This is a genomic window from Sulfurospirillum diekertiae (genome assembly GCF_002162315.1).
Lineage (GTDB): Bacteria > Campylobacterota > Campylobacteria > Campylobacterales > Sulfurospirillaceae > Sulfurospirillum.
Window position 1 is genome coordinate 1728089 of the sequence record NZ_CP021416.1, and the last position, 461373, is coordinate 2189461.

Sequence of the window (461373 nt, forward strand, 5' to 3'; positions counted from 1 at the left end):
AATGGACGGTTCGAGTAAGTTTGTTAAAGGTGACGCTGTTGCGGGTATCATCATCACTATTATTAACATTATTGGTGGTTTTTTAATTGGTTCATTCCAACATGGACTTGATCTTGGAACCAGTGCGCAAACCTATACCATTCTTACGATTGGTGACGGTTTGGTTTCACAGCTTCCAGCCCTTATTACTTCAACCGCTACGGGTATTTTGATTACGCGTGCCAATAAAGCAGATGATGTAAGCTTTTCTGATGGTGCTGTTCAACAACTTTTTGGAGAGCATAAAACACTGCTTATTGTAGGTTTTATTTTAGTCTTATTTTCTCTTGTACCAGGACTTCCAACGCTTTCGCTTATGTTTGTTGGAGCAATCTTTTTGGGACTGGGTTATCTTGTAAAACAAACCAATGATGGAAGCTTTTCATTTCAAAAATTCTTTGCTTCTACTCCTGTTGCTATGCAAAAAGCTAAACAAGAAGCAGACAGTAAAGCACAAGCCAGTGCAGCACCCAAGAAAAGCCCAGAAGAACTACGAAAAGAAGAAGAAACAACGCTTAATGATATTCTTAAATTGGAAATCTTGGAGCTTGATTTAGGCTATCAACTCATCAAATTGGCTGATCCTGCACAAGGGGGTGACCTACTTGAGAGAGTTAAAAGTATGCGTCGTAAAATTGCCTCTGATTTTGGCTATCTCATTCCACAAGTCAGAATTCGTGATAACTTACATCTAAGCCCAAATCATTACCAACTCTTATTAAAAGGTATTGAAATTGGTAATGGTGAGATTTATCCTGATAAATTCATGGCAATGGATAGTGGATTAACCATTGACAAAGTTCAAGGTATCCCAACCAAAGAGCCTGCGTTTGGACTGGATGCCATCTGGATTGAAGCAGCATTAAAAGAAGATGCCATTATTAAAGGCTATACAACGGTAGATCCAGCAACGGTTATTTCAACACACTTAAGCGAATTAATCAAAAAATATGCCGAAGAGCTTCTTACCCGTCAAGAAGTTCAAAGCCTTATTGATAAATTGCAAAAAGACTACCCAGTGGTTGTTAATGACTGTCTCAAAGTGGCCAATGTTGGGCTTATTCAAAAAGTACTTAAAGCGCTTCTTCATGAGAAGATACCTATTAAAGACCTTCTCACGATTGTTGAGACGATCAGTGATGTCGCTGAAGTCACTAAAAATGTCTCAATCATTGTTGAGCAAGTACGTGCTAAGCTTTCTCGTGTTATCACGAAGCAATATAAAGATGACAATGGTGTTTTAAAGCTTCTCACGTTTAATGCTGGAACAGAACAAAAACTTTTGGATGCTCTTAGAGAACGTGATGGTGTACGCGATCTTGTCCTTAACATTGGTCAAATCAATACACTTGTTAAAGAATGTAGCGATGAAGCAAGCAAGCTACTCCATAAAGGCGTTGCACCTGTTGTCATCATCGTTGATCCTCTTCTTCGAAAGTCACTTTCTGATATTTTCGAAAAATTTGGGCTTGATATCGTCGTTCTCTCTCATGCTGAGATTGATTCAAGTTCTAAATTTGAAGTTATGGGTTCTATCGAAATAGAAAAGCTCTAAAATAACCAATACATATATCATTAAGGATTTTTATGAACCACAAAATACACCACCTCTCACACACGGATTTAGATGGCTATGGCTGTCAAATGGTGAGTGCCCATTATTTTAATTCGATCGCTTTTTATAACTCAAACTATGGTAAAGAGATCAATGAATGTTTTAATCAAATCTTAAATAACATTCAAACGTCTTCGCTACAAAAACATGTCATTCTTATCACCGATCTTAACCTTACCATGGATCAGGCAAAAGAGTTTGAATCCAAAGTCAGTATCTGTGATAAAGAGATTATGCTCTTTGTACTGGATCATCACAAAACAGGCCAAGAATGCGCGGATGCTTTTGAGTGGTACTTTTTAGATTCTAGCCGTTGCGCTACCAAAATCACTTATGACTTTTTCAGCGCCCTTTACGGTAAAAATGCGAAACTAAGCAAATTTGTTGATGTTGTTAATGCTGTGGATATTTGGCTGGAAAATGAACCAGAATTTGAGCTAGGAAAAGTATGTATGGGACTCGTTAGTGGCGCTAAAGAGGTGAACAAAGTGATGTTCCCTGAAGAGAATAGCCACTATATCTTTTCACTCCTTACAAAAGCACAAGAATACTTTACATGTAAAGATGCGCATATCGCTTTAGATGATGCTATTCATAACATTAAAAAGCAGTTTTTTGTAACATCAACCAATAATACACTCAGCAACTTAGTCTCTGCATATAATGTCATTTTACTCACCAAGAACAGAGAGAGAATGCAAATTATGTATAAAGAATACAAGGGGATTTTAACATACAATATTGGCAATGTTTCCGTCATTGGCAATGACTTTTTAACTGCCAATCCTGATCTTGATTTTTTTATGGATATTACCTCAAAAAAAACTATTAGCCTACGCTCAAACGGTAAAGTAGATGTCAGCAAAATTGCTGCGCAAATCGCTAATGGTGGTGGTCACCACAATGCCAGTGGCGGACTTCTCAGCAATTTCAAAGATGCTTTTATCTATGATACTATCAAATCACAAGTGATGAGTATCATCGCAAATAAAGGATAATCATGGAAGCCAACAAACTCAAACAAGAGCTCGAGCGTGCGGAAATTGAGATCGAGGAGATGTCAATGCAACTGGCTGATATGCTTGGGGCTGCACTCTACTTTGCCGGTGCTAAAAAAGAAGATTTACCAAAAGCTATTGATCTTTACCTAAAAGGGCTTGATGAAGTATTTGAAGATGAAGATGAAGATAGTGAAATGGGCTTTGAAGAAGTTGTTGAAGTTATTGAATATATCAAAGCTAAAAACCCTAAACTTTTTCAACACTAAGCTGTGTAGAGAACTTCTCTCTACACCTTTTTTTTCGCGATAAATGTCGCGAAATTTCCCCATTTAAAAATTGTTTCTATCGTTGAAAATCCTGCATTTTTGAGCATTGCTTTGTTTTCTTCTTCCGTATAAGGGATCAGGACATTTTCTAATGCTTCACGTTTTTGAGCAATTTCAAATTCACTGTAACCTTGCTGGCGTTTAAAATCGTAGTAAAGATCTATCATCTGCTTATTGAGTTCTTTATCCTCAAATACAATTTTTTCACTAAAAACAAACAATCCGTTCGGATTAAGCGCTTGATAAATTTTAGCCACAAAATCAGCACGTTGGAGTGGACGAATAAACTGAAGCATGTAATTAGCAATAATGGCATCCTTAGAACCTAGATCAACGTGTGTCATATCTGCTTGTACAAACTCCACTGATGCTCCATATGCATGCACCTTTTGACGCGCTAAATTGAGCATTGCTTCGGCATTATCAATGCCTAAAAGATGATAGCTTTTATCGCTTTGTTTATGCAAAGCCAAGAGCGTATTGGCCGTTGAACAACCAAGATCAACAATCTGCGCTCCCTCTTTTACATGGTGGCAAATCGTTTTACATGTAAGATCAACGACCTCTTTATAAAAAGGAATTGAGCGCTCAAGCATATCGTCAAAAACGACTGCAACATCTTCATCAAACTCAAATTGTTTGGTTATTGGTTTGGTAAATACTTTATCCATTACAATCCATATCCATAGCATTAAATTCTTTTAAATTATAACAAAATATTAGTTAGTATTAAGCATTCACTTCTTATACTGTCACTACTTTCGCACAGGTACACCAATGAACAAACAACTGCAAGAATTGACCGATCTAACGATTAAAGAGATACTTAACCTTGAAATTGTTTTGCCTGAAATTTACCGTGACATCTTTTATACCAAAGCCAAAGAACTTGGCATCAAAGTGAGTGATATTGATAAAGAAGTCGCTTTGATCTACGCTTTGCAAAAAATTCAATATATTCAAAATGAGACTGAACGTTCAACATCGGCACTCAAAGAAAATGTTGTCAATGCACGTATTGCCATTGAAAATAAAGATAATATGGCATTGCAATATATTGAAAACAATATGGTTGAGTTAGAATTCAAAATTGCTTCCTTGCAAGAAGAGCTTTACGTGGACGAGCTCACACGACTTTACAATCGAAGATGGCTTTTTGAAAAATTCCTCAAAGATGATCACTTTATCAGTAATGGTCTTTTAGCATTCATTGACATCAACGCCTTTAAAGCCGTCAATGACAAATTTGGACATCTTGTGGGTGATAAAGTGTTACATGTTATGGGTAAAGTGCTTAAAAAAGTACAAAATACAACAGCTATTCGTTTTGCTGGAGATGAATTTTTGATACTTCACAATAGCGAAAATGAAGAAGAAATACATAAAATTTTACATACTGTCAATCTTAACCTCAAAAAAACACCTTTTAAACACAATCAAGAAATCTTTTATATTGATTTTTCATTTGGTGTTGCACCTTTTAAAGCCAAAGACTCTTTTAAAAGTGTACTTGAAACGGCTGATCTTAAAATGTACGATTATAAAAAATCATTCAAGTAAACTCTGCACGTTCCTAGCTGTTTTCTAGCATCTTTGATATCTTTTTCGATCTGGAGTTTGAGATCAGTAAGCGTATTGAATTTTTGATTATCGCGCAAGAACTCTACAAAAAAGAGTTCAATTGTTCCATGAATTTCCGCAAGATTCTGATCTAAGATATGGGTCTCAACAGAAAACTGACTGTCCGTACTGGTTCTCACACCAATAAACGAAACGGAATCATAAATTGTTTGCGCAATACGTGTGCGTGTTGCATAAACGCCTTCATGAGGAATAAGATACTCTAAGACTTTCATATTCAGTGTCGGAACCAGCTCTTTTTTCCCAATGCCCTGCCCTGTAATGACATCGCCAGAAATGGCATATTCGCGTCCTAAAAAACGGTTTGCCTCTTCCAGCTTCCCTTCTTGTAAATAGGTACGGATCAAGCTTGAATGAACCGAAATACCATGATAACAAAACTCATCCACAATCACCACTTCGCCATCAAAAAATGTTTTGAGATCTTTGGCGGTGCATGAACGGTGTTGTCCAAAGCAAAAATCATAACCGACCACAATCTTTTTAAGATTTTTAAATTCGTGCTTTAAGAGCGCTACAAATTCAGCGCCACTGAGATGTTTTACTTTGAGAAAATGAAAAAACATGCACGGATAGCCCGCATATTCGCTACGCTTAATCCCTGGTGTTAAATTGGCTTGGTCTTTGTCTATCACAAACAGTGCGCCATTTTCACCCAGCTGATTAAGAAGCTGTCTGTGCCCTACATGAATGCCATCAAAACTACCGATGGCTAAGGTATCAACACTCTCTTTTTTTAAAATAGTAGAACGTCTCAACATTCCCCTCTTTCCCTTTTACAAGTGATTCTCTTTTTTCGATCAACGTCCAACCAAGACTCACGGCTTGTGACTCAAATAGATAATGTGCGCGCATAATAGCCGAGCCATCTTTAACGACACCTTTTGTGCTGCGTTTGACATCTTTTCCCACTTCAAATTGGGGCTTAAACAGAATAATAATAGCAGAATTTGCTAACGTATCGATTACATCCAAAAGAGCACCAATCCCAATAAAGGAGACGTCACAACTGACCATATCATAGGCTCTTCCAGGCTTAAAAAGTCGAATATCACTATTTTCATGTAAAATAATTCGAGAATCGACTTTTAGCTTCGGGTGTAACTGCTCACTTCCCACATCCACAGCGGTCACACTCTTGACCTCTTCTTCAAGCCAAACCTGCACAAATCCCCCTGTGCTACTGCCAATGTCAAGAACATCAACTCCTTTTACATGTAAACCTAATTCATTAATAAATCCGCGAAGTTTAAGTCCCGCTCGACTGACATATTGCGTCATTTTTGAAACGTCTACACTATCATGCTCTCCAACCTCTACAGAGCTCTTACGCTCTACTTTGCCATTGAGCCATACACTGCCCTCTTTAATGAGTTCTGCCGCTTTATTACGGCTTTGCGCGAACCCTTTTTCAAACACATAACTATCGAGTCTCATTCAACCATCCCATTGAGTTCACTCTCTGAGAGTGTTTTGACACCAAGTTCTTCTGCTTTAGAGAGCTTGCTGCCTGCATCTTCGCCATAAATGACAAAATCAGTCTTTTTAGAGACACTTCCACTTACTTTTGCGCCCAATTTTTCGAGCATCACTTTAATCTCATCGCGCGGCTGGCTCATAGAACCCGTTAAAACGACTGTTTTACCCGTAAATACCGACTCTGTGATCTCAAGCTTAGAAGCAATGGGCTGAATAACGTCCATCAATTCATACGTTTCGGCTTTGTTGACGTGAATAAACTCCACCAAACTCTTCGCCATCTCTTCGCCAAAGCCTTCAAGGGCGATGATCTGCTCGTGTGTTGCTTCCAACCACTCCAACCCAAACGCACGCGCGATCTTTTTAGCCGCCACTTCACCGATATGTTCAATCCCCAGAGCATTAATGAACTTCTCTAAACTCACCCCTTTGCTCTGCTCAATCGCTGCTAAAAGATTGTCTGCTTTTTTCGCTTTAAAGCCCTCTAATGCAAGCAGTTGATCTAAATTTAACGTGTAAAGGTCTTTTACATGTAAAACGAGTTTTTGCGCATAGAGTTGTTCAACGATCTTATCGCCAAGCCCATCAATATTGAGCGCTTTTTTAGACGCAAAGTGAATAATCGCCCCCACAACCCTCGCATCGCACGAGAGATTTTGGCATTTAATGAGTGCTCCATCATCCAAAAGCTCACTGCCACACACCGGACAATTAAGCGGTCGATCAACCACTTTTTCACTTCCATTACGCCTTTCTACCAACACTTTAATAATCTTAGGAATGACATCGCCACTGCGAATGATAATGACACTATCCCCAATACGCACATCTTTTCGCTCGATCTCATCAAAATTGTGCAGTGTGGCTCGCTCGACGATGACGCCTTCGATATTCACCGCTTCCACTTCTGCCACAGGCGTTACCACACCCGTACGACCTACTTGAAGTGTGATGTCTTTGAGTCGTGTCACTTTTTCAATGGCTGGAAATTTAAACGCCACCATCCATTTGGGGTATTTCACCGTGTAGCCTAGCTCTTCTTGCAAGCTCACATCGTCTATCTTAACGACCATGCCATCCATCATCATTTCGATCTCATCGCGCTTTGCAATCAGTTCGGCATAAAGCGTATGGACATCTTCCACACGTTGCGTCACAACAATGCGAGGGGGTTTTAAAAAACCAAGGTTATAGACAAAATTCATTTTTTGACTTAAAAAGCTCTGTGTTAAGCTGTTCATACCAATACCCCAAGGGTAAAACATCAGTTTTCGCTTGGCTGTAATGGCGGTATCAAGCTGTCTAAGACTGCCTGCTGCTGCATTGCGAGGATTAGCAAATAAAGCCTCGCCAAGGCTTAAACGCTCGTTATTCAATCTCTCAAAGTCCGCTTTTTTGATGACCACTTCGCCACGAATTTCGATGCTTTCTTGATAGTCAATGCGTAAAGGAATAGAACCAATCGTTTTCACATTTTCCGTGACATCTTCACCAATGCTTCCATCACCTCTGGTAATCGCTTGTTTTAAGCTGCCGTTTTCGTAAATGAGATTCAGACTTGCCCCATCAAATTTTGGTTCACAGTAAAAGGTAAAGCTCTCTTTGACTTTTTTAACACGTTCTATCCACGCATCCAAATCACGCTCGTCAAAGACATCTTCCATGCTCCACATGCGCGCTTTATGTTCTGCTTTGTTAAAGCCCTCTAACACCATGCCACCAACGCGCTTGGTTGGGCTATTGGCATCTGTAAAGAGAGGATTTTTTTGCTCATAGTCTAAAATTTCATGATAGAGTTTATCGTACTCTTCATCACTCGCAAGCGGTGCATCATCAACGTAATACGCCTTTGCCCACGCATTCGCAAGTTCGATTTTGGCTAAATACTCTTCGTGGCTCATGCGATGTAACTACTGTAAATAAGTTTTAAAAGAGTCACGCCAACCATAATTAAGAAAAAAGTACGGATAAACTTCACCTCTTTTTTAATGACCATATTAGAGCCAATATACGCTCCAATAATCTGTCCTAAACCCATCATTAAACCGACCAAAATAAGCACATTACCACTCCAAAGAAAGACACCTAAGGAGACAATGTTGCTCGTAAAGTTCATCACCTTCGTTTGAGCCGTTGCTTTTTTAAGATTAAATCCAAGCAGTGTCACTAAGGCTATCGTCCAAAACGTTCCTGTTCCTGGACCAAAAAAACCATCGTAAAAGCCAAGTCCAATACCAAATATAAGAAAAAAGAGATGAGAGCCTAAGTAAGCATGACGGTCATTTTCACCCATTTTAGGCGATAAAAGCGTATAGATAAAAATACCTACCAACATTGCAGGAATAATCTTTGCCAAAATGCTCGCATCCATCAATAAAATAGCATACGTTCCAATTGCTGCACCCATAAAAGTATAAATGACTCCGATAAAGACTTCAGACCATGTAATAAACCCTTTACGGATAAAATTGATCGAAGCCATACCGCTACCAAAGGTTCCTTGAAGTTTATTGGTAGCAAGAGCAATGTGAGGAGGCAGACCCGAAGCCAAAAGTACTGGAATCGTAATAATACCGCCTCCTCCGGCAATGGCGTCAATAAAACCTGCAATAACACCCGTTGCGAGGAAAATAGCATAATAATAAAATTCAAATTCCATCTTTTTTAATCTCCTCAGTCTGAATGCTTGCTTGTGCTCTATCAGGCTCTTCTATCTGCTCGGATGTTGTTTCCATCACTTCAGGGGCATTTACATGTAAAGATGTTTCTTTTTGCTCTTCAGCTTTATGTGAACTCGCTTGCGTACTCTCATTGGCATCACTGATTTCACTGCTTGGGGTCTCCTCTGAGATAACTGGTGCTTCAGCACTTTGAATGTTGGTTTCCTCAAATTGCGCATAAAGCTCAAGTGCCCCTTTAGTTGCAGATGAAACTTCGTTGTAACTTCCATCACGGATATGTCGCCAAATATCACGTTTTACCAGACTTAAGATATAACGTCTATCGCCACCAATAACGCGCCCTAATTCATTACCACCACATTCTTGGCATACAAAATAGGTAATCTTATGTTGTAACGTCTCTTCGGAGCGACAGTTTTCATCATCGACCATCAGCATGCTCTGACATTTAGGGCAATAGCACCAAAGTCCAACAACATCGCCTTTTTTATACTTCCAACGCCAAAGCACTTTAAATAAAATGAGTTCACGAAATTTAAAGTATTTTGGGCGCATTAAATAACGAGCAACAAAAGGAAAAGCAACTAAAATGATACAAATGGTAATGGCACCGCTATTGACAATCCACTGCGGTATGGTATAAAGTTCACTAATACGTGTTAAAAGGCTCAGTATTTTTTCCAAAAAAGATTCCTAAATAGTTGTTTGATTCAGTGCTTGAAGCACGCTTAATGCTTGTACATGTGCTTTAACGTCATGAGCACGTATAATGCTCGCACCATGTTCATATGCTTTAAGATGAAGGGCAAGAGTTCCAGGTAAACGCTCATCAATCGGTGTGGAGATGATCTTATCGATCATCGATTTGCGACTGGCTCCTATAAGAAGCGGATAGCCAAAATGTAAAAAGTGTTCATGGTGTTTGAGAAGTTGTAAGTTATGCTCTAAATTTTTTCCAAATCCAATCCCTACATCCAAAACAATTTTCTTAATGCCAAAGTGGAGTGCTTTTGCGATACGTTCTTCGAAAAAGGCGTCGACTTCTAGCATAACATTATCATAGACAGGCTCATGTTGCATGCTTTTTGGATCACCTTGCATATGCATCAAAATGACTGTTGCATCATATTTTGCTGTCACACGAGCAACATCATCATTCGCAAGCGCTGTAATGTCGTTGACAATACTAAAGCCATGTGTCAAAGCATACTCCAAACACAATGGCGAATAGCTATCAAGTGAAAATTGTGCCTTTTCAAACAGCTTATGCTTGAAAATCAGATCGATAATCGGCTTCACTCGCGAAAGCTCTTCTTGCTCACTGACACCGATGCTTCCAGGACGGCTTGAAACACCGCCTAAATCAATCATAGTAGCACCCTCTTCTATCATGTGTTCAACGTGTTTGAGTGCGGCTTCATCTTTAAAACGACTGCCTTGAAAAAAACTGTCTTCATTGGTGTTGATGATACCCATCACACTAAAATCATCTTTACATGTAAAGGTAAACTCACTCAATTTTTGAGCAACCTCTTTTAACCCAAAAGGTTGAATTTTCTCTTTGTGTGCCAACTCTTTAAGTTGCTTATCATTGGCAATTAAAACGGCATCCACCAAAGGGACTTTACATGTAATGGTGTCTTTAGGGACTGCAAGATCAGCCCCAATGGAAAGAGCATCTTGTTTGAGAATATTGGCAGCAGGTGTTTTTAAATCTTTGATGTAAATAAGATTTAGATGTGTTTTAGGGATTAAAAGTGCACTTCCTTCGTGCGTAACACCAACCGTTTGTAACAATGCTTTGGCATCCATCTGAGATGAAAGTTTATACAGTTTCATCGATATTTCCTAAGCATAATTGAAAGTAAAAGTGAAGTTAAAATTGTTTGTCCACGTGTATTGAGCTCAACAAGATGCAAAAGCTTTTGAAAATGTTCCAATTCCTTTTCGCTAAATCGCAAATGGTGCTCATTGATCGCCTCGAACACAATCGCTTGTACCAAATCTTTTAAAAAGTTTTTCTCTGCATTTTGATGTTTCTGAATAAAAGGATAGATATCCCCAAGATCAAGTTGTTTGAGGTTTAATCCACTCTGAATAATTTCATGCTCAACAATCAACTCTTTTTGAAGTAAACGTGAACGAATTGTTGGTAGAAACGCTGTTTTAGAAGGGGCTACTACAATAAAAACAATGTGACGAGGTGGCTCTTCTAAAATTTTCAGTAGTGCATTTTGCGCTTCAACACGGTACCCTTTTGCTACTAAAATAAGATATTTATTAGCAGATTCTGCGATATAAGCTTCTTTAATAACCTCTTTGGCATCATCAATCAAAAACTCATCTTTGCAAAAGAAGAGATGGCGCTCTTTAGCGTATTCTTCTTGCAAGCTCTCTTTTGCTTTTTCCACATTTTTACAAATTAAAATATGGCTTAAAACACCTTCGTCACTCATTTTCAAAGGTAACCTCGGCAAAAAGCACGGCATCGATACTTTTATCGAGAAGTCTAAAAAGCTGAATTAATTTAATATCTAAACTATCATCATCACTTAAAAGATAAAAGCTATTTTGGACATGTTCATCCATGATCCAAAGGAAGCTATCGTCTTTTCGTTTGGCAATTTGCATCTTGATATCGCTGTTTTTACCCACATAAAAGAAAGTGTATCCACTCGGAAAGGCTTGTGAGAGCATATTTTCTAAAAGTTCAATATCTTCTTTGGTCTTGACTTGATATAAATTGGGATAGAGCGTCTGCAAGGATAAAAATGGTAGCAGCGGTCTATTTTTACGATGATTGTTGATGGCGCGCAACATATAATGGCAAAACCACGCCCGATCATCATCGGTAATCACAATAAAAGTGTGGCCATCCAGAAGATTTTTAAGCATGGAAGCCGCAAGAGGAACCCATTCGAACCTCTTTTCTTCCATCCAACTCATTGAAGAGCCATCTTTGCGTATCTCTTCAAGTGTCCATTTTAAGAATTGTTGCATAAATTATTTATCCAATTGATATGCGCTGTGCAATGCACGAACAGCGAGTTCGCCGTATTTTGCCTGAATAACCATGGAAATTTTAATTTCACTGGTACTGATCATCTCAATATTGATGCCCTCTTTTGCCATAACATCGAACGCTTTACATGCAACACCACTGTGTGATTTCATACCAACACCGACAATCGAAACTTTCACAATCTCACTATCGTATTCCATGACATCGCTCGCTCTAAGCTCGCTCATGGCAGCTTTCGTTATATCAAGCTCATTTTGAGGTACCGTAAAACCAAGATTGGTAGTACCATCGTGTCCTACATTTTGGATAATCATATCAACGTTAACGTTACAACTTGCTAGTTTTTTGAAAATTTCAGCTGCAATACCAGGTTTGTCCGTAACACCACGAAGAGTAACTCTAGCTTGATTTTTATCGAGTGCAATACCGCTTACTAATGGTTGTTCCATACTATTATCTTCCTTTGTAATAAGTGTTCCTTCATGGTCATTAAAACTACTGCGTGTCACAAGATTGACGTTGAGTTTTTTCGCCATCTCAACCGAGCGGCTTTGAAGCACTTTTGCTCCTAAACTTGCAAGTTCCAACATCTCGTCGTAACTAATTTTATCCAGTTTTTTTGCTTTTGGCTCAATACGAGGATCGGTGGTATAGACACCATCAACATCCGTATAAATTTCGCAAAGATCTGCCTCAAGAGCACCCGCAATAGCGACAGCAGAGAGGTCACTGCCCCCTCGGCCTAAGGTTGAAACTTCACCCGCTTCTGTTACGCCTTGAAAACCAGCCACTACGACAATTTTACCTGCTTTGAGTTCTTCTTGCATTTTACTTGTATCAATATATTCAATGTGTGCTTTGGTATGTATTTCATCGGTCACAATGCCCGCACGTCGACCACTCATCGACACAGCAGCATACCCTTGTGCTTCAAGAGCAATAGCAAGTAGTGCACTCGTTACACGCTCTCCAGAGCTAAGTAACATATCGACTTCACGATGGTTAGGCGTTTTACTAAAAAAACCTGCATAGTCTAAAAGCTTATTTGTCTCACCACTCATCGCCGAAACAACGACTACGAGATCATGCCCTGCTTGTTTGCTTTCTATCACTCTTTTGGCAACGGCTTCTATGCGCTCAACACTGCCAACACTTGTGCCACCATACTTTTGAACGATCAACATTTTAAAGATACCCTTCTTTTTTGAAATATTCTAACACCTGTTTATAGACGGGACGCTTGAAATAGGTAATGAAATCAAAAACCTCTTCCAAACTGACAAATCGGTAATCACAAAACTCTGGTTCTTTGGTGGCTATATTAATCTTCGCATCTTTTTTGAGTCTCACTAAAAAATACTTTTGGCTTTGTCCATCAAAAGGATACATTTTCTGAGCAATTTTTTGAGGGAAGTCGTATTGTAACCAGTGCGGATACTCTGCTATAATTTCGACGTCACCTGTACCAATTTCTTCTTCAAGCTCTCGATAAAGAGCCTCTTGTGGTGTTTCTCCCTCATCAATTCCTCCTTGAGGAAATTGCCAAGCACCCTCTATATCGCTACGACTGGCAATAAAAAGTTGGCATTGAAAAGGATATTTTGCAGAGACAATCACAGCAGCAACATTAGGTCTGTATCGTTTTGGTGATTCCATAATTGCGCATTACCTCTATATTTTTGTTAAAATAGTATCTAAAAAGTCATTAAACTTGCTTGATATAAGGAATTTCGTGTTAGCTTATCTGCATATCCCTTTTTGCGATAGTAAATGCCACTACTGCGCCTTTAACTCCTATGAGAACAAGGGTACACTGAAGCAAAACTATATGCACCATATCACCACTCAACTTCGTTTTGAACTTGAAAAATTTAATGCCGAAAAAGAGAGTATCACCTCACTTTTTATTGGAGGAGGGACTCCTTCAACCATTCCTGCTTCGTGGTATGAGCCATTTTTTAAGATGATAACGCCCTATTTAAGCCAAGATGCCGAAGTCACTTCAGAAGCTAACCCTCACTCGGCGACCCAAGAGTGGATACAAACGATGAAGGCTCTAGGCGTCAATCGTCTGAGTTTTGGCGTACAAAGTTTCAATGCAGAAAAGCTCATCTTTTTGGGGCGCAATCATACACCCAAAATTGCACTTCAAGCCATTCATAACGCTTCCGAAGCTGGCATTCAAAATATCTCCCTTGACCTTATTTATGGCACAGCGCTTGACACACCTTCCTTACTTGAAGAAGACCTTCATATAGCATCATCTTTACCAATAAACCATTTAAGTGCTTATGCCCTCACACTAGAAGAAGCAACGCCTTTTTACAAAAGAAAGGATGTAACAAATGACTCTGAAGAGCTGGCTAAAACGTTTGTGCAAGCGATTATTCAAGCAGGATTTCCACAATATGAAATCTCTAATTTTGGAAGATACCAAAGCATTCATAACAAAGGGTATTGGGAGCATCAAGACTATCTAGGCATTGGGGCAGGAGCTGTAGGATTTTTGAATAATAAGCGTTTTTACCCTAGTAAAGAGATTGAAACCTATATACAAAATCCTCTTTTCCAAGAAATCGAAACATTAAGCAGAGAAGATTTACACATTGAAACACTTTTTCTCGGCCTTCGAAGCAATATTGGTATTGTTTTAGATGAATTTAGCCCAAAAGAGCGAGAAAGAGTAAATCTTTTGATAAGAGAAAAAAAGCTTACATGTAAAGATAATCGCGTCTTTAATAACGATTATTTTTTAAGTGATGAGATAGCCCTTTTTATCACTCAGTAGGGTTTTCTTCGAGTGCGACATGGAGAAGTGCTTTGGCTGCTTCTCTTCCTTCATTTACGATATGTTTTACGTCTAAAGCTTTCAATAGTTTTTTCTCATCATAGTCACTTGCTTTTGCAACAATCTTAATCGGTGCATCAAATGACTTTAAAACCTCACACAGCAAGATCAATTTCTTTTCATTATTAATTGCAATAATCACCGATTTTGCATTTTCTACAAAGGCATTTTGAAGAATACTTTTTTCGGCAGCATTACCAAAATAAACAGGTTCACCTCTATTTTGCCCTAGTTTAACCAGATTAATATCATGTTCTAAAACAAGGTAATTCACATTCATCTTCTTCAGACGATAGACAATTTCTTGTCCAAGTTTTCCATAACCACAAACAATAATATGATCTTTAATACCAGAAGAATGAATTTTAAAATCGCCATTGTCAGGCTCTTTGGTAATAGAATTTACAATTTTTTTCATATTTTTAAGAATAAAAGGTGTCATAACCATAGAGAGTACAACTGTCACAATGAGAACTTGAGAGGTATTGGTGCTTATTAAATACGATGAACTGGCTAGGGCTAAAATTGCTAACGAGAACTCGCCCCCTTGGCAGAGTGCCAATCCTGTTTTAAGTGCAACTCTCCCACCTACTGAATAAAATAAAATAGTAAAAACCACCAATGTTTTAAAGGCCATCATGACCCCTAAAAACAGTAAAATTGTGGCGTAATTTTGTGCAATTAAGCTAAGATCAATCTGCATTCCAACGGTGATAAAAAAAAGACCCAGAAGGATATCTCGAAAGGGGACAAGATCGGCTTCGATTTGATGCTTATACTGTGTTTCAGACATCATCATACCTGCCAAAAAAGCGCCTAAAGAGTATGAAAATCCTAAAGAGTGCGATAAAAAAGAAGCACCCACAACTAGTAATAACACTGATGCAATAAAAATTTCTTGAGTATCCGCCCAAACAACAAGCGATAAAAAGCGATTGAGCAGATATTTTCCAATGATAAACATCAAGCCTAAAATAATCACTGCACTGTAAAACGTTTGCAAGAGCAGAGACGAAATAGAACTATTTTGATTTGAAAAAATATTAATCATCAATAAAATAGGAATGACTGCAATATCTTGAAACAAAAGAATTCCAAGTGCTTTACGTCCATAAATTGTGTGTATTGTTCCACTATCATTCAAAATTTTCAGAACAATGGCTGTTGATGAAAGTGCTAGAGCATAACCAATGATAATGGCACTTTTTTTCTCAATTCCAAAAAAGTATTCTGCGCCTAAAGCAATGGCACCTCCTACAAGTAAAACCTGTAAAAAACCATAAAAGAAAACATCCTTTTTCATACTCAAAAGATGTTTGATCGAAAATTCCAAGCCAATCGTAAACATTAAAAAAACGATTCCAAACTCAGCAATTTGTGTCAAAGAATCATTATTGCGACCTAATTTGTACATGTAGGCAATGGCAAATCCCGTAATGATATACCCAATAATCGTTGGAATATTAAAAACGTTTTAACAAAATGTTAAAAATCGTTGCTATGGCCGTTGCACTTAAAATAATCGCTAATATATTATCCACACCTATTCCCCAAATAAAATGATCTCATAACTATTTTTATGTTTAACCAACGGATTTTTAGTTTGCGTACTTTTTTTAGTCAGCCCACTTAGCTCCAAGCGCAAATTCTCAACCAATAACTCATAGTCATCAATTTTGTCTTTAAGTTGCATGATAATATCAACACCCGCTAAATTAACGCCAAGATCACGTGTGAGACGTTGAATCATCTTGATCTTATCAATATCACGTTGTGAATAAAGACGCATTTTTCCATCGGTTCTCGAAGGTCTAACCAATCCTTCCCTTTCATACTGACGAAGTGTTTGAGGATGAATCGTTAAAACTTTTGCAACTACACTAATCAAATAAACAGGTTCTTCATAATCATGGTGCATAAGAGGCTCCTCTTTTTTTATTCCAAAATCCTTAATACGCCTTTAAAGCAAAGCTCTAAAGACTACGCTAACGCTAAGTTTGCCTCAGTGGCAATCTCACGCACCTTTGGTACTTTTTATTCAAGCACTAAAACCATTGATCACACATAGAATTTAGTGTGGTAACTTTGCTTCCATCATTGTTTTAAGATCACTATCCAATGAAGATACTGGAGGCAAAACAATATTGGCAACAAGGTATAAATCGCCTTTCGATTGATTTTTGCGATTGAGTGCGCCATACTCTTTAACTCTAAATTTTTGTCCGTTTTTCGTATCTTCTTTGACTTTTAATGTAATCTCTTTATAGAGCGTATCAACAGCTATTTTACCGCCAAAAAGTGCTGTTTTAAGAGGAATATCAATACTCTTTACCAAATCATCTCCATCGCGCGTGTACTCAGGACTATCAGCAACTTCCACACTTAAGATCAAATCACCTTTTTGACCTTGATACGATTTTCCTTTGTCTTTAACACGCATTTTCTCACCATTTTTAATGCCTGCAGGAATCTTCACATCAAAGCTGTCATTGTTATAGGAAAGGGAGTGTTTTCCACCCAAAATAGCAACATTGAAAGGAATAATAATTTTGGCGCTTACATCCAAATCAGGCTCACTATAACCACCAAATCCACCGCCAAAGCCTGCATTTCCAAAACCACCAAATCCACCGTGACCCGCACGACCACCAGTGCTAAAGCCGCCAAACCCTCCGCTACCGCCGAAGATGCTGCGCAAGATGTCATCTAAATTAGCCCCGCCACCTTGTGAATTTGCAAAATCATGGAAATTTTGGCCACCAAACATGTTATCACCGTATTGGTCATATTGCTGGCGTTTTTGGGCATCACTCAAAATTTCATAGGCAGCATTGATCTCTTTAAATTTTTCTTCTGCACCTGCATCTTTATTAATGTCAGGGTGATATTTGCGAGCTAAACGTCGATAGGCTTTTTTTGATCTCTTCCGCACTTGCGTCTTGAGAGACGTCTAAGGTCTCATATAAACTCTTACTCATGACTTTAACCTTGTATAAATATTTATAGTGATTATAACACAAAACTTTAGTCTAGGTCAATCAACTTACTCGCTGTTTTCTTAATATTTACTTTATATTTACCTCTCTCCCTTATAATGCTTACTAAGAAACTATTAAGGAGTTTATCCATGAAAAAGATTGTTTTTTTATCCATGATCGCATCTCTTTCTCTTTTTGGAGCAACCATAGAAATTGCTCAAATGCCTAAAGATTCTCAGCATGTTGATGCCACATCTCCTAATGTTATACTCTCATACAATAACGCTATAAAAGAGATCAAGAAGAGTGTTGTTAACATTGCGACAACGAAAAAAAGTAAACAAAATGACCAACTTAATGAACTTATGCAAAATCCATTCTTTAAAGACTTTTTTGGTAACCGTATTCCTGAACTAAAACAACAAGAACGTAAATCACATTCACTGGGCTCTGGTGTTGTGATCTCTTCTAATGGTTATATCGTTACCAATTATCATGTTGTTGAAGGGGCAGAAGAGATTCTTATCACGCTACCTGATGATGAGAAAGAGTATAAAGCAAAAGTGATTGGTGAAGATTCAAAAACCGATCTTGCTGTTGTAAAAATTGAGGCAAAAGATTTACATGTTGCTCAATTTGGGAACTCATCAAATCTACTTGAAGGCGATGTGGTCTTTGCCATTGGAAATCCCTTTGGCGTAGGTGAGACCATAACGCACGGTATTATTTCAGCGCTCAATAAAAACAACGTTGGACTGAATCAATACGAAAATTTCATCCAAACAGATGCATCCATTAACCCCGGTAATTCTGGTGGAGCATTAGTCGATAGTAGAGGCGCTCTTATTGGTATTAACAGTGCCATTCTTTCTAAAAGTGGAGGCAATAATGGTATCGGTTTTGCCATTCCTTCCAACATGGTGCAAAAAATTGCAACAACACTGATCGAAACGGGGAAAATCGAGCGAGGGTTCATGGGTATATCAATCGCTGATCTCACCAATGATCTTAAAGAATTGTATGACAATAAACAAGGTGCACTGATCTTAATGATCGAGAAAAACTCACCTGCTGAAAAAGGTGGACTTCAAGTCTCTGACCTTATTATTGAAGTTGATGGAGTGAAAATCAAAAACTCTAATGAACTCAAAAATACAGTAGCCGCCATCGCTCCTGATAAAACCATTACAATTACCTATGAGCGTGATAAAAAAGAGAAATCAACTAAAATCAAGCTAGCAAAAATGGAAGCAGACCAAACGACCAATAGTAATGGCGAAGCTAAATCGACCACATCTAGCCCCGTTGAGGGACTAAGCCTTTTAGAAATTAACGATAAAACGAGAGCACAATATCAAATACCCAAAGAGATAGAAGGTGTACTTATCTTGGATGTCAAAGAAGATTCCAAAGCAGAAAAAATAGGCTTTAGAGAGGGTGATATCATCATTCAAGTAGAACAAATGCACATCACATCTCTTAAAGATTTCAATAACGCCCTTAAAGAGTATAAAAACAGTAAAAAAACGTGTTGTCATTAACCGTCAAAACTACCGTGCTATCCTCGTTATGCCCTAATATTTAGGAGGCAAATGCCTCCTAAATCAGCTATAATATCCTTTACATGTAAGGAGTGGGTGTATGACACATATTTTGATGATTGAAGATGATTTGGAGCTTGCTGAAATTTTAATGGAGTATTTAGAACAATTTGATATCGCTATTACGATTGCAGATGATCCCTATTTAGGTCTTTCAACACTTGACACCAAAAAATTTGATCTTATTATCTTAGACCTTACCCTTCCAGGAATTGATGGACTTGAAGTATGCAAAGAGATTCGCAAACATCACACCATTCCTATTATTATTTCATCAGCACGGACAGATATTACAGATAAAGTCACGGCTCTTGAAAACGGGGCAGATGACTACTTACCAAAACCGTATAATCCAAGAGAGCTACAAGCACGTATTATGAGCTTATTACGTAGGCAAAAGGGAGTTGTTGCTACCGAACAAAGCATTCAAAAAATAAAAGATTTGATTTTAAATGAAGAACAAATGATTATCATCTTACAAGGGAAAACACTCCATTTGACAGCTGCAGAGTACGGTATACTTGGTTATTTGATGAAAAAAGAAGGCGGTGTTGTCTCACGTGAAGAACTTATCTACAATATTGAGGCTATTAGCGAAGAGACAACGAATAAAAGTATTGATGTGATTATTGGACGTATTCGTCAAAAACTTGGTGAAAACCCCAAAGAGCCCAAATACATTCATGCCGTCCGTGGCGTAGGATATAAGTTTTTACAATGACCAAATCTTCTATTTTTTACAGTATTACCTTTATTTTTGCTATCAGTATTGTGAGTATTTTCTTAGCGTTACTTTTTTTATTGGAATATGACAAACAAAGCTATACCGATAAGCTCAATGCAAAATATTCGATTATAGCGCGTGCAACACTCTTTCATCTCAATAACTTTATTACCAACGATGAACTGAAAAGACAGGTACAAGGGTACCAAATGCGTGAAATTACGGATAAAGAGACACAGACTCTCATCATTCAAAATGCACAAGTGATTCAAAAAATTTCTGATCGTATTGGTACCAGTGCTATTTTACGTTATGACAACAACCACTATCTACACATTGAAACAAAATACTCTTCACTCCTTCTCAAAGATGAAGATTTTCAGCCTTATCGTTATGATCTTATTAAAACAATTTTTGGCGTTGTTTTTGCCATTATTATTGTTGCTTATATTTTAACGATTCGTAAACTAAAACCTCTGCGTAAGCTTAAGCGCCAGATGGACCGTTTTGCAAAAGGAGATCTTGATATTAATTGTAAAACAGATGGCGAAGATGAAATTTCTCAGGTAGCAAATTCATTTCATAATGCGGTTGAACAAATCAATAAACTTAATCACTCAAGGCAGCTTTTTTTGCGTAACATTATGCATGAGCTCAAAACCCCTATTACTAAAGGTCGTATTAGTGCTGAAATGCTTGAGAATGGGAAGCAACGTGATCGTTTAATCGGTACATTTGAAAAGCTTGAACTGCTTATCAATGAGTTTGCATCGATTGAGCAGATTACTTCAGGTGAAGGTCTCAAAAACATCAAACCTTATCGCTTAGTTGATATGCTTGATGAAGCCATTGATCTTGCAATGATTAATCCAAAACAGATCGAAATTGATATGATTGATGATGAAATTATTTTACATGTAGACTTTAGACTTTTCACCACCGCTATGAAAAATGTGATTGACAATGGTATAAAATACTCCATCGATCAAAAAATAAGAATTATAGCAACTAAAGAAAAAATATCTTTCATCAGCCAAGGCAAACCTCTTACCTACGACCTGGAGCATTATCTTGAACCTTTTGTACAAGAAAAAAATTCACATCAAAGTTTTGGCTTAGGACTTTACATTGTACATCATATTGTCAAGGCACACCACATTAACTTTACCTATGAACACAAAGAAGGCTATAATTATTTTAATTTTGAACAAATCGAAACGCTTGCATAAATTTTAGAGTACAATTAAAATAAATTAGAATAATCAAAGGAGTTATCATGTCTGGAATTGCTTTTTCTAAAATCAATTTAACAAATCTTATTGACCATCATATAGCACTATTAGAACGCTTTGGTATTAAAGATGAAGTCCCTTTCTCCTTGATTTTCTTTTCACTTGAGGACCGTAAAGAGATTGATAGCTTAGAGATGTTCCAAAGAATTTTAAGAAGAACAGATGCTATCTTTAATCATAGCAATCATTATGTAGTTATGCTTACAGGAACCGACTGGAATGGTGCTACAGAGGTGCTTTCTGGTATTCAAAGCTTTTTAGATCAAAAACCGTATGATAATGTGGTTACCTACCCAGATGATGGAGTAGATGCTAAAACGCTTTTACATAAACTCAATAATATCGTTGAAGAGAATTGCAATATTACAACAGATTTATTTCAGTAGGCTTGAAAAGCCTACTGAACATCTAATTTTACTCGTTTCTTAACGTATCAAGCACATTAATTTGTGTTGCTTTATGCGCTGGATAATAGGAAGAAAGCGTTACGATAAAACTAGTTCCAATGACGATAAGTACAAAATCAAGCATCGAGAGATCTAATGGTAATTTCGCTGTTCCATAAACATCTGCTGGTAAAGAGATAATATCAAATGAACCTAATACGAAAAGTGCCACCCCCCCAAGTAAAATACCAAAAAGCATTCCTCCACCGCCAATCACAAGTCCTAGATAGAAAAAAGTATTTTTGATCTCTTTTTTATACGCACCCAAAGAGAGTAATAAAGCAATCTCTTTGCGCCTATTCATGACTGTCATTAAAAGCGAGCTAATAATATTTAAAGAAGCAATTAAAATAATAAGCATCAAAACAATAAATAAAGCCCTTTTTTCAAGCGCTAAAGCTGCAAAAAAGTTACCATTCATCTGCCACCAACCCACAATGCCTAAGTCATCAGGGAGAACTTTACGAATTTTTTCAATATCCACAAATGGTTCGCCCGAATAAATATGAATCCCATCAAACTGACCAACTTCATATTGCATAACTTGCGCTAATGAATCAAGGGTTGTGTACATATAAGCTTTATCGTACGCCATCAAGCCAGAACGAAAGGAACCTTGAAAATTGAAGCGTTTCATTTTAGGAATGAGGCTCATGCCACCAGGATCATTTTTGGTAAAGATGAGTGTCGCTTTTTCATCTTGTGCAAAAAGATGTGTTTTAGCAATTTCACTACCTGTAATCAAATCATATTTATCAAGCGTCTTCCCTTTAATAGCTTCAGCTACAATAGCATTAATTTTTGCTTCTTGATCGAAATTCACACCAAAGAGCATGCCACCTTCCAAACGATTACCTTTTTTGATAATCACTTGTGTCGAAATATAGGGGCTAAACTTGAGTTTTGGAAACTGTTCTTCCAGTGCATTGAGTTGAGTCTGATTGACAGGAGAAAAACTACGTGAATAGATAGAGAGAGGATAATTCATGGTAAAGAGTTTTTTTTCAAACTCTTTATCAAATCCATTCATAATCGCCATAGCAACCATAAGGACGGTCAATCCAATAGCTACCCCAAAAAAAGCCAAAAGCGAAATAACTGTAATAAAAGGTTGAGACTTGTCAAAACGTAAATACTTTTTGACAAGGTAAAAACTAAGATTTTTTTGCACGCTAGGCCCTTATGCTAAAAGCCCTTTTTTAGGACCACTCTTACCACAACATTGTTTATATTTTTTACCACTTCCACATGGGCATGGCTCATTGCGTGCTGCTTTTTTATCTTTTTCATCATCTTCTTCTGCATAAGGGCTTTGATGTTGAAGTGTAGCATTGGCATTTGCCTCTTCCATCCTTCGAATCATCTCATCCATAGCACGCTTTTCTTCTTCTTCTTTGTTATCACGAAGTTGAACAATATGCAATGTTCGAAAACATTCATATTTGATTTGTTCTACGAGCTCCATGAAAAGGTTATAACTCTCTTTTTTATACTCGGTCAAAGGATCTTTTTGGTTATACCCACGAAGACCAATACCTGTTTTTAAAATATCCATTTGGTATAAATGTGCTCGCCATGTATTATCAAGAACCTGAAGGTATAAAATACGTTCAATTTCTTTACGTTGAGTCTCATCAACGACAGACATTTTGGCATCAAAACTCTCTTGAAGTTCTTCAATAATCACATCTTTAAGTTTTGTAAACTCTAAATTTTGTAATTGTTGTACATCAAATGAAGCATTTAATTCATCTTGAAGAATAGATATAAGATGTTCAATGTTATACTCTGTCTCTGCAATACCTTCGTAAATCTCAGCTTTATAAAGTAAATTCGTCACAAAATCCACACGAATCTCTTTAATTCTTGTTTCAATATCGAAGTTAGGATTCAAAAGATCATTTCTAAAGTTATAAATTGCTTTACGTTGTTTATTAGCGACATCATCGTATTCCAAGAGGTGCTTACGAGATTCAAAGTGAAGTGCTTCTACTTTTTTCTGTGCATTTTCAACTGCACGAGTCACCATTTTTGATTCAATATGTTCACCCTCTTCAATTCCTAAACGCTCCATAATGGCTTTAATACGATCACTTCCAAAAATTCGCAAAAGGTTGTCTTCCAAACTTAAGTAAAAGCGGCTTTTTCCATTATCGCCTTGACGACCTGAACGTCCACGAAGCTGGTTATCGATACGTCTACTTTCATGGCGTTCTGTTCCAATGATATAAAGACCTCCAAGGGCTTTAATTTCATCTTCAAGCTTGATGTCAACACCACGACCTGCCATATTAGTTGCAATCGTTACAGCGCCTTTAACGCCTGCATCTTTGATAATTTGCGCCTCTTTTTCATGATTCTTCGCATTTAAAACAGAATGAGGAACTTTCTCTTTTTTAAGCAGCGAATGGAGTAACTCACTTTTTTCAATAGAAGCCGTACCCACAAGAACGGGTTGACCTTTTTCATGACACAGTTTGATATCTTTAATAACTGCTTCAAATTTCTCACGTTCCGTTTTATAGATAAGATCATTCATATCTTCTCTGCGCATTGGAACATTTGTAGGAATTGAGATTACATCAAGATTATAAATCTGTGCAAACTCCGTTGCCTCTGTTTGTGCAGTTCCCGTCATACCTGCGAGTTTATTGTAAAGTCTAAAATAATTTTGGAAAGTGATGTCTGCAAGTGTTTGAGACTCTTCTTTGATCATCACGCCTTCTTTAGCCTCTAAGGCTTGGTGCAACCCTTCGCTAAAACGTCTTCCTTCGCTTAAACGTCCCGTGAACTCATCAACAATAATAATTTCACCCTCACGCACAACATAGTCTACATCAGCAACAAATAGATAGCGTGCTTTAAGTGCTTGATCAAGATGATGAGATAGAACAGCATTATCAAGGCTATAAAGGTTATCGACACCAAAAAGTTTTTCAGCATTACTTATGCCATCTTCGGTCATTAAAACAGTTCTATTTTTTTCATCAACCGTAAAATCTGCTTCTTTAGTCAACTTTTGAGCAACACCATCTGCAATTTTATAGCCATCTAATGTCCGATTTGCAGGACCAGAAATAATTAAAGGCGTTCTTGCTTCATCAATAAGAATTGAGTCCACTTCATCAACAATAACAAAATTATGGGCACGTTGAACTTTTTCATCAACGGCATAACGCATATTGTCACGTAAATAATCAAATCCAAACTCATTGTTCGTTCCATACGTAATATCTGCATCGTATTGTGCTTTACGTTTAGCGTCATTGTCCAAATCATTGGTCACAATACCAACACTTAAACCCAAGAAGTTATAGATACGTGACATATCAGCGGCATCTCTTTTTGCAAGGTAATCATTGACCGTTACAACATGAACACCTTCGCCAGACATTGCATTTAAAACAACAGGAAGTGTTGCCACAAGCGTTTTACCTTCACCTGTTTTCATCTCTGCAATATTTCCACCATGAAGCACTAATCCACCTACCATTTGTACATCAAAATGACGCATACCCGTCGTTCGTTTACTTGCTTCTCTTGTAATAGCAAAGACATCATTTAAAATAGTCTCAAGTGTTTTTGTTCCTGATCGAACGTCTGCTTTAAAAGCATTAAAGGCATCTTTTAGGGCTTCATCGCTTAATTTTTCATACACTGGCTCTAAGGCATTGATATTTTTAACGCGTGCTTGAAGCTCTTTAACAACACGATCGTTTTTAGTGCCAAAAATTTTACGAACAATATTACTCAATAGCATCTGATTCCACCTCTATTTTCATTACTTTTTTACTATTAACTTTTCTTAAAACTTGGGATTTTATCATACTTTTACTATCTATTTGATAAAACTCCATATCTTATTATCTTTACGAGGAGTAATTTATGCGATTTTTTTGGATGTTTCTCTGTTTGACAACACTCCTTTTTGCCAAGATTGACCACTTTAAAACCATTCAAAGTGATTTCACTCAAAAAAGTGACCAACGATCAAAATAAAACAATTGTCTATGAGGGGATGTTTTACGCTACAAACGATAAAAAGGCACTTTGGATTTACGAAAAACCTGTGGCTAAAAAAATTTACTTTAACAATACACATGTTTTGATTATTGAACCTGAATTAGAACAAGCGATTATTACAACACTGGACAATACTCCCAATATTGCACAATTACTGCAAGATGCTAAAGAGATTGCTCCGAATAAATATGTAACAAAATTTATGGACACAACGTATACAATCTTTGCACATAAAGATAGTATTGACAAGGTTGTTTATCGTGACAAATTGGATAATGCTGTTGAAATTAGTTTTTCAAACCAGACAACAAACCTTTTTTTAGATGAAGAACTGTTCCGTGCTGAAATCCCTAGAGGATATGATGTCGTACGCGAATAATTTTTTTAAAGATAAGCGATTTAAATCTTTACATGTAAAGATTTAAATCGCATCAAAAGCTGCTGGTTTTCCAAAGAAATAACCTTGAAAATAGTGACATTCCATCTCTTTGAGCAATTCAAATTGTTCTTTTGTTTCCACGCCCTCCGCAATCACTTCCATATTGAAACTTTTACCAATAGAGATAATGGTCTCAACAATCAAAGCATCACTTCTATTGAGGATAAAATCTCGTACAAAAGATTGATCAATTTTTAATTCGTCAACATTCAAATGCTTCAAATACTGCAAACTAGAATATCCTGTTCCAAAATCGTCAACGGACAAAGAGACACCTAACATTTTTAACTCACGAATCTTCGCCAATGCTTTAGCACTATCTCGAATCAAAAGACTTTCTGTTAGTTCTAAACAGATTAACGATGGATTGATCTGAGTTGAGGCTAATGTCTTTTGAACAGTTTCTACAAAATCTTCACGCTCAAACTGTTTTGTACTCACATTAATCGAAACACGCCATGTAGATTTTTCAACATCGTTTTGCCAATATTTCACTTGCGCCATAGCCTCTTTTAAAACCCAATCGCCTAAAGGAATAATCAAACCAGATTCTTCACATAAAGGAATAAACTGCATAGGCGAAATCAACTCACCATTGGTTGCCTTCAGACGTATCAGAGCTTCAACTCCTGTTACATTAGCATTAGCATCAACTTGCGGTTGGTAAAATAAAACAAACTGTTCAGAATCAATTGCATCTCTAAGCTGCTGTAGCATAGAAGATTTTTCTTCCATTATTTTTTGGATATGCGGATCAAAAAAACGAATGGTATTACGGCCATCCGACTTTGCCGTATACATTGCACTATCAGCATGGCTTAATAATGTCGCGGCATCCTCATCTCCATCAAAAAGACTAATACCAATGCTCACAGTAATATAACAAAGATAGGCATCAATCAAAAAAGGTTCTTTCGTTGCAAGTAGAATTTGCATTGCAGAATGTTCTGCTATTTTGGCAGCTTCTTCGATACTATTTGTAAGATTTGGCAATAAAAGGGCAAATTCATCACCCCCAAATCTAGCAACAATATCGTGCTCTTTTGTAAAGTTTTCAAGGCGGCGTGCCATCATTATCAACAATTTATCGCCAGCCGTATGCCCTTTGAGATCGTTAATGGATTTAAAATTATCTAGATCCATAAAGAGTAATGCTCCATAAGTATTTTTATGTTTATTGGCATTAATACAAAGTTTAATTTGTTCTGTTAGTAAGATTTTATTGGCAAGATTCGTTAAAGAATCATAATATGAAAGTTTTAAGATATTCTCTTTTTGCAAAAATGAATTAATAGCAAAACCGATATCTCCCGCCAACTCTTCGATCATCGCGCGTTCTTCAATACTAAAACCCTCTGGCATAGTTGTACAAATACTCATAACACCTAATGATTTTGGTGCAAACTTGTCACTTTGCAGTACCGTAATATAGGCTTCACTTACATTGTAGCGCAATATTGTTAGTTGGCAATTGTGAGGTAAATTTTCACTTGTAGGAGTAAGAATACGAAATCCTCCCTGTGTAAAAACCTCTTTTTCTATCGGATTGATATCGTGTTCTTCATCAAAACCAAAAGATTCTTTTACATGTAAAGCTCCATTTTCATAGAGTGAAATCTTTACATGGGCAAAAGATGTATTTGCAAAAAGACATTTCGCTGTTTCAGATAATAACGCTTCTAATGTTTGAGTCGTAATTAAAATTTGATTACTATCAGCAACCGTACGAAGAACTGCGTAAAGGTGCTTTTGTTGCGCATATGATTTCTCTAGCTCTATGCTCTTTTGAGTAAGCATTTTAGTCCGCTGTAACACTAATGTTTCAAGTTCTTTTTTCTGTTCAACATCGCGCTTGGTCAACTCTCGAATTGCCATATACATCAAAACCAATAAACCAATCACTACCATTGAGCTAAATATAGTTTCTTTCCAAAAAAGTCCTACGACATCATCAAATAAAGTCTTTTTAGGAATTTTAATGCTGGTTAAACCTCGTACTTCACCTAATTTATAGCCATATGCATTATTGTAACGTTTTGCAATATAAGGTAAAACTTCATTTTTTTCTCCGTGGCAAGCTAAACAATATGCCTGTATACGCAAAGGAGAAGCAAAAAAGAAAAACTCTTTTCCCCCCTCATTCACCAGTTTAATTGTCTCATTTTTATCAGGGTTTTGGTTGAAATATGTAATTGCCTTCATCTCAAGATCATCGGCTTTATTTACAGGATTACGTGGACGATCAGAAACATTGTGAATCGTAATGCCTTGTGTAGAACGCTTCAAAAACTCATCACTAATATGGGTTGAAGCATGCGCGGGAAGGAAACCTATCGTGGAGTCATTAAGATCAATACCGCTCTCTAAAAATTGCTGATGATAGACTAAACGCATTGCCATAAAATAGTCATGAAGTGTTTTGGCTTTAGAATAGGCGCGAATTTTTGCTAAATCTTCGGCTTGCTGATATAAATAAGTGATAACAAAAGCATTGGCACATAAAACCAAAAGAGCCACAATCCAAAAAAGACGTTTAGTTAGGTTAAGTTGTCTCACTTTGCGGCTCCTTTTTTAATATTCAGAGTCAGTAAAAGATTGTAATCAATTATAACTTAGATTGGTGTTATAAAGATTTGGGAATACTTTTTAAAAATAAATATCCAACAAGTCCAGAGAGAAAAGAGCCCAATAAAATCGCTAATTTATCAGCATAATGAAACAAATCAGTATCATTATAGGCTAACGTATTGACAAAAAGACTCATGGTAAAACCAATACCTGTAAGAATTGCAATACCATAAAGCTGTTTAAAACTGCTGCCACTTGGCAAAGAAGCTAATCCACATTTAATTGCCAATACACTTAAACCAAAAACACCTAACTGCTTACCTAAAAAAAGACCGAGCATAATACCTAAGGAAACATCTGAAAAAAGTGCACCTAGTGACACATCTTTAAGATCAACACCTGCGTTTACAAAAGCAAACAGTGGAAGAATAATAAAGGCAACCCAAGAGTGAAGACCATGTTCCATCTCCTTGAGCATTGAAAAACGTTTACCCTCTTTAGTGTGAGAATAAAGAGGAATACAAAAGGCGAGTAAAACACCTGCAATGGTCGCATGAACACCAGATTTTAATACACTCACCCACAGAATAATCCCAATTAAGATATAAGCAGCTTTTTTGACAACGCGTAGATAATTCATCGTTGTTAATATAATAATAGCACATAAAGCTACAATAATGGATACTAATGATAAATCACTGGTATAAAATAACGCAATGATAACAATAGCCCCAAGATCATCAATAATAGCCAGAGCCATTAAAAAGATCTTTAAAGAAGTAGGAATACGAGAGCCTAAAAGTGAAAGAATCCCTAATGCAAAAGCAATATCCGTAGCGGTAGGAATAGCCCAACCTTTCATAGAAAAAGAATCTGCATGATTAAAAAAAGTAAAAAGAAGAGCAGGCATGATCATACCGCCAAGAGCTGCAATAGCTGGTAATGCTATTTGACGCCTAGAAGAGAGCTCGCCTTCAAGAACTTCTCGTTTAATTTCAAGCCCAACAAGAAAAAAGAAAATAGCCATCAATCCATCATTGACCCATAGTAATAATGGTTTAACAATACCAAAAGAACCTATACTTATTTGAACAGGTGTATGAAGAAAATGAGTGTAAAAATCTGTTAAAAAGCTATTTTGACACAAAAGAGCGAGGAGTGTTACGATGATTAAGATAACTCCAGAAGAAGACTCTTTTTTAATGAACTCTTCTATCGTTGTAAACATAAAATCCCCTTTCTGATAGTATTTTTATACTAACATATTGAGGTAAATAGTTTATAAATAATGTTTACTTGCCAAGGCAAAAACTGCTAAACATCTTTTCCAAAATCTCATCACGTTCAAAGGCAGTTGTGATCGATGATATACTATGAATGGCTTCATTGATATGAAAAGCAAAGAGCTCAAGCTCCCCTTCTCCCAGTAGTTTATAAGAGTTTAGAACATTTTCATAGGCTTTTTTAACAGCTTCAATTTGGCGTGCAGACGTAAGCATTATGCTGTCATCGGTTGTTGTTTGATCTAAAAGTATTTCGAGTTTTTGAGTAAGCTTATAGCTGTCACTTTGACATGAAAGCGCTATGAAATCTGGTCCTAAATGTTGAGTCTCAAAGTGATTTGGCAAATCAATTTTATTGAGAACCATTAAAATTTGTTTTGACTCTGCATAATTTTGAAGTAATGCTAGTATCTCTTTATCTTCGTTATCACATGGCATACTGTTATCAAATAGAGCAATGACAATCTCAGATTCTTCAATAGCCGCGATAGAACGCTCAATTCCTATTTTTTCAATCACATCATGCGCTTGTCTGATGCCTGCAGTATCTACAATACGCACTAAATGTGTGCCAATGCGCAGTTCTTCTTCAATCGTATCACGTGTTGTCCCAGCGATGTCGCTAATGATGGCACGATCATAACTAAGAAGAGTATTTAGCAGTGAACTTTTGCCGACATTGGGTTTACCTACGATAGCGATCTTAAAGCCTTGCATCAGTCCTTGCCGGCGTTTACTACTCTCATAGGTTTTTAAAAGCTCTTTAGCAAGTATATCTAACTTCACTCTGATATTTTCGATCATATTCAGAGGCAAATCTTCTTCGGCATAGTCAATATTCACTTCAACAAAAGCAAGAATTTCAATCAATAATTCTCTGACATGTAAAACAAAATCTCGAAGTTCACCTTTGAGTTGGCGAGTAAGCATTTTAGCAGCATCCACACTTTTTGTCTCAATAAGCGCAGCAATAGCTTCTGCTTCAGAGAGGTCAATTCTGCCATTTAAAAAAGCGCGTTTGGAGAATTCACCCGGATTGGCAAGTCGTGCACCATGATGGATAAGCGCTTCTAAAACAATCCCTGCAACAACACTACCACCATGGCATTGAAATTCAACCACATCTTCAGCAGTAAAGCTGTGAGGTGCTTTAAAATAAATCACAATGGCTTGGTCAATAGCATCACCCAAATAATCGTGCAAAAATGTTAGTGTGGCAAGGCGTGGATCAAAGGTTTTTTTGTGAGAAAGTTTTTGAGCCAACGCAAGGGCATTGGGACCACTGACACGAACAATCGCGATGGAACCAATCCCTGCACTTGTGGCAATAGCAGCAATAGTATCTATGCGGTTTTCCTATTGAAATCATTGACAACAATAAATTTTCCGCCATCTTTTCCTGATTTAATACCGACATATTTTTCAGGGAACTGAGCACGAAGTGCTTCAAGGGCAATTTTGATAAGAACACCATCTAAAATTTTTGTTTGTCCTTTACCACTGTTTCGAATACGCTCAATAACTGGGGCAAGGTATTTATCAATCATCTCTTCTTGGTTCTTCAAAAATTCTGCAATTTCAAGACGAATATTCAGTCCATATTTAAGATTGATCCAGTTATAGAGCAAATATGAAAGTGCTTTATAACGATACCCTTCTTTACCGATGAGCAACGCTGCATCTTCACCACTAAATTCAATCAAAATTGTATCATCACTGTATTTTGAAATAATAGGACTTTCAAGTGTAAAACAACTGTACTTGAAGAGATTTTTAATCTGCATACGAACTTCATCAATTACATCATTAATTTCTCGTTTTTCATGATGAAAGTTTTGGTCAATTGCAGTAGAAACGATAGTATGTCTTGGCTCTTTAACAGACGTTTTGACAACTTCGACTTTAGGCTCAAGAGTAGGAGCTGTTGTCTCTTTTGATGGAACAACAATAGCAGTTTCTGATTCAATTTTTTTCTCACCAGCCTCACTTCGTGGAAACTCTTTTTTGCCTTTATTGCGTCTATTTTTGTTACGCCTATTACGGTCTCTTCTCTCATCATTAAAAGATGAATCAGCTTCGTTATTGCTACTACTCTCTTCATTACGGTGAGGAACAAATTCTTTGCGATCGCGTTCTTCTCTCACAGGTTTAGTGCCTTTACGTTGCACTTCAATAATGGCACTTTTTTTAAAAAGCCCAAGAAATCCACTTGAACCATTTTGAACAATATTAATATCTAAATCTACGACCGAACAAGACAACTCACTCGCGGCTTTGGAGTAAGCTTCTTGGAGTGTTGCTGCTTCTACTTTGATCATTTCTCGACCTTTTGCTCTTCATGTTTTTTTGCGAAAAGTTTATTGACATAAAACTGTTGTACGATAGATGCTACGTTGTTGGTAAACCAGTAAAGTGTTAAACCTGCAGGGAAAGTTACAAAGAAAAAAGTAAAGATAAGTGGTAAAAACTTCATAATTTTCTCTTGCATTGGATCGGTAAAGGTTGTTGGCGTAATACGTTGATGTAAGAACATCGTGATACCCATTGCCACCGGCAAAATAAAATAAGGATCTTTAATCGCTAGATCTTGCACCCAAAAAATCCATGGTGCACCTTTAAGCTCAATTGCATTTTGAAGAACACGATATACGGCGAAGAAAACAGGAATTTGCAAGACAATTGGCAAACATCCACCCATTGGATTCGCACCGTTTTTCTTGTAAAGTTCCATCATATGCGTATTAAGCTTCTGCTTATCATCCGCGTATTTTTTCTGCAACTCTTTTACTTTTGGTGCAAGCTCTTTAAGCTTGTTCATCGAAACCATACCTTTGTATGTCAAAGGATAAAGCACTAAACGAACGGTGATGGTCATAGCAACAATCGCCCAACCCCAGTTACCAAAAATACCATGCAAGAAAGCAAGAAGTGCAAACAGTGGTTTAGAAATAAACGTAAAGAAACCATATTCAATCACATCTGTAAGCTCAGGACTAATCGCTTTGAGTTTTACATGCTCTTTAGGTCCAATGTAACCACTCAGTTTAAAATCTTCTTCACCTTTAACGAATAAAAGTGGATTTTTATTTTGACCAACAGAAACAACGCTCTCTAAACCTTTACCCAGCTCATAAAAAAATGTGGTGTAGTATTTATCCGCCCCAGCTACAATTTTTGCATTTGCGAAGTGATCATCATTTTTAGCATCGCCATCTGCGATCGTTTTAATACTACCATCAGATTTTTTAATTAACGCACCATGAAAGGTGTAACTATCAACCGCTATACTAGGTCTAACACCGGGAGAAAGAAAATATTCTTTAGGCGTTGAAAGCTTTACATGTAAATCATATTTACCTGAAGGAAAGAAGGTAATGGTTTTGGTGACAACAACATTGCTGAGAGTCTGCGTTAAAACAACGCTACTACCATTTTCACTGACATCAATTTTATCTTTGTCAGCGCTGTAAGACATAACAAAAGCATCTTCATTGATGGCTTTATCACTAAATCGAATTTCAAGGGGTAAAAGAGATTGAGAAGCATCGATAAGCTGAAAACGCTCACCCTTGTCATCTTTATATTTGGCCTCTTCAAGATAAAACTTTGCAATTCTGCCAAGTCTGTCGATCTGAACTTCGTAGCCAGCCGCTTTAATTGTTGTAATAATTTCACCTACATTGGATGAACTCTTAGGAGTTCCAGCAACATCTACACTACTCACAGACTTTACGTCAGCAGGTGCACTAGTGGTTGATGATGGCGTTGCATTTTGTTCAAGTGTTGTGGTTTCAGTAAGCGGAGGATTTTTGGGGATAAAAAAAATGATCATACAGAGCAAAAAATAAAAATGATAATACAGTGGCAATAATAATGCGCATCTGCGGAGTGAGTTTATCTGTCACGAGATTCCCTTTATTTCGTTGTTTTAAAAGATTTTACCACGTAAAAACTTTGCATATCTTTTGGTACAAACCAAAAAGTGATACGATGAGTGCATGGTTGTTTGAGAGAAAGAGGAAGAGGAGATACAAATTTTTTAGTCACGACTGGATAGTCGATTCCTCCAGCAAAAAGCTGATTGCATCTCAAAATGCGTATAAAACTGTAAAAGATAGCTTTTAAAAAACTATTGTGTAGAAGCTGCTCTTTGGCATATTGCGAACATGTCGGATAATACCTACAACTTCCATAGCCAATCAGTGTAAAAAACTTCTGATAAAGCTTTATCAACAACAATGCTAAAGACTTCATTCTTTAACACAGTTTAATTTTTTCAAAGACCATATAATCCCTTTTTTCAAAGCATCATACGATATGTGATTAATCTTCTCTTTTGCTACAAAAACATACACGCCATCATGTAAAGTGTGTTGAATTTCTAAAAATATAGCCCTAAATCGTCTTTTGGCTAAATTTCGCTTGATAGCATTACCGACTTTTTTACTTGCCGTAAAGCCAACTCTTTTTGTTGTATCGTTATTGTAAAAGACTAAGGCACCTTCATAATGCCATTTTTTTGCATGGTTATAAACGTATGAATACTCTCTCGTCGCCTTGAGAGTTTCATAATCTTTTAAGCGGCCAATCTGCTTCTACCTTTAGCACGACGTGCTGCAATAACTTTACGTCCACCCTTAGTTTTCATTCTAAGTCTGAAACCATGTGTACGCTTTTTAGGGGTACTATGTGGCTGATACGTTCTTTTCATCAAAATTTCCTTTAATAAAAAATAATTTAAGGTACGGATTTTACCTTAGCTTTACTTAAAATTGCATGAGCTTCGATTAAGCATCGCTTTACATGTAAGCCTTTAGTGCAACTCCATAACCATTTTTTTCAAAGATTCCTTGTCAATTTTAGCTTCACTTAGACTGGTTTGTGGAAGCTTTTCTTTATAGACAACAATGGAAGGAATCATGTGATTTGGGAGATGTTTTTTAAGCTCAAATAAAATCTCATTTTTAGACATTTCACGTGATGCACTGTAGACCATCACAATCTCTTCTTCTGTTTTTTCATTTTCGATGGAAAAAACAGCACATTGGCTGATTTGAGGCAATTTATCGTGAACAACGCTCTCAATTTCATACGGACTGATTCTAAAACCACTGACTTTAATCATATCATCCTTGCGTGAAACAAAGTAGAGATAGCCCTCTTCATCTCTATACACAAAATCGCCACTTGCGACGACAATTTCATCGGTCAGATCACCTTCTAAATTGACCACCTTGTCTAAGATTGCAATGCTTTTATACCGTTTTTGCGTATCTTCTTTTGATTTCCAATAGCCTTTGTAAATGTAGCCACCACGATGGATCAATTCACCAATTTCACGTGGTTGACACTCAAAACCTTGCTCATTGATAACATGAATCTCCACACCAGGAATTGGCTTTCCAATGGAATTAGGACGGATTTTAAGTTGTGCTGGGTCAAGGTACGTTGAGCGAAAGGCTTCGGTAAGACCATGCATCGAATAAAACTTAGCATTAGGGTAACGCTCTTCAATATCCGCAATCATTTTAGGGGTAATTTTTCCACCTGAAGAGGTCACAATACGCACATTACCCAAAAGCTTTGCATTGGGAATTCGCTTAGGATCACTTTCAAACATCTGCGTAATATGCGGAGGCATGATTGGTAAAACCGTTACATGATCATTGATAAGGTGATTAAAAAAATCTGCTGGAAGCGCTAAGGAGTGTAGCGCCAACGTTGCATGGTTGTAAATGGAGCAAAAAAGCTGATTAAGGCCGTAATCCAAAATAAAAGGCAATGTTCCAGAAAGGACATCACTCTCTTTAAGTTCAAGATAATTTGAAGCAACTCTGGCACTATCGATGAGATTGCGGTGCGTGATAACAATACCACGAGGGAAACCCGTCAGTCCAAAGCTATAGGTGATCGCCGCATTTTTATAGTCGCCAATATTACATGTAAAAATATCACTGCAGCATTTATAGATCTCTTCAAAGGAGACAATATTACGCTCACTCGCTTCATAAGTGATAATTTTACCTTGAAAATTAATCTCATCAATGCTTTTAATCTTTGATTTATCGGTAATAATACAAGTAATACTGCAATCATTGATAATATGTTCTACTTGCTCAGGTTTCAATAGACGTGAAATAGGAACAAAAATATGCTCTGTTGAGAGAAGTGCTAAAATCGCAATAATTTGCTCGCTACTTTTGTGTGAATAAATACCGATACGTGAACCACTTGGAAGTGCAAGCTCACTCAAGTAACGTGCTATTTGATTGACCTTACGAAACAGATCAGCATAGGTTAATTTTTTAGCACCATCAATGATAGCCACTTTATCAGGGCATGTTACAGCAGCTTTTTCAATGAGTGCACGAATACAATTAATAGACATATTAACTCCTTATATCAGTATTGTTTTCCATTCCTAACGTCCAGATTGCATAATTATAATCCATGACGATATTGGGAATAGCATGTAAATTCATTACTTTTTTATAGAAAAACTGCATAATAGTCTCGACCTCTTCATAGGAGAGCACTTTGGTGATACCTCCCGTTAAAACAATCGTTTTTAGAAGTTCTAACTGCAGTGTTATATACAAAGGATGCAGTCTTGAAACTTTGTAAAGTACCAAAAAAATGGAGAGTTGCATCAAAATACGTAAAGCCTTCTCACTCTCCTCTTCCAAGATATTCTCTGTCACATTCAGATACGCTAACAACTCATACACAAATTCATTGTTTTTCGCTGCAAAAATAAGCGTTTCGCGTGACTTAAAGACACCCAATTTTTTAAAAACCAAACGATCATAACCACTTTCACTCACAATGTTATCGCGCACTAAATCGCGACTGTAATGGATATCTGTCGTAGCACCTCCAATATCCACCACAATGAAGGGATTGACCACTTCAAAATTTGCATCAATGAATGGTAAAGAGCGATTGACAATGTACGGCGTTGAATAGATTTGATTCGCCGTAATTTCATAGAGATGTTTGATATCTTCTTTACCCACAATGTCCGCTTGATAAAGGTTTGTCAAGTACTCTTTCAGCTCACCACCGTTTACATGTAATTTATCAGTGATGATATTTCCAAGCACTTTAAGCTCGGGAATTTGTTCGCTTAGCAATGACGCATCTTGTTTAGTGCCCACATAGACAATATTGCTATACTGCACGTTTTGGAGGTAATCAAATAGTTTTTTATCAAACACGTTGCCAATACCATCAATTCCACCGACAATAATAACCACATCAATGAGTTCACTAGGTGACTTACTCTCTTCAATTTTACTGTACAAAATCGTATCGATGATGTTAATGCCTGAATTAAACGCTATATTTTTGGCAAACTTCAAACTAAAAGAATTAGTCAACCCAATAATCAGCGTACTTAACCCACCATTCGCCGAAGAACAGATAAAAATATCCTCTTTTTGATAGTTTGCAAAGATATTGCCGCACTTGGTGATCAAATCATCATAAATATCTTTCTTAAAATCCCTAAAATATTGGCTGATACCACTTTCTTGGCAGACTTTAAAGTAGGTACTTCCTACATCAATGAGAAGTTTACTCATAGCATTGCCCCTATATCATGGATAATTTTATTGATGACTTCGGTTTTGCTCTCAGGCAGATTGACCTTTGATTTTTCATACGCAAAACAGCGATCAGGTAGTGGAAGTTTGCCTTTTTCAATAATGCGAATATTGCCAGACTCATCACGAATCGTTATGACTTCATTGTGATTGATAATGTGCGGTGAAAAAGGGACATCAATCAAACCATTTTTAATCGTATTGAACACTTTGCGCCACAACGTATCGGCAGGGTCGTTAAAAACCGCGTCCATGATAGCTCGCACTTCCAGTTCCAAATTCTCTTCTTCTTCTGCGTCATGTACGACGGGCAGTCCTTTAAGCGTGCGAAGCGTGTATTTGGTATTGGCAACCGATTGGGCGTTGCACTGCATAGTGGGAATGCCAAAAGCTTCATCACGGGTTTTGATGATGATTTTATCGGCTCGTACCATCGCTGCGATGACCGTATTGGTGTTGATGAGTGAGTCAGAGAGGTTTTTATCACGTGGAAATGCACCCATCCATTGATGATAGACAAGGTTGATGATAGCATCACTTCCACCAAACATATCGGCATATTCACGTGCCAGTTTTTTCAAAACATGCGACGTAACAATATCTTGCATCATTGAGCCATTTTGGGAAAAACTGACTGAAAAAGATTTCACACCTTCTTCGATGGAGAGAAGCATCTCAATAAGCTGAATGACGATGACGATACACGGCGGAACGAGTGTTGCGGTCAACGGTCCAAAGGATTCGCGGTTGATGGGCTCATTGAGCGTTGAGTACAATGCGCATACTTTATCAACGTATTTCCAGTATAAAAAGGCTTTATCAAGAGGGAAATTTTTGGAATACGGGAGCATATAGGTAATCGGACCACCTTCGATTTCAAAAATGCCTGAAGCGAGTGCCGTTTCCACCAAAAGCCTCGCATCGGGTGTCCCGTGGCGAAGGCTGACAGGTTTATTAAAATGTGTCATCATTTTACGTGTAGTACGATAGCCGTGATTGACTAGCGGATAACCGTTGAGCATATCCATCTCGTTTTCTTCCGAAAGAGTGAGCATCTTTTGTGCCATCGCGTAGTCATTAAGACGTGTGTTACTATCGATGGTAAGAGGCAAAACATCGATGTCTGCTTTCATAAACTCTTCATAGAGTTCAAACATCTTTTTATAGGTCGGGAAACCGCCACGAGGTTGAACTAAAAGACGATCGCGCTTTTTAAAATGATGCGAGATAAACATCTCTTTATTGGCATTGCGAATAAAATCTTCAATCTCATCAAAATCAAAACTATCAGCATACTCGTTGCGGGTGATGACATCACGCTCTTTTTGGAGTAAACTCATGCTCGCTCCTTTACAAAACGCTCAATTTCATCAAGTCCCGTATTGAGATCAATTTGATGAAAGACAAGGTCAAACCCATACGATTTATATTTGGGAATAATGTCGCTTTGCGCCGCTTCACCCACCGCTAAATTGCCACCGATCACAAAAATAACTTCTTTGAGATCATACTCAGAGCGCAAAAATTGCAAGTCACGACACCACCCCTCCGCTTCGCCATTAAGGGAAGAGATCAGTAGAATATCTGCATCTGTTTCAACAACAGCGTCAATAAACTCTTCCAAAGAGGTATTGACCCCTAGGTTAAACACCTCAAAACCTCTCGCTTGCAATGATATATCGATGAGTCTGTTTGCGACCACATGGATGTCATTACCCACTACACCTGTAACTACTTTCATGGACTGACCTAAAAATTTAATAATGTTGCATTCTATCTTAACCTTTGTAAAGGTATAATTAACACAAATTTTCTAAAGTGAGTCCATGTCAAAAAAAGCCTTTTTGTTTCTTATTCTTCTCGTTATGAGCTTACAGAGCTTGTTAGTTGCCTGTGGTGGAAGTTGTTTGGAGTGTCATTCTAAGCTTAGACCTTACATCAATGACCAAAATCATGCCATTTTAAATGAATGCATCACCTGTCACAATCAGCCATCAAAAAATGGTCAATGCGGCAGAGATTGTTTTGATTGCCATTCACAAGAGAAAGTCTATGCTCAAAAAGATGTGAATGCCCATCAAGAGCTCAAAACCTGTGGAACATGTCATAAGGGAAAGGTGGATTTTACCACGCCTAAACAATCGATTATTTCCAATCAACAAAATTTAATACACCTATTTAAATAAAGAAGGAGTCACTATGAAATTTTACACGGCAGATCTTTGCGATAAATTTCCAGAATACACCCAAGTGCTTGAACCTATTATGAAATCGTACGGTGGTGCTAAGCGTATGATGGGGCAAATTGTTACGGTCAAACTTTCAGGCAGTAACAAAACACTCATTGAGCTACTTAAAAGCGAAGGTTATGGCCAAATTGCTGTGGTAGATGTTGATGCAAACTATACCGCCGTTGTTGGGGACAACCTCATGAAATTTGCTTATGAAAATAATTGGGCTGGAATTGTGATCAACGGTTATGTACGTGATACTAAAAATACCAAAGAGATTGACGTAGGACTTTTTGCCCTCGGAACCTGTCCCAAAAAGACGATGGAAGTATGTGAGGGATTTTTACATGTAACGGTAAATTTTGGAGGAATTAGCTTTAACGAAGGCGATTATCTTTATGCAGATCGTGATGGTATTATTGTGAGTTCTCTGCCTTTGGAGATGTAACCAAACATTTTTGCATTATCTTTTTCCACTCCACATCAAAGTGTTTGTTTATGTAAGCTTTGGTGTGAGGGACACTGCATGCTGAACAATCTAAATGGCTCACATTTTCATATACAAACACCCCACTTTTTTTGGAATGAATTGAACATTGACTTTTACATGTAATGTTTTTTTCGACACTCAATCCTTCATCATTAAAGCGAAAATTCGGACAAGCACATAAATAACAATTGAGTTCTTTAAGAGGATGACATTTTTGTTTGGTAGCATACAAAAGGCAAAAATCAGGTTCTTTTTCAACCATATTATCGAAAAGAAAATAATCAATCATCATCTCTTTTGTATACTTTTGTGCACCCAATTTTTGAACAATGCGATGATGTTTGTTAGCATGTGTTTCAAACCACTCTAAATAACTCATAAAATTTGCATTTCCTTTCAAAAAGTGGCATCTAACTTAATGATTTTATTGTAAAATTCCGACAAAGGAATGATATGAAAAGATTATTGATTATTTTAGCACTTATTTCGAGACTCATTGCCGAAGATTCAAGCGACTTAGATGAAATAAAAGAAGAAGATATCCCAAAAATTCTTTCCATTATCAAAGATGGCACGAAAGAACATCTGCCTATGATGTTAGATGATTACACAACCCTCGTAGACATTGTCAGTGTCAACAATGCCATTGAATACCGAAACCGCATCAATTCCGCTAATGAACACGTCAAAACAATTCTGAAAGCCGATAAAGGCACACTCATTAAAACAACCTTTGACAACAATAAAAGTTATTTATGTAGCGATTATGAAACACGCTCATTGCTCAAAAAAGGGGCTGTTTTTATCTATGTTTTTTACGATATGAATAACGCAGAACTGTTTAAATTTTCGATTCAAGAAAAAGATTGTCAATAACTTCTTACATGTAAAAAGATTTACATGTAAGAAGTGTTGAATTTTAGTGTTGTTTGATAACGATTTCACCATTTTTTGCATCAATGACGATGCTTTCGCCCTCGTGCAACTTCTCTTCCAAAATCAGTTCCGCCAGTTTATCTTCCACAAGTTCATACAGAGCACGTTTAAGTGGACGTGCACCATACACAGGATCAAACCCTGCTTCTGCTATCAAAGCTTTTGCCGCAACGGTAAGTTCTGCTTTAATCTCTTTGGCAGCCAGTTTGGTTTCAATGTCTTTGAACATAATAGTTACGATCTCACGTAATCCATCTTCGGTTAAAGGATTGAAGATAATAATGTCATCCAAACGGTTCAAAAATTCAGGTTTGAAATGTGCACGTAACTCTTTCATGACCTCTTCGGTACGTTTTTCACCCTCATACGCCATAATTTTATCGCTAGCGATGTTCGACGTTAGTATGATAATCGTGTTTTTAAAATCAACCGTAATACCTTTGTTGTCCGTCAAACGCCCTTCATCCAATACTTGAAGTAAGATATTAAAGACATCAGGATGCGCTTTTTCGATCTCATCAAACAGTACAACACTGTACGGTTTTCTACGTACCGCTTCGGTAAGTTGTCCGCCTTCATCATACCCAACATAGCCTGGAGGTGCACCGACCAAACGACTGACCGAGTGTTTTTCCATGTATTCGCTCATATCAAAACGAATGAGCGCTTTGGTGGTATCAAACAAGAAGTTTGCCAGCGCCTTAGCACTTTGCGTTTTACCCACACCCGTTGGTCCTAAAAAGAGGAAGCTACCGATGGGTTTATTTTGCTCACTAAGCCCTGCTTTATTGCGCTTAATAGCGCGCCCAATCGCATGAATGGCTGCATCTTGCCCTACAACCTCTTTTTTAAGATGCTCTTCAACCGCTAAAACCTTAGCTTTTTCGCCTTGAAGCATTTTGTTCACCGGAATACCCGTCCATTTGCTCACAATGGTTGCGATCATCTCTTCATCCACACTGTTTTTCAACAATGTCCCGTTCTCTACCATCTTTTCCCATCTGGCTTTAAGCTCCTCTTCTTGTTTGAGAAGCTCCGGCAATTTACCATACTCAATTTCAGCAGCTTTGTTAAAATCACTGTTCTTTTTAGCATTTTCTGCCTCACGACGCAATGCTTCGGATTTTGTTTTAATGGAAGCAATGTCATTAAAGACACTTTTTTCCGTTTCAAATTGAATTTCAAGCGAACTACGTTTCTCTTTGGCATCACCTAGCTCTTTTTCGATCATACCGATGCGCTCTTCATTTTTCTTGTTTTTTTCCATTAAAAGCGCTTCTTTTTCAACCATCAACGTACTCATCAGACGTTTAATACGACTGAGCTCCGTTGGCTCACTCTCAATTTGCATTTTAAGTTCGGCCGCTGCTTCATCGATAAGGTCAATCGCTTTATCAGGTAAATAACGATCACTAATGTAACGAGAACTAAGCTTTGCAGCTGCCACTAACGCAGAATCCATAATCGTGACATGATGGTGCGCTTCCAAGCTCTCTTTGATGCCTCTTAAAATTTGCAATGCCTCATTGATACTAGGTTCATTGACCGTAACAGGTTGAAAACGACGTTGTAAAGCCACATCTTTTTCAAAATATTTGCGGTACTCTTTCAGCGTTGTTGCCCCAATCGTATGAAGTTCTCCACGTGCTAGAGCTGGCTTTAAAATGTTTGCCGCATCCATACTGCCTTCACTCGCACCCGCACCTACAATGGTATGAATTTCATCAATAAAGAGAATGATATTGCCACTTTTCTTCACTTCATCAATAACAGCTTTGAGCCTGTCTTCAAACTCACCACGGTATTTTGCACCTGCGATCAGTGCACTCATATCTAAAGCAATCACGCTTTTATTTTGAAGGCTTAAAGGCACATCATTGTGAGAAATTTTAAGCGCCAAACCTTCAGCGATCGCTGTTTTACCTGTTCCTGGTTCCCCAATTAAAATCGGGTTGTTTTTAGTTTTACGAATTAAAATCTGCATCATACGATGGATCTCTTCATCCCGTCCGATGACAGGATTGAGTTTCCCCTCAGCAGCAAGTTTCGTTAAATTAATACCATATTTATCAAGCGATTCAAGATTTTCATCACTACTTTGCTTATCAATTTTCTTGCCACCACGCAGCGCTTCAAGGTTTTTCTTAAACTGTAAAAGATCAAGGTATTTACCTAAAATCTTTTTGAGGGGATCACTGTCGATATTCACAAGTAACCATGTATCCACGGAAAGATAGCTGTCGCCTTTTTGTTTCATTAAACCTTCGGCTTTTTGTAATGTTTCAACAAGACTACGAGAAACTGAGATACTTTCTTTTGTTACATGGGATGCTGTGGGAAGTTTTTGAACTTCGCTCTTTACTTCAAGCTCTATAGCACTCTTATCAATATTCATTTTATTGAAAACCTGATTGAGAATAGAAGCTGAATTCGTAATGAGCCCCCATGTTACATGTAAAGGGGTTGCTTCAGAATTTTTTGAATGCAGTGCAAGGCTAATAGCGCTCTCAATTGCTTCTCGCATTTGATTGGTTAATTGATCAAAAAGTGAGTCCATTAAGTGCCTCCTAAGGTGTTATAGTATTTTTATAATTTTACAACTTTAGTCTATTGATGTCAAGTTTATTTAGTAGCATGGTATTACTTTTATTCAACGAATACTATATTTCAAAGCCTAAAACTACTTAAAATATTTACAATTGCATCCGTGCATTCATACAAAATTTAGGGAAACTCCACTATAATCTTCATCACAAATAATATGCATATCATGCTAGGAGCATACACACGCTATGAAACACTTACCATTTGCTACCGTTGGCTTTTTTGCCACGTTTTTTGGGTATTGCCACCCTGTTTTCTTCAACTCTCTTTGCGGCTGACAATGCTGAAGGCGAAAAAAAGTCGTCTTGCCTCTTTAGCAAAGTTTACACGCGTTGTAGCGACAATTGAAAAATATTATGTTGATGACATCAAAATTGATGACATCATTAAAAAGTCTATTGAAGGACTTTTAACAAACCTCGATGCTCACTCTTCTTACCTCGATGAAAAACATTTTAAAGACCTTAAAATCCAAACCGATGGTGAATTTGGTGGACTTGGAATTACCGTTGGTCAAAAAGATGGTGCACTAACCGTTATTGCACCAATGGAAGGCACACCAGCTGATAAAGCGGGCGTTAAAGCAGGCGACATCATCCTTAAAATCAATAAACAAGCAACTCTAAATATGACGATTGATGAGGCCGTCAATATTATGCGCGGTAAACCTGGTACGGGTATTGAGCTTACATTAGTGCGAGAAGGTGAGAGCAAACCTCTTACTATCGCTATTGTGCGTGATATTATCAAAATCGAATCAGTCTATTCTAAAACAATTGAAAATGAAAATATTCTCTATGTACGTGTTGTAAACTTTGACAAAAACATTGTAGGTGACGTACAAGAAGCCTTGAATAAAAACAAAAACACTAAAGGTATTATTCTTGATCTTAGAAACAATCCTGGTGGACTTTTAAATCAAGCAGTCGGTCTTGTGGATCTTTTTGTTGATGAAGGGATTATTGTTTCTCAAAAAGGTCGTGTTGAATCAGAAAATGCAGAGTATCGCGCTACTAAAGCGGGTAGCAATACAAAAACTCCTCTTGTCGTTCTCGTCAACGGCGGTAGTGCCAGTGCGAGTGAAATTGTAAGTGGATCCCTTCAAGATCATAAACGTGCCATCATCATTGGTGAAAAAACTTTTGGTAAAGGAAGTGTTCAAGCGGTTCTTCCTGTCGTTGATAATGAAGCAATTCGTTTAACCATTGCCCGTTACTACCTTCCAAGTGGTCGCACAATCCAAGCAGAAGGTGTTATTCCTGATATTACTGTTTATCCTGGTGATGTGCCGCATAAAAGTAATGAACAATCCCTTAAAGAGAAAGATCTTAAAAAACATTTAGAGAGTGAACTTAAAAAAGTAGATGATAATAAAACGGCAGAGACAAAAGAGAAACCAAAAACCAAAACAAAAGATCAAACGAAAGCAGATAAAGAGATCGTAAGTCAAGAAAATCTTTTCAAAGACCTACAACTAAAAAAGTGCTGTTGATACGATCAAAGTACTTTCTATTAAAAAATAATTGAGGAGCAACCCGTGAACAAAGGTGAAATGTTATACGAAGGTAAAGGTAAAAAACTTTTTTTAACAGATGATGAGAATCTTTTAATTTCAGAGTTTAAAGATGATTTGACAGCATTTAATGCAGAAAAAAGAGGCAATGAAGCAGGAAAAGGCGCACTAAATTGTAAAATTAGTACACAACTATTTCACCTTCTTGAAAAACACAGTATTAAAACACATTTGGTCAAAACACTTAATGATACAGAGCAACTGATTAAAAGAGTTAAAATTATTCCTATTGAAGTCGTTGTTAGAAATATAGCAACAGGCTCTTTGGCAAAACGTCTTGCGATTAAAGATGGTACGGTTCTTCCTTTTACACTCGTAGAATTTTATTATAAAGATGATGCTCTTGGTGACCCTATCATCAATGATGAGCACTGCTTACTTCTTAATTTGGTTAAAAGTGAATCAGACCTTGAAGAACTTAAACGTCTTGGTCGCGAAATCAACTCTATTATGAAAAGCTTTTTTGCTGAGCGTAAACTCAAACTCGTTGACTTTAAAGTTGAATTTGGTGTTGATAAAGACGGTAATATCCTTCTTTCTGATGAAATTAGCCCTGATAGCTGCCGTTTTTGGGATATGGATACTAATGAAAAACTTGATAAAGACAGATTTAGACAAGGGATAGGTGATGTAAAAGTTGCTTACGAAGAGGTCTTAAAACGTATCTTGTCGCACTAAAATCAAAGGAAAAAGTATACTATGAAAGTTATTGTCAATATTCAACTCAAGAATGGCGTTTTAGATCCACAAGGTAAAGCAGTTCATCATGCACTCTCTTCTTTAAAATTTGATGAAGTAAATGATGTACGTATAGGAAAACAAATTATTCTTGATATTGAACAAAGTGATAAAGCAAGTGCTGAAAAGAGAGTCAAAATTATGTGTGAAGAGCTTTTAGCCAATACCGTTATTGATGACTATACGATTGAGTTTCCAACATGCTAGTTGCTGTCGCCGTATTTCCAGGAACAAACTGTGAAATCGATACTAAATATGCTTTTGAAAAACTGGGACAAAAGGTTGTCCTTGTTTTTCATAAAGAAGAGAAGCTACCAGAGGGAACCGATTTAGTCGTTCTTCCTGGTGGTTTTAGTTATGGAGATTACTTAAGAAGTGCTGCCATTGCTAAATTTTCTCCTATTATGAAAGCTGTTATTGAGTTTGCAAATCACGGCGGCAAAGTTCTTGGCATTTGCAATGGTTTTCAAATGCTTGTAGAAGCACGCTTGCTTCCAGGTGCTATGAAGCGTAATGAAAATGTTCATTTTATCTCACAGTTTCATCATCTCAAAGTGGTAAACAACGATAATACTTTTCTACGTCAATGCAAAATAGGTGAACTTTTAAATATTCCCATTGCTCATGGTGAAGGTAGCTTCTATATTGATGAAGCTGGACTCAAAGAACTTTATGATAACCACCAAGTTCTTCTTACCTATTGTGATGAAAAAGGAAATGTACAAAATCCAAATGGCTCTGTGGATTCCATTGCTGGTATTTGTAATAAAGCTAAAAATGTTTTTGGACTTATGCCTCATCCAGAGCGTGCGATTGAGCAGATACTTGGTTCTGACGATGGCGTCAAAATGCTTAATGGTTTTATAAATTAAATTAATGAAAAAAATCTTAACACTCTTTGTACTCTCTTTTGCATTACTTTACTCTTCATTATTAGCAGAAGAGAGTACATTTTCCGGACAAGCTAAATCCCTTTTTCTCACAATTGAAGAGATCCCTCAAAAAGTTTATGTAGGACAAGTTTTTCCTATTAAAATTAAAGCTATTGTCGCAAATAATAAAATTGATGCGATGAACACAACATTTATAGGTGCATCTGGTGTTGATGTTATCAACCCACAAAATCCTTGGGAACGCTCTCTTGATAACACTTATTATAATACCTTTTATTTCAAAATAAACTCTAAAACGGCTGTTATGCCACGCCTCAATGTTGCTTTGATCCAACAGCAAGAACCCGTTGAAAGTGAAGCGCTAGCATTAACACTGCCTTCTCAGCTCATTCAACTCAAAACGGATCCTTTTTTCAGCAATGTCATTGCACAAAGCTTAACCATCAACAAATATAAAACAACAACTTTTGATGGTAAAAATGTCATCGTTGTTCTCGAAATCGAGACAACTGGGGCTAACCTAAAAGATTTTAAACTCAGCGGTATTGCAAAAAGTGGTATTGATTCTTTTTCGGAGACAGGAACCAGCCAAAAAATCTACTACTATGCTATCGTTCCAAATTATCAAAAAAGTTTTGATTTTACCTACTTTGATTTACCAACAAATAAATTTAATAAAATCACTCTTCCTATGGTGATAGAAAGTGATGAAGTCAGTACCCAACTTGGACTTAACCCCAAAGAGAGCATTTTTGAGTTTTATAAAAGTGTTGCGTATGGTGCGCTCTCCTTTATTTTCTTTATTGTTTTAATCAAGCGCCGAAAATGGTACTATTTGGTTATTTCCCTAATATTTTTGGGACTCTATTTCTTTGACCAAAACCCTCTCAATAACGTTAAGCTTAAAAATAATAGTAGCGTTATGATTCTTCCAACAGAAAGATCAACGGTCTTTTTTACAAGTAACAAAATCTTAGATGTTGAAAAATTAGGAGAGCGAGAGAATTACATTAAAATCTTACTTCCTGATGGAAAAATTGGATGGACAACGCGTGAAAATATTAGCAAAAATTAGAGGTTTTTATGTGATGATAGAATTTGTCATCACCGTTCTTATGACCATTGTTTTAATGTATGCTTTCCGTAACCATACACATCCTATAAGACGTACATGGGGACGATTACAAACCTTTTTAATGGGCTTTAGTATCAAACAAATAGGTGAAGCATCGCCTTTGACCACACTTTTAGTCATGAACCATCAAAGTCTTGTAGATATTGTCGCTCTTGAAACTATTTATCCTAAAAATCTTTGTTGGATTGCTAAAAAAGAGATTGAAGATATTCCACTTTTTGGTCATATTATCCCTGCGCCTCGTATGATTTCCATTGATCGTAGCGATAAGCGCTCTATCATCAAAATGATTAAAGAGGGAAAAGAGCGTATCAGTGAAGGGCGTGTCCTTGCCATGTTTCCAGAAGGTACACGTGGGTATGGCGATAAACTTCTAAAGTTTCAAAGTGGCGCAAAAGTTTTGGCTGAAAAGTTAGACCTAATTGTGCAACCTACCATTATTGTGGGAACTCGACATATTCTTGATTCAAAAAATCTTGACGCACATGGTGGAGAAGTTAGAGTCATCTATCTTGACCCTATCAATCCTAAAGAGGATGAAGCATGGTTTGAGAAAATGTACCATGCTATGGAAGAGAGATTGGCTCTCGAATTAGCTTCTTAATATTAATGTTTTAAAGCCACTTTTGTGGCTTTAAAACTCTTACATTTTTGATAAAATTACGCAATTTTTTTTGGATTTATCAAAAAATTTTTTTACATGTAAAGCTCTTTGATAAATCCAAATTACACATATCACAAAGGATAAATTATGTCAAAACATCAATTTCAAACCGAAGTCACTCAGCTTTTAGACCTGATGATTCACTCACTCTACTCCAACAAAGAGATTTTTTTACGTGAGCTTGTTTCCAACGCTTCTGATGCTCTTGATAAGCTTAATTACCTCGCGCTAACCGATGAAAAATACAAAGCGCTCTCTTATACTCCACGTGTTGATATTGCCATCAATAAAGAAGCTAAAACCTTAACCATCAGCGATAGCGGTATTGGTATGAACAAAGAAGAGTTGGTGGAAAATCTTGGAACAATTGCAAAAAGTGGCACCAAATCATTCTTGGCAAACCTCAGTGGTGACAAGAAAAAAGATTCGAGTCTGATTGGTCAATTTGGTGTTGGCTTTTACTCAGCGTTTATGGTTGCCAATAAAATCGATGTTATCAGTCGCAAAGCAGGTGAAGAAACCGCTTATATGTGGAGCTCAACCGCAGGAGCGGAGTATGACATTACCGAAGTTACCAAAGAGAGTCACGGAACATCCATTACCCTTTACCTCAAAGACGATGAAGATGAATTTTTAGAGTTTTACCGCATTCAAGAGGTCATTAAAAAATACTCAAACCACATTCAATTCCCTATTTTCATGGACAAAGAAGTCAAAGAGTACGACGATGAAGGCAAAGAAAAAAGCAGTGAGATCAAAAACGAGCAAATCAACAAAGCCAGCGCGCTTTGGACAGTAGCCAAAAGTCAAATTAAACCCGAAGAGTACAAAGATTTTTACAAACAAATCTCACACGATAGCACCGATCCACTTTTGTGGAGTCATACCAAAGCGGAAGGAACCTTTGAGTACACGACCCTCTTCTACATTCCTTCAACACCTCCTATGGACTTGTTTAGAATGGACTATAAACCAGGTGTCAAGCTTTACGTTAAACGTGTGTTTATCACCGATGATGAGAAAGAGTTGCTTCCAACTTACCTTCGTTTTGTCAAGGGTATCATCGATGCGGAAGACTTACCGCTGAACGTTAGCCGTGAGATTTTACAACAAAATCGAATTTTAGAGACGATCAAAAAAGCTTCCGTGAAAAAAATCTTGAGTGAACTTAAATCACTCAAAGAAAAAGATGCAGAAAAATACCTTGAATTTTACAAAAACTTCGGGCGTGTCATCAAAGAAGGCTTGTACAACGACTGGGACAATAAAGAAGCGCTTTTAGAGCTCGTACTGTTCAAATCGTCTAAACGCGATGGACTTGTCAGCCTCAAAGAGTATAAAGAGAGCATGAAAGAGGATCAAAAAAGCATCTACTACATCACGGGCGAAAATGAGCGCATCCTTCGTAACTCTCCACTGATTGAGCAGTTTAAAGCCAAAGATATTGAAGTGTTACTCCTCGATGAAGAAGTCGATGCCATCGTCTTCCCAATGGTCGGAGAGTACGATAAAACACCAATCAAACCGGTCAATAACTCAGACATTGACGAAGAGATCAAAGAAGACAAAGAAAAAGTCGAAGAAGACGAGAAAACCTACAAAGAGATTTTGGTGAAAATGAAAGAGATTTTAAAAGACGATGCCAAAGATGTCAAAATCTCTAGCCGTTTAAGCGACTCTCCATCATGCCTCGTGTACGATAAAAACGACCCAGATTTCCAAATGCAACAGATGCTCAAACAGATGGGACAAGACAATCTCCCTACCGTTAAACCTATCTTAGAGATCAACCCTGAGCATGAGATTTTCAAAAAATTAAGTGCAAAATCTGATCTTTTAGAGCTCAATGACGTTGCTTTCTTACTTCTCGATCAAGCCAAACTGCAAGAAGGTATGAAGATCGAAGATACCGCCGCCTTTGCCAAACGTTTGAATAAATTTATCGCTAAAGCCCTTTAAAACATACTTTACATGTAAGGATTTTTCCTTACATGTAAAAGAGAACTGCACTTACCTCTCAAAGCTACATTAAATTTCCATTTTCATAGAATATCACTCACGACTTCCAAAGTTTGTAACATGTAGCAGAAACTATAGAAAGTTAAAAAGTTTAGCTCTGCCCCTATATCCTTTATTGATGTTATTGTAAGACATAATGTCATATTATATATGTGTTTAAAATATAGAGGATGGGTACAATATGAGTGAACTATATACTAAATTAGGCTTTGAAAGCAATCCTTTTGAAACTTTTTCAGCTGAAAATGAAACACAAGTTTTAAATCAGTTTTATATTCCACCTAGACGGTATAATACGATAACAAGGGCTATGCATAATAATGTATCAAACTATATATTTGCTAAAAGAGGTAACGGTAAGACGGCATTACTTTATAGTTTAATAAATGATTTGGATGTTAAAAACTCGTTGCATATAGTTATTGATGATTTTAGTAAAATTAATATTTCAAAAGATAAAGTTGAATTAAGTTTTTTAAAACTTACTATAAAAAAATTTGTTGAAACATTGATTTTTCGATTAATAAATAATAAAAATATACTAGATAAGTGTAATAATGTAGTAAAGAGAAATGAAATTGCAACAATAATTTTTTCTTATTTAGACACTATTTCTAAAGAATCTTACATCAATGAAGTAGAAAGAATAAAAGGTACATATACAAAAAATAACTTTAAAAAGTTTTTCAATAATTATCTTATAAATGTAGCTAATTCATTAGCAAGTGCAACATTAGATATGCTATCAACAACTATTTCTAATGCTTTAGGAATGCAATCTTTTTTATCTGATAAGGAACATAAGTATATTAAAAGTTTAAAAATAGATAATCTTGAAGATATTTCATCTTACTCTGACATAAAACTTATTTTTGATAAATTAATATCTTTAATAAGAGAACTTGGATTTACAACAATTACAATATTTGTTGATAGGGTAGATGAATATTCAGAATTAGAAAATTTTCCAATAAAAATTAGTGAGTTTATCCATCCTATATCTGGGAATACAGTATTAACTAATGATACACGTTTTTCTTTTCAATTTTTATTATGGGATAAATTAAAAGAACCAATGGCGAAACTTGGTGTTCGTTTTGATAAAGTAACACAAATAAGTATTGATTTAAAAGTAGAAGAGTTAGAAAATATTATGAAAGAAAGGTTAAAATATTATTCTTCAGGAAAAATAACTAATTTAGAATCAATTATTGATATAAAACCTAGTTTAATTTTTGAATTAGCAGACAGCTCCCCAAGAAATATGTTTAGACTGCTATTCACAGTTTATAATTTACAAGAAGATTCAGCTATTGAGAATATAAACAGAATTACAGAAAATGCATTTGAAGATGGTTTTAATGACTATATTTATGAGTATAATTTTTATTATGACTACCCTATGAATAGTAATCAAGAAAAATTTACTGTTTATGAATTTATAGGCAACTTGTATGCTTTAAAAAAAACATATTTTACAATAAAAGAATATACAGAAGCTTGTCATTTAACACCAGCACAAACCAAAAAACAAATTGAGAAAATGTTAGAAATGAATGTTATATCAAGATTGATGAGTGAAGGAGAATATAAATATCAAGTGGTTAGTAAATTATTAACATATGCAATTAATAGAAATAAAAATATCAAAGGTATAAATTCAATATAAGCTCATGTATTGATTTACATGTAAAGGGGACAGGCTACTTTAAAATATAGTTTTACATATAAAGGTACATCCCTTACATGTAAAGCGTAACTGCCCTTACCGCTTCGGGGTATGCATGAGCATATTTTTGAACCCCAACTCCAAAACTCTCCAACATATCTTTGGCTCTTATAAACAACGCTGTATCATCTTCAATTTTTGCGAGTTCAAACAGATTTTTGATCATCGTTGAAAGCGGGCTTTTGTAGCTGTTATCTTCCAAAACGGCTTTGGCACGAAAGGCTTTATCGGAGAGATACCACGTCTCTTCTTTGTAAAATTTCTGCTCTGCTTCATGGCTGAGTTTCTTTGCCAATTCCAAATAATGAATCTCTTTGGTATGTGCATAACCACGCAATAAAGCTTCAATGACAAAAGCATAATCTTCCAGTAATGCTTCCACTTTTAAACTGCCACCGAAGATCATTTGATGGTACAAAATGCCGTTTACATGTAAAGATTTTAAAAGTGTATCAAGCACATTTTTTGCTTTCTCAATCTTGCCTGCTTCAAAAAGTGCAGTCACCATCAAAGCGTTCCAAGCGGTCAAAATTTTGGTGTCGATAAACGGATACGCTACCTTTTGACGCTCTTCTTTTAAAATCGCAATCGCTTCATTCAGACGTGCAGGTTTTTCGTTACATGTAAGAACAGGATTGGTAGTTTGGTGTTCAAAATTGCCAAATTTTGTGATACCAAAATAGTCCATCACTGCCTTGGTTTCCTCTGCACTCAGACTCAGTCCACCGTTTAAAAGTGCTTCTTTGGCCTCTTTAAAACCAAAAACAAAGTATTTGCCCTCTTCTCCTTCTGAGTCCGCATCGCTAGCGCTCAGATACAATCCCTCTTTTAAAAACCGCTCATCCATTGCTTCGATGGTTGTGTCAACGACCTCTTGAAAGTACGGTTTTTGTGTGATTTTAAATACTTTGGCATAGACTTCAATCAACTCAGCATTCGTATAAAGCATCTTTTCAAAATGGGGAATCACCCAAGCCTCATCAACGCTATAACGGTAAAAGCCACCCTCGATTTGATCGTTGATGCCGCCTCGTGCCATAGCCATAAGCGCATCTTCACTCATATAGAGTGCTTCAAGGTTTTTCGTTCGGGCGTAAATATCCAAAAGGGCATTCCACGTCGAAGCATGGGGAAACTTAGGAGCACTTCCCACACCTTTGGAGACATCATCATAACTCGCCTTCACTTTGCTCACAAACGTTTCAATGACCGTGTCAGTATAGATACTCTCTTTTTGCTCAAAACTACGCTCATAGTGCTTAATAGCAGCTTCTATGCTTTGTGCACTCTTTTGAACTTCTGCTAAATCGTCGTCAAACTTCCCTTTGATAAAACTCGTAAGCTCACGAAAACCCATACGCCCTTGCCCACTTTGCGGCGGCAGATAGGTTCCTGCAAAAATGACTTGCTGTGTCGGCGTCATAATAATACTCAGCGGCCAACCACCCGCGCGCTGGGTAAGTAGATAATGCACATCTTGGTAGTATTTATCAAGATCTGGCATCTCTTCACGATCGACCTTGATGCTCACATACGCATCATTGAGCACTTTGGCACTCATCTCGTCTTCAAACGTTTCTCGCTCCATCACATGACACCAATGACAGGTGCTGTACCCAATGGAAAGAAAAATCAGTTTATTTTCGGCTTTGGCTTTGGCAAGCGCTTGATCGCTCCATGGCATCCAGTTAACAGGATTGTGCGCATGTTGCAACAGATAGGGAGAATCTTCATGGATGAGTTCATTTGTATGCGTCATAACAGCCTCCTAAGGGTTATAAGGCGTAGGAGTATAGCCTTTTTGAATCAATGATTTCATACCACCTTTAAGATTAACCACTTTGTAACCCTGCTTTGAAAGAAGCTCAGAAACAGCCGCACTTCGACTACCCGTTCGGCAAATCAGAGCAAACTCTTTATCTTTACTCACATATTGATTAAGCTCTTTCATGAAATTATCTGTGTCATAACGTCCTTGCTCATCAAAAAAAGTGAGCGGGATGGCATCTTTAACCATTCCAGTCTCTTTCCATTCGGGCATGGTTCGAATATCAATAATTTTAATGCCACTTGTAACAACCTCTTCGCTGACATCGACATGGCGTAATTCAGCAAATAAAAACGTGGTAAAAATGGCGATAAGTAGTAGAATTTTAGGCATAAAAAACTCCTCCCTTTTTAGGAGTTATTTTATCTCTTTTAATTGAGGAAAGACTTTAAAACTTAATGTACCATTCCCGCTTCAACTAAAAAGGGTGAATGCGTGTAGCTGATCTTTTTGATCTTGTCATATTTGGCATACGAGAGAATGAGCATATCTTTCGCGCGTGTGGTTGCTACGTAAAAGAGACGACGTTCCTCTTCCAAGCTTCCACCTTTTTGCATCAATTTACGGTTGGGGAAACGTCCATCCATGAGATCAATGACATAGACTTCTTTAAACTCCAACCCTTTGCTAGCATGAATACTGAGTAAATTGACACCCTCACCTTCACTCATCTCGTTACTTCCAAGCGTCAGCGCATTTAAAAAACGCTCACTCGAAGCATAACCACTCGCCAAATCTTTGAGTAGATGTCCTTTACGAAAGATACGTGCACGTGCTTCTGCTTTGAGTTTTTCATCAATAGTGCCATCTTTTTTAATCGTGCGCTTGATAGCTAAAACTTCAGCAATGGCACTAAACACTTCCGAGCTTAAGACGTGGTTGATAAGGCTTTGCGGTGTTTTAATACGTGTTGCATGTTTCATAAACTTGTAAAACTGATGTAAAAACTTCGCACCATCGGTGGTCAACTTTGGGTGTTTTAAAATAGGATTGGAGAGAAAAAGCTCTTCAAAGCCAAAATTGTAAAAACGACTGACACTGCCTAGATCAATGATGTCATCAAAAAGCCCTAATTGATGGTTTTTAGCTCTTTTTTTAAAAATGTCTTCCACATCGTCTCTTGGGTTGAAAAACCCTTGATAGATATTGCCATTGCCCAGTTTAAAAAGTCCATCAAAAAGCTCTTTTGAAAGCGAACTTCCTACCCCTCTAGCATATTCAAAACTATGTATAAACGCCATCATATCTTTAGGATTAACTACCACGCCAACAAGATCGAGCATCGCTTTGACTTCGGCTGAATCAAAAAAGCTGATGCCTCCTTTTCGCTTACAGGCGATGCCTTGCTCACGTAGAGTGGCTTCAATACCATCGGCTGTCGAGTTATTGCGAAAGATAACGGCAATGTCAGCAGGCGCATGCATAGAATGCTTAATGAGCGTTGAGATTGCCTGATACTGTGAAAAGAGTTCATCATAAATTAAAAGTTTTGGTGCTTCAAATGTACCATCACGCGTTACTTCAAGCCTTTTTTCATACAACCTTGGATTTTTTTCAATGACACGATTCGCTAATGAGAGAATTTTATGGGATGATCGGTAATTTTTATTGAGCGTAAACACATTGGCATTGGGATAGCGCGTGGCAAAAGAGCCGATGATGTCAATATTCGCGCCATTAAACGCGTAAATGCTCTGGTCATAATCTCCCACACAAAAAAGAGATTTTGAGTGAAAAGCATCAATCAAAGAACCCTGCAACGTATTGGTGTCTTGGTACTCATCAATGAGCACTTCATCAAAACTAAGCGTATCGGTCGTTTTGAGCGTATCTCGCATCAAAATCAAAAGATCGTTAAAATCAACGTACCCAAATTCACGCTTGAGCGCTTGAAACTCTTCAAATATATCTTCATAAATATCGAAAAAAAGACCATGCTCGCTATCATTTGACTCAAGCCACTCCGTAAAACTTTGTGTTACCGTACTGTTTTGATAAAGTGAAAAAAGATCATACAAATACGCTGCACTGTACGCCTTTACACTTGAGTCAATATGGTCAAAGCGGCGTCTATCATGAATACTTTTGAGTAAAATTTTGAGATCTTTGGGCTGTTTTAAAACGATATTACGTCCCAATTTTTTTAAAAGACGGTAACTCACCGCATGAAACGTGCCTGATTCAATTTGAGAGGTAATCGATTTATCAAAGAAAACGCCCACACGCTCAAGCATTTCAGCAGCAGCTTTATTCGTAAAAGTTAGCAGTAAAATTTTTGAGGGCTGCGTTCCATGATTGAGAAGATGAGCAATTCTTGCGACAATGGTCGAAGTTTTACCTGTTCCTGCACTGGCAATAATAAGATTATATCCTGAGGGTGCTGTTGCAGCACTTCTTTGTTCAGCATTAAGTCGACTAAGAGGCATTGAGTTCCTAGAGTAAAAAAATTAGAGGAGGGATTTTAGTCCAAAACACCCTAAAACAAAGTAAAGCCTTATAGGTACCAATGACGCTTAACCAACTTACCATCTTTATTTTCGTCGATATAAACCTTTTTTGGATCATCATCTGAGAGCCATAATAAGTAGTTCATCTCAGGTGTTGTGATCTCAACACGTTTATCAACAATTTCATAATTACCTTTTGAGAGCTGTTCAAAGACTATTGAGAGGACATGATTGGTTCGTGGAAGTTTGAGTTCTTTGAGATTAATATTGTCATGCATAAATTGATAAATAAGTTTTTTTTGAAGCACCAATGTTGCAAAGTAAGAACCACTTTCGCGGTATTCCTTAGTGCTAATAAGGTTTTTGCTGATGTTTCCAAGAGGATTGATTGAATCGATTCTCGAACAGGCATCACCAATGGCAACAAGGATTTGCTCATTTTTATCATTTTTCAGAATAAAAGCATTGCCTTCATTGCATACTTTATCAAAATTTTTAGCCTCATAATCTCTTAAAAGATCGTTGTAAGAGTATGCGTAAATGTAACTCCAAAAGACACCCAATAATGCAAAAACGACTCTCATTCTTGTCCTTTGTAAAAATTTAAAAGTGCTTGTGCTTCTTTAGAATTAATATAGCCTAAAAAAAGTTCCAAAGACCTTATGGCTTCTGCTCGATCGCCCAGATAAAATTTTGACTTTGCATACAAAATCCAAGGTAAATCAGAGCGTGAATCACATTTGCTTGCCTCTTTGGCCCAAAGAATAACTTCACTATACGATTTGCGTTCAAAATAAAAATGTGCCAAAGCATACGCATTAGAAAAATTTTGCTCTGCTTGAAATACTTTTAGCAAATGCTGTTCTTCATTTAAAGATCGCTTGGCCTCTTCTAGCTCAGCAGAAGGTAATTTAGTCTTGTCTTTGTACACATGTGGCGCTAAGAAAAGTATCTCTGCCGAAGCCTCCATTTGTGATATCGGTATAACTTCTACATTTTGTGTTGTCGTCTCATTTATATCAGAAAGAAGAGGGATAGAAGCATTGGCATCATGAACCGATACATGAGTGTTTTCATTTACCCCTTGGCGCGCATGATTCAACCAATAATAAATACCAAATGAACCTAAAAACAAACATGCAAGGAGAGAAACTAAGCGAAGAATACGTGCTTTTTTAAGCCTTGCACAGCGTTTTTCTAGCTCTTCGAAGCGACTACTTGTCATCAATGAGTCCTATATCTAGCGCTGCCATTGTTAAAAGACAACTGCCCAGTTTTCGGTATTTTGATAAATTTTTTTGCTGTGCGTAATCAAGAAGTTTCATAAGCGTATAGAGAAATTTTTTAATCGTACGAAAGTTTCCTTTGGCATAGCGCGCAATGACTTTCGCCTCATGTGTAGAAAACATGAGGGCAATATCACCATGCATATGGCCCATGAGCAATGTTTGAATATAACGCAGTATCTCATTTTCCTCAAGATTACCATATTCAATGACAAGCTTCGTACGTGTTTTAAATTGCTTTTTATTCAGTAAAATGATACCCTCATCTTTGTGCATTGCCAATACAAATTGGAACAGTTTCGTGTCACTTAAAACAACGAATAAACTCAAATTGGTCATTATTTAACAGTTGTGCTTCATCAATAAAAATCGTGCACAACGTCCCTACGTAAGCTTCAAACAGATCATCTAAAAATTCGCCTTGGCTTTTATTTTTATCAAAGTTCATACCTCGCGCTTCATAAAGCTCTTTATAGAGATCGCGTGGATCAAAAAAAGGATGTTCAATCAAAACAGTAGTCGTTTTAAGGGCTGTTGCATGGTGCATGACTCGCATAATATGACTTTTCCCTACACCAGGATCACCAATAATAAACATAAGGGGAATAGCAGGATTGCCAATGGCTTCTTGGAGTTTATTTCGGGCAATTTCAGCACTTATGCTATCAAAATACAACGAAGGATCAACAGTATCTTTAAAAAACTCTTTTGCAGCTTCAAAATCTTTCATCTAGAAATTAACTGCTTTTTCTTCAGGAATGAGGGATCGTTTAGGAAGAGGAGGTGCTAGATTGAGTTGTGGTTGGGATTGATATTGCTGTTTGGGCGCACTATTTTGTTGCTGTTGTTGTTGGAAAACGCCCTCTTTTTTGATAGCATCAACAATTTCTTGGGTGGTTGGATTGCTCTTGACGGTTAGCTCTTGAATATACACCGAATCAATCACTAAATTATGTGTTTTTTTGGCATAAGCAATCAGTGTAGATTTCAAAAGCTCTTTTCCACGAGAGGTCACAAGGTCTTCTGCAAAATAACTGCCTATGACAATATTGAGGGTATCAACAACTTTATGTTCATTTTTTTTGACATCATTGCCTTCAAAAACCAAACCAATGGTTACTTCAACAGGCTTTTTATCGACCTTTGCAAAAACATTGGTTTTAAAATGCTCTAAAACCAATGTCTCTGCGAAAAGGCTTACATGTAAAAGTAAAATTGCTGTTAAAAGACGTTTCATACGACCCTTTTTTAGACTGATGTATCGAGCACACTTCCACCAAGTTCTTTGATTCTGGCATCAACTTTTTCGAGTGCTTTTTGCATTGTAGTATAACTAATTTCAGGTAATTTTCCACCCCAAAGTTTCTCAGCCTCTCCAAAACCTTGGAGCATTCCCGATCGTCCTGCTTGAAGTTTGGAAAGATCATCGCCTGCTCCATTAATGACAAAATCAGCAATACGTGCACTCGTTTGGGGAATACCAAAAAAACCATCATCTGCGACTAAGGACTTAGCCTCATCTTGACTCAACTGACCAATAGGTTTGCCTTTATAACCAATATCAGCAAGAGTAAACGTATCGGCTTGAGTGCCAAAAGTCGTTTTAGACTCAGAGGCAACTTTTGCCATGTAGTCTGCTAAATAACTGTTGGTAATCTGCTTACCCGTTGTCAGTTTTTTATCTTTAGCGTTGACGTCTTGATTGCTTTGTGAGTAGGTTATCAAGCCTTTTGATTCATACGAAATTTCTAGATTCATAATTGCCCCCTTAAACCTGTTTCTTTTACATGTAAATCGTCAAAATTCATCAAAAAGTGAATCGCTCTTAATTTCTTCTATTTTCAAAATATCTGATTTTTGGTAAAACTCCCCTACTTTGGGTGAGACTTGCACACACCGCGTCAAATGCTCATAAAATCGTTGATAATGGTAGTCGAGCAGAAGCTGTTTTGGGTAACGTGCTCTTGAAATTGCGACGTAAAATTGGCTTTTTTCAAAGATGTTGTTGATGTTACAGACCAAAGAGTCAATGCTCATGCCTTGAGACTTATGAATCGTGATAGCATAGGCGAGCTTTAAAGGAAACTGCTCAATGGAAACGAGCGGTTTTTCTTTGACTTCACCCTCCATCACCACATTTTCATGCAAGGTGTACTCTTGGCGCTCCACTTTGACAAATTCGCCCGCTTTTTCCACGATGACCTCATTTTCATCAATCGCTTTAATAATGCCTCGCTCGCCATTGTAGTATTTGCCCCACTTATTGGTACAAAAAAGCACCTTTGCACCCACTTTTAAGGTCAAGTCCACAGGAATCGGAAGTGCGTTTTTCCAGCCTTCTATTTTGTTTACATGTAAAGACTGTTCATGCACTTTTTCTTTGGCTTTCAGCACGATGGGCTCGCTCTCAATCTGTGCCAATTTCTGGATGTTGAGCATCTCCGCTTCTTTGTTTCTGCCAAACAAAACCGTTGGGTCATCATCCCAAACACCGACATTGGTGCGCAAAGCTTCTAAGTATTCGAGTGTGTCGCTATCCAGTATGCCTCGTCGTATCTTTCCAAGGTGAGAAAAGAAAAGCACATCGTGTGTTCGTTTCGTGATGGTCAGCTCCACCACCACAGGCTCAAACGCATTCCATGAACTGCTCTCAAACGCATATTCAAAACCGCCCCATAAGCTATTTTCTTTGCCTTTGGAAACAGGCGGCAGTTGAAAAAAGTCGCCCACAAAAAGCACACTTCCCTCAAAATTGGCATTACGAAGACGATAATAGATCATATCAAGCAAATCAGCCGAAACCATGCTAATCTCATCAATGACTAAAAGATCGCATCTCGTGAGCACTTTTTTAATTTCAGTAAGTCTTGCCTTGGCGTAACGGTCATGGCGAGTGAGCTCATCAAGATGGTTGCAGATGCCAAAGGCAAAAAAGCTGTGCAAAGTTTGACCACCCACATTAACCGCACTCACCCCTGTACTTCCAAGAACGACGACCTGTTTGCCTACTTTTCTTAGCTCCGTAACAATTTCACCCACCAGATAGCTTTTGCCCACACCCGCACCACCCGTAAGCAGTACATTGTCCTTTTTTAAAATATCGATGAGTTTTTGTGCTAAGTTCAAAGAGGCTTCCTAAGTTGTTTTTGGTATTATAGCACTTACAAAAGGAAGGACTTAAAACGATGTCAATACGAAATATGTTTCTTTTTATATGTACACTTTTTCTCTTAAGCGGTTGTGCCACAAAAGAACCCTCAGCGCAGACGTTTGTCGCAGAGAAAAGCACTTCAAAAGCAATGCTCCTTTACCCTCAAAATGTAGACTTTTTAGCACAAAACATTACACCTCAGAGCGTTGCACAAGACGATTTTACCTACCGCTACTATTCACCATGGTTTAAAACCCATGTCAGCCATGATAAAGAAGATGCACTCTGGGCAAATCGCTCGTATGGACTGAAAAATCGCTATTATGGTGAAAACTTACAACTCATTGATGGCGCTGAGATTGATGCTATCATCAATGCGACGAACGTAGAAGCCTATGGAAGTATCAACGCCCATGCGATTATGATCCAAAATGCGCAAATGCGTAACCTCCCAACAGAAAAACCTTTTTTCAAAAAAACAACCTTACCGGGTGAAGGGTACCCGTTTGATTACTTGCAAACGTCACGCATTCATGTCGCTGAGCCTATTATCATCTCGCACTACAGTAAAGACGGTGCTTGGGCGTTTGTGGAGAGCTCTTTTGCTTCGGGTTGGCTTCCTGTAGAGAGTTTCGTGCTTGTGAATGCGAGAGAGCGTACCGAATTTTTAAGCGCCAAAAAAATCGCTATTGTAAAAGACAATGTACCTCTTTATAATGCACAACAACGTTTCATCACTTACGCCAAAGTGGGTGCTATTTTACCTATCAGCAGCGAAGATGACAACTTTTTTCATGCCTACATATACACTCACGATGCCGCATTTAATGCCCAAAAATTGGAGCTCCATGTTCCCAAAAGTTTTGCACAAATCGTACCTATCGACTTTAGCAAAGAGAGCATCAGCAAAATTGGAGATCAACTCTTAGGCGAAAAATACGGATGGGGTGGATACCTTGCCAATCGTGACTGTTCTGCTATGACGCGTGACTTTCTCTCCCCTTTTGGCATTTGGATTCCTAGGAATTCCGCTGCACAAAAAAGTTTTGGAGAGTATGTTTCACTGAAAGATTTAACACCCAAGGAGAAAGAAGCGATGATACTCAAAAATGGCATAGCCTTTTTAAGCCTCATTTACCTCAAAGGTCATATCATGCTTTATGCCGGAGAATTTGAAGGAAAAGCCCTTGTCATGCAAAATATCTGGGGTGTAAGAACGATGGAAGATGGGAAAGAGGGTCGCAATGTCATCGGTAAAGCGATCATCTCAGACCTCTATGTGGGAGCCAATCAAGAAAATGTGCCAGAAAAAGGACTGCTCATTAACCGCGTTGAGGGCATCATGATCAAGCCTGCCAATCCAAAAAGCAATAATCTCGTTTCCAAATACCCCAGCGTGAAAACCATCAAAGACAACACCGTTTTTTTTATGGATGGAAGCTCACTGCCATATGATGATAAAAAAGTGAAGACATTTGATGAAAGACTTGAAAATGCGGACATCGAAGATATGTTTAACCAAAAATACCCTGCCTTTGCACCCATCACAGACCCTGCGCTCAATGATGATCCCGGTCGTTTTCGCAATGATACCTTTTTGAAAAAACTCTACGGTTCCAGTAAAAGTGAGATCGAGAAAAATCTTACCACCGTAAACTGGCTTCCCAACCACGGAGGCACAAAACTCAAGTTTAACAAAAATGAAAATGCAAGCGCACAACTTCAAAAAGTCTCTGATGAGCTTGATCGTTTGCCCGAAGAGTACATGAAATATCTCAAAAAAGTCGATGGCACCTACTTCTTTCGCAAAATCGCCAAAACAGAGCGCCTCAGTGCCCACAGTTACGGAATTGCCATAGACCTCGACACTCACTACTCACGCTACTGGCAATGGGACAAAACCCATAATTTTCACAATGAATTCCCCAAAGAAATCGTCGATATTTTTGAAAAACACGGCTTTGTCTGGGGCGGAAGATGGTACCACTACGACACCATGCACTTTGAGTATCGTCCTGAGTTATTTGAGAGTATAGATTAAATATAAGAGCTTTACATGTAAAGCTCTTATTTCGTAAATCCGCACGCCTTTATATCTTTGTCATCTTCTTTCACAATCGCTTGCGCGGCAATCACTGTTTGACCATTAAACGTTACAGCTGGGTTTCCATGTAACTTCCAACCGTTATTTAAAAACTCCGTAATCCTCGCACAGAAGGTTGAATCATCCGGTCCTGTAACTAATTTATACTGCATTTTTACTCCTTGAAGTGAACTATTGAACTATTGAACTATTTTACATTAAATTTTTGTTTAATTCTGCTTAATTCTAACAAAACCTAGATGTAGATCAAGGTTTTTTTGTTTTAAATGAGATAAAATGACTCCCATATAAAACAATTGAAAGGATAACCATGACATTTACCGCAAAAATAGACAAAACAGCCCTCAAAGGCACACCCGTGAAACTGGAAGGAACCTTCCAAGAAGTAGGAAACTATGCGCCACTTGTTAAAATACTTACACCCGACTTACAAGAAAAAACCATCGGTGGAGAGAGTAACAAAGCACAACTCATCATCGCGGTACCGTCCTTAGACACACCTGTGTGTGACGCAGAAGCAAGGCGTTTTAACCAAGAAGTGGCAAAGCATGAAAACATTGATACGACCATTATCTCAATGGACTTACCTTTCGCGGCAGCAAAATTTTGCAATGTAGCTAGCATCGCAAATCTAAGTGTAGGAAGTGACTTTAGAGACCATGCGTTTGCTAAAGCTTACGGTGTTTTAATCAAAGACGGTGCTTTACAAGGTTTATGTGCGAGAGCGATTTTTGTGATCAGCAAAGATGGCAAGATTGTGTACAAACAGGTGGTTCCTGAGATTACGGAAGAACCTAATTATGACGAAGCGCTAAATGCCGCTATCGATGCAGCCAACAGAGGGGCTAGTTGTTGTGGTTTTTGTCAGTAGTTTAACCCCACCAGAGCCGCCTAAGACGACGGCTCTTCAAAACCTTGCCGCTCAGCCACACCGCATTTTTTTCTTTGCGGGCGTGGTACAAAGCGTACTCTTTGTTGCGCTTATTGGTCTGCAATACGCAGGTCTTTTAAGTTTACATGTAAGCGTTGGACTCTACCATGCTTACGCCATGACGTTCATCGTCTTTACGCAGTTTTTTGCAGGTTTTTTGCTCACAACGTTTCCACGCTACCTTTCGCGTCCAGCAGCATCGCCTAAAGCGTATCTGCCCATTGCATGGATGATCAATGGTGGCGGACTTTTATTTATAGCCCTCTCATTTGTCTCAGAGATCGCACTCGTTGCTTCGATGCTGGTTATCTTGGCAGGTTATGTGAAACTCTGTTTGCTATTACTCGAGTTTCAAACCAAAAGTACGGTTACCAATAAAACCGATACCACATGGATGCTTAGAGCCTTTGCACTGGGACTTGTGGGGCAAATACTCTTCATCGCTGATCCCTTTCTTCCGACCTATGCTCTAGCACTGGGCGTTAGTTTTTATCTCTACCTCTTTTTTATCGTGCTCATCGTTTCTCAAAAGATGATGCCCTTTTTCGCTGCCAATACCATCATCGGCTACACGATGAACAAAAGCAAACACTTTTTACTCTTCGTTTGTGTGGCACTCATGCTCAAAGTGATTTTAGAAGCCTTAAGCATCAACGCTTTTGTGGCGGACAGTGCGCTCTTTGGCATCATGACCTATGAACTTTTAAAATGGCGTCTACCCTTTCAAAAATCCCCCGCTATTTTATGGGTGCTTTTTCTCTCCATTTGGTGGGTCCCTGTGGGATTTGGACTTTTTGTGGTGCAAGACTTTAGCGCACTGGTTGGACATGCTATTTACTTGGAAAAATCTCCTCTGCATGCCTTAGCACTTGGTTATTTTACAACCGTTCTTGTGGGTTTTGGTACCAGAGTCATTTTGGGGCATTCTGGGCGCACACCAAAAGCCGATGCGTATGCAGTGACACTTTTTGGACTCATTCAAGCAATGGCACTCATACGCATTCTTGCAGGTATTTTTCCTCAATTTGGATATTTGCATGCCGTCTTGACAGTGGCAGTTCTGTGGATTGTGATCTTTGGGTTATGGTCGAAGCGGTATATTCATATTTTATTTGAGAAGTAACGCATTGTGTGAGCCCAAATATAGGGCTCACCTCTTTACATGTAAACGATAATTAACGAGCCAAAGGCGCGTGGGCACTCTGCCGAAGAGAACCCAGTGTTAACGTAGTTTTTAAAGCTTCGCTTTAAAAGCGTGTCAGAATTTAAAATTATGAAACGACTTCAAATCCTGCTTCATCGATTGCTTTTTCAAACACACTGATGTCAATCGGCGCATCGTACTCGATGATGGTTTTACCGCTTGCGAGATCAACATTGACGCTTTTAACCCCTCTGATTCCTTCTAAAACACCTTTGACGCTTTTAACGCATCCTCCACAACTCATTCCTTTAACCACTAACGTGATGGTTGCCATTGTTTATCCTTTATTTATTTTTATAACGCTTCTTAGGCAAAGCCCAAGAAGCTACGTTAGCCACTAGGGCACTAAAGCTTGCCTCTTTCGAGGCAGAAAAATGTGTTTATTTCATTTTCCAACGTCGTAAAAGCAGTGAATTGCTCACGACTGAGACCGAACTCATCGCCATTGCTCCCCCTGCGACAATCGGGTTTAACATGCCCAAAAATGCCAGTGGAATCGCTAGGGTATTATACACAAAAGCTAAAAAGAGGTTCTGCTTAATTTTTGACATCGTGGCACGCGAAAGCGCAATGGCATTGACCACCATAAGTGGATCGTTGGCAATTAAGATCAAATCGGCACTCTCTACGGCAATATCGGAGCCATTGGACATCGCAATCGCAACATCCGCCACTGCAAGAGCAGGAGCATCGTTGATGCCATCACCCACCATACAGACAAATTTTCCTTCGCTTTTTAACTTTGAAATTGCCTCCGCTTTGCCGTTTGGCAAAACTTCCGCAAAAAAGTGCTTGATGCCTAGCTCATGAGCCACTTTTTGAGCGCAACGCTCATTGTCACCTGTGAGCATATAGACCTCTATACCATCGTTTTGAAGCTTTTCAACCGCCACTTTGGCACTTTCACGAATCGTATCTGCTAGTGCGATATAACCGATGATCTGCTCTTTTGTAGAGAGCGCTACAATGCTATTGCCCTCTTCCAAAAACGTTTGCGCGACCGTTGAAGGTTGCAATGATGCAAACTGAGCGATAAAAGCAGGTGAGCCTGCAAAGTAAACCACACCATCAATCTCCCCAGAAACGCCCAATCCTGAATAGTTCTGAAATGCTTGAACACTTTTTGATGGACTTTGTGGAGCTGAAGCGATGATCGCTTTGGCTAAGGGGTGTTTTGAGCCCTCTTCCAAGCTTGCAGCAAGCGCTAAAAATTGCTCTTTTGAAAGTGAATTCTCAATTAAAACATCAACGACTTGAGGATTGGCATACGTCAATGTTCCCGTTTTATCAAACACAACGGCGTTAATCTTGCCCACATTTTCAAGCACTTCGGCATTTTTGATGAGAATTCCTTCACTCGCCCCTCGCCCAACGCCCACCATAATCGCTGTGGGTGTCGCAAGTCCAAGTGCGCACGGACATGCGATCACAAGCACGGAGACAGCATTGATAATCGCCTCTTCAAAATTCCCTCCGATAAACCACCATGCACCAAAGGTTATCACTGCAATGCTCACCACAACGGGCACAAAAATACCCGCAATCGTATCGGCAAGGCGTTGAATCGGTGCTTTGGAGCCTTGCGCTTCTTCGATGAGGCGCACGATGGAGGCTAAAAAAGTGTCGGAACCGACTTTGGTCGCTTGGCATTTAAGCATGCCATCGCCATTTTTAGTCGCGCCCACGATAACATCACCCGCGGATTTAAGCACAGGAAGGCTCTCGCCCGTCATCATCGACTCATCAACCATGCTATTGCCTTCAACGACAATACCATCGGTGGGGATGCTCTCACCTGCTTTAACCACAAAAATATCGTTTACATGTAACGCTTCAATGCTGATCTCTTCGATCTTTCCATCACGTTCCACAAATGCTTTTTTAGGCTGTAAATGAAGCAGTTTTGAGATAGCAAAACCTGTTTTGGCTTTCGCTCTCACTTCCAAAAGTTTGCCTAAGAGTACCAGTGTTATGACCGAAACAGACGCTTCAAAGTAAAGATGCAACGGTAAATTCAAAAGCAGAACACAAAGGCTTAAAAAGTACGCGGCACTCGTACCCAAAACAACAAGCACGTCCATATTGGCACTGCCACTTTTGAGGCTTTTGTATGCACCTATGTAAAACTTTCGCCCACAGTAAAACTGTACGATCGTCGCAAGCCCTAATTGAAGCATCACAGGAAGATGCCAATGGATGTTAAACAGCATTCCAATCATTTCGACTAAAAATGGTAAGGTAAGCAGTGCGGAGAGGCTAAATTCACGTAAAAGCTTTTGGTAATCGTGCTCTTTGTCTAAACTTTTTTGCTCTTGATCGACCTTGGAAGATTCGGTAGCACCAAAACCTGTTTTTTCAATGCTTTGAATGATCTCTGGAAGATTAATTTCGGGATTAGAAGAGCTAATAAACGCTTTTTCTGTAGCTAAGTTTACATTGGCACTCACACCTTCAAGCTTGCCGAGCACACGCTCAATACGTGCCGAACATGCCGCACATGTCATGCCCTTGATGTCAAGCTCAAAATGTTTTTCAGACATTTTTTGTCTCCTATCTTTTTGTGACATTCTAACGCTTCGTTACTTGCGGTAAGATGAAACAAAAAATGTAGGAATATCTTTACATGTAAAGGCTTACGATGAAAGATATTGTGTTATATCGACTTCATCAATCTGTTCAGGCTTAAGATACTTTTTCGCATACTGCAAGTAAACGCCACTGCGTAAAAAGAGCTCAAACAGATCCCCATCAATGTGCTCATCCATTTTAAGTATACTGAGAATTTTAATCGCTTCTGAGATCGTTTTGGCTTTTTTATACGGTCGATCACTGGCCGTTAATGCTTCAAAAATATCGGCAATTGCAATGATGCGCGCTGGTAAAGAGATTTGCTCTTTGCTAAGCCCTCTAGGATAGCCCGTTCCTTTCATCGTCTCATGATGTGCACAAGCGTATTCAGGAACATGTTTGAGATTGTCCATAAACGGAAGTTCTGAGAGCATGCGAATACTCATAATGATGTGCTCATTGATCTTATAACGTTCTTCATCATTGAGCGTTCCTCGTGCGATACTCAAATTGTAAAGCTCTCCTAAATTATTGTAATATTGTGGTATTTTCATCGTAATGCCAAGACGTGCATATGTTTTTGTATCAATCTCTTGAGCTCTTGTAATATAATGCTCTGGTTTATCTTGTAAGAGCGTTTCCACACATGGAAGCGGTTTGAGCGGAATATCAGCCAAGCGTTTCTTTTCAGCTTCACTCATCCCCAATCGATCGTCAAAATGGCGCATCCACGTCACCGAAGCAATTTGTTTGAGTCGCTCAATCTTTTGCGCATCCATAAACTCGCCACCAATATTGCACTCCGCCAAAAAAGAAAAATCATCAAAAAGTTTTGCTTCTGCTTCTTTTCGCCTTTGCAGTAACAATGCTTGATTTTCTTTACCTTCCAAAAGCCCTTCTAAGTAAGCGATATGCGCATCCCTAAGCAACACTTCAAAACGGGTACGAATCTCATGAATACGGTTGTGAATACTCTCAAGTTTCGTTGCTTTATCGACCACATATTCAGGTGTTGTCACTTTGCCACAGTCGTGCAAAAGAGCCGCTATGCGAAACTCTCGCCATGCATTTTCATCTTTGAAATTAAACTTTTTAAAAATACCTTGATGATTTTTATTGGCCTCTTCCGCCAACATAGAAGCAAGTTCGGGTACACGCTCACAATGCCCACCCGTATAAGGCGATTTATCATCGATCGCACTGGCAATCAGTTTGATAAACGACTCCATCAGGTTTTCTTGCGCTTTTTCATGTGTTTTAATAGAGCGTGCCATTAAAACCATCGAATGGCTGAGTGCATAAAACTCTTTGATGCGCGTACTAATGTGATGCACGGCGTCATACTGCTTTGTAGCCACATTATCACTCATCGTTTTAAGCAGATCAACAGGTGCTATAATAATGTGTCTGAGGAAAAACCATGTCACCACAATGATGATAACCATCATTAGAAGGGAGATCACAATATTTTGAATCATAATTGCATCAATTTCTTGAGTCACCTTTTTCTCTTCTAAAAATGTTCCAATATACCACTGTTTTCCAAAGTCTGCTGGAAATTCTGAAAAAGCAAATAAGTAGCGTTCATCGGCGGCACTCTGGACCCTACCACGCTTCGATCCATTTAAAAATTGTTCATATGATTTTCTGATCTCTTGAGGGAGTTGTTCTACTCTAAGGTTGGCTTCTGCCGTTGGTAATGAACTTGCAATCACATCTCCATAAGGATTGACAATGACAATAGGACCATCGATGACAACACTCTGTTCTTGAAGCAATTTTGTAATCGAAGCGATGGTAAAGTCGATGCCAGCGACTTTCACCTTTTCACCTGCTGGATTCATATAGGGGTACGAAACCGTAATGCCTATTTCATTGGTTGAAGCAAACGCATAAGGCTCTGACCAGTAAAATTTTTCATGCGACACTGCTTGCTTAAACCACGTACGTTCCCTAGGGTCGAACGATAATGGAGTGTATTCAACACGTGTTGTTTCAAACTGGGTGTTTTTATACGCCCACTCATCAACGCCTACATTCCCACGTACATCAATTGTACGCATTGCAAATTCGGGTGTGCGTCTGGCTTGAAAAAAATTGCCTAGCTGATCGGCAATATAGATGCTCGCAATCTTTTCATCAGAAAGCAACATTTCCCACATCATGCGTGTAAAAATTTCGCGTGAAGCAAAAAGATCATCACTTTGTTGACTATTAACAAGCACCTTAAGATGCGCAGAGGTCTTTTGCAAAGAGACTTTGATGGCTTCAATAATATTTTTACGCACTTCAACATTGCGCTTTTGAATCATGCTGTAGGAATTTTTGGAACTTTGTACATAGTTGTGACCAATCAAGGAGATAGAAAGGAAGCTTGCAAGCCCTAAGATAAGGGTAATAATGCTAAAAGTGAAGGTATACCGTTTTGTTTTTTTCATAGTGATGCTCCTTACAATGAGGAAGGCAGAGAATAAATACTATGGAATTAAGAAATTGTAACACGATTTGAGGCAATCAACAATGCTATATCAAAAATTACTCTTCTGTGTTCTCCTCTAAAAGCTCGATCGGTTCAATGTCAGTACTAAAATCTTGGTATTCGAGTTTGGCATCTTTAAGATTTTTGGTTGCTTTTGCCCCTAAACGCTTCAAATTCTCTACACGACCTAAGATATTACCTGAGCCTTCTGTGAGCTGTTTTTGAGCGTTTTCGTAGCTGTTATTGAGTGTTTGAAGCTGTGAGCCTACACGTTTAAAACTCTCCGAAAAACCAACCATCTTGTCATACATTTTACCGGCTTCATCAAACAGTTTCGTAGCAAGCGTACTGGATTGTTCACTTTGCCAATAGAGATAAATCGTACGCAATGAAACCGTCAGTGTTGAAGGATTGACAATGGCGATATGCTTGCGAAGTGCGTATTCATAGAGCTTTGGATCTTCGTTGATGGCAACCGAAAAGGCTCCTTCAATCGGTACAAACATAAAGACATATTGAAGTGTGCCTTGTTTGTAGTGTGCGTAATCTTTAGAGTCAAGCGTGTCAATATGGTCACGAAAAGCTTGCAATAAAGCCTTTGAAGCGACGTGTTTTGCTTCATCACTTTCAGCTCTCACAAATTCATCGTAACTGTTGAGTGAGACTTTAGAGTCAATGATGATCGTGCGCTCTTGCGGGAGTTTAATGACAACATCAGGGCGTTTGGTGCGACCTTCTTCATCTTTGTAACTCTCTTGGGTTTCGTAATGAACACCTTTGACAAGACCCGAATATTCCAAAACACTCTCTAAGATCATCTCACCCCAACTGCCTTGGCTCTGTTTTTTCCCTTTAAGTGCCTTAGTCAGATTTTCAGCCTCTTTAGAGATATTCATGCCTGCACGTGCCACCAACTCAATCTCTTTGGAAAGTTCTGCAAATTTTTTCGTACTGTTTTCTTGTGAATTTTCAACGCTTTTTTTGAAATGCTCTAAATTTTCTTTGAAAGGTTTGAGAAGTGTTTCAAGTGATTTGATCGAGGTATCGTCCAATTTTTGAAGCTTTTTTTCTAAGTGTTGTTCCATAATAGCGTTAAGTTTAAGCTCAAGCTTTTTACCCTGCTCTTCAAAATCAAGTTTGAGCCTTTGATGACTCTCTTTTTGTGCTTGCAGTTCAGCTTGAAGTGTTGCACTTTTCATGTTGATGGCTAGGTTTTCTGCACTTAACTGTTCATTTTTAGCTTTAGCGTAAGAAAGTTCAGCATCTTTATTATTTAACACAGACCTAATCCAAAATCCTAAAACGATCATAGCCATAACAAAAGTGATAAAAATAGCTAACAACAGCATATCTTGGGGCATAACAACTCCTAATGTGTGTTTACATGTAAAAAGATTAATCGATATAAATCGTGTCTAATATTTTGATTTTTGAAGCGAATATTTTCCAAATTTTGCTTTAAAACGCGGTTCTCTTCTTTAAGAATTGAGTATTCACCATAGAGTTTATTGATGTCACGACTCATATAATAGATCTGATTTTTGATGTAAATTTTAGGAAGGATGATCAAAAAAGCAACAAACATCACCATATAAACGAGCAATAAAAAACGAAAATCGAGATTTTTCTCAACTTTCTGTTCCGCATCATACTGCTCTAATAGTTCACTTTTATCGTTCATTACGCCTTCTTTATCTCAAATACTCTCAATTTTGCACTTCTACTGCGTGGGTTCTTTTTTAATTTCCGATGCTGTGGCTTCAATCGGCTTTTTACTGATGAGTTTTCCCATGCTATGATTATTGCCACATGTACAGCGCATCACGGAAGGCAAACAGATACAGTTTTGACTCCACAGTTTAAATGTCTGTTTCACAATACGGTCTTCAAGGGAATGAAACGAAATAATCCCCACGATACACTGCTTAAAATCGGCATTTTTAATACTCTCTAAAAGCTCTGTGAGAACTCCCAACTCATTGTTAACCTCAATACGAATGGCTTGAAAAAGAAGTGTTGAAGGATGAATACTCTTTTTCCCACCCACCTTTTCAGCCAATTTTGAAAGTTCTTTGGCACTTACAATAGGCGCTTTGGAACGTGCTTCACAGATCAGATGAGCCATTTTCTTATATTCATGAATCTCACCATATTCACGTAAAATAAATTCCAACTCTTCTTGTGAATAGTGGTTAACCACTTCGTACGCACTAAGCTCTTGTTTTGGATTCATACGCATATCCAAAACATTGGAGTCAAAAGCAAAACCACGCTCTTTTTTATCCAGTTGTAAAGAGGAAACACCAATATCAGCCAAAATCCCTCGAATGGGAAGATGTGCATACTGAGCGATGACAGAGGCAAAATTACCATGATGAAGGGTTACACGATCCCCAAAGCGCTCAAGCCTCTTTTGACTAAATGCCAACGCCTCTTCATCTTGATCACAGCCTATCAATTTGATATTAGGATTTTGTTCTAACAATGCTTCGCTATGCCCACCATACCCTAATGTACAATCAATAACAACCCCATCATCAATGCTACGAAACGCCTCTTTGACCTCTTCTAACAGTACGGGGATATGGGGTATATTCACTAGGATTCCTTGGTTAAAGTGGTTCTATTATAATCTATTGAGACTTACAATCGCCTCATACGCTACATCCATCATCGTTTCAATCTCTTTACATGTAATCACATAAGGAGGCATAAAATAGACAACATTGCCGAGTGGACGAAGAATCACACCTTTTTGAAACGCATACTTGAATATCTTTAAATTCACCCGAAAATCAATCGGATAAACATCAAGTTCTACCGCTGCAATCATGCCTGTCTGACGGACTTTTTGCACATTTGGAAGAGTCTTAAATTGTTCTAATTTAGAACCAATTAACGCAATTTTTTCTTTATTTTTTTCCAAAATAGATTCATTTTCAAAGATGTCTAATGTCGCATTAGCGGCACTGCACGCCAAAGGATTCCCGGTATAACTGTGAGAATGCAAAAATGCTTTAAATTCAGAATAATCACAATAAAAGGCATCATAGATTTTTTGCGTCGTTAGTACGACCGAGAGAGGGAGATAACCTCCTGTTAGTCCCTTAGAAAGTGTCATGAAATCAGGGCTAACATCCGCATATTCACAGGCAAACATTTTACCAGTTCGTCCAAAGCCAACAGCGATTTCATCGGCAATTAAATGAACATCATAGTGATCACACAGTTTGCGTGCAAGTGTAATATAAAGAGGATGATACATGTTCATTCCACCTGAACATTGAATCAATGGTTCGATAATAAAAGCGGAAATTTGATCTGCTTTTTCTTTAAAAATTTGTTCTAATCCATCGGCAGCTTTAATGGCACTCTCTTCACTTTGATCTTTAGGTACAGGTGCTTGAATGGTTTGAAGGAGTATATCATCAAACACTTCTTTATAAAGCTTCACATCACCAACGGCTAAAGCACCGATTGTTTCGCCATGATAACTGTTTTCTAAGGAGACAAAAAGCGGTCGTTTTTGCCCTCTGTTTTTATGATATTGAAAGCTCATTTTAAGCGCTACTTCAATCGCACTAGAGCCATTATCGGCGTAAAAACACTTCTCCAGACCTTTGGGTGCTAATGCACAAAGTCTTTTGGAAAGTTTTATAATCGGTTCGTGGGTAAATCCCGCAAAAATCACATGTTCCAAAGTATCTAATTGCTCTTTAATTTTTTGATTGATGTAAGGATTACAATGTCCAAAAAGATTGACCCACCAGGAACTAACACCATCAATATAACGGTTATCATCAAAATCATATAAATAAGCCCCTTGACCTCTTTTAATAGGAATTATAGGAAGTATCTCATGGTCTTTCATCTGCGTGCAAGGATGCCATATATGCTTTAAATCATCTTCAATTAATTTTTTCGTGTTCATTGTTACATTTTGCCTTTTTTTGTTAGGAGTTTCACGCAATTTATGGTTATTTAATAACTATACAGATAGAATTATAGCAAAATACAAAGTTCTTAAAGGGCAAGAATGATTACGTGGATGCAACGTCATAAAAAATATTTGGTCATCACTATCTGGATTAGCACAATAGCATTCGTTGGTGCTGGTTTTGTAGGATGGGGTGCTTATGATATGAACAAAGATCGTGCAGCCTCTGTCGCAAAAGTTGGACATCGAATCATCTCGGTCCAAGAGTTTCAAACAGCGTATGCCAACCATTTCAATTACTACAACAATCTCTTAGGTGGCAAGCTCACTCAAGAACAAGCCGAGCAAATGGGACTTAACAAAATTGTTATGAACACCCTTATAAATCAGAACCTTCTACTAAACTATGCAGATGAAATAGGTCTTTTGGCAACAAAAGAAGACATTAAAGATCGAATTAAAAATACTCCAAGTTTTCAAACAGATGGCGTTTTTAATAAAGAGCTCTACTATTCTATTTTAAAAGCAAACCGTATTAACCCAAATGATTATGAAAATGGCCTTGAAAAAGAGATTTTAAATGCAAAACTAGAAAACTTTTTCAAACTGACACCTTCACAAAAAGAGATCGATCTCTTTGCTTCCGCTTTTTTCATGGAAGATCATCTTGCAATTAGCGCTGTGACACTGGATACCAATGAAGTGACTGCTAGTGAAGAAGCTATCAAAACATATTGGGACAAAAATAAATCTAAATACCTTACAAAAAAAAGTTATACACTTGAATTACTCAATATCCCTGCCTCTCAAACAAAATTTGATGATAAAACATTAGAAGAGTTTTACGCACAAGAGAAACATAACTACACGCAACCTGATGGAAAGCTGATGAGTTTTGAAGAAGCAAAACCAAAAGTCATTATTGATTTACGACTCAAAAATGACAAAAAAATTGCTTTAGAATCCTTCCTTGCTTTTAAAAAGGGCGAAGTGAATGCAAGTGAAACCAAAGTTATTTTTGATGATGACACAACATTCCCTCTTGAAAAAATCCAAGTGGCTGCAAAAGACGAAGTGCTCAAACCACTTATTGTCAAAGACAACTACGTTATAATAAAAATGAAAGAGATTAAGTTCCCAGAACCAATGTCCTACGAGTTAGCCAAGAAAGATGCAAGTCGTGATCTTTTAGAAGAACTCAAAAATACGACCTTAGAGAAAAAAGCTCAAGCTAAACTTGAAAATTTCACAGCAAGTAGTGATCTTGGTTTTGTAAGCAGAGATTCTGTTAAGTCAATTGCAGGTCTGAGTGAAGCAAAAAGTGCTGAGTTTTTAAGTCACGTTTTTGATAACATGAACAAAAAAGGTTATAAGGTTATTGATGGTAAAGCCATAGTCTACGAGGTTTTGGAACAAAAGTTGCTTAATAAAGACAAAGCTAAGCAGTATGTTAGTTTGATTAGCGAAAATATTTTACAAGTTAAACAAGCTGAATTAAACCAAAATCTTATTAAAAAGCTCGCTGCTGCATACAAAGTCGAGCAATACTACAAAGGAAAATAGTTGAGCACTACGATTTTAGGTATCGACATTGGTTCAACCAAGATTTGCGCTATTATCGCTCAAAAAAAACGATGATGGTGACATCAAAATCTTAGGCGCAGGTATTGCAAAGTCTCAAGGCCTTAAAAAAGGTATTATTACCAATATTGACCTTGCTTCAAAATCAATTCGCAATGCGCTTAATGATGCGAAAAGAGTCGCAGGAACACAGTACGAGAGAGTCATCGTTTCAATCTCTGGTGCTTACACCAAAAGTGTTGATAGCAGCGGTATTGTTAATATTCCAAATCGTGACATCGGCATTAAAGAGATTAATCGTGCAATGCAAATGGCAGATCATAATGCCAATATTCCTAATGAATATGAAAAGCTTCACGTGCTTCCTTATAACTTCAAAGTAGATGATCAAGAGTTTATTGAAGATCCACTTGGTATGAATGGTGCTCGTTTAGAAGTCCAAGTACACATTATTACAGCACAAAAATCATCCCTTAGCAACCTTAGAAAAGCTGTTAAATCAGCCGGTGTCGAAATTGACAACATTGTTCTCAATTGTTATGCTTCAGCGATTGCTGTTTTGAATCATGATGAGCGAGAATTGGGTGTTGCTGTTATTGATATGGGTGGTGCTACATGTAATGTGATGATTCATGCAGGCAATTCGATGCGTTTCAATGATTATTTAGGCGTTGGATCTTTAAATATCACTAACGATCTATCAACAGCACTGCATACTCCATTAGGTGCAGCTGAAGAAATTAAAATCAATTATGGTTCACTCAAAAGTAATTCTAGTGAGCTTATAGAGCTCCCTGTCATTGGCGATGATGGCTCAACCCATGAAGTATCACTCAATATTGTTTCGAACGTTATCTATGTTAGGGTTGAAGAGACGCTGATGATTTTAGCAAAAACCCTGGAAGATAGTAGCTTTAAAGAGCAAATCGGCGCAGGTGTCGTTTTAACAGGTGGAATGACAAAACTTGATGGCATTAGAGAATTAGCATCAGCAATTTTTGACAATGTGCCAATAAGAATTGCCAAACCAAGAGAAATGGATGGACTTTTTGAGACACTCAGAGATCCAAGCTATTCAACAGCAATTGGTCTTGTATTATACGGTGGTGGTCATTTCACACCCTACGAGATTGATTCGAATAAAAAATTACGTTACAAAGATGAGACCATTGAACCAACTCGCCATCATCAAGAGACTTTTGATGATGGTGATGAAACAGAAGAAGGCGATATTGGAACAGCTCCTCAAGCAGATAATGCAAAAGAGAAGCTCAAAGATCTTGCAAATATTCAAGAAGAAGAAAGCGAAGGGTTTGGCTCTAAGCTATGGAATAGATTAACACAATTATTTTAAAGAGGGGTATGAGGTATGAACGGATTTAGCATAGAAGAATCAAAATGTGTTTACGGCGCTAAAATCAAAGTTATTGGTGTTGGTGGCGGTGGTGGTAACATGATCAACCACATGGTAAGAGAAGGTATTAGTGGTATTGATCTTATTGCTGCAAACACTGACGCTCAAGCCCTTGAAAACTGTTTAGCAAAAACAAAAATTCAATTGGGTAAAAAAGGACTGGGAGCTGGTATGCGCCCAGAAATTGGTAAAGAATCAGCATTAGAAAGTTACGAAGAAATCAAAAGTTCTTTAGAAAAAGCAGATATCGTTTTTATCGCGTCTGGTTTTGGTGGAGGAACGGGAACAGGTGCTGCTCCTATTGTTGCACAAGCAGCTAAAGAAGTCGGTGCACTGACTGTTGCTGTTGTCACGCGCCCTTTTATGTTTGAAGGTAAGAAAAGAGCTAAACTTGCGGAGATGGGTATCAATGAACTGCGCAAAGAGAGTGATTCTATTGTTATTATCCCTAATGATAAACTACTTTCTATTGTTGATGCAAAATTTGGAATCAAAGATAGCTTTAGAATCGTTGATGACGTTTTAAGTCGTGCTGTTAGCGGTATGAGTTTAGTTGTTCTTTCTTCTGGTCAAAGTGATATTAACGTTGACTTTGCAGACGTCCAAACCGTTATGAGTCATCGTGGTATGGCACTCATGGGTATTGGTGAGAGCACAGGCGATGATGCAGCTATTGAAGCAATTAAAAGTGCTATTGAATCACCTCTGCTTGATAACATGTCAATCAATGGGGCACTTGGTGTTTTGGTTCATTTCCAAATTCCAGCAAGTTATCCTATTACAGAGATTAGCAATGCAATGAGTCTTATCTTGGATTGTGCAGATGAAGATGCTGATGTTATCTTTGGTACAACAACCAGTGAAGATATGCCAGACAACTCTGTTCGAGTCACTATTGTTGCAACAGGTTTTGAAAATAAAGTTGAAGCTTCAAAAGAGCTCAAGATGCTTAATAACAATCAAGAATCAATCAAAAAAGAACGTATTTTACGTATGAAAAAAGTAAGTGGTGGCTATGAGGGACAAGATGATTATCTTGATATCCCAACTTATATTAGACACCAAATGGATTAATTAACCCTCAACCCTCTTCTATGCAAAAAGGAGGAAGCCAAAAAGCTTCTTCCTTTTATCGTTGACTTAAAATACCTCGTCTGATAAATAAACCAAATTGGGCAACCATCAATAATTTCATAACCCATTCACTCTGCTTATGCATCGTTGCAAAGGCTTCGGTTACTGTCTCAGCAGAGCCCAATTGCTGTGCATGAATAATAAATGGCGTATAGTAAAAGAGAAAGAGTCCTGTAGTTATCACACAAATAAAAGACAAAAGAAATGAGAGAAAATCATAGTTTTTACCCATCATCCAAACTTGTACTTCATAGATAATACTGTAAAGCGCTACAAAACCTATTAAAATATTCATCTTCAAGAAAAATTGTGTCATTAAAACACCACTTTGAAAATGAGTGAGAACTCCATCTCCTAGATATTTTTGTGGAAAAAAGATCACTGGGGCTATAAATGCACCCGCTGCGATTTCAACACCAATGGCAATACCTAACATTGCCAAATAAACGACCATTAAACTTTTCATTTCTACTCCTTAATCCAAAATCCACGGTCTAATCCCGCTAAATCTTTATAAAAGTCCACTGCTAAACCTTTCTTTTCGACATACTGGCAAATAGCATTTCGTTGATCATACCCCATTTCACATACGAGCACTTTAGCCTTTCGTTCCTGAAAAAGATCAATAATATGACATAACATTTCATCACCTTTTATTCCACCATAAAGTGCTAAAGATGGCTCAAAAGAGAGCCCTATGCCTAAGGGCTCTTCATTAGCAATATAAGGAGGATTAGAAACAATCATATCAATTTCTCCACTCACACTATCTAAATAACTTCCCTCAAGAAACGCTATTTTGTCACTAACACCATGTTTTTGTGCATTGTGTTTGCTTACATGTAAAGCCTCACTTGAAATATCTACCGCCGTCAATCTTGCATGAGGAAGTAAAAGTGAAAGCATAATTGAGATGATTCCGCTACCACATCCAATTTCGACGATATGGGCATTAGGAGAAAGTTCTTTAGCTAATGACATAGCTTTATCGACCAATATCTCAGTTTCAGGTCTTGGAATGAGAACGCGTGTATCAACATCAAAAACTCTACCATAAAAACTGGCTCGCCCCAAAATATACTCTAGAGGTTCATGATTTTTACGACGTTGTAACAGTTCTTTCAAACGCTTATTCTCACCTATCTCATCCTCACTGTGACTTATAAGCCAACTTATCTCAGCGCCTAACACTTCACTTAAAAGGATCATCGCTTCTTTTTGAGGAATATCGGTTACCTCTCGCAATTGCTCTGCACTTTGTGCTAAGAGTTCTTTAATGCGCAAGTGCTTCACCTTCATCAAAATGCATACCTAATTTTTTCAGTCTTTCTGTTAATGGAGGATGGGTGAAATAAAGTGCAATCGTTAAAGGATGTGAAAAAGGAAAGCTTTTATTTTCATCAGCGAGTTTAACCAAGGCAGAAGCAAGCGCTTCTTTACTTTCACAAACACTGCCATATTCATCGGCTCTGTACTCATTGTAACGACTCAAAAGTCCAAAAAGAGGCATTAAGATAAATGAGACAACGGGAGAAAGTAGTAAAAAAAGTACCATAACACTAGCAGCAGATTTATTTACATGTAAGGAGTCAAAAAGCTCCACGGGAAGATTTCCAAAGAGAGCAAACATCAGAAAAAGCATTAAAGCACTTGATGCAATATTTTTAAGAATATCTTTGTGTGTAAAATGCCCCAGTTCATGTCCAAGTACAGCTAACAACTCATGCTTTTCCAATTTGGCAATTAAGGTATCAAAAAGGACAACGCGCTTTGAACTACCCAACCCACCAAAATAAGCATTGAGTCTATTGTCACGTTTACTCGCATCTAAACTAAAAACACCGCTACTTTTAAGTCCAGCTTTTTTTAAAAAGTGCTTCAATAGAACTTTTAAGGCTTTCATCTTCAAGGGGAGTCAGTTTATTGAACAGTGGAACGATCACAATCGGGTAAATCATATTGATACATAAAATAACCACAAAAGAAAATAAAAATCCATAAAACCACCAATAATCATATGCCATAATAATGGCACTCATAGCCCAAAAAAACGCTCCACCCAAAAAGCCGAACATAAAGATTGATTTGACCTGATCTACAATAAACGTTTTAGTATCAATCGTAGAAAAGCCGAATTTTTTATCAAGTCCAAATGTTTGATAAAGATCAAAAGGGAGGAGTAAAACATAGTTGATAGCAATAAAACTCATCACAAAGAGAACAGATCGCAATGCTTCATTTTCAACATATATGATAGAATCAAGCGTGCTAAGACCAAAAGTGATCCAACCAAAAAAGAGAATAAAATCAAAGAAAGAGGAGACTAAAGAGAGCTTTTGTGAAGCTATCTTATACGCAGCTGCTTTGGCATAATTCGATGGAGAGAGGATAATCGCTTTTAAAGTGCGCGCTTGAATAACAAAACCTATTTCCATAAATGCAGCATACATTTTAATTAAAAGGTAAAGTATGTAAATGAGTATAATAAATTCTAACATAAAGCCTTGTTCCTTTGCTAATTGAAAAACGTTATCATACCAGTTTTTCATCAATATTGTCTAAACCAATACAACACATTTGCAACACACGAGTGCTATTATTTTCACAGAAACCAGCTTTTCTTCTCATTTTAATATCCACAAAATCGACTTAAATATTTTATTAGGAAAGTGAGTTTAGAATAAAAAAAAAGAATAAAAAGGAGTCAAAATGACAATTTCTAAGCAACTGATTGTTATGCTTTCCATCGCAATTATCGGAACTTGTACCATTTTCGGGATCAGTATGAAAAAGATGGATCAAATCTATGAAGAGACCAATTATGTAACTGTCAATTCTTTGCCAAGCGTTCTCTCCTTAAACCATTCTATGCTTTATGCATTAAGACTTCGACTTGTTTTATGGGAACATATTACACAAGAAGATAAAGGGGCTAATGCAAAATCAAAAGAGGGTATTTTAGGTGCACTCAATGATCTTACTAAAGAGCTCAAAAACTATGAAACAATGGTCAGTGATGATCAAGATAGAGCATTATTGACGCAAGATCAAGAGGCGTTACAAAAATTCAGTATTCTTGTGCAAGATATTCTGAAACTTTCTGAAACAGGAAAAAAAGCAGAAGCAACAATTGCATTTAATAAAGCTAGACCTATCTTAAAAGCTTTGACAACTGCATTTGATACTCACATGCAATACAACCTTGACTTAGCCAATAAAATGGCGAAGGATGCTGCGGATGCTAAAAAGAATGCCAACATGGTTATGATTATTCTCTCTCTTGCCATTATTGGCTCTACAATTTTTATCAGTATTCTTATCCGAAACAACATCATGCAAGGTGTTCATCTTGTACGTGATAGTATTGGCAATTTTGTTCGTACAAAAGAGCTTAATTTCCGCATTAAATACGAAAAATCAAATGAGATTAAAGAGATGGTTGATAGCTTTAATTCATTGGTTGAAACTCTTGAAAGCACTATTGTTGATGCCAAAGCATCCTCCAGCGAAAATGCTTCGGTTTCCCATGAACTGAGTACCACCAGTATGCAAATTGGACGAAATGCTGAACAAAGTTCTACGATTGTTGAGAGTACAATCCAAGAAATCCAAACCATTAAAACCTTCGTTCAAGAAACTGCTGCACTTTCTGAGACAATGAAACAAAATATTGCGACTGCAGGACATAGATTGGACAATGCTAAAAATGAAGTTATTACGCTTCGCAATGAAGTCGAATCTGCAAGTGATGCTGAAACTGCCCTCGCTCAAAAATTAGAGCAAATGAGCCATGATGCGGAACAAGTGAAACAAATCTTAACGGTCATTTCTGATATTGCCGATCAAACCAATCTTCTAGCCCTTAATGCTGCCATTGAAGCTGCCAGGGCGGGAGAACATGGTCGTGGATTTGCAGTTGTTGCCGATGAAGTACGAAAACTCGCTGAACGCACCCAAAGTTCACTCACGGAGATTAACGCAACTATTAATGTGATTGTGCAATCTATCATAGACTCTTCTGAACAGATGGGAAGGAATGCTAAAAACATTCAAAGACTATCGACGGTTTCCAGTGGTGTTGAAACGACAATTTTGGGAACAACACAAGTGATGAAAGAGAGCGTTGATTCCGTAACAACCAGTGCCCAAAACTCACAAAAGATTTCACAGGACACCGATAAAATCGTCAGTATGGTGAGCAACATCAATACGTTGACAAGTCAAAATGCAAGAAGCGTAGAAGAAATCGCTGCAGCAGCGGACCATCTCTCACGTTTAGCTGAAAATCTCAACAACAAACTCAATCAGTTCAGATCATAACCAACTTTTAGGGTAAAGTCCAAAGCTTTATCCTCTTCTTCCTTCTCATGTTAATGGTATAATACGCGCAAAAACAACGGAGTACATTTGGCACTTTTAGATTTAATCGGCATTAGCAAAGCATATGAAACTCAGAAAATTTTAATAGACGTTGACTTTTCCTTGCATGAAGGTGAGCGTGTTGCAATCATTGGCAAAAATGGCGGTGGAAAATCTACACTGATGAAAATCGTTTTTGGCACATTGGAAACCGATGATGGAAGACGTATTCTTCAAAAAAATATTAAAGTTGGTATGTTAGATCAAACCCCTCGCTTTAAAGAAGGGATGAATGTTAAAGAAGCGATTGAAGAAGAACTCAAAGAGCTCAAAATGGCAAGGGTTCGTTATGAAGAGGTCATTAAGATACTTGAATCTGACTACCATAATGAAGCGCTACTTGCAGAGCAGAGCCAACTCGTCACTTTTTTGGATTTGCATGATGCGTGGAGTTTAGATGAAAAGATTGAGCAAGTTTTACAAGAATTTGATCTCAAACAGTTTGAACAAAGTGATGTCAATCTCTTAAGTGGCGGCGAGCAACGACGTGTGACACTCGCTGGTCTCATCCTTCAAAAACCTGACATTTTACTACTGGATGAGCCAACGAACCATTTAGATGTTTATATGGTCGAGTTTTTAGAGCAGATGCTTTTAAAATCAAAATTTACCCTTCTCTTTATCTCCCATGATCGTTATTTTATCGACCATTTAGCAACACGAACGATTGAAATTGATGATGGAAAAATGAGGAGTTTTGAAGGTGGTTATGAAAACTATCTTACATGTAAAGAGTTATTGATCTTATCTTTACAAAAACAGCATGAAAATCTCCTCAAATACCTCAAAGGGGAAGAAGAGTGGTTAAAACGTGGTGTCAAAGCGAGGCTCAAACGTAATGAAGGGCGAAAACAGAGAGTTTTTGAACTACGTGAGTCTGCCAAAAAAAATCCTTCTTTGGTCCGAAAACTTAAACTGGAATTAGAGAGAGAAAAGCACAATTTCAATGGTGAGAAGATTATCAATAAGCAAAAAATGCTTTTTGAGATATATAACATCCATAAAAAATTGGGCGATAAACTTCTCATTAAAGATTTTAGTACCCGTATTTTACAAAAAGATCGTATTGCCATTGTTGGAAAAAATGGAGCAGGAAAATCAACACTTTTAAAAATTTTACTCGGTGATCTCAACGTTGATAGTGGAAATTTTGATAAAGGCGAATTTAAAATAGGCTATTTTGATCAACAACGAGCTATGCTCGATGATACGAAAAACCTTATAGAAACTTTTTGTCCTAATGGAGGCGATAGGGTTGATGTTAAAGGGAAAAATCTTCATGTCTATGGCTATCTTAAAGACTTTCTCTTTCCAAAAGAAGATCTAAACAAAAAGATCGGCATCCTCAGTGGCGGTGAAAAAAATCGTGTTGCACTTGCCCTACTCTTTTCTCAAGAAGTAGATTGCCTTATTCTCGATGAACCAACCAATGATCTGGATATTCCAACCATCAATATTTTAGAAGAGTACATCCAAAGTTTTGCTGGCGCAGTCATTTTTGTCAGCCATGATCGTTACTTTGTGGATAAAATTGCAGCTAAGCTCTATGTCTTTAAGGGCGAAGGCATCATTGAGGAGAGTTATCAAAGCTACAGTGAATATTTAGAGATTGAAAAAGAGATTAAAGAGCTTGACGCAATGGAATCAGCTCAAGAAGCACCCTGGATTGAAAAAGAAGAACCAAAAGTGCAAAAAGCAAAAGAGAGTGTGCCTACAAAACTGAGCTACAAAGAGCAGCGTGCACTTGAAACACTACCGTTACAAATTCAAGCACTTGAAGACGAAATTGCCGCCACAAAAAAATGTCTTGAAAATCCTGAATGCTATCAGCAAATAGGACTAAGTACACTGAGTCAAAGATTAGAAGAGAAAGAGGCACTCTTAGAGCCGATGATTGAAGAGCTATTGGAGATAGAAGAAAAAGCAGAGATGTTGCAAAGAGATTAAACCTCTTTGCCTTTAAGCTTTAAACGTTGAAAGTGTAGAATCTAGATTTTGAGAAGAGTCAAGCATTCGCTGAGAAATATGTGAAAGTTCTTCTGCAATTTTTTCATTGTTGTTGGATAAACTTAGCGTGCGCTTCATCTGCTCCATCATTTGATTTGTTAAGTGTGAAATCTCAACAACTTTTTTAGAAGCTTTTTTGGAAACTTCGATAGATTCTAATGTACGATTTTTTGTCTCTTCAGTTGCATTTTGAACATCAAATGCACTTTGTGAAATGAGATTAATATTTTCAGCATTCACTTCCATATTACTGCTAAGTTGTGTGACCCCTTGAACAATGACACTAATTGTAGCATCAATCTCTGCGAGCGATTTTTGTGTACGTTCTGCAAGCTTTCGTACTTCATCAGCAACAACCGCAAATCCACGACCATGTTCTCCTGCACGAGCCGCTTCAATGGCAGCATTGAGCGCAAGTAAATTGGTCTGATCCGCAATATCTTTGATCATCGCCAAAACACCTTTAATTTGATCGGTTTGCGAAACTACATTTTGAATTTGGTGTGCCATCTCTTGCTCGGAATCACTTGCTCCGTTGATATTTTGAACAACATCATTCAAAGCAATGCTCATCTTTTCAAGGACATTAAAGGACGAAGTGTTATCTTCCACGGTATGAATTGCAAGCTCTTCTGAGAGATCAAGATCTGTTTCAATATCTTTCATGAGATCAAACGACATCTTAATTTGATGCGCTTGGTCTACGACACCTTTGGAAAATTCAACGGCATTGGTATTGAGTGTTTCTCCTGTATGTTCAACATTTTGAGAAATTTTTTGAGATGAAAGAATAATAGATTGAATTTTTTCGATGAAAATATTAATATATTGAGCAATATCACCCATCTCATCTTGACTATTAATCTGTACCCGAGCTGTTAAATCACCGTTTCCGCTTGATAAATCTTTAATTCTTTCCAATAAAATTCCCAATGGATTTCCCACAACACGTTTTAACACCAACATAATGAGCACGGAAGTAATGAGCAATGAAAGTATAAAGATACTAATAAGTTTCCAACTGATCGCACCAATATATTCATCAATTTCTGCAAATGAAAACGTCATATCCATCACACCAAGCACATCGCCTTTTTGAGAGGTAGCATGACACGCTAAACAATCTTGTTCAGCAATTAGAGGTTTTAAAAGTCTTAAACGATGCCCTTTTGCATCATCAAGAGTCACGCTATGCTGTACAGGATTTTTAAAGATACCAATGACAGCTTCATCCGTAGAAGGTTTTGCATTAATACCAAAAGTATCGATCACCACTTGTGATTGGTGGATTTTAAGCTCTTGTATCCCTTTCATTTCCCCAGCATCTTTCAATGACTTTTCAATCAAAGCACGATCCCCTAAATTCATTGCCGCACGTACGGTTTGGAAAACAGACTGACTAAACAAATTAAGATTATTTTCACTTTGGATCTGAGATGATTTTTTAAACTCATTGACAATAAAAAATTGCAAAATAATAAAACTTGTCAAAAGCAAAGGAATGAGAGTTAACCCTATTTTTAAACCTATACCTTTTTTCATCCTTGCACCCTTCCAACATTCATGATTTCAATCAAATTCATATCATCTAACATCTCATACAGCTCTTCACTACCTACTTTTACATGTAAATTCATTTTGTCCATTTTAATGGACTTGATTAAAAAACCTATTACCGATGACGTAATGATAAAAGAGTCTTGAATCATGAGGTTAATGCTAATATGGGGATGCTGCTCATGCGCTTGGCGAATTGCATCTTTGATCGCTTGTGCATTTCCAATTGTCTTAATCGTGCCTGTGATAAGAATATTCACATGCTCACTGTGCACTTTGGTCACTAAATCCATTGCGTCTCCAAATACAAAAAATTAACTTTTATTATAGTATATATTTGTCTATTTGAGGAATTAATGTATTATTAAAATGACACAATTTAGCCACACAGTTCCTTTTTGACACGTTCACTCGCCATTGTAATATTCCAAGCAGGTTCCCATACGATTTCAATCATACAATCTTGTACCCCATCGACTTTTAAGACCGCATCTTTTGTCCATTGTTGAATCAGTTCATGCAAAGGGCATCCTTTCGTAGAGAGCGTCATGGTAATGTTCACTTTAGCATCTTTAATTTTGACACCATAAATAAGTCCTAACGAAACGATATCAAAGCCAACTTCTGGGTCAATTACGGTTGAAATAGCATTGTAAATATCTTCTTCTGTAATAATCAATCATTCTCCTTAATTTTATAATTAAACACATACACTGTATTAAAAGCTACCAATATCAAAGATATAAGGAGCAACACACTCCCTATGAAAAAAAGTTTTTCAAACTGCATTAAAACACCACTACTAAGAACAACAACGGAAACAAACAGTATCCATGTTTGTGTATCGGCTACTTTCGTGTGAATCATCTGGTGTAAAAGTGGTACTTTTTGTTTGCCCACCAATGGTGCAAATCTCTCATACCAGACCAAAAAAGGCAAAATTTTATAGATATGCCCAACAATAAATGAGAGCAAAAAACCAAAAAAGAAAAGTACCCCAGCTAATATACCTATTGTACTATTCGCTAAAATCATATAGAACATAGAACTTATCACTGCTGCAAATAAACAGACCAGTCCAAAAACAACATTTTTAACCCAATAATCATTTTGCTTGCGTGCTCTTTGATGAAAAATAATTCCTATTTGCACCATGAAACACAAAATTCCCAATACTATCAACACCATAGCAATCGCTTGAATAAAAAAAGGAAGTTTAACAATCAAGGCAATCATACATAGCGCTATTCCAAAACTGTGTAAATACAATGTTGCATTGATCCACTTCTCTTCATAATCATGAGAAAGGGAAAACATCGGTATCAATACCATTGAAACACCCATAACAATCATCATCACAAAGCCGCCAAGAGTACCCAACATATGTGCTTTTACCCATGCGTCAATATCAATTGCTAAAAGACCATGTCCTAAGCTAAGGCCTATCAATAAACCTAAGGTTATGGAAATAAACAAAAATATCGTACCTATAAGCAAAAACTTACTTACGAGTGTGATCTTTTTTAAACGATTAAATGTTAAAAAAACATTGAAGCAGAAAATGAGCATCGAAAGATAAGTGATAACTGCACCATAGGGAATCAGCAAATGAAGTTCCCCAAAAGTAAACCCACTCACCATCAGTAAGAATCCAACAACGTACATATAAAATTGCACATAAGCAAAATCTTTAGAAAAGATAGGTACTTCAAGCACAACAGGGAGAAGCTGATACATGGCCCCAAAAATAACCATCATCACAAAACCCAATAAGTATAAGTGAGAAAAAGCGGCTAAGGAGGAAGAGATAATGTAGCCTGAGATGTCAACACTCATAAACAGTAGTGCAATACTACTTAAAAACAAAAAAATAATTCCTGCAATAAAGAAATGCGCAACCAATACAAAAGGTGGTGCCATCTCTGTGGCTAAAGAGACTTTCATATTAACCGTTGCACTGTTTTTGACTTAAATCAACTTTATCACTCATTCCCTCTTTATAGGAAAAAACAAGTTGAAGTTTTCCACCCTCAATTTCAGTGACATCAATGTCATAAAAAGGTTGTACTTTAGCAAGTAAACCAATAGGGGAACGATGGTTAATCATCACTATTTTTTTATATGCGTTATCTAAAAGTTCAAGCGCAATCATCGCATTGATCATTGGCTCTGGTGGCGTGCATAAAGAGGTATCAAAGCTAATGTATTCTATGCCTTCTCGTACATACGTGAAAAACGGAACCGTTGCATTGTCTACATGTAAAAGTTTTGCTTCATGGGGATAATTGTCTGGAGTCATCATCATTTCATCCTTGTTTTTGATGAAACTATAATGCAAAGTAAAGTTAATTTCCTTAATCTACATCAAGAAAAAGAGAGTTATTGTCTTAATTAGCAAGATTGATAATAAGAGAGCCCTAAAAAAGGCTCTCATTGTATATTTTAGTGTAAGAAGTGTCTAACGCCTGTGAAGTAAAGTGCCATACCATGCTCATTGGCAGCTGCGATAACATCGTCATCACGAATACTGCCACCTGGTTCAATGATCGCTTTAACACCCGCTGCAGCGGCTGCATCAATGCTATCACGGAAGGGGAAAAATGCTTCACTTGCAAGTGCTGCACCACTCACATCAATACCCATATCTTCCGCTTTGCGAAGTGCTGCTTTGGCAGCATCCACACGACTGGTCATACCCATACCAATCGCTACCATGGCGCTCTCTTTGACATACACCACACAGTTTGATTTGGTCAAACTTGCGACTTTATAGGCAATTTCAAGATCGCTCAGCTCTTGTTTAGAAGCGGTTCTGCTTGTCAAACATTTGGCATTTTTGATCTCATCATCGTTGACCATGTCGCTCTCTTGGAAGACAAAACCGCCATCAACGTGTTTAAAGTCGTACGCATCTTCACTGAGCACTAAATATTTACTCTCTTGGGTAAAGATTTTGATGCGTTTTTTCGCATCAAACACATGCAACGCATCTTCATCGACATTCGCCGCAATGATGACTTCCACAAAAATTTCATTGATTTTCTCAGCCAAGGCTTTATTCAAGGTTCCATTAATCGCCACAACACCACCGTACGCAGAGACAGGATCACATTTCAGCGCTTTAACGTAACTGTCTAGCAAATCGCCACCGATGGCAAAACCACAGGGATTGGCATGTTTGATGATACATACCGCTGGAGCGTCACCAAAGGATGCAGCAATTTTAACCGCACCGTTAATGTCCGTCATATTGTTAAAGCTAGCTTCGCCTTTGAGCGTTTTAAAATTGTTCGTAAAGAAGTAGTCAAACTCGTACAAAGAGCCTTTTTGATGTGGATTCTCGCCATAACGAGTATCAAATGCTTTGGTGCCTACGATAAACTGTTTCTCACCAAAACCGTTGTTAAAGCGTTTGTTCATGTAATTGGCAATCATGCTATCATAAGCACCCGTGTGCTCGAACGCCTTAATCATTAAATCTCTTCTAAATTCTAAAGTATTTTTACCAGACTTAAGCGCTTCAATCACGTTATCATAATCTAGAACATCGGTAACAATCAGAACATCATTAAAGTTTTTGGCGGCACTTCTTACCATCGCAGGGCCACCGATGTCGATATTTTCGATAATTTCATCAAAATCATCGGTCTTAGCAATCGTCTCTTTAAACGGATAGAGATTGACACACACAAGATCAATTCCTTCGATGCCATGCTCTTTCGCAACTTTTACATGTAAAGGTAAATCCCTTCGGTGAAGGATGCCTCCATGAATCATTGGATTGAGTGTTTTCACACGTCCATCAAACATCTCAGGGAACTTGGTGACTTCGCTGATTTCCAGAGCTTTAATACCCTCTTCTTTTAAAAGTTTATAGGTGCCACCCGTTGAAATGATCTCAAATCCCAACGCCACCAAATCCTTAGCAAACTCCGCAATCCCCGTTTTATCGCTGACACTAATTAACGCTCTCACACTCGTCCTTTTTATCGTATTAATAATTTATTGATGATTTTATTTTACAATACGTTCCTTTTAGGACGTATTAAATACAATTGGCAAAATATTGGGAGTTTTAATGAATCAAACACAAAAGTCGTCAAACACACTTTTTACACTGCTGTTTTTTGCATGGATCGTTTCGATGGTCTCAATGCTAGGAAGTCTCTTTTTCAGTGAGATTATGATGTTTCCTCCCTGCGTCATGTGTTGGTATCAACGCATTTGCATGTATCCATTAACCGTTATTTTCCTCGTCGCACTTTTTAGCAACGATCAAAATGTTTTCAAATATGCCATGCCGCTTGTGATTCTAGGGCTTTTTTTTGCGATTTATCACAATTTGCTCTACTATGGCATCGTACCCGAAACTCTAGCTCCGTGTTCCCAAGGGGTTTCATGCACGAGTGACTACATCAACTGGTTTGGATTTATCACGATTCAACTCCTCTCATTGGTAGGATTTGCGCTTATTTTTATTACTTTAATTTTCATTAGACGTCTTGCAAAATTGTAAGACGTCTTCTGCCTCAGTAGAGGCAAGCTTTAGTGCCACAGCGGCGTAGCGTAGATTTTTGGGCTTTGCCTAAAAACCGTCATAAAAAGAGTTCTGTAAGAACTCTATCAAATAAAAAGGCTTCATAACCATGAAAAAACAGACTCTTATTATCGCTTCTCTCTTTGTGCTTGTACTTCTTTTTGTGGGAGGAAGTTATCTGTATAAAAACGCTAACCACAGTGTCTCCGCAGAAAAGAGTGCTGCGCTTGTGCGTCCATACGCTTATGTTCTTGGTAATCCCAATGCCAAAACAACCATTGTTGAATTTTTTGACCCTGCGTGCGGCACATGTAAAAGCTTTTATCCGTTTGTCAAAAACATTCTCAAACAAAACCCTGACACACTCAAACTGGTATTGCGCTATGCTCCGTTTCATACCGATTCTTATTATATAGTTGCGATGATTGAAGCGGCACGCTTGCAAGGTAAGTACATCGAAGCACTCGAAGTCATTTATAAATACCAAGATAAATGGGCAAGCCATGGTACACCAAACATTGGTCTTATTTGGGGATTTTTACCTGAAGCTGGGATTGATATTGATCAGTTAAAAGAGGATTTGAAAAAACCTGAGATCGATGCACTGATTAAACAAGATATTTCCGACACTAAAACCCTTGGCGTCAATGCGACCCCAGAGTTTTTTGTCAATGGCAAACCACTCATTAAATTTGGGAAACAAGAGTTAGAAGATCTTATAAAATCAGAACTCTAAAACACACACCCCTAATTTTGGGGTGAAATCTCATTGTAACCGTGAAGTCTGATGTCACGGCGACGCTTTCCATCGTGAAAACGTCTCTTTTCAACATCTGTTTCTGGGACTAAGGGAGGCACAGGCGTAGGTCTCCCCTTTTCATCGACAGCTACCATCGTGAAAAAACAGCTATTCGTATGGGTTGCGATCCCTTTTTGAATATTCTCCGCAATCACTTTAATGCCGACTTCCATTGATGTTTTACCCGTAAAATTGACACTGGCTAAAAAGGTTACCAACGTTCCAACAGGAATGGCTTGTTTAAAAATAACTTGATCAACCGACATCGTTACAACGTAGCCACCACAATAGCGTGATGCACACGCATAAGCGACTTGATCTAGCAGTTTTAAGAGATCACCTCCATGTACATTACCAGAGAAATTGGCTTTATCGGGTGTCATTAAAACGGACATACTGAGGGTGTGTTTTTCAAATGGGGTCGATAGCATCTAACTTTTTTCCTTTTTAATCATCTCATACGCTTCATTAATTTCTTGTAGTTTTGTCGTTGCAGCATCGATAATGCTTTGATCTTTTCCTTGCCCCATTAATATATCGGGGTGATGTTCTTTGACTAAAGCGCGATATTTTTTCTTGATACTCTCCATATCTTCGCTCTCATCTGCACCTAAAATAGTATATGCTTTTTTTATTCCAAACTGTGTTTGTGCTGTTTTATTTGCATAAAATTGTTCAAAAGAGGCAATCAGTTTTTCAAAATCAGCATGCCTAATTTCTAACGCATTGGCAATATCTTCGGTGATCATAAATTCCGCTTGAGAAAACTCATTGTCAATAAAGGCGAGATTGAGCAGATATTCCATGACTTTGAGACGTTTTACGTAGTTATTTTGAGTCAGTTTAAGGTATTTTTGTGAGACAATCAGGGTATTATCAAAACTTTGCATCTCTTTTTGATAAATCACTTTTAGCGCTTCACGGACATTTTCACTGTTTTCAAACACACGAGCAATATCATTAAATGTCAAACTCAAAAGTTCTGCTTCAAGCTCGTTGACTCTGCCATCTGCTTTGGCTACTTTTGCCATCAATGCGACTAAAAGTCCCGCTTCATGCTCCGCCAAATCTCCTTTAAGCGTCTGCTTCACATCGACATTAATATGCTGGTATGCCTCTGTTTGATAATTCTTTGTCAAGAGATAAAAGACAACAATTACAATTACAATAATGACATAGGTCATTTTTTTCACCTTTACATGTAAAACTTGGTTTATAAAAATATGTTACAATCATTACACTAAAAAAAAGGACAATTTTGATGGGTAGTTTTGATGAGATTGTAGATAGAACAAAGACACCTAGCGAAAAATGGGACAAGTACAAAGGGACTGATGTCATCCCCGCATGGGTTGCCGATATGGATTTCAAATCACCTCCATGTGTGATAGATGCCCTTCAAAAAAGAGTGCATGAGGGTGTTTTTGGTTATACCGCCATCGATGATGAAACCTATGATGCGATTATTGCATTTCTCAAACGTCACTATAACTGGGAAATTAAAAAAGAGTGGTTGCTCTTTACTCATGGTGTTGTGAGTAGTATGAATATTACGTGTCTGAGCGTGGATGGCAAAAGTGTGATGACAACTACTCCGATTTATCCGCATTTTATTAAAGCACCCAAATACGCGAATAAAGAAGTTTTAGCCATTGCGATGAAAGAGGAAAACAACCGTTGGGTTCTGGATTATGAGGCGATGGAGAGAGCGATTACGCCTACATGTAAACTCTTTATGCTGTGCAATCCCTACAATCCAGCAGGAACAGTGTTTACATGTAAAGAACTTGAAAGGCTAGGAGAATTTTGTTTAAAACATGATCTTACCATCTGCTCCGATGAAATTCATGCGGATCTTTTATTAAATCCCATGGCAAAACATATTCCTATCGCTTCACTGAACGACACATTGGCGCAAAGAAGCATTACCCTCATGGCGCCAAGTAAAACTTTTAACATTGCAGGGCTTCAAGCCTCTTTTGCCATTATCCCCAATGCTGAGCTTCGCAAAAACTTTAAAAAGACAATGGGCAGTATGGTCGGAGGTATCAACCTTTTGGGCATTACCGCACTTAAAGCGGCTTACCTTGAAGGTGATGCGTGGCTTAGTGAACTTCGTGTCTATTTGGCAGAAAATCTTAAAATGGTACAAGACTTTGTCAGCAAAAATCCAAAACTCAAACTTTTAGATCAAGAAGCGACATTTCTTGCGTGGATCGATGCATCTGCTTTACATGTAAAGAGTCCTTACGCGTTTTTCTTAGACCATGGTGTTGGGCTGAGCGATGGGGAACCCTTTGGTGATAAAAATTGTGTACGACTCAATTTTGGAACCCAAAAAAGTGTTTTAAAAGAGATATTAAACCGTATGCAAAAGGCAATGGATAGCCTATGATAAAACTCTTTCTTTCGCTGGCTTTTGCGCTTTGTCTTTATGCGGCACCGCTCAGTCATATTGTGGTCTTAGGTGATCCACATCTGCCTGGTAAAAATGTACCCATGAAAGAGCATGTCATAGAGCAGATTAACCAGTGGAATGATGTCGATATGGTCGTGGCAGTGGGAGACATCTGCTCCAAAACCGGAACACAAGAGGAATATGACTTTGCTAAAAAGTACTTTTCAAACCTAACGAAACCTCTGCATGTTATTACAGGCAATCACGATTTTGTTTATGCAGATGCGCTCGATAGCAATGGAAAATTCCAACATGCGACTCGTGAAATTCAAGACGAAAAACTGAAGCGTTTTCAGAGCACTTTTGGGCTTTCAAAGCTCTACTATAGCATTGAAAAACCACCGTATTTACTCATTTTCCTTTCTGCCGATGATCCAAAATATTTAACAAAACTCTCAGACGAACAGCTCAGTTGGTTTGAAAATGAGCTCAAAAACCATCCTAAAACACCCACTATCGTCTTTTTTCATGCACCATTGGATCATACATTGGAAAATTATAACCATTGGGCGAATACTCCCAATTTTATCGCTCAGCCTAAGGATAAAATTCAAACTTTGCTTCATGATAATCCACAACTTTTCTTATGGGTTAGTGGACATACGCACACATCAGCAAAAGAGCCTAGTTTTGCTTCGACAATCAACCAAGTCGAACATGTCACGAACATCCACAATGCAGATATGAATAAAGAGGTTATCTGGACAAACTCTTTGTTTTTATATGACAATCATGTTACCATTAAGACGTACGACCATATGGAAGAAAAATGGTTAGATACCTTAGAACGTACAGTTTTTGTACCAAAAATTTAGGTAAAAATAGCTAATATGCCTGCCGCACTTTTTATGAGGATTTGAATGAAACAGTACCTATTTGCACTTTGTTCCTGCTTGTTTTTACTAAGTGGTTGTGCCCAAAAAGAGTTTACACAGAATGCTCCTGAACTTCCACAAGCTAAAGATGATGCACCCAAACGTCAAGAGATCGTTACAAATGCTCTTAAACATCAAGGGAAAAAAGATGGCTTAGATTGTTCTGGGTTTGTAAGCTTGGTCAACAAAGAGAGTACCGAGCCTTTTTTCACACCAGCAGAGCTCAATGGCTATTTTGAAGACACAAGACGCTCATTAGCTATTTACAATCTTCTTGAAACTCAAAAACGTACTTACCAAGACAAACCTAGGGTTGGTGATCTTATCTTCTTTGCCAACACTGTTAAAAAATATTCTAAATCCAAAAGTGATGATAACATCACACACATTGGGATTGTCACACAAATTGATCCCGATGAAACTGTCTATTTTATACACCACACCAAAGGAAAAAATTTGATTAGCCAAATGAATCTTAACTATCCAACCGTTGCGATGTACAACAATAAAGTTGTCAACTCTTATATGGAAAAATGCTCTAAAGATGAAAACCATAAAATGCTTAGCACCTGCATATTTTAGCGCGTATGGGAGAATCAAATGAAAAAATGGCTTACATTGAGCATGGCTGCTCTTTTTGTCATAGGCTGCGCACCAAAAGCAACTGTGGAAACACCTACAGTACCAATAGCAGAGAACACTCAACCTGAGAAGAAAATGTATCTTGGGGAACAACCATCTAACGAGTTTTATCTACAACAAGAACATGAGAGTTACGACTTACGTCCTGTTCAAGAGCTCTCTTTACGTGAATCTATCGTTCAAAATGCATTGATGTATTTAGGGAAACGCGATGGTGGCGACTGTTCAGGCTTTGTGAGTCTCATTAACTATAAAACTGGAGCTCCTTTTTATAAGGAAAAAGAGTTAAGCCAGAGTTTTGATAATGCTCGAAAATCGCGTGCCATGTTCAATCTTATGTCGCAAAAAGGGAATGCATATGAAACAAGACTTCCCCATCTTGGCGACCTTGTCTTTTTTGAAAATACTGAGCACAAAGCAGCTGTAAAAACCAAAGGTAAAGGTAAAAATAAAGTTGCTGTCAAAAAACCTTCTGTTCAAGTGGCTGAAAATATCACGCATGTGGGAATTGTCACAAAAGTTGAATCTGATGGTACGGTTGAGTTTATTCACCATTCAAATGGCAAAAATATCTTGGATTATATGAATTTTAATTATCCGATGCTCACCAACAAAGATGGCAAAGTCATTAACACCTACATGAAACGCTGCCCATCCAAAGGTGGTGCCGCACAACCTCAATGTATGAATATTGCCTTTTTTGTGGCATACGGAACGTTTTAACTTTTACATGTAACACAAGCCAAGCTTGTGTTACTCAAACATAAATTTTCTATTTTTTAATGCCCATTAATGATATGTTTTAATAGCAGGTGGTGTATACGCATTCATTTGATTCAATAAGCTCTCATAGTTGTCATCAACATAAAATACATTGCGTGCGCGTTCTTGTAAAAATTTTTCTTCAACCATATGATCAAAGAGTTCAATGAGGCTGTTGTAATAACCATTGATATTGAGGATCCCACAAGGCTTTTGCAACAAACCTATTTGATTCCATGTAAAAACTTCAAAAAATTCTTCAAGCGTTCCAGGACCTCCTGGCAGAGCAATAAAACCATCCGCCAATGCCATCATTTTAGCTTTACGTTCATGCATCGTATCCACACAAATCAGTTCTGTCAAATCTTTATGTGCAATTTCTTTTTGTTCAAGAAATGATGGAATAACGCCAATAACAGAACCACCCTCAGCAAGAACTGCATCTGCTATAGTTCCCATAATACCAACACTCGCTCCGCCATAAATTAACGCAATATTATTTTTTGCTAAAAATTTGCCTAGTAAAATCGCTTGCTCTTTATAGATTTCACGTGCACCAAGACTTGAACCACAATAAACTGCAATGCTTTTCATTCATGCCCTTTTCATTATCAAATTTGAGCTAGAATAATATTCTTTTTCCAATTAAAAGAATTTATGATCATGGATGTAGCAATGGATTTAAATCAATTTCAAAAATTTGTGGAAGCTTATTATGCGAAAAAAGGGTGGTTGGATTTAAATATCTTTATTCGTATTGGTTTTTTATCGGAAGAAACAGGAGAAGTTGCTCGTGCTATTCGAGCCCTAGAGATTGGACGTGATAGAGCAGATGAAACTGTCAAAAGTTACGATGAAAATATACAAAACCTTACCGAAGAGTTAGGAGATGTGCTTGGAAATATTGTAGTCATTGCTAATAAATACAATATTGCACTTGAAGATATTTTTACGGCACATCAACAAAAGCTAGAAAATCGCATGTAAAAATTTAAGATGAAGAAAGAGGTGCTTTCACACCTCTTGGAGTTTTTAGATATCTTGCTCAATCACTTCAGCAAAACGGTTAAAGTAACGCTCACAAATCGCTTCGACCGATTTTGAAACATCGTTACATGTAAAGGTATTTCCACCCACGGTTCCAATTTTAACAGCGCTTAAACCAATCGTTTTCGCCATCGCTACAAAGCCAGCGTCATCGTTCACTTCAACAAGTGCGCGAGAAAAACTCTCTGCAAAAATGTCTCGTGCATCATTACATGTAAATTTACATATAACGCCTTTTTTACTCTTCGCAACCATCTTCGCCAACGCGATAGCGATACCGCCCACATTGACATCTTTTGCCGCGTTCAAATAACCTTTTTTGTTCGCTTCAATGACCAGTTCCCATAGTTTTAGCTCTTTGTCGTAATCAAGCTCAGCCAATGTTCCTTCAACTTTGCCATACAACTCTTTCATATACAAGCTAGCGCCAAAGTCACTTTTGGTATCGCCAAGAAGATAAATGGAAGCGCCCTCTTTTTGGAAGCTAGACGGAAGCGTTTTGTTCGCATTATCATTCAAACCTACCATCACAATCGCTGGCGTTGGGAAAACACCCACACCATTGGTTTCGTTGTACAAAGAGACGTTACCGCTGACAACGGGTGTGTTTAGCTTTGCACACGCCTCTTTAATGCCGTAACAGCCTTGTGCAAACTGCCACATGACTTCAGGGTTTTCTGGGTTTCCGTAGTTCAAACAATCGGTAATCGCTAAAGGACGTGCGCCACTCATCGCAACGTTTCTTCCACTCTCAGCCACTGCCGCAGCAGCGCCCATTTTTGGGTCGATGTAGTTATAACGTGGATTACAGTCGCTGCTCATGGAGAGGGCTTTGCCGTTTTCTTTGATGCGAATAACACTCGCATCAAGGCTTCCGGGAGCTTTAATCGTATTGGTTTGAACGGTTGAGTCGTATTGGTTGAAAATCCATGTTTTATCAGAAACTTCAACGGAGTTCAAAAGCGCATCGAACGCTTTTTGGTTCTCAACGTTTGCAAAGTCATGGATCGTTGTGTTTTTAATAGAAGCTAAATACGCTGGCTCTTTGGTTGGTCGATCGTAAATCGGCGCTTGCTCGCTCACCGGTTGGACTGGCATATTCGCCACTCTCTCGCCATGCCAGAAGAGCTCCATATTGCCCGTAGCGGTGACTTCACCGATGATTTCAGCGTTGAGATCCCATTTTCTAAAGATGTCAACGACTTTATCTTCATACCCTTTTTTCGCACAGATAAGCATACGCTCTTGCGATTCAGAGAGCATAAATTCAAACGGCTGCATCCCCTCTTCGCGCGCTGGAACTTTATCAAGGTGCATGATCATACCGCTACCGCTTCGCCCTGCCATCTCGAATGAGCTAGAAGTCAAGCCCGCCGCGCCCATATCTTGGATACCCACGATGTAGTCGGTTTTAAAGAGTTCTAAACATGCTTCCAAAAGAAGTTTCTCGGCAAACGGATCACCGACTTGTACGGTTGGACGTAGGCTTTTGTTCGCTTCGGTAAAGCTATCGCTCGCCATAACAGCCACCACCCAGACCATCACGCCCTGTTTTAGAGCCAACATACACAACAGGATTGCCAATGCCTTCAGCTCTGCCGTAGAAAATTTCATCACTTTTTGCAAGTCCAAGGGTAAACGCGTTCACCAAGATATTACCGTTGTAACTCTCATCAAAAAAGGTCTCACCACCAATGGTTGGAACACCCATGCAGTTACCGTATCCGCCGATGCCCGCAACGACACCACGGACAAGAAAACGTTGGTGACGTGAGATATCATCGTTGTTCGTTACATTACCAAAACGAAGCGAGTTCATGTTCGCCACTGGACGAGCACCCATCGTGAAAACGTCTCTTAAAATGCCGCCAACACCCGTTGCTGCACCTTGGTACGGTTCAATAAAACTTGGGTGATTGTGAGATTCCATTTTAAAGACGGCTGCCATGCCATCGCCGACGTCGATAACACCCGCATTTTCACCCGGACCTTGAATGACCCAAGGTGCTTTGGTAGGAAAGCCGTTAAGGTATTTTTTACTGGATTTGTAAGAGCAGTGTTCGCTCCACATGGATGAGAAGATGCCAATCTCCAAAAGATTTGGCTCACGTCCTAAAATGTTCAAAATATTTTCATATTCGTCTTTGGTTAACTTATGTTTTTTTAATACTGCGTCTAAATTTTCCATGGATTGTTGCCCTATGTGATGTAATTAAAATAGGCTTATTGTACAAAAAAGGAGCTAAAAGTTAGTTTTGATCTAAAAAGGCCACCAGCGCTTCAGCAGTCATAGGTTTTGCAAAAAGATAGCCTTGCATACTATCACACCCATTTTCAATAAGAAAGGCTTTTTGCGCTTCCGTTTCAACTCCTTCTGCCAATACTTCAAGTTCAAGTGTTTTACCCAAAGCAATAATCGCTTTAGCAATAGCTTGATCATCCGTGTCCTCTGGCAAATCTTTGATAAAGGAACGATCAATTTTAAGTTTGTGCAACGGTAATTGTTTAAGATAACTCAGAGACGAATACCCTGTACCAAAATCATCAATTGAAATTTTGTAGCCCAAATTTTCAAGTTTTTGTAACGTTGTAGCAAATTGTTTTGGATTACTCATAAAACAACTCTCTGTCACTTCCAACTCTATACATAGAGCACTGATATCAACATTTTCACGTATGGCTTCAATTTTCTCAACAAAATCGTCCTCTTCAATTTGTACACTGGAAATATTGATGGCAACAATGACACCATCAAACAGATTTTGTTGATACCATCTGTTCATCTGCTCTAACACTTTTTTAAAAATCAATAATCCAAGGGGAATGATCAGCCTTGTCTCTTCTGCCCTTGAAATAAAACTATCTGGCATCATCAAGCCATTAATAGGATGTTGCCATCTGACAAGTGCTTCGAGACCTGTAATGTGATTGGTATAAAGATTGACTTCAGGTTGAAAACAAATGATTAATTCGTCATTATCAATCGCAACTTTAAGGTCATTATCTAACTTAGAAACATTTAAAAGATGTTCTGTCATGGAAGCCGTATAAAAAGCATAACACTTTTTACTACTAATTTTTTTAGCTTCGTACATCGCTGTATCTGCATTTTTCAAGAGGGACTCAAAACTCTTACCATCTTGTGGACAACACGCTACTCCCATGCTTGTAGTCACTTTGAAATGTTCTATAGCAACATCAAGGGGAACAGCTAAACTACTTGCTAATTTTTCACACAATGCTTCTACATGAAAATGGCCATTCGTCAAAATAACAAATTCATCGCCACCTACACGAGAAATAAAATCAGTTTCAGATAAACACGACAAAAAGCGTTCAGCAACTAATTGAATAACTTTATCACCTAACGTGTGACCATACATATCATTAATCGTTTTAAAACGAATCCAAATCTAGAAATATAAAAGATAATGCAGGCTCATTCACTAAACGTTTTTCAAGTTCTTGTTTCAGATAAACACGATTTGGCAGTTTTGTCAAAGGATCATTTAGCGCTAAAAAAAGTACCTCTTGTTGTGCATTTTTACGATCACTAATGTCTCTATGCGTTCCAGCAAGTCTTAATGCAGCACCCATTTTATCGCGTTCTACGACAGCGCCTGAGCCTTCTATCCAAACCCAATGACCATTTTGATGACGCATACGGAACTCTATAACATAAGGCTTATTATTTCGAATTGTATTTTCAATAGCGTTGTGCGCAATCATTTGGTCATCAGGATGAATTCTCTTCGACCAATCCGTATCCATATCATCAATATCTTCTCGTTTTAAGCCTAAAAAAGAGAGCCATATATCATTGACAACATGGGTATGATGGACATAATCCCAATCCCAATACCCCAAATTGGCACCTTGAATAACATGCTCTAAACGTTGTTCATTTTCTTTAAGTTTTTTTTGCATGGATTCAATTTGAAGAATTTTTGTTTTAATCAAACTATAAAGCAACACTGATGTGATGAAAACAAAAAAGAAACCTTTATAAGTTGAGAGTGTTGCGAAGAGAGTGGTATTAGTGACAAAATACTCCACGGCATGATCTGAAAAATAGATCCACAGCACAGAAAAAAGAGCATAAATAATCACAATACGTAAAGGGTTCATGTTAAACAACATAGGTTCGCTCGCTCTTTCTGAAATTTCTCTTGATCTATTATACAATAGGATAATAGATATTTATGGTATTTTGATATAAATTCAGATAAAATCCAAGCTTCAAATTAACTGTGAGGCGGTACCTTTCATGTTCGGTATGGGTATAGGAGAAATCCTTGTTATTGTAATTATTGCGATTATATTTTTAGGTCCAGAAAAACTTCCAGAAGCAATGGTCAAAGGTGCAAAAATGTTTAAAACACTTAAAACCAGCATCAATGACGTCAAAAGCACCTTTGAACAAGAGATGAAAATTCAAGAGCTTAAAGATGAAGCAATCACCTACAAGAAAAAACTAGATGAAGCGACAGCAAGTGCACGCAAAGTCATCACATTTGATGAACTTGAAGAAATTAAAAAAACGACACAAGGTGTCAATGACTCTTTAAAAGAGCTTGAAAACAGTGTTAAAGAGAGTGCTTCACTTGACTCTCCTACCACGCCTATTGTCATACCACAACAACCTACGATCGTTGAAGAGATTCCTAAAGAGATGAAAAAAGAGGTAAATGCATAATGTTTGATGAGTTAAAACCCCATTTAGCTGAACTTCGTAAAAGACTTACTATCTCCTTACTTGTTATTTTCGTGATGTTTATTGTCTGTTTTGCCTTTTGGCAACCGATTCTCGCATGGATGATTGCTCCCCTGAAAGCCGTTTTACCAGAAGGAAGCAATGTGATCTTCACAGGTGTACAAGAGCCTTTCTTCACTGCAATGAAAGTTGCTTTTTTTGCAGGGTTTATTCTCTCATTGCCTGTCATTTTTTGGCAGTTTTGGCTTTTTGTCGCTCCTGGGCTTTATGATAATGAAAAAAAATTGGTGATTCCTTTTGTGCTTGCGGCAACGTTGATGTTTGCACTAGGCGCCTCTTTTTGTTACTACGTCGTAGTTCCTATAGCCTTTGGCTTTTTAATCGCTTTTGGTAGTGCCTTGTTTACAGCACTTCCTAGCATTGGCGAATATGTTGGTTTTTTTACAAAATTTCTAGTTGGATTTGGGCTCTCTTTTGAGATGCCTGTTGTCATTTTTTTCTTTGCTAAATTGGGGCTTGTCGATGATAAAGGACTCAAAGAGTTCTTCCGCTATGCCATTGTCATTATCTTTGTCGTTGCAGGTATTTTAACCCCTCCCGATATTCTGTCACAATTTTTAATGGCAGGACCTCTACTTATGCTTTATGGCATTTCTATTTTGGTTGCAAAAGCGGTGAATCCGTACATCCCACCAGAAGTTGATGAAACTGAAGATACTGAAGAAACAAAAAGCAAGGAATAGACCATAGACCCGCTTTTAAAATCGACCTACGACTACACGCTTCCACCAGAGCTTATCGCCACACATCCGGTTGAACCCAGAGATGAGGCGAGGCTTTTGGTGTTTGATCGCAAAAGTGGTCATATCACTCACACGCTTTTCAAACATCTTTTTGACTTTTTACCCGCAGATATTGCTGTCCTACTCAATGACACAAAGGTCATTAAAGCACGTATTTTTGGTAAAAAAGAGAGTGGTGGCGAAGTCGAAGTGCTTCTCAATGCCCCACTGCAAGAAAATTGCTACTCTGTTTACATCAGAGGTCGTGTTAAAGCGGGAACTGAACTCTTTTTTGATGAAAAGATGCATGCAAAAATCATCGAACTCAAAGAGGATGGTACGCGTGTTGTTGCTTTCTTCCAAGAAGGCAAAGCTCTACATACCAAAGCGCTCTTTGACGTGCTAGAAAAAATTGGGCATATTCCACTGCCTCCGTACATCAAACGTGAAGACACCAATGAAGACAGTGTGGATTATCAAACCGTTTTTGCCAAAGAGCAAGGTGCAGTTGCTGCACCCACAGCATCATTGCACTTTACTGATGCAATGTTTGAAGCACTCAAAAAACGTTATGAAACTCACTTTTTAACCTTACATGTAGGAGCAGGAACATTTAAACCCGTTGAAGCGGAACACATCAAAGATCATGTCATGCATTCCGAAATTTACGCCATTCCTTCTCTTACATGTAAACTCATTGAAAGCCCAAAAAACATCTTAGCTGTTGGGACAACCGTCACACGAACGGTAGAGTATTTTGCCAGAATTAAAGTGCCTGTGGGAAAATGCGACCTCTTTTTACATCCGCAAAATCCCCCTATTCGCGTCAATCACCTTCTAACCAATTTTCATCTTCCCAAATCAACATTGATTATGCTCGTAGCGTCCTTTGTGGGGATTGAAAAAACACTGGAACTCTATAAAGAAGCTGTCGGGGAGAAGTATCGCTTTTTCTCTTACGGCGATGCTATGTTGATTTTATAATACCAATCTTTCTTAATATAAATAGTCTTTCTCGTTATAACCTTTAAGGGTACAATGACTAAAATATGACTTCCCTAGACAATCTTATCTGTTCATATAACTCAAAAGTTGTACTAAAAGAGGTCATAGTGTTCACTCAAATAGAAATAACAACGGCATGTAATGCCCACTGTTTTTACTGCCCTCAAGATACACTACCTCATAGTCATATGTCAGAGGAGTGTTTTAAGAAGATTGTCCAATCCGAGAAAACACCTACCTTACTCTTACTTCAAGGCACTGGTGAACCACTGATGCACCCTTCTTTTTGGAAAATGGTTGTCTTTGCTAAAGAGATGGGTCACCATATCGGTATTATCACCAATGGTAGCATAGACATAGACCCTAAGCATCTCTTTTTATTAGATACTATTGGTTTTTCTATGGATACCCTAGATGAAGAGATCGCCAAACGAAGTGGTAGGACTTCTCCTTCTAAAACGCTCAAACATCTTTTAGCGTGCCATAGCTTAACCCCTAAAAAGATCAAACTTTATGCCGTAAATTATGGGCAAAACCTAGAACCTCTTAAAGCCTTTGCCAAAGAGCAGAACATTCCTCTTTTGATACAAAGAATACAACCAAAAAAGAGTTACCAAGCGCATTACACCACAGAACCTTTACCTTATACAACCTACCAATGTACCTACTTAGAAAATAAAAAGATGCATTACTATTTTGTAGATGGAACCAAAGCTCCTTGTTGCTTTATGATTGATGCTACAAAAGTTTTACCAATTAAACAGATATGGCAACACCTAGAACAAAAGAATGTTCCCCCATGTTGCACACAATGTGGTGAACTGACTGGTGTTAAACGGCTTTACATGTAAAGATATAAATTCAACACAAAGGGGCACAAAGTGGTGAAGAAAACAAGGTCGCGTGAGCTAGAAGATGGTATGTTGAAACGGTGGAGAAAAGAGCAAGAAATATCTTTACATGTAAAGATTAAAAATGGAGGAAAAATCCAATGCCAATGATTTTAGGCGCAGCCTTGCTTATTTATGTTTTTGTGGCGATAGGTATCTATAAATTTGTTAAACAAAAAACAGATAACAAGTGGATAAAAAGAGGTGCATTGGCTTTTTTTATACTATTGCCAACCTATGACATCATCATCACCAATACATTGGGAGCTTATTATTGTCTTACGACACCATCGACTTATGTCAATAAAAAAGTGGAATATCCAATAAGCATCTACTGGGAAGACAATGTTTATCCAGAATTTGACAAGAAAGATAGAGAGTTGATGGTTAAAAACTATCTTAATGATATTCGTCTAAAGGTTATGGCACTGGGTGCACCTGATGGTAAGGTTTATGTGTACCAATACAAAGATGTATCGCAAGAGTATTATCAATTAGCAGAAGAGTACGCCACCTTTTCCAAAGAACTTCAGAAACTACGCCAAGAGTTCAAAAAAGCTACCGACTCATACCCTCCAAACTGGAAAGAGACGAGAGACAAATATCTTAGCATGGACAAAGAAAATGATGTTTTGAGAAATAAATTAAGTGCTCTTTTAAATAGCTTTGAACTCCAAGAAACCATCTATGATGACAAAAACGCTATGCCTCAGATGAACTACACGGTCACTTTCAATGAAGTTAGGCTGAACCCTTTTTCAAGGAAGTTCCTCTACTCAGATGAGACAAAAATCATAGAGAATCAAACGGGTAATACTATTGCTTATAATAGATCAGATTCCCCATTTTTTTACAATATCGCACCTGATTTTGCATTGGGGAATAGATATTATAGTTCATGGGGCTGGGAAATATGTGAAAGTCAGAGTTATCTCTATTACAATGGAGATGGCTTTAAATATATTGCATCCTACGGTTCAGCAAAACACGCAGTTAATTTAAACATAAAACTTTACAACAAATATATAAAAGGAGAAAAATAAGATGGATACAAGTGCAAATATAATCACAATAATGGGGATTATATCATCAGAGGTTTATAATGATAATAAAACAATAATTGATTATTTTACTGATGAGCTTAATGATGATGGAAGCAAAAAAGAAAAAGTAATTGAAGGCACTACCTACAAAGTCATCAACCACACACCCAACTCAGCCCTAAGCGGTTTTAACGCTCTTTTGCTTCAAGACACCACCACAGGCAACTACACCATCGCATTTCGTGGCACTGAACCATTAAGCCCAATGGATTGGATTACAGACATACTAGCAGGAGCCAGCAATGTCAATCTTCAATACAATGCCGCCGTTTCTTTTGTAAACAAAATGATGAGTGAGTATGGTATTTCAGCTTCACAATTAACGCTTACAGGACATAGTTTAGGCGGTATCTTGACCCAACAAGTCGGGGCGACACTAGGCATAAAAGGCTATGCTTACAATCCATGGGGAGCAGATGCCTTAGAAGATTTAAGGGGTCAGGGCTAAACTTTAAACTTTTGAGCCATTGAAGCAAAAGACTCTCTCATTGTGAGAGGAAATTTTTACATGTAAAAAATGCAAGAGTATTTTTGAAGATTATGCTTTCATATCGAGAAGGCTTCCTAACATCTCATTTTGAGTTTTAATCGTTTCGACATTCGCTTTAAAACTTTTATCAATAGCGATTTGATCGGTAAATTCTGTTGTTAAATCAGTGCCATTAGTTGATTTACTGCTTTGTGCGACAATGGCATCATTTTGATTGGTAATCGTTGTTTGTGTTGCATTATAATTGTCGGTGTTCACATTAGCAACATTTTGTGCACTGTTGTTCATCCAGTTTGACATCGCTGTCATGGCGGTAGCATTAATTTGCATGATGTCTCCTTTGTTCTTTTTAAAACTATACTCTACTTCGCTTGAAGGGAAAATAAAGAAAATAATTGATCTATTTTAGCTGGGTTTTGAGTGTCTCATTCAGCTCTGCGATCAATTTTGCATTGGTTTCTTTTGAAAACGCAAAATATAAATCTCTCTCTTTGAGCACATAAATAACTTCATATTCGGAAAGATCACTTTCCATTTCTTGAAGAAGTTGCCACACTGCCTCAACACTGAAAGCAATGGCATCAACACGGTTTTCCTTAAGCTTTTTTAGTTGAGAAGAGAGATTAGCAAAACGATCCAATTCTTCAGCACGAAAACCAATATCAAACAAAGCTTTTTCAGTTGAAGTACCTGGAATGGTAGCAATTTTATAATTATGTAATGCATCAGGTGTTGAGATGATCATATGTCTGCTTTTTTTGGCTATAACTCCCAATGTCATTTTTCCTATAGGTCCAACCCATCGAAACAAAGCTTCACGCTCAGGGAGACGAGCCATACTGTAGATGATCGTATTTTTTTTTATTTAATACTTCATGATAACCAATCGTCCAAGGTAATAGATAAATGTTATTTTCAAAAATTGTATGACCACTCTTTTGAAACAACTGTTCTAACAAAAGAGTTGCTTTACCCTTAACCTTTCCATTTTCCAAAAAATTATAAGGGGGATTTTGTTCTGTATAGACTTTAAAAACCTCGCCAGATAGGGAAAAACATAAAAAGAGTAAGAGGAAAAAAGATTTCATTACTTAATCTTTGGGTCGGTTAAGTGATTTCCACGTATAAATAAACATATCAAAATTTTCAAGCAAAAGGTTGGCAATAGTAGGGTCAAACTGAGAACCTGACATCGTCATAAAATAGTCTTTAACCACCTTCTCTTCCCAAGGCTCTTTATAGACACGTCTATCCAAAAGGGAATCAAAGACATCCGCCACCGCACAAATACGCCCTACTAAAGAGATTTCTTCACCTTTTTTACCATAAGGATAACCCTTCCCATCCCAACGCTCATGGTGTTCAAGCGCAATGGTTGCCGCCAATTGCATCAGTGCAAATTCAGAGTCAACTAACATCGTATAACCCAATAAAGAGTGGCTTTGCATCATTTTCCATTCTGTAGCATCAAGTTTTGAAGGCTTATTAAGAATTTCATCACTGATGCCAACTTTACCAATATCATGCAGTACGGATGCCATTTTAATCTTTTCACACTCGGCTTCATCGTGACCTAAGAATTTGCATAAAAGATAACAAAACTCTGCTACACGCCTCAAATGTTGACCTGTCTCTTTCGATTTTAGCTCTGCGATAGAAGCCGCAAGATATGTCATTTCATGGTTGAGTTTACGTACTTCTTCCGTTTTATCATTGACTTCTTCCTGCAAATGAGATTGGAGCTGATACAATGCTATATGCGTCTTAACTCTTGCTTTTAAGACCTTTGCATGAAAAGGCTTTGAAATAAAATCAACAGCACCTAAATTAAACCCAATCTCTTCAAAATCACTCCCATCATTGGCAGTAAGAAAAATGACAGGAATGGCATGTGCTTTTTCATTGAGCTTCAATCTGCGACACACTTCATACCCTGTCATCAAAGGCATATTAATATCCAATAAAATCAAATCAGGCAGGACAGTTTCTGCTAGTAAAATCCCTTTTTTCCCCTCTTTTGCTGCATAGACTTCATATTCATTTAGTAAAGAACTCAGCATTTCAATATATTCAGGAGTATCTTCAATCACCAAAATTTTAGCCATACGCTATCTCCTCGCTCAAACGTGCTAAATGCTCCAAAGCTGCTTCAAAATCAAAAGATTTACACGCCAGAAGTAACGTCTTAAAGACTTCATGTTCGCGCAGTATCTCGACTGAAGACAATTGCTCTACTAGAAGATTTATTTTTGAGACATTGGATATTTCAAGGGCGTCTTTAAGCTCCTTGAGTGATCCTTCTAAAGAATATTCAGAAGATTGTGCATGTAACGTTTGATACATTGCAGGATCGATCCTATTATACGCATCACGCAGTGTCGTTAACAACGAGTGATGCTCGTTTAAAACCGCTTCAAGTAGACTATCTTGAATACTTTTGTCCTCTTTTAAAGATTTTTCAAAGAGACACAATGTCTCTTCAAGAAGAGACACACCTATCGTACCACTAAGTCCTTTGACCGTGTGTACATAATCAAGAAGTGTTGCTAATTCTTCTTTTTTGATGAATTCATGAAGCTTCGCAGGAAGAAGAAGATAGGTCTCATAAAAACTGCAAAAAAGCTTTTGCCATAGTGCTTCATTACCACCTAATTTTTTGATGGCTTCTTTTTTATTAAAATGTAATTTAACATGTTTTTGAGTATTGACTTGCTGTTTAGGAGCTATGGAAAGGCTTACATGTAAAACCTCTAGCAGCGTGCCATAAAAGTCTTCAATATCAAAAGGTTTACCAATGTGTGCATCCATACCAGATTGAATGCATTTTTCAATATCTTGTACCATTACATTAGCCGTCATTGCCACAATAGGCGTTAAAATATTAAGTTCTTTTCGAATAATGCGTGTAGCTTCATACCCATCCATCAAAGGCATCTGAACATCCATCAAGATAAGATCAAATGGATGCGCCTGTTCTTGAATGATTTCAACAGCTTCTAACCCATTGCGTGCAATTTCAACTTTAGCATGGGTTTCTTTGAGCAGATAGGTTGCAACTTCAAGGTTAATATCATTATCTTCTACAACCAAAATACGCTTTTGAGAAAGATCAATCTTTGAAGGATCGAACAGTGATGTTTGAGAACTTCCTGCCGATAATGCAACAAGTTCATCATAAAGCATTGAAGGGTTGATCGGTTTTTTCAAACAAGATTTGATTCCAGCACCGTAAATACGGTTTTTAATCTCAGCATCATCATTGGTTGCAAGCATCAAAACAGGAGGCATATCAACTAAAGCGACCTGTTGGAGCAACTGTTCATAAAAAGAGACCCCATTCATACCTTTTGATAGTTCATAATCAAGGATGATGAGCTGATGCGGTTTATCGATGGTTTTAATCTGCGAAGCAACATCATCACTACTTTTTTGAACAGTGACAAAAAAACCAAATGAACGAATAAAATCACACAGCATATCACTCTCTTTTTTCTGATCAATGATCAGTAAAATGCGCAGTGGATCATAGGCATTGGCTGCATTATTTTCATGCTGTAAATCAAGCCCTTTTGCAAGAGGCAGGCTAATAATAAAACTAAAAAGGCTTCCTCTTCCTTCTTCACTTTCCAGTGTGATATGTCCATGCATCATTGAAGCAAGCTGAGTGCAGATGTAAAGCCCTAGTCCTGTCCCTCCATGTTTGCGTGTGACTGAAGCATCCAGTTGCCCGAAGGCTTTAAAAAGGAGTGACTGTTTCTCTTTTGGAATGCCAAGGCCACTATCTTTGACATGAAAAGTCAAGGTTGAAGTAGTATCGTCATTGACCTTTTCATCTACGCTTAAAATAACAGCGCCCTCTTTCGTAAACTTGATGGCATTGCTTAAAAAATTATTGACAATTTGCATGATTTTGCATGGATCACCTTTAAAAAAGCGATTGCTCTCCACAAAATCACATTGAAAACCAATTCCCTTTTCTTTAGCAAGAACGGAGAAAATTGAGCAGCTTTTTTTAAGTTCTTTATGCAAATCAAATGCAACTGATTCAACTTCCATCTTGCCTGCTTCGATTTTCGAAAAATCCAAAACATCATTGATGATGCGAAGCAACACAGAAGAGGCTTCTTTGATCTTATTGACATAGCTTAATTGCGTGCTATTCATGGCTGTTTTACGCATAAGATGTGACATACCCATAATGGCATTCATAGGTGTTCGAATCTCATGACTCATATTGGCTAAGAATTCAGATTTGTACCGACTGGCATCTTCAAGTTCTTTCGTTCGTTGTTTGACCTTCTCATCGAGTATTTCATTCTCATGTTTTAAAGAGTCAAACAAGCTTTTAAGCTGAATTCTTGTCTTGTCGAGCGCAAAACCAAGCGTTCCTATTTCGTCATTTTCATCCCAACGAAAAGGCTCATCAAGTTTTTGATGGGCTAAAAGAGTGGAGTGCTCGACTAAGCGCCTAATCGGTTTAATAATTTTATAGTAGTAAATCCAAGAGATCAGCACGACTAAAAAGAAGATTTGTAAAAAAAGGATGTAGCCAAAGAGTGACATATCCGCCATAATAGAAGCAATGAGATCTTCACGAATAAAGCCCATTTCTAAACTTCCTACGACAATATTATCTTTTTCCAGTTTTTTTCGTAAAAGAAGAATGTTGTCGTCATTTCCACTCTTATTCTTATTTTCCCAACCTAAAAAAAGTTTGCCATCGCTATCATCAACATGAACAAATTGTAACTTTGGATCAAGAAGGAGTTGATCAAGCATTTTTTGCCCAAGTTCGGGATAAAAATTCCATAAAGACTCAACAAAAATAGCAGAAGAAAGATTAAATTTTTTGGTATTGAGTGTTGTAAACTCTTCTTGTTTATGTTTGTAAGTGCTGTTGGCATATGTTAGCATCAAAAGCGGTAGAGGCAATAGCAGCGAGATAACAATCATCACCGCTAATGCCTGCAATAAGGAGACACGATACAACATTGCTCTAATCATACGTCAAGACTCTTTTCATAAGACTTTTATAACAAGCCAAAATAGCACTAAAGAACAGAAGAAGGCTCTGAGCAATAAACTATATTGGGCAAACTATAGCATTTTAAAAGCTATAGTGTCAATTCTCAAAGATGAATACGCTCTTCTTTTTTAACAATATGTACTTTAGTGTCAATATTTTCGTGCAAATAGGCTTTAAAAAGCTCTTGTTTATCGGTTTCACCATGGATTAAATAGATCAGATTGAGACCTGAAATTTGTTTGATCCAGGCCAATATATCCACACGGTCTGCGTGCGCAGAAAATCCATTAATCGTGTAAACTTTTGCACGCACTTTGATATCTTCACCATAAATGCGAACAAACTCCTCCCCATCAACAATATTACGTCCCAATGTCCCATGAACTTGAAATCCTACAAAAATAATGGCATTTTTTGGATTCCAGATGCGTTGTTTAAGATGGTGTACAACCCTTCCACCATTGCACATACCGCTTCCTGCAATAATAATAGCGCGTTTTTCAACATCATTAATTTCCATCGAATCTTTTTTACGTAACGTATATTGAAGCTCTGGAAAATCAAAAGGGTCATCCCCCAAACTGACGCGTAAGCCTAATGTTTTATTCAGTTCTGCAGGATATTTTTTATATATTTTTGTTGCTTCAATGGCAAGAGGACTGTCTAAAAAAACGTGGCAGTTATGCAATGATCCCTCTTGGTGCATCTGATGCAATAACCATAAAATCTCTTGTGTTCGCTCCAACGCAAAAGAAGGGATGACGACATTTCCACCTGCATCAATCGTCTGAATGATCGCTTCTTTAAACTCTTTGATACTCTCTTCTAACATTTTATGCTCTCTATCACCATACGTTGATTCAACAAAAAGTGCATCTGCATGTTTAATAGGGCTGAGATTATTGAGAAGTAGGCGGTTTTTGCTTCCCAAATCGCCTGAGAAAACAACACTTTTATGTAAAGTGTCTTCTTCATAATTGACCTCAACAAAGGCACTTCCCATAATATGACCTGCATTATGAAGGCAAAGCTTTACCGAAGGGGTGAGTTTAATGGTTTCATCGTATAAAACCCGACGAAGTTTTTTTGTAAAGACTTGCTCCACATGTTCTTTCGTATAAAGCGGCTCTTGCACACTGTTTTCATCGCCTCGTCGAAGTGCCTTTCTCAGTAATGTTTGATACTCTTCTTCAAGTAAACCTGCACTATCTAAAAGCATAATATAGGCAATATCGAGCGTTGCATCGGTTGCGATAATCTCGCCATGGAACCCTTCCTTAACCAGTTTTGGTACACGTCCAATATGATCAATATGCGCATGCGTTAAAACCAAATAATCAATCAACGTAGGATCAAACGGAAAAAGCTCATAATTGTCATGCCAATTTTCGCCCTGAATCATTCCACAATCTATCAAAATCTTTAGTGAATCAACTTCCAATAAGTGACATGAACCTGTAACCATTGCTGCTGCACCATACGATGTGACATTTGCCATAATAATTCCTTTAATGTATAAATTTGTCGATAATCTCTTTGTATTTTTTTTTCTATAACGTGACGTTTCTTTTTGAAAGTATTCGTCAACTCTTCACCTACTTTGAACTCTTGGTCTAAGAAATGAATATTTTGGAGCTTTTCGAAAGGTTTAAATCCTTGTCCTTGATGCAAGAGATCGTTCATCTCACTTTTGATTTTAGCCACAATCTGTTTATCTTCCATGACCTGTTCAATATTATAGACCACTTTATCAAAATGAGATGCAATATACTCTTTTAATTTTTCAAAATCAGGCACAATAAGCGCACCTAACCCTTTTTTTGTATGACCTACTAAAATAGCATCCGTAATAAAAGGCAGCATGGCTATCGTTGATTCAATTCGGCTAGGATCGACATTTTCACCACTTGCAAGCACGATCATCTCTTTAGATCGACCAGTGATGACCAGCTCACCTTTGATGGTCAATTTTCCAAGATCACCTGTTTTAAAAAAGCCATCTTCACTAAAACTTTTAGCATTCTCTTCAGGGTTATGGTAATAGCCTTGCATGACTTGCGCACCTTTGACCCAAATTTCCCCGATTTCACCAGAACCTAATTGATCACCTTCTTTGTCAACAACCACAAGCGTTGTACCGCGAACAGGTAAGCCCAATGTTGAAAAAGTATTGCACTGCAACGCACGTCCTGCAATGGTTGGCGCACACTCTGTCATACCATAGGCATTGACAATACGAATACCAATTGCATCAATCCATGTATCTAAAAAATCGGGAAGCGCACCGCCACCACTCACGGCCAAACGAAGTCTTCCACCAAATTTTTCCTGCACGAGCGCTAATTTTTTCTGAGCAATTGCATTGAATGGGCTTAGGAATAAACGTTTAAAAAAAGCAATGGTTTTATCTTTACATGTAAAGAGTATAGACCGCTTGTTAAAACAGGGTAATTCATCTTTTAAAACACGATCTGCACGCTTATAAGCAGCCGAAATAGCAACCAGTTTGTTAAAAAGTTTTGCTTTCTTAGGATCTTTTTTTTCCAAGGCTGTATTAATCTTTGTGTACATAGATTCCCATAGCCTTGGCACGGTAGCCACAATCGTTGGTTTATACTGTTCTAAATCAGCCGCAAATGTTTTAATGGTCGAATAGACCGTGCAACTGCCTTTTGCGATCGAAAGATATTCAGCGGCTCGTTCAAAAATATGCCACGATGGAAGAATAGAAACCCAAACATCATCACACTCAAGAGCAATAAGTGGGGGCAATTCTTCTACATTATACATAATGTTTTTATGGGTTAAAATAACCCCTTTGGGAATACCTGTTGTTCCAGATGTATAGATCAACGTCACAACATCTTCTTCATCCAAAAGTGCTTTTCTCGCACAGAAAGCTTCAATTTCATCCGCATGAATTGTTCGATCTTTTAATAGATCGTGGTAAGAATAAAGATTGGTTAATAAAGAGTGAACTTTAGGTGCTTCAAGAATAAAAATCGCTTTTAGCTTTAAAGTATTGAGCATCGTTTCATGTCTCGTGTAGACCTGCTCATTTTCAATAATCAAAAACTCGGCACCCGAATGCGTAAGAATAAACTCTAACTCTTGTGTTGGAGTATCGCATCCTCTTGGAATACTAATCGCACCCAAAGAGATGAGCGCAAAGTCAGTGACCATCCACTCATAGCGATTATCACAGACAAACATGACTTTAGAGCCCTTCTCAATCTTTTTGCTTTTAAAAGCACGAGAAAGGACTAAAACATCCTCAAATAATTTTTCATAGGTGACTTCAAACTCTTTATCTACAACCTTGTAAATAAAGGCTTTTCTCTTTTTATACTGTTCATAGGTCTTAACAAACATATGAAACAACGTGTTCTCTTCACGATGCAAGCACGATCCTTAACAATTCAAATTAACTTTTATTGTAATCATTATTCCTGAAAGAGAAGCTTATCTGGTGCGAAAAGATCTGAAAACATACCAAAGAATTACAATTTGAACAACCAAAAGCAACGCATGCAAATAATAGACTTGAGTTTCCTTGTTCACAATGCCAAAAAATTCAACCACCTTATAAAAAAGGTAAGAGATGACCATTCCAGCAAGATAGCCTTTTTGCTTAATGACATCGGCAAAGGAGAGTAAGAGTGTACGCTTAAGGGCAAGGGTTTCCATACGCATGAGATAATTACCAAAAACAAAGGTTACTTGGTATGCAATATAGATCAACAGCACATCACTATAGTTGTATTGAAAAACAAGGAAACTGACAATCATAAGGAATGTCAACACTTCCACGAAAAGGGTAATGCGGTAAAAGACGAGAAGATTCATCATCTTCTCGTACCCTTTCGCCACTATGAGCAAACCAATGGCAAGCCCAATGCCCCCTAGTGAAAACACAGAAGGCTCAAGCGGTGTGTAAAGCACAAAAACACTTCCTACCGCAAGCCCAAAAAAAAGAGAATTGAGCAGTTTATACCATAGGTAAGGACGTAGGGCTAGTTTCATTAAAATCTCGCTTCCGCACCGGCATAAACACTACGCCCTGCTGAGGCATACCCATAAACCGTTTGATAGTAACGATCAAAGAGATTATTGGCTTTTAGATAAACATTCCATGTTTTATCAATCTGATAGCTCGCTTTGGCACTCGCTACAAAATAATTACCAGTCTCTTCATCTTTTTGAGCGTATGTTATTGGGTCAAAAGAGACATCAGCTCGTGAGCCAATATACGTACCGTTAACATTAAAGGTCAATTTGTTTGTCGGCATATAGGTTGCATACAAACTACTTTGATAACGAGGACGTTTTTTAAGTCTCTCACCATCTTCCCCTTTGGCATCGACATAGGTGTAGTTTGCGCCTATCAATAACGATTGCAGGAGTTGTTGTTCATACGATAACTCGATTCCTTTCATAACCGATGTTCCATTGAGATTCACATATTGGTATTTATACGTTGATGCATCATACTGTGCATCAATCATATCTTCAATTTCGTTTCTAAAAATATTCATATTGAATCCTGCATATTGCAGACCGATGTTAAAGCTTTTAATGTTTTCTGGTTTGAGATCAAAATTACTCATACCATAACTTGCCCAAGGATAAATCATTTCAAACATCGAAGGGGATTTATAGGCGGTACCATAATTTGTATAGATATTGAATTGATCGCTAAAGAGGTATTTTGCACCGATTTTACCCGTAACTTTATCATCAAACGCACTAAAACTATCGTAACGTAAGGCTTCTGTGAGGATGACGTTACCAACTTTGTTGGTGTTGTTCATATACAGTGCTTTGGAGTGTTCATTATGCTCTTTTTCACTATCGCCAATAGCTGTATATGTCAACTCCCGTTTTTCATAGGAAGTTCCAAACACTAAAGCGCTATTGTCATAGTATTTCCATGTATCTTTAAGCTCAAGAGAAGGTACTTTCCCTTGATAATCATTTAAATCGCCTGTATAGGAAGCATTGAGCTCTTTTCTATGAAAGGAGCTTTGTGAAAGAGTGGTTTCTATGGCATGATTGGATGTAAAATATTTATAGGTTAAATAGCCAGATTGGATATGAGCATCACTGTGTTGAGAACTATTGGGAAAACCAAAATCATCGTAACTACTGAGTGAATTAATATCGTGGTATCCAGCCTCAATGCGATTATACGCATCGATCCAATACCCCGCTTTAAGGTTCACCGTGGTATTGCGATAACCATCATCTTCGTATTGGTCTATATTCTCGCCTCTAGGGGCATAAGCCGTAAAGCCATCTTCTGTGACACGTTGCACAGAGAGCATGACATCAAATTTATCCGTTTTATGAGAAATCGACGTGTTGGCACTTCTACGACCGTAACTTCCAAATTCCACACCTGCGGTACCATGAATTCCAACTTGTGGATTTTTAGTAATAATATTAATGACACCTGCCGCTGCATCAGCTCCCCAAACGCCACTTTGCGCGCCTTTAATCACTTCGATACGCTCAATATCGCCTACCAATAAATGACTCAAATCGGCATCGCCTAAAAGTGCACTAGGATCATTGTAGCGTACACCATCAACCATTACGAGCGTATATTGGTTAGACATCCCTTGCATCATAACAGCCGTTGATTTCCCAAGTCCACCATTGGAGGCAAAGCTGACACCAGGAATAGTATTTAACGCGTCAATAACAGAAGTAATGCCTTTGAGAGAGAGTTCTTCGGAGGTGATAATGCTGACATTATCGGTAACATTGGTCGCACTGACCAAGGATTTGGAAGCAGTATAAACTTCAGACTTTTTTTCTTTGATCTTCTTTGAGATCACCACAACAGGCGCGCTACTTTCTTCAAGCACTTCTGTTGTTTCAGAGGAGGCTTCCGCTTTTGGCGTATACAGTTGCTTTTCAGTATCTACAACACTTTGAACATCACTTGCCAAAGAGAGTGTAGCATTTAAAGCAAGTATTGCCGCAAGGCTAAAATACTTTCCTCTAAATCCTTTGGGATTTTTCATTCATTCTCCTTAAAATTTGGAAAAACAATTTTATCTAAAAAGTCTCTCTTTTGGTAATTTTCACCTTTTGTCTTGCACACTTTTTTACATGTAAACCATGAAATTTTATCAACTTGTGCATAAATTTGATACAATAGTTTGTTGTAAATGCTTGTAAAGTTTCTCACTTTAGAAGCATCGTCTCAAAGGAAATGAATGAATCAAAAGACCTTACGGATTATCTTTTTTAGTTATCTTACGGTTATTTTTATCGGTGCTATTTTATTAATGTTGCCTTTTGCCCATGTAGGAAAATTACAGTTTATTGATGCATTATTTACCTCAACATCGGCAACGTGTGTGACAGGTCTTATCGTCAAAAGCACCCCCGAAGCATTTACTTTTTTTGGACAATTTGTCATTTTAATCCTGATGCAAGTTGGCGGCGTTGGGTACATGAGTATTGTTACCCTCTTCTTCTTATTTATGAAGCGAAATCTTACCATCCATGAAAAAAATATGGCGAAAGATTCCCTAAACTACTCAACAAATCTCGACATTCAAAATTTTCTTCAAAAAGTCTTTCTCTTTACACTGATTATTGAATCCATTGGTGCTTTTATCTTAACCCTTCGTTTTGCAACACATATGCCCATGCATAGAGCAGTTTGGCAAGGGGTCTTTCATGCTGTTGCAGCCTTTAATAATGCTGGTTTTTCAATGTTTAGAGACAATCTTATGGGGTACAAAACAGACTTAACTGTTCTTATGACCATAGGACTTTTAGTCATTTTTGGCGGTATTGGATACTTAGTGTTGGTTGAACTCCATGCCAAAGCAACCCATAAGCGCTTCATGCTCTCAGCTCATACAAAAATAACCCTTGTAGGTACACTCATTCTCATCGTTTCAGGTACACTGCTCTTTTTAGCGATTGAATGGGACAATAAAGGTATTTTTGGACATATGTCGCTCTATCATAGCATTCTTAACAGCTTTTTTCTCTCTGTCAACTTTAGAACGTCTGGCTTTAATAGCCTAGACCTTTCTCAACTGAGTGACGCCTCACTCTTTTGTTCCACCATCTATATGATGATCGGTGGCGGGGCAGGCAGTACGGCGGGTGGTATCAAAATCACCACAGTTGCAGTCTTGATCATCGCAACACTGCACACGATTAAGATCAGTAACCAACAACCCAATGCCTTTAAACGTACCATTCCTCAAGAAGTTATTAACCGCTCTTCCGCCATCATTTTAGTCGCCTCCTTTATCACCATTACCGCCACCGTCATCTTAACAGAAACACAGCATTCAAACTTTATGGCAACCCTTTTTGAAGTGGTTTCGGCCTTTTGTACGGTAGGTGTTTCCGTTGGAAATGGTGATGTACTGAGCCTTTCAGACAAATTTAGTACATTTGGTAAGTCGATGATTATAGCGCTAATGCTCATAGGACGAATGGGTATTTTTGCCTTTGGATTTCTCATCATAGGAAAAGAAAAAATTAAACACATACAGTACCCAGAAGGAAGGATTTTATTATGAAAACTTACGCCGTTATAGGTCTTGGCAAATTTGGCTTTCACATCGCTAAAGGACTGGCTGAGCAAGGCATGGACATCATTGCTATCGACAACGATCCCCATAAAATTCAAGTGATTAGTGACTACATTCAAGATGCACTTATTTTAGACAGTACCGATACCAAAGCCCTTCAAGAAGCGGGTGTTGTGGGACTTGATACAGTTATTATCAGTATTGGTGAAAATATTGAAGCGAGCATTTTAACGCTCATGGCACTGAAAGAGTTGGACAATAAAAATATTATTGCCAAAGCCATCACACTGACGCATGGTGAAATTTTAGCGCGACTTGGGGCTTTTAAAGTTATTTATCCTGAGAGAGAATCCGCTAAAAAACTCGTTGAAAACCTTGTAGGTAACGTTGTTATCGACCAAGTTGATTTTAGTAGCACCATCAAAATTGCAAAGTTTCTCGTCACAAAATCACTGATTGGTAAACAAGTGAGTGACGTTGAAGCCATGTTTGAAAATGAGATCCATCTCATTGCCTGCAAAACCAGAGACAACTGGACATTTGATGTTGAGAAATCTTATAAAATTCGCGAAAACGATATGCTCTCTTTTATCGGTAAAAAATCTTTTATTGAAAAACTAAGACATTTGACCAAATCCGAAAGTGAATAGACTTTTAAATAACCTATAACCAACCGTCTAATCTTTACATGTAAAGACATTCTTACACAAATATAGTTATAACTTTTACATGTAAAGAGGTTTTTTGCTCTTTTAAAAACCCTTGTGCATAATTTTTCATCATTTGATAAAGGATTTTTTATGACACACCATTCTCTGACGCCCGAAGAAGAACGCGTCATCCTTCACAAAGGTACAGAAATGCCATTTTCTGGGCAATACAACGACTTTTATGCCCAAGGAATCTACCACTGCAAACAGTGCAATGCCCCGCTTTATAGCTCATCTGACAAGTTTCATTCAGGATGCGGTTGGCCAAGCTTTGATGATGAACTACCAGGTGCGATAAGGCGCGAAACGGACCGTGATGGCAGACGCACTGAAATCCTCTGTAATGCCTGTGGTGCGCACTTGGGGCATGTTTTTGAAGGCGAAAAAATTACACAAAAAAATACCCGCCATTGTGTCAATTCTATCTCGCTTACATTTGAGCCTGTAATAAAGTAGTATTTTGTTTATGCTATAATAACGCACAAAATATTTTAAAGGAATTCTGTATGACCCAAAGCGAACCGGACTCGGTTAGTTTTCATTTCGTTAATCTCAGGGGAGTTATTCTATGACACTTCTGATCGTCTATCTTTCTCTTGCTATCTGTGTATCTTTTCTCTGCTCCATGATGGAAGCCATCTTACTCTCAAGCACAAACTCTTATATCGAATCACTTCCAAAAGAGGTGAATGAAGACAATGTAGCTATGCTCAAAGGGTTAAAGTCCAACATTGACAAACCTATCTCCTCTATCTTGACAATCAACACGTTTGCCAATACAATGGGAGCCGCAGGTGTCGGTGCTCAGGCACAAATCTTATTTGGACAAGAGTGGCAAACAGCTGTGGCTTTTGGTATTACCCTCCTAATCTTGTATTTCTCTGAGATTATCCCTAAAACCATTGGTGCGATTTATTGGAAAAAACTTTTAATCCCAGCAGGGCATATTATTACGTTTTTTGTTACAATCACAATTCCCTTTACATGGCTATCATCGCATTTAACCAATTACATCTCAAAAAACAAAAAACACCATTCTAATTTTTCACGTGATGAAATTATGGCAGTCGTTGCAATGGGAGAAAAAGAGGGATCAATCCTTAGCAAAGAAAGTGACCTGATTGAAAATCTTTTAAAACTTAAAAATATCAAAGCCAAAGATATTATGACGCCTCGAAGCGTTGTGTTTGCCTTGCCAGCGACTACCACCATCGAAGATGCCATTGAAGATGATCGTATGTATATTCACTCACGTATTCCTGTCTTTGGTGAGACCTTAGATGATGTTGTGGGCATTGCTTTTAATCAACGCATCTTAGAAGAGAGTGTGGAAGATCACGATAAAACAACACTCGCAGATATTGCACATGAAGTCCATATGGTTTCTGAGTATTTGCCTGTTCCAAACTTGATTGACCAATTTATTAAACGTAAAACTCATCTTTTTGTGGTATTTGATAGCTACGGTCAAACCGCAGGTGTTGTGACACTTGAAGATGCTATTGAGACGCTTTTAGGTGTTGAGATTGTGGATGAAATGGACGAAGTAGAAGACATGCAACTCTTTGCGAAAGACCGCAGTAAAAAAATTTCAAGATCGTATGAAAGTCGAACGTAAAAAGCTCGAAAAAGCAAAAGTTAATTAAGCGAATTCAATCATAAAGAGGCTTTACATGTAAAGCCTCTTTATAAAACTCTTTGATAATTCCACTGCATACATTGTTGATTCCACGTTAATTCATTCACACATGCGTAAGGTTGTTCTATTGTAAACATATCCCTAATTTCTATACCTAGAATATAGGAGAGTATCATGCGATTAACACCTGCATGAGCGACGATGAGAAGAGTACCCGTTGCGTGGTGAGTAATGGCATCAAAGGCATCTCTGACACGTTTTGCCATGTCATGAAAGCTCTCGCCATTGGGTGGGGTAAAGTATTCTAAATCTCCACCTCTTTGAGCATATAGTTCTGGATTGTGTGACGCGATATATGACATTTCCACATTTTCCCAATCGCCCATATCAATCTCTGCAAATGCTTCTACAATATGATAAGTAATAGGTTTATCAACACAAAGAATACGTGCAGTTTGTAAACAGCGTTTGAGTGGACTCGTAAAAATCATATCAATAGGAATTGCTTTAAAATAGTCATGTAAGATGTGAGCTTGCTCTTTTCCTTGTCTATTAAGGGGAATATTCGTCCGACCAAGATACCTTTTTTCACTCCCATTATCAATGTGCCCATGTCGAAGCAAATAGACTTTGTCAACCATCGTTGAAAACTTTACCCGTTAGATTTTCTATTTTTGAAATAATCGCTTTTGTAGCATTTAAGCGTCTTGTGATGTTTCGCTGTGCTTCATCATTGCCTTCACATTTTTTAAGCGCCTTTTCAAAGCGTTTTTCAAAACCACACACCTCATCTTCACACACTAATTTATCGGCTAAAAAGAGTAGCTCATTGGCATTTAAAGGAGTATGGTCTTTGACATCAATGTCCATGTGCGTTTCAATGATATTACCGATGGCTTCATAACCCATCGCGCGTAGTCTTTGGGCACCAATAAAGGCATGATTTTTCTCTTGACGAGCAATATCATGTAACAATGCCGCAGCACTTAAAGTTTGTTTATTTATATTGAGCCCAAAAGAAGTAATGCCCTCATACACTTTACTGACCATGCCCTCCACTGCTTCACAATGTCTAATGATAGGTTCAGGTACCTCATTTTCTAACATGATCGCCAAACACTCCTCTTTAGTGGGAGTATTCATCACTTCATAGACGACAAGGTTAATGTAATCATCCAGTATATCCATATCCATTAAAACCGATTGATCAGACACGTTTACATGTAAAGCATCTTCCTTAAACGCTTCCAATACTTTTTTAAGTCCACCTTTTCCATCACTAGCTAAAATCTTCTCTTTATACTTCATATCAATAAGCGGAGGATGACCTTTTTTCCCAAGAAAGGTAGGATAAAGAACGCCCTTATGCTCATGGATATACGCTTCGTATAAGCTTTCAAGGGTTTTCACTTTAATGAGTGGAATGTCCACTGGCTGCATATAAAACGCCACCACTGTTTCATCTATGGCACTCAGCCCTTTTTGAATAGAGCTAAACATACCTTTTGCATAATCCTCATTATAAACGATATGAACCTTATACCCTTGAAGTGCCTCAATAATATCATCCTGCCTATGCCCCGTGACAACATATATATGTTCTATCCCATAAGTTTGGTAGGTCTGAATCAATCTCTCCACAGCAGTTATTTGCCCAAAGGGCAAAAGGGGTTTAAAATCGTGCATTCGAGAAGAATACCCAGCGGCAATAATAAGAACAGCGATGTTGCTCTTTTCCATAAGTTAGCTTCTTCTAACTTTTATAAGTTCTGCAACGATACTAATAGCGATCTCCTCAGGCGTTTGAGCATTGATAGAAACACCAACAGGACAACAGACATCATCCAAATCTTTTGCGCAAAACCCTCTTGTAGAAGTTGAGAATAAACGTAATTTTTTTTTCGTTTTACTTCCGATCATACCGATATATTTTGCCTTTGCCTGAAGCGCTTGCTCTAGGACCACTTTATCAACACCTCTGGTAACAATAACAATATAACTGTTTTTAGCAATATGCACATCTTGAAGTAACCCCTCATAGGTTGAAGGAACAACATGCACTTCATCTGCCGTAGGAAAACGCTCTTTGTTGGCAAATGCTTCCCTATCATCCAAAATAGCTGTGTAAAAACCAAGTGTTTTAGTAAGGGCTGCAATTTGTTGAGAAATATGTCCTGCTCCAACGATATAAAGCTTATCTGTCGTATAAAAAGGCTCAATCATATACCTATTGTTTCCAACATAAAGATGAAATTTGATATGGTTAAAATTTTCTCGAAGCTCTTTTACAATGTTCTGAACCTCTTTATCTTCTTCACCAAAGAGATCCGTTTCAGTACATATCCATTTATTTTTACCGGAAAGGTGTCTTTTTGACTGTGAAATCTTTGTAATCATCACAAAATCTGTGTCTGAAACTTTGAGCTCTTTTGCTTTATGATAGATATTGAGTTGTGAAATATCAAGTGCGTCTATGTACTCCAAAAGAACACTGACTTCACCACCACATACCATACCAGCAGCTCTTGCGTCATCATCGGTTAATTCAATGTCTTCAACAGAACACTGTTTCGTCTTAAATACTTCAGGCGCTAATTGTATTGCCATAGCTTCTAGTGTGCCTCCACCAATCGTTCCTTCAATAGAGGCATCTTTACGAATCAGCATTTTAGCTCCAGCTTCTCTAGGTGCTGAACCACTTTTTTTGCAATATCGTTGCGGTAACAACTTCGTGTTCTTCATTTAAACTATCCACAATATGTTCAATTATGGTTTTCATCCGTCATCCTTTGTTTCTTATGTTGTTGTCTATCTTTCTTTTGATCATGCTGTTGGTCATTTTGGGTGAGTGATCGTCTTCTTCTACATGAAGTCTAAAATTAAATTCAAACGGAAAACAGTCTCGAATACGACGGATTACCTCTTCTTTTAACGCTACACAACGCTCTTTGTTGGCAAGGATAAGCTTTACATGTAAACTGTTTTTCTCACATACCGTAAGCTTATAATCCAAAATACGAGGAAAGCGTAAAAGAATTTCATCGAACTCTCTTAAATGAATTGCATGCCCATTAATGTCTATTTTATTTTCCATGCGACCCAACACTTTTTCCATAGTTCGCAAAAAAGTGCCACACGCACACGGTTTGGTAGAAAAGCGTGCCATATCGCCTGTTCTATAACGAATAAGTGGCATTGCTTGACGATGGAGCGTTGTAAAAACAACTTCGCCATACACGCCATCTTCCACAGGCTGACCCGTAATGGGGTCTATGATTTCAAAATAGAGATCATTTTCCCGTAAATGATAGCCATTGAGGCATTCACACTCAACACCTCCACCGTATCCCATCTCTGTCATGCCGTAATGGTTAAAAACGTGACACTCTCCATTATCGTTAAGCGCCTCGACGAGTACATCAGGGACATAATCTGTACTTAAAAGAACTTTTTTAATATGCTTTGCAAACACCTCAGATTTGGCTTTACTCAAATACAACACTTGCATCGGTATACCCACAATACATGTAATGTTGTTTTCTTCAATACACAAAGCCGTTTTTTCAACATCATTCAGTATCCCATGAACGATACACTCAATTTTCGAAAGCGCTAATGCTTTTTTCAGTAAATCCCCAATGCTTCCATAAGCAGAACCGGGAAGTAAAACCAATACTTTGTCGCTTTCATCAACCAAACAGCGCATCCCGTGACTAAAAAAGTCAATGGTCAACTCCAAATCTTGCTGCGTGAACAAGATGCGCTTCTCATCTCCTGTCGTACCCGAAGTATTTAAGGTCACAATGCGTTCAATTTCATTACTCGGGACACAGGCAAAATTATACGCATTGCGTTTAATGTCATCAGAGGTTGTAAACGCAATTTGTTCGAAATCTTCAAAAGATACGATAGAGTTTAGGTCAATATCTTTCAACATTGTTTGATAAAATCGGCTCTTCTCTTTTGCATAAGCTAATGTTTTAATCAGTTCGTCAAGCTGGTATGCACGCATGGCTTCTTGGCTTTTGTGTGCAATGTGAGTACGCTCTATGATCCAATGCTCTAAGGGTGTTACGTTCATCGTATCCTCTTTGCGCCTCGATAAAGGGACTCTCCATCCCTGTTGGTAATGTTATACATACAAAAAGGGATGAGCCTACCATCCACAGTCGATACATGAATACAACAATCTCTAATACGTTCTAAATTCACATTCCACGCATCTTGAAACGCCATTCCTGAAATGCTAAAAGCGTTGTTTGCAATTGCACTGAGAATTTTGTCCCAATCAGAGAGTTTTTCTTCTTGAACGTGTTGTTTTTGATACGACCAATTACGTGCCACAAAAGCTTTGGCTTTAGTCGCACCCACTTCTGCTTTTTCGCTTTCCCCTGAACAACATGACCTCTTCGTCACAGGCTTTAAAACACCCTCTTCTATCAGATAATTGCTATTAAAAGAACAGAGCGCATTTTCACATCCAGGAGGTTGCATACTTTGCAGTGAAATCATCTGATTGGTTTGTTCGCAAATATGTTCCATCACTTCGGGTAAAGTGATTCTATCTGCATCTTTTGGCGTTTCAGGAATGCGCCCAAAATAGCTTACGGGCTGAAAATGTACGCCTCTAACCGCAGGAGATCGACTTACACCAAAACGTATGATTTCACCAATGCTATCCACATTAATGTTAGGTACGATGGTAGGAACCAGCACAACACCAATGCCGAATTTTCGGCAATTCTCAATCGCTTGGCATTTAACATCAAACAGAGCCTTTCCGCGCAGTTTTTCATAAATTGCATCATCAAGTCCATCAAATTGCAAGAAGATAGAATTAAGTCCTGCTTCTTTTAAAGCTTTCACATAGGCTTCATCATTCGCCATACGAATACCATTGGTATTGACTTGAATGAAAGGAAAACCCAGTTCAACGCCTAGACGAACAATATCTGCTAAATCATCTCTTACCGTTGGTTCACCACCAGAGAGTTGAATATTGCATTTACCAGAAGCTTTTAAAATACTCTCAAACTGAAAACGTAACTGTTTTAACGATGGATCTTTACTTATGGAATCAAGAGCATCCGCAAAACAAAAACGGCAACTAAGATTACAACGCGTGGTTACTTCAATGAGCGCCGTGCACGTGTGTTGTCTGTGTGAACTACACAATCCACAGTCATAGGGACACCCTTGATCTACCTGTGTGATAGGGCTTTTGATGTAAGCCTTCTCTTTAGTGCGAGACCACTCGCGCATGGGCATATTACCTCGCCATACAACGGTTTTAAACGCTCCATGTTCTGAGCATACTTTGTGTATGTAGGTGGTAGTACCCTCATCGTACATGTAAGCATCCAGCTTACGCAAACAAATCGGGCACAAACTTTCAATGTGCGTTGAAGAGGTCATTGTCATCTTATCTACCTTCTATTCCCGTATTCATAGCCGTGTTCCAACAAAATTTCATAGACTTTGACATATGCCTTTTTGATCATCTCCGCACAGGTCAGCTTATAACTCTGGTCTGCACCATGAAAATCAGTAACGCCTATCAGATTAACACATTTAGTAGCGCCAAATTCCACATTGAACCACTCATGAAATTCAGTAACCATCTGTGTAAAATCTTCTTTGGCACTCTCTTCTTCTTTTGCTTTAGCAGCATAAAGACCTAAAACACCAATGCCACCACTCAAAACGCCACACGTTTGTTGTGTATCGGCGATACCTCGGCATAGACCTTGAGCAGCTCGGATTAGATCATCGTTCTGTATCCCTTCATCTTCAAGAGCAAGTTTATACATAATCTGAGCACAGCAAAATCCAGCTGATGAGAGTTTAAATAAACGTAGTGATAATTCATCCATTGTTTTTTCCTTTTTTTGCGATTAAGATAAAATAACCTGGCTTGCATTGTTTAATATTCTGTTCAAAATGACAACATGTTTGAGTTTCTTCTCCTTCAATGGTTTTACTCCAAAAAGAGCCCATAGATCCGTGAGAGAAGATAATTTTGACCATAAGCTCTTTTAAGAGTTGAGAACAATCTTCCAAAAGCATGATCTCAAATCCTATTGTTTCCAATGCCTCTTTTAATGAAGGCAGATCATGCATGCCCCGCATGCACGAAGTGATAGAAAAATTGTCCATTTCTCTTAGTGTTTCAGAATTTTTGGCATAGACATCGTTGATGACAAACCAACCCTCATTGCTCAAAACTCTATACACCTCGTGCAAGGTTACATGTAAATCATGCATCAGTGACAAGGTGCACTCTGCCAAAACACACTCAAAACTCTCCTGCTCAAAAGGGAGAGCATCACCCGACCCTAAGACAAAGGTTGCAAAAGGATTTTTTGCTTTTGCGATAGTCAATAACTTTTCAGAAGGGTCAATGCCAACCAATTTCATTCCATGATTTTGATAAAGGTACGAAGCCGTTGCTCCCATACCACAGCCTAAATCAAGCACTCTCATCTGCTTATTCAAAGCACAAAAGCTAACAGCTTTATCGGTCAGTATAAACCCTCCAGGACGTAAGGTTTCTCCTGTAGCTTCTTGCATAGAGCTGCTTTCATAGACATTCATCACGTTACTTGTCCTCTAAGCTTTTTTCAACTTCAAGTATCTTGCCTAATGCCAAATCTTCGCTAATAAACACCATATTGCAAGTAGGACACTTTAAAAGTTCTACTTCAAAATTTCCATCAAGATAGCGCACTTTGACCTTTTGTGATACCAATGCTTTCTGGCATTTATCGCACATCCATGGTATTTGTGTATCGATTTTATTTTCCATCTTAGGACTCCACCACTTCCATTCTATGGCTGTAAACATCTTTAATCGTGATGTCACTGCCATTTTCTTCATACTTCACCCAATACGTCACATTTTGAACCCTCAATCGTGCGAGAAAATCTGATGTTTCAGGGTTAAAAAACCGCTCTTTATGTATAAGAGAATTATCGATCACCTTTTCAACATCACTCAACAAAATAAATCGCTTTTCCATCATTGCGGTGATTTCATCTGAAATATGCAGTGTAAAATCATACGTTGTGTCCATGGCACTCTCCTCTTCGTTCCATATCTCTTTAAGAAGTTGATGTTTGAGTCGTTTTCGATTGTTTTGTCGCTCAGAAAGTGTTGGCATTTTTTGAGGAGCATCTTCATCTTTCTCAATGCCATAAATAAGGTCTAAAATATGATATGCTCTTTTATTGCCTTTGACAATGGCATCTTTACACATCGCACAATACACCAAAATATCTTGTTTGCTCTCGTTAATACGGTCCTTCACAAAATCATCGGCTTGTTCAGGATTCGCATTTGAAACCAAACCACCATAGCCACAACATTTTGCTTTCTCTTTGGAATATTCAAGCTCTTCGATGGTATAGCCTAAGGTCTTAACGATGCTTCTGATACTATCATGTACTGCTGTATTATGTCTGCTCGCACACGCATCATGAATGCTCAAAACTCGCTTACCTTTTTTAATATCTGTCGTAGGCAAACCATATTTATCTAAAACTTCCCATAAAGAGATCGTCTTGATCATCGGTAGATATTTTTCAAAGGTAGAAGCGCAACTGGAACAGGCTAAGATAAACGTAGGCTCACCCATTTCTGTCCACACCTTGTGGATTTTTTCCACACTTTCTGGCATGAGATCAAGCCTTCCTGCCCAATCCGCAGGGGCACCACAACACCCTAAATAAAGACCAACATCGTTATCCGCATCTTTTGCTTTGATAATACCCACCACATGTTTATAAATCTCGCCAATCGTGTCTGTATGGGTTGCGCTTAGTTGACATCCTGGATAAAAGAGATAGCCCGTTTTTCCTGATCCCTTATACAAGCCTCTCGCATAGCCAGAAAAGGCAATTACAGGATAGTAAAAGAGATCTTTGGATTGTTCTTTACTGGGCTGTTTTCGAACCATTGAGAAGGAATCACTTTGGCTAAATTGCATATCTTTCAGTGCAAAATCATGCGCTGAAAGTGGCATTTTCCCACGTTCTACCATGCTCAGTCTTGTGGCATGAATAATATCAGCCATCCCAATTCCGATGGGGCAGACTTCTTTACACAAACCACACTCCGTACAAGAATTAATCATCGCATTGGCACTTCTGTTTCCTAGAACAATCCGTTCATTATGATTGATGCTTCTAATATATCTATCCGGTGTGATATTAAATCGTTGCATATGCGCACATGCCTTGATACACTCATCGCATTGGCATTTAAGGCATCTCTTGGCCTCTTCTATCGCTTCATGATCGGAGTAAATAAGCGATGTTTTCACTACTGTTTCAGCGGGTTTTACGGTATCGATTTTATATTTTAATTTCGTTTCAAAAACTCCTTCACGCTCACGAGAAGCGGTCATAGAGGTTTTTGAAATATAACGATCTATTGAGATAGCGGCACGTTTACCAGAACTTACAGAGCCGATAACCGAACGGGTATGAGCTTGAATTTTCCCGCCTATAAACAAGGGAAGCTCACCTACTTGAAGTGTATCAGGATGGATCGCGTATGCTTTATTCCAACACCCTGTTCCCAAATAAACAGCATCATATTTTTCAATATAATTTTGGAGATTTTCTTCTAATACTTCAGTATCATAGTAAACAGTAATACCTTTTTGTTGCATCACCAAAAGTTCTTCTTCTATGATGGCGGTTTCTAAACCTTTACCTTCATAATCCCAAAGGCATCCGCCTAAGCAGTTTGATTTTTCATAAATGCTGACTTTGTACCCTTTTTTATCCAGCTCAACCGCTGCAACACACCCACTTAACCCTCCACCAATGATGGCAACAGTACCTTTTGTCTTGGGTAAGATGAAAGTTTTTTTGGGTTTGATATACCCTAACTCAATGACAGTTTTTTCAAGTTCGCTGATGCGTATGCTTCCTCCAACGTCTTTTCTGACACACGTTGCTTCACAAGGATGGTCACATATTTTTCCAATCAAACGGCTAAAAGGGATTTTAGCTTCCATGATTGTGTAAGCCCCAGCAAAATTACCTTTTTCAATTTCAGACACAAATGCAATCACATCCATATGAACCGGACACGATGCAACGCATACGGGGGGTTCTGAATGAATACATTGATTGCTAATTTCCAATAATTTATCTAAATCCATTCTTATATCCTCATAGTATCGCGTTAAAGGCAAATGAATGTGTGAGATACAAAGAGTATCTCACACATCTTCTAATAAGCTTTTTCTAAAAAGACTAATTAGCTAAAGCTTCCAACACTTTTTCTGGACGAGCTGGTAAGTGCGTAATTCTTGCACCACACGCATTGTAAATAGCATTAATAATGGCCGCATGTGGAGCTGCAAGAGGCATTTCACCTGCACCTGCAGAACCTAGTAAGCCGTTTGGTCTTTGGTATTCAGTATAGATAAGATCAAGATTATCGGGAACATCTTTGATTTTTGGAATACCACAGCCTGTTAGAGTTGTATGTTTTTTAAGATCATCAAAATCTTCGCTCAATGCAAGACCGATACCTTGAACGAGACCACCGTACATCTGTCCATCAACAACAAGTTTATTAATGATGGTTCCAACATCTGACGCTAACGTCATTTTCTCAACATTCGTTTTACCAGTTTTTGTATCGACCTCAACTTCAGCGATACAAACACCATACATATACGCTGCGAATGGATTTCCTTGACCATCTGTTGGAGGTGTATCGGTACATGGTGCTGTCCATTTACCCATGTATTTAACCTCGCGACCCTCAGCGATCATCTCAGCATAAGTGCGATACGTTCCATCTGCTTTTTTCAATGCTTCAAGTAAATTTCTACATGCAACAACTGTAGCATTACCCGTTAAAACATTCGAACGACTTCCGCCAGCTGGTCCACTGTTTGGTGTTTTAGTCATATCGTTCAAAACCAAATCAATTTGGCTTGGTTTAAGATTCAAAGGTTTTAATGTTTCATGCGCAAAGGTTAAAGTCGCAACATCGGCACCTTGACCATGATCTTCCCATGAATTTCCTACTGTAACACCTTTTGCAGTAATCTCTGCCCATGCTTCAGAAGAGTCTGGGCCATCTAAGCCACAACCATAAATGTTAGTAGAAACACCCACTCCGTATTTTTTACCAGCAACTGCGTTTGCATTCTTAGCAGCCGCTGTCTTTTTCGCTAATTCGTAAACAGGACGACTTTTATCAAAGAGTTCTTCTAAACAATAGACATCTGGCTGACAACTGGTTGGCGTTGTATCACCTGGTCTGTAAATATTTTTATAGCGGAATTCAAACGGATCCATACCAATTTTTTCAGCCAATTCGTCAATGAGCACCTCAGATGGGAACATAATCTCAGGAGAGCCATACCCACGGAATGCTGAACCCCAACCATGGTTGGTACAAACAGTGCGTCCATTACCACGAATGTTAGGAATCATATAACCCGCACAACCAAATTGGAAACCACGTTGTGTTAACAAGTCACCAAATTCTGAGTAAGGACCATGATCAACACTCCAATCAGATTCCAATGCTAAGAGTTTGCCTTCTTTGTTAGCAGCCAATTTCATTGTTGTCCAGAATGGAGAACGTTTACCTGTGTAGGTAATTTGTTGTTTCATATTGAACTCAAGGTAAACTGGTCTACCTGTAGCCATCGTTGCAACGCCCAATAATCCTTCCATTGTTGGACTAAATTTATAACCAAAAGTAGCCCCTGTATTGTTTTGGACGATATAAACATCTTCTGCTTTCATACCGACACCCTCAGCAATCATAAGTGCATGGAAGTGAAGTGCGATACTTTTTGAGTGAATAATGAGTTTTCCATCATCATCCACATAGGCAAAACCAACATCTGGCTCAAGAGGTAAGTGAGGTTGGCGTTGTGTATAGAAACTGTCTTCTACAACATAAGCAGCCTCTTTCATAATAGGCGCAGTTTCTGCCCCTTTACTAATGTGATTCGTAAAGTAAACATTTGGAGTGCCTGGGTGAATCTCGATAGCATCACTTGCCATGGCATCAGGTGCATTCATGTAAGCAGGCAACACTTCGAGTTCTACTTTAACTTTATCAACACCTTCGTGAGCCGCTTTTTCATTTTCAGCGAGAACAATAGCGATTGCGTCACCGTATTGGAAGATTTTGGTATCGTTTAAGATAGGACGATCTAGACCATCACCTTTATTTGTAGGGAAAGCCAAACCGTTAATTCTGTTCGTTCCTTTAACATCTTTATAGGTTAAAACAGCAACAACACCAGGGACTTTTTTAGCTTCTTCAGTATCAATTGAGATAATATTTGCATGAGAAACTTCGGCTTGCACAATTTTTGCATGAAGGGTATTAACGGGAAGTTTTAAGCCTAAATCTGCTCCAAAGTCCCATGTTCCCGTAACTTTTGCCATAGCAGAAGGACGAATATAAGATGAGCCAACCAATGACGCACCTTCTGGTATTTTTTTCCAGAAATCTTTAATATCCAATTCGCCTCTCATGATTTTTGCTGCATCCATAACCGCATCAACAAGAGGTTTGTATCCTGTACAACGGCAGAGGTTTTTATTTTTTTGGAACCAATCTCTGACTTCTTCACGTGTTGGGTTGTTGTTTTGCTCTAGAAGAACTTTAGCGGAGACGATGAAACCTGGTGTACAATAACCACATTGTGCTGCACCATAGACCATCCAAGCAATTTGAAGTGGGTGAAGCTTGTCTTTAGTACCGACACCTTCAATGGTAATAATTTCATCATTGTCTTCAATCTTTTTCATCTTCGTAATACATGATCTAACAAGTTTACCATTAAGAATAACAGTACATGTACCACATTCACCACTGTTACAGCCTACTTTTGTACCTGTGAGCCCTAGTTGTTTTCGAAGCACATCAGATAATTTATCTTCTACGTCCGCAACCAAAGTCGTTTTCACGCCATTGATGATTAACATTTTCTTTAACATCTTTTTACCCCTTAAAATTAGTGTTACTCTATTACTAAATGCAACAATATGCGAAAAAAGCATATTGATATCTATAAGCTTTTTGAAAATCTCATTTAAATACCTATAATATGTATTTTTTGCATATTACTAGATATGAACCGTCAAAAAACTCACCAATTTAAATTCACTATGAAGCACGTACATACACTGTATTACTCATGTTTTATAGAATATTTTTTTGGCCTCCCATAACCTACGTATTTTTTGTTGTCTTAACTATCACTGAAGATTATATACTAGTAATCTAGCATGAATATAGCAACAGTATCGATTGCAAATATGCCTTATTGCAAACAGAAATTTGTGAGTAAATACGTAATCTCTTTACATGTAAAGCTTTTTTTTTGCAACTTCATCGCTTAAAGCAACTTTTTGAAAGCTACTATTGGGTATCTTTATTTTAAGGTCAAAACGGTGAAAGGAGACATTTTATGAAAACCTATAATTTTTGTTATGAAACAGGTTCTCTGCCAAGTATTATAGATTTTTCATTATTTGTCAATGAAAAAAATGTTTTAGTACAAATATTTTGTGGCCACGGTAAAGAAGTGTTAAAGTATACCAGTGACGTTATCCTAAGTCATCTTCCAAACGCTATTTGTATAGGAACGACCACGGATGGAGAGATATACGGCGAGTCCATCACAACATTCAGAACCATTATCTCTATTAGTATTTTTGAGCATACCTTTATCAAGACAGCCTATGCACAAAATGATGATTCGTTTCAATGCGGTATGAAATTAGCATCGGATTTGATAACACCCAATACAAAATTACTGATTCTTTTTTCTGACGGTACTCATATGAATGCCGAAGAGTTTTTGCAAGGTGTTGAAACCTTCGATTCAACCGTTCCTGTTTGTGGTGGTATGGCAGGAGACAATGGAAAATTTGAACAAACCTATATTTCATCTCAACATACGCTCATAGGGGAAGGTGTGGTGGGAGTCTCTTTAAATTCTGATATTCTTCAAGTCGCAACGAATTATAAATTTGATTGGAAACCCATCGGACTAACACATATACTTACCAAGGTTCAAAATAATAGAGTTTACATGATCGATGATATGAGAGCGACTGATTTTTATGATAAATACCTCGGCGGTAATTTTTCACAAACAGAATTTCCCCTTATCCTTGAAAAAAATAGCGTTACGATGGTAAGAGCTGTCATTGCAAAACATGAAGATGGAAGCCTTAGTTACAGTGGAAATCTCAATGAAGGAGATCAAGTCAGAATTGGTTTTGGCGATGCTGAATCTTTGATGCAAGACCCTATAGAATCCTTAGAAAATTTACAATCGATCAACACAGAAACATTTTTTATTTTCTCCTGTATGGCACGACGAAGATTTATGCCATTTCTTATCAAACTGGGGATTGGATCTTTTGCACGAACGGCCACCACTTCAGGATTTTACACCTACTCTGAATTTTATCATCATGATGGTCACAATAAACTCCTGAATCAAACACTGACCGTTGTTGCTTTAAGCGAATCAGAAGAAAGTCCTCTTCCTGCTAAACATACAAATACGGATATGAATAAAAAAGATACTTCTTATTTTAGAACTTTTAAAACGATTGAATCATTGACCCACTTAATTGAACAAAGTGCTCGTGATTATGAAGAGCAGTCCAAACGTTTAGAAAAGCAGATGAATTATTCTGAAAATCTTTTGGCATCCCATAGGCAATTTTTGCGTTATACCGTCCACGAAATGAATTCACCACTCAGTGTTATTATGGGCAATATCGAACTGCACGAGATGGAATTTGGGAAAAGTGTTTACTTGGAAAATATCGAAGTTGCCGCTAAAAGTATTTTTTCAATGTATGATGATTTGAGTTATTTGGTTAAAAAAGACCATATTCACTATATGAAGCAAAGGATTGATTTAGTTGACTATGTCCGCAGTCGCATTGATTTTTTTGCTCAAGTTGCAGACAAAGCAAAATCAATGTTTCTCTTTGAATCCAATTTGAGTCAGATATATATCTTTTTAAATGAGACAAAATTACAACGTATCATCGATAACAACCTCACCAATGCTATTAAATATACCTTTGAAAATGAACAGATTATTGTTTCATTGCATCAAGAGCATGATAATTGTCATTTTTTCATTGCATCACACTCACGAAAAATCCAAGAACCTGAAAAAATTTTTGAAGAATACTACAGGGAAGAACAATCACAAGAAGGCTTTGGATTGGGGCTCAATCTCGTCAGAAGAATTTGTAAGGAAGAAAATGTAAAAATAACACTGCATTCAAGTGAAAATATAACATCCTTTTCATATCAATTTAAAGTGCTAAACACATGAAAATTTTACTCTTAGAAGATGATATTCTCTTAAATGAATCTATCACAAAGTACCTTACAACCATTGGTCATGTCATCACTTCCGTAAGAGATGGCAATATCTGTCTTCAAATTTTAGAAAATGAAAAATTTGACTTGCTTGTTTTTGATATCAACGTACCCAATGTTGATGGATTAACAATCTTAGAAACACTGCATGCACACAAAAAAATAATGCCTGTTATTTTTATCTCAACGCTCATTGACATCGAAGATATATCACGAGCATTTGAACTTGGGTGTTACGATTATTTGAAAAAACCCTTTCATTTAAAAGAACTCAATCTAAGAATTGATAGAATTTCCAAAACCGCTAAAAAAGATATGCATCACAAAAGACTTTCCGCTTCTTACAGTTTTAATTGTGACACGATGACACTTTATTTTCACGAAGAACCACAAGTTCTATCCAAACGACAACTTCAAATTATCGAATTTTTAACTCGGAACCGTGGATTTGTTTGTGGCTTTGATATGTTTCGAGAAAATGTGTGGAATGATTTTGATATGGATGTCGATGATGCCACCATACGAACAGAAATCAACCGCCTAAAAAATAATTTGAAAGAAGATTTTATCATCAATATTAGAGGTATTGGTTACATGATCAAAGTTCCTCCAGCGTAAAACATTCACCAAAGGGATTTACATGTAAAGCCTTTGTCTCATAAAAAATCCAAAATTACTCTGTGTTTTTATGAATAAAAAGTGTTTGAGTCGGGTAAGCAAATTCGATCCCTTCTTTGTCAAAGGCTTCAAATATCGCAAGATTGATTGACTGTTGAATATCCATATAAGTATTATAATCCCCACCATTAACGAAGTAAACAAATTCAAACTTCAAACTTGAATCTCCATACGTTGAAAAATGTCCCCGATCATACGTTGTATTATCGATCATTGTAATGATCTCTTTGACGATGGTCGTTATTTTTTGAGCAACTCTGGCGCAATCTGATACGTCACACTCAATGCAAAAAACGACCCTTCGACTTTCCATTCTTTTATAATTATGCACACGTGAATTGGTCAAATCGGTATTAGAAAAAACCAGTTGTTCGCCACTGAGTGCGCGCATGCGTGTTGTTTTGATGCCGATGTGTTCGACAATACCTGACTTATCACCCACCATAATAAAATCACCCGTTTCAAAAGGTTTATCAAAAAAGATGACAAAATAACTAAAAAGATCCCCCAGCACTGCTTGAGCAGCTAAGGCAACGGCAATACCACCAATCCCAAGACCTGCGACGACGGCGGTTATTTTTACTCCAAGGTTATCCAAAAGAAACATGATGGCAATAATCCAAATCGCAAAACTCACCAGCCCGCTAATTCCTTTGAGCTGATCTTTCTTTTGAATCGAATCATCGGACTTTTGTAAATAGCGTTGCAAACTATAATGCGCGATGGCAATCACAATACGCACGGAAAACATCGTTAATAAAACGATCATCATCACATCAAGGATATGCTCTATTTTCGAGGACAATGTCAGGAATTTGAGTGACACATAAAAGATGGAAAAGTAAAAAATAGGAATAAAATAGCTTTCTATGACACGAATAAGTAAACCACTCACTTGTGTTGGAATCGCATTGATCCATATTTTAAGCTTTGCCAAAATGTAATGTTTCAAAATAAAAACAGACAACGTACCTAAAGTATAACCCCCTAATGCGAGGCAATAGTCCAAAAGGGTGTTTCCCATAAAGGTATAGTCTAAAAATGAATTGATCGTCATTTTATTTGCTTTTGTGCATGACTGCGTCCATAAAGCCCTCTCCCCACGTATGCACATCGTTACTTCGCACAATCGCATTCATCCTTGACATTCGATACGCTCGATCATCTTCGCCTAATGTGAGAGCAAGATAGAGTGTCTCTTCCATACTTTTAGCATCATACGGATTAGTGAGCAGTGCGCCATGCAGTTCCACCGCAGCCCCTGCAAATTCGGAGAGGACGAGTACGCCTTTGCCACCAAGATTGCCTTGTGTTGCGACATACTCTTTGGCAACTAAATTCAGTCCATCACGAAGGGGAGTGATCCACGCCACATCTGCCACACCATAATACGCGATGACATCTTCATACGCAAGAGAGCGGTAAAAGTAACGCACAGGCGTCCAATCCAGTGTCGAAAAACGACCATTGATGCGTCCAACCATCGTATCAACATCGACTCGCAGGGCTTCGTACACTTCCATACCTGGAGCAGCAGGCGTTACAAAGTTGAGTAACACCAAGTTTCCGATAAACTCAGGATGATTTTCAAGGAGTGTTTCAAAGGCTAAGAGTTTTTCGAGTGAGCCTTTGACATAATCAAGTCTTTCTAAAGAGAGAATGGCACGTTTGCCTACAAATTCATTGCGAATACTCTCGATTTTATGGCGAACAGCTAATTTTTTGAGCAAAAGGTCTATTTGGGCACAGTCAATGCCAACAGGATGCGCCCCAAGGTGAACTTCTTTTCCTCCCACACGAATGCTATTGGTCACTCTATCGACCCCAAGCGCACAGCCATAGGTCATAAAGCGTGGTGCGCATGGTGTTTGAGAGAGTATCGTGGTAGGTGCAAAACTTTGCACAACATCCACAAAATTTTCCACATAACGAGGTATATGAAAGCCTATATAATCACATTGCAACAAACTTCCGATGATCTCACGACGCCACGGGATAATGTTGAAAATAGTAGCAGGCGGAAAGGTGGTATGGTGAAAAAAAGCAATTTTAAGATCGGGTCTTAGCATACGCAAAAAGGCAGGCACCATCCATAGATTATAATCATGAATCCAAACAAGTGCCCCTTTGGCGGCTTCTAGCGCCGTTTGTTTAGCAAAAATCTCGTTGATTTCAAGGTAATGTTCCCAATGATCTTGCTTAAACTCCACCTTATCGGGAAATGAAAAAATGATGGGCCAAAACGCTTCTTTGGAAAATTTCTTGTAAAACAGATCAACATCTTTGGCTAAAAGAGGAATGCGCGCGGCTTGTAAATGGGGGTATTTGGTAACATCAACATCCACTTGTACCTCAAAATTTGCAGGCGTTCTAGAAGCTTGCAATGACCAAGCGACCCATGAACCTTTGATGCCTGTCGTGAAAAAATTCAACAATGTGGGAATGATGCCATTGGGGCTTTTTGGTTTATGTCGTTTGCCATTTGCCATTTCATCAAACGGCAAGCGATGATAGACCATCACCAAATCTGATTTTCCTGCTTTATGAATGAGAGAAGGCTTTTCACTTTTTAAAAATTCATAATGCGCAAGCCCTTCGATAATACCTGCACACCCCTCCCCAGAAGAGAGATAAACCTCTTTGCAATCACGCACCGCATGAATTAAAGCTGGCTCAGAACCACCCACAACAATACTCGAAAAACCCTCTTTAAACATCGAAAGATCATTGAGTGTATCACCCGCGGTTACAATTTGTTCAGGAGCAAATTCAAGTTGTGCACAGAGCTTCCGCAAGGTTGCACCTTTCCCCGTTCCTTTGGGCAAAATATCGAGATACTTATGTGCTGAAAAAAGAAGCTCACAACCCAAGGCTTCCACAACAGCTCTTAGACCATCATCGATCAATCCTTCGCGCACAAAAAACGAACAACGTCGCTCTTGGGGTACACTTTGGCGCTCCAAATACCCAAAAGGTTCAAGAGCGTCAAGAACCTGTTGTGTGCCTGGCCATACATCGGAAATACTCTGTTGCAAGGGAAAAACAGGCAGCAACGTGTCGCCATGCACGACCGTAGCGCCCACATCCGCGATAATATAATCAGGCCTTGGAACCATTGGATCGTTTAAAAGTGGCAAGATGGACTCTAAGCCTCGACCTGACACAAAAATAAGCTTAGCATGTGGAATGTTACCACTGAAAAGTTCACGTAAATGACGACGGGCAGGCAATGGACTTGCGAGTAGCGTACCATCTAAATCGGTGGCAAGAACCACACTTGAGTTTGAGTCTAATGAAGAAGAAAGTAATTTTTTAAGCATTGGTGCCTCCAGTGTATTTTGTCGAACAAAACCCTTTGGCTGGGCAACATTTATAAGAGAATTCCTCGTAAAAGTGAATTAAGAATCATGTAGAGTGTTGTATATCAATTTATTGTAGCTGAAACTTTCGTATCGGAGCTTAGGGGAAGTGGGGTAAATTCTTGTGGTGAAGCTTTACATGTAAAGATTTTATTGATTGTAAAAGTTATAAGTTTAGTTCTGATTTCTTTTTATACACCAATATCTTCATTCCAAAGTTCAGGATTATTGTGTATAAAAGATTCCATCAGGTGACGACATTTTTGGTTGTTGAGCACTTCAACTTCAACACCTCTTGACCTTACATACGCTTCTGGTCCACAAAAAGTTTGGTTTTCACCAATAACAACTTTGGGTATGCCATAAAGCAAAATCGCACCACTGCACATATCACAAGGAGATAACGTAGAGTAGAGAGTTGCTCTACGATAATCAGCGGCACTAAGACGTCCAGCATTTTCCAAACAGTCCATTTCAGCATGCAGCACAGCACTTCCTTTTTGAACTCTTTGGTTGTGACCACGCCCTACGATTTTACCATCTATAACAAGAACAGCACCAATAATAGGTATGCCACCCTCATCCAACCCTTTTTGGGCTTCTTCTATGGCTGCTTCTAAAAATTTATCCATAATTTTTCCCTTTTAGTTATCCTAGATTGTTTTGTATTATAGCTTTTTTGCGATGTTGTATGATACGGAAGCTAAACTTTGAAAAGTTGACTTTTTTATGTCTTTACATGTAAAAAAATGAAATTTTAGAAAGTTAAAAGTTTAGCTCCGACCTTTTTATAATTTCGGCTCTCGTTTATATCTCTTTTGTGAAGAGAAATAAGAAAATCAATGTTTCTCTTCTCTTATATTTAGAAAAAATCAGCGTTTTTGTCTACCCATTTAAAATACTCAATAATATCTGTAATCTCTTGGTCATTCATATTTTGGTTTGGCATTTTAAGGTTAAAAAATTCAATGAGCTTTTTCATATAAGGCTCTTGAAATTTACTTTCAGGATTTTTAACATATTCTACAATCCATTGCTCAGCATTTTTATGGCGTTTAAGCACACCCGTTAAATCTGGACCGGAACTAACTCTGCCAATGACATGGCATCCAGAACAACCGCCTTCTTTAAAAGCCCCCTCTCCTCTCTTAACAGCTTCAGATTTTGGAGAAGCCAACACACTTGCTAACAAATCTTTAGCCCTAATAGCCGAATCAGCCGTTTTGATGATGTATTGCCATGCCATATTTTCAAACAGAATAGCATTTTCCAAATTATTTTCATTGTACGCTTTGAAAGCTTTCTCTTTCTCTGGAAGAATCTTCGCATATTGGTCTTTAGCATCTTCTACCAAGTTATTAACAGTTGGATACTTCGAAGCTTGATTCTCTTTTAAAAATGTAAAAAGATCATCAACAACGTTTTTAGATGCTTCATTATTGGCTGTAATTTTTTTATACTCTTCTTGAAGCTCTGAAGGAGAGAGATTTTTGATTTTTGATTTCTGACTCCAGTCATAATCTTTTTTCGGATCTTTAACCAAAAAATATCCCATCATTTCCAGATGTAATGCCGAACAAAATTCCGTGCAATAGTAAGGGAAAACACCTTCGATATCTGCGACAAAATCGATCTGTGCCGTTTCCCCTGGTTCGACGGAGACATGAATATCGTGATGATCAATCGTAAAACCGTGCGTTTCGTCTTCTGCACGTTCGACATTCGTAATATACATCGTTACTTTGTCCCCTTTATTGACGGTAATATGCTCTGGATTGATATGTGAACGCACCATCGTCGCATAAATATAAACATGATCTCCTTTTCGAACAATACGTTCTTCTCCCGCAAGCGTTTTACCTATATGCGGCTGACCCGTTTTCGGGTTTGTTCCCATAGGATATCTGACTTCGGGGTGTATTTTACTTGCGCGAATGGATGCAGCCTGATGAGGCTCGCCTAAAGGTATCGGTAAGTCGTATAACAGTTCCATCTTTTTTTCGCCAATATCAATGAGTTGATTATTTTGTGGATGCAATGGTCCGACAGGTAAAAATCTATCAATAGCTAATTTATTCAAAGCGATAAGATATTTCCCTTGAGGATCGGCAGATTTACCTTCCATCGCTTCAAGATGGCCAACATTATAGTGAATATTAACTCTGTCAAGTAGCTTCAAATTTTTATAGTCCCATTTTACAATTTGAGAATCTACATACAAAGAGCTGTAAACAATCCCATCCTCTTTTCCAAAGCTATTATGTAGATGTCCAAGTCCCAATTCAAGTTGACCATGCAATGATTTTTTTAAATCGAGGATTGGTATACCATAAGAATCCTTGCCGATAAACTCTTTATTCTCTATTTGTTTAATGATTTTTTTAAAGTCATAGACAGAGGCATGTGTATCTAGCTTTCCAGAAACGATAATATATTGACCGTCAGGATTCACGTCAACTCCATGCGGAGATTTATTTTCCGGAATCAAAAAAAGTGCATTATTTTTAACTGCCACATCAATAGGAATTACTTTGTGATTATTAATGATTTTTACATTTTTTGCATCTTTTGCAAGCTCAGCTAATTTTTTCCAATTGTAAACATGTAAATAATCTGTATCGCTACGACTGCATCCCGCTTCGAAGGGAGGGAGCCCTTTTTCAATTCCTCCCGTATAAAGTTCGGAATTAAAAGAATTAGTAAATCCCCATCCATCTGAGATACCTTTTCCAGCATCTGTCAAATCTTGCATATAAGGAGGAAGTTCTAACGTAAAAGATTCTTCTGGCAAAATTCTTCCTTTTTCTTTGTCAAATTTCCAAAAAGTTACTCCCCCTCTATAAGTATCTTGGTAAGCTTCCATAGGATAATAATCGTTTGTTAAAGGTGCAGCATATTGACATGATTCAAGAATATAATCAGTATTTGGCGTCACAAAAGCGCCGCCATGATCTGATTTAAAAAGAGGGTTCACAACGATTTGAGAAGTTTCAAAATATTTTAAATTAATAACGGCAATTCTAGCATTCGCTTTATCATTAATAAAAAGGTATTTCCCATCATAGATACCATTCGTTTCAGAAAGTGCAGGATGATGCGTGTCTCCCCAATTAATTTCTCGACCTCTTACATTGCCTTCTCTTAAAATTTCTTTTGAATCTGTATCAAAACCATATCCTTGCCACGGTTCAGGGGTAAAAACGCTGATATATTTCAATATCCGCATAGAGGGGACACCGTAAACTAATACTTGCCCTGATTGTCCGCCACTGGCAAACACATAATATTCATCATGTTTACCGCTAGGTTGATAGACTTTTAATGCAGCAATAGCGTCTTGCTCAGTGAGTCCGCGCTGTTGCATAATATCTTGAAATTTTGATTGAGCATACATGGATTGCACAGAAAACGTCAATCCTAGTATTATGCTATAGATAATCAATAAATATTTTTTCATTTTTTTCTCCTATTGATATCGCTTATTGAGCTCCAAATCTACTAATCTCGTCAATAACGTTTTTGAACCTCTTCTTCCGACATATGTTCCAGAATTTCACTGTGCATTTCTTCTTGTTGTTGTTTATATTCTAGTAATTTTTTGATACATTCCTTCTTTTTTTTAAGCCTATCAATTTCGTTCCCATAGCTCCTTCTCCATTTACGCCATGGCATGGAGCACAATTGCTTTTATAGAGTTGACTGACTTTAAATTTACCTACAGATCCTGCTCGTTCTTCTAAGGCTTTAACTTTTAATGCTTGCTTTTGTCTTTCAGCTTCTCTTTCTCTTTTCTTTTTCCATCTCTTCGTTTGCATTAACTATTGGCGTTTGCACGATAACCTCAGTTATAGGTTTTGGCTTAGTGCTACTGACAATGGCAGAAATTTTTTTCCAATGTATTGACTCTCATATCGGTTATAACCATGTGTATACTCGCCGATATACCTCCTACTAAAACAAGAATCATGAAAAAATGTTGAAGAAAAGTTGTTTTTTTGTGCTATCTGATATTTTAATGCCTTTATTTTTAATCTCCATGCGAATAAAGATAATATACTAATTGATAACAATGCCCAAAAACCAATAACAGGATAAGCATGTGTTGTAAATTGAGCAACTTTCCCGTCACCAAGAAGAATAGGCATAAATGGTTCAATCTTAATGGCACCGTCTTGCAGAGTATGTCCAAACCAATAAAGCCAATACCCGTAAATTCCTATAAACAAAAAAGGTAGGAGTACGGGAATGAGCATAAATGTGTCAATCCATTTAATGTCATAAATAATGAATAACGCAAGTAACATTGCAAGCATAATGAGAGAATAAGGAGCAAGTGCCCGCTCGTAAATTCCTCCTCTTTCCATATGAGCCATTCCAACATAATGATTAATGGTATTCATTTCATGTACCTCTCCACTTAATCCATCAAAATGAATAAATACGGGAAGGCCATAAGGAAAAGCTTCTTTAGGATAATTCGGAGCTTCAAGAGAAAATTTCCATATAGGCATTGAGGGGACACCGATTTCTTCAGAAATCTCTATCATTCCTCTTAAGTTGCCCCTGGTTTTTTGGGGCGTATTAATACTAATATACCTATCTTTTTGATAAAAATTCCACAGAGGATACACATATGATGGAATATCGCCTATTCTACCATCTTTGATACGTTCCAAAGTTCCATGAAAACCTACCGACGGAATTACGAATCCATACAATATAATGGTTAAAGCAAATACTGCAAGTATTTTTGATATGAAATAAGTAACTTTCATAACCAGCTCCTTATAACTTATTATAAAAAATAACTAATCTTATTTTTTTATTTTATAACTTCATTAGTTTCTTTTTGGTCGCTAATAAGAAAAAATATAGAAAATTATTTTAATTATTTATAGTGATGGAGTGAAAACTATCTTTAAGAAATATTGATATGTATGAATCAAAGCCAAGACACTTATTAATATCGAATGCTTGCTATTATCGAGGAAGGAAATAAGAAAAATAAGAAGGGGGTCAGTTACCACCTTAAAACACCCTAAAAATATTAATAAATCATAACCATTATTTTGTATTTTTTCCTTTAAGCAACATTGGAATTTTGAGCCACCATCCCACAATGAGCCTGATAGATTTCACTTGAATAACCTTGGTTGGAATGAAAGAGTGCTCTAGCAATAATAATCAATTTTTTCATAACAGCAATTTGTATCAAAGTCGTATGTTTACCTTTTTCTTTAAGTCTGTCATAGAAACATTTCATCTCTTCATTAAAACGAATCGTTACCATTGTCCCCATAAATAATGACCTTCGATACAGTTTATTACCCGCTTTTGAAATGCGTGTTTTTCCTCTAACCGAAGTACCTGAGGTTTTTTCAATTGGGTCAAGTCCTGCTAAAGAGATAATCTGTTTTTGATTGGCATTGGGATATTTTAGAAAAAGATGGATTAACGCAATCGTTGCAATATCGCCAAGTCCTTTAATGGTTTGGATACTTTGGTATTTCAACGCTAATTTACTATCTTTGGTGATGAGTCTTTTTATTTCATCGATCGTATGCTGTTCTTTTTGTTTAAAGGCTTTTTTTTAAAGTTGCAGTACTCTCTTTATGCTGCAGTTTTTCTAAGTGATTGCTTGTTTGGACTCTTTGTTTTACTAATAGTTGGTAATAGCTCATCAAGTCATTTATTTGCTCTACAATCACATCAATCACAGGAATATGAATCTCTTCTTCTTTTGCCAGCATTCCTGCATGACAGAGCATCCTTGCATCTACTTTATCGGTTTTATTACGAATCGATAGCGCTTTAGCAAAGTTATGCGAAGCTTTTGGATTGATCTTAAAGACTCGAATGTGTTTATTGGCACAAAAGAGTTCTAGGGTACTGCTATAACTTGATGTTGGTTCGTAAACAAAAACGAGGGAATCGTGTTCTTTTTTATAAAGTTTTTTGAGTTTAGAAAATAACTGCGTAAAGCCTTTAACGGTATTGGCTATTTCTATCTCTAGCTCACTTTGTGGGATAAACACACTCACAGTTGACTTAGAGACATCCAATCCGATAAAATTATCCATGATAAACCTCCATGACATGATTGGAGAGTTTGGTAGGCAAGAGGATAATTCCTCTTGCTGATGATTCAACCTTATCGCACATTAACTTCGCCTCGTACAATACAGTCTAACCTCAAAGTTGACTTTGTTACCACTCAAGTTTTTAGTGCAATTACCTAACTGACCCTCAAGCTAATTCTATTTTTTAAGATAAAAGAACCGCTCTGGGCTAAACCCAGCATCTTAACATCCCAAACTCTATGAGTAACTGTATAACTTTTTGGCTTTTTTCATTATACGAGGGATAAACTTTTAACTTTTTTATCATTTAACCTTTTATATATAAAGACTCAACATTACTAAAATATCACCCTTGCATAAATCGCTCAATATCCTCAACGATCTCATCAATCGCCTCAGTCGCTTTTTGATGCAACACTTTCGTATAAACCCGCTCATTTATAGCGTCACTTGGCTCTAAATTATTGAGGATGGAAACCTTTACATGTAAAGCGAAATGATCCATGGCAATGACATTTCCGCTTGAGCCGATGATGACTAAAAATTGGCAATCTTCCATCGTTTCGTAGAGATGTTCGTACATTGGAGCGGCTTCGCCGAAGAAGACGATGTCGGGGCGAAAGGAGCCGCCGCAAGTTTTACATGTAAAGGTTCGCTCTTGTTTGCTATAGCCGATGAGATGAGTTGTGCCGCACTGTTCACAGCGAAGGCGAGGCAAAAAGCCGTGCAAGTGTAAAATGTCCTTGCACCCTGCTCGCTCGAAAAGGTCGTCTACATTTTGGGTGATGAGCGCGATGTCGTTGGGGTATTTTTCTTGCAGTTTGGCGATGGCATAGTGCGCGGCATTAGGCTTAACGGAGTTTAGTTGTTCGCGCCTTGCGTCGTAAAATGTTAGGGTGTTTTCTCTGTTCCAAGACAGACAGCCGGCCGTGCAAATCTCTTCGATGCGGTACTTTTCCCAAAGTCCACCTGTGTCGCGAAAAGTAGAAAGCCCACTCTCCGCACTGATGCCTGCTCCTGAGAAAATTACAACCCGTGCCATGGTTTACCTCTTTACAGTTTTGCTAAAAATGCCTTGATCGCTTCATTACTCTCTTCTGGATTTTCAACCACACTCATGTGTGCCGCATTTTTGATAAGTGCAAACTCTGAACCCTCTATCTGCTTTGCCATCGTTTGCATTCCTGAAGGAGGGGTTAATGTGTCATGCTCGCCGCACAAAAGCAGTGTTGGAATTTTTATGGAAGGAAGGAACTCAGTCATGTCATTACGTGTCAACATGGCAAAGACACATCCTTTCACACCAATGGAGTTAAATTTCATGGACTTATTGATGCGCTTATCGACGAGCTCTTTATGCTCTTTTTTGTAGGTATCGCTGTAACACTGTGCAATAAAATGTTTCGAAAAGGATGTTAACCCTTTTGCATTAATGCGCTTAATAGCATCTGAGCGTCTCAGTTTGGCGTCATTGTTGTCGGCATGTGCCGCCGTGTCACATAAAATAAGTGCTGAAAATTTATTTTCCATGCGCTCTAAAGCACGCAAGGCGATGTAACCACCCATCGAAAACGCACATAAAATAGGTGGTTTTTCATCTTTTAGGTCACCAATCATTAATTCAAGGTCATCCACAAATGACTCCATCGTAAACTGTCCATCACCAACAGATGAGTCGCCAAGCCCACGTATGTCGTACGCCACACAGTAGTAGGTTTCACTAAGAGCCGCTATTTGGGCGTGCCACATCGTGTGGTCATACGGAAAACCGTGTAAAAAAATGATTGCTCTATTTTTTTGATTGCCTTCCAATAAAACCGATAACCCGCCAACTGTTTTTTTCATTATCTATCCTTTGTATAAAACCATTATACATCAGACATTAAAATATAAGGCCTCCCTATGGTGCATCACAATCGCCGTGGTACTTTGCTCAGGATGAATTTGAAATGTTTCACTGAGTTCTATGCCAAACTCTTCGGGTTTTAAAAGATCAAAAATAATTTTGGTATCTTCCAAGGCAGGGCACGCGGGGTAACCAAACGAGTAACGACATCCAAGGTAACGCTTCATCTGCACATCGCGCAAACTATGCCCCTCTTTTTCGGCAATGCCAAGATCAAGGCGTATCTGTTTATGCGCAATCTCTGCTAATGCTTCAGCGAGTTCAACACCGAGTCCATGCACGAAAAAGTATTCTGTAAAATTGCCCGCATCGTACAGCTCTTTCTCATACGCCGAAAATTTTGCACCCGCACTCACGCATGTCAAAGCCAAAACATCGTGACGATCTGGAGCGATAAAATCACTCAAAGAACGGTACGGATTTCTATTTTGACGAGGAAAATCAAACGTCTTAATGGCACGTTCTTTGATAGCTTCGATGCTCTCACGATTGACTTGCGCCTCGCTGAAATAACCTTCACTTTCATCAAAAAGGTAGAGATGATTTTCGCTTGAGCGTGCTGGGTAATAACCGTAAATGATGGTCGGCTCAAAAAGTCCTAGTCGTTCGATGTCCGCTTTGATGCGCTCAAAGGCAGGCCATAAAACCTCATCAAGCTGTTTTTGTTTCGCTTCTTTGCTCTGTCCTTTGCCACTGTAGCCCCAACGTTGTGCAAAAAGAATTTTATGGTTGATCCACGAAAATGCCAACTCTTTGACATTGGTTTTTAGCACACGTCTGCCCCAAAATGGCGGTGTGGGAATAGCAATGTCACGGCTAGGCATTTTAAGCTCATGAAACGGTGGAATTTCCTTCGCTTCTTTTGTGGCGCGATTGACACTGTTTTCAAGCACGACGCGACTAAACGAGGTGTCATAGTTTTTTGTTTCAATACGCGACATTGCCGTTATGCCCTCAAACGCATCTTTGCAGTAATAAATCGGGCCATCGTAAATCGGACGGCAAAACTCTTCCACAAAGGTATCGGTCAGTGCTGCTCCGCCTAAAATGACAGGGATTTTAATGCCCATCTTTTGCATTGCTTCGAGGTTTTCTTTCATGACATTGGTCGATTTCACCAAAAGTCCGCTCATACCGATCGCATCGGCGTTGTGCTCTTTTAAAGCTTCTAAAAATTGATCCAAATCCGCTTTAATGCCAATATTAATGACCTTAAAACCGTTGTTACTCAAGATGATGTCAACCAAGTTTTTACCGACATCATGCACATCGCCTTTAACCGTTCCAATAATGAGCGTGGTGGTGGTGTTCTTCTCCGTCTTCGGCAAGTAAGGTTGCAGATAATCCACCGCCGCTTTCATCACTTCAGCGGATTGTAGGACAAAGGGCAACTGCATTTTGCCACTGCCAAACAGCTCACCAACGACTTTCATCGCATCGATCAATATTTCATTGACAATGACCTCAGCGGCGATCTCATCTTTAGCGGTGGGTAAAAGAGTGAGCATACGCTCTTTATCGCCATCAATCAGCAGGGTTGAAATCTTCTCTTTCGTACTCATGGCAAGATACGCCGCGTCACTCTCGTCTTTGTTCTCCACAACCCCGGCAAAATGGTCGATGAATTTAAAGAGCGGATCGCCCTCTTCTCTATGATTAAAGAGTAAATCTTCACAGATTTTTTTATCCACGTCACTGATCTTGTGCATCGGAAGCGTATTTTTAACATTGACAATCGCCATACTCAGCCCCGCTTCGACACAATGGTGCAAAAAGACGGAGTTTAGGTATTCGCGTGCGTGTTTGGCTAAACCAAACGAGATGTTAGAAACACCCAATACAAAGCCCACTTCTGGATGAAGTGCATGAAATTCACGAATCGCTTCAATGGTCTCAATCGCCGCAGTATGATACTCAGGATCGCCACTGCCTACGGTAAATGTCAAAAGATCAAACACCAAATCTTCGGGGTGAATGCCGTGTTTTTCTGTCGCTAAAGTATAAATGCGCTCCGCAATCGCCACCTTTTGTTCTTTACTTTTTGCCATGCCCACTTCATCGATGGTCAGACACACGAGTGCCGCGCCAAAACGCTTCGCTAAGGAACAGACTTTGTCAAACTTCTCTATGCCATCTTCAAGATTCACAGAGTTAATGATAGGCTTTCCACCAATGAGTTTCAAGGCAACTTCAAGTGCTGGAACTTGAGTGGTGTCAGGCATAAGTGGCAAGAGAATCTTTTGCACATAACGCCCCATCACCTCTTTGGTATCTTTGTGCTCATCTCGTCCTGCAAAACCGACACTCACATCGATGCCGTGCGCACCACTGCGTACTTGTTGTTGAGCAACGCTCAGTGTGCCATCGTAGTCTTCGGCAAGCAGCAACTCACGAAAGGCTTTGGAACCTGTGGCATTACTTCGCTCACCAATGAGAAACGGTGCTGGGTCTTGTTTTAACGCTCTGGTTTCAAACAACGAGGCGATGCTACGAGGCATCTCGCCTTTAGGTGCAAGCGGTTTTTTACCTTCCACGCGTTTGGAAAGCTCTAAGATATGTTGAGGCGTTGTACCACAACATCCTCCAAGTATGGCAACTCCCGCAATTTCCGTAAATTTTTCTTGAAGTTCCGCAAATTCACGAGGTCCCATCGGGTAGAACGTATAACCACCACGGTTTTGCGGAAGCCCTGCATTGGCGTGTACACTGATGGGTTTACCCCAAACGGAACTGAGTGTTTTGACATGCTTTTCAACCTGCTCAGGTCCTGTGCCACAATTAAAGCCAAGGCTTAAAAGATCAAAGGGTTCTAAGATCGCGGCAATCGTGGTAGCATCGGTTCCAATGAGCATCGTGCCGCTCAGTTCAATGGTGACTGAAACCATGATGGGAAGTTTTACATGTAAAGCATTTTGAGCATCGTGTATCGCATGCAAAGCGGCTTTAATTTGAAGGGGGTCTTGCGCCGTTTCGATGAGAAAAAGATCACATCCGCCATCTATTGCACCGCGTGCCGCTTCTTTGTAGCCCTCATACATTGCATCGTAACCGATATGACCTAAAGAGGGCAGTTTCGTCCCTGGTCCAAAGGCGGCAGCGGTAAAACGAGGTTTTTGCTCTGTGGTAAATTCTGCACACGCTTCTTTGACGATCTCAACACCCGCACGGGCAAGTTCATACGCCCTCGCCCCGATACCGTAATCTTCCAAAACCCACGGCAATGCGCCAAAGGTGTTGGTCTTGATGATGTCTGCGCCTGCAAGCAAATAACCGCGATGAATTTTTGAAATGGCATCTTTACATGTAGCGTTCAAAAGCTCGTTACAGCCTTCTTTGCCTTCCCATTGCTCAGGTGCAATTTCTAACGCTTGAATCTGCGTACCCATCGCACCATCGATGACTAAAATTTTTTCTTTGATAAGTTCTTGAAGTGTTGCCAAGTCGAATTCCTAGTGTGTTATAACTAGAATTATAGTATCAAAACTTTGGTAAGGAGAGGCTAAAAGGGTAGGAGTAAACCAAAGAGGCAGCATTGCCTCTTTGGTTTTACATGTAACGCTTAGGGATTAACGGTAGATTTGTAAACAGCTTTGCCATCTTTGATCTCTTTGATAATGGCTGAGCGGGTTGCATTGCCTTTATCATCAATGGAAATAAAGCCTGAAACGCCCTCATATTGAGAAGTTTTACGAATTTCTGTGTTGATACACACACTGTCTTCTGCATTAGCACAACGGTTCATTGCATCAACCATCACATTATACGCATCTGCGCCCAGTGCGGTAAAGGAGTTCAACTCTTTTTTGCCTGTTTTTTTCTCATACGCCGCGATAAAATCTTTTGATTTTTGGGTTGGAGGTGCACTATGATCGAACGCATCGGTAAACATATACCCCTCAACCGCGTCACCACCTAAATCAATAAAGGTTTGATTGGCAACACCATCCCCTGAGATAAACGGTTTATTCAGATCAATCTGTTTGGCTTGACGTTTAATCATAGATGCTTCGGTGTGATACAGTGGCAAGAACACAAAGTCCGCATTCAGTGCTTTGACCTGCGAAACCACCGCTTTAAAATCTTTATCGCCTGAGCTGATACGAATCTCTTTAAGCACTTTGCCACCATTTTTAACAAACGCTTGTGTAAAGGCTTTAGAAAGACCTAGTGAATACACTTGTGCTTGATCGGTTACGATCACAGCCGTTTTTAAACCCAAATCTTTTGCCGCATAATTGGCAACAACGGTTCCTTGAAATGAGTCACTAAAGCAGACGCGGTTTGCGAATGCCCTATTTTCAGTCAGTTTATCATTGGTCGCAGCAGGGGCAATGACAGGAATTTGCTTTTTATCGGCAATAGCGATAATCTGAGCGGTGTTCGTACTAATCATCTCACCAATAATTCCCACCACTTTATCGGAAGTAATGAGTCTGGTTGCCGCATTAGCGGATTCGACTTTATCGCCTTTGGTATCGACTAAAACAAGCTTTATGCTATCACCGTTTTTCAGTTTTGGCTGAAGTGAATTTGCAAGCTCAACACCCTCATACGCCACTTGACCATACCCAGCGAGAGGACCGCTCATAGGCATGATGACACCCACGTTGATCTCTTTCTCTTTGGCAAGGGCCAATGTTGCTACTAAACTGGTAATGGTTGCCAGTGCTATGAATTGACGCATCTTTATTTCTCCTATCCGTCTAAATTTTGGAAAGTTTAACAAAATTATCATTACGATAGACTCAAAGTAATACAAATTGATACAAAATCATATACTCTCAAAGTGACAAAAGAGGGATGAAATGAAGTCGTGTATGAAGGAAAAGAGAAGAAGTAGAGATTTGCTTCTTCTCTTTACATGTAAAGCTTAGGGATTGACTGTAGATTTATAAACAGCTTTACCGCCTTTAATCTCTTTGATTACAGCAGAGCGGGTTGCATTACCATTTTTATCAATGGAAATAAAGCCCGAAACGCCTTCAAAGTTGGCAGTTTTTTTAATTTGATCGTTAATACATACACTATCGTTAGGGTTAGAACAACGGTTCATCGCATCGACTAAAAGATTGTACGTATCAGCGCCCAACGTTACAAATGAATTAACCTCTTTTTTGCCCGTTTTTGTCTCATACGCAGCGATAAAATCTTTTGAACGTTGTGTCGGAGGAGCGTTATAATCGAAAAAGTCCGTAAACATATGTCCTTCGGCACTATCACCTGCCAACTCTATAAACGTTGGATTAGCCACACTATCTCCCGATAAAAAAGGTTTCGTAAGTCCAATTTGCTTCGCTTGACGGGTAATCATAGAAGCTTCTGCATGGTAAATAGGTAGAAAAATCATATCGGGATTAAGTGATTTCACTTGCGCAACAACTGCCTTAAAATCTTTATCTCCTGAACTCACACGAATCTCTTTAAGCACTTTACCACCATTTTTAACAAACGCTTCGCTAAAGGCTTTCGAAAGTCCCAACGAGTACACTTGTGCTTGATCCGTAATAACCACAGCCGTTTTCAAACCCAAATCTTTAAGCGCATAATGCGCAACAACGGTTCCTTGAAAGGAGTCTGTAAAACAGACACGACTCGCGTAAGCTCTGTTTTCCGTCAGTTTGTCATTGGTTGCCACGGGAGCGATGACAGGAATTTGCTTTTTATCCGCTATGGAAATAATTTGAGCTGTATTGGTGCTCGTAATCGCACCTAAAATGCCTACAACTTTATCAGAAGTGATAAGCCTTGTTGCAGCATTGGCGGATTCTACTTTGTCCCCTTTATTATCAACCAGAACCAATTTTAAATGGTCTCCATTTTTGAGGGTTGGTTGCAGTAAATGAGCCAACTCAATACCTTCATAAGTCGTCTGCCCGTACGATGCTAAAGAGCCACTCATAGGCATCACAACACCCACATTGATCTCTTTGGCAACGGTAAATGTCGCGATTAGAGACGTAATAGTGAGAACAGTGAATAATGGACGCATAGGTAACTCCTTTAGTTAAAATATGAACGGAAGCATAACAGAATCATTGTTTAATGTCAAGTAATTTGACTTTTTTACTAGTGTATAGGATACTCTCTTTAAATCATCAAAAGAAGCATTCTATGTAAAAATGAGTGAGGATGCCATCATCAAAGATGAAAAAGAGGTGTTAGCCTCTTTTTCACACTGAAATGAACAATTTATGCGTGATTGTTTTCTGCTGTATCAAGTGCTTGTGAAACATCAACAATGATTTGAAGTTTTTTGATAATTTCGCTCATTGCACGACTCTCTTCTTGTGCAGCAAGGCTAATACGCTCAACTTCAGCCTGTGTTTTAATAATTTCATCAACCGTACGTTGTAACGCAGGAACGATTTGATCAACGACTTTTTGAACATCCATAATGGAGATACGAATATTATCGGTCGATTTGTTACTTTGATCGGAAAGTTTTCGTACTTCACTGGCGACAACGGCAAATCCACGTCCATGATCACCTGCACGTGCTGCTTCAATCGTTGCGTTGAGAGCCAAAAGATTCGTCTCACTCGCAATATATTTGATAGCCGTCGTTATAGTACCAATTTGTTCTACCGCTTCGGTTAACTCTTGCGCCATATTGTTTGTTACTTGAATATTTTGTACTTCAGAAGCTAGCTTGCCATTGACCACGACAATTGTGTTGGCAGTATTTTCGATGGACTGAGAGGCTGTTTGCGTTATCCCAGATATCTCTTTGGTTAATGTCGCAAGTTTTTTAGAAATATCACGTGCTTCTTGCAAAGCCTTATCGCTATTAATCGCCGTAACGACTTGTGCCAAACCACTCACACTCTCAGCAGTCGCTGTTCGAGGAGGACTTGGAATAACCGTGACATCTTGGCGCAAATAGTGACTGAATTTGGTATAAAGTGCTTTACCTGAAGAGACATAACCATCGGTTCCAATAATATATTTAGCTTCCAAAAGAGCATCTTTCGTTTCAGCTTCACTGCACTCATCAAAAGGAACAATTTTATACCCAACATGATTAAGATTGTAAAATTTAAGAAATTTGAGTAAAACATTCGCACCAGAAGTGCTGTTATTGAAGATAACTACATTTTCGCCATTAGGAATGCGACCAACGGTGACAAAAAAATCCGTTGGAGGAACAAATTCAACAGAAACTACTTTTTCTTTGCCATATTTTTTGACCATTTCATCATAACGATTCGCAAAACAGACAACCAAATCGAAATTTGCGACATCATAATTTTGATAGTTACTTAAAGTAGCTTTTTGGTACGTGGCAGCGGTGGAAAGAGTAGCATCGACTAATGAAACAAGCTCTTGAGTTGTTGCTTCATTGGCTCCGATTAAAAGTAGATTAACGCTCATGTACTTCCTTTAAATCAGTATATTAATGACAAAATAATGAAAAGTATCGCCCCTATTCTATGCGCTCTTTTCAATCAAGCAATTCTCTACCTTTATATTATAGACAAAAGGTTGGACAAAAAAGGGACGAAAAATAAGCAATGCTTTTGTTCGAATCATAGTACAATAATCCAAAATTTAATAAGGGGTTTGTATGTTTGACATTCAAAACTATTACAGCTTTATAGCTGCGATTTTAGTTTTTCAACTGATACCGGGTGCGGGAACCATTGCAATTTTGAATGCGACGGCTCGTAATGGTATTCAAGCAGGACTTGGTGCTGTTTTTGGAACACTCTTAGGTGATTTTGCCTTTATGATAGCTGCTCTAGCAGGACTTGCAGCTATTATGCAACAAAATCCTTTTTTGTTTGAAATTCTTCAATATTTTGGTGCAGGCTACTTATGTTGGTTAGGAATTGGTTTGCTTCGTTCTAAAATTGAACCAGAGACAGGAAAAGTAGAACCCAAAAAGTCAGCCTTGATTTATTTTAAACAGGCCTTTTTTGTAAGCATCACCAACCCAAAAGTCATGCTCTTCTTTGTAGCATTTTTTCCGCTTTTCTTACGCCCGGATGCTTCCAGTGTAACACTTGGTGCTATGATTTTACATGTAAGCCTTATCAGCCTTGTATATCAAACGCTTTTAGTCCTTTTGGGCAATACGTTAGCGCATAAACTCAAAACTTTCCCTCTTGCGCGTAAAATAGCAACACGTCTTGCAGGTATTGCGCTGATTGCTTTTGGCATTAAACTCGCCAGTAACAACCGTTAAGCGTTGTGATAAATGCCTCCTAGACATATCTTACTTGCACTCAGTGTCGTTGTCATCTGGGGAGTTAATTTTGTAGTGATTCAAGTCGCTCTTCAAGAATTACCTCCCCTCTTGCTCACGTTTTTACGTTTCTTTTTTGTTGCGTTTCCAGCGGTCTTCTTTTTCAAGCGCCCTCAAAACACCTCTTGGAAAATGCTCTTTTATTATTCATTGAGCATGTTTATACTGGACTTTGCCTTTTTATTTTCAGGTATGTACTCAGGGGTAAGTTCGGGTATTGCTTCGCTCGCCCTTCAAACCCAAGTCTTTTTTACCGCCATTTTAGCGGTCATTTTCATCAAAGAAAAGATGACTATGGCTAAAACCATTGGTGCGATGGTTGCATTTTCTGGTATCGTATTTGTGGGTTTTCACACCGGTGGTGATGTCAATCTCTTGGGGCTTGTATTGGTCGAATGTGCGGCTCTTTCATGGGCGATTGGCAATCTTGTCTCCAAACAGATTGGTAAAGTGGATATGCTTAGTCTTGTTGTCTGGGGAAGTTTCATCTCGCTTCCGTTTTTACTAGCACTCTCCTATATCTTTGAATCGCATCTGTGGAACTTGGGAATATTCACACATCTCACCTTCAAAAGTATTGGCGCTATTGTGTATCTTGCTTATCCTGTCACATTTTTTTGGCTTTGGTGTTTGGAGTTGGTTGCTGAGTCGTTACCCAGCCACGACCGTTGCTCCTTTTACGCTTTTAGTACCTGTGGTAGGATTTTCTGCTTCAGCCATTTTAGTAGGAGAAGCCTTACCCAGTTGGAAGCTCATTGCGGCTTGTTTAATCGTTACAGGGCTTTTCATCAACCTCTATGGAGATCGCCTCACTAAGCGAACTTAATCCTTATAACATCACATCTTTTTTAAACTACTACCTTTTTTGGTAACCGTTTTGTTTTTTTTTATAGACTAAAATGACCAGAACAATTCCAAAAAAGGTTCTCTGTGCTATTTAAAACGAAAATTATTCTGACGGTATCTGTTTTAATGTTTTTAAGTCTTATCTCCTTTAGCCTCTTTAGCTATCAAGATACCAAAGAGAACAGCATTCATCAAATAGAATCAAGCCTAACAATGGCATCGCGTTCTTTTAAAGACTATATAGATCTTCTGTTGAGTACAAAAAAGAATAACATCGAAAGTGCTTCACGCTATTACAAAGACATTGACATCAGAACCCTTCACGATATGGTTGAAAAACTGGGAGAGACGACTAAAATCATTGGAGCAGTTGATTCGTATGTAGGATTTGAAGATGGAGGCATGATCTGGGGAAGCGAGAAGAATAGACCTCAAGGATATGATCCTCGCACTCAAGCGTGGTACAAGCAGGCAAAAGAAAGTAAAAAAATTGGTATCACCGATGCATATGAAGATCCTGCGACTAAAACACTGATGATCACAATGATGACCCCTATTTTTGATGAGAACAGTGTCATTATAGGTGTTCTTGGTGTCGATATTGCGCTGAATTCTTTGACGAAGACCCTCTCTGAAATCACCTTTGAGGGAGGTTATGGCATCTTACTCGATACAAAGGGAACGATTGTTGTTCACCCTAATAAAGCACTCATTGGTAAAAATTTAGCCAGTGTTGTTCCAAACCTCACACACCAATTTAAAGATAAACAAGAGGGTATCCTCAACTATACCTATGACGGTGTCGATAAATTATTTGCCTCCACCATTTCAGCTCAAAGTGGTTGGCGAATTGCGATTGCATTTGATAAATCAACGTCTTACTCTTTTTTAAATTTACAAATACAAAAGCTTTTTCTCATGGGTACGCTGATGCTTTTTGGTTCTATTGTTATCATTGTCTTTTTAATGAAAGCTCTTTTAAAACCGCTTGATAGATTAGGCAACATTGCTTATGAACTTTCAAGTGCACATGGTGATCTTAGCCAAAGGCTTGAAGTCATAGGAAATGATGAATTTGGAAAGGTGTCATCGTACATTAATACTTTCATTGCAAAACTGCACGAAATTGTCACCAATTCTAAAATCATTAGTCATGAGAATTTTTCTATCTCGCAACAACTTTCAAAAAATACTTCAGAGATGGTGCGCAATGTTGAAGCAGAATCAAAAATTATTCTCACCACAAAAGAGGAAGGAAATGCCCTCACACACGCCATTGAAAATTCTGTCGATAAGGTCAAATCATCCCATATCGTTTTAGAAAAAAACACAAAAGAGATGCACAGTGTTAAAACAAAATTTGATACGTTAGAACACACCATGCAAATAACCGCACAAAAAGAACAAGACTTGGCGGAAAAACTCAATCATGTGAGCCATAATACCAATGAAATTAGAGATATTTTAGGCATTATCCACACGATTGCAGAACAAACTAATCTTTTAGCGCTCAATGCTGCCATTGAAGCAGCACGGGCTGGAGAGCACGGGCGTGGCTTTGCTGTGGTTGCTGATGAAGTGCGAAAATTAGCCGAGAGCACACAAAAAAGTCTGATCGCGATTGATGCGACTGTTAATGTGGTTGTTCAATCTATTATGGATGCCAACACCGATATTGCCCAAAATGCGCATGAAGTGCATAATCTTGTAACCCTTTCGTTGGAGTTAGAAGAAAGCATCAACGATATTGATCTTATTATACAAGAGACGATTGCCAATACAGCGCAAACCGTCGATAGTTTTATCTTTACCTCAGGGAAAATCAATCATATGGTCGAAGAAGTTGAAAAAGTCAATATTCTTTCACACGAAAATGTCTGCAGTATTGAAAATATATCGAAAGCATCCGAAGATCTTCACCGTATGAATGAAAATCTCAATAATGAACTCCAAAAATTCAAATCTTAAAAGAGACGAAAATCTTTTTACATGTAAAGAGAGATAATCACTTATTTCTCTTTAATTTGCATTAGACTTTCACGTCTTTGGATCGCTTTTTCTTCCTCAGAAGGAAGGGTTAATGTTTGGTTTAAGAGCTCTAAACTGAGCTTCTTTTCGGTACTAAGGACTTCTGTTGTTATCTCGCCACCTAATTTTCCTAAAGCAAAGCAATATTTACCTTTGAGCGATACATTATTTTCACTGCTTAATGTATTAATACGTGAACATTTATCCACCCATAAAAACGCATCTTCAGCATGGTAATCATGTAAATACCCAAAAAGCTTGACTGTCTCAAAAAACTTGAGTTTGACTTCAAAGAAAGGGCTTACTTCCAAATTTTCACTTATATGCAATAAAATCGGGAATTTGTAAAGGGTTGAGCCTATTTTAAGACTGTTTTTTGTCGTATCTAAGACTAACTCTTTCTCTATTTTTGGAAACTCCCAAAAACGACTAATCTCATTGGACCACGCATTTAAAAGTTTATCTACATCTTTAAATTCTTCCATCAAGGAAGGCTCATCGCCCAAAAGATCTCTGCTTAAACCCACACTGGCTTTGTATCCGAGAAAAGGTAAAAGTGTCGCACTGATATCAAGGGTACTCCCCGTCTTCTCAATCTTATCGCCATGGCTAAGACGCGGATCAATGATCATAAATTGATCGCGACGTTCTCCTCTCATAAGATCATCAATTGCCATATTGTGCATCGCAAGATGGTCTGAGCCAACGACAATAATTGTATTTTTACCATAAGGTGAATCTTGAATCTGCTTAATAAATTTTGCAATTAACTCATCCGAACAAATCACCGCATTGAGCATGGAATTGCTGCCATCTTTATACTCTTGTGCCTTGCAGCTTTTTGAGACATGCCCATAAGGATGATGCGTATCCATAGTAGAGAGGAACATCGCAAATTTTTGTTTGCCTTTGGAGTATTTTTTAAAATCATTCATCGCAATATCAAACAGGGTATCATCATACAATCCCCATGGTGTTTGATAACTTGGATTTGAAAGTAAAGGTTTAAGCTCTTTAATGCCTTTTATATCATCAAACTGATGGGTTTTATAGAGTTTATCAACACCTGCAAACTCCAAAGGGGAACCACTGCGGTAGATGAGTTTATAGCCTTCTTTATGGAGCATATCACTCATACACACAGCACCTGAATAAAATGTACTCATCTTAGACATAGAATTGCCTTGAGGAGAGTCTGAGTTTCGTGAAGGGGTCACTAGAGGCAGTCCACACATCACCGATGTCATTCCTGCAATCGTCCAACTGGTTCCCCATGCTTGTTTAATCTGCGTAAAGGAGATACTCTGCTCTCTTATTGGACGTAAAGCGGTGACTAAAGAGGGAAATATTTTTTCATCAAAATAGGTATCTTCGAAACTCTCTGCAAAAATATAAACAAGATTAGGGTGATTTTCGCTAATAGCCGATAATGAAGCTGTTTTATAATAATCTGAAAAATTATATTTAAGGCTCAAAGGATTTTCAACCCCAAGGACACTAAGCGCACTCTCACCTAAAAAGCGTACTGTTGGGTGGATGATTAAAGCCACTATCAACGACACCGTTGAAATAACACGTTTCAGCTTTTGATGCTCAGAGAGAACACTATTTTTAAGCATTCGATAGTAAAAAACAGAGAGCATTAAACTGCTGATCAATAGTCCAATTCCTACTGCTATGATTAAATAATAATCAGCAAATCCAGAGCCATCCAGCCCATATCGAAGATGGAAAATAACGGCATCGTTAATGCCCTCTCCCGTAAAATAGTTGGAAACAATATAACACGCACTGAGTACCATATAAAGAAAAATAACGACCGCACCAATAGACGCAGTCCTAGAAGTATAGGTACGATTTTTAGAGGTAAATAAGGCGATAAGAAAAAAGTCCTGCGGATAACCATAACATGTTATTCATTGTTGTTTATATTCCTCTTTTATTTTAGATCGATATTATAGCTTGTTGTTAAAAATTTGCATGAAAAATTCTTCTTTTTAAAAACTGATTAAATTTTAATCATTTAGCTGAGTATATTAAAATCGTCTAAGTGATACAATTTCATCAGTTCAACATTTTAGGAGGAATTCATGAGAAAACTACTTTCTCTCGCAACATTGTTGCCTTTATCAACATTGTGGGCTGCAGAAGAAGCGGCTACTGAAGCAGCAGCAGATGTTGCTGAAAAGGTTTTAACCCTTGACGTGGGAAACACTGCTTGGGTTTTAACAGCAACCGCACTCGTCATGTTTATGACACCAGCGGGTTTGGCACTTTTTTACGGCGGTATGTCTCGCTCTAAAAACTTGCTTAACACGATTGCAATGAGTGTTATGGGGTATATCGTTGCAGCCGTTGTTTGGGTTGTAGCGGGTTACACCTTGGCGTTTGGTACAGATATTGGTGGTGTTATCGGTTTTGATAGCCTCTTTTTAAGCGGCATCAAAGTAACTGACCTTTGGGCAACTGGTAGCATTCCTGTCCTTCTTTTTGTAGCGTTCCAAATGACCTTTGCAGGTATTACGGTTGCTCTTGCAAGTGGTGCTATTATCGAGAGATTAAAGTTTTCAACTTGGATCGTTTTTGCGGCTATTTGGATCTTAGCAGTGTATGCTCCTATTGCTCACTGGGTATGGGGCGGCGGTTTCTTATCAAAACTTGGCGTTCTTGACTTTGCAGGTGGTACGGTTGTTCATATCAATGCAGGTGTTGCTGGCTTAGTCGTAGCATTAATGCTAGGTCGTCGTGCAGATTATGGTAAAGCAATGTTCCCTTCATCTGTAACACTTACAGTACTTGGCGCAAGTATGTTATGGTTTGGTTGGTTCGGATTCAATGCAGGTAGCGAACTTGGAGCGGATGGTATTGCAGCGAGTGCATTCCTTGTCACCAATACAGCAGCAGCAGTTGCAGCACTTGCTTGGATGATCATCGAATACATCACTTATAAAAAATTCACATTGCTTGGTATCGCTTCTGGTATCGTAGCAGGTCTTGTTGCGATCACTCCAGCAGCAGGTTTTGTTGATACAAGCGCTTCACTTATCATTGGTGCAGTTGCTGGTATTGTAGCGTTCTACGGTGTCAATGGCTTGAAAAAAGCACTTAAATACGATGACTCATTGGATGCATTCGGTATCCATGGTGTTGCAGGTATCTGGGGCGCACTTGCTACGGGTATTTTTGCAAACCCAGAAGTTAACGAACTTGGTAAAGGTTTACTCTACGGAAATGCAGAGCAAGTCATGATTCAAATCGAAGGTATCATTGTAACCATCGTTTACACAGCGATTGCTACTGCAATTGTCTTTAAAATCGCGTCTATCTTAACAGGTGGTGCAAGAGTAAGCGTAGAAGCTGAGTCACAAGGTTTGGATGAAGTAGAGCACGGCGAAAAAGCTTTTAACTTAAGATAATAAGGATCTAATATGAAAAAAATCGAATCAATTATCAAACCATTCAAACTTGAAGATGTTAAAGATGCTTTAGCAGAGCTTGATATCACAGGTATGACAGTGAGTGAAGTAAAAGGTTATGGAAGACAACAAGGACACTCAGAGCTTTACAGAGGCGCTGAGTATGTCGTTGACTTCTTACCAAAAATTAAAATTGAAGTCGTTGTTGTTGATGATCTCGTTGACAAAGTCATCGATGTCATCGTTAAAAGTGCACGTACGGGTAAAATCGGTGATGGAAAGATCTTTGTTTCTAACATTGAAAAAAGTGTTCGTATTCGAACCGGTGAGCTTGATAACGAAGCAGTATAATCTTTACTCTGGGCAGAATTTATTCTGCCCAGACCTCTTCATCTTCCTCTTGTAACGCTTTTTCCTCTTTCATCCGATACGTCATCACTAAATTAAAACAGAGCTCACTGAGCATTAAAAGATCCCACATGGAAAGAATGTCCAAAAAGGGCATTCCCTCTTCAAGACTTTCAAAATCAATATTACATGTAAAGATATAAGCATCATTGGGAGCACCTAGCTCTGGGAGATTGAGCGAGTATTGAAACGCAAAATGCATATCCGCTTTGCGCCCCATTCTGCGAATACGTTTGAGCGTTCCATCAAAATCTTTTTCATTGAGGCGAATTTCTGAGTGAATGTTATGCGAAAGTACATTGCGGACAAAAGAGACAATGTCAAAAAAGTTCTCATACTGTTCACCAAAGAGTTTTTGCATAAAAACTTTAAAGGGACTTTCAAATCGTAAGCTCTCTACTGTTGCCATACAAATACCACGAAAAGCATTGAATTCAACAAAATATTCAAAGAGTGAAATTTCTTCTTTTTTAGTTTGTCTGGCATTGAGTAAAAGCTCTTGAATGATTTCCGCATTAAAATAGTAGGCTTTATCATTTTCATACTTTTTCACCACAAACAAACTTCGATCACTTAGGTCTTCCGTTTTGGAAAGCCTGCCTAAAAACTCTCCCATATGCAAAAAATAGAAGTTCTGCTCTACCAGTAAAAGAGCATCATCCAGTAAAATATCCGTGTCGGTCATGTCACTTTTTCCAATCGTACTTTCATCTCTTGATATGTTGCACAATTTCCCTCTTGACTCATTGCATGAGGGGTAAGCCTATTGGCATTTTTTGCCCCACTGTAAAGGAGCAGACAGTCATCTCGAAGTATAGCAGTAGGCATGACAGCATATTCACATGTGCCATAACGGTTGGTAAGTCGCACACGCTCTTCTTGCTCTAAGCCTAAACAAAGAGGAACATAGAGATACTCATCGGTCACAAACTGTGAATTTAGCGATTTATTTTGTTTTGCGGCAATCAAGTAAAAACCTTCTTCATCCTCAAAGTCATCGTCAAATTCGTCCATGAATTCAAATTGCCCACTTTTTGTGTAAAACGTCTTTTCATACGGTAAATCTTCATAGGTTTTAGAGATTAAAAAGCCATCTTTTTCCACGCTATTGGAAGCAATCACTTTTTCAATAATCGTCGCTTCACTTTCCAAAGAGTCATGCCCAAAAGCAGCCAATAACATTTGCGTGAGCGCATACTCACTAATGCCTATGGGGCTCTCGACAATTTTTGGCATACGTCCCACAAAGGGATGCCCATAGCTTAATTTGACGTCGTCTTTTGCCAAAAATGTTTTAGCGGGAATGATCAAATGGGCGCGCGCAGATGTCTCATTTTCATGCAAACCAAAATAAACAATGCATTTCGCTTTATCCAGACCCTCTTCCACTTTAGAAGTACAAGGCATTTGGTTAAGCGGGTTACCCCCTTGAATAAATACCAGATCATACTTCCCAAAATTAGCTATCGGTAGAGGCTCTTTTTTTGCATCAACTTTAAACGGTAAACTGTAACCAAATCCACTGTTGGAAAGATACCCAACCCCACAGCCTACTTTACCAAACAGTCCAAGCATGGCACCTAGTGCATCTATGGCTCTTAAAACACTGTGCCCAAAGCTGTATTTTTGCACTCCAATTCCCACTAAAATAGAAACTTTTTTACCTTTAATAAGATGAAGTAACTCACCTATTTCATCCAAATTCACGTGGGCTTTATCAAGTAGCTTTCGCATCGGAATACCACTGATAAAGTCTAAAAAGTCTTTATAATTTAGTGTTCGCTCATTCAAAAAAGTGCAATCTTCCATCTCTTCCATAGCAACCAATCGGCAGAGTAAAAGTGCTAAATATAGATCGCCCCGTGGTTTAATTTGAATGTGAAGATCAGCATGATGGGAGAGGTCAATTTTGACAGGGTCAATGACAATAAGTGTCTTACCCTTTAAAGAAGGAAGCATATGTGAGTTTGTCACCGTAGGATTTCGTCCCCACAAAATAACAACCTCTGCATCTTTTACATGTAAAGGCGAAAGGCATAAATTAGCACCTCTTCCCTCACAAACACCCGCATCCCCTGCTTCATCACACAGTGAGCCAGAAGCTAGCACTGCACGATGCGAAGCAAAAAATTGTTTGGTAACACCTTGCATAATACCTAAGTTTCCACTCCCTTTAAAAAAGAGTGTACGAGAGGGTTCGTATGTGTTTAATTTCTCTTGAAGAATGGTAAGGGCTTCTTCCATTTTGATACTTTGACCCAAATAGCGTGGCTCTTCAATGCGTTCAAAGGTATGAAAGTGATTAAGGTGGTGGCAGAGATAGCCTTGTGTAATCGGGTGAGCTTTATTGCCTTTGAGCTTAAGCTCTTTGCTCACAGCAATACTACACCCATCAAAACAGTCTAGTGGACACGTAGTAAAATGCATTGAAGCCTCTTTTTAATAGAGTTTGTAGATACAATTATACAGTGTTCTATAAACGAAGTAGTTTATCTTCTAATATTTCCCATGTCAAATGCTCATCAATCTCTAAATCAATATGCTGATACACCATGACAAGTTCGTGTTCAGTCACTAATGCATCAATTTTAGAGTAGTTCATCTGTTGCTCGTTTTCTTTTACATGTAAAACCAAAAAATTATCACTATACGCTCTTACAATGATAGATTCAGGATACAGTTCACCAATCATTTTAGCAATTAAACACAAGAATTCATCACCTTTTTTCCAGCCATATTTTTTATTATATAAGGAAAAATTAGTGCAATTCAGATGATCTACACTTAAAATTTTCAACTGACAATCACCCGCATGGGCAAAAATAAATTTCAGGTAATTAACATTGTAAAAGCTTGTTAATTGATCGCGAAAATAGTAGGAAAAACGCATCTCTTCCAGTAAATCCTTGGGCATTTGCGTGGTATTTTTAGGAAGGTTCACGTTGGCAAAAACCACTTTTGCCACATTCACAATATAAGGGTTAAACTGTTTGCCTTTCTCTTCTTCCAAAATAGCAAAAGCCTCTTGCCTGCTTAAGCTTTTACGATAAGCGCGATTGGTTGTCATTGCATCAAAAGCATCTGCTACCGTAATAATCTGTGAAAAGAAAGGAATTTGGTCGGCTTTTAAGCCATCAGGATACCCCATGCCATCATAACGTTCGTGGTGATGCAACACGACATGGGCAAGCCCTGAAAAAGGTTCACGGGAAAGGAGTTCATAACTTGCTGTTGAATGGCGCTGAATGAGAGAATACTCAATGGACGTTAGTTTATCGGGCTTCAGTAAAATCGCATCAGGAATTTCAATTTTGCCGATGTCATGCAACATTCCCGCTTTATAAATAAAATCAACATCATCGCCACTGTAGTCCATTTCAAGAACAAGCATTTTAGAATACTCTGCAACTCTTTGGCTATGACCTGCCGTGTAACTATCACGTTTTTCCATCATATCGATGAGCGCATACATACTCTCTTCATACATCTTTGTTTTTTCATTCAGGTAATTGCGGCCACGTGCATGGATCCACCAAATGGCAAAAAGACCCAAAAGCCATGTTCCCAAATAAGTGATGATGAGAAAATAATAACTCTGGGGATTTGCATTTTTAAATGTAGGGACTTTCATCTGAATAGTCGTAAACCCTAGCAAATCACCAATGGCAGATTCACTATGCACATGACAAGAAATACACGCATTATTGGCAAACATAGGCTTCACATAGAAAAGGTGTTTGATACCCTTATCTTCATAAAGAGCAAAACTATCATGGTGCTCATTTTTAACATTTTGAAAGGCTTGTTTGAGAGAAGGTTTTAAAGCAGAATGTGTAAAGTCTTTGGAAACAGGTGCAATATCAAATTCCATACTGCTCTGTTTTGCAAGTAAGGCAAGAAGATCTTTGAGTGAAAAATTCGTTCGAAAATTGTAGCGTTCATCATCATTCATCGCTTTCGCTTTTTGCTCATAAACCCAAAAAACAAAGGCAAGAGACTCTTCAGCAACACCTTTAATGCGTTCTAGCGAGTTTTCTTCAATATGCTTTTCTTCATTATAAAACTGATATACCACAAAAACGGTTGTTAAAAGTGTCCAAAAGATGGTTAGTAAGATAGCAAGTTGTTTAAAATAACGAATTCGTTTACTGACAGACATCTATTTTGGCAATCTTTCATTAGTTTTGTAAAAATAATTTTACCAAATTATGCCAAATTTAACCTTAATACTCTATTTTACATAAAAGGAGAAAGCACTTCAACAGTGCTTTCACGGCAACGAAGTTAAATACTAATCTCTTTAATATCCGCAATTGATTTAAAAGCATTATAAACGGATGCAATAAGATTTTGACGATTTGCTCTTATTTTTACATCTTCTGTATTAACCATCACATTGTCAAAGAAGGCATCAATTTGGGGTTTTAGTGCAAAAAGAGCATCAAGATTTTCTTCAAATGAAGCATAGTTTTTAGCAATAACCACTTTGAAAGCAGCGTAAAGTTCTTTTTCATAACTATTGTCAAAGAGTGCTTCATTGACAGGTGTTTCAAGGGAAACGTCCATATTTTTGATAATGTTTGCGACCCGTTTAAACGTTGAAAACATCTCTTTAAAACCATCGTCTTGAACAATACTTGCGAGTGCTTTAATCTTTTGTGAAAGTTTCACAATATCACGTTCACCACTGCTAATGACCGCTGAAATAATTGAAGGGTTGACATCAAAGAATTGGTACATACGTTCCAAGAAAAAGGTCTCTAACACTTCAAAATCAAATGCTTTATACGATGCACTTAATGCTTTGAGATCGCTTTTAATATCAAAGGCAATACCCTGATCTAGTACAATTTTGATGATACCATTCACCGCACGACGAAGCGCATACGGGTCTTTATTGCCTGTTGGAATTTTGTCGATGCTAAAGAGCGCAATGAGGGAATCAAGCTTTGAAGAAAGCGCAACAATCGCGCTAAAAAGTGTACTAGGAAGCGCACTCTCCTCTGAATTGGGAAGATACTGCTCTTTGAGAGACAATGCCAAAAGCTCATCTTCGTGTGCCGCATTCGCATAGTAATACCCCATTAAGCCCTGAAGTTCCGTGAATTCATAAACCATCTCACTTAAAAGATCGCTTTTGCTGTACATCACAGATTTGTCCATCAGTGCTTTCAAGGTTGAAGCATTAAGACGGGCATTTTGAGAAAGAAGGGTTGTTTGATATTTTGAAATAAGGTACGTTGTGATCTCTTTTTCACGAAGCTCTTTATCGAGCAGTGAACCCAAACCATCAAGGTAAGTGATGTCTTTCAATCCTTCGTAACTCAACCCATGTTTAAGGTCATTGTCCAAGAAGAAAAGCGCATCAGAAAGACGTGCGCGAAGCACTTTTTCATTACCTCTTACGATTAAGTCATAATCATCGCTGATCGCATTGGAAACAACAATAAAATGATTGGTGAGTTTACCCTGTTTGAAGACAGGAAAATAACGTTGATTCTCTTTCATGGACGTGATAATCACTTCAGGTGGTAGACGTAAAAATCGTTCTTCAAAACTACCCATCAATGCTTTTGGATGCTCTGTAATCGCTACAACTTCCGCTAAAAGCTCTTCATCAATTTCGATGTGAATACTCTCTTTTTTCTCAATCGCTTTAAAATCATTTAAAATGATCTCTTTACGTTTGGTTGGGTAAAGCACAACACCGCGCTCAGCCAGTCTATCAAAATAATCACCTGCAAACATGTACGCAAAAGGCTCATACGAAATAGTTCTATGTGGATACGAAAAAGGCGTTGATTCTACGCCAAAAAGGGAGAAAGGTACATGCTCATCGCCTAACATACAACCCACCCAGCGAATAGGACGAATAAAATGCTCTTCCAAAAAGCCCCAACGCATGGACTTTCCAAAATTCAGCCCTTTGATAAAACTTTCAATCATCTCTTTAAGAAGGAGCTTTGAGTTTTGACCTGCAATGGTTTTTTTATAGTAAAGCACCTCTTTACCATCTTTCGTCGCACGGGAAACTTCACTAAAATCAACACCACATTTTTTAGCAAATCCAAGTGCAGCAGGTGTTGGTACGCCTTCCTTAAGGGCAACAGAAAGAGGCGCTCCAAAAAACTCTTCTTCACGTTCCTCTTGTTCAGTAGGAAATGCTTCATGCCAAAGCACTAAACGTCTAGGAGTGTAATAAAAGTTAAACTCACAGCCCAGAGCATTTTTTTCTAAAATATCAAGCCAGAGTGTTTCAATATTGGGGAGTTCTTTCAAAAAAGGGATTGCAGGAAGTTCTTCGACGCCTATTTCTATCAAAAGGGGTTTGATCATTGATTGACCTTTACATGTAAATAATTTAGGTCTATTTTAACCTAGTGTTGGTTAAATCGTCCTTTTACATGTAAAGGAGCTTGAGAGTTAACGACTGCTTTTACAGTGTCCTACGAGCTTTGAAAAGAGCCAAATGGAAGGACAAAAATCGGTAATGGCCCATACAAGAATCATTGCGATGACAAATCCAAGCAATATCGTGCCATAAATGGAGCCTGCGCTCATGAGACAACATGCAACAAAGAGCACTATTGCCATCATGAAACGTTGAAGTTTTTCAGCACATATCATATCGAATCCTTTTATGTTAGTTATAAGATGTAACTATAAAAGCACTCGACTTAAAAAGGTGTTATTTTTTTTACCTAATATGAAGATGTATGGAAAATTGCAGTCAAGGGAAAGTGATCCGAAAAGCCTTCACCTTGGTGTACCCCTCTTCCTCTATCGCTTATTTGCCACCGTTTTGGATTATTGTTTTCATCGAGCATATAAGGGCGCACAAAAACGGCAAGTGACGCTTCATTATAATCAATCCCTTTTCCATCACTTAACGTTTTGGGGATAATAATATGGTCCAATGTTGCTTTTTGTTTGCCGTAACTATGCGAATAGCGTTTTTCTACAGGCAGATCATACCAAAGGTTGTACAATGTACTTTTTTTGTCTCCAGCATTAAGAATAGTCACTAAGCCCATACCCCAATCTTTTTGTACTTGATACGGTGAGTTAAAATCTCCTAGAAGAAGATACTCTTTGCCCTCTTCTTTTAGTAGAACATTATGCAATGTCGTTGCATATAAAAGCCTCTCTTCTTCTTTCTCTTTTTGCGCAGGCCAATGGTTGATATAAACATCTAAGCGCTTATTATCGATTTTAAGGGTAATGCGATGAATACCTCGCGCTTGATCTTTAATAAAAATGGATGATGTTTTTTCAATAGGGAAACGTGATAAAAGTGCCGTTTCGATGTTCACGCGTTCTTTTTTGTTGGGATAAAACAGATACGGATACGCTTTATTTCCAAGAGCGGTATTTAACTTTTGAAGAACAGCTTTGTTTTCAACCTCTTCAAGGGCAATAATGTCCGCATCCATGTCGGTAATGACACGAGCAATATTGGCAATCTTGATCTGCAACATTGCCTCATTCCAACCATGTTTAGTGTTGGGTTTGTACTCTTCATACTCACTGCCGTCATTTTGAGCATCGAACAAATTTTCAACATTGTACGTTGCCACTTTAAACTCAAGAGCTGAGAGTAAGAGCGGGATAAAAAGCAGAACCCAACGGATCAATATTTGTGACTTTGCATTAATTTTCACTTCCAATCATGGGTTCAAACTCGCCCGATTCCGTATTAAAATACTCTAAGTCTCCTGTTTCAAGATGGTAGTACCATGAACGAATGAAAAGCTCGCCCGCATGAACACGACGTTCCACATCTGGGTAGGTTAAAAGATTTTTCGATTGGAAAAGCAGTGAAATTTTTTCGGTTAATTCAAGCCTTTTAGCATGGCTGACATCTTTACTCAATTTTTGTGTCACATAATTTTTAGCATCCAATCCTAACTCTAACCACTTTTTAACATGCACCAAATTAATGTCCGTAATGTTGGTATACATCGTTTCAATGGCACCGCAATGGGAGTGTCCACAAATCACGATGTCTGTAACACCCAAAACAGAAACAGCATACTCAATCCCTGCGGCGGTTGCGTGAAAGTCATTATCGGGTGCAAAAGGAGGAACGAAGTTGCCAATGTTTCGAAGCACAAAAAGATCGCCAGGAGATGAGAGTGTAATTAACGAGGGATCCACTCTAGAATCACTACACGCAATAAATAAAACCTTAGGGTTTTGACCATTTTTCACAAGATCCAAAAATTTATTTTCATACTTTTTAAATTTGGTATCTTTAAACTTTTCGTATCCACTAATTAACTCGGCTATTTTCATCATCAAACACACTCCAAAGTTTTTAGATGCAACATTATATAGAAACAGAATGAAAAAGAAATTACAAGCCAAAAGTTATTATAATTATGAGATCTTACTTAACCCAATAAAGGAAAACAATGGAATTTAAAAATGTGACTGTCGTCAAAAAAGCCAATATCTATTTTGATGGTAAAGTCGTTAGTTATACCGTGAAATTTGAAGATGGCACGACCAAAACCCTTGGCTGTATGCAAGTAGGTGACTATACTTTTAACACTGGCGCTGCCGAAGTTATGGAATTTTTAAGTGGTGAATTGAGCGTCGAACTTCCTAACCAAAAAGAGCCTTTGATCATTCACTCTCAAGCAACATTTGAAGTGCCTGCAAACTCAAGTTTTACGTTACATGTAAAATCTATTGCGGATTATTGCTGTTCTTACGCAAAATAATTTCGGGGTGTTTCAATAACGCCTCAAGATCGGTGACATTCAAGGGTTTGCTAAAGTAATACCCTTGAGCTTCATCACATCCATTTTCTTTTAAAAAGTCCAATTGCTCTTTAGTCTCAACACCTTCTGCAATGGTTTTCAAACCTAAACTCTTACCCAAGGCAATAATCGTTTTAACGATTTCACGATCTTCTGGGTCAATACTAATATCGCGAATAAAGGACTGATCAATTTTGAGCTTATAGACTTTAAAGCGCTTCAAATAACTGAGCGATGAATACCCCGTGCCAAAATCATCGATAGAAAGACGAATTCCTTTTGCATTAAGCTCATTCATCGTCGCAATCGCATGAACAGGGTTTTGTGCTGTCACACTCTCTGTCAATTCAATCTCAAAATAGCACGCAGGAAGATTGACCTCATCAATGATTGAACTCACAAGTTTGGAAAGATGCGCATGGTGAAATTGAACAGCGGAGAGATTAACGGCCACACTCATCGCTGGAAATCCAATATCAAGCCACTCTTTCATAGCCTTAGCTGCAGTACGCATCACCCATTCACCAATCAAAAGTATCTGTCCACTCTCTTCGGCAATAGGGATAAATTCGCAAGGTGAAATCATACCAAACTCAGGATGATGCCAACGAAGCAGTGCTTCCACTCCTACAATTTTGCCATCACAAAGTGAAACTTGCGGCTGATAATGCAGACTAAGTTCTCCTCTCACTTGCGCATAACGTAGTGCATTTTCTAAGCTTAAAATGCGAGCGGAACGGCTTTGAATTTCAGAAGTAAAGAAACGATAACTGTTTCTGCCATTTTGTTTTGCTAAATACATTGCTGCGTCAGCACATTTAAAAAGGGTATCAATATCTGTCCCATCATCAGGATAAAGCGCAATACCAATCGAAGCAGTTATAATCAACTCATTATCAGCAATCTTAATCGGCTGTTCAATCGCTTGAAGAAGTCGTTTTGCCATATGCACCGTATCGTCAACGCTTACACCAGGTAATACAACCACAAACTCATCGCCGCCTTGACGTGAAAGGGTATCCACTTGGCGTAAAAGAGTCTTCAAGCGATTCGAAACTTTGACCAACAGTTGATCACCCACAGCATGCCCTAGCGTGTCATTAATATTTTTAAAATGGTCAAAGTCAATAAATAAAACTGCTAACTTTTCATTTTGTTTTTGTGCAATGTTAAGATCATGCTCAAGACGCAAGTGTAATTGAAGTTTATTGGGCAATGAGGTAAGAGGATCAAAATACTCAAGTTTTTGGATTTTTTCTTCATTTTCTTTGCGTATAGAAATATCGCGTGAAATACCAAGTATGCCTATAAGATCACTATTTTGATCATAGATAGGTGTTTTAATTGTCTCAAAAAAGCCATTGTACCCATCGCCTTTAAAACTGAGCTCTTCTTCATTACGAACAGATTGATGCGCATCCATTGCAATAATATCATGTGTTCTAAAAAAATCGGCTTGCTGATAGTCCACAAAATCATAATCACTTTTGCCAATAATATCCTCTTCTTTTGCTCCATATAAACGCTCAAATGCTTTATTACACATAAGATAGATGCCATTAGGATCTTTAAGCCATATAAGGTCAGGAATAGCATTTAAAACAATTTCTAATTGGCGCGCAAGTACATTTTTTTCATCTGTTGTTTGAAGCACTTTGGATTCTAGAGCAACTTTAGCCATCTTTAGATCAATAAATAGTTTTACCATAGAGACTAACATCAATGCGAAAACAAATGCCATGAGTTCTCGTACCATCAAAACAGGTGAATTATTCCATCCTTTTGTTGGAGCCATGCTAATTGTCCATGTATTGTTAGGGACTTCAAAGGTATAAATCACAGGATCAATCAATGAAGAATGGCTTGTGCTAGCAATGATCTGTTTCGTTTTGTTATCGGGGTGCACACGCCATACTTCATAAGAGAGTCCTTCGTGTTCTAAATGTGCACCTTTCACTGTATCAAAAATTTCTGAAATACGTATAACGGCTAGAACAAACCCTAAAAAACCCTCTTTTTTCGTTTCATCTTCAAAAAGCGGTAAACGGCCGACTAAACCAATACCGCCTTGCACAAGCTCCAAAGGACCCGCTAAGGTCAGTTTACCACTGTCTCGTGTTAGAAATGACTCTTTTTTTTGAGTTTCTATTTCAAATAAATTCAGTCCAAGTGCTTTTTCATTACCGTGAAGAGGCGCAACTTGAGCAATGACACCAGCAGGTGCAATAGCAAGCTCAATGACACCAGGGTATTCAGATAAAAGATTTTTCGAAACTCTTTCAAAATTGCGTATAAAAAAATCATCATTTTGGCTTAGCAGTGCTTGAAGTGTGTGGGTTGAGGAGAGAGCATGTTCGAGATTTAATTTAATGTCATAACTGTAGTTTACCGCAGTCGTATAGACTTTAGCACGCTCTTCTTCAGTTTCCAAAGTATCAAAATAATAAATAATAAGCGATAAGAGTGAGAATGCAACTATAAAAATAATGGACAGAACCATTTTAAGGTTGCGAAATGGCATCAAAACTTCTCTATTCACACACACCCTTTTCTATGAAGTGACTTATTGTATCAAATAATTGCTTTGACAAGAAAGGAAGCAGAAGCAAATGCCCATTGAAAATTAAAACCGCCTAATTCTCCTGTTACATCAAGCACTTCACCGATAAAATAGAGATCTTTACAGCGTTGACTCTCAAAGCTATGCGCATCAATTTCATCTGTTTTTACACCGCCTCTCGTCACTTCAGCTTTGGTATAGCCAAAATTTCCAGCAGGTGCAAAGGTGTACGACTTTAAAGAGCAGAGTAATTCTCGCTCGTGAGCCGTCAATTTGGAAAGCACCTTATCTTCCATACCCATAGCATCCAAAAATGCCTTAATCAGACGTCTAGGAAGTCCAAGTGCTGTAATAATCTGCTTTTTACTCTGTTCTTTCAATAAAGCTTCCATACTCTTGACGTGTGGCAAAAAGTCAATCGTGATATTCCCTTTTTTCCAATATAACGAACCACTCAAAACAGCAGGACCACTAATGCCTTTGTGGGCAAACAGAAGATTCTCGCTAAAGCGTTTCCCTTCTACATGTAGGGTGACAGGCAAAGCAATACCACTGAGTTCTTTCATCCAAAATTGCTCTTTTTGAAGCGTTAATCCGACAAGTGCAGGAGAAGGAGTTACAAAGCTATGTCCAAAAGACTCTGCAATTTTGTAGCCAATATCACTCGCACCAATGCTTGCATAACTCAGCCCTCCACTGGCAACGACTACTTTTTTGGCGTGAATTTCACCTTTATCGGTCGTGACACAAAAATGCTCATTTTTCGTTACATGTAAAACCTTAGTGGAAAGATAAAACGTACAATACGAAGTCAAACGTCCAAAAATGGAGACCAACTCTTTAGCACTGTTGGCACAAAAGATTTGTCCATGATCACGTTCTTCTATGCTCAGGTGGTGTTCTTTGACAAATGAAAGCGTAGATGTAGCATCAAAGGAAGAGAGAACGGGCGCAATAAACGCTTGATCTCCCAGATAATTATCAGTTGTTGCAAAACGATTGGTAAGATTGCATTTTCCACCACCAGAGATCAATAATTTTGCCCCTATTTTAGGATTAACATCCACCAAGGCAACATCATGTCCTTGCAAGTGTGAGGCTGCCATCAAAGCGCTTGCTCCCGCTCCGATGAAAAGAATATCGTGAATTTTCAAACTCAAAACTTTACCAAAATCGATTACTTAACTGCACACGTATAATTAACAGTTGCCGATAAAGAGAGGGTTTCATCGTGCATGATAGGCTCTTCGGTAGGAACAGACTCTTCTTTTAAAGAGGCATTTGCTCGAGAGAGCATACTCTTCATCATGACAGGTTGAGGCTCAGTTCCTTCAAAAGTAACCGCACTTATCTCGCAGTGCATCTTCATCTCTTTTGAAAAAAAGGCTGCTTGTTCGCTCGCTGTTTGTAACAAAGAGGCACGCATCGCAAGACGTGTGCTATTGCGAGTTTTCAGGCTCACTTCCCATGTTAGGGCACTTTGATTGATGAGAACACTTGGCGCTTTAACTTTCTGAATTGCCACTAAGAGAGCATTGTAATGATCAATAGACTTAAAATCACACCCAAAAGAGAGCGTTCCACCGTAGCCATTAAAAATCTGCTTTTGATCTTTATAGGTGTAACGAGGAACAAGATAATAACCACCGCCACGACAAAATTCACCTTTAGGGTCAAACTGCTTAACCGAAGCAACAATGACATTAAGATGTTCTTTAATCGCATCAGCACTTTTGTTTTGCTCTTCAAAACCAATCTGGGCACGTAAAACATCAGGCGTTAATGCTTGTGAAACTTGCTCATTGGTTGTGATATTCATGGCTGCACTGGCAAAAAGGGGTAGAAAGCTGAGTAGAAGCATTACGCTTATTTTCATGGTGTCGCCTTTAATAGTTTATGACCAAGAGGTTGATTTAAACGTTTCAAAATTTTGACGAATGGCATCGTATAGAATAATGCCAGCCGAAGTCGCTTGGTTCAAACTTCTGCCGTTTTTGCCCATCGGAATGGTTATGGCATTTTCCCATTTCATTTTCATCAATTCCATCGGAAGCCCTGTGGACTCACCTCCAAAAAAGAGAAAATCTCCTGGTTTAAAAGAGGCTTCAAAATAAGTTTTCTTTGTTTTGGTTGTAGCAAAAAAGAAACGTTCCAATTTGTCTTTGTGTGCTTCTAAAAAATCATCTAAATTTTCCCAAACCGTCACATCCAACAGATGCCAATAATCTAGCCCTGCACGTTTCACACTCTTATCACTGATCTCAAACATGGTCGGCTTAATGATGTGCAATTTACAATCGGCATTAACGCACATTCGACCAATACTCCCCGTATTTTGCGGGATTTGAGGGTGTACTAAAACGATGTTAAACATAAAATAATCTCCTAAATAACAAAAAACTTTCTTCGATCTACTAAAGCGCACAAACCGAATAATTCTGCCTCATCAGAGGCTAGCTTTAGTGCCCCAGTGGCTAACGTAGTATGTCGGGCTTTGCCCAATATACGTGTCAAAATTAAAATATAATTGTTTTGTTATCGTGAACGAAAATACGTTCCTCAAAAACCAAATCAAGGGCATTGGAGAGCACCACTTTTTCCACATTACGACCTGCGCGTTGCATATCACGCCATGTCATTTCATGATTCACACGTACGACATCTTGCGCGATAATTGGACCTTCATCAAGGTTATTGTTGACAAAGTGCGCGGTGGCTCCAATGATCTTAACACCCCTTGCAAATGCCTGTTTATAAGGATTTGCCCCCACAAAAGCTGGTAAAAATGAGTGGTGAATGTTGATCATTCGCTCGTCATAATGCCCTACAAATTCACTGGATAAAATGCGCATATATTTGGCTAGAACAATATAATCTACCGTGTATTGTGCCAACACTTCCAAGACTTTTGTCTCATGTTCGGCTCGGTTCAATCCTTCATGGCTGACACAGTGAAAGGGAATGTTAAATTTATTGCTCAAATCTCTTAAATCTTCGTAGTTCGAAACAATCGCTAAAATGTTTGCATTGAGATCATCACTATCATGCTTTAGTAAAATATCACCCAAACAATGTGTCTCTTTTGTACCCATTAAGATGATGTCTTTTTTGCGTGCTTCTGCTACATAAATCTCCGCATGCGCTGGCAACATCGCTTGAAGCGTTCCTTGAAATTCGTTCATGTTGACTTCGCCACTCAGCTCCGCACGCATAAAAAATTTACCGTTTTCTCTGTCAACATACTCATCATTTTTGATAATGTTCAGCTGATATTTAAATACCACATCCGCAATGCGGTAAATCAACCCCTTCTCATCCGAACAATCAATTTTTAAAATATAATTTTTAGCTGTTTCCATCTATTTACACACCTGTTTTATTTTTTCAATTCGTCTTCGTTTTAATTCATGCCTAATGGCTTCTTTTTCAAATCCATCACGGATCACCTCTTGGACACTGACGTCTCCTGTAAAAATTTCATTCCAAATTCCAAGTTTACATGCTTTTTCTTTAACACCATTTCGGTAATTTCCAAGCCAAAGTTTAAGAGGCAATTCAAGGCTTACATGTAAAAGCATTTCATCGCTGATCTCCCCTTCAAAAAAAGGCTGATACTTGAAGGTTTGCAGATAATGATTGGGTGCATCAAGCATCCTAAACCATTGTAAGGAATCTTGCTTTAAACGATTTGCGACGATATAAACAAAATAGTAAGGACGAAGTGCCTCTTCAAAATTTTGCTTGTATCGTAGCAATTCACGTGCAATTTCAAAAAAGTGATTTTCAACTTTACATGTAAAGCATTTTTCAAAGAGCCGAAGCTCATACATGTAAAAGAGTCCATAGTGCAAAAAGGAAGCGCGAAAGAGCTTTTCAAACTCCCATAAAATACGCGGACGACTCAAATCGCTTAGATCAATATTTCGCATCACTTCCGCACTTTGAGGCTCTACCTTAAAGCCAAGGCGTGCACTAAATTGCATAGCACGAAGCACTCTAAGGCTGTCTTCTCTAAAACTTTTTTCATCTATGATAGAGAGCGTCTTATGCGCAATCGCCTCTTTACCACCCCAGAAATCAAGCAACTGTCCGCTAAAGATATTCAGCATCATCGCATTCACACTAAAATCACGACGCCTTGATGCCTCTTTTTCATCTTGACAGATAGCAACTTCAAAGGCAGTATGTCCAACACCGCTTTTGTGCTCAACACGAGGCAGTGAAAAATCGATATTGCCAAGCTTATAGACAAAAAAACTTTTCCCCACACCCACTGCACCCATGCGTGTCATTAAGCGATCAAATGCCTCGGGGGCAATATCATAGACTTCGATATCTAAATCGTGCAAAGGTTCATCTAAACAGAGGTCACGCACGCTGCCCCCTACCAAATAAGCTCGCTTGGTGTAGGGCTTCAAAAATGCAATAGCATTTTGTATTTGTTGATCAAAATGCGCAGGGAAAACGCAATTTAATTTCATTTTTTCGTGGCTTCCATCTGCTCCAGTTGTTCGTCAATCGTTGCTAAAAGGTACTCTAAAAAATTGAGTGTCAAATCTATTTTGGCTTCTATATTTCGATTATTGGGGGATTGGAACCCTTCAAAAAGTACCAAAATACGCTCTCTAAGGTTCATATAAAACTGTTTTTGGCTCTCATGGCAAGACTCTTCTTCACTCTCCTGAGGCATACCATACGCTTTGATCATGTTGATCTCTTCATTAAGTTCTAACAGTGGCTCTGGTTCAAAAGAACCAATTTCAGGTTCAGGTTCACGTATACGCGGTGGTTGAAGTGTTTGTTGTTGCTCTTCTTTGGGTACTACCTCTTCAAGCTCTTTGAGCGTTGAGAGAATCATATCTTTTAATTCCATAGCTTTACCAACCACCTTTCAAATTCTAAAAATTCCACTTCTGAGTTCATTGTTAAAAAAAATTTCTTCATCTCTTCATCTACACCCAAATACTTTTTGCGAATCCCTGAAAGACGTTTGATAGCAATTTTTGCCTCTTTATTGTCAGGATTTTCACGCAATAACTCTTTGTAAATATCCAAAGCCTCGTTTTTGAGACCTTGGAGTTCGTAGATCGAAGCGAGCGTGAGTGTTTTCATATTTTAGCTACATAATCCGCGATAATAGAGCCAATTTGTGTCGTTGAACACACTTCCTTAGCACCATAATTAGCTAAATCTTTGGTGCGATAGCCATCATGCAATACTTTTTTAATCGCCATTTCAATACGATCTGCCGCTTTTTCTTCACCGAGTGCAAAACGAAGCATCATTGAGGCACTTAAAATGGTGGCAAGAGGATTGGCGATGCCTTGTCCTGCAATGTCTGGAGCAGAGCCGTGAATCGGTTCAAACAGGCCCACTTTCCCCCCCATAGAAGCGGACGGTAACAAGCCAATAGAACCACTAATCATACTGGCCTCATCACTAAGGATGTCTCCAAAGATATTGCCCGTTAAAATCACGTCAAATTGGCGTGGGTTACGAACCAGTTGCATAGCAGCATTGTCTACATACATATGTGTTAAGGTTACTTCAGGGTACTCTTTTGCGATTTCATTCACGGTATCACGCCAAAGTTGACTCACTTCCAAAACATTCGCTTTATCGACAGAGCAGACCTCTTTGCGACGTTTCATCGCTGATTCAAAGGCAACATGCGCGATACGCTCGATCTCAGGCTTAGTGTACACCATCGTGTTGTAGCCTTTAAAGCCATCATTACCACGAGGTTCACCAAAGTAAATACCGCCGATAAGTTCACGAACTACTAAAAGATCAACCCCTTTTAGCACTTCAGGTTTAAGCGTACTGGCATCTAACAATTCATCAAAAATAGCCGTTGGACGAAGATTTGCAAAAAGTCTCAATGATTTACGAAGTTTTAAAAGTCCCGTCTCTGGGCGAAACTCACGTGGCAAAGTGTCCCATTTTTGACCACCAATGGCGCCAAACAAAACAGCATCCGCTTTGAGACAACCTTCAATCGTCTCATCGGGAAGTGGTGTTCCTTTAAAATCATACGCCACGCCACCCATAAGATACTCTTCGTAATGAAGTTCAAAATTTTCATGGGAACAGACACTATCAAGCACTTTAATCGCTTCATCCACAATCTCAGGACCAATACCATCGCCTCTAATCACCGCTATTTTATAAGTTTTTTTCATTTCATTATCTCTTTTTTAGCATAATTCATCAATCCGCCACATCCAATAAGTTCTTGCATAAAAAGGGGGATCGGGGTAAATTTATAGATTTTTGTACCGTTTTTCACTTCACCACTCTCCATAGAAATAACAATAGTATCGCCCTCTTTGATGGTATCAGTTTCTGCCAGTTCAAAAATAGGAAGTCCCGTATTAAATGCATTTCGGTAAAAAATACGTGCAAAACTCTTCGCAACAACCGCACTCACACCCGCAGCTTTAAGGGCTATTGGAGCATGCTCACGACTACTGCCACACCCAAAGTTTTCACCCGCAACGATAATGTCACCCGCTTTGACTTTGTTGACAAACTCTGGATCTGCATCTTCCATAACATGTTTAGCAAGCTCTTTCGGATCAGAAGTGTTCAAATACCTCGCCGCAATAATAAGATCGGTGTCGATGTTATCGCCAAAGTGCCATACTTTTCCGCTAATAGTACCCATGGTTATCCTTAGTGCTCTTGATTTAATAGACTTTCAATACGCTTTTAAAGCAAAGCTTAAAAAAGCTACGTTAACACTGGGTTTTCTTCGGCAGAAAGCCCACGCACCTTAGGTGCTTTAACTTCTTGCAAATTTAGTTTCGTAAGATTTTAATAAAAAATTTTATCTAAAGAGCGTTGTGAAAAAGTTTAATCACCCCACACTTTGAACAAAATAGCGTCCTTTTTCACATTTTACATGTAAAGGTAGATCAAAAATTGCGGAAAGTTGAGCATCGTTTAAAAGTGCTTCTTTTTCTCCTTGCGCAACAATGCAACCTTGTTTGATCAACACCACTTGTGAAATCTCCTCAAAAATTTCCTCTAAGTGATGAGTCACTAATATGATCGTACGTTGTGTTGCAATTTTACGGATCATCTCAATAAAATTCAACTGCGCTTTGATGTCAAGTCCCACCGTTGGCTCATCCAGTATCATCGCCTTTGGTTCATGCACTAAAGAACGCGCTATGATGCACTTCCTTAGCTCCCCTGTGGACATCTCGGAGATATGTTTGTCTCTTAAATGCCGTATTTCCAAAAAGTCCAAAACCTCTTCCACTTTCGTTACATGTAAAGGTGAAAATTCTTGATGCTCGTAAATATGAAAACTGCTGTAAAAGCCTGAGAGAGTAACCTCAAAACCACTCAAATTGGGTGCTCTATCGCTAAATTGGTAGTGCAAATCATTGGTGATGATACCCAAATGCTTTTTAAGCTCCCAAATATCCCACACCTTTTTGCCAAACACCTCTTTGGTGGTCGCTTCGCTGAAACGTGGATAAATATCGTTGGAGAAAAGTTTCAAAAGTGTTGACTTCCCTGAACCATTCGCACCTAAAATAACCGTATGCTGACCCTCTTTAATGCTTAGATTGATGTCATGCAACACATCCTGCTCGTCGTAAGCGACATTGACATGCTCAAAATGAATAATTTCCATAATATAACTCCTAATAATCGAATGATTATAGCGCATCATTATTAAGAATATTTAGTTAAAATGTCACATCTGTAAACACGGTAAAGGTAATGTATCGAGATGTTTTCTAAATTTTTTTATCTTACGACCTAATTTTGCCATCGTTGTTTCACTCATTATTATTATCGCAGGTATTATGGCAATTCGAACACTTCCTGTTCAAGAATACCCCGATGTTGTACCGCCTCAGATCATTGTTTCCACCACTTACGCAGGAGCTGATGCCGCTACACTTGAAAATACGGTAGCCTCTGTATTGGAAGCACAAATCAATGGTGTTGACAACATGCTCTATATGATGTCTACGACCTCACCGAGCGGACTTCTTACCATGAACCTCTATTTTGAGGTGGGAACCGATATGTCCCAAGCCAAGCTGGATGTCAACAACCGTATACGTTTGGCGGAGAGTAAGCTTCCCGATGCTGTTAAACGTCAAGGGGTGGAAGTGGCAGAGCGTTCCAACGATACCTTGCGTATGCTCGCACTGACTTCAGAAAACAATCGTTACGATACTATTTTTATGTCCAACTACGCTATTAACAATCTTTTGGAAGAGTTTAAGCGCATTCCTGGTGTTTCGGAAGCCATTATTGTCGGCAATCAAGAGTATTCCATTCGTGTCTGGCTTGATCCTCAAAAACTCTCTTTTTACAACATTACGACCACAGAAGTGATCAATGCCATTAAAGCCCAAAACGAGCAGTACCCTATGGGACAAATTGGGCAAGAACCGATAGAAAAAAATGTTGCATTTACGTACACAGTCACCTCTACAGGCAGACTTAATACACCAGAAGAATTTGCGCAAATTTTGATTAAATCAAACACCGATGGCTCCTCTTTGAAACTAGGCGATGTTGCAACACTTGAGCTAGGATCTGAGCGTTACTTTTTCAAAGGACTCTTTAACAAACAACCCACGTCTATGATTCGTATTACTCTGACATCTAAAGCCAATGCTCTTGAAGTGTCAGATCTTTTAGATAAAAAAATAGAAGAACTCAAAAAGGAATTCCCTGAAGGGCTCAAAATCGATGCTACGTACGATCCAACACTGTTTGTTCGCGCGTCTATTCATGAGGTTGTTGTCACCTTATTAGAAGCGATTGCATTAGTTATTTTTGTGGTCTATCTCTTTTTAGGCAACATTCGTGCGACCATCATTCCAGTCCTTGCCATCCCTGTTTCCATCATCGGAACCTTTGCTGGCTTTTATGCCACAGGCTTTTCCATCAACCTTCTCACCCTTTTTGGACTGACCTTAGCCATTGGTCTGGTGGTGGATGATGCGATTATTGTCATTGAAAATGTTGAGCGAATTTTGCGTAAAGAAAATCTCAGTGTTAAAGAAGCGACCATTAAAGCGATGCAAGAGATTACTGCACCAGTTATTGCCATCGTTCTTGTCTTAAGTGCCGTCTTTATTCCTGCCGCCTTTATGGGCGGACTCAGTGGTACGATGTCACGGCAATTTGCTATTACCATTGTCATCTCCGTCGCTATTTCTGGGCTTGTTACTCTAACCCTCACCCCTGCTCTTTGCTCGTTGCTTTTGAAAAAAGAGGAAGAAGCACCTTTATGGATTATTCAAAAATTCAACGATCTTTTTGACTATGTCACCCACCATTTTGGAAAAATTGTTCAAAAGGCTATCCGCTTTAGCCTCTTTAATCTTTTATTTTTTGGCATTATGATTTTTGTGATCGTTAAACTTCTAGGTATTATTCCCTCAGGTCTAGTGCCTAAAGAAGATAAAGGAGTCTTTTTTGCCGTCACGACACTTCCTGCGGCTGCCTCTCTTTCACGTACCCATGAAGTCAATATCGCTGTAGGTGATGTGGCACTTCAAAATCCATCTGTCAATAAAGTGGGTGGTTTTTCAGGCTCTGATTTTAGTTCAAAAGCGTATACAACCGAAGCGGGTTACAGTTATGTACGTCTTACCGATTGGGGACAACGTAAAGAGGCAAATCAAAGTGTCGACGCTATTTCAAAAGATCTTATGCAAAAACTCTCTTCCAATAAAGAAGCACGTATTGTTGCCGTTTCTCCTTCTGCCATTAGTGGACTCGGTGTATCGGGTGGTTTTGAGATGTATGTTCAAAATAGAACGGGTGGAAACTACCACCAACTGGAAAGTTATGCCAAAGAGATTGTTGCACGTGCCAGTGAGCGCCAAGAACTTCGTTCGGTTAGAAGCACCTTAAGTTCCAGTACACCGCAATTTCGCATTGAAGTCAACCATTCAAAAGCTAAAGCGTATGGTATTGATATTGCCGATATTTATACCACCATTCAAGCGACTTTTGGCAATATCTATGTGAATGATGTCAATATTTTTGGGCGCAATTACCGTGTCAATGTTCAAGCAAAAGGCGATTTTAGAGAAGATACTAAAAATTACGGCGATATTTTCATCAAAGCCAGCGATGGAAATAACATTGCACTCAGTGATCTTGTGACCTTTAAGCGTGTTCTCAATCCGAACATTACCAAACGTTTCAATATGTTCCCTTCCGCTCAAATATTGGGAGAGACCAATGCAGGTTATTCTTCTGGCGAAGGTATTAAAATCATGGAAGAGATCGCGGCAGAAGTTTTGCCTGAAGGCTACTCTATCGCATGGGGTGGTGCATCGCTGCAAGAGAAAAAACTTTTAGAAACAGGCAATCTCTCATTTGTCTTTGCCATTGTTTTCATTTTCCTTATTTTAGTCGCACTGTATGAGAGCTGGATGATTCCTTGGGCGATTGTGCTAGCGGTTCCTTTTGCGCTTCTAGGAGCAGAGCTGTCTATCTGGCTTCGTGGACTTCAAAATGACATCTACTTCCAAATAGGACTTATCACGCTTGTCGGACTTTCAGCCAAAAATGCGATTTTGATGGTGGAATTTGCATTGCAAAAAATGGAAGAAGGATTTAATTTACTAGACGCAACCATTGAAGGGGCAAAAATTCGTTTTCGCCCCATCATCATGACCTCGTTTGCATTCATCGCAGGAACCTTGCCTCTAGCGCTGAGTTCTGGTGCAGGAGCCAACAGCCGTCATATCATCGGTACAACGGTTGTTGGTGGCATGGTCACACTCACCCTCATTGGCGTCGTTTTTGTGCCACTCTTTTTCTATTTGATTATGAAAGGTAAAGAGAAATTTTTACTTGCGTTCAAGTCCCAAAAGCCCAAGACCTAAACCCACAAAAATCGCGCCGCTGATACGGTTAAACCACGTGGCGCGATTACGCGTACGAAACCAACCCTTCAAACTTCGTGCAAAAAAGGCGTAGCTCATTAGTGTCATAAACGAAAATGCCATAAACGTCAAGGTTAAAATGAAAAACTGGGGTACGATCGGTGCTGTTGGCTCTAAAAAAAGAGGAAACAGGGCTGTAAAAAAGATGATCGGTTTAGGATTCGTGATACAGATCAAAAATCCTTTACGAAAAATAGCGAAATAATGCACGGAACTCTTGACATGATTCAGCTGGACACGCTCAAAAATGTTGTGAAGATTTCGAAACTGCTTGATACCAAGATAGATCAGATACAATGCTCCCATAATTTTAAACGCGGTAAAAAGAATCATCGATGTTTTTAACACGACGCCAAGACCTAGCATCGCCGCACTGGAAAGTACAAAAAGCCCTAAAACATTCCCCAAAGATGAAAAAATAGTTGCTTTAAGATCGTACATCAAAGAATTATTGATCGCTAACAGTACCGCTGGACCAGGACTGACTATCGCTATAAACGCAACGGTGGCATACAAAAGCCATGTGTGAAATTCCATGCTATGCTCCTCATTGAAGTGCTATATTATACTCTAACTTTTCATATCAATATATCTTGATATGAAAGAAATATTCTGCTATGCTATTCAAAAATCAATTGCGAGAAACCTCATGGAAACTTTTTTACAAACCGTTGGCGCGCTCAATGACGAAACACGTCTTCAAATCCTTCGTTTCATTCATCAACACGGTGAAGTGTGTGTCTGTGAAATCGAAGAGGCATTTTCACTCATCCAGTCGCGTGTCTCACGTCATCTCAAAATCCTCAAAGATGCAGGGTTTTTACGTGTGGATCGTCGTGGGAAATGGGCGTATTATCAGGTTCGCTCTCCGCTAGATCGTTTTAGGCTTGAATGTCTTGAAGAGATTAGCTATTTAGAGATGCAAATGCCTACGCCAGTCTGTGCCTGCAAGGATGCCAAATGATCCTCGCCTTTTCACTGTTTCTTATCACCCTGCTCTTTGTCATTATTCAACCGCGTGGAATTCAAATCGGCACGTCTGCCATCATAGGCGCTGCTTTTGCCCTGCTTTTGGGCGTGGTGAGTTTTGCCGATGTTTTAGTCGTGACCAACATCGTTTGGGATGCCACCCTCGCTTTCATTGGCATCATCATTCTCTCCCTTGTCCTCGATGAGATAGGTTTTTTTGAGTGGTGTGCGATTTGGATGGCACGATTTTCCAAAGGCAACGGACATGTGATGTTTGTCTATTCACTTTTATTAGGCTCCATCATCTCCGCTTTTTTTGCCAACGATGGGGCGGTGCTCATTCTCACACCTATTTTACTGGCTAAAATGCGCATTTTAAAACTAGAACCTAAGACGATTGTGGCGTTTTTGCTTGCAGGCGGGTTTATTTCCGATTCGGCATCACTGCCTTTTATCTTTTCCAACCTCACCAACATCGTCACCGCCAACTACTTCCACATCGGTTTTTCCACCTATCTTGGCACAATGCTCATACCTTACATCGTGAGCACCTTTGTTTCCATCGCTGTTTTATGGCTCTTTTTGCGTAAAGATATTCCTTTACATGTAAACGTAGAGCTCTTGAAACATCCCGATGATGTGCTAAAGTCTAAACCATTGTTTCACCTCGCGTGGTTTTTTATTGCCGCATTGATGGGAAGCTATTTTGTGGGGGAACAGTACCACATTCCGATTAGTTTTATCGCTCTTGGAGGAGCCCTGCTTTTTCTTGCGATCGCAGCCTATTTCAAAGCTGCTAAACCGTGGCTCACCATCAAAACAGCTCCGTGGCAGGTTGTGTGGTTTAGCATCGGGCTGTACATCGTTGTTTACGGACTGAAAAATGCGGGACTCACAACGTATTTGACGCATATTTTAAATGAACTCAATGCACAAGGCAATACGATTGCGATTGTCGGAACAGGCTTTATCGCCGCTATTTTAAGCGCATTGATGAACAATATGCCAAGCGTCATGATCATGGACATTGCGCTTCACGACATCCCCAACTCCGCTTTGGCGTACGCTAACATTATCGGCTGTAACCTCGGTCCCAAAATGACACCTTTTGGCTCACTGGCAACCCTTTTGTGGCTACATGTCATGGCAAAAAAAGGGGTCAAAATCAGCTTTTGGGAGTACTCAAAGTTTGGACTCATCGTCACACCACCGATCCTTTTGATCGTACTTCTAAGCCTTGTTTAGTCTTTACATGTAAAAGGAAAAAGCATGCCAATAACTCTACGAAAAGCGACAAAAAATGAGTACCGAGCTATCGCTCATTTGCTGGCATCGAACCATCTCCCAACAGCGGATATTGATGAGAAAAATATCACGCTTTTTGTGGGATTAATCGATGAAAAGATTGTCGCAACCATCGGTGTCGAAACATATGGAAACGAAGCGCTTTTGCGTTCTTTGTGCGTCAAAGATGGCTTTAAAAACCAAAAGCTTGGTGAGAAAATGCTCTCGTATCTGCTTAACTTTTGTACCCATGAAAACATTCAAACCGTGTATCTGCTGACCACAACGGCGGAGCACTATTTTGCTCGTTTCGGCTTTGAAACAATCACGCGCGATGAAACACCACCATCCATTCAAAATACCCGTGAGTTTCAAAGCATTTGCCCCTCTTCTGCTATCATTATGGCATTAAAACTTTAAAAAACTACGCTTTACATGTAAAAAGGAAAACCGATGAAATTAGTCTCGTGGAATGTCAATGGCATTCGCGCCGTTGCTTCTAAAAATGCGTTTGCATGGGTGGATGTGTTTAAACCTGACATCTTGTGTTTGCAAGAGATCAAAGCCGAAGCGCATCAAATTCCAGAACCACTTTTTAACCATACCTTTACATGTAAACATGTGAACGCAGCTTCCAAAAAGGGCTATTCGGGAACGATGAGTTTTTCGACCATTGATTTTAAAAAGACCGACACCGCGCACTCCATCGACCATACGCACGAAGGGCGCATTTTGGAGCACCATTTTGGCGATGTGGTTTTGTTTAACGTTTACTTTCCCAACGGTCAACAAAGCGAAGAGCGTCTTGCGCACAAGATGAAATTTTACAGTGATTTTTTGGCACATACCGAAGCACTTAGAGCGGAGGGAAATAGCATCATCATCTGTGGCGATGTGAACACGGCACACCGCACGATTGATCTTAAAAATCCAAAAGCCAATGAAGAGACTTCTGGCTTTTTGCCCATTGAGCGCGCGTGGATCGACTCGCTTTTAGAACACGGGTACATCGACACCTTTAGGCACATTCATGGTGACATCAAAGATGCCTACTCGTGGTGGTCGTACCGTTTTGGAGCGAGGGAACGCAATGTCGGGTGGAGAATTGATTATGTTTTCATCTCCAAAGAGCTAGAACCGCGTTTGAAAGATGCATTCATTTTAGCCTCTGTTGAAGGCTCAGACCATTGTCCTGTGGGCATTGAGCTAGAGTTATAGGCTTTACATGTAAAGTCTATTTTCGTTGCTGTTTGTACATCTCCACCGTTGTTCTCAGCTCATGAATATCGGTATGTGTGCCCACCACTTTGCTAGGGTAGCCATGCGGATTGTACGCAACAACTTTCGCTTGATCAAGCACCCATTTGTAACTTCCATCTTGGCAGAGCATACGGTGCTGATGCCTGTAGTGTTTGATGCGACCGCTCAAAAGTGAGGTCAATTCATTGAGGCAATAGTTCAAATCTTCAGGATGAATAAGCGACATCCACATATCTTTTGTCTGTTGAAATGTTTCATATTCATAACCTAACATAGAAACCCATTGAGGCGATAAAGTGATTCGATTGCCAATAGGATCCCACTCCCAAACCCCGTGCCCTACGCACTCTAAAATATGTATATACTCTTTTTGCATTCTCGATGACCTTTTATATCTCTTAGTTTTATGATCGAAAGTGTACCGTGTCAATGTGACATTTACGTTACATGACAACAATCATATTTTTCTAACTCCTTATTTTTCCCTTATATTTACATATAATTTACGTTGATTGACTACGATACCGCACAAAAAAAGGAGAGCAATGTTATTGGCAACAATTAAAAATAAACTAGCATTTTTACTGGTCATTATCTTTTTAGGATTTAGTGCATTAGGCATTGAGAGCCTCAAAGAAGGAAACGATGCAAAAATGGCAGCGACTCGTTTGTCTACCATTCCAGAGATAGAAAAATTAGCGATGGAACTGCGCATTGAACAGCGTGATTTTCAACTCTATTTTAAACAATCAAATTTGGATCGTTATGAGCAGATATTTCAAAAACTCTTGAGCGATTTGGACGCACTTAAACTCATGCTTATGAGCTCTCAAAATCATCAGCGTATTGAAACACTCAAAAAGCTCTTGACCGAATGGCACGATATTAACATCCCACGAATGCAGCTGTATAAAAAATATGGCGCAACACTGCATGAACCAAGTTTTGCTCAAAACAACCCAGAAGATGCCCAAAAACTTGATGAATACCATAAACAAAGCACCCAAGGTTTTGCTAGCATAGCAGATAAATTGGATGACTTAGCAAGCTCCGTCAAAACAAACAACTTCAATCGTCTTGACACCAATATGATGGCCTCTCAAATGACATTAGCCATTGTGATGATCATTGTTTTGGCTATATTTTTCATTGTTACACGCTCTATTAAACATTCTGTAGCACGAGCAAAAGCGGGCTGTGAGCAGATGCGCCAGAACAAAGATTTAAGCATGCAAATCAACATTCACTCCCATGATGAGATCAATGACATTATTCAAGCGGTTAATTCGCTGATTGCCGATGTTGCCAAAGCACTTAATCTTGCCAAAAGCAACGCCATCGAAAATGCCTCTGTTGCGGAAGAACTTTCCAGTACAAGCCTCCAAATCGGAAAACGGGCTGAAGAGGAGTCTAAAGTCGTTTATCAAACGACACGCGATGCCAAAGTGGTTGCGGTAGAAATTGATGAAGCAAGTGTTCAAACCAAAAATGTCAAAGACGTCACGACACAAGCTCAAAAAAGCCTTGATAGTGCCCAAACGCTTCTTAGCACAACGATTGCACAACTCAATCAAACCGCCCAAGCGGAAACAACGATCAACGACCATCTCAACCATCTTGCCCAAGAAGCGGAACAAGTCAAAACTGTTTTAGATGTCATCGGTGATATTGCAGACCAAACCAATCTTCTTGCCCTTAATGCTGCCATCGAAGCGGCACGTGCGGGTGAGCATGGTCGTGGTTTTGCCGTTGTAGCCGATGAAGTACGCAAACTTGCCGAACGTACGCAAAAAAGCCTCATTGAGACCAATGCAACGGTCAATGTCATCGTTCAGTCCATCAACGACATCAGTGGCGAGATGAACCACAATGTTCTGCGTATCCATGAACTCTCCGAATTTTCAAACCAAGTCACCGAACAAACCAATGATGCCGTCAATATGCTGGAACAAAGCGTTGTTGCAACCGATCATGTCGTTGGTAAAGCAAACAGCAATGTGAAGCTTATTAGAACAGCTGTCATCGAAAAAATCGGTGAGATCAATGAACTTTCAAGCTCAAATGCGAGAAGTGTCGAAGAGATTGCCGCAGCAGCCGAACACCTCTCAAAACTTTCAGGAACCCTCAGCCAAACATTGGCACAATTTAAAACAGCCTAAGCTTCTATGCCCAAAGAGAGATCAACCTTTTTGGGCATACTTTAGCAAGATTTTGCTATTATTTTGCACTTTACATGTAAAGAGGTTTAATGTGTTTGAACATACTATTTCGGTAAAACTGACACCCCTTTTTGTGCCAACAGATGGCAAGCAAAGTGTCATTATCGGTTTTTGTGGTGACGCTCTTTTAATGGCAGCCGATGGCTCTTTGCCCAAACGTGAACACTTTGAAATATTGGGAAAACCACATCACAGCTTTCACATCGGCGAAGTTCACGATGATCTCTACTCTTTGCTTGTGTGGAAAGAAGACATTACACTTCCAGAACACCTCGTCAAAACCAATCTCAGGGAATTTCTTGACGTTCATCCACCACATCTTTATGCGATGCTTGCTCGTGCCAAACAGCTTGCACACTGGCTTTATGACAACCAATATTGCGGTCGTTGTGGCGATCCTATAGGCTACTCACCTAAGTTTTCTGCCCTTACATGTAAAACCTGTGGCTTTACGATTTTCCCGCGCCTTTCTCCTGCTTGTATCGTACTTATTACACGAGGTGATGAGATACTTTTAGCACGTTCACCCTACTTTACATCGGGCATGTACAGTCTACTCGCAGGCTTTGTGGAAGCAGGTGAAAGTGTTGAAGATGCCGTGCATCGTGAGATTTATGAAGAAGTCGGCCTTCGCGTCAAGAACCTTCGCTACTTTGGCTCACAACCATGGCCTTTTCCACACTCTTTAATGATAGGTTTTTTTGCAGAATACGAAAGCGGCGAACTACACTTACAACCTGAAGAGATCGAAGATGCCAAATGGTTTACAAAAGACAATCTACCACAGCTTCCAAAACTCGCAACGATCTCAGGCATTATGATCAACGCATGGCTGAAAGATCATTAATTTTTTATTGATTCTTTTCTGTTAGAATGAGGAGAACTTTCGAATAGGAGTTTGCCATGCTCATCACCCCTGAAGCCCTCTTTGAGGCACGCAGATACTTTTTAAAACTTGGTGCGGGCGCATTGGTAAGTAGTACCGCTATTTCACAGCTTTTAGCTGATCTTCCGCCCGATATGAGCCTTCATTACACACCCGATACCAACCCACTCAAACTCTCACCCAATACGTTGGAGCAGATCACAAACTATGTCAATTTTTACGAATTTTCAACCGATAAAACAGCCCCTGTCAAGCTCTCACAAAAGATGAAAACAACCCCGTGGGATGTCCATTTTTCGGGGGAACTCAAAAATGAGCAAACATTTGAAGTAGACGACCTTATCGCAAAATTTGGACTCGAAGAGCGTATTTACCGTTTTCGCTGTGTTGAGGGCTGGTCGATGGTCGTGCCGTGGATCGGTTTTCCGCTCTCCAAATTGCTCGATTATTTAGAGCCCAATGCGAAAGCCAAATACGTCAAGTTCACCACGAGACATGACCCCTCTTTGTTTCCCGACCAAGCCAAAGGCATTTTTTCCTCCATTCCTTACCCGTACGTTGAAGGGTTACGTATGGATGAAGCGCGCCATCCGCTCACCTTTGTTGCTGTTGGAATGTACGGTAAACGTCTGCTTCCACAAAATGGTGCTCCGATTCGTCTCGTTGTACCTTGGAAATACGGCTTTAAGTCCATCAAATCACTGGATAAAATTGAGTGCGTGGAGAAAGAACCGCTCAATACATGGCAAGCCATCAACGCCAAAGAGTACGGCTTTTACGCCAATGTTAACCCTGAAGTTGATCATCCACGATGGACTCAGTCAAAAGAGCGCTTGCTTGGGAAACTCACCAAACAAGCCACTCTGCCATTTAATGGTTACGAAAAAGAGGTCGCTTCACTCTATGCTGGAATGGACTTAAGGAAATTCTTTTGAAAATCTTCCTCGTCCTTCTTGCCCTCCTTCCTTTAGGCATTGCCTATTATCGACTCGACAACGCCATCGACCCGATTAAAATGCTTTACACCACCACGGGTGTCGGTGCGATAACGCTTCTTTTACTTTCACTCATTCCTTCTACATGTAAAAGAGTCTGTGGGCTAAATTGGCTTCGTTATCGCAAAACCATCGGGCTTTTAAGCTTTTTTTACGTCCTTTTACATGTAAGCGTTTTTGTCATCTTAGACAGTGAACTTGACTTCGTCACCATCTTCGAAAAAAGCCTCAAAAAACCATTCATCTATGTCGGGGTAATCGCTTTTATCATTCTTCTGTTTATGGCACTCACCTCGTTTAAAAAGCTCTTTGCCACGTTTTCAAAGTATCATAAAATGGTCTATGTAGCCCTTGCTCTTGCACTGCTTCATAGCTTCTGGGCACAAAAAGTGGCTGGGGTGTTTGAGTATAGCATGGTTGCCATTGGTGTGGTACTTTTAGGGGAAAGAATTTGGGCGTGGAAAGCTTTACATGTAAACAACGCCACCCATCAATAAAACCATGAGTGGCGTTAGATTTGTTAGAACTTATAATGAAGATTGATATATGCGTAGCGACCTGGCTCGTTCATCAGCATCACGTCACCGCCACCTGAGAGAAGTGTAATGTCGCTGTAGGTATTGGAAACGGCGTAGGTTTTATCAAAAATGTTATCAACACCCAGTGTGACATCAAAATGCTTGGTCATTTGGTAGTTGTACTTCATGTTAAAGACCGTGTAGCCTGGAAGCTCTTGTTCTCCATTGTCGCTATCGACATTATTCCATCGTTTTGCAGCCACCATTTCAGTTTTAAGGGTATGCTCTGCTTGATGGTAGGTTACACCAACAATGGCTTTAAGAGGGACGATGTCGGCAAGGTCTTTGTCATTTTGTCCTGCGATTGGGTCGTCTTTTTGACCTCTTAAATAGGTCATTCCATAATTAAGTGTCCATGCTTCACTCATGTTGTAATACGCATCTAACTCGGCACCGTAAATGACGGCATCAATGTTGACATATTTGGAAGAGTTGTAGTAAATGTAGTCTTTTAAGATGGAGTAAAATATTTTTCCATTCACACCAAAATTGTCATAATGTGTTTTAAACCCAGCATCGGCTTCATAGTTGGTGGTTTGATCAAGATTGCCTAGCGAGTTTGTGCCCAAGTAAAGCTCTTTTGCATCAGGAACCCGTGAAGCTTTGCCGAAACCGAGGAAATAATCAACATTGTTATTGACTTTATAGGTGGCAAGAACATTGGCAGAGAGTGCGTCATAGTCATTTTTATCACGAGCATTGCTGCCTGCAATTTTTTTATTCGCTTTGACTTCCGTATCGTCATAGCGTGTTCCAAATTGAAGTTTTACCGCGTCAATCGTAGTGATGTATTGAGCAAAAAGCGCTTCATTGGTGGTGTCAACATCAGGTATAAAGACGGTTGAAGCACCTTGAATGCCTGTTGCAACGTTGGTGGAATATTTGACACCATCCCAATTTCGACGACTCATATCAACACCATACATGAACTCTCCGCCGCCTAAACTCATCACGTTTTTAAGCTTAGCCCCTTCGATGTCAGTATTTGCTTTAGCTGTCATATAATTTGTTGCACCCGCAACTCTCTCTTTGGTTGACATCGGATGTTCAACCTTGGATTTGTATGCTTCAAGGTTAATCTCTTTTGAATACGTTCCAAGATCATAGATGCTATATCCAAAGGTGTAAATATCGCTATCGTCATAGTCCGCATCCATCATCCGTGACGGATACAAAACATTATCACTGCGATTGAGCGTATAGCCTAAGCGAATCTCTTGATTTTCCACGGGGTTGATAAACACTTTACCCATAAACGTTTTTTTCTCGTAGGCCTTCAAGTCCCCATCGCGATAACGATTTGTCGCCATTCCCATATGTTGGGCAATAGCATTGTTAAGCTGCTCAGAAAGGGTCTTACCATTGCCATCTTTGTATTGATCGCTCTGCTCGGTTGATGCGCTGATTAAGGCACGAATATACTCGTTGCCACCACTCGCACTTGCAGCGGCTTTTTTATAGCCATAGCTTCCCATACCAAGGTTGACATCGCCACTTGGTTCTTGTGTTGGTGTTTTGGTTTCGGCGACCACTAAACCGCTGAGTGTACCAAAATGTTCCACATCATACGGTCCTTCAACAATTTTGACATTTTCAATATTATCGGCATTAATGTGTGTAATGGTTGGGTCCATTCGATTGGGACATCCACCGTAAATCTTGGCATCATCCATCAAAATATTGATATTATCTTTCTTTTGCCCACGTAAGATAATATCATTGGCAACACCACTGCCTCGAATCATTGTAATAGAAGCACTATTGCGAGAAAGTGCATCTGCAAGGTCGGCAGATTTTAGGTCATCGCCACGTATATCCTTGACCTCTTTGGAGAGTGTTTCTCCTACCACTGTTATCGCACCCAAATCTATTGTTTCCGCCATTAAAAACGTCGAAACAATCAAAGACATACCCACTATCTTATTCATACAACCTCTCCTAATATAAAGAGGGTACTATAGGTAGGCTCTGTTAAATCACTGTTAAATACTTCATCTTAAACCTAAAATTTTTAATTTAGTTCGTCATGTTTTGAGAGTAGCTCTAGCGTGAAAATCTTTACATGTAAAAACGAATTTAACGATTATTTTGCTATCATCATTCCCTATTTTCACCACAAAGAACACACAATGAACGCTTTTATTTCAGGTTTTAGTCTTGGTTTTTCACTTATTCTTGCTATTGGGGCACAAAATGCGTTTGTACTCAAACAAGGCATTAAAAAAGAGCATGTTTTTATCATCTGTTTGGTCTGCGCACTCTCCGATGCCATTTTGATTTTCTTTGGGGTTTCGGGCTTTGGTTATTTAGTAGAGCAGTTTCCTTCCTTGCAAACCGTTGCAAAGTATGGTGGTTTTGCCTTTTTATTTGTCTATGGCTTGAAAAGTTTTTACTCGGCGTGGAGCATGTCTCATGAGCTCAGTCCACTCGATCAACCCACACCTTCACTTGCCAAAACCATCCTGCTTGTCCTCGCATTTACATGGCTAAATCCTCATGTGTATCTCGATACCGTCATTTTACTCGGCTCCGTTTCCACAAAATTTGGAAGCTTGGCGCCGCTTTTTGGCTTTGGTGCGATGAGTGCTTCGTTTCTCTTTTTCTTTTCACTCGGTTATGGGGCGAGAATCTTAACACCCATTTTTATCAAAGCGATTTCGTGGAAAATTTTAGAAGTGCTCATTGGCATTGTGATGCTCTCTTTGGCGTTTATGTTATTGGGTTTGTAAAACTAGTTTTCTAAGAAGTAAAAGCACCAAAAATGCGTGGGCTCTCTGCCGAAGAGAACCCAGTGTTAACGTAGTCTTTAGAGCTTTGCTTTAAAGACGTGTTCAGAGTTCTTTAAGAACTCTGATGAGAGGTTAAGACTTAAATTGATTCAGTTTTTCATTGAGATTTTCAGCCAATTTTGAGAGATGATCTGCCGCTGAGGCAATCTCTTCAACACTTCTGGCATTCTCACTGGTAAGAGAATTAATGTTTGTTACCATTGAAACGATTCTATCCGTATCACTAGCGATTCGAATCGAATTTGCCGCACTGGTTGTGACAGAAACGACACTTTCTTGCATCACACTGCTTGTCCCAAGGATAGTCTCTTCAACACCCGTTGAAACATCTGAAAGACGTCTGATATTTTTTGCATTACGTCCCATTTGCTCGGAAGAATCTACAATTGACTGAACGATGACATTGATGGTCGCGTTAATCTCAGTCAATGAATTTTGGGTACGTTCTGCAAGCTTTCGCACTTCATCGGCGACAACCGCAAAGCCCCTTCCATGTTCTCCTGCACGTGCCGCTTCGATAGCAGCATTGAGTGCAAGTAAATTGGTTTGATCGGCAATATCAGAGATAACCGTCAAGATTTGTTTCACTTGTTCAGCATCACTGCTCATCTGCTCTAGTTTAGAAGCCAATGCTGTTTCTGCTTCACTGGCAAGTCCTACTTCATTGCGAAGACTTACCACTTCATTTTTAGCATTATCCAGTTTTTGTCCTGCATCGGTAATACTTTTTTTCATCTGTTCTGAAAGCGCCGCTGTCTCTTGTACAAAGGTTTTAATCGTTGCAATCTCTTGAATGGTATTTTCAACAATCGTCGTACTCTTTTCAGCATTACGCCCTATTTGCATACTGGTGGTACTAAGCTCATGCGACACAGAAGCATTTTCGCTTGAAGAATTTTTGGCATCCACAATGGTTTGCTCAAGCGTAGTAACCAAGTCGTTAAAACTATCTGTGATGTCTTTGAGCTCATTCTTTTTCTCATAATGTATTCTAAATTTGAGCTCTTTGTGTTGAACAAAAGAGACCACACTATCACGGATAATATGCACCCCTTGGATGATATTGCTACGAATCATCAACCCAAATAACAATAGAGCCACAGCTGAAGCTATCGCAATGACAACCATCATAATAGCAGCACTATTTTTTACATCGGAAGCATGATTGGCTGATACTTTTGCAAGTTCAAAATTGAACTTCATATGCTCTTCAAATACCTGTGTAAAATTCGTAATTACCTCTGTACTGTTGGCAAGAAGTGTATTTAAATCAGCGTGATTATTTGCTCGTGAAAGCGTAATGATCTGTTTAAGAAGCACATTGTAGGCTTCCACCGCTTTATGATCTTTGTCTAAAAATTCTTTATCTTTGTCATCAGAGATAAATGCATCATAGCTCTTAATCGCCACATTCAACTTCTGGTTGAGTGTTTGCATATTGGCTTCAACTTTATCTTTTCCTGCTATTTCTGTTTGTGAAATATGTTGCCAGATAGCAAGTCTTAATCTATAAGCAATCTGCATTGACTCATCAAGCACGAAAACGCTTGGAAGCGTATTGACATTGCTGTAGTTTGTCTCCGCATAAACTTGCTCCATTTTCATAAAGCTAATTCCAAAAATCGTACATGTAGCGAGAATTGCAACTGCAAGCATCACTAAAAGTTGTTTTGAGATACTCATGATAAACTCCTTTTTGGTTTCTTACAAGAATCATAACGCTCAGGTGTTGCAAATGCGTTATATTTATAAAAGTAATAAAAATTATTTTACATGTAAAGATGGTGAGAGGATTCTTTGTTCCTTATAAAAAGGATGTGTAGACTAAAGAAGGAGAAAAGTACGTTAAGTACCTTCTCCTAAAACGCGGAAGAAAGAAACGCAGTTAAGACTTAAATTGATTCAATTTCTCATTAAGATTTTCAGCCAATTTTGAGAGATGATCTGCCGCTGAGGCAATCTCTTCAACACTTCTGGCATTCTCACTGGTAAGAGAATTAATGTTTGTTACCATTGAAACGATTCTATCCGTATCACTAGCGATTCGAATCGAATTTGCCGCACTGGTTGTGACAGAAACGACACTTTCTTGCATCACACTGCTTGTCCCAAGGATAGTCTCTTCAACACCCGTTGAAACATCTGAAAGACGTCTGATATTTTTTGCATTACGTCCCATTTGCTCGGAAGAATCTACAATTGACTGAACGATGACATTGATGGTCGCGTTAATCTCAGTCAATGAATTTTGGGTACGTTCTGCAAGCTTTCGCACTTCATCGGCGACAACCGCAAAGCCCCTTCCATGTTCTCCTGCACGTGCCGCTTCGATAGCAGCATTGAGTGCAAGTAAATTGGTTTGATCGGCAATATCAGAGATAACCGTCAAGATTTGTTTCACTTGTTCAGCATCACTGCTCATCTGCTCTAGTTTAGAAGCCAATGCTGTTTCTGCTTCACTGGCAAGTCCTACTTCATTGCGAAGACTTACCACTTCATTTTTAGCATTATCCAGTTTTTTGTCCTGCATCGGTAATACTTTTTTTTTCATCTGTTCTGAAAGCGCCGCTGTCTCTTGTACAAAGGTTTTAATCGTTGCAATCTCTTGAATGGTATTTTCAACAATCGTCGTACTCTTTGCGGCATTTCGCCCTATTTGCATACTGGTGGAGCTAAGTTCATGTGATACGGAAGCATTCTCAGTCGATGATTGTTTCGCATCCACAATGGTTTGCTCAAGCGTGGTGACTAAGGCATTAAAACTATCAACAATTTCTTTAAACTCATTCTTTTTCTCATAGGTGATTCTAAATGTTAACATTTTATTTTTCACAAAAGAGACCATGCTATCACGAATAATATGCACGCCTTGAAGAATATTGCGACGGATCATAACGCTGGTAATAATAACTAAAACAGCCACTAATAATGAAAGCCCTATCATCAGTGCACTGGCGTTATCTTTTGTATTGGAAGCTTCAAGTGCCTTTGTTTCGGCTAACTCTTTATTGTAATTCATATGATTGCGAAGGGTATCTCCAATCGTTGCTAAAAATGGTCTCTTCGCAAATGCAAGTGTTCGCGCTTCTTCTTTCTTATTGGCTTTAGAGAGTGCTAAAAACTGATCTAGTAAGGCATTGTATTGATTTAAGATTTCTTTGTCTTTTTCATAGAGCTCTTTATCTTTTGCATCCGATAAATACTCAGAATATGATGCAACTTTTTTGTCTAATAACTCTCTTACTTCTTTAATCATAGCGGCTGATTCATCCATTGATTTTTCATCCGTTGCGGAGAGAAACTCAAATGCGTAGACACGAAGGTAGTAATAATCCTCCATCATGCCATTGACAATTAAAATACTCGGTAAGACATTCTCATTGCCATAATTTGTATTGGTATAAACCTCGCCCATTTTGTAAAAGCTAATAGCAAAAACGGAACCAATACCTATAATCGCAATTGTAAGCATAACGATAAGCTGCTTTGCAATATTCATGATAACTCCTATTTAGTTTCTTATGGAGTATCATAACTATCATGTGTTGTAAATGCGTTATAGTGCTTATAGAAAACGTCGCATCATTTTGAGATCATAAAATGACTCTCTCTAAACGCTTTACATGTAAAGATTATAAAGTTTCACTGTACCGTTTGGTATCGCTTTTGGGAGGTAATCCGTACATGCGGGTGTATTCTCTACTAAATTGGGATGGACTAGCGTAACCTACTTGAAACGAAGCAGTAGCAGCATCAACATGTTGGCTTAAAAGTAGTTTTCGAGCCATTTGCAGGCGTACTTTTTTTTGGTATTGAATCGGTGTTAATGTCGTCACATTTTTAAAATGTCGATGAAACAATGAGTTACTCATACCAAGACTATGTGCCAGAACGCTAATGCGTAAAGGCTCTTCAAAATGGGTATTGATCTGATGAATTGCTTGCATAATGCGGTAGGCATGACTTCCCATCGTTGCAAACTGTTTAATAAACATCTGTGGATGATGGTCTAATAAGCGGTACAAAACCTCTTTGACAATCAACGGAGACAAGGTTGCAATCATTTTTGGATTTTTTAAAAGAGACACCAACCGTATCAGCGCATCCAAAAGAGCTTCATCCATCTCTCCCATCACCAAAGCGCAGTCACATTTTTTTGTACAAGATTGCATAAAAGCATCTCCACTCTCTTGAACCACTTCCATCATTTCATCCAAGCTAAAGGTCAGTTTCAATGCTAAATACGGCGCTTCTTTACTTGCTTCGATGATCTTACCACTTAGCGGTAAATGTACCGAAGAGATCATATAGGTGGACGCATCATACGTATAAATTTGCTCCGCCAAATGCACTTCCTTAACACCTCTTGCAATAAAATAGATCGAAGGTTCACTCATCGAACAGGCAAACTCAGAGGTCTTGGAAACTTTTGAAAGACTAAGAGAGGTAATGTCCGTTTGCACCGTGCCCTCTTCGGGTAAAAAAGACTCTAAGAGCTGAATCAATTCATTTTTTTTAGCAGAGATGTCCATCTGTTTCCTTTACATGTAAAAGTATATTGTACAGTAATAGGCAATAAATGTATCTAAATTGTCTACCTACTTTATCAACACTTACGTTACAATTCAATCAACAAGTACCAAAAATAGAGGAGATAGAAGCATATGAAAGTAGTAGCGATCAACGGAAGTCCAAATAAAAAAGGAAATACCGCACAGCTTATCGATACGATTGCACAAGAATTAGCCCAAGAGGGAATCACCACGGAAGTCTTGCATATCGGCAATAAAACCATTCGTGGCTGTTTTGGCTGTGGTGGTTGTGCTAAAAACAAAGATGAGCGCTGTATTGCCAAAGATGATGAGCATGTCAATGAATACATCCAAAAAATGAAAGAAGCCGATGGCATTATCATCGGAACACCTGTGCATTGGGCGGGCATTGCAGGAACGATGAAGTCCTTTTTAGATCGCGCGTTTTATGTCTCCTCTGCCAACGGCAATCTCTTTCGCCATAAAGTGGGGGCAAGCATCGTAGCCGTTCGCCGATCGGGTGGTGTGAGTACCTTTGATGCGATGAACCACTACTTGACCTATGCTGAGATGATTATGCCAACAACCAACTACTGGAATGTCGCGCATGGAAGAGTCCCAGGAGAGGTGCATGAAGATTTAGAAGGGATGCAGATTGCACGCGTTTTGGGTAAGAACATGGCATTTACCCTTAAAATGGTTCAAAATGCCAAAGCAAACAACCTACCTTTCCCCGAACAAGAAGCTAAAATTATGACCAATTTCGTGCGCTAAATTTTTACATGTAAAAACCCTGAGGCACGTTTGCCTTGGGGAAAACGTCATCTACTTGCGCATGCCTCGCATAAACTGTGAAAAACGTGAACGTCTAGGTATTTCAGTCGGAAAACTTGGATCACTCGCATGCCTTACATCTTCAATGGAATAAACGGCTTGGGGATTGTGCATTACAATCAATTCTCGTACATGTGTGATGGAGGAGCGTTTAATGACCGTAAAGATGATATTAACCGATCCAGCATTACCTTCAGCATCCGCAACCGTCACGCTGTAACGAAGCGCACGCAACGCGGCAACTAAAATATGTGAATCTCTCTTCGTAATAATACGCACCACCACCATACCAATCGCCAAACGATTTTCAATAAACATTCCAATGTAATTTCCCATTGAAAACCCAAGTGCATAGGCAATATAATTGATAGGATTGGTCAGATTTTCCATGACTTTAGAGATGGCTAAAAGCCAGATTGTGACTTCAAAAAATCCTAAAATAGGCGCCCATAATCGCAACCCTTTGGAAACAAAAATGATACGCAGCGTACCAATGCTGACATCACAAATCCGTGCCAATGCAATTAAAATAGGAATGCCATATAAGCCAAACCACTCGTGTTGAAGTAACTCACTCATTTTTCATCCTTTTTTTCATTATAACATCACTTCGTTAATCCTTGCAAAAGTATTACAAAGAATCTCTCTTTATGGTTTATCCCAAAGGATTATGTTAAAATAAAAATCAAATGAAACTCTAACGACCAAATTGGGAATACCATGCTTATAAAACTTACCCTTTTTTGCCTTTTGTTATTTACATCACTCCATGCTAAAGAGTATAGTTTTGCAACCTACCCTTCCAATGATCCCATCAAAGTAAGACAAGCTTTTACCCCTTTAATGGAATATTTAACCGCGCAAAGTGGCGATACCTTTAGTCTTGTTATTACGAAAGACTACGAAGAGCTTGCCGCACGTATTGAAGAAAAAAGCGTTGATTTTGCATGGCTTAATACCAAAAGTTTTGTCTTGCTCAAAGAGAGAACGCCTTCACTACGCTACCTTGTAACCTACCTTGAACATTCTAAAAGTGGGAAGATTACCCCTTATTATCAATCTTATATCGTAACACTCAAAGAGTCCAATATCACGTCACTTGAAGAAGCAAAAGGAAAAGTCTTTGCATTTACCGATAAAGATTCAACCTCAGGCTATGCTTATCCTATGGTGCTCTTAAAAGAACATCGTATCAGCCCCGACAGCTTTTTTAAAAAAGTTTTTTTTCTCAAAAAGCATGACAAAGTGATCGAATCGCTGATGCAGCACTCCATTGAAATTGGCGCGATTTCCGATGGAACGTATTATAACGCTTTAGAAAAATACGGCGATCAATTCAATGTTCTTGCAACTTCAAAGCCCATTCCTCTGGATGTTATTGTCGCTACGCAAACTATTTCAAACAAAGAAGCAGAACGCATTGCTTTATTGCTGGAAGACATTCCAATGGATTCGCCTTCCAATAAAGCATTTAAAGAGTATTTAGGCTGGCCAAGTGCTGGTTTCATCAAGGAAGATGAACACTTCTACGATACCTTTAGCAAAATCCTAAAAGATGCGATGAATGAAACTCTACAATAAGATTCTTTTTTTAACCATCATTCAACTCTCAGCCATTTTTATTTTTGGTATTTATGAGATGCAATCGCTCTATCTTACCCAAAAAAAAGCCTTCGATCAAAATAAACTGTTGCAAATGGAGATGATTCAAAAACGTTTTGAAGAAAAACTAGACCAGCTTCAAAAAACGGCTGAAATTCTCACCAACTCCCAAGAAGTCGTCACAGGGATTATCAGCAATGATACCGACATGCTTTTCAATTGGAGTAAACTCTTTCTCTCTTCAAGCATCAATAAAATTCATTTCATGGATATGGACGGCATGATTATCAGCCGAGGTGAGTCGGAATTTCGCTTTTCAGACGATGTCTCAAAGCGGTTTTACATCCAACAAACCCTTAAAAATGATACATTCTTGGGAATTGATCTCATCGATGGTGAAGAGTGTTTAATCTATGCAAAACGCATAAAACAGTATGGAACCAAACCTATTGGTATCATCAGCGTTGCCTTAGTGATTGACCAAGAGTTACTCTCTGTTCTGGTGCAAGGAACCATGATGAACATTACATATCATTCCGAACATCAAACACTCTCTTCCAATAAAGACCAAAAACTAATCGATATCTCATCCTTACATGTTATATTAGAATCAGGAAGTATCAAAGATGTTTCCTTCACGATTGGCTTAGCCTCAGAAAAAGAGCTCATAGCGCTCAAAGAGGCACGTACCAACTTTTTTATTGGCATTGCATTTGCCTTAGTTCTTCTGGTGCTTGCCATTCATTTTACATTGATCAAATCACTCAAAGAATATAAAGCACTCTCTCAAGTCTTGATTGATTTTTATGAAGATCGCCTGGATATTCAAGAAGTCATAACCACCATAGAGCAAACCACCCAAAAAAACACTACGCCTGAAGTCAAAAAAATTTCAGAAGCACTTTTTAATATGAGCCAAAAAGTAGCCGAAACGCAAAAGGCACTGGAACTCTTAAGCAGTACCGATCAACTCACCTCTCTTTCCAACAGACGTAAACTAGAAGAGTGCTTAGAGCAAAAGATTAAAGAGGCCAGTCGAGGCAGTTTCTTTTCCGTGATTATGCTTGATATCGACCGCTTTAAAACGATTAATGACACCTACGGGCATGAAATCGGTGATCACGTTTTGACACACATGGCACATCTGATGCAAGAGACCATGCGGACGAGTGATTTGCTCGGTCGTTGGGGCGGAGAGGAGTTTTTACTCATCTTACCGCAAACCGATCTTGAAGGTGCCCTGTTAATGGCAGAGCAGTTGCGCTCAAAGATTTACAACTTTACATTTGAGCGTTATCCCCAGCGTGTGAGTATGAGCTTAGGCGTGACACACTATCATAAAGGCGACACACCCAATAGCATTCTAAGACGTGCAGATAATGCCCTTTACCGCGCTAAAAATAATGGAAGGAACAGGGTTGAACATGACGCTTAGAAAATTTATGAGCATTTTCTTACTTCTGTGTATGTCGCTTTTTGCCCAAGAAAAACTGATTCTTGGGGTTAATCCTTACAAAAGTGTTGAGGAACTCCGTGTGATCCATGCAGAGCTCATTGCGTATCTTGAAAAAGCGCTTGATCGAGAGATTGTCTTTGTCGTGGCTAAAGATTATAACCAGATCATGACATTAGTAGAGCAAGGCAGTGTGGATATTGCGTCTGTCTCCCCCAAACTTCTTGCTATCTTGCGGCAAAGAGAGCCAAAACTGCACTATTTAGCAACTATCAAATTTGCCAATGCACAAGTGGGTACCCGAAGCAGTTACCACGGTTTGATTTTAACTCTTAAAGGAAGTGCCATTCAAAATATTGCCGATCTAAAAGGGAAGAGTTTTGGCTTTACCGATCCTGATTCAACCTCAGGATACCTCTACCCTCGCTTTATCATGCAGCAAAATGGCATCAACCCCAACAAAGACCTAGGGAAGGTCTATATGATCAAAAAACACTCTAAAATCATTGATACAATTTTGGAGGAATCAATTGATGCAGGAGCCGTTTATGATGGTATATACTATGAGCTTTCCAAAGAGAAGCAGGAAAAAATACGTATTTTAGCGACCACCGAAGAGATACCCTACGATGCCATGATCGCCTCCAACCATTTAAATAAAGCGCTAATCGCAAAAATCCATGACCTACTTTTAGCCTTTCATCCATCCCAAGCAACGCAAGCAGGCATTGCAGGTTTTGAGGAAAAACCACTCTCTTTATACGATCGTTTACTCAATCTTGAATAGATTCAAGCATTACATGTAAAACCTGTTTAGTTAGAGAATAATCTCTTTCACGCGTCCAACTTCGCCACTTTCCAAACGTACTTTAATGCCATGAGGATGGTTTGACGAATTGGTCAGAATGTCTTTAACGACACCTTCGGTGAGCTTGCCACTGCGTTGATCTTCTTTTAAAACAATCAAAACTTTCACGCCTTTTTGAATGTTACTGCGACTCTGTCCTGCACTCATTGCTATCCTTTACATGTAAAAGTGTATTGTACCCTATTGCACATTTTTCTTTACATGTAAATGCTACGAAAGTGTAACGCACAGCTCCAAAAAGGCTTCGCCATAGCGCTCAAACTTCACTTCGCCCACACCACTGATATCGAGCATCGACTCTTTATCGTGCGGTAGTTTCTCTGCCATCTCTTTAAGAGTCTTATCACTAAAGACGACATACGGCGGAATGCCATTTTCTTTGGCAATTTCGGATCGCAAAGCGCGCAACTTCTCAAAAATGGAGAGCTCAAACGTTCCTAACAGAACTTTTTTAGTTTTTTTAACTTTTTGTCGCTCTTCCAAACGCTTGGCATGAATGCTCACCGATAAACGCTCTCTAATAATTTTAGCACCGTATTCACTGAGGCTTATGACACGGTATTCCCCGACCTTAAAAGCATCTAGTTCCATCAGCCTGTCGCCAATACTTAGCCATTGCGCTTTGGTTCTATCTTTGCCAATGCCAAACACAGAGAGGCTTTGGTGCCCGTTTTGCACGATTTTTTCATTGGTGGAGCCCATTAACACATCTACGACATATTGCAGTCCAAAACGCTGCCCTGTGCGGTAAACACTCGATAACAGCTTCAGTGCCTCATGGGAGATGTCAATACTCTGCTTTTCTCCATCGATGCAGTTATCGCACCGCGTTTTACATGTAAGAATCGTATCGTCAAAATAACTCGCAATGTGTTGGTGGCGGCAGACTTGCGATGAGGCATATTTTGCCATAGCATCCAGTTTTTCATATGCCACTTTTTGGTACTCAGATGCAGGCTGTTCACCGATGCGGCGTTTATGCTCCACGATGTCGGAGTTGGAAAAAAGAAGCAGCGTCGAAGAAGGCAAGCCATCACGGCCGGAGCGCCCAATCTCTTGGTAGTAGTTTTCGATGGTTTTAGGCAGTGACATATGCACCACAAAACGAATGTTGCTCTTATCGATGCCCATACCAAAGGCGATAGTGGCTACAACGACCTGAATCTCATCGTTTAAAAAAGCGCGAAAGGTCTCATTTTTCTCTTCGGTCGGAAGTCCCGCATGGTAAGCGCGCGCGAGGATTTTGCGAGTGTTTAAAAACTGCGCTAGACTTTCGGTCTCTTTGCGGCTAAGTGTGTAAATGATACCGCTCTCGTGTTCAAAGGCACTCAAAAACGTAAGAAGTTGTTCGCGTCCGTTGGCGTTGCGGTAGTCCGCTTTGATCGTGAGATTGTCTCTTTCCACTTTGGCACGAATGATAAGAGGGTTGGAGAGACTGAGCTGATGCAGAATATCATGCTCAACGATCTTCGTCGCCGTCGCCGTAAAAGCAGCAATGGGAGTCTGTGGAAAATAGAGTTTGAGGCGAAAGAGTTGGCGGTAATCTTCCCTAAATTCATGCCCCCACTCACTTACACAGTGCGCTTCGTCGATGACAAAAAATTGATAGGAAGGGTTTGTAAAAAGTTTAAAAAACGACTCCCCTTTTAAGCGCTCAGGGGCAACATACAAAAGCTTGAGCTCACCCTTACGACACGCGTGCATCGTCTCTTGAATTTCTTGGGGTGACTGCATCGAAGAGATCATAGAAGCTTTAATGCCAAAGGTGGAAAGTGCGGTGATTTGGTCGTGCATCAACGCGAGCAGTGGCGAAATCACCACGCTCATGCCGTCCATCACCAAAGAGGGAAGCTGATAGCACAAAGACTTTCCAGCCCCTGTTGGCAAGATCATCATAAGGTCTTTGTGCGCTAAAATGGCATTGACTGCCTCTTCTTGATAGGCTCTAAAACTGTGATGCCCAAAGACACTGTGAAGAATGCGGTATGGCTCAGTCACTTAAAGGTCTATCTCGTCTTTATCGATTCCATCGCTAGGGAACCACTCATCTTCGATAAAATCATTTTCAACAATCTGCGTCACATTGCGTTTCATATAGCGACCTGATGCGGTAACGGCGACTTCACCATTTGGTAAAATGAGTTCCCCAGTTCCCTCAAAAATGCGCCCTTTATCACTGGTCATACGCCCAACGACTTTGAGTTCTACATCCAAAGGAACGGGTTTTTTATATTTGAGCGTTAGCTCTATCGTCACGCCAAAGCTCTTTTGACCGTAATGCGCCATAATCGCTCGCCCAATCGTCTCATCGAGAATCGTCGCCGAAATACCACCATGCAATATGCCAGGATAGCTTTGAAGATACGTATGCGGTGTAAAATATGCCACAATCTCTTTGTTTTCAAGCTCGTAAAACTTCGTTTTCAAACCAAAAGGGTTTTCAATACCACACACCAAACAGTTTTTGGAGATGTGCTGTTTCCCTGTTACTTTAAATTTCACTCCGTGACTCCATGCACCTTTTCAAGCTCTTTGCGCATTCTGGAGTAGAGTTTAAGATCGACGATTTTATAGCTTTTCAAAAGGGCATCCAAAAGAGACGCTTCAAGCTCGTTATGATCTTCTTTATTTTCAGGAACGATCTTATCTTTAACCGTACAGTTGTTGCAAAAATCATAGACATATTTCAAATCGACTTGATAATCCAAACGGTGTGTCAGCTCATTTTTAAGCTTTCTCGTCTCATTCATAATGACAAACTCTTGCTCGTTAATCACTTTTAACGCCCGTAACTCTTCGAGTAATTTAAACTGTGTCATACTGCGAGAAGTACCAGGAATGAGCACTTCTGCGACAAACTCATAGTACGCTTCTACGGCCAAAACCATCACATACAGGTTCTTCCCAATCGGGTTTTCCTCTTTCTCAATAAACTCTTTAAAATAGTGCAATTTTTGCATTTCAACCATCATTTTTTTAATTCCTTTTGACTTTCTTGTTCAATATTTGATTTAGGTATATCATTTTAATTACATCAACAATTATCATATTAGCAATAAGATATACTTCAAAAAAGTAACTCTAGTGTTAGCAATATTCCATAAACTGAAAGAAAAAATAGAGAGAAAATATTTAATAAAGTTATCATTAAGACTAGAAATAAAAGAAAAAGACAAAAAAATTATCATTGTAATCATTACTAATGGATATAACATATTTGCATTTATAGTATCAATATTAATTGAATTCAAATCAGTTTTACGGCTTTGAAAAAAACTTTGTCACTTTATCAAAAGAACTAATTAAGATTGTATATGCAGCAATACCAAAACCTAAAATTCCTGAAAAAACTTGTAACGCATCACTAGAAATATTTACTTTCGTAAAATCTACATCAAATACTATGCTAGCTAAAAAAGAAAAAAGTGTACTCCAGAATAAAGCTTCAAAAATTTTTTTTAATACTGTATTATAAAAATTACGTATTGAAAACTTACTATCTATTTTTCCATTATTTGAATAAATAACGATTGTTTGCCAAAGAATCTTTAATAAATAGGATGATTTCATTCTTTTTTCTTCCAAGCTTGATCAAGGGCTTTTTGTATTTCATCGCGCATGAAAACATCTGTAAAAAGATGTTCATTTTCTGGATTTTTGATGTTGGATTCGATTGGTTGATCTCTTAAAATAAATTTTGTTAACTTATTTTTTGATTCATCAAAATACTTCATAGTAACATTACCATATTTTGTTGCATACAATGCCAGTTGTTTTCCTAGCGAACTAATTCCATTCATTTCTGACTCTGGGAATGCTTTCTCTTTATATTCAATGCCTGATCGCTCTTTTTTCAGTTCTTCAAGCAACTGATCCTGAGTTTGCTCACTATTTGGGAATGATAGATTTACATTTAGATATGAAACTCTTGCAACATCTAAAATTTTTTTCAAGCTCAGACATTTGAGTTAATATGACTATATCTAAATAATAATCCTTATATTGATTAGTTGCATTGATTCTTTTTTGAAATAATGCTCTAATTTTGGTTTCCAGTGTCTTTCCGCTGTTAATCTCATTTGGAATCTTTTGCACAGCCATAATATGATTTTCTAAATCAAAGAAAAAATGTCCAAATTTTGGGTCTTCTTGTACATCATTTTTAGAAGGAATTGCCGTTACCTCACGAGTTTCTTTATCTTTAAATGGTTTTGCTTTTTTGCAAATTCTTAATCGCCCTTTGCAAAAATTTTCACTTGTTTTTTCATCAATGGAATAAAATTCAATATACTTTTCGTGACTTAACATTCCAAATTTTTCATCATTGTAGTCTTGAAATAGTAGCTTTAATAAGTTCCAATATCCTTCAATACCAAGCTCTTGCGCTTCACCTTTTGTTGGTAGCATTTGAACATTAACAAAAAATAATTTCATAAAATTTCCCTTTTAAGCTACTAATTTTACTTATTTAACTTTACAATTTTTAGCACCAATACCACATGCTGTTTTAGCGGCTTTTTTAGCTTTATTGGTTTTGATCTCTTCGCGTTTTTTGCGAAGACTCATCGGTTTTTTATTGGCTTTTTCACGGTCAATCTTCGCTTGAATCGTATGTTTTTTCGCCTCTTTTTCAACCCATGCTTGCGTCTCAAAACCGGGGTAAAACTCTGTTTTCAGCGTGTATTTTAAAATCTTTTCAATCTCTTTTAACCGTAATTTCTCTTCTTGACAGACAAACGAAATCGCTCGCCCCTCTTTGCCCGCACGCCCTGTTCGCCCCGCTCGGTGCAAATAATCTTCTGCATCACCAGGGAGTTCGTAGTTAATGACATGTGGCAAATCTTCGATGTCAAGTCCACGAGAGGCGATGTCCGTAGCGACCAACACACGAATGGAGTTTTCTTTAAATGCCGCAACCGCTTTGGTACGCTGAGAGTGCGCTTTGTCACCATGCAAGACCAATGTTTTCAAACCACTTTTACTCAGGTAATCGCCCACTTCATCGGCACTCTGTTTCGTTTTGGTAAAGACTAACACTTGATGCCAGTTTTCCGTACCGATCATGAAAGAGAGCATCTCGCATTTGCGCTCTTTGTCGACCACGTAAATGGTTTGCTGAACGTTTTTGGCAAATTCACCTTGATTGTTGATAGCAACGGTGATAGGCTTCTTCAAACTCACTTCGGAGAGGCGTTTGACCGACTTAGAGAGTCCAACCGAGAAAAGCAAGGTTTGACGTTTTTTAGGAAGCAAAGAGAGCAGTAACTCGACCTCATCCCAAAAACCCATATCGAGGATTCTATCGGCTTCATCAAAGACAAGAATTTCAACGCGGGAAAGATCAACGCTAGAAATTTTAATGTGCTCCAAAAGTCGTCCCGGAGTGGCGATCAATACATCGATGCCTTTCTCCAATTTTTTCACTTGCGGTGTAAACTTCACCCCACCGTAAATTGCCCCAATGTTTAACTCAAGGTTTTTTCCATACTCTTGCACGTTCATATTCACTTGAGAAGCAAGCTCACGCGTTGGCACTAAAATAAGCGCACGTACGACTTTTTTTGTAGTTGATTTTTGTGTTTTTTTAGCAAGAATTTGTAAGAGTGGCAGTGCATACGCAGCCGTCTTTCCCGTCCCCGTTTGCGCCGTTGCCATCACATCTTTGCCCTCTAATACCAAAGGGATGACCTTTGTCTGCACAGGCGTTGGTTTCGTGTACCCAAGTTCAGTTACTGCTTCTTGTAGTGGCGCAATCAAGCCTAGCTTTTCAAATAACATCTCTATCCTTTATGTATCTTAATGTCTCTATTGTACCTAAGTTTTATTTAAAGAATCGAATGGGGATGCGGAGGTGAGCGCTAGTGAAGCTTTTTACATGTAAAGATTTTATCTGAAAAATTGTACTATGTTTTTTGGACATGTTGCCAAGAAGTTAAAACTTTAGCAAAATCATATAGGAGTGACTTGTATGGATTGGAGTATTGTTAAGTTTGGAAAGTATAAAAATAGAACATTACCTCAAATAATTTTTGAGGATGCTGATTGGTTTTTTTGGGCTTACAAAGAAGGTGCATTACAAAAGTGGTTACCAAAATATGAAGTTGAGTTAATTTATAAAAGAGCTACAAGAATAAAGCCGAAAGATGGATGTTATGTTAAGCATTTTTTATATACTGATGGAACATCTTGGGGGTTTGATTTTATACCTATCGATGAAGCTGAAAAAAAATTACCCTGAATATATAGGTGGCAACTGTTTTGGTAAAGATTATATAAATTTGGATAGTACATATAGAACGATTTTAAAATATATAGATTTATCATTTCCAAGTCAGTACAAAGAATATGATAAAAGAGGTTGTAAAGAATTTACAAATGGCGTAAAAAGTCATATCTTGAATGTTAAAAGAATAACAAAAAAAATAGCAGAAGATTTTTTTGCAAATGAAGATAATTTTTGGAAAGAGGAATTGTAAAGAACTAAACTTTTAACTTCCATTTATCAACTCCATCAATCAGCATAATCAAATTCATGCAAACCGCAGTGAAAAACTATTCCACCCCTCTTTACATGTAAGCTCAAATCCAAACCCGTGCTTCTGCACGATTTTTTTAACAATGCTAAGCCCCAAACCAAAGCCCTCTACGCCCCTGGCATCATCTCCTTGGGCAAACGGTTCGCAGTAGTAATCTAAAGTGTGTTCGAGTATTTCGCCTCTACTTTTAACGCTAATCGTGTGCTCTTTGACTTCGATAACAATGGGTTTTTGTGTGGTGTATTTGAGGGCATTATCGATTAAGTTTTTAAGTGCGATGGAAAGGTAATTGAGATCACCCTTGATCTCAAACGAATCATCGATGTGAAGCTCCACCAAACTTTCATCTTCAATGAGTGCGCGTGAAAGTGACTCGGAGATGAGTGTTTCGGCATTGAAAGTGCTAACGTTTAGTTGCTCCATATTGGCATTCAGCCGCTCGATGTCTAAAAGCTCTTTGGTCAGCTCATCGATCTGGGAAATCGCTTTTTTGAGGCTTGTCTGATATTTTCCTTCGCCTAACATCTCTAAAGCCAGTTTGGATTTGGCAAGTGGCGTTCTTAACTCGTGCCCGATGTCACGAAGCAAACGTTGGCGAGAGAGGATGAGTGCTTCGATGTTGGACGCCATCGCATTAAAGGTATCGGAGAGCTTGCCAAGTTCGTTAGAGCCAAGGCGCTTCATTCTTACATGTAAAGCACCTTCGCCAAATTTTTGAAGCGTTAAGGCGATCTGTTTAAGCGGAAAAATAAGCTTGATAACCATCAAAAACGTCAAAACAAGCACAAAAATATCGGCGAAAATGAGGTAACTCACGGTATCTAGATGGTAAAAACCCTCTTGTTGCGCACGATCGCGCACCAGTAAGCTCTCATCCAAATAGCTCATGAGTAAAAGGTATCTGCCTTTGGTGTCCATCAAAATTTTGACTTCACCAAAAGAGCTGCTTTTTTCATAAATCGTTTTAGAGCCTTCCAACACGCTTTGGGACTCTGCAATGAGTTCGAAATTAAAGGATTGAAGCCTTTTGGTAAGTGCTGTTTGGTCATTATTGGCAAGGTCACGAAAGAGTTCGGTGGAAGCTTGAAGGTATTTCTCTTTTAAGAGCATCTCTATTTTAGCTTGGGTAAGTTGGTTCGTTTCACGCGAGACAAAGAGCATCAGTGAAAGACTGACCAAAAAGAGTAAAAAGAGCTTCGTAAAGATGGACATCTTAACCTACCATTTTGTAGCCAATGCCCCAAACGGACTTGATGTATTTGGGATTTTTGGAATCATCGCCTATTTTAGCTCGGAGATTGCTAATGTGCATATCCACCGTGCGATCTTTGGAGTTGTAGCCAATGCCATTAATCGCGTTAAAAATTACTTCACGGGAAAAGACTTTGCCTTGATTGGAAAGCAACAGCAACAAGATGTCAAACTCAATTTTGGTAAGGTCGAGTAAATAACCCTCCAATGTGATTTCCATCTTCGCTTCATCGATTTCAAACTCCCCAACTCTCTTTTTGGATTGGGTACTTCTGCGCAAATGGGAGTTGATTTTCAGCACCAATTCTCTAGGTTCATACGGCTTTGCAAGGTAGTCATCCGCACCCACGCCATAGCCTAAGATTTTATCGCTCAGTTCATTGCGTGCCGAGGAGATAATAATATGCGCATCACTCATGGAGCGGATTTCTTTACAGACATCAAAACCGTCCATTTGTGGAAGCATCAGATCGAGGACAATTACTTTGTACTGTGTCGGGACAGCTTTAAGGTCGACAAGCGCGTCTTTGGGTTTGTCGTAAGCGTGAACTTCAAAGTCATAATTGTGCAAGTAATCCTTTATGAGTGATTGCATCTCTAAATCATCTTCGATGAGTAAAATTTTCTCGCTCATTCCACTTCCCACTCTTCAAGATTTTGCGCAAATTTTTGGCGCTGTTCGGGCGTTAAAATGGCGTGCATTTGCACTAAAAAATGACTTTCAATGATGGTGGCTTTTTGGTTGATCGCTTGGCTCAGCTTTTGCAAATCTTCCTCATTCACGCTCTCTTGTAAAAGTACGCTCTCTTTTTGATCTTTGATCTTCTCTTTAAACTCACGAAATCCCTTCAAATTCACGCGGTACTGTTTCAAAATGCCTTTAACACGCTCTTTTTGATCGTGTGATAATTCCAAATAGGAGAGGTCTTTGCTGAGTTGATGCTCTTTTTTGCCATCATGATCAGCATACAGTGAAAGGGTGAGAAGAAAGATCAAAAGTAATTTCATACCTTTTCCTATATAGGTTTAATGTCACGATTGTTCAGGAGTCCATTTTCAATATTATCATGGCATGCCTTACAATTCGATGGTTTGCCAATATCTGCTCTTTTAAACACCGCTTTGTCAATCTCTTTGTGGCGATTTTTCCAAAAAGGTGTTTCAGTAATCGCAAGATAGGTTTTTTCTTTGTCTAAACTAGCAAGAATCCGCAATGAAGACTCTTTTGTGGAAGTCTCTGCGCTGTTTTTCACTAAAAATGCTTTAATAGATTCTGTGGTTGCCGCGTCCAGTGAAGCATCATCCCCAAAGTGATTTTGCAACGTATCCATCATGCTCACCCACGATTTTTGTGGAAGTAAAAAGGGAGGATAGAGTGTATGACAACTGATACACTCTTTATAAAACGCTGGGTTTTCTTTGGCATAGTCCATTTTCACATTGCCATCGGCGATTAAAAGGCTATTGGGCGCGACAAGCATATACACAAAGGCAAAAAGAGAAAGCGAAATGGCAACAACACCAAAAGCTTTTTGCACCAAAGTGAGTTTGACACCCTCTTCATTGCCCATCTTATAACCATCGACCATCGATTCCAAGGCGCGTGATTTATGAAGAAATTTATCGAGCAAAACGCCTGCAATATGCGCAAAAATAACCGCCATAAGGACATTCGAGAAGAATTCATGCACCTCTTTAAAGAGTTTCATGTCTCGAAACATCGTATGGTTCATAAAGGAAAATATGCCCATGCCCTCTTTCACGCCATACGTTAAAGCCCCCGTAATCACCGCTAAAAACGTTAAAACGATCATTGCGATAATGGCATAACTCGACGCTGGGTTGTGCCCGATATGCTCTTTTTTGTTCCCAAAAATGGAGAACATATACTCTTTTAAATCTCTTAGACTAAAGTTAAAATCTTTAAATTTAGAATACTTGACATCCATAAAACCCCACAAAATTCTAAAAAGAAACAGTAAGGCTAATGTGTAGCCAAGCGCTACATGTAATGTTAATAATCGTTTGACTTCAGGCGTTAAGAAAACCGCGAGCATCATAACCATTAAGAGAACATGTGAGACTCTGGTATACAGCCCCCATACTAAGATTTTTTTCATTCCCATCTCCCGTAATTTGGTATTTTAATAGCGCGTTCCGAATAGTTACCTTGATCGGCCAATGTATGGCAGGCGCTACAATTTGATAGTGAACCAACCTCTTTTTGCTTTATCAGCCGCACAGGCACTTCGCGGTGCTCTTTGATAAACTTAGGCGACTCGGTAATACGCATTGAAGTATTGTTCGCCGCTATTTTACCACTTCCTGCATTACTTATCAGATACGCTAAAATCTGATCATGCTCCGCCTTACCTAAAGAGGCATCCGTTCCAAAGTGGTCACTGAGATTTTCCATCACTTTTTCCCATGACGTTTTATTTAAAAGAGCAGGCTGATACCCAAAATGGCAACTCGCACACTCTTTTTGATACAGCGCATTATTCACTGGCGCAACACTCCCCGCAAACGCAAAAGTAAGTCCAAGTACAGTCATCATTAAAAGTATCTTTTTCATCGTCTCTCCTTATTGGTTGATGATATACGTGAGTACATCACCTTTTTCAAGCGCAGTCCCCTCACGCGCAAACACATCGTTAAAATTACGTCTCAGCCACTTTTGCACTTCTGCAACATCCGTGAGCCTAGCCGCATTTACTGAAGGGGCAAGAGCGGTGATTGGCTTGTTGGTGTTGACATTTTGCCCGCCATTTTTGAGGTTGTTGGTATGGCACGAAGTACAACTCATCTCGCCTCCTTTTTTGCCCGTGTGTTTAGAGAAAAAAAGTTTCTCACCACGCGCGGCATCAAAGCCCGTAAAGTTTGGATCCTGTGCCTTTGCTTCCGCGCTTAATTCGTTCATGTAGGTTTGCATCGGCGCATTAAACGCTTTGGCATTCAGCAACGAGAGTGATAACACTATCAGACAGACTATTTTTTTCATGGCTAACTCCTAAATTGATACCGAAATTTTAGAATAACAGTGTCAATTTAGGATTGACCTTTCCTTTACACTTTCTTTACATGTAAAGATTTAGAGAAGATCAGCTCGCGGCTCAAACGGAGAAATATTGTTTAAAAACAGAGCTCCATACGGTGTTTGCTTTTCAATGTCATAGTAACACTCTATGAGTGTTTTATCCGAAACGATTGCTCCTTTAATGATGCGCAAAATTTTAGCGGCATCCGTCCGTGAAATGTGCGCTGGCGCTTGAGAAGCAGAGGTAAAATAACGGTGCATACGGTAAATCAGCTTTTTGTTTTGAATTTCCACAATTAAAGAGTCAATCGGCATTTTAAAAAACATAAAATTTTGTTTGACATTAATCGAAAAGTAAGCCGTATCCATGCCATAAATCTTGGTCGAGTGCGAGTCAAAAAAGTAGAGACTTTTGTTGTAGTTGTCATAAAACGTATCATGCATCAACTCCAAAATCTGTATTTTTTCACTCTTTGTATAGAAATTTCCGATACGCGAAAACGCAAAACGCAACAACGATTCGATGGAATACCATTCGGTGGATTCAAACGCATAGTTTGAAATCTGATCATAGCGCAATTTTTTTAGCTCCACCACTTCGGCTGAAATCACTCGTTTATAGGGCGTAGGAACTACTTTATCCCTATATGCAGGTCCAGGAAACTGCGGATGAATCACAAAACGATCTTGCGCCTCTTTATCTAAGATATACCGAAGTCCACCCTCATAACCTTGATCGATAATGCGTATTTCATCTTTGGGAACATGTTCCAACATATCTTCAAAATCAACACCATTGCACTCTTTTTCCCAAATAGTCTGAGGATAGCGAAAGAATTTAGAGATGGAAACTTTCACCTCATGGGAAGGCTCTTTGGTGACGAGCTTGTCGATCCATGCCGTAAGGGTACGACGGTCTTTATTGATGATGGCAGCAAACTTGGAAATACTGAGACCAGAACGGTTGTAAATCGCAACTATTTTCTCAATAGCATTATCGTACATAGAGCCCACCTTGGTACTTTTTTGATACATTTTGTATAAAAACTGTACGAGTCTATCATCTATGTCTGAAAATTGCATTAAAAAATCAAAACTAGTACACTGAATTAAACCTTAAGTCGTTATATAATTGTTCAAAATTTGTACTACAGGAGATCCACGTGTCATCGAAGTATGAGTCAACTTACAAAGAATCCATTGAAAATCCCGAAAAATTTTGGGCACAAGCGGCGACAAAAGTGCATTGGTATCACCAATGGGACAAAGTCTTAGATGTCGTCGATAACCACTATAGATGGTTTGTTGGCGGGTGCATGAACAGCTGTTACAATGCGCTGGATTTACACATTGACAATGGCAGAGGTGACCAACTTGCCATTATTTATGATTCGCCTGTTACTGATACTAAGCGAACCTATACGTACAGGGAACTTCGCCAAAGAGTCTCGAAAACGGCGTCGATCTTAGTCAACAAAGGTGTCGTCAAAGGCGATCGTGTCGTCATCTATATGCCGATGATCCCAGAAGCAGTGATCGCGATGTTAGCCTGTGCCCGCATCGGAGCCATTCACTCCGTTGTCTTTGGTGGATTTGCGGCGCACGAACTGGCTACACGCATTGATGATGCCAAACCTCGTGTCATCATTAGTGCCTCATGCGGTATTGAGATCAGCAAGCTGATCAAATACAAACCTCTTTTGGATGAAGCCATCAAACAATCCACACACAAACCAACCACCTGCCTGATTTGGCAACGTCCGCAAGAGCGAGCCAATATGCTTCCGTGGCGTGACATTGACTGGGAAGTCGAAGAGGAAAAAGCGGGCTTGGTTGAGTGCGTTCCTGTGGATGCCACGGATCCGCTTTACATTCTCTACACTTCAGGAACGACAGGCAAACCTAAAGGCGTTATTCGCTCTAATGGCGGTCACTCCGTTGCGATGAAATGGTCGATGGACAATGTCTACAACGCTAAACCAGGCGATGTTTTTTGGGCAGCCAGTGATGTCGGTTGGGTTGTAGGACACTCTTACATCGTCTATGGTCCTTTGATGAACGGATGTACGACTATTGTTTATGAAGGAAAACCTGTACGAACGCCAAATCCAGGGGCGTTTTGGAGAGTCTGCGATGAGTACAAAGTCAATATACTTTTTGCTGCTCCTACCGCATTTCGTGCCATTAAAAAAGAGGACAGCAAAGGCGAATGGGTCAAAAAGTATGACTTAAGCGCACTCAAAAGCATCTTTCTAGCCGGCGAGCGCTGTGACAGCGATACGCTAGAGTGGATCACTAAAATCACCAATAAACCAGCAATTGATCACTGGTGGCAAACCGAAACGGGTTGGGCAATCGCCGCTAATCCTATGGGACTTGACCCAATGCCTATTAAAGCAGGATCACCCACTAAACCCATGCCGGGATTTAACCTCAAAGTCTTGGATGAACAAGGCAATGAGTGTAAACCGAATCAACTGGGCAACTTGGTCCTTAAACTCCCGCTTCCGCCTTCCTGCTTGATGAGCATTTGGTCGGACGATCAACGCTATAAAAAATCCTACCTCAATTTCTACCCTGGCTACTACCTCACGGGGGATAGCGGTTACATCGATGAAGACGGCTATGTCTGGGTTATGGGACGTATGGATGGTGTCATTAATGTTGCAGGACATAGACTCTCCACGGGAGAGATGGAAGAAGTCATCTCAAAACATCCCGATGTGGCAGAGTGTGCAGTCATTGGTGTGGATGATGAACTTAAAGGCGAAGTGCCAATGGCATTTGTGGTGCTCAAAGATGGCATTGAGCGTGACAATCGCTCCATCGCGGATGGCGTTATACAACTGGTGCGTGAAGAGATTGGTGCAGTGGCAGGACTTAAGCTTGCTACCGTCATTGAAAAACTTCCTAAAACCCGTAGCGGTAAGATTTTACGAGCCACGATGCGTTCAATGGTCGATGGTAAAGAGTGGAGTATGCCCTCCACCATTGAAGACGAAAGTGTCTTAGTTGGCATTCAACAATCAATCGAAAAACTGGGATACCCCATCCCTAAAAAAGGAAAAAAATGAGTATGGTCAGTGCAGGTTCACTCTTTAGAAAAGCGGTCAATGAGAACCATCCGCTTCAAATTGTCGGCGTTATCAACGCCTACAGCGCGATGCAAGCAGAGCGTGTCGGGCATAAGGCGCTTTACCTCAGCGGTGCAGGTGTTGCCAATGCAAGCATTGGACTTCCTGATCTTGGTATGACTAATTTAGAAGATGTCTGCATTGATGTCAGGCGCATTACGAGTGCAAGTTCATTGCCCCTTTTAGTTGATGCGGATACCGGTTGGGGAGGCGCTTTTAACATCGCTCGTACCGTCAAGGAGCTGACCCGTGCAGGTGCGGCGGCATGTCACATCGAAGACCAAGTGGCGCAAAAGCGTTGCGGTCATCGCCCGAACAAAGAACTTGTCAGCAAAGAAGAGATGTGTGATCGCATCAAAGCTGCTATGGATGGTAAAATTGATGATGAATTTGTCGTCATGGCACGCACCGATGCACACGCCATGGAAGGTCAAGCAGCTGCGCTTGAGAGAGCTCAGGCGTATGTTGAAGCTGGGGCTGATATGATCTTTGCCGAAGCAATTCATACCCTCGAAGAATACAAACAATTTACCAAGATTATTCAAGTGCCTGTGCTTGCCAACATCACCGAATTTGGACAAACCCCGTACTTTACATGTAAAGAGTTAGAATCCGTTGGCATCGCTATGGTGCTCTACCCACTCTCAGGGTTTCGCGCGATGAATCAAGCCGCATTGACGGTCTTTAAAGACATCTTGAAAAATGGTAGCCAGAAAAATTCGATCCCTCTGATGCAAACGCGCACGGAGCTTTACGATATGTTGAACTACCACGCCTTTGAAGAGAAGATTGACGCACTGTTTACATGTAAAGATAAAAAATAACTGTTTACATGTAAACATTTCTGCCAACACCGTTGGCAAGCTTTAGCGCCTTAGTGGCTAACGTAGGAAAAGGAGCTTTGTTTCTTTTCCGTGTAAAATGATAAAGGATAAAAAATGCAAGCAAAAGAGACAAAAAAACGGGTGGTCTTGCGGGAATTGTGGCGGGGCGTTCAGCAATTTGTACCGTAGGAACAGGGCATGGGCTCAATTATCGAGGCTATGACATTTACGATCTGGCTCAAAACGCAACGTTTGAAGAGGTATCGTACCTTTTAACTAAGGGCATTTTGCCTACACAAAGTGAACTTGATGCCTATAAAAAAGAACTCATCAAAGCACGTGCTTTGCCAGAGGCGCTTAAGATTGTGCTTAAAAATTTGCCTAAAAATGCTCATCCAATGGACATTATGCGTACAGGCTGTTCAGCACTCGGCTGTTTGGAGCCCGAAGCCGATAATTTTAGCGACCAAGATGCTAAGATAACACGATTGATGGGCATTTTCCCCTCCATTTTACTCTATTGGCATCACTATCATATCAATGGCAAAGAGATCGATACGAATAGCACGCAAGATACCATCGGTGGTTATTTTTTAGAGAAACTCCACAACAAACAACCGAGCGATCTGTGGATCAAAGCGATGCACGTCTCTTTAATTCTTTATGCTGAGCATGAGTTTAACGCTTCCACGTTTGTGGCACGCATTGGCGCATCAACACTTTCTGACATTTACTCAGCGATCACCGCGGCGATTGGTGTTCTAAGGGGTCCTTTACACGGTGGAGCAAACGAAGCGGCAATGGAGCTTATCTCTGAGTATACCTCAGCGTCTCAAGCGACTAGCGGCATTCATGCAAAATTGGAAGCAAAAGCTAAAATCATGGGCTTTGGACATCGTGTGTATGTCAGTAATGACCCACGTAACATTGTCATCAAAGAGTGGTCACGCAAACTTGCCGATGATGTGGGCAACAGCACCATCTTCCCCATTTCCGAAGCCATTGAAAAAGTCATGTGGGATGAGAAAAAACTCTTTCCAAATCTCGATTTTTACAGTGCATCCACCTACCATTTTATGGGCATTCCCACAGCGTATTTCACCCCGATTTTTGTCATGAGCCGAACCGCGGGTTGGGCAGCGCACGTGGTCGAACAACGAGGGGATAACAAACTGATTCGCCCAAGTTCAGAGTACATAGGACCAGAAAATCGTGCCTATGTTGATATTAAAAATAGATAATTAAAGGAATCGTATGAGTACAGATATGGGTATTTTAGATACCAAAAGACCTGAGTTTGACCCACTTTTAACGGATATTGCACGTTATGCTTCAGAGTTTGTCATCAAAAGCGATGATGCGTATGAGACGGCGCGTTATTGTCTCATGGACACACTCGGATGCGGTCTATTAGCGCTCAAATTTCCACAGTGTACTAAACTCTTAGGACCTGTTGTCCCAGGAGCTTCTATGCCTCACTTGGGTGCAAAAGTGCCGGGTACTTCGTATCAACTTGATCCAGAACGCGCCGCGTTTAACGTCGGAGCAATGGTGCGATGGCTTGATTTTAATGACACATGGCTCGCAGCAGAATGGGGACATCCAAGCGACAACTTAGGCGCTATTTGGGCGGTGGGCGATTACATCAGCCGTCGCAATATCAGTGAAGGGAAAGCCCCCCTTAAAGTCAAAGACATTTTAACCGCAATGATCAAAGCACATGAGATTCAAGGCATCTTGGCGCTTGAAAACTGTTTCAATAAAGAGGGAATGGATCACGTGCTTTTAGTGCGTGTCGCTTCTACGGCAGTAGCTGCGGCAATGCTAGGAGGAAGTTTTGAAGAGATTCGCAATGCGGTTTCGCATGCGTGGATTGATGGTGGCGCACTTCGTTGTTACCGTCATGCCCCTAACACAGGTTCACGTAAATCATGGGCGGCAGGCGATGCAAGCAGTCGTGGAGTGAATTTAGCGCTTAAAGCACTTGCTGGAGAAATGGGCTATCCCTCAGCGCTTAGTGCAAAATTTTGGGGCTACGAAGATGTTAAGATGGGCGGCAAAAAACTCACCATTCCTCAACCGTTTGGAAGCTATGTCATGGAGCAAGTGCTGTTTAAAATCAGCTTTCCTGCTGAATTTCATGCCCAAACAGCAGTTGAATGTGCCGTAAAATTGCACAATGAAGTCAAAGATAAGCTCGATAAAATTGAAAGCATTGTGATTACGACGCAAGAGTCAGGACATCGCATTATCAACAAAGTAGGTCCTCTTGCCAACCCAGCGGACCGTGACCACTGCATTCAGTATATGGTGGCGATTCCACTCATTCATGGGACATTAGTAGCGGAACATTATGAAGATGCGTTTGCCAATGACCCTCGTGTCGATCAACTTCGCAATAAAATGGAAGTGGTCGTCGATCCTCGCTACACCAAAGAGTACCTTGAGGCCGATAAACGCTCCATCGCCAATGCCGTGCAAATTTTTTATATAGATGGCACACAAAGCGAGAAAGTCGAAGTTGAATACCCTATAGGGCATAAACGAAGACGAAAAGATGGAATTCCGCTTTTGATCTCTAAATTCAAGCACAATCTATCAGGAAGACTTAGTCCCAAACAGTGCGCAACGATAGAGCGTGCATGTGAGAATCAAGCAAGCCTAGAAGCTATGCATTTCAATGAATTTAGCGACCTCTTTGCCCTATAATTTTTAAGAAGCCCTTTAGAGGGGGCTTCTTAATCTTCAATCCTCGTTAACATTTCTAATGTACAATAGCATATCTTGTTTTTACATGTAAGGATTTTTTATGCGTACACTTATGACGACCCTCCTTCTGTTTGCAACATTTTTGCTCAGTGGCTGTGCCCCAAAAGAGGTAAACTTGGCATCCATTAATCCTATTCTTCAACCCAAGCCAGATCAAATTATTGCTGTGTATAATCCAGACCAAGATACGATTATATTCCATGAATTTTCACTGAAAGATGCTGTTCTTGTTGAACGTACATGGGGTAAAGTCTTGCCATTTCGGGTCGAATTTATGGATTTGTGGGTAACAGGACTCGGTCATGACCTTCGCCGCCTTACCAATGGTAATGCTGAAACGATCAAAGATGCCCTCATGTACAATGCAGGCTTGCAGGGAATGCAAACATTACATGTAAACCAAAGAGATTATATTATCAATTATGAATTTGCCCGCGATATGGTTACCGCTATTGATCGCTATGACGAAAAAGTCAAACGCTATGAAAGAGACCGCGAATTTCCCTTTCTATTAAGACGCTAAGAACTGTTTAGCTTTTTTTGAGGCGAGTTTTGGCATACTTATCTTCACAAGAGCTCTGCAAGAACTCTTGTATCACGTCTTTTAGGCAAAGCCTAAAAGCCTACGCTAAGCCACTGTGGCACAAAACAAGGGCTCCAACCCGATGTTTCTTTGAAAAAATAGCCTCTTTCGAGGCAGAAAAATTCTAATAATGAAGCGAGAATACGATGCAACTACCTGCCTGCCCTAAATGTAACTGTGAATATACCTATGAAGATGGCGATATGATCATCTGTCCTGAATGTGCCCATGAATGGCCTAAAAATGGCACAACCAGTGAAGAGAGTGTTACTGTCATTAAAGATGCACATGGTACTATCTTAGCAGATGGCGACACCGTTGTTGTCATTAAGGACTTGAAACTTAAAGGCTCATCAGCCGTCATTAAAGGTGGTACCAAAGTGAAAAATATTCGCTTGAACTATGAGAGCGACCATAACCTTGACTGTAAAGTTGAAGGCATTGGCGCTATGGGACTCAAATCGGAATTTGTCAAAAAAGCTTAACCATAGCTATTCAGACTGAATTTTAAAGGATTTCGAGGCGGATTCGTGAAGGTTTAGCTATTCTAAATCGAGCGAATCCAACGATGAAAGCGTTTAAAAGACATTTTGAATTAAAACCATATACGTGAGTGTTGCGATAAAAATGCTCAAAAGGGCGTTTTTAAACTTTACATGTAAAGCGATTGCAACACACACACCGATGATTTCCGCCAAACCATAAGGATAACTTTCCCACTTCACATCTTTAAGCGCATAAAACACCAAAATAACCATAATCATTAAAGGCATATTGAGCTCAATATACTTAATCAACGGTGAAGGCTCACGAGTACGGAAAAGCAAGAAAGGAATGATACGTGTCGCATAGGTCGCAAGGGCTGCTACGATGATGCTTCCAATGATGTAACTACTTTCCATTTTCCATACTCCTCTTAAACACGATTAACACAAATGCTGCCGCACATAGCGATAAAATGAGCATCTTTTGTGGTGGAAATAAAATCATGCCAAACAGCCCAATAATCAGAGCCACAAAGAAAGGCTTATGCAATCTATTTTTTTTGTATAGCTCAATGGAAAGCACCACAAACAGTGCCGTCAGCGAAAACTCGATGCCTTTGTAATTAAACGGTAAAATATTGCCAAGTACCGCACCTACGACACTGCCAATAATCCAATAACATTGGTTTAAAAAGGTAATCCAAAGGTACGCACGTTCACGATTTTCTTCAGGGACTTCACTGGTTTTTAACAGTGCAAACGTCTCATCCGTCAGCCCAAAAATGAGGTAATGTTTTTTCCATGAAAACGCTTTAAAGGTTGAAATCATTGAAAGCCCATAAAACGTATGACGAAGGTTCAGCAAAAAAGTAGCAATGCCGATTTCAAGAATAGTGGCTTGCGATGCAAAAAGTGTGAGGGCTAAAAACTGCCCCGAACCTGCGAAGATAAAAACACTCATAAAAAAAGCATAATACCACGGAATCAAAAGTTTAGACAGTAACAGTCCAAATGCCATTCCAAGAGGTATATAGCCCATCATCACCGGGACGGTGAGTTTAAAAATTGCCAAAAAATTCATTCGTTTTCTTTTACATGTAAAGTATTCTGCCTCAAAGGAGGCAGCGCCATAAAATAGACTATTTTTTGATATAACGATCCAAATATTTCTGTGTTGCGTTGTTATCACTGGCTTTTTGATGCAACTCTTTTTTAGAAGCTGTATCATTGGGTTTAACATCGCTAAAATAGATCTGATCGATCGCGACAACCAGCGCGACCAAGATCAGAATGGGGAGCAAGAAAAGCATAATGACCTCAAATCACGTTTTGAGAGCATTAACGGTTTGCAGCATTTGATCACTCGTCGTAATCGCTTTTGAGTTCGCTTCATACGCACGTTGACCCGTAATAAGATCGGTCATCTCTTCCACCAACTGAACGTTACTCATCTCAACAAAGTTCTGTCTGGTTTGTCCAAGACCATTAAGGCCTGGATTGCTCACAATAGGATCGCCTGACGCATTAGTATTGATGTAATTGTTATCCCCCAAAGAGTGAAGGCCCGCTGGATTGATGAAGTTTGCAAGCTCAATTTGACCAATTTGTTGTGTTGCGGTTTGTCCTGCTTGAAGCACAGAAACCATACCATCCACACCAATCGTAATCTGCGTTGCATCGGCAGGAATCACCAGTTGTGGAATCATTTGATACCCATCGCTGTTGATGACATTGCCATCGGCATCGAGTTTAAATGAACCATTGCGGGTATAGCCTGTTGTTCCATCGGGAAGCAAAATTTGGAAAAAACCATTTCCCGTAATCGCCATATCTAATGAATTGCCGGTCTCTTTAAAGTTACCTTGCGTAAACATCTTGGCAATCGCTGTAGGACGAACACCCAGTCCCACTTCAATGCCTGTTGGTGAAACCGTTGTACCACTGGTTGAAGTTCCAGCATACGTCATGGTTTGATACATCAAATCCGCAAACTCAGCACGTTGTTTTTTATAACCAATCGTATTAACGTTTGAAATATTGTTTGAAGTAGTATCGATCTGTGTTTGTTGAGCGATCATACCCGTAGCGGCTGTATAAAGTGATCTGATCATGCGTTATTCCTTACCTAATTTATGCTTTTGTTGATGCAAGTTTAGAAATTGCTTCGGTGTTGAGATCGTTCATATGTGATTTCATCACTTTTTGATACATATCGACAAGCCTATTGGTTTCAATCAAACCTACCATCTCACTGACAGGATTAATATTACTGGTTTCCAAAAAGCCTTGTGTTACTAAATTGCCCTCTCCAAGTTGTGTTAATTCATCAGTGCTTTTAAATTTGTAGAGGTTATTACCCTCTTTGAGCAATGATTTAACATCATCACTTTGAACAATGTACAAACTTCCCAACTGATCTTCACGATTATAAACGCCACCACTCTGATCAACACGAAGTTCACCGTCTTCTGGAATGGTAATGTACTGTTTGTTTTGGAAATACGTCGAAGGCAAAACAGGATAACCCTCTTTGGTGGTTAAGACACCATCATTATTGATAGAAAAAGAGCCATTTTGCGTTAAACGAATGCCATTGGGAGTTTCAACCATAAAAAAAGCATCTTCCCGTTTAAGTGCAAAATCCAAAGGATTGCCTGTATTTTTAACACCACCTTGATCGTATTTCGTATACTGCTCAACGATCTGGGGGACTCTGACAATGGAAGCATTCATAAATTTACTTGCTTCTTTCGTATTGTCCTTAAGTGGCATCTCATCTTTATATTCTTGAAAAATTCTTTTAAAATCACCTACAACCACATCATCACGTTTATACGCTGTGGTATTTAAGTTGGCAAGGTTATTAGAGATGACATCCAGTCTATTAAACTGAGTAACCATTGCTCCGGTAACGCCATAGTAGCTATTTTGCATCGTTTTTCCCACTAGTATTTAGAATCATGTACTACTTAAGCAACTCCCGTTCCATTTTGCAAAAATTACCCTTTTAATACTATTTAAAAAAAAACTCGGTATAATCCACATCTTTTATTAAGAAATTTAGAAATTCCTACCTCCACACACCTTACTCAAGGAGAGTTACACTTATGGCTTCAAAAGAACTCTATACCGCATTAGAAGAACTTTTTGCAGAAAATGAAAAAGCACATGTTACTTACGAAAATGTTATGGACCTTTTTGTAAAACCTCCAACACCTGCAAATGTCAAAAAGTTGATGAGTCTTTTAGAAAAATACAAAGTTACCTTAATTTCTTCTGCTGAAATTGCCAAAATGCGCAATAAAGAAGAAGCACGAAAAAGAGAAGAAGAGCGTCAAAAACTCCAAGATGAAGCCCTAGAAGAAGAGTTTGACCTTGCCAGCGAAAAAGAACTTTTAGAGTGGTCACGCAGTGATAGTCCTGTGAGAATGTACCTTCGCGAAATGGGACAAATCTCACTTTTAACCAAAGATGAAGAGATCGACATCAGCAAAAAAATTGAATTTGGTGAAGATATTATCATCGATGCATTCTGCTCCGTTCCTTACCTTATCGACTTTATTTTAGACTATAAAGAAGCGCTGATTAACCGCGAACGTCGTGTAAAAGAGCTTTTCAAAACTTTTGAAGACGACACGGATGATGATAGCGAAGAAGATGAATTTGACGATGAAGAAGGTGAAGAAGGCGAAGAGAAAAAGACCTTCTCTAAAAAAGACAACACACGAACTGAAAAAGTTATTGAGAGCTTCAAATCGTTAGAAAAAGCGAAAAAAGATTGGCTCAAAAGTCTTACCAGACCACCGGAAGAAAACCTTGAAGATCCTGAAGAGATGATGAACTACGATCTAGGACTTGCGTATAAAAAGAAACTTCTTAAAGATGCACTTATGGATCTAGGACCTACAAGTAAGTTGATTAATGAGCTTGTCAAATCTATGGAAACAGCGCTTAAAAGTGACTTTGAATTCGATAAAGAGCTTAAACGTTTAGAGTATCGTTTACCACTTTTTAATGATACACTGAGAGAAAATCACGTCAAACTTCTTGTGAATATTGTTGATCTAACCAAAGAAGACATTACCACAATGGTACCAGAAGCCACGATGGTTTCTACTTACATGGAGATCAAAAAACTGTTCCAAACTAAGGAAGCGAGTAAACAAGGGTTTGATCTTGATCCTGAAAAACTTAAAGAGGTTCTTGAGCAGATCAAACGGGGTAAAAAAATCGCCGATGAGTCTAAAACCCGTATGGCAAAAAGTAACCTTCGTCTGGTTGTATCTATCGCCAAACGTTACACCAACAGAGGCTTGCCATTCTTGGATTTGATTCAAGAAGGTAACATCGGTCTGATGAAAGCCGTTGATAAATTTGAGTACAAAAAAGGTTACAAGTTTTCGACCTATGCGACATGGTGGATTCGTCAAGCCATTTCACGTGCCATTGCCGATCAAGCGCGTACGATTCGTATTCCGATCCACATGATCGAGACGATCAACCGTATCAACAAAATCATTCGTAAACACCTTCAAGAAGAGGGAAAAGAGCCTGACATCGAAACGATTGCTTTAGAAGTTGGTTTGAGTGCGGATAAAGTTAAAAACGTCATTAAAATCACGAAAGAGCCTATTTCGTTGGAAGCGCCTATTGGTAATGAAGATGATGGTAAATTTGGTGATTTCGTTGAAGATAAAACTTCTATTGCACCGATTGATTACATTCTAAAATCAGATCTTAAAGATCAAATTGATGAAGTGCTTGATCAACTCAATGATCGTGAAAAAGCGGTTATTCGTATGCGTTTTGGTTTGATGCACGATGAGAGCGATCGAACACTTGAAGAGATCGGTAAAGAGCTTAACGTTACACGTGAGCGTGTTCGTCAAATCGAAAGCTCTGCGATTAAAAAAATTGAAACATCCAAAAGTTGGACGAAAACTTAAAAACTATATCGAGAGCTAAGCAATGAGTAGTTTTGCAGAAGCGTGGATTGAACACGACTACAATCCTTTTATTGTTTTTGACAACACGGGGAAGATTATTTCCCTCAACCAAGAAGCACAATACCTTCTTGGTGAGGTGAATCATAAAAAAATCTTTGATATTGCCCAAACCTATGCGAGTATGACCTATGGGTTTAAAACAACCATCGTAGATATCTCGTTTAGTTCGTACAAGTTCTATGCTATTACGGTAGGTTATGATGATGAGACATCGATTGGTATCAAGCTGTATAAAAGCGCAACAAAGAAATTTGCTAACGTTGAAGAATATGGTGAAAGTGTCAATATTTATGCACTGCTAGATCTTTGTATCAGCGCTTCTTCGACCAACGCCAATATCAAGTTTAAAAAAGAGTTTGATCCAACATTCCCTGACGTTCGTCTCAAAGTCGAAGACTTTATGAAACTGCTGACCAAAGTTTACCAATCACATATCAACTCACCCGTTATCACCACGCGCTTAGCGCTTATTACAGGTGAATATATTCGCTTTAATACTAAAAAATACCCTATTTTTTCAATCTCCATCAAAGGCGAAAACAGAGATCGAAACTACGAAAAGAGTATTGAAGAGATTGGTATTAAAAGTAACTGTACGATTCATTTTGAACAAGACGAGACACTGATCCACGCGGCATTAGTCTCCTAAAAATCTTTACATGTAAAGAAATAAATCTCTACATGTAAGATTTACTTCTTTACGCATTCATACACGACCCATCATCCAATACTTCACCCTCTAACCTATGCTCTTTTCCCCATTGATACATCAAACTTAGAATGGGGATGACAGATTCTCCCTCTTTAGTGAGCGAATATTCTACTTTGGGGGGAACTTCATTGTACTGTTCTCTGTGAATAATATTATTGCTCTCCAGCTCTTTGAGTTGTTGGCTTAATGTCTTATGGGCAATCGGTTTGAGTAACTCTCTTAATCGATTGTATCTTATGACACCGGCTCTGCTAATTTCCCACAGGATAATCCACTTCCATTTTCCCTCAAGAATCGACATCGTATAATACATTGGGCATTTTTCGTATTTATCACCAAAATTTTGCACTGTTTTCTCCATTACTTCCCTTTTAGTTAGTATATAACTAAAAAGTTCATTCTATACTTAAGTTGTATATTGTTCTATAATTCTATTAAAGGGACATTGTGAAATAGGGAGATGATAATATAAATTTTTTTACCATGAGTAAACAAATGCATATTACTATCTATAAGAGATCAAAAAATTATCGGAAGGAAGAAAAGATGGTTTATGAACTGACAACTATGCATCTTCATCTTTGGGGAACAAACAAAGCTGTAGAAAGTATTTTAAACTATAAAAAGACATCACAAAGTCATGGAAGATTATTGGGATGTTGGAAAGTCGAAATTGGTCCTATTGGGCCTGATTGTTTGCTTATATTACGGGAATTTGGTACTGTAGGAGAGCTGATGGAAGAAAGGGAGAAATTCTTATTCAATAATAATCCATTTGGTATAAGTGATATTTTAATAAAAGGATTTAAGATCGAGTCCTTTATGCCATTTCCTTTTATGCCTCCAATAAAAACTGGTCAATTGGGGCCAATATATGAATTCAGAGAGTATCAGTTGGCGGTAGGGGGTATTAAAAAAAGCATAGATGCCTGGGAAAAAGCGTTGCCCGCACGGCAAAAAATATCACCTGTAATCATAGCAATGTATGCCTTAGATGGACCCGCTCGGATAGTGCATATCATAGCGTATAAAAGTTTTGAATTCAGACTTAATGTGAGACAAGAATTATATCAAAAAGGAATTTGGCCACCAAAAGGTGCCCCTGAAGAGATTATAATGGCTACAAATATGATAGCGTTACCAACATCTATTTCACCGTTAATGTAAACAGCGAATATTTTATCAAAATAACAACAAGGAATAAATATATGAAAATTGTAGCCATCAATGGAAGTCCCCGAAAAAATGCCAACACAGCAACCTTACTGAAACATGCCCTAAAAGGGGCGGACTCACAAGGTGCTCAAACGGAACTCATACATCTTTATGATTTGAATTACAAAGGATGCGTGAGCTGTTTTGCATGTAAACTAACAGGTGGAAAATCATACGGGAAATGCGCCCACAAAGATGATCTTCAGCCGCTTTTAGAAAAACTGCGAGATGCCGATGCCATTCTCTTAGGCTCACCCATTTACTTTGGAAATATTACGGGGATGATGCGCTCTTTTATAGAGCGTTTAGCCTTTCAATACACCCTTTACGATGCCAATTACTCCTCCCTCTTCCCTCGAAAAATCCCCATCGGTTTGATGTATACGATGAATTTAGATGAAAAAAGAATGAAAGAATGGGGCTATGTTGAAGCACTCAAAGGTCTTGAAAAAAGACTTGGCAGTATTTTTGGCTCTTCTGAAGCACTCTATGTCACCGATACTTATCAATTTAAAGACTACTCAAAATACGAAGTAACCGCTTTTAGTGAATCCCTCAAAGCAAAAAGACGCGAAGAGATATTCCCAATAGATTGCGAAAAAGCTTACGATATGGGAGTACGATTTGTCACACAAGGGGTTGCCGCAACGTATGAGTGTGAAAATGCACCCCATTAATAAGAATTTTCTGTTTACATGTAAAGCCCTTTAAGCTTACATGTAAACGCCTGTTCTCAGCTTCTCAAACAAATTCAAAATTTTTACGTACGACTTAGTTGCATCATGGTACACTTCTTACCATTTTCCATTGAGGCAAGAACACCTAAGATACTTGGCTCAAAAAAGGTACACCGTGGTATTAAAAAACTTTAAAGACAATGTCATTGAAGCAAAAAATTTAAACTTTAAAACCATTATTCAAAATGTGACGTTTGAGATTAGACGGGGCGATTATGCCGCTATTATTGGACCAAACGGTGGTGGAAAAAGTACGCTCGTTAAACTCATCCTTGGGCTTATTCCCTACGACAGTGGCACAATCAAACTGTTTGGAAAAACACCCACGTTGAGTGCATTGAAAAAGATAGGCTATGTTTCGCAAGGTATTTCAAAATTGGATGAAAATTTTCCCATCAGCGTTCACGAGGTCGTGAAATTAGGCTTAATCGCCAATAAATCTCTTTTTGCAAGAATCAATCGCAGCGATTTAGAAATCATTGATCGCGCTTTAATCAAGATGAATATCGAAGATTTGAAAGATGCCAAAATCAGCGAACTCTCAGGCGGACAACGCCAACGCGTCATGATCGCCAAAGCGCTGGTCAACAACCCACAAATCCTCATTCTTGATGAACCCAACACGGGCGTTGATAAGCAATCACAAATCAATTTTTATGCGCTTTTGAAAGATTTAAATGTCAAAGAGAACATTACAATTCTTTTTATTACCCATGATTTGGGTGTCATTGTCGATGACATCAACAAAGTTTTGTGCATCAACCAAACACTTTTAGCGTGCCATGATCCGCGCCAAATTTATCATTCAGAACAGTTAAATCAGCTCTATGGCGTCGATGCGCACATGGTTTGTCACCATCATTAAGGATTGATATGGAAATTTTTCAATACACATTTATGCTCAAAGCCTTTTTAGCAGGCACCTTAATCGCCGCCATTGCCTCTTCTCTTGGTATGTTTGTGGTCGTCAAACGCTTTTCAATGCTCTCAGACGCACTTGCCCATATTTCGCTCCTCGGCGTGGCGATTGGTTTTTTAACCTCCATTGCACCGAGTTACAGCTCCATCGCTTTTACCCTTGTCGCTTCATGGATCATTGAGTATTTAAGGCAAAATAATAAACTCTATTCTGATTCGATCCTCTCGATTTTTTTATCGGGTTCTTTAGCGCTTGCCATCATCATCGTATCGGCTTCCGCATCGTTTAATACCTCTTTGTTTGACTATCTTTTTGGTTCAATCGTTGCGATCGATGACACGGATATTATGATTATCATGCTTTTAGGATTGGTCTGTACGGTAACGTTGTACGCCAATTTTCAACGCTTTTTGTACATCGCGTTTGATGAAGAGAGTGCGAAAGCGTCTGGCATCAACACCACATTTTTAAACTATATGCTCATCTCTTTGGTTTCAGTCGTCATCAGTGTTTCGATTAAAATCGTGGGAGCGCTTTTGATTGGTGCGATGATGATCATCCCTGCCATCATTGCCATGCAATTTAGTAAAAATTTTAAAAACTCCGTGGTTTATGCGATTTTTATATCGATTGTATCGGTCATTCTTGGTCTGTTTATTTCCTACTATGCTTCTTTGCCTAGCGGTGCGACCATCGTTGTTTTGCTCTTGTGCTTTTTTTATAATTTCACTTGTCTGCAAGAAAAAGCAGTATTAATTTTTTTAGAGTGGCTCTTTTATATGCAACTCAGTTGCATAATGTTATGCTTTGTGTATTAAAACGAAGGAGTCACGTATGTTAAAAAAAATTTGCATTAGCAGCAGCCCTCAGTTCGGTCATGTTTGCAGATGTATCGATCACCACAACCATATTTCCACTCTATGATGTTGTTAAAAATATTGGAGGCGATAACGTCAAGCTTACCAATTTGGTTCCCTTTGGCGTTGAAGCGCATGAATTTGAGCCCAAAGCTAAAGACATTGCGGCTCTTTCAAAGAGCGATTATTTCATCATCAGCAGTCCCGTGTTTGAGACATGGAGTACCAAGATTATCAGCTCTTTAAAAATTCAAGATAAAACGATTGATATGAGCCAGAAAGTCAAACTCATCGAAATGAAACATTCGGAGCATGAGCATGAACACAAAGGCAGTTATGACCCACACTACTGGTTGAGCATCGATAACTACATGAATGTCGCCAAAGAAGTAGCGGCTTTGCTGAGCACCAAAGACCCCGAAAATGCAAAACTGTATGAAGCCAATTTAGCGGCGTATCTTGTAAAGCTAGAAGCATTAAAAACGGATTATGAGGTTCTTAAAAGTTGTAAAAACAAAAAAGTTATTGTCAACCATGACGCTTTTGAGTATTTAGCCCAAGAGTATGGCATCACCCAATACTCCATCACAGGCATGACGCCTGAGACCAAACCTTCTCCAAAACAGATTGCACAGTTGATTGATCTAACCAAAAAAGAGAAGATCCCCACCGTCTTTTTTGAAGAATTTGCCAGCGATAAAGTCGCAAAATCCATCGCCAAAGAGGCGAATGTTAAAACAGACGCGCTCAGACCTGTTGAGAATATTACCGTTGCTGAGAGTAAAAAAGGGATTGGTTATATTGACATCATGAAAGAGAACCTCGTTAAATTGCATGACGCGATGGATTGCCAATAATTGCCCATTCAATAGGTCTAAAAGTTCAAATGAAGTGTTAGAAAATCTTTACATGTAAAGTCATTTAGCTTTACATGTAAAGCTCGTTGCTACAATCCTAATCGTCTAATATTGCTGAGTGAAATGAGATGGGCTGTCATGAAAGGCGTTGCACCTTTTTTGCAAATATCAAGCTGTTTCTTTTCACTGAGATGACTGAGTTTTTCTTCGTTAATGGTAAAAAATCCATTGATCGTATGGGTTTTGCCCTCTTCATCCAGAAGATTGGCACTTTGTTCGACTAATAGTCCCCATGATTCTAACTCTTTAATAAAAGCGCTACATGCTTGCAACTCACCTTGAAAACGTACTAAAAAATCTAATGTATTCTTCGTCAAATCCGTTGGTGTTTTATCCTCTTTAAAGAGAGCTCGTTGTTGATTGGATTCATTTAATGCTTCCAAAGCTTCCTCTTCAATACCTAAAGAAAAGCTCTCTTTACCCTCATTTTGAACCAAAATAAACGGATAGCGTCTCAAGAAAGCGGGAAGATATTTACCTTTTTTAAAGCGACGATTCTCATCCAAATAAACATTTTTATCGTTAAAGCCAAGGAGCGCAATGGCAAGCCAATCGCCTTCTTGATTTTTAGTAAACAAAATCGGATAATCTTTACATGCTTCGTAAAACTCTCCAATACCTAAAGGGACACTTATCATCGTTTCTAGGTTTGGATAATTGACGGTGTCATTGACGGCTTTGGTTTGATCTTGCGGCTGATTAATAATATGCATTGCCATGATGTTATGTTCCTCTGATGGATAGTAATAGGACACGTATCATAACATTTTAACTGCAAATTTCCACTGTGATTTAGTTTGGAGAAGAAGCGGTCACATTTTACATGTAACCGCGTTTGGGAACTAAAATTCGATAAGGTTTTGGATTTTCTCAACGATGCTTGGATCTTCAAGCGTTGAGATATCTTGGGTAATTGGCTCTTTTTTCGCAATGGAGCGTAAAATTCTTCGCATGATTTTACCGCTTCTTGTTTTTGGAAGCCCTGGAACGAAACGAATAGCATCGAGTTTGGCAATATTACCGATCTCTTTCATGATGAGTTTGTTGAGCTCTTGGATCATGTAAACCTCTTCACTCATGCTATCCATTCCCTTGATAACAATGTACGCGAAGATGCCCTCCCCTTTGATCGGATCAGGACGGCCGACAACAGCCACTTCCGCAACGTTCTCATGATTGCCAAGAACGGCTTCGATCTCTGCTGTTCCAATTCTATGACCTGAAACGTTAATAACATCATCGGTGCGTCCTGTAATGATAATGTAGCCATCATCGTCGTACATCGCACCATCACCTGAGAAGTAGACCGGTTTACCGTCTTTCTTACAATCTCCAAAATAAGACTTCACGAAGCGGTCACTATCGCCCCAAATATCTCGAATCATGGAAGGCCATGGTTTAGTGATACACAAAAATCCTTTTTCACCGCGAGGTGTTGGATTACCATGTTCGTCGATAATCTCTGCTTTAATGCCCGGAAGTGGGAAAGTTGCAGACCCTGGTTTGATAGGCGTTGCCCCCGGAAGTGGCGTAATCATATGACCACCTGTCTCTGTTTGCCACCATGTATCGACAATCGGGCAGTTTCCACCACCGATTTGCTCATAGTACCACATCCACGCATCAGGGTTGATCGGCTCACCAACGGTTCCAAGCACTTTAAGTGAACTTAGGTCGTAACGAGATGGTGCGTCCGCTCCTTCTTTGTGAAGCAAACGAATCGCTGTTGGTGCGGTGTAAAATTGATTGACACGATGCTCTTCAATCATACTCCACCATCTGCCTACATCTGGGAAGGTTGGAACACCCTCGTACATAATGGTCGTTGCACCCATTGCAAGCGGTCCATAAACAATGTAGGTATGTCCTGTAATCCAGCCAACATCCGCGGTACACCAAAAGGTGTCATTCTCTTTCACGTCAAAGACATGCTCCATCGTATACTGTGCCCACAAGATGTAACCAGCACTTGAGTGTTGCACACCCTTTGGTTTACCTGTACTGCCTGAAGTATAAAGCAAGAAAAGTGGGTCTTCAGAGTCCATCCACTCAGGCTCACAATACTGAGATTCGTTCATGATGATCTCATTGTAAACATAGTCGCGTCCTGGAACATACTCAATGTCCTCAAAGTTTCTCTGAACGATCAATACTTTTTCACAACACTCACACCCAACACTGAGCGCTTCATCCACAACGGGCTTCAACATGTAAGGCTTACCACGACGAAATGCACCATCAGCAGTAATAACCAATTTTGCTTCCGCATCTTGAACACGATCACGCAAAGCTTCAGCCGAAAAACCACCAAAAACAACAGAGTGAATCGCACCAATTTTCGCACACGCCAACATCGCAAATGCCGCTTCAGGGATCATTGGCATGTAAAGGACAACACGATCGCCTTTTTTGATGCCAAATTGATTGCGCATCAAATTGGCGAGACGATTGACACGGTAGAAAAGTTGAAGATAGGTAATAATACGGCGTTTGCCGTCCTCACCCTCCCAGATAATCGCCGCTTTGTTTTTACGACTCTTTAGATGACGCCCTAGGCATTGATGTGTAACATTTAATTTGCCACCTTCGAACCATTTGTAGAACGGAGCATTATCTTCATTTAATACTCTGTCATAAGGCTTAAACCACTCAATTTTTTCACGTGCTAGCTTATCCCAGTATCCTTCAAAATCCTCATCTGCTTGGATACAAAGCTCCTTGTACTCACACATGTTCTTAATTCTGGCTTCTTTGCTTAAAGCTCTACTTGGTTCGAAAAGTTGTGACATGGTTACGATCCTTTTTTATCATTTTATAACGCCTTGTAGGCAAAGCTACAAGGCTACGCTGCGCTATGCGCTAAACTCTTGTGAAGCAGAGTTATCTTTGATATACCTCGAAAGAGGTAAAACGTTTAGTGACTTGAAGCGCCTTCTGCTCCAATACCCGTTTGACTTCGAATAAACTGATGATCATATGCAGCTCTTTCGTTTACGGCATCTTCGCTGTTATCCATTATAGAGATAATCCAAATACCGATAAAAGCAATCGCTACGGAGAAAAGTGCTGGGTTACCGTAAGCATAGATAGCTGTTTTATTGCCTAAAACATCAACCCAAACCGCTTTACTCAAAATAACCAACACAATCGCTGTGAAAAGTCCTAAGCCTCCGCCATAAACAGCACCTTTGGTTGTCAGCTTTTTCCAAAACATCGACAAGATAAGAATTGGGAAGTTTGCACTGGCTGCAATCGCAAATGCAAGACCTACCATGAACGCAATGTTCTGTTTTTCAAACGCAATGCCTAAGAAGATTGCCACGATACCAAGAGCAATCGTTGAATACTTAGAAACTCTCATCTCTGTCATTTCATCCACTCTGCCTCGTGCAAAAACATTCGCATAAAGATCATGACTGACCGCACTTGCGCCTGCTAGTGTCAAACCAGAAACAACCGCTAAGATCGTTGCAAACGTAACCGCTGAGATGAAGCCTAAGAAAAGGTCTCCACCAATGGCATGAGCAGAGTGAATCGCTGCCATATTACCGCCACCAATGAGTGTGTTTTTAACAGCATCAAAATATTGCGGATGACCTGTTAATAAAACGATAGCACCAAATCCTATAATGAAGGTTAAAACATAAAAGTAACCTATAAATCCAGTTGCATAAAAGACCGATTTTCGAGCCTCTTTTGCATCACTTACGGTAAAAAATCGCATCAAGATATGTGGAAGACCTGCCGTTCCCAACATCAAGGCAATGCCTAAGCTAATCGCTGAAATAGGGTCACTGACCAGACCGCCTGGGCTCATAATCGCCGCAGATTTTTTCACAGCAACCGCTTGGGAAAAGAGTGTCTCAACACTAAAATCCATTTTGTACATAATCATCACAGCCATAAAGGTTGCGCCAGAGAGTAAAAGACCTGCTTTAATAATTTGTACCCACGTGGTTGCCAACATGCCACCAAACGTAACGTATAAGATCATCAAGATGCCCACCATAACAACCGCGTACGCATAATCAAGTCCAAATAAAATTTGAATCAACTGACCCGCACCTACCATCTGAGCAATCAAATAAAGCGCAACCGTAGCCAGTGAGCCAAACGCGGCAAGGGTACGAATAGGTGTTTGTTTTAAACGGTACGATGCAACGTCTGAAAAGGTATATTTACCAAGATTTCTAAGTTGCTCCGCGATCAAGAAAAGAATGATCGGCCAGCCAACCAAAAAGCCTATGGAATAGATCAGTCCATCAAATCCTTTGGAATAGACTAAGCCAGAAATTCCAAGAAACGATGCTGCTGACATATAATCGCCCGCAATGGCTAAACCATTTTGAAAGCCTGTTATGCCTCCACCTGCGGTGTAAAAATCTTTCGCAGTTTTTGTACGTTTTGCCGCCCAATAAGTAATGCCAAGCGTTCCAGCCACAAAGACTAAGAACATAACAATGGCAGACATATTGACTTCACTTTTTCCTGAAACTTCTGCTGCGCCTGAGGCAAAGAGAACATTGGTTAATGCTAAAAGCAACCATCCCCATTTCATTTTTCGCTCCTTGCTTCTTCTTTGATTTGATTGTTTAACTCATCAAATTCGCCATTGGCTCTTTGGATATAAACACCTGTTAAGATAAATGACAAAATAATAATGCCAAATCCTACGGGAATACCAACGGTGGTGACGCCACTTCCTATGGTCTGTCCAAAGGTAGCAGGTGAAAAAGCAATTACAAGGATAAACGCATAATAAACAACCAACATAATGATGGTGAGTTTCCATGCGAAACTACTTCGTTTTTGTACGAGTTCTGTAAACTTTGGATTGGCTCGTACTCTGTCATAGACATTTTGACTCATAAATGCTCCTTCTTTTGTTATGTGGTAGCTATGAAGGTATTGTAAAGAAGTAACATAGCATTATCGTAGCATTTGAGAGTTAAAAGGAAAGTGGATATTTTTTTCGGATAATATGTGTAAATATGTAACTTTTAGCGGTTTTTTTCGGGAAAATACTTCTCTATCTTGTACCCAACGCCTTTGAGATTGATAATAAAATCTTCTTTTAATAGCTTGCGAAGACGGCTCATTTCAGCCCTAATAGAGGCATTATCAATCGGTTCATCGTTCCACACATAACTACGAAATTTTTCGAAGTCAACCACTACGCCCATATTCTCACACAGTAGTGTCACAATTTGTAACTGCTTCTTGGTGAGCACTTGCACGTTATTGTTGTAAAAAAGCATCTGCTCTTCTTTTGAAAAGACATATTTTGAGCTTAAAATGATGTGTTTGAGGTGTTTGATCTCATACTCTTTTTTGATCTTGTCGATGCGAAGCCCCAGTTCCTTGAGATGAAATGGTTTTTTCAAATAATCCGATGCACCTAATTCAAACGCCAGACTGATGTCATCAATATCGACATTGGCACTGATAAAAATAGTGGGGAAGGCATGTTCGATCTCATTGAGCGCTTTGAGAAGACTCAGTCCATTCATTTTTGGGATATTGATGTCTAAGAGCAACAGATCAAACAGATCTTTTTTGATCGCTTCATACGCCTCTTCGCCGTTACCAAAAGAGATGACTTTATGTCCAAGGGCTTCCAAATACTCTTCAATAGAACTTCGTAGCATCAACTCATCTTCAAGCAATAAAATCTTCATAGGTTATCCTTTTACAAATCGGTAGCGAAAAAGTGTTTTTAATTCGTCGGATAGAACTTCAATAGATACCCCATTTGTATCACAAATCTCTTTAACAATATTAAGCCCTAAGCCAAATCCTCCACGCGCTTCATCTTCCCTATAATAACGATTAAACAGTTGATCAGGTGCTTTGATCATTTCTCCACAATTTTCCACCTCAAGAACAACTTCATTTTTATCTTCAAAAAGCTTTACATGTAAAGGGTGCTTTTCATAACTGTACTTGATGGCATTGGAGAGATTATTGTCGCAAATACGCTGCAATTCAGTCTCATTAAAGAGAATAAACAGATCGGGCACAATGTCGGTACTGATGTGCAGTTTATTGCCCTCTGCCACATCTTCGAAATACTCCACACGCTCGGTTAAAAACTTGGAAAAATCAATCATCGCTTTTTCATACACCACGCGATCTTTTTTAACCACATAGGCCAAATCTTCATAGATATTATCGAGCACTTTAACTGCGGCTTCAATTTTAAGCAGATACGGATTTTTTTCAAATTTGAGATTGTAAAGATCAATATTCATCAAAATGATCGAAAGTGGCGTGTTGATCTCATGAATCGCGTTTTTGACAAACTGATCTTGCTTTTCAAGCAGCTCTTGCGTAAATTCAATAGAGCGTTTTAACTCCACTGTCTTTTGCTCAACAATCCCTTCAAGGTTACTGTTAAGGTCGACCAGTGCACTATTTTTATTTTTGATCTCTTCAATCATCACATTGGCGTGCGTGACAATCTCTTGAAACTCGGTAAACTTGATCTTTTCCATATCAATGAACTCGTAGCTAGAAGAGGCTTTCTTAAACGAATAGACAATAAAGCGAATCTCACGCTTCATAATATCGCTCACATAGCGATACTCAATGGTACTAATCATGTATAAAAAAAGTGTCAGCATATAGATTTTGAGGACAAAATTGATGATCTTATCTTGGTATGATTTTTTCTTTTCAGCCAAAACATCTTCAATGCTACGAGTGCTCACACCGCTACCCAAAATCAGCCCTAGCGGTTCATATGCTTGTGTAACAACAATATCTTTGGTGGTATCTTCTTCGTTAATCGGCGAAGAGCGATACAGCATCTCACCCGAAGAGAGCTCTAAAAAGAGATAGTTTTGTTCTTTATCACGATGCTTAATGAGCGCCGAGATATCTTCTTTAAGTTTTTGATACATTGCTTCTTTAGGAAGCGATTGACTTTGCTGAAAACGGTATTCGGTGATATTAAGAAGAAGATTTAATTGATCCGATGCACTCTTTTTTTGTGTCTGAATATAGCTCTCTTCAATGACTTTAATCTCTTTTTGAAATTCTAAATATTCATTGACAATGACTAAACATGCAGAGATAAATGCAAAAAGACCTGCAAAAAGAATCGCCATAAAATTGATCTGGTTGATACTCTTGTTATCTTTCTTTTTAAGTAGCACACTCATCCTTTACATGTAAAAGCTAATAGAAGCTATTTTACCAATTTTCCGCCCAAAAGAGGAGATCAAAACCATTTTTGGTATAATTTAATTTAAATACGAACTACATGGAGCTAACATGAAAATTAGAATACCAGCCGAATGGGAAGAACAAGAGGCACTCATCGTCGTATTTCCCCCCAAACAGAGTGATTGGGCACACTCCATTGATGAAATCCATCGAACGTATTTAACGTTCATCAGCAAAATTGCACATTTTCAAAAATGCCTTGTGATCTGTGAAGATAAAAAGGCACTGGCGACCATGTTACCAAGCCTCCAAAATATCGAACTGATCGAAATGGTAACAAATGACACTTGGATACGCGACTTTGGTGGCATCAATATCTATAAAAATCATAAACGCAGAACCTACGACTTTATCTTCAATGCGTGGGGCAATAAATTTGACGCCAATTTAGACAATAGCATCACACGTCAACTCTTTGAACAAGGCTACTTAGAAGGTAAACTTAAAAGCTTAGACTTTGTCCTTGAAGGCGGTAGTATTGACTCAAATGGTCATGGCGTCATGCTTTCAACCGCTTATTGTCTCTTTGAAGAGAACCGAAACGCCCATCTTTCTAAAAAACAGATCAAAAAAACACTTATGGAACTTTTTGGACTCAAAGAGCTGATCATCTTAGAACATGGCGCACTTATGGGTGACGATACCGACTCGCACATCGACACCTTAGCCCGTTTCATCAACAAAAAAACCATTGCGTATGTGAAATGTTATGACAAAAAAGATGAACACTACAAAGAGCTACGCAAGATGGAAAAAGAGCTTCAAAAAACAGAGTTCAATCTGCTTCCATTGCCTCTTCCATCGGCTAAATATTTCAATAATCACCGCATTCCAGCGACATACATGAACTTTGTTCTCATCAACAATGCTGTTTTAGTTCCAACCTACAGTGATCCTTACGATGCAGAAGTTTTAGCTATCTTTGCCAGATGTTTTCCAGAGCGTGAAATTGTCGGCATTGAATCTTCAATTCTGATTCGCGAACACGGAAGCTTGCACTGCGCTTCCATGAATATTTATAAAGAAAGAGACAACGACGAATGACTTTACAAAAAAAAGCAACGATTATTTCCAGTGGAACGGCAACGCTCCTTATTGTTATCAAACTTTTTGTGGGAGTTATGAGTGGCTCTGTTGCCGTTTTAGCTTCTGCGATTGACTCTGTACTTGACCTGATTGTATCCGCGTTTAATTACTTTGCCATCACCAAAGCGGAACAACCCGCCAATAAAAAATTCAACTACGGCAAAGGCAAAATTGAGGCTTTAGCAGGCGTCATTGAAGGTACGGTGATTACCGTTTCAGGTCTTTTCATTTTCTATACCGCCATTAAAAAAGCAATCAACCAAGAAACTGTTGAGTTCCTCGGCTACTCCATCATTGTTATGGTTATCTCTTTGGCAATCACCATTGCTTTAGTTCTGTTTTTGAACTATGCTGCTAAAAAAACACGAAGTATGGTCGTCAAATCAGACGCACTTCACTATAAAACAGACGTTTTAAGCAATAGCGCTATCCTTGTTTCGTTGGTACTCATTCAGATGACAGGGTTTGAGATGATCGACTCGATCATGGGTGTGATCATTTCCATTTACATTATTCATTCAGCCTATCAGATTATTCGTGATGGTGTTTATATTTTGCTGGACGCATCGCTTGATGAAGAGATGGTTGAAAAAATGCGTGACATTATTTTAGAAGAAAAAGAGATTAGCGATTTTCACTACCTTAAAACTCGCAAATCGGGCAACACCAACTTTGTCGATGTCCATCTCGTCTTTAGTCCTGGTATTTCACTCATGCGAGCACACCATGCGGGAGATCGCATCGAAGAGAAGATCAAAGATCTTATTCCCGATGAAGTATGGGTTATTAACGCTCACCTCGACCCTTATGACGACTCAGAGATAAACGATCAGCAATACGTGGCAAATGAGGAAGGTTAAATCCTCCCTCACCACAAAAGCGCTATTCTATACCCTACAAAAGCAAGTCCCCACGCCACAACCGTCGTAAAGATAAACAGATAAAAAAGATATTTATAGCTACCCGTCTCTTTCGTAAAGACAATGCTTGCTGCCATACACGGTAAGTAAAACATCACAAAGATGATAAAAGAAACTGCCGAAGCAAAAGGTATCTGTTTTTGAAGCTCGCCAATCAAACTCTCATTTCCCTCATCCACGCCAGCACCAAGTGCATATAAAACACCGAGTGTTGAAACAACAACCTCTTTCGCCGCCAGTCCAGATTCTAACGCTACCGTCATCTTCCAATCAAAACCAATGGGCTGAAAGAGTGTGTCGGTTGACTTACCCAGCATTCCTAAAAAACTCTTTTCTAAAAGCTGTTGTGCTTTTTCATTTTCAAGGGCTATTTTGGCTTCTGCACTTTGAGCAAGCTCAATTTTTTGTGCAAATGTTTTTTCAATATCGGGATATTTAGGATAGTTGCTCGCAAACCAAATCAGCAATGAAGCACCCAAAATAAATGTTCCCGCTTTTTTGAGATACATAATCGCCTTACTCACAACCGTGTGCCAAATAAGTCTCATTGAAGGCAAACGATACTTTGGCATCTCCATTACAAACGGTTCATCCACACCTTTAAAGACAAATACTTTTAAAAATTTAGCCGCAATAAGCCCAATGAGTGCGCCAGAAATATAAATGAGAAAAAGCACATTGCCCGCATGCTCTTGAGCAAAAAAAGCCCCTGAAAAAAGAACGTATACAGGCAGTTTAGCGCCACAACTCATAAAACCAATGATGAAAAGGGTAATCAGCCTGTCTTTATTGTTTTTAAGCGTACGAGCGCTCATATACGCAGGAACAGAACACCCAAAGCCCGTCACAAGTGGAATGAAGCTTTTACCATGCAATCCAAAACGGTGGAAAAAGCCATCGAGTAAAAACGCGACACGCGCCATATACCCCGTTGTTTCTAAAAGAGAAATCCCAAAAAAGAGAATGACGATATTTGGTAAAAACATGACCACCGCACCCACGCCCGAAATAGCACCATCGGCGATCATAGAGCCAAGCTCACCATCGCCAAAAATGGTTTTGGCATACGTGCCAAGCGAAACAAAGAAAAGATTGATCCAATCCATAGGAATGGAACCCAGCTCAAATGTCAGTTGAAAAAGCGCCCACATTAAAGCAATAAAAATTGGAATGCCAAAAATCTTATGAATCAACAGCGCGTCGATTTTCTCGGTAATCGTTTTAGAAATACTCTTTTTACATGTAAGCACTTCCGTGACAACACCTCTAGCAAAAGAAGCTCTCTCTTCTGCAAAAATTTCACTGACATCTTTTGTCTCATGGTGCAAATACAGATGTTCCAATGCCTCTTTAAGCAAGAAAGACAGCTCCAGCCAAATCGGTTCATCGTGCATTTTCTGATATATTTTAGGATCGTTTTGTAACAATTTAAGCACCAAATCGCGATAAGCAAGCTCTGTCTTATAACGTTTTTGCTTCAAAAAGAACGAGAGTTTTTCTATCTCTTCTTCCACAACATCACTGTAAATCAGTTTTGATTTTTCATGCGGGAAATTGAAAATATCGATGGAACGATTGAGAAGTTTGCCGATGCCTTTTTTGGTTGAGGCAGAGACTTTCACGCAGGGAACGCCCAAAATGGAACTGAGTTGTTCATGATCAACACAGATGCCCTCTTTTTGCGCTTCATCCATCATGTTTAACGCTACAATCATCTTTTTATCCAGTTCTAAAAGCTGTGTCGTAAGGTAAAGGTTGCGCTCCAAATTAGTGGCATCGACCACATTGATGATGAGATCATACGGCTCATTTTCCAGAAAATCTTTAGTAACTTTTTCATCTTGAGTGTAATCATTGAGCGAGTACGTTCCGGGTAAATCAACGATTTTAATAAAATGTTCTTGCGCGCTAAAACGTACCTCCGCTTTTTCAACCGTGACACCCGAAAAGTTGCCGACTTTTAAGCGTGCATCGGCAATGGAGTTGATGAGCATACTTTTGCCCACATTGGGCTGTCCCACCAGCGCAATGACAAGCTCTTTCATACTCTTTCGACCTCTATGCTTTTTGCCTCTTCATAGCGAAGGGCAAGAAGCGTTGTACCTACTTCAATTTCCATAGTGCTTTTAGCGATGCTTGTTGCTTTGATTTGGAGTTGGCTTCCTTTATGAAGTCCCAAGGAAAAAAATCTTTGTTTAAGCTCTTCGTTAGCACCTATTCGTACCACGACAGCTTTGTCTCCAGCATTCATTTGTGAAAGTTTAATCATAATTTTCCTTAATTGATAATGCTGATCAAGATTGTAAGTTAAAACGTATTAAAACCTTATTAATGTAGAATAAGTTATTCAAAATAACTCCTATGAGGTGGATTTTATGAAAGTCGGACTCATCCAACATGCCGTCGAAAGTACCAAAGAAAAAACCATTCAAAGAACCGTTTCGCTCATCCAAACAGCAGCCATTGAAGGAGCACAGCTCGTCGTACTGCAAGAGCTTCACCAAGATCGCTACTTTTGCATTAACGAAGATGTTGCTTGTTTTGACCTTGCAAGTTCGTGGGAAGCTGACATCGCTTTTTGGTCAAATGTCGCTAAAGAGAACAATGTTGTTTTAGTCACCTCTCTTTTTGAAAAGCGTTCCGCTGGTCTTTATCATAACACCGCCGTTGTCTTTGAAAAAGATGGTACGATCGCAGGGAAATACCGCAAAATGCACATCCCTGATGACCCAGGCTTTTACGAGAAATTTTACTTCACTCCAGGCGATACAGGTTACTCCCCCATTCAAACCAGTGTCGGAAAACTCGGTCTTCTCGTCTGTTGGGATCAATGGTATCCCGAAGCAGCACGTTTGATGGCGCTTAAAGGCGCTGACATGCTCATCTACCCCACAGCCATTGGTTGGTTCGATGAAGACATGGAAGATGAACAACGAAGGCAATGTGACGCATGGGAGACCATCCAAAGAGGTCACGCCATCGCCAATGGTTTACCCGTCATCAGTGTCAACCGTGTCGGCAAAGAAGAAGACAATCACGGCGTGTTAGATGGCATCCGATTTTGGGGCAACTCCTTTGTTGCAGGCCCACAAGGTGAAATCATCGCACGCGCCAGTCACGATGAAGAAGAGATACTCATCGTCGATGTGGACTTAGCCCGAGGCGAACACGTCAGACGCATCTGGCCGTTTTTACGTGACCGCAGAATTGAGACTTACGGGGATTTGACGAAACGATTTATCGACTAAAACCTTTTTACATGTAAAGATTTTTGACTTTACATGTAAACCTTTGGAGTATGCATGGAACTGGTTTATTTGTGGATTGAGAAGTATAAAAATATCAAAGAACAAGGGTTTAATTTTTCACTTAGGTTTACATGTAAATACGAAAATGACATATTTACTATTCATAGAAAAGAACCTAAACCTATCACTGTTTTTCCTGAAAATATCAATATCACGGCAATTGTCGGGGAAAATGGGAGTGGAAAGAGTAGTTTATTTAAAAGTATCCTTCAATCTATTAAGTATCCTGTTAAACCAACTAATCCATCTGGTACAATTCAACCTGATTTACACATTGATGGGCTAATACCATGCTTCCTTATTGTTGAAATAGAAGAAAAATTATACTATATAAATAACACTAAAAAAGATATATCTTTTGAGGATTGTAATGAAATTCAAAAGAATAAGATAGGAGCTTATTCTATTTATGTGAATTATATGCTAGATTCTTTAAAAGATGATGCTAGCGAAACGTGGGTTGATAATTACTACTATCGACACGATAATTACGCTACACCTATTTTACTAGAACCAAATAAGAAGAATAATCAAATAGACTTAAACACTATAGACTATCTGATGGCACAACGGTTTGATTGGCAATTTTTAACAGGTCAAACGCATGAAGTAATTCGAAAGTTTTTCCATCCAACACATGTATTAATTAATGCAGATACAGAAAAATTAAAATCAAAATTGAAAAAACTTCGTGTAGGGATAAGATTTAAACATCCTATTATAGGAGCTTTAACTTTTAAGGATGCACTCCTAGAAAATATGACTATTGAAAAGTTAGAGGTAATATTCGAGCAATTTGTTCAAAATTCAGAAAAACAAATAGATGAATTTTTTAATAACTGTAATTATTCAGCCATTAATAAACTTTATTTTGTCCTTAAAATTTTATTAAATGAGGGGTTAACTAATATTCCAATTTGGAGACAGTTAGTAAAGATGATTCTAGATAGCAATACTCAACAAGATATTCTCATGTCATTGATCACTATTGTAGACACACAAGGAATGCAAACAATATATAATGAACTCGAAGATCTTTCGGAATTAACATTTTCAACAAAAGATAAATTGCGCTATTGCGTACGTTTTCAAGAAATAGAAAATACTATTCAAAAAAAAGACATAATAGCTAATATAGAAATCATTCAAAAAGAAAATACAACTCAAAGTAAAAGGCTTTTAGCATATCCTATGTGGATAACAAAAACTTATTTTGAAGGTGATCCAACGAAAAATGGGAAATCCTTAGACAAATTAAGTAGCGGGGAAAAAACTTATCTAAAATTTTTGATGATGATGGCATATGAAATAGAACAAATTCGAACCAAAAAAGATGATGGAGGAAATAAAATCTACCATACTATGAATTTCTTTTTAGATGAAGTTGAATTTTCGATGCATCCAAATTGGCAAAAAAGGTTATTGAAAAATATTGTTGATTTATTAAAGCCTATAGATTTAGACTTTAATATCATGCTAGCATCACATTCTCCATTTTTGCTTTCAGATATTCCAAAAGAAAATGTAATATTTTTAAAAGATGGCAAACAAGATAATCCAGATATACCACAAACTTTTGGAGCAAATATTCACACTCTACTCTCTCATGGTTTTTTTTATGAAAGAGGGGCTGATGGGCGAATTTGCGAAAGAAAAAAATCAATAATGCCATTAAATATCTTGATAAGAAAAAAACTTACAAAGAAAGAAATAGCTTATTGTGAAAACATTATCTCAATTATCGGAGAACCCATTTTAAAATCAACACTTCAAGCTATGTTATTTTCCAAAGAAACAAAATTAGAGAAGCTAAAACGACAAAAAAGAAGAGCTAGAAAAAGCTATCAAACTAGAAAAAGAGAAAGCTAAGTCCAATGAGAAAAATTTGATTTATCTTGCTTAGATTTAAAAGAATATTTAAAAACCATCAACGTTACTGCAATCAAAAGTGCTCTAACAAACCATAAATACAAATCTATTGTAGATAATATTGAAGAGATGATTACAGCCAATATAAATGATATTGAAACAAAGTATTTAAACTTTTGCGATGGTTTTTCAAAGATCGAAAGAAAAGAAGTAGAAAATGCTTTTGATTATTCTGGGTATAGAGAAAACAAAGATTTTATGGAACACTTTAAAAAGTTAGATCTGAAAAGTTGCCCATTTTGCAATAATAACTATATCTACTTTTATACCAAAGGCGATGGTAAAGTAAATACTTTAGCGACATTGGAACACTATTATCCAAAAGCTAAACACCCTCATCTTTCCCTCTCTTTTTTCAATCTTATACCATCATGCAGTACGTGCAATAGCAAATTCAAAGGAAGAAAAAAGCATGAAGGAAAAATCGTTCATCCTTACTATGACGACTTCGATACAAATGCAACATTTAGCGTTAATGTGAAGAGTTTAGGAGGAATTACAAGCGATATTGAATTAGAAGTCAATTTAACGACAAGTGATGATAAATGCAAGGCTTCAATAGACCGATTTCAATTGGATACAATCTACAAAAAACATAATGACATAGCAAAAGAGATTTGGAATAAAGCACAAGTTTATAATGAAGATAGAATCCAAGAGTTATACGATAGTTTTTATAAAGACTTAGGATATTCAAAGGAAGAAGTAAAAAATTTCGTATTTTGTAATTATCTACATACAAAAGATATTCATAAAAGAAATCACTCAAAACTTACCAAAGACATCTTAGAGCAATTAGAGATTATTTAATTTCATTAATTGATGAAAAACAAATCATCTTATCGTTATGTTTTTATAAATACTACGGTACAATATCCTTAATTTATTGAGGAGTATTAAGATGAGTGAAGTTTATTCTATCTTTTTATCAGCCGTTTTCTCAAGTTTTATCGTTACGACGGGCATTATTGCGGTTATTGGGAGTATCTATTACCTAACGTATAAATGTTTTGCCTCGTATATTTCCTTTGACAAGATTGCACAAGCTGAGCGACAATCAAGAGTAAAAAAACATACCGTTAGCAATTGACATTACATAACACTTAGTGACATACTTTTAATAAATATCAAGGAGCATGTTATGAAAATCAGTGCAAGAAATCAAATTACGGGGAAAGTAGCAGAGATTAAAAATGGCCCTGTGAACAGTGAAATTGTTGTTGCAACTAAAGGTGGCGATAAAATCGTTTCTGTCATTACGCATGGTGCTGTTGAGTCATTGGGTTTAAAAGTTGGTTCTGAAGCCCTCTGTATTTTTAAAGCACAAAGTGTTCTTCTTGCAAAAGCAGATATCGCGTTAGCGGTTAGTGCTCGCAATAAAATCAAAGGCACGGTAACTGAGATCAAAGATGGCGCTGTGAATTGTGAAGTCATCCTCTCTACTCCTGCTGGCTTAACCGTTACAGCCATCGTGACGGAAGATGCAAAAAAAGAGCTTTCACTTGCTAAAGGCGATAGCGTTTATGCCATCATCAAAGCTTCAAGCATTTTAGTAGGCGCAAACTAAATCGTAAGCAAACCCCTTTGTGGGGTTTGCTTTACATGTAAAACTATTTTTCGTAATTTTTAAAATACCACATCAATGCAAACATCAAACCTGAAGTGGTCGCAATACTCTCATCAAACATAAATTCAAGTGTTTCATCGCGTTTGAGGTAAATGACTTCGATATTTTCATTTTCTATACCACCACCTTCACTCACTTTCATGCTGTCATCCAAAATTGCATAGTAAAGCGTTTGCCTGCCTCCTGCAAAACCAACGGCAGTATAAAAAGACGATATTTTGTCAAGTTTATCAAGAGGAACATCGTAACCCGTCTCTTCCAATACTTCTTCTTTAGCAATTTCGATAAGACTTTTATCTTTATCAACAATACCAGCACACAGTTCATAGGTAAAACCATCATGATTTTTAACATAGATAGAAGGACGAAACTGTTTTACAAAGACAAACGAATCCAAATCTTTGTGGTACAAAAGAATGGCAACACTGTTATGCGTATCGACGATATCCCAGCGCTTTTCTACACTATTGTGCAGATAGTACATACTTTTAGGTTTAATATAATCTGAGTGCAGACACTCTTCAACTTTAAGTACCTCAATGGTATGTTTCATCGCCTAAATCCACCCTTTTTTCTTAAAGTACAAGATCGGTGTTACGGCTGAGAGAACCATCAAAATAAGCGAAAAGGCATATCCATAATCCCAATGAAGCTCTGGTAAAATCTCAAAGTTCATCCCATAAATACTCGCAATCAACGTTGGTGGTAAAAAGATAACGTTCATAATGGTAAAGATTTTGATGACTTTATTTTGCTCAATGTTCAAAACACCCAAGAAGATATTTTGCAAGTAATCGAGCCTTTCAAAGTTAAACTCAATGTAATCAATCAACGATTTAATATCTTTAAGCATAATGACAATATCGGCGCGAAGAGCGCTGTCATCGTATTTGTTTGATTTAATAAATGCGGTTAAGATGCGTTGTTTATCCATCAGGTTTTCACGGATATTCATATTTAAATCTTCAAAAGAAGAGATTTTTTCCAACATCTCAGCATCATCATTCGTATAGTCTGTAAAAACGTGTTTACGCAAGCGCGTAATATCTTTAGAGAGTTTTTCAATAACATCCGCATCGGCATCAATCCTGATGTCGATGAGTTGTGAAAAGATATAATACCCATTTTTAAATTCTCGAGGAGCATAGTAAAAACGCTTGCTAAATTCATCAAAAGTTTTCAACTCTTTATAACGAATAGAGATAAGTACATTGCCTTGTAAAATAAATGAAACCGTCTCATTGTGCGCATTTTCATCTTCTGAGATCAAGAAAAAACTGTTAATCTCAATCTTCTTGTCCTCTTCCCAGTAACGTGAAGATATCTCAATCTCTTCACTCTCTTGCTTTGTAGGGAAATCTATACCAAAGGTCTTTTCAACAAAAGAGATCTCTTCAGAGCTAGGTAAAAGCATGTCAAGCCAAACAACTTTGCTCTTTTTATCTTCATTGCCATCGAATTCGCTCAGATCGGTAATGACTTCTAATTTATTACTATTTTTAAAAAAACATTTTATCATGGTAGACTCTTTTTTTGATCATTTTGTCATTATTTTTAGGCAAAACCCAAAATCTAAGCTGTTATGGCTTTAACACTTACCTTCAAAAAGGTTAAAAGCTATCGCCATTTTGCAAGAAATTTATTTTATCGCAAAATAGTTTCATTTTGTTTACATGTAAAGACTAACTCGAACTTTTCTCAAGAGGCGAAGAAAGATTAAAATTCTCCTCTCTCTGTGGCGCTGTTTCGTTTTCCAAAGCACTTTCAACTTTTTTTCTAAGCTCCGTAGTATAATCTATAAAAGCTTTAAGTTCATGCCCACTCAATGCACTTTTCGCTAGTTTAACCACACTCGCTGGATCAATCGCTACATTATTGCGGTAGAGACCAAAATGGAGATGCGGACCAGTGCTCAGTCCTGTATTACCCACATAAGCAATCACTTGACCTTGTTTGACGCTCTGTCCACCACGAAGCCCTTTTGCAAAGCCATTAAGGTGTCCATAAAGCGTTTTAAAACTACTATCATGGTTGATTTCAATCGTATTGCCATATCCACCTTTTTCACCGACAAACAAAACTTTTCCATTGCCTGCTGCTTTAACGGGAGTGCCTACGCTTGCAGCATAATCTATACCTAAATGTGCACGGTACTTCTGTAAAATAGGATGCCAACGCATTTGGGTAAAGGGAGAAGAAATACGCGTGTAATTCACAGGATTGGAGAGTAAAAAGCTATCTAATTCTTGCCCTTTTGGATCATAATAGTTTTCTTTATAAAAATAAATATAGTTTTTCTTTTTCGCTGTTTCAACCATGGAAACATTGATTTTAAGAGAACCAAACAGTTTGCCAAGTCGCCTTTTTTGCTCATACAGCAAGACCAGTTTATCACCTTTTTGAAGATTGCGAAGATTGACTTCACCTCTAAAAGACTGGGAAAATTCATTGGCTAACGCATAGCTATTGGTTGCATTTAAGATATCAACATACGGAGAATTATGAATTTCAATCGCTAAGGTACGCTTTTCATTTTGAAGAATGATGGGAATAATCTCCATCACAAATTTGTCATCTTTCTTCTTGATGTGCATTTGGAGTTCTTCACCAATAGGAATTAGAACTTGCTCTAGCTGATTGTCTTCACTTTTAAGAACATAGTATTTAACCCCTGCCACAATCTCAGCTGCAAGTTCTTGTTCTTCTTTATCTAATGTATAATAAATCGATGATGGTAAATGGTTTCTATCCAAAAATGAGAGAAATGTTTCACCCTTAGGCCACTTCAGCTCTTCCACAGAAGAAGCTGACATAAACGATAAAAAAAGTAATAATAATGATAGAATTTTAGCCATTCTTCCCCCTAGTTCTTTTTCGATTTTATCTGAACAAATCTTACAAAATGCCTAAAACACTTCACTTGCAAAAAAGAAGTTTTTTTAAAACAGTTATAGTATAATCCCTATTATAAAAATAAAAGGGGTGTCATGTACCCTTCAAGGAGTTCCCGTTGAACAAGCTATTTTTGGTTGTGTGTCTATTTTTGTTTGGTTCTTTTGCAGAGGCCCAATCTTTTTTTTAAAGAGTATAAAACGAATGTTTTAGAATCAAATGAGAAACAAATAGTGATTACTGATTCTCCCGAATTTGTCGTTGGTGCGAGTGGTGTTGTCAGCCATAAATTTGATGCAACACATGCAACGATTATTGCGCGAGTTGATGTTGTCAGTAAAGATGGTACTAAAGCTGTTTTAAACATTGAAAAATTTGAGATGCTTTCCCAAGGTGCTTTCCCCGATACAGGTGTCAAGCCAGCTGCGGGAGATACAGTCATCATTAACTATCTTTATGACCGTGCGCTTATCATTACACCAAACCAAAATGTTTATAATGAAGTCACTAAAAATTTTGACACAATCACATGGATTCATCCTGATATCGTTGCTGCCTATTTAGCAAAACTGTATCGTCCAAATCCAGATAAAAAGATCTTTCAACAAGCATGTTATCAAAATGCTGCATCAATCATTTTCTTTGGTATTGAGAACAAAGGCTTTTTTGTCGATTGTCATAATTTTCATATTGTTCAAAGCATTGATATTAAAAGCAGCGGTGAAACGATGCTTCCTTTTTATTCACGTATCAATAAACAAATTGACTCCTCTTGGTTTAATTGGAGCAGTGGAAAAATTGCAGAATATGACAATTATTATGCGTATCTCTTAGGTCAAACCAATACACTAAAAGGTGCTGGAATTGATGGTATTCTTATAAAATTACCATTTGATGTTGTAGAAAGAAAAGACTCACTATGGAAATAAAACACATTGACTATTTTAAAACTCTTTTGGGAAACGACAATGTTTTTGATGATAAAGCGCACCTAATCGCTTATTGTTATGATGCAACACGTACACGTTATCAGCCTGATGCCGTACTTTTTCCTCGCGATGAGCAAGATGTCAGTGACATTTTAAAATACTGTAATGAGCACCGCATTATCATCACACCCAGAGGGGCTGGAAGTGGCTTTACAGGCGGCGCATTGCCTGCAAATGGGGGCATTATATTAGCCTTTGAAAAACACATGAACAAAATCTTAGAAATTGACATGGAAAATATGGTTGCCGTCGTGCAACCTGGTGTCATCAATATGCACTTGCAAAAAACAGTTGAAGCACAAGGTCTTTTTTATCCGCCAGATCCTGCTAGTGAAGAATACTCAACCATCGGCGGCAATGTCAGTGAAAATGCAGGTGGTATGCGTGCAGCAAAATATGGGATTACCAAAGATTACGTGATGGCGTTGCGTGCTGTTTTACCAAATGGTGAGATTATTCGTGCGGGAAAACGTACCATTAAAGACGTTGCAGGGTATAACATTGCAGGTATTCTTATCGCTAGTGAAGGTACATTAGCGTGTATTACCGAAATCACCCTTAAGTTGATTGCTAAACCTAAAATGTCTCAAACAGCCATGGGTATTTTTCCCAGTGTTGAAGATGCAATGAACGCTGTGTATAAAACGATGGCCGCAGGTGTTACGCCTGTAGCGATGGAATTTCTAGACAATCTTTCCATTAATGCGGTTGAGCAAAAATTCAATAAAGGCTTGCCAAAAGATGCTGGTGCTATTTTAATCACCGATGTTGATGGCAATACACAAGAAGAGCTTACACAACAACTGGATATCATTGAAAAAGCATTTGCCGAAAATGGATGCAGTGGATTTAAACGAGCAGAAAGTGCAGAAGAGTCTAAAAACCTCTGGTTTGCTAGACGCAATGCCAGTCAGTCTATTACGATTTACGGTAGTAAAAAACTCAATGAAGACATCACCGTTCCCCGTAGCAAACTTCCTGCACTGCTTAAAGCCATTGGTGAAGTTTCAAAAAAATACAACGTTACCGTACCATGTTTTGGACACACAGGTGATGGCAATGTTCACACCAACGTCATGGTAGATGGCAGTGATCCTAAGCAACTTGAGATCGGGCACCAAGCCATCGAAGAAATCTTTAAAGCAACCGTTACATTGGGTGGAACTTTGAGTGGTGAGCATGGTATAGGACTGAGTAAAGCACCATTTATGCACTTAGCCTTTAGTGATGCAGAGATGGAACTTTTCCGCTCTGTCAAAAAAGCATTCGATCCAAATAATATCTTAAACCCATCTAAAATGGGACTTTAATTGTTAAGCACTAAAAATTGTGTTGAATTTTTCAGGAAACTAAGAGACGTAGAACTTGCGCACTACGCCTCTTCCCTTAGTTTTCACACGATTTTAGCGCTGATCCCCATTTTACTCATCACCTTTAGCATTTTTACAAAAATGCCTCTTTTTGAGGTTTACTATGAAAAGCTTCAAGGTTTTATTTTTAGCTCGCTCATTCCAACGCAACAAGATGTGATGATTGGCTATTTACGAGATTTTATTGCTAATACAAGCAATATGGGTGTGGTAGGTATTATTTTTGTACTCTACATCTCCATCATGTTCTTTTTAGACTATGAAAAAATCGTGAGCAAAATCTTCGAAATTCCCTCACGAGGTTTTTGGGAAGCGCTCTCAACCTACTGGACAATGGTCACGCTGATGCCTCTTGGGCTCATCATCTTTTTTTACAGTTCTGCGGTGGTGCAAGAATTATTAGAAAAAAATGTTATGACCAATTCCATCAATTTAGTGCGTTTTTCACCCTATTTTATCATCTGGCTTTTGTATTTCATTATGTATTTCATCTCCGCTAAAACAAAAATTCACCTCAAAAGCGCCCTACTTTCTTCTTTTGTCGCTTCACTCTTTTGGTATGTGTCTAAAATTCTTTTTGTTTATTATGTCACTTACAACAAAACCTATCTGAGCATTTATGGCTCTTTTAGTATCCTGCTTTTTTTCTTTTTATGGATTTATTTTTCATGGTTTATCTATCTGTATGGTTTAAAATTCTGCTTCTTATTGAATGAAAAAGAGACTGAGAAAAGCAAAGCCTAAACAGGCATAGAGTGCTTGTTTATAACGTATAGCCATGAGTGAAACACCTACGTATAACACCAAAATCCACCACGGAAAACTCAGTAAGTAACTTTGTGTATTGACATGTAAAAAATCAAGTAAGTAGCCATCTAAAATTCCTCCTAAATGGATTACATGTAAAAATACGCCCAATGGATAAAATACAATAAACACCAAACTAGAAATCGGTGAGGTCAGCTGTAAAAAGGTAAATACTGGAAAAAATATATGCACGATTGGCACCATTAAAAGAAACACTCCTAGATCAATCATGCTGAGCAATACCCAGCGATTGAGACTTTCAAAATGGTGCAAAAAAAAGAAAAAGGTAAAAAAACACCTGCAACCGAGAAACCAAAAAGAGAGTGAAAAAATAAGCGCTGGAAAGAGAGCTAAAAGCCCAAGGGATGTCAGTCCTAGCATCTCATACGAAAGCACTTTAATACCTCTGGAATAGAAAATAAAGCCTAAAACACTCATCGCAAACGCTCTCAAAAAAGAAGGTACAAAATCAATCACAACCATATACACAAATAAAACGACCAACACCACCATCGTCAAATCAGCCGTAAGATTTCGGTATGGGAAATAGCGGCTTTGAAAAAATTGATAGAGTGGTTTTAAAAAGAAAAAAAGTAGAAAGGAAATCACGCCTACATTGTAGCCACTAATGGCAATCAAATGCGAAATCCCCCACTTCTGGACTTCATCACGAAGTTCTTTAGAGATAGGCGTGGCAAAAAGTAGTGTTTTATAGAGTTCTGCTATCTTTTCATTGTCATGTTGATGCTCGATCCAGCGATAGAGTGGCTTTACATCGAACGGTGGGTCATCTTCGTAGATTTCATACAACGCTAAAGAAGGGGCAAAAAAACCTTTGAGGTAGTCTAAAAAGGTGACTTTATCCACTTTGAGTTTCACCTTCACACGGCTTTTGAGAGGTATGGATGTAACACGCCATGACGTCGTATAAACTTCCGCGCCAGTTCCATCGAGTTTGAGCTTGAAAACGTCGTACGTTCGCCCTTTTTCATTCATTTTAGTGTAATGATTCTGTACCGTCGCTGTGTTTACATGTAAAGTATTTTTGGTAAGTTCTTTGAACTGATAAAATTCAATCAACAGGGAGATAAACGCAATGCAAAGCACCACTGCAACTGTCAGAAAAAATTCCTTTTTGCTGACAAAGAGTGGTACGCTTAACATTAAAGTGCAGGCATACTGATTTTCGCCTCTTTGGTATCCAAACTGGCTTCTTTATAGACAATTTCAATTGGTATTTTGCCACCGCCATCGACAAAGCGCGTACACGCTTTTTGGAAAACAAGATTGGCAACACCTACTGGTCCATTTCTGTTTTTACCCACAATGACTTCGGCAAGCTCTTCAGGTTTTTCAAAGAAGTTACTCTTGTACTCTTTACCTTCTGTTCGTGCTTTTTGCTCTTTTTCTTTCTCTTCACGAATGCGGTAGACATCATCGCGGTAAACAAACAAGATCATATCGGCATCTTGCTCAATCGCACCCGATTCTCTTAGATCGCTCAGCATTGGGCGTTTATCACTCCTACTTTCAAGTCCACGGTTTAACTGAGAAAGGGCGATAATTGGAATGTTCAATTCACGTGCTAAAAGCTTTAATCCACGGCTAATATCACTGACTTCTAAGTGACGATCTTTATTGCCCGCTGAGTTCATCAACTGCAAGTAGTCAATAATCGCCATCGATATTTCAGGATGTTGGCTTTTAAGTTTACGAAGCTTTGCGCGCACTTTATGAATATCCACAGAGCCGTTATCGTCCACAAAAAATTTGCGCTTGCTCATCTCATCAGCCGCACTCGTAAGTCTTCCCCACTGCTCATCACTCATATCACCTACTTTGAGCTTTTGAAGCGGTATAGAGGTTTTAGCACTTAGCATCCTCAGCATCAACTGCTCTGCTGGCATTTCGAGTGAAAAGATCGCAACACCACGACTGTGATCGAGTGCATTTTGTGCCAAGTTAAGACAAAATGCTGTTTTACCCATTGCAGGACGCGCCGCAACGATAACAAGGTCACCCTCTCCAAAACCAGAGGTGAGACGATTGAGCTCAGCAAACCCTGTATCGACACCTATGACTCCTGAATTGCCACGCTTTTTCATCTCATGAATGTGCGCGATGGTCGCATGCGTCATTTCAGGCGATTCACGAAACTCTTTACTTCCATTCTCTTGTGTAATCTGATAGAGCTTTTGTTGTACCAGATCCACCACTTCATTCGAAGGTAAATCTTTCTCAACGGCAATCTCTTTGATGTCACTGGTGAGTTGCACCAACTCACGTTTGATTGCTTTTTCACGAATCTCTTCGACATACGCTTTGGTGGCAGGAAGAGGATTTGTAGAGAGAATTTCCAACATCGCATCTTCATCAAAACGACCTAACTGATTGAGCTTTTTCTTGATAAATTCCTCATCAATCGGTAGATCTTCACGCTCGCATGCCTCCATCGCTTCGTAAATATAACGATGGCTGGGTAGATAAAAATCTTTCGCAGATATAACAGCAGCAATATCTTCAAACGTTGCTGGATTAAATAAAATCGAGCTTAAAACCGAACGCTCTATATTGACATTGTGCAGATTGTTCATGCTTTATACTCCTTGGCGGCAAGCTCAACGGCTTCTAAAAATTTATCGACAAGGTCTTCTTCTTTGAGTTTTGCAATGACTTCGCCTTTGACCATGACTAGTCCTTGCCCTTTTCCAAAAGCAATGGCGACATCGGCATGCTTGGCTTCGCCAATGGCATTGACCACACAACCCATGACTGAGATATTCAGAGGGACTTTGATGTGCTTTGTACGACGCTCAACTTCGGCGACAGCATTGACAAGATTGGCTTCTAAACGTCCGCAGGTTGGGCATGAAATGATATTGATACCTTCCGCTTCTACACCGCTATCTTTCAAAATAGCACGTCCGACTTTGATCTCTTCTTCAAGCTCTCCTGTAATAGAAACACGCATCGTATCGCCGATGCCATCAAGCAAAAGTGACCCTAAAGCAATGGAAGATTTGATCGTAGAGTGAAACAACGTTCCCGCTTCCGTAACACCAAGATGAAACGGATACTCCACTAAAGGGCGAAGCATACGGTACGCTTCAACGGTACGCGCAACATCACTTGCTTTTAAAGAGACTTTCATATTGGTAAAGCCCAAATCCTCAAGGTATTTGATGTTATACAGTGCCGATTCGACCATACCTTTTGCGGTAGGTCCATACTTTTCATCAAACTCTTTTTCTAAACTTCCGCTATTCACGCCAATACGAATGGGGATTTTTCGCTCATTGCACGCTTTAACGACCTCTTTAACGCGATCTTTGTTGCCAATATTGCCAGGGTTGATGCGAATACAATCGACCACTTCCGCAGCGATCAGTGCCAAACGGTAATTAAAGTGAATGTCTGCAACGATAGGTAACGTGGAGCGCTCTTTAATCGCTTTAAGGGCATGGGCATCATCGTAATCAGGCACTGCCACACGCACTATGTCACATCCTGCAAAATGAAGCCGTCTAATTTGCTCTACAGTTGCTTCCACATCATGGGTTTTTGAAAAGGTCATCGATTGGACAGGTATTTTGGCATTGCCACCGATGGGCACATTGCCGACAAAAATTTGTTTGGTTGGGTATCGTTTTATCATTTTTAAATCCAACATATAGTTTTAGAAGATTATACAACGAGTAGATTTAAGAACTAATGTTAAAAAATGCATCATTTTCATAAAACAAGTTTTATGAAGCTTTCTACATTTAAGAAAAAGATAACGGATCGATATCCGCTTCAACATGTAAGAGTTTCACAGCATGTGCAAATTCCAGTAACGCTTTGCTAGAATCACTGCGGGCTAAGAGTTCATAGCGGTATTTATTCGCGATTTTGGAGATGTTCGCTTTGCCAAAGCCCACCACTTCGACCTGCGGGAAGCTTTGTGCGATGAGAGCGACTTGGTCGATCAACGCTTTGGCTTTTTCATCTTTGACATGAGAACTCATGAGTCTGAGCATCTTTTTAAAAGGTGGATAAAGTCCTTTTCGAAACATCAATTCATCCTTTAAAAACTGCTCAAAATCACCCAAATACTGCTTGAAAAAATCACCGTTTTTACTTTGTATCAGCACTTCACCGTACCCTTTTCGCCCAGCTCGACCTGCGATTTGTAACACTAAGGCAAGTGTTTTTTCACGTGATCTAAAATCATTCATACCCAAAAGTGCATCAACCCCAAGAATGACGGCAAGTCCCACACCGTGGTAATCATGCCCTTTTGAGAGCATCTGAGTTCCCACCATAATGTCGATTTTATGCTCGTTAAAATCACTTAAAATCTCAGAAAGTTTTTTTTCTGTTCGTACTTCATCACGGTCAAACTGTTGCACAACATGCTCAGAAAAATGCTCGCTAAGCTTTTGACTCACTTCCGCCGTTCCCATGCGTGTTGCGACAATCTCTTCACACCCACATTTCGGACAAACTTTAGGAATGACTTCGGTGTAGTTGCAGTAGTGACATTTGAGCGCGTTCATATTATGGTGAAGACTCATTCCCACACTGCAAAACGGACACTCGACATTCGCGCCACAGTTTTTACATGTAATGTACTTAAAGTTCGCGCGTGTCGGTAAAAAGACGATGACTTGCTTGTGTGCATCGAGCGCTTTTTGAATCGCTTGCGTCATCCTAAAACTAAGTCCATGCTCACCATCATCGTACATGATGTAACTTTGAGACTCAAAAAAAGTGCCCTTAAGTCTAAAAGTTGGAATCTTATGAAAGCTCGTTAATGTCGGAGTCGCAGAGCCTAAAAGCACTTTACAGCCCAGCTTTTGTCCAAAAAGAAGTGCCAAATCTTTTGCATTGTAGCGAGGACGATTGCCTGACTTGTAGCTTTCATCATGCTCTTCATCCACAACAATCAACCCTAAGTGTTCTAATGGCAAGAAAAGCGCTGAACGTGTACCTGCAATGATGGAAATTTTGCCCTCTGCTAGGTCGCTCAGTATCTGCTCTTTTTTCTTTGCGCTGATTTTGGAATGCCAAATGGCAACGTGCGTTCCAAAATGATGCTTCAAACGGTTTTTCATCTGAGGTGTCAACCCGATTTCTGGAAGCAAAAAGATGGCTTGTTTGCCCTCATTGATGGTCTGTTCAAAGAGTTTCATATAGATTTCGGTTTTACCACTTCCCGTATCGCCAAAAAGCAGTGACATAGGATGCGCTTCAATAAAATCATATGCTTTTTGTTGTTCAGTGGAAAGTGTTATATCTATCGCAATTTTTTCGTTTACATGTAAAGCATTGTGAGTATACGGTACAAAAAGGCTTAGTGCTTCACCGAGTGAACAGACATAATACTCGGCGATAAAACGAGCGAGTTCAAGTGTTTTGGAAAGGTAAAAGGTTTTACATGTAAAAGAAATAGCTTCACACTCAAAAGAAGGTTTTTCAACCTCATCAACCACCACACCGTGCGTAGTTCGTTTGGAAAGTATGACTTCAACGACAGCCCCTAAAGGAAGCGACTGCTCCGACTGATAGGTTAAAGGCGAAAGCGGGGATTTTAAAAGAGCAATATGGTAGTAAAACACATTCTATCGCGTTAAATATTTACAATTTGTACCCGTTGAAGCAGCACTAGCATTGCAATCAAATGTACCTGCTGTTGTACTATAGGTAAAGGGAATAGGTGTACCACTAATATAATATTTATACGTTGTATCATCTGTTTTTGTCCAACCGTTATCTTTACCAGTTTCTTTAGCATAAAGGGGAGAAGAGAGAACATTGCCATACGTTCCACCATTGAACAGTGGCGCACCAGGAGTATCGGCAGTAGCAGCATCAAGATTTGGAGGAAGTGTTGTATTGCCTTCTAACAATCGTTGAGATTTTAAAAGAGCAATGCCCGCACGGATTGTTGCAACTTCAGCTTTTCCTTTAGAAATAACAGCATCTTCACGTACACCAGCAAATCTTGGAATAGCAATTGCAGTAAGGATTCCTAAAATAACCATTACAAAAATAAGTTCTATCATCGTAAAAGCTTTTTTCACCAGTCACCTTTTTAAAAATATCAACATAAAAGATAGAGGAAGAAAATTCTTCCTCTGATAATTAATTTTTAGTTCTTTTGTACAGAGACATTTAAGTCTTTAGTAAATCCAAACATTGGAGCAGAAGTTGAGTTTCCATCACGACAATAAATTGTTTCTTCAACTGGTAGTGCTGGAGAACCATAAGTACCTGCACTTGTTCCGTTACCATCACCTGTGTTTTTACATTTCGTCAGATCCATAACAAAGCCTTTTGGAATCTCTGTATAGTCAGAAAGATTAAAGGTATTTGCAGCGCCTGCAGTACTACCGTTAATTGATCCATTGCTATCTCTCATAGAACGTGACCACATAGATGGAGCAACGGTTCTATTAAGTGTACCGATAAATGCTTCAGCTGTACCAACTTTTGCATCTGTGACCGTACCTGTCAATCTTGGCAAAGCCACTGCCGCTAAAATACCTAAAATAACAATGACGAAGATCAATTCGATCATCGTGAAACCTTTTTTCATATTCACTCCTTGTTTTTTGTTAGCCAATACACTTATTGACCACGTAAAAGCCATTCTAGTACAATCTTTTTAAAGCTCGACTTAAATCTCATCTATTTGGTATAATAGCTTGGTAACCTCTTGTTCGAGGACGAAATTATCATAACATTTTCCAACATAGGCAAACAGGAGTTCTTTAGGGTCAATGGTGCTTTTCTCTTTAAACTTCTCTTTAAAATCCGCTTCAAACTGCACGGCGAAATCACCCTCTAACTTGATGTCAAAGTCTTTGCCACCAAGGCTAATGGTTATTTTACTCATTTTCCAAGCACAGCTTCGATTTTGCTGAGCAAATCATCAGAATTGACATCTTTATGAATCAAGTCTTGCTCCAATTTTGCAATCTGAACATTTTTAGCTTCTGCCAACGCTTTGGCTTTGACCACTTCTTGACGTAGGGCTTCATTTTGCGCCAGAAGATCTTTGTATTTTTCCAAAAGTTCCGTTATCTTTTGGCTTAATGTGCTAATGTTTCTCTCTTCTTCAAACATGCGAGTGCCTTTTTGTATAGCGTTGTTTGGTATAATTGTAACAAAATAATGGGAAAAGTATCAACTATGAGCGAATTTTATTTAGAAAGTCCCTATCAGCCATCAGGCGATCAACCGCAAGCCATCGATAAACTCGTCTCTTCCATCCAAAAAGGAAGTCGTTACCAAACATTGATTGGTGTGACGGGCAGTGGTAAAACCTATACAATGGCACAGATCATTCAAAAACTTAAGATGCCAACCCTCATCATGACGCACAACAAAACCCTTGCCGCGCAACTTTACAGCGAATTTAAGGGCTTTTTTCCTAAAAATCATGTGGAGTATTTTATCAGCTATTACGACTACTATCAACCTGAGGCGTATATTCCAAGAAGTGATCTTTTCATCGAAAAAGACAGTTCTATCAACGAAGAGTTAGAGCGTTTGCGTCTCAGTGCCACCGCATCACTGCTTAGTTTTGATGATGTTATCTGTGTCGCTTCCGTTTCAGCTAACTACGGCTTGGGCGATCCGAATGAATACAAAGAGATGGTGCTCGTCATCGAAAAGGGTGAAAGTTTCAACCAAAAGAAGCTTCTCTTACGTCTTGTCGACATGGGCTATAAACGCAATGACACTTTTTTTGATCGCGGTTGTTTTAGGGTCAGTGGCGATGTCATCGACATTTACCCTGCATACAGTGAAGAAGAGGCGATTCGCGTGGAGTTTTTTGGCGATGAAGTGGAGAGCATCAACTACTTTGAAGTCTTTCTCAACAAAAAACTGCAAAACCTAAACAAAGTCGTCATTTATGCCGCGAACCAGTTCATCGTCGGACACGAAAGGCTTCAAAAAGCAATCAAATCCATCGAGCAAGAGCTAGATGAGAGGCTTGAATACTTCAAAAAAGAGGACAAGCTGGTCGAGTACCAACGACTCAAACAACGTGTCGAGTTTGACCTTGAGATGCTTCAAAGCACGGGAGCGTGTAAAGGGGTTGAAAACTATGCGCGTTACCTTACAGGCATTGAGCCAGGAGCTACGCCCTATTCACTGTTTGATTACTATGAGTCGATGAATAAAGAGTACCTTGTCATTGTCGATGAATCTCACGTCAGCCTTCCGCAATTTCGGGGTATGTTTGCGGGTGATCGTAGTCGTAAAGAAGTGCTTGTCGAGTACGGTTTTAGGCTTCCAAGTGCCTTGGATAACCGTCCTTTGATGTTTGATGAGTTTATCAACAAAGCACCACGCTATCTGTTTGTCAGCGCAACACCTAAAGAGTTGGAATTGGGGCTGAGTGGTGACAATACCGCAGAGCAGATCATACGCCCAACAGGTTTGCTTGATCCAGAAGTCGAAATCTTAAGCAGTAAAAACCAAGTCGAAACCCTTTTTGATAAGATCAAAGAAGTGATCGCCAAAGATGAAAAAGTCCTTGTGACAGTGCTTACGAAAAAGATGGCAGAAGAGCTAACACGCTACTACGCCGACCTTGGTATCAAAATAAGATACATGCACTCGGACATTGACGCGATTGAGCGCAACCAAATCATTCGCTCTTTGCGTGTGGGCGAGTTTGACGTTCTCGTGGGCATTAACCTCCTTCGTGAAGGGCTTGATTTGCCTGAAGTTTCACTTGTAGCCATCTTGGATGCCGACAAAGAGGGATTTTTACGTTCCGAAACGAGTCTGATTCAAACGATGGGTCGTGCGGCGCGCAATCTTAATGGTAGAGTCATTATGTTTGCCGAAAAGATCACAGACTCGATGCAAAAAGCGATTGAAACGACGCTCAGACGCCGTGCCATTCAAGAGACCTACAATCAAGAACACAACATCACGCCAACCAGTACCACACGTAAAATGGATGAAAACTTAAAGCTTGAAGAACATGCCGACATCTACAATATGTTTGATAAGAAAGAGAAGATTCCACCGAGTGAAAAGAAGAAAATTATTGCGGAATTGACCAAGTCCATGCATGAAGCGGCGAAGATTTTGGAGTTTGAAAAAGCAGCGAAATTACGCGATCAAATTGAAAAATTGAAAAAGATGTAAAAAATCTTTACATGTAAAGCCATTTTGGAGTAAAATTGAGTATGTTTTAGGAGGAGACTATGCAAGTAGATAGCGCTCTAAACGCTTCTTACATACGCGTTGCTAACACACCCACTTCATCTTCAAAAACTACGACATCTTCTTCATCTCAAAAAAAAAGACGAAAATACTACTGACCTTACAGCTTCACAGCGTGCATTAATTGCTGAGCTGCAAGCGATTGATACTTCAGTACGAGCCCATGAGAGTGCTCATATTGCCGCTGGCGGCGGTGTTATTCGTAGTGCTGCTGTTTTTACCTATGAACAAGCTCCCGATAAAAGGCTCTATGCCATAGGAGGAGAAGTTGGCATCGATACTTCAGAAGCTCCTACACCTGATGAAACTGTCACAAAAATGCAAACAGTACGAGCGGCTGCGCTTGCTCCCAGTGACCCAAGTGCGACTGATTACCAAGTAGCTGCAACGGCTTCAATGCTTCAAATGATGGCAAGACTTGAAGTTGCGCGTCTTAAACAAGCGGCACTTGTAGCCAAACCCAATGAGAGCTATCAAAGCTCAAATAACGAAAATTCTACCTCTCTTTTCTCAAATTACGCCTAAGTATGTAACGGCGTTACCTTTTTATAACTTTTTTCTGATAAAATAATTAGATTTATTTTGCAATGAAGGATCAAACGTGCTTGATTTAAATGACTCTAGCCTGTATCTTAACCGTGAGCTTTCATGGCTCAAATTTAACACCAGAGTCCTCACCCAATCATTAAAAAAAGAGTTACCCCTTTTTGAGCGACTCAAATTTTTAGCCATTTATGCCACCAACCTTGATGAATTTTATATGATCCGTGTTGCAGGGCTTAAACAACTTTTTAGTGCCGGTGTCATTGAAACAGGGGCTGACCAAAAAACGCCTTTGGACCAACTCCGAGAAATCAGAACTTACCTTTCGAGTGAAAAAGAGATTATTCAAAGCAGTTATGAAGAGATTGTCAAAGACCTTGAAAAAGAGAATCTTTTTATTACTGATTATGACAATTTGACGCCTTCATTGGCAAAGCTATCGGATGACTATTTCTTTTCAAATGTCTTACCTGTCATCGTTCCAATTGCCGTGAATGCCACACACCCTTTTCCACACCTCAACAACCTTAGTTTTTCTCTTGCTGTGAAACTTCAAGACAGTGAGATCGAAGAAGAAGGCAATTATAAATACGGAATGATTCGCATTCCTCGTGTGCTTCCACGCTTTTTCCAAGCGGGAGACAATACGTATGTGCCGATTGAAACGATTGTTAAGAAACATGCTGAAGAGATTTTCCCTGGCTATAAACTGGTCGCATCTGCTGCGTTTAGAGTTACTCGAAATGCCGATATGGTGATTGAAGAAGAGGAAGCGGATGATTTTATGATGATCATGGAGCAAGGGTTAAAACTGCGCCGTAAAGGAGCATTTGTACGTCTGAATATTCAAGATGGCACCGATCCTGATCTGCTCAATTTTCTCAATTCACATATGCAGATTTTCTTTAAAGACATTTATGCCTATAAAATTCCCCTTAACCTTGGTGCATTGTGGCAAATTGTGGGCAATAAAGACTTTTCACATCTTGCCTTGCCTCCTTACAACCCAAAAACCTTGCCTCCGTTTGATAGCAATGAGTCTGTCTTTAAAGTGATCGACAAAGGCGATGTATTGCTTTTTCATCCGTATGAAAGTTTTGACCCTGTTCTACGCCTCATTCGTGAAGCATCTAAAGATCCAAAAGTGGTCTCTATTCGTATGACGCTCTACCGTGTGGAAAAAAATTCCCAAATTGTCCAAGCGTTGATTGATGCTGCCAATGAAGGTAAACAAGTTACTGCCGTGGTAGAACTTAAAGCGCGTTTTGATGAAGAGAACAACCTCCATTGGGCAAAAGCGCTTGAACAAGCAGGCGCACACGTGGTGTACGGCATCACTGGTTTTAAGGTGCATGCGAAAATCGCCCAAGTCATTCGTCAAGAAGAAGATGGCAAGCTTAAATTTTACATGCACTTTAGCACGGGCAACTACAACGGCGCTACCGCAAAGGTTTACACCGACACCAGCTTCTTTACATGTAAAGAGGATTTTGCCAAAGACGGTACGATGTTTTTCCATATTTTATCAGGCTTTTCCAAACATAAAAAACTTGACACGCTTTCCATGTCACCGACACAAATCAAGCCTAAAATCATTAGCCTCATTCACAATGAAGCCAAATACGGAGCAGAAGGACGCATTATTGCTAAAATGAACTCGTTGGTTGATTCGGATGTAATTCAAGCCCTTTACTACGCTTCAATGCAAGGCGTTCAGATTGACATTATTGCTCGCGGTATTTGTTGTTTACGTCCAAATGTTCAAGGAATCAGTGAAAATATCCGTGTCAAATCTATTATTGGAAAATACCTAGAGCATGCGCGTATTTTCTACTTTAAACATGGTGATCCAACCACTACCTTTATCTCCAGTGCTGATTGGATGCCAAGGAACCTTGAGCGACGATTGGAGCTTATGACACCAATTTTTGATAAGACATTACAACAAAAACTGTTTGAAATTTTACAACTCCAACTCAATGACAACGTACTTAGTTGGAATTTAGAAAACAATGGTGACTACACTGAGGTTGAGCCAACCGAAGAGCGTGCGATTAACAACCACACCGTGCTGGAAGACTATATGAATAAAATCTACAAAGCACAAAAGAAAGATACCAGCTCGCATAAAGCTGAAAAATTAGCGCGTCGTTTGTTTAAAGAGAGCTAAAATGATTATGGAGTTTCAAGGCTTATCACCTCGCATCGCTTCAGATGTGTTTGTGGCACCCAGTGCGGATATTATCGGCGATGTAACTATCGCTGAGGAAAGCTCCGTCTGGTTTGGCTGCGTCATTAGAGGCGATGTGAACTCCATCACAATCGGCAGACGAACGTCGATTCAAGACCTTAGCATGATTCATGTCACGCACTTTAAGAAAGCCGATCGCAGTGATGGATTTACAACAACGATCGGCAATGATGTTACCATAGCGCATCGCGTGATGCTTCATGGCTGCACCATCGAGGATGCTTGCTTAATCGGAATGAGTGCAACGATACTGGATGGTGCAATTATTGGCAAAGAGTCTATTGTTGGAGCCAATTCATTGGTCACTAAAAACAAAGTGTTCCCACCGCGTTCACTCATTATGGGAAATCCTGCAAAAATCATACGTGAACTCAGTGATGAAGAGGTCGCATCGCTTTACCATTCAGCCGATAATTACGTCAAATTTAAAGCGATGTATCTGTAGGCTTTGAAGGCTTCTCTTTTTTCTTCTTCTTTTGGTTTTGAGGATTAGTAAAAGCAATTAACTGCTCTACCGTTTGAACATCTTTGGGTAAATTTTCCAATGCTTTAAAAAATACCTGTGCCGTTGCACGTGCATCATACAATGCGCGATGATGATTTTCAAAGCCTATACCCAAATAGTCTGTAAGGGCGCCTAGACCATACTTGGGTGCTTCAATGCACTTGCGAGCCAAATCAATCGTATCAAGTCTGCGGTTCAAAAGCGGCCCAAACCCTGCTTGCTCCATTGTGTAAGAGATAAAATAGTAGTCAAAATTAACATTGTGCGCAACAAAAACGGCGTCTTTAATAAAAAGGCGAAACGCTTCTAAAACAGAGGTAAGTGAAGGTGCTTTTTGAAGTTCCGCAAGAGTAATGCCCGTAAGTTGCTCAATGCTATCGGGTAAAATATCTGCCTTAGCCAAAGATGAAAACTCAGCAACTTCTTTACCATTTTCAATCATCACCGCACCGATTTCAATAATCTGGTGCAAAGCGGGCTTACTGCCATTGGCTTCAATATCGACAATGCAAAATTTTCCCTGACCTATAGGAGTGGTAATCGTTTCTAGGGTAAAAGCGTAATTATTGTATTTAGTGATAGGAAGTCCCAAAAGTTTGAGCATAGAGAGGTCTTCAACATCCACAGGTTCCAACTCTTTAAACGTATGCATTTTGGCAAAAAATTCTTTATGAAAAATAGGCTTTTGCGTCATTTTAAAAATATAACTATCTATTGCTCTCACGCTTTTGCCTTCTTTATAAATGCTCTCACTTTGTCGTGATCTTTTACCCCTTTTGCTTTTTCAACGCCACTGCTGACATCGACACCGTAAAAGCCAAAAGGTTTAATCTGTTCGATATTCTCAGGTGTTAATCCACCGGCTAAAATAATATTTTCACAATCTCTATTGTCAAACCAGGAAAGGTCGATTTTCTGCCCTGCTCCACCAAAATCTTCCACATAGGCATCGACAAGCCTAATGAGCCCTTGGTACTGTTCAATTTCGCCTGCCTCATGTGCACGAACCACCCGCAAATAAGGCACTCTTAGCGCATTCCAAAAAGCTTTATCCACTTCAAAATGAATCTGTGCCATATCCATCTGCGCCTCTTTACATGTAACGCCAATTTCCTCAGGTGTAACGTTTACAAATAGCCCAATTTTTTTTACATGTAAAGGTAATTTCTCAACAATTGCTTTTGCATTTTGGGGAGTAATGTAGCGAGGTGATTGAGGATAAAAAACAAAGCCAAGTGCGTCTGCTCCTACTTCTGTTGCACACAGTGCATCTTCAAGATTGGTAATGCCGCAAATCTTAACCCACATTATTATACTTTTAATGAATCAATAGCATTTTTATAATCGTTTGAGCCAAAAACATAATTACCTGCAACAACAATATCCACTCCCGCATTGGCAAGTGCTTGAATGTTTTGGTTATTGACCCCGCCATCAACTTCAATGAGTGTTTTGGCATTTCGTTTTAAAATCATCTCTTTTAAAATCGGTGCTTTTTCTAAAACATTGGGGATAAATTTTTGCCCACCAAAGCCAGGGTTAACACTCATAAGGAGTACCATATCCAAATCTTCAATGAGATATTCTATCGCAGATGGTGGTGTATGAGGGTTCAATACAATTGCGGGAGAAATACCTAAGTTGCGAATTTTTTGAATCAACCGATGAGGGTGTTTTTCTTCTTCAATATGAAAGGAAAGGTATTTAGGTTTAAGCGGAGCAAAAAGATCAACAAAAAATGTATTGTTTTCAACCATTAAGTGAATATCCAGTGGCTTTGTAGCAGCACGTGCTACAGCACTTACCACAACAGGTCCAATGGTTAAATTGGGAACAAAATGCCCATCCATCACGTCTACATGTACAAGATCACATCCTGCCGTGCAAATAGATACGATCTCTTCTCTTAACTTTCCAAAATCTGCAGAAAGGATGCTTGGAGCGACTAACATAGTTTGCCTTTATACGATCAACATAAAAAATTTATTGAAATTGTACCCAAATTTATAATATTTTCGATATAATCTCAGGCTGCATAGAATTAAGCGGTTCTTTTGCTTCTTTCATGTACAATTCACGAAAAATTTTAAGGATATCGATATGGCAAGAAAATGTGCTCTTACTGGAAAAGGCCCTATGGTTGGTAACAACGTAAGCCATGCGAACAACAAAACTAAAAGAAGATTCCTTCCAAACCTTAGATCTGTCCGTGTGACACTTGAAGATGGAACGACTAAGAAAATTAGAATTGCTGCTTCGACACTTCGTACAATGAAGAAAAACGGCTAAAATTTCTCCTTTTATGGGGAAATTTTACGCTAGTCTTGTTTTGATCTTACCTCTTTTTCTCACAATCAAATCCTAAAGGATTTACAGATGTTTACCATTCTCCCAATTATTAACGGACTTGACAATGTTGCTGGTTTTTTCTGTCAAGGCGTATCGGCTGGTTTTAAGCCTAATGGCAATAACGATGTTGCTTTTATTCGCTCTAACGAACCGTGTGATATTTCCAGTGTTTTTACAACCAATGTATTTCAAGCAGCTCCCATTAAACATTTTTTACGTTATCCAAAAGGGTTTCAAACCAATTTTATTTTGATGAACGCCAAAAATGCAAATGCAATGACAGGCACGGAGGGCATTGAAGATATTGATACATTGTTTCATAAACTCAAAACAAAATTTCCAACTTTACACAACCCTATTATGAGCTCAACAGGTGTCATCGGATACCGCTTAAATGTTGAAAAACTCTCTTCCGCTTTTGATAAATTTGATTTTAATGCCAAAGATTCTCACTCAACAGCCTCTGCTATCATGACAACCGATAGCTTTAAAAAAGAGCTCTGTTTAAAAGTGATTTTGGAAGATGATAGTTTCTTTCATATCGCAGCAATCTGCAAAGGTGCAGGTATGATCAACCCAGCGATGGCGACCATGCTCTGCTTTATAATCACCGATGCCAACATCCCTAAGGCTGATATGGATGAACTCTTACTCCCTGCCATTGAAAATTCTTTCAATGCAGTCAGTGTCGATGGAGATACCTCAACCAATGACACTGTACTTCTTTTAAGCTCTAAAAAAAGCAATGCTTATCACAAAGAAGCCTTCAATGAAGCGCTGTGTCGCATTACCAAAGAGCTAAGCCTTATGCTAGTACGTGATGGTGAAGGCTCTTCCAAAGTGGTTGCATTTGAAGTCAGTGGTGCAAAAAATGTAGCTGAAGCAGAACGTGCTGCCAAAGCACTTAGTAATTCCTTACTTGTTAAAACAGCACTGTTTGGGGAAGATCCAAACTGGGGACGTATCGCTTCAACGATTGGCGCAAGTGGTATTACATGTAATGAAGAAACGCTCGTGATTCATTATGATGATGTCTTAATTTACAGTAAAGACCAGCGCTCTCTAGATGCAGAAGCTGAAAAAAAAGCTGCAAGTGTCATGAAAAAAGAGTCATTCCGTATCCATTGTGAACTGGGAATTGGCGAAAGCTCTTTCACTGCATATGGCTGTGATTTAGGGCATAAATATGTTGAGATCAATGCCGACTACAGGACTTAGTCTTAAAATTAAGCACTTTTTGATAAAATAAAACAAATATAAAAGGAGAACCTATGCTACACGAATACAGAGAAGTTATCTCAAAACTCAAAATTGATAATGCACACTTTGCTAAAATTTTTGAAAAACACAATGAACTTGACCAAAAAATCGCTGATGCAGAAGAAGGAAGAGAACATATTAGTGAGGCTGAACTTGATGCCCTCAAAAAAGAGAAACTTAAACTTAAAGATGAAGCGTACGCAACAATCGTTGCTTACAAAAAAGAGCACAATCTCTAAAATGCACAAAAGCGCTCTTGCAAAATTGCAAGAGCCAAATTGAGCTTAAAGGCTCAACCCTTCTACATTCACTTTTTTCCCTTGACTATTTTCTTTACAAAATTCTACAATTTTTCCATGAAGCCGTGCATAAAGTTCTGTTAAAGAGATCTCTTTCCCGTAAAGCTGATTGATTTTTGTTTGATTTAGCAAAAGGCCTTCAACCATCCATTCTTGAAGAGCGGAATAGGATTCAAAGCTATAACCAAAACTTTCAAGCAAACGAGCCGTATAGGCATCAACAACCATCGCCTCTTGTTTGCAAGCATAGCAGAGGATAGAGTCGGCACTCTCTTCACCAATTCCTTTTTGCGCCAACAACCACTCACGATCAACTGCTTCACCAAAAGACTCAAAGGAATTAAACGCTTCAAGAATGGCTTTTGCTAACAGAGAAAGATTTTTTGCTTTAGTATTGTAAAACCCACTGGGTTTAATGTGCATAGCAAGCGATTCAAGATCAAGAAGTGAAAGTTTTTCCAAGCTATCAATGCCTGCACGCTCTAAATTTGCCATACTTATTTCAACTTTTTCCCATTTGGTTTGTTGGGTTAAAATAGCTCCAACGATGACCCAAAAGGTACCAGAACGAGGCCACCAAAGTGGATCACGTGTGGTCTTGAGATAGCCTTTCTGTTTGAGGGAAACGAGAAGATCAAAACTATTCATGTATTGCCTTAGCGATCAAACGCTCTTGGTCATCAAAGACACGCAGTTTAAAAGCATCAACGCATTTACCCTCATGAAGTTCCATAATGACCATCTGCAAAATCTTTTTACATTTTTTTGGAATTTCAAGCGATGCGGGAAGTCCTGTGAGAAAACGTTTGAGTGGAGCATCTTTGTCCATCCCTATAACGCCATCACGTGCCCCGCTAAGCCCAACATCGGTGACATAGCATGTTCCCTCAACGATTTGAAGATCGTCTGTTCCTACGTGCGTATGGGTACCTAAAATGGCACTTACTTTACCTTTTAAAAGCATGTGCATCGCTCGCTTCTCTGAAGTCGCTTCCGCATGAAAATCAATTACGATGGTTTCAATGCCTTCCGTTCTTAAGGTATCAACTACTTTTTGCGCTGCTAAAAAAGGATTTTCAACCATTGGCATACCATAGTGTCCCATAAGATTGACGATGGCAATCTTTTCATCCTTTACATGTAAAACACTCACACCCCGCCCCGGTACGCCAGAAGGGTAATTTAGAGGTCTAAGAATGGGCATAACCTCTAAAAGAGGAATGATCTCTTTTTTATCCCAAGAGTGGTTTCCTCCCGTGAGAATGTCGGCGCCATAAGAGAAAAGCTCTTTAGCATGCTGAGAACCTAAACCAAAGCCATGACTGGCATTTTCGCTATTGGCAATGACAAAATCCAGTTCAAATTCTTGACGAAGTTTGCGGAGGTATTGCTCCAACATCGTACGACCAGGCTTACCAACAATATCTCCGATAAAGCCTACTTTCACGCTTTAATCCTTAAATGCATAAGCACTGTTGCAATGATATCGTCATCATCTCGACTGCGTGATTGCAACATGATTTTTTTCTCATCTTCGTATTTGATTGTAATATTTTGTCCATAATTGGATATCAGGACTATGTTCTGTTGTGTCGCTAAAATTTTAATCTCGATGAGTTGTAAAAACTGCTTTGTCGAAACGTCGAGTTTCCCAAAACGATCCACCATCTCTTCTTCTATTTCTAAAACATCATGAACACTTCCACATCGACTTAAACGTCTGTATAATTCTAATCGTACACGGTCTTCTGCGATATCATTATCGCTAATAAACGCACTAATAGAAAGTTTAATCTCAACCTCACGTGAAGCAATCGGTGTTTTACCCAGAAGTGAATTGATCGCATCTTCAAGCATTTTAAGATAGAGTGAATACCCTATGTTCTTGATATGTCCACTTTGTGCTTCGCCCACCAAGTTACCGCCACCTCTGATTTCAAGGTCATGGTAGGCAAGGATGGAACCACTACCCAGATACGAATTGGATTCCAGTGCGATAAGACGTTTTTTGGCTGACTCAGAGAGTTCTTCTTTGTCTTTCACTAAAAAATAACAAAAGCCTTGGCGCTTACTACGTCCCACACGACCACGAAGTTGGTGAAGATCTGCCATTCCAAAGTGATCGGCTGAATCGATAAGAATCGTATTGACATTGGGTATATGAATACCTGATTCAATAATAGAGGTACTTAAAAGCACATCGTATGCCTTCTCTTCAAAGTGTAGCATCTCTTTTTCTGTGATAGCCGCACTGATTTCAGAGTGAAGTGTGAGAATGCGAAGATTGGGCATCATAGAGAGTAGCTCTTTGCGTTTAGCCTCAATGGTTGCAATACGATTATGGACAAAAAAGATCTGCCCCCCTCGCCTCATCTCACGAATAATCGCCTCTTTAATGACTTTTTCATCGTACTCTTTGACAAACGTTCGCACATCTTCTCGATCATTAGGAGGTGTTAAAAGCTGTGAATATTGCTTAATGGAACTGAGCGCCATATTGAGACTTCGAGGAATAGGTGTGGCACTCATGGAGAGAATATGCACGTTTTCACGGAAATTTTTGAGTTTTTCTTTCTGCTTGACACCAAATTTATGCTCTTCATCGACCACCACAAGAGCTGGATTGTGCAGTTCCACTTCAAAAAGTGAGTGTGTCCCCACGCAGACATGCAATTCACCACTTTTGAGCTCTTTTAAAATAACCTGCTTTTGAGCGGGAGAGGTAAAACGATCTAATTGCGCTACTTTGATGTTGTACTTGGCAAAACGGGTTGAGAGGCTTTTAAAATGCTGGGAACATAAAAGAGTCGTAGGGGCAATTAAAATGGCTTGAAAACCATTGCGAACCGTGGCAAAAATGGCATTCATAGCAACTTCTGTCTTCCCAAAACCGACATCGCCACTGAGGAGTCGATCCATCATCTTGCCACTCTTGAAATCACTCAAGATTTCGCCAATAACTCGCTTTTGATCTTCCGTATACGTAAAGCCTGCATCGGCTTCAAACAGCGCCATTTCACCTTGTTCCATAGCGATACTCAGTCCATCTACCATCTCACGTTTAGCCGCAATGGCAATAATTTCACTGGCAATTTCTAAAAGTCGTTCTCTGGTTTTGGCTTTGAGTTTTTGGAAACTACCTTTTCCAAGGCGATCGACACTGACCAAGCCACCGCTCTCACCAATGTAGCGATCGATTACATGTAAATTTTCGACGGGGAGTAAAAGTTTATCATCGCCCAAATACTCTATCAGTACAAAATCTTTAGTAGCCCCTAAAACAGTCACCTGCGTGAGCCCCTTAAAGATACCAATACCATAGTGTTCATGTACAACATAATCACCATTTTTAAGTTCATCCAGAACAATATTGGCACGCTTACGTTTGATTTTTGTAGAGGGCTTATTAAGAGAGAGAATAATCTCTTCGGCATTCATGATGTTAACGATACGCTCACTCTGAATCCACTTTACATGTAAAGGTTCTATATCTACGATACGCAGTAAAACTTCATTTTTCGCTAAGAGCGTTATTTTTTTAGTGTGATGCAATTCTAAAAAAGTTTTGATATTACTAGGTGCAATTTCTCTGTAGGATTTTGCCTCAGGAATGGATGGAAGGCTTTGCAAACTTTTTGCACCGTCTTCATCAAAAAGTGCTATTTCTTCGAGTTCCGCTACCGCGTCCATACTTAAATACGTTTTAAATGTTTCCGTGTAAACGGCTCCACTCTCCCCTAAAACCCAAAGACCAAGTGAATGAACATCTTTGGTAAAGCTGTCACTTTTAAGAGAGTCTATGCGTTTTTGCATCAGCGTATGACGTTCTTCATCCAGTGCAAAAAGTGCAGGGAAAAGGGTATAACTCTCTAACTCCTCTTTGGCACTTTTCTGACTTTCACAGTCAAAGAAACGAATGCTTTCGACTTCATCATCAAAAAGGCTTAAACGAAGTGCTTTCTCACTGTCTGGCGGAAAAATGTCAATAATATCCCCCCGTACAGAGATCTCACCTTTGTCTTGAACCACATCAACCGCAAGATAGCCCCAGTAGAACATCTGCTCTTTAAAATGTTCCAAATGCAAACGCATACCAAACTCAAGACTTAAGGTATTAAAAAGTTCGGCTTTGGGAAGGGGTGTTAAAAGTGTCCGCAAAGGAGCAATTAAAATCTTTTTAGTTGAGTTATCTTTATAAAATGCTTGCAAAACACGTAAAAGCTCTACAATTTCTTCATGGAAAGAGAGCAAATCATCTCCACGATTTGCTCGCAAATCAGGTAAAACATAGCTTTTTTTACCCAGTAAAAGGGCTACTTCAGATGCTAGAAAAGCCTCTTTTTCACCTTTGACACCTAAGAGTTGAAGGTCATTTTTAGTTTGTAAAAATTCATAACACGCAGCTTGTAACAATCAATCCCTTTGTTCTTCATACGAAGGTGCTTCCACACTCTCGGTTTTAATTTTGCTTTCACCCTCAAAAATGGCTTTGGCTTCAATGATCAGCTCTTTAGAAATAACTTTCCCCAAAAACTTACCACCCTCTAATACTTCAACATTATCACAATTGGCATTACCTTCAAAGAGACCATTGATAATCAAACGACTGGCGTTAATCTCACCACTAATTCTGCCTTGCTTTCCAATAGTCACAATGCTATCAGAGAGCACTTTCCCAATAATGGCACCATCAACATGTAAACGTGTTTGGCAATTAAAAATACCCTCTATTTTTGCACCACTGGCTACGATGGTTGTCTCGGAAGCGGGTATTGAGCATTGATCAGCTTTATTAAAGATTCCCATGTTACTCTCTTCTCCTTTTTAAAGATTTCAGCAAAATTAGAACCACGCCATCGTAAAAAAGGTTGTGGATCAAGTATTCTACCAATGAATTTTACCTCATAATGTAAATGAGGACCTGTTGTCATTCCACTAGCACCTGAATAAGCGATCATATCGCCTTTTTTTACAAATTGTCCCTCTTTGACAACGGGTTTATTTTGTAAATGTGCATAATAACTTTCAAATCCATAATTATGGCTCAGTGAAACAACATTGCCATAACCGCTGTTTTGATTATACTGTACAAACTTGACCACCCCATCAGCCGGTGCTAAAATAGGTGTCCCAATAGGCGCTCTAAGATCAATTCCCGTATGAAATTCTTTACGTTTTAAAATCGGATTATCTCTCCATCCAAAAGGAGAAGAAATTTCACTATATGCCATAACATCGCCACTTGGGATGTTATCGAAAAATGTTTTTTGTTGTATAATTGTAAGGTCAATCTCTTCAAGACGACTATCAATATTCTCTTCCTCGTTCGTACGAAGACCCATCATCTCTTCCATGTTACTGATTTTATCACGAATATTTTCATACTCTTGAGCTTTTTCAGAAACTTTACTTTGGAGTTCCTCGTTTTGAACTAAAAGAAGATTTCGCTCAGAAACAGCACTCTCTTTTTTTGCCTCAAGGCTTGAAACTTCATTCATTAAAAAGAGAATGACAAAGCTACCTACCAAGATAACCAATGCGACAAAGAGCGTAAAGTAAAGTAAAAATTTTTTAATCAGTTGATGCAATAAAAAATGCCGTGAACCATTGACATCAGAAATAGTGACTGTAAACTTATTTCTCACTTAACCCCTTTAAAAAGGCTTCCACTACCGAAAAAGAGCCAAAGACAAGATACTCTTTATCGCTTTGTATGGTGATAAAAGAAGAGATAGGAAGTTCGAGAGCTTTAGCAACAATATATATATCACGCTTATCGGCAGCACGTGGACTGTCAATCTCAATTACTTGAACCTCTTCAACAACAGGTTTTAAAATTTTTAAAATGGTTTTAAAATCCTTATCCTTATAGCTATTATAGACCAAAACAACCTTTTTTTCGCCTAAACTTGCTACCAAGGCTTCTGCTGCCATTACATTATGCCCAACATCTACCGTGACATTAGGTAAAAGTTTTTGACAACGCCCTTGTAAAACGACCGGTGAAAAAATATCTAAATTGCTATCATATCCAAGTACGTTTAATGCGCAAAGTGCCGTTTTGAAATTTTCTTTGAGATACATTGGCAAACCAAATTTATCACTATACCCATCCAATTTGGAACTAAACGTTTTATCAAAAAAATCGTTCACATCATAGAGATGGCTCTTGAGTTCTTTCACCTTGGTCAATGCAATAGGATGAATTTTAGCATCATACTGTTTGGCTAAAACAATATCGCCAGTTGCACTGTTGATCTTCGTCTGAGCAATTTCTTCGATCGTTTGTCCTAAAAAAGATTGATGATCGAGTCCTATAGGTGTAATAATGGAAAGACATTTTGGAAAAACATTGGTCGCATCAAACTCGCCACCAAGCCCAGCTTCAAGGACAACATAATCACATCTCTTACAAAAAATGCTCATGGCTAAAAGTGTCGTATATTCAAAATAAGAGAGCGATTCTGCCATATCAGGATCAAGCCATACAAGAAGTTCCTCATGCGCTTGCTCTAATGTTTCATCATCAATATCTGTACCATTGAGCCAAATGCGTTCATTAAATTTGAGAATATGAGGGGACGTATAATGCCCTACCTGTAAACCATTATGAAAAAGCATGTGTGCCAAAAAACGTCCTGTTGTTCCTTTACCATTGGTTCCAACAATATGAATAATTTTGGGAAGTCTTAAATGAGATACTATACTTTGATACGCTTTGGGCATACGAGCATAATCAATCTCATCGTAAAAAAGCGGTTTCGTTGCTAAAAATGGTTGAAGTTGCATTAAAGCACAGGTAACACTTGATTACGTCCTGCCTCTTTCGCTTTATATAAAAAGCTATCAGCGGAACCTATTGTTTCTTCTTTAGACTTCTCTAAAGAACGCTGTGCGACACCACAACTCACCGTAACATTAATGCGTTCATTTTTATACAAAAACTTAAATTGCTCTACAATGGCACGAATTTTATCGGCAAAATGGATGGCCTGAGCAAGATCAATGCTTGGAAGAATCACTAAAAATTCTTCACCACCATAACGACCTACAAAATCGACTTGACGCACATATTTTCGTAAAATTTTGCCTAAGGTAGAGAGAATGACATCACCCGCTTCATGTCCATACGTATCATTGACCATTTTAAAGTGATCAATATCAATAAAACAGATCGTATAATCAACTTTATACCGCATAAAAGCATCTTCAACACGTCCAAGTTCATTGGCTAAAGCTCTCTTGGTTGCTACATGGGTTAAGTAATCTTCTTTAACTTCTTGTTTCGCGACTAACAGAGCTGATTCTAATTTTGAGACACGATTCTGAAGCTTGGTAATTGTTTCTTGATTACTTGTCATCTTTTCGCTCAAAGATTTTGTCTCGCTTTCCAAAGAAGAGGCAATATTGAGAAGTTTTACATGAACATTTTCAAAACTATCATGTTCAAAATTAATGCTTTGCAAATCCGCTTTGATAACTTTCACTTGCTCATGACTCACATTACTGCTTTGAATCAATTCAAAAATCTTTTTATTGATGTCATCAAGAATTTTATCTAGTGCTGAAACTTTCTTTTGCACTTCAGCTTTATCAAGCTCAATACGCTTTGAAATAAGCCCTTTCAGCTCTTTTTGAAGGGCTGGAGTACCTAGAGCATCAGGAGAACTACGTAATTCATTACCAATCGATGCTAATTCATCATTCATACCAGAAGCAATAGATGGAGCCAGCGAAGCAATAATGAGAGGAACAAGTGCCCCATAAAGTTCGGTACTGGTATCTTTGCTCATAATTTTAATCAAATCTCGCACCATTGCTTCAAGATCATCTTTATTGACATGCCCAAAAGAATCCAATTTTTTAAGATAGCTATCATCATAATTTGAGATAAAATCAAACCATTTTTCTTTCACAAGCTCAATAGATTGGAGGTTTTGGTGAAAATCGAGACGCTCTAAGGAGGCATTCGCCAAACTGGTTGCTTTTGCATCATGTAAAAGGGTAATCGCTTGCAACACTCGTTTGGTCAGAATCGCTAGCGTGTTGACCATTTTAAGAGCATCCCCTTCATTCGCGCGGTTCAGTTTTGCAACCAAAAAGGCAAGAAGCTCATCGACATTACTAATACTAAATCGTTTCATATCTGTTGCAATGTTTGGATCTAGCTTTTTAGTGTACTTATCTACTTTTTGACAATCCTCAACAATCACCCCTTTTTGTTTGGCAACTTTACAGAAAATTTTTGAATAATTATCGGGTGTTAAATTAAGATGCTCCGCTTTAATGAGTTCTAATGTATCTTTAATGATTTCATTGATTGTTGTTGCCATTGCGAAGTCCTTTAATAGCAATTTTAGAAACAAACTCATCCAAAGCGTCTTGTGATGCATAGCGAATAGCATCAAAACGATTATTGTCAGAAACAACACTGTTGGATTCAATTGAAAAGTCATATTCGCCAGTAGCGGTTAATTTCTGAATTTTTTTAGCTTCGTCTTCATAATCTATTGCTAAGACAACGGTAACTTTATACGCAACAACATAGCCGTATTTATCATACACGGTAGGAGAAAAACCAATTCCATTGATCTTTACATGTAAAACACTGTCTGCTTGTTCCTTCGCAACCAACTTTGCACCAAAACGACTGACAATCGCTTCATTGACAGCATCTTTTATGAGAACACTATTTCTTGGATCTTGTCTTGAGATCGAAACTTCCGCATATATTTTATTTCCTAATGCATTCTTTGTATAATAGGATGCTGGCTTGTAACCACATCCAATTAAAAATGTTACTATCAAGAGTCCAAGAAATAGTCGTTTCATCTTATTTTACCACCAAATTAATCAGTTTATTGGGAACATAAATCTCTTTAAGAAGTGTACTTACCTCTAGCCATTTTGTAACGCTCTCTTTACCAAGACGTAAAGCCTCCTCTTTTGAGATGGAGGTTTCTACTTCAATTTCAGCGCGTTTTTTACCATTGACGGTCACCGCGAGTATCATACAATCTTCTACAAAAACTTCTTCTTTGAGCGTAATCGGTGCTAGATTGGTACATCCAAAAAGACTCTCACTCATCTCCCAGCAAAGATGGGGAACAATAGGTTCCAAAAGATTAAGGAGAATAAAATACCCCTCTGACCAAACAGCTTTATCTTCTTGTTCACTAAGGGCATTAAGTGCTTCCATACATGCAGCAATCAGCGTATTAAAGGTATAACTTCCCTCATAGATCTCATTCGATTTTTTAAGTGCTTCATAGACTTTCTTACGTGCATATTTTGATTCTTTAGACAAAGATGCATGATCAATACTCGGAATTGCTTTACATGTAAACGCATTTTCACTCTTCTGTGCAAAGCGTTTTAAAAATCTAAAAGCACCTTCTACAGCACTGTCATTCCACTCAAGCTCTTTTGAGGAGGTGCAGCAAAAAGAATAAAAAAGGCGTGCAGTATCTGCACCATAAGTTTTAATAATGGCATCAGGATCAACGGTATTACCTTTAGACTTGCTCATTTTTGAACCGTCTTTAAGTACCATTCCTTGTGTAAGTAGATTGGCAAATGGCTCGTCACAATTTACGTAACCCAAATCGCGCAAGACTTTGGTAAAGAAACGTGAATAGAGTAAGTGCAAAATAGCATGCTCAATGCCACCCACATATTGATCGACGTTCATCCAATAGTTTGCACTTGCTTTATCAAAAGGGACATCATTCCAAAGCGATGGATCCGTGGTGTAGCGTAGGAAATACCAACTGGATTGGAAGAAAGTGTCCATTGTATCGGTTTCACGAACAGCTTCACCATTACATATAGGACATTTTGTGTGCTTCCATGTGGGGTGTTTATCCAAAGGATTTCCCTCGCCTTTGATTTCAACATCTTCAGGAAGCGCCACAGGAAGATTTTCAAATTTTTCAGGCACCAATCCGCATTTCGGACAGTGAATCATAGGAATAGGTGCACCCCAATAACGTTGGCGGCTAATACCCCAATCACGAAGTTTGTAGTTAATGACTTTTGTACCAATTTTTTGTGCCTCAAAATGGGCAATCATTGCTTTTTGTGCACTTTTAGAATCAAGCCCTGTAAATTCACCTGAATTCACTAATGTGCCGTATTCTGTTGTAGCCATACTGCCATCAAATGGAGCTGTTGTTTCAATACTTTGAATAATTGATAAATGATACTTTTTGGCAAACTCAAAATCTCTCTCATCGTGTGCAGGAACAGCCATAACCGCACCTCCACCGTACTCGATTAAAACGAAATTTGCAACCCAAACGGGTACATTTTTACCCGTCAATGGATGAATCACATCCAGTTCAAGGCTAACGCCTTCTTTGGGGGCTTGTGCGCGATCCCTTGCTCCCACACTTTGCATTTTTTTGATTTGCGCAATTTTGTCTTCACTGAGTAGCTTGTGTTCTATGAGATGTTTTACAATGGGATGTTCAGGCGCTAAGGCTGAATAACTGACTCCAAAAATCGTATCGGGACGGGTGGTGAATACTTTGTAACTTTCAAATTGATGACCCAGTTTTGCCTGAGAAGCGGCGCTAAGACTAAAAGAAAATTCTAAACCTTCACTTCTACCAATCCAATTTTCTTGCATCGTGAGAACTTGATTTGGCCAACCTGCACGCAATTTTTCACAATCGTCCAAGAGTTCTTGTGCATACTGAGTGATTTTAAGGTAGTAACCTGGGAGCAAACGTTGCTCTACGGGATTATCACATCGCCAACAACATCCCTCTTCGACTTGTTCATTGGCAAGAACGGTTTGACACGTATTACACCAGTTAAGTGTTGCGCTCTTTTGATACACCAACCCTTTATTAAACATCTCAATAAAAATACGTTGTTCATGTTTGGTGTAAAGAACATCACTGGCGGCAAACTCTCTTTTTTTAGAAAAGGACAAGCCTAATGATGCAAGCTCTTTACGCATATAATCAATATTTTCATATGTCCATTTTTTAGGATGAACTCCATGTTTAATAGCAGCATTTTCAGCTGGCATACCAAAACTATCCCAACCGATGGGATGCAAGACATTAAAACCATTTTTACGGTGATGCCTTGCTATGGCGTCCCCTATGGTATAGTTGCGGACATGCCCCATATGAATACGTCCGCTCGGATAGGGAAACATACTTAAAATATATTTTTTCTTTTTAGTCATATCTGCAAGGGGTTCAAACGCATTGGTCTGATCCCACTTTTGTTGCCATTTTTTTTCAAGTTCTAAAGGATTGTAAAGCATCTTCTCTCCATCAAATCAAACGGTACCTTTTTCGTACTGTGAGCGCATTTTTTTCTTTTTCAATTCTATTTTTCTCTTTGAGTGCTATATTAGCTTTATATTTTTCAACATTAAAGCCAATTAACGTTAAAAATGGCGCTGAAATAAAAATAGAGCTGTAAGTACCAATGATAACACCAAGTAACATGGTAAAACTAAAGCCATGAATAATCTCTCCACCAAAAACATAAAGGGTTAAAACAACAAAGAAAACCAATAAAGAAGTAATAATGGTTCGAGAGAGTGTTTTAGAGACACAAATATCAATAATTTCTGAAAAATTCGTATTTTTTGTCTCTTCAAGTTCTTCACGAATACGATCAAAAATAATAATCGTATCGTTCAGTGAGTAGCCAATCAGTGTTAAAACAGCCGCCAATACATCAAGACTAAATTCGATATCGAATAAAATAATAGCCCCTAATGTAATGGTAATATCATGCAACAATGTAATAACAGAAGCAATAGCAAACTTCCATTCAAAACGAACAGCGACATAGATTAAGATACCAATCATTGCTAAAACAGCCGATATAATGCCTTTTGATCGTAGTTCACTTCCGATTTTTGGTCCAACAATATCTACTTTTCTAATATCAAAAGTACCCGTATCTTTTAAAAGAGTATGGATATGATCTCCGATATCTTGAGCAACGCTATCGCTCACGGTTGAAAAACGAATGACAACTTCTTCAGGTGAACCAAATTCTGTAATCAAAGCTCCTGCAAATAATTTATCTTTAGCAAGATCTTCTCGAATCTTATCAATAGGCGCTTTTTGCTCATACTTAAGTTGAACAACAGTTCCACCAACAAAATCAACACCGTAGTTAAATCCTTTGGTAAACACAAGAACTAACGAAAGGAAAGCTAAAATAAGTGTGGTCGTGACAAAAATACGCGCATACTTCATAAAATTATAAATGATACCTTTTGAAAAAAATTCCATTAGTGACCTCTCTTTTTCATACCAAACCAAAAACGAATGCTGTGGTTTTTCTCAATATAAGACATCAATAGCTCATAGATTCCATGGGTGCCCAAAATTGCTGTGAGCATTGAGATTAAGTTACCAATCAACATACTAATAGCAAACCCTTTAATAGGTCCCGTACCGTAAACGTAGAGGATAACGGAAGAGACGGCCAGCGTTAAGTTACCATCGACAATCGCACTCATCGCATTTTCATATCCCTTTTCAACCGCTTGCCGCACAGCTATACCTTGCCGTAAAAGTTCACGAATACGTTCATTAATAATAACATTTGCATCCACAGCCATACCAAGACTTAAAACAATACCCGCCATACCAGGAAGTGTTAAAGTGGCGCCAAAAAGTGCCATAATGGCAATTAATAAAACAAAGTTAACCAAAAGTGCAAAGCTGGCAAAAACGCCTGCCATATGATAGTAAAGTATTAAAAATCCAACAATCAGGAAAAATCCAGAAATTAAAGCAATCGAACTTGCTTGAATACTATCAGCCCCCAAAGAAGGACCAACACTTCGTTTTTCAAGAAGCGTTACAGGTGCTAGTAAAGCACCACTACGAAGGGCAATAGCAACATCGTGCGCTTCTTTAACGCTGAAGCCTCCACTAATCTGTCCGCTACCGCCGCCAATGCGCTCACGAATGACAGGGTCAGAATAGACTTTATTATCCAAGACGATTGCCAAACGATTGCCAATATTGCTGGCTGTAAAATCACCAAAGATTTTTGCACCTTCCGAGTTTAAGGTAAAGTTAATTACGGGTTGTTGCATCTCACTAAAAGCCACTTTGGCATCGGTTAACATGCTTCCATCAAGAATTGGAATCTCTTTCAAGATATGACGAGTCGTATCGCCTCTTGCATCGGGTAAAATAACATCACCGTATTGTGCCGCTTCTGTTGGGCTCATTGTCGTCGTACGATCTTTTCGTTTTTCATCCACAGCCATCAGTTGTAAATGGGCAGCTTTTGCAATAAGCTCACGCGCACGTTGTTCATCTTCTGCTGTTTTAATTCCAGGCAGTTCTACAACAATTTTATCAGTGCCCTGTTTAGAAACATTGGGCTCCGCTAAACCAAATTGATCCAAACGATTACGAATCGTTTCAACCGCTTGTGAAATCGCATATTCACGAATAAGATCTTTTTCTTTATCATTTAAAGTGAGTGTATATCGAAGGGACTCTTTCGAAACTTGTAAACCACTAACGGTTTTAAGCATCTCATCAATTTTTTTCTCTTCATCTTTATCTAAAAGAGTGAAAGAGAGTTGCTCTTCATCCAGACGAAAATCATCAATAATAATATCTCCACTTTGCGCAAAAAATTTGATACTCGAAGCAATAGATTTAACTTTGGATTTGATGGCTTCTTCTGTTTGAACACCCAAAACCATATGCAGACCGCCTTGAAGATCAAGACCTAAGGCAATCTTAGCACCTTTGTCACTTTGCAAAAAAGTAGGCAATGAATAGCCTACTCCGAAAATAATTGCAAGAATAAAAATGACTAAACGGTAACTAATTTTACTACTAGTCATCGATTTTCTTTGCAATATATTCTCTTGAAACCTTTACAATGATGCCTTCATCATTAAGCTTAACTTTGATAGAATCTTCTTCAGGTTTCACGACTTCACAGATTAACCCACCACTTGTAATCACTTTGTCGCCTTTTTTAAGTGCATCGAGCATTTCTTTGTGCTTTTTTACCTGTTTTTGTTGTGGTCTAATCACAAGAAAATAAAAAATTGCGAAAAGAACAACGAGGGGAAGTAAAGAAGAGAGTAAACTAGCAGAACCTTGCATGGAAATCCTTTATGAAAAAAAATTTAGATATTTATTTTACCCGCATTTACATAATAAAAGCCTTTGTTATTGCTTTATGCCTTTGTGCTTTTATCTACCTCGCGTATTTTAAACTTACATTCCTCACACTTAACTCTTTACTCGCCCTAATAGGCTTTTACCTACTTTTAGGCGAAAATCGTATTGTTTGGTTTTGGAGTGGTTTTTTTACAGGGCTTTTATGGTTTTATTGGATTAGTTTTAGTTTTGTTTATTATGACTTGATGTTTCTGATACCGTTCATTATTCTAGGGATTGCCTTTGTATATGGGTTTCTTTTTTGGCTTATTGGTCGGTTAGGAAGCTCAATTTACGTACAACTTCCACTTCTTTTTGGCATCAGTTTTGTAGATCCTTTTCGTTTTAATTGGCTCAAACTTCAACTAACATTGATTGATACCTATTTTTCAACATCACTGCTCTCCTTTGGACTTTTTTTAAGTGCTATTGCCCTCTTCAAATCACTTCCAAAATGGACAAAAGGTTTTGCATTGATTCCCTTAATTGCAGCACTTTCCTTTGGCACGTCTCAAACAATGCCTGAAACACATCTTGATGTAGCTATACCAACTATGAATATTCCTCAATCCCAGCGTTGGGATGCGGCCTATCAACAAAAATCCATTGATCTTAATTTTGCGTTGATTGAAAAAGCGATTGCGGAGCACAAAGAGCTCATTATTTTACCAGAGAGCGCATTTCCTCTCTATCTTAATCGAGCTCCTCGTTTAATTGAATCTCTTAAAAAGTATTCAGAACACATTGCTATTGTGACAGGCTCTTTAACCTATGAAGAAGATCAAGGCTTTTTTAACTCATCGTATCTTTTTCAAAAAGGAGAGATGCAGATCGCTCATAAAATTATTCTTGTCCCTTTTGGTGAAGAGGTTCCTTTCCCTGCATTCATCGTTGAGATCATCAATAAACTCTTTTTTGATGGTGCAAAAGACTATCAAAAAGCAAAAGCACCGCAAGATTTTGTTATTAATGGCATCACCTTTAGAAGTGCCATTTGCTATGAAGGAACCAATGATAAGCTTTTTGAGGGTAATCCGAAGCAGATGATCGTCGTCAGTAATAACGCATGGTTTACACCATCCACCGAACAAACCTTACAATATCTCTTACTGCGTTATTATGCAAAAAAATATCACACGATTATTTATCATAGTGCTAATAGCGGGAAAAGCGGAATTATATATCCCTAAGAGTCTATTTCTCATGTAAAAACTACGCGAAATTCTCGATAGCTTTTACAGAGAAATATCTTTACATGTAAACTATTTTTTGAGTGCTTTAAAGAGTTCTAAACTATCCAGCTGTTCCCACGGATAATCACTTTGTCCTACTTGTCCACGTGCCGCAACATCAGCATATAAGAAAGTATCGCTACTTGGTTTATCCAAACCAAATTTATTGGTAATCCAACGTGGTGTGAGACTAAATGTTTCAAGAACAAAAGCAGAGAGCTCATCATCACTGATGCTCGTATAGGTTCCTGACGTATCAACGGCAATCGAAACAGGTTTTGCAACACCAATAGCGTAGGAGAGTTGAACGGAGCATTTTTTAGCAAGTCCAGATGCTACGATATGTTTAGCAATCCAACGTGCCGCATACAAACCACTACGATCCACTTTAGTGTAGTCTTTACTGGATTGCGCCCCACCACCAATGGGAGAATAGCCACCAAAACTATCGACAATCAATTTACGACCCGTAAGTCCAGAATCGTGAAGTGAACTGTGGTTCACATAACGTCCCGTTGGGTTAATGTGAATAATTGTATTGTTCGGATCATACAGTTCAGTTGGTAATCCTGTATCGTCAATTAAACCTTTTATCAAAGCGCGTACTTCTTCAATGGGAAGGCTCTCATTCGAAGGGGCTGAAACAACGATGGTATGAATTTTTTGCGGTTTGCACTCTTCAAAATTTTGTTTTGTACCGTAATCAACCGTTACTTGCGTTTTAATGTCCACCCCTAGTTTATGGTTATGAGTAAGGGCATAATTATAAACTTTATCACATAACATTCTAGCGTATGTTATTGCAGCTGGCATAAAATCTGCCGTTTCAGAAGAAGCAAAACCAAACATAATGCCTTGATCACCTGCACCAATTTCACCGCTTTCTTGATCAACCCCTTGGTTGATGTCGCTGCTTTGTTGATTGAGGAGCACTTGAACTTTGACGTCATCAGGATGTAAGCATTGCTCTTTGGTAAAGGCTGATTTTCCATCATAACCAATTTTTGCAAGGGCGTCTTTAACGATTTTTTCATAGTCTGAGAAAGAGAGAATACTTTTGGTATTGACCTCACCACCAATGATGACATGTTTGCCTGCGACGAAAACTTCACTGGCAACGCGTGAGTTTTTATCGGCAATAATGAGTACATCGACAATGCTATCCGCAATAATATCGGCGCATTTATCAGGGTGACCGGGACTGACTACTTCAGAGGTAAAAAGGTAGTGTTTTGTGTGTTCCATTTTTGTTTTCCATTTCTTTGTTTTCCTATTTTCAGACACATTTCTCCAAAACGCTTGTTTATCAAAAACATATATTTTTGATAACGTTTGTCTTTTTAAAACTTTTATGCTTTCGAGCAAAACTTCTCAAGCATAAAGTCTGAAAACTTGTTTTCCATCCTTTTGTTTTCCATTTAGGGTTTCGTGAAGAAGAAACATCAAATAAAATTAAAAGTTTGAACCAAGGCTCCGGTGAGCCCACCGCTTATTTATAAGGAGTATATTACTCTCTTTAATATAAAAATTTCTTTGATTGTAGGGTTACTATGAAATGATTAGATTCCATAAACCAATGCTCACAAACGAAAAAAGGATACCTAACGCAAGCGCATTAATCAAAAGCTCTTTGTTCAACCCTCCCCTAATACCAAAAACAACGGCCAGCGTCATAGGAGGCATCGCCGTTTCTAAAAAAGTGACCTTAACCCAATCCTCTTTTAAATCGACTAAAAAATAAAGTCCTATGAGTATCAACAATGGAGCAACAACCATCTTTAAACACAACGCAATCATGTTCTCTTTGAAATAGAGCGATAACGTGCGAAACTCCAACTTCATACCAACAATGGCAGTCACTAAAGGAATTAATGTCGCTTGGAATTTTTCAAGTATGCTCTCAATGAGAGGAGGGAAATCGGTTCCATGAAAGCCAACGGCAACGACAACCGCCATTAATGGAGGCGAAAAAAATATCTGTTTTGCAACATCCCTTCCCCTCTGTTCTTCTCCTCCACCCCAGGCAATAAGGGCTATTCCAAAGGTCATTAAGGCAATAAACGTACCAATTTGATCGTATACAAGGGCATAACTAACATGGTGCAATGAGTAAAATGACTCGATAAAAGAGAAACCAACAAAGCCTGTATTGCCAAAACCGACAATAACCATCATCGTAACTAAATTTTTTCGATCCATTTTCAAAAATCGTCCTGCGATATAGCCAAGAGCCAAAGAGAGAGCCATCGTTATATAGGCAATAAGAATGATTGAAAAAACGTCATGATTAAACGTCATATGAGGTATTTTGGAAAGCGCAAGTGCGGGGAGCGAAAAATAGAGTACAAACTCCGTTAATGCTTCAGAAATATCGTGTTTGATAGTTTTAAAAATATACCCTAAAGCAACAAAAATAAAAACTGGAGCGACGTGTTCAATCATCTCAAACTTCTTTTACATGTAAAGATAAAAAGTGCACAATCACCATGGGCTTGTCGTGCAATTTTCTAAAGCGTTTTCTAACATTGCTAGAAATTTCTCGCGTGGTATCACCAAGGCACCTAAGGATTGTAGATGATCGGTGGGAAGCTGACAGTCGATAAAATCGCCCCCCAAGCTTTTCACTTTTTCACACAGTCCTACTAATGCAGCCTTTGAGGCATCTCGCTTTGTTGAGAACATTGACTCGCCACAAAACACACCTCCAAGATACAACCCATACAAGCCACCAACCAATGTAGCCTCAAAAAAGCACTCGACGGAATGAGCAAACCCTTTTACATGTAAAGTACAAAAAGCAGCGATTAAATCTTCGCTGATCCAGCTTTTTTGACCTTTGGCAAGCCTCGTTTCTAAACACAAGCGCATCACTTGCTCAAAGCAGGTGTCATAGCGTATCTCAAAATGTTTCATACTTTTGACTAAACTTTTAGAGATTTTAATGTCAGAGGGAAATAAAACAAGCCTAGGATCGGGAGACCACCACAAAATGGGATCACCCTCATTAAACCATGGAAAGATGCCTTGAACATAGGCACGGAGTAGTCTCTCAGGTTTGAGATCACCACCCCATGCTAAAAGTCCCTCATCAGTGGCATCTAGAGGATCAGGGAAGGTATAATCATTGGGATGCAACTGAGGGATAAGTCTCTTAGTTGCCACCGCTGTATTCAAACACCAATTTTTTAGCTTTATAATCTATTTTACATACGCCACCATTTTTGAGCTTACCAAAAAGTACCTCTTCAGAGAGTGGTGTTTTGATTTTTTCTTGAATAACACGACGCATCACACGCGCTCCCATCTCTTTGCTATACCCTTCGCTTGCAAGCTGTTTTTTAGCAGCTAAGGTTGCAACAATCTCTACTTTTTTATCTTTAAGTTGCTCGGTGAGCTCCCCTAAAAGTTTTTCCACCACATTGATCATCACAGGCTCAGACAATGGAGCAAAGTGAATGATCTCATCCAAACGATTTCTAAATTCAGGAGAAAAGAAATCTTTGATTGCATGATCTGTTCTTGAATTTTCACTCTTGGTAAAGCCCATTGTTGGGGCCTCTTTTGTTCCAAGATTAGACGTCATAATGATAATGACATTGCGAAAATCAATCTTCGTGCCATTGTTATCGGTCAACGTAGCGCTATCAAAGATCTGAAGCAAGATGTTAAGCATATCAGGATGCGCTTTTTCAATCTCATCAAGTAACAACACAGTATACGGATGCTTTTTAATCGCTTCACTGAGTTGTCCACCCTCATCGTACCCCACATAGCCAGGAGGAGCACCAATAAGACGACTGACCGTATGTTTCTCCATATATTCACTCATATCGTAGCGTTCAAAATGAACACCTAGCTCAAATGCGAGCTGTTTCGCGACTTCTGTTTTACCCACACCCGTAGGTCCTGTAAATAAGAAAGATCCAATGGGAGCTGTCGGATTTCCAAGCCCTGCACGACTTCGTTTGATTGCTTTAACCAATGCCTCAATTGCCGCATCTTGACCAAAAATTTTGGATTTGAGATGCGCTTCTAAGTGATGCATCACCTCACCCTCATCTTTGTTCACACTACGTGTTGGGATATTGGCAATTTTGGCAAGAACGGCTTCAAGATCGCTCATCTCGACCACTTTTTTACGTTTTTTTGCAAGGTGAAACGAAGCACCTACTTCATCAATCAAATCAATCGCAGAATCGGGTAAAAATTTATCACTAATGTATTTTTTGGCAAGTTCGACAGAAGCTCTGATGACTTCATTAGGGTACTTCACACCATGATGTTTTTCATAACTCCCTTTAAGTCCTTTAAGAATCAAAAAGGAGTCTTCAAGGCTTGGCTCTAAAACATCAATCTTGGCAAAACGACGACTGAGGGCTTTGTCTTTATCAAAGAAATTACGAAACTCCCCATACGTGGTAGCACCAATGCAACGAATTTTCCCAGAAGCGAGTGCAGGTTTAAGTAGATTGGAAAGGTCCATCGAACCACCGCTCGTTGCCCCCGCTCCTACGATCGTATGAATCTCATCAATAAATAAAATAGCACCCTTTTTCGCTTCGAGTTCATTTAAAATTTCTTTGAGCCGTTTTTCAAAATCTCCTCGGTACTTTGTGCCAGAAAGAAGTGCTCCCATATCCAGTGCGTACACAGGAGAACCTTTCAAAATTTCAGGCACGCCTCCCTCACTAATCTTTTCAGCTAAACCTTCAACAATAGCGGTTTTTCCAACACCTGGTTCACCCACTAAAAGAGGATTGTTTTTCTTTCTGCGACACAAAACTTGCATCACGCGTTTAACTTCATCCGCTCTTCCAATCAAAGGATCAATCTGTTTTTGTTTGGCAAGAGCAATAAGATCGATTGTATATTTAGCAAGGGCACTCTCTTTTTGATCATCATTGTTTGCGTCTTTGTTTTGTGGTGCGCTCAGTGCGGTTACTTCTTCAACGATCAAAAGTTTATCAACGCCCTGTTGCAAAAGTAAAGAGACACAAAAGGCATTGCTTTCATCCATCATCGCGATTAAAAGATCATACACGCTTGCTTCTGACTTGCCCGCACTCTTTACATGTAACATCATCGACTCAATGACGCGAGTCAATGCCACTGTTTCCAAAGGCTCATACGTCTCTTCGGTAGGCACTATCTGAGGATTAGCCACAAAATACTTTTCCATAGAACGTTGCAAAAAAGTAATGCTGAGTCCACAATTGATAAGAAGTTCAACCACATTCTCATTACTCAACAGAGCAAAAAAGAGATGATCAACGGTGATGTACTCATAACGATGCTTTCTTACAAAAGCTATGGCATCATTGAAAACAAAATTGAGTTCTTGGTTAACCATAATCTACTCCTTTTCTACCTGATAATTTGCATTCGCAGAATAAAATGAATTATTCTGCTTCCATAATAGCACGAAGGGGAAAATGTTCCTCTTTGGCCATTTTTCGGACATACTCTACTTTCGTCTCCGCAATCTCATACGTATAAACACCACAAAGACCTTTGCCTTTTTCATGCACACTTAGCATAATCTCGGTTGCCTTTTCAAAACTATGATGAAAAATTTGCATCAAAACCTTGATGACAAATTCCATACTACTGTAATCGTCATTGAGCAATAGAACTTTATACAGCTGTGGCTCTTTGAGTTCTATCGTATCAAGTGTTTCGTTTTGAAAATCCCCTTCTAAATGGTGCATTTAAAGCCTCTATTGTGCAGTGAGTTTATCGATATCTTTTTGAATAATATCCAAATCTACTTTTCCGAGATAAAATTTATTATCTGGATTTTTACCATAAATATCCGTAACATTTTGATACTTTCCATCTTTTAATACGACTTTAAACGGTACTTGCAAGGTTTCTTTATACTTAATATCTTGCAAAATCGTCTCAACCAATTTTTTATTTTTGGGTGAATTGGTAATAAAATAATAGGCATTGTATTTAGCTGCAAAATTTTCCACAACATACTCATCACTGACATCTTCAAAAAAGTTAAGGCCTATCAGCATAACACCATCACCATTTTGAAGTTGAAAATCCATCAAAGAAGGTGCTTCTTCCTGACATGGGGCACAAAATGTACCAAAAATATCAATCAATACAACTTTGTTTTCGTCATCTTCAAGCACGAAACCACCATTCTTGCGAAGCAGTGTCAATTTTGCACCAGAAACGCTTTTAAGCTCAACTTTGTCACCATCTTTGTAGGTCTCTTTAACCGTAGGTGCACTTGATGATTCAGATCCACACCCTATAAACAAAAGTAGTGTTGCGATTATGATTGAACTGATTAACTTTTTCATACGTTTCCCCATATAACTTTTGGTTTATTCTACTTTATTTAGATAAATAATATGTAAACTACTCTTTGTAAGCATAATTCTTGATCGCCGTTTTAGCTTCTCTTTGTGCATCTTTCTCTTTCAAGCTCTCACGTTTATCATGCTCATTCTTTCCACGCGCTAAGGCTATCTCAACTTTTGCAAGATTTTTGCTATTAAAATAAATGGCCAATGGCACAATAGTCAAGCCATCTTTAGCCACTTTCATATCCCATTTGCGTAATTGCTTCATATGCAGAAGCAATTTGCGAGGAGCTCTCTCGTTGGGAGCATAATTCAAATTAGCCGTTGATAAATGTGAAATATGCGCATTGAGTAAAAAAGCTTCCCCTTTGATAATTTTCACAAACGAATCTTTCAAATTCACTCTGCCTTGACGAATGGCCTTTACTTCACTGCCTTGAAGCACAATACCCGCTTCAAGCTTCTCTAAAATTTCATAATCATGGAACGCTTTTTTATTGCGCGCGACAGCTTCACCCATTAAACTTCCTCTTTCAGTCTAAAAAAACTACTTCCACTACCACTAAAAAACCATCCATTTTTAGCATAGTTGCTAAGCTCTGGGTATGCTTTAAGAGATGCAGGGAAAAGATCGTTTAGTTTTTCCTTAGAAAAATGACTCAACAATTCGGGACTTTTGAGTGCAACCATTTTCGAAGCTAACGCTTGGTCCATAGTTTGCAAGAAATATTCCCTATACGTTTTATACACCAACGCTGTATTGCAAGCAAGAGATGGTGTAAAAACTTCAATATCAAGTGCATTTTCATCAAACTTTTCAACAATTTCACCAATACCACTGACATTGGCACTTTCATAACCTGACGCGAAAAAAGCAACATCGGCGCCCACTTCACTTCCAATATGCATCATGGCCTCTCTATCAAGCCCCAAATTAGCAGTTTCATTTAACATGTTTAAAAAGGTGGCGCTATCGCTACTACCACCGCCCAGCCCTGATCCTGTTGGAATATTTTTCTTTACATGTAAAGCAAAATCTTTCATGACCTGTTCCACTTTTTGATCATATCCATGCTCTTTGAGCACCATAAAAGTACGATACAAAGTATTGTGCTCTAACGGGCAGTTAAAATCACCTACGAGCTCAAAAGACTGTCTGCTTTTTTTGGGTACAAAGCTTAATGTATCGAATAAAGAAGGTACGATCATAAAGCGTGAAAGTAGCTCATGGTAATTGCCACGAACCCCAACAATTTTGAGGAAAATATTAACCTTTGCGTGCGCTTGATACTGCATTATTTAAGCTTAAAACTCAAACTAGAGAGTGCATCATGGCTCGTATTTTTACTCGCTTCAATGTTCGCTTCTTTGATCGCTTTTTCTAACTCTTCACGCAAAATAAGCATATCTTTGGGTGCATCAAAACCTAGTTTGACGACGCCTTTAGAGATTTCGATGACCTTAATGGTAATATTTTCATTTAAAACAACACCCTCTCCGATTTTTCGTGTGAGTATTAACATGTTACGCCTTTAGCGATAGTGAATTTAAGAGATATTCTACCCCATTTGCGCTGATTTCAACAACGCTAAGGACTTCATCAATCACAATTTGGTAAATACCCTCTTCTTGCTTCTCAAAGTCTTCGACACGTAACTTTCGCCCTAATAAAATATCGTGAGGATCACCAAGGTAAGCATTGGAGGCTAGCTCAAGATAATCTAATGGATTGAGCTCTTTTTCATTTTCATAAGTAAAATCACCTTCATTGAGCCGTTCCAATGCACTCAAAGAGCCAGCAAATCCAAGTTTTTGAGCAATTAATGCTCCAAGACTACGAACATATCCACCCTCTGAGATAGTAACTTCAAAGGTCAAGAAAGGATGGGCATAATGGATTAAATGACAGTCATAAATGGTGCTAGTAATGGCTTTAAGCTCAAAGTCTTTATCCGCACGCGCCAAATCATACGCTCTTGCCCCTTCAACTTTCTTAGCTGAATATTTTGGAGGTAAATAGGTTATTTTTCCTATCATGCCCTTAAGAATAAAGTTAACAGAATCAGGATGAAACGGCATCATCTGTTCCACTTTCTCAATCTTTTCACTATCGAGTGTTGGACTTGACGCCCCTATCCAAAGTGTTGCTCGGTACGTTTTTGGTGCTTTTTTCAAAAAGCGGAACAATTTTGTAAACTGTCCAAAAGCAATAATCAGAACTCCTTGAGCAAAAGGATCGAGGGTGCCTGAAAATCCTGCTTTTTTAACATTGTAACGCCGTTTAATGCGACTTAAAAAATGGTTTGAGACCATACCAGAAGGCTTATAGGCAACAAAAAGGCGGTTATCCACTAAATCTTCTCCACAAAGGAAGCCAAAATATCGCGTCTTGTACCACTAAAATTAATTTGCAATTTAAACTCACGCCCCACTTTGCTAATCTCTGTAACACGACCAATACCAAAGATTTTATGTTTCACCAAATCACCTTTTTTAAAGGAAGTCGTCTTCTCAAAAATTAAACTTCCTTCACACACCCCTGCTTCTTTCAAGAAACGGCTTTTGGTAAGCTCAGTTCTGCGCCCTTTGTAAAAACGGCTGGCAGAGAAACTCAGGGTCAACTCTTGTTTAGCACGCGTAATCGCTACATATCCAAGACGTCGCTCTTCTTCGATGTCGCTGCCATCTCCAATCAGCGGGAAAAAGCCCTCTTCTAACCCAATCACAAAAAGATATTCAAATTCCAAGCCTTTACTCGCATGAATGCTCATAATAGAGATATTTTCACTATCAATTTGGTCTTGATCACTTTGCAATGCAAGTTCATTTAAAAAATCGTCCACATTCATTTGAGGATTTTGCTTGACATAGTCACGAAAAAGCCCGTAAAATTCATCAATGTTAGAGATACGTTCCAACGAGTCAGGTTGGTTGTTGTAATACTCTTTTATGGCGAAAGACTCTTCAATCGCATCAATCATATCGTAGGTGGAATTTTCCTGAATACTTCGAATGTACGCGATATTTTGAACAAACTCTTTCAGTGCCAAGGAAGCCTTCTTTGTCGCCTCTTTTTCAATGGCAGATTCATTACATGTAATGTATTCATAAATGGATTGACGGTTATCGTAAGCAGATTTAATCATGCGTTCGATGGTTACTTTTCCAAGCCCACGCTTCGGACGATTGATAATGCGTTTAATCGAAAAATCATCATGAGGGTTGGCAATCACACGCAAGTAACTGATGACATCTTTGACCTCAGCTCTTTCGTAAAACTTGACACCTCCTACCATATTGTAAGGAATCTGCTCTTTATTAAGGCCCTCTTCCAAGGAACGACTGAGCGCATTGATGCGGTATAACACGGCAATTTCATTGGGGCTCACACCGCTTAAGATGAGCTTTTTAATGCGTTTTGCAATGGAATGTGCTTCTTGGTTTTCATCGTGCGAGTCCATCACCTCAATCGCTTTACCATCACCTTTAGTACTTTCAAGCACTTTGCCAATACGTCCACGGTTGTGTTCAATCAGATCATTGGCTGCTTTTAGAATTTGTGTGGTAGAACGATAATTCTTTTCTAACTTCACGATTTTAACATTGTCAAACGATTCGTGAAATTCTAAAATATTCTTAATGTTGGCGCCACGCCAACCATAAATACTCTGATCATCATCACCCACCACACAGAGATTATTATGAGTAAAACAGAGTTTACGAAGTAACTTGTATTGAAGTTCATTGGTATCTTGATACTCATCGACCATGATATACTGATAGCGATGACTTACCTCTTCGCATAAAGCATCATCACTCTCTAAAATTTTATAAGGAAGCACTAAAAGATCATCGAAGTCAACCAAGTTATTGGACTCCAAATAGTCTTCATACTGCTCATAAATTTTAGCAATGACTTGATAGCTTTTTTGCTCTGCTTTCTCCCATGCCACTTTCGGATCAATTAAAGAGGTTTTATAGCGTGAAATCTCACTAGCAATCATTCCTGTTGGAAGTTCGGTACTGGTACTAAAGCTCTTTAAAATGCGCTTTTTATCATCGGTGTCAATGACTACAAAGCTATTTTTACGCCCTATTTTTTCAATGTGAAACTTTAAAAAAAGCAGACCAAATTTATGAAACGTACATAAAAGCGGTGGATACGTATGCTCTTCAATCATCGCCATAGCACGCTCTCGCATCTCACTAGCAGCTTTGTTCGTAAAGGTGAGCGTCAACGTGTTGGCAGGAGGAATTCCCAAAGAGAGTAAATAAGCCAAGCGTGACGTAATCGTTTTGGTTTTTCCACTCCCCGCACCTGCTAAGATGAGGACAGGACCATCTACACATTTTACCGCATCTTGTTGTGACTCGTTTAACATCGTTAAATCTTGCATGCGTTCATCTACTTTTTTATGATATAAATTGTATTTATTATAGCAAAAAAAGTTTAAGCAAAACTCTACAGATTTTTTTCATCATTGAAACGCTACGATAAACAAAAGTTTTGATCAAAAAAGTGTAGCAATATCCATTGTTTTTGTTATTATTTTTTGTTATAATCTTTCAAGTGTTATCAAAAATATTTATAAAATAAAAGGATTATTTCATGCTGAAAGATTTCTCAAAAGTGGAAACCTTTTTGACCGTTGTACGAGAAAAAAGCTTCTCTAAAGCCTCTAAAAAACTTGGCATCAGCCAACCTGCTGTCACACAACAGATAAAACTTCTTGAAGAATACTTGGATATTCAAATCGTCGATCGTAAAAAAAATGGTATCAAACTCACCACTGCGGGTGAAGAACTGTACAAGGTCGCCATAAAGCTTGAAAAACATCTTTTAGCCGCGGAGAGAGAGATGCTCCGCCTTGTTAATAAAGAGGTTATTTTTGTGCTGGGGGCATCACCCATGATTGGTAACTATATTCTGCCAAATTTTCTGAATGACATACAAGAAGCCATTAAAAATAATGTAATGCTCAAAGTGGAAGATGCCGCAGAAATTACGGAAAAACTTCTTGATAAAAAGGTGGATTTAGCACTCATTGAAGCACCTATTTTTCAAGAAGGGATTATTTACCGCGAATGGTTAGAAGATGAATTGGTCATTACGTCGCGTTCTCCTCTTCCTAAAATGGTTAAAAAAGAAGATTTACTCTCTTATAATTGGATTTGCCGCGAAGAGGAATCCAATACTCGAAAGATTATTCATGAGACCTTTGAGAAGATGGATGTGGATTGTAAAAGTTTTAAAGTTAAAAGTATTGTCACGAGTTCAACCGCAGTTAAACATACACTGATGAAAGCAAATATTGAAGATACGCCAACAGTTTCAATTATTTCAAAACATATTATTGCTGACGAGTTAGAAAATGGGGTACTGTATACCACAAAGATGAAAGGCTTAAAGTTGACCCGTATGCTCTATCTTTGCTATATCAAAGATCGTAAACATGATGCACTGATTGACAATGTTATCAACTACATTATGAGCAAACAAGAGATTAAAGCTTAGTGCTACTTTTTAATGAGCTTTTGATTATTAGGATTGGACATAAGCGCTTCCATTGAGCGTTTTAGTCCAGTCTCTTTAGGCTCTTTTACTTGAGATTTTGGAGGTGTACTTAGGTTAATAAACACAGGAATCTCTTCAATAATAATCTGCAAAATTGCTTCAATCGGTAAACTGACCAAAGAACCAAAATTATCACTACCAAAACCTGCTTCAAAGCTGATTCTTCCATTATAAACTTGGGTACTTTCAAACGTGTATCCCGCTAAAAAAAACATCGTAATCGGTTTGAAGTTTTGCCTGATTTCAGAGGGTAACTCAGGATCAAATGTGACATCTGAGATGTTCGTTAAAATCGAAAAATTCACCCCACGTTTAAGAAGCAACTCCAACACCTCTTTGGTGTGTTTTTTCATTAATCCATAAAACTCTTCACTCCCAAGTAACGCTTCAAGCATCGCACATTCCTTTAAATTCTGCTAAGAGGGATTCTATTTCGCTAATACCTAATTGCCAAAAATGCTCATCTTCAATGTCAAACCCAAATTTTTTAATCAGTTCTTTTGGACTTTGACTTCCACCCGCACTCAAAAAGCTTGTGTAATTTTGAACAAAGGCTGCTTTATCACTTTTTTTATAGAGTCCATAAAGTGCTAAAACTAGTAATTGTCCATAACTGTAAGCATAGCAGTAAAAGGGTGAATGGATAAAATGAGGAATATAGCTCCACCAAAGCGCATAATCTTTTGTGAGCGTAATACTCTTGCCAAACATTTTTTGACTCTCTTGCATCCAGTATTGATTAAAGGTTTCAAGATCCAACTCGCCTTCGTGCGCATGTACTTTACGCTCAAACGTTGTGAAATTAATTTGTCGGTAAAGTGTAGAAAAAATATCTTCAATTTTACTAGCATACAAAGAACGTTTTTCACGCATACTCAAATTATCTTTAATAGCATCAAATGCAAGCATTTCAGCAAACACAGACGCTGTCTCAGACGTCGTCAAAGGTGTGTCACTTCCAAGATACCCCACATCACGTGAAAGATATTGATGAATCGCATGACCTAGTTCATGGGCTAAAGTAAAAAGATCACGCCTCGTATCGGTATGGTTTAAAAGCACATAGGGATGCGTACTGGGTGTTGCTGGATGAGAAAATGCTCCACCTCTTTTTTTGTCTTTAGGAAATACATCAATCCATCCTTTTTCAAAGGCCATAGAGGCAATTTCATAAAATTTAGGATTAAACTTTTTGAAGGCGTCTAACACTATTTTCTTCGATGTTTGAAAATCAAATTTTTCGGTGGATTCTTCTAAGGGAGCATAACGATCGTATTCATAAAGCTCAGCAAGTCCCAAAAGTTTTGCTTTTTGTACGTAATAATCTTGTACTAAATAAAAACTACTTTCAGCACTTTTAACTAAAGCATCGACACTTTTTTGTGTAATTTTATTATCCATATGGCGTGATTGTTCAGCGTTTTTATAGCCACGAAGTTCACATTCACTCGCAAGATCCGTTTTAATCATATTGAAGATGTATGCCAAAAGAGGTTGATGGGGTTTCAGCCCTTTTGTAAAAGCACTTGCTACTTTTTGTCGTACCTCACGGTTTGAGTCTTGAAGCTTACTGAGGATCTCCTCTTCGGAGAGCTTTTCACCCTCATAAGAAAACTTCAAGCGGCTAAAATGCTCATCAAAAAGCCTGCTAAATGCTGAAGATGACGTCATCTCTTTTTTAAGAAGAATGCGCTCTTCTTTTTGGCTGAGCTGATAAGGCTTCTCTTCCATAAGGGATTCTAAATAATATTTATAGGTGGGAGTCGCTGCGATTAACTCTTCTTGTTTTGGTTTGGAAAGCTTGTTAAATTCAAGTTCAAAAAAGAGAAGGTCTTCAGCGATGGTACTATGAGCTTGCTGGTATTTGGCATAAAATCCACCATTGTCACTATTGGTTGCAAATTTTAAAAAAGCATAGGTCATAATACAACCCAATGTCTCGTTGATCGATTCATACTCTCTGATCGATTCTAAAAACTCATTAACATGTAACTCTTTAAGTTTACCTTTGCAAACAGATGCAAAACTTTTTGCACGTGATGCGGCATCTCTTAAATCCGCTTCTAATACGGTTTCATTTTCATAGAGTGCTGAAAGATCCCAATTCAAATTTATTCCTTTATCCATAATACGTTATCAATGATTTTAAATCCTATAAGTGCATTCATTATAGCAAATTTCTGAGCTTTTTGAAGGCTTTTCATGTCCAAAACTTCAGCTTTGAGTGCACCGCTTTTGAGCAATCGCTCCCGTGTCGTTCCCTTTAAAAGTGGATAAAGTGGCGTTTTCCACTCGCCATCTATTAAAAGCGCAATATTTGCGATACTCGTGTCTTGAAGCTCTCCTTTACATGTAAAGACAATATCATCACTATTTCCTTGTAAATGAGCATTTAAAGCCTCTCGATTACAATATTTATACGCATAGTTTATCTCAGTTTCTACGAGTGCAAATGTTTGAATTGTGTGTGGGGCGTAGGGAATATACTCAATTTTTTGAAGCGCTTCGGCATATTCAACGCGTACTCGATAGGTACCCTCTTTAGGAGGAGTCAAATGTTCTGAGAGAACGAGTTTATACGTTGAACCGTAAAGCGCTTGACGCGTTTGATCAAACCGTGCCTGATGAAAGGCAAGATGAAAAATTTCGCCATCTACCGCTTTAAGCGTCTCAAAACAGGGGGACATAGACTTTATCACACAACTCATCGTACTCCTTTTCCGCCTCACTTAAAAGCGTAATACCTCCACCGCTTTTAAACACATAGCCCTCTTTTGTCTTTTCCAAAAAGCGAATCATCACAGCGCTGTCTAAATTTTTTCCATCATACACACCAAAAATACCTGTAAAAAAGCCCCTATCGTAATCTTCAAGACGTTCGATAATTTCGACACTACTCCGTTTAGGTGTTCCACTGATAGAACCAGCAGGCAGCAATGTTGAAAGGATAGTTCCGACATTGTCATGCCAATTTTCATCTAATATCCCTGTAATTTTGGAACTGACATGCAAAAGCTCTTTGCCGCCTGCTTGAATCTTTTCCACATAGCGAAACTTCTCCACACGCACTTCACGCGAAACCATAGAGAGGTCATTGCGCAAAAGATCAACCACCATCACATGCTCCGCTTTTTCTTTCTCATCGTTTAAGATCCTCTCTTTCGCGTTAGGGATGCTCGCATCAATCGTACCTTTCATCGGATAAGTGCTGATGCGATTGTTCCTTATTGCTACAAAGCGCTCCGGTGAAAAACAGACAAATGCTTCGTGATAACAGAGTTTAAACGGAGCATTGGCAGTATAAAAAAGATTTTCGAGTGAACAAGAGAGCTCAATTTGTGTAGGAGATGTCAGGTTAAGTAAATAGGTATTGCCTGCTTTTATCTCTTCAATAACCGCTTGAATCTGAGCACGATACTGCTCTTTTGAAGGAGGTGTTTTAGACCAAGAAAAATCTTTACATGTAAAAGTATTAGAGGCATTACTTTGGGTTTCTAATTGATATAAAATACCGTTTGGAACGGCATCGAGAGCAAATGCCTCAAACTGTTTTGCCGCATAATCAATCACAAAGAAAAAAGGTTTTTTGCTTTGCCAAAGGCATTGAGTTTAGAGGCAAACTCAATGTTCAATCAGCTTCTCCAAAACCGCCATTCTCACCGCTACCCCATTTTTAACTTGCTCTAAAATTTTGGAGCGTGGATCTTTCATCATAAAATCATCGACATCAACATTACGGTGTACAGGGCCTGGATGAAGAATGATAATGTCACGATCTCCCATAAGCTTTGAAGTGATGCAAAAATCAGCCCCATAATCTTTCAGTGAAGCATAAATTTGATTTGCATGGCGCTCGGTTTGGGCACGCAAACTCATAATGACATCAACTTCATCAATCACTTCTTCAATCGTGTGGTACACACGAAGGTCGGTTTGAGGTAAAAAATGCGGTGGCCCCACTAAAATTACCTCAACGCCTACGCGCGCTAGCAATTCAATATTACTATTGGCAACTCTGGAATTTTTTATGTCTCCTACAATCGCCACTTTTTTGCCTCTGACATCACCAAAATGGCGTCTCATCGTAAAAAGATCAAGTAAAGCTTGCGTTGGGTGCGCGTGAGCACCATCACCACCATTGACAATCGGACAGTTGACATAATTGGCTAAGATATGCGGTACCCCTGAGCTTTTATGACGTACGACAATAGCATCAGGTCCCATGGCATCAAGATTTGCCGCAGTATCAAAAAGTGTTTCGCCTTTACTCGAAGAACTGCGTGAGACATCAAGGCTCACAACCATAGCGCCAAGGCGTTTGGCTGCAATTTCAAAACTGCTTCGTGTCCGAGTAGAGTTTTCAAAAAAGATGGTAATGACCGTTTTGTTTTTCAAAATTTCTCGTGGTTTTTCATCCAAAAACTCTGTTGCTCGCTCAAGCAACTTCTCAATCTCTTCCAACGAAAAATCCCGTGTATTAATCAAATGGTTCACGCACCGCTCCTTGATGATTTTGTGAAAATAATAACAAAGTTTGACTGTAAGTTTCGTTAACACTTTATTCAATTCGCTGTGGTACAATTCCGCGAAAAAGGAGGTAACATGAAAAAAATTATTTTATGCCCCACTTTTGTTTGCGAGTTCTCTCCTTTATGCGGAGACCATGCATATGGCAGAAGAGGTACGCGTGATCACCAGTAAACCCGAGTACCGAATGGTCACATCGCGAGTACCGTACCAAGAGTGTTGGGATGAACAAGTTGCCGTGCAGTATGCGCCTCCACCGCCAAGTGAGGGAAGTGGCGTGGCTGGAGCACTCATCGGAGGTGTTGCCGGTGGTGTTTTAGGGCACCAAATCGGCAGTGGCAGAGGCAATACCGCCGCAACCGTGGGTGGAGCCATCGTAGGAACCCTTGTGGGGAAAAACATTGCCGAGCAAAGTGCGAGCAGTACACCGCCACCTCCAGGCTATCGCATGGAGCGACGTTGTACCACACGCTATGAAGAAAAAAGTTCCGAGCAGTTTATGGGGTACCGCAATACCGCCAATTACAAAGGTCAAACGATCGTAAAATATTCGGACAAACCTTTAGAGTTTATCCACCTCGACCTCATGGTAACCTATTAAACTCTCGATAATATCATCCATATTTTCTTGTAGTGAAAGCACTCTGCCAAAGAGTTTTTTAAAAAATGGCAGAGTGATTTCATCGAAACGGGCACGATCACCTTTAAAATTGATGCACCATTCATAATCATCCACACCTAGACCATCTAAAAGATGAAGATTGAGCAAAATGTCGTTGATACATCCTAGTTGGTCATGTCCAACCAATAATGTTTTGGCATGAAAGAGACGAATAAAATCGTACATGTAAAGATCTTCTTCAATCGGCACCAAAAGTCCACCTGCTCCTTCAATGAGCACAATATCACATAACGCTTCGATCTTTGCATAAGCACTTTCTAATAGCTCTAAACTAATTTTCTTACGTCCTTTTGCAACATAAGGAGCCGCAGGAAGTTCAAATTGATATGGTGTAATGTCTCTCATCTTTAAGACTTCAAGTGCAGGATTTAAACGTTTTGCATTTTCAAACAACACTGTAGCATCCAAAGGATGCGTGATAACCCCTGTCTCAATAGGTTTCATAACACCAACTTTGAGACCTTTTGCGCTGAGTGCTTCAAGAAGTTTAAGCGTGGTATAGGTTTTCCCAATATCTGTATTGGTAGCAGTGATAAAAATTGGAGGGTATTTCATGGAAACTCTTTTTTGCGTATTATAACAAAAAAGTCTTAGAGGAAATGGACGCCAAAGAGCGCCCATAAGATTTTAACCGATGATATAGCGTGTTAAAAATGCAAGCGATGATGCTACAATATGTGGTGCCCCGTACAAAAATGTGGCAAATACTTGTATTAAAATACTTTTTTTCAGTTTCATTCCAAAAATAATTATTGTCCCAATAAACGTTGTTGCAAAAATATAAGAGAGCGCATGAGTTAACCCATAACTTGGATTATACGTAATGCTTGCTAAGGCCAATGAGATCGCATAAGAAGCTATAAAAAAACCAATCACATTAAAAAGTGTTTCATAGCGCTGAAACTTCTCATAAAAATCCTCTACACTTGGAGCGGGTAAGCCTTTAGACTCTTTGAGTTTCTTAGCAGCAATGGCCCGTTTCTCAAAAAAGAAAAAGACAAACAGCGTTGAAGCAACCCCAATCGGAACAATTAAGAACAGTGCATCCATAACAACCTCCTTGTGTCATTTTTGTGATCTTTGAAGATTGTAACTTTGGTTTGTTTGTTGGTTGCTTAAAAGAATTCATTAATGATAATTTCATCTATTTAAATCGTACGGGAATACAAAAATCTAGATCAAATGTCTCATTAGCGTTGATAAAATGATTTTCCCGATACACTGCAAAAGAAGGAAGTGATGCCTTTTCATAATCGCTTTTAGGGAGCCATTCATGGTAAATGACATCCATAAATTTTTTAAGATCACCATACACACCTTGGAGTGAAAAAACGGCACAAAAGGTTTGAGGAATCCGCATGACTCCAACTTCTGCACTTCGATAATATTTTTTACCCAAAGGAAGTTCTAAACATGCCACATAATGGCATAACGAGGACTCTACAAAGCGCGGATTGCTATGATGCAACCCTATCATTGTTTGTTCAGAAAAGTCGATACCTTGACGTAATGCCCACTCTTGAAGCTTCAACCACGCCATCTTAATGCTACGATCGTACCCTTTGTGCCTAACATACGCAACATCAAAACTAGGCATCGTACCAATCTTTACATGTAAAGGTTTATCCACAAACGTATAGTCTCTGTTTTCATTGGCAATATCGACCTCTCGCCACTTAGTGGGTGTAACGCCAAAATTCTCTTTAAACGCTTGTGAGAAGGAAGCATTCGAGACAAAACCCACTTCATGCATAATGTGCGTTATCGTGGCATCAGGATTAAAAAGTAAAAGATTGGCAGCGTGTTCTAGCTTAACACGCTTAATGTACGCGTGCAGACTTTCCCCTGTCACTTCTTTAAAAATACGATTGAAATGAAACGGTGACATCGCGACCAAAGAGGAAAGTTCTTCGACGCCAAAATTCTTGGCAATATCGCCGTGAATATAAAAAAGCACTTCATTGACGCGCTCAATATGATCATTTTTAGTCATCTGTTTCTGTTTCATGAAACAATTATAGCACAAATGGACAAAACTAATCCCTCGTTTCATATGGTTTCTCGATAGAAGAAGCGCTATAATTTCGATACATTTTTAATAAAGGCAAGATAATGCAAACCAAATTTGCAAAACGTGTTACCACCGCATCACGTTCATTTACGCGGACGATTTTAGACTTAACGGCACAAAGTTCCATTATCTCTTTTGCTGGCGGTCTTCCTGATGCCGCTCTTTTCCCAAGAGATAGCATTGAAAAACATGCCAAAAAACTTTTTGAGACAGAAGATAATCGTCTGTTTCAATACAGCAATGCTTCTGGTGTTGAAGCACTCAAAGTTGAGATCGCTAAAAAATATGTGGGCACTACATCAGCGGAAATCATGCTAACTAATGGTTCACAACAAGGACTTGATTTAGTCTGTAAAACCTTTTTAGATGAGAAAGATTGCATCATTGTTGAAGATCCAAGCTACCTTGCAGCCCTTGGACTTTTTCATATGTACAATGCAACAATCAAAGCAGCTCCACTTAATGCAAACGGTGTTGATACAGTTGCTCTTGAAGCACTGTTTCGCGATTATTCACCCAAATTTTTCTATACGATACCAATTTTTCAAAATCCAACAGGTTATTCGTATACCCTTGAAACCCGCAAAGAAGTAGTACGAATTGCTAAAAAATATAACGTTATCTTGCTAGAAGACAGCCCTTATGAAGCCCTTCGATACGATGGCACCCAAACTACGGCATTTGCTGATTTGCTTCCAGAGCTCACCATAGCATTAGGAACATTTTCAAAAACTTTAGCACCTGATTTTCGTATTGGTTGGATGAGAGCACCCAAAGAAATTATCAGTGCATTAACCCTCAGTAAAGAGAGTACAGATTTACAAAATTCTAAATTTTTCCAACACATTTGTGCAAAAATGATGCAAAGTGGTGAATTACAAGAGCATACTAAAACGTTGATCCAATGTTACCGTCCAAAACGGGATGCTATGGTAAAAGCACTACACACCTATTTTAAAGACAGCATTGAATTCATCGTACCTGAAGGGGGTATGTTTATTTGGGTTAATTTTAAAAAGTGTGATGATAGTATGAAACTTTTTGATGTTGCTATTAAAAAAGGAGTTGCGTTTGTCCCAGGAAGTGTTTTCTTTGCCGATAAACGTATCAGCTCTTATGGACGACTTAACTACACTAACTCCAGCCTTGCGCAGATAGAAGAAGGTGTCAAAAAACTCTATGAAGCCTATGTAGAGCTTAGTTAAATTCCCCGTTTACAGATAATATTACCAAGCTGTGCCCCAACAGCTTGGGCTACTACATTGCATTTTACTTTAAAAAGAAAGAAAATGGGTAACCCTTTGGTCTCGCCTAAACACTCGTAATTTCCCATCCCTTTTGAGATAATGCAGTCTGCTTTTTCAAAAACAACACGTGCCTTTGCATTCATAAGCTCGAGCACAAGACCAGGTGTGGGAACGCCACTGTCAATAATCACGGCTACTTCGTTCATCCCAGAAGCCAATGCATCTTTACATGTAAGATCGTTGATGATAGGACGACCTCGCACAAAATAGTACACTTCAATGTTAGGATAGAGTTTTTTAATGGTTTGAATGTAGAGTTTATCAAAAATCTCTTCCCCTGCATTATCCGCTAAGTAAACTAACGTTTGTGTCTTTGCCAGTTGAGCTTCAAGTGCTTTAAAATCATCAATAGCAAAGGAGGTATGGTAAATCTTTTCTAACTCTTCTTCAAGGTCATACAACATCACGGCAGCAAGGTCAATCACATTGCCCGCAACAGCCGTCTTGGTTGCTTCAAAAAGCGTATTGGAACTTGCATCAATTTTTGCTTTGCACAATGGAAGAAAGGCTTTTGCTTTTTCAGAGGAGGCTTTTTTAAAATCTGCATAAAGATCGTCGACGTTTAAAAGTTCTGCCATTGCTTCATATAAAGGAGCCGCATTCAGTGGAGGATTTTGATTTTTATCAAATGATAGAATCTGCTTTCGTGCCAAAGTATCAATGGACTTTGCTTGTTCATCATTTAGATTCAAGAGTTCACATACGCGTTTTGTTTGGTCATAAATACAGATTAAACAAGGTTCTTGTAAGTTCATGCAATTCTTTTAAACGGAGTTAAAGGAGAAGGAAAAGAGGGAAAGGCAGTAACACTTTTTTGTATTACTGCCAAAAAAATATTATTTTCTAAGTTCTCTAATTTTTGCAGCTTTACCACGTCTATCTCTAAGGTAGAAGAGTTTCGCACGTCTTACAACACCACGTCTAAGAACAACGATCTCATCAATACTGTCAGAATAGATAGGGAAGATTCTCTCTACACCCACACTATTTGCACCAATTTTTCTTACCATAAAAGTCTCACCCGTACCCGTACCACGTCTTGCAATACAAACACCTTCAAAATTTTGAACACGTTGTTTATCGCCTTCAATAATTTTAACAGCAACTCTTAGTGTGTCACCTGCTCTGAATTGTGGAACATTTTTCTCAGAAATCTGTCCTGCTTCAAAAGCTTCAATATATTTATTTCTCATCTATTATCCTTTTTGTTCATTCTAATGCTTCGCGCTAAAGCGAGAAAACAGATCGGGTCTGAAGTATTTTGTCTTAGATTCAGACATTTTATTTTTTAAGCTTGAGATTTTAGCGTGGTTTCCCTTTAAAAACTCTGAGGGCACTGATTTATTTTCATAAATCGGCGGTTTTGAAAAACACGGTGCCTCTAATAATGGGCTCTCAAAACTTTCCATACTTAGAGAATCCTCGTTGCCAAGAACCCCTTTAATATTACGACTGATGGCATCACTCATCACAAGACTCGGAAGTTCACCACCGGTTAAAACATAATCACCTATGCAAAAAAGCTCATCGGCAAATGTTTCGATCACTCTCTCATCAATTCCCTCATAACGCCCACTCACAAAAACCAAATGTTTTTTATGTGCCAGTCGTTTGGCATCGTTTTGCGTAAACAGTTTCCCTGAGGGAGTCGGGAAAATAATATACGCTTCATGTGATGCCTGTTTGATAGAACGTAAAAGATCAAACAAAGGTTGAGGAAACAGTACAAGTCCTGCGCCACCGCTGGCTTGATAGTCATCGACTTTACCGTGTTTATTGAGTGTATAATCTCTTGGATTAAAAAACTCAACACTTAAAAGCTCTTTTGCAATGGCACGTTTTAAAATTGAGTCTTCAAAATAAGAAGCGATCAACCCCTCAAAAAGTGTCACATACGAAAATCGCATTAGGAGTTCTCCAGAATTCCTAAACCATCTTTGCTGAGCACCTCTTTTTTGGTTTTATCGAACATGATGATATAACGATCAATGTAAGGTAAATAAAAGGTTTTAGCAAGCCCTTTTTTGACTAATGCTTCATCAGTTTTGATCACCAAATAGTCTGTTACAGCAATGCGTTCTATCTCATCGACTTGACCCAACACCGTTCCATCTTCATCTATAACGCGTGCATCAATCAAATCAAACCAAAAAAATTCACCCTCTTTAAGAGCACATTCATTGATCGAATTTTCTTGTGTTGTAAATAACAATGTATTGACAAGCTTTGCTGCTTCTTCTCTACTTTGATACCCAACAAAAGAGATTAACTCACGTAAGAGATTGAAAGAAAAGACTTCAAGTTCTTCACCTTTTTGGGTTTTAAACTTTTTACCTTTTTTAAACTGCTCAGGGAAGTCACATTGAAGGTGAAGTTTAAGCTCACCTTTTAAGCCCACGAGTCGCCCAATTTGAGCGACTTCAATGAGTGAAGATTGATTATTCATCGTTAGCTTTGACAGTCACTCTGTAAGATATGCCATCTTTTGCTTTACAACCAGAGATAAGCGTCTTGAGTGAATTGATCATTTTGCCATCTTTACCAATCAACTTACCGGTATCAATTTTATCTGCATAGATGACAACTTCGCAAAATGTTCCATCAACATCGCTTCGCTCAACGCGTACACCTGCTGGATTGTCTACCAAAAGCTTGGCAAACTCTTCGAGAAATTTGTCAATCATGATTATTTACCAGTGATTTTAGCAACCCTGTCACTCATCTTTGCGCCAACGCTTTTCCAGTAAGCAAGTCTCTCAGCATCAAATTTGATAACTTGTGGTTCTGTTAATGGATTGTAGTAACCAATCGTCTCGATTGATCCACCGTCACGTTTTTTTTCTACTGTCTGTTACGACGATTCTGTAAAATGGAGTTTTATTTCTACCCATTCGTGTTAATCTTACAACTGTTGCCATTTTTATGGTCTCCTTAAATTTTGTCTACGACTTAGATTTACATGTAAAGCTTACATGCAAATATAAACCGTTACATCTTAACGAAGATGTGCGTGTTTACTTTGTGAAAGCATATTTTGAAGATCTTGCATTCCTTTTTTACCTGAGAATTTCTTCGCCATTTTTGCTGCATTTGCAAATTGCTTTAGGAAACGATTGACTTCTACTTGAGAAAGTCCTGAACCTTCAGCAATTCTTCTTTTTCGACTGTTATTGAGTAATTCTGGGTCTTCTCGCTCTTTTTTCGTCATGGAGCCGATCATCGCTTTAATACGCTTCATTTCAACCGAATTTTCCATATCGACATCTTTAAGTTGACCCGCCATCTGAGAAAGTCCAGGTATCATCCCAATTAAGGACTTCATACTACCAAGCTTTTTCATCTGCTCCATCTGCTCTAAAAAGTCGTTGAAGTTAAATTCACCTTTTTTAATCTTTTTAGTTAAAGCCTTAGCTTGTTTCTCATCAATAATTGAACTTGTTTTTTCCGCTAAGGTTTCAAGATCGCCCTCGCCCATCAAACGGCTCACGATACGATCAGGAATAAAGTGCTCCAAATCAGCAACTTTCTCACCCACACCGATGAAGCGAAGTGGTACATTGGTTTGTTCAGCAATTCCCAGAGCAACCCCACCCTTACCATCACCATCAAACTTACTTAAAATGACACCACTGAGCGTAATTTTTTCATGAAATGTTACCGCACTTTTGACCGCATCTTGGCCCGTCATGGAGTCAGCTACGTAAAAGATCTCGTCGGGTGTCACTTCTTTTTTAATGGCTTCTAGCTGATCCATCAATTCTGCATCAATGGCTAGACGACCTGCTGTATCAATTAAAACGACATCATACAAACCCTCTTTCGCTTTTTTCATTGCATTTTTTGCAATGGCAACAGGATTAGCATTTGCCTCTTCAGAGTAAAGATCAATTTCATTAGCTGAACAGAGTTGGCGTAATTGCTCAACTGCCGCTAAACGTTGCAAGTCACAAGCAACGACCAAAACTTTTTTTTGTTTTATTTTGAGATAATTTGCTAATTTTACCGTTGTTGTTGTTTTACCGCTTCCTTGCAAACCCACCATTAATACTGTGGTTGGAGGCTTGGATGCAAAAACAAATCCTTGTCTACCAGGAACGGTTAAGATCGTCGTTAAATTTGTTTTTAAAGAGCGTAAAAAATTGACTTGGCCAATTCCTTTTGCTTTCGTTTCCAGTTCAACTTGGCGCACTAAATCACGTACAATTTTATGGTGAACATCGGCTTTGAGAAGCGCTTTTTTAAGGTTCTCTAATGCACTTTTTAAAGACTTTTCATCATCACTGAAACGTATTTTATTTATCGCTGATCGAAACGAATCGGTTAAAACCTCTAGCACAAACTATCCTTTTAATCTATTCACACATACCTGCTTTTGGCAAAGGAATGCAATTTTACACAACAAATACTTTAAACTAAATTAAACCTTAAAACAAGTTCACTAATTTAGCACTTCAGAATGCTTTATAAATCCTATTTTTAGGGCTTTATAAAGCATAAATTCTTTTTTGGTCAAACGCTAAATTTAATAAAATCTTCAGGTTCTTTCGTTTGAAAGATATAACCTAAGAGCATAATTTTAGAAGCGTGTAACATCAAACGTTTATAAGGACGTCCGCCGTATTCAGTATCACCCAAAATAGAAGCGCCAATACTTTTAAGGTGCACCCTAATTTGATGGGTTCGACCTGTCTCAATACGTACTTTAATTTTAGAGCGTTTTCCTTCAATCATCAACGGTTCAACGTGACTGATTGCATCTCTACCTTCATCGCTGATTTTGCTGTAAGCCGTATTGCCTTTTTTAATGGTCAAGATAGGAGCATTAATTTCTACTGCCTCCACAATCTTAGCTTCAACAATGGCCAAATACTCTTTTTGAACTTCCCGTTTTTTAAATGCATTGACTGCTTTTATACGGAACTCATCATCTTTGGTTAACAGTAAAACGCCACTGGTTTCACGATCTAATCGGTGCAATAACGGCAATTTTTTAATCTCTGCAACCTCTTCTGAGGTCATAAAGGCAGGTTTGTCTACCGCCATAATAAACTCATCTTCAAAAATAACTTTGATAGGTGCAATTTTTTCAACTTTAAATTTAGTGTTTTCAAGTAGCTCGCCACGTGCAACACTGACTTTTTTGCCTGCAGAATACACAACACCACGATCGATGAGATCTTTGGCTGCCCGATTCGAGATGCCTTCTTGTAATGCTAACAATTTATATGCTTTTTCCATTTTATTTTCCTAATATTTGCTCTAATAGTGGCTCTATATCGCCATGATGAACGATAGCACTTTTGGGATAAGTTTCAATACTATCAAAAACATTTTTTATATCTTCAGCTTTACATGTAAAGACGTTTGTCACCGAATCAAAAAGCACTTTTTGGTTAAAAATAAACTCTCCACTGATAAGCTTAGTCCCAAAAAATGCAGGTTCAAGGGGATTGTGCCCACCAACACCGTCCACAAAAGAACCACCCAAAAACACGACATCAGCAATTGCATACAGATTAATCAGTTCACCCATTGTATCGCATAAAATGACATCTGCTTCCAACGAATTTTGCTTCGATAAACACATGTAACTTTTACCCAAATTTTCAGCGTATGCACTTAAAAGTCTATTCACTTTCGCAAATCGCTCAGGGTGCCTCGGTACGACAATCAGCTGATCATTGGGAAGCAATGTAAGATGCGATAAAATCAACTCTTCTTCACCCTCATGCGTACTGGCAAGGACAACCACTCTTTTATTGGGTTGCTTTGGATACACATGGCTTACTTCATACCGACTAAACGCCTTAATATTGCCACACACATGCACGGCTTTAGCGCCAAGCGTTTTTAATCTTTGCTCATCCTCAAGACTTTGCGCAAAAATCAGATCTATTGAGTTAAAAATCCAACGATACAGCCAAGCAAAACGAACGTATGAAGCATAAGAATTATCCGATATACGAGCATTGAGCAGAACGGTTTTCATTCCTTTCGCTTTGGCTACAATAAAGAGAAGTGGCCAAAGTTCGGCTTCCATAACGATCAATACTTTTTGTTTTCGTATCCAAAACGGCAGGAATATTTCAAATGGCAAATAGCGTACTTGCGCTAATGGATATTTGGAAGCTTCTCGAAATCCCGTCTGAGTTATGACACTAATACGCACACTTGAAGGCTCAATTTTTTCAATAAAAGGACTTAGTGAACGAACTTCACCAAAAGAACATGCATGAAACCAAATGCCTTTCTCAGTAAAGCGAGCATTGTTTTTCAAAAAAAAACGTGCGGGAATTGAATCGTGATATTTTGGCTTAAAATGAAGGTAAATAAGTATTGGCAACGCTAAAAGATAGAGTAGCGTTGCCAATACATAATAAAAAAAAAATCAAAGCTTACGCCTTAACTTCCTCAATCTCTTTGTATAAAATACGACCACAATGTGGGCATGTGATAATATCATCTTGCTTTAATACACTGGCATACGTTTTATCATTCATTCGCATAAAACAGCCATAACATGCTTGTTTTTTAACAGGGACAACCGTACTGTTTTGAGCCCATTTTCTAATTTTCTGATAAAAAGTCAAGATTTTTTGGCTCATTTGTAAAACCAATTCCTCTTTTGCTTGATAAACATTTTTACGTTCCTCTTCGATCGTCTTAATTTGTGAATCAATCGAAGTTTTAATCTCTTCTGCTTCTTTGACAGCCTCTGCAATTTTTTCTTGTAATGCTGCAATATTGGCTTGTTTTAAATCAACAATTTTATCTAAACGATTAATTTCATCATTGGCAAAATCACACTGCTCTTTTGAAATTTCTTCTTCGAGTTGAAGTGCTTTCACTTCCTTAGCTGTTTTAACCAAAGCACTTTTTTTAGTAATATCTTTAAGTTTAGCGGAAAGTTCTGCTAAATGTGATTCATTTTTTGCTTTCTTAAGTTTAGCGTCTGCAATGTCCGCTTGAAAAGACTCTGCTTGGAGTTTTAAATCTCTCTCTTTGTCTAAAGAAAGTTTCAACATTTTCTCAACTTTGGCAATACGTGGACCAAAATCGTCGATCTCTTTGTCTAACCTGGAAAGCTCAATTAACTGTTCTAAATACTTATTCATATGTTATGTGTCCTCTATTTGTACTCAAACGGATTTTTAGAATTTGATATTATAGCCTTTAATGGCAAATTTTTCAAATAATCGCCCAAACACTCTGGGAAATAGCGCTCGGACTCAAAGTGACCTATGTCTATTAATGAGAGATTATTTTCTTTTGCTTCCATCGCTTGATGATACTTTAGATCACCACTTAAAAAGCAATCGGCCTCAATTTGAGCAATCAAATCGCCCCCAGATCCTGTGGTAATAGCACACAGTCCAATCCACTCTTTTGCTCGCACGATTCGCAGATGTTCAATACCCAAGACGTGTTTTACATGTAAAGCCAAATCATCCAAACTTTGGTTTACCTCACAGTAGGCGACAAACTCTTTGGTTTCTTTGACTTCAAAGCCTAGTTTTGAAGCAACATAAGCATTTAAATGGGAGAGATCAAAGTTGGTGTGCATGGCAATCAAACTAATCTTTTTTTGTACCATGATCTGAATCAAATTAGAAGGATATTTTGCAAAATTAAGCTGTTTTAATCCACTAAAAATGAGGGGATGATGCGTTATGATAAGTGAATTTGGCACTACTTGTTCTAACAGTAAACTATCAACATCAAGACTAAGGTAGATTTGCTCTACCTCATCATCTAAACTCCCAATCAATAAACCACTGTTGTCCCAACGTGCCTGTGTAGCAAAAGGGCTTAATGTATCTAAAAAATCGTAGATTGCCCCTAATTTCATTAACCCACCACTTCTTTATATTTGACAGCACACCCTTTGGCAAGTTCTCGAATTTTAAGGATGTAGTTTTGGCGTTGTGTCACCGAAATGGCTTTACGTGCATCAAGGACGTTAAACGTATGTGAAGCCATCAAACAGTAATCATATGCAGGCAATGGTAAGTTCTCTTCAAGACAGCGTTTACACTCCACTTGCGCATTTTCAAACTGATCAAACAGCATAGAGACATTGGCGATTTCAAAGTTGTATTTGCTAAATTCATACTCACTTTGTTTATGCACATCTCCATACGTTGTCACACCAAATTTGTTCTCATTCCACACAAGATCAAATACAGATTCTTTCTCTTGAAGGTACATTGCCAAACGCTCAACGCCATAGGTAATCTCAACAGGCACAGGACTGCATGGGATACCACCTACTTGTTGAAAATAGGTAAACTGTGTCACTTCCATACCATCCAACCACACTTCCCAACCAAGACCCCACGCACCCAGTGTCGGAGACTCCCAGTTGTCTTCGACAAAGCGAATGTCGTGTTTTTTAATGTCAAGTCCTAGCATTTCAAGGCTTTTAAGGTAAAGCTCTTGAATATTGTCAGGACTAGGCTTGATGAGCACTTGAAACTGATAGTAACTTCCTAATCGGTTTGGATTTTCTCCATACCTTCCATCCGTTGGTCTGCGACTAGGAGCCACATACGCCGTTGCCCACGGTTTACTGCTCAAGCTTCGTAAAAAGGTTGCATTATGAAAGGTTCCAGCACCCGCAGGCATATCGTAGGGTTGCACAATCGTACAGCCTTGATCTTGCCAAAAAGTTTGGAGGTTTAAAAGCATTTGACTAAAGGTTAACACTATTCTGTCCTTTTACATGTAAAGATTATTTGGTGGGTGGTGTATAACTTTCCACCGCTTTATTCCACATCATTTTATATTTTCGTTTGGTAAATTCAAGCTCGTCTCGTAAGAGCTCAAGCTGTTTGGTCAACGTCTCAATGACTTTGCGATCTTCATCACACAACTCTTGCATCGAAAAAAGCGCCTCTTTCAAAAAGCGGTTTTCACCTTTGAGTGCATCCAAAGTTTCTTCTTTAGCATCCAACACTTTTTCATGCAGACTTAAAATGGCACCAACCGTTTTTTCAACAAACTCAGAGCTCATTGAGATAGAGGAGCCTTCGTAAGTGTTATCAAGAACAATTCCTTTGGTTGCAGGGATGAGTGCTTGCGCGCTACGACTAACCTCAACAAAGCATTTGCCCTCTTCTTCTTTGGTGATGAGTTTTCCCTCATCAATGAGTGATTCAATGGCAGAAATATCCAAATTCACTAATGTGCTAAACTCTTCAATTCCCATCCAGCTGTTCATTGTTTCACCCTTTATAGAATAACTTCGATACCCATAGAATCAGTTTCGACTTTTTTTGCTTTTAAAATGCGATCTTCTTTAAGTTTCGCCGCCAACTCTTCATCGGCAAGAGCTAGAATTTCCATTGCAAGATACGCACTATTTACTGCCCCTGCTGAGCCAATAGCCACCGTTCCAACAGGCATCCCTCCTGGCATCTGAACGGTGCTTAAAAGCGCATCCATGCCTTCCATAACGCCACCTTTCATCGGAACACCAATCACCGGTTTGGTTGTAAGCGATGCTACCACGCCTGCTAAATGGGCTGCCATCCCTGCTGCGGCAATAAAGACTTTTGCCCCTTTGGCTTCCGCATTTTTAACATACTCATGGGTTCGTGCAGGACTTCGGTGTGCGGAGGAGACGATGATCTCATGCAAGACGCCAAATTTTTCCAGTGTTTTTGCACACTCTTCCATCACGGTAAAATCACTTTTGCTTCCCATTATAATAGAAACGAACTTCACGTTTTATCCTTTTATTTTTGCTCTTAAAAATGTAAACCCTGGGAGGGTTGTGGGCAAGACAATCGCATTGACATTGCCGCTGTGTATCTCATCAAACACTTTTCCACTAGGCGTTTGAAGTTTTTTAAAGCTTATTTTCCAAAAACCACCCTCTTCAAAAATAGTACCAATGTCATTCTCCATTGCTTCAATTGTAAGATGAGCTGGCATGACCAAATCATAGTTTACATGTAAAGATAAAACATCCTTACAAAGGCAGGTTGTACCATCCTCACTCACTTGGGCAACCACTTGGTGTGTGCCCTCACTGATCGAGTGCGCTAAGTTTTGCGTGTCATTTTTTTCAAACGGACGATTGACTAAATAACCATCGCTAAAGCCTCGATTTTTCGTTGTATCGAGCTCTGCTGTGTATTTAGCCGCATCAAACTGGTTCGCGTAATAATCCTCTATCGCTTGACGATACGTTTTGGTCGTAATGCCAACATAATACGCACTCTTGGTTCGCCCTTCAATCTTAAGCGAATCAATGACTCCAGAATCAAGGATCTCTTTGACATGCGCGCTTAAATTGAGGTCTTTCGCGTTCATAATGTGCGTGCCCTCTTCGCTCTCTTCAATACGAAACAGCGTTCCACTCTCTTCGTTGTGTGCGTAAAGCGTGTAAGGGAAACGACAGTCATTGGCACAGCTTCCACGGTTGGAGACGCGTCCACTTTGCACAGAGCTAATCAAACAGCGACCACTGTACGCAAAACACATCGAACCATGCACAAACACTTCGAGTTCCAAATGTGGTAAATGCTTTTTGATCTGTTCCAAATCTTTCAAACTGACCTCGCGTGCTGCGATAATACGTTTCACGCCCATATCTGAATAGACTTCAGCATCAAGGTAACTGAGCACATTGGCTTGAGTTGAAAGATGAATTGGAATCTGAGGCGCAATTTTACGTGCCAGCTTAATCACACCAGGAGCGGCAACAATGAACGCATCAGGCTTCATCGCGGCCACACGTTCAATGTGCTTTTCAAGAAGAGGAATTTGCGCATTAAACGGAAATCCATTGATGGTTGCGTGAAGATGTTTACCGTGCGCATGCGTATAATTGATCGCTTCTTCAAAACTCTCATAGGTAAACTCTTTGCCTGAGCGTATGCGCAGGGAGAAGTGACTTACCCCTGCATACACGGCATCAGCGCCATAAGCTAGCGCTATTTTTAACTTTTCAAAATTTCCAGCGGGAGAAAGCAGCTCGACGTTTGACACCTATTTCTTTCCTAAACTAGCGATCAACGCTTCAATATCTTCATTGCTCACAACATCTTCTGTTGTTGTATCACCATGAATATGTACGGCTGAACTAACACGATTTGTATCATCTTTGGAGCCTTCAAACAACGCACTCATGTATTTTGAAAGCGCACGCATGACGTTGATAACACGTTCAATTTTTTGGCGGTGAATATCTTGGTATTGCATAATATCCATCGTCATCATGATCTCATCTTCAGCCATTTGGGCATTCATTAAAAGATCTTCAACACGTTCTTTCATCCCTTTGTTATCATCCAATGCTTTTTGGAATTGATCAATTTTAGGAAATTTTGATACCAATGTTTCAAAAAGAGTGATATTAGACTCAATGAGTTTAATGACCTCTTTCGCATTATCTTCTGCACTCAGCATAAAGTTATTTACGATTTCAAGTTTGTCAAATACCTGAGTTGCTTTAATTTCAGAGTCTTTGGTCACATCATCCAGTTGATGTACCATTTTGTGATCATCTGTTGGTGGTGGTGGTGGCCAAGACATTGTAGATGATGTTCTATACTCATTCATCATTTGGGTCGTAGCTTTGTCGTGCTCTTCTTGCTCATTTAAAGCATTACTCCCCTCTGTCTCTTCTTCTTGGGCGATGCTTTCCTCTTGGGGTGCAGTTTCGTCCATTTCGTCTAAATCGCCCGCCATCAAAGCATCAAGTTCCTCTTGCGTCATAAGCTTTCTCCTCAAAGTGACAAATTATGGTCTATTATAGTGAACTTTTTATATAATTTAACTTTAAGACCCTGATTGAAGGAGCACTAACAATGTTGATTGATCTTCACAACCATACCCCTTTGTGTAACCATGCGGAAGGGAGTATAGAAGAGTTCGTGCAAGCGGCTCTACTTCAAAAGATAGATGTTTTTGGCTTTTCGGATCATGCTCCCATGGGCTTTGATGAAGACTACAGAATGAGCTTTTCACAAATGGCAAATTATGAGCGTGATGTTTTACATGTAAAAGAAAAGTACCAAGACCAGATCAAAATTCTACTTGCTTATGAAGTAGATTTCTTGCAAGGTTATATTGATGAGCGTGTTCTTCAACGTAATGTTGATTATTTTATAGGCTCCGTGCATTATCTGGGTTCATGGGGCTTTGATAATCCCGAATTTATCGGAGAGTACCGTACTCAAAATATTGATGAAGTATGGGAACGTTATTTTGCTGCCATTACCGACATGGCAAAAAGTGGTTTATTTGATATCGTTGGCCATTTAGATCTCATAAAAGTCTTTAATTATTTGCCAAAAAAAGATGTCAGGATGATTGCAAAAGAGGCCATTAAAGCCATTAAAAAAGCCAATATGGCTATAGAATTGAACGCTGCTGGCTTTCGCAAACCAGTAGGAGAGCAATACCCAAGTCATCCACTGTTAGAGTTGATCGCTGAGCATGATATTCCAATTACTTTTGGTTCAGATGCCCATACAATCGATCATATTGGCTTTTTACAAGATGAACTTAGAGTGATCGCAAAAAATTACGGGTATAAAAAATGTGCAACTTATGAGAGTCGAGATCGAATATTGGTTAATTTTTAAGCACACTTTTCGGCCTTATTTTCAGCTCAATCTGATAAAATTACTGAAATTTAAAATCTTAGGAGTTACAACATGGGTAAATTCGTTAACAGTGTTGAAGAGTTTTTCAAATACACTACTGACAATGAAGTTGAATTTGTCGATTTTCGTTTCACTGATATGAAAGGAACATGGCATCATCTTACATACACTATTGAATCCATTAGTGCAGAATCTTTTACAAATGGTATCCCTTTCGATGGTTCATCCATTGATGCTTGGCAACCAATTAATAAATCTGATATGCTCCTTAAACCTGAGGCTGAAACAGCATTTTTGGATCCATTTACGGCTGATTCTACCGTTGTTGTTTTCTGTGATGTTTTTGATATTTACAAAGGTGAACTCTACGAGAAATGCCCAAGAAGTATTGCTAAAAAAACATTGAAATACCTTGCAGAAACAGGTTTAGGTGATGTAGCTTACTTTGGTCCAGAAAATGAATTTTTCGTATTTGATGATGTCAAAATCAGAGACGACATTAACTGTTCATACTACGAAGTAGACTCTGAAGAAGGTACTTGGAATAGCGCAAAAAGTTTCACTGATGGCTATAACACAGGTCACCGCCCAGGCACAAAAGGTGGATATTTCCCTGTTCAACCCATTGACTCTATGGTAGATTTACGTGCTGAAATGGTACAAACCCTTAAACAAATTGGTCTTGAAGTCTTCGTTGTTCATCATGAAGTTGCTCAGGCACAAGGTGAAATCGGCGTTAAATTTGGCTCTCTTGTTGAAGCAGCCGATAACGTTCAAAAATACAAATACGTTGTTAAAATGGTAGCACACCTTAACGGTAAAACTGCAACCTTTATGCCAAAACCACTTTATGGTGACAATGGTAACGGTATGCACGTTCACCAATCTATTTGGAAAAATGGTAAAAACATGTTCTTTAAAGAGGGTGAATATGCCAACCTTAGCGACATGGCACGTTGGTACATCGGTGGTGTCTTGAAACATGCACGAAGTGTTGCAGCCTTTACAAACCCATCAACCAACTCTTACAAACGTTTGATCCCAGGATTTGAAGCTCCTTCAATTCTTACTTACTCTATGCAAAACCGTTCAGCATCTTGCCGTATTCCTTACGGTGCGGGTGAGAAATCAGTTCGTGTTGAGATGCGTTTCCCTGACTCTACTTCATGCCCATACCTTGCATTTGCTTCTATGCTTCTTGCAGGCATTGATGGTATCAAAACAAAAGCTGAGCCTGTTGGACCAATGGATGAAGACTTATTTGAGCTTACACTCGATGAAATTAGAGAAAAAGGTATTAACCAAATGCCTCATACACTCAGAGGTTCACTTGAAGCGTTAATCCGTGACAATGAGTACCTTAAACCGGTTATGACTCCAGAATTTTTGGATACCTACCAACACTATAAATTTGAAACTCAAGTTTGGCCAGATGAGGCTAGACCTACAGCCTTCGAATTTAAAACAATGTACTCTTGCTAGTCTTTTAAAGATTATCAGGGGAGTGGGGAGTTTTAGAACTTCTCGCTCCCCTTTTTTTATTTCTATACGCTTCCCAAGTTTAGCTTGAAAAGCTACGTTACACTGGGTACTAAAGCTTGCCTCTACGAGGCAGGATGAAACTCTATTTTATTTCGACCCTCTCAAAAAAGCTTCAAAAAGCATAGTGAAGTAGCTCTTCTAAAACTCCTCTCTTAAAACATTAACCCACTATCTTCTTTGAGTTGTTTTACATTATTGGTTTTAGGGAAAGGGGAAACATCAGTAAAGAACTCTGTCGTTCCATCAATTTTACGAGACTCAACACCTTCTGGTATTTTAAACTCTCGCGTTGTCTCTGGATGGAGTTCCACATACTTTGTCATAAAATATTTAAAGGCAGGTGCTGCAGAACGTCCACCTGTTTCACCTTTTTTGAGTGGAGAGTTATTGTCATTTCCAAACCAAGTGATTACTTCAATGTCAGGAGAAAAACCACAGAACCACACATCCACACTGCTATTGGTTGTTCCTGTTTTACCTGCAATTTCAATACCAGGAACTTGTGCATTTCTACCCGTTCCTCGTTTGACAACCTCTTTCATCATATCAATCATCAAATAACTCTGTTTTGGAGAAGTCATTGTTTGTGTTTTGGTTTCATAAATTTTTTCTACCCCTTGACGATTGACAATTTTCCTAACCAACATTGGTTCTGTTCTCACGCCATAATTTGCAAACATTGAATAAAAGCCACTGTACTCTAGTGGAGAAATTCCAAAACTTCCCAGTGCTAAAGAGAGATCCATGGAGAGGTTTTTAAACCCATCTTTTTTGAGTTCTTTATAAACACTATCCAATCCCAAAAGCGATAAAAGGTTGATGGTTGCAAGGTTACGGGAATGAACCAATGCCTCTTTAAGGGTTATTAGCCCTTCAAAATCATTTTCATAGTTTTTAGGTTTCCACTCTTCATCGGTTTCGCTATTGACATACGTACGTGAAATATCGGGAATTTCAGACAATGGAGAATATCCCCAATCCAATGCTTTTTGATACAAGAACGGTTTAAAACTTGAACCGGGTTGGCGCTTACTTTGGGTGGCACGGTTAAAACTGCTTTTTGCATAATCAAGCCCACCCACAAGGGCTAAAATATTGCCCGTACCATTTTCCATAACCACCATCGCACCATTAAGATCAGAGGCATTGGCATCTTTACCCATTCGTGAAACCATACCATTGTAACCTACTTTAAGCGACTCATGCGCTAAATGCTGAAGCTTTAAGTCAATCGTCAAATAAATTTGATAACCACCTTTTTTAATATCATCATACTCGGTACTTAAACTTTTAATCACTTCATCAACAACATACGGTGCTTTATTTCGGGTCAACGTCTCATCATACACCATTGGATGCTCTAGTGTTGATTTCGTATACTCAGCCTCACTAATCCAACCTAGTGCATACATACGATTGACAACCTGATTGGCACGGCTCAATGAAAGGTCCATATGCTTTGTTGGGTCATATGAACTAGGGGCTTTAGGCAAACCTACAAGAATAGCGATTTCCTTTAGAGTCAGTGCATCAAGTGTTTTATTGAAATAACCATGTGCTGCTGTTTTAACACCATAATAGCCATGCCCAAAATAGACATGATTAAAGTAACGCTCCAAAATCTGCTCTTTCGTTAAAGAAGATTCTACCGTATAAGCAAGAATAGCTTCATTCACTTTTCGCGTTAATGTTTTTTGACGGCTAAGAACAGTATTTTTAATCAGCTGTTGTGTGATGGTACTTGCACCTTCGACCATTTTCATGGCATGAATGTCTTTTACAAGTGCTCTAAAAATAGCCTCAAGATTAATACCACTATGCTCAAAAAATGAGGTATCTTCAGTGGCAACCAATGCTTCAATCAAGCGAGGAGGAATATTTTTATAATCCACATACAACCTATTTTCATCATCAAAAAGGTTGGCAATGAGTTCACCATTTCTATCATAAATCTGTGTGGTTAATTTTGGTGTATAATCAATAATTTTATAGGCATCAAACCTGATTTGTGCGTATAAAAAAATAAGTGCCATCAATCCTGCAAATGCGATCATCGTAAAAATTGTTACAATATATTTCACGTTCTAAAACTCCTTTGTCTAAATCCAGACTCTAAAAGTTGCTTCGTATACGCCTCTTTTGGGTCATGTAAAATATTTTTGGTCAAACCTCTCTCAACGATTTTTCCTTGCTGGATAATGCCAACATCATCACATAAATGCTCAATGGTACTAATATCGTGTGTTACAAAGAGTAGATCAAATTCACACTCTTTTTGAAGCCTAGAGATCAATTCCAAAACCGTTGTTTTACTCTCTTCATCCAGTGCCGTTGTCGGCTCATCTAAAAGTAGAAGTCTCGGTTTTAGTGACAGAGCCATAGCAATAATAAGACGCTGTAATTGTCCACCGCTAAGTTCAGAGGGAAAACGATCTAAAAAGGCAACGTCTAGTTCTACCATTTTCAAGTATTTTTCTGCAATTTCTTCACTTGCCATAAACTGTTGGCTAATTTTTGTCAAAGGAGAGAGTGCTGTAAAAGGATTTTGCGGCACAAAAGCAATACTTTCGCCTCGATGCAGTTCATAAGAAGCATTATACTCAAGCGATGCATCCAATTCTTGAGGTAACATCCCTAAAAGTGCTTTAAGCGTCAAACTTTTTCCACTGCCACTCTCGCCAATCAATGCAAACGATTTTTCAAAAGAAAAGCTCATATCAAGCAGTGTTTTCACGTTACTTTTGATGATAAGCTGTTTACATGTAAAGCTCAAAAGCTCCCCTTTTGGATCAGGTGGCACAAAGTTTCTAACTTTTCGACACTCTCACCAAGGCGTGGGATCAGACGTAAAATAGGCTTTGGAACTGTGGGAGGACGAATGGCGCCCACTAAAAAACCCTCTTCTATCAATTTTTGCTGAATACTTAGCGTATCCGCTCCTTCACTCAATGGATATGAGCAGATCAACCCTTTAACATTCACGCCCAAGACCGCTTTCACAACAGCTTGACGTTTGGCTATTTCAACTTTTAAGCTTGCTTGATTTTTTGAAATATACAATAGCCCTTGGTAGCCTAAAGAAATATCAAACACCGAAGGAGCCGTAGTATAGATGATTGCTTTCGCGCGATTTTGTAAAAATTCACTGATATGTTCGGAGCATAAAATATACGCACCATAACTGCCCAGTGCTTTTCCAAGGGTTCCCATTTTAATATGATTGGCTTTGGGTGTGATGTTGTAAAGATCAAACACGCCTCGAAGATGCTCGCCGACAACACCTACACTGTGTGCTTCATCGACAATCAAAAGCGCATTGTAACGATCCGCTATCTCAAAAATATCTGGATTTAAAAGATCCCCACTCATCGAATAAATACCCTCAACAGCAATGATAATACGGTTATGTGAATGTGTGTTAATCAGGCTTTCAAGATGATTGGCATCGTTGTGTTTGAAAAGCAACACCTCAGCATCGACGGTTTTAGAAGCAACCATACCGCTGGCGTGATACTCTTCATCTAAAATCAACAAATCTCGCTTGCGCGGTAACGCCTCAATCAACGAAAAATTGGCTAAAAAACCACTCCCGCACACAAGGGCAGCTTCAAAACCGTTATGGCGAATTAAAAACTCTTCAAATTCTTGATGAATGGGATGATACCCATTGACTAAAATAGATGCTTTGGGGGCATGGTTTTTGTACATAAAAACTTGTGCCACTGCTCGCTCAAACAAGGTTGAATTTTGAGCAAAACCCAGATAATCGTTCGAGCTAAAATCAGCCAAATCATCACTGTAAAGCTTACGACTTCGGTAGCGATTGGCTTTGGTGATGGCTTGCAGTTCGTTTTGATACATGGTTAAAAGGTCAAAAAAGGCAGAAGCTTCTCAACGCTCAGCCCCATAGCGGTACTTTCAAGTCCTACCACTTCTTTAATATAAGATTTACAAAATCCTTCCACCATGCACGCCCCCGCTTTCCCCTGCCATTCATCACTCTGTAAATAATCATGAAGAGCTTTGGTATCAAAGGGTAAGAAAAGATAATCGGTTGTTGAGAGATCAATGAGTTCAATCGTTTTAGATTTATAAATCATACAACTAAGAATGCTCACGGTATTGCCACTTTGCGCTTCTAAAATGCGTTTAGCATCGGCTCTATCTTTGGCTTTGCGAAGGATTTGTCCATTGGCAGTTACGACCGTATCAGCACATAAAACAGGCATTTCTAGGTCGTATTTTTCAAGATAGCTCTGCATTTTCCCTTTGGTTGCATGGTAAACAAAATGAGCAGGATCGCTGATGCGAAGGCTCTCTTCATCAAACCCTGCATCCCTTTGGATGAACGGAACTTCAAATTTATTCAGCAGTTCCGCCCTCGTGATGGATGAGGAACCTAAAACGATCGTTTGCATCTTAGTAGCCTCGTAAAATCACGCCAAAATAGACCGAGATAATGGCTAAAAGTAAATTAAGCGGAATGAGGTACTTGACCATTAAGATCACATTTTCCTCAACTTCAATGTAATTCTCTTCGGCTAACCCTTTTTTGGCTCTCAGATATTTAAAATACATGTAAACAAAGTTAAAAGCAATAAACGTCCAAAGGGCTTCTTTCGTATGAACCATGACATAAGTGGTTGGATTGCCCGCTTTAAAACCAAGCCCTATGTGCATAAACACCGATGTTATCACGATCACTAGCATTACAGGAACTAAAAAGAGAATATAACGGCGCATCATTTGCATACAACTATTAAACTTGATCTTTTCATCAGGAACATATTCTTCAACAGGTTGAATGACAAAACGCATCACAAACATACTGCCAATCAATAATGCTGAACTAATGACATGTAAAAAAACGATGATTCTGCCAAAATCGCCAAATATTTCTATGAAAAAATCACGCATCATCTAGCCTTGAAGAACCGTTTTAGCATACTCAATGGCTGCTTTTTTAGCTTCCTCTATTTTTGAAGCATCACGTCCACCTGCTTGGGCAAAGTCATCACGACCGCCACCACCACCGCCAACGATAGGCGCAATCTCTTTAATCCAAGCGCCTGCCTTAATGGAAGCATTTTTAACACCTGCTGCAATCATGACTTTATCATCTTTGACTTGCAACAAAAGCACGGCAACGGATTCTTTTTCATTTTTAAGATCATCGATGCGCGCTTTAATATCCCCTGCACCTAAAACATCAACGATAAGTTCAATACCATTTACATGTAAAGATTCTACCGATTTTCCAGCGTGCGCATTGAGAGATTCTACTTCCATTTTCAAGGTTTTGATCTCTTCTTTAAGACGGTTGATACCAATGAGTGGTTCTTTGTGTTTGACACTCTCTTTAATCGCTTCAATCTCCGCCCTAAGGTTTTGAGCATAAGCCAAAGCTGCACCACCACAAATCGCTTCAATACGCCTTACACCTGCACTGACACCGCTCTCTTTTAAGATGAAAAAGCTTCCAATATTGGCGGTATTACTAACATGCGTTCCACCACACAGCTCAACGCTTGCATCGCCAAAACTGACCACGCGAACTTCTGAGCCGTATTTCTCACCAAAGAGTGCCATTGCACCACTGTTTTTAGCTTCGGCTACATTCATCAGTTTGGTCTGCCCCGCAACGCCACTGGCAATGAAGCTGTTAACCAAGGCTTCAATTTTTATAATTTCTTCATTACTCAACGCTTTAGGATGCGAAAAGTCAAAACGTAAACGATCTTTTTCAACCAAACTTCCAGCTTGACTTACATGCTCACCTAAGACTTTACGAAGCGCGCTGTGAAGTAAGTGTGTCGCACTGTGATGTTTTTCAATCTCTAAACGTGAGAGATCAACACTGATACTCACCTCATCGTTTACATGTAAAGGCATATCGAGCTCTACCAAAGAGAGGTTCAGGTCAAAAAATTTCTTGGTATCAAGGACTTTTCCGTATCCTTCGATGATACCCTCATCCCCACTTTGTCCACCACTCATCGCATAAAATGGTGTTTTCTCAAACATCACCCAGCCATTTTCTTCCAAGCTTTGAACCTCTTTGAAGTTCTCATCTAAAAGCGCTAAGACTTTTGTCTTGGCTTCTTTTTGAGTGTACCCCACAAAGGTATTGAGACCAAATTTTTCAAGAAGCGGTTTAAACTCACCCTGAGTTGCTTTGTCGCCACTACCTTTCCATGAGGCTTTGGAACGTGCTTTTTGCTCCGCCATCAAAGCTTCAAACTCGGCTTCGTTGACACTTAAGCCTTTTTCACGAAGCATGTCTGCGGTGAGATCAAGAGGGAAACCATACGTATCGTAGAGTTTAAACGCGACTTCGCCACTAAACATCTCTTTGGTGTTAGGAAGTTCTTTTTCAAACAGTTCTAGTCCTGAAGCGATGGTTGCAAAGAAGCTCTCTTCTTCGTTTTTGATCTGTTCAGCGATGACCTCTTTTTTAGTCACAATGTACGGATACTGTTTGCCCATAAGGTCACACAAAGTATCTAAAAGTTTGTACATAAATGGTTCTCGAAGACCTAAAAGGTAACCGTGTCGAACGGCACGTCTCAAAATACGTCTAAGAACATACCCACGACCAACACGACCAAAGGTTGTACCTTGCGCTACAAGAAAAGAAACAGCACGAATATGATCTGCAATGACACGGTAACTTGCACCCGTTTTATACGCGTAAGGTTTGCCACACAGTTCTGCCACTTTGTTGGTGAGAGGAATAAAAAGTGTTGAGTCATAGTTGCTAAGTACGCCCTCTTTAACTGCAGTCACACGCTCTAAACCCATACCTGTATCGATGGAAGGTTTTGGAAGAGGATGAAGGACGCCTGCTTTATCGCGCTCATATTGCATAAACACAAGATTCCAAATCTCTAAGAAGCGATCACCATCACCGCCCATGTAGTCTTCAGGCGTATTAAAATTCTCTTCACCTTGATCGATAAAGATTTCACTGCATGGACCGCATGGTCCAGTATCACCCATTTGCCAGAAATTATCTTTGTCACCAAAACGTATAATACGACTGGCATCAATATGTTTTTTCCAAATGGCTTCAGCTTCATCATCGCTCTCATGAACGGTCACCCACAATTTTTCTTTTGGGAGTTTAAGCACTTCGGTCACAAATTCCCACGCGTGAGCAATCGCATCTTCTTTGAAGTAATCGCCAAAAGAGAAGTTTCCAAGCATTTCAAAAAAAGTATGATGGCGTGCTGTGTAGCCGACATTATCAAGGTCATTGTGTTTACCACCCGCTCTGATGCACGTTTGGCAACTTGTCGCACGTGGAGGATTCGGACGAGGAACTTCGCCTGTAAAAACACTTTTAAAAGGAACCATGCCTGCATTGGTAAACAGAAGCGTCGCATCATCAGGTACAAGAGGAGAACTCTCAACAATCTTGTGACCTTTTTGTTCAAAAAACTTTAAAAACTCTGCTCGTACGTCCATACTTTCTTTCCTACCGTTATTAAAAATTTATTTATTTTAACGAAAAAACCTAAAGGCTATTATTAAATCCCCTGAAAATAGTCATGAAGGGATGCCTATAATGTGCACTGATCATTTAAACGATACCCTACAATCCACCAACCCAGAACAACAATGAGGGCTCCCAAGAAGCCATTGAACGTCAAAAGACAAAAAAGCCCCATGATGATCGCAATCATCCCTAGCACATAACTGCCAGAGAACACACTAAAGATGGCAACGACAATGCCTGAAAGTCCTACGTAATTGAGATAAACCACTTTACCTAAAAGCGCTCTAAATTGGCACATAGGAAGCATCGGATCAGCCGCACACACGTCTACCCAAGACTCATTGACATAGACACCCTCTTTCATCGCCACCAAAAGGAGTGCACTGACAATTAAGATCAAAAAAGACTTGGTAATGCCACACAATTTAGATGGAGAAAGCCATAAAGTCGAACCAAAAACTAGTACAAAAACAACCCAATTCAGCGCAAAATCATTCCGTGCACTTTCATGCAGTAAAACCACCAAAGCACAGATAAAAAGCGTCAAACCACTGACCTTTTCCATCAAGCCATTCAGCTCTTTGCGTTCTGTAGCGAAATAGACCACCGCATAAACCGTAGCGATGATACCCAGCGTTCCAAGTTCAAAGTTCAGATACCTTCCATCAAACGCTAAAGCAAGTGCCATAACGAGCACAACACTCACGCTTAAAAGGTGTAAGGCATCTTCCCAGAACATTTCACTTTTGGGTTCACTCAGCGTTATAACACTCATAAATCGTGCCATAGAACCACGCATTTCTATCTCTTCATCAATGAGAAAACGCACCAGTTTCAACCACAATAAAAAAGCGATACTCAGGCACAAAATCGCCCATGCGTATTCAAGATTGTTCCGCGAAACGATCCAGTAAGCATTGGCTTGCCATGTAAGTGCTACTGAACCACCAAAGAGAGTCGCAAACCAGTACGGCGCTTTTTTGCATGAACATCGTGGCAATCCCCAAAGCCAAATCAGCCCAACCAGACTGAGTGTACAACTAGCGATGAAAAGCCAAAGGGCATTGGGAAAGTTGGAAACAAACCCATGTAAGATGTGTTTATCGGCGCGATTGGCATCAAACAGACCCCAAAAACCACCTACTGCACCTTCACTCATGCGTTTCCACGGCTGGTCAAACGCCTCTATAAAATTGTACTTCCAGCCATTTTCTTCTGCCATTTTGACAAAACCACGCGTGAAGAGCGCTTGGTTCACAGCACTGGGGTATGCACCTTCTCTCATACGCCCTTCGCTCGGCCAACCCGTCTCCCCGATGACGATCTCTTTGTCAGGTATTTTTTGTTGCATCAACTCGCGAATATTCTTTACATGTAAAAGCGCTTTGTCCACACTGATGGGCTTGTCTTCCCAGTATGGCAAGATGTGAATCGTCACCCGATCCACCGCTGGAGCGATCTCAGGATGTTTGTTCCAAAACTCCCATACATCTGCATACGTGATGACCATATCAGGAAGCGCTTGTTTCACCTCTTGGATGTATCCCACCAATTGAGAAGCACTCACATCGTTACGTAAAAGCGCTTCATTTCCCACCACAACCGTTTCGATGATGTCTTTGTTCTCTTTGGCTAAACGAATCGTAGTGTCGATCTCTTTGCGCGTCAAAGCGGCATCACTGCTCACCCATGCGCCGAGCCACATCTTAAGCCCATGTTTACGTGCAATTTCAGGTAGTTCTTCTAGCCCAACGCTCGAATACGAGCGAATACAACTCGTAATGGTCGCCAAATGCGCCAAGTCCTTGTCCATCTGCTCCGTTGAAGGCCTGAACCCTTTGGCAATGTTCATCGGCGACTCATCTTTGCCAAAAGGGGCATAAGAGAGGCATTGTAATTTAACATTTGGGTCTAACGTAATAAGGTTCGAAGAAGGCAACGCCATCCAAAACCAAAAAAGTCCCAGCGACACAAACATCGCAATATAAAAAAGGATCATTTTAAACGTGTGATTCATGCAATTATGCTCCATTATTATTAATGGCGCGATTATACAGAAAATGGGTTTAAGGGTTTACATGTAAAGAAATATTATTTGCCAAGTAATTAATATTCTGATAAAATTAAAACTAAATTTATATATACAAAGGAACCAAAAATGTTCAAGCAAATCAGTCTTTTAAGTTTATTAGTAGTAGGTCTCAATGCAGACAATATCAATATGCAAAACACTGGTACAATAACTAACTATGGCACAGTCAACAATATTCAGAATAATGACTCCGAAAAAGCCAAATTTGATTCAAAAATCGTTAAATTAGCTCAATCTGTCGGATCAAATCCTAACAGCGATGATAGAGATACATTCATTGGTGTTTTAGAAGGAGCAAAAAATGCAAATCAATATAATATTTCAGCTAAAGAAAAGTCAGAGAAATGTATTGAGCATTCAGTAGGACTAAATTTCCTTAAAATTAATGTAAAACTTGCAAGACATGAATGTGAAAAAATATTCTTAAATTAAATCCTTTACGAGTGACAAATTGAGGATTAGGGAGAAATTTTTACATGTAAAGATTTCTCCCTGCTGAAAGCTTTAAAACAACCTTCCTTTTTCTCCCAAAACCTCACGGAATAGTTCTTGTATAACCCTCTTTATCACATATAAAGGATACACATGTCAATTTTGCAGTTTATTAAAGAGAATAATTTAGCATGGCAGCCTTCTTTCAACGGGGAGATCGGGAATGAACTTGTAGGGTACAGAGGGGCTTTGATCGTTGAAGAAGGAAAACAACTCTCACCCGATCGCATCTTGCCACCTAAAGTGCAAGCCAAACAAGTTTTATTGGTTTCAAACGACGATACAGTCACTTTCTTTTCCGCTGAATTAGAGAGTATTTTGCATTTTGAAGCCTTTTTTGAGCGCTACAAAGCATTTTTCACCCCTGCAACCTTGGTCGTGCTGTATGTCACCGATTTGGATAAAAACGGTACATTTACCTATGAAGGCGTTACCATTCATGCGTACTCTTTATCGGAGAGTTCGGTGTGGAATGAACTGCTTGATCTTTCAGGACTCGATAAAAGTGAGCTCAAAAAACTCGACAACAAAAAGAAAATTGACGTACTGTATGAAGGACTTTTAAAAGCAGATTGTTCGGCAAAAGCAATGAGTTTTGAAGAGATACTCAGCCACAAAGGTGAGAGTTCCAAAAAAATCATGGGCGCTGTGTAATAGCCACTTTATGACAGAATATTTTTGATTTCGTGCTACACTATTACATGTAAAAGAAAGGAGTAGCATGAAAATCAAAAAACTCTGTTCTCTCAAAAAAAGACGACATCGAAAACTATGCAAAAAAAATCATCAAGATTGTTGCAAAACCAAAATTTATCTGTGAAAAATGCGCCCGTGTGGCCAACGATGAAAAGCATTTGTGCCATCCGACGGCGCTTAAAAAGCTCTAAGGATACACCATTTTTTTAGAGACTCCGCCATCAACCACAAAATCACTCCCCGTGATAAAGCCATCTTCTCGCTCTAACAAAAAACTCACCACCTCAGCAATATCGCTTGGCTTGCCAATGCGTCCACTAGAATGCCACGCCTGCTCTTCTACGGTTGCCACATAGCTTTCGTCGGTATTGATCCAACCAGGGCTGATGGAATTGACACTGACATAACCTGCAAGGGAGATCGAAAGTGCATGGGTTAAAGCGACAATGCCACCTTTGGATGCAGAATAAGGCTCCGTACCTGCTTCTGACATAAATGCCCTTGTGGATGCAATGTTGATGATATGACCATGTTCCAAAAATGGCGCAAAGGCTTGCGATAAAATGTATGGAGCCGTAAGATTGACCGCGATGATTTTCTCCCAGTCCTGCAAATTCTGTTCATTTAAGGGTTTATGGATAAAAATACCCGCATTATTCACCAGCCCATACAACGCATCTCTCTCTTTTGTAATCTGCTTTATTGTCTCTTGTAGCTCTTGAGGATTACTAAGATCGCACGCATAAAATTGTTCAAAAAAATGATGGGTCGGAACCTCTTTGTCGAGGGCTAAGACACGGTAATGGTGACAAAGTTTTTCAGCGATAGCTTTGCCAATTCCTTGTGATGCTCCTGTAATTAAAACTGTTTTCATAATATTACCTCCATAACGCATACTAAACGATAGCACATCAACACTTTATCCTCGCAAAAGAATGTTTGGAGTAAAATATTAGCTATTTTTAACCTAAAGGTACAATGATGCAAATTCCTTTTATCGACCTCAAAACGCAATATGAAACCTACAAAGAAGAGATCAACAAAGAAGTTTTAAATGTTTTAAGTTCTACCCAATTTATTATGGGACCACAAGTGACAAAACTTGAGGAGAACCTTGCAAAATACACAGGTGCGAAGTATGCCTTTGCCTGTTCAAGTGGAACGGATTCACTTTTATTGGCACTCATGGCAATTGATGTCCAACCTGGTGATGAAATCATCACGACGCCATTTACATTTATCGCAACAGCAGAGACAATCGCTCTTTTAAAAGCAAAACCCGTTTTTGTGGACATTGATGAAGCAACGTATAACATTGATCCAAAACTCATTGAAGCAAAAATTACACCTAAAACAAAAGCCATTATGCCCGTATCACTTTACGGACAAACCGCTGATATGGATGCCATTAACGCTATCGCAAAAAAACATAATTTAGTCGTTATTGAAGATGCGTGCCAAAGTTTTGGAGCAGAGTATAAAGGCAAAAAATCATGCAACCTTTCCACCATCGGATGTACAAGCTTTTTCCCATCCAAACCGCTTGGCTGTTATGGTGATGGTGGTGCCGTTTTCTGTAATGATGACGCGCTTGGTGCAAAACTTAAATCACTACTGAACCATGGACAAGGCAAACGCTACGAGCACAAATATATTGGTATCAATGGTAGACTTGACGCACTTCAAGCAGCTATCCTCAATGTCAAAATGAACCATTTTGAAGCAGAATGTAAAAAACGTATCGAAGTGGGTAGCCGTTACAGTAAATTGCTTGAGGGTGCCAATGTCATTACGCCAACCATTATGAGTGATCGAAATTCGATGTACGCACAATATTCTATCCGCGTAAAAAATCGTGAAGCGATGATCCAAAAATTAAATGATGCGGGCGTTCCAACAGCGGTTCACTACCCTATTCCCCTTCACCTCCAAGAAGCACTAAGCTACCTAGGCTATAAAAAAGGTGACTTCCCAATCAGTGAACAAATCGGTACTGAAATCATGAGTCTTCCAATGAGTCCATTTTTAACAGAATCTCAACAAGATTTTATTGTCAACGCAATTAAGGCATAAGTGATGGTTAAAGTAGCACTAATCGGTCTTGGCTCTATGGGTCAAAACCACTACAGGGTTTTAAAGAGTTTGCCAGAGTTTCAACTCACAGCATTGTGTGACATTCAACAAACCAGAGAGTACGATGAGCCATTCTATACAGACATTGACGAGATGTTAGAGAAAGCAGACTTTCAGGCAGTGGTTATCGTTGTTCCAACCTTTTTACACAAAAGTGTTGCGCTCAAATATTTAGCTAAGGGCAAAGATCTTTTTATCGAAAAGCCTGTCGCATCAAACTGTGAAGAAGCTTCTGAAATTCTCAAAGCTGCTCAAAAGGCGAATGCAAAAGTCTGTGTAGGCTATATCGAACGCTTCAACCCAGTCGTTTCAGCACTCATCAATGAACTGGAAGGCAAAGAGATTTACAGTATTGGTATTACTCGCGTGGGACCGTTTCCTCCACGTATTGCCGATGTTGGTATTTTAACTGACCTTTCGGTGCATGATATTGATCTTATTCGTTTCATTACCAAACATGAAATTGAAAAAGTTTCGATTTATAAATCGCAAAAAATCCACAATCACCATGAAGATAATGCTATTTTGTCATTTCAACTCAGTGGTGAAATTGTTGCGAGCATTACGACCAACTGGCTAACACCGTTTCGTAAACGTACCATTGAAGTAGCCACCAAAGAGGGTTATTATGAGGCTGATTTGATGGCGCAAGATTTGACAGAATATTCAGAATATCAAAAAAATAACTCTTATGTGATCCGTAAAGTCATGCTTAAAAAAGAAGAGCCTCTAATTCGTGAACATAAAGCCTTTGCACACTACATTGAAACGGGTGATCGTCATGGTTTGAGTACCATTGAAGACAGTATGATTACCCTCGATATCTCTTCACGAAAGGCATAAATGGCACAAAAAGCGCTTGTACTTCTCAATATGGGAGGTCCTAATAACCTAGATGAAGTCAAACTCTTTTTATCCAATATGTTCAATGACAGTAATATCATAACGGTTAAAAGCTCACTTTTAAGACGTTTGATTGCTTTCATCATTACTGCATCACGCACAAAACAAGCACAAGCAAATTACGCAAAACTGGGTGGAAAATCGCCCTTAGTGGGATACACCCAGCAGCTTGTTGATAAACTGCAAAAAGTTCTCCCGTCTTTACATGTAAACTTTGCGATGCGCTATACCCCACCTTTTTGCAATGAAGTTATTGCTGGACTTCAGGAGAAAGGGATTGAAGAGGTCATTTTACTGCCACTGTATCCGCACTATTCAACAACTACCACCAAGTCTTCCGTTGAAGATTTTATGAAAGTTGCCAAAACATTAGGCTTCACGGGTAAAATACGCGTTATTGATCGTTTCTATGAAAATAAAATGTATAACCTGCTTTTGGTTAAAAACATTAAAGAGGCGCTTGGTAAAAATGACCCTACCCAAATGGAGCTTATCTTTTCTGCCCACTCGTTGCCTCAAAAAATTATCGCTAATGGGGATCCTTACCAAAAAGAGATCACTTTACATGTAAAGCTCATTACCGAACTTCTAAGAGAAGAAAAGCTTCATTTTAAAGCGATTCATCTCGCCTACCAATCCAAACTTGGTCCTGTAAAATGGCTTGAGCCTTCTATGGAAGAAAAGCTAACTTCGCTTGAGAATAAAAATGCGCTCATTGTACCGATTTCATTTACGATTGATAATTCTGAAACGGAGTTTGAACTCTGCATGGAGTATGCAGAACTAGCGCATACATTAGAGTTTGATCGTTATATCGTTGCTAAATGTCCAAATGATGATGAGGCTTTTGTGGAGTGTATTACACACCTTATTGCTTGATTTCTTGTGAGGTATTTTGAATATCGGAAGACGGTGTGAGATAACCATTGTCAACAAGCTTTTCAATGATCTCTTTAAAGACAGGAACCGCACTTTGTGCTGCAAAGTAAGCTTGCCTTTTTTTCGCTTCTCGTACAAGGACACCTACAGTATATTTATTTTTTTTATCGTTAACAAAACCAAAAAATGAACCATTATAGATTCTAACATACTCACCATCTTCTGCGATGTGCGCGGTTCCTGTTTTACCACCTATTTCCAAACCGCTCATTTTCGTTCCCGATCCTGTTCCTTGCTGAACAACTTTAATGAGAATTTTTTGGATACGTTTTGCCACTGCCACAGGAATAACCTGCACTTCTGGATTTTTTTCAGGAAAAAGTTCTTGCCCCGTAGAAGAGACCAATTTTTTAACGATGGAAGGTGTAAGTAACCTTCCATTATTGTTAAAAGCATTATAGGCTTTAATGATTTGCATAAATGTAGCATTCATACCATAGCCATAGCCTACCGTTGCTTTATAAATGGGTGAATTAAAACGGTTCAGAGCAGGAATAATACCTGGATTTTCAAAGGGAAGGTCCACACCGCTTCTGACGGAAAATCCAAAATCTTTCAACCCTTGATAAAACTCTATAGCATCAAGTTTTTGAGCCGCTTGAGCCGTTCCAATATTACTCGAATAAACAATAATATCTTCAACGCTTAATTTATCTCCCCTATGCTCATCCTTAATCACTTTCGTACCAAGCTTGTAACTTCCCCCATAAATATTGTACATGTCATAAGGATTGATTTTATTGGCTTTAAATAAGAGCGAAAAGGTAATAGGTTTCATAACAGAACCTGGTTCATAAATATACTCAATCGCCGAAATATTAAGAGCTCCATAATCTTTTTTGTCAATAGTATCAGGATTGAAACGATTGCTAGAAGCTAATGTTATAAATTCGCCTGTTTCACTATTCATCACACCGGCTATAATCTCTTTGGCATCAAGATTTTTTTGATATTTATCTAAAACACTTTCAATCATTTTTTGCATTTTAAGTGAAAGTGTTAAATGAACATCATAGCCATCAAAACGACGGGATGAGATGCTATTACCATCTAAGATAATGGCATTGGAGATATCACGAGAACCGATAATTAGCGAGTCTTGTACGGAGGAAAGTTTGTCTTCGTAAAAACGCTCAATTCCTTTAACTCCCGTTGATTTGGTAATGTTTTTTTGCTCAATTTTCTTTACATAACCAACAATAGGAGTTACAGAGTCCCCAGAAGGGTAGAGTCTGTATTCACCACTTTCAATGACACTCAGACCATGGAGAAAAGCAACACCCGTTTTAGGGTCTTCAAAACTTTTAAAAACACCTAATTTATAAAGTTTTCGTGAGAGTTCCTGTAAATATTTAGCGCTTTTAGAATCGATTTTATACGATAAGACGGTTGTGCCAGAATTTGCATTAAGTGTTGCAGCAACAGCCTTGGGATCATCACCGCTGTATAAGGAGTACAGTTTAACAAAGAGGTCAAATTTTTGCGGATCGACATTACGAGTATCAACAATTGCTTTGTAGAGTTTTTGACTCGTTGCAATCTTAAAACCATCTGAACTAATGATGTTTCCACGAAGAGCATAATTAACTTCACTATGTTCTAATTTGGGTAACCTTCGGTCAATAGTCGCCCAGTAAAAAAGCGTTCCAAGGAAGATAATAAATCCAATAAGAACAACAACAAAGAGAAAAAGGATTTTGATTTTTTTGGTGTCAGCTTGTTCCATGTAGGCAGAAAATTAAATTTGTGTCCTAGCAATCTCTTTGTAAGCACTGAGTGCTTTATTGCGAATTTCTAACATCATTTTCATACTCATTTCTGCTTTATTGATGGCAAGAGCCGCTTGATGTAAATCTTTCACTTCCCCCGTGGCAATATCAGCCATTGCTTTATCACCTTTCACTTGGGAATCATTAATCTCTTCAATAGAATCTTGTAAAATTTTTGAAAAGTCACCACTTGTTGAATCAGCTTTATTAACAGCGATATTGGATTTATTGGTTAATGATGAAAGTGTGTCAATTGTACTAGCCATTTACCTTATCCTTTTAAAATATCTATTGCACTTTGTGCAATGGATTTCGCACTTTGAAATGCTGCCACATTCGCTTGATATGCTCTTGTTGCTTCAACAAGATTGGACATCTCAATTACGGGATTGACATTAGGATATGCAACATATCCTTCAGCATTGGCATCAGGATGGGAGGGGTCGTATTTATATTTAAATTCGCTCTCATCACGTACCACTTTATCCACTTTAACACTCATTATAGCAGGATTGGCATTTTCTTGCAAGAATGGGTCGTCAAGCGGATTTTCATAATCAAGCATATTGTTTTGCTTAGCAATTTTAGCGTTCAATGTTTTGTTAAAATCAATCGCTTTAAAGACAACATCTTGGCGCTGATAAGGACCACCTTCACTGGTACGCGTGGTATTAGCATTTGCAATATTGGAGCTAATAACTTCCATACGATAGCGTTGAGCAGAAAGTCCGTAACTGCTAATATCAAAACCGCTTAAATAGGCCATCTGTTTTCCTTATATTTTTGACGAATATTCAATAACGCTTTTAAAGATAAGACTATCTTTTTGTAAAGCTGAGCTTAACGCATTAAACATCATGGCATTTTTACCGAGCTCTGAAGACTCAACATCTAAATCGACCGTATTACCATCATTTCGAGCCATTTGTCCATCTCGAAGATAGACTGTTGCTTTAGAACTATCAAAATCAGTAATGCCACTTAAGTGTGCACCATCGGTTTGAGCCATTTCAAGTTTAGTGGAAGCATTATTCGTACCATAAATTTCTTTTGTTTTTGCAATCAATGCACTTTCAAAGTCCACATCTCTTGCTTTGTAAAAAGGTGTATCAATGTTTGCGATATTACTAGATACAAGATCTTGCCGCATTGATCTAGCATTTAAGCCTTCAACCATTAATTTATTTGATTTGCTAATCTCAAAACTCATCGTTTTCCTTTCCACATTTCTTGTTTTATACAAGCAAATTTTATTCCAAATTGCGATACTATAAGGTTTAATCTATTTTAGTGTAGAATAATATAAATCCCAACTATACAATAAGAAACCATGGAAACAGATAAAATACTTTTTTCACTCAGCACCTTTGCCATCTGTGTTGGCATCGTTTTTTCATTGTCCTTACCTGTGTTTACGACACTTTTCTTTGACTATTCAGAGTACCATTTCTTCATCCGACAATTTGCTGTAGGAATGGTGAGTATCACTATAATGTGGGCGCTTTCACAAGTAGACCCTGATAAATTCTTAATCCATATTGGCTTCACAATATTTCTCAGTTGTCTTCTCCTTATGGGTGTAATGCACTACCTTCCAGAATCTTTAGTAACCTCTGCTGGGGGAGCAAAAAGGTGGATCAGACTACCAGGATTTTCACTTGCACCTGTTGAGTTTTTTAAAATTGGTTTTGTTTATTTTTTGGCGTGGAGTTTTGCAAGGAAACTCAATAATGATAAAAAATCACTCAAAGAAGAGATGAAGCTTATCCTCCCGTATTTGGCTGTTTTTGTCTTAGTTATCTACTTGATAGCCGTAATGCAAAATGACCTTGGACAAGTGATTGTTTTAGCATTGACCCTTGCAGTAATGGCATTTTTTGCAGGAACAAGTCTTCAACTTTTTATGCTTGCTATTTTAGGCTCCATTTTTGTTTTTCTTGTGGCAATTTTTAGCTCCAGTCACCGAATCTTGCGTATCAAAACATGGTGGGCAACCATTCAAAACATGGTACTTTCCCTCTTCCCCGAAAAAATAGCAGCCGTCTTACGGGTCGAAGATGCACCTGAGCCTTACCAAATTTCACACTCACTCAATGCAATTAAACATGGTGGTATTTTTGGAGAGGGTATTGGTAATGGAATGTTTAAACTAGGCTATTTAAGTGAAGTTCATACGGACTTTGCCCTTGCTGGTATTGCGGAAGAGCTGGGAGCACTGGGTGTCACTATTTTGACCTTAGTTATTATCACGATTGTTTATCGTATTTTTAAAATTGCTAGCCGAAGTTCCAATAAAGTTTATTACCTCTTCTCTCTTGGCATTGGACTTCTCATCGTTTTTTCTTTCTTAATGAATGCTTATGGCATCACTTCTATTACCCCTATTAAAGGTATTTCTGTTCCATTTATTAGCTATGGTGGTAGTTCTATTTTAGCACTTGCTGTGGGTATTGGAATGGTATTGATGATTAGTAAAAAGGCTAAGCTATGATTGCTATTACGGGTGGAGGAACAGGTGGTCATTTGGTTATTGCCCCGTGCTATTAAAGAAGAGTTAAATAAGCGCGGACTCAAACCCATTTACATTGGGTCTACTGCAGGGCAAGATCAAACGTGGTTTGAAAATGATACGGGATTTGAAAAAACCTATTTTTTAGAAAGTCGTGGTGTGGTCAACAAAAAAGGGATACATAAAGTCCTTGCCCTCTTTACGATCATTCGTTCAGCCTTTACATGTAAAGCTATTTTCAAAAAACATCAGATCAAATATGTTTTTTCAGTGGGTGGATATTCTGCTGCTCCAGCTTCATTTGGAGCACTACTGTGCGGTATACCGCTTTATATTCATGAACAAAATGCCATTCAAGGTAAACTCAATTCCCTTTTAAGACCTTTTTCTAAAGCATTTTTTAGCTCCTATGACACGAAAGCAACCATGACTAGCTACCCCGTGAGTGAAGCCTTTTTTAAGAGTCAAAGAGAACGATCGAATCTTAAAACGATCATCTTTTTAGGAGGAAGCCAAGGAGCAACCTTTATTAACCATCTAGCACTTAAAATGGCAAAGCTTTTACAACAAGAAGGTATTGCTATTATTCATCAAACAGGGAAAAAAGAGTTTGAGCAAATAAAAAAATTTTACGAAGATGAAGGTATTTTAGCAGACGTATTTGATTTTTCTAATGATATCCCTGAAAAACTTATGCGTGCCGACTTTGCTATTAGCCGCTCAGGAGCGAGTACATTATGGGAACTTTGTGCTGCAAATGTACCCGCATTATTTATTCCCTACCCTCATGCAGCCGCAAACCACCAATACTTTAATGCAAAAGCACTCGTAGATCAAGAAGCAGCACTTATCCTTCCACAAAAAGACATTGACCCAGTAGCACTTTTAACTCACATTAAAAGTATCAATCTCTTAAATGTTTCCAAAAAATTATCTCAACTCATTCATGATGGTGGGGCTAAAGAAATCGTCGACTCAATGTTACAACCCAAAAATAAGGAGAACCCATGTTAGAAAATCTTATTGTTCGTATTGCAACGCGTGATGATGCTAAAGAAATAGCCGAATTTAATGTACTATTTGCAAAAGAAACTGTTAATAAAAATGTTTCACTTGCCCTTACAACGGAAGGTGTCCACCAAGTCTTTTCAAAATTTCACAATGGCTTTTACCTTATTGCTACGATTGATAATGTAATCCTTGGATTAGCTATGATTACCAGAGAGTGGAGTGATTGGAGCAATGGTGCTTATTATTGTATTCAAAGTATTTTTGTCACAGATCATGAACATGAAAAAGAGATCCATGATGCACTTTTAGATAAGGCAAAATCATTGGCAAAAGAGCACTATGATGTATGTGGCATCAGACTTTACGTGCATAAAGACGATAAAGCAACACAAAAAGCATATGAAGAGTTGGGATTACAAAAAACAAAATATAGGGTATTTGAAGAGACATTTTAAACGAAATGGTGCGCCCGAAGGAATTCGAATCCCTGACCTCCGGTACCGCAAACCGATGCTCTATCCAGCTGAGCTACGAGCGCACATATTTGTTTGAGGTCGGTATTATATCTTAGCTAAGATAAATTAAGTATTAAAAAAAAGAGCCAAAAATGCCATTTAGTCTACAAAGATCACTTCAAACATCGTTAAAAAGTTCTTGGACGATTTTGAAGCTCATTGTACCTATTTACATTTTGGCAGACATTCTATTCTATTACAACCTTCTTTCGTATATTACCTTTATCTTTAAACCACTGGTCGCATTTTTAGGGCTCCCTCAAGAAACAGCTCTTTCTCTTGTGAGTGGACTTTTTCTCAATCTTTATGCAGCCATTGCCTTTGCAGCACCTCTTGGGCTTAGTGCTAAAGAATGGACTATCCTAGCCATTTTTTTAGGCATAGCACATGCTCTTATTGTTGAAACAGAAATTATGAGGCGATTAGGTATTTCTAGAGTATATTCCATTCTTTTAAGGCTCAGCGTTGGATTACTAGTAGGAGGACTAACCTCAAAACTTCCTCAGAGTTGGTTCTCTAATGAACTAAGTCAAGAAGCTGTAGTACCATCACACCCTTTGTATCATTCACTCTTAGATCTATTACAAAATTCTTTGTATGAATCGCTTTCGCTATCACTAAAAGTCATGCTACTGGTTACTACACTTATTTTCGTTCTTGACTTCATTAAATCACTGCAAATGATTGAACAGCACTCACAAAAAGTCAATAGCGGTTTTTCAATTTTAGTCGGTGTAATTTTAGGAATCACTTATGGTGCGGGTATATTAATTGCAGAATATGAAAAAGGTTTTTTACAAAAACGAGAAATTTTATTTATTGGTACCTATTTAATGATCTGTCATGCGATTATTGAAGATACACTCCTTTTTGTTATCTTTGGAGCCAATTTGTGGATTGTGGTAGGCTTACGCATCATGTTTGCAACCCTTATCGCTTATCTTGTCTTAAAATATAAAAAAATTACTTAAATTCTTGCTCATATACTTCATCTAAAAGTTCTATAAAACTTACAGGTTCAATATAACCCGCAAAATCATCTATAATTTTGAGATCACTTGGCGATAAAATTAAATTGGTAGGAAAATACTTTACATGTAAAGCTTGTGGCAATTTAGAATCTTCTTTATTTATCGTTACATGTAAATACTTTTTTTCAATCTGATTACGATATATTGTATTTTCAAATACGTCTTTTTCCATTTTAATACAATAAGGACAAAGCTCTTTTGTCACGCTTAATAAAATTAATTTCTTTTCATTCAGTGCTTTTTTGCGTTTCAACTTCCAAAAACTCCGCATGCAATGAGAGTGCACCTAAGAGAAATATGAATAAAACACAAATCCATTTTTTCATCTATCAACCTTTTTAACTCTTTGCTGTAAGAATAAACCCATTATAATAAAAATTAAACCTATAAATGTTGAAAGAAGAATTGTCTCCCCAACAAAAATAGTGATAAATGCTAAAGACAAAAAAGGAGAAATAAAAATAAGATTTGCAATCTTTGCCGTGTTTGTACTGAGCTTCATTGCTTGTAACCACAGTATAAATGTAATACCCATTTCAAAAACACCTATATACATCGAACCTAGAAAACCATAGAGATTAAATACCAAAGGATGGGGTGTCATAAAAGCGTAAAGCAAAATGGCAAGGACACCAAAGCAAAAATTGATAAAAAGACCTACGAGAGGATCTACATGTAACTTCGTATTGTAAATCCAATAGAGTGACCATAAGACGGTTGAAAAAAGCGCTAGAACAACACCTATAAGGCTGGAAAACGAAAAACTCCAAAGATCACCATGTGTCGAAATAATAAGAACACCACAATAGCAAATCAATCCTGCTAAAAAGTCATAAACACTTATTTTTTGTTTTAGAATAAAAACGGACAGATAGGTTAATGTCAATGCCCACGTATAATTGATAGGCTGAGCCTCTTGTGCAGGTAACAGTTCATATGCGCGAAACAAGACTAAATAATAGATAAAAGGATTTATAAGCCCCAGCAAGGCAAGCTTAAAATAGGTTTTTTTTGAATACGTCAATAAAATATGAAATTTTCGCTGATACCCCATCGCACAGAAAAACACACATAAAGAAAAAAATGAAGCATAAAGAAGAAGGTTTAAGGCATCAAAATAGGCTAACGAGAGTTTAAAAGCACTTGCAACTGTAGACCAAAGAAGTACGGAAGATAATGCATAAATGTAAGCTTTTTTTTGATTTTTTATCAAGGGAAAGCGCCTTTGAATAAGACGAGATAAAAGGTATGTTGTAAAAGAAAGAATCACGGAACTGGCAGCGACCTACGTTTCCATCCCAGTAAGGGAAAGTATTATCGGCGATGAAGAGCTTAGCTTCCTGGTTCGAAATGGGACAGGGCGTTTCCTCTTCTCTATAGCCACCAGAATCGTGAATTAAATCTATGTCGTATTATAACGAAATAGGCTTAATTCACCATTCTTCAGGTGATTTTAGTATTGTCTAGTCAACAAAGCGCTTTACACTTAATAAGGAAGTGAAATAGCATTATCATACGTAATAATATGTAAGCCAAACGACCTATTAGTACTGGTCAGCTAAAGGGCTCTCACCCATTACACACCCAGCCTATCAAACATGTAGTCTTCATGAGGTCTTCAGGGAAAGTTAATCTTGGAGTTGGCTTCCCGCTTAGATGCTTTCAGCGGTTATCACATCCGAACATAGCTACCGGGCGATGCTCTTGGCAGAACAACCCGTACACCAGTGGTTCGTTCAACCCGGTCCTCTCGTACTAGGGTTAACTCTCCTCAACTTTCCTACGCCCACGGCAGATAGGGACCGAACTGTCTCACGACGTTCTGAACCCAGCTCGCGTACCGCTTTAAATGGCGAACAGCCATACCCTTGGGACCTGCTCCAGCCCCAGGATGCGATGAGCCGACATCGAGGTGCCAAACCTCCCCGTCGATGTGAGCTCTTGGGGGAGATCAGCCTGTTATCCCCGGGGTACCTTTTATCCTTTGAGCGATGGCCCTTCCACACAGAACCACCGGATCACTATGACCGACTTTCGTCTCTGCTCGACGTGTATGTCTCACAGTCAAGCTGGCTTGTACCATTATACTCTGCGAACGATTTCCAACCGTTCTGAGCCAACCTTTGTAAGCCTCCGTTACTTTTTAGGAGGCGACCGCCCCAGTCAAACTACCCACCAGACATTGTCCTGAACATAGATAATATGTCCCAGTTAGCTATCAGAATAAAGAAGAGTGGTATCTCAACAATGGCTCAAGTACAACTGGCGTCATACTCTCAAAGCCTCCCACCTATCCTGCACATCTTTATCCCAACAGCAGTGTCAAGCTATAGTAAAGGTCCACGGGGTCTTTCCGTCTTGCCGCGGGTAGGAGGAATTTTCACCTCCACTACAATTTCACTGGATTCCTGGTCGAGACAGCTCCCATCTCGTTACGCCATTCATGCAGGTCGATATTTAATCGACAAGGAATTTCGCTACCTTAGGACCGTTATAGTTACGGCCGCCGTTTACTGGGGCTTCGATCAATGGCTTCGCTTGCGCTAACCACATCAATTAACCTTCCAGCACCGGGCAGGCGTCACACCCTATACATCCTCTTACGAGTTAGCAGAGTGCTGTGTTTTTGGTAAACAGTCGGGAGGGACTCTTTGTTGCAACCTTTTCCGCTTTCGAGAGCAAGTCTCTATACAGAAGGAGGCACACCTTATACCGAAGATACGGTGCTATTTTGCAGAGTTCCTTAACCAGGTTTCTTCCACGCGCCTTAGAATACTCATCTCACCCACCTGTGTCGGTTTACGGTACGAGCAATTACAGATATACTTAGAAACTTTTCTTGGCTCGACGGCATCAACGATTCACCATCCACTCCGAAGAGCATCAAGTGCCTGTCAGGTCTCGAATAAAAGATTACGGATTTGCCTGTAATCTAATCTACACCCTTCGAACAACTATTCCATCAGTTGCCTCGTTTAGCCCTAAGCGTCCTTCCATCGCGCTCTATAATTGGTGTTGGAATATTAACCAACTTTCCATCGTCTACCCCTTTCGGACTCGACTTAGGTCCCGACTAACCCTACGATGACGAACATCGCGTAGGAAACCTTGGGTTTTCGGCGAACGGGATTCTCACCCGTTTTATCGCTACTCATGCCTGCATACTCACTTCTAGCCGCTCCAGCGCTCCTTACCGGTACACCTTCAATGCTGACTAGAACGCTCTCCTACCACTCTATTAAAAATAGAATCTACAGCTTCGGTGGATAACTTTAGCCCCGTTATATTTTCCGCGCAGAATCGCTAGACCAGTGAGCTGTTACGCTTTCTTTAAAGGATGGCTGCTTCTAAGCCAACCTCCTGGTTGTTTGAGCAACTCCACATCGTTTTCCACTGAGTTATCACTTTGGGACCTTAGCTGGTAGTCTGGGTTGTTCCCCTCTTGACGACGCATTTTATCACCCGCCGCCTGACTGCCATGATTACATATACGGTATTCGGAGTTTGACAGGGTTTGGTACCTTGGTATAGGCCCTAGCCCAATCAGTGCTCTACCCCCGTATACTACAACATGACGCTATACCTAAATATATTTCGGAGAGAACCAGCTATCACGAAGTTTGATTGGCCTTTCACCCCTATCCACAAGTCATCCCGAGACTTTTCAACGTCAATGAGTTCGGTCCTCCACTAGCTCTTACACCAGCTTCAACCTGCTCATGGATAGATCACTTCGCTTCGGGTCTGCAGCATCTGACTAATTCGCCCTATTAAGACTCGCTTTCGCTACGGCTCCGAGTTTTCTTAACCTCGCCAGATACCACAACTCGCAGGCTCATTATGCAAAAGGCAGTCCATCACCCTGATAAATCATAGGGCTCTGAATGATTGTAAGCAAATGGTTTCAGGTTCTATTTCACTCCCCTCACTGGGGTTCTTTTCACCTTTCCCTCACGGTACTGGTTCACTATCGGTCTGTAAGTAGTATTTAGGGTTGGGAGGTGGTCCTCCCGGCTTCAGACAGAATACCACGTGTTCCGCCCTACTCAGGATACTGCTAAGATGAATCTAGATTTCGTATATGGGACTATCACCCGCTATGGTTAACCTTTCCAGGTTACTCTACTACCTATCATCATTCTACAACGCAGTCCTACAACCCCTGTTGCAAGCAACAGGTTTGCCCTCTTCCAAGTTCGCTCGCCGCTACTATCGGAATCTCTATTTGATTTCTCTTCCTCTGGCTACTGAGATGTTTCACTTCACCAGGTTCGCTCCCCGCAGGGTAACTGACATTCCTGTCAGTTGGGTTGCCCCATTCGGAAATTTGCGGATCAAAGCTTCTTGACAGCTCCCCGCAACTTATCGCAGTCTAGTACGTCCTTCATCGCCTCTTACAGCCTAGGCATCCACCATTCGCTCTTAATAGCTTACCTATTCGTATTCTAATGCACATTTCACTCCCTTATTAAATGTAAAACATTTAACAAGTTGTAAATTGTTTTTTTTGCGTTTTGTTGACTTTGACAATAATAAATTAAATAACATCTCTATGTTCTTTCATCAGATAGCAAAGCTATCTTAAAGAACCAAACCTAAAGTACAACGCAAAGCGTCGTATTCTAAATTATAGAACATAAACTTAGACTAAAAAGTCTAATATAAAAACAACCGCAATTGTTCTTATATTAGACCTTGTGTCCTCATCTTCACTAACAATGTCTTGATACAATCTTTTACCACTTTTTAAAAAATGGTGGAGAATAGCGGGATCGAACCGCTGACCTCCTGCGTGCAAAGCAGGCGCTCTCCCAGCTGAGCTAATTCCCCATGGTGGGCTTAAGAGGACTCGAACCTCTGACCTTACCCTTATCAGGGGTACGCTCTAACCACCTGAGCTATAAGCCCCTCTTTCATTCAATCTCTCAAAACTAAATAAGCTTCCTTAGCAGTTCTCGCCGGAGCACCATTGTGAGATAGTGTCCCTATACTCTAGAAAGGAGGTGATCCAACCGCAGGTTCTCCTACGGTTACCTTGTTACGACTTCACCCCAGTCGCTGAACCCACCGTGGTCGGTAACTAGTTTAGTATTCCGGCTTCGGGTGAATTCAACTCCCATGGTGTGACGGGCGGTGAGTACAAGACCCGGGAACGTATTCACCGTAGCATATCTGATCTACGATTACTAGCGATTCCAGCTTCATGGAGTCGAGTTGCAGACTCCAATCCGAACTGAGACTAGGTTTTAAGATTTGCTCCACTTCGCAGTATCGCGTCTCTTTGTCCTAGCCATTGTAGCACGTGTGTAGCCCTGGCCATAAGGGCCATGATGACTTGACGTCGTCCTCACCTTCCTCCTCCTTACGAAGGCAGTCTGATTAGAGTGCTCAGCCGAACTGTTAGCAACTAATCACGAGGGTTGCGCTCGTTGCGGGACTTAACCCAACATCTCACGACACGAGCTGACGACAGCCGTGCAGCACCTGTCTCTAAGTTCTAGTAAACTAGCACTCCCGTATCTCTACAGGATTCTTAGGATATCAAGGCCAGGTAAGGTTCTTCGTGTATCTTCGAATTAAACCACATGCTCCACCGCTTGTGCGGGTCCCCGTCTATTCCTTTGAGTTTTAATCTTGCGACCGTACTCCCCAGGCGGCACACTTAATCTGTTAAGTGCATTACTGCAATGACTAGCATCGCAACAACTAGTGTGCATCGTTTAGGGCGTGGACTACCAGGGTATCTAATCCTGTTTGCTCCCCACGCTTTCATGCCTCAGCGTCAATAATGTTCCAGTAGATCGCCTTCGCAATCGGTATTCCTGGTGATATCTACGGATTTTACCCCTACACCACCAATTCCATCTACCTCTCCCATATTCTAGGTAACCAGTTTCGAGAGCAGTTCAACGGTTAAGCCGTTGGATTTCACTCTCGACTTGATTTCCAGCCTACGCATCCTTTACGCCCAGTGATTCCGAGTAACGCTTGCACCCTCCGTATTACCGCGGCTGCTGGCACGGAGTTAGCCGGTGCTTATTCATAAGGTACCGTCATTATCTTCCCTTATAAAAGGAGTTTACACACCGAAATGCGTCATCCTCCACGCGGCGTTGCTGCATCAGAGTTTCCTCCATTGTGCAATATTCCCCACTGCTGCCTCCCGTAGGAGTCTGGACCGTGTCTCAGTTCCAGTGTGCCTGATCATCCTCTCAGACCAGGTATGCGTCATAGCCTTGGTAGGCCATTACCCCACCAACTAGCTGATACAATAAAGCCCCATCCTTTAGCAATAAATCTTTCCCAACTTACCTTATGATAAGAAGGAGTATGGGGTATTAGCAGCCGTTTCCAACTGTTGTCCCCCACTAAAGGGCAGGTTAGCTATACATTACTCACCCGTGCGCCACTAACGAAATAAGCAAGCTTATTTCATCCGTTCGACTTGCATGTGTTAAGCACGCCGCCAGCGTTCACTCTGAGCCAGGATCAAACTCTCCATAAAATTTTTATGAAGTGTTCTTCATTTGACTTAAAGTATCTCTTTTTTTTAATAAAGAGTTGATAATCTCTTTTTTCGCGTCACTGACTAAGGTCGCTTATTTAGATTTCAAAGATTGAATTTGACATTGTTAAAATGGTAATGAACGTGAAGCTTATCCCCTACTTTGGGTACTTCTCTTTAACCCCGCTTTCTCAAACGAGGACGAAATTATATATCCTTACACCTTACAAAGACATTAAAGAAGAAGAGAGGTTTATTGAATGTGTGTGTAACCTGTTTCAGGCTCAATTACAATAACAATTTCACCCTTATTGTTCGCAGTATTATTAGGAAGTGTACATGAAGCTAGGCACAACTTAATATGAACTGTTGATATATTTACTTTATCAACTGAGCTACTTATATGCCCTGCATTACTTAACTTCGTATCACCTCTATACGGCCTTCCTAGTTCATCGAAAACAATTCTACTTGCTGTTGAACCAGTACTTCCTCCTGACATACTTATATCATTTATTCCATAGCTACTTGTAAAATTCAACTTAGAATTTATATGCTCATTTGAACCTGTATCAAAAGAAGAATATGTCGTACCAATAAGATACTTATTCGAATTCAAAGGATCTTTCGCTACTTCAGAATATGAAAAATTAGCAGGGGCATTTGGATTTGCATCATAGCTGGATAAAATAGTGTCCGCCATAATAAAATATGATTGATATCCATTCGCTGTAGAAAAGCGTATCTGCCATCTTCCCAAAAACCAATTACTATCTGTTGCACTAAACTTGTCATCCATCATTGCCAAATGTTGCGTATAACGGATATGACTAACAACTTGATCAGCAGCTTCACGCAAAGAGTTTCGTTGAAAGCCTGTGGAAACGAAATAGGATAAAATGCCTACGACAACAATCACAAATACCAGTTCAAGCATCGTAAACGCGTTTTTCATTTTATCCTCTTTCTAATTTATGCGGTAAAGATAAAACGTTCTGACCGTTTTACCATAATAAACAATATTAATTTGTTCAAATCCTTCTTCTATCTCTTTTTGGTTCATAAGTTTATATGCACTGCCACGTTCGATATTATAAAATTTTAGTCTAAGTGCCATTTTATCATCTTTTATTATGACTTTATGGATGTCTCTAGCTTTTAACTCATGAGCTAGTTCTTTTGCAATATTATAGTTAATTGCAAAATGTTTGGAGGGCTCATTCATAAAAGCATACAATGGTTTATTGAAAAAACTAAGCATTGTATTGATAAAAAAGTGTTATGAGCACTAAGATAAAGAAAAAATGTATGCAATTTACGAAAGGCAGGAAGTCTTACACGATAGCTATTAAAAAAGACCTTAACCATTAACGGTACGGAGAGTACAACAAAAGGAGCAAAATCTTCAAGCAAAAGCTTTTGGCGTAACGAAAGAAGCAATGAAACGACCAGCGAAAAGAAAGAAATATACCATAGAAGATTTTTTTCTTCTTTAATTAAAATGCGATACATTGCATAGACAAAATATAAGAAAAGTAATGGCGAAAACACAATTGCATACACACCTAAAGTATCTATAAAATAACCTCTAGGTTTTCCGCCTGTATCAAATCCATACAGATACATAGAAGCACTAAATAAAATTAGTGTCAAAATAAGCAGGTCCGTTTTGCGTTTCATCAGAGCATAAACAAACAGTGCAATGTAAAAAATAGCAAAGGAATTATCAACAAAAAGACATGCGATTAGCACAATATGAGAAGCTACTTTCCATTCTCTAAGATAGAGATACGTAAATAAAAGGCTGAAAAAGATGACAACTATACCACTGTTGACTAAAAGTGCTACACCATTAACACCTGGTAAAAAGGCATAAATTGCAACCGAAACGATACGATCTATTCGTTTTTTTAAAAAAAAGTTTGCCAATTTTATACAGTAAAATAATGGAAGTTAAATGTAAAAGGATAAAAGGCAAACGCAGCGCAAAATCATTTTGTCCTAAAAGCTGTGTCGAATATACTGCAAGATAATGAACGAGGTCATTGCCATTGAAAAAAGTATAAGCCTCATCGTAGCTAATAGAGATACTCTGTGCACCATACGTAAGTAATGCACTACTAATAAGAAGGATAAGAAGTAAAAAAAAGTCTTTCTCTCATAGTTTTAAAAAGTTATTTAAGATGGCATGACCGTGTTCACTTAAAATGGATTCTGGGTGAAACTGTACACCATAGATTTGTTTATCTTTAATTTGAAGTGCCATGATTTCATGATCGTCCGTACTATATGCTGTTGGAACAACCACATCAGGGAGCCCTTCTTGCTCAACCGTTAAGGAATGATAACGCGTCGTCGTAAACGTTTCAGGAAGTCCATCAAACAGACAGCTGTTGTAAAGTTGTTTTGTAATAGACGTTTTACCATGCATCATACGCTTAGCACGCACGACTTTGCCTCCAAAAGCTTGTCCAATGGCTTGATGTCCTAAGCAAATACCTAAAATGGGGATTTTCCCACCAAAGTATTTTATAACGTCTAAACTCACACCTGCTTCATTTGGAGTAGCAGGACCTGGGGATATAATAATTTTCTCAGGATGAAGCGCTTCAATCTCTTCAACACTCAGCTCATCATTGCGAATTACTTTAAGATCAGCGCCAAGCTCTAAGCAATACTGCACAATATTGTACGTAAAACTGTCATAGTTGTCTATCATCAATACCATGTTTCTTTTTTCCCTCAAATGCTCCGATTTTAAGGAGCTTTTCTATGTAATACACCTTTCTGAAGAGCTAGGTTTTTACCCTATTCCTACACGAAAGCGTAAATATTGATTATTGTATCAATTTTTGTGTTGTTTTAAAATTAAGATGATGAAGAGTTGAAATAAATCAATGTTAGAAGAAAAAAAACGCTCGAACCGGGCAATTCGAGCGTTGATCTTAAAAAATTGGTAGGTTCTACACAAAAAGGAGGTATGTGTCTTACACTCGAAAGTATAGGCTCCTTGTTTAAACAAGATATGAACCATTCGTTAATAAAACCTAAACCTGCACAAATCGTTCATATTCTTTACATGTAAAGCCTAATCAATCCGTTTATACAGCACCCAAGCGATCCATGTTGCGATGAGTCCTGTGCCAATGGCTGCGCTCAAAAAGACTTCAGGGATTCGCCATGAAGCGTCCAATAACACCATCGTAAGTACCGCACCAAGTACCATAAACAGGGCGTTTAAGATGTTATTGGCGGCGATGATGCGTGAGCGAAAGGCGGGGTCACTTTGGTTTTGCATGATGGCGTAAAGCGGTACGCTAAAGAGTCCGCCAAAAAGAGCGATCAATGTTAGATCAATGAGGATGTGCCAAAAGGTGCTGCTTGAAAAAAGGTCTTCGACTGGTACAAAGCTCGAAGAGGTAAGCGCAAAGTCGATTCCAAAAAAAGTCATTCCCAACGCACCTAGTATGATCAAGGAAGGGCGAATGGCATGGTGACTGAGTTTCTCGCAGAGAAAAGAGCCCACGCCGATGCCGATGGTAAAGAGGCTGAGTAACAGCGTTACGGTGGTTTCATCGCCCACTAAAACGATTTTGACAAAGGCGGGGAATTGCGAAAGGAGGAGTGCGCCGTAAAGCCAAAACCATGAAATGGCGATGATGGCAAGAAACACGGTTTTATTGGCATACGCCAGTTTAAGCGTTTGCGCCGTTTGAGAGAAGATGTTGTACGAAAGACTCATCTGCGCATTCAATGAAGGTGCTGTAGGAATGTAGCGACTGCACACATAGCCGATCAGCGCGATTGCCATGCCCATGACACCCGCGATGATACCGCCGTACGTGGAAGCTGCTATTAGCCCCCCGCCAAGCGTTCCGAGTAAAATGGCACCAAAGGTTCCAGACTCGACCAACGCGTTTGCCATGACCAGCTCATTTTCACCCATGTGTTGGGGAATGATGGCGTATTTGATCGGTCCAAAAAGCGTTGAGTGCAACCCCATGCCAAAGACCACGACCAACAGCAGACTAAATCCGTGCATGTAAAAGCCAAGCGTGGCGATGCTCATCAAGACAAACTCCAAAATCTTGACAAGGCGCGTTAAAGAAGCTTTGTCGTATTTATCCGCGAGTGCGCCTGCAAGTCCTGAAAAGATGAAAAAAGGCAAAATGAAAATCGCCCCGATAAGTGGCGCTAAAATCCCTAACGGCAAACTCGTCCAAGCGCTCGCGTGAAACGTCACCAAAATGGCAAGCGTATTTTTGAAAATATTGTCGTTAAACGCACCTAAAAACTGCACCACAAACAAAGGCGCAAATCGCTTTGTTTTTAAAAGGTAGATGGAACTACTCATGCTATCTCGCTTGCCATGGATTTTAAAGTGACATAATCGGTCTTGCCTGTGCCCAAAAGGGGAAGTATTTCCACGTGAACGATCTTTCTTGGTACTGCAATTTCAGGGAACCCGTTGCTTTGAGCGCTTTTTTGCAACGCTTCACGGGTTAAGTTTTTATCGGTCGTAAACAGCACGATCGCTTCGCCTCTAGCGACATCGGGGATGGATGAACTCGCATGCAAAAAGCCGTTCGATGTTAATGTCGCTAATTTTTCGACGGACTCTAGGGAAATCATCTCGCCTGCGATCTTGGCGAAGCGTTTGACACGCCCTTTGATCTGCACAAAACCCGCCTCATCAATGCTCACAATGTCGCCTGTGTTGTACCACCCCTCGCCTGCTTCAGAAGTCGGTTTTTCCAAAATGCCTGGTTTTTCAGCGCGCAAATACCCGCTCATGACATTTGCGCCCTTTACATGTAAAATGCCACCCTCTTCAATGCCAGGAACAGGAACCAATTTATGCTCAATGCCCGGCAATATCTGCCCCACCGTGCCTTTTTTGTACGCCATCGGCGTATTGACCGCGATGACGGGTGCTGTTTCGGTTGCACCATAGCCTTCAAAAATGCGCAAACCAAACTTCTCAAACCAAAGCTCACGCACATTTTCAGAGAGTTTCTCAGCCCCTGCGATGACATAGCGCACTTTATAAAAGTCATATGGATGGGCGTGTCGTGCGTAGTTATGCAAAAAGGTACTTGTCCCTAGCAAAATCGTGCAAGATCTGTCATACGCGATCTCAGGAATAACGCGGTAATGAAGCGGCGATGGGTACATAAAAAGGTGCATGCCTCGAAAGATCGGAAGCAGTGAGCCTGCTGTCAGACCAAAGGAGTGGAAGATCGGCAGGGCATTGAGCATTTTATCTTCCGTGGAAAAATCAACGATAGAGCTGATCTGAGCGATATTGGCAAGCAGCGCTTCATGGGAAAGCACCACGCCTTTGGGTTTGCCTTCACTTCCTGAGGTAAATAAAATCACCGCAGGCTCTTTTTCATCTTGAGAGGTTGCAACAAGGCGTGGAAAGTGAATCGCATAAAGCATCAACCACAGTTTATCCACCAAGCGCATGGTTGCTTTGAGCTCTTCAAGGTAGACGATGCGCACACCTTGCAATGCTTCTAATTTCGGAGCGAGCTTAGCTTGTTCCACAAAAGCTTTTGAAGTGACGATGGTCTTGATCTCAGCCGCAGTACACGCACTTTGCAAACCATCCACACCTGCGGTGAAATTGAGCATGGCAGGTACTCTTTTCATACCTGAAAGTCCCAAAACCAGTGCGAGTGAAGCAACCGCCGTTGGCATCAAAACGCCCACCGCTTCTTCTTTTTGAGTGATAGGGTTTAAGAGTCGTCCCAAACCCAGCGCCATTTTAAGAAGCTGCGCATAAGTGTATTCGATCTGCTTGATGTCTTCCACGATGGCTTTCTTTTTGCCGTACGTTTCAATGGCATCCAAAAAAGTGCCGAAAAGATCGTTGGCAGGACGTGCGTCAAACGAACACTCTTGCATAAGATGGCGCATCGCTTCACCAGAGAGTAGACGTCTTTCATGCGATGTTCCCTCGTGCGAAACGTTGAGTTTGGTTGGCGTGCAATAATGCAGCGTAATCTGCGGAAAAAGCCTGTGCGGGTACGTCTTTGGCATACGAGAGAGTGTACTCAGTGTCGCTCCTTGAATCATCACAGGCACCACGGTCGCATTGGTTTTGACCGCGACAAAGGCACTACCTTCGTAAATCTTCATCAAACTGCCCGTTGTGGTGATGCGCCCTTCTGGGAAAATGACCACAGGTCGTCCGCTCTCGACCAGACGGATAATCGCCTTAATCGCCATCGGATTAGACGGATCGACAGTCAGATGATCGGCAAGCATAAGGAAAAATCGCACGAAAGGGTTTTTGGCGATTTGCGTGTTGATGATAAATACAGGCGAAACGGGCAACATCGCACCTAAAATCAAACCATCTAAAAACGATTGATGGTTGGCAATGATGAGCATCGGCTCATTTTTATTGGCTGTAAAATGCCCCTGAACACGAATTTTAAATAAAAAACGAAGGATGATGCGAAGCACTGTTTTGATCATGTTAGTTCCCGTGTAGATAATTTAAGACATTGCTAAAAGTCGCTTCTAAAAGCGGTTTATTGACCCAAAACCAAACCTCTTTGCCGATCTTCTCACTTAAAAGCACTTCGGCTTGATGAAGGATTTTGAGGTGGTGAGAAACGGTCGTGCGCGCCAAAGGCGAGACTTCAGCGATTTGCCCTGCATTAAGACGCTCTCCATCTTCAAACAGTAGAAGAATTCTTTGACGGTGTGCATCACCTAAAGCCATAAAGATGGCAGACATCGGTTTCCATTCAAGCGGTAAATCTTTCGCGTATTGCATTTGCATCTTATATTCCTAAATGTTTAAGTTTATCGACATAATAATCTTTTTTGTCTAAAATTTTTCTTAAAAAAAAGCGTTTTATGCTTTACATGTAAAGTATCTTACTTCAATTGTAAAACTTTCCGATAATTGGAATAAATAGGATTATTCGCAGGAAAATAGACCAACATCGCTTTCGCATAACGGTCAAACACATTTTTTTCAAGGGCGATGCAAAGGCGTTTTAAAAGCGCTATGTCGTAACTGTTCCACACCGTTGTAAATGGTACGGGGTAGTCGCTTCCAAAAAGCAATTTGGGGTGAATGTCGTTTTGCGTCGAGAGATGGCGCAATACTTTGGCGCGCACGGGCGTTAATAAGGCTGAAACATTGGCGTAGAGATTATCGTGTGTTTTTAGCATCTCAAGCAAGGTAAAATAGTCATCGTTAAAGCGTTTGGGGTTGGATGAGAATGCTTTAACGATGTGACGTGGCTCGTAAGAAAGTGCCATATGTGCGCAAATGACCTTCACACCCACTTCTAAAGGTTGGCGCACCATCTCGATGCTCTCGCAGGTTTTATACGAATGTACGCTGCTCTCGCTTCCCACATGAATGATCAACGGCAAATCAAGGCTCGCAAGCTTCTCAAAGTAAGGTCGATACCGTGCATCACGCGTGTCAACACCCCAATAATTTTGTAAAAACTTTGCCCCTTTAAAGCCTAAGGCATGGTACTTTTCGATCAGCTCTAGTGCATCGGGTCGTTTAGGGTTGATAGAGAAAAATGGGATGATAAGCTCTGGAAACTGCGCGTATAACGCCGCCACATCTTCATTGCTTGCGCAGACGGTTTTGTCTTTATGAAGAACATTGCCCTCATCATCGACCTTTGCATCGACGCCAAAAAGTACGATTTTTTCGATGTACTCTGAGCTTTTCACTGAATTCATCAGCGCGTCGGTGTAGGCTTTGTACGGCTCTTTTGCAAGGACTTTGGCGTCAATGCCGAAGCGTTTGGCAAAAAAACGTAAAGCAACTCTGTCGTAAAAGCGGTTGAAAGAGACTTCACTGTTTAGCAAGTGAACATGCGTGTCGATTGTTTTCATTTCTATATTCCTAATATCTTAAACATATTGGAATATTAATACATGGGAGCTGAAACGATTCTGAAAGAAAAAGCCTTTTTAGCACTCTTTCACGATATGAGAAAGTAACCACGTCATCGCCAAAAGATCGGCACTGCCACCAGGGGAGAGATTTTTTGAGATCATATCGGCGTCCAATTCTCGCAAAAAAGTGTCTAAATTTTCTGCGTTTGGCTTTACATGTAAAAGTGCTTGTGTTTGTGTTTTGGCGTAAGCGAGCCCTTCAACGCCACCTCGTGACCAGAGCGTGCTGTCATCTAAACGTGACATCAGCAACAACAGTGTTTTTTTAAGTGCAATCTCTTCGCCCTCTTCTTTTTTACATGCTTGGAAAAACGGCAAAGCGCTCTCAAAAATGATGTCAAAACCACTCTGCGCAATGCCACGAATGCCACTGCTTCCCGTTTCGTAAAAAAAACGTGCCCCTGCGCTGTTGGGCTTTACATGTAAAAGATCATCTTCGACCAAATTGGCGCACAGTGCTTGCATTTGGGTTTGTAAACGTTTACATGTAAAGCTCTGGTTGCATCCTTTAAGTCGTCCAATGGCTCCACAAAAAACGGCTAAACAGAAGATCATTCCTTTGTGAGTATTGACATTTGACGTGGCTTCAAACATCGCTTTTTCGCAGGCAATGCCAATCTTTCGAAGTCTTACGAAACTCTGTTTGGCATCTTCATGGGCATACGTTTGCGCGGTTTGAATCCATTGTATCACAAACGGTTTGATCGCGCGAATGCTTGTATAGAAGGTATGAATGTCCATATCGTGGTGTGCGCCACTGTTGGCTTGGTCGACCAAACCCGGTTTTGGAGTCAGTTCGACTTCGGTTTGCATGGCACGTTCACACCACAAAGCAATCGAGTGAGCAAACGCATGTTTTTCAACCAACTGTTTGATATAGAGATTTAATTCTGCATAGGTGTGTCTTTGGGAGCGCGCACAAAGCTGTGCTTCCTCTTCACAGGCAAAGCAACGACGTTTTGGAAGTCCAAGCGCACTTCGTGAGAGAATGTTTCCCGTGAGATCCAGCACATCAATATCCATCAAACGCCCGAGGGGATGAGTCATTTCTACTTTACATGTAAAGGCTTTGAGCACCTTTGCATCTACTTTACATGTAAAAAAAGATTCCGCTCCACTTGGGGAAAGTTTGCTTTCGCAGGCGAGTAGTTCGATGCCTTCTTCTTGGAGCATTTCCAAAAGGGCTTGATGCGCTATTTCGTGTGCGACAACCGCTTCATGCGAAAGTTTAATGAGGCTAGGAATATTAATCGTAAGTGAGATAAGCGATGCCAAAGGGTGGCGGCTTAAAAGCTCTTTTTGCTTCCAAGCACGCTCTTCTTTGGCGTATAAAATAGTCTCTAGCGTCGTTGGTTGGTCTATCATTTATGCCAATTGGCGCACGACGTCGATAATGGAACCATCACGGTATCGAATGACCGCAACCACTTTGTCGGTGTATTTGATCTCAGCAGGGACACCACATAATGCAATCGCTCGCTCATAGAGCTCTTCCATCTCAACGATTTGAAGTCCTGCTTTTTTAAGGCGCTCTTTGAGTTCCACATTTTTAGGATTGACTGCGATGCCTTGATCGGTCACGAGCACATCAACGCTAGAGCCAGGCGTTACAATGGTATTGACCCGTTTGGTAACGGTGGGAATACGTCCACGTGTAAGTGGCGCTACGATGATGGAGAGCTTTGCATCTGCAGCCGTGTCACTGTGTCCACCCGAAGCGCCACGGAGTAACCCTTTTGAACCAGTGATGACATTGACGTTAAAGTCAAGATCGACCTCAAGCGCACTTAAAACAACGATGTCAAGCTGACGCGTCGCAGCACCTTTGGAACTGGGGTTGGCGTATTCATTCGCGCTAATCTCAATGTGGTTTTTGTTTTCACCCAAAGATTTTGCGGCAAATTCATCAAAACTTTGGACATCCAAAAGTGTTTTAATCAGACCACGTTTGAGCATGTAAACCATCGTACCGGTGATACCACCGAGTCCAAAGCTTGCGTGGATGCCTTTTTCTTCCATCTTTTCACTTAAAAAGACAGTTGTTGCCAAAGAAGCGCCACCTGTTCCGGTTTGAATGCTAAAGCCCTCTGTAAAAAGCCCTGAATGTTCAATCACTTTTGCCGTATGACCCGCGAGTAAAAGCTCTTTAGGATTGGTCGTCATACGTGTCTCGCCCGCACCAATTTTGGAAGGATCACCCACCTCATCAACCACAACCACCGCATCTACTTGATCTTGGGAAAGACTAGAAGGTACATTGGGATACTCTTCTAAAGATTCGCTCAGAGCGATCACATAGTTTGCGTATTGCGCATCAATCATGGCATAACCAAGTGAGCCACATTTGGAACGACCTGAGTAACCATTGGCATTACCAAAAACATCGCATACTGGTACCCCTAAAAACGCTACATCGATTTTGAGTTCACCCGTTTGAAGCAGATTCACACGTCCACCGTGAGAGTGGATTTGCACTGGTTTTTCCATCAAACCTTTGGAAATCGCTTCACCGAGTTTACTACGAAGTCCTGAAGTATAAATCTCTGTTACCACTCCATTTTTAATGTGCTCAATCACAGGATCATGCACAGAAGCAAGTGAGCTAGAAGCTAAGGTCAGGTTTTTAAAACCCATTTTAGCGATCACATTCATCACGTTATTGAGCAGTAAGTCACCACCACGAAACGCATGGTGAAAAGAGATGGTCATACCGTCTTTCAACCCTGAACGATGAATCGCCTCTTCAATACTCAAACAGAGCTTAGCACGCCTGTCTTCACCTTTCATATGATCTTTACATGTAAAGATGGGAGCACCCACCGTTGTGAGCGTGTCTACTTTAAATTGTTTTTCAAAATCTTTCATTGATCTTCTCCTAAAACACCTGATGCACGGGCTAAATCCATAATCCATTCGGCTCTTAAAATAACAGGAGCATCGACCATCTTACCATCAAGTGAAATAACGCCAAGACCACGTGCTTTCGCATCTTTTGCAGCTTCTAACACTTCAATCGCCCAGTTAATATTTTTCTGTGATGGCGCAAAAGCGCTATGAAGCCATGGAATTTGGTTTGGATTAATCAATGATTTACCATCAAATCCAAGCCCTTTGATATAATCCACTTCGTGCATAAAACCTTCTTTATCTTTGACATCGGAAAAGACGGAGTCAAACGCACCAATTTTTGCGGCACGTGCCGCAAGTAAGATTTGGTTACGTGCCGCCATAAGCTCATTTCCCTCTTTGGTACGTTGCGTATGAAGATCACGTACAAAGTCCTCTGCCCCTAAAGCAATACCCATCATACGTTTTGAACATCTGGCGATATCTACTGCATTAACCACACCTAGCGCACTTTCAATGGCGGCTAAAAGCATCGTCTTTTTCCCTTGCCCAATGCGATTTTCAATATGTGAAATCTCTTGCTCCATCTCTAAAACATCATCTACTGTATCGGTTTTAGGAAGACGAATAATATCCACCCCTCCTCTGATAGCTGCTTCTAAATCTAAGAGACCAAACGGGGAATTGAGAGGATTGACACGAACGGCAGTTTCAATATCTTTATAGGTAAAATGTTGCAACGCATGGAAAACCATCATACGTGCAGAATCTTTTTCACTGAGTGCCACAGAGTCTTCAAGATCAAACATGACGGTGTCTGGCTTATAAATAAACGCGTTACAGACCATTCCGGTGTTAGACCCTGGCACAAACAACATACTTCTTCGTAATTTCTGTTTCATGATAACATACTCCAATCGGGCTCAGCTTGTGATAAAGCTCTTAAAATAGCAGTTTGAACACGCGCTTTAATCACATAATCAAGTGCACCTTTGTCTTGAACAATGAGTTTAATGCTATCCACTTTCATTGCCTTGACCGTCTCCAAGATAAGTGATCGTATAGCATCGCCATAGATCTCTTCGACACTACTTTCCAACTCAATTACGATTTCTTTCTCTTCGATGGGCATTACGCGAACAAAAGCATCGCTCGATTCCAGTGTTCCCGCATGCGCAGTCTCTAGTTTTTTGCTCATTTTACTTCCTCTTTAGACATCATTTTCGCAATCAACGCATACGTTGTCGGAGGGACCAAAGGGAGGATCTCTTCCAAACGATTTTCATGCATTAATTTCCTGACTCTCGAAGCCGAAATTGGCTCACCACCGTACTCAATGCGTCCTAACTCTACCACCTCAATGGGTGGAAATTCACTTGGGCGGACGAGTAGCTTTTTCATCTGCTGATTGTACTCATTTGTCACGGTACAGAAAGGTTCAACGCCTACATATCGGTGCGTAATGCCCAATTGTGGGGCAAGATGATTTCTAAAGATATTCAGATCCAACTCCGTATAAAGTGAATCAATCTGGCGTTTGTCCTTAATAAAATAGGTCGGAAACGTCGCTTTAGAAATAATATAGTCTGAACCCTCATGTATCGTGAGGTTTTCAAGATCTTCCAGGCCTTCACAAATCAGGCGGTAACGATCTTTAAACGTAAAGAAGGAAGCATCTTCCTTCACCACAAACAGATGTACCCATTCGGAGCGTTCACACGCTTGCTCCACCAAATAACGATGCCCTAAGGTAAACGGATTTGCATTCATCACAATGCTACCAACCACATCACCGGTATGTTTATACTTACGCAATCTTTTTTTATACAGATCGATATTATAGCTGTTCTCCATCAAAATAACGTGATGATTTGCTTGTTCGATATACTTAAAGCCACACGATTCAAATACCTCCTGATAATCTGGCTTCGTAAATAAAAACAGATCATGCCTTCCTTCACGAAATGCCACCTTTAAAAGTTCACTCATGAGACTGAGCGCCAAGCCTTCTCCACGCATACTTTCATCCAGTGCAATGTTCTTAAGCACTCGACCACTTAGACCTCCGCACGCTACAATACGGTCATCTTCTTTGGCAATCACAAAAATTTCAACATCTTCTGACATCTCTAAATCAACACTTTGCAAGAAGTCATTGATCTTTTGTCTTCTTACGGTACTGGTTTGAGGGACTTCAGAAAAAACAAAACTCATCGACCCTCTTTCTTATGCAACACCTTCACAAACATGGGCGCAACACTCATGACCAACAACATCCTCACAATATGATGAAGGGCAACATACGGCAAATTTGCCCCTACAATAATGGCGATCACATTCATCTCTGACTGCCCGCCGGGAGAAAAGGCTAACATAATCGAGAGCAGTGGAAAATCAGTCATCCATGAAACAATCGCAATAAAAAGGGATGAGACGATCAGTAAAACGAAAAAATAGCCTAACGTTTGCGCTAAAACTTTGACAATCTCTTTAAGTGTAACCCCCACAAACACAAAACCAACCGTAGTACCTAAAATGAGTTGAATGACTTTAATCACTTCATTAGGAGGACGTGAATAGACAAGCCCTGAGCCATAAATCAGTGCGCCTAAAAACATCGGACCAATCATCGTACCACCCGGAATTTTGAGCTTTAAAGCACCCCACCAGCCTAAAAGTGCACAGAAAGTTAGGATAATCATATCGTGAGGATCACTGTTTAAAAGCGGTTGAGTGATGCTTGCTCTACCATCTAACGAAACATGCGACATCGCTTGAATAATAAAGGGAAGTGTAAAAACGATAAACAGCAGTCGTGACGATTGAGTGAGTGTCACTCTATAGACATTGGCACCCATCGATTCAGCCAACATGACCATTTCAAGCAGTCCTCCTGGCATGGCACTAAAATAGGCTGTCATCTTATCAAACTTCAGCCACTTCCAATAATAGAGCATGCCACAAAAGGTGACGACAATGACAAAAGGAAGAATTAAAACGAGACTGGAGATAAAATCACCCAAATACTTCAAAATATCGGGATGAAAAGCACTCCCAATAGTAATGCCTAAAACGGCGCGTGCAGGAGCGGAAAACATTTTAGGAGAACGAAGAGAAAGAGCCTCAAAACGACTGGCAATAGCAATGGCAACAATAGCACCCAAAAGCCATGGTAAAGGCGTTTTTAAATACGAAAAGATTATGGCACCTATTAACCCTATTAACAATGATGTTAGAAGAGGAAGAGAGCGTTTAAGCCATGGCATTGAATAATCCAAAAATAGTTTAGGTAAACCCAAAAATAGTATCTTCTTTTTCATTAAGAAGAGATAATGAAAAAGAGTAGAAAAATGGCTAAAAATGGTCTTTTTGATGCGTATAAACGCGATTTAAGAGAGGATAACACTACTCCAATACAGCCCTTCTCATTCTTTACATGTAAAGATATTAGGAGCAAAGTATTCGTTGTAATTTTAAGCCAAAATAAAACGTAGATACAACAATTAACGACAAAAGAATTAAGAAAGCATCCCAGCCTAAATACTGATAAAAAACACCCGGAGCAAATGTTCCTACGGTTCCACCTGCATAATAAAAAGAGAGATACAATCCATTGGAAATGGCACGGTTTTCAAGCGCTAGTTTGCTAATAAGTCCTGAAGCTACAGAATGAATAATAAAAAAGCCTGCACAAAAGACAAACATACCGCCAAACATCACCATGTAGTTATTCACATGAAACACTTGTAATCCTACAAGGTAGGTAAAAATACCGATGATAATCGTCTTAGTCTCATTTCCAAAAAGACGGATCATCCATAAAACACGAATGGAGATAATAAAACCGATGATATACCCCGCATACATCATGCCTACTTTTCCATACCCAATCGTTGAACTGAGATTTTTAAGTTGAAAAGGCAAAAAATTAAGCAGTGCTTGAAAAACAAAGAAGATAAAAAACATCAGGGCATAAATGTTAAAAAACGTTTTGTTTTTCAATATATCCAATACTTGGGAACGTTTTGGTTTGACAAAATCCACTTTGAGTTCTTCGCTAAGAAAACTCAGGGCTCCAAACATCACAATTAACGCTACCCCTAAGAAAACAAAAAAGAGCCTCCAACCAAACAGATCACTGAGTATACCTGAAAGCAGTCGCCCTAAAAATCCCCCCAAAATCGTTGCACCAATGTAGTAGCCTATAGACTGTTGCACCTTCTCTTTGGGCGTAATAAAGCCAATATAACTCATTAAAGAGGTCAAGACGGCAGGAATCAAAATACCCTGTAAAGCACGAATAGCAAGCAATACAGAATACGTACTGCTCCATGAAAAACAAAGCTCTAAAATTCCTAACATTAAAACAGCATTTCTCAAAAAGAGTTTGGATGAAAACGTCTCCAAAATATAACCATAAAAAATAGGCGCAAAACCTAGTGGCAACATAATGACCGTGGTAAAGATGACCGCCTCAAAACGGCTTAAGTCAAACTCTTTTTCAAAAAGCGGTTGGATGGGCTGAACAGCGTAGAGGGTACAAAGGGTAAAGATCGTACAAAGATAAATGATAAGGAGTTGGTGGTGAATAAGAAAATAAGAAAGGGAGCCTTTGCCCCCTTCTCTATTTATAATTGTCAATTTCAAAATCCCAGAAAAACTTAATCCACTCGGTTGTTTCACGAGCAGTAAAATCGGGACGAAGCAACGCTTTTTCTTTGTAAAATACCGAAGCAATTTTAAAATCAATTTCAGGGTATTGTGCCCTCAAAACACGCTCTATCTCGATCATCGTCTCACCACTGTCAATGATATCATCAACAATAATAACACGTTTGGCTCTGCTTAAATCAGGGATATTAAAGATGTTGATGGTATCTAGCTTCCTCGTCTCTTCATAATGCACCGAATTGATGGAGTAAAGGTCGCGCATCTCCAACGCTACTGCTAAAAAATGACCTAAGGTCATACCACCACGAGCCACCGCCAAAATAACATCAGGCGCATAAGGCTTGATCTCTTTTGCAAGGGTGTTCACATCTTCTTTAAACTCTTCATAACTGTAGTAACGCAAATTAATGTCCTTCCTGTACGATAAATACGGTTAAACTGACAAACGTCAGAAACAAAATTCCAAAGTTAATATCTTTAAACTCTTTTTTGATCAATTTGATGAGTACATATGAAATCAAACCAAATGCCAAACCGTTGGTAATTGAAAAGGTTAAAGGCATCATAATGACAATCAAGAAAGTCGAAACTGCAATGGCGGTATCTTTAAAATTAATGTGGGAAAGCTCGCCAAACATCAAAACACCGACCATGACCAAAACAGGATAGATCGCGTTTTCAGGAATAGCTTTAAACAAAGGCATCATAAACAATGTCAATACAAAACAAAGTCCCGTCACCACTGCCGTTAATCCTGTTCGTCCCCCCTCTTCAACACCTGCCGCACTTTCAACAAATGCCGTTGTCGTTGAAACACCTACCACCGCACACACGGTACTTGCAAGGGCATCTACTTCTAATGTTTTTTGAAGCTCTTTTCCATCATCTTTAAAAAGCCCTGCACGGAACCCAACGCCTGCAAGCGTTCCTAAGGAGTCAAACAAATCGGTAATCAAAAAAGTAATAACTACAGGGAACAAAGAAAAGGTCAATGCACTTTTAACATCAAGTTCAAAGGCAATAGGACTCACTGAAGCAGGTAGTGAGAAAAATTCTGTTGGGTAAGGAGCGATGCCTAAGACCCATGCCACAATGGCCGTTGCGACAACAGCTAAGATAAATGCGCCTTTGAGTTTCCATGAGTAGAATGCAAACACTAAAACAAGGCCTAAAACACCCAGCAATACACTTGGGTTTTTAAAATTGCCTACGCCCACTAAAACCGCAGGATTGGCAATGACCATCCCCATACTTTTAAGCCCAATAAAGGCAATAAATGAGCCAATACCCGCACTAATCGCACGTCTAAGATCGTGTGGCACACTCTTCATAATCCACACCCGAAGCGGGGTTAAAGAGAGAACGAGGAACAAAAGACCTGAAAGAAATACAACACCAAGAGCGGTTTGCCAAGGCACTTTCATACCTAAAACCAAACCAAACGTAAAATAAGCATTAAGTCCCATACCAACGCTCATGGCAATAGGCGTATTTGCCCAAAGACCATTAAGAATGGATGAAAAAATCGTGATCAAAGCCGTTGCGGTGATCAACGCTTCCATTGGCATACCTGTTTTACTCATAATAATAGCATTGACAGGTACGATGTACATCATGGTCAAAAACGTCGTAAACCCAGCCGTAAACTCGGTTTTAACCGTTGTACCATTTTTTTCCAGTTTGAAAAAGTCCACCAAAGTAGATCCTTTAAATTAAGATATTAATACGTCTTGAGTTCGTTATAGAGACTATCGCGTTCCACGGCAGTAAAACCGCTCGTTTCGATCAACTCTAAAATACTTTGCATTCCAAGGCCTTTGGCACTGTTAGCACCTGCGGCAGATTGGATAGATTCCACTTCAATCGTACCATCCAGATCATCCGCGCCATATTCCATGGCAACAAGAGCGAGATTGATCGTTGAAGTTGCCCAGTAGGCTTTGATGTGGTTGATATTATCAAGCATCAAACGGCTGATGGCAAAGGTTTTAAGAATTTCGGTAGAGCTTAAAAAATCGTCTACATGTAAATAGTTATTGTCACGTTGATAGACAAGAGGAATAAATGCATTAAAGCCATGAGTGCGATCTTGTAGGTCACGAAGACGAAGCATATGATCGATGCGGTGTTCGCGTTTTTCCACATGCCCGAAAAGCATCGTGGCATTGGACTCATGCCCTTTTTTGTGCCAAAGTTCATGAATATGCAACCACTCCGTTGAGCTGACTTTTCCTTTGCAGATGTACTCACGCACACCCTCATCAAAAATTTCAGCACCACCACCGGGCATCGAATCCACACCATGCGCAATCATCTTGTCAATGACTTCTTCGAAACTGAGATGATATTCTGTTGCCAAAAAATTGATCTCAGCTGCTGTCAAAGCCTTTACATGTAAATGAGGGAAACGCTCTTTGATTTTAGAAAAAATCTCCAAATACCACTCAAGTCCCGTGGCAGGATTGTGCGCAGAGACCACGTGCACTTCGGTAATGTGGTTGTCTTTCACGGAGTGATCTAAAATCTTTAAAATCTCTTCGTGGGTCATCGTGTAGGGGTTGGGATTTTTACGGTTGGCAGAAAAAGCGCAAAATTTGCAGATGTCTTTGCAGATATTGGTGGGATTAATATGTCGGTTGACATTGAAAAAAACTTTGTTTCCATGAAGATTTTTGCGTCTTTGGTTAGCATATTTACCTAACGTAAAGAGGTCAAGATCGTAGAGCGCTATACCATCTTCAAGGCTTAAGCGTTCGTTATTTTCGAGTTTTTCGATAAGCGTCATAGGTTACTTTCATCATTTGAAATAAAGATGGATTTTAGCAACTTTTTTTGTAAAGAGAGGTTAAAAATTTCAAAGTACAAAAGAAGGGAAGAAAAGTACCATAAGGAGACTCTCTTCTTCCCTCTTAAGCTTATAAATAATCTTCAGGCTTATAATTCTCCACGACAAAATCAATATCTTTATCGCCTCGTCCGCTCAAATTAACCAAGATGGACTCATAGGGTTTTTCTTTCGCCAACTTCATTGCAAATGCCACCGCATGCGCACTTTCAAGTGCAGGGATAATGCCTTCGTAATGAGATAGATCATAAAAAGCTTGAATGGTTTCTGCATCATTGGCGATGCCGACTTTTGTGCGAGAAATAGAGTTTAAGTAAGCATGCTCTGGACCGACAGAGGGGTAGTCAAGTCCACTCGCTACTGAATGAACCGCGGCGGGTTCGCCCTCTTCATTTTTAAGCATAATGGAGTTAAAACCATGCAGTATGCCTTCGCTTCCATACGTCAAACTTGCGGCATGTTCGCCCAGTTTTGTCCCTTTGCCGCCTGGTTCAACACCGTACATTTCACACGGGTCTTCAATGAATGCGGAAAAAAGTCCCATGGCATTACTGCCACCACCAACACACGCGACTAAATTATCAGGCAAATTGCCTGTCATCTCTAAAAATTGCTCTCTGGCTTCGATGCCAACGACACTTTGAAAGTCACGTACCATCATCGGAAATGGATGAGGGCCTACAACAGAGCCGATGCAGTAGATGCTGTTTTCGGGGTCTTTTAAGTAAGCAACAAACGCTGAATCGACCGCTTCTTTGAGTGTTTTAGCCCCAAAACTCACGGGTACAACTTTTGCTCCAAGAACACGCATACGTACGACGTTGGGGTGTTCTTTGGCAATATCCACTTCACCCATATGAATCTCACACTCAAGTCCAAAATAGGCTGCTGCTGTGGCGAGTGCTACACCGTGTTGCCCTGCTCCAGTTTCAGCGATGAGTTTTTTCTTGCCTAAATACTTAGCCAAAAGTGCTTCACCCATGCAGTGGTTGAGTTTGTGTGCTCCTGTGTGGTTTAAGTCTTCGCGTTTAAGGTAAATGCGTGCGCCGCCAACATATTCACTGAGGCGTTTGGCGTAATACACAGGGGTTGGTCGACCTTGATAATGTTTGCGAATATCGCGAAGCTCGCGGATAAAATCATGCGAATTACCAATGGTTAAGTACGCTTCTTCAATCTTCTTAAATTGCGCTTCGAGTTCAGGTGGTAAATAGGCTCCACCAAATTTTCCAAAATAGCCTTTTGCATCAGGGAAAGCTCTTAAATACGGCTTTTGCATCAAATATATCCTTTACATGTAAAGTTTGAGAGTCTCTAATTTGAGAGTATTATAGCTTAGATTTCATAAGGTTAAATGGGGGGAGAATAGAATGGTGGTCCGTGTAGGCTTCGAACCTACGACCCCATCATTAAGAGTGATATGCTCTACCAACTGAGCTAACGGACCATGTTGCAAGATTGAAATTCTACTCCTCTCTTGATAAAACGAATGTTAATGTGTAAATTTTCTTTCCTAGCGCAATTTTGTCACGATTTTATTACATATTTTGCTAGAAGCAAGCTCTTTTTTTTGTATCATATCCCATACGTTTTTTGAGGAATAATGCATGGAAATCGAAGAGATTATTGAAGACCTAATTGACAAAAATGCGGATGATTTTGAAATATCAAAGCTCATTAAAGAACATATTAAAAGTTATCTTGGCTCCTTGAATGAAATTTTTGTTGAAAACCAAGGTAAAGATTTCTTAGTCAAACACGCCAAACAGATTGATCAATTTATCATTCTCATTTACAAATATACCTTACGCAAATATTTTGGTAACTACATGCCCTTTGTCAACTCTATTCCTGTCGTGCTGGTTGGCATGGGAAGTTATGGAAGAGAAGAGCTTTGCGTCTATTCAGATACGGACTTGATGGTAGTGTATAAAGCGCTTCCAGGCTATAACATAGAGCCTATGATCCAGTCGATGCTTTACCTTGCATGGGATGCAGGCATAAAACTCGGACATCGTACGCATAAACTTGAAGAGCTTGTTCCTTCCAGCAACCAAGATCTCACCATCAAAACAGCGATGCTAGAATCTCGCTTTTTATGCGGCTCTAAGCTTTTATGGATGGAAACCGAACGTGAGCTCTTAAAAATTCAACGTTGGCAAAAAAAAGAGGTGATACAACAAATCGTTGAAGCCAATGAGGAGAGACGCGCCAAACACCCGATGAGCATGGAACCTAATATCAAAGAAGGTGTGGGAGGACTTAGGGATGCCAATACCCTTTCATGGATCTGCAAAATTCTCTTTGGAAATATGCGTATACGCGATCGTGTACCTGAAATTATTGATGAAGAGGAGTATCGAGAGTTTCGAAGTTCATTGGAATTTCTATTTCGTGTACGTTCCGCTCTTCATCTGAGTGCAAAGAAAAAACAAGATGTACTCAACCTTGAATTCATCCCCGATGTGGCTGAAAAACTAGGTTTTGAAAATAAAATCTTAAAAAATGCCCAAATGCAACTTGCCTCCAAAACGATGTCGGCAATGCACACGATTGACGTTACATGTAAAATCTTTATGCGTAAGCTTACCTCTTCTATCCTCTCGCAACCAACGCGTTTGAGTGCCCTCAAACGTGGTCGTGTCGAAAAAGGGCTTTATGTGGTCGATCATTGTGTTTTTGCCTCTTTTAAAAAACCTAGCCCAAGCTTGAGTGTCGTTTTAGCGCAACTGCAACAGTTTGATGACCCAAAACTCAGCTTCGACATTAGCTATGTACATTACATCAAAAACGCTCATTTTGCACCCCATAACTCCAAAAAAATTTACAAACAGTTCAGGGCACTTTTATTTCAACAAAATCTTTACACTCTTTATAGCCTCCTGTATGAAGCCTCACTTTTGCAACAGCTCATTAAACCTGTGCGCCAAATCCTAAATCTTGCCCAATTTGATGGCTACCATAAGTTACCAGTGGATATTCACTCTTTGCACACACTCTATCACTTAGAAAATATCAAAGAACCGTTCATCAAGTCCCTCTTTGACGATCTCTGTCCTGAAGGAAAAGCACTCATCAAACTGGTTGCATTTTTACATGATATAGGCAAAGGAAGAAAAGGCGATCACAGTGAACTGGGTGCAAAAATTTTTAGAGCTTACGCGATGAAACTAGAGTTTTCAGAACAAGCAATCGAAACAGGAATTACGCTTATTAAAAACCATACTTTAATGAGCAATACGGCCAATCGGGAAGATATTTACGATGAAAGAGTCGTCCTTGCCTTTATTTCCAAGCTTCAAAATCCTCAAATCCTCAAACTGCTGTATATTCTCACCTATGCGGACACGAATGCGGTCAATGACAACATTTACACCGGTTTTGTTGCCAAATTACTGCGCGAATTTTACAACTACAGCCTCGATATGTTCGATAAAGAGGAACTCATCGACGAGACAACCAAACGCTTGCGTAAAGAAAATAGCCTTAAAAAGAGTCCTGAATTTTTAGAGCTATCCAAAGCATTACAGAAAAAGACACTCTCGGTACAATCTAATTTCTTTTTCTTGAAGCTTAAACCAAGTGCCATTGTCCAGATTGTCAAAGAGGCTGACGAGACACCTATTGACTCTTACTGTTATAAAATTAACAACGATTCACATCTCAGCATCACAGTTATCCGAGGTAAAAGCTTTAACATCGGTTACCTTTTAGGAAAACTCTCCTATCTTGATCTGGTTCAGATGGATATTTACAAGCTCTTTGATGGTAAAAAATACTTTCAAATCGACTTTAATGAGAAAGTCACAGAGAATGACATTGAGCTTATTTGTGAACTCATCGATAACTCGTTTGATATGGGCAAAAAAGTTACATTGAAAAAACCAATTATCCTGAAAAATGAGATTAGTATTGACTGTGAACACTCCAAATCCTATGCACTCATGCACGTCAATACTAAGAACCAACACGGCCTTATGGCATATTTGATGAGTGTGTTTGATGAGCATGGAATTGATATTGCAATGGCAAAGATTCAGACCATTAAGAATAGGACGCGAAACCTACTTTTAATAGAAAAGACAGCGCGCTTATGCAACAATGGACAAAATATACTAGATTATTTTTATTAAAAAGGTACCGTTTATGTGTGGAATTGTTGGCTATATTGGAACAAAAGAAAAACGCAATTTTTTTGCTAGGTGGACTCAAAGAACTTGAATACAGAGGTTATGATTCAGCAGGAATTGCCGTCCTTAAAGAGGGTGAAATTACCGCGTTTAAAGCCACAGGAAAACTCACTAATCTTGCTCGTAAAGTGGAAAACTTTCACTCAGAAGGATTTGGTGTCGGCATCGGACATACGAGATGGGCAACTCATGGTAAGCCAACCGAAGCCAATGCTCACCCGCACTGGGGAGAATTTTCGTACATCATTCACAACGGTATCATCGAAAACTACAAAGAGATCAAAGACGAGCTTTTAAAAGATGGTGTGAAATTTTTAAGCCAAACCGATACGGAAGTGGCGGTTCACTTGTTTGAAAAGAACGTCAGAGAACTAAAAGATTGCTTTAAAGCTTTTGAAAAGACAATTGCTTCATTGCAAGGAGCCTATGCCATCTTATTGATTAGTAAAAAAGCTCCTGATGTTATCTTCTTTGCCAAAAATGCAGTCCCTTTATTGCTCGGCAAAAGTGCAAGTGGGGAAGTCTATTTTAGCTCTTCAGACGCACCTCTTATCGGACTTGTCCAAGAAGTCGTTTACCTTGAAGATGGTGAATATGGTTGGGCAAAAAATCAAGAAATTACCCTTTTAAACAACCATGTGCCACAACATCTTGACTTTAAAACACTGACTCACGATAAACTCTCAGCCCAAAAAGATGGATACCGTTACTTTATGGAAAAAGAGATTTATGAACAATCTTTAGTGGTCGGTGAAACATTGATGGGTCGCATCAAAGACAATTCGATTATCTTGGATGAACTCTCAAGTCTTGATCTTGCACATATTGATGCCATTAAAATCTGCGCTTGTGGCACCAGTTATCACGCGGCTTTAAGTGCTTGTTATATGTTTGAACGTTTGGCAAAAATTCGCTGTAATGTGGAAATTGCCAGTGAATTTCGCTACAAAGAGCCTCTTTTAGATACAAAAACACTCTTTATTGTTATCTCACAAAGTGGTGAAACAGCAGACACCTTAGAAGCACTCAAGATGGCAAAACAGAGTGGTATGCGAACACTGGCCATCTGTAATGTCGATAACTCTTCGATTGTGCGAACTGCCGATATGACTATTCTCACCCGAGCAGGCATCGAAAAAGGTGTTGCGAGCACGAAAGCATTTGCAACACAGGTCATTACGCTTTGGCTTTTGACCCTTTATGTGGGTGAACACAAAAAAAGTATGGATGCCCTAACATTACAAAGCGAAATTGCAGCCTTACTTCGTGTTCCACTCATTCTCAAAGTCAGCGAAACAACCCATGAAAAAATTCGACGTCTCTCAAAACGTTATTTACACGGGCATGGATTTTTCTTCATTGGTCGCGATATTTTCTATCCACTCGCACTTGAGGGCGCACTGAAACTCAAAGAAATCAGCTACCTTCATGCTGAAGGTTACCCAGCAGGAGAGATGAAACACGGTCCTATTGCACTTGCCGATAGTGAGCTTTTCACCATTGCGCTCATGCCCAAAAACCTCTTATACGATAAAATGAAAAGTAATGTTGAAGAGTTGAGTGCACGTGATTCTACACTGTTGGTTATCAGCCCAGAGCCATTTGAATTAGCCGATGATTTTATTAAGACAAAACCTCACACGCATATGATGGGTGAATTTTTTGAGATGATGCTCATTACCCAGCTCCTTGCTTTAGAGATTTCGATTCGCCTTGGAAACGATGTGGATATGCCTCGCAATCTTGCAAAAAGTGTTACAGTAGAATAATGAATGACAGGTAAGGAAGGGTGATGCAAAAAAAGCTTTCTTTGATTATTGTTGGAACGATTTTTATCTCTTTTATGCTGTTGATGGTTATATCAGCACTTTCTATCCGTAATTTAGGGATCAAAAATGCTGAAGAAAAAGCACAGATTATTGCTAATTTAGTGCAAGATGGTTTGAGTGCCCATATGCTCAGTGGCACAATGGCTCAAAGAGAATTTTTTCTCAAAAAAATTAGTACGGCAAAAGGTGTCGATGCTCTCTGGGTCGTGCGCAGTAACTCTGTCATCAATCAGTTTGGCAAAGGATTTAGCAACGAAGTAGCACGCGATAGTATTGATGAAGAAGCCTTAAACAGCGCTACTGTGCATAAACAAATTATCGAAGACTCCGGCACTGTCAAATTACGCGTTACAACGCCTTATATCGCAACCGAGCATGGTACGCCCAACTGTATGCAATGCCACCAAACCAAAGAAGGGGAAGTGCTAGGTTCTATTAGTATCGTCTTTGATATTACCGAAGCACGTACTAATGGTATTTTGAATGCTTTGATGATTTTAGGCTTTTCGATTGTAATCATGCTGTTGGTCTTTATGATTATCAATAGGTCTATGCGCCCTTTAATGGAAATTTTTCATTCCATTACGTTTGTTATGAACAAAGCACAAGAGGGTGAATATGTCAGACGTGTACGCTGTTCAAGTCAAGAAAAAGAGTACCAAAATGTAAAATTTGGTATCAACTCTTTATTGGATAAACTTGAAGGGACACTGACGGATATTGAGATGACGGTCAAGAAATTTTTGGCGCTCTCGCCTAATCACCAACCTGATCTTTTGTTAGAGACACAAAGCATTGTCCATGAACTCTCAGATATCTATCAATTTAAACGTACGATCGAATTTGATGAAGACAAAGAACAAGTCTATCATCGTATCGGTTCTATTTTACAACACGATATAGGACTGAAAGATTTTGTACTCATCGAATCAGGGAAAAATGACATTCACCCCAATATTGTCTTTGATGCTTCTTCTCAAAAACGCTCGATTAATTTAAATTGTCGCGCATTGCGCACCAAACAGACCGTTACATCCGATCAATTTCGTGATATCTGTGGATTGTGCAATACCTCTGCATCCCACTTGTGTATTCCTTATTTGATTAGCAGCGATTTAGAGTTACTTTTAAGTATCTGGGAAAGAACGCCTGAAGAGTTGACCCACACTAAAACACTGCTTCCAAAAATTCAAAATTACATCGATGCAGCACGCCCAGAACTGGTCAGTAAGAACTTGACAGAAATTTTAAAAGTCTCTTCAACTACCGATGCACTCACAGAGCTTTATAACCGTAAATACCTTGATGAATACATCGAAAAAGCTCTTTCCCAAGCGAAACGAAATGGCATTATCTATGGTATTCTCATGATCGACATTGACTGGTTTAAGATGGTCAATGATACCTATGGACATGATATTGGAGATCGCGCTATAAAAGCCCTTTCGCAAGCACTTAAAGCTAATATTCGTGAATCCGACACGGCTTTTCGCTTTGGTGGTGAAGAATTTTTGGTTTTACTGTATGAATGTGAAGATGCGATGGTCATGCAAATTGCAGAAAAGATACGCCTTGCCTTTGAAAAAATGCCAATTCAGTCCAATACGAGTGCTACATTTTACAAAACACTGAGTGTAGGGGCATCTATCTTTCCTAAAGATTCAGATTCCCTCTTGAAATGTATTAAATTTGCAGATATTGCGCTTTACAATGCAAAAGATAGTGGTCGCAATTGCTGTAAACGTTTTGATCCAAGTATGATTGAAACCAAAGAACTTAGAAACGACTTTTAAAGGCACTTATGAAATTTTATCGTGTCTATGTGGAGCTCACCAATATCTGTGGGCTCGCATGCAGTTTTTGCCCTCCTAAAACACTCTCAACACACAGCATGTCGCTTCCTTTTTTTGAACAGGTGTTGGATGAATTAAAACCTTACACCAAAGAGATAGCCTACCACATGGGTGGTGATGCACTCACACTTTCCAATTTAGAAGCCTATTTGGATATTACATGTAAAAAGAATTTTAAAGTCATGCTGACAACCAGTGGCTATTATTTGAGTAAGCACAATCTTCAAACACTTTTACATCCTGCTATCAAACAGATCAATATCTCGCTCAACAGCTACAATAAAAACAGTATGCCGCTCTCTTTTGAAGCCTACATGGAACCTATCATCAAACTCTGTGCACTTAAATCAGAACATAATCGAGACCTTTTCATCAATCTGCGTTTATGGAATATGGACAAGACGCATAGTGAAGAAACATTTAATGAAAAACTCTTTGCCTATCTCGGAAAAGTCTTTCACACACCTTTACATGTAAAAACACTTTATGAGCAAAAACCTCGTTCCATACGCTTAAGTGAAAAAATACGCCTTCACTTTGACGACTATTTTGAATGGCCTAGCCTTCAGTCCAACCACCAGAGTGATGGACCCTGCCAAGGGCTTCGTTCCCATTTTGGAATTCTCAGCAATGGAACAGTCGTACCGTGTTGTTTGGATAAAGAGGGAGTGATGGCGCTTGGAGATTTACATGTAAACTCACTGAGTGACATTCTCAATACTCCAAGGACCAAAGCCATTATTGAAGGGTTTAAACACGACAGAGCCGTAGAAAGTTTATGTCAAAAATGCACCTATAAAAAACCGTTTTAAGGAAAACTAATGTCACAAAAACTTTACGAAAATGACTATTTTTATATTGAAAAAGAGAATGCCCTTATTCCTTGGGTTAAAATCTTTACACAAAAACCATACAAAGAGCTGAGTGATTGCGATTCTGTAACACAAGAAGTTCTCTTAAAGGCAATGCTCGTTGTGGAAGAGACCATGCGTTTTTATTACAATCCCAAAAAAATAAATATTGCGATGTTTGGTAACTATATTCCCCATCTCCATATACACGTTATGGCGCGTTTTGAGGAAGATTCGCACTTTCCTGAATCCATGTGGGGCATCAAACAACGTGAATCCAATCTTCATCTACCAAGTTTTGATAATTTTGTTACTATTTTGCACGATAAATTACGCAGTTGACCCCATTTTTGGGCATAGTTTAATCTCTCTTTTGGTAATCTTTAGGATAAATTTAGAAAATAATCATTAAAGATAACGAATGAAAAAAGTGGTTCTCAGTCTCTGTTTTTTACTCTCAACGTATGCGCTTAGCGCTAATTTACACTACTCTCTGATTAAAAAGGAGAGTGGCAAAGAAGGAAGCACCCTTCTCATTGTAGGCGGGATTCATGGCGATGAACCTGGAGGCTATTTTGCCCCGATGCTTCTGTCCAGATATTATAAAATAGAAAGCGGCACTCTTTGGATCGTTCCAAACCTTAACTTTGACAGTATTGTCAAAAACTCTCGTGGCATCAACGGTGATATGAACCGTAAATTTGCCAAAATAGAAACCAAAGACAAAGATTTTGACATAGTTACCGAGATCAAAAAGCTTATTTTAAATCCTAAAGTGGATCTTACATTAAACCTTCACGATGGCCAAGGTTTTTATCGAGAGAAGAATATCGACAAAAACTTTAACCAAAAAGCATGGGGACAAGCAACGATCATTGATCAACAACAAATCCCAAATGCCAAGTATGGAAATCTTGCAGATATCGCAACCAAAGTGAACCAAGAGACGAACGTTGGACTCATTGAAGATGTGCATGAATTTAATGTCAAGAATACCAATACCAAAACACAAGATAAGGCGATGCAACAAAGCTTGACTTATTTCTCTATCACCAATAATAAACCAGCTTTTGCAATTGAAACCAGTAAAAATATTACGAATCTATCACAAAAAAGTTTTTTTATCAACTCAAGACCATTGAAAAAATTTATGAATGTCATGAATATCAAATATTCACGCTCATTTGATCTGACAGAAGAGAATATCAAAAAACTTCTTCATGATGATGGTATCATAGAAATTCCTCCGACCAAAATCATGTTGGATCTCTCCACGCTCAAACCTTATATCAAATTTTTTCCTATGAATAAAGACAAACTTGTCTATACAAGTAATAACCCATTAATTGCGGTTACTAAAGAAAAAGATGAATATAAAATCATGAATGGGAATACCTTGGTATCAACACTTAAACCCGATTTTATTGAATTTGAGCACTCTTTAAATGATGTGAGTTTGATCATTGATGGCAAAAAAACAACGGTTAAAATCGGCTCTTTGATCAGTGCTAAAAACAGTTTTCAGGTTGACCCCATTAACGGATACCGTATTAACATCATCGGTTTTTCAAAACCAGGTGTTGTGAGTGAAGGTGGTATTAAGGTTGAACCAAAAGATTTTATAAAAACGTATGCGATTGATAAAGATGAAACCACATACATGGTACACTATTACAAAGATAAAAAAGTTTTGCGGTATGGTAAATATTAAGTTTGAAGATGAGAAAAAAAGTAAAAAAATAGATTTTCCCTTCAATACAAAATCTTCCATCTTATATGATCAAGCCTTTGGGACACTATTGAAGAAAAATAAGTCATCGTTTTACACTATGGGCGTGGACACGTTGATATGATCACGTGTTATTCAAAAATGAGTTCATCAAAGAATTTTCTTAAAGATTAAGGAGCATTGTGTGAGCACTTACGTGGGTAGACAACCTATTTTTGACAAAGAAGGTGTGTGCTTTGGGTATGAGCTCTTGTACCGTTCATGTGATCAGAACAATATAGCGACATTTCAAGATAGCGCTAAAGCAACGGCACGGGTAATGGTCAATATGGTTCACAATATTGGTCTTGCGCCTATTATTGGACAAAAAGTAGGCTACATCAATGTTGATGAGACGATGCTCTTTAGTGATGCTATTTTACTTCTCCCTAAAGAACATTTCGGCTTCGAGATTCTAGAACATACAAAAATCTCTCCAGCACTATTTGAACGGGTGAAGCATTTACATAGCCTCGGGTATCGTTTTTCACTAGATGATTTTGATTGTAGCGATGGCATGATCAACGCTTATAAACCACTTTTCCCTTATATTGAAATCATCAAAGTTGATATCCAAGCGATCGGTATTCCCAATCTTAAAGCCTCGATTGATAAACTTGAAACACCCATTCCTCTCCTTGCAGAAAAAATAGAAACTCATGAAGAATATGAAGCGTGCCTCAAGCTTAACTTTCATTTGTTTCAAGGATATTTTTTTGAAAAACCTGTTATTTTAAGTGGCAAACAAATTGAGCCACTTACCGCCAATGCCCTAAGATTGATGAACTGTATTCAAGGCAATAATGATGTTGCTTACATCACAGAAAAGTTTGAAACATGTCCTGATCTTGTATATAATCTTTTACGGCATGTCAATTCGGGTGCTTATCATTTCAAAAACAAAATTACGTCTATCAAACAGATGATTTTATTGTTAGGGCCTCAAAAAATCCTATCATGGTTAGGGCTTTTTTTATACGGTGCACCTCAAAATCATCCTTTTGGAATAGAAATTTTTAACAATGCAAAATTTAGAGCTAAAGTGATGGAAGAACTTGCTCTTACCTGCAAGAAAGCCGAACTTGCGAACAAAGCTTTTTTAACAGGAAGTCTCTCATTGATCGATACGTATTTGAATATTTCCATGCTAGAATTTCTCAACCACGTCAATCTGGATGATGAAATTAAAACAGCCCTTCTCTTTCATGAAGGATTTTTAGGTGAATTACTTTTTATCGCAACGGAGATGAACCATTCAAGTGATACGGATGCTACGATTGAAGCACTCAAACATTACCCTTGTTTTAATACAGATCAATTGTATCAGGCTTGCACCAATGCGACTCTTTTTGTCGAAAATACAGAACACGAATAAAAATATAAGGAATGAGACCATGAATATTGTCATATGCTACTGTACACGCTGAGGATACATGCCAAAAGCTTTCCGTGTGAAAGATGAAATAAAAAGTGCTTATAAAGACGCCAATATAACCCTTACACCAAAAACAGGTGGTTTTTTTGATGTGATCGTTGATGACATCATGATTTTTCAAAGACAGAAAAAATTGGCACGCCCATTGAGCGCTTTCCAGAAGTGGGAGAGCTTGTTTCACTGCTTCAACAAGCAGGTTATTAGCCTTTACATGTAAAGGCATTGATACTTTTTTTAAAGGTTTTAAATGGGCTATATTACGACCCTATTTGTTCGATTTGCCTATTTTTTAGATGCATCTATACGCTATCATCATGCAAAAGAATTTTGCAGGACACTTTTAGAGTCACAACACTCTAAACTCAAATTTTACTTTGATATTTTCATGGTTTTATTGGTTGTTTTCAGTGTTCTTTTCCTTCTCTATGAGGTAAAACATCCTGATGGACTTCCCTACTTAGATGCTTTTGTGCAATTTTCTTTAATTGTTTTTGTCATTGAATATCTTCTACGCTTTTGGATCTATTCAGATAGTCATAAACTCTTTTTAGAGGCATATGACCATGCAACAAACAATGACATCCCTTTCTCTCTAAGACGTACAATTTTTATCATTATCAAGAAAAAACTAGACTATATTTTTTCGCCTCTTGCCATTATTGATCTTTTAGCAATTTTACCAAGCTATCGTCCCCTTCGTTTTTTAAGAATTTTTTCTTCTTTTAGAATTTTTAAGCTCTTTCGTTATGCAAGGAGTATGAAAACATTTACGGAGATCATCACTGGAAAAAAGTTTGAACTCTTTACCCTAGCGATCTTCGCAAGCTTTGTTATTTTTACAGGCAGTTCTGCCATTTACATTTTTGAAACACACCAAAACCCAAAAATCAACACCCTTTTTGATGCCATCTATTGGGCAATCGTGACGATGGGTACGGTTGGGTATGGGGATATTGTTCCTGTCACGACAGAAGGTATGGTTGTTTCCATGCTTCTTATTATCTTTGGTGTTGCGATTATTGCATTTTTGACTTCTATTATCGTTTCATCATTTCAAAGCAAACTTATTGAACTTAAAGAGAGTCGCACATTTGCTGATGTCGATAAATTGGAAAATTACATTGTTATCTGCGGATATGGCCGTGTTGGAGAAGTGGTTGCCAAAATGCTCCACGAAGATGGCTACAATCTAGTAGTTATCGATAATGATCCAACCAAAATTAAATTAGCACAACAAAGAGGGCTTATTGGCATTGTTGCAGATGCCTCTAAAAGTAAAATACTCGGTGCTCTTGGCGTTGGTAAGCGAGCCTCACAAATCATTTGTGCAACGAACAGTGATGAGCTCAATGTCTTCATCACCTTAACTGCTCGAAGCCTTAGCAAACAGATTATTATCATTGCACGTGTCATCAAAAATAATCATAAGAAAAAATACTTTTTAGCTGGTGCCAATTATGCCTTTGGTGCTGACGAAACCATAGGGTTGATGGGAGCGCAATATATTGATCAACCGATCTCTTATGCGGCACTTGAAGAGATGCTCACAGAGAATACTGGCGTTATTTTTGATATCATCACCATTCATGAACATTCTTGCTTTATCAATAAAACGATTGAGGAACTCTCTCTTCATGAAAAAAGGCTACTTCTTTTTGGTATTTTACGAAAAGATGAGAGCATCCCTTTTCACTTTAATCCATCAAACGATTTTATACTTAAAGACCATGATATGCTCATTATCATGGGAAGGAAGCATCATATCAATATTCTACGCAAACTCAATGATAAAAGGAGTGTTTCATGAATGATAGTAAAATTCTCCTTTTCGGCTTTACGCGTTCCGCTATCGAAATAGGCACAAGACTCAAGGCCCAAGGTTATACTTTTACCTATATTGATAATGATCCAACGTTGTTGCCAAGGGCAAAAAAACTTGGATGCAATCTTCTAATACTCGACTACAGCGATGATGAAACACTTGTGACTCTGGGGATTGGGGAAGATGTCAAATTTGTCTTTACCCTTTTTGAAGAAGATGTTCAAAATGTTTTTTTAACACTTTCAATTCGCTCACTTGATCCAAAAGTTGAAATTATTGCAACAACTCACACGAAAGATGCCATTCATAAACTTGAAATTGCAGGAGCGAGTACCGTTTTAGACCCCTATCAAATGTGCGGTAAAAGAATCTATAAGCTCATTACCCAACCTGAAGTTATGCAGGTGCTTGATGAAACAATTTTTGGAACAGAAGACATTAATATGGAGCAGATTACTATTACGGCTCACTCTACTTTAAATGGTACCATGCTTAAAGAGTGTTATCCGACACAGAGTTACAACATGCTTTTAGTGGGAATTCATGATAAAGAGCTCAAAAAAGAGTTTATTTTTATCACGGAAGGGCATGACCATAAACTTGATTCTGGTGATATTTTAGTTGTAATCGGTCAAAGTGCAGAGATTGAGCGTTTTAAGATGGATTATCAGCTATAAGAGAGGAACGATTAAAAAGAGTGTTCCAACACACGCTAATGTTTCAAGCGTAGTGATAGATGCCATCAAAGAGACATCTCCTCCAAGTTCCCGCGCTAATATATGTGCTGAAGTCGCTGTTGGCATCGAAGCGAAGATAACAGTGATACATAAACTCATTCCTACCAGTCCCATTAATTGGGCTAACCCATAGGCGATCATAGGGAAAATGACCAATTTGGCAACACTTGAAACCACTAACTCTTTTTTAGCATGTTTTAAATATTTAAGCTCTAGTCCTACACCAACAGACAATAATCCCATAGGTAAGGCTGCATGACTGACAATAGCAATACTTTTTAAAATAAAAACAGGCAGCGGAATACCAAAAGCATTGATGGCACCACCAATAACACAAGCGCCAATTAAAGGATTTTTAACGATTGTTTTAAAAAATGAGCTTAGAGAAAATTTGCCATCACGCGTATAAATTGCAAAAACAGAGATACATAAAATATTAAGAAATGGAATGGCAAAGGCAATTACAATTGCGGCTAAAACCAATCCTTCTCCACCATAGACAGCATTGACTAACGCCAAAAAAACATAGGTATTAAAGCGAATACCCCCTTGAACAATGGACGTAAATGCCCTATTTTCAAAATGCAAAATTAAATTCAGTAAAATTAAAATGATTAAAATAATAAAAATTCCCAAGAGGGAAGCTAAGACAAGATTGACAGTATAGGTTAAATCAATTTTAGCAACGGCCAACTCGTACACCAACAAGCAAGGCATGAGAACATAATAGGTAAATTTATCCATCTTAGGCCAGAAATCCGTTGATGGAAATTTTGCATGCTTAAATGCATACCCAATAAAAATAATTAAACAAATGGGGAGGAGTGCATTCAATACATAGTTCATTATTATCCCTTAAATCGAAATCCTTCATTCACTAAAAAGCTTTTGAGTTTTTCACGACATTCGCCTTGAAATTCCATCCATTCTTCTTTACATGTACCGCCACTTCCCAGCTTTTTTTTAAGCAAAGAGCAGAGTTTGATCAAATCTTCTTTTTCAAGAAAAAAAGGGCCAACCATTGAAACAGGTTTACCTTGACGCTTTTCCATCTTTAACACTAAAAAATGTTTAGAAGGTAGTTTGGTTTCTGTTGACTTTGAGGAAGTTTTCTCTTCCTCAAAATGCCACCCATCCTCTTTATCAAGTGCAGAGCCAAGCGTAAAAAGTAACTTTTTATCTGCCATATGTCTCTCTAAAGGCTTCATAATCACCTTTAAAATCAATCACAGTGCCATCTGGATGCAGTTCAATAATACGTGTTGCAAATGCATCAATGAGCTCTCTATCGTGCGTCACACAGATAACATTTCCTGGGAATTTAAAAAGCCCTTCTCCTAACGCAATAATAGCCTCAAGATCAAGGTGATTATCGGGTTCATCAAGGACTAAGAAATTGCCCTTTTGAAGCATCATTTTAGAGAGCATCATGCGATGTTTTTCACCACCACTCAGCTGAGAAACACTTTTCTTTTGCTCTTCACCAGAGAAAAGCATACGTCCTAGGCATTTTCTAATCTCATCGAGATCTTTCTTCTCATCATACTGTTGTAGCCACTCAAAAAGTTGAAAATCACCCGTAATGATATCAGTTGTATTTTGAGGGAAGTAACTTGGGATAATCGTTGCACCCCATTTAATTGTGCCAGCATCTGATTCTAATTGTTCCATAATGATGTTACAAAGCGTTGTTTTACCCACACCATTGTGTCCAATCAATGCTATTTTTTCGCCTTTCTCAACTTTGAAGCTCATGCTATGAATGACCTTCTGATCGCCATAGCTTTTTTCAATACCTTCGACTTCAAGGACTTCGTTGCCGATATCACGCCCCATGCGAAAAACAATACTTGGGTCACGGCGTGAAGAGGTTTGAATGTCAGCAATATCAAGTTTTTCAAGTCTTTTTTGGCGAGAAGTAGCTTGTTTTGCTTTGGAAGCATTGGCTGAAAAGCGTCTAACAAACGCCTCAAGTTCCTCTTTCTCTTTCAGCTTTTTATCTCTATCCACTTCTTGTTGCTTGGCAATTAAGTTTGCTGCCATATACCATTCATCATAATTACCCGTAAATTCGCGGATTTTTTTAAAATCAACATCTAAAATATTCGTTACAACAGAGTTAAGGAAGTGTCTATCATGTGAGATAACCACCATCGTACCCTCATGGCGTAGCAATTGCTCTTCTAACCACGAAATCGCTTCAAGGTCTAGATTGTTGGTAGGCTCATCCAAGAAGAGAACATCGGGTTTTGGATAAAGCACTTGTGCAAGCAAAATCTTAAATTTATCACCACCGGTAAGTTCACTCATTAATGTCTCTTGCGCATCAACTGGAAAACCAAGAGAGCCTAAAATCTTCTCAATATTCACTTCTACTTCATAAGTTGGGTCTTCTTCTGCACAGATAATCTCAAGCTCAGCTAAACGGTCATTTACTTTATCGTCTGCAAAATCACCAGTAGCGTACAAGTGCTCTTTTTCTTTAATCGCATCAAACAAACGCTTGTTGCCATACATAACCGCATCTTTAAGGGTAAACTCTTCAAACGCATATTGATTTTGATTTAAAACACCGACTCTTAGGCCATTTTCAATTGAAATATTGCCACTGGTTGCTTCGATTTGTCTTGACAAAATTTTTAAAAAGGTTGTTTTTCCAGCGCCATTGGCACCGATAAGACCGTAGCGTTTGCCTTTGTCAAGTTTTAAATTGATATTTTCAAATAAAAGCTGATGCGCAAAACGCATCGTTAAATTGTTCACTTCTACCATAGATGACTCTTTCTTTTTTTCGCGGATTATAACACTCCATAGCTTGTTTCCACATTTATCTCTTACGATGGTTCTATTGTCTCAATCTAATTTGAGTTCAAACTACGCAGGATACGAGACAATTTATTCATGATAAAGATACTTCTCGTTGTGAACTATTTGTCAAATTTTTTTATATAAGAAGAGAAAGAATGCTTTTAAAAATGCTGAATTTTCTATTACATTCTTCAATTAAAAATCCTTGATATAGGTTCATTAAAATAAATAATACTTATATAATGAAATAAAACTTTTAGAAGGATAAGAGCATCATTAGTAGAGAATGGAAGTTGAAATATAAAGCAAAATATAAATTTTTTATATTAAGCTATATTCATGCTATAAAGTTAATATATAATTTTGGCATGAAAAGAGTCGATGTTGCAAATAAGTCTATACTAGTCTATTAATTCTACTAAACAAACCATAGAGGATAGTCTATGTCTAAAGTTCATAAATTCGTTATTACAAACTCTGACCTCTGCATTGCCTGTAACGCCTGCATGAAAACATGCGTTAAAAATGCCTATGCACGTGGGAAACTCTCCAAGAAAAGACTTGATGTTCTCTCGTTAGAGAGCGGTAAAATGCCCAACCAATGTCGCCAATGCGATGATGCCCCATGTGCTAATGTTTGTCCAACGGGTGCCCTTCGTATTGCTAATTCATGTGTTGAGCTTTGTGAGGAAATCTGTATTGGCTGTAAACTCTGCACGATTGCCTGCCCCTATGGAGCAATCAACATTGACGCAGAATTTCCTCCTTCTATTATAGAGGAAGTGGAGCGACACTTGGAAGCTGGTTGTATCAGTGGGCTTAAAAGCATTGCTATCAAATGCGATATGTGTGATGGCATAGAAAGTGGCCCTGCCTGTGTCAGTGCCTGTCCAACAGGGGCATTAGTCATGGTAGATCCAGTATTGGGTGAGTGTAAATTTGGCAAAAAAGTCAAAGGTGATATGACGCCTTTTCTAAAAGCCATCGTGCCTGATGTTACATTTACAAATATTCCGGCTCCTGAAATTAAGAAACCCAAAGAACCCAAACCCGCTCCCGCTGAAACTTTAGAAACCAACAAAGAGGAAGCATAATGCAAACCATATACACGCTCTTTTTTTTAACATCCCTTCTTTCCATTTTACTCTATAAAAAACCACTTCTTGCCCAAAAAGTAGGCTTTGGTTTGGCAAGTGTCATTTCGCTTTATGCAGCGATATTTTTCTTTTCCAGTCTCAATGAGACATTGATCTGGAAATTACCGGGGAATTTTATTAGTATGCCTATTTTTAGGCTTGACTCCTTAGGCATGCTCTTCAGCTTTTTGATTAGTTTAATTGCATTTGCCGTTTCACTTTTTAGCTTTGACTATGTGAAATTCTATGAGAAAAAGGCAAATTTAGCTGTTTTTGCTTCACTCTTTAATGCTTTTATTCTCTCAATGCTTCTTGTTGTTGCAAGCGATGGCGTTTTCTCTTTTATGCTTTTATGGGAACTCATGACACTCATCTCGGCACTTTTAATTTTAATTAACGATGGAAAGGGCGCTTCTAAAAATGTGATGATTTATTTGGGAATTGCCCAAATTGGAGCATTCTGTTTAATGGTTGCCCTTATCATTATGGCAAGTTTTGCAGGTAGTTTTGAATTTAGTAAATTTGATGAACTCAATATTGGTTTTGGTATGAGTCTTACCCTCTTTATCTTACTACTTATTGGTTTTGGTTCTAAAGCAGGTATGTTTCCTTTCCATGTCTGGTTACCGCTAGCATACTGCCAATCTCCCTCTAATGCCTCTGCATTGATGAGTGGCGTCATGATCAAAGTAGCACTTTTTGCCTTTATCAAATTTTCACTTCTTCTTCCACAGTTTGTTCAATTTGGCTATATTTTACTACTCTTTGGCGCACTTAGCTGTGTCTTTGGTGTACTGTATGCTGCAATTTCCAATGACTATAAAGCATCCATCGCTTACAGCTCTTGCGAAAATGTAGGTATCATTTTTTTAGGGCTTGGAGGGGCTTTTTATGGCCTTGGAGCACATATACCTTCTATTGCCTTACTTGGTTTTATTGCAGCGCTCTTCCATATCTTAAATCACGCAGTTTTTAAATCGTTGCTCTTTATGTTAAGTGGTAATATTTATACGGCCACCCTTACAAGAGACATGGATGCGCTTGGTGGACTTCACAAAAAGATGCCTATCACTTCGATTATCTTTTTCGTAGCAGCACTTGCTATTTGTGCACTTCCTCCACTTAATGGCTTTGCCAGCGAATGGATTACCTACAAAACGATGCTTTTGGGAGGTATGGAACAAGGTGTTATGGCACGATTTCTATTTGTTATTGCCATCATTGCACTCGGTGTTGGTGGCGCACTTGCCGTCATGGCATTTGCTAAAGTGTACGGAGCTGTCTTTTTAGGACTCCCTCGCGATGCCAAAAGCTTTGAAGGTGCCAAAGAAGTTTCCAGTGTTATGCTTCTACCACTTTGCCTCTTAGCAAGTTTTTGTGTGGGACTTGGTGTCTTTATGAGTGATGTGATTAATATTTTATCTAAGATAGTTCTAACCTTTATACCTGTTGTAGGCTTCAATCAAAATGAATTGATCTCAATGCCTACTGTTGTCCTTGTGATGTTACTCTGCGCTATTGTCCCATTTGTTTTACTCTATCTTTTGAAATCAAACAATACGATAACCCGGATTACAGATCCTTGGGCGTGTGGCTTCATCTACAACAAAAATATGCAAATTGGGTCAAACTCCTTTACCGGTGATATTCGCAAAGCGCTTAGTTTTATTTTGAGATACGAGAGTGAAATGAAGATGGATGGGTATTTTTCAAAAGTCGTTTATACAAAAAAAGTACACGATTTCTTTTGGGACAAACTCTATGAGCCAGTCATTCGCTTGATTATGTTAATTGCCGAAAAAATAGGCATTTTTCAAAATGGTCGAACGAATTTTTATGCGGGATATATCTTGGTTTATCTCTGTTTAGTGTTGATTTTTGCATCTTACTATCTGTGAGGACACAATGAGCTTTTTTTTACCTACTTTTACAACTTATAGCAGCTATACTGGTCGCCCCACTCTTTGATGGCATGGCTAGAAAGCTAAGGGCTAAATTTCAATCTAGGATAGGACCGAGCATTTTTCAAACCTATCGTGATCTTTTGAAACTTATCAAGCGTGGACGAACAAAGTCACACAGTGCAAGTTTTATCTATCAAATTGCACCTTATCTGATGTTTGCAACAACAGCAGCAATGTTTTGCGCTTTACCAATTACATATGGAAGTGACGCTGTTTTTGCTCAGTTTTCGGATATTTTTGTTCTTATCTATCTAGGAGCACTGTATCGATTTATGTTTATTATTGCTGGCTTTGATACCGCAAACCCTTTTGCGGGTGTGGGTTCAAGCAGAGAGGCAACCATTGGATTTTATAGCGAAGCCGTATCGATTATCTGCCTTATTGTCGTAATGTTAGGTGCGGGTAGTTCAAATTTACCGCATATTGCTTCTATCGTAAGCCTCAGTGAGGGCAACTACGGTTATCTTGTTCCGTCCTATGCCATCGCTTCAACCGCTTTTCTTTGGGTTATGTATGTTGAAACAGGCAGAAAACCTTATGACTTAGCTGAGGCCGAACAAGAGCTTCAAGAGGGTGTTTTGGGTGAATACTGTGGTAAAGATCTTGCTATTATTGATGTAGCTTTAATGTTGAAGCAATTTTCAATGTTAGGATTTTTCCTAATGCTTTTTGAGCCTTGGAGTTTTGAGAATCCTCTATTGTCTTTACTACTTTTCCTCGCTGAAATTGGGGTGCTTTATGTTTTGGCTGTTTTTATCGACAACTTTGGACCACGATTTACAATGAACAAAGGGATGAAACGAACCATGCTTTTTCCATTGAGTATTGCTTGTATAGCACTAATGCTTTATATTATTGGGGTATGAAATGATAAATTTTATTGATGTCATCACCGTTTTGATGATGGGAACAAGTTTAATGGTATTTGGTCTGCGAAAATACAAACTTAGTATTTATGCGTATGCATTGCAAACATTGCTTTTAGTGATTGTATTTTTGCTTTTACACTTCAAATATGGCGCTCATGAGTTACTCCTTTGGGCATTTACAGCCTTTTTGATGAAAGTCGTTTTTGTACCACTTTTTTTACTTAAGCTTGTGAATAAGCTTAGTATTATCAATGAAGATGAACCCGTAGGTGGCTTTTTTATATCGCCTGTTATAGCGCTTAGCTTTTCACTTGCTGTTTCAATGATGTTTTACAAAGTTTTTGTTCATTTTTCAATTTTCAAAGATGCATTGCCACTCTTTGCCGCTTCATTTATCTTTATGATAGGTATTTTTGGCTTTATTTTGAGAAACTCATTTTTAAAACAGATTCTCGCATACTGCCTTTTTGAAAATGGTATCCATCTAAGCCTAGCGCTTATGGCATATAACTCACATGAGCTTGTCGAGATTGGTATCTTAACTGATACTATTTTTGCTGTTGTGATTATGAGTATTTTGGCGAAACGATTTTACGCCTCATATGATAGTCTCGACACATCTAAAGCTGTAAATTTAAGGGGATAAAATGGATATTCTTTTGTTGATACTAATCATACCTTTTGTGTGTGGTGTCGTAATGTTTGTTATGCCACTTCATTTCAAGCTCTTACAAAGCTTCCATATCCTTTTGAGCTTGATTGTCTCATCACTGTTACTCAGTGCTGTAAGCAAAGTCGTTCATGGAGCTGAACTTTCAGCTTTTGATAACTTTATTTTCTTGGACTCTCTTGGAGCCATCTTTTTATCACTGATTGCTATTACTGGCTTATTGGTCAATATCTATGCCACCACCTATATGAAGTGGGAATTAGAAGATGGGCATGTCAGCTTAAAAGAGGTCAAAAACTACTTTGCTCTTAGTTTCATTTTTACATGGACGATGAGTTTAAGCGTTGTGTGCAATAACATCGCCTTTATGTGGGCAGCCATTGAGGCAACCACCCTCGCTTCGGTTTTCCTTGTATCTGTTAAAAAAGATCAAAAATCTACCGAGAGTGGCTATAAATACATCGTTTTATGTAGTATTGGTCTAGCGTTTGCACTCTATGCAACGATTCTTCTCTACTCTGCAGCAAATGGTAAAATCGATGGTGATGCAATGCTCTACACCAATCTTATAGCCAATGCAGGCAACTTAGATAGCATGGCTTTAAAACTTGTCTTTATTTTTGCATTGATTGGCTTTGGAACGAAAGCCGGACTAGCACCTACACATACATGGCTACCCGATGTTCATGCAGAAGGACCAGCGCCTACATCTGCCCTCCTCTCAGGTGTACTTCTTAAATGTGCTATGCTAGGGCTTATTCGCTACTATGCCATTGTTGCCAATGGTGTAGGTTTTGATTTTGTACAGTCTGTCATGATCATCAGCGGAACATTGACTCTTTTTATATCATCTTTTTTCCTTATTTGACAACACAACGTCAAAAGAATGTTTGCATATCACTCCATTGCTCACATGGGTGTCATTGCCTTCGGCCTTGGTGTGGGTGGAGCTATTGGGCTTTTTGCAGCACTATTTCACTGTGCCGCGCACTCTTTTACAAAAGCATTAGCCTTTTGCTCAACAGGAAATATCGCTAAGATCTACGGTACCAAAGATATGACTAAAATGGGCGGCATGATCCATATTGCACCTTTAACGGCTGTGTTATTCGGTATTGCTATCTGTTCACTAGTTGGTGTACCTGGATTTGCAATTTTTGTGAGTGAATTCTTAATCTTTAAAGCTGCGGCAATCGATGGTTCATACCTCTTAATGGGTATTTTTGCTGTCGCCTTAGCCATCATCTTTATCGCTGACTTTTCACACTTTTTCCTTGCAACATTTGGCAAAGTAGAAGGTAAAGTAGTTCATAACAACGAGATGAAATTCAGCGAAAACATTCCACTGATTGCCTTGGCTATTTTGATTGTAGCATTCGGCATATGGCAGTTTGATTCGTTCACGGTTCTCCTTGATGAGAGCGTTAAAACTATAATGAAAAAATAGGACTCACCATGAAATGCGATAAATTTATAGAAGCTCTGGCTACCAAGATTAAAATTTTAGAAGTTACAAGACAATGTGAAGATCAAGTCACCGCTTTAGTTGAGCTCAATGATCTTCCGGAAGCAGTTCGCTTTCTTTATTACGATATGGGTGGCTACCTTTCAACGATGATTGCCAATGATGAGCGCAGTATCAATAAACATTATGCCCTCTACTACGCTCTCTCCATGGAGGGTGGCAAAATGTTTGAAGGTGACGAAATAGCACAAGATGAAAAATGTTTTGTCACCGTTAAAGTGCTTATCTCTCCAGATAATCTCACCTACCCATCGGTTACACCATTAGTACCAGCTTGTGTTTGGTATGAGAGAGAAGCTTACGATATGTTTGGGCTTGTTGCAGAAGGGTTACCAGATAAAAGACGTTTGGTGCTCAGCGATGATTGGCCTGATGATCTGTTTCCCCTCCGTAAAGATGCCATGGACTATCGTTACCGACCTGATATGAAAGAGCATTACAATGAGCCTGAATATGAGTTCTTAAGACCTGAAGGTGCAGGGATTATCGATGTGCCGCTTGGACCTTTACATGTAACGGCAGATGAGCCTGGACATTTTAGACTTTTTTGTGATGGTGATACCATTGTTGATGCCGATTATAGACTTTTTTACCAACACCGAGGAATGGAAAAACTCGCTGAAAATCGCATGAACTACGACCAGATGGGCTATTTAGCAGAAAGGGTTTGTGGTATTTGTGGCTATGCCCATGCGATTGCATGTATCGAAGCAGCAGAGAAAGCGATTAATTTAGAGATCCCTGCTCGTGCACAAGCTATTCGTATCATTTGTTCTGAAATTGAGAGACTCCACAGTCATCTTTTAAATATTGGACTTGCGTGTGAAGTCACAGGTAACTACACCGCATTTATGCATATCTTTAGAATTCGTGAATACTCTATGAAACTTGCAGAACTCGTTACAGGTGGACGAAAGACCTATGGTAACGTTGTGATGGGAGGTCTTAGACGTGATATGACGGGTATTGAGATCAAAGAGAGTTTACGCATCTTGCAAATTATCGATACCCAAGTGGATGAAGTCTGGGATGCCGTGATGGAAGACAAACGCCAAATCAAACGATGGCAAGGAGTGGGCGTTCTGGACAAACAAGTTGCACGTGATTTTTCTGCTGTTGGCCCTAATATCAGAGGCAGTGGTATTAAACGTGATACACGTTATGATCATCCGTACGACTTTTTCAAACAGATTGAATTTGATGTCGCCGTTGTTGAAGGTGGTGATGTTTTTGCGAGAGAAATGGTTCGTTATATGGAACTTAAAAGCTCTGTCTCTATCATCCGTCAATGTTTTGAGTTGATGCCTCAAACGGCAATTATCGTTGATCCAAAATTCCATGTTAAACCTGAAGACTTCGCTTTAGCCTATGTGGAAGCTCCAAGAGGTGAAAATGTCCACTGGATCATGCAAGGAAGTGCCCAAAAAGTCTTTAGATGGAGATGCCGTGCTGCTACCTATAACAACTGGCCAAGCCTTCGCTTTCAGTTCCGTGGAAACACGATTGCTGATGCTGCACTGATTGTTTGTAGCCTTGATCCGTGCTATTCATGTACAGAGCGTATCACTGTTGTAGACATTAAGAGTAAAAAGAGCAAAATTTTAACCAATAAAGATTTAAAAGAATTTTCGAGGACACTTAAAAATAGTCCGATGAAGGATTTAAGATGATGAAACTTCTTGATATTACCGAAAAATACGGTAATACCACCCATAAATATCCATTTGAACCCTACAATGTTGCGGCAAATTTTCGTGGAAAACCCGCTTATGTCTTTGACCTTTGCATTGGTTGTGCGGCATGCGGTATAGCGTGTCCCTCTAATGCCATTACCGTTCAGTTTAACAAAGATCAAACAAAATTAGTATGGGAGTTTGATTGCGGACGATGTATCTTTTGTGGTAGATGCGATGAAGTCTGTCCAACAGGTGCCATTAGACTTAGCGAAGAGTTTGAACTTGCCGTCAAATTTGACAAATCCGCTCTTATCCAAAGAGGAGAGCTTGATACTCAGTATTGCACCGAATGTCATAAACCCTTTGCTGCGAAAAGGCTGATTAAATATGGCTACGAGTGTTTAAGCAAAGCCAATTTAGGCGAAAAAAGGCTTGAAGAGTCTAAAAATTATCTAAGTATTTGCCCTACATGTAAAAAAAACGCCACTGTATCAAACTTTACGAGTGGTAAAGAGATGGTGATAGAATGAAAACATATGTCGTACCACAAGAGATTACGGATGCCAATTCGTTGGAGCAAAAACTTGAGCTCCTAAAACATATTGGACGTAGTTTTAGCGTTTATCGCATAGACTGCGGAAGTTGTAATGGTTGTGAAATTGAAATTTTTGCGGCTATTACACCGATGTGGGATCCAGAACGATTTGGTTTCAAACTCGTTGCCAATCCTCGTCATGCTGATATTTTACTCTGCACAGGTCCCGTGACTCGCCAGATGTACTATCCGTTACTACGTGCTTATGAAGCAGCTCCTGATCCTAAGATCGTTGTGGCTCTTGGTGCTTGTGGCGCAACGGGTGGTATTTTTTATGATGCGTACAGTGTACTCAGTGGCATCGATAAAATTATTCCTGTAGATGTTTATATACCAGGGTGTCCTCCTCATCCTGCAAGCATTATCTATGGACTTACAACCGCTCTTGGTGTGATGGAACAAAGACTCCAAAAAGTGAGTTTTGAGCACGATAGCGAGATGCCACCATTGGTGAAAGATTCCGTCATTGGCAACACGCTTTTTGAAAGAGATCTGCTCGTACATGCCAAAAGACTCATGAGTTATGTATTTGGACGAAAACTCTATGATAAATACCTTACAGCTCTTGTTAAAAGTGGTAATGTTAAAGACACAAAAGCCACCAAAATAGCTATTACTGAAGCTATGAGTACAGAAGCTGACCCACGCTATGCAGAGTGCCTAGGCATTTTACATAATGAGGTTTACACCCAATATATTCCCTGTGATGAGGAAGATAAAATCAGCCTCCACAGAGTCGAATGGGGGCAATAATGGTAGAAGTTTACAAACTCGTTCAAAAACATCTTGATGGTGCAAAATCTGGTAATGTCACACTTGATCAGATCAAAATCTTCTCTACGTGTATAGGTCATGGTGTTGGCACGATTGATTTTAGTGAGAAAGTTTTAGAAATCAACGAATGCGAGTTTGAACAGATGCTCAGCACTGGAAATGAATATCTCAAACGCAAACTTGGAAACCTAAGTAAGTATTTTGAAATAGAAATCTTTCCAGAACATGCTGTACAACTTTTACCCGAAATGATAGAATGCCCTTTTAAAAAGGTACTATCGGACTTAAAAGCAGGTTATTTAGTTCTTAGAAAAGATTTTCAGAACACATAAGGGTTAAGGAGAAAACGGTTGAAAAAAGCACTACTATGTGTTGGAAATGAACTAAGAGGTGATGATGGTGTTGCTATCGCCGTTGGGCAATTGGTAGAAGAACAATTGCCCCAATGGAAAGTCTTTTTGGGTTACGATACGCCCGAAGACCAGTTTGCAGCTCTGCGTGATTATGCGCCGGATATTATTGTTGTCGTTGATGCCATGAGTGGTTTTAAAGAGGATAAAATAGAGTTTTTAGACCTCAGTGATGAACGCACCTACATCTACTCTACACACAACCTCCCTACGCCTATTCTGCTAAGTTATCTTCGAGATATTTGTACTAAAACCATCTTTTTAGGCATTTGCGTGTTGCTTGAAAATGTCTTACATTTTAGTGAAGGCTTGAGTGACAATGCGAAAGCTTCATCTCTCAAAGCACTCGACAAAATTAAAGAGCTTGATACAATCATGGATCATTGAGTAAAATCTCTCTTCACTCTCTTTTTAAATCATTCAGAAACCCTAAAAAAGGGTGAATGAATGATTGTTTCAAGAGGGCAATTCTACAAAACAACTTCCCTAAAAAACTCTTCCAAACTTTTTTCAACCGTCACTTTTTACATGTAAACAAGCACTCTTCATTTTTTTAAACAAAGTTGTTGTAAAATCGCCATACTTGTTATCGATATGAAATTTTTTTCGGAGCATACGGTTGAAATACTTCAAATACATCTTACTTTCCATTGTTGTCACATCCCTTATTCAGATTTTATTATGGACGAGAACGGGTGACCAAATCGTTATATCACCCCAAATTGGTGAAAAATTAGAGTCTCTCTCCTATACACCTTTTAAAGGATTTGAGAAAGCGCTCAAAAGCGATGCTGAAATTGCTGAAGACATGAAAACGATAGAGCATATTGCACGAAAAGTGCGAACTTATGCTATTTCTGATGCAAAACATGTCTTAGAGAATGTCCAAGACACTAAACTCAAAGTTGATGTTGGATTGTGGCTTTCGACCGACAAAAATGCCAATGAATCTGAAATTGAAACACTCTTTGAACTGATCAAACTGTACAGTCCTAGAATCTCCTCAATTATTGTAGGAAACGAGGTTCTTTTACGTGCTGATTTGACACCTGAAGAGCTGTTTGCATATATTGACCGTGTTTCAGTTCGCACCCGCATTCCTGTAACAACAGCAGAAGTTCAACATGTTTGGCTGAGTAACACTGAACTAGCACGTCATGTGGATTTTATCTGTGTGCATATCTTACCTTACTGGGAAAAAGTGCCTATAGAGCGAACACTTGCTTTTACAAAAGAGAAATACGATGCCATTGCTAAGATGTATCCTAAAAAACCCATAACCATCGGGGAGTTTGGCTGGCCAAGTAGTGGATATAACAATGAAAAAGCAGAAGCAACACTGACCAATCAAATTGCCGCAATTACAGGCTTTTTGGAAATGGCAAAGGCAGAAAAATGGACCTATAACATCGTTGAAGCGTTTGATCAACCATGGAAAGGTGTGCATGAAGGAAGTGTTGGACCGTATTGGGGACTCTTCGATACCAATAAACAACCTAAATTTCATTTTATTAAACAAACCATTATCAATCCGCTATGGCGTTATCAAATGGCAGGCTCTGTTTTCTTTGGAATTTTGCTGACATTCTTTGGTCTTAGAAATCAACGCGTCAACTTTGCACATGCTATTACCTATTCTGCGGCATCTCAAGCAATGGGATTTGGTATTGCGATGGCAGCGACGTATCCATTTGTCTATTATATGAACTTTGGTATGTGGATTATGTGGACAATGGGAATTTTCTTGATGATCCCTTTGGTCATTATCACTCTAGCTAAAATTAATGAGCTCTTTAAATGTACCTTAGGCATTGCACCCAAACGTCTTGCTCCACTGCATCTCAAACTAGAGCACGCCCCTTTTGTCTCAATTCATGTCCCTGCGTACAAAGAGCAACCGCATGTTTTAATTGAGACACTTAACTCACTAGCGCATATGAAATACACCAATTATGAAGTCTTGGTGATTATTAACAACACACCTGAAGAGTTTTACTGGAAACCTATTGAAGAGCATTGTGCCAAACTAGGCGAAAAATTTGTCTTTTTAAACATTACATGTAAAGGCTTTAAAGCAGGTGCGCTCAATGAAGCACTCAAATACACCAACGAAAAAGCAGAGATTTTGGCCGTCATTGATGCCGATTATGTGGTCAGCGAAGATTGGCTGATTGACCTTGTTCCCCTCTTTGATGATCCAAAAGTAGGACTTGTTCAAGCACCTCAAGATCACCGTGATAGCCAAGAATCCCTTATCAAGCAGGCGATGAATGCTGAATATGCTGGCTTCTTTGACATCGGTATGGTGGAACGTAATGAAGAAAATGCCATCGTCGCACACGGTACGATGCTAATGGCACGACTCTCTGCGGTACACGAAGTGGGAGACTGGACAACGTACACCATCGTGGAAGATTCTGAACTGGGGCTACGCCTTTTTGAAGCAGGCTACACAGCGCACTATACCAACCGACGTTATGGTTGGGGATTACTCCCCGATACCGTAGAAGCCTTTCGTACACAACGCCACCGTTGGGCGTATGGGGCTATTCAGATCTTAAAACGTCACTGGCGTCATTTTATGCCTTCATCTAAAACCTTAACGCCTTATCAAAAATACCACTTTGTGGCAGGTTGGTTTTTCTGGCTCTCCGATGCCTTTGGTGCGATGACCGCCTTTTTAAATATTTTTTGGGTGCCATTTATCATTTTTGTGGGTGTCACCATTCCAACACTGCCTTTGACACTGCCTATCTTAGTAGCGTTCTTGGTTAACATTTTGCACGCGTTTATCTTGTACCATACCAGAGTCAAAATGAGTGTGAGAGAGACGATGCTCAGTGCCATTGCTTCCATGAGTTTACAGCTCGTTATCTTTAAAGCCGTATACGATGGTTTTGTCAAAGATGGACTTCCTTTTAAACGTACCGAAAAAGGTGGCAATACCAAAAAAGTCAATAAAAGTCCGATTCGCCATGAGATGATCTTAGCGTCTTTACTAACGATCTCATTCTTTGCACTTTACTTTACCAACTATACACGCATTACAGAAATTTACGTTTTTTTCATTCACACTTTTAATCCAAAGTGTCCCTTATTACTCTGCTATTGTTCTACGCATTATCGAACTTCAATCCCTCAAACCTAAGAAAGTAGTGGCTTAATGTCACTCCTTTCTTAAGGGAAAGTGTGTAAAAAAAGATATGCTAAAAAAGCATGTTTTTGTTTTAAGATATTTCCCTGAGTTTGCTATTTTCATGCTATAAACTTTGAATATTATGGTGGAAAGAACCATATAAAGGAGTTATCATGGCTGATCTAATTTATCGTGTCAATATGACAAATCTAAGTTTTAAAATTGAAGAGGTTCCCGCTCGCTGGTTGGGATTAGGTGGACGTGGTCTTACATCTACTATTGTTGCTGAAGAGGTCGATCCAGAATGTCACCCGTTAGGACCGAATAACAAAATGGTTTTCGCTCCCGGACTTCTTTCTGGTACATCTGCTTCCAACTCTGGTCGTAACTCTCTTGGTGCGAAAAGCCCATTGACAGGTGGTATCAAAGAGTCAAATGTTGGTGGCACAAGTGCCGGTATTTTCTCTAAGCTTGGGGTTAAAGCGCTCATTATCGAAGGGCAACCTAAAGATGAAAATACATTTTATCAATTACATGTAACCAAAAATAATGTTGAATTCATTCCTGTTCCTGAACTCGTAGGCAAAGATAATTACGCTGTTCTCGATGCAATGATGGAGAAATATGACAAAAAAGTTGCGGTCATGAGTATTGGCCGTATCGGTGAAATGCGTATGAACCTAGCGAATGTCTCTGTCAAAGACCCAGGTGGAAAACTCAGAAGTCATGGACGTGGAGGACTCGGTGCTGTTATGGGTTCTAAAAAAATCAAATGTATCACTGTAGATGCCGCTGATTATAAAGAAGTCACGATTGCTGATCCTGATAAATTTAAAGAAGCGAGTAAAATCTTTACCAAAGCACTTCAAGAAAATCCTATCAGTGGACAAGGTCTACCCGCATTTGGAACGAATATTTTGGTGAATATCCTCAATGAAGCAGGAGGGCTTCCAACCCGTAACTTTAGAGCAGGTTCTTGGGAGCATGCTGAGGATATCAGTGGTGAAACGATGGCTGAAAACATTAAAGCACGCGGAGGAAAAACAACCCATGGCTGTCATGCAGGCTGTGTTATTCAATGTTCACAAGTCTATAATGACAAAGATGGTAAATATTTAACGTCTGGCTGTGAATATGAAACCGTTTGGGCTCTCGGAGCACACCTTGGTATTCAAGATTTAGATCTGATCGCAAAAATGGATGGTCTGATGGATGATTTGGGTGTCGATTCTATCGAAACCTCTGTTGTGCTTGGTGTAGCTGTTGATGCGGGTATTCTTGCATACGGCGATGGAGCCAAAGCGTATGAAATACTCTCTCATGATATACCAACAGGTACGCCTCTTGGAAGAATTTTCGGTGCAGGAACCCATATTTTAGGAAAAGCATACGGATTAGTCAGAGTTCCTACCGTTAAAGGACAAGCGATTCCAGCCTATGACCCACGCGCCGTTAAGGGACAAGGCGTTACGTATGCTACGACACCAATGGGTGCTGATCATACGGCAGGCTACGCTGTTGCTACTAACATCCTTAACAGTGGTGGACATGTCGATCCTCTTAAAAAAGAGGGACAAGTTGAACTTGCACGTAACCTCCAAATTGCTTCAGCTGCGGTTGATAGTTCAGGTATGTGTATCTTTGTTGCGTTTGCCGCACTCGATGATCCAAAATGTTTACCAGCACTAGTTGATATGATTAATGCTCGCTTTGGTGCTGCCCTTACCATCGATGATGTCATGAACCTTGGAAAATCCATCCTCAAAATAGAGCATGAATTTAACATTAAAGCAGGATTTAATAATGCAGATGATCGTCTACCAGAATTTATGAAGTACGAAGCACTTCCTCCTCACAATGTCACTTGGGATTTTACAGGTGAAGAGATTGATGAGTTCTGGAATTTCTGATGCACGTTGTTGTTAAACTCTTTGCTCAATACCGAGAAGGTCGCTTTAAGGTTGAGGAAAGAAACTATGCCATCGGTACAACGGCTCAAATGGTGATAGACCTATTGGAGCTTGAGAGTGTATCACCTTTAGGTGTTTTGATGGTGAATAATAAACACGTTGAACCATCTTATTGTTTGCAAGAGGGCGATGTAATCGCTCTCTTTCCAAAAGTGGGTGGCGGTTAATTCCCTTTGAGCCCGCAGAAAAGACGGAAGGATCCTGGTGTTCCAGGAGGCAGAAGCGCTACACGATCATTTTCATGTAGCTCTGTCTCTTTGGGAACAACCGTATTATTGAGGAAAACTGCTTCCACTTCTTTTTGCTCAAGCCCTAAAGAATCGATCAAATCAACAATCCGTGTTTTATCCTCTATCACCCATGAAGCATTCAAATAAGGTATGCCTTTTTGTGTGAGTTTTTCTCGCAAAAATGAAAAAGCATTGAGTATAATATGCATTGGATCTCCTTATAGGAAAATTATACACTAGGATAAGAAAAAATGGAACTTCTAACCTTTTTAAAAGAGCAAACTTGTGATGGATTTCTCCCTCTTCAAGCGAGTTATGCGGCAATGAAACACTTTACATGTAATTTTAGAGACGTTGAAGAGATGGCTCTAAAACATAATATTTTACCCCTTCGTTACAAACGCAATCAAAAAACCATTTCCACTGGGGAGCAGTATGCTCTATTCCAATCTACCGTGTTGATTATCGGATGTGGAGGACTGGGTGGTTTTGTGGCTGAAATGCTGACGCGCATTGGGGTAGGAAACCTCATCTTATGCGATGGTGATGTTTTCGAAGAGCATAATATGAATCGTCAAAATTTTTCCTCACCCAAAACATTGGGACGCTTTAAAGCAGAAGTTCTAAAAGAGAAGCTTGAAGAGATTAACCCTTCTTTACATGTAAAGAGTATGACCACTTTTTTTGATCCTAAAACCGATAGTAACCTTATCGCTAAAGTGGATGTTGTGGTGGATGCACTCGACAATCCTGATCTCAAATGCCTCCTTGCCAATCTTTGCCTCAAAGAGCAAAAACCTTTTGTTCATGGTGCAATTGCTGGCTATTACAGTCAGTTTGCAACATCATCTTCACTTGATCAACTCTACGTCCAAAAAGGTGATGGTGTAGAAAAAAGCTCAGGCAATCCTTCGTTTACCGTTTGCTTTGCTGCCTCAATTCAAAGCGTAGAGGTGGTAAAATTACTGTTAGGCAAACCTCATCTTCAAGCTCCTTTGATGGGAAATTTATGGGAGTATGAGCTAATTTTGCTATAATCGTAAAAAAACACAGGAACGAAATGCAACAATTCAAAGAGGCTCTTTCGACTTTTCATGCACTCTGTTTAGGAATGATTCTTCTTGCCCTTTGTATTTTGAAATTTGGACTTATCCCTACGTATGCCTATTATTTTGTTTGGCAAAGTACCTTTGTTTTTCTCATTATTGCTCTTTTTTTAAGTATCTATTTCAACAAAAGTAAACTCTTTGTTTTATTACTTTTCCCACTTTTTTTTGATTTAGCCCTTGCCTTTCCAAGTACCCTCTTTACCAAGCTTAGTGTCACCGCATTTTGGCATATCACCCCGCTTATTACGGCACTGGGATACCTCTTGCTTTATGCCTTACAAGAACGTGGTCTTTTTAGTTCCTTTGGAGCATTCAGAACAGCGCTTGGACTCATTGTTTTAGGAATTGGATACCTTGGCTTAAAATATTTTTCACCCAGTATGCAACAAGCTCTAGATACACCTATTTTGCATGCAAGCTTACATGGTTTAAGTAAGGCAAGTGATTTTATACTGATTATTTCGCTCATATCTCTTCTGTTTATTTTTCTGATCTCTTTACTGTTTGAAGTCCAAAGTCAAAAAGCCCCTTTTTGGATGCTTTTAGCGCAGATGATCCCTTTTTTATTTTTACAAGAGAGTAACTCTTTTCTTCTCTTCTCTCTTGTGACCTCACTTATTGCTATCAGTGCTCTTGTACATGATGCTTACCGTATGGCATATGCCGATACACTGACAGGTATCCCATCAAGAAGAGCCTTGGAAGAACGCTTTTTACATCTAGGTTCACACTATATGATTGCAATGGCCGACATTGATTTTTTTAAAAAATTTAATGATAAATTTGGACATGATATTGGCGATGATGTTTTAAAATTAGTCGCCAAAGAGTTAAGTCATATTAAAAATGGCGGGAAAGCATATCGCTATGGTGGGGAAGAGTTTACTATTCTTTTTAATGGTAAAAAGAAAGAAGAGTGCATTATGGCATTGGAAGAAGTGAGGGAGCGGATTTTCAGACGTGGCTTTGTGATACGCGATAAAAATCGTCCTGAGAAAGTACCACAAGAGATACAAAAGGCAAACACTGTCAAAAAAGAGAGGCTCTCCATTAGTATTGGTTTAGCAACCTCTTCCAAAGGAAAAACACCCAATGAAATCATCAAAATAGCCGATGATGCTTTGTATAAAGCTAAAGAAAGCGGGCGTAACTGTCTCATTTGCTTATAATTCATACATAATTACTTTTTTTAATATGTTACAATCATAAATCAATCCCCTTTAACGGAGTCCTTTATGAATAGTCACCTCAAATGCTCTATCGCAGAATGTAAAGCACGCCTAAAAGAGATAGATTCTATGGATTTAAAGCAATTAGAAACGTATGCAACCAAGTGTTCAACATGTGGTAACTGGATTTTAAAAGATGACCCTATTGCTAATGAGACTTATCGAAAAGTATCATTAAAATGGGCAGAGGAATTTAATAATGCCATCATGAAGAAGGGAGCTTAAACCCCTTCTTCTTTTTTGATGTTAATGAAGTTCACTATTCAGTTTGATTTCTCGTTTACTGCGTGTTGCTATGATCATACCATTCATGCTATTTTGGCGGAAATGAACGCCATGAAGTCCTGCTAACTCTAAGCCTTTTAAGAAAACCATCTCTTCTTTACCTGCTTTTTTGAGTTTTGCTTTAGGGTTTGCTTCGATAATCTTAGCAAGTTCTCCAGCATTTACACCAACTTTAGTACCCTCCAAAATAGCAATACCCGCATCCACAATGCAACCATTTCCCAAAGGAATACCCGTCACAGAGTTGGCGCCAAGCAGTGTATTTTCACCAATACTCACAGGATTACCATTCGTTCCGCTTAGCACACCTAAGATGCTAGCACCACCTCCCACATCACTCCCTTTGCCCACGACAACAGAAGAGCTAATGCGACCTTCCACCATCACAGCACCCGTTGTGCCTGCATTAAAGTTGACGTAACTGGCTCCTGGCATAATCGTTGTACCTGCATGCAGTTGTGCACCCATTCGTACCTTACTGGCATCCAAAATACGTGTATTATCGGCAGGAATAATGTGTGATAAGAAACGAGGGAATTTATCGACAGATTCGATGAGTGGATACTCACCCAAAAGTTTCATCTCAATTTCATGCATTCGTAGCCATTCAAGCTCAATAGGTTGCCCCAAAGACCATGCAACATTCTCGAGCACGCCAAAAGCCCCTGAAAGATTCAAGGAACGAATCGGAGCTTTTCCTGTTGAGAGCGCATAGAGTTTAAGATAGACCGCTTCAGGACTTAAAGGTGCATCGTCTTCAAAGATAAAGACAATACGATAATCTTTTTTTAGCTTTTCGGTTTGCGCAATCCAATCGAGTGTTTTAATGACTTGAACATTTTTATGCGCTTCTCCCAAAGCAAGATTGAGATAAGGTGTGAACGCATTCATGGCATTTTTAACAAATTTTTTCTTAACATCATAGACAAATTCACTGCTGGTAAAATCGACATCAACCCCACTCTCTTGCAATGCTGCGATTAAAATAGCGGCACTGCCGAAGTTCTCATTCCAGTTGACCACAGGAAAGCTTGCTTGTAAAATCTTCTCGGGACTTAGTTGTCCACGATCAACTCTCGCGATACCAAAACCAATCGGTTTACGGTATCCCTCTTGTGATTCAATCTCTTGAACCAATGCTTTAAAATCTGTCTCATCAATAGTAATGCGTAACGCCATACCTTCTCCTTTAATCCTTACTTTTTCACACTTGAACAAGCACTGGGTGCGCCATTAATACCCATAGTTGGCTGAATCGCTTCATTGTTGGCACCACCTTCGGCATTTACTTTTTCAATGCACTCCCATAGCTTACGAGCTGAAGCTTGATAGCGTTTCGCTGTCTCGCTCTCTGGATGGAAGAAGCTCACTGGTTTTCCAGCATCTCCGCCTTCACGAACAGCAGGTTCAATAGGAATCTCACCAATGACGATGGTTTCGAACTTATCCGCTAACGGTTTGGTGGTCCCTTTTCCGAAGATATCATACTCTTTATTGGTCTCAGGACAGATAAATCCACTCATGTTTTCCATGATTCCTGCTATTGGGATATGCAATTTTTGGAACATATCCAAGCTTCGCTCGGTATCATCAAGGGCGACTTGTTGAGGGGTTGTAACACAAATACCTGCCGTAACGGGTACACTTTGCGCCAACGTGAGTTGTGCATCACCTGTTCCTGGAGGCATGTCGATGAAAAGCACATCCAAATCACTCCATAAAATATCACGTAAGAGTTGCTCAATGGCTTTCATAACCATTGCACCTCTCCAAATGAGTGACTGACCGTTTTCCATTAAAGAACCCATACTCATCATCTCAACACCATAGGCAAGGATTGGTTTTACTTTTTGTCCAACGATCTCTGGATGCGTATCAACCACACCCATCATACGAGGGACGTTTGGTCCATAAATATCAGCATCCAGTAAACCTACTTTTTTACCTTGGCTTGCCAGTGAAATCGCAAGGTTAACCGTGGTAGTTGTTTTACCCACACCGCCTTTTCCTGAGCTTACCATCACGAAATTCTTGATGTGAGGCGCCATGTTTTTACCAGATTGTGAGTTGCTTTTCTCAACTGGAGGCTTTGGCTGCTTCACCACAACATCCACACGAGTCGCACCAATCGCTTGAATTGCCTTCTCAATAGCACCTTTTAATTCGTCGCCTACCTCTTTACTAGAAGAGACGATCTCTGTTTCTACATAAACATTATTATCGGTTATATCAATATCTTTAACAAAACCAAATGTCACAATATCTTTTTCAAAACCTGGGTATTTTACGCCACCTAATGCGCTTAAAACGGCATCTTTATTTAACATTTTCTCGACCTTTATGCTTAAGTGATGGCAGAATTTAACACAAAAAAGATAAAAAAAAGCTTTCGAAATGTATAATATTGTAACACTTCAGAAAAAAGGACAAAGTTTGCCCGATTTAGCGCTTGTGATGTTAGGTGCAGGTAGCTCTTCACGGTTTAATCAACGTGTTAAAAAGCAATGGTTACGCAGTGAAGATACACCCTTATGGCTTTTTGCTACTCAAAATCTCCAACAGCTTTTTCCTTTTAAGCAAATCATTGTTACGACAACACCTGATGAACACTTTTATGCCAAAAAGTTTAGCGAGTCCATTACGTTCGTCGAAGGTGGGGCGACCAGACAAGAATCCCTTGCCAATGCCCTTTTACATGTAAAAACGCCTTTTGTCCTTGTGAGTGACATTGCTCGCCCTTGTATTGATCAAGAGATGCTTGTGCGCATCTTAGCGGAAATGGAAAACAACGACATTGTGGTTCCCTATCTTCCAGCTGTCGATACAGTCGTTTATGAAAATGCTACGATTAATCGTGATCATGTTAAACTCATTCAGACGCCCCAACTTTCACGTACAGAACTCTTACGAAAAGCCCTTCAAACACCAACCCTGTATACCGATGACAGCAGTGCCATCAAAGCGATAGGGGGAAAAGTTGCTTATGTTTTGGGTAATCCTGAAGCTAAAAAGCTTACATGTAAAGAAGATAGTGCCACCATTTCATGCCTCAAAGCTCCCTCCTCTACCCCTTTTGTTGGAGAAGGTTTTGATGTACATGCCTATGAAGAGGGCAAAGTCATGATGCTTGGAGGTGTGGAAGTGCATCCAACAACAGGCTTTAAAGCACACTCCGATGGGGATGTTGCAATTCATGCACTGATTGACGCTCTTTTAGGAGCAGCAGGAGCGGGTGATATTGGAGAACTGTTCCCTGATAATGACCCACGTTATAAAAATATTGATTCAAAACTACTTCTAAGGGAGGTGTGTTCTTTTCTAGCAAAGGTGGGATTTGAAATCGTTCATTGTGATCTGACCATCATGGCAGAATTTCCGCGTTTGAGTGCCTTTAAAGACAAAATTCGCTTCTGCCTTGCCGACATTATGGCCATTTCGCCTATCCATGTTAATGTAAAAGCAACCACAACAGAAAAACTAGGGTTTGTCGGCAGACAAGAAGGTGTTGCAACCAGTGCAACGGCTACATTAAAATATTATGATTGGACGAATGTATGAAGATTTTAATCGTTGAAAACGAGATTTATCTCGCTCAAAGTATTGCCTCCAAGTTGATGGAAATAGGACATTTATGTGAAATTGCTACCAGTATTAAAGATGCGCTCAAAGATGAAAAATACGATGCAATATTGCTCTCTACCAATATCTCTGGGCAAAATTTCTACCCTGTTATTGAAAAACATCGCTCCTCTATCATTATTTTAATGATTTCCTATATTAGTAATGACACCGTCACCAACCCAATCAAAGCAGGTGCTTGTGATTACATTCAAAAGCCGTTTATGATTGAAGAGTTGATCCGAAAATTACAACATTTAAGCGACTTTAAAAATCTCAAAAAAGAGAATGAAACCTATAAAGAATATGTCAAAAATCTTTTTTCGAGCGCAAACTTAGAACCACTTGATAAAAAGACAAAATTCCCAATTCTCATCAAAACCAATTTTCAAAAACATGCCGATGCACTTGTCTTTAATTATGCCCAGACACAAAATGAAACATTTACGTTCATCTCTTTAACGCAAAGTACGGCTTATGAGAAGATCGCACGGGCAGGAAGTGAGGAGTTACTCTACATTATTGACCTTCAAAATCTTAAAAAAAAGCGAGAAACTTAAAGTCTACAACATTTTGGAGGGTAAACGTGCTATTATTTGTAGCACTGACCCGAACGAAGAGAGTGACTTTACAAAACTAGAACTTACGACTGACAGCAAAATTTTAGATCAGGGTGATATTTTATGTATTGATGATTATGTCAAGTATGTCATTTTCAATTTTCAAAATAAATTTCCCGATACAGAACTATCAAAAAAACTAGGAATATCTCGCAAAAGCCTCTGGGAGAAAAGGAAAAAATATGGAATCAACAAGAAAAAATAACCGACAACTCTTTTTAGATAAAGAGTTTATAGCAACCCTTGCCCTTGCCAAAGAAGGTGTTTTACATCCTGTTGACAAACTGATGAATGGTGCAGAAGCAAGGGAAGTTGAGCAGAGCGGCTACTACAAAGGAAAACCCTTTCCTTTCCCTTTTATCATCGCTCCTGCGGGTGAAAAAAATAGGGAAGTATTGACAACAGCGTATCAAGGTGAGCCTCTTGACTTTATGGTTGATGGAAAGATCAGAGGAACGATCATTGTTGATGAAGTGTTTGAAGTAGATAAAAAAAAGCGCATTGAGCAAATTTTTGGAACGTATGATATTTCCAATCCTGAAACACAAATGTTCCTCAAACGCTTGGGAGACATCGCCGTATGTGGAGAGTATGAGCTCCAATTTGATGATGTTAAAAATGTTAAAAATAAAATTGCCGATGCCAAAAAACTTCTTGGTGCTAAAAATGTCTCTGCCATTATGATGAATGCCAATCCTTTTCATAGAGCACATGAACGAGTCATTCGTATCACTCTTGAGAAGTGCGATATGATGGTTATCTTTTTATTGAAACCTTACAAGCAAGATCTTCTCTCTTATGAGTTGCGCCTTAAAGCACTTGAATATTTTGTCGATAATTATTTACCCAAAAACAGAGTTGTGATTGTGCCCTTTGAAAATACGTACCTCTTCACGAGCTATAAAAATGCTGTTTTAGATGCCATTTGTGCGTCAAACCTAGGGTGTAATAAACTGGTTCTTGGTCAACACCATAGTGGTATTGGCGCCTACTATGATCAAAATGAGATGAAGTCTGTTTTAGATCATTATGACGACCTCGATATCGATATCGAAATCATCACTGAATTTGTCTATTGCAATGAATGTAAAACGTTGGTGAGCACCAACACCTGCCCTCATGGCGGACATCACCATATCAAGTACCACGCAAAATCGCTTTTAGAGATTTTGAAAGCGGGCATGCTCCCACCCGCCATATTTATGCGCAAAGATCTCTCAGCCCTACTGTTAAGTGAACTCTTTAAACATCGCTTTTCCAATATTGGAAAAATTTATGATGCTATTTTCCCTAACAGCGGTCTTTTAGAATCTCATGATGAACGTGATTTTTATCTTGAACTGATGCGTTTACATCAAACCACCTCTTTGACTTAGGACTCATTATGCCAAATGCTTTTTTAACCTTTTTTTATACAGGACATACCCCTAAAGCTCCCGGAACGGCAGGTTCTTTACTGGCTGTGATTCTAGGAGCATTGATTATCCGCTATATTTCGATGGAGACTATTGTCCTTTTAACCATTTTATTTACAATTTTGGGTGTCAAACAGATTAACGCCTATGAGTCCGTGAGTGGTAAACATGACGACAGTCGCATTGTTATTGATGAAGTGATTGGTGTATGGATTGCACTTATTCTAAGCTCAGGTACACTCCTTCAAGTGGTACTCTGTTTTGTTTTTTTTCGTATTTTTGATATATGGAAACCTTCTTTGATTGGTAAAATTGACCGAAATGTCCAAGGTGGATGGGGTGTTATTGGTGATGATATGCTTGCGGGCGTCTTAGCAGGTATTTGTAGTGCAGGCGTTTTTCAGCTCTTTGAATACATCAAAATGACTCTCTTAAACTAAAAAACTACTTTTTGGCAACACCAAAGCCATAAGCGGTATCAAACTATACTTTCTTAATTTTATTCAGAAAGGAATACGATGAACTATCTCTTGAAACCTATTATGGCTCTAGTCTTTCTCTTCTCACTGTCAGAGGCAAAAGAGTTTGTCATCGACAATACTCACTCCAATATAGGCTTTTCAGTTAAACATATGATGATTTCCAATGTTAAAGGTAACTTCAATGCCTACACAGCGGATATTGACTTTGATGCGGACAAAAAAGTCTTCAATAAACTGAGTGCAAAAATCGACGCAGCGTCTATTGATACAGGTATTGCAAAACGCGATGACCACTTACGTAGCAGTGATTTTTTTGATGTTACAAAATTTAAGACCGTTGATTTTGTGATGACGTCTATGAAAGATGACAAAGTGTATGGCAAAATCACCATCCATGGTGTTACAAAAGATATCGTCTTAGTCAGTACCATTCATGGTGTGATCAAAGATTTTCAAGGTCACCAACGTGTAGGTTTTAGCTTGGAAGGAAAACTCAATCGTAAAGATTTTGGTTTAACATGGAATAAAATCTTAGAAGGTGGTGGACTTACTGTCGATGACACGATCAATCTCGCTATTGAAGTGGAAGCTATCGAATTATAAGCGTTTAAAACCATCTCTTTCAAACGTGTGAGCGAAGAGCAAAAACTGCTCTTTCTCTTCTTCGCTCACCTCTATCTCCCACACCACACCATCACTTTCAAATTCTCTTTTTACTACAGTTATATTTTGTGTTGTAGTATAGTGTTCAAAGCGTGGTACGAGAGGATAGTCAGTTTTACATGTAAGGATTTCTTTGAAGAGAAAAGGGATAAGTTTAGCATGAGCAATCACCTCTTTAGCACTGCTTCCATAGGCTCTTACCAATCCACCCGTACCCAGTTTTATACCTCCAAAATAGCGCACGATCAAAAGCCCAGCTTCAATGAGTTCAACACCTCGCATGACATTCAGTACGGGAGGACCCGAGGTACCTTTGGGTTCACCATCATCTGAGTTGTTTTCAACAACTTGACGGAACTCATTGTAAAAACGTTTTGCCCAAACAATATGTGCGGCTTTAGGATGGTCATTTTTGAGCTTTACATGTAAAGATTCAAACGCGTTCATTGGGCAGAGATAGGCTAAAAACGTCGACTTCTTCTCTTCGACCTCCGCGGTATAAATCTGCTCAATGGTCTGCATCAATCCTCTCTTGAAATTATGACTTTAATGTCAGCAGGTTTTGCATGATACGGTGAAGAGGTCACGATAAAATCAACCCCCGTTTGGGCATAGGCAACAATGTTTTGCTCACCAATGCCTCCTGTAGCAGAAAGAAGCAGATTTGGAAACTCTTTTTTGAGTCTCACACAGCGCTTTAAGGTTGCAAAATCCATTTTTTCGCATTGTAGTATCTCTGTTCCAAGGGTAGCAAAATAACGTGCTTCTTCATAGCTATCCACTTCCACGACAATCTTTTTTTCCAAATATTTTTGTTTCATTTTGGCGAATTGTGCTTCAAAAGCGGCATCACTCTCAAAAAAGACACGGTGCTGTTTAAAGACTAAAACAGAGTCATAAAGCCCTAAACGGTGATGTGCCCCGCCACCTGCATAGACTGCTTTGAGCGCTAACTCTTTGGTACGAGGGAAAATCTTACGTGTCGTTAGGAGTTCAATTTTAGGATTGACTTCACGTGCCAGCGTAATCATTGTGTGAGTCTTGGTCGCAATACCGCTTAAAAATTCGAGAATATTTTGACTTACTTTCCATGCCTTATGCGCAGCATCTGCTCTGCCATAAGCTTCTAAGATAAGCTCGCCTGCTTCGAGTCTATCGCCACACTCTTTGTAGGCATGTGTTTCAAGCCCGAGCTTATCACACATCTCTTTGACAAATTCTACACCACATAGCACAATAGGCTCTTTGGAAGCAAATGAAATCTTGGCTTTGTGCGACCCAATATCCAATCCTACCGTGGTAATGTCGATTAAGCCGACATCTTCACGTATCATATCCATCATAAGTAAACCTTTACTAAATTATAATATTGTAACACAAGATGATTTAAAGAAATGACTCCTCTTTTTGAAAAAAATGCAGTGCCGTAAAGACAGTTAAAGAGATCGCGATGAGAATAGCACATAAAAACAATGCTAAGCGGTATTCTCCATCAAAGACAGCATTGTAAATGGCTAAAGAGACTGTATCCGTTTTACCCACAAGGTTTCCACCAAGCATTAGCGTAATGCCTACTTCGCCCAAGGCACGTGCTAATGCAATTAAAAGAGCCGCAATCACACTTTTTTTAATACAGGGAAGAATGATGAAAGTAAATGTATGAAACCTACTCTTGCCACTCATATAGGCTGCCTCTTTAATCGCTTTAGGAAAAAACTCAATCGCTGACTGAAGAGGTTTGACCATGAGTGGAAGGGCAGCTACAAAACCTGCTAACACCAACCCGTTAAAGTCAAAAATAAACCGTATACCCATTGCATTCAAGAAACTTCCTATCCAACCGTATTTACCTAAGAGGAGCAGCAGTAAAAATCCAATGGCAATGGGAGGAAAAATCAGAGGAAGCGTCACAAGTGTTTCAAGAAACCACTTGTATTTTAAGTTTTCTTTAGAGAGATAATAAGAAAGTGGAATACCCAAAAAAACCAAAAGGAGTGCTACCACACTGATGGTTTTAAGGCTTAGCACCAAAGGGTGCCAAACCTGTACCATATCAAAGCCCATATTTAACAAATATCTCTTTCGCTTTCGGTGTTTGTAAAAAAGCAACAAACTCTTGACATGCTTTATCTATTTCACAGGCTTTTAAGCTCCCTGCAACGATCTCAATAGGTGTATAATACGTTTGCGGGATTTTGATGTAACCACCAATTTTATCCATGCTATCCAGCGCTGCGGTTAGGTTCATAATGCCCACATCCACCTCATGGGTACTCACATAAGAACTTACCTGAGGAACCGTAGCAACGACCAAAAGTTTTTCTTTCACGCTTTCATACAATTTGGCATTATGTAAAAACTCTATGCCAGCATCGCCATAAATCGCTTTTTTAGCTTCAGGCATTGCAATGGTTTTAATGCTCTCATTTTTCAAATCTTCAATGCGTGTAAATGAAATCCCTTTAGCATAAGCGATGACAGCAACACCCTCTCCTATTTTCTGATAATGTTCAAAATGGAGCTCTTTCTGCTTCTCTAAAAATTTTTTATCGGCAATGACTAAAGCTATTTCCGTCTGTTTGGCTTGGGCAAAAATTTGTGCCATATTGCCATAAATGGCATCTACCTTGGTATGATTTTCGGCATATACTTTAAGTACCTCTTGCACAGGTTTTTTATACCCTGCTCCCACGGCAATTTTAAAATCATCAGCAATCAATTGGCTTAACAAAGCGATACAGACGCTTATCACCATCTTTTTCATTCTGTTCCCTTAGATCAATTTTTGCAAAATCGGTGTAAACGCTTTAGTTCCTATACTGACACTGTCGCCTACCCGTAAATCTTTAGCTTCTCCACCATCAAGAACCACTTCAACAATCTGTTGTCCAATAGAGACAATGGCAACGTAAATCACATCAACTTTCACAATATCCAATAACTCGCCTTCAAACGAAAACTTCTGACTGCCTTGTGTGCGAAGTAACACACTTTTAGCATCTCCATCTTGCACGACGTGACCTTGAGAGAGGACAATCACACGAGAACTTAGTCGATACATTTCACTCGGATCATGACTCACCATAATCGTTGTGGTACCAAAGGCCTTATGAAGGGTTAAAATCTCATGTTGAAGTTTTGTACGCATGGAAGGGTCCAGTGCAGAAAGAGGCTCATCCATTAAAAGTAATTTGGGTCTGTTCATCATCGCACGGCACAAACTCACACGCTGTTTTTGCCCGCCAGAAAGCGTTGCAGGTCTGCGATTGCTAAGCTCGCTAAGCTCTGTCATACTTAAAAGCTGATCGGCTAAAGCTTTATCTTTACGCACAAAGAGAAGATTCTCAAGGACGCTCATATTGGGGAAAAGGGCATAGTCTTGAAAGACGAAACCGATACCCCGTTTTTGGGGAGGCAGACAGTGTGCTTCATCAAGCCATACCTCATCATCTACTTTTATCTGACCTTTTGCACTCTCAAGACCCGCTAAAATACGAAGTAATGTTGTTTTACCACTGCCGCTTTGACCTGAAAGTGCCACGAAATTCTGTTTTTCAATCGAAAGTTTTACATGTAAATCCATCTTACCCATCGAGCCTAAAAGCTCTTTTTGGACATCAATCTCAATCATGCAATCCCTCCCAAACGGCGATTCTGATTACGGTTAAAAATATACACCAAAAGAAGAACCAAAAAGCTGATCATAACCATAATGCCACTGTAAATATGAGCACTGGTATAATCCATAATTTCGACCAACTCATACACCGCGACCGAAGCCGTTTTCGTTTGATTGGGAATGCTTCCACCCACCATCAAGACTACACCAAATTCACCCACAGTATGCGCAAATGTAATGACAATAGCCGTCATCAAAGAGGGCTTAATATTGGGCATTGCCACACAAAAAAGTGTTTTGAGCTTACTTTTTCCTGCAATATACGAGGCTTCAAGCATATTTTTAGGCAACGTTTCAAAACCACTTTGAAGCGGTTGCACCATAAAAGGGAGGGAATAAAAGCAACTTGCCACCACTAACCCTGAGAAGTTAAACACCAACTTTATACCCAGTACATCTTGAAAAAATCGTCCGATAGGAGAATGAAATGAGAGGGCATACAGAATGTAAAAGCCTAAAACGGAGGGAGGTAAAACAATAGGAAGTGCCGTGATGGACTCAAAAATAGGCTTAAAGCGAGATTTACTCTGCGATAAATTCCATGCGATGAACAAAGAGACAATAAAGAGAATCGACGTAGTAATAGAAGCGAGTTTAAACGAGATCAAAAAGGGAGTAAACTCCAATGCCATCAGTTTTTCAAACACCTTCTACCTCCATGACGAAAAGCTCACTTGCCTTCATCAACAAAGTGACATCATCCCCTACTTGGAGATTCATGCGCATTGAAGAGCTTAAAGTCAGAAAACTTTGTACCTCGCTTCCTTTTACATGTAAAAGAATATTGCTCAATAATTTTCCATTTTCGATACTCACAATCTTAGCGGGAAGCTGATTGGAATAACTAAGCTCTCCACTAAGATTTTTGGCAATTGCGACATGTGAAGGCTTTACGCCAAGGGTCACATGACTCTTTACATGTAAACCCTTTGGCAAATCAAGCCCCATCATTTTAAGTATACTTCCCTCATAATCAAACGTGATGATATGAAGATTCTGCTCACCTTCAATCTGGGTAACAACGGCACGCAGTCTATTCATTGACGACATATCCATAATTTTTAAAGATTGCTTTCGCTTTAGCACTCAAAACAAAGTCATAAAACGCTTTAGCTTCCGCATTTTTCTCTGCTTGTTTCAAAAGAACAATACCTTGAGCGATTGGTTTATAAAGCTTTGGATCAACATCAACCCATTGAACGCCTTTTTTATACTCTTTCATTTTGTCGCTGTAAAAAGCAGAAGCATTAACAAAGCCCACATCAGCCGCAGTTAAAGAAAACTGTAACGCTTGTCCGATACTATCACCTTGAACGAGTTTTGGTTCAACTTTGTCTAAAATATTTGCATTTTTAAACGCCTCCATACTTGCTGTTCCATACGGTGCTGTTTTTGGATTTGCAATAGCAACTTTCTCCACTTTTGGATCTACAATCACTGCAATACCTTTACTTAAATCAAGCCCTTTCGTGCTGACCATTGCTAAAGCGCCACTCGCATAAACAACAGGTTTCGTTACAGCAATACCATCTTCATACAAACTCTCAGGAAATTTCATATCGGCACTTAAGAAAATGTCAAATGGCGCACCACTTTTAATTTGCGTTGTAAATTTACCACTAGCACCTAGGATCGTATTGACTTTTGTATTTGGGTTTGTTTTAGCAAACTCCGTTTTAAGTGACTCTACCGCATCACTTAAATTGGCGGCAACCGCAACACTGATCTCTCCTGCAAGCAAACTCGCGCTTAACAAAACACTCGCTAATAACAGTTTTAACATAGAAACTCCTTGAATATTAGATTATTTTCCGATTAAGATACTACTCGATTTGATGATGGCACAGACACGCGACCCAACAGCAAGCCCTAAAGCTCTCACTGACTCAGCCGTAATGGTGGAAACAACCACATCGTTTTGACCAATATCTACACTCACTTGGGCATTAACCTCACCCAATTTAATGTCTGTGATCATCCCCACAAGTTTATTGCGAGCACTGGTCGCAATATCAAGAACATTGGAAATCAAAACAGATGAGGCTTTGATAATACCAACCACTTCATCCCCGATTTCTAACCCTAACTCTTCAACAGCACTATTGGTAATGGTCGATACAAGAATGACTCCACTTTTGAGCACAATACTCACCTCTGCATTGACTTTTGCCTGTTTAATCTCGCCGATTTTCCCCATCAGCTGATTACGTGCACTAATTTGCATAGCAATCCTTTGTATATGTTTTAAACTATTCATTTCAAAGTCGCCCATGGTTGAGAGCCGATTTAAAAACCTCTCATACTCTTTTTTTAAAACGGAATAATTGGCAACAACTTCTTCTCCTAAGGGTGTTAATGTCGTTCCACCACCACCGCTTCCACCTGTGACACGTACCACTAAAGGATGATTGGAAAGGTTGTTCATCGTATCGACAGCTTCCCATGCAGCCTTATAACTGAGTCCTACTCGTTTAGCGGCACTGCTGATTGAACCTGTCTCGGCAATAGCTTCTAAGAGCTTCACTCTCTTTTCCAACAAAACTGGTTTGTCAAAGCTCATTACACCAGAGGCAATCCCATCCATTTTTCTTCCTTATGTATTTATTGTATATAACGATAAACCAGCGTTTAAATAATTTGGAACATTATAACGTTATTACCTTAATAGCTATAACGCTTTATGTTTATTTTTTGATCATTTAAAGCAAAGTGGCTATTTTAGCCATTTTAAAAGGTAATTTTTAAGAAACTTTATATAAAATGATCGGATAAATCCTTCAAAAAAGAGCAGCATGACACAAAAAATTTTATCGCTTATCTGCGGCGCATGTATTATTACCTCATCTCTGAGCGCAGCTTATCTTGACAAAGAGACTGCCGATCGTATTAAACGTAATACGGATTCTATTATTGCTAAAGACCTTAATAGTAAACAACTTATTTTTGCCAAAGATGAGCAAAAGATTAACCAACCTGCTAGTTTAACCAAGATTATGACGGCAATGCTTGCGATAGAAAGTGGCAGAATGAACGATGTCGTCACGATTACGCGTGAGATGATTCAAGTTGAACCTACCAAAGCAGGTCTTAGAGTGGGTGAGAGATTTTATCTTAGAGATCTTGTTAAAGCAGCAATGGTGATGTCAGCAAATGATGCGGCCATGAGCATTGGCGTTTACTTAGGCGATGGTGATGTCGATAAGTTTGTAGGTATGATGAACAGAAAAGCAAAAGCTATTGGCATGAAAAATACCAACTTTACGAATCCTTGTGGTTTTGATAGTAGTAATTTTGGGCACCACTACTCTACCGCACTGGATCTTTTAACCCTTAGTGAATATGCCATTAAAAACAACGCATTTAATGATATGGCAAAACTCAAACGTCATGATTTTCAAGCCGTCAATACGAAGCGTAAATATGCGGCTTACACGCATAATAAACTCCTTAACAATTATAAATATGCCGTAGGAATTAAAACAGGATATACCCAAAAAGCGGGGCCTTGTCTCATTGCACGCGCTAAAAAAGACAACAAAGATATTTTAGTCGTTATGCTTAACTCTGAACACCGTTGGAACGATATTAAAACAATTTTTGAAGATGTTTTACCTGATCTTACCGAAACGAAAAGTAGCTCTCACAAAGTCATTTCTCATTCTAAAAGCACGAAGAAAACAGCATCAACGAAAAGAAAAGCTCATAAAATAGCTTAAGGCTTGTCACAAGACAAGCCCTTTAGGCTTCTTCTATTTTGAAAAACCCTTTGCTCTCTCATACGATGCTTCCATCGCTTTTATAAAACTATCTCTCACTTTTCCTTCTTCCAATTTTGCATACCCTGCAGCCGTTGTTCCTGCTGGCGACATCACTTTATCTTTCAAGAGTGCTGGATGTTCCGTTTTGAGCACTTCACCAACTCCTTCAAAAAGTGTTGCAATGTATTGATATGTGATTTCTCGCTTCATCCCTAGGTTGACCGCACCATCGCTTAAGGCTTCAGCAACGAGTGCAATCCACGCTGGAGCTGAACCTGAAAGACCTGTTGCAATGTCTAGCTCTTTTTCACTCTCTAACCAAAAACAGCGACCAATGGAGCTGAGTACATCCATTGCCTCATCTTTTAAAGCAACATCACCGCACAATGACGTAGCAGATTTTCGTACCAGCGCTGCCATATTTGGCATAGAGCGAATGTAATGCTTTGCCATAATGCCCGATTTGAGTTTTTCCAAGTTAATGCCAGCCATAATGGAAATAACACCCTCTGCAATCCCTTTCGTGTGCAGCGTTCCAAAGGATTGAGGTTTAATGGCAAGAATAACAAGATACCCTTCCAACGAGGGAATTTCATTCACGATTTTGATGGTGGGATAGAGTTCTTGTAACTCTTTAGCGCGTGGGGGATACGCTTCTACCACCGTAATATCTTTTACATGTAAACCTTGAAGCATCGCTCCACCCATATTGCCAGCACCAATTAAAAGTAATTTCATTGACATTCCTATGCTAATTTTGAAGAATTATAGCGCATTTATTGGTAACGAAGTGCCTCAATAGGCTCTAAATTTGCCGCTTTACGCGCTGGATAGAACCCGAAAAAGACACCAACACCTGTTGCCACCAAGAAAGAGATCACAATAGAATTTTGTGTAATCACCACGCTAATTGGAAAGAAATGTGCCACGGTATAAGCACCGCCCACGCCAACGCAGACTCCAATAAAACAGCCGATGATGGAAATCATCAAAGCTTCAAGTAAAAACTGCACTAAAATATGATTTTGCTTCGCACCAATGGCGATGCGAATACCAATTTCCCGTGTGCGCTCAGTGACGGAAACCAACATAATATTCATGATACCAATACCGCCCACTAACAACGAGATCGAAGCAATCGCGGCTAGCATCAATGACATCGCTTTGGTCGTCTCTTCGGCTGTATTAGCAAGAGCGGTGAGGTTACGAATGGTAAAGTCATCTTCGGCACTCTCACGCAGTTTATGGCGTTGACGCAAAAGCTGTGTCATCGCTTCTTCTGCTTGATCCATTGTCTCTTCAGAACGACCTTGCACCATAATAAACCGTACCGTACCTTTAAATTGACTACCAAATAACTTCGTTTGAGCTGTGGTAATTGGAACCATTGCGGTATCATCTTGATCTCTGCCATCTAAACTCTGCCCTTTTTTAGCCAGAACTCCCACCACAATATAAGGGCTGTTTTTAATCCGAATCGTCTTTCCTACTGGCGATTCATCCCCAAAAAGGTTTTCAGCAACGGTTTTACCCAAAACAACAACCCGCGTTGCGCCTCTGACATCCGAATCCATAAAAGAGTAACCACTCTCAATCGCCCAATCACGCACTTGAAAAAATGAAGGCGTTGTTCCTGTGACTTGAGTATTCCAGTTTGCAGACTGATAAACCATTTGAGCGGAACCCGATGAAACAGGAGCCGTTGCTGCAATACTATCGATCTCTTCCATTGCCGTTGCGTCCGATATGGTCAGCGTTTGTACCGCGCCACTTCCGATACGTACACCGCCTGAAGTCATCGAGCCTGCCAGTACAATAAAAAGGTTACTTCCCATGGAAGCAATCGACTCTTTCACTTTGGCTTGCGTTCCAGCCCCAATGGATGACATCAAAATAACCGCCCCTACGCCAATAACCATACCCAGCATGGTTAAAAACGTACGAAGTCTATTGGCACCCATTGCACTCCACGCTTCGGCAAACATGATAAACGTCATTGAGCCTTCTCCATCATACGCGTCGTTGGTCCATCGTGTTGAATTTTCCCATCGACAAAATTGACCAGTCGCTTTGCATACTCAGCAATATCGGGCTCATGTGTGACTAAAACAACCGTAATGCCCTCTTTTTCGTTGAGATCACTAAAAAGTTGCATGATCTCTTGACTTGTTTTCGTATCAAGATTGCCTGTCGGTTCATCGGCTAAAATAAGTTTTGGGTGATTGACAAGAGCCCGAGCGATGGCAACGCGCTGTTGCTGTCCTCCTGAAATATGTGTAGGAAGGTAGGTTCCAAAAGGCTCTAATCCCACACTTTTGAGCATCATTTTTGCTCTTTCTCTGCGCTCATGTAAACTCACCCCAGCATACACCAAAGGCAATGCGACATTGTCGATCAGGCTTTTGCGGGGTAACAAATTAAAACCTTGAAAAACAAATCCAATCACCGTGTTGCGCAGTGTTGCAAGATCATTTTTACTTAAAGAAGTTGTATTGGTTTGATTGAGAAAATACTCTCCTGACGTTGCTTTATCAAGACAGCCAAGAATGTTCATAAAGGTTGATTTACCAGATCCTGAAGGTCCCATAATCGCCACAAACTCACCACTTTGAATGGTAATATCCACCCCTTTTAGCACACATACTTCACCCGCATCGGTATAATAATTTTTCGTTAAATGCGTGATTTGGATGACTTCACTCATTAGAAGGGTCTTCCCATTGGACCACCTGCCATGGTTGCTTTCGCAAAAGCTTTTGACTCTTCAAGGATGATTTTATCACCTGCTTTAAGTTCATTGCTCACAATCTCAGTAAAACGGTTATCACTAATCCCTGTCGTCACTCTAATGGCTTTTGGCTCACCGTTTTCAAACACATACAATATGCCAGTATTTGGCTCTTTTTTCTCTTTTTTAGTTTTTTGAGCATCGCTTGCTCCTTTGGGTGCCATTTCTGTGGGTTTATAACGCAGTGCCGCATTGGGAACAACCAAAACATTTTTGCGCTCTGCCAAAATGACATTGACATATGCCGTCATACCAGGAGCTAGGATTTCATCTGGGTTTTTTAGGGTAACAACAACATCGTAGGTTACAACATTGGAAACGGTTGTGGCATTCAACCTAACTTGTTTGACAACACCCGTAAAAGCGTTATTGGGGAACGCATCAACTGCAAAATTAACGTTCTGCCCCACTTTGATACGACCAATGTCGGCTTCTGCAAAATTGGAGTCAATCTGCATTTCACGAAGATCTTGCGCAATTTTAAAAAGTACCGGTGCTTGCAAACTTGCTGCCACTGTTTGGCCTACATCAATTTGTCTATCGACGACAACACCTGAGACAGGAGAGCGAACAATCGTATACCCTTGATTGGTACGGTCTTTTTGAGACTGAGCGCGTGCTAAATCAAGTGCAGCACGAGCAGATTTGAGCGCTTGTACGGAAGCGTCCAACTCTTGTTTAGAGATATACTCTTTGCTAAAAAGTTCCCGTGATCTTTTTTCATTGGCAACAGCAAGTTCCAATGAAGCTTCCGCACTTTTGACACTCGCAGCACTTTGTGCCGCTTGAGCATCTAAAAGAGCTGGGTCAAGCTCAGCCAAAATTTGTCCCTCTGTGACGCGATCATTAAAATCAACATAGAGTTTAATCACCTTACCAGAGACTTGCGTACCGACTGTGACGAGCACCAAAGGGTTGAGTGTGCCATTGGCAGCAACGCTTTGCGTGATGTCACCAAGCTCTAGCGTATGAAATTTATATTTTGCTTCAAGGGGTGGTTTTGTGTAGATTTCCCACGCTTTATAACCACCATAACTAACAGCGATCAGAACGATCAAAAGGGTAAATTTATGTAACAATATCTTTTTTAAAAAATTCATGGTTGTCCTTTTATCGTGGAGAAGTCAAGTGAACCCATCGCTTTAGCAAGGCTCGCTTTCGTGATGTACCAATTATAAAGCGACTGAATGTGCTGCTGTTTGGCACTCGCAAGCGCACTTTGGGCACTGAGAAGATCAAGGATCGTTCCCACTCCCGCTTTATACCTACCCAGAGCAAGGTCATAGGAAGCTTGCGCACTTGCAACCAAGTCGCTACTTGTGCGTGTTGCTTGCGTTTCACTGATCAGTGTCTGATACGTTTGGTAGACCTCTAAATTGGCACTTTGAGAGAGTTTATCATACTCTGCTTCATTTATTTTGAGCTGTTGTTGTGCCGCTTGTATTTTATACTTGGTATTAAAGCCTGTAAAGATAGGTATGCTCACGTAAAGTCCGATGCTAGAGGTTCGCTGTGCCGTATCAAAAACGGTATTGGTATGCCCTGATGTTGCAGAGAGGGAAAAAGTAGGCATGTTGTCTGCTTTAGCAGCTTTTATATTTGCTTCTGCTGCTTTAATCTTTGCCCCTGCTGCCATTAGATCGGGTCGAAGTCTTTGTGCCTCTTCCATCAACGCTCTTATATTGCTTTCAAACACTTCACTGGGAATATCAAGCTTAGGTGTTTGAAGCTGTAAGGTTGTATCGGGAAGAAGTCCTAAAACACTGGCAAGTGACCCTTGTGCGCTTTTCACATTGCCCTCGGCTTGAATACGGTTTAGCATCGCTTGAGAATAAGCCGTTTGAGCTTGCAAAGTATCTGCAGGTGTGGCTGTTCCTACCGTGTAGCGTGTCTTAGCGGCATTGAGGCTCTCTAAAGCGGAGCGCTCAGCTTCACGGCTTGCTTCAAGGGAAGCATTAGAGCCAAATAGGGCATAGTATGCTTGGATGGCAGAGAGGAACACGGTTTGAATCGTATCGTTTTCTGAGAAAAGCGCCACATCGAGCAGTGATTTTGCATTGTCATAGGTTGCATCTCGTTTACCAAAGTCATAGAGCAGATAGGAAAGTGTTACGCCAACGTTTTCTTGATTGCCTGTTTGGGTTTCACTGCTTTCAGCCCTGAGAATAGAACCCGTTGCACTGAGTGTTGGTAAATACGCCGAGCGACTCACTCCCACTTGTGCGGCTTGGTAGAGCGATGTTTGCCATGCTATTTTGGTCTGTGGATTGTTGCACAACGCACTCATTACCACATCCGATAAACCTAATGTTTTTCGCATATCGACAGTTGCACATGATGCTAATTTGGCTTGCTGACTTGGAATAAGCGCATTGGTATTCAATGGATCAAATTCCTCCGCACCAAGCACACTCATGATGCCAAAAACCATATACCCTATAAACCTCAAACGCATTGGTATCCTTACGTAATGGACTCTGTATCCTCTTTTATTCCGTTAATATTAGCATGAATTTGCTAACACTTCTTTACATGTAATACTTTCGTTTTGGTTTGGTTGTATACTTTTGATGATAGAAATGATTTTGCAAGGAGTTCCTATGTCTTCGTCATTCTCTTTGGTATCCATATCACTTCCCACCCCTTTTGCTAAACATGAGATAGAAACACTGCTGGATTGCTCATTAAAAAAAGGAATCGAAAAAGCCTTTTACTGGCAATACCGCGAAACATTCTTAGTCTATACCCAATTCAATGTCCTCACCTTTATCAACTGGGAGAAAGAGTCCATCTATAAAGCACTTATGAAACTGGGGTTAAAGCATGCAGACACATTTGAACAGCACACTATTTTCCAAGATTATCCCATTCTCATAGAACCCGATTTAGACGTTACATGTAAAGTGAGTAACGAGCAGATTATCCTGAAAGAACCCCTCTCGCTTTATCTCATTATCATTGCGCTTGTTGTCTCACAAAGTGTCGGGCTGGAAAAGTATGAGCAAGACCTCAACGTCCATTTTGATAAGAGCCAACAACTGCTTGACCTCACCCAAAGCTACGCACTGCTCAAACGTTCCAAACTCATCGAATTTGCACGAACATTAATGAATATTCAACATGGTATGGTAAGCGATCTTTTGTTGTTGGATAAGCCCAATATTTTATGGGATAACGAAGAAGCAGAAAAACTTTACAACAGGCTTTCATCAACACTTGAACTCAAAGATCGTTTTGAGATTGTAGAGCATAAACTTACACATCTTAAAGAGGACATTAGCATGTCACTCGATCTTTTCAACCAAAAACACAGTGAATTTTTAGAGTGGATTATTATAGGACTGATCGGTTTTGAAATCGTAATGGGACTGATCGAATTTTTTAAACATTAGAATTCAGCTACCAATCTTTTAACGATCTTTCGCACAATAGGCACAACGGTTAAAACCGCAGGAAAGGCGATAACATAAGCTCGCCAAAACGCTCCAAACCATTGGGCAAAAAACATTTCACTAAAACCAACATTGATGAACGTGATGACAAACGACATTAAAATGGTCATAAACAACGACATAAAAAAAGCGAAGGTTATAAACTCATATTTTTTAGGAATCAAACTTTTTCTCCTAAAATACGCACTTCGCGTTGCGGATAAGGAATACTGATGTTGTTTACATGTAAAGTGTTATAGAGGGCAAGATTGACCTCAAATTGTGTCTTAAAATAGCTCTTGGTCGGAACCCAATAGCGAAGTCCCAGTTCAATGGAGCTGTCTGCAAACTTTGTAATACCCACCACAGATTTATGCGTATTGCTGACCTCTTTAAAGCCCGATAAGACCTCTTTGATCAATGCAATTGCTTTAGCGGGATCTTCCTCATACGCCACGCCAATACTTGACTCCACAATTCGGAACTCAAAGGAGTTGACCAACACATCACCGATCATCTTTTTATTGGGAATGGTGATGAGCTCTTCATCTTCATTGCGAAGGATGGTATAGGAGAGTTTGATCTCTTCCACCACACCGTAAAAACTACCGATGGAAAGGGTATCACCCACTTTAAATGGGCGGCTGATGATGAGAAGCACCCCTGCGGCATAGTTCGAAACGCTCCCTTGAAGTGCTAAGCCAGCGGTTAAGGAAACAGCGCCAATAGCCGCGACAAAAGGTGCAATAGAAATGCCCACTTTTCCAAGTGCTATAATGATCATTGCAGCGAAAATCAGCATTTTAACCACGTTCGCAACAAACTTCGAGAGCGTCATGTCAAAATGATGGCTTTCAAAAAGACGCATCAAAAGAGCATAGGCATACTTTGCGGTAAACCATCCGATGATGACGATGATCAGCGCCCCAATCAGTTGAAAGCTGTAGTTGGTTAGAAACTCAATAGCGATAGTGTAAAACTTCTGAAGGGTTTGCAGTTCTTTGTCCATCTGTTTAACCTTTGAGATTAAGTAAAAGATTATAGCATAGGATAAATTGAAGGAATAAAAAGTGTATAATTAGTTTTCTATTTAATAAAAAATAAAAATAAAATAATCGTTTCTACTCACACAAAAGGGAAAATCTTATGAAAGTTTCAAATTTCACGTTTGAGGATTTTTCATCGCTGAAAAATCGTATTGAATACGAGGCTTTTGAAAACGAACCATCTCTTTTAGTGCAATTTTTTGATGGTCGCAATGACGAACAGCTTTTTAGCGATCTTTCATCCACGCTTTCGGCATTGCTTCCCCATGCAACAATCATAGGTGTGACCACAGCAGGAGAAATCCTCGATGGGAAAATGCTTGAGAACACCGTCACGCTCTCTTTTTGTGCCTTCACGCATACCAAACTTATTCCTCTTTATACGCATCATTGTAATTTTAACGGTGGAATTTCTGTCGTTCAACATCTAAGTCACACTGTGAAAGCAGCCATCTTTTTCAGTGAAGGATTGCAAGGTAAACCTGAAGAATTTTTAAGTGGTGTTAACTTTATACGTAAAGATTTAACCATTGCAGGTGGTGCGGCAGCGGATTATGGGAGGTTCGCTAGAACGTTAATTGCTTTAAATGGTACTGTGTACGCTCATGGCGTTGTCGGCGTGGCATTTGAAAATGCGTCTTTAAAAATTCTCAATCATTGGAAGCTTAACTGGAATCCTATCGGCAAACCGATGGTCGTTACAAAAGTGCTCAATAATACGATCTTTGAGCTTGATAAAAACGCCTATTTTCGAAGTTGTTCGCCACTATTTTGGAGATGATGTTGTTGCCCATCTTCCTTCCAGTATCGTCAAATTTCCGCTCATTAAAACCGAAAAAGGTGTTTATATTGCCAGAGCACCTGTTGCTGTTACGGAAAATGCCTTAGTGTTTGGAGGCAATTTTAATACAGGCGATCGTGTTCGTTTTGGTATTGCCAATGTTGATGAAATCGTGGAAAATAATGATGCAAGGCTTCTTCTTAAACCTGAAGTTGTCTGGATCTATTCGTGCATGGGGCGTAAAGCATTTGCCGGTGAAATTCTTGAAAGTGAATTCCTAACCTACAACATCTTAGGCACAACCTGCGGCTTTTTTAGTTATGGTGAATTTTTCAAAACATCTCGTTCCTCTCAGATGATGAATCTCACCACCACGGTTTTGGCATTGAGTGAACAAGAAGAGCTCGAAACATTACCCCAGCCGAGTAGAAAACAGTTGGATGAAAAACACGAGAACATTGCAGTCATGTCTAGACTAACAAATGCTGTCGTGGATGAGCTTGAACATACGATTAAAACACTTGATGCTTATAAACTAGCCCTTGATGCAAACTCTATTGTCTCTAAAACAAACACACAAGGCATTATCACCTATGTCAATGACCTTTTTGTCAAAATTTCAGGCTACTCCAGAGAGGAGCTTATTGGTAAGTCGCACAATATCATTCGCCATCCCGATGTCCCGAATGGTACTTTTAAAGATATGTGGACGACCATCAAAAAGGGTCACGTATGGAAAGGTCTCATCATCAATAAAGCCAAATCAGGAGAGCCTTACTATGTCGATACGACCATCATTCCACTTTTTGATGAGAACAAACAAATCGTCGAGTACATCTCCACACGCAATGACCTCACCAAGATCATCAAGCAACAAAAACAAATTTTAAAACAGACCACCGATGCGTTAACCAACCTGCCCAATCGTGTGAAGCTTTTTGAAGATATTGCCGTATCTCAAAATCCGATTATTGCACTGATCAACATTGATGGCTTTGGTGAAATTAACCGCTTCTACGGGTTTGAAAGTGGCAATACACTCCTTCGAGAGTTTTCCGCTCTTTTTCTTGAGATGTTAAACCTCACACCCTACTCGCTTTATAAACTTGAAGCAGACAACTTTGTCATTTTTGGGGATGGAGAAGATAATGAGCTATTTTGCACTACCATGGAAAAATTCATCAACCAAGTCCATACCCATCAATTTTTAGCAGATATGCAAGGAATTACCACACGCATTAGTGTAGGAATTGCGGTTGAGAAAGAACAAATTCTCTCCCATGCGGAAGAAGCCCTCAAACAAGCACGTCTACGCAATATGGACTGGATGCTCTCCGATAAAAAGGAAGAAGCCATACACCTGCAAAACTTTCAAATGCTCCATACGCTCAAAAGTGCTCTTGAACATGACAGAATTGTCCCCTACTACCAAGCGCTTGTTCATCTCAAAAGCCACAAAATAACTAAATATGAAAGCTTAATGCGCCTGATTGATGAAAATGGAAAAGTCTATACGCCCTACTTCTTTTTGGAAGTTGCAAAAAAATCGAAGTATTACTTAGCGCTCACACGCATTATGATTGAAAAAACACTTTTGGATTTTACCCATCGAGAAGAGAACGTGGCAATCAACCTATCGGTGGAAGACATCGAAGATGCAGAAACCGTTTTATTCATCAAAAATGCGATTAAAAACTTTGTAGAGCCTTCACGCATCACTTTTGAATTGACTGAAACTGAAGCCATCAAAGACTATCTCACCATCATCTCTTTTATCGCATCGGTCAAAGAGTTGGGTGTTAAAATCGCCATTGATGATTTTGGAAGTGGCTACTCAAACTTTGCCTATCTCGCGCAATTTAATGCCAATATTTTAAAAATAGATGGTACCATCATCCAAAAAATAACAACCGATTCTAGTGCATATCAAATTGCTGCGGCGATTAATGACTTTGCAAAACGGTTGGGTTTGCAAACCGTTGCAGAGTTTGTCTTTGATGAAGCAACCAACGATGTTGTTAAAGATCTCAACATTGACTTTGCACAAGGCTACTTTCACGCAGAGCCCTTGCCGATCGAAAAACTACCATAACGTTTTACATGTAAAGTATGACCATCTATTTTTTGATGGAATACACGCTCTCTTTTGTCCCTGCATAAAAAACAACAATTTCCACCACTTCATCGCCCTCATTGACGCCATAATGCCATCTATCCACCACTTCGATCAGCGCATCACCCGCTTTAAGCTGTAACGTTTTGTTCTCATCGGTCACCACTTTAAGCGCGCCTTTGACCATATACCCCGCATTAATGATAGGATGCTTGTGAAGCGGAAGCGTCGTGTGAGCAGGAATGGTGATCTTCAAAACCGAAATCTCCGGTGCCTCCTTTGGGTACGCAGGAAGGCTTGATCCATCCCAACTCTGAGTAGACTTCACAAGCGTCACAGACTCTACATTTCCAGCAGCAAAAACAGAGCTTGAAAGAAGAACAAAAAGGAAGAGTAATTTTTTCATGAGCGACCTTTGTATGGGAGTTTTGAGACTATTTTAGCTTTACATGTAAAGGGTTGTCAAGGAAATGCGAAATAACACTCAACATACTCTTATTCCGATGTTTTTTGTATAGTAGCAGTCTCGTCTTGTTTGCCAAAGTAGGAACTTTTGGCGGTTTGTAATTGGAGCTGTTTTAAGGTATCCGAAGTATTTTTATCTTTTTCGCTAGTAAAATTTAATAAATCGAAAGTGCTTATCTTTAAAGTATCTTGGCTCATCTGTTGAAGAGTGGCTTCTTGCTCTTTTTTAGCTTTTGCAAACCCAAAGTCATTGTTTTGTAGCTGAGAATCATCATTTAAATTAGGGTGATCATAAAGCATGTCTGTATGAATTTTTTCTGTATCTGTTATAACTCTTTTACGATAATCTTTTCCAAATTCGTCAGTCAATCCCTCTTTAAGCGTAACCGTTCCATTAAGATCAGAATCCATTTGAATGGTGTGATCTAACTCTTTTTCAACACTGTTTTCAAACTGAATATAGTTCGCATTAGTGGCTGAGCGTTTTAGTTTGAAACTGTAGTTTTTCATTTTTATCCATGAAAAGTGATGCAGCAACATGCTCCATGTCTTGATATTTCTCGCCTACACTAAGACTGATTTTAACCACTTTTTTACCAATGTAATCATAGTTGGTCTGACGCTTATACCCAATCGTCAGAGTTTTTGCCTCGTCACCTTCTATCAGTCCGTTGCCATCGACATCTGATTTGCTGTAGTTACGATCCATTCTGATGTTTTGCATCCATCCAGCAACAAAAGCTTCTGCGTCACCATTGAGGCGCAAAACTCCATCACTGCGTTCAAAAAAGTTGTTAGTTCCATCAAATTTTTGTTTGAGTTGATCAATACTCTTTTTTGAAAGTTGTATCGTCACAAATTTGTTATTATTTTCAGGATCATGCATGACAACAAGGCGGTTTGGCTCATTTTTTGTACCATCAGAATAGCTTACGTAAGTAAATTTTGATGTGTCAACGCTAATCTTTTCGTATTTGAGTTCTTCAAGCGAGAGTTCTTTAAAATGAATTGCGGTGGAGGTATAAATATTTCCTTCTGTCGCTACTTTGGTTGGCTCTTTTTTGAGTTCTGCCAACTCTTTTGCGGTGGGTTTAATTCTTGGTGTTATATACGTTCCCACCTGAGCGGCAGAAGATAAAATAGAAATTCCCACAGATGATCTCCTAAATAATACTACATACTCTAAGATCGTCCAATGGGAAAATAAATCAATTAAATTGAGAGCTCTAAAGGGAAAATATATCTATTTGAATAATTTTTGATGCTTCTTTGCTATGATATAGAGGTACGCTTAGAAATTATGGCATTTCTCTACAAGTGCCCATTAAAGGACCCCCATGAACCTCTACACCCTACACTACTCCTGTACTCTTGATGCAAGCGTTGAAGACGTATGTGCTTTTCATACCGACACGCATAATCTTCCTCTCATTACGCCACCGTCGATTAAGGTGAACATCGTGAAGATGGAGAACGACAGCGTCATTTTGGACATTAAAAAGTTTGGCATCACGACACGTTGGGAGATGGCGCTTGAGAAAAACTGCCCTCACAGCATTGTTGATGTGATGATCAAAGGGCCTTTTGCTTCGTTTCGGCATGAAAGACGCTTTATAGCAGAAGATGAAAATCGCACGCGCATGGAAGAGACCATCACACTAGCGCCACCAATTCCTTTTTTGGGAAGGCTCTTTTTCTGGTTTGTAAAAAGAGACATGGATGCTATGTTTGCGTACCGACACACGATGACACAAGCGCATTTTCACTTTGAAAATCAAGCAAAACACCTCTAATGCCATTCTCATGACACAGGCAAATTAAACTTGTAAAGTAAAGTCAAAATCTTTGTGGAAGAGTCTTCCCTAAAGATCACTCTTCCACAAATCCTGTGTTATTTTTAATAATCTCATAGTTTTTACAGCCTATTTCATCACCCAAATCACATGCTTTTTTGAACAGCTCTTGCGCCTTTTGCGCATCTTGGCTCACGCTGCCTCCCTCATAGTACATACGAGCAAGCGCGGAACACTCTTGCGCATCGCCGGCATCACATCCATTTTGATGGTACATGGCAGCATAAACATAGTTTCCACCTTGCTCGTACAGTAATGCAAGATGCGCACAACTGCTTGCCAAGCCCGCACTGCACGCACGATCATAATAATTAACGGCTTGTTGCAAGTCTTCACTCACACCTGTACCATTTTCATACAAAACCGCGAGACTCGCACAACTGCTCGCATCACCAAGTACACACCCTTTTTCATACAGTTCAGCTGCCTTGGCATAATTTTGTCCTATTTGACCACTTTCATACATGTAACCTAAATTAGAACAGCCACTTCCCATGCCCATAGAACAGGTTTGGTTATAAAGTTCTTTGGCCTTACTAAAGCTCTGTTGGACGCCATCACCGATGTGGTACATCGCGCCTAATTGTAAACATGCCGTGGGATTGTTATGATCGCACTCGTTTTGTAGTTCGCTTTCACGGGCAAAATCCAATGCAAACAGTGAAGATGAAACCAGTATTGCCATAATACATAAGAGTTTTTGCATGCTCTTCTCCTTGCTAACATTTGAATTATTATATTACAATACTTTTATGAACGAGACTAAAACAATTTTGATTTGCTACGAGCAAGCACCTTTTTTACAGATTCGCCAAACACTGCAGAGTGAGCGCGCTTATGAGGCACATGCACACGCAGCACTCTCCATAGGATTTATGCTCGAAGGCAAAACGTGCTTTCAGACACCTGAGGGAGAGTTTTTGCTCGAACATGGCGCCCTTGCCATCATTCCACCTCACATCCAACATGCCTGCAATCCTATTGCGCAAACGAGACGAAGTTACATTATGGTCTATTTAGATGCGAACTTTTGTACGCGCATTCAAGCCAAACAGTTTCAAGAAACCACAACGCTGTTGCCACTGACTACACCGTTGGTATTTCATAAGGCTTTATTTGAGGAGTTTGAGCGCATTATTACAGCGCTCATAAAAGGTTTTTCACCTTTACATGTAAAGGCATTGGAAGCATGGGTGGAGAGCTTTTTTTGGCTCTATACGAAACAAGGAGTGAGTCAATACAAAGACAATACCCTTCAAGATATGGCACACTTTTTAGAAAGTCGGCTGGATGAAACACCCAGTCTCTTTGAGCTTTCCAAACGTTTTGGACTCAACCCCTATGTTCTCACACGCCACTTTAAACAAACCTACGGTTGTACGCCCAAACACTATGCCATGGATGTGCGCATCGAGCATGCGAAGCAGTTACTTCACGATGGCACTCCGCTTGCCCTGTGCGCGCAATACTGTGGCTTTGTCGACCAAAGCCACTTCCACCGCTTTTTTAAACGCCGTACCGCTCTCACCCCCAAAGAGTACCAAGCTAATTTTACACAATCCTAAACACCTCGCTATTTTTTATCCTCTTCGTCATCTTCAATCACGTACGTTTTACCATCAATCACAATGGTCTTAATACTTGCAGAATAAGTTGGATCGATGACAGTAATGTTTTGTGTTAAAGGGGTAGGTGTTTGTTTGAATGTATTTTCAATAGCCAAAAGAGGAAGAGCCTTTTCATGTTTTCTGAGTGTATTGGTTTGTTGATTGGCATTGGCGACATGCTCATCCAGTGCTGCTTTCTCTGCAGCTAGGCGTGCAGCTTCTTCTGCAACAAGTTGGGCTTTACGAGTAGCCTCTTCAGCAGCAGCTTGTGCGGCGGCATCACGAGCAGCTTGCTCCGCGGCAGCCTTGGCAGCCGCTGCTGCTGCACGATTTGCTAATACCTGAGTGATCGTGCCATCGGCATAGTACTTAGCATCATCCACTTCATCTCCATTTAAACCAGTGGCAACACCTTTTCCAGAACCAACTCCCTTAGCGTTAGTATTAGCATTATAATAACTGTTGGTAATTGATGAGCCGCTCTGAGTATAACCTACCAACCCACCTACCTTAGCCATGTTGTTGGCACGCACCAATCCTGTTGCATAGGAATTGATAATGGAGGCTCCACTTCGCCCAACTAAACCACCTACCCCATTCTGGCTATTCCCGCCCATTACATTCCCCGTTGCATAAGAATCAATAATAAAAGTATTCTTACCGCCAATAAAACCTATAAGACCGCCTACTTGTAAATTGCCAGTTCCTGTTACATCTCCAGTTGCGTATGAACTTTTGACAATCACTGTTGAAGTGCTATTTCCTATAACACTCCCCACAAGTCCACCCGCAGAATTTCCTGAAACCTTGCCAGTTGCATATGACTTTGAAATCGTTTGAGTAGGATAATTTTTAGTTGAAGATGTTTGACCAACCAATCCACCTGCATTATACAGACCTGATATATCCCCAGTAGCATATGAGTTTTCAATCAAAAAATCGTTATCTAATACTCCTACCAATCCACCCACAGAGATATAAGCTACATTAGTAAGATTGGTAGCATTAATATTCCCTCTTGCATAGGAATCAACAATACTCATTTTACCTTTACCTGTAGTTATGGCATATCCAACCAATCCACCCACACCTGTAGTCTCATAATTTATGGTGTCCACATTTGTCGGAGTTATATTGCCGGTCGCATAACTGTTTTTTATACTAAATCCACCATCGCTACGAATAACATTTCCTATGCGCCCTACTAATCCACCAATATTATACGTTCCAGTCACAGCCCCTGTTGAAAATGAATTCTCTATAAAATTATCACCATCGATGATAGTATTGTATAAACCTACCAGTCCTCCTGTCTTTTGAGCAGCATAAACATCACCTGTTGCATAAGAATTGAGGATGAAGCCTTTTGAAGCAGATCCAACTAAGCCACCCGTATTCATCGCATCTTTGCTGCTCATTTTTACATCACCACTTGAATGTGAGTTTACTATTTTCAGAGAATACGCTGTCCCAACCAATCCTGCACTGCTTCCATAAGAACCAGATACATCAACATCTGCAAATGAACTATAAAGTGTCTGCAATGGTGTTAATTCTGTTCCGCTTGCCGCAACTAATCCAGCAACCACAGAAGTTCCACTCACTTTTCCAGTGGCATATACATTGCTAATATCCGCGAAATTGGTACCAACAAGAGAAGCTGTATTACTTTGTGTAGAGGTTATATCCACATTTAACAGTCCAAAATCTCGGACAATACTTCCTGATGTTGTTTGTGAAAATAGTGCTGTATTTTGTGAAGATGAATTAATTTTGAGATTACTTATACTATGTCCCATTCCCGCAAAAGTACCGCTCAAAGATTGGATGATCGAATTGGTATAGGTAGCACCAGAGGCATCTAAATTATGGGCAATAGCAATGTTGACAGAAGGAGCGTAAATTGCAGAAAGGTCATATAAGCCATTTACAGGATCATAATAGTACTTCGAAAAAGCACTTGTAGCAGTGGTCTGATCATATTGTCCTGTTTTAGAATTGTAATATTTTATTGAACCAGACACCACCGTTGCATTTGCAATATCATATTTTCCCGTTATTGGGTTGTACCAATATTTGGTAATCCTTCCCGATGTCGGATAAACAGTCGTTTGATCATACAAACCTGTTTCTACATTGTAATAATAAGTCGTACCTCCACTCACAGTGGTTTTTGGTATATCGTATGCCCCACTGATCGGGTTATAATAATACACAACACCGCTGATTGTTGATGTAAGCATAATCGTACTTGCTTTGGTTGCAATAGAAACGTCATAGTTTCCAGTATTAGGGTTATACCAGTACCCTGTAAGAGCGTTATTTTTATCCAATGCATCCAGTTGGCTCATACTGTAAATCAGGGTATAGGCATTGCCATTGATGCTCAGTGCATCACCGCTACCTTGTCCACCAGTAAACGTAACACTTCCATAAACTCCACCACTGGTATCCGTTTGTGCCACAAGGTTGCCATTGGCATCGGTTGTTGTTCCACTGTAACTGGCTTTGGTACGAATGTTATAGGCATTGCCATAGGTCATACTTAGTGCGGCATTGGTGAGGCTAATAGCATTATTGATATTAATATCATGCCCTGCATTGAGGCTCAATCCTGCTTTGGTGGTAGGGGTTGCACTGTTGTAAGCGGTGTATTTACCAGTAATGGTTTTATTGACATTAATATCATTCAATGCATTTAAGGTTAAGGTGCTTGCAGCATCCCATGAGATAGTATCATTGACATTGATATTACCACTGGTTCCACTGGTTCCTGAAGAGGAAGCGATCGTGATACTCCCGTTATTGAGCAAACTCGAAAGCAAAGCCCCACTCATATCTCCACCACTAGCAGCAATGGTAAAATCTACAGGGTCAATGAGCCATAGTCCATTCTTTCCATTGGTTGATTTGGTAAGGATTTTAGCACTATCGTTAATCTTGACCTTATCCCCACTGGTTTCAATAAAACCACCATCACCGTTTGTAGGAGCAGAGGCATCGAGTGTGCCACTAACGGTTGTGGTTCCTCCATGAGCATACAAGGTGATCTCACCTTTTAAGTCATCTAAGGTTTGGGCTTGGATGAGGCCTTCATTATTGACTTGGGAAGCAAGAAGATCATTAGCTGCTTTGGCTGTGAGGATGACTTTTCCGCCATCGGCGTAGATAGCGTTTTTATTCTCTACTAAGGCGTTGAGGGTTCCTTCATCAATGGTGACACTCATCAAGGAGTCTCCATTAAAGTTCAAAGTGATTTTATCTCCAGAACTTAAGGCAACAGCTCCTTTGGTAGCAACTATGACACCTTGGTTAGAGACCTCTTTTCCAAGCAATGCTGCATAACCACTGTTAGCGATATTAATCGTTCCCATATTAATGACAGAGCCTTGAGAGCCATTGCCTTGGAAGACGAAGTTGTTCTTGTTAAAGTCTTCATCACTGAGGTTTAGTGTTGAAGCTACGAGTCCTGAGGTATTGACACTGGAACCTTGGGTAAAGAGGATACCATTAGAGTTTAGAAGAAATACTTTCCCATTGGCATTCAGTGCGCCCGCTATAACACTTGTCTCATTACCTACGACACGGTTAAGCGTTATAGAAGAGGCACTGGGTTGATTAAAGTTAACGCTTTCATTGGAACCAATCGAAAATCCTTGCCAATTGATCGAAGCTTTTTGCGTCGACTGGTTAATATTGGTAGTCGTTCCACTTGAGGCAATGGTTGCACTTCCACTACTAACAATGCCCCCTGTGGGAGCGGCACTCACCACACTGAAACAACTGACCATCGCCGATACCATCAGCATCACTCGCCCTTTGGACGCTATCTTGTAACGATTGATATAACACTTCTCTACATACATACATTGCCCTCCTTTTAACATTATTGTTTCAATGTGCAAATTTTATGCCGTTGTATAATATAAAACATAACGTTAAATAGAAATAAAGGCGTGTGACATATTTCGTCAATTTTTAAAACCTGTTTCAAATGAGAAGCAAGTACGTACTAAGTCAATTTTATACAATAACTTTTTTCGCATTTCGTTTATGCTTACATGTAAAAAGGAGTTATATGTTTGAAGTAGAATTCATCACCCTCACCTCTATCTATTTTTTAGCACTTTTAAGCCCTGGGCAAGATTTTTTTCTCATTATCAAGCATGCGCTAACACATGGATATCATAAAGCATGGTGGAGTTGTCTAGGAATTGCCAGTGGAAACGCGCTTTACATCGCTTTAGCGTACATGGGGCATGCGTATTTAAGTCAGTACCCATTCATCGTTTCATTCATCGAAATCGGAGGGGCACTTTTTTTACTTTACCTTGGCTGTCTCCTGCTTTTTGCACCCCAACCAAGCCTTGAAAATTCTTTACATGTAAAGCGTCAAATGGCATTTAAACTCTTTGCTCAAGGGTTTTTGTCCGCCTTACTCAATCCTAAAAATATTCTCTTTTATTTCTCACTGCTTTTTACCATTGTTAAACCCGAAACAGCTTTACATGTAAAGATGGTGTATGCGGTATGGATGGTCACAATGTTGCTGGTGTGGGATATGTTTGTAGCGTTTCTATTTGGCAATCAAAGAGCTTTAAGACTTTTGCCTTACCTCAATGTTCTTCAAAAAATAGTGGGCATTGGGCTGATCGGCTTTAGTCTCAAATTAGCTTTTACTTTTTATAAACAGTGCGAGTTGTGAGTCAATGTTGCGAATATGAAGATCCAAACGATCCGCAACACCGTTTTTAATATAATTCTTTGCAAACAAGGTATTGCCCTGCATTGCCATTGCTAAGAACTGGCTCATCTCGCCAAGAATTTTTTGGTGCTCTTCAAAGTGTTCAAAATAGCCTTGAAAATTAAGCTCTTTCATAATGCGCTCTTCATTGGCAAAATGCTCTTTGGTATGGTGAATCAGCGCGCTAAATGATTCAGTAAAATGAGAGTAGTCAAAAGTGCTGAGCAATTCATCACACTCTGCATGGTAAACGTCAAGTTCGGGACAGTTGAGGCTGAGCATCTTTCACTCCTTTTTAAGACAGTATAGCCTTTTTGAGGAGGAAAGCGTCACATTTAGGTGTTTATTTTTTATTTTTCTACTCTTTTTAAGATGGCTTAAACAAGGCAATCCGCAAAAGTAGTGTAGTATTCAGGGTGTTCAAGCACTAAAATGATGTGAGTTATCGGTAAGGTCACTTTAAGACCACCCATACGAATATTTTGGTTTATTCTTAGGGGTACACAAGGGATTTTCAGGTTTTGAAAAAATGCTTTGAAAGTGCCTAAAATAGGGAGTTGGTGGCGGACAGAGAGGGATTTGAAAAAAACGTACCCTTTCTACTTGATTTTACATATATAATAATAGTATAATTTCTATACCTAATTAAAAAGGTTTTTGATGTTTGAATACGATGAAACAAAGAGTAAAGCCAATAAAGAAAAACACGGGATTGACTTTGAAGAAGCACAAGCTCTTTGGCAAAACAAACAACATATAGTTTTTGATAGTGTTTATGTCAATGATGAATGGCGTCATCTTTTAGTTGGTCTTATTGATGATCTTTGTTATGTAGCTGTATTCACTATGCGTGAAGATAATATCCGTATTATCAGCGTTAGACGATGTCGAAAAAATGAAAAGGAAATATTATGAAAACAATATCAGCGGAAGAATTTGATAAAAAATTTGATAATGGTGAAGATATATTACCTTATATTGATCTCTCTTCAAAAAGAACACTTAAAGAGTTTGAAAAAGAGATGCTAGCTATAAAAAAAGTAAATGTTGATCTTCCATCTTGGGCTATTGCCTCTTTAGATCAAGAAGCTAAACGTATGGGTGTTACGCGTCAATCTATCATTAAAATGTGGCTTATACAAAAGCTTGATGATCTTAGTCTTAACCGTAAGTCTTTAAAGCAAGTGGGATAACTTCCCACTTATCTATAATATCCTATACTCGTTGATGTGCCAGGGTGTATTTCTTCTTCCTCTTGTATTTTTTGAGTAGGTATTTGTTTTTGAGGAGTTTGTTGAGGCATAAGATTAATGGTAGTTTCTTGTTTTGAGGGTTCTATTTTTTGTGGTGTAATGATAGGTTTATTTGAAATGATTTCTATATTTTTTGTCATTACTTGTTGAGAAGTTTCTTCTATTTTTTGTGTTTGGATTGGCTTTTGTAGGTCTGTAGTTGTTGTTTCTTCTTTTTTGAGTCTATCGTTAAATGCTTCATTGGGTTTTTTGTGAATACCGCTTAAATTCATTACAATAATATATCCTATCAAAAGAATAATTGGAATCAATGAAAGACGAGGTAATTTTTTATTATTCTTGTTTGTTAAAAACTTTCCATTAGCTTTTTCTTGGTATTTTTGTTTTCGATACTTTTCTATTAAATCTAATGAATCATCATCATGGAACACTTTAGAACCTTGTTATATTTTATTTGATAATTTTATATTCCATTGAGCCTATGTTGTAATAAGGTTTTTTTGTCATGATCGTCGTACCTTGTTTTTATCATAGAAAAAATTTTTGTCCTGCGCTTAGTTGTAAATCACTAATACTTTTGCTTTGTCCATCTAAGGAAACACTAAGATGTTTTATTAAAATTGTATCTGATGACATATTGGTAATAATGATCTCTCCGCTTAATGGTCCTCTATAAAAATACGCACATACTTTTTGATCTGGTAAATCACATGGTGGAATTGCATACATACTTGATAGTAGTCCAATGAGGACAAGTATTTTCTTCATAACTCTTACCTTTTATTTTAGATTTTTTCTCATAACTCTTGCTTTTATTTCAAAGAGATACATTTCTTGTTCCTCTTTATCTAACATTTCGAAATATTTTTCAATCTCGCTTTTCTGTATTACGGAATTTTCTAACAAAAAATTGTATAGTTCTGGTCTAGTATTTTTCCATTGATATATCGTAGATACACCAATTTTAAGTTTTTTTGCTATTTCAGCCAGATTGTTGTCCATTATTTACCTGTTTTTAAGTTTCTGTAATATAGAATTAATTCCGTAATACAGAAAAAGATTGTTTTTTATTTTTTGTAAATATTAATCCTTTTCCGCCAATTCTTTCTAATTTTCCATTATATAGAAAAATTGATTATTAGGCAATTTTGCCTTAATTCAATTTAAAGACCTTGTTATTTGAAAATCTCTCTTTTCATATACCAAGGTCTTTAGGGGTCTTAAGCGTGAGAGTTCGTCAGCACCTACTCTCACGACTTGTTAAATGGTGCTAAAAAACTTTTAAAAAAGGTGCTCAAAATGCAAGACAATCAAACCAAAGTTTATCCACACTTCATCCAACAAGCTTACCAAGCAGATGTTTTACTCCGTAGAGCTTTAACGTGTTCTGTTGGTTCACGTTATCCACATAAAGATCAAGTTGTCATTACGGCTGAAAATACCTATCAACACCCTACTAATGCTATTTATAGCTATTCACAACGTATTGATGTAGTTGTTAAATGTGAGAACCGTATTGAAGCGGTTAAACTCAATCAAGCCATACGTGAATATCTCGCAAAAGATATGATGCTTCCTTTACATGTAGGCGTATTTCAAAAACCTTTCACAAAAGACAACGAAAAATCTCGTAAATACTTCGCTTTTGCCAATATTAATGCTAAAGAGCTTTTAGAGACACTTCCAAAACTCGAAAAAGATAAAACACTTAAATTTGTTCTTGGTGCTAGTCCAATCGAAAGTAATGTCTTAGTGAACGGTTTTGACCTGACGTATTCAATTACTGACTTTGATTTGGAGTTCACGATCTTTACGATTGAAGATGCAAAAAAAGCAAAAAGAGAACTTACTAAAGATATTTATAAAGTAATACTTTACACCTCGACTATCTTTGAAGTTGATGACGATACGGTTCAAGAGGTACTGATCAATTTTGAAATTAATGGCGAAAGTGCTAGTGAGCTTGACATTCTCGCCAATAAATTAACAGAGCTTAAAAATAACGGAGTTGTCTTTACATGTAAAGGTCAATTTCCTAGAGCTGAACGTGATTTTTACCGTGTCTCGCTTTCCAAAACTGCGGGTGAACTCATAGCGCAATTAAGCACAACGATCAAGCCTGAACCACAACCTAAATCATAAGAATTTTAAATGGACTTTTCTGATTGGTTCATTGTTTTTTTTATTGCTTTTTCTGTTGTTGTTTCGGCTCTTTCTTGTTGGAATATTTTAATTAAAAAAGATTAAGTAAGGATTTTGAAATGAAACATAGGGGCTTGTTTGTAATGGTGCTGATCTCCTTAATGGTGAGTAGTGTTTTTGCAGATAACACCTCTATGATTTTTAATCCTGTTATGGACGCATTATCTAAGATTCTTTCATACGTTGTGACTGTTTTAGCTTCTTTAATAGCTATTTTTTTAGTGCCATTGGCATGGTTTCATGTTTCTAAGGCTATTTGGACAAGAGGTAATGTTCGTGATGAAAAGATTTATTCAAATATTACCTCACGTCAAGGTGCAAGAGATCGCCTTAAGGCTCATGGTATAGGCGAAAAAGAGCTTAACTTAAGTTCTTACCGTAAAGCGGTTGAAGCTGAAAAGTTTCGTAAAAAATTTGGAACGTTTGAAGAGTGGCAAGGTTCATCTAATTATAGAAGATCTCGCGCTTAATAGAGTTGTTTTTCTCTTGCTCTAAAAAGAGAAAACTTAACGAAAAAAGAAAGTTTTAACCTGAGAAGAGCCGAAGTCGGACACACGCTGTGAAAAATGACCGCTTAAGGTTTTTTCATGGCGGGTTTACGCGAGGTGGATACACCACGTCAAATAAAATCTCTTCAAAGCTCATTACGGTGGGCTTGATAGAGGGTTTAAATACTCTACTACATTAAAAGGAGTCTCTTATGAAAAAAGAGAATCAAAACGGACTTACGAACTTTAAGAAAATTGTTGCAATGGGCGCTCTTGCCATTGTTGGTTTTTCTACCAATGCGATGGCAGCTGACCCTGCATGGTTTACTGATTTGAATACTACTTTGGCAGGTATTCTTGTCATGGTTGGTACTGTCATTTCAGCTGTGATCGCAATTCGTCTTGCTCCTATTGCATGGGATCATATCAAACGTGTTATTAACCGTGCTTAAGAGATTTTGACATGATTACTCAAATTGACTTAACGGCTTTTTACGCTGTTGCTGGTTTCCTCTTGACTCTTAGAGCTACAGTAAATAGCTCGTTTTTCATTTTGAGAATCGCTAAGAGGAGATAATTGTCTCCTCTTATTTTTAAAAAGGTGCTAGTTATGAAACGATTACTTTTAACACTGCTGATATGCTCTAACTTTCTTTTAGCAGATTATCTCTATCAACCATCAAACATCTGTATTAAAGATTATTGGTATTCAAACGGTGCATTTTATTACGTTCGTTCTGATACAGGTGTAACTGTTTCAACCATAACGCAAAATCTCGGTGATGATGTTTTTAAGGGTTATGACTACAACACTTCAACCAACGAATGCGCTCCAGAAGCTTCCAATAATACACTTGGTCTTTCAAACGAAGATTTTAGTTATCTTAATGCCTTGATCGGTCTTATGATTTTTGGCATGTTAGTAATGAGTTTACTATGATCGTAGATATTATTAATTTTTCAATGACTGCAAGCGCATCTGCCAACTATGTTTTAGATATTGGCTTTACTGTGCTTCTTAAAGCTTTTTTGCCCGTTTTCTGCATTGGTCTTATCATTAAAAGGGGCTTTTAATGAAAGCCTTAATCCTCTCCATCTTTCTAAGCCTAAGCGTTTACGCTATTGAAATAGCGCCAACAAATTTCGGACTTCGTGATCTTGCCACGATGGTATCTCAAGAGTGTGGTAAAAATATCCTAATTTCTCAAGACGTTAAAAACATGAGTGCTGATTACTTTGTCATTCAAGACATTAGCCCTGCTATTTTATTTTCTACATTTAAAGGCATTATTGAGTCAAAAGGACTCTTTCTAAACGAATATGATGGCTTCTATATCGTAGATGATAAAAAACTCGAATTGCCACCCGATGAAAAAAACCTTTCCAACGTTGAATTAACTATGAAAATAATCGAAATTAATAATGAGAAAATAAAGAACGTTGGTTTTAACTCTGCTCTGACATCTAAGCTTAGTTTGTCGGGTGTCACTGACTTTAAAAAATTGTCTTTTGATAAGCTTTTTAGTGCTGATTTTGAGAGTGTATTGACTGATCTTGAAACCCAAGACTATTTAAAGATCATGAGTGAGCCTTATGTGGTTGTTGCAAACGGTGAAACCACAAAACTCAATGTGGGTGATACAATCAGTGTTAAGACGTCCTCTTATGCAACGGATTCCACTTCCACAACGGCAGCATTGCGTAATACCTACACGCAAAAAGAACTTGGATTAACCATAGAAGTCTCTCCTAAAATTCAAAAGAATGGCTTAATTCTTTTAAAGACAACACTCACCAACGAAACACTTAAAAAGAAAGGTGATGACGGGCTGATCGAAACAAAGAAAAAATCAATTTCGGGCAATTTTAATATTAAAGATGGTGGTAGCGTTTCGATTGGTGGATTGACTGCAAGCTCTGATGTGAAATCTACGTCTAAAGTTCCGTTACTGGGTGACATTCCCGTCTTAAGTTATGTCTTTTCCTACGACTCAACCGATACCGTACGCACGACTTTAACGTTGTTTATTGAAGTTAGGATTATTAAATGAAAAAGATAATCTTAGCGTTAATGCTTACTTTTACAGTTTCTTTTGCAGGAAATTGTCCTACTTACATAACTGTTAATGGCTCTATTTTAAAAAATCAATCTTGTACTTTTGTCGGCAATATGTTTGGTTCTTATTCATATTCTTTTGAAAGTGCGCAGCTTTCTGGCGGTGTTTATCATCAGTATTTTACATCATCTTCTCCTACGAATTGTGGTTCTACTATTACTGGAGTTAAGCATTGTGATTATACGAATGCATATCATGGTACTTATAGCACAACTCCTGCAACTGATTGCCCTACGGGAATTGTTGAAAATGGTGAATGTATTAAAGCTGTTGATACAAATAACTCTGATTGCGACAATATAACTAAATTTACAGATATTACAACGGGTAAATGTAATGATTGTATGCAGTTTAGTGGCTTTACTTCTCGTGCTTCTTGTGCTTGTGATGCTAAAGGTACTACATACTCACCGGGTCATAGTAGTGGTGTTGTGACGTGGTCTACTCATTCTACTATGTCTTATAAAAGGCAAAAAGCTACGTGTGACAATGGTCAAGAAATTTATATTTATTACGACCCTATTGATATCACTCCCGATACAAATACATCAACGCCAACAGATTCAAACGGTACGAAACCGCCTGACACAAACACCACAACAAATACACCCGATGTTAATGGCTCTCCAGTAACATCACCAACGCAAGCCGATGTCGTTAATGCTCTTAAATCTATTCAAGATGGTCAAAAAGACTCCAATACTGCATTAAAAGAAATGGGTATTGATCTAAAATCTGTTAACACTTCTTTAAAAGAGCAAGGTTTTACGTTTGACTCTATTCTTGCCAAAATTGTTGATGGTAACTCAAAAGCTGACGCTCGTTATGCGCTTATGGATACAGAATTTAAAGGTAATACGCAATATCGTAATATGATGGGTAAATGGGTCGATGCAAATTTGTTAAACGCAACCGCACAACTCGGTGCAACTGTTGACGTTAAAAAGGCTGTAGATGGCACAACGGGTGCTGTAAATACACAAGGTGATAAACTCGGTGGCAAATTAGACGACATTTTAAAAGCGATTAAAGATGGTAATGGTACTGGTACAAAAGACGGCAATGGTACAGATTTAAGCAAGGTTGAGGATAAACTCGACACTCTTCATAAAGATAATAATCAAACACAAAGTCTCTTAGACAAAATTGCGGGTTATTTTGATGGTAATGCTTCTGTTGATACTAACGGTTCTGGTTCTTCCATGACTCTTGATGATATGTTGCCAACGGGTGGTTCTGGTTGGTTTTCTTCTAATGCTTTAGATTTGAATTTTGGTGGTCTTTCTGGCTCTGGCAGTAATTGTCAATGTGCTACTGCTGAATTTCAAGTAGCGGGTAAAACCTTTGTTTTTCCTCCTCCTGAACTTTTAGCCATGATACCTTTTTCCACTATTTCTAAACTTATTCAGGCTTTGATTTATATTCTTGGTTTAAAAATATTTTTAAGGATTTAATATGGGCAAAGTTCCTCAATGGGTTGCTAATGCACTTGGATATATTTTTGATTTTTTTAAAAATTCTGCAAAAAAAGCAGCCATATACACTGCTTACACGGCGCTTCTTGTTGAAATTTTGAATAGCGTTAAAGATTATGCAATGGCGCATTCTGATTTTAGTTCCTTTATGACGCCTACAATTTGCTATTTCTTTACACAACTCAATGTTTCTGGTCTTTTAACGACTTATTTTGCGGTTGTTTCTGCAAACTGGTTAAAAGCTAAGGTTGTTCAATTTTGGACTTTTAACAGTGGTTCTGTGAGTAAATAATTATGATTAGGGTGCTGATAGGTGGGCAAGGTAGTGGAAAAAGCTTAACTTCTATACATTATCTTTTTGAGGTTATTGAAGTAACTTTTGATGAATTTGACACTGAAAAACAAGAGATTATTCAAAAAACAGTTAAAGGTGCTCGTCATACGTTTTATAAACGTCTCATTACAAATGTTGGTGGTTTTAGACCTGAACTTTTTCGTGAGGTAAGCGGTAATAAAACGATAGAGATTATCCATCAAGATAAATATTGGTCTAAAGATGATTTGCTTGTTATCTTTGATGAGCAGATGAAAGAAAAACAAAAGCCAGAAAAAGATCGTACACCAACGCTTTTTATTTACGATGAGTGTCAATATGGTTTAAGTACCTTTTCAACATCGCAAGCAAATTTAGAGACATGTGAGTTTATATCAAACTTCTTTTCACTTCAACGTCATTATGGTCCGTGTGATTGTCTGTTAATGACGCAAGGACTTGATAAAGTACATGATAAGTATTTGGGTGTTGATTTTGAGCTTTATATTGCTCCTGAATATGCTTTAAAAGCTGACCCTGAAAATGACATTATTTTTGATCTTTATGATTCTGAGGGTAAGTCAATTATCACGGGTGGTCGTGACAAAATAAAGTATAAAAAATCTAAGCCTATCAAAGATATTGAGGGTAATGATTTTAACCCTTTTAAACTTTACGTCAGTGGTGATGCTGGTCGCAAACTCGATGTTAAAAAGAGTTATTGGAAAAAATACGTTTATATTTTAATCGTTTTGGTACTTTTTGCGCTGTCTGCTTTAGGTTATGTTTTTTATAGTTTATTTTCGGGTTTGGGTTCAAAAAAAAGTGCCCCAAAAAATTGAACAGAATATTACGAAAGATTCAAATCAAACAAAGGACGATTATAACCTTTCTTTGCCTCCTCCAAACTCTGTAAGGGGTGCTAGAGGCAATTTAGCAGTCGATGAGAACTCCACGTACAATCAATATGTCAAAGAGCCTTACAACAACATAGAAGCACAACACATGTATAGAGTGTTTGTGATGGATAATATCTATTATATAGGCACTCAAATTCTTTCCTTAAATCAATTTAAAACGATGGTTAATAAACAAGTCTTTTTCGTTGTCTCCACACAACCCGTCACAAAACGAAGTTTCTATGTAAATTTACTTATTCATCAATCTGTACTTAATAGTTTTGGTCTTACAAAAGACTTCGATACAACCGATGGCACAAATCGTTCTAAATCTACAACGAAAAATTAATATTGAAAGGCTGCAAAATGAAACGTTTATTTATTTTTTTCTATCGACTTTTATCTGTTCACAAACTTCGATCTTTAGAAAGGCGCATTGTCGAATTAGAAGCAATTAATGATCATGCTGTTTGGTGCAATGACCCTAATTTCTTTATTATGGTTTCTTCCAATCATATGGAATATTTGAATGTTCTTCGTAAAGAATTTCACATGGCCTGTAATGATGAAGTGGTGCATTTTTTGATCTATAAGCAATATGTCTTTTCTATGGCTGATAAAGAGAAATTAGCATCGCAGATAGAAGCGAACGAGAATTAAGTATTAATTCTCATGGTGAGCGTGAGGACTAGCGCAGCGTAACAGTACCAATCGGTACAACCTGCAAAACGATGAGAACGTAAGGTGCTGTAAAGGGCGAGAGTGAATTTTGAGACTCCTCCTTAAACAGCTATATTTTTTGTTTTTTTTGGCGTTATTAGCGAAAGCGAAGAGGAGCTACCGCACCACATGAGCGAAGCTCTCTTGTCAACTTAACATAAGTTTCCCGAACTATTTTAAAAAGGTGCTATTTATGAAATATGGTCTTAATTCTTTTGATGTTGAAAATTCTCAACGAAAAATTGATTTGCAAAAAGAATATATGCTTAAGTCAACTTTTGTGACTTCAAATGGTACATGCAAGACACTTCTTGATGTTAACATGAATGCAAATATTTCAACACGTTATTATGCTCAACTCGTCAACAAAGTAAACACTCTTCAACAAACTATGTCAAATCTTGATTTGATGCCTATTTTTATGACTCTTACGCTTGACGGTTGGCTTCATGATCTCTACTATGGTGATTATTCACGTTTTAAAGAGGAGTATTTAAAAAAGCTTCCTGAAACTGATAAATATGGTTATCTTAAAACTAAGGCTTCTCTTAGAGAGGTATTTGATGTTCATGATCTTTACATGGTCTTACGTTGGCAATGGGATAGATTTATGAAAACTAATACAATTCAAACGATTAGAGAAGATACAAAAATTGGTTATCTTTTTGCTGTTGAGCCACATGAAAGTGGCGTACCTCACGCACATGTTCTTTTTTATGTTCCTTTTGCCTCTATTGAAAAACTCAAAAAAGAGTTCAAAAAGATTTTTGGCACTTCTCAAAATAAAGGTCAAGATAAAGAACGTCTTTCTCTTGACCAGATTGCTAATGGCGAAATGAACGGTTTTCAATGGACGTTAACAAATCCAGTTGGCTACATTCTTAAATACGTTACTAAATCATTCATGGATATTAAAAACCAATCACAAATAGATGAGCTTCAAGCATGGTATATTAAGCATCGTATTGTTCGCTTTACAACGTCCCATACTCTCGTGCCTCAATGGGTGTACAACAAAGTCTATCCACTCGAAAATGATTGGTTATACCTCTCTGATCTTAAAATTAATTCTATGTGTGAGTGGTCGGCTGAAGATGATTACTTTAAATTTGAAGATACAAAACTTGGCAAAACTCTTATGTATACAAGAGGACTTTATCAAATGTTTCAAGATGGCTCTCTCGTTCATGAGTTTGGCGAAATGAAAGAGTTAAAACTTCCTAATACGATGAAATTTAGGGATAAATTTGTTCTTAGACAACATAAAAAATTTATTAAAATCGAGCTCTTTAATGTTAAAGGTCAAAAAATAGAACTCTATCCAAAACCAATAGCACAACGTAAAAATTATGATCTCGTTCAATATTATCGCAAACTAAATCCTGAACTCTGCAATCTCCAACACTTTGGTTTAGTCCAAAACGAATGTATTAAACGTGGACTTATTGAGGGGCAAATTCAATCTTTAAATGACTTTAATACAGATTTTGAAATGGGAGCTTAAAATGAAAAAACATGATTGTTCTGAATGGATTGTTAGACATATTGCTATTAATGGTTATATAGATATTTGTTCTATTTGTTGTCGTCAAGTTGGTTGGAATTTTACTCGAGGTGATGGTTCTCAAAACGTTGGTTCTATATGGAAAAAGAAAACATATTCAGTCATTGCAGAAAAAAAGATATAGGGGCATAAAATGACATGTTTAGTATGTGGCAAACCTATTATTTCTAACGATAAAGGCTATTGTTGTTCTTTTGGTCGTCCAAAAACATATTGTTCAGATCATTGTCGCAATTATATGAAATATTTTGTTGCTATGCAAAAAGAACTTGATCTTATTGATCTTGACGATGAACATAAACGTAAAATAAGAGGTGATCTATTTAGAGTAGGCAATGGTCTTAAGTTATTTAACTCTAGGTCTTTTAGTACCAAAACAAATCGATCGGAAAATAAATGACTTTTCAAAAATATGCTTCTCTTTATATTAAACTTAACGAGGACGATTGGAAACCGTCTTACTTAGATAAAAATAAAGGGATTGTTGAAACTCGTTTTGAAGCTTTTAAAGATATGGATATTAAAGATTTACATGCTTCTGATATTAAGCTTTGGTATAAAAATATAGATGATGTAGGTAATAAGTCTAAACGAAACTACTTAAGCGTTTTAAAGGGTATTCTTGACGTTGCACTACATGATGAAGTGATACAAAAAAATCCAATGATACATGTAAAGTTTCCAAAGTATAAAGCTCCTCGAATTCACCCTTTTAGTGCAGATGAAGTTAAAATGATTTTGGAAGCTTCAAAAGACTTGAATTTTAATTTTGTCTATTACCTTGCAATGGGTTTTTATGCGGGTATGCGTACGGGTGAAATATTAGCTTTAAAACGTAATGAAGTTGATCTCAAAAAAAGAATGATTAGTATTAAGTCAACTCGTTCTCGTTTTGGTGAGGGTACTCCCAAAACATTTGGATCCAAACGTACTATTCCTATTCTTGACTCTTTATATCCCTACATTGTGAAAATGCTTGAAAATTGTAATACTAAGTATGTTTTAACAAATCAATATGATAGACCGTATCGTGATAGTCATGTCTTTTGTACGTATTGGTGGAAACCTCTTTTAGAGTCTTTAAAACTTCCTTATAGAAGGATATATGATACTCGTCATACATTTGCTACAAATATGCTTTATCGTGAGCTTTGTAGTCCTGCTGAATTAGCTCAGTATCTTGGTCATTCTAATGTTCAGATGGTTTATGAGGTATATGTCTCGTATCTTGATAGTCACTTCGATAAATTTGATAGATCTATCGCAATTTATTCATAATGGGTAGGTAGAGGGATTTTAAGGTTTTAAAAAAGTGCTTTGAAAGTGCCTAAAATAGGGGCTTGGTGGCGGACAGAGAGGGATTTGAACCCTCGGTCAGGTTACCCCGACGCATCCTTAGCAGGGATGTGGTTTCAGCCACTCACCCATCTGTCCAAGTAAAAAGTAGAGTGCAAGTATATCAAAAGTATATAATAAACGGCTTAAGAGACTTTTCTTAAGCCGTTTATCGATTAAATATAAGCGGCATCTTGTGATTTTAAAAGTTTTTCAAGCAGTTTTTGAAGTTTTGGAACAGAAGATTGATCTGTTTTTTTGCCTCTTCAATCTTGTCTTTTAGCATCACAACCAATTTAACACCTTCTATAAAATGCATCGGATACTCCTTTTAGATCATGGTTTAATCTAAAAAAAGCAAAATTTATTCCGAAACTGGAGGTACCGACGTTGCAGGTAAAACCAATTCAGGTTGCTTAATCACTCCATCATAAAAAACAGTACAATTTTCATCATTTTGCTTCGGTTGCGTATGTGTTATTTTTGATTTTGTTGTAAAAGAAAGTACCACATCTTTGAGTGTTGCAACAGCTGTTGCATCAAGCTTTACAGAAGGTTTGGCATACGTTCCACTAAACTTTTGTTCAACGACGGCACATCCTTTTGTATCCAAAAGAGCTGCTTTTACATCCATCAATTTTTCATCAACAATATTGACAGCTCCCTTAATGGCTATTCGATTAGAAGCTGTGCTCAGCGCTACATCACTTAGTTTTATTTCAGAGTACCCAAGATCAACTTTAGTATTAAGCTCCTTAATCACGCTATTGCCACCTTTAAAAGCCTCAATAGTACCAGATATAAGTGTGTTGAGATTTAACTTCTCTTTTTGAAAAGGATCAAGCACTAAAGCAATTTTGTCTATATCATAACCCTTTAAGGTTATCTCCTCACCTGAAAGCTGAACAAATCCATTGAGAGTGCTTTTAAAAGTTATACCATCGCCCACAAAGAATGAGAGTTTAAAGTCACCATTGGCATTGCCATCCAGCAGATCTTTACCCCATAATTCTTTTGAGAGAGATGCCAATTTCAAACCAACGATCTTGCTCTTTAATGAAATTTTCGGTTGTTTCCCACAAAAATCAAACTTGCCATTTCCTTGAATTTGCGTATCAAAAAGTGTGTATTTAAGAGCATTACTAACCGCAATACCATTTTTCAGCTCAAAGGACATCGAAATATCTTGCACAGCATAAGCGCTACCATACTGAATTTTGTCGATGTGCGTATCAGCATTAAAATAGAGCCCTTGAATACTATGCTTGGAAACATCATAACTGATATCATTTATATCAAGATGAACGTGTTCGAAGACAATTTTATTAGTTGCATTCACATCTGCATAACTGATTGTACTGTTGCTAAAGATAATTTTTTTGGCATTCATGAAAGCGGATACATCGCTCTCTTTTTCAACGGTGGCATTGTTCTCTTTAGTTTTTTTATCAGCTACTTTTTGTGTTGGTACAGGCAGTAAATCATAATTAAACTTGCCATCTTTTATTTTTTCTATATTTAAAGCAAGTCCATCGAGAGAAAGCTGTGTAACTTTAATCTCTTTTTTAAGCAATGCAGGTACGTCAAGTGCAACATCAAAACTACCCAACTTGGCAAACGGAGTTTCAGGATGATACGTTGGATTATTGACCTCAATATCAGAGACACTAACGCCAATAGGTGAAAGGGTAAGTGTTATATCACCACGAATAATCACTTCATATCCAGTACTCTCTTTAATCGCTTTGTGCAATCGTGGTTTGTATTCATTAAAATCAATCACTTTAATAAGAAAGAAAAAAAGCAGCAACGACAACAGCAACTAATACCACAATACCGAGTACAATCTTTTTAAACATTCTTACCTCTTAATGACTAAATATTTTCAATAATTTTCTTTACCACACCTAGCGGATCATCACTATGATAAATCGGTCTCCCCACGACAATAAAATCTGAATGTTGCTTTTTTGCAGTCTCAAGATCAGCCACTCTCTCTTGATCATTACTACTCTCACCAAAAGGACGAATACCAGGTGTTAGCGTCAAGAAAGAAGGAGCCGTATGTGCTTTAATGTCTAAACTCTCATAAACGGAAGAAACAACGCCGTGCAAGCCACTGGCATAAGCATCTTGGGCAAAATCAACCGCTTTTTGCGCAATAGGGGTATGATAAATCGCTTCGAAAGAGGCATTGTCAAAACTGGTCAGTGCCGTTACAGCTAAAACAATTGGGGGATTTGAAAAGGTATTGACACGTTCCATTACCATGCGCATCGCTTTACGTCCACTGGAGGCATGTACGTTGAACATATCCACACCAAGAGAAACCATTGACTCAGCGGCATCTGCCATTGTATTAGGTATATCATGGATTTTGAGATCTAAAAAAATTTTAAAATGAGGATTGATCGCTTTGATCTCATGTAAAAGGGGTTCGCCATCTCGAATAAAAGAGCGAAGTCCCACTTTAAGCCAAACATCTTCACTTTTGAGCTTTTGAATCAGAGCAATATTTTCAGATTTAGTGGGGAGATCAAGCGCAACGCACAATTTCATTTATTTAGCTTCCCCATCTCTTGAAATTGCATCCAAAACACCGTTAATAAATTTAGGGCTTGTTTCATTGCACAGTTTTTTTGCAAGCTCAATTGCTTCGTTAATAATCACTGCATTATCCAGTTCAGAATACAAAACTTCATACGCACCTAGTCTTAAAATAGCACGTTCAATCGTCCCAATTTCACTGAGGTTCCACTCTTTAAGATGATGGTTAATCGCTTCATCAATGATGATTAAATGCTCTTTCACACCGTGGTACAACCCAAGGGCAAACTCTTTTTGTTGATTTCGAATCTTTTTCTCTTCAAAGAGTTCATCTATAAATTTTTCAATGCCAGAATTTCCAATATCTTCTGCGTATAATAGACCAATAATACTCTCTCTTGCTTGATGTCGTGTTGCCAAAGCGTTTCCTTATAGATGTTTGTAGAGGCTAATAAGTTCGATCAAACCTGTCATGGCTTCAAAGCCTTTATTACCCGCTTTGCTTCCAGCTCTCTCAATCGCTTGCTCAATGTTATCGGTGGTTAAAACACCAAAGGTCACGGGTTTTTGATATTTTAGTGCGGTATTGGCAACTCCTTTGGTTGCTTCTGCAGCAACGTAGTCAAAATGCGGCGTGCTTCCACGAATAATCGCACCAACACAACAGACCGCGTCATACTTACCGCTGCTTAAAATTTTATCGAGGGCTAAAGGAATTTCATACGCCCCTGGCACTAAAATAAGGTCTAAATTTTTCTCATCGCCGCCGTGACGAATAAACGCATCACGTGCGCCTTCAACCAAACGATCTGTGATAATATGGTTAAATCGACTATTAATAATGGCTACTTTTTCTTTACCATTAAGGGAGAGTTTTCCTTCAATAATATTCATAATTATCCTTTTACTTTTTCTTATAATACACTATTTTTCGTTACAGTTTAATTATCGCTTTTTCCAGACACTTACATGTAACGTTTTTTATCACACTTTTACGTGCACTCTCTTTCACTTCTAAACGCATCGACAATGGCTTTACATGTAAAGTAAAAAAGACCGATAAATGCTCATTGAGGGCATCAAATGTATTGTATTTTTCACCATTTTTCTTAAAGCCTCCCAGCCATTTGGCACGAGGTGTTTTAACTTCATCCCAGTCATACGCACTTGCAATAACTAAAAATCCCCCAGCATTGAGACGCTCTTTGATCTTCTCTAAAAAAAGCGCAGGATCATATAACGTATCCAGTACATCATTAGCAAGAATGAGATCATATCCATCAAAATAAGGCTTCATATTGTGTGGATCGGCTTGCCAAAATTCCACTTTTTGAACCCGTGGATTGATGCCAAAATCACTGAGATTTTTTTCAATAAATATGGCTAGTTCGCCCTCTTCTTTTAAGGCGTATTTGAGTTTACCACTCTCTTTAAAATTGGTCGCAAGCCTCACAACGCGCGCGGTAAATTCAATGCCGTGTACCATTTCAAAATGGCGTGCAAGCGCAAATGTTCCCCTGCCGACGCCACACCCAATTTCCAATGCTTTTGCTTTTGAACCACCCAAATCAATACAAAACTGCGCCATTTTTTCATAATAGTTAGGTTCTTTTTCACCAAAATGCGCCTCGCAAATTTTGGAAAGTGCAAAATCTGTCTCGTAAAACACGGAGTGCGTCTCCACAGGCTCAGCAGACTCAATATAACGAAAGCCCGCATGTTGGTAAAAATGACGGCGAAACGCATAACGTGAGCTTCGTATGATTTCATTGCCCGTACTGATCCACGAACCGCCTTTGATAATGTTGTGCCTATCATCAAAGGTCGGAACAGAAAAATCATCGTAAAGTGGATGAACCATAAAGCCATCAAACCCGTTAATCGGCGTTTCAGTCCACTGCCACACATTGCCGATAACATCGTAAAAATCACCAAAAGCAAACGTATCCACAGGCACAGAAGAGGCAAAATATTCGAGGTTAAGATTCGCAGGTGCCTTGTCCCAAAACGGCTCTTCTACCTTTACATGTAAATCATGCAGAACGTACCACTCCTCTTCACTTGGAAGGCGAATGGACTGCCCTGTCACTTGACTTTTCCAGTTGCAAAAGGCTTTGGCTTCAAGGTAATTGATCTCCACAGGCCAACTCCACGGCATTTCAATCTCTTCTGCCATCAGACGAAGTTTGTATCCTGAAGCATCAATTCGCCAAAAAAGTGGCATGGTCGCATTTTTGTACGTACGCCACTTCCAGCCCTCTTCACTCCAAAAACTTTGTGTTTCGTACCCTTTATTGGCAACAAACGCTAAAAATTCGGCATTGGAGACGAGGTATTTGGAGGCTTTAAAGTCTTTGACTTCTTTTACATGTAAACCGTATTCGTTATCCCAACCGTACAGTGCATCGTCTCGTTTCTTCTCTAAACGAAGTGTCGTGCCTTTTACATGTAATAATTCGTTTTGCACAATTGGCGTATCCAGTGGACAAACTTTCCAAAAATCACTTGGCTTCACACGCTCAAGCGGCAATTGACGTATAAGAACAGAGGACGTTTCAAGATGAATGCGCTCATGCTCAATGCCCATCATAATCGCCCAAAATGGACTCTCCCATGAAATAGGCATGGCAAGAGGCAATGTATCGATGAGTTCTAAGATTTTAGCTTTCACAGCGTCACGATACGCTTGAATCTCAGCAATGCGTGGCCATTTGTAATTAGATTGGTTAAGATCGTCCCAACTCATCTCATCCACACCAATCGCAAAAATCGACTCAAATGAAGGGTTAATGCGTTTATCTAAAATCTTAGCAAGCACGAGTTTATTGATAAAAAAAGTCGCAGTATGACCAAAATAAAACACCAGCGGATGACGCAAAGGATCGGCGGTAAGATAATAACTCTCCTCATCCTTCATCAGCTCAAAAAGCTTTTCATACACCGTATAGGTTTTGAGAAAATACTCTCTGATCTCTTGCCTTTTTTGTTCGCTTGTTCCTTGATTGAGAAGAATATTGCGCGTTGGGATCAGTTGCATCCTATGCCTTTAAGCTATCTTGTATCGCTTTAATGTCTTTAATGGCTAAACCTAAGTCGTCTAAATCAAGCATATTCGGTCCATCACAAAGTGCCTCGCAAGGATTAAAATGGGTTTCAAAGAAAAAACCATCCACCCCAACAGCAGCAGCGGCACGTGAAAGAGGACGGACGTATTCGCGTTTTCCACCGCTTTTTCCACCCTCGGTTCCTGGCATTTGCACCGAATGGGTTGCATCAAAAACCACAGGAGCAAACTCACGCATAATGACAAAACTACGCGCATCCACAACCAAATTGCCATACCCAAAGGTACTGCCTCGCTCGGTCAGCCACACGCCCGCTTTTTTAGCGGCTTCGTAGCCCTCTTCTTTCACACCTCTGGTATCCAAAACTTTTTTGACCGAATAGCGCATATCAGCAGGATTTAAAAACTGCCCTTTTTTGATATTCACCACGCATTTAGTCTGTGCGGCGGCGACCAAAAGATCGGTTTGACGGCATAAAAACGCAGGGATCTGAAGCACGTCCACTACTTCACCCACAGGCTTCGCTTGTGTGTAGTCATGTATGTCCGTCAAAAGTTTATACCCAAACTGCGTTCTCACCTCATCTAAAAGTTTCAAACCCTCGTCCATGCCTGGACCTCTAAAACTGTCGATACTCGTACGATTGGCTTTATCAAAACTGCTTTTAAAATAAAAATCTATCGATTGATCTTTGTGATAACTCATTAATTGCTCTGCAACCCGAAATAGGTTGTCTCTACTTTCAATGACACACGGTCCTGCTATTAAAATCACTCTTTCTCCTTTGCTACAATAATTCCACTAAGAACGACTAAGAGTATACCAAATAGTCCAAGAATATCTGGTAAACCATCGCCTAAGATAATGCCAATAATGAGCGAAAAGAAGATAATCGAATACCCAGCTGCTCCTACAATTCCCGCTTTGGTAGTTGCAAATGCTTTGGTCATATAGACTTGCCCAATAGCGCCAGAAAAGCCCATTAAAACAATATAGAGCCACTCTATCCCTACAGGTGCAATAAAATGCCCCAGCATAAAATCAAACATCGGCGTATGGAAAAATTCACTCAAAATCATAAAAAGTGCAGGAAAAAATGTTCCAGTACAGACAAAGGCAAGCACAATAACACGGGTATCATACACACGGTTTAGCTCTCGTACGCTCGTGTAGGCAAGTGCCGCACCAAGACCGCTAAAAAGTCCAAAAAGGTCAGTTTTGGAAAGCATCAAGCCGTTGGGTTTCATGACAAAAACGATACCGATAAACCCAACAAAAACAGCTACCCAGCCTTTCCAACCGATTTTCTCTTTCAAAAAGAAAAAGGCTAAAATAGCCGTGAAAATAGGTGCAGTTCGTGAAAATGTGATGGCATCAGCAAGGGGAATATGGGCAATGTTGTAGAAAAAAACCAACATCGAAGCGAAACCAATGAGAGCACGAAAAAGAAGCAACCAAGGCTTCCCACCAATTTGTTTTATCGGTAGTTTGAAAATACTCAGCGCTACAAAAAGCATTGTCAAACCATTACGAAAAAAGACCACTTCCACGGAATCCATACTCTGACTTAAAACTTTAGCAAACGCACCATCAAATGCAAAGCTAAACGAAGAGAGAAGCATAAAGAGTACGCCTTTATTTATCCCTTCAAAAAACTGTTTCAAAATAACTCCATTCAACGCCATAAATACGAAATCTTAATCTATTCTGTGTTAAAATTCGTTGATATTTGTATCTTAACCCTTAGGAAAAAGTATGGATCTCCAACATATTTTAGAGTACAGCCTTTTTGGATTGCCTATTACCCATATTGCAATTGCTATCACTATTTTTTTACTCGGATTAGCCTTCAAAAATCTTATTGCAAGCATTATTCTCAAACCTCTTAGAACCATAGCTAAACGTACCAAAACGACCACAGATGATAAAATCATCGCTGTTCTTGACGAGCCTTTAAAACTCTCTATTGTATTGGTTGCCTCCTACATTGCAACGCTTTGGCTCCCTTTTAGAAGCTTTGATCATGTTGTCGATCTTGCGATCAAATCGTTTGAAACATTCATTATTTTTTGGATTTTGTATCGAATGGTGGATAAATTTTCCAATCTCTTTAGCTTCTTCTCTTCAAAATTTGGTAAAGAGCTACACCAAGATATTCAGCATTTCATTACCAAAGCTTTGCGTATCTTTCTTGTTGCATTGGGTATTATGGCGGTTTTGCAGGAGTGGGGCATCAATGTCAGCGCCTTTGTCGCATCCTTAGGACTTGGAGGTTTAGCCTTTGCCCTCGCCGCTAAAGATACGGTTGCCAATCTTTTTGGCTCACTGGTCATTTTTACAGACCGCCCTTTTAAAGTAGGTGATTGGGTTGAAACACCCGCAGTAGAAGGATACATTGAAGAGATTGGTATTCGCTCAACCAAAATTCGTACCTTTGCGCAAGCCTTAGTCAGCATGCCCAATGCAACACTCGCCAATACACCTATTACCAATTGGTCACGCATGGGAAAACGTCGTGTAAAAACACGTTTGGGACTTACCTATAACACCTCCGTGGAGCAGATGCAAGCGATTATCCAAGAGATAAAAACCATGCTCAAAAAACACCCAGATGTTCATCAAGAGACCATTTTAGTTAATTTTGATGAATTTGATAACAGCGCACTGAGTATCTTTCTCTACTTTTTTACCAAAACAACCGTTTGGCTAGAGTATTTACATGTAAGAGAGGATGTCAATTTTAAAATTATGGAGATCGTCGCACGTAACGGCGCGCAGTTCGCATTCCCTTCACAAACGCTCTATGTAGAGAGTTTACCAAAATAACAGCAAACACAGAGTATAATCAACCTAATTATGCAATAAAGGTTACTATGAAGAAAATTGCCATTATCGGGCTACCCAATGTGGGGAAAAGCTCACTTTTTAATCGCATCGCAAAACAACGCATTGCGATCACTTCTGATTTTAGCGGAACAACACGTGACATTAAAACCCATCAAGTCCATATCACCGAAAAACCATGTCTTCTTTTAGATACAGGCGGGCTTGATAAATCCACCGAACTGTTTGAAAATGTTCACAACATGTCGATGGAAGCATCCAAAAAAGCCGACATCATCATCATGGTGGTTGATGGTAAAATGCTTCCAAGCGATGAAGAGAAAAAAATCTTTTACGCCCTTCAAGCACGTAAAAAGCCAATCGCTTTGGTAATCAATAAAATTGACAACGACAAAGAGATGGAGCGTGCGTGGGAGTTTGATGAATTTGGAGCCGAACATGTCTTCCCCATCTCTGTTTCACACAACCGTGGTGTTAGCGCTCTTTTAGAGTGGATCGGCGAGCTTTTACCAGCAGCGGAAGGGACAACACTTCCTCTTGTCAATGAAGAGGACGATACCTTTGAAGAAGAGGATGATACCGAAGAAGACGTTTGGGACGATGAAGAGGCGTTTGAGGAAGAAGATGAAGAGATCATCGCTGAAAATATCGTTGAAGAGGTTGAAACCAACCAGATCAATGTTGCCATTATCGGACGTGTTAATGTTGGTAAAAGTTCACTGCTGAATGCCCTTGTAGGTAAACAACGTGCTGTCGTTAGCAGTGTAGCAGGCACAACGATTGATCCTGTCGATGAGAGCATTGAGTATGAAGATAAAGTCATCAACTTTGTCGATACGGCTGGACTTCGCAGACGTGGAAAAATCGAAGGCATCGAGAAATTCGCCTTAATGCGAACCAAAGAGATGTTGGAGCGAGCCAATATTGCTCTGCTTGTTTTAGATACGAGTGAGCCTTTTTTAGAGCTCGATGAGCGCATCGCTGGTCTTGTGGAAGAAAACCATTTAGCCTGTATTATTGTGCTCAACAAATGGGACAATCCACTGGCTGATTTTGAAAAGATTACCACAGAAGTGAGAGACCGTTTTAAATTTCTCTCTTACGCACCACTGATTACCGTTTCGGCGAAGAGCAAGCAAAGAGTTGCGAAGATCAAAGATATGATTTTATCCGTCTATGCTAACTATTCACAGCATATTCCAACCCGTCAGCTCAATGAAGTCATCAGAAATGCGACCATTAAACATCAAATCCCCAGTGATCACTCAAAAGTGGTTAAGATTTACTTTGCCACCCAGTACCTTACCAAGCCACCGCGCATTGCTTTGGTCATGAACAAACCACGCTCTTTGCATTTTAGCTACAAACGCTACCTTGCCAATAAATTGCGTGAAAACTTCAATTTAGAGGGTTCACCAATTCTGCTTTATCCACGAGCCAAAGGTGAGAGAGACAACGAACAGGAAGAGAACGGTGCTGAATCTTAAGAATAAAAATATCGTTTTTATTGGCTTCATGGGTGTCGGTAAAGGCACCATTTCCAGAGCACTGATTCAACGAACCAAACGCTTTGGTCTGGATACCGATGATTTGATCGAGAGTATGGAAAACCGCAAAATCAAAGCTATTTTTGAAACAGACGGAGAAGCCTACTTTCGCAAGCTTGAGAAAAAAACTGCCAAATGGCTAGAAAAAAATGTTAAAAATGCCGTTATCTCAACAGGTGGTGGCTTCTTCAAGGTCGATAATCTAGATGCGATTGGCACGATTGTCTACCTTCGCTCCTCCTTCGATGGAATTTTAAAAAGGCTCAAAGAGCATGAAAATGCCGATCTTAAGCTTGCCAAACGCCCCTTACTGAGCGATGAGGACAAAGCGAGAACATTATTTGAAGAGCGATCATCGCTTTATGAAGTTAAAGCTGACATTACCATCAATGTTGAAAATCGAAGCGTTGATGCCATCGTACAAGATTTAATTACGTTACTCCACTTAAAAGAGAAAAAAGAGAAAGAGTAGGACAGATTTATGAGAGTATTAACAGGAATTCAACCCTCTGGTGCGCTTCACATAGGAAACTATTTTGGCGCGATTAAACAAATGGTCGATTTGCAAAATAACAGCGATCTGTTTATTTTTATCCCCAACTACCATGCCCTCACCTCATTAAAAGATGGTGTAGCACTTAAAAACAATACCCTCGATGCGGCGATTAATTTCATGAGCCTTGGCATTGATCCAAATAAAGCAACTCTATGGGCACAATCGGATGTCAAAGAGGTCTTAGAGCTTTACTGGGTACTTTCTGGTTACACTCCTATGGGACTTTTAGAGCGAGCACACGGATACAAAGATAAAGTGGCTAAAGGCATTGCTGCCAATCACTCTTTATTCTCTTACCCTGTTTTAATGGCAGCCGATATCTTACTGTACGATGCTGAAGTGATTCCTGTGGGGAAAGATCAAATCCAACATGTTGAGATTACCCGTGATATTGCCATTAAATTCAACAATGAGTTTGGCGATGTCTTTAAAGTGCCTGACTTTAAAGTCGATGACAATGTTGCAACGGTTCCAGGACTTGACGGTGCCAAGATGAGTAAAAGCTATGGCAACACGATTGATATTTTTTGCACCGAAAAAGAGCTCAAAAAAGCAACATCACGCATTGTCACGGATTCAACACCAATGGAAGAGCCAAAAGATTATCTTACATGTAATGTGTATGCACTGGCTAAACTCTTTTTAGAAAAAGACGAAGTAGTTGCATTACAAGCACGCTATCTTAAAGGTGGCGAAGGGTATGGTCACTTTAAAGCGTATCTGAGCACGTTGATTTGGGACTATTTTGCGGAAGCTCGTGAGAAAAGAGCTTATTATGTTGAGCATAAAGATGAAGTGATCGCTATTTTAGATGAGGGCGCGAGTAAGGCTCGTAAAATCGCAACGGAGAAGATGCGCATTATTCG

445 protein-coding genes, 5 tRNA genes, 3 rRNA genes and 14 pseudogenes (2 of these 467 only partly in view) are annotated in these 461373 nt (G+C 39.1%); 175 read left to right on the forward strand and 292 right to left on the reverse strand.

Annotation, left to right across the window (positions count from 1 at the left end; genetic code table 11):
- The 3 genes in view from flhA to Sdiek1_RS08875 are tightly spaced (at most 32 nt apart) and all read left to right on the forward strand, a layout consistent with a single transcriptional unit that may run on beyond the window.
- Positions 1-1594: the 3' portion of a flagellar biosynthesis protein FlhA gene (gene flhA / locus Sdiek1_RS08865; protein ID WP_087438791.1), read on the forward strand. 599 nt of this gene lie to the left of the window's left edge; 1594 of the gene's 2193 nt are visible here — the last part of the coding sequence; its start codon lies off the left edge, out of view; it ends in the stop codon at positions 1592-1594.
- Positions 1595-1626: 32 nt separating this feature from the next.
- Entirely contained in the window at positions 1627-2652 is a 1026-nt protein-coding gene (locus Sdiek1_RS08870; RefSeq protein WP_087438792.1) for a DHH family phosphoesterase, read from the forward strand.
- Positions 2653-2654: 2 nt separating this feature from the next.
- Positions 2655-2921 (forward strand): hypothetical protein, encoded by a 267-nt coding sequence (locus Sdiek1_RS08875; protein ID WP_087438793.1) that lies wholly within the window; start codon positions 2655-2657, stop codon positions 2919-2921.
- A 20-nt stretch (positions 2922-2941) separates the two neighbouring features.
- On the opposite strand, the gene cmoA is transcribed toward Sdiek1_RS08875, so the two are convergent.
- Entirely contained in the window at positions 2942-3652 is a 711-nt protein-coding gene (gene cmoA, locus Sdiek1_RS08880; RefSeq protein WP_087438794.1) for a carboxy-S-adenosyl-L-methionine synthase CmoA, read from the reverse strand.
- A gap of 106 nt (positions 3653-3758) precedes the next feature.
- On the opposite strand from cmoA, the gene Sdiek1_RS08885 reads away from it, so the two are divergent.
- Positions 3759-4541 carry a GGDEF domain-containing protein gene (locus Sdiek1_RS08885; RefSeq protein ID WP_087438795.1) on the forward strand — a complete coding sequence of 261 codons (783 nt, stop codon included), beginning with the start codon at positions 3759-3761 and terminating at the stop codon, positions 4539-4541.
- On the opposite strand, the gene Sdiek1_RS08890 is transcribed toward Sdiek1_RS08885, so the two are convergent.
- Genes Sdiek1_RS08890 through Sdiek1_RS08935 form a run of 10 tightly spaced genes read right to left on the reverse strand, consistent with a single transcriptional unit; the run spans position 4520 to position 13460 of the window.
- Entirely contained in the window at positions 4520-5383 is an 864-nt protein-coding gene (locus Sdiek1_RS08890) for a bifunctional riboflavin kinase/FAD synthetase (protein WP_087438796.1), read from the reverse strand. The genes Sdiek1_RS08885 and Sdiek1_RS08890 overlap by 22 nt on opposite strands.
- Positions 5343-6059 (reverse strand): 23S rRNA (cytidine-2'-O)-methyltransferase TlyA, encoded by a 717-nt coding sequence (tlyA, locus tag Sdiek1_RS08895; protein ID WP_087438797.1) that lies wholly within the window; start codon positions 6057-6059, stop codon positions 5343-5345. Before tlyA ends, Sdiek1_RS08890 begins: the two co-directional genes overlap by 41 nt.
- Complete coding sequence (ligA, locus tag Sdiek1_RS08900) at positions 6056-8002, reverse strand: NAD-dependent DNA ligase LigA (RefSeq protein WP_087438798.1); 1947 nt, start codon at positions 8000-8002, stop codon at positions 6056-6058. Before ligA ends, tlyA begins: the two co-directional genes overlap by 4 nt.
- The gene (locus Sdiek1_RS08905) at positions 7999-8760 is read right to left on the reverse strand and encodes a TSUP family transporter (RefSeq protein WP_087438799.1); all 762 of its coding nucleotides are present in this window, start codon (positions 8758-8760) and stop codon (positions 7999-8001) included. The genes ligA and Sdiek1_RS08905 overlap by 4 nt, the downstream gene beginning before the upstream one ends.
- Positions 8750-9466 carry a hypothetical protein gene (locus Sdiek1_RS08910; protein ID WP_238098901.1) on the reverse strand — a complete coding sequence of 239 codons (717 nt, stop codon included), beginning with the start codon at positions 9464-9466 and terminating at the stop codon, positions 8750-8752. Before Sdiek1_RS08910 ends, Sdiek1_RS08905 begins: the two co-directional genes overlap by 11 nt.
- 9 nt (positions 9467-9475) lie before the next feature.
- Entirely contained in the window at positions 9476-10621 is a 1146-nt protein-coding gene (gene folP / locus Sdiek1_RS08915; protein ID WP_087438800.1) for a dihydropteroate synthase, read from the reverse strand.
- Positions 10618-11238: a DNA polymerase III subunit delta' gene (locus tag Sdiek1_RS08920; protein ID WP_087439869.1), complete on the reverse strand. Its 621-nt coding sequence runs from the start codon at positions 11236-11238 to the stop codon at positions 10618-10620. Before Sdiek1_RS08920 ends, folP begins: the two co-directional genes overlap by 4 nt.
- On the reverse strand, positions 11231-11782 hold the full coding sequence (locus Sdiek1_RS08925) for a HobA family DNA replication regulator (protein WP_087438801.1): 552 nt from the start codon (positions 11780-11782) through the stop codon (positions 11231-11233). Before Sdiek1_RS08925 ends, Sdiek1_RS08920 begins: the two co-directional genes overlap by 8 nt.
- Positions 11783-11785: 3 nt before the next feature.
- The gene (locus tag Sdiek1_RS08930; RefSeq protein ID WP_087438802.1) at positions 11786-12988 is read right to left on the reverse strand and encodes an aspartate kinase; all 1203 of its coding nucleotides are present in this window, start codon (positions 12986-12988) and stop codon (positions 11786-11788) included.
- A gap of 1 nt (position 12989) precedes the next feature.
- Positions 12990-13460, reverse strand: coding sequence for an RNA pyrophosphohydrolase (locus tag Sdiek1_RS08935; protein WP_087438803.1), 471 nt, complete (start codon positions 13458-13460; stop codon positions 12990-12992).
- 76 nt (positions 13461-13536) lie between these two features.
- Between Sdiek1_RS08935 and hemW the strand changes: the two genes are divergently transcribed.
- Positions 13537-14592 (forward strand): radical SAM family heme chaperone HemW, encoded by a 1056-nt coding sequence (gene hemW, locus Sdiek1_RS08940; RefSeq protein ID WP_087438804.1) that lies wholly within the window; start codon positions 13537-13539, stop codon positions 14590-14592.
- On the opposite strand, the pseudogene Sdiek1_RS08945 reads toward hemW, so the two are convergent.
- From Sdiek1_RS08945 to Sdiek1_RS08955, 3 genes and pseudogenes are all read right to left on the reverse strand, one after another.
- Positions 14582-16193 (reverse strand): annotated as a pseudogene (locus Sdiek1_RS08945) (cation:proton antiporter). The gene hemW and the pseudogene Sdiek1_RS08945 overlap by 11 nt on opposite strands.
- 2 nt (positions 16194-16195) lie before the next feature.
- Positions 16196-16570: a heat shock protein transcriptional repressor HspR gene (locus Sdiek1_RS08950; RefSeq protein ID WP_087438805.1), complete on the reverse strand. Its 375-nt coding sequence runs from the start codon at positions 16568-16570 to the stop codon at positions 16196-16198.
- Between the two features lie 153 nt (positions 16571-16723).
- Positions 16724-17630, reverse strand: a pseudogene (locus Sdiek1_RS08955) (DnaJ C-terminal domain-containing protein).
- A gap of 149 nt (positions 17631-17779) precedes the next feature.
- Between Sdiek1_RS08955 and Sdiek1_RS08960 the strand changes: the two are divergent.
- The 4 genes from Sdiek1_RS08960 (at position 17780) to Sdiek1_RS08975 (ending at position 21633) form a co-directional block, all read left to right on the forward strand.
- Entirely contained in the window at positions 17780-19171 is a 1392-nt protein-coding gene (locus tag Sdiek1_RS08960) for a Do family serine endopeptidase (RefSeq protein WP_369688464.1), read from the forward strand.
- A 100-nt stretch (positions 19172-19271) separates the two neighbouring features.
- Entirely contained in the window at positions 19272-19952 is a 681-nt protein-coding gene (locus Sdiek1_RS08965) for a response regulator transcription factor (protein ID WP_087438806.1), read from the forward strand.
- A complete protein-coding gene (locus Sdiek1_RS08970; protein ID WP_087438807.1) occupies positions 19949-21184 on the forward strand; it encodes an ArsS family sensor histidine kinase in 1236 nt (411 codons plus the stop codon). The genes Sdiek1_RS08965 and Sdiek1_RS08970 overlap by 4 nt, the downstream gene beginning before the upstream one ends.
- 47 nt (positions 21185-21231) lie before the next feature.
- Positions 21232-21633, forward strand: coding sequence for a hypothetical protein (locus Sdiek1_RS08975; RefSeq protein ID WP_087438808.1), 402 nt, complete (start codon positions 21232-21234; stop codon positions 21631-21633).
- Positions 21634-21661: 28 nt separating this feature from the next.
- On the opposite strand, the gene Sdiek1_RS08980 is transcribed toward Sdiek1_RS08975, so the two are convergent.
- The gene (locus Sdiek1_RS08980) at positions 21662-22864 is read right to left on the reverse strand and encodes an ABC transporter permease (RefSeq protein WP_087438809.1); all 1203 of its coding nucleotides are present in this window, start codon (positions 22862-22864) and stop codon (positions 21662-21664) included.
- A 9-nt stretch (positions 22865-22873) separates the two neighbouring features.
- Complete coding sequence (secA, locus tag Sdiek1_RS08985; RefSeq protein WP_202819595.1) at positions 22874-25447, reverse strand: preprotein translocase subunit SecA; 2574 nt, start codon at positions 25445-25447, stop codon at positions 22874-22876.
- A gap of 264 nt (positions 25448-25711) precedes the next feature.
- On the opposite strand from secA, the gene lolA reads away from it, so the two are divergent.
- Positions 25712-26095 (forward strand): LolA-like outer membrane lipoprotein chaperone, encoded by a 384-nt coding sequence (lolA, locus tag Sdiek1_RS08990; RefSeq protein ID WP_238098905.1) that lies wholly within the window; start codon positions 25712-25714, stop codon positions 26093-26095.
- Positions 26096-26137: 42 nt separating this feature from the next.
- On the opposite strand, the gene Sdiek1_RS08995 is transcribed toward lolA, so the two are convergent.
- The 12 genes and pseudogenes from Sdiek1_RS08995 to glmS (Sdiek1_RS09050) all read right to left on the reverse strand — a co-directional run bounded on the left by Sdiek1_RS08995 (position 26138) and on the right by glmS (Sdiek1_RS09050) (position 39351).
- Positions 26138-28711, reverse strand: a complete 2574-nt coding sequence (locus Sdiek1_RS08995; RefSeq protein WP_087438811.1) for an EAL domain-containing protein — start codon at positions 28709-28711, stop codon at positions 26138-26140.
- A gap of 67 nt (positions 28712-28778) precedes the next feature.
- Positions 28779-29951, reverse strand: a complete 1173-nt coding sequence (gene nhaA / locus Sdiek1_RS09000) for a Na+/H+ antiporter NhaA (RefSeq protein WP_087438812.1) — start codon at positions 29949-29951, stop codon at positions 28779-28781.
- 64 nt (positions 29952-30015) lie between these two features.
- A complete protein-coding gene (mnmE, locus tag Sdiek1_RS09005; protein ID WP_087438813.1) occupies positions 30016-31353 on the reverse strand; it encodes a tRNA uridine-5-carboxymethylaminomethyl(34) synthesis GTPase MnmE in 1338 nt (445 codons plus the stop codon).
- The gene (locus Sdiek1_RS09010; RefSeq protein ID WP_192866736.1) at positions 31350-32324 is read right to left on the reverse strand and encodes a Jag N-terminal domain-containing protein; all 975 of its coding nucleotides are present in this window, start codon (positions 32322-32324) and stop codon (positions 31350-31352) included. Before Sdiek1_RS09010 ends, mnmE begins: the two co-directional genes overlap by 4 nt.
- A pseudogene (gene yidC / locus Sdiek1_RS09015) lies at positions 32321-33887 on the reverse strand (membrane protein insertase YidC). The gene Sdiek1_RS09010 and the pseudogene yidC overlap by 4 nt, the downstream one beginning before the upstream one ends.
- A gap of 34 nt (positions 33888-33921) precedes the next feature.
- Positions 33922-34260 carry a membrane protein insertion efficiency factor YidD gene (yidD, locus tag Sdiek1_RS09020; protein WP_087438814.1) on the reverse strand — a complete coding sequence of 113 codons (339 nt, stop codon included), beginning with the start codon at positions 34258-34260 and terminating at the stop codon, positions 33922-33924.
- Positions 34257-34595 (reverse strand): ribonuclease P protein component, encoded by a 339-nt coding sequence (gene rnpA / locus Sdiek1_RS09025; RefSeq protein ID WP_087438815.1) that lies wholly within the window; start codon positions 34593-34595, stop codon positions 34257-34259. The genes yidD and rnpA overlap by 4 nt, the downstream gene beginning before the upstream one ends.
- On the reverse strand, positions 34583-34717 hold the full coding sequence (gene rpmH, locus Sdiek1_RS09030) for a 50S ribosomal protein L34 (protein ID WP_067176500.1): 135 nt from the start codon (positions 34715-34717) through the stop codon (positions 34583-34585). Before rpmH ends, rnpA begins: the two co-directional genes overlap by 13 nt.
- A 102-nt stretch (positions 34718-34819) precedes the next feature.
- Positions 34820-36394 carry an AMP-binding protein gene (locus Sdiek1_RS09035; protein ID WP_087438816.1) on the reverse strand — a complete coding sequence of 525 codons (1575 nt, stop codon included), beginning with the start codon at positions 36392-36394 and terminating at the stop codon, positions 34820-34822.
- 1 nt (position 36395) lies between these two features.
- A complete protein-coding gene (locus Sdiek1_RS09040) occupies positions 36396-37589 on the reverse strand; it encodes a glutamate mutase L (RefSeq protein WP_087438817.1) in 1194 nt (397 codons plus the stop codon).
- The gene (locus Sdiek1_RS09045; protein WP_087438818.1) at positions 37586-38950 is read right to left on the reverse strand and encodes a methylaspartate mutase; all 1365 of its coding nucleotides are present in this window, start codon (positions 38948-38950) and stop codon (positions 37586-37588) included. The genes Sdiek1_RS09040 and Sdiek1_RS09045 overlap by 4 nt, the downstream gene beginning before the upstream one ends.
- A complete protein-coding gene (gene glmS, locus Sdiek1_RS09050) occupies positions 38947-39351 on the reverse strand; it encodes a methylaspartate mutase subunit S (protein WP_087438819.1) in 405 nt (134 codons plus the stop codon). The genes Sdiek1_RS09045 and glmS (Sdiek1_RS09050) overlap by 4 nt, the downstream gene beginning before the upstream one ends.
- A gap of 85 nt (positions 39352-39436) precedes the next feature.
- Between glmS (Sdiek1_RS09050) and Sdiek1_RS09055 the strand changes: the two genes are divergently transcribed.
- Together Sdiek1_RS09055 and rraA are read left to right on the forward strand one after the other, a co-directional pair.
- Positions 39437-39796 carry a hypothetical protein gene (locus Sdiek1_RS09055; RefSeq protein WP_087438820.1) on the forward strand — a complete coding sequence of 120 codons (360 nt, stop codon included), beginning with the start codon at positions 39437-39439 and terminating at the stop codon, positions 39794-39796.
- A gap of 13 nt (positions 39797-39809) precedes the next feature.
- A complete protein-coding gene (rraA, locus tag Sdiek1_RS09060; RefSeq protein ID WP_087438821.1) occupies positions 39810-40289 on the forward strand; it encodes a ribonuclease E activity regulator RraA in 480 nt (159 codons plus the stop codon).
- Here the strand turns inward: rraA and Sdiek1_RS09065 are convergent.
- On the reverse strand, positions 40258-40710 hold the full coding sequence (locus tag Sdiek1_RS09065; RefSeq protein ID WP_087438822.1) for a hypothetical protein: 453 nt from the start codon (positions 40708-40710) through the stop codon (positions 40258-40260). The genes rraA and Sdiek1_RS09065 overlap by 32 nt on opposite strands.
- Before the next feature lie 74 nt (positions 40711-40784).
- On the opposite strand from Sdiek1_RS09065, the gene Sdiek1_RS09070 reads away from it, so the two are divergent.
- Positions 40785-41207, forward strand: coding sequence for a hypothetical protein (locus Sdiek1_RS09070; protein WP_087438823.1), 423 nt, complete (start codon positions 40785-40787; stop codon positions 41205-41207).
- A gap of 43 nt (positions 41208-41250) precedes the next feature.
- Here the strand turns inward: Sdiek1_RS09070 and Sdiek1_RS09075 are convergent, their stop codons facing one another.
- Positions 41251-43824, reverse strand: a complete 2574-nt coding sequence (locus Sdiek1_RS09075) for an ATP-dependent Clp protease ATP-binding subunit (protein WP_087438824.1) — start codon at positions 43822-43824, stop codon at positions 41251-41253.
- Between the two features lie 235 nt (positions 43825-44059).
- Here Sdiek1_RS09075 and Sdiek1_RS09080 point away from each other — a divergent pair.
- The 8 genes and pseudogenes from Sdiek1_RS09080 to Sdiek1_RS09115 all read left to right on the forward strand — a co-directional run bounded on the left by Sdiek1_RS09080 (position 44060) and on the right by Sdiek1_RS09115 (position 52562).
- Positions 44060-45394 (forward strand): annotated as a pseudogene (locus tag Sdiek1_RS09080) (S41 family peptidase).
- Between the two features lie 14 nt (positions 45395-45408).
- A complete protein-coding gene (gene purC, locus Sdiek1_RS09085) occupies positions 45409-46122 on the forward strand; it encodes a phosphoribosylaminoimidazolesuccinocarboxamide synthase (RefSeq protein ID WP_087438825.1) in 714 nt (237 codons plus the stop codon).
- A gap of 21 nt (positions 46123-46143) precedes the next feature.
- On the forward strand, positions 46144-46389 hold the full coding sequence (gene purS / locus Sdiek1_RS09090; RefSeq protein WP_087438826.1) for a phosphoribosylformylglycinamidine synthase subunit PurS: 246 nt from the start codon (positions 46144-46146) through the stop codon (positions 46387-46389).
- Complete coding sequence (gene purQ, locus Sdiek1_RS09095) at positions 46383-47054, forward strand: phosphoribosylformylglycinamidine synthase subunit PurQ (protein ID WP_087438827.1); 672 nt, start codon at positions 46383-46385, stop codon at positions 47052-47054. Before purS ends, purQ begins: the two co-directional genes overlap by 7 nt.
- A gap of 4 nt (positions 47055-47058) precedes the next feature.
- Entirely contained in the window at positions 47059-48150 is a 1092-nt protein-coding gene (locus Sdiek1_RS09100) for a hypothetical protein (protein WP_087438828.1), read from the forward strand.
- A complete protein-coding gene (locus Sdiek1_RS09105) occupies positions 48128-48814 on the forward strand; it encodes a lysophospholipid acyltransferase family protein (protein ID WP_238098907.1) in 687 nt (228 codons plus the stop codon). Before Sdiek1_RS09100 ends, Sdiek1_RS09105 begins: the two co-directional genes overlap by 23 nt.
- A gap of 147 nt (positions 48815-48961) precedes the next feature.
- A complete protein-coding gene (gene htpG / locus Sdiek1_RS09110) occupies positions 48962-50833 on the forward strand; it encodes a molecular chaperone HtpG (protein ID WP_087438830.1) in 1872 nt (623 codons plus the stop codon).
- A 241-nt stretch (positions 50834-51074) separates the two neighbouring features.
- On the forward strand, positions 51075-52562 hold the full coding sequence (locus Sdiek1_RS09115) for a hypothetical protein (RefSeq protein WP_087438831.1): 1488 nt from the start codon (positions 51075-51077) through the stop codon (positions 52560-52562).
- A gap of 73 nt (positions 52563-52635) precedes the next feature.
- On the opposite strand, the gene Sdiek1_RS09120 is transcribed toward Sdiek1_RS09115, so the two are convergent.
- From Sdiek1_RS09120 to Sdiek1_RS09165, 10 genes are all read right to left on the reverse strand, one after another.
- The gene (locus Sdiek1_RS09120; RefSeq protein ID WP_087438832.1) at positions 52636-54381 is read right to left on the reverse strand and encodes a thioredoxin domain-containing protein; all 1746 of its coding nucleotides are present in this window, start codon (positions 54379-54381) and stop codon (positions 52636-52638) included.
- 9 nt (positions 54382-54390) lie between these two features.
- Positions 54391-54783 carry a rhodanese-like domain-containing protein gene (locus Sdiek1_RS09125; RefSeq protein ID WP_087438833.1) on the reverse strand — a complete coding sequence of 131 codons (393 nt, stop codon included), beginning with the start codon at positions 54781-54783 and terminating at the stop codon, positions 54391-54393.
- A 62-nt stretch (positions 54784-54845) separates the two neighbouring features.
- On the reverse strand, positions 54846-56876 hold the full coding sequence (locus Sdiek1_RS09130) for an ATP-dependent helicase (protein WP_087438834.1): 2031 nt from the start codon (positions 56874-56876) through the stop codon (positions 54846-54848).
- Positions 56877-56944: 68 nt separating this feature from the next.
- Positions 56945-57481, reverse strand: a complete 537-nt coding sequence (locus tag Sdiek1_RS09135) for a hypothetical protein (RefSeq protein ID WP_087438835.1) — start codon at positions 57479-57481, stop codon at positions 56945-56947.
- On the reverse strand, positions 57478-58122 hold the full coding sequence (locus tag Sdiek1_RS09140; RefSeq protein WP_087438836.1) for a CDC27 family protein: 645 nt from the start codon (positions 58120-58122) through the stop codon (positions 57478-57480). The genes Sdiek1_RS09135 and Sdiek1_RS09140 overlap by 4 nt, the downstream gene beginning before the upstream one ends.
- Entirely contained in the window at positions 58112-58513 is a 402-nt protein-coding gene (locus Sdiek1_RS09145) for a hypothetical protein (RefSeq protein WP_151897986.1), read from the reverse strand. Before Sdiek1_RS09145 ends, Sdiek1_RS09140 begins: the two co-directional genes overlap by 11 nt.
- On the reverse strand, positions 58488-58913 hold the full coding sequence (locus tag Sdiek1_RS09150) for an ATP-binding protein (RefSeq protein ID WP_087438838.1): 426 nt from the start codon (positions 58911-58913) through the stop codon (positions 58488-58490). The genes Sdiek1_RS09145 and Sdiek1_RS09150 overlap by 26 nt, the downstream gene beginning before the upstream one ends.
- Positions 58914-59420 carry a hypothetical protein gene (locus Sdiek1_RS09155; protein ID WP_087438839.1) on the reverse strand — a complete coding sequence of 169 codons (507 nt, stop codon included), beginning with the start codon at positions 59418-59420 and terminating at the stop codon, positions 58914-58916. It abuts the gene before it with no gap.
- An 11-nt stretch (positions 59421-59431) separates the two neighbouring features.
- Positions 59432-59941: a hydrogenase gene (locus tag Sdiek1_RS09160; RefSeq protein ID WP_087438840.1), complete on the reverse strand. Its 510-nt coding sequence runs from the start codon at positions 59939-59941 to the stop codon at positions 59432-59434.
- A 39-nt stretch (positions 59942-59980) separates the two neighbouring features.
- Complete coding sequence (locus tag Sdiek1_RS09165; protein ID WP_087438841.1) at positions 59981-61309, reverse strand: ATP-dependent DNA helicase; 1329 nt, start codon at positions 61307-61309, stop codon at positions 59981-59983.
- Positions 61310-61368: 59 nt separating this feature from the next.
- On the opposite strand from Sdiek1_RS09165, the gene Sdiek1_RS09170 reads away from it, so the two are divergent.
- Positions 61369-63375: an SH3 domain-containing protein gene (locus tag Sdiek1_RS09170; protein WP_087438842.1), complete on the forward strand. Its 2007-nt coding sequence runs from the start codon at positions 61369-61371 to the stop codon at positions 63373-63375.
- Between the two features lie 26 nt (positions 63376-63401).
- On the opposite strand, the gene Sdiek1_RS09175 is transcribed toward Sdiek1_RS09170, so the two are convergent.
- A complete protein-coding gene (locus Sdiek1_RS09175) occupies positions 63402-63590 on the reverse strand; it encodes a DUF1737 domain-containing protein (RefSeq protein ID WP_087438843.1) in 189 nt (62 codons plus the stop codon).
- A 158-nt stretch (positions 63591-63748) separates the two neighbouring features.
- Between Sdiek1_RS09175 and tpx the strand changes: the two genes are divergently transcribed.
- Both tpx and Sdiek1_RS09185 read left to right on the forward strand, forming a co-directional pair.
- On the forward strand, positions 63749-64309 hold the full coding sequence (gene tpx, locus Sdiek1_RS09180; RefSeq protein WP_087438844.1) for a thiol peroxidase: 561 nt from the start codon (positions 63749-63751) through the stop codon (positions 64307-64309).
- Positions 64266-65492, forward strand: a complete 1227-nt coding sequence (locus Sdiek1_RS09185; protein WP_238098909.1) for an NnrS family protein — start codon at positions 64266-64268, stop codon at positions 65490-65492. The genes tpx and Sdiek1_RS09185 overlap by 44 nt, the downstream gene beginning before the upstream one ends.
- Positions 65493-65640: 148 nt before the next feature.
- On the opposite strand, the gene Sdiek1_RS09190 is transcribed toward Sdiek1_RS09185, so the two are convergent.
- The 7 genes and pseudogenes from Sdiek1_RS09190 to Sdiek1_RS09220 all read right to left on the reverse strand — a co-directional run bounded on the left by Sdiek1_RS09190 (position 65641) and on the right by Sdiek1_RS09220 (position 74551).
- The gene (locus tag Sdiek1_RS09190; protein ID WP_087438846.1) at positions 65641-65847 is read right to left on the reverse strand and encodes a heavy-metal-associated domain-containing protein; all 207 of its coding nucleotides are present in this window, start codon (positions 65845-65847) and stop codon (positions 65641-65643) included.
- Between the two features lie 106 nt (positions 65848-65953).
- Positions 65954-68113 carry a heavy metal translocating P-type ATPase gene (locus Sdiek1_RS09195; protein WP_087438847.1) on the reverse strand — a complete coding sequence of 720 codons (2160 nt, stop codon included), beginning with the start codon at positions 68111-68113 and terminating at the stop codon, positions 65954-65956.
- A gap of 93 nt (positions 68114-68206) precedes the next feature.
- Positions 68207-70579 (reverse strand): HD domain-containing phosphohydrolase, encoded by a 2373-nt coding sequence (locus tag Sdiek1_RS09200; RefSeq protein WP_087438848.1) that lies wholly within the window; start codon positions 70577-70579, stop codon positions 68207-68209.
- 97 nt (positions 70580-70676) lie between these two features.
- On the reverse strand, positions 70677-71981 hold the full coding sequence (locus Sdiek1_RS09205; protein WP_087438849.1) for a DNA recombination protein RmuC: 1305 nt from the start codon (positions 71979-71981) through the stop codon (positions 70677-70679).
- Positions 71982-71989: 8 nt separating this feature from the next.
- A complete protein-coding gene (locus Sdiek1_RS09210) occupies positions 71990-72301 on the reverse strand; it encodes a hypothetical protein (RefSeq protein ID WP_087438850.1) in 312 nt (103 codons plus the stop codon).
- Positions 72301-73219, reverse strand: a pseudogene (rsmH, locus tag Sdiek1_RS09215) (16S rRNA (cytosine(1402)-N(4))-methyltransferase RsmH). The gene Sdiek1_RS09210 and the pseudogene rsmH overlap by 1 nt, the downstream one beginning before the upstream one ends.
- Before the next feature lie 27 nt (positions 73220-73246).
- The gene (locus Sdiek1_RS09220) at positions 73247-74551 is read right to left on the reverse strand and encodes an adenosylmethionine--8-amino-7-oxononanoate transaminase (RefSeq protein WP_087438851.1); all 1305 of its coding nucleotides are present in this window, start codon (positions 74549-74551) and stop codon (positions 73247-73249) included.
- Positions 74552-74656: 105 nt separating this feature from the next.
- Here Sdiek1_RS09220 and Sdiek1_RS09225 point away from each other — a divergent pair, with 105 nt between their 5' ends.
- The 3 genes and pseudogenes from Sdiek1_RS09225 (at position 74657) to ftsZ (ending at position 78626) form a co-directional block, all read left to right on the forward strand.
- Entirely contained in the window at positions 74657-76120 is a 1464-nt protein-coding gene (locus Sdiek1_RS09225) for a peptidylprolyl isomerase (RefSeq protein WP_087438852.1), read from the forward strand.
- Positions 76121-77492 (forward strand): annotated as a pseudogene (gene ftsA, locus Sdiek1_RS09230) (cell division protein FtsA).
- Between the two features lie 15 nt (positions 77493-77507).
- Positions 77508-78626 carry a cell division protein FtsZ gene (gene ftsZ, locus Sdiek1_RS09235; RefSeq protein ID WP_087438853.1) on the forward strand — a complete coding sequence of 373 codons (1119 nt, stop codon included), beginning with the start codon at positions 77508-77510 and terminating at the stop codon, positions 78624-78626.
- A gap of 55 nt (positions 78627-78681) precedes the next feature.
- Here the strand turns inward: ftsZ and Sdiek1_RS09240 are convergent, their stop codons facing one another.
- The 4 genes from Sdiek1_RS09240 to Sdiek1_RS15245 are packed head-to-tail and all read right to left on the reverse strand — an operon-like array spanning position 78682 to position 81184.
- Positions 78682-79152: a DUF4149 domain-containing protein gene (locus Sdiek1_RS09240; protein WP_087438854.1), complete on the reverse strand. Its 471-nt coding sequence runs from the start codon at positions 79150-79152 to the stop codon at positions 78682-78684.
- 2 nt (positions 79153-79154) lie between these two features.
- Positions 79155-79979: a peptide chain release factor N(5)-glutamine methyltransferase gene (gene prmC, locus Sdiek1_RS09245; RefSeq protein ID WP_238099296.1), complete on the reverse strand. Its 825-nt coding sequence runs from the start codon at positions 79977-79979 to the stop codon at positions 79155-79157.
- On the reverse strand, positions 79960-80568 hold the full coding sequence (locus tag Sdiek1_RS15240; protein WP_238098911.1) for a M48 family metalloprotease: 609 nt from the start codon (positions 80566-80568) through the stop codon (positions 79960-79962). The genes prmC and Sdiek1_RS15240 overlap by 20 nt, the downstream gene beginning before the upstream one ends.
- Positions 80537-81184 (reverse strand): M48 family metalloprotease, encoded by a 648-nt coding sequence (locus tag Sdiek1_RS15245; RefSeq protein ID WP_238098913.1) that lies wholly within the window; start codon positions 81182-81184, stop codon positions 80537-80539. Before Sdiek1_RS15245 ends, Sdiek1_RS15240 begins: the two co-directional genes overlap by 32 nt.
- A gap of 211 nt (positions 81185-81395) precedes the next feature.
- Between Sdiek1_RS15245 and Sdiek1_RS09255 the strand changes: the two genes are divergently transcribed.
- Together Sdiek1_RS09255 and Sdiek1_RS09260 are read left to right on the forward strand one after the other, a co-directional pair.
- A complete protein-coding gene (locus Sdiek1_RS09255; RefSeq protein WP_087438856.1) occupies positions 81396-83006 on the forward strand; it encodes a methyl-accepting chemotaxis protein in 1611 nt (536 codons plus the stop codon).
- Between the two features lie 87 nt (positions 83007-83093).
- Positions 83094-85052, forward strand: a complete 1959-nt coding sequence (locus Sdiek1_RS09260) for an ABC-F family ATP-binding cassette domain-containing protein (RefSeq protein ID WP_087438857.1) — start codon at positions 83094-83096, stop codon at positions 85050-85052.
- A gap of 12 nt (positions 85053-85064) precedes the next feature.
- Here the strand turns inward: Sdiek1_RS09260 and Sdiek1_RS09265 are convergent, their stop codons facing one another.
- From Sdiek1_RS09265 to purH, 6 genes are all read right to left on the reverse strand, one after another.
- Positions 85065-86654, reverse strand: coding sequence for a methyl-accepting chemotaxis protein (locus Sdiek1_RS09265; protein ID WP_087438858.1), 1590 nt, complete (start codon positions 86652-86654; stop codon positions 85065-85067).
- Positions 86651-86962: a hypothetical protein gene (locus tag Sdiek1_RS09270; protein ID WP_087438859.1), complete on the reverse strand. Its 312-nt coding sequence runs from the start codon at positions 86960-86962 to the stop codon at positions 86651-86653. Before Sdiek1_RS09270 ends, Sdiek1_RS09265 begins: the two co-directional genes overlap by 4 nt.
- An 86-nt stretch (positions 86963-87048) precedes the next feature.
- A complete protein-coding gene (locus tag Sdiek1_RS09275) occupies positions 87049-87345 on the reverse strand; it encodes a metal-sulfur cluster assembly factor (protein ID WP_087439871.1) in 297 nt (98 codons plus the stop codon).
- Positions 87345-88613, reverse strand: coding sequence for a hypothetical protein (locus tag Sdiek1_RS09280; protein ID WP_087438860.1), 1269 nt, complete (start codon positions 88611-88613; stop codon positions 87345-87347). The genes Sdiek1_RS09275 and Sdiek1_RS09280 overlap by 1 nt, the downstream gene beginning before the upstream one ends.
- 1 nt (position 88614) lies before the next feature.
- Positions 88615-88971 (reverse strand): hypothetical protein, encoded by a 357-nt coding sequence (locus Sdiek1_RS09285; protein ID WP_238098915.1) that lies wholly within the window; start codon positions 88969-88971, stop codon positions 88615-88617.
- 140 nt (positions 88972-89111) lie between these two features.
- The gene (gene purH / locus Sdiek1_RS09290) at positions 89112-90644 is read right to left on the reverse strand and encodes a bifunctional phosphoribosylaminoimidazolecarboxamide formyltransferase/IMP cyclohydrolase (protein ID WP_087438861.1); all 1533 of its coding nucleotides are present in this window, start codon (positions 90642-90644) and stop codon (positions 89112-89114) included.
- Between the two features lie 103 nt (positions 90645-90747).
- Here purH and Sdiek1_RS09295 point away from each other — a divergent pair, with 103 nt between their 5' ends.
- Both Sdiek1_RS09295 and Sdiek1_RS09300 read left to right on the forward strand, forming a co-directional pair.
- Positions 90748-91185 carry a disulfide oxidoreductase gene (locus Sdiek1_RS09295; RefSeq protein ID WP_087438862.1) on the forward strand — a complete coding sequence of 146 codons (438 nt, stop codon included), beginning with the start codon at positions 90748-90750 and terminating at the stop codon, positions 91183-91185.
- 130 nt (positions 91186-91315) lie between these two features.
- Entirely contained in the window at positions 91316-91942 is a 627-nt protein-coding gene (locus tag Sdiek1_RS09300) for a DsbA family protein (protein WP_087438863.1), read from the forward strand.
- 11 nt (positions 91943-91953) lie between these two features.
- On the opposite strand, the gene Sdiek1_RS09305 is transcribed toward Sdiek1_RS09300, so the two are convergent.
- Together Sdiek1_RS09305 and Sdiek1_RS09310 are read right to left on the reverse strand one after the other, a co-directional pair.
- Positions 91954-92436, reverse strand: coding sequence for an acyl-CoA thioesterase (locus Sdiek1_RS09305; RefSeq protein ID WP_087438864.1), 483 nt, complete (start codon positions 92434-92436; stop codon positions 91954-91956).
- Positions 92437-93189, reverse strand: a complete 753-nt coding sequence (locus Sdiek1_RS09310; protein ID WP_087438865.1) for a DnaJ domain-containing protein — start codon at positions 93187-93189, stop codon at positions 92437-92439. It lies immediately after the preceding gene.
- A gap of 77 nt (positions 93190-93266) precedes the next feature.
- On the opposite strand from Sdiek1_RS09310, the gene Sdiek1_RS09315 reads away from it, so the two are divergent.
- From Sdiek1_RS09315 to Sdiek1_RS09330, 4 genes are read left to right on the forward strand one after another with little or no spacing between them, the layout of a single operon-like run.
- Complete coding sequence (locus Sdiek1_RS09315; RefSeq protein ID WP_087438866.1) at positions 93267-94400, forward strand: MalY/PatB family protein; 1134 nt, start codon at positions 93267-93269, stop codon at positions 94398-94400.
- On the forward strand, positions 94397-95278 hold the full coding sequence (locus tag Sdiek1_RS09320) for a metallophosphoesterase family protein (RefSeq protein ID WP_087438867.1): 882 nt from the start codon (positions 94397-94399) through the stop codon (positions 95276-95278). The genes Sdiek1_RS09315 and Sdiek1_RS09320 overlap by 4 nt, the downstream gene beginning before the upstream one ends.
- 45 nt (positions 95279-95323) lie before the next feature.
- A complete protein-coding gene (locus Sdiek1_RS09325) occupies positions 95324-95920 on the forward strand; it encodes an NlpC/P60 family protein (protein ID WP_238098917.1) in 597 nt (198 codons plus the stop codon).
- Between the two features lie 18 nt (positions 95921-95938).
- Positions 95939-96703 carry a hypothetical protein gene (locus tag Sdiek1_RS09330; RefSeq protein WP_087438868.1) on the forward strand — a complete coding sequence of 255 codons (765 nt, stop codon included), beginning with the start codon at positions 95939-95941 and terminating at the stop codon, positions 96701-96703.
- Positions 96704-96769: 66 nt separating this feature from the next.
- On the opposite strand, the gene Sdiek1_RS09335 is transcribed toward Sdiek1_RS09330, so the two are convergent.
- Entirely contained in the window at positions 96770-97336 is a 567-nt protein-coding gene (locus Sdiek1_RS09335) for an LOG family protein (protein WP_087438869.1), read from the reverse strand.
- A gap of 81 nt (positions 97337-97417) precedes the next feature.
- Between Sdiek1_RS09335 and Sdiek1_RS09340 the strand changes: the two genes are divergently transcribed.
- Positions 97418-97729, forward strand: a complete 312-nt coding sequence (locus Sdiek1_RS09340) for a MazG nucleotide pyrophosphohydrolase domain-containing protein (protein WP_087439873.1) — start codon at positions 97418-97420, stop codon at positions 97727-97729.
- A 45-nt stretch (positions 97730-97774) separates the two neighbouring features.
- On the opposite strand, the pseudogene purL reads toward Sdiek1_RS09340, so the two are convergent.
- The 3 genes and pseudogenes from purL to Sdiek1_RS15255 all read right to left on the reverse strand — a co-directional run bounded on the left by purL (position 97775) and on the right by Sdiek1_RS15255 (position 101929).
- Positions 97775-99977: pseudogene (purL, locus tag Sdiek1_RS09345) on the reverse strand (phosphoribosylformylglycinamidine synthase subunit PurL).
- 61 nt (positions 99978-100038) lie between these two features.
- Entirely contained in the window at positions 100039-101172 is a 1134-nt protein-coding gene (locus Sdiek1_RS15250; RefSeq protein ID WP_238098919.1) for a putative bifunctional diguanylate cyclase/phosphodiesterase, read from the reverse strand.
- Between the two features lie 13 nt (positions 101173-101185).
- A complete protein-coding gene (locus tag Sdiek1_RS15255) occupies positions 101186-101929 on the reverse strand; it encodes a PAS domain-containing protein (RefSeq protein ID WP_238098921.1) in 744 nt (247 codons plus the stop codon).
- A gap of 127 nt (positions 101930-102056) precedes the next feature.
- Here Sdiek1_RS15255 and tatB point away from each other — a divergent pair, with 127 nt between their 5' ends.
- From tatB to Sdiek1_RS09380, 6 genes are all read left to right on the forward strand, one after another.
- Positions 102057-102485: a Sec-independent protein translocase protein TatB gene (tatB, locus tag Sdiek1_RS09355; protein ID WP_087438870.1), complete on the forward strand. Its 429-nt coding sequence runs from the start codon at positions 102057-102059 to the stop codon at positions 102483-102485.
- Positions 102485-103246 carry a twin-arginine translocase subunit TatC gene (gene tatC / locus Sdiek1_RS09360; protein WP_087438871.1) on the forward strand — a complete coding sequence of 254 codons (762 nt, stop codon included), beginning with the start codon at positions 102485-102487 and terminating at the stop codon, positions 103244-103246. Before tatB ends, tatC begins: the two co-directional genes overlap by 1 nt.
- 54 nt (positions 103247-103300) lie before the next feature.
- Positions 103301-104269, forward strand: coding sequence for a tRNA preQ1(34) S-adenosylmethionine ribosyltransferase-isomerase QueA (gene queA, locus Sdiek1_RS09365; RefSeq protein WP_238099298.1), 969 nt, complete (start codon positions 103301-103303; stop codon positions 104267-104269).
- A gap of 128 nt (positions 104270-104397) precedes the next feature.
- Complete coding sequence (locus Sdiek1_RS09370; RefSeq protein WP_161492020.1) at positions 104398-105141, forward strand: radical SAM protein; 744 nt, start codon at positions 104398-104400, stop codon at positions 105139-105141.
- Between the two features lie 140 nt (positions 105142-105281).
- Positions 105282-106223 (forward strand): hypothetical protein, encoded by a 942-nt coding sequence (locus Sdiek1_RS09375; RefSeq protein WP_087438874.1) that lies wholly within the window; start codon positions 105282-105284, stop codon positions 106221-106223.
- A gap of 1 nt (position 106224) precedes the next feature.
- Positions 106225-106731: a Tle-like phospholipase domain-containing protein gene (locus tag Sdiek1_RS09380; RefSeq protein WP_087438875.1), complete on the forward strand. Its 507-nt coding sequence runs from the start codon at positions 106225-106227 to the stop codon at positions 106729-106731.
- A 90-nt stretch (positions 106732-106821) separates the two neighbouring features.
- On the opposite strand, the gene Sdiek1_RS09385 is transcribed toward Sdiek1_RS09380, so the two are convergent.
- The 9 genes from Sdiek1_RS09385 to Sdiek1_RS09425 form a co-directional block, all read right to left on the reverse strand.
- Positions 106822-107103, reverse strand: a complete 282-nt coding sequence (locus Sdiek1_RS09385) for a flagellar basal body rod C-terminal domain-containing protein (RefSeq protein WP_087438876.1) — start codon at positions 107101-107103, stop codon at positions 106822-106824.
- 70 nt (positions 107104-107173) lie between these two features.
- Positions 107174-107611, reverse strand: coding sequence for a substrate-binding periplasmic protein (locus Sdiek1_RS09390; RefSeq protein WP_087438877.1), 438 nt, complete (start codon positions 107609-107611; stop codon positions 107174-107176).
- On the reverse strand, positions 107595-107861 hold the full coding sequence (locus Sdiek1_RS09395) for a type 2 periplasmic-binding domain-containing protein (protein WP_087438878.1): 267 nt from the start codon (positions 107859-107861) through the stop codon (positions 107595-107597). The genes Sdiek1_RS09390 and Sdiek1_RS09395 overlap by 17 nt, the downstream gene beginning before the upstream one ends.
- A 3-nt stretch (positions 107862-107864) precedes the next feature.
- Positions 107865-108878 carry an HD-GYP domain-containing protein gene (locus tag Sdiek1_RS09400; protein ID WP_087438879.1) on the reverse strand — a complete coding sequence of 338 codons (1014 nt, stop codon included), beginning with the start codon at positions 108876-108878 and terminating at the stop codon, positions 107865-107867.
- Complete coding sequence (locus Sdiek1_RS09405; RefSeq protein ID WP_087438880.1) at positions 108871-111777, reverse strand: response regulator; 2907 nt, start codon at positions 111775-111777, stop codon at positions 108871-108873. The genes Sdiek1_RS09400 and Sdiek1_RS09405 overlap by 8 nt, the downstream gene beginning before the upstream one ends.
- A gap of 125 nt (positions 111778-111902) precedes the next feature.
- Positions 111903-113297 (reverse strand): MBL fold metallo-hydrolase RNA specificity domain-containing protein, encoded by a 1395-nt coding sequence (locus tag Sdiek1_RS09410; protein WP_087438881.1) that lies wholly within the window; start codon positions 113295-113297, stop codon positions 111903-111905.
- Positions 113222-115201 carry an AMP-dependent synthetase/ligase gene (locus Sdiek1_RS09415; protein WP_238098923.1) on the reverse strand — a complete coding sequence of 660 codons (1980 nt, stop codon included), beginning with the start codon at positions 115199-115201 and terminating at the stop codon, positions 113222-113224. The genes Sdiek1_RS09410 and Sdiek1_RS09415 overlap by 76 nt, the downstream gene beginning before the upstream one ends.
- Before the next feature lie 60 nt (positions 115202-115261).
- Positions 115262-115822 (reverse strand): hypothetical protein, encoded by a 561-nt coding sequence (locus tag Sdiek1_RS09420; RefSeq protein WP_087438882.1) that lies wholly within the window; start codon positions 115820-115822, stop codon positions 115262-115264.
- The gene (locus Sdiek1_RS09425) at positions 115822-117828 is read right to left on the reverse strand and encodes a TonB-dependent receptor plug domain-containing protein (RefSeq protein ID WP_087438883.1); all 2007 of its coding nucleotides are present in this window, start codon (positions 117826-117828) and stop codon (positions 115822-115824) included. Before Sdiek1_RS09425 ends, Sdiek1_RS09420 begins: the two co-directional genes overlap by 1 nt.
- A gap of 195 nt (positions 117829-118023) precedes the next feature.
- Between Sdiek1_RS09425 and Sdiek1_RS09430 the strand changes: the two genes are divergently transcribed.
- The 4 genes from Sdiek1_RS09430 to Sdiek1_RS09445 all read left to right on the forward strand — a co-directional run bounded on the left by Sdiek1_RS09430 (position 118024) and on the right by Sdiek1_RS09445 (position 121695).
- Positions 118024-119355 (forward strand): TrkH family potassium uptake protein, encoded by a 1332-nt coding sequence (locus Sdiek1_RS09430; RefSeq protein WP_087438884.1) that lies wholly within the window; start codon positions 118024-118026, stop codon positions 119353-119355.
- A complete protein-coding gene (locus Sdiek1_RS09435; protein ID WP_087438885.1) occupies positions 119352-120017 on the forward strand; it encodes a potassium channel family protein in 666 nt (221 codons plus the stop codon). The genes Sdiek1_RS09430 and Sdiek1_RS09435 overlap by 4 nt, the downstream gene beginning before the upstream one ends.
- A 150-nt stretch (positions 120018-120167) precedes the next feature.
- Positions 120168-120533 carry a methionine-R-sulfoxide reductase gene (locus Sdiek1_RS09440; RefSeq protein WP_087438886.1) on the forward strand — a complete coding sequence of 122 codons (366 nt, stop codon included), beginning with the start codon at positions 120168-120170 and terminating at the stop codon, positions 120531-120533.
- Positions 120534-120645: 112 nt separating this feature from the next.
- Positions 120646-121695 (forward strand): CNNM domain-containing protein, encoded by a 1050-nt coding sequence (locus Sdiek1_RS09445; protein ID WP_121495802.1) that lies wholly within the window; start codon positions 120646-120648, stop codon positions 121693-121695.
- Positions 121696-121763: 68 nt separating this feature from the next.
- Here the strand turns inward: Sdiek1_RS09445 and Sdiek1_RS09450 are convergent, their stop codons facing one another.
- The 10 genes from Sdiek1_RS09450 to Sdiek1_RS09495 all read right to left on the reverse strand — a co-directional run bounded on the left by Sdiek1_RS09450 (position 121764) and on the right by Sdiek1_RS09495 (position 133704).
- On the reverse strand, positions 121764-122357 hold the full coding sequence (locus Sdiek1_RS09450; protein WP_087438887.1) for a histidine phosphatase family protein: 594 nt from the start codon (positions 122355-122357) through the stop codon (positions 121764-121766).
- Complete coding sequence (locus tag Sdiek1_RS09455) at positions 122350-123456, reverse strand: DVU_1551 family NTP transferase (protein WP_087438888.1); 1107 nt, start codon at positions 123454-123456, stop codon at positions 122350-122352. Before Sdiek1_RS09455 ends, Sdiek1_RS09450 begins: the two co-directional genes overlap by 8 nt.
- A gap of 3 nt (positions 123457-123459) precedes the next feature.
- Entirely contained in the window at positions 123460-124458 is a 999-nt protein-coding gene (locus tag Sdiek1_RS09460) for an XdhC family aldehyde oxidoreductase maturation factor (protein WP_202819549.1), read from the reverse strand.
- Between the two features lie 40 nt (positions 124459-124498).
- The gene (locus Sdiek1_RS09465) at positions 124499-125797 is read right to left on the reverse strand and encodes a DVU_1553 family AMP-dependent CoA ligase (protein WP_087438889.1); all 1299 of its coding nucleotides are present in this window, start codon (positions 125795-125797) and stop codon (positions 124499-124501) included.
- Positions 125794-127137 (reverse strand): radical SAM (seleno)protein TrsS, encoded by a 1344-nt coding sequence (gene trsS / locus Sdiek1_RS09470; protein WP_202819550.1) that lies wholly within the window; start codon positions 127135-127137, stop codon positions 125794-125796. The genes Sdiek1_RS09465 and trsS overlap by 4 nt, the downstream gene beginning before the upstream one ends.
- A 5-nt stretch (positions 127138-127142) precedes the next feature.
- On the reverse strand, positions 127143-127589 hold the full coding sequence (locus Sdiek1_RS09475) for a DVU_1555 family C-GCAxxG-C-C protein (protein WP_087438890.1): 447 nt from the start codon (positions 127587-127589) through the stop codon (positions 127143-127145).
- Positions 127582-128310 (reverse strand): DVU_1556 family methyltransferase, encoded by a 729-nt coding sequence (gene trsM, locus Sdiek1_RS09480; protein WP_087439875.1) that lies wholly within the window; start codon positions 128308-128310, stop codon positions 127582-127584. Before trsM ends, Sdiek1_RS09475 begins: the two co-directional genes overlap by 8 nt.
- A 4-nt stretch (positions 128311-128314) precedes the next feature.
- Positions 128315-128521, reverse strand: a complete 207-nt coding sequence (locus Sdiek1_RS09485) for a DVU_1557 family redox protein (protein ID WP_087438891.1) — start codon at positions 128519-128521, stop codon at positions 128315-128317.
- A gap of 1 nt (position 128522) precedes the next feature.
- Positions 128523-130886, reverse strand: coding sequence for a pyridine nucleotide-disulfide oxidoreductase/dicluster-binding protein (locus tag Sdiek1_RS09490; protein ID WP_087438892.1), 2364 nt, complete (start codon positions 130884-130886; stop codon positions 128523-128525).
- Positions 130887-130980: 94 nt separating this feature from the next.
- The gene (locus Sdiek1_RS09495) at positions 130981-133704 is read right to left on the reverse strand and encodes a molybdopterin-dependent aldehyde oxidoreductase (protein WP_087438893.1); all 2724 of its coding nucleotides are present in this window, start codon (positions 133702-133704) and stop codon (positions 130981-130983) included.
- 473 nt (positions 133705-134177) lie between these two features.
- Between Sdiek1_RS09495 and Sdiek1_RS09500 the strand changes: the two genes are divergently transcribed.
- Together Sdiek1_RS09500 and Sdiek1_RS09505 are read left to right on the forward strand one after the other, a co-directional pair.
- On the forward strand, positions 134178-136076 hold the full coding sequence (locus Sdiek1_RS09500) for an FIST N-terminal domain-containing protein (RefSeq protein ID WP_087438894.1): 1899 nt from the start codon (positions 134178-134180) through the stop codon (positions 136074-136076).
- Positions 136073-136741 carry a response regulator transcription factor gene (locus Sdiek1_RS09505; protein ID WP_087438895.1) on the forward strand — a complete coding sequence of 223 codons (669 nt, stop codon included), beginning with the start codon at positions 136073-136075 and terminating at the stop codon, positions 136739-136741. Before Sdiek1_RS09500 ends, Sdiek1_RS09505 begins: the two co-directional genes overlap by 4 nt.
- A 55-nt stretch (positions 136742-136796) precedes the next feature.
- Here Sdiek1_RS09505 and Sdiek1_RS09510 read toward each other — a convergent pair whose 3' ends face one another.
- The 14 genes from Sdiek1_RS09510 to Sdiek1_RS09575 all read right to left on the reverse strand — a co-directional run bounded on the left by Sdiek1_RS09510 (position 136797) and on the right by Sdiek1_RS09575 (position 155517).
- Positions 136797-137858, reverse strand: coding sequence for a mechanosensitive ion channel family protein (locus Sdiek1_RS09510; RefSeq protein WP_087438896.1), 1062 nt, complete (start codon positions 137856-137858; stop codon positions 136797-136799).
- Between the two features lies 1 nt (position 137859).
- A complete protein-coding gene (gene ggpS / locus Sdiek1_RS09515; protein ID WP_087438897.1) occupies positions 137860-140121 on the reverse strand; it encodes a glucosylglycerol-phosphate synthase in 2262 nt (753 codons plus the stop codon).
- Between the two features lie 230 nt (positions 140122-140351).
- A complete protein-coding gene (locus tag Sdiek1_RS09520; protein WP_087438898.1) occupies positions 140352-140792 on the reverse strand; it encodes a nucleoside deaminase in 441 nt (146 codons plus the stop codon).
- A gap of 230 nt (positions 140793-141022) precedes the next feature.
- Positions 141023-143617, reverse strand: coding sequence for a Sec-dependent nitrous-oxide reductase (gene nosZ, locus Sdiek1_RS09525; RefSeq protein WP_087438899.1), 2595 nt, complete (start codon positions 143615-143617; stop codon positions 141023-141025).
- Between the two features lie 130 nt (positions 143618-143747).
- Complete coding sequence (locus Sdiek1_RS09530) at positions 143748-143975, reverse strand: c-type cytochrome (protein WP_087438900.1); 228 nt, start codon at positions 143973-143975, stop codon at positions 143748-143750.
- A 30-nt stretch (positions 143976-144005) separates the two neighbouring features.
- Complete coding sequence (locus tag Sdiek1_RS09535) at positions 144006-144935, reverse strand: cytochrome C (RefSeq protein WP_369688465.1); 930 nt, start codon at positions 144933-144935, stop codon at positions 144006-144008.
- A 308-nt stretch (positions 144936-145243) separates the two neighbouring features.
- Positions 145244-145672, reverse strand: a complete 429-nt coding sequence (locus Sdiek1_RS09540; protein ID WP_161492021.1) for a transposase — start codon at positions 145670-145672, stop codon at positions 145244-145246.
- Positions 145673-145736: 64 nt separating this feature from the next.
- Positions 145737-146240: an IS110 family transposase gene (locus Sdiek1_RS09545; protein ID WP_161492022.1), complete on the reverse strand. Its 504-nt coding sequence runs from the start codon at positions 146238-146240 to the stop codon at positions 145737-145739.
- Between the two features lie 346 nt (positions 146241-146586).
- Complete coding sequence (locus tag Sdiek1_RS09550) at positions 146587-147282, reverse strand: SIR2 family NAD-dependent protein deacylase (protein WP_087438903.1); 696 nt, start codon at positions 147280-147282, stop codon at positions 146587-146589.
- An 11-nt stretch (positions 147283-147293) separates the two neighbouring features.
- Complete coding sequence (locus Sdiek1_RS09555; protein ID WP_087438904.1) at positions 147294-148085, reverse strand: alpha/beta fold hydrolase; 792 nt, start codon at positions 148083-148085, stop codon at positions 147294-147296.
- 30 nt (positions 148086-148115) lie between these two features.
- Complete coding sequence (gene metH, locus Sdiek1_RS09560) at positions 148116-151586, reverse strand: methionine synthase (RefSeq protein ID WP_087438905.1); 3471 nt, start codon at positions 151584-151586, stop codon at positions 148116-148118.
- Positions 151587-151705: 119 nt separating this feature from the next.
- Positions 151706-152830: an ABC transporter substrate-binding protein gene (locus tag Sdiek1_RS09565; protein WP_087438906.1), complete on the reverse strand. Its 1125-nt coding sequence runs from the start codon at positions 152828-152830 to the stop codon at positions 151706-151708.
- A 186-nt stretch (positions 152831-153016) separates the two neighbouring features.
- The gene (locus Sdiek1_RS09570; RefSeq protein WP_087438907.1) at positions 153017-154135 is read right to left on the reverse strand and encodes an ABC transporter substrate-binding protein; all 1119 of its coding nucleotides are present in this window, start codon (positions 154133-154135) and stop codon (positions 153017-153019) included.
- Between the two features lie 200 nt (positions 154136-154335).
- Positions 154336-155517 carry a methyl-accepting chemotaxis protein gene (locus tag Sdiek1_RS09575; RefSeq protein WP_087438908.1) on the reverse strand — a complete coding sequence of 394 codons (1182 nt, stop codon included), beginning with the start codon at positions 155515-155517 and terminating at the stop codon, positions 154336-154338.
- A 193-nt stretch (positions 155518-155710) separates the two neighbouring features.
- On the opposite strand from Sdiek1_RS09575, the gene Sdiek1_RS09580 reads away from it, so the two are divergent.
- The 4 genes and pseudogenes from Sdiek1_RS09580 to Sdiek1_RS09590 all read left to right on the forward strand — a co-directional run bounded on the left by Sdiek1_RS09580 (position 155711) and on the right by Sdiek1_RS09590 (position 159205).
- A complete protein-coding gene (locus tag Sdiek1_RS09580; RefSeq protein ID WP_087438909.1) occupies positions 155711-156331 on the forward strand; it encodes a LysE family translocator in 621 nt (206 codons plus the stop codon).
- A 12-nt stretch (positions 156332-156343) separates the two neighbouring features.
- Positions 156344-156448: pseudogene (locus Sdiek1_RS15610) on the forward strand (hypothetical protein); the annotation flags it as partial.
- A gap of 538 nt (positions 156449-156986) precedes the next feature.
- Positions 156987-157217, forward strand: coding sequence for an EamA family transporter (locus Sdiek1_RS15615; protein WP_369688466.1), 231 nt, complete (start codon positions 156987-156989; stop codon positions 157215-157217).
- A gap of 104 nt (positions 157218-157321) precedes the next feature.
- Positions 157322-159205: a methyl-accepting chemotaxis protein gene (locus Sdiek1_RS09590; RefSeq protein WP_087438910.1), complete on the forward strand. Its 1884-nt coding sequence runs from the start codon at positions 157322-157324 to the stop codon at positions 159203-159205.
- Between the two features lie 41 nt (positions 159206-159246).
- Here the strand turns inward: Sdiek1_RS09590 and Sdiek1_RS09595 are convergent, their stop codons facing one another.
- The gene (locus tag Sdiek1_RS09595; protein WP_501207410.1) at positions 159247-161181 is read right to left on the reverse strand and encodes a sulfatase-like hydrolase/transferase; all 1935 of its coding nucleotides are present in this window, start codon (positions 161179-161181) and stop codon (positions 159247-159249) included.
- A 174-nt stretch (positions 161182-161355) separates the two neighbouring features.
- Here Sdiek1_RS09595 and Sdiek1_RS09600 point away from each other — a divergent pair, with 174 nt between their 5' ends.
- Both Sdiek1_RS09600 and Sdiek1_RS09605 read left to right on the forward strand, forming a co-directional pair.
- A complete protein-coding gene (locus Sdiek1_RS09600; RefSeq protein ID WP_087438911.1) occupies positions 161356-162681 on the forward strand; it encodes an ammonium transporter in 1326 nt (441 codons plus the stop codon).
- Positions 162682-162693: 12 nt separating this feature from the next.
- On the forward strand, positions 162694-163032 hold the full coding sequence (locus Sdiek1_RS09605; RefSeq protein WP_087438912.1) for a P-II family nitrogen regulator: 339 nt from the start codon (positions 162694-162696) through the stop codon (positions 163030-163032).
- A 19-nt stretch (positions 163033-163051) separates the two neighbouring features.
- On the opposite strand, the gene Sdiek1_RS09610 is transcribed toward Sdiek1_RS09605, so the two are convergent.
- The 7 genes from Sdiek1_RS09610 to Sdiek1_RS09640 form a co-directional block, all read right to left on the reverse strand.
- On the reverse strand, positions 163052-163819 hold the full coding sequence (locus Sdiek1_RS09610; protein WP_238098928.1) for a hypothetical protein: 768 nt from the start codon (positions 163817-163819) through the stop codon (positions 163052-163054).
- Positions 163771-165516, reverse strand: coding sequence for a molybdopterin-dependent oxidoreductase (locus Sdiek1_RS09615; protein ID WP_087438914.1), 1746 nt, complete (start codon positions 165514-165516; stop codon positions 163771-163773). The genes Sdiek1_RS09610 and Sdiek1_RS09615 overlap by 49 nt, the downstream gene beginning before the upstream one ends.
- Positions 165517-165562: 46 nt before the next feature.
- Entirely contained in the window at positions 165563-167248 is a 1686-nt protein-coding gene (locus tag Sdiek1_RS09620; RefSeq protein ID WP_087438915.1) for a bifunctional diguanylate cyclase/phosphohydrolase, read from the reverse strand.
- A gap of 125 nt (positions 167249-167373) precedes the next feature.
- Positions 167374-169425 carry a glycine--tRNA ligase subunit beta gene (glyS, locus tag Sdiek1_RS09625; RefSeq protein ID WP_087438916.1) on the reverse strand — a complete coding sequence of 684 codons (2052 nt, stop codon included), beginning with the start codon at positions 169423-169425 and terminating at the stop codon, positions 167374-167376.
- Positions 169426-169512: 87 nt separating this feature from the next.
- Positions 169513-169716 carry a phosphoribosylaminoimidazole synthetase gene (locus tag Sdiek1_RS09630; RefSeq protein WP_087438917.1) on the reverse strand — a complete coding sequence of 68 codons (204 nt, stop codon included), beginning with the start codon at positions 169714-169716 and terminating at the stop codon, positions 169513-169515.
- 74 nt (positions 169717-169790) lie between these two features.
- Positions 169791-170750: an endonuclease/exonuclease/phosphatase family protein gene (locus Sdiek1_RS09635; protein ID WP_192866737.1), complete on the reverse strand. Its 960-nt coding sequence runs from the start codon at positions 170748-170750 to the stop codon at positions 169791-169793.
- Positions 170740-171384, reverse strand: coding sequence for a carbonic anhydrase (locus Sdiek1_RS09640; RefSeq protein ID WP_087439877.1), 645 nt, complete (start codon positions 171382-171384; stop codon positions 170740-170742). Before Sdiek1_RS09640 ends, Sdiek1_RS09635 begins: the two co-directional genes overlap by 11 nt.
- A gap of 119 nt (positions 171385-171503) precedes the next feature.
- Between Sdiek1_RS09640 and ppnP the strand changes: the two genes are divergently transcribed.
- Positions 171504-171815, forward strand: coding sequence for a pyrimidine/purine nucleoside phosphorylase (gene ppnP, locus Sdiek1_RS09645; RefSeq protein WP_087438918.1), 312 nt, complete (start codon positions 171504-171506; stop codon positions 171813-171815).
- Here ppnP and Sdiek1_RS09650 read toward each other — a convergent pair.
- The 11 genes from Sdiek1_RS09650 to Sdiek1_RS09700 all read right to left on the reverse strand — a co-directional run bounded on the left by Sdiek1_RS09650 (position 171781) and on the right by Sdiek1_RS09700 (position 182062).
- On the reverse strand, positions 171781-174393 hold the full coding sequence (locus tag Sdiek1_RS09650) for a bifunctional diguanylate cyclase/phosphodiesterase (protein ID WP_087438919.1): 2613 nt from the start codon (positions 174391-174393) through the stop codon (positions 171781-171783). The genes ppnP and Sdiek1_RS09650 overlap by 35 nt on opposite strands.
- A 32-nt stretch (positions 174394-174425) precedes the next feature.
- Complete coding sequence (locus tag Sdiek1_RS09655; RefSeq protein WP_087438920.1) at positions 174426-175568, reverse strand: BaiN/RdsA family NAD(P)/FAD-dependent oxidoreductase; 1143 nt, start codon at positions 175566-175568, stop codon at positions 174426-174428.
- A 23-nt stretch (positions 175569-175591) separates the two neighbouring features.
- The gene (locus Sdiek1_RS09660; RefSeq protein ID WP_087438921.1) at positions 175592-176290 is read right to left on the reverse strand and encodes an SIMPL domain-containing protein; all 699 of its coding nucleotides are present in this window, start codon (positions 176288-176290) and stop codon (positions 175592-175594) included.
- 18 nt (positions 176291-176308) lie between these two features.
- On the reverse strand, positions 176309-176788 hold the full coding sequence (locus tag Sdiek1_RS09665; protein ID WP_087438922.1) for a tRNA (cytidine(34)-2'-O)-methyltransferase: 480 nt from the start codon (positions 176786-176788) through the stop codon (positions 176309-176311).
- A 142-nt stretch (positions 176789-176930) separates the two neighbouring features.
- On the reverse strand, positions 176931-177773 hold the full coding sequence (purU, locus tag Sdiek1_RS09670) for a formyltetrahydrofolate deformylase (protein ID WP_087438923.1): 843 nt from the start codon (positions 177771-177773) through the stop codon (positions 176931-176933).
- The gene (locus tag Sdiek1_RS09675; protein WP_087438924.1) at positions 177774-178895 is read right to left on the reverse strand and encodes a tRNA nucleotidyltransferase/poly(A) polymerase family protein; all 1122 of its coding nucleotides are present in this window, start codon (positions 178893-178895) and stop codon (positions 177774-177776) included.
- On the reverse strand, positions 178892-179287 hold the full coding sequence (locus tag Sdiek1_RS09680; RefSeq protein ID WP_087438925.1) for a CiaD-like domain-containing protein: 396 nt from the start codon (positions 179285-179287) through the stop codon (positions 178892-178894). Before Sdiek1_RS09680 ends, Sdiek1_RS09675 begins: the two co-directional genes overlap by 4 nt.
- Positions 179278-179526 (reverse strand): tetratricopeptide repeat protein, encoded by a 249-nt coding sequence (locus Sdiek1_RS09685; protein WP_087438926.1) that lies wholly within the window; start codon positions 179524-179526, stop codon positions 179278-179280. Before Sdiek1_RS09685 ends, Sdiek1_RS09680 begins: the two co-directional genes overlap by 10 nt.
- A complete protein-coding gene (leuB, locus tag Sdiek1_RS09690) occupies positions 179523-180596 on the reverse strand; it encodes a 3-isopropylmalate dehydrogenase (RefSeq protein ID WP_087438927.1) in 1074 nt (357 codons plus the stop codon). The genes Sdiek1_RS09685 and leuB overlap by 4 nt, the downstream gene beginning before the upstream one ends.
- Positions 180593-181081 carry a 3-isopropylmalate dehydratase small subunit gene (locus Sdiek1_RS09695; RefSeq protein ID WP_087438928.1) on the reverse strand — a complete coding sequence of 163 codons (489 nt, stop codon included), beginning with the start codon at positions 181079-181081 and terminating at the stop codon, positions 180593-180595. The genes leuB and Sdiek1_RS09695 overlap by 4 nt, the downstream gene beginning before the upstream one ends.
- Before the next feature lie 192 nt (positions 181082-181273).
- Entirely contained in the window at positions 181274-182062 is a 789-nt protein-coding gene (locus tag Sdiek1_RS09700; RefSeq protein ID WP_087438929.1) for an ABC transporter ATP-binding protein, read from the reverse strand.
- A 160-nt stretch (positions 182063-182222) separates the two neighbouring features.
- Here Sdiek1_RS09700 and Sdiek1_RS09705 point away from each other — a divergent pair, with 160 nt between their 5' ends.
- Positions 182223-185294, forward strand: coding sequence for an efflux RND transporter permease subunit (locus Sdiek1_RS09705; protein ID WP_238099304.1), 3072 nt, complete (start codon positions 182223-182225; stop codon positions 185292-185294).
- Here Sdiek1_RS09705 and Sdiek1_RS09710 read toward each other — a convergent pair.
- Positions 185259-185891, reverse strand: a complete 633-nt coding sequence (locus Sdiek1_RS09710) for a LysE family translocator (protein ID WP_087438931.1) — start codon at positions 185889-185891, stop codon at positions 185259-185261. The genes Sdiek1_RS09705 and Sdiek1_RS09710 overlap by 36 nt on opposite strands.
- Positions 185892-186003: 112 nt before the next feature.
- On the opposite strand from Sdiek1_RS09710, the gene Sdiek1_RS09715 reads away from it, so the two are divergent.
- The 4 genes from Sdiek1_RS09715 to Sdiek1_RS09730 are packed head-to-tail and all read left to right on the forward strand — an operon-like array spanning position 186004 to position 188825.
- On the forward strand, positions 186004-186318 hold the full coding sequence (locus tag Sdiek1_RS09715; protein WP_087438932.1) for an ArsR/SmtB family transcription factor: 315 nt from the start codon (positions 186004-186006) through the stop codon (positions 186316-186318).
- Positions 186315-187568 carry an arsenic transporter gene (locus Sdiek1_RS09720; protein WP_087438933.1) on the forward strand — a complete coding sequence of 418 codons (1254 nt, stop codon included), beginning with the start codon at positions 186315-186317 and terminating at the stop codon, positions 187566-187568. The genes Sdiek1_RS09715 and Sdiek1_RS09720 overlap by 4 nt, the downstream gene beginning before the upstream one ends.
- A gap of 24 nt (positions 187569-187592) precedes the next feature.
- Positions 187593-188027, forward strand: a complete 435-nt coding sequence (gene arsN2 / locus Sdiek1_RS09725; RefSeq protein WP_087438934.1) for an arsenic resistance N-acetyltransferase ArsN2 — start codon at positions 187593-187595, stop codon at positions 188025-188027.
- A 33-nt stretch (positions 188028-188060) separates the two neighbouring features.
- The gene (locus Sdiek1_RS09730) at positions 188061-188825 is read left to right on the forward strand and encodes an exodeoxyribonuclease III (protein ID WP_087438935.1); all 765 of its coding nucleotides are present in this window, start codon (positions 188061-188063) and stop codon (positions 188823-188825) included.
- A 16-nt stretch (positions 188826-188841) separates the two neighbouring features.
- Here the strand turns inward: Sdiek1_RS09730 and Sdiek1_RS09735 are convergent, their stop codons facing one another.
- Positions 188842-189243, reverse strand: coding sequence for a PAS domain-containing protein (locus Sdiek1_RS09735; RefSeq protein WP_087438936.1), 402 nt, complete (start codon positions 189241-189243; stop codon positions 188842-188844).
- Between the two features lie 169 nt (positions 189244-189412).
- Here Sdiek1_RS09735 and Sdiek1_RS15505 point away from each other — a divergent pair, with 169 nt between their 5' ends.
- The 4 genes from Sdiek1_RS15505 to Sdiek1_RS09755 all read left to right on the forward strand — a co-directional run bounded on the left by Sdiek1_RS15505 (position 189413) and on the right by Sdiek1_RS09755 (position 193464).
- Positions 189413-191026, forward strand: a complete 1614-nt coding sequence (locus Sdiek1_RS15505; RefSeq protein ID WP_087438937.1) for a methyl-accepting chemotaxis protein — start codon at positions 189413-189415, stop codon at positions 191024-191026.
- Between the two features lie 91 nt (positions 191027-191117).
- Entirely contained in the window at positions 191118-191933 is an 816-nt protein-coding gene (gene nudC, locus Sdiek1_RS09745) for an NAD(+) diphosphatase (protein WP_161492023.1), read from the forward strand.
- A 56-nt stretch (positions 191934-191989) separates the two neighbouring features.
- Positions 191990-192907: a protein-methionine-sulfoxide reductase catalytic subunit MsrP gene (msrP, locus tag Sdiek1_RS09750; RefSeq protein WP_087438939.1), complete on the forward strand. Its 918-nt coding sequence runs from the start codon at positions 191990-191992 to the stop codon at positions 192905-192907.
- Positions 192904-193464 (forward strand): ferric reductase-like transmembrane domain-containing protein, encoded by a 561-nt coding sequence (locus Sdiek1_RS09755; protein WP_087438940.1) that lies wholly within the window; start codon positions 192904-192906, stop codon positions 193462-193464. The genes msrP and Sdiek1_RS09755 overlap by 4 nt, the downstream gene beginning before the upstream one ends.
- A 23-nt stretch (positions 193465-193487) precedes the next feature.
- On the opposite strand, the gene Sdiek1_RS09760 is transcribed toward Sdiek1_RS09755, so the two are convergent.
- Positions 193488-195473 carry a TonB-dependent receptor gene (locus tag Sdiek1_RS09760; RefSeq protein WP_087438941.1) on the reverse strand — a complete coding sequence of 662 codons (1986 nt, stop codon included), beginning with the start codon at positions 195471-195473 and terminating at the stop codon, positions 193488-193490.
- Positions 195474-195674: 201 nt separating this feature from the next.
- Between Sdiek1_RS09760 and Sdiek1_RS09765 the strand changes: the two genes are divergently transcribed.
- On the forward strand, positions 195675-196274 hold the full coding sequence (locus tag Sdiek1_RS09765) for a LysE/ArgO family amino acid transporter (RefSeq protein WP_087438942.1): 600 nt from the start codon (positions 195675-195677) through the stop codon (positions 196272-196274).
- A gap of 132 nt (positions 196275-196406) precedes the next feature.
- Here the strand turns inward: Sdiek1_RS09765 and Sdiek1_RS09770 are convergent, their stop codons facing one another.
- From Sdiek1_RS09770 to Sdiek1_RS09780, 3 genes are all read right to left on the reverse strand, one after another.
- The gene (locus Sdiek1_RS09770; protein ID WP_087438943.1) at positions 196407-198017 is read right to left on the reverse strand and encodes a methyl-accepting chemotaxis protein; all 1611 of its coding nucleotides are present in this window, start codon (positions 198015-198017) and stop codon (positions 196407-196409) included.
- 202 nt (positions 198018-198219) lie between these two features.
- Positions 198220-199833 carry a methyl-accepting chemotaxis protein gene (locus tag Sdiek1_RS09775; RefSeq protein ID WP_087438944.1) on the reverse strand — a complete coding sequence of 538 codons (1614 nt, stop codon included), beginning with the start codon at positions 199831-199833 and terminating at the stop codon, positions 198220-198222.
- 133 nt (positions 199834-199966) lie between these two features.
- Positions 199967-200866, reverse strand: coding sequence for an AraC family transcriptional regulator (locus Sdiek1_RS09780; protein ID WP_087438945.1), 900 nt, complete (start codon positions 200864-200866; stop codon positions 199967-199969).
- A gap of 132 nt (positions 200867-200998) precedes the next feature.
- On the opposite strand from Sdiek1_RS09780, the gene Sdiek1_RS09785 reads away from it, so the two are divergent.
- On the forward strand, positions 200999-201640 hold the full coding sequence (locus Sdiek1_RS09785) for a flavodoxin family protein (RefSeq protein WP_087438946.1): 642 nt from the start codon (positions 200999-201001) through the stop codon (positions 201638-201640).
- A 51-nt stretch (positions 201641-201691) separates the two neighbouring features.
- Here Sdiek1_RS09785 and Sdiek1_RS09790 read toward each other — a convergent pair whose 3' ends face one another.
- Complete coding sequence (locus Sdiek1_RS09790) at positions 201692-202279, reverse strand: DUF2179 domain-containing protein (RefSeq protein WP_087438947.1); 588 nt, start codon at positions 202277-202279, stop codon at positions 201692-201694.
- A 141-nt stretch (positions 202280-202420) separates the two neighbouring features.
- Here Sdiek1_RS09790 and Sdiek1_RS09795 point away from each other — a divergent pair, with 141 nt between their 5' ends.
- The 3 genes from Sdiek1_RS09795 to Sdiek1_RS09805 are packed head-to-tail and all read left to right on the forward strand — an operon-like array spanning position 202421 to position 205542.
- Complete coding sequence (locus tag Sdiek1_RS09795) at positions 202421-203281, forward strand: phosphate/phosphite/phosphonate ABC transporter substrate-binding protein (protein ID WP_087438948.1); 861 nt, start codon at positions 202421-202423, stop codon at positions 203279-203281.
- Positions 203265-204737 carry a sensor domain-containing diguanylate cyclase gene (locus Sdiek1_RS09800; protein WP_087438949.1) on the forward strand — a complete coding sequence of 491 codons (1473 nt, stop codon included), beginning with the start codon at positions 203265-203267 and terminating at the stop codon, positions 204735-204737. The genes Sdiek1_RS09795 and Sdiek1_RS09800 overlap by 17 nt, the downstream gene beginning before the upstream one ends.
- Complete coding sequence (locus tag Sdiek1_RS09805; RefSeq protein ID WP_161492024.1) at positions 204727-205542, forward strand: phosphate/phosphite/phosphonate ABC transporter substrate-binding protein; 816 nt, start codon at positions 204727-204729, stop codon at positions 205540-205542. The genes Sdiek1_RS09800 and Sdiek1_RS09805 overlap by 11 nt, the downstream gene beginning before the upstream one ends.
- 30 nt (positions 205543-205572) lie before the next feature.
- Here Sdiek1_RS09805 and Sdiek1_RS09810 read toward each other — a convergent pair whose 3' ends face one another.
- The 8 genes from Sdiek1_RS09810 to Sdiek1_RS09850 form a co-directional block, all read right to left on the reverse strand.
- The gene (locus tag Sdiek1_RS09810) at positions 205573-205770 is read right to left on the reverse strand and encodes a YwbE family protein (RefSeq protein ID WP_087438951.1); all 198 of its coding nucleotides are present in this window, start codon (positions 205768-205770) and stop codon (positions 205573-205575) included.
- Between the two features lie 63 nt (positions 205771-205833).
- Entirely contained in the window at positions 205834-207621 is a 1788-nt protein-coding gene (gene recQ, locus Sdiek1_RS09815) for a DNA helicase RecQ (protein ID WP_087438952.1), read from the reverse strand.
- Positions 207622-208125, reverse strand: coding sequence for a PaaI family thioesterase (locus tag Sdiek1_RS09820; protein ID WP_087438953.1), 504 nt, complete (start codon positions 208123-208125; stop codon positions 207622-207624).
- Complete coding sequence (locus Sdiek1_RS09825; RefSeq protein ID WP_087438954.1) at positions 208122-208595, reverse strand: hypothetical protein; 474 nt, start codon at positions 208593-208595, stop codon at positions 208122-208124. The genes Sdiek1_RS09820 and Sdiek1_RS09825 overlap by 4 nt, the downstream gene beginning before the upstream one ends.
- A 286-nt stretch (positions 208596-208881) precedes the next feature.
- Entirely contained in the window at positions 208882-209193 is a 312-nt protein-coding gene (locus Sdiek1_RS09835; RefSeq protein ID WP_087438956.1) for a hypothetical protein, read from the reverse strand.
- Positions 209190-209576, reverse strand: a complete 387-nt coding sequence (locus tag Sdiek1_RS09840) for a DUF4747 family protein (protein ID WP_161492025.1) — start codon at positions 209574-209576, stop codon at positions 209190-209192. Before Sdiek1_RS09840 ends, Sdiek1_RS09835 begins: the two co-directional genes overlap by 4 nt.
- Entirely contained in the window at positions 209512-210057 is a 546-nt protein-coding gene (locus Sdiek1_RS09845) for a DUF4747 family protein (protein ID WP_087438958.1), read from the reverse strand. Before Sdiek1_RS09845 ends, Sdiek1_RS09840 begins: the two co-directional genes overlap by 65 nt.
- A 30-nt stretch (positions 210058-210087) precedes the next feature.
- Positions 210088-211401 (reverse strand): DEAD/DEAH box helicase, encoded by a 1314-nt coding sequence (locus Sdiek1_RS09850; RefSeq protein ID WP_087438959.1) that lies wholly within the window; start codon positions 211399-211401, stop codon positions 210088-210090.
- 190 nt (positions 211402-211591) lie between these two features.
- Here Sdiek1_RS09850 and Sdiek1_RS09855 point away from each other — a divergent pair, with 190 nt between their 5' ends.
- Positions 211592-211861, forward strand: coding sequence for a hypothetical protein (locus Sdiek1_RS09855; RefSeq protein ID WP_087438960.1), 270 nt, complete (start codon positions 211592-211594; stop codon positions 211859-211861).
- A 40-nt stretch (positions 211862-211901) separates the two neighbouring features.
- A complete protein-coding gene (locus Sdiek1_RS09860; protein ID WP_151897987.1) occupies positions 211902-212099 on the forward strand; it encodes a hypothetical protein in 198 nt (65 codons plus the stop codon).
- 54 nt (positions 212100-212153) lie between these two features.
- Here Sdiek1_RS09860 and Sdiek1_RS09865 read toward each other — a convergent pair whose 3' ends face one another.
- The 7 genes from Sdiek1_RS09865 to Sdiek1_RS09895 all read right to left on the reverse strand — a co-directional run bounded on the left by Sdiek1_RS09865 (position 212154) and on the right by Sdiek1_RS09895 (position 217452).
- Entirely contained in the window at positions 212154-213371 is a 1218-nt protein-coding gene (locus Sdiek1_RS09865) for an ArsS family sensor histidine kinase (protein WP_087438962.1), read from the reverse strand.
- 1 nt (position 213372) lies between these two features.
- Positions 213373-214044: a response regulator transcription factor gene (locus Sdiek1_RS09870; RefSeq protein WP_087438963.1), complete on the reverse strand. Its 672-nt coding sequence runs from the start codon at positions 214042-214044 to the stop codon at positions 213373-213375.
- Positions 214041-214418 carry a Spy/CpxP family protein refolding chaperone gene (locus tag Sdiek1_RS09875; protein WP_087438964.1) on the reverse strand — a complete coding sequence of 126 codons (378 nt, stop codon included), beginning with the start codon at positions 214416-214418 and terminating at the stop codon, positions 214041-214043. Before Sdiek1_RS09875 ends, Sdiek1_RS09870 begins: the two co-directional genes overlap by 4 nt.
- An 8-nt stretch (positions 214419-214426) precedes the next feature.
- A complete protein-coding gene (locus tag Sdiek1_RS09880) occupies positions 214427-215530 on the reverse strand; it encodes a cytochrome b/b6 domain-containing protein (RefSeq protein ID WP_161492026.1) in 1104 nt (367 codons plus the stop codon).
- Positions 215527-215985 (reverse strand): diheme cytochrome c, encoded by a 459-nt coding sequence (locus tag Sdiek1_RS09885; protein ID WP_087438966.1) that lies wholly within the window; start codon positions 215983-215985, stop codon positions 215527-215529. The genes Sdiek1_RS09880 and Sdiek1_RS09885 overlap by 4 nt, the downstream gene beginning before the upstream one ends.
- Before the next feature lie 9 nt (positions 215986-215994).
- Positions 215995-216411 (reverse strand): DUF1924 domain-containing protein, encoded by a 417-nt coding sequence (locus Sdiek1_RS09890; RefSeq protein WP_087438967.1) that lies wholly within the window; start codon positions 216409-216411, stop codon positions 215995-215997.
- 90 nt (positions 216412-216501) lie between these two features.
- Positions 216502-217452 carry a hypothetical protein gene (locus tag Sdiek1_RS09895; protein ID WP_087438968.1) on the reverse strand — a complete coding sequence of 317 codons (951 nt, stop codon included), beginning with the start codon at positions 217450-217452 and terminating at the stop codon, positions 216502-216504.
- Positions 217453-217610: 158 nt separating this feature from the next.
- Between Sdiek1_RS09895 and Sdiek1_RS09900 the strand changes: the two genes are divergently transcribed.
- The 6 genes from Sdiek1_RS09900 (at position 217611) to Sdiek1_RS09925 (ending at position 224242) form a co-directional block, all read left to right on the forward strand.
- The gene (locus Sdiek1_RS09900) at positions 217611-219521 is read left to right on the forward strand and encodes a propionyl-CoA synthetase (protein WP_238098930.1); all 1911 of its coding nucleotides are present in this window, start codon (positions 217611-217613) and stop codon (positions 219519-219521) included.
- A 2-nt stretch (positions 219522-219523) separates the two neighbouring features.
- Positions 219524-220405, forward strand: coding sequence for a methylisocitrate lyase (gene prpB / locus Sdiek1_RS09905; RefSeq protein ID WP_087439878.1), 882 nt, complete (start codon positions 219524-219526; stop codon positions 220403-220405).
- Between the two features lie 107 nt (positions 220406-220512).
- Positions 220513-221646 carry a bifunctional 2-methylcitrate synthase/citrate synthase gene (gene prpC / locus Sdiek1_RS09910; protein WP_087438970.1) on the forward strand — a complete coding sequence of 378 codons (1134 nt, stop codon included), beginning with the start codon at positions 220513-220515 and terminating at the stop codon, positions 221644-221646.
- A 13-nt stretch (positions 221647-221659) separates the two neighbouring features.
- Positions 221660-223114 (forward strand): 2-methylcitrate dehydratase, encoded by a 1455-nt coding sequence (gene prpD / locus Sdiek1_RS09915; RefSeq protein WP_087438971.1) that lies wholly within the window; start codon positions 221660-221662, stop codon positions 223112-223114.
- A 100-nt stretch (positions 223115-223214) separates the two neighbouring features.
- Complete coding sequence (locus tag Sdiek1_RS09920; RefSeq protein ID WP_238098932.1) at positions 223215-223697, forward strand: hypothetical protein; 483 nt, start codon at positions 223215-223217, stop codon at positions 223695-223697.
- Between the two features lie 206 nt (positions 223698-223903).
- Positions 223904-224242 carry a zinc ribbon domain-containing protein YjdM gene (locus Sdiek1_RS09925; protein ID WP_087438972.1) on the forward strand — a complete coding sequence of 113 codons (339 nt, stop codon included), beginning with the start codon at positions 223904-223906 and terminating at the stop codon, positions 224240-224242.
- 93 nt (positions 224243-224335) lie between these two features.
- Here the strand turns inward: Sdiek1_RS09925 and Sdiek1_RS09930 are convergent, their stop codons facing one another.
- The 5 genes from Sdiek1_RS09930 to Sdiek1_RS09945 are packed head-to-tail and all read right to left on the reverse strand — an operon-like array spanning position 224336 to position 227176.
- Positions 224336-224659, reverse strand: coding sequence for a branched-chain amino acid transporter permease (locus Sdiek1_RS09930; protein ID WP_087438973.1), 324 nt, complete (start codon positions 224657-224659; stop codon positions 224336-224338).
- Positions 224649-225323 carry an AzlC family ABC transporter permease gene (locus Sdiek1_RS09935; RefSeq protein ID WP_087438974.1) on the reverse strand — a complete coding sequence of 225 codons (675 nt, stop codon included), beginning with the start codon at positions 225321-225323 and terminating at the stop codon, positions 224649-224651. The genes Sdiek1_RS09930 and Sdiek1_RS09935 overlap by 11 nt, the downstream gene beginning before the upstream one ends.
- 58 nt (positions 225324-225381) lie before the next feature.
- Positions 225382-225552 (reverse strand): hypothetical protein, encoded by a 171-nt coding sequence (locus tag Sdiek1_RS14940; RefSeq protein WP_192866738.1) that lies wholly within the window; start codon positions 225550-225552, stop codon positions 225382-225384.
- 12 nt (positions 225553-225564) lie between these two features.
- On the reverse strand, positions 225565-226353 hold the full coding sequence (gene flgG / locus Sdiek1_RS09940) for a flagellar basal-body rod protein FlgG (RefSeq protein WP_087438975.1): 789 nt from the start codon (positions 226351-226353) through the stop codon (positions 225565-225567).
- A gap of 19 nt (positions 226354-226372) precedes the next feature.
- Positions 226373-227176 carry a flagellar hook-basal body protein gene (locus Sdiek1_RS09945; protein WP_087438976.1) on the reverse strand — a complete coding sequence of 268 codons (804 nt, stop codon included), beginning with the start codon at positions 227174-227176 and terminating at the stop codon, positions 226373-226375.
- A 173-nt stretch (positions 227177-227349) separates the two neighbouring features.
- On the opposite strand from Sdiek1_RS09945, the pseudogene rpoD reads away from it, so the two are divergent.
- Both rpoD and Sdiek1_RS09955 read left to right on the forward strand, forming a co-directional pair.
- A pseudogene (gene rpoD / locus Sdiek1_RS09950) lies at positions 227350-229207 on the forward strand (RNA polymerase sigma factor RpoD).
- Positions 229208-229210: 3 nt separating this feature from the next.
- Entirely contained in the window at positions 229211-229897 is a 687-nt protein-coding gene (locus Sdiek1_RS09955; protein ID WP_087438977.1) for a hypothetical protein, read from the forward strand.
- Between the two features lie 49 nt (positions 229898-229946).
- On the opposite strand, the gene Sdiek1_RS09960 is transcribed toward Sdiek1_RS09955, so the two are convergent.
- A complete protein-coding gene (locus Sdiek1_RS09960) occupies positions 229947-230321 on the reverse strand; it encodes a winged helix-turn-helix transcriptional regulator (RefSeq protein ID WP_192866739.1) in 375 nt (124 codons plus the stop codon).
- Positions 230322-230506: 185 nt separating this feature from the next.
- On the opposite strand from Sdiek1_RS09960, the gene Sdiek1_RS09965 reads away from it, so the two are divergent.
- The 5 genes from Sdiek1_RS09965 to Sdiek1_RS09985 all read left to right on the forward strand — a co-directional run bounded on the left by Sdiek1_RS09965 (position 230507) and on the right by Sdiek1_RS09985 (position 234545).
- Positions 230507-231127 (forward strand): NIPSNAP family protein, encoded by a 621-nt coding sequence (locus tag Sdiek1_RS09965; RefSeq protein ID WP_161492027.1) that lies wholly within the window; start codon positions 230507-230509, stop codon positions 231125-231127.
- A gap of 41 nt (positions 231128-231168) precedes the next feature.
- Positions 231169-231852, forward strand: coding sequence for a flavodoxin family protein (locus Sdiek1_RS09970; protein ID WP_087438979.1), 684 nt, complete (start codon positions 231169-231171; stop codon positions 231850-231852).
- A 175-nt stretch (positions 231853-232027) separates the two neighbouring features.
- Entirely contained in the window at positions 232028-232777 is a 750-nt protein-coding gene (locus tag Sdiek1_RS09975; RefSeq protein WP_087438980.1) for a metal ABC transporter ATP-binding protein, read from the forward strand.
- A gap of 8 nt (positions 232778-232785) precedes the next feature.
- Positions 232786-233649 carry a metal ABC transporter permease gene (locus Sdiek1_RS09980; RefSeq protein WP_087438981.1) on the forward strand — a complete coding sequence of 288 codons (864 nt, stop codon included), beginning with the start codon at positions 232786-232788 and terminating at the stop codon, positions 233647-233649.
- 59 nt (positions 233650-233708) lie between these two features.
- A complete protein-coding gene (locus Sdiek1_RS09985) occupies positions 233709-234545 on the forward strand; it encodes a metal ABC transporter substrate-binding protein (RefSeq protein ID WP_087438982.1) in 837 nt (278 codons plus the stop codon).
- Between the two features lie 89 nt (positions 234546-234634).
- On the opposite strand, the gene Sdiek1_RS09990 is transcribed toward Sdiek1_RS09985, so the two are convergent.
- From Sdiek1_RS09990 to Sdiek1_RS10015, 6 genes are all read right to left on the reverse strand, one after another.
- Positions 234635-235324 carry a SapC family protein gene (locus Sdiek1_RS09990; protein WP_087438983.1) on the reverse strand — a complete coding sequence of 230 codons (690 nt, stop codon included), beginning with the start codon at positions 235322-235324 and terminating at the stop codon, positions 234635-234637.
- A 123-nt stretch (positions 235325-235447) separates the two neighbouring features.
- The gene (gene acs / locus Sdiek1_RS09995) at positions 235448-237394 is read right to left on the reverse strand and encodes an acetate--CoA ligase (protein ID WP_087438984.1); all 1947 of its coding nucleotides are present in this window, start codon (positions 237392-237394) and stop codon (positions 235448-235450) included.
- 125 nt (positions 237395-237519) lie between these two features.
- The gene (locus Sdiek1_RS10000; protein WP_087438985.1) at positions 237520-239163 is read right to left on the reverse strand and encodes a cation acetate symporter; all 1644 of its coding nucleotides are present in this window, start codon (positions 239161-239163) and stop codon (positions 237520-237522) included.
- Entirely contained in the window at positions 239160-239474 is a 315-nt protein-coding gene (locus Sdiek1_RS10005) for a DUF485 domain-containing protein (RefSeq protein WP_087438986.1), read from the reverse strand. Before Sdiek1_RS10005 ends, Sdiek1_RS10000 begins: the two co-directional genes overlap by 4 nt.
- Before the next feature lie 131 nt (positions 239475-239605).
- Entirely contained in the window at positions 239606-240283 is a 678-nt protein-coding gene (locus Sdiek1_RS10010) for a response regulator transcription factor (RefSeq protein WP_087438987.1), read from the reverse strand.
- A 3-nt stretch (positions 240284-240286) separates the two neighbouring features.
- Positions 240287-241762 (reverse strand): sensor histidine kinase, encoded by a 1476-nt coding sequence (locus Sdiek1_RS10015; protein WP_087438988.1) that lies wholly within the window; start codon positions 241760-241762, stop codon positions 240287-240289.
- Between the two features lie 118 nt (positions 241763-241880).
- On the opposite strand from Sdiek1_RS10015, the gene Sdiek1_RS10020 reads away from it, so the two are divergent.
- Together Sdiek1_RS10020 and Sdiek1_RS10025 are read left to right on the forward strand one after the other, a co-directional pair.
- Positions 241881-242876 carry an agmatine deiminase family protein gene (locus Sdiek1_RS10020; RefSeq protein WP_087438989.1) on the forward strand — a complete coding sequence of 332 codons (996 nt, stop codon included), beginning with the start codon at positions 241881-241883 and terminating at the stop codon, positions 242874-242876.
- The gene (locus Sdiek1_RS10025; RefSeq protein ID WP_087438990.1) at positions 242873-243778 is read left to right on the forward strand and encodes a cation diffusion facilitator family transporter; all 906 of its coding nucleotides are present in this window, start codon (positions 242873-242875) and stop codon (positions 243776-243778) included. The genes Sdiek1_RS10020 and Sdiek1_RS10025 overlap by 4 nt, the downstream gene beginning before the upstream one ends.
- Before the next feature lie 8 nt (positions 243779-243786).
- On the opposite strand, the gene feoB is transcribed toward Sdiek1_RS10025, so the two are convergent.
- On the reverse strand, positions 243787-245883 hold the full coding sequence (feoB, locus tag Sdiek1_RS10030) for a ferrous iron transport protein B (protein ID WP_087438991.1): 2097 nt from the start codon (positions 245881-245883) through the stop codon (positions 243787-243789).
- The gene (locus Sdiek1_RS10035; protein WP_087438992.1) at positions 245880-246107 is read right to left on the reverse strand and encodes a FeoA family protein; all 228 of its coding nucleotides are present in this window, start codon (positions 246105-246107) and stop codon (positions 245880-245882) included. Before Sdiek1_RS10035 ends, feoB begins: the two co-directional genes overlap by 4 nt.
- A gap of 106 nt (positions 246108-246213) precedes the next feature.
- Between Sdiek1_RS10035 and Sdiek1_RS10040 the strand changes: the two genes are divergently transcribed.
- The 5 genes from Sdiek1_RS10040 to Sdiek1_RS10060 all read left to right on the forward strand — a co-directional run bounded on the left by Sdiek1_RS10040 (position 246214) and on the right by Sdiek1_RS10060 (position 250642).
- Complete coding sequence (locus tag Sdiek1_RS10040) at positions 246214-247086, forward strand: carbon-nitrogen hydrolase (protein ID WP_087438993.1); 873 nt, start codon at positions 246214-246216, stop codon at positions 247084-247086.
- Positions 247087-247140: 54 nt separating this feature from the next.
- Entirely contained in the window at positions 247141-249015 is a 1875-nt protein-coding gene (locus tag Sdiek1_RS10045) for an AAA family ATPase (protein WP_087438994.1), read from the forward strand.
- Between the two features lie 129 nt (positions 249016-249144).
- Complete coding sequence (locus Sdiek1_RS10050) at positions 249145-249885, forward strand: hypothetical protein (RefSeq protein ID WP_087438995.1); 741 nt, start codon at positions 249145-249147, stop codon at positions 249883-249885.
- A 91-nt stretch (positions 249886-249976) separates the two neighbouring features.
- On the forward strand, positions 249977-250165 hold the full coding sequence (locus Sdiek1_RS10055) for a hypothetical protein (RefSeq protein ID WP_087438996.1): 189 nt from the start codon (positions 249977-249979) through the stop codon (positions 250163-250165).
- A 51-nt stretch (positions 250166-250216) separates the two neighbouring features.
- Positions 250217-250642 carry a TOBE domain-containing protein gene (locus Sdiek1_RS10060; RefSeq protein WP_087438997.1) on the forward strand — a complete coding sequence of 142 codons (426 nt, stop codon included), beginning with the start codon at positions 250217-250219 and terminating at the stop codon, positions 250640-250642.
- Positions 250643-250685: 43 nt separating this feature from the next.
- On the opposite strand, the gene Sdiek1_RS10065 is transcribed toward Sdiek1_RS10060, so the two are convergent.
- From Sdiek1_RS10065 to Sdiek1_RS10075, 3 genes are all read right to left on the reverse strand, one after another.
- Positions 250686-251255 carry an NUDIX domain-containing protein gene (locus Sdiek1_RS10065; RefSeq protein ID WP_087438998.1) on the reverse strand — a complete coding sequence of 190 codons (570 nt, stop codon included), beginning with the start codon at positions 251253-251255 and terminating at the stop codon, positions 250686-250688.
- Between the two features lie 3 nt (positions 251256-251258).
- The gene (gene corA / locus Sdiek1_RS10070; RefSeq protein ID WP_087438999.1) at positions 251259-252221 is read right to left on the reverse strand and encodes a magnesium/cobalt transporter CorA; all 963 of its coding nucleotides are present in this window, start codon (positions 252219-252221) and stop codon (positions 251259-251261) included.
- 163 nt (positions 252222-252384) lie between these two features.
- Positions 252385-253557, reverse strand: a complete 1173-nt coding sequence (locus tag Sdiek1_RS10075) for a peptidoglycan DD-metalloendopeptidase family protein (protein ID WP_087439000.1) — start codon at positions 253555-253557, stop codon at positions 252385-252387.
- 270 nt (positions 253558-253827) lie between these two features.
- On the opposite strand from Sdiek1_RS10075, the gene Sdiek1_RS10080 reads away from it, so the two are divergent.
- Genes Sdiek1_RS10080 through Sdiek1_RS10090 form a run of 3 tightly spaced genes read left to right on the forward strand, consistent with a single transcriptional unit; the run spans position 253828 to position 256697 of the window.
- Complete coding sequence (locus tag Sdiek1_RS10080) at positions 253828-254523, forward strand: plasminogen-binding N-terminal domain-containing protein (RefSeq protein ID WP_238098934.1); 696 nt, start codon at positions 253828-253830, stop codon at positions 254521-254523.
- Positions 254514-255893 (forward strand): FAD-linked oxidase C-terminal domain-containing protein, encoded by a 1380-nt coding sequence (locus Sdiek1_RS10085; RefSeq protein WP_087439001.1) that lies wholly within the window; start codon positions 254514-254516, stop codon positions 255891-255893. Before Sdiek1_RS10080 ends, Sdiek1_RS10085 begins: the two co-directional genes overlap by 10 nt.
- Complete coding sequence (locus Sdiek1_RS10090; protein WP_087439002.1) at positions 255894-256697, forward strand: YihY family inner membrane protein; 804 nt, start codon at positions 255894-255896, stop codon at positions 256695-256697. It abuts the gene before it with no gap.
- Here Sdiek1_RS10090 and Sdiek1_RS10095 read toward each other — a convergent pair.
- The 8 genes from Sdiek1_RS10095 to Sdiek1_RS10130 all read right to left on the reverse strand — a co-directional run bounded on the left by Sdiek1_RS10095 (position 256659) and on the right by Sdiek1_RS10130 (position 263870).
- Positions 256659-257924, reverse strand: coding sequence for a ComEC/Rec2 family competence protein (locus Sdiek1_RS10095; RefSeq protein WP_087439003.1), 1266 nt, complete (start codon positions 257922-257924; stop codon positions 256659-256661). The two genes, Sdiek1_RS10090 and Sdiek1_RS10095, sit on opposite strands and share 39 nt — an antisense overlap.
- Complete coding sequence (locus Sdiek1_RS10100) at positions 257924-259354, reverse strand: replicative DNA helicase (protein WP_087439004.1); 1431 nt, start codon at positions 259352-259354, stop codon at positions 257924-257926. The genes Sdiek1_RS10095 and Sdiek1_RS10100 overlap by 1 nt, the downstream gene beginning before the upstream one ends.
- Entirely contained in the window at positions 259351-260415 is a 1065-nt protein-coding gene (ispG, locus tag Sdiek1_RS10105; RefSeq protein WP_087439005.1) for a flavodoxin-dependent (E)-4-hydroxy-3-methylbut-2-enyl-diphosphate synthase, read from the reverse strand. The genes Sdiek1_RS10100 and ispG overlap by 4 nt, the downstream gene beginning before the upstream one ends.
- A 109-nt stretch (positions 260416-260524) precedes the next feature.
- Positions 260525-262360, reverse strand: coding sequence for a primosomal protein N' (locus Sdiek1_RS10110; RefSeq protein ID WP_087439006.1), 1836 nt, complete (start codon positions 262358-262360; stop codon positions 260525-260527).
- 3 nt (positions 262361-262363) lie between these two features.
- Positions 262364-262825, reverse strand: a complete 462-nt coding sequence (locus Sdiek1_RS10115) for a type II secretion system protein (protein ID WP_087439007.1) — start codon at positions 262823-262825, stop codon at positions 262364-262366.
- Positions 262826-262893: 68 nt separating this feature from the next.
- Positions 262894-263340 carry a type II secretion system protein gene (locus Sdiek1_RS15510; RefSeq protein ID WP_087439008.1) on the reverse strand — a complete coding sequence of 149 codons (447 nt, stop codon included), beginning with the start codon at positions 263338-263340 and terminating at the stop codon, positions 262894-262896.
- A gap of 81 nt (positions 263341-263421) precedes the next feature.
- A complete protein-coding gene (locus Sdiek1_RS10125) occupies positions 263422-263640 on the reverse strand; it encodes a hypothetical protein (protein WP_025345340.1) in 219 nt (72 codons plus the stop codon).
- Positions 263637-263870 (reverse strand): ABC transporter, encoded by a 234-nt coding sequence (locus Sdiek1_RS10130; protein WP_087439009.1) that lies wholly within the window; start codon positions 263868-263870, stop codon positions 263637-263639. The genes Sdiek1_RS10125 and Sdiek1_RS10130 overlap by 4 nt, the downstream gene beginning before the upstream one ends.
- A gap of 66 nt (positions 263871-263936) precedes the next feature.
- Between Sdiek1_RS10130 and uvrB the strand changes: the two genes are divergently transcribed.
- The 4 genes from uvrB (at position 263937) to Sdiek1_RS10150 (ending at position 269230) form a co-directional block, all read left to right on the forward strand.
- Positions 263937-265913 (forward strand): excinuclease ABC subunit UvrB, encoded by a 1977-nt coding sequence (gene uvrB, locus Sdiek1_RS10135; RefSeq protein WP_087439010.1) that lies wholly within the window; start codon positions 263937-263939, stop codon positions 265911-265913.
- A 99-nt stretch (positions 265914-266012) separates the two neighbouring features.
- The gene (locus Sdiek1_RS10140; protein ID WP_087439011.1) at positions 266013-266516 is read left to right on the forward strand and encodes a putative metalloprotease CJM1_0395 family protein; all 504 of its coding nucleotides are present in this window, start codon (positions 266013-266015) and stop codon (positions 266514-266516) included.
- 76 nt (positions 266517-266592) lie between these two features.
- Positions 266593-268704, forward strand: coding sequence for an RNA degradosome polyphosphate kinase (locus Sdiek1_RS10145; RefSeq protein WP_087439012.1), 2112 nt, complete (start codon positions 266593-266595; stop codon positions 268702-268704).
- 1 nt (position 268705) lies between these two features.
- On the forward strand, positions 268706-269230 hold the full coding sequence (locus Sdiek1_RS10150; protein ID WP_087439013.1) for a gamma carbonic anhydrase family protein: 525 nt from the start codon (positions 268706-268708) through the stop codon (positions 269228-269230).
- Here Sdiek1_RS10150 and Sdiek1_RS10155 read toward each other — a convergent pair.
- Genes Sdiek1_RS10155 through rpe form a run of 3 tightly spaced genes read right to left on the reverse strand, consistent with a single transcriptional unit; the run spans position 269211 to position 271242 of the window.
- On the reverse strand, positions 269211-270014 hold the full coding sequence (locus tag Sdiek1_RS10155; RefSeq protein WP_087439014.1) for a 3'-5' exonuclease: 804 nt from the start codon (positions 270012-270014) through the stop codon (positions 269211-269213). The two genes, Sdiek1_RS10150 and Sdiek1_RS10155, sit on opposite strands and share 20 nt — an antisense overlap.
- The gene (locus Sdiek1_RS10160) at positions 270011-270598 is read right to left on the reverse strand and encodes a phosphoribosylanthranilate isomerase (protein ID WP_087439015.1); all 588 of its coding nucleotides are present in this window, start codon (positions 270596-270598) and stop codon (positions 270011-270013) included. Before Sdiek1_RS10160 ends, Sdiek1_RS10155 begins: the two co-directional genes overlap by 4 nt.
- Before the next feature lie 2 nt (positions 270599-270600).
- On the reverse strand, positions 270601-271242 hold the full coding sequence (rpe, locus tag Sdiek1_RS10165; RefSeq protein ID WP_087439016.1) for a ribulose-phosphate 3-epimerase: 642 nt from the start codon (positions 271240-271242) through the stop codon (positions 270601-270603).
- Positions 271243-271390: 148 nt separating this feature from the next.
- On the opposite strand from rpe, the gene rpmB reads away from it, so the two are divergent.
- The 3 genes from rpmB to Sdiek1_RS10180 all read left to right on the forward strand — a co-directional run bounded on the left by rpmB (position 271391) and on the right by Sdiek1_RS10180 (position 273138).
- Complete coding sequence (gene rpmB, locus Sdiek1_RS10170) at positions 271391-271579, forward strand: 50S ribosomal protein L28 (protein WP_087439017.1); 189 nt, start codon at positions 271391-271393, stop codon at positions 271577-271579.
- A gap of 87 nt (positions 271580-271666) precedes the next feature.
- Positions 271667-272857 (forward strand): bifunctional glutamate N-acetyltransferase/amino-acid acetyltransferase ArgJ, encoded by a 1191-nt coding sequence (gene argJ, locus Sdiek1_RS10175; protein WP_087439018.1) that lies wholly within the window; start codon positions 271667-271669, stop codon positions 272855-272857.
- A 53-nt stretch (positions 272858-272910) separates the two neighbouring features.
- Positions 272911-273138 (forward strand): HP1242/YdcH family protein, encoded by a 228-nt coding sequence (locus tag Sdiek1_RS10180; RefSeq protein ID WP_087439019.1) that lies wholly within the window; start codon positions 272911-272913, stop codon positions 273136-273138.
- Between the two features lie 45 nt (positions 273139-273183).
- Here the strand turns inward: Sdiek1_RS10180 and Sdiek1_RS10185 are convergent, their stop codons facing one another.
- Genes Sdiek1_RS10185 through yajC form a run of 12 tightly spaced genes read right to left on the reverse strand, consistent with a single transcriptional unit; the run spans position 273184 to position 287318 of the window.
- The gene (locus Sdiek1_RS10185) at positions 273184-273846 is read right to left on the reverse strand and encodes a 3-methyladenine DNA glycosylase (RefSeq protein WP_087439020.1); all 663 of its coding nucleotides are present in this window, start codon (positions 273844-273846) and stop codon (positions 273184-273186) included.
- Entirely contained in the window at positions 273839-274645 is an 807-nt protein-coding gene (locus Sdiek1_RS10190) for a TIGR00282 family metallophosphoesterase (RefSeq protein ID WP_087439021.1), read from the reverse strand. The genes Sdiek1_RS10185 and Sdiek1_RS10190 overlap by 8 nt, the downstream gene beginning before the upstream one ends.
- On the reverse strand, positions 274642-277611 hold the full coding sequence (gene mfd, locus Sdiek1_RS10195; protein WP_087439022.1) for a transcription-repair coupling factor: 2970 nt from the start codon (positions 277609-277611) through the stop codon (positions 274642-274644). Before mfd ends, Sdiek1_RS10190 begins: the two co-directional genes overlap by 4 nt.
- Entirely contained in the window at positions 277612-278004 is a 393-nt protein-coding gene (locus Sdiek1_RS10200) for a bactofilin family protein (RefSeq protein ID WP_087439023.1), read from the reverse strand.
- Positions 277944-278843, reverse strand: a complete 900-nt coding sequence (locus Sdiek1_RS10205) for a peptidoglycan DD-metalloendopeptidase family protein (RefSeq protein ID WP_087439024.1) — start codon at positions 278841-278843, stop codon at positions 277944-277946. The genes Sdiek1_RS10200 and Sdiek1_RS10205 overlap by 61 nt, the downstream gene beginning before the upstream one ends.
- Positions 278833-279987 carry a bifunctional folylpolyglutamate synthase/dihydrofolate synthase gene (locus Sdiek1_RS10210; RefSeq protein WP_087439025.1) on the reverse strand — a complete coding sequence of 385 codons (1155 nt, stop codon included), beginning with the start codon at positions 279985-279987 and terminating at the stop codon, positions 278833-278835. Before Sdiek1_RS10210 ends, Sdiek1_RS10205 begins: the two co-directional genes overlap by 11 nt.
- On the reverse strand, positions 279987-281531 hold the full coding sequence (locus Sdiek1_RS10215) for a GGDEF domain-containing protein (RefSeq protein ID WP_087439026.1): 1545 nt from the start codon (positions 281529-281531) through the stop codon (positions 279987-279989). Before Sdiek1_RS10215 ends, Sdiek1_RS10210 begins: the two co-directional genes overlap by 1 nt.
- Positions 281512-282030 carry an LPS assembly lipoprotein LptE gene (gene lptE / locus Sdiek1_RS10220; RefSeq protein WP_087439027.1) on the reverse strand — a complete coding sequence of 173 codons (519 nt, stop codon included), beginning with the start codon at positions 282028-282030 and terminating at the stop codon, positions 281512-281514. The genes Sdiek1_RS10215 and lptE overlap by 20 nt, the downstream gene beginning before the upstream one ends.
- Before the next feature lies 1 nt (position 282031).
- Complete coding sequence (gene leuS, locus Sdiek1_RS10225) at positions 282032-284479, reverse strand: leucine--tRNA ligase (RefSeq protein ID WP_087439028.1); 2448 nt, start codon at positions 284477-284479, stop codon at positions 282032-282034.
- Positions 284480-284489: 10 nt separating this feature from the next.
- Positions 284490-285467, reverse strand: a complete 978-nt coding sequence (secF, locus tag Sdiek1_RS10230) for a protein translocase subunit SecF (RefSeq protein WP_369688467.1) — start codon at positions 285465-285467, stop codon at positions 284490-284492.
- On the reverse strand, positions 285467-287050 hold the full coding sequence (secD, locus tag Sdiek1_RS10235) for a protein translocase subunit SecD (protein WP_087439029.1): 1584 nt from the start codon (positions 287048-287050) through the stop codon (positions 285467-285469). The genes secF and secD overlap by 1 nt, the downstream gene beginning before the upstream one ends.
- A complete protein-coding gene (yajC, locus tag Sdiek1_RS10240; RefSeq protein ID WP_087439030.1) occupies positions 287043-287318 on the reverse strand; it encodes a preprotein translocase subunit YajC in 276 nt (91 codons plus the stop codon). The genes secD and yajC overlap by 8 nt, the downstream gene beginning before the upstream one ends.
- An 11-nt stretch (positions 287319-287329) precedes the next feature.
- Here yajC and Sdiek1_RS10245 point away from each other — a divergent pair, with 11 nt between their 5' ends.
- Positions 287330-288565, forward strand: a complete 1236-nt coding sequence (locus tag Sdiek1_RS10245) for an apolipoprotein N-acyltransferase (RefSeq protein WP_087439031.1) — start codon at positions 287330-287332, stop codon at positions 288563-288565.
- Between the two features lie 72 nt (positions 288566-288637).
- On the opposite strand, the gene metK is transcribed toward Sdiek1_RS10245, so the two are convergent.
- The 11 genes from metK to Sdiek1_RS10300 form a co-directional block, all read right to left on the reverse strand.
- Positions 288638-289852, reverse strand: coding sequence for a methionine adenosyltransferase (gene metK / locus Sdiek1_RS10250; protein WP_087439032.1), 1215 nt, complete (start codon positions 289850-289852; stop codon positions 288638-288640).
- 303 nt (positions 289853-290155) lie between these two features.
- Positions 290156-291049 (reverse strand): AEC family transporter, encoded by an 894-nt coding sequence (locus Sdiek1_RS10255; protein WP_087439033.1) that lies wholly within the window; start codon positions 291047-291049, stop codon positions 290156-290158.
- A gap of 39 nt (positions 291050-291088) precedes the next feature.
- Positions 291089-291769, reverse strand: a complete 681-nt coding sequence (aat, locus tag Sdiek1_RS10260) for a leucyl/phenylalanyl-tRNA--protein transferase (RefSeq protein WP_087439034.1) — start codon at positions 291767-291769, stop codon at positions 291089-291091.
- On the reverse strand, positions 291759-293957 hold the full coding sequence (gene clpA, locus Sdiek1_RS10265) for an ATP-dependent Clp protease ATP-binding subunit ClpA (protein WP_087439035.1): 2199 nt from the start codon (positions 293955-293957) through the stop codon (positions 291759-291761). Before clpA ends, aat begins: the two co-directional genes overlap by 11 nt.
- A gap of 49 nt (positions 293958-294006) precedes the next feature.
- On the reverse strand, positions 294007-294315 hold the full coding sequence (gene clpS / locus Sdiek1_RS10270) for an ATP-dependent Clp protease adapter ClpS (protein WP_087439036.1): 309 nt from the start codon (positions 294313-294315) through the stop codon (positions 294007-294009).
- Positions 294316-294324: 9 nt separating this feature from the next.
- Positions 294325-294924, reverse strand: coding sequence for a TlpA disulfide reductase family protein (locus Sdiek1_RS10275; protein ID WP_087439037.1), 600 nt, complete (start codon positions 294922-294924; stop codon positions 294325-294327).
- Between the two features lie 58 nt (positions 294925-294982).
- Entirely contained in the window at positions 294983-295447 is a 465-nt protein-coding gene (smpB, locus tag Sdiek1_RS10280; RefSeq protein WP_087439038.1) for an SsrA-binding protein SmpB, read from the reverse strand.
- Positions 295447-296223, reverse strand: a complete 777-nt coding sequence (locus Sdiek1_RS10285; RefSeq protein WP_192866740.1) for a 4-(cytidine 5'-diphospho)-2-C-methyl-D-erythritol kinase — start codon at positions 296221-296223, stop codon at positions 295447-295449. The genes smpB and Sdiek1_RS10285 overlap by 1 nt, the downstream gene beginning before the upstream one ends.
- Entirely contained in the window at positions 296223-296450 is a 228-nt protein-coding gene (gene csrA, locus Sdiek1_RS10290; protein WP_087439040.1) for a carbon storage regulator CsrA, read from the reverse strand. Before csrA ends, Sdiek1_RS10285 begins: the two co-directional genes overlap by 1 nt.
- Before the next feature lies 1 nt (position 296451).
- A complete protein-coding gene (gene truB / locus Sdiek1_RS10295; RefSeq protein WP_238099306.1) occupies positions 296452-297240 on the reverse strand; it encodes a tRNA pseudouridine(55) synthase TruB in 789 nt (262 codons plus the stop codon).
- A 38-nt stretch (positions 297241-297278) separates the two neighbouring features.
- On the reverse strand, positions 297279-299324 hold the full coding sequence (locus tag Sdiek1_RS10300; RefSeq protein ID WP_087439042.1) for an ATP-dependent helicase: 2046 nt from the start codon (positions 299322-299324) through the stop codon (positions 297279-297281).
- A gap of 212 nt (positions 299325-299536) precedes the next feature.
- Between Sdiek1_RS10300 and Sdiek1_RS10305 the strand changes: the two genes are divergently transcribed.
- Positions 299537-300442, forward strand: a complete 906-nt coding sequence (locus Sdiek1_RS10305) for a LysR substrate-binding domain-containing protein (RefSeq protein ID WP_087439043.1) — start codon at positions 299537-299539, stop codon at positions 300440-300442.
- A 2-nt stretch (positions 300443-300444) separates the two neighbouring features.
- On the opposite strand, the gene Sdiek1_RS10310 is transcribed toward Sdiek1_RS10305, so the two are convergent.
- Genes Sdiek1_RS10310 through Sdiek1_RS10330 form a run of 5 tightly spaced genes read right to left on the reverse strand, consistent with a single transcriptional unit; the run spans position 300445 to position 304996 of the window.
- Complete coding sequence (locus tag Sdiek1_RS10310; RefSeq protein ID WP_087439044.1) at positions 300445-300897, reverse strand: hypothetical protein; 453 nt, start codon at positions 300895-300897, stop codon at positions 300445-300447.
- On the reverse strand, positions 300890-302611 hold the full coding sequence (locus Sdiek1_RS10315; protein WP_087439045.1) for a M3 family oligoendopeptidase: 1722 nt from the start codon (positions 302609-302611) through the stop codon (positions 300890-300892). The genes Sdiek1_RS10310 and Sdiek1_RS10315 overlap by 8 nt, the downstream gene beginning before the upstream one ends.
- Positions 302612-302613: 2 nt before the next feature.
- Positions 302614-303210, reverse strand: coding sequence for an aminotransferase class IV (locus Sdiek1_RS10320; protein ID WP_087439046.1), 597 nt, complete (start codon positions 303208-303210; stop codon positions 302614-302616).
- Positions 303173-304072: an aminodeoxychorismate synthase component I gene (locus Sdiek1_RS10325; protein ID WP_087439047.1), complete on the reverse strand. Its 900-nt coding sequence runs from the start codon at positions 304070-304072 to the stop codon at positions 303173-303175. Before Sdiek1_RS10325 ends, Sdiek1_RS10320 begins: the two co-directional genes overlap by 38 nt.
- A 51-nt stretch (positions 304073-304123) precedes the next feature.
- The gene (locus tag Sdiek1_RS10330) at positions 304124-304996 is read right to left on the reverse strand and encodes an aspartate carbamoyltransferase catalytic subunit (RefSeq protein WP_087439048.1); all 873 of its coding nucleotides are present in this window, start codon (positions 304994-304996) and stop codon (positions 304124-304126) included.
- A gap of 175 nt (positions 304997-305171) precedes the next feature.
- Between Sdiek1_RS10330 and Sdiek1_RS10335 the strand changes: the two genes are divergently transcribed.
- A complete protein-coding gene (locus tag Sdiek1_RS10335; protein ID WP_202819553.1) occupies positions 305172-305630 on the forward strand; it encodes a glycine zipper 2TM domain-containing protein in 459 nt (152 codons plus the stop codon).
- Here the strand turns inward: Sdiek1_RS10335 and bioD are convergent.
- From bioD to Sdiek1_RS10350, 3 genes are all read right to left on the reverse strand, one after another.
- Positions 305592-306266 (reverse strand): dethiobiotin synthase, encoded by a 675-nt coding sequence (bioD, locus tag Sdiek1_RS10340; protein ID WP_087439049.1) that lies wholly within the window; start codon positions 306264-306266, stop codon positions 305592-305594. The genes Sdiek1_RS10335 and bioD overlap by 39 nt on opposite strands.
- A 72-nt stretch (positions 306267-306338) precedes the next feature.
- Positions 306339-306761, reverse strand: coding sequence for a hypothetical protein (locus Sdiek1_RS10345; RefSeq protein WP_087439050.1), 423 nt, complete (start codon positions 306759-306761; stop codon positions 306339-306341).
- 94 nt (positions 306762-306855) lie between these two features.
- A complete protein-coding gene (locus tag Sdiek1_RS10350) occupies positions 306856-307704 on the reverse strand; it encodes an AraC family transcriptional regulator (protein WP_238098937.1) in 849 nt (282 codons plus the stop codon).
- A gap of 119 nt (positions 307705-307823) precedes the next feature.
- Between Sdiek1_RS10350 and Sdiek1_RS10355 the strand changes: the two genes are divergently transcribed.
- The gene (locus tag Sdiek1_RS10355; protein WP_087439052.1) at positions 307824-308987 is read left to right on the forward strand and encodes an aminotransferase-like domain-containing protein; all 1164 of its coding nucleotides are present in this window, start codon (positions 307824-307826) and stop codon (positions 308985-308987) included.
- Here the strand turns inward: Sdiek1_RS10355 and Sdiek1_RS10360 are convergent.
- The 16 genes and pseudogenes from Sdiek1_RS10360 to Sdiek1_RS10430 all read right to left on the reverse strand — a co-directional run bounded on the left by Sdiek1_RS10360 (position 308984) and on the right by Sdiek1_RS10430 (position 320813).
- Positions 308984-309844, reverse strand: a complete 861-nt coding sequence (locus Sdiek1_RS10360) for a damage-control phosphatase ARMT1 family protein (RefSeq protein WP_087439053.1) — start codon at positions 309842-309844, stop codon at positions 308984-308986. The genes Sdiek1_RS10355 and Sdiek1_RS10360 overlap by 4 nt on opposite strands.
- Positions 309845-309925: 81 nt before the next feature.
- On the reverse strand, positions 309926-310282 hold the full coding sequence (rplS, locus tag Sdiek1_RS14945) for a 50S ribosomal protein L19 (RefSeq protein WP_192866741.1): 357 nt from the start codon (positions 310280-310282) through the stop codon (positions 309926-309928).
- Positions 310283-310303: 21 nt separating this feature from the next.
- Positions 310304-310996, reverse strand: coding sequence for a tRNA (guanosine(37)-N1)-methyltransferase TrmD (gene trmD / locus Sdiek1_RS14950; protein ID WP_192866742.1), 693 nt, complete (start codon positions 310994-310996; stop codon positions 310304-310306).
- On the reverse strand, positions 310996-311535 hold the full coding sequence (gene rimM, locus Sdiek1_RS10370) for a ribosome maturation factor RimM (protein ID WP_087439054.1): 540 nt from the start codon (positions 311533-311535) through the stop codon (positions 310996-310998). The genes trmD and rimM overlap by 1 nt, the downstream gene beginning before the upstream one ends.
- Positions 311528-311773 carry a KH domain-containing protein gene (locus Sdiek1_RS10375; protein ID WP_037959462.1) on the reverse strand — a complete coding sequence of 82 codons (246 nt, stop codon included), beginning with the start codon at positions 311771-311773 and terminating at the stop codon, positions 311528-311530. Before Sdiek1_RS10375 ends, rimM begins: the two co-directional genes overlap by 8 nt.
- A gap of 2 nt (positions 311774-311775) precedes the next feature.
- Positions 311776-312007: pseudogene (gene rpsP / locus Sdiek1_RS10380) on the reverse strand (30S ribosomal protein S16).
- A gap of 77 nt (positions 312008-312084) precedes the next feature.
- Positions 312085-313425, reverse strand: coding sequence for a signal recognition particle protein (gene ffh / locus Sdiek1_RS10385; protein ID WP_087439055.1), 1341 nt, complete (start codon positions 313423-313425; stop codon positions 312085-312087).
- A 173-nt stretch (positions 313426-313598) separates the two neighbouring features.
- Entirely contained in the window at positions 313599-314327 is a 729-nt protein-coding gene (locus Sdiek1_RS10390; RefSeq protein ID WP_087439056.1) for an RluA family pseudouridine synthase, read from the reverse strand.
- Between the two features lies 1 nt (position 314328).
- Positions 314329-315459 (reverse strand): lipid IV(A) 3-deoxy-D-manno-octulosonic acid transferase, encoded by a 1131-nt coding sequence (waaA, locus tag Sdiek1_RS10395; protein ID WP_087439057.1) that lies wholly within the window; start codon positions 315457-315459, stop codon positions 314329-314331.
- 25 nt (positions 315460-315484) lie between these two features.
- A complete protein-coding gene (locus Sdiek1_RS10400) occupies positions 315485-316204 on the reverse strand; it encodes a zinc ribbon domain-containing protein (protein WP_087439058.1) in 720 nt (239 codons plus the stop codon).
- Between the two features lie 14 nt (positions 316205-316218).
- Complete coding sequence (locus Sdiek1_RS10405) at positions 316219-316938, reverse strand: Nif3-like dinuclear metal center hexameric protein (protein WP_087439059.1); 720 nt, start codon at positions 316936-316938, stop codon at positions 316219-316221.
- Positions 316938-317795 (reverse strand): glycine--tRNA ligase subunit alpha, encoded by an 858-nt coding sequence (gene glyQ, locus Sdiek1_RS10410; protein ID WP_087439060.1) that lies wholly within the window; start codon positions 317793-317795, stop codon positions 316938-316940. The genes Sdiek1_RS10405 and glyQ overlap by 1 nt, the downstream gene beginning before the upstream one ends.
- Positions 317796-317820: 25 nt before the next feature.
- Positions 317821-318309 carry a DUF3972 domain-containing protein gene (locus Sdiek1_RS10415; RefSeq protein ID WP_087439061.1) on the reverse strand — a complete coding sequence of 163 codons (489 nt, stop codon included), beginning with the start codon at positions 318307-318309 and terminating at the stop codon, positions 317821-317823.
- A gap of 11 nt (positions 318310-318320) precedes the next feature.
- Positions 318321-318815: a 5-(carboxyamino)imidazole ribonucleotide mutase gene (purE, locus tag Sdiek1_RS10420; protein ID WP_087439062.1), complete on the reverse strand. Its 495-nt coding sequence runs from the start codon at positions 318813-318815 to the stop codon at positions 318321-318323.
- Positions 318816-318818: 3 nt separating this feature from the next.
- Positions 318819-320084, reverse strand: a complete 1266-nt coding sequence (locus Sdiek1_RS10425; protein WP_087439063.1) for a peptidase U32 family protein — start codon at positions 320082-320084, stop codon at positions 318819-318821.
- Positions 320085-320813 carry a chemotaxis protein gene (locus Sdiek1_RS10430; RefSeq protein ID WP_087439064.1) on the reverse strand — a complete coding sequence of 243 codons (729 nt, stop codon included), beginning with the start codon at positions 320811-320813 and terminating at the stop codon, positions 320085-320087.
- 92 nt (positions 320814-320905) lie between these two features.
- Between Sdiek1_RS10430 and Sdiek1_RS10435 the strand changes: the two genes are divergently transcribed.
- Both Sdiek1_RS10435 and glnA read left to right on the forward strand, forming a co-directional pair.
- Positions 320906-321685: a histidinol-phosphatase gene (locus Sdiek1_RS10435; protein WP_087439065.1), complete on the forward strand. Its 780-nt coding sequence runs from the start codon at positions 320906-320908 to the stop codon at positions 321683-321685.
- 72 nt (positions 321686-321757) lie between these two features.
- Positions 321758-323188 carry a type I glutamate--ammonia ligase gene (gene glnA, locus Sdiek1_RS10440; RefSeq protein ID WP_087439066.1) on the forward strand — a complete coding sequence of 477 codons (1431 nt, stop codon included), beginning with the start codon at positions 321758-321760 and terminating at the stop codon, positions 323186-323188.
- A gap of 212 nt (positions 323189-323400) precedes the next feature.
- Here the strand turns inward: glnA and Sdiek1_RS10445 are convergent, their stop codons facing one another.
- From Sdiek1_RS10445 to Sdiek1_RS10475, 7 genes are all read right to left on the reverse strand, one after another.
- Positions 323401-325302: a transglycosylase domain-containing protein gene (locus tag Sdiek1_RS10445; RefSeq protein WP_087439882.1), complete on the reverse strand. Its 1902-nt coding sequence runs from the start codon at positions 325300-325302 to the stop codon at positions 323401-323403.
- A 23-nt stretch (positions 325303-325325) separates the two neighbouring features.
- Complete coding sequence (locus Sdiek1_RS10450) at positions 325326-326021, reverse strand: ATP-binding cassette domain-containing protein (RefSeq protein WP_238098938.1); 696 nt, start codon at positions 326019-326021, stop codon at positions 325326-325328.
- On the reverse strand, positions 326018-327109 hold the full coding sequence (locus tag Sdiek1_RS10455; RefSeq protein WP_087439067.1) for an aminotransferase class I/II-fold pyridoxal phosphate-dependent enzyme: 1092 nt from the start codon (positions 327107-327109) through the stop codon (positions 326018-326020). Before Sdiek1_RS10455 ends, Sdiek1_RS10450 begins: the two co-directional genes overlap by 4 nt.
- 2 nt (positions 327110-327111) lie before the next feature.
- A complete protein-coding gene (gene maf, locus Sdiek1_RS10460) occupies positions 327112-327666 on the reverse strand; it encodes a septum formation inhibitor Maf (RefSeq protein WP_087439068.1) in 555 nt (184 codons plus the stop codon).
- Position 327667: 1 nt separating this feature from the next.
- Positions 327668-328165: a hypothetical protein gene (locus Sdiek1_RS10465; protein ID WP_087439069.1), complete on the reverse strand. Its 498-nt coding sequence runs from the start codon at positions 328163-328165 to the stop codon at positions 327668-327670.
- A gap of 3 nt (positions 328166-328168) precedes the next feature.
- A complete protein-coding gene (gene alaS, locus Sdiek1_RS10470; protein ID WP_087439070.1) occupies positions 328169-330715 on the reverse strand; it encodes an alanine--tRNA ligase in 2547 nt (848 codons plus the stop codon).
- Positions 330716-330810: 95 nt separating this feature from the next.
- Positions 330811-332763: a glycoside hydrolase family 17 protein gene (locus Sdiek1_RS10475; protein WP_087439071.1), complete on the reverse strand. Its 1953-nt coding sequence runs from the start codon at positions 332761-332763 to the stop codon at positions 330811-330813.
- A 141-nt stretch (positions 332764-332904) separates the two neighbouring features.
- Between Sdiek1_RS10475 and Sdiek1_RS10480 the strand changes: the two genes are divergently transcribed.
- Positions 332905-333270 (forward strand): hypothetical protein, encoded by a 366-nt coding sequence (locus tag Sdiek1_RS10480; protein ID WP_087439072.1) that lies wholly within the window; start codon positions 332905-332907, stop codon positions 333268-333270.
- Positions 333271-333423: 153 nt separating this feature from the next.
- Positions 333424-333984 carry a hypothetical protein gene (locus Sdiek1_RS10485; protein ID WP_087439073.1) on the forward strand — a complete coding sequence of 187 codons (561 nt, stop codon included), beginning with the start codon at positions 333424-333426 and terminating at the stop codon, positions 333982-333984.
- 229 nt (positions 333985-334213) lie between these two features.
- Here the strand turns inward: Sdiek1_RS10485 and Sdiek1_RS10490 are convergent, their stop codons facing one another.
- A complete protein-coding gene (locus Sdiek1_RS10490) occupies positions 334214-334900 on the reverse strand; it encodes an SDR family oxidoreductase (RefSeq protein WP_161492028.1) in 687 nt (228 codons plus the stop codon).
- Positions 334901-335007: 107 nt separating this feature from the next.
- Between Sdiek1_RS10490 and Sdiek1_RS10495 the strand changes: the two genes are divergently transcribed.
- From Sdiek1_RS10495 to hemH, 3 genes are read left to right on the forward strand one after another with little or no spacing between them, the layout of a single operon-like run.
- Positions 335008-336099: a DegT/DnrJ/EryC1/StrS family aminotransferase gene (locus tag Sdiek1_RS10495; RefSeq protein ID WP_087439075.1), complete on the forward strand. Its 1092-nt coding sequence runs from the start codon at positions 335008-335010 to the stop codon at positions 336097-336099.
- Between the two features lie 3 nt (positions 336100-336102).
- The gene (locus tag Sdiek1_RS10500; RefSeq protein ID WP_087439076.1) at positions 336103-337002 is read left to right on the forward strand and encodes a Gfo/Idh/MocA family protein; all 900 of its coding nucleotides are present in this window, start codon (positions 336103-336105) and stop codon (positions 337000-337002) included.
- Positions 337003-337941 (forward strand): ferrochelatase, encoded by a 939-nt coding sequence (gene hemH / locus Sdiek1_RS10505; RefSeq protein ID WP_087439077.1) that lies wholly within the window; start codon positions 337003-337005, stop codon positions 337939-337941.
- On the opposite strand, the gene Sdiek1_RS10510 is transcribed toward hemH, so the two are convergent.
- The 4 genes from Sdiek1_RS10510 to flgB are packed head-to-tail and all read right to left on the reverse strand — an operon-like array spanning position 337931 to position 340980.
- Positions 337931-339727, reverse strand: coding sequence for a peptidoglycan D,D-transpeptidase FtsI family protein (locus Sdiek1_RS10510; protein WP_087439078.1), 1797 nt, complete (start codon positions 339725-339727; stop codon positions 337931-337933). The genes hemH and Sdiek1_RS10510 overlap by 11 nt on opposite strands.
- Before the next feature lie 12 nt (positions 339728-339739).
- Positions 339740-340036, reverse strand: a complete 297-nt coding sequence (gene fliE / locus Sdiek1_RS10515; protein ID WP_087439079.1) for a flagellar hook-basal body complex protein FliE — start codon at positions 340034-340036, stop codon at positions 339740-339742.
- A gap of 5 nt (positions 340037-340041) precedes the next feature.
- Positions 340042-340536 carry a flagellar basal body rod protein FlgC gene (gene flgC, locus Sdiek1_RS10520; RefSeq protein ID WP_087439080.1) on the reverse strand — a complete coding sequence of 165 codons (495 nt, stop codon included), beginning with the start codon at positions 340534-340536 and terminating at the stop codon, positions 340042-340044.
- Between the two features lie 9 nt (positions 340537-340545).
- On the reverse strand, positions 340546-340980 hold the full coding sequence (gene flgB, locus Sdiek1_RS10525) for a flagellar basal body rod protein FlgB (RefSeq protein WP_087439081.1): 435 nt from the start codon (positions 340978-340980) through the stop codon (positions 340546-340548).
- A 120-nt stretch (positions 340981-341100) separates the two neighbouring features.
- Here flgB and Sdiek1_RS10530 point away from each other — a divergent pair, with 120 nt between their 5' ends.
- The 3 genes and pseudogenes from Sdiek1_RS10530 to Sdiek1_RS10540 all read left to right on the forward strand — a co-directional run bounded on the left by Sdiek1_RS10530 (position 341101) and on the right by Sdiek1_RS10540 (position 343745).
- Positions 341101-342261: an FtsW/RodA/SpoVE family cell cycle protein gene (locus tag Sdiek1_RS10530; RefSeq protein ID WP_087439082.1), complete on the forward strand. Its 1161-nt coding sequence runs from the start codon at positions 341101-341103 to the stop codon at positions 342259-342261.
- Positions 342258-343293, forward strand: a pseudogene (gene murG / locus Sdiek1_RS10535) (undecaprenyldiphospho-muramoylpentapeptide beta-N-acetylglucosaminyltransferase). Before Sdiek1_RS10530 ends, murG begins: the two are co-directional and overlap by 4 nt.
- A complete protein-coding gene (locus Sdiek1_RS10540) occupies positions 343287-343745 on the forward strand; it encodes a GNAT family N-acetyltransferase (RefSeq protein WP_087439083.1) in 459 nt (152 codons plus the stop codon). The pseudogene murG and the gene Sdiek1_RS10540 overlap by 7 nt, the downstream one beginning before the upstream one ends.
- Before the next feature lie 6 nt (positions 343746-343751).
- Here Sdiek1_RS10540 and Sdiek1_RS10545 read toward each other — a convergent pair.
- Positions 343752-343828, reverse strand: a tRNA-Arg gene (locus Sdiek1_RS10545).
- A 69-nt stretch (positions 343829-343897) separates the two neighbouring features.
- Here Sdiek1_RS10545 and Sdiek1_RS10550 point away from each other — a divergent pair.
- Positions 343898-344776, forward strand: a complete 879-nt coding sequence (locus Sdiek1_RS10550) for a nucleoside recognition protein (RefSeq protein ID WP_087439084.1) — start codon at positions 343898-343900, stop codon at positions 344774-344776.
- Here Sdiek1_RS10550 and Sdiek1_RS10555 read toward each other — a convergent pair.
- The 27 genes from Sdiek1_RS10555 to Sdiek1_RS10685 all read right to left on the reverse strand — a co-directional run bounded on the left by Sdiek1_RS10555 (position 344769) and on the right by Sdiek1_RS10685 (position 371095).
- A complete protein-coding gene (locus tag Sdiek1_RS10555; RefSeq protein WP_161492029.1) occupies positions 344769-345089 on the reverse strand; it encodes a thioredoxin fold domain-containing protein in 321 nt (106 codons plus the stop codon). The two genes, Sdiek1_RS10550 and Sdiek1_RS10555, sit on opposite strands and share 8 nt — an antisense overlap.
- 69 nt (positions 345090-345158) lie before the next feature.
- Positions 345159-346049 carry a DMT family transporter gene (locus Sdiek1_RS10560; protein WP_087439086.1) on the reverse strand — a complete coding sequence of 297 codons (891 nt, stop codon included), beginning with the start codon at positions 346047-346049 and terminating at the stop codon, positions 345159-345161.
- Positions 346050-346108: 59 nt separating this feature from the next.
- Positions 346109-346224 (reverse strand): 5S ribosomal RNA (rrf, locus tag Sdiek1_RS10565).
- 135 nt (positions 346225-346359) lie between these two features.
- Positions 346360-349272, reverse strand: a 23S ribosomal RNA gene (locus Sdiek1_RS10570).
- Positions 349273-349590: 318 nt separating this feature from the next.
- Positions 349591-349666: transfer RNA gene (locus Sdiek1_RS10575), tRNA-Ala, on the reverse strand.
- 1 nt (position 349667) lies between these two features.
- A tRNA-Ile gene (locus Sdiek1_RS10580) sits at positions 349668-349744 on the reverse strand.
- A gap of 88 nt (positions 349745-349832) precedes the next feature.
- Positions 349833-351341: ribosomal RNA gene (locus Sdiek1_RS10585) — 16S ribosomal RNA — on the reverse strand.
- The 16S, 23S and 5S rRNA genes sit together here with 2 tRNA genes alongside, the layout of an rRNA operon.
- Before the next feature lie 253 nt (positions 351342-351594).
- Positions 351595-352296, reverse strand: a complete 702-nt coding sequence (locus Sdiek1_RS10590) for a pilus assembly FimT family protein (RefSeq protein WP_087439087.1) — start codon at positions 352294-352296, stop codon at positions 351595-351597.
- Between the two features lie 12 nt (positions 352297-352308).
- Positions 352309-352458 carry a hypothetical protein gene (locus Sdiek1_RS14870; protein ID WP_161492030.1) on the reverse strand — a complete coding sequence of 50 codons (150 nt, stop codon included), beginning with the start codon at positions 352456-352458 and terminating at the stop codon, positions 352309-352311.
- A gap of 104 nt (positions 352459-352562) precedes the next feature.
- Positions 352563-353270 (reverse strand): hypothetical protein, encoded by a 708-nt coding sequence (locus Sdiek1_RS10600; protein WP_087439089.1) that lies wholly within the window; start codon positions 353268-353270, stop codon positions 352563-352565.
- 229 nt (positions 353271-353499) lie between these two features.
- Positions 353500-354069, reverse strand: a complete 570-nt coding sequence (locus Sdiek1_RS10605; protein WP_087439090.1) for an aminodeoxychorismate/anthranilate synthase component II — start codon at positions 354067-354069, stop codon at positions 353500-353502.
- A gap of 360 nt (positions 354070-354429) precedes the next feature.
- A complete protein-coding gene (locus Sdiek1_RS10610; RefSeq protein ID WP_087439091.1) occupies positions 354430-355695 on the reverse strand; it encodes an MFS transporter in 1266 nt (421 codons plus the stop codon).
- Complete coding sequence (gene aas / locus Sdiek1_RS10615) at positions 355692-357827, reverse strand: bifunctional acyl-ACP--phospholipid O-acyltransferase/long-chain-fatty-acid--ACP ligase (protein ID WP_087439092.1); 2136 nt, start codon at positions 357825-357827, stop codon at positions 355692-355694. Before aas ends, Sdiek1_RS10610 begins: the two co-directional genes overlap by 4 nt.
- Before the next feature lies 1 nt (position 357828).
- Entirely contained in the window at positions 357829-358137 is a 309-nt protein-coding gene (locus Sdiek1_RS10620; protein ID WP_087439093.1) for an ArsR/SmtB family transcription factor, read from the reverse strand.
- A gap of 98 nt (positions 358138-358235) precedes the next feature.
- Complete coding sequence (locus Sdiek1_RS10625) at positions 358236-359222, reverse strand: amidohydrolase family protein (protein ID WP_087439094.1); 987 nt, start codon at positions 359220-359222, stop codon at positions 358236-358238.
- 78 nt (positions 359223-359300) lie between these two features.
- The gene (gene citG / locus Sdiek1_RS10630) at positions 359301-360650 is read right to left on the reverse strand and encodes a triphosphoribosyl-dephospho-CoA synthase CitG (RefSeq protein WP_087439095.1); all 1350 of its coding nucleotides are present in this window, start codon (positions 360648-360650) and stop codon (positions 359301-359303) included.
- Positions 360651-362150 carry a citrate lyase subunit alpha gene (gene citF / locus Sdiek1_RS10635; protein WP_087439096.1) on the reverse strand — a complete coding sequence of 500 codons (1500 nt, stop codon included), beginning with the start codon at positions 362148-362150 and terminating at the stop codon, positions 360651-360653.
- The gene (locus tag Sdiek1_RS10640) at positions 362147-363034 is read right to left on the reverse strand and encodes an aldolase/citrate lyase family protein (RefSeq protein WP_162494885.1); all 888 of its coding nucleotides are present in this window, start codon (positions 363032-363034) and stop codon (positions 362147-362149) included. Before Sdiek1_RS10640 ends, citF begins: the two co-directional genes overlap by 4 nt.
- Entirely contained in the window at positions 363031-363330 is a 300-nt protein-coding gene (gene citD / locus Sdiek1_RS10645) for a citrate lyase acyl carrier protein (protein WP_087439097.1), read from the reverse strand. The genes Sdiek1_RS10640 and citD overlap by 4 nt, the downstream gene beginning before the upstream one ends.
- Complete coding sequence (citC, locus tag Sdiek1_RS10650) at positions 363327-364346, reverse strand: [citrate (pro-3S)-lyase] ligase (RefSeq protein WP_087439098.1); 1020 nt, start codon at positions 364344-364346, stop codon at positions 363327-363329. The genes citD and citC overlap by 4 nt, the downstream gene beginning before the upstream one ends.
- Positions 364343-365398 (reverse strand): AbrB family transcriptional regulator, encoded by a 1056-nt coding sequence (locus Sdiek1_RS10655; RefSeq protein WP_161492031.1) that lies wholly within the window; start codon positions 365396-365398, stop codon positions 364343-364345. Before Sdiek1_RS10655 ends, citC begins: the two co-directional genes overlap by 4 nt.
- 181 nt (positions 365399-365579) lie before the next feature.
- Positions 365580-366773 carry an MFS transporter gene (locus Sdiek1_RS10660; RefSeq protein ID WP_238098940.1) on the reverse strand — a complete coding sequence of 398 codons (1194 nt, stop codon included), beginning with the start codon at positions 366771-366773 and terminating at the stop codon, positions 365580-365582.
- A complete protein-coding gene (locus Sdiek1_RS10665; protein WP_087439100.1) occupies positions 366757-367206 on the reverse strand; it encodes a phosphoribosyltransferase in 450 nt (149 codons plus the stop codon). The genes Sdiek1_RS10660 and Sdiek1_RS10665 overlap by 17 nt, the downstream gene beginning before the upstream one ends.
- Position 367207: 1 nt before the next feature.
- Complete coding sequence (locus Sdiek1_RS10670) at positions 367208-368497, reverse strand: NCS2 family permease (RefSeq protein ID WP_087439886.1); 1290 nt, start codon at positions 368495-368497, stop codon at positions 367208-367210.
- A gap of 26 nt (positions 368498-368523) precedes the next feature.
- Positions 368524-369588 carry an aminofutalosine synthase MqnE gene (gene mqnE, locus Sdiek1_RS10675; RefSeq protein WP_087439101.1) on the reverse strand — a complete coding sequence of 355 codons (1065 nt, stop codon included), beginning with the start codon at positions 369586-369588 and terminating at the stop codon, positions 368524-368526.
- Positions 369589-369718: 130 nt separating this feature from the next.
- The gene (gene trpB / locus Sdiek1_RS10680) at positions 369719-370927 is read right to left on the reverse strand and encodes a tryptophan synthase subunit beta (protein WP_087439102.1); all 1209 of its coding nucleotides are present in this window, start codon (positions 370925-370927) and stop codon (positions 369719-369721) included.
- A 92-nt stretch (positions 370928-371019) separates the two neighbouring features.
- Positions 371020-371095 (reverse strand) — tRNA-Lys (locus Sdiek1_RS10685).
- A gap of 160 nt (positions 371096-371255) precedes the next feature.
- On the opposite strand from Sdiek1_RS10685, the gene Sdiek1_RS10690 reads away from it, so the two are divergent.
- The 10 genes and pseudogenes from Sdiek1_RS10690 to Sdiek1_RS10735 all read left to right on the forward strand — a co-directional run bounded on the left by Sdiek1_RS10690 (position 371256) and on the right by Sdiek1_RS10735 (position 384073).
- The gene (locus Sdiek1_RS10690) at positions 371256-373781 is read left to right on the forward strand and encodes a [protein-PII] uridylyltransferase family protein (RefSeq protein WP_087439103.1); all 2526 of its coding nucleotides are present in this window, start codon (positions 371256-371258) and stop codon (positions 373779-373781) included.
- A 13-nt stretch (positions 373782-373794) separates the two neighbouring features.
- Positions 373795-375607 (forward strand): annotated as a pseudogene (gene glmS / locus Sdiek1_RS10695) (glutamine--fructose-6-phosphate transaminase (isomerizing)).
- A gap of 23 nt (positions 375608-375630) precedes the next feature.
- Entirely contained in the window at positions 375631-377460 is a 1830-nt protein-coding gene (locus Sdiek1_RS10700) for a GGDEF domain-containing protein (protein ID WP_087439104.1), read from the forward strand.
- A gap of 8 nt (positions 377461-377468) precedes the next feature.
- A complete protein-coding gene (locus Sdiek1_RS10705; RefSeq protein ID WP_087439105.1) occupies positions 377469-378332 on the forward strand; it encodes a radical SAM/SPASM domain-containing protein in 864 nt (287 codons plus the stop codon).
- Between the two features lie 9 nt (positions 378333-378341).
- Positions 378342-378713, forward strand: coding sequence for an HIT family protein (locus tag Sdiek1_RS10710; protein WP_087439106.1), 372 nt, complete (start codon positions 378342-378344; stop codon positions 378711-378713).
- A gap of 79 nt (positions 378714-378792) precedes the next feature.
- Positions 378793-380082 (forward strand): M99 family carboxypeptidase catalytic domain-containing protein, encoded by a 1290-nt coding sequence (locus tag Sdiek1_RS10715; RefSeq protein ID WP_238098942.1) that lies wholly within the window; start codon positions 378793-378795, stop codon positions 380080-380082.
- Positions 380083-380284: 202 nt separating this feature from the next.
- Positions 380285-381514: an EAL and HDOD domain-containing protein gene (locus Sdiek1_RS10720; protein WP_087439107.1), complete on the forward strand. Its 1230-nt coding sequence runs from the start codon at positions 380285-380287 to the stop codon at positions 381512-381514.
- A 76-nt stretch (positions 381515-381590) separates the two neighbouring features.
- Positions 381591-381791: an Rdx family protein gene (locus Sdiek1_RS10725; RefSeq protein WP_161492032.1), complete on the forward strand. Its 201-nt coding sequence runs from the start codon at positions 381591-381593 to the stop codon at positions 381789-381791.
- A gap of 30 nt (positions 381792-381821) precedes the next feature.
- A complete protein-coding gene (locus Sdiek1_RS10730) occupies positions 381822-383381 on the forward strand; it encodes a potassium channel protein (RefSeq protein WP_087439109.1) in 1560 nt (519 codons plus the stop codon).
- On the forward strand, positions 383378-384073 hold the full coding sequence (locus Sdiek1_RS10735) for a potassium channel family protein (protein ID WP_087439110.1): 696 nt from the start codon (positions 383378-383380) through the stop codon (positions 384071-384073). The genes Sdiek1_RS10730 and Sdiek1_RS10735 overlap by 4 nt, the downstream gene beginning before the upstream one ends.
- Here the strand turns inward: Sdiek1_RS10735 and Sdiek1_RS10740 are convergent.
- From Sdiek1_RS10740 to Sdiek1_RS10750, 3 genes are read right to left on the reverse strand one after another with little or no spacing between them, the layout of a single operon-like run.
- The gene (locus Sdiek1_RS10740) at positions 384068-384979 is read right to left on the reverse strand and encodes an AEC family transporter (protein ID WP_087439111.1); all 912 of its coding nucleotides are present in this window, start codon (positions 384977-384979) and stop codon (positions 384068-384070) included. The genes Sdiek1_RS10735 and Sdiek1_RS10740 overlap by 6 nt on opposite strands.
- Positions 384980-384981: 2 nt before the next feature.
- Positions 384982-385341 (reverse strand): SUI1 family translation initiation factor, encoded by a 360-nt coding sequence (locus tag Sdiek1_RS10745; protein ID WP_087439112.1) that lies wholly within the window; start codon positions 385339-385341, stop codon positions 384982-384984.
- Positions 385310-386905, reverse strand: coding sequence for an ABC-F family ATP-binding cassette domain-containing protein (locus Sdiek1_RS10750; protein ID WP_087439113.1), 1596 nt, complete (start codon positions 386903-386905; stop codon positions 385310-385312). The genes Sdiek1_RS10745 and Sdiek1_RS10750 overlap by 32 nt, the downstream gene beginning before the upstream one ends.
- A 479-nt stretch (positions 386906-387384) precedes the next feature.
- Between Sdiek1_RS10750 and Sdiek1_RS10755 the strand changes: the two genes are divergently transcribed.
- The 13 genes and pseudogenes from Sdiek1_RS10755 (at position 387385) to Sdiek1_RS10815 (ending at position 401833) form a co-directional block, all read left to right on the forward strand.
- Positions 387385-388035 carry a 4Fe-4S dicluster domain-containing protein gene (locus Sdiek1_RS10755; protein WP_087439114.1) on the forward strand — a complete coding sequence of 217 codons (651 nt, stop codon included), beginning with the start codon at positions 387385-387387 and terminating at the stop codon, positions 388033-388035.
- The gene (locus Sdiek1_RS10760; RefSeq protein ID WP_087439115.1) at positions 388035-389975 is read left to right on the forward strand and encodes a proton-conducting transporter transmembrane domain-containing protein; all 1941 of its coding nucleotides are present in this window, start codon (positions 388035-388037) and stop codon (positions 389973-389975) included. Before Sdiek1_RS10755 ends, Sdiek1_RS10760 begins: the two co-directional genes overlap by 1 nt.
- Positions 389976-390013: 38 nt before the next feature.
- Complete coding sequence (locus tag Sdiek1_RS10765) at positions 390014-390907, forward strand: respiratory chain complex I subunit 1 family protein (RefSeq protein ID WP_087439116.1); 894 nt, start codon at positions 390014-390016, stop codon at positions 390905-390907.
- A gap of 1 nt (position 390908) precedes the next feature.
- A complete protein-coding gene (gene hyfE, locus Sdiek1_RS10770; protein ID WP_087439117.1) occupies positions 390909-391556 on the forward strand; it encodes a hydrogenase 4 membrane subunit in 648 nt (215 codons plus the stop codon).
- Between the two features lies 1 nt (position 391557).
- A pseudogene (locus tag Sdiek1_RS10775) lies at positions 391558-393027 on the forward strand (proton-conducting transporter transmembrane domain-containing protein).
- An 8-nt stretch (positions 393028-393035) separates the two neighbouring features.
- Positions 393036-394775 carry a hydrogenase large subunit gene (locus tag Sdiek1_RS10780; protein WP_087439118.1) on the forward strand — a complete coding sequence of 580 codons (1740 nt, stop codon included), beginning with the start codon at positions 393036-393038 and terminating at the stop codon, positions 394773-394775.
- Entirely contained in the window at positions 394772-395311 is a 540-nt protein-coding gene (locus Sdiek1_RS10785) for a formate hydrogenlyase complex iron-sulfur subunit (RefSeq protein ID WP_087439119.1), read from the forward strand. The genes Sdiek1_RS10780 and Sdiek1_RS10785 overlap by 4 nt, the downstream gene beginning before the upstream one ends.
- A complete protein-coding gene (locus Sdiek1_RS10790) occupies positions 395308-396129 on the forward strand; it encodes an NADH-quinone oxidoreductase subunit B family protein (RefSeq protein ID WP_087439120.1) in 822 nt (273 codons plus the stop codon). Before Sdiek1_RS10785 ends, Sdiek1_RS10790 begins: the two co-directional genes overlap by 4 nt.
- A complete protein-coding gene (locus Sdiek1_RS10795) occupies positions 396129-396482 on the forward strand; it encodes a formate hydrogenlyase maturation HycH family protein (RefSeq protein WP_087439121.1) in 354 nt (117 codons plus the stop codon). The genes Sdiek1_RS10790 and Sdiek1_RS10795 overlap by 1 nt, the downstream gene beginning before the upstream one ends.
- An 18-nt stretch (positions 396483-396500) precedes the next feature.
- Entirely contained in the window at positions 396501-396947 is a 447-nt protein-coding gene (locus Sdiek1_RS10800; RefSeq protein WP_087439122.1) for a hydrogenase 3 maturation endopeptidase HyCI, read from the forward strand.
- A 232-nt stretch (positions 396948-397179) separates the two neighbouring features.
- Complete coding sequence (locus Sdiek1_RS10805; RefSeq protein ID WP_238098944.1) at positions 397180-399708, forward strand: glycosyltransferase family 2 protein; 2529 nt, start codon at positions 397180-397182, stop codon at positions 399706-399708.
- 161 nt (positions 399709-399869) lie between these two features.
- Positions 399870-401606, forward strand: coding sequence for an aldehyde ferredoxin oxidoreductase family protein (locus Sdiek1_RS10810; RefSeq protein WP_087439123.1), 1737 nt, complete (start codon positions 399870-399872; stop codon positions 401604-401606).
- A complete protein-coding gene (locus Sdiek1_RS10815; protein WP_087439124.1) occupies positions 401606-401833 on the forward strand; it encodes a MoaD/ThiS family protein in 228 nt (75 codons plus the stop codon). Before Sdiek1_RS10810 ends, Sdiek1_RS10815 begins: the two co-directional genes overlap by 1 nt.
- On the opposite strand, the gene thiS is transcribed toward Sdiek1_RS10815, so the two are convergent.
- Complete coding sequence (gene thiS, locus Sdiek1_RS10820) at positions 401830-402105, reverse strand: sulfur carrier protein ThiS (protein WP_087439125.1); 276 nt, start codon at positions 402103-402105, stop codon at positions 401830-401832. The genes Sdiek1_RS10815 and thiS overlap by 4 nt on opposite strands.
- Before the next feature lie 42 nt (positions 402106-402147).
- On the opposite strand from thiS, the gene Sdiek1_RS10825 reads away from it, so the two are divergent.
- From Sdiek1_RS10825 to Sdiek1_RS10835, 3 genes are all read left to right on the forward strand, one after another.
- Positions 402148-402933: a HesA/MoeB/ThiF family protein gene (locus Sdiek1_RS10825; protein ID WP_087439126.1), complete on the forward strand. Its 786-nt coding sequence runs from the start codon at positions 402148-402150 to the stop codon at positions 402931-402933.
- A gap of 23 nt (positions 402934-402956) precedes the next feature.
- On the forward strand, positions 402957-404174 hold the full coding sequence (locus tag Sdiek1_RS10830; RefSeq protein WP_087439127.1) for a GGDEF domain-containing protein: 1218 nt from the start codon (positions 402957-402959) through the stop codon (positions 404172-404174).
- A gap of 66 nt (positions 404175-404240) precedes the next feature.
- Positions 404241-404459 (forward strand): hypothetical protein, encoded by a 219-nt coding sequence (locus Sdiek1_RS10835; RefSeq protein ID WP_087439128.1) that lies wholly within the window; start codon positions 404241-404243, stop codon positions 404457-404459.
- A 21-nt stretch (positions 404460-404480) separates the two neighbouring features.
- Here Sdiek1_RS10835 and Sdiek1_RS10840 read toward each other — a convergent pair whose 3' ends face one another.
- Entirely contained in the window at positions 404481-405698 is a 1218-nt protein-coding gene (locus Sdiek1_RS10840) for a tetrahydrodipicolinate N-succinyltransferase N-terminal domain-containing protein (RefSeq protein ID WP_087439129.1), read from the reverse strand.
- 17 nt (positions 405699-405715) lie between these two features.
- Entirely contained in the window at positions 405716-406846 is a 1131-nt protein-coding gene (locus Sdiek1_RS10845) for an Mrp/NBP35 family ATP-binding protein (protein WP_087439130.1), read from the reverse strand.
- A gap of 106 nt (positions 406847-406952) precedes the next feature.
- Between Sdiek1_RS10845 and Sdiek1_RS10850 the strand changes: the two genes are divergently transcribed.
- The 5 genes and pseudogenes from Sdiek1_RS10850 to Sdiek1_RS10870 all read left to right on the forward strand — a co-directional run bounded on the left by Sdiek1_RS10850 (position 406953) and on the right by Sdiek1_RS10870 (position 411257).
- On the forward strand, positions 406953-408077 hold the full coding sequence (locus Sdiek1_RS10850) for a bifunctional 2-C-methyl-D-erythritol 4-phosphate cytidylyltransferase/2-C-methyl-D-erythritol 2,4-cyclodiphosphate synthase (RefSeq protein ID WP_087439887.1): 1125 nt from the start codon (positions 406953-406955) through the stop codon (positions 408075-408077).
- Positions 408074-408962: pseudogene (locus tag Sdiek1_RS10855) on the forward strand (response regulator). Before Sdiek1_RS10850 ends, Sdiek1_RS10855 begins: the two are co-directional and overlap by 4 nt.
- On the forward strand, positions 408940-410133 hold the full coding sequence (locus Sdiek1_RS10860) for a hypothetical protein (protein WP_087439131.1): 1194 nt from the start codon (positions 408940-408942) through the stop codon (positions 410131-410133). Before Sdiek1_RS10855 ends, Sdiek1_RS10860 begins: the two are co-directional and overlap by 23 nt.
- 8 nt (positions 410134-410141) lie before the next feature.
- The gene (locus Sdiek1_RS10865; RefSeq protein WP_087439132.1) at positions 410142-410612 is read left to right on the forward strand and encodes a phosphatidylglycerophosphatase A family protein; all 471 of its coding nucleotides are present in this window, start codon (positions 410142-410144) and stop codon (positions 410610-410612) included.
- Positions 410613-410690: 78 nt separating this feature from the next.
- Positions 410691-411257 (forward strand): YceI family protein, encoded by a 567-nt coding sequence (locus Sdiek1_RS10870; RefSeq protein WP_087439133.1) that lies wholly within the window; start codon positions 410691-410693, stop codon positions 411255-411257.
- Here Sdiek1_RS10870 and Sdiek1_RS10875 read toward each other — a convergent pair.
- Genes Sdiek1_RS10875 through Sdiek1_RS10915 form a run of 9 tightly spaced genes read right to left on the reverse strand, consistent with a single transcriptional unit; the run spans position 411252 to position 417580 of the window.
- A complete protein-coding gene (locus Sdiek1_RS10875; RefSeq protein ID WP_087439134.1) occupies positions 411252-411839 on the reverse strand; it encodes an IMPACT family protein in 588 nt (195 codons plus the stop codon). The two genes, Sdiek1_RS10870 and Sdiek1_RS10875, sit on opposite strands and share 6 nt — an antisense overlap.
- Positions 411839-412660, reverse strand: coding sequence for a ModD protein (gene modD, locus Sdiek1_RS10880; protein WP_087439135.1), 822 nt, complete (start codon positions 412658-412660; stop codon positions 411839-411841). The genes Sdiek1_RS10875 and modD overlap by 1 nt, the downstream gene beginning before the upstream one ends.
- A gap of 43 nt (positions 412661-412703) precedes the next feature.
- Positions 412704-413369, reverse strand: a complete 666-nt coding sequence (modB, locus tag Sdiek1_RS10885) for a molybdate ABC transporter permease subunit (RefSeq protein WP_238098946.1) — start codon at positions 413367-413369, stop codon at positions 412704-412706.
- Position 413370: 1 nt separating this feature from the next.
- Positions 413371-414081 (reverse strand): molybdate ABC transporter substrate-binding protein, encoded by a 711-nt coding sequence (gene modA / locus Sdiek1_RS10890; protein ID WP_087439136.1) that lies wholly within the window; start codon positions 414079-414081, stop codon positions 413371-413373.
- Between the two features lie 9 nt (positions 414082-414090).
- Positions 414091-414948 carry an ABC transporter ATP-binding protein gene (locus tag Sdiek1_RS10895; protein ID WP_087439137.1) on the reverse strand — a complete coding sequence of 286 codons (858 nt, stop codon included), beginning with the start codon at positions 414946-414948 and terminating at the stop codon, positions 414091-414093.
- Entirely contained in the window at positions 414945-415628 is a 684-nt protein-coding gene (gene modB, locus Sdiek1_RS10900; protein ID WP_192866794.1) for a molybdate ABC transporter permease subunit, read from the reverse strand. Before modB (Sdiek1_RS10900) ends, Sdiek1_RS10895 begins: the two co-directional genes overlap by 4 nt.
- Before the next feature lie 7 nt (positions 415629-415635).
- Positions 415636-416037: a TOBE domain-containing protein gene (locus Sdiek1_RS10905; protein WP_087439139.1), complete on the reverse strand. Its 402-nt coding sequence runs from the start codon at positions 416035-416037 to the stop codon at positions 415636-415638.
- Entirely contained in the window at positions 416030-416779 is a 750-nt protein-coding gene (gene modA, locus Sdiek1_RS10910; RefSeq protein WP_087439140.1) for a molybdate ABC transporter substrate-binding protein, read from the reverse strand. Before modA (Sdiek1_RS10910) ends, Sdiek1_RS10905 begins: the two co-directional genes overlap by 8 nt.
- A gap of 21 nt (positions 416780-416800) precedes the next feature.
- Positions 416801-417580 carry a TOBE domain-containing protein gene (locus Sdiek1_RS10915; protein ID WP_087439141.1) on the reverse strand — a complete coding sequence of 260 codons (780 nt, stop codon included), beginning with the start codon at positions 417578-417580 and terminating at the stop codon, positions 416801-416803.
- Between the two features lie 208 nt (positions 417581-417788).
- Here Sdiek1_RS10915 and Sdiek1_RS10920 point away from each other — a divergent pair, with 208 nt between their 5' ends.
- Positions 417789-418712 carry a D-alanyl-D-alanine carboxypeptidase family protein gene (locus Sdiek1_RS10920; protein WP_087439142.1) on the forward strand — a complete coding sequence of 308 codons (924 nt, stop codon included), beginning with the start codon at positions 417789-417791 and terminating at the stop codon, positions 418710-418712.
- Between the two features lie 33 nt (positions 418713-418745).
- On the opposite strand, the gene proC is transcribed toward Sdiek1_RS10920, so the two are convergent.
- The 5 genes from proC to Sdiek1_RS10945 are packed head-to-tail and all read right to left on the reverse strand — an operon-like array spanning position 418746 to position 423997.
- Positions 418746-419492 (reverse strand): pyrroline-5-carboxylate reductase, encoded by a 747-nt coding sequence (gene proC / locus Sdiek1_RS10925; protein ID WP_087439143.1) that lies wholly within the window; start codon positions 419490-419492, stop codon positions 418746-418748.
- A gap of 38 nt (positions 419493-419530) precedes the next feature.
- Complete coding sequence (locus Sdiek1_RS10930; RefSeq protein WP_087439144.1) at positions 419531-420751, reverse strand: ABC transporter permease; 1221 nt, start codon at positions 420749-420751, stop codon at positions 419531-419533.
- Positions 420748-421458 carry an ABC transporter ATP-binding protein gene (locus Sdiek1_RS10935; protein ID WP_087439145.1) on the reverse strand — a complete coding sequence of 237 codons (711 nt, stop codon included), beginning with the start codon at positions 421456-421458 and terminating at the stop codon, positions 420748-420750. Before Sdiek1_RS10935 ends, Sdiek1_RS10930 begins: the two co-directional genes overlap by 4 nt.
- Entirely contained in the window at positions 421458-422642 is a 1185-nt protein-coding gene (locus Sdiek1_RS10940; protein ID WP_087439146.1) for an efflux RND transporter periplasmic adaptor subunit, read from the reverse strand. The genes Sdiek1_RS10935 and Sdiek1_RS10940 overlap by 1 nt, the downstream gene beginning before the upstream one ends.
- Positions 422639-423997, reverse strand: a complete 1359-nt coding sequence (locus Sdiek1_RS10945) for a TolC family protein (RefSeq protein ID WP_087439147.1) — start codon at positions 423995-423997, stop codon at positions 422639-422641. Before Sdiek1_RS10945 ends, Sdiek1_RS10940 begins: the two co-directional genes overlap by 4 nt.
- Before the next feature lie 145 nt (positions 423998-424142).
- Here Sdiek1_RS10945 and Sdiek1_RS10950 point away from each other — a divergent pair, with 145 nt between their 5' ends.
- Complete coding sequence (locus Sdiek1_RS10950; protein WP_087439148.1) at positions 424143-424934, forward strand: RMD1 family protein; 792 nt, start codon at positions 424143-424145, stop codon at positions 424932-424934.
- Here the strand turns inward: Sdiek1_RS10950 and Sdiek1_RS10955 are convergent.
- Positions 424931-425158 carry a DUF2798 domain-containing protein gene (locus Sdiek1_RS10955; RefSeq protein WP_087439149.1) on the reverse strand — a complete coding sequence of 76 codons (228 nt, stop codon included), beginning with the start codon at positions 425156-425158 and terminating at the stop codon, positions 424931-424933. The two genes, Sdiek1_RS10950 and Sdiek1_RS10955, sit on opposite strands and share 4 nt — an antisense overlap.
- Positions 425155-425982, reverse strand: a complete 828-nt coding sequence (locus Sdiek1_RS10960; RefSeq protein ID WP_087439150.1) for a mechanosensitive ion channel family protein — start codon at positions 425980-425982, stop codon at positions 425155-425157. Before Sdiek1_RS10960 ends, Sdiek1_RS10955 begins: the two co-directional genes overlap by 4 nt.
- A gap of 137 nt (positions 425983-426119) precedes the next feature.
- On the opposite strand from Sdiek1_RS10960, the gene Sdiek1_RS10965 reads away from it, so the two are divergent.
- Both Sdiek1_RS10965 and Sdiek1_RS10970 read left to right on the forward strand, forming a co-directional pair.
- Positions 426120-426800: an FIST N-terminal domain-containing protein gene (locus tag Sdiek1_RS10965; RefSeq protein WP_087439151.1), complete on the forward strand. Its 681-nt coding sequence runs from the start codon at positions 426120-426122 to the stop codon at positions 426798-426800.
- On the forward strand, positions 426751-428892 hold the full coding sequence (locus tag Sdiek1_RS10970; RefSeq protein WP_151897989.1) for an EAL domain-containing protein: 2142 nt from the start codon (positions 426751-426753) through the stop codon (positions 428890-428892). The genes Sdiek1_RS10965 and Sdiek1_RS10970 overlap by 50 nt, the downstream gene beginning before the upstream one ends.
- 25 nt (positions 428893-428917) lie before the next feature.
- On the opposite strand, the gene Sdiek1_RS10975 is transcribed toward Sdiek1_RS10970, so the two are convergent.
- The 3 genes from Sdiek1_RS10975 to Sdiek1_RS10985 form a co-directional block, all read right to left on the reverse strand.
- The gene (locus Sdiek1_RS10975; RefSeq protein ID WP_087439153.1) at positions 428918-429319 is read right to left on the reverse strand and encodes a cupin domain-containing protein; all 402 of its coding nucleotides are present in this window, start codon (positions 429317-429319) and stop codon (positions 428918-428920) included.
- A gap of 89 nt (positions 429320-429408) precedes the next feature.
- On the reverse strand, positions 429409-429888 hold the full coding sequence (locus Sdiek1_RS10980) for a hypothetical protein (protein WP_087439154.1): 480 nt from the start codon (positions 429886-429888) through the stop codon (positions 429409-429411).
- Entirely contained in the window at positions 429848-430531 is a 684-nt protein-coding gene (locus tag Sdiek1_RS10985; protein ID WP_087439155.1) for a hypothetical protein, read from the reverse strand. Before Sdiek1_RS10985 ends, Sdiek1_RS10980 begins: the two co-directional genes overlap by 41 nt.
- A gap of 184 nt (positions 430532-430715) precedes the next feature.
- On the opposite strand from Sdiek1_RS10985, the gene Sdiek1_RS10990 reads away from it, so the two are divergent.
- The gene (locus tag Sdiek1_RS10990) at positions 430716-431171 is read left to right on the forward strand and encodes an SRPBCC family protein (protein WP_087439156.1); all 456 of its coding nucleotides are present in this window, start codon (positions 430716-430718) and stop codon (positions 431169-431171) included.
- Between the two features lie 76 nt (positions 431172-431247).
- Here the strand turns inward: Sdiek1_RS10990 and Sdiek1_RS10995 are convergent, their stop codons facing one another.
- Complete coding sequence (locus Sdiek1_RS10995; RefSeq protein WP_087439157.1) at positions 431248-431937, reverse strand: tetratricopeptide repeat protein; 690 nt, start codon at positions 431935-431937, stop codon at positions 431248-431250.
- A gap of 46 nt (positions 431938-431983) precedes the next feature.
- Here Sdiek1_RS10995 and Sdiek1_RS11000 point away from each other — a divergent pair, with 46 nt between their 5' ends.
- Positions 431984-432796: an AraC family transcriptional regulator gene (locus Sdiek1_RS11000; RefSeq protein ID WP_161492033.1), complete on the forward strand. Its 813-nt coding sequence runs from the start codon at positions 431984-431986 to the stop codon at positions 432794-432796.
- 8 nt (positions 432797-432804) lie between these two features.
- On the opposite strand, the gene Sdiek1_RS11005 is transcribed toward Sdiek1_RS11000, so the two are convergent.
- On the reverse strand, positions 432805-436704 hold the full coding sequence (locus Sdiek1_RS11005) for a two-partner secretion domain-containing protein (RefSeq protein WP_161492034.1): 3900 nt from the start codon (positions 436702-436704) through the stop codon (positions 432805-432807).
- A 212-nt stretch (positions 436705-436916) separates the two neighbouring features.
- Here Sdiek1_RS11005 and Sdiek1_RS11010 point away from each other — a divergent pair, with 212 nt between their 5' ends.
- Positions 436917-437543 (forward strand): LysE family translocator, encoded by a 627-nt coding sequence (locus Sdiek1_RS11010; RefSeq protein WP_161492035.1) that lies wholly within the window; start codon positions 436917-436919, stop codon positions 437541-437543.
- Here Sdiek1_RS11010 and Sdiek1_RS11015 read toward each other — a convergent pair.
- On the reverse strand, positions 437508-437864 hold the full coding sequence (locus tag Sdiek1_RS11015) for a bacteriohemerythrin (protein ID WP_087439161.1): 357 nt from the start codon (positions 437862-437864) through the stop codon (positions 437508-437510). The genes Sdiek1_RS11010 and Sdiek1_RS11015 overlap by 36 nt on opposite strands.
- 378 nt (positions 437865-438242) lie before the next feature.
- Between Sdiek1_RS11015 and Sdiek1_RS11020 the strand changes: the two genes are divergently transcribed.
- Together Sdiek1_RS11020 and brnA are read left to right on the forward strand one after the other, a co-directional pair.
- Positions 438243-438497, forward strand: a complete 255-nt coding sequence (locus Sdiek1_RS11020; RefSeq protein ID WP_192866743.1) for a BrnT family toxin — start codon at positions 438243-438245, stop codon at positions 438495-438497.
- Complete coding sequence (gene brnA / locus Sdiek1_RS11025; RefSeq protein WP_192866744.1) at positions 438494-438775, forward strand: type II toxin-antitoxin system BrnA family antitoxin; 282 nt, start codon at positions 438494-438496, stop codon at positions 438773-438775. The genes Sdiek1_RS11020 and brnA overlap by 4 nt, the downstream gene beginning before the upstream one ends.
- Before the next feature lie 8 nt (positions 438776-438783).
- Here brnA and Sdiek1_RS11030 read toward each other — a convergent pair whose 3' ends face one another.
- From Sdiek1_RS11030 to Sdiek1_RS11040, 3 genes are all read right to left on the reverse strand, one after another.
- Positions 438784-439266, reverse strand: coding sequence for a hypothetical protein (locus Sdiek1_RS11030; protein WP_087439163.1), 483 nt, complete (start codon positions 439264-439266; stop codon positions 438784-438786).
- A gap of 97 nt (positions 439267-439363) precedes the next feature.
- Positions 439364-439603, reverse strand: a complete 240-nt coding sequence (locus Sdiek1_RS11035) for a hypothetical protein (RefSeq protein WP_087439164.1) — start codon at positions 439601-439603, stop codon at positions 439364-439366.
- Between the two features lie 12 nt (positions 439604-439615).
- Positions 439616-439837: a hypothetical protein gene (locus tag Sdiek1_RS11040; protein ID WP_087439165.1), complete on the reverse strand. Its 222-nt coding sequence runs from the start codon at positions 439835-439837 to the stop codon at positions 439616-439618.
- A gap of 297 nt (positions 439838-440134) precedes the next feature.
- Between Sdiek1_RS11040 and Sdiek1_RS11045 the strand changes: the two genes are divergently transcribed.
- The 15 genes from Sdiek1_RS11045 (at position 440135) to Sdiek1_RS11110 (ending at position 449891) form a co-directional block, all read left to right on the forward strand.
- A complete protein-coding gene (locus tag Sdiek1_RS11045; RefSeq protein WP_087439166.1) occupies positions 440135-440977 on the forward strand; it encodes a hypothetical protein in 843 nt (280 codons plus the stop codon).
- A 119-nt stretch (positions 440978-441096) separates the two neighbouring features.
- Positions 441097-441507: a hypothetical protein gene (locus Sdiek1_RS11050; protein ID WP_087439167.1), complete on the forward strand. Its 411-nt coding sequence runs from the start codon at positions 441097-441099 to the stop codon at positions 441505-441507.
- Positions 441508-441737: 230 nt separating this feature from the next.
- Positions 441738-441977, forward strand: coding sequence for a hypothetical protein (locus Sdiek1_RS11055; protein ID WP_087439168.1), 240 nt, complete (start codon positions 441738-441740; stop codon positions 441975-441977).
- Positions 441978-442135: 158 nt separating this feature from the next.
- Positions 442136-442465 carry a hypothetical protein gene (locus Sdiek1_RS11060; RefSeq protein WP_087439169.1) on the forward strand — a complete coding sequence of 110 codons (330 nt, stop codon included), beginning with the start codon at positions 442136-442138 and terminating at the stop codon, positions 442463-442465.
- The gene (locus tag Sdiek1_RS14875; RefSeq protein WP_161492036.1) at positions 442462-442599 is read left to right on the forward strand and encodes a hypothetical protein; all 138 of its coding nucleotides are present in this window, start codon (positions 442462-442464) and stop codon (positions 442597-442599) included. Before Sdiek1_RS11060 ends, Sdiek1_RS14875 begins: the two co-directional genes overlap by 4 nt.
- Entirely contained in the window at positions 442599-443576 is a 978-nt protein-coding gene (locus tag Sdiek1_RS11065) for a type II secretion system protein GspD (protein ID WP_087439170.1), read from the forward strand. The genes Sdiek1_RS14875 and Sdiek1_RS11065 overlap by 1 nt, the downstream gene beginning before the upstream one ends.
- The gene (locus Sdiek1_RS11070; protein WP_087439171.1) at positions 443573-445096 is read left to right on the forward strand and encodes a hypothetical protein; all 1524 of its coding nucleotides are present in this window, start codon (positions 443573-443575) and stop codon (positions 445094-445096) included. The genes Sdiek1_RS11065 and Sdiek1_RS11070 overlap by 4 nt, the downstream gene beginning before the upstream one ends.
- A 1-nt stretch (position 445097) precedes the next feature.
- On the forward strand, positions 445098-445409 hold the full coding sequence (locus Sdiek1_RS11075) for a hypothetical protein (RefSeq protein ID WP_087439172.1): 312 nt from the start codon (positions 445098-445100) through the stop codon (positions 445407-445409).
- Between the two features lie 2 nt (positions 445410-445411).
- Positions 445412-446272, forward strand: a complete 861-nt coding sequence (locus tag Sdiek1_RS11080) for a zonular occludens toxin domain-containing protein (protein WP_087439173.1) — start codon at positions 445412-445414, stop codon at positions 446270-446272.
- Positions 446256-446678, forward strand: a complete 423-nt coding sequence (locus tag Sdiek1_RS11085) for a hypothetical protein (RefSeq protein WP_087439174.1) — start codon at positions 446256-446258, stop codon at positions 446676-446678. Before Sdiek1_RS11080 ends, Sdiek1_RS11085 begins: the two co-directional genes overlap by 17 nt.
- Before the next feature lie 17 nt (positions 446679-446695).
- Entirely contained in the window at positions 446696-446989 is a 294-nt protein-coding gene (locus tag Sdiek1_RS11090; RefSeq protein ID WP_087439175.1) for a hypothetical protein, read from the forward strand.
- Between the two features lie 253 nt (positions 446990-447242).
- Entirely contained in the window at positions 447243-448553 is a 1311-nt protein-coding gene (locus tag Sdiek1_RS11095; protein WP_087439176.1) for a rolling circle replication-associated protein, read from the forward strand.
- Between the two features lies 1 nt (position 448554).
- Positions 448555-448737: a hypothetical protein gene (locus tag Sdiek1_RS11100; protein WP_087439177.1), complete on the forward strand. Its 183-nt coding sequence runs from the start codon at positions 448555-448557 to the stop codon at positions 448735-448737.
- Between the two features lie 9 nt (positions 448738-448746).
- A complete protein-coding gene (locus Sdiek1_RS11105; RefSeq protein ID WP_087439178.1) occupies positions 448747-449013 on the forward strand; it encodes a hypothetical protein in 267 nt (88 codons plus the stop codon).
- Entirely contained in the window at positions 449010-449891 is an 882-nt protein-coding gene (locus tag Sdiek1_RS11110; RefSeq protein WP_087439179.1) for a tyrosine-type recombinase/integrase, read from the forward strand. The genes Sdiek1_RS11105 and Sdiek1_RS11110 overlap by 4 nt, the downstream gene beginning before the upstream one ends.
- A 66-nt stretch (positions 449892-449957) precedes the next feature.
- Here Sdiek1_RS11110 and Sdiek1_RS11115 read toward each other — a convergent pair.
- From Sdiek1_RS11115 to Sdiek1_RS11150, 8 genes are all read right to left on the reverse strand, one after another.
- A tRNA-Ser gene (locus tag Sdiek1_RS11115) sits at positions 449958-450047 on the reverse strand.
- A gap of 265 nt (positions 450048-450312) precedes the next feature.
- Entirely contained in the window at positions 450313-451770 is a 1458-nt protein-coding gene (locus tag Sdiek1_RS11120) for an AsmA family protein (RefSeq protein WP_238098948.1), read from the reverse strand.
- A gap of 53 nt (positions 451771-451823) precedes the next feature.
- Positions 451824-452507, reverse strand: a complete 684-nt coding sequence (pyrF, locus tag Sdiek1_RS11125) for an orotidine-5'-phosphate decarboxylase (RefSeq protein WP_087439180.1) — start codon at positions 452505-452507, stop codon at positions 451824-451826.
- Complete coding sequence (nusB, locus tag Sdiek1_RS11130; RefSeq protein WP_087439181.1) at positions 452508-452915, reverse strand: transcription antitermination factor NusB; 408 nt, start codon at positions 452913-452915, stop codon at positions 452508-452510.
- Between the two features lie 9 nt (positions 452916-452924).
- Entirely contained in the window at positions 452925-453389 is a 465-nt protein-coding gene (gene ribH / locus Sdiek1_RS11135) for a 6,7-dimethyl-8-ribityllumazine synthase (RefSeq protein ID WP_087439182.1), read from the reverse strand.
- Positions 453390-453429: 40 nt separating this feature from the next.
- Complete coding sequence (gene ovoA / locus Sdiek1_RS11140; protein WP_087439183.1) at positions 453430-455532, reverse strand: 5-histidylcysteine sulfoxide synthase; 2103 nt, start codon at positions 455530-455532, stop codon at positions 453430-453432.
- Position 455533: 1 nt separating this feature from the next.
- Entirely contained in the window at positions 455534-456334 is an 801-nt protein-coding gene (kdsA, locus tag Sdiek1_RS11145; protein WP_087439184.1) for a 3-deoxy-8-phosphooctulonate synthase, read from the reverse strand.
- Complete coding sequence (locus tag Sdiek1_RS11150) at positions 456331-457182, reverse strand: DMT family transporter (RefSeq protein WP_087439890.1); 852 nt, start codon at positions 457180-457182, stop codon at positions 456331-456333. The genes kdsA and Sdiek1_RS11150 overlap by 4 nt, the downstream gene beginning before the upstream one ends.
- A 133-nt stretch (positions 457183-457315) precedes the next feature.
- Here Sdiek1_RS11150 and Sdiek1_RS11155 point away from each other — a divergent pair, with 133 nt between their 5' ends.
- The 4 genes in view from Sdiek1_RS11155 to trpS are tightly spaced (at most 47 nt apart) and all read left to right on the forward strand, a layout consistent with a single transcriptional unit that may run on beyond the window.
- On the forward strand, positions 457316-458386 hold the full coding sequence (locus Sdiek1_RS11155) for a mechanosensitive ion channel family protein (protein ID WP_087439185.1): 1071 nt from the start codon (positions 457316-457318) through the stop codon (positions 458384-458386).
- Between the two features lie 47 nt (positions 458387-458433).
- Positions 458434-459891, forward strand: a complete 1458-nt coding sequence (der, locus tag Sdiek1_RS11160; protein WP_087439186.1) for a ribosome biogenesis GTPase Der — start codon at positions 458434-458436, stop codon at positions 459889-459891.
- A complete protein-coding gene (locus Sdiek1_RS11165) occupies positions 459881-460423 on the forward strand; it encodes a shikimate kinase (protein WP_238099310.1) in 543 nt (180 codons plus the stop codon). Before der ends, Sdiek1_RS11165 begins: the two co-directional genes overlap by 11 nt.
- A gap of 9 nt (positions 460424-460432) precedes the next feature.
- On the forward strand, positions 460433-461373 hold the 5' portion of the coding sequence (gene trpS, locus Sdiek1_RS11170; protein ID WP_087439187.1) for a tryptophan--tRNA ligase. It continues 25 nt past the right edge of the window; 941 of the gene's 966 nt are visible here — the first part of the coding sequence; its start codon is at positions 460433-460435; its stop codon lies beyond the right edge, outside the window.

Coding starts and splice junctions, on each gene's coding strand:
- Sdiek1_RS08870 (WP_087438792.1), top strand. CDS start 1,627: ATGAACCACAAAATACACCACCTCTCACACACGGATTTAGATGGCTAT.
- Sdiek1_RS08875 (WP_087438793.1), top strand. CDS start 2,655: ATGGAAGCCAACAAACTCAAACAAGAGCTCGAGCGTGCGGAAATTGAG.
- cmoA (WP_087438794.1), bottom strand. CDS start 3,652: ATGGATAAAGTATTTACCAAACCAATAACCAAACAATTTGAGTTTGAT.
- Sdiek1_RS08885 (WP_087438795.1), top strand. CDS start 3,759: ATGAACAAACAACTGCAAGAATTGACCGATCTAACGATTAAAGAGATA.
- Sdiek1_RS08890 (WP_087438796.1), bottom strand. CDS start 5,383: ATGTTGAGACGTTCTACTATTTTAAAAAAAGAGAGTGTTGATACCTTA.
- tlyA (WP_087438797.1), bottom strand. CDS start 6,059: ATGAGACTCGATAGTTATGTGTTTGAAAAAGGGTTCGCGCAAAGCCGT.
- ligA (WP_087438798.1), bottom strand. CDS start 8,002: ATGAGCCACGAAGAGTATTTAGCCAAAATCGAACTTGCGAATGCGTGG.
- Sdiek1_RS08905 (WP_087438799.1), bottom strand. CDS start 8,760: ATGGAATTTGAATTTTATTATTATGCTATTTTCCTCGCAACGGGTGTT.
- folP (WP_087438800.1), bottom strand. CDS start 10,621: ATGAAACTGTATAAACTTTCATCTCAGATGGATGCCAAAGCATTGTTA.
- Sdiek1_RS08920 (WP_087439869.1), bottom strand. CDS start 11,238: ATGAGTGACGAAGGTGTTTTAAGCCATATTTTAATTTGTAAAAATGTG.
- Sdiek1_RS08925 (WP_087438801.1), bottom strand. CDS start 11,782: ATGCAACAATTCTTAAAATGGACACTTGAAGAGATACGCAAAGATGGC.
- Sdiek1_RS08930 (WP_087438802.1), bottom strand. CDS start 12,988: ATGTTGATCGTTCAAAAGTATGGTGGCACAAGTGTTGGCAGTGTTGAG.
- Sdiek1_RS08935 (WP_087438803.1), bottom strand. CDS start 13,460: ATGGAATCACCAAAACGATACAGACCTAATGTTGCTGCTGTGATTGTC.
- Sdiek1_RS08950 (WP_087438805.1), bottom strand. CDS start 16,570: ATGCACCATGATTATGAAGAACCTGTTTATTTGATTAGTGTAGTTGCA.
- Sdiek1_RS08960 (WP_369688464.1), top strand. CDS start 17,780: ATGAAAAAGATTGTTTTTTTATCCATGATCGCATCTCTTTCTCTTTTT.
- Sdiek1_RS08965 (WP_087438806.1), top strand. CDS start 19,272: ATGACACATATTTTGATGATTGAAGATGATTTGGAGCTTGCTGAAATT.
- Sdiek1_RS08970 (WP_087438807.1), top strand. CDS start 19,949: ATGACCAAATCTTCTATTTTTTACAGTATTACCTTTATTTTTGCTATC.
- Sdiek1_RS08975 (WP_087438808.1), top strand. CDS start 21,232: ATGTCTGGAATTGCTTTTTCTAAAATCAATTTAACAAATCTTATTGAC.
- lolA (WP_238098905.1), top strand. CDS start 25,712: ATGTTTTACGCTACAAACGATAAAAAGGCACTTTGGATTTACGAAAAA.
- nhaA (WP_087438812.1), bottom strand. CDS start 29,951: ATGTTTACAACGATAGAAGAGTTCATTAAAAAAGAGTCTTCTTCTGGA.
- Sdiek1_RS09010 (WP_192866736.1), bottom strand. CDS start 32,324: ATGATCAAAGTAGAAGCAGCAACACTCCAAGAAGCTTACTCCAAAGCC.
- yidD (WP_087438814.1), bottom strand. CDS start 34,260: ATGAAGTCTTTAGCATTGTTGTTGATAAAGCTTTATCAGAAGTTTTTT.
- rpmH (WP_067176500.1), bottom strand. CDS start 34,717: ATGAAAAGAACGTATCAGCCACATAGTACCCCTAAAAAGCGTACACAT.
- Sdiek1_RS09035 (WP_087438816.1), bottom strand. CDS start 36,394: ATGTCTATTAATTGTATTCGTGCACTCATTGAAAAAGCTGCTGTAACA.
- Sdiek1_RS09040 (WP_087438817.1), bottom strand. CDS start 37,589: ATGAGTAAACTTCTCATTGATGTAGGAAGTACCTACTTTAAAGTCTGC.
- Sdiek1_RS09045 (WP_087438818.1), bottom strand. CDS start 38,950: ATGAGTTTACTCCAAAAAGAGCGTGATGTCATCACCCGCAACGAGTAT.
- glmS (WP_087438819.1), bottom strand. CDS start 39,351: ATGAAAGTAGTTACAGGTGTAGTGGGTAATGACATCCATGTGGTCGCA.
- Sdiek1_RS09055 (WP_087438820.1), top strand. CDS start 39,437: ATGTCAAAAAAAGCCTTTTTGTTTCTTATTCTTCTCGTTATGAGCTTA.
- rraA (WP_087438821.1), top strand. CDS start 39,810: ATGAAATTTTACACGGCAGATCTTTGCGATAAATTTCCAGAATACACC.
- Sdiek1_RS09065 (WP_087438822.1), bottom strand. CDS start 40,710: ATGAGTTATTTAGAGTGGTTTGAAACACATGCTAACAAACATCATCGC.
- Sdiek1_RS09070 (WP_087438823.1), top strand. CDS start 40,785: ATGAAAAGATTATTGATTATTTTAGCACTTATTTCGAGACTCATTGCC.
- Sdiek1_RS09075 (WP_087438824.1), bottom strand. CDS start 43,824: ATGGACTCACTTTTTGATCAATTAACCAATCAAATGCGAGAAGCAATT.
- purS (WP_087438826.1), top strand. CDS start 46,144: ATGAAAGTTATTGTCAATATTCAACTCAAGAATGGCGTTTTAGATCCA.
- purQ (WP_087438827.1), top strand. CDS start 46,383: ATGCTAGTTGCTGTCGCCGTATTTCCAGGAACAAACTGTGAAATCGAT.
- Sdiek1_RS09100 (WP_087438828.1), top strand. CDS start 47,059: ATGAAAAAAATCTTAACACTCTTTGTACTCTCTTTTGCATTACTTTAC.
- htpG (WP_087438830.1), top strand. CDS start 48,962: ATGTCAAAACATCAATTTCAAACCGAAGTCACTCAGCTTTTAGACCTG.
- Sdiek1_RS09115 (WP_087438831.1), top strand. CDS start 51,075: ATGAGTGAACTATATACTAAATTAGGCTTTGAAAGCAATCCTTTTGAA.
- Sdiek1_RS09120 (WP_087438832.1), bottom strand. CDS start 54,381: ATGACGCATACAAATGAACTCATCCATGAAGATTCTCCCTATCTGTTG.
- Sdiek1_RS09125 (WP_087438833.1), bottom strand. CDS start 54,783: ATGCCTAAAATTCTACTACTTATCGCCATTTTTACCACGTTTTTATTT.
- Sdiek1_RS09130 (WP_087438834.1), bottom strand. CDS start 56,876: ATGCCTCTTAGTCGACTTAATGCTGAACAAAGAAGTGCTGCAACAGCA.
- Sdiek1_RS09135 (WP_087438835.1), bottom strand. CDS start 57,481: ATGAGAGTCGTTTTTGCATTATTGGGTGTCTTTTGGAGTTACATTTAC.
- Sdiek1_RS09140 (WP_087438836.1), bottom strand. CDS start 58,122: ATGACAAGTAGTCGCTTCGAAGAGCTAGAAAAACGCTGTGCAAGGCTT.
- Sdiek1_RS09150 (WP_087438838.1), bottom strand. CDS start 58,913: ATGAAAGATTTTGAAGCTGCAAAAGAGTTTTTTAAAGATACTGTTGAT.
- Sdiek1_RS09155 (WP_087438839.1), bottom strand. CDS start 59,420: ATGAAACGTCTTTTAACAGCAATTTTACTTTTACATGTAAGCCTTTTC.
- Sdiek1_RS09160 (WP_087438840.1), bottom strand. CDS start 59,941: ATGAATCTAGAAATTTCGTATGAATCAAAAGGCTTGATAACCTACTCA.
- Sdiek1_RS09170 (WP_087438842.1), top strand. CDS start 61,369: ATGTCAATACGAAATATGTTTCTTTTTATATGTACACTTTTTCTCTTA.
- Sdiek1_RS09175 (WP_087438843.1), bottom strand. CDS start 63,590: ATGCAGTATAAATTAGTTACAGGACCGGATGATTCAACCTTCTGTGCG.
- tpx (WP_087438844.1), top strand. CDS start 63,749: ATGACATTTACCGCAAAAATAGACAAAACAGCCCTCAAAGGCACACCC.
- Sdiek1_RS09185 (WP_238098909.1), top strand. CDS start 64,266: ATGCAGCCAACAGAGGGGCTAGTTGTTGTGGTTTTTGTCAGTAGTTTA.
- Sdiek1_RS09190 (WP_087438846.1), bottom strand. CDS start 65,847: ATGGCAACCATCACGTTAGTGGTTAAAGGAATGAGTTGTGGAGGATGC.
- Sdiek1_RS09195 (WP_087438847.1), bottom strand. CDS start 68,113: ATGTCTGAAAAACATTTTGAGCTTGACATCAAGGGCATGACATGTGCG.
- Sdiek1_RS09200 (WP_087438848.1), bottom strand. CDS start 70,579: ATGAAAAAAACAAAACGGTATACCTTCACTTTTAGCATTATTACCCTT.
- Sdiek1_RS09205 (WP_087438849.1), bottom strand. CDS start 71,981: ATGCCCCAAGATATGCTGTTGTTAGCTATTTTTATCACTTTTGTTATG.
- Sdiek1_RS09210 (WP_087438850.1), bottom strand. CDS start 72,301: ATGAACGATAAAAGTGAACTATTAGAGCAGTATGATGCGGAACAGAAA.
- Sdiek1_RS09220 (WP_087438851.1), bottom strand. CDS start 74,551: ATGAACACGAAAAAATTAATTGAAGATGATTTAAAGCATATATGGCAT.
- Sdiek1_RS09225 (WP_087438852.1), top strand. CDS start 74,657: ATGATTACGTGGATGCAACGTCATAAAAAATATTTGGTCATCACTATC.
- ftsZ (WP_087438853.1), top strand. CDS start 77,508: ATGAACGGATTTAGCATAGAAGAATCAAAATGTGTTTACGGCGCTAAA.
- Sdiek1_RS09240 (WP_087438854.1), bottom strand. CDS start 79,152: ATGAAAAGTTTAATGGTCGTTTATTTGGCAATGTTAGGTATTGCCATT.
- Sdiek1_RS15245 (WP_238098913.1), bottom strand. CDS start 81,184: ATGTTAGAATTTATTATACTCATTTACATACTTTACCTTTTAATTAAA.
- Sdiek1_RS09255 (WP_087438856.1), top strand. CDS start 81,396: ATGACAATTTCTAAGCAACTGATTGTTATGCTTTCCATCGCAATTATC.
- Sdiek1_RS09265 (WP_087438858.1), bottom strand. CDS start 86,654: ATGAAAAAAGGTATAGGTTTAAAAATAGGGTTAACTCTCATTCCTTTG.
- Sdiek1_RS09270 (WP_087438859.1), bottom strand. CDS start 86,962: ATGGATTTAGTGACCAAAGTGCACAGTGAGCATGTGAATATTCTTATC.
- Sdiek1_RS09280 (WP_087438860.1), bottom strand. CDS start 88,613: ATGAAAGTCTCTTTAGCCACAGAGATGGCACCACCTTTTGTATTGGTT.
- Sdiek1_RS09285 (WP_238098915.1), bottom strand. CDS start 88,971: ATGATGACTCCAGACAATTATCCCCATGAAGCAAAACTTTTACATGTA.
- Sdiek1_RS09295 (WP_087438862.1), top strand. CDS start 90,748: ATGAATCAAACACAAAAGTCGTCAAACACACTTTTTACACTGCTGTTT.
- Sdiek1_RS09300 (WP_087438863.1), top strand. CDS start 91,316: ATGAAAAAACAGACTCTTATTATCGCTTCTCTCTTTGTGCTTGTACTT.
- Sdiek1_RS09305 (WP_087438864.1), bottom strand. CDS start 92,436: ATGCTATCGACCCCATTTGAAAAACACACCCTCAGTATGTCCGTTTTA.
- Sdiek1_RS09310 (WP_087438865.1), bottom strand. CDS start 93,189: ATGACCTATGTCATTATTGTAATTGTAATTGTTGTCTTTTATCTCTTG.
- Sdiek1_RS09315 (WP_087438866.1), top strand. CDS start 93,267: ATGGGTAGTTTTGATGAGATTGTAGATAGAACAAAGACACCTAGCGAA.
- Sdiek1_RS09320 (WP_087438867.1), top strand. CDS start 94,397: ATGATAAAACTCTTTCTTTCGCTGGCTTTTGCGCTTTGTCTTTATGCG.
- Sdiek1_RS09325 (WP_238098917.1), top strand. CDS start 95,324: ATGAAACAGTACCTATTTGCACTTTGTTCCTGCTTGTTTTTACTAAGT.
- Sdiek1_RS09330 (WP_087438868.1), top strand. CDS start 95,939: ATGAAAAAATGGCTTACATTGAGCATGGCTGCTCTTTTTGTCATAGGC.
- Sdiek1_RS09335 (WP_087438869.1), bottom strand. CDS start 97,336: ATGAAAAGCATTGCAGTTTATTGTGGTTCAAGTCTTGGTGCACGTGAA.
- Sdiek1_RS09340 (WP_087439873.1), top strand. CDS start 97,418: ATGGATTTAAATCAATTTCAAAAATTTGTGGAAGCTTATTATGCGAAA.
- Sdiek1_RS15250 (WP_238098919.1), bottom strand. CDS start 101,172: ATGTATGGTCACACGTTAGGTGATAAAGTTATTCAATTAGTTGCTGAA.
- Sdiek1_RS15255 (WP_238098921.1), bottom strand. CDS start 101,929: ATGTTGTTTAACATGAACCCTTTACGTATTGTGATTATTTATGCTCTT.
- tatB (WP_087438870.1), top strand. CDS start 102,057: ATGTTCGGTATGGGTATAGGAGAAATCCTTGTTATTGTAATTATTGCG.
- tatC (WP_087438871.1), top strand. CDS start 102,485: ATGTTTGATGAGTTAAAACCCCATTTAGCTGAACTTCGTAAAAGACTT.
- Sdiek1_RS09375 (WP_087438874.1), top strand. CDS start 105,282: ATGCCAATGATTTTAGGCGCAGCCTTGCTTATTTATGTTTTTGTGGCG.
- Sdiek1_RS09380 (WP_087438875.1), top strand. CDS start 106,225: ATGGATACAAGTGCAAATATAATCACAATAATGGGGATTATATCATCA.
- Sdiek1_RS09385 (WP_087438876.1), bottom strand. CDS start 107,103: ATGCAAATTAATGCTACCGCCATGACAGCGATGTCAAACTGGATGAAC.
- Sdiek1_RS09390 (WP_087438877.1), bottom strand. CDS start 107,611: ATGGCTCGTCTCCCTGAGCGTGAAGCTTTGTTTCGATGGGTTGGACCT.
- Sdiek1_RS09395 (WP_087438878.1), bottom strand. CDS start 107,861: ATGAAATCTTTTTTCCTCTTACTCTTTTTATGTTTTTCCCTATCTGGC.
- Sdiek1_RS09400 (WP_087438879.1), bottom strand. CDS start 108,878: ATGGCTAAAATTTTGGTGATTGAAGATACTCCTGAATATATTGAAATG.
- Sdiek1_RS09405 (WP_087438880.1), bottom strand. CDS start 111,777: ATGATTAGAGCAATGTTGTATCGTGTCTCCTTATTGCAGGCATTAGCG.
- Sdiek1_RS09410 (WP_087438881.1), bottom strand. CDS start 113,297: ATGGCAAATGTCACATCGTATGGTGCAGCAGCAATGGTTACAGGTTCA.
- Sdiek1_RS09420 (WP_087438882.1), bottom strand. CDS start 115,822: ATGAAACTAGCCCTACGTCCTTACCTATGGTATAAACTGCTCAATTCT.
- Sdiek1_RS09425 (WP_087438883.1), bottom strand. CDS start 117,828: ATGAAAAATCCCAAAGGATTTAGAGGAAAGTATTTTAGCCTTGCGGCA.
- Sdiek1_RS09430 (WP_087438884.1), top strand. CDS start 118,024: ATGAATCAAAAGACCTTACGGATTATCTTTTTTAGTTATCTTACGGTT.
- Sdiek1_RS09435 (WP_087438885.1), top strand. CDS start 119,352: ATGAAAACTTACGCCGTTATAGGTCTTGGCAAATTTGGCTTTCACATC.
- Sdiek1_RS09440 (WP_087438886.1), top strand. CDS start 120,168: ATGACACACCATTCTCTGACGCCCGAAGAAGAACGCGTCATCCTTCAC.
- Sdiek1_RS09445 (WP_121495802.1), top strand. CDS start 120,646: ATGACACTTCTGATCGTCTATCTTTCTCTTGCTATCTGTGTATCTTTT.
- Sdiek1_RS09450 (WP_087438887.1), bottom strand. CDS start 122,357: ATGGTTGACAAAGTCTATTTGCTTCGACATGGGCACATTGATAATGGG.
- Sdiek1_RS09455 (WP_087438888.1), bottom strand. CDS start 123,456: ATGGAAAAGAGCAACATCGCTGTTCTTATTATTGCCGCTGGGTATTCT.
- Sdiek1_RS09460 (WP_202819549.1), bottom strand. CDS start 124,458: ATGAAGAACACGAAGTTGTTACCGCAACGATATTGCAAAAAAAGTGGT.
- Sdiek1_RS09465 (WP_087438889.1), bottom strand. CDS start 125,797: ATGAACGTAACACCCTTAGAGCATTGGATCATAGAGCGTACTCACATT.
- trsS (WP_202819550.1), bottom strand. CDS start 127,137: ATGACAATGACCTCTTCAACGCACATTGAAAGTTTGTGCCCGATTTGT.
- Sdiek1_RS09475 (WP_087438890.1), bottom strand. CDS start 127,589: ATGGATGAATTATCACTACGTTTATTTAAACTCTCATCAGCTGGATTT.
- trsM (WP_087439875.1), bottom strand. CDS start 128,310: ATGAATGTCTATGAAAGCAGCTCTATGCAAGAAGCTACAGGAGAAACC.
- Sdiek1_RS09485 (WP_087438891.1), bottom strand. CDS start 128,521: ATGGAAAATAAAATCGATACACAAATACCATGGATGTGCGATAAATGC.
- Sdiek1_RS09490 (WP_087438892.1), bottom strand. CDS start 130,886: ATGGATTTAGATAAATTATTGGAAATTAGCAATCAATGTATTCATTCA.
- Sdiek1_RS09495 (WP_087438893.1), bottom strand. CDS start 133,704: ATGTTAAAGAAAATGTTAATCATCAATGGCGTGAAAACGACTTTGGTT.
- Sdiek1_RS09500 (WP_087438894.1), top strand. CDS start 134,178: ATGAAAACCTATAATTTTTGTTATGAAACAGGTTCTCTGCCAAGTATT.
- Sdiek1_RS09505 (WP_087438895.1), top strand. CDS start 136,073: ATGAAAATTTTACTCTTAGAAGATGATATTCTCTTAAATGAATCTATC.
- Sdiek1_RS09510 (WP_087438896.1), bottom strand. CDS start 137,858: ATGACGATCAATTCATTTTTAGACTATACCTTTATGGGAAACACCCTT.
- ggpS (WP_087438897.1), bottom strand. CDS start 140,121: ATGCTTAAAAAATTACTTTCTTCTTCATTAGACTCAAACTCAAGTGTG.
- Sdiek1_RS09520 (WP_087438898.1), bottom strand. CDS start 140,792: ATGGATAAATTTTTAGAAGCAGCCATAGAAGAAGCCCAAAAAGGGTTG.
- nosZ (WP_087438899.1), bottom strand. CDS start 143,617: ATGAAAAAATATTTATTGATTATCTATAGCATAATACTAGGATTGACG.
- Sdiek1_RS09530 (WP_087438900.1), bottom strand. CDS start 143,975: ATGCAAACGAAGAGATGGAAAAAGAAAAGAGAAAGAGAAGCTGAAAGA.
- Sdiek1_RS09535 (WP_369688465.1), bottom strand. CDS start 144,935: ATGAAAGTTACTTATTTCATATCAAAAATACTTGCAGTATTTGCTTTA.
- Sdiek1_RS09545 (WP_161492022.1), bottom strand. CDS start 146,240: ATGGATAATTTTATCGGATTGGATGTCTCTAAGTCAACTGTGAGTGTG.
- Sdiek1_RS09550 (WP_087438903.1), bottom strand. CDS start 147,282: ATGGCACGGGTTGTAATTTTCTCAGGAGCAGGCATCAGTGCGGAGAGT.
- Sdiek1_RS09555 (WP_087438904.1), bottom strand. CDS start 148,085: ATGAAAAAAACAGTTGGCGGGTTATCGGTTTTATTGGAAGGCAATCAA.
- Sdiek1_RS09565 (WP_087438906.1), bottom strand. CDS start 152,830: ATGCGTCAATTCATAGCACTGGCAACCATTACCAGTTTAGTAGCAACA.
- Sdiek1_RS09570 (WP_087438907.1), bottom strand. CDS start 154,135: ATGCGTCCATTATTCACTGTTCTCACTATTACGTCTCTAATCGCGACA.
- Sdiek1_RS09575 (WP_087438908.1), bottom strand. CDS start 155,517: ATGAGCGTTAATCTACTTTTAATCGGAGCCAATGAAGCAACAACTCAA.
- Sdiek1_RS09580 (WP_087438909.1), top strand. CDS start 155,711: ATGTTTGACATTCAAAACTATTACAGCTTTATAGCTGCGATTTTAGTT.
- Sdiek1_RS09600 (WP_087438911.1), top strand. CDS start 161,356: ATGAGAAAACTACTTTCTCTCGCAACATTGTTGCCTTTATCAACATTG.
- Sdiek1_RS09605 (WP_087438912.1), top strand. CDS start 162,694: ATGAAAAAAATCGAATCAATTATCAAACCATTCAAACTTGAAGATGTT.
- Sdiek1_RS09615 (WP_087438914.1), bottom strand. CDS start 165,516: ATGCATTTTACTACGTGTCCACTAGACTGTTTTGATGGGTGTAGTATT.
- Sdiek1_RS09620 (WP_087438915.1), bottom strand. CDS start 167,248: ATGTCTGTCAGTAAACGAATTCGTTATTTTAAACAACTTGCTATCTTA.
- glyS (WP_087438916.1), bottom strand. CDS start 169,425: ATGATCAAACCCCTTTTGATAGAAATAGGCGTCGAAGAACTTCCTGCA.
- Sdiek1_RS09630 (WP_087438917.1), bottom strand. CDS start 169,716: ATGATATGTGCTGAAAAACTTCAACGTTTCATGATGGCAATAGTGCTC.
- Sdiek1_RS09640 (WP_087439877.1), bottom strand. CDS start 171,384: ATGAAAATAGCCGAGTTAATTAGTGGATACGAAAAGTTTAAAGATACC.
- ppnP (WP_087438918.1), top strand. CDS start 171,504: ATGGAATTTAAAAATGTGACTGTCGTCAAAAAAGCCAATATCTATTTT.
- Sdiek1_RS09660 (WP_087438921.1), bottom strand. CDS start 176,290: ATGAAAATAAGCGTAATGCTTCTACTCAGCTTTCTACCCCTTTTTGCC.
- Sdiek1_RS09665 (WP_087438922.1), bottom strand. CDS start 176,788: ATGTTTAACATCGTTTTAGTACACCCTCAAATCCCGCAAAATACGGGG.
- purU (WP_087438923.1), bottom strand. CDS start 177,773: ATGGAAACAGCTAAAAATTATATTTTAAAAATTGATTGTTCGGATGAG.
- Sdiek1_RS09675 (WP_087438924.1), bottom strand. CDS start 178,895: ATGAAATTAAATTGCGTTTTCCCTGCGCATTTTGATCAACAAATACAA.
- Sdiek1_RS09680 (WP_087438925.1), bottom strand. CDS start 179,287: ATGGAATTAAAAGATATGATTCTCTCAACGCTCAAAGAGCTTGAAGAG.
- Sdiek1_RS09685 (WP_087438926.1), bottom strand. CDS start 179,526: ATGAAAACACTCACGCTCGCTTCGATCTACGAACTCCAAGGTCTCAAA.
- leuB (WP_087438927.1), bottom strand. CDS start 180,596: ATGAAAAAAACTTATAAAATAGCGGTGATTAGAGGCGATGGTATTGGT.
- Sdiek1_RS09695 (WP_087438928.1), bottom strand. CDS start 181,081: ATGGGTACTATTAGCGGAAAAGTATGGCACTTTGGCGATAACATCGAC.
- Sdiek1_RS09700 (WP_087438929.1), bottom strand. CDS start 182,062: ATGGAAATTATTCATTTTGAGCATGTCAATGTCGCTTACGACGAGCAG.
- Sdiek1_RS09710 (WP_087438931.1), bottom strand. CDS start 185,891: ATGGAATTTCACACATGGCTTTTGTATGCCACCGTTGCGTTTATAGCG.
- Sdiek1_RS09715 (WP_087438932.1), top strand. CDS start 186,004: ATGGAAACTTTTTTACAAACCGTTGGCGCGCTCAATGACGAAACACGT.
- Sdiek1_RS09720 (WP_087438933.1), top strand. CDS start 186,315: ATGATCCTCGCCTTTTCACTGTTTCTTATCACCCTGCTCTTTGTCATT.
- arsN2 (WP_087438934.1), top strand. CDS start 187,593: ATGCCAATAACTCTACGAAAAGCGACAAAAAATGAGTACCGAGCTATC.
- Sdiek1_RS09730 (WP_087438935.1), top strand. CDS start 188,061: ATGAAATTAGTCTCGTGGAATGTCAATGGCATTCGCGCCGTTGCTTCT.
- Sdiek1_RS09735 (WP_087438936.1), bottom strand. CDS start 189,243: ATGCAAAAAGAGTATATACATATTTTAGAGTGCGTAGGGCACGGGGTT.
- Sdiek1_RS15505 (WP_087438937.1), top strand. CDS start 189,413: ATGTTATTGGCAACAATTAAAAATAAACTAGCATTTTTACTGGTCATT.
- msrP (WP_087438939.1), top strand. CDS start 191,990: ATGCTCATCACCCCTGAAGCCCTCTTTGAGGCACGCAGATACTTTTTA.
- Sdiek1_RS09760 (WP_087438941.1), bottom strand. CDS start 195,473: ATGAATAAGATAGTGGGTATGTCTTTGATTGTTTCGACGTTTTTAATG.
- Sdiek1_RS09765 (WP_087438942.1), top strand. CDS start 195,675: ATGAACGCTTTTATTTCAGGTTTTAGTCTTGGTTTTTCACTTATTCTT.
- Sdiek1_RS09770 (WP_087438943.1), bottom strand. CDS start 198,017: ATGAGTATCTCAAAACAACTTTTAGTGATGCTTGCAGTTGCAATTCTC.
- Sdiek1_RS09775 (WP_087438944.1), bottom strand. CDS start 199,833: ATGAATATTGCAAAGCAGCTTATCGTTATGCTTACAATTGCGATTATA.
- Sdiek1_RS09780 (WP_087438945.1), bottom strand. CDS start 200,866: ATGGACATCTCTGCTAAAAAAAATGAATTGATTCAGCTCTTAGAGTCT.
- Sdiek1_RS09785 (WP_087438946.1), top strand. CDS start 200,999: ATGAAAGTAGTAGCGATCAACGGAAGTCCAAATAAAAAAGGAAATACC.
- Sdiek1_RS09790 (WP_087438947.1), bottom strand. CDS start 202,279: ATGAGTGAGTTACTTCAACACGAGTGGTTTGGCTTATATGGCATTCCT.
- Sdiek1_RS09795 (WP_087438948.1), top strand. CDS start 202,421: ATGCTTATAAAACTTACCCTTTTTTGCCTTTTGTTATTTACATCACTC.
- Sdiek1_RS09800 (WP_087438949.1), top strand. CDS start 203,265: ATGAAACTCTACAATAAGATTCTTTTTTTAACCATCATTCAACTCTCA.
- Sdiek1_RS09805 (WP_161492024.1), top strand. CDS start 204,727: ATGACGCTTAGAAAATTTATGAGCATTTTCTTACTTCTGTGTATGTCG.
- Sdiek1_RS09810 (WP_087438951.1), bottom strand. CDS start 205,770: ATGAGTGCAGGACAGAGTCGCAGTAACATTCAAAAAGGCGTGAAAGTT.
- Sdiek1_RS09825 (WP_087438954.1), bottom strand. CDS start 208,595: ATGATGGTTGAAATGCAAAAATTGCACTATTTTAAAGAGTTTATTGAG.
- Sdiek1_RS09835 (WP_087438956.1), bottom strand. CDS start 209,193: ATGAAATCATCCTATTTATTAAAGATTCTTTGGCAAACAATCGTTATT.
- Sdiek1_RS09845 (WP_087438958.1), bottom strand. CDS start 210,057: ATGAAATTATTTTTTGTTAATGTTCAAATGCTACCAACAAAAGGTGAA.
- Sdiek1_RS09850 (WP_087438959.1), bottom strand. CDS start 211,401: ATGTTATTTGAAAAGCTAGGCTTGATTGCGCCACTACAAGAAGCAGTA.
- Sdiek1_RS09855 (WP_087438960.1), top strand. CDS start 211,592: ATGGATTGGAGTATTGTTAAGTTTGGAAAGTATAAAAATAGAACATTA.
- Sdiek1_RS09865 (WP_087438962.1), bottom strand. CDS start 213,371: ATGTCCATCTTTACGAAGCTCTTTTTACTCTTTTTGGTCAGTCTTTCA.
- Sdiek1_RS09870 (WP_087438963.1), bottom strand. CDS start 214,044: ATGAGCGAGAAAATTTTACTCATCGAAGATGATTTAGAGATGCAATCA.
- Sdiek1_RS09875 (WP_087438964.1), bottom strand. CDS start 214,418: ATGAAATTACTTTTGATCTTTCTTCTCACCCTTTCACTGTATGCTGAT.
- Sdiek1_RS09880 (WP_161492026.1), bottom strand. CDS start 215,530: ATGAAAAAAATCTTAGTATGGGGGCTGTATACCAGAGTCTCACATGTT.
- Sdiek1_RS09885 (WP_087438966.1), bottom strand. CDS start 215,985: ATGAAAAAGATACTTTTAATGATGACTGTACTTGGACTTACTTTTGCG.
- Sdiek1_RS09890 (WP_087438967.1), bottom strand. CDS start 216,411: ATGAAAAAAATAGTCTGTCTGATAGTGTTATCACTCTCGTTGCTGAAT.
- Sdiek1_RS09895 (WP_087438968.1), bottom strand. CDS start 217,452: ATGTACGATAATGCTATTGAGAAAATAGTTGCGATTTACAACCGTTCT.
- prpB (WP_087439878.1), top strand. CDS start 219,524: ATGGTCAGTGCAGGTTCACTCTTTAGAAAAGCGGTCAATGAGAACCAT.
- prpD (WP_087438971.1), top strand. CDS start 221,660: ATGAGTACAGATATGGGTATTTTAGATACCAAAAGACCTGAGTTTGAC.
- Sdiek1_RS09920 (WP_238098932.1), top strand. CDS start 223,215: ATGCGTACACTTATGACGACCCTCCTTCTGTTTGCAACATTTTTGCTC.
- Sdiek1_RS09925 (WP_087438972.1), top strand. CDS start 223,904: ATGCAACTACCTGCCTGCCCTAAATGTAACTGTGAATATACCTATGAA.
- Sdiek1_RS09930 (WP_087438973.1), bottom strand. CDS start 224,659: ATGGAAAGTAGTTACATCATTGGAAGCATCATCGTAGCAGCCCTTGCG.
- Sdiek1_RS09935 (WP_087438974.1), bottom strand. CDS start 225,323: ATGAATTTTTTGGCAATTTTTAAACTCACCGTCCCGGTGATGATGGGC.
- Sdiek1_RS14940 (WP_192866738.1), bottom strand. CDS start 225,552: ATGCTTTTCTTGCTCCCCATTCTGATCTTGGTCGCGCTGGTTGTCGCG.
- flgG (WP_087438975.1), bottom strand. CDS start 226,353: ATGATCAGATCACTTTATACAGCCGCTACGGGTATGATCGCTCAACAA.
- Sdiek1_RS09945 (WP_087438976.1), bottom strand. CDS start 227,176: ATGCAAAATAGCTACTATGGCGTTACCGGAGCAATGGTTACTCAGTTT.
- Sdiek1_RS09955 (WP_087438977.1), top strand. CDS start 229,211: ATGAGTAGTTTTGCAGAAGCGTGGATTGAACACGACTACAATCCTTTT.
- Sdiek1_RS09960 (WP_192866739.1), bottom strand. CDS start 230,321: ATGGAGAAAACAGTGCAAAATTTTGGTGATAAATACGAAAAATGCCCA.
- Sdiek1_RS09965 (WP_161492027.1), top strand. CDS start 230,507: ATGGTTTATGAACTGACAACTATGCATCTTCATCTTTGGGGAACAAAC.
- Sdiek1_RS09970 (WP_087438979.1), top strand. CDS start 231,169: ATGAAAATTGTAGCCATCAATGGAAGTCCCCGAAAAAATGCCAACACA.
- Sdiek1_RS09980 (WP_087438981.1), top strand. CDS start 232,786: ATGGAAATTTTTCAATACACATTTATGCTCAAAGCCTTTTTAGCAGGC.
- Sdiek1_RS09985 (WP_087438982.1), top strand. CDS start 233,709: ATGTTTGCAGATGTATCGATCACCACAACCATATTTCCACTCTATGAT.
- Sdiek1_RS09990 (WP_087438983.1), bottom strand. CDS start 235,324: ATGGCAATGCATATTATTAATCAGCCGCAAGATCAAACCAAAGCCGTC.
- acs (WP_087438984.1), bottom strand. CDS start 237,394: ATGTCACAACTTTTCGAACCAAGTAGAGCTTTAAGCAAAGAAGCCAGA.
- Sdiek1_RS10000 (WP_087438985.1), bottom strand. CDS start 239,163: ATGAAATGGGGATGGTTGCTTTTAGCATTAACCAATGTTCTCTTTGCC.
- Sdiek1_RS10005 (WP_087438986.1), bottom strand. CDS start 239,474: ATGAGTCAAAATGTCTATGACAGAGTACGAGCCAATCCAAAGTTTACA.
- Sdiek1_RS10010 (WP_087438987.1), bottom strand. CDS start 240,283: ATGAAGATTTTATTGCTTGAAGATGAGTTGATGCTACGAAGTTCTATT.
- Sdiek1_RS10020 (WP_087438989.1), top strand. CDS start 241,881: ATGAAAATTAGAATACCAGCCGAATGGGAAGAACAAGAGGCACTCATC.
- Sdiek1_RS10025 (WP_087438990.1), top strand. CDS start 242,873: ATGACTTTACAAAAAAAAGCAACGATTATTTCCAGTGGAACGGCAACG.
- feoB (WP_087438991.1), bottom strand. CDS start 245,883: ATGAAAGAGCTTGTCATTGCGCTGGTGGGACAGCCCAATGTGGGCAAA.
- Sdiek1_RS10035 (WP_087438992.1), bottom strand. CDS start 246,107: ATGATTAAACTTTCACAAATGAATGCTGGAGACAAAGCTGTCGTGGTA.
- Sdiek1_RS10040 (WP_087438993.1), top strand. CDS start 246,214: ATGAAAGTCGGACTCATCCAACATGCCGTCGAAAGTACCAAAGAAAAA.
- Sdiek1_RS10045 (WP_087438994.1), top strand. CDS start 247,141: ATGGAACTGGTTTATTTGTGGATTGAGAAGTATAAAAATATCAAAGAA.
- Sdiek1_RS10050 (WP_087438995.1), top strand. CDS start 249,145: ATGATTACAGCCAATATAAATGATATTGAAACAAAGTATTTAAACTTT.
- Sdiek1_RS10055 (WP_087438996.1), top strand. CDS start 249,977: ATGAGTGAAGTTTATTCTATCTTTTTATCAGCCGTTTTCTCAAGTTTT.
- Sdiek1_RS10060 (WP_087438997.1), top strand. CDS start 250,217: ATGAAAATCAGTGCAAGAAATCAAATTACGGGGAAAGTAGCAGAGATT.
- Sdiek1_RS10065 (WP_087438998.1), bottom strand. CDS start 251,255: ATGAAACATACCATTGAGGTACTTAAAGTTGAAGAGTGTCTGCACTCA.
- corA (WP_087438999.1), bottom strand. CDS start 252,221: ATGATAAAATGTTTTTTTAAAAATAGTAATAAATTAGAAGTCATTACC.
- Sdiek1_RS10075 (WP_087439000.1), bottom strand. CDS start 253,557: ATGGCTAAAATTCTATCATTATTATTACTTTTTTTATCGTTTATGTCA.
- Sdiek1_RS10085 (WP_087439001.1), top strand. CDS start 254,514: ATGGAAATAAAACACATTGACTATTTTAAAACTCTTTTGGGAAACGAC.
- Sdiek1_RS10095 (WP_087439003.1), bottom strand. CDS start 257,924: ATGTTAAGCGTACCACTCTTTGTCAGCAAAAAGGAATTTTTTCTGACA.
- Sdiek1_RS10100 (WP_087439004.1), bottom strand. CDS start 259,354: ATGAACAATCTGCACAATGTCAATATAGAGCGTTCGGTTTTAAGCTCG.
- ispG (WP_087439005.1), bottom strand. CDS start 260,415: ATGATAAAACGATACCCAACCAAACAAATTTTTGTCGGCAATGTGCCC.
- Sdiek1_RS15510 (WP_087439008.1), bottom strand. CDS start 263,340: ATGAAAAAAGGTTTCACGATGATCGAATTGATCTTCGTCATTGTTATT.
- Sdiek1_RS10125 (WP_025345340.1), bottom strand. CDS start 263,640: ATGAGTAAAATAACCATTAGCCTTGGTGGCAAAGACTTTGACATCAAG.
- Sdiek1_RS10130 (WP_087439009.1), bottom strand. CDS start 263,870: ATGTTTGAAGAAGAGAGAAACATTAGCACATTAAGCCAAAAGATAACG.
- uvrB (WP_087439010.1), top strand. CDS start 263,937: ATGAGCGAATTTTATTTAGAAAGTCCCTATCAGCCATCAGGCGATCAA.
- Sdiek1_RS10150 (WP_087439013.1), top strand. CDS start 268,706: ATGATTATGGAGTTTCAAGGCTTATCACCTCGCATCGCTTCAGATGTG.
- Sdiek1_RS10160 (WP_087439015.1), bottom strand. CDS start 270,598: ATGTGGGTTAAGATTTGCGGCATTACCAATCTTGAAGATGCACTGTGT.
- rpe (WP_087439016.1), bottom strand. CDS start 271,242: ATGTTAGTCGCTCCAAGCATCCTTTCTGCAGATTTTGGAAAGTTAAGA.
- rpmB (WP_087439017.1), top strand. CDS start 271,391: ATGGCAAGAAAATGTGCTCTTACTGGAAAAGGCCCTATGGTTGGTAAC.
- argJ (WP_087439018.1), top strand. CDS start 271,667: ATGTTTACCATTCTCCCAATTATTAACGGACTTGACAATGTTGCTGGT.
- Sdiek1_RS10180 (WP_087439019.1), top strand. CDS start 272,911: ATGCTACACGAATACAGAGAAGTTATCTCAAAACTCAAAATTGATAAT.
- Sdiek1_RS10185 (WP_087439020.1), bottom strand. CDS start 273,846: ATGAATAGTTTTGATCTTCTCGTTTCCCTCAAACAGAAAGGCTATCTC.
- Sdiek1_RS10200 (WP_087439023.1), bottom strand. CDS start 278,004: ATGGGAATCTTTAATAAAGCTGATCAATGCTCAATACCCGCTTCCGAG.
- Sdiek1_RS10210 (WP_087439025.1), bottom strand. CDS start 279,987: ATGCAACTTCAACCATTTTTAGCAACGAAACCGCTTTTTTACGATGAG.
- Sdiek1_RS10215 (WP_087439026.1), bottom strand. CDS start 281,531: ATGGCAACAACAATCAATGAAATCATTAAAGATACATTAGAACTCATT.
- lptE (WP_087439027.1), bottom strand. CDS start 282,030: ATGAAACGACTATTTCTTGGACTCTTGATAGTAACATTTTTAATTGGA.
- leuS (WP_087439028.1), bottom strand. CDS start 284,479: ATGCTTTACAATCCTTTAGAACTTGAAAAAAAATGGCAACAAAAGTGG.
- secF (WP_369688467.1), bottom strand. CDS start 285,467: ATGGAATTTTTTTCAAAAGGTATCATTTATAATTTTATGAAGTATGCG.
- secD (WP_087439029.1), bottom strand. CDS start 287,050: ATGACTAGTAGTAAAATTAGTTACCGTTTAGTCATTTTTATTCTTGCA.
- yajC (WP_087439030.1), bottom strand. CDS start 287,318: ATGCAAGGTTCTGCTAGTTTACTCTCTTCTTTACTTCCCCTCGTTGTT.
- Sdiek1_RS10245 (WP_087439031.1), top strand. CDS start 287,330: ATGAAAAAAAATTTAGATATTTATTTTACCCGCATTTACATAATAAAA.
- metK (WP_087439032.1), bottom strand. CDS start 289,852: ATGGAACACACAAAACACTACCTTTTTACCTCTGAAGTAGTCAGTCCC.
- Sdiek1_RS10255 (WP_087439033.1), bottom strand. CDS start 291,049: ATGATTGAACACGTCGCTCCAGTTTTTATTTTTGTTGCTTTAGGGTAT.
- clpA (WP_087439035.1), bottom strand. CDS start 293,957: ATGGTTAACCAAGAACTCAATTTTGTTTTCAATGATGCCATAGCTTTT.
- clpS (WP_087439036.1), bottom strand. CDS start 294,315: ATGCACCATTTAGAAGGGGATTTTCAAAACGAAACACTTGATACGATA.
- Sdiek1_RS10275 (WP_087439037.1), bottom strand. CDS start 294,924: ATGAAAAAGTTAATCAGTTCAATCATAATCGCAACACTACTTTTGTTT.
- smpB (WP_087439038.1), bottom strand. CDS start 295,447: ATGGGTGAAGCTGTCGCGCGCAATAAAAAAGCGTTCCATGATTATGAA.
- Sdiek1_RS10285 (WP_192866740.1), bottom strand. CDS start 296,223: ATGCAGTATCAAGCGCACGCAAAGGTTAATATTTTCCTCAAAATTGTT.
- csrA (WP_087439040.1), bottom strand. CDS start 296,450: ATGTTAATACTCACACGAAAAATCGGAGAGGGTGTTGTTTTAAATGAA.
- truB (WP_238099306.1), bottom strand. CDS start 297,240: ATGGTCTCAAACCATTTTTTAAGTCGCATTAAACGGCGTTACAATGTT.
- Sdiek1_RS10300 (WP_087439042.1), bottom strand. CDS start 299,324: ATGCAAGATTTAACGATGTTAAACGAGTCACAACAAGATGCGGTAAAA.
- Sdiek1_RS10305 (WP_087439043.1), top strand. CDS start 299,537: ATGCTGAAAGATTTCTCAAAAGTGGAAACCTTTTTGACCGTTGTACGA.
- Sdiek1_RS10310 (WP_087439044.1), bottom strand. CDS start 300,897: ATGCTTGAAGCGTTACTTGGGAGTGAAGAGTTTTATGGATTAATGAAA.
- Sdiek1_RS10320 (WP_087439046.1), bottom strand. CDS start 303,210: ATGAGTTGTGTGATAAAGTCTATGTCCCCCTGTTTTGAGACGCTTAAA.
- Sdiek1_RS10335 (WP_202819553.1), top strand. CDS start 305,172: ATGGCAGAAGAGGTACGCGTGATCACCAGTAAACCCGAGTACCGAATG.
- bioD (WP_087439049.1), bottom strand. CDS start 306,266: ATGAAATACCCTCCAATTTTTATCACTGCTACCAATACAGATATTGGG.
- Sdiek1_RS10345 (WP_087439050.1), bottom strand. CDS start 306,761: ATGGATGCACTGTTCTTAATTGTTCCGATTGGGGTTGCTTCAACGCTG.
- Sdiek1_RS10350 (WP_238098937.1), bottom strand. CDS start 307,704: ATGACTAAAAATGATCATATTGAGCGCGTCAATGAAGTGCTTTTTTAT.
- Sdiek1_RS10355 (WP_087439052.1), top strand. CDS start 307,824: ATGCAAACCAAATTTGCAAAACGTGTTACCACCGCATCACGTTCATTT.
- Sdiek1_RS10360 (WP_087439053.1), bottom strand. CDS start 309,844: ATGAACTTACAAGAACCTTGTTTAATCTGTATTTATGACCAAACAAAA.
- rplS (WP_192866741.1), bottom strand. CDS start 310,282: ATGAGAAATAAATATATTGAAGCTTTTGAAGCAGGACAGATTTCTGAG.
- trmD (WP_192866742.1), bottom strand. CDS start 310,996: ATGCGATTTTCGTATGTGACACTTTTTGAGGGGTTGATCGCTTCTTAT.
- rimM (WP_087439054.1), bottom strand. CDS start 311,535: ATGAATAATCAATCTTCACTCATTGAAGTCGCTCAAATTGGGCGACTC.
- Sdiek1_RS10375 (WP_037959462.1), bottom strand. CDS start 311,773: ATGATTGACAAATTTCTCGAAGAGTTTGCCAAGCTTTTGGTAGACAAT.
- Sdiek1_RS10390 (WP_087439056.1), bottom strand. CDS start 314,327: ATGGAAAAAGCATATAAATTGTTAGCATTACAAGAAGGCATCTCGAAT.
- Sdiek1_RS10400 (WP_087439058.1), bottom strand. CDS start 316,204: ATGAATAAGTATTTAGAACAGTTAATTGAGCTTTCCAGGTTAGACAAA.
- Sdiek1_RS10405 (WP_087439059.1), bottom strand. CDS start 316,938: ATGAAATTAGGGGCAATCTACGATTTTTTAGATACATTAAGCCCTTTT.
- Sdiek1_RS10415 (WP_087439061.1), bottom strand. CDS start 318,309: ATGAACAGCTGGATGGGAATTGAAGAGTTTAGCACATTAGTGAATTTG.
- Sdiek1_RS10430 (WP_087439064.1), bottom strand. CDS start 320,813: ATGACGCAAGAGGAACTTGATGCTTTGATGGCGGGCGATTTAGACGAA.
- Sdiek1_RS10435 (WP_087439065.1), top strand. CDS start 320,906: ATGTTGATTGATCTTCACAACCATACCCCTTTGTGTAACCATGCGGAA.
- glnA (WP_087439066.1), top strand. CDS start 321,758: ATGGGTAAATTCGTTAACAGTGTTGAAGAGTTTTTCAAATACACTACT.
- Sdiek1_RS10445 (WP_087439882.1), bottom strand. CDS start 325,302: ATGATCGCATTTGCAGGATTGATGGCACTTATTTTTTTATACGCACAA.
- Sdiek1_RS10455 (WP_087439067.1), bottom strand. CDS start 327,109: ATGTATCAAAACGAACTGCAAGCCATCACCAAAGCCAATCGCTACCGA.
- maf (WP_087439068.1), bottom strand. CDS start 327,666: ATGCAAACGATCGTTTTAGGTTCCTCATCCATCACGAGGGCGGAACTG.
- Sdiek1_RS10465 (WP_087439069.1), bottom strand. CDS start 328,165: ATGCGTGATTTTTTCATAGAAATATTTGGCGATTTTGGCAGAATCATC.
- alaS (WP_087439070.1), bottom strand. CDS start 330,715: ATGGACGTACGAGCAGAGTTTTTAAAGTTTTTTGAACAAAAAGGTCAC.
- Sdiek1_RS10475 (WP_087439071.1), bottom strand. CDS start 332,763: ATGAATCACACGTTTAAAATGATCCTTTTTTATATTGCGATGTTTGTG.
- Sdiek1_RS10480 (WP_087439072.1), top strand. CDS start 332,905: ATGTTCAAGCAAATCAGTCTTTTAAGTTTATTAGTAGTAGGTCTCAAT.
- Sdiek1_RS10485 (WP_087439073.1), top strand. CDS start 333,424: ATGTCAATTTTGCAGTTTATTAAAGAGAATAATTTAGCATGGCAGCCT.
- Sdiek1_RS10490 (WP_161492028.1), bottom strand. CDS start 334,900: ATGAAAACAGTTTTAATTACAGGAGCATCACAAGGAATTGGCAAAGCT.
- Sdiek1_RS10495 (WP_087439075.1), top strand. CDS start 335,008: ATGCAAATTCCTTTTATCGACCTCAAAACGCAATATGAAACCTACAAA.
- Sdiek1_RS10500 (WP_087439076.1), top strand. CDS start 336,103: ATGGTTAAAGTAGCACTAATCGGTCTTGGCTCTATGGGTCAAAACCAC.
- hemH (WP_087439077.1), top strand. CDS start 337,003: ATGGCACAAAAAGCGCTTGTACTTCTCAATATGGGAGGTCCTAATAAC.
- Sdiek1_RS10510 (WP_087439078.1), bottom strand. CDS start 339,727: ATGGAACAAGCTGACACCAAAAAAATCAAAATCCTTTTTCTCTTTGTT.
- fliE (WP_087439079.1), bottom strand. CDS start 340,036: ATGGCTAGTACAATTGACACACTTTCATCATTAACCAATAAATCCAAT.
- flgC (WP_087439080.1), bottom strand. CDS start 340,536: ATGGCCTATTTAAGCGGTTTTGATATTAGCAGTTACGGACTTTCTGCT.
- flgB (WP_087439081.1), bottom strand. CDS start 340,980: ATGAGTTTTGAGATTAGCAAATCAAATAAATTAATGGTTGAAGGCTTA.
- Sdiek1_RS10530 (WP_087439082.1), top strand. CDS start 341,101: ATGGAAACAGATAAAATACTTTTTTCACTCAGCACCTTTGCCATCTGT.
- Sdiek1_RS10540 (WP_087439083.1), top strand. CDS start 343,287: ATGTTAGAAAATCTTATTGTTCGTATTGCAACGCGTGATGATGCTAAA.
- Sdiek1_RS10550 (WP_087439084.1), top strand. CDS start 343,898: ATGCCATTTAGTCTACAAAGATCACTTCAAACATCGTTAAAAAGTTCT.
- Sdiek1_RS10590 (WP_087439087.1), bottom strand. CDS start 352,296: ATGAAAAACGCGTTTACGATGCTTGAACTGGTATTTGTGATTGTTGTC.
- Sdiek1_RS14870 (WP_161492030.1), bottom strand. CDS start 352,458: ATGGCACTTAGACTAAAATTTTATAATATCGAACGTGGCAGTGCATAT.
- Sdiek1_RS10605 (WP_087439090.1), bottom strand. CDS start 354,069: ATGGTATTGATGATAGACAACTATGACAGTTTTACGTACAATATTGTG.
- Sdiek1_RS10610 (WP_087439091.1), bottom strand. CDS start 355,695: ATGAGTAGTTCCATCTACCTTTTAAAAACAAAGCGATTTGCGCCTTTG.
- aas (WP_087439092.1), bottom strand. CDS start 357,827: ATGATCAAAACAGTGCTTCGCATCATCCTTCGTTTTTTATTTAAAATT.
- Sdiek1_RS10620 (WP_087439093.1), bottom strand. CDS start 358,137: ATGCAAATGCAATACGCGAAAGATTTACCGCTTGAATGGAAACCGATG.
- Sdiek1_RS10625 (WP_087439094.1), bottom strand. CDS start 359,222: ATGAAAACAATCGACACGCATGTTCACTTGCTAAACAGTGAAGTCTCT.
- citG (WP_087439095.1), bottom strand. CDS start 360,650: ATGATAGACCAACCAACGACGCTAGAGACTATTTTATACGCCAAAGAA.
- citF (WP_087439096.1), bottom strand. CDS start 362,150: ATGAAAGATTTTGAAAAACAATTTAAAGTAGACACGCTCACAACGGTG.
- Sdiek1_RS10640 (WP_162494885.1), bottom strand. CDS start 363,034: ATGAAACAGAAATTACGAAGAAGTATGTTGTTTGTGCCAGGGTCTAAC.
- citD (WP_087439097.1), bottom strand. CDS start 363,330: ATGAGCAAAAAACTAGAGACTGCGCATGCGGGAACACTGGAATCGAGC.
- citC (WP_087439098.1), bottom strand. CDS start 364,346: ATGAGTTTTGTTTTTTCTGAAGTCCCTCAAACCAGTACCGTAAGAAGA.
- Sdiek1_RS10655 (WP_161492031.1), bottom strand. CDS start 365,398: ATGCCATGGCTTAAACGCTCTCTTCCTCTTCTAACATCATTGTTAATA.
- mqnE (WP_087439101.1), bottom strand. CDS start 369,588: ATGACGCTTATCGAAAAACTCGAAAATAACGAACGCTTAAGCCTTGAA.
- trpB (WP_087439102.1), bottom strand. CDS start 370,927: ATGCAAAAGCCGTATTTAAGAGCTTTCCCTGATGCAAAAGGCTATTTT.
- Sdiek1_RS10690 (WP_087439103.1), top strand. CDS start 371,256: ATGGAAATCGAAGAGATTATTGAAGACCTAATTGACAAAAATGCGGAT.
- Sdiek1_RS10700 (WP_087439104.1), top strand. CDS start 375,631: ATGCAAAAAAAGCTTTCTTTGATTATTGTTGGAACGATTTTTATCTCT.
- Sdiek1_RS10705 (WP_087439105.1), top strand. CDS start 377,469: ATGAAATTTTATCGTGTCTATGTGGAGCTCACCAATATCTGTGGGCTC.
- Sdiek1_RS10710 (WP_087439106.1), top strand. CDS start 378,342: ATGTCACAAAAACTTTACGAAAATGACTATTTTTATATTGAAAAAGAG.
- Sdiek1_RS10715 (WP_238098942.1), top strand. CDS start 378,793: ATGAAAAAAGTGGTTCTCAGTCTCTGTTTTTTACTCTCAACGTATGCG.
- Sdiek1_RS10730 (WP_087439109.1), top strand. CDS start 381,822: ATGGGCTATATTACGACCCTATTTGTTCGATTTGCCTATTTTTTAGAT.
- Sdiek1_RS10735 (WP_087439110.1), top strand. CDS start 383,378: ATGAATGATAGTAAAATTCTCCTTTTCGGCTTTACGCGTTCCGCTATC.
- Sdiek1_RS10740 (WP_087439111.1), bottom strand. CDS start 384,979: ATGAACTATGTATTGAATGCACTCCTCCCCATTTGTTTAATTATTTTT.
- Sdiek1_RS10745 (WP_087439112.1), bottom strand. CDS start 385,341: ATGAAGCCTTTAGAGAGACATATGGCAGATAAAAAGTTACTTTTTACG.
- Sdiek1_RS10750 (WP_087439113.1), bottom strand. CDS start 386,905: ATGGTAGAAGTGAACAATTTAACGATGCGTTTTGCGCATCAGCTTTTA.
- Sdiek1_RS10755 (WP_087439114.1), top strand. CDS start 387,385: ATGTCTAAAGTTCATAAATTCGTTATTACAAACTCTGACCTCTGCATT.
- Sdiek1_RS10760 (WP_087439115.1), top strand. CDS start 388,035: ATGCAAACCATATACACGCTCTTTTTTTTAACATCCCTTCTTTCCATT.
- hyfE (WP_087439117.1), top strand. CDS start 390,909: ATGATAAATTTTATTGATGTCATCACCGTTTTGATGATGGGAACAAGT.
- Sdiek1_RS10780 (WP_087439118.1), top strand. CDS start 393,036: ATGAAATGCGATAAATTTATAGAAGCTCTGGCTACCAAGATTAAAATT.
- Sdiek1_RS10785 (WP_087439119.1), top strand. CDS start 394,772: ATGATGAAACTTCTTGATATTACCGAAAAATACGGTAATACCACCCAT.
- Sdiek1_RS10790 (WP_087439120.1), top strand. CDS start 395,308: ATGAAAACATATGTCGTACCACAAGAGATTACGGATGCCAATTCGTTG.
- Sdiek1_RS10795 (WP_087439121.1), top strand. CDS start 396,129: ATGGTAGAAGTTTACAAACTCGTTCAAAAACATCTTGATGGTGCAAAA.
- Sdiek1_RS10810 (WP_087439123.1), top strand. CDS start 399,870: ATGGCTGATCTAATTTATCGTGTCAATATGACAAATCTAAGTTTTAAA.
- Sdiek1_RS10815 (WP_087439124.1), top strand. CDS start 401,606: ATGCACGTTGTTGTTAAACTCTTTGCTCAATACCGAGAAGGTCGCTTT.
- thiS (WP_087439125.1), bottom strand. CDS start 402,105: ATGCATATTATACTCAATGCTTTTTCATTTTTGCGAGAAAAACTCACA.
- Sdiek1_RS10825 (WP_087439126.1), top strand. CDS start 402,148: ATGGAACTTCTAACCTTTTTAAAAGAGCAAACTTGTGATGGATTTCTC.
- Sdiek1_RS10830 (WP_087439127.1), top strand. CDS start 402,957: ATGCAACAATTCAAAGAGGCTCTTTCGACTTTTCATGCACTCTGTTTA.
- Sdiek1_RS10835 (WP_087439128.1), top strand. CDS start 404,241: ATGAATAGTCACCTCAAATGCTCTATCGCAGAATGTAAAGCACGCCTA.
- Sdiek1_RS10840 (WP_087439129.1), bottom strand. CDS start 405,698: ATGGCGTTACGCATTACTATTGATGAGACAGATTTTAAAGCATTGGTT.
- Sdiek1_RS10845 (WP_087439130.1), bottom strand. CDS start 406,846: ATGTTAAATAAAGATGCCGTTTTAAGCGCATTAGGTGGCGTAAAATAC.
- Sdiek1_RS10860 (WP_087439131.1), top strand. CDS start 408,940: ATGGAATCAACAAGAAAAAATAACCGACAACTCTTTTTAGATAAAGAG.
- Sdiek1_RS10865 (WP_087439132.1), top strand. CDS start 410,142: ATGCCAAATGCTTTTTTAACCTTTTTTTATACAGGACATACCCCTAAA.
- Sdiek1_RS10870 (WP_087439133.1), top strand. CDS start 410,691: ATGAACTATCTCTTGAAACCTATTATGGCTCTAGTCTTTCTCTTCTCA.
- Sdiek1_RS10875 (WP_087439134.1), bottom strand. CDS start 411,839: ATGCAGACCATTGAGCAGATTTATACCGCGGAGGTCGAAGAGAAGAAG.
- modD (WP_087439135.1), bottom strand. CDS start 412,660: ATGATGGATATGATACGTGAAGATGTCGGCTTAATCGACATTACCACG.
- modB (WP_238098946.1), bottom strand. CDS start 413,369: ATGGTACAGGTTTGGCACCCTTTGGTGCTAAGCCTTAAAACCATCAGT.
- modA (WP_087439136.1), bottom strand. CDS start 414,081: ATGAAAAAGATGGTGATAAGCGTCTGTATCGCTTTGTTAAGCCAATTG.
- Sdiek1_RS10895 (WP_087439137.1), bottom strand. CDS start 414,948: ATGATTGAGATTGATGTCCAAAAAGAGCTTTTAGGCTCGATGGGTAAG.
- modB (WP_192866794.1), bottom strand. CDS start 415,628: ATGGCATTGGAGTTTACTCCCTTTTTGATCTCGTTTAAACTCGCTTCT.
- Sdiek1_RS10905 (WP_087439139.1), bottom strand. CDS start 416,037: ATGAATAGACTGCGTGCCGTTGTTACCCAGATTGAAGGTGAGCAGAAT.
- modA (WP_087439140.1), bottom strand. CDS start 416,779: ATGTTAAAACTGTTATTAGCGAGTGTTTTGTTAAGCGCGAGTTTGCTT.
- Sdiek1_RS10915 (WP_087439141.1), bottom strand. CDS start 417,580: ATGGATGGGATTGCCTCTGGTGTAATGAGCTTTGACAAACCAGTTTTG.
- Sdiek1_RS10920 (WP_087439142.1), top strand. CDS start 417,789: ATGACACAAAAAATTTTATCGCTTATCTGCGGCGCATGTATTATTACC.
- proC (WP_087439143.1), bottom strand. CDS start 419,492: ATGAAATTACTTTTAATTGGTGCTGGCAATATGGGTGGAGCGATGCTT.
- Sdiek1_RS10930 (WP_087439144.1), bottom strand. CDS start 420,751: ATGACGTTTATCATGTTTGCCGAAGCGTGGAGTGCAATGGGTGCCAAT.
- Sdiek1_RS10935 (WP_087439145.1), bottom strand. CDS start 421,458: ATGAGTGAAGTCATCCAAATCACGCATTTAACGAAAAATTATTATACC.
- Sdiek1_RS10940 (WP_087439146.1), bottom strand. CDS start 422,642: ATGAATTTTTTAAAAAAGATATTGTTACATAAATTTACCCTTTTGATC.
- Sdiek1_RS10945 (WP_087439147.1), bottom strand. CDS start 423,997: ATGCGTTTGAGGTTTATAGGGTATATGGTTTTTGGCATCATGAGTGTG.
- Sdiek1_RS10950 (WP_087439148.1), top strand. CDS start 424,143: ATGTCTTCGTCATTCTCTTTGGTATCCATATCACTTCCCACCCCTTTT.
- Sdiek1_RS10960 (WP_087439150.1), bottom strand. CDS start 425,982: ATGGACAAAGAACTGCAAACCCTTCAGAAGTTTTACACTATCGCTATT.
- Sdiek1_RS10965 (WP_087439151.1), top strand. CDS start 426,120: ATGAAAGTTTCAAATTTCACGTTTGAGGATTTTTCATCGCTGAAAAAT.
- Sdiek1_RS10975 (WP_087439153.1), bottom strand. CDS start 429,319: ATGAAAAAATTACTCTTCCTTTTTGTTCTTCTTTCAAGCTCTGTTTTT.
- Sdiek1_RS10980 (WP_087439154.1), bottom strand. CDS start 429,888: ATGAAAAACTACAGTTTCAAACTAAAACGCTCAGCCACTAATGCGAAC.
- Sdiek1_RS10990 (WP_087439156.1), top strand. CDS start 430,716: ATGAACCTCTACACCCTACACTACTCCTGTACTCTTGATGCAAGCGTT.
- Sdiek1_RS10995 (WP_087439157.1), bottom strand. CDS start 431,937: ATGCAAAAACTCTTATGTATTATGGCAATACTGGTTTCATCTTCACTG.
- Sdiek1_RS11000 (WP_161492033.1), top strand. CDS start 431,984: ATGAACGAGACTAAAACAATTTTGATTTGCTACGAGCAAGCACCTTTT.
- Sdiek1_RS11005 (WP_161492034.1), bottom strand. CDS start 436,704: ATGTATGTAGAGAAGTGTTATATCAATCGTTACAAGATAGCGTCCAAA.
- Sdiek1_RS11010 (WP_161492035.1), top strand. CDS start 436,917: ATGTTTGAAGTAGAATTCATCACCCTCACCTCTATCTATTTTTTAGCA.
- Sdiek1_RS11015 (WP_087439161.1), bottom strand. CDS start 437,864: ATGCTCAGCCTCAACTGTCCCGAACTTGACGTTTACCATGCAGAGTGT.
- Sdiek1_RS11020 (WP_192866743.1), top strand. CDS start 438,243: ATGTTTGAATACGATGAAACAAAGAGTAAAGCCAATAAAGAAAAACAC.
- brnA (WP_192866744.1), top strand. CDS start 438,494: ATGAAAACAATATCAGCGGAAGAATTTGATAAAAAATTTGATAATGGT.
- Sdiek1_RS11035 (WP_087439164.1), bottom strand. CDS start 439,603: ATGAAGAAAATACTTGTCCTCATTGGACTACTATCAAGTATGTATGCA.
- Sdiek1_RS11040 (WP_087439165.1), bottom strand. CDS start 439,837: ATGGACAACAATCTGGCTGAAATAGCAAAAAAACTTAAAATTGGTGTA.
- Sdiek1_RS11045 (WP_087439166.1), top strand. CDS start 440,135: ATGCAAGACAATCAAACCAAAGTTTATCCACACTTCATCCAACAAGCT.
- Sdiek1_RS11050 (WP_087439167.1), top strand. CDS start 441,097: ATGAAACATAGGGGCTTGTTTGTAATGGTGCTGATCTCCTTAATGGTG.
- Sdiek1_RS11055 (WP_087439168.1), top strand. CDS start 441,738: ATGAAAAAAGAGAATCAAAACGGACTTACGAACTTTAAGAAAATTGTT.
- Sdiek1_RS11060 (WP_087439169.1), top strand. CDS start 442,136: ATGAAACGATTACTTTTAACACTGCTGATATGCTCTAACTTTCTTTTA.
- Sdiek1_RS14875 (WP_161492036.1), top strand. CDS start 442,462: ATGATCGTAGATATTATTAATTTTTCAATGACTGCAAGCGCATCTGCC.
- Sdiek1_RS11065 (WP_087439170.1), top strand. CDS start 442,599: ATGAAAGCCTTAATCCTCTCCATCTTTCTAAGCCTAAGCGTTTACGCT.
- Sdiek1_RS11070 (WP_087439171.1), top strand. CDS start 443,573: ATGAAAAAGATAATCTTAGCGTTAATGCTTACTTTTACAGTTTCTTTT.
- Sdiek1_RS11075 (WP_087439172.1), top strand. CDS start 445,098: ATGGGCAAAGTTCCTCAATGGGTTGCTAATGCACTTGGATATATTTTT.
- Sdiek1_RS11080 (WP_087439173.1), top strand. CDS start 445,412: ATGATTAGGGTGCTGATAGGTGGGCAAGGTAGTGGAAAAAGCTTAACT.
- Sdiek1_RS11090 (WP_087439175.1), top strand. CDS start 446,696: ATGAAACGTTTATTTATTTTTTTCTATCGACTTTTATCTGTTCACAAA.
- Sdiek1_RS11095 (WP_087439176.1), top strand. CDS start 447,243: ATGAAATATGGTCTTAATTCTTTTGATGTTGAAAATTCTCAACGAAAA.
- Sdiek1_RS11100 (WP_087439177.1), top strand. CDS start 448,555: ATGAAAAAACATGATTGTTCTGAATGGATTGTTAGACATATTGCTATT.
- Sdiek1_RS11105 (WP_087439178.1), top strand. CDS start 448,747: ATGACATGTTTAGTATGTGGCAAACCTATTATTTCTAACGATAAAGGC.
- Sdiek1_RS11110 (WP_087439179.1), top strand. CDS start 449,010: ATGACTTTTCAAAAATATGCTTCTCTTTATATTAAACTTAACGAGGAC.
- pyrF (WP_087439180.1), bottom strand. CDS start 452,507: ATGAAATTGTGCGTTGCGCTTGATCTCCCCACTAAATCTGAAAATATT.
- ribH (WP_087439182.1), bottom strand. CDS start 453,389: ATGAATATTATTGAAGGAAAACTCTCCCTTAATGGTAAAGAAAAAGTA.
- ovoA (WP_087439183.1), bottom strand. CDS start 455,532: ATGCAACTGATCCCAACGCGCAATATTCTTCTCAATCAAGGAACAAGC.
- Sdiek1_RS11150 (WP_087439890.1), bottom strand. CDS start 457,182: ATGCTTCTCTCTTCGTTTAGCTTTGCATTTGATGGTGCGTTTGCTAAA.
- Sdiek1_RS11155 (WP_087439185.1), top strand. CDS start 457,316: ATGGATCTCCAACATATTTTAGAGTACAGCCTTTTTGGATTGCCTATT.
- der (WP_087439186.1), top strand. CDS start 458,434: ATGAAGAAAATTGCCATTATCGGGCTACCCAATGTGGGGAAAAGCTCA.